The organism is Winslowiella toletana (genome assembly GCF_017875465.1).
Taxonomy (GTDB): domain Bacteria; phylum Pseudomonadota; class Gammaproteobacteria; order Enterobacterales; family Enterobacteriaceae; genus Erwinia; species Erwinia toletana.
Genome location: NZ_JAGGMQ010000001.1, coordinates 1,950,275 through 2,411,647, shown reverse-complemented (window position 1 = coordinate 2,411,647; position 461,373 = coordinate 1,950,275). Strand labels below are relative to the sequence as shown.

Below are 461,373 nucleotides of genomic sequence, written 5' to 3'. Positions count from 1 at the left end.
CGTGGTGCGGGCGCCGGTATTACGGCCGGCCAGCGACATCAGAGTCAGAATCCCGCCTTCACCGGCGTTATCAGCACGCATCACGTAGCTGAGATATTTCAGCGACACCACCAGCACCAGCAGCCAGAAAATCAGTGACAAAAAGCCAAAAACTGCGTCACGTTCTACACCAAAACCAAACTGGCCGGATAAACATTCACGCAATGTATACAGCGGACTGGTACCGATATCGCCATAAACCACACCTATCGCGGCCAGTGTTACGGCGCCAAGGGACTGCTTCTTGTCAGAACTCATAATGTTATCTTTTGTTGAAGCGGAATAACACGCGGATGCGCGCGGCCCGAACTCGCAAAAACCGCACAGTATGCACGAAATACCATAAAAGCCTACCCCTGGTCGCGGTTCAGATTTTCAAATGGCGTGCATCTTCACCCTTTCGCGATAAAAAAGCTGACTGGTATCAAGTCTTTCAAGCATGATAGCCAGTAGTGTTAGCGCTCGCCTGATAAGCGGCAGAAAAGGATGATTTACTGATTATGGCTCAACCTCATTTACTGGCAGAAAGAATTTCACGCCTCAGCAATGCGTTAGAGAAAGGATTGTATGAGCGTCACCACGCGATACGTCTCTGCCTGCTGGCCGCGCTGAGCGGTGAAAGCGTGTTTCTGCTCGGGCCACCGGGCATTGCTAAAAGCCTGATTGCCCGCCGTCTGAAGTATGCCTTCCAACATGCCCGCGCTTTTGAATACCTGATGACCCGTTTCTCCACCCCCGAAGAGGTGTTTGGCCCGCTGTCGATTCAGGCGTTAAAAGATGAGGGTCGCTATCAGCGCCTGACCAAAGGCTATCTGCCCGATGCCGAGATCGTTTTCCTTGATGAGATCTGGAAAGCCGGACCGGCGATTCTCAATACCCTGCTGACCGCCATTAATGAACGCCGCTTCCGCAATGGCGACCGTGAAGATGCAATTCCAATGCGCCTGCTGGTGACCGCCTCCAACGAGTTACCGGAAGCCGATAGCGGCCTTGAAGCGCTGTATGACCGTATGCTGATCCGGCTGTGGCTGGATAATGTGCATGAGAAGCAGAACTTCCGCAGCATGCTGACCCATCAGCAGGATGAGAGTATTAATCCGGTAGCGGAAAACCTCTGTATCAGCGACGAAGAGTATCGCGAATGGCAGCAAGGCATCGCGCAGGTGGCGTTACCGGATAACGTCTTTGAACTGATCTATCAGCTGCGCCAGCAGCTGGAAACCCTGCCGGATGCGCCTTATATCTCCGATCGCCGCTGGAAAAAGGCCATTCATCTGTTGCAGGCCTGCGCATTCTACAGTGGACGCAACGCAATCGCGCCTATCGACCTGATTCTGCTGAAAGACTGTCTGTGGCATGACGTGGAATCGATGAAGCTGCTGGATCGCGAAATCGACAGTCTGATCACCCAGCAGGCCTGGCAGCAGCAGCCGCTACTGATCAAATTGCAGCAGATCGGCGCGCGTCGTCTGGCGCTGCAACAGCAGCAAAGTCTCGAACAGGCGATTAAGCTGGAAAAACATGGCGGTATGTTTAGCCGTAAACCGCATTACGATCTGCCTGCCGCCCTCAGTGATGAGCAGCTGACCTTAATGCTGCAAAAGCCGCTGACCCTGCATGATATGCAGGTCACTCATCTGGTGGTGACGCGCGAGGCGCTAAATCACTGGCTGCAAAAGCCGGGCGACATTCGCGGTAAGCTGAACGGCATCGGTTTTGCCCAGACGCTGGATATGCAGGTGGATGGCAATGACTGCCTGACACTGCGTGACGCCAGCTTACAGGTTTCCCGTCTGATGCTGCCGGGCAAGCAACAGAGCGCAATGCCGGAAGAGATTGTGCAGGCGCTGGATGAGCTGGAGAATCAGCTGCGCGGTCAGCGTACGTTATTCAGCCAACATCAGCGCTGCCTGTTTATCAGCGACGACTGGCTGGCGCGCATCGAAACCAGTCTGCAGGATGTGGCTGAACAGCTGAAACAGGCGCGTAAATGATTTCGCTGGAGACGCTCAGCACCCTGCTGTCGATCGGTGAAGGTGAAATGATCGAAGAGCTGATTCTGGTGCTGCTGGCGTCGCCGCAACTGGCGCTGTTTTTCGAAAAGTTTCCCGGCATGAAAAACGCCCTGCTGCGCGATCTGCCACGCTGGAAGGCGGAGATCCTCGAAAATCTGAAAACCACGCCGGTGCCTGAACTGCTGGCGAAAGAGTTTGCGCTGTTTCAGCAATACCAAACCATCAGTACCGCCACCTTTTCGCGTCAGCTGGCGCCGCTGCTTAACGAGCTTACCGCATTGCAGTCGCCGTTTGTCGAACAGGCCAGCGGGCTGATCGCCCATGCCGATATCGATAATCTCAGCCAGGCGCAGCACACGCTGTTTCTGCAACGCTGGCGTTTAAACCTGACGCTGCAAACCCTGACGCTTAATCAGCAGCTGCTGGAGCAGGAGCGCGAAAAACTGCTGGCGGAGCTGCAACAACGGCTGGCGATTAGCGGCCAGCTGGCGCCGCTTCTCGCCGATGATGATGAAGCGGCAGCCGGACGCTTATGGGATATGAGCGCCAGCAAATTACAGTACGGCGACTATAAGCTGATTGTGCAGTATGGCGATTTCCTCGCCCGGCAGCCGGAGCTGCTGAAGCTGGCGGAACAGCTGGGTCGCAGCCGCGAAGCGAAATCAGTGCCGTCGCAGGACGCGCCAATGGAGGCTTTCCACCAGCTGGTGCGTGAACCCGACAACGTGCCGGAAGAGGTCAGCGGCCTGCATCAGAGTGACGATATCCTGCGTCTGCTGCCACCCGAGCTGGCGACGTTGGGGATCAGCGAACTGGAGATTGAGTTTTACCGGCGGCTGGTGGAGAAGCGTCTGCTGACCTATCGCCTGCAGGGCGACGCCTGGCATGAAAAAATCACCCAGCGTCCGGCGGCTCACCAGCAGCATGAAGATCAACCACGCGGGCCGTTTATTGTCTGTGTCGATACCTCCGGTTCAATGGGCGGCTTTAACGAACGCTGCGCCAAGGCATTCTGTCTGGCGCTGCTGAAAGTGGCGCTGGCGGATAAACGCCGCTGTTACATTATGCTGTTTGCTCACGATGTGGTGGGCTATGAGCTGACCGCCGACGACGGTATTGCCGAAGCGATCCGTTTCTTAAGCCAGCGCTTTCGCGGCGGCACCGATCTGGCCGCCTGTATGGAGGCGGTGGTGCGACGGATGGAAGGGCCGGTCTGGCAGGAGGCGGATGCGGTGGTGGTGTCTGATTTTATTGCCCAGCGCCTGCCGGAAGCGCTGATAAAAACCGTTAAGCAACGCCAGCAGCAGCAGCAACAGCGCTTTCATGCGGTGGCGATGTCTGCGCATGGCAAACCGGGCATTCTGCGCATCTTCGACCATATCTGGCGTTTTGATACCGGGCTGAAAAGCCGCCTGCTGCGCCGCTGGAAACGTTAAGACATCATTCTGCAAAGCTTATTTGCTATAGTCATAAATTATCCCTGAACCCTTTGGCTACCCGGGAGCATGACGTGACGCAGCAAGATAACAACAGCATTGCAGGCTTACCTGCACCAACCCGCACCCTGCTTTTAAGTGGCAACAACGTTGAGCAGAAGCGCCAGCAGATCCTCAGTTATTTCACCCAGACCTGGGAGCTGTACGAAGATCTGTTCGACTGTCTGGCCGATCAGCGTGCCTGGTTTACGAAGGCGATCTCCCTGCGCCATCCGCTTATCTTCTACTTTGGTCATACCGCCACCTTTTACGTTAATAAGCTACTGGCAGGTCAGCATCTTAATCAGCGTGTTGATCCCGCAATCGAAGCGATGATGGCCATCGGCGTCGATGAAATGAGCTGGGACGATCTCGATACCAGTCACTATCAGTGGCCTGCGGTTGAGGAGCTGCGTGACTATCGCGGCAAAGTAAAAACCATCGTCAGCGAATTTATTCAAACCATGCCGCTTACGCTGCCCGTCGACTGGAACAGTCCGGCATGGGTTATCCTGATGGGAATTGAGCATGAACGCATCCATCTGGAAACCTCAAGCGTGCTGATGCGTCAGTTACCGCTGGAGTGGGTGAAACCGCAGCCTCACTGGCCTGCCTGTCAGCAGGCACGGCATAACCGCCAGCAAGTGCCGGCTAACAAGCTGCTATCCGTCGCTGCTGGCCGGGTAACGCAGGGCAAAACTGACGACACCTACGGCTGGGATAACGAATACGGCACGCTGCATAGCGACGTCAAAGCGTTTAAAGCCAGCCAGATGCTGGTCAGCAATGCGGAATTCCTCGAGTTTGTCAGCGCCGGTGGCTATCAGCAGCAGCAGTGGTGGGATGACGAAGGCTGGGGCTGGCGGGGGTTTTCCCGCGCCGATAAGCCAACATTTTGGGTCGGCGACATTACGCAACCCGATCAGCTTAAACTGCGTCTGCTGGCGGAAGAGGTGGCAATGCCATGGGACTGGCCGGCGGAAGTGAATCAGCTGGAAGCCGCCGCCTTCTGTCGCTGGAAAGCCGATGCCAGCGGCAAATCCATTCAGTTACCCAGCGAAGCGGAGTGGTATTTACTGCGCGAGCAGCTGACGGGCGACCAGCCAGACTGGCAACAGACGCCGGGCAATATCAACCTCGCGTACTGGGCCTCCTCCTGCCCGGTGGATCGTTTCCCGCAGGGCGAGTTTTTCGATCTGGTCGGTAATGTCTGGCAGTGGACCACTACGCCGATTAACGGTCTGGAAGGCTTTAAGGTCCATCCGCTGTATGACGACTTCTCCACCCCAACCTTTGATGGCAAGCATACGATTATCAAAGGCGGCAGCTGGATCTCCACCGGTAACGAAGCGTTAAAATCCGCCCGCTATGCCTTTCGCCGCCACTTCTTCCAGCACGCTGGTTTCCGTTATGTCGTTTCCAGCCACCAGGAAACCATGATGCAGAATCCGTATGAAACCGACAGCATGGTGTCGCAGTATCTCGACTTCCAGTACGGGCCGGAATACTTTGGCGTTGCCAACTACGCTAAAGCGCTGGTGGAGATTGCCTGTCGCGTCACTGAGAAACGTGGCCGCGCGCTGGATATCGGCTGCGCCACCGGTCGCGCCAGCTTCGAACTGGCGCGTCATTTCGATCAGGTGGTGGGTATGGACTACTCGGCGCGCTTTATCGACGTGGCGCTGCAACTGACCAGCGGCGAAGATTTTCGCTATGTCACTCAGGAAGAGGGCGAGCTGGTGGAGTATCGCCAGGTGCGGCTGAAAGATTTCGATCTTGGTCCACAGCAGGCGGCGCGTATTCAGTTTGTGCAGGGCGATGCCTGTAACCTGAAACCACAGCCCGACCGTTACGATCTGGTGCTGGCGTCCAATCTGATCGACCGTCTGCGCCAGCCGAAGCGCTTCCTGCAGGACATCACCACCATGCTGAGTGCTGGTGGGGTGTTAATGCTGTCGTCGCCTTACACCTGGCTGGAGGAGTTTACACCGAAGGAGAACTGGCTGGGCGGTATCCGTGAAAATGGCGAAGCGCTGACCACTTATCAGGCGCTGCAACGTCTGCTGGCCGCCGATTTTGAAGAGATCGCCGCGCCGCAGGATGTACCTTTTGTCATTCGTGAAACCGCACGTAAGTATCAGCACACCGTTGCGCAGTTAACTTTGTGGCGTAAACGCTAACCCCCTGCTCACAGCCTGCCCGGGCTGTGAGCCTTTTCCCGTCAGTTGTGACAATAACCGGTTACTGATGGCCGATAATCGGTTAGGTTTAGTCATCTCTATTATTTAACCCTCACCGGAGTAAACAGTGGCGGACAATCTGCAAATAGATAATCTCGACCGCGGCATCCTGAATGCGCTAATGGATAACGCACGAACCGCCTATGCCGAGCTGGCTAAGGTGTTTAACGTCAGCCCGGGCACTATCCATGTGCGGGTCGAGAAAATGAAGCAGGCGGGCATTATTAAAGGCACGCGGGTGGAGATTGATCCCCGCCATCTTGGTTATGACGTCTGCTGTTTTATCGGCATCATTTTGAAAAGCGCCAAAGATTACCCTTCAGCGCTGGCGCGGCTGGAAAGTCTTGATGAAGTGGTTGAGGCTTACTACACCACCGGCCATTACAGCATCTTTATTAAGGTGATGTGCCGATCGATCGATGCCCTGCAACAGGTGTTGATCAATAAGATTCAGACCATCGATGAGATCCAGTCCACCGAAACCCTGATCTCACTGCAAAACCCGATTATGCGTACCATTAAGCCCTGACCGGTAGATAACCTTATCCACCGGATCCTCCCGCGGCGGCGTTACTGGCGCCGCAGTATCAGATTGCGAATACCCCTGCTTTTCCACAGGTAGATCCCACCTTAATCACAGAGTACAATGCCTGTCTTTGTAGCACAGGGATCCCATCATGGCCGACATTACCTTAATTAGTGGCAGCACCTTAGGCAGCGCAGAGTATGTTGCTGAACATCTGGCCGAAAAACTCGAAGATGCCGGTTTCACGACTGAAACTCTGCATGGCCCCGAGTTGCAGGAACTGCCTCTGCAGGGGATCTGGCTGTTAGTGACCTCAACCCATGGTGCGGGCGACTTGCCAGAGAATCTGCAACCGTTGTTTGATGAGATTGAAGAGCAGCAACCCGATCTCTCAGCGATACGTTATGGTGCGGTAGGCATCGGCAACCGCGAGTACGATCTGTTCTGCGGGGCTATAGAGAAGATGGATACCCTGTTAACTGCCTGTGGTGGCAAACGGATTGGTGACCGTCTTGAGATCGACGTGCTGCAACATGAGATCCCGGAAGATCCGGCAGGGGAATGGGTCGAAAGCTGGAAAACGCTGATTTAATCGTCAGAAAGAGGATCTGCGGAGCCTCTTTTACTCTCTTTCGCTGCTTTTTTTTGCCAGATCCGCGGTTTTTTTCACTTATTTTGTGCAATTTAACTGCGATCGTTTGTGGATAACTACTGTATTGACCCCCTAACAACCGGTTGTTATCCCAAGAACAAGGTTGTTCATTCCTTGACCCTGTGCATAAGTAGCCATTTTGATCCCAGCTTATACGGATCAGGATCACCGATCATTCACAGCTATCGATCCTCACTAATCGATTGATCGCCTTGATCAAAAGAGGCTTATCCACAGAGATCGACGATCCTAATAAGAGATCTAATAAAGAGATCCTTAAATAAAAAAGATCTTTCTTTTTAATACCTGACGATCCCGGTGCTTTCGCCATCGTCTAAAGTTGAGTAGAATCCACGCCCCAGGGAAATCTCCCTGACCGTCCAATCGCGAGGTGCAGTACCATGTTCTATCCAGATCCTTTTGACGTCATCGTTATCGGTGGTGGTCATGCGGGAACAGAAGCCGCGATGGCTGCTGCCCGAATGGGTCAACAAACCCTGTTGTTAACCCACAACATTGATACTCTGGGACAGATGTCCTGTAACCCGGCGATCGGGGGTATCGGCAAGGGACATCTGGTGAAGGAAGTGGATGCACTTGGCGGGCTGATGGCCCATGCCATCGACCAGGCAGGTATCCAGTTTAGGATACTAAACGCCAGCAAAGGTCCGGCAGTTCGGGCGACGCGTGCTCAGGCTGACCGCGTACTCTATCGCCAGGCGGTACGTACGGCGCTGGAGAACCAGCCGAACCTGATGATCTTCCAGCAGGCGGTTGAGGATCTGATTGTCGAGAACGATCGTGTGGTCGGTGCTGTGACCCAGATGGGACTGAAATTCCGCGCTAAAGCGGTGGTTCTGACGGTTGGCACCTTCCTCGACGGCAAAATTCATATCGGACTGGATAACTACAGCGGTGGCCGTGCTGGCGATCCGCCATCCATTCCGCTGGCACGCCGTTTGCGTGAACTACCGCTGCGCGTCAGTCGCCTGAAAACCGGTACGCCACCGCGTATCGATGCCCGCACCATCGATTTCAGCGTTCTGGCGCCACAGCATGGCGATACGCCAATGCCGGTATTCTCGTTTATGGGCAATGTGTCACAGCATCCGCAACAGGTGCCTTGCTACATCACCTACACCAACGAAAAAACTCATGACGTGATCCGTAATAACCTCGATCGCAGCCCGATGTACGCCGGGGTGATTGAAGGCATTGGTCCACGTTACTGCCCGTCGATCGAAGACAAAGTGATGCGTTTTGCCGATCGTAACGCACACCAGATTTTCCTCGAGCCGGAAGGCTTAACCAGCAATGAAATTTACCCGAACGGCATTTCCACCAGCCTGCCATTTGACGTGCAGATGCAGATTGTCCACTCGATGCAGGGGATGGAAAATGCACGCATTGTGCGTCCTGGCTATGCGATCGAATATGATTTCTTCGATCCACGCGATCTGAAACCGACACTGGAAAGCAAATATATCAATGGCTTGTTCTTTGCTGGCCAGATCAATGGCACCACCGGCTACGAAGAAGCTGCGGCGCAGGGGTTGCTGGCCGGACTGAATGCCGGTCGTCTCTCTGCCGACAAAGAGAGCTGGGCGCCACGTCGCGATCAGGCATACCTTGGCGTGCTGGTTGACGATCTCTGCACCCTCGGCACCAAAGAACCGTACCGCATGTTCACTTCCCGCGCTGAATATCGTCTGATGCTGCGTGAAGACAACGCCGATCTGCGTCTGACCGAAACCGGACGTGAACTGGGACTGGTGGATGATGCCCGCTGGGCGCGCTACAGCGAGAAGCTGGAAAGCATTGAGAAAGAGCGCCAGCGTCTGCGTGACATCTGGGTGCATCCAAAATCCGCCAGCGTCGAAGCAATCAATGGCGTGCTGAGCGCTGCGCTGACCAAAGAGGCCAGCGGTGAAGATCTGTTGCGTCGTCCGGAGATGACCTATGAAAAACTGATGACGCTGGATCTGTTTGCCCCGTCATTAAGCGATGTGCAGGCCGCTGAGCAGGTTGAAATCCAGGTGAAGTACGAAGGGTACATCGCCCGCCAGCAGGAAGAGATTGAACGCCAGCAGCGTAATGAAAATACGCTGCTGCCCGCCACGCTGGATTATCAGCAGGTGAGTGGCCTGTCGAACGAAGTGATCGCCAAGTTAAACGATCATAAACCTGGCTCTATCGGTCAGGCTTCGCGTATCTCAGGGATTACCCCGGCCGCCATCTCGATTCTGCTAATCTGGTTGAAGAAACAAGGTTTACTGCGCAAAAGCGCGTAATCAGTGAAACGGGAGCCTGACAAGGCTCCCCAATATGGAACTTGCTGTGATCAACAAACTCTCCGCTCTGCTAAACGCCGCCAATATTTCCCTGTCCGATCAGCAAAAGCACCAGCTGGTGGGCTATGTTGAAATGCTGCACAAGTGGAATAAAGCCTACAATCTGACTTCCGTGCGTGATCCGCAGCAGATGCTGGTGCGCCATATTCTCGACAGTATTGTGGTGGAGCCACACCTGCAGGGCAGCCGTTTTATCGATGTTGGCACCGGACCCGGACTGCCAGGCATCCCGCTGGCGATTGTGCGCCCTGAAGCCCATTTCACGCTGCTGGATAGCCTCGGCAAGCGTGTGCGTTTTCTGCGTCAGGTGCAACATGAGCTGAAGCTGGAGAATATCACCCCGGTACAGAGCCGGGTGGAAGATTTCCCGTCAGAACCCCCGTTTGATGGCGTTATCAGTCGCGCTTTCGCCTCGCTGAACGATATGCTGAGCTGGTGTCACCATTTACCGGCGAAACATGGCGCGTTTTATGCGTTGAAAGGGGTGTTGCCAGAGGACGAAATTGCCACTTTACCTGCGGGTTTTAGCGTCAGTAAAAGCGTGCGTCTGGTGGTTCCTCAGCTTGAAGGTGAACGTCATCTGGTGATTATTCAGGCGAATTAACCCCTGATTTAGTCTGGACATAACGGGCTGCAGCCATTTGAGTTTAGTGCTAAGCTGCGTGGAAATTAGCCTTTCGTGCATTTTCCTCCCGCTTTTTTTCCGGCCCGAACGCTATCATTCAGGTTAAATCAGCAGATGGAAATTATTCGTCATCATCCGTTACATTTAACGTTAAATTCACATCCCATTATCAAAAATATCACTTCTCTCTGTTTGTTTAAGAGAAACGATAATCACTCCGGAAAATATATCCCGGTCAGTGGCTGGCGTAAGACAAGGGATTATTGAAATTGAAAGTTTGCTGGCGATGTCAATATAAGGTTTTTATCAACGATAATGGGCGTTTTTAAAATAAATCAAAGCAGGTTTATGATTTATAAGGTTTTAGTTATTATTTTTTCAATAATAACCGCGCAAAAACCGTATAATATTTCGCCATTGTATTACTGATTTGTGATCCATAGCACGCTTTATGAGCGAGGTTTCGTTGCTATTGCAGCAAATTTACTTCGGTTTACTGTTCTTTGCGCTTTTGAAAAACAGGCTGTCAGAAAGAAATTTAAATAATTGTTCACCTTTTCGCTACTTATCCATTGAAATCGTAGGTGTGCCCCGTATAATTTGCTCGTTTTTTGCTGCTTGACTCAAATGAGTAAAGGCAGTTTTATACGACACGCGACATACCCCGAACGGGGCAGGAGAATTTAGCGTCATGTCAGTGTCTCTTTACAGTGTGAAATTTGCCCGGACCGTGCTGCTTCTTCAGCTGGTGACTTTTGTCGTAATCGGAATGCTGTTTACCCTGAAAGGTGTCACCTGGGGCGCATCTGCCATCGCCGGTGGACTGGCAGCGTGGCTGCCAAATAGTTTGTTTATGATTTTAGCCTGGCGCCTTGGCGCGCAAACACCCGCGAAAGGCCGTGTTGCCTGGAGCTTCGCCATCGGCGAGGTGTTGAAGGTGTTTGCCACGATTCTCCTTCTGATCGTGGCGCTGGGAGTCTTCGATGCGGTGTTTTTGCCGCTCGGGCTGACGTGGTTATCGGTGCTGGTTGTGCAGATACTGGCACCGGCTGTAATTAACAACAAAGGGTAAGAGGCATCATGGCTGCAGGAGAAATCTCTACTCCGCAAGAATACATAGGTCACCACCTGAATAACCTTCAGCTGGACCTGCGTACTTTCGAGTTAGTGAACCCGCACGACGCGCCGGCGTCTTTCTGGGTATTAAATATCGATTCCATGTTTTTCTCTGTGGTGCTGGGTCTGTTGTTCCTGGTGCTGTTCCGTAAAGTAGCGAAAACGGCTACCAGCGGTGTACCGGGGAAATTCCAGACGGCTATTGAACTGGTGGTAGGCTTTGTTGACGGCAACGTTCGCGACATGTACCACGGTAAAAGCAAACTTATCGCCCCGCTGGCCCTGACGATTTTCGTCTGGGTGTTCCTGATGAACTTCATGGACTTGCTGCCTATCGACCTGCTGCCGTATATCGGCGAGCACTGGTTCGGTCTGCCGGCACTGCGTGTTGTCCCTTCAGCCGACGTTAACGTCACGCTGTCGATGGCACTGGGCGTATTTATTTTGATTCTGTTCTACAGCATCAAGATGAAAGGCATCGGCGGCTTTACGAAAGAGCTGACCCTGCAACCCTTTAATCACCCGATCTTCATCCCTATCAACCTGATTCTTGAAGGTGTGAGCCTGCTGTCCAAACCTGTATCTCTGGGTCTGCGACTGTTCGGTAACATGTATGCGGGTGAATTGATCTTTATCCTGATTGCCGGTCTGTTGCCGTGGTGGTCACAGTGGATTCTGAGTGTCCCTTGGGCCATCTTCCACATCCTGATCATTTCGCTACAGGCTTTCATTTTCATGGTCTTAACGATTGTCTATCTGTCGATGGCATCTGAAGAACATTGATTTTTTTCTCAACAATACTGCGTTATAACTGAAACAAACTGGAGACTGTCATGGAAAACCTGAATATGGATCTGCTGTACATGGCTGCCGCTGTGATGATGGGCCTGGCGGCAATCGGTGCTGCGATCGGTATCGGCATCCTCGGAGGCAAATTCCTGGAAGGCGCTGCGCGTCAACCGGATCTGATTCCTCTGCTGCGTACGCAGTTCTTTGTTGTCATGGGTCTGGTGGATGCAATCCCGATGATCGCTGTTGGTCTGGGTCTGTACGTGATGTTTGCTGTCGCGTAATAACAGATTGTTCATCGGGCGCCAGCGTATCGGCTGCACGATGAACGGACTCTGCCGCTGTCTCTGATAACGGCAGATTAAGTTAACTTAACAAGAGGCATTGTGCTGTGAACCTTAACGCAACAATCCTCGGCCAGGCTATCGCGTTCGTCCTGTTTGTCCTGTTCTGCATGAAGTACGTATGGCCGCCGATTATGGCTGCCATCGAAAAGCGCCAGAAAGAAATTGCTGAAGGCCTTGCTTCCGCTGAACGTGCCAAAAAAGATCTGGATCTTGCGCAGGCTAATGCGACCGACCAGCTGAAAAAAGCGAAAGATGAAGCTCAGGTAATTATTGAACAGGCTAACAAACGCCGTGCTCAAATCCTGGACGAAGCGAAAGCTGAGGCTGAGCAGGAACGTAACAAGATCGTCACCCAGGCTCAGGCGGAAATTGACGCAGAGACCAAACGTGCACGTGAAGAGTTGCGTAAGCAAGTCGCGATGCTGGCAATTGCCGGCGCCGAGAAGATCATTGAACGTTCCGTGGATGAAGCTGCTAACAGCGACATCGTAGATAAACTGGTCGCTGAACTGTAAGGAGGGAGGGGCTGATGTCTGAATTTGTAACTGTAGCTCGCCCCTACGCCAAAGCAGCTTTTGACTTTGCTGTTGAGCATCAAAATGTCGATCGCTGGCAGCAGATGCTGGCGTTTGCCGCTGAAGTGGCAAGCAATGAACAGATGACAGATCTTCTCTCCGGCGCCCTGGCGCCGGAAGCTACATCTGCATCTTTCAACGCAATCTGTGGTGATCAACTCGACGAAGCTGGCCAGAACCTGATTAAGGTAATGGCAGAAAACAAACGTTTACCCGCGCTCCCGGACGTACTGGCTCAGTATATACAACTGCGTGCCGCATATGATGCGACCGCCGAAGTTGAAGTTATCTCTGCCAATGCTCTGAGTGACGAACAGCTGACTAAAATCAGCGCCGCGATGGAAAAACGTCTGTCTCGCAAAGTTAAGCTGAATTGCAAAATTGATAAGTCTGTAGTGGCAGGCGTTATCGTCCGCTCGGGTGATATGGTGATTGACGGCAGCGTACGCGGTCGTCTTGAGCGTCTGGCAGACGTCTTGCAGTCTTAAGGGGACTTGGAGCATATGCAACTGAATTCCACCGAAATCAGCGAACTGATCAAGCAGCGCATTGCTCAGTTCAATGTAGTGAGCGAAGCTCACAATGAAGGTACTATTGTTTCTGTAAGTGACGGTATCATCCGCGTACACGGCCTGGCCGATGTGATGCAGGGTGAGATGATTGCCCTGCCGGGTAACCGTTACGCTATCGCACTGAACCTCGAGCGTGACTCGGTAGGTGCTGTAGTTATGGGCCCGTACGCTGACCTTGCCGAAGGCATGAAAGTTAAGTGTACTGGTCGTATTCTGGAAGTACCGGTTGGCCGTGGCCTGTTAGGTCGCGTGCTGAACACGCTGGGCGCACCTATTGATGGCAAAGGCGCCATTGATAACGATGGCTTCTCGCCAATCGAAGTGATCGCACCTGGCGTTATCGAACGTCAGTCTGTTGATCAGCCTGTTCAGACCGGTTACAAATCTGTCGATGCAATGATTCCAATCGGCCGTGGCCAGCGTGAGCTGATCATCGGTGACCGTCAGACCGGTAAAACCGCGATGGCGATCGATGCAATCATCAACCAGCGCGATTCCGGTATTAAATGTGTGTACGTGGCCATCGGCCAGAAAGCGTCCACCATTTCTAACGTGGTTCGTAAGCTGGAAGAACACAACGCACTGGCTAACACCATTGTTGTGGTTGCTACCGCGTCAGAATCCGCTGCACTGCAATACCTGGCGCCGTATGCCGGTTGTGCGATGGGCGAATATTTCCGTGACCGCGGTGAAGATGCACTGATTGTGTACGATGACCTGTCTAAACAGGCTGTTGCTTACCGTCAGGTTTCCCTGCTGCTGCGTCGTCCACCGGGTCGTGAAGCCTTCCCTGGTGACGTGTTCTACCTCCACTCCCGTCTGCTGGAGCGTGCATCTCGTGTTAACGCAGAGTACGTTGAAGCATTCACCAAAGGTGAAGTGAAAGGTAAAACCGGTTCTCTGACTGCGCTGCCAATCATCGAAACCCAGGCGGGTGACGTTTCTGCGTTCGTTCCAACCAACGTAATCTCGATTACCGATGGTCAGATCTTCCTGGAAACTAACCTGTTTAACTCCGGTATTCGTCCGGCGGTTAACCCGGGTATCTCCGTATCTCGTGTGGGCGGTGCTGCTCAGACCAAGATCATCAAGAAACTGTCCGGTGGTATTCGTACCGCACTGGCGCAGTATCGTGAACTGGCGGCGTTCTCGCAGTTCGCTTCTGATCTGGATGAAGCAACCCGCAAACAGCTGAGCCACGGTCAGAAAGTGACTGAGCTGCTGAAGCAGAAACAGTATGCACCTATGTCTGTTGCACAGCAGGGTCTGGTACTGTTCGCTGCTGAACGTGGTTATCTGACTGACGTCGAACTGGCGAAAATCGGTAGCTTCGAAGCGGCGCTGCTGGCTTACGCGGATCGCGATCACGTCGAGCTGATGGCTGAAATCAACCAGTCGGGTAACTACAACAACGATATCGAAGAGAAGCTGAAAGGCCTGCTCGATACGTTCAAAGCAACCCAGTCCTGGTAACGTCTGGCGGCTTGTCCTGATAGGGCAAGCCGCAAGGCTTTGAGGAGAAGCTTATGGCCGGCGCAAAAGAGATACGTAGTAAGATCGGAAGCGTCCAGAACACGCAAAAGATCACCAAAGCGATGGAAATGGTCGCCGCCTCCAAAATGCGTAAATCGCAGGAACGCATGGCGGCCAGCCGTCCTTATGCAGATACCATGCGCAAAGTGATTGGTCACATTGCGTTGGGTAATCTGGAGTACAAGCACCCTTACCTTGCGGAGCGCGACGTTAAGCGCGTTGGCTACCTGGTCGTTTCGACCGACCGTGGGCTTTGTGGTGGTTTGAACATTAACCTGTTCAAAAGAGTGCTGGCTGATATGAAAGCCTGGGCTGATAAAGGCGTCGAGAGCGATCTGGCGATTATCGGTTCCAAAGGTCTGTCATTCTTCAGTTCTGTCGGCGGCAACGTGGTTGCTCAGGTTACCGGCATGGGAGATAAACCTTCCCTGTCCGAACTGATTGGCCCGGTTAAAGTTATGCTGCAGGCTTACGATGAAGGCCGCTTAGATAAGCTGTTTATCGTCAGCAACAAATTTATCAACACCATGTCTCAGTCTCCTCAGATCACTCAGCTGCTGCCATTACCACCAGCAGAAGATGAAGCGGATCTGAAGAAGAAGACCTGGGATTACCTGTATGAGCCGGATCCGAAAGGGCTGCTGGATACTTTACTGCGTCGCTATGTAGAGTCCCAGGTTTACCAGGGTGTTGTAGAAAACCTGGCCAGCGAGCAGGCCGCGCGTATGGTGGCGATGAAAGCTGCAACCGATAACGGCGGTAACCTGATCAAAGAGCTGCAGTTGGTATACAACAAAGCTCGTCAGGCCAGCATCACCCAGGAACTTACCGAGATTGTCTCGGGGGCCTCCGCGGTTTAACCAGGTTAAATATTAGGTAGAGGATTAAGATGGCTACTGGAAAGATTGTCCAGGTAATCGGCGCCGTGGTCGACGTCGAATTCCCTCAGGACGCAGTACCACAAGTGTACAGCGCCCTTGAGGTTCAGAATGGTGACGCTCGTCTGGTGCTGGAAGTTCAGCAGCAGCTGGGTGGTGGCGTGGTTCGTACCATCGCCATGGGTTCCTCAGACGGCCTGAAGCGCGGTCTGCCAACAGTGGACCTTGAGCACCCAATCGAAGTACCGGTAGGTACTGCAACACTCGGCCGTATCATGAACGTGCTGGGTGAGCCGATCGATATGAAAGGCGACATCGGCGAAGAAGTCCGTTGGGCTATTCACCGTCCGGCTCCTTCCTACGAAGAGCTGTCAAGCTCGCAGGAACTGCTGGAAACCGGTATCAAAGTTATCGACCTGATGTGTCCGTTCGCTAAGGGCGGTAAAGTCGGTCTGTTCGGCGGTGCTGGTGTGGGTAAAACCGTTAACATGATGGAGCTGATCCGTAACATCGCGATCGAGCACTCAGGTTACTCAGTATTTGCCGGTGTGGGCGAGCGTACCCGTGAAGGTAACGACTTCTACCACGAAATGACCGACTCTAACGTTATCGATAAAGTATCGTTAGTGTATGGCCAGATGAATGAGCCGCCGGGTAACCGTCTGCGCGTTGCACTGACCGGTCTGACCATGGCGGAGAAATTCCGTGACGAAGGTCGTGACGTACTGCTGTTCGTCGATAACATCTACCGTTATACCCTGGCCGGTACTGAAGTATCAGCCCTGCTGGGTCGTATGCCATCTGCGGTAGGTTATCAGCCAACACTGGCGGAAGAGATGGGCGTGCTTCAGGAGCGTATTACCTCCACGAAGACCGGTTCTATCACTTCTGTTCAGGCGGTTTACGTACCTGCGGATGACCTGACTGACCCATCTCCAGCCACCACCTTTGCGCACCTTGACGCAACCGTGGTACTGAGCCGTCAGATCGCTTCTCTGGGTATCTACCCGGCCGTTGACCCGCTGGACTCCACCAGCCGTCAGCTGGATCCGCTGGTGGTTGGTCAGGAACACTACGACACCGCGCGTGGCGTACAGTCCCTGCTGCAGCGTTATCAGGAACTGAAAGACATCATCGCCATTCTTGGTATGGATGAGCTGTCAGAAGATGACAAACTGGTGGTAGCACGCTCTCGTAAGATGCAGCGTTTCCTGTCCCAGCCGTTCTTCGTGGCGGAAGTCTTTACCGGTTCTCCAGGCAAGTATGTGTCGCTGAAAGATACCATCCGTGGCTTTAAAGGCATCATGGAAGGTGAATTCGACCATCTGCCAGAGCAGGCTTTCTACATGGTTGGTTCCATCGACGAAGCCGTGGAAAAAGCGAAGAAACTGTAATAACAGTTTCCCAGGAGGTTAGATATGGCTATGACTTATCATCTGGATGTCGTCAGCGCAGAGCAACAAATGTTCTCTGGTCTGGTGCAACATATCCAGGTGTCAGGTAGCGAAGGTGAGCTGGGTATTTACCCTGGCCACGCCCCGCTGCTCACCGCCATTAAGCCTGGTATGATTCGTATCGTTAAACAGCACGGCGAAGAAGAGTTTATCTATCTTTCCGGCGGCGTGCTGGAAGTGCAGCCAGGCTCGACTACCGTGCTGGCTGACACGGCGATTCGCGGAACAGATCTCGACGAAGCGCGAGCGCTAGAAGCGAAACGCAAAGCGGAAGAGCATATGAACAGCTCTCACGGCGATGTCGATTTTGCTCAGGCATCGGCTGAACTGGCTAAAGCGATCGCCAAACTGCGCGTTATCGAGTTGACCAAGAAAGCGATGTAACCCAGGCTTTATGTCTTAAGGTGCCAGTCAGTTATCTGACTGGCATTTTTTTTGTCTTTTCGGCTACTTTGCTTGCCATTTTGGGCTTGGGCAGTGCTCAAAATCCTCACGTACTATTGTACGCTCCGGTTTTTCCGCGCTGTCCGCACCCAAACTGTCTGCGCCAGCAACGCCGAAAGGTTAATTTTCGGTATTACCGCTAATTTCGTACTGAGAAAAATGTAGTAATCTCAGGCTTAAACCGCTTTACTTCGTCTATTAAAAGAATGGTCAGGATGTCTATGTCAAACAGCGCAATGAGCGTGGTTATACTTGCTGCCGGCAAGGGAACCCGCATGTATTCAGATCTTCCTAAAGTCCTGCATCCCCTGGCAGGGAAACCGATGGTGCAACATGTCATTGATGCCGCTAAACATCTCGGCGCTGCTAATATCAACCTGGTGTATGGCCATGGCGGCGATCTGCTGAAAGCAACGCTGAACGATCCGTCGCTGAACTGGGTCTTGCAGGCGGAGCAGCTGGGCACCGGTCATGCGATGCAGCAGGCGGCGCCACATTTTGCCGATGACGAAGATATTCTGATGCTGTACGGCGATGTCCCGCTGATCTCAGTGGCAACCCTTGAACGCCTGCGCAGCGCAAAACCGCAGGGTGGCATCGGTTTACTGACGGTAATTCTGGATAATCCCACCGGCTATGGCCGCATCCTGCGTCAACAGGGCGAGGTGGTGGGAATTATCGAGCAGAAGGACGCCAGCGCTGAACAGCTGGCGATCAATGAAATCAACACCGGCATTCTGATTGCCAGTGGCACGGATATGAAGCGCTGGTTAAGCAAACTGACCAACAACAATGCGCAGGGTGAATATTACATCACCGATATTATCGCCCTCGCCCATCATGAAGGCCGCAATGTTGCTGCAGTTCATCCCGCGCGCATCAGTGAAACTGAAGGCGTGAATAACCGCCTGCAACTTGCCACCCTTGAACGTGTTTATCAGGCCGAGCAGGCAGAAAAGCTGCTGCTGGCTGGCGTGATGCTACAGGATCCGGCGCGTTTTGATCTGCGCGGCACGTTGCAGCATGGTCGTGATGTGGTGATCGACACCAATGTGATTATCGAAGGTCAGGTCACCCTCGGGAATGGCGTCAAAATCGGCACCGGCTGTGTCATTAAAAACAGTGTGATTGGCGATAACTGTGAAATCAGCCCGTATAGCGTGGTTGAGGATGCTGAGCTGGGCACTGCCTGCACTATCGGGCCATTTGCCCGTCTGCGTCCGGGTAGTGAGCTGGCGGAAGGTGCGCATGTCGGTAACTTTGTCGAAATGAAAAAAGCGCGCCTTGGCAAAGGCTCCAAAGCTGGTCATCTCAGCTATCTTGGCGATGCGGAAATTGGCGCCGGGGTAAATATCGGCGCGGGTACGATTACCTGCAACTATGATGGCGCGAATAAATTTAACACCATCATTGGCGATAACGTGTTTGTCGGCTCTGATACACAGCTGGTGGCGCCGGTTACGGTAGCCAGTGGCGCCACTATCGCCGCGGGCACCACGGTAATGAAAGATATCACTGCTGCCGATCTGGTCTATAACCGTAAAGAGCAGAACCATAAGTCAGGCTGGCAGCGTCCGGTTAAAAAGAAGTAAATTTTAAAACCCAAATAATACTCCCCACTCTACAAGGCTCGGGGAATCCGCAGGTTCGATGCGTAAGCACGTAAATCTCGTCGGAAAATCAGGTCACAAGACAACGCAAATGGCGCTGAAACGCCATTTAGTCAGGAAAATAATTATGTGTGGAATTGTTGGTGCAGTAGCGCAACGTGATATCGCAGAAATCCTTATTGAGGGGCTGCGTCGCCTTGAATACCGTGGTTATGACTCCGCGGGCCTGGCAGTGGTTGATCAGCAGGGCCAGGTAACGCGTCTGCGTCGCCTGGGTAAAGTGCAGAAACTGGCCGAAGCCGCTGAAGATACTCAGCTGGTGGGCGGCACCGGTATTGCCCATACCCGCTGGGCGACGCACGGAGAGCCTTCCGAAGCGAACGCGCATCCGCATATCTCTGAACATATCATCATCGTGCATAACGGCATTATCGAGAACCATGAGCCGCTGCGTGAATTGCTGACTGAGCGCGGTTACCGCTTTGCCTCAGAAACCGACACCGAAGTGGTGGCGCATCTGGTGCATTGGGAGCAGCAGCAAGGTGGTTCACTGCGTGAAGTGGTATTACGCGTGATCCCGCAGCTGCGCGGTGCTTACGGCATGGTGATTATGGATAGCCGCGATCCGTCGCGGGTAGTGGCTGCGCGTTCTGGCAGCCCACTGGTGATTGGTCGTGGCGTTGGCGAAAACTTTATCGCCTCTGACCAGCTGGCGCTGCTGCCGGTTACCCGTCGCTTTATCTACCTTGAAGAGGGCGATATTGCTGAGATTACCCGTCGCGATGTCACTATTATCGATCGCAGCGGTAACAGCGTACAGCGTCAGGAAATCGAATCTAAAGTGCAGTATGACGCCGGTGATAAAGGCATCTACCGCCACTATATGCAGAAAGAGATCTACGAACAGCCAATGGCAATTAAAAACACCTTAGCCGGTCGTTTTAGCCATGGTGAAGTGGATCTTTCTGAACTGGGCGCTAACGCCAATACGCTGCTGAGCCAGGTTGAGCATATTCAGATCGTCGCCTGCGGCACCTCGTATAATTCCGGTATGGTTTCCCGTTACTGGTTTGAAGCGCTGGCCAATGTGCCGTGCGACGTTGAGATCGCCTCTGAATTCCGCTATCGCAAATCCGCGGTGCGGAAAAACAGCCTGCTGATCACCCTGTCGCAGTCAGGGGAAACCGCCGATACGCTGGCCGCGCTGCGCCTTTCGAAGGAGCTGGGCTATCTCGGTTCGCTGGCTATCTGTAACGTGGCGGGTTCTTCACTGGTGCGTGAGTCCGACCTGGCGCTGATGACCAAAGCCGGTACTGAAATTGGCGTGGCGTCCACCAAAGCCTTTACCACTCAGCTGACGGTGTTACTGATGCTGGTGGCGAAGATTGGTCGTCTGAAAGGCGTTGATGCGCAAATCGAGCACGATATTGTCCATGGTTTGCAGGCACTGCCAAGCCGTATTGAGCAGATGCTGTCACAGGACAAGCTGATTGAAGCATTGGCGGAAGATTTCTCCGACAAACATCATGCGCTGTTCCTTGGCCGTGGCGATCAGTACCCGATTGCGATGGAAGGGGCGCTGAAGCTGAAAGAGATCTCTTATATTCATGCTGAAGCCTATGCTGCTGGTGAGCTGAAGCACGGTCCACTGGCGCTGATTGATGCGGATATGCCGGTGATCGTGGTGGCGCCGAATAACGAGCTGCTGGAAAAACTGAAATCGAATATCGAAGAAGTGCGCGCACGCGGCGGTTTGCTGTATGTGTTTGCCGATCAGGATGCCGGTTTCAGCGACAGCGAAGGGATGCGCATTATCCCGCTGCCACATGTCGAAGATATGATTGCCCCGATCTTCTACACCGTGCCGTTGCAGCTGCTCTCTTACCATGTGGCGCTGATTAAAGGCACCGATGTCGATCAGCCGCGTAACCTGGCGAAATCCGTTACCGTCGAGTAATCGCAACAATTAAGCAAATAAAAACGCCGGTCAATGACCGGCGTTTTTATTTGCTTAATTCAGTGGAGCTGGCCGTTTCACTCAAATTAGCCCGATGTCACAAAACTGTCATATATCGTACATTTTACTGTCACCAAACTGTCCTATTTTGCCTCCAGCAGCAATGATTAATCTTATTAAAACGGCTTAGAGCCTGACTTTTACTCCCCCGGAGGGAATATGACACTGATGCATAGCACCTTAGCTCGTATTGTCGCAGCAACCGTATCTTTGAGCGCAGCTTCTGCCATGGCAGCAGCAAGCCTGACTGGCGCGGGAGCGACCTTCCCGGCGCCGGTGTATGCCAAGTGGGCGGATACCTATCAGAAATCAACTGGTAATAAAATTAACTACCAGGGTATCGGCTCATCAGGTGGCGTAAAACAGATTATTGCCAAAACCGTCGATTTCGGCGCATCCGATGCGCCACTGTCTGACGATAAATTAAATGCCGACGGCCTGTTCCAGTTCCCAACGGTAATTGGCGGTGTGGTGCTGGCGGTTAATATCCCTGGCCTGAAATCTGGCGAGCTGGTGCTCGATGGTAAAACCCTCGGTGATATCTACCTCGGTAATATCAAAAAGTGGAACGATGCCGCTATCGTGAAACTGAACCCGGGCGTGAAACTGCCAGAAACCAATATCGCTGTGGTACGTCGCGCTGACGGTTCCGGTACTTCATTCGTCTTTACCAGCTACCTGGCTAAAGTCAATGAAGAGTGGAAATCGAAAATTGGTGCAGGCTCAACCGTAAACTGGCCAACCGGTCTGGGTGGCAAAGGCAATGATGGCATCGCCGCCTTTGTGCAGCGTCTGCCTGGTTCAATCGGTTACGTTGAATATGCCTACGCCAAACAGAACAACCTGACCTATACCAAACTGGTGGACGCGGGTGGTAAAGCGGTAAGCCCGACCGAAGAGAGCTTCAGCAATGCGGCGAAAGGCGCAGACTGGAGCAAAACTTTCGCTCAGGATCTGACCAACCAGAAAGGCGACAATGTCTGGCCAATCACCTCTACCACTTTCATCCTGCTGCATAAATCTGCCGCTAAACCAGAGCAGACGGCTGAAGTGCTGAAGTTCTTCGACTGGGCCTATAAAGATGGCGCTAAAGAAGCCAGCGCACTGGATTACTCGCCACTGCCAAAAGAAGTGACCGAGCAGATCCGTGCAGCATGGAAAACCAATATCAAAGACAGTTCCGGTAAAGCGCTGTACTAAGTCACACTCAGTGCAGAACCGAAGGGATTCGGTTCATCACACAGGGCGGCTCCGTGCCGCCATTTCCATCTTAACGTCGAGAATTCTATGGCTGCAACCAAGCCGACATTTAAGGCCCCCGGCAAACAGGGCGATATCATCTTCGGTGCGCTGGTAAAACTGGCTGCGCTGATTGTGCTATTTCTGTTGGGCGGCATTATTGTCTCTCTGATTATTGCCTCCTGGCCGAGCATTGAGAAATTCGGTTTTGCCTTCCTGTGGACCAAAGAGTGGGATGCGCCAAACGAGAATTTCGGTGCGCTGGTGCCGATTTACGGCACCCTGGTGACCTCTTTTATCGCTCTGCTGATTGCTGTACCGGTAAGTTTCGGCATTGCGCTGTTCCTTACCGAACTGGCGCCGGGCTGGCTGCGTCGTCCGCTTGGCGTGGCAATTGAACTGCTGGCGGCGATTCCCAGTATCGTGTATGGCATGTGGGGGCTGTTTATCTTCGCTCCGCTGTTTGCCGAATATTTTCAGACGCCGGTCGGTAATGTGCTGTCCGGTATTCCGTTAGTCGGCGCGCTGTTCGAAGGCCCGGCCTTCGGTATCGGTATTCTGGCAGCCGGGGTGATCCTTGCGATTATGATTATTCCTTATATCGCTTCGGTGATGCGTGATGTGTTTGAACAGACGCCGGTGCTGATGAAAGAGTCCGCTTACGGCATCGGTTGCACCACCTGGGAAGTAATCTGGCGCATCGTGTTGCCGTTTACCAAGAACGGGGTAATTGGCGGCGTGATGCTCGGCCTGGGCCGTGCGCTGGGTGAAACCATGGCGGTGACCTTTATCATCGGTAACACCTACCAGCTCGACAGCGCTTCGCTGTTTATGCCGGGCAACAGTATTACTTCGGCGCTGGCCAACGAATTCGCTGAAGCGGAATCGGGTCTGCATACTGCCGCGCTGATGGAACTGGGTCTGATTCTGTTTGTGATCACCTTTATTGTGCTGGCCTGCTCGAAGCTGATGGTGATGCGTTTAGCGAAAAGTGAAGGGGCGCGCACATGACAACCCTTGAAATGCAGGCGCGAGAAGAGCTGAACGCTTCACGCCGCAAAATGCAGGCGTGGCGCCGGATGAAAAACCGCATTGCGCTGACGTTATCGCTGCTGACCATGGCATTTGGTCTGTTCTGGCTGATCTGGATCCTGTTTTCGACCGTGACCCGCGGCATCGACGGTATGTCGCTGGCGCTGTTTACCGAAATGACACCCCCACCGAACAGCCCGGGCGGTGGACTGGCGAATGCCTTCGCCGGTAGCGGCCTGTTAATTCTGTGGGCGACAATCTTTGGTACGCCACTGGGGATTATGGCGGGGATTTATCTGGCGGAGTTTGGCCGTAAATCGATACTGGCAGAAGTGATTCGCTTTATTAACGACATCCTGCTGTCGGCGCCGTCGATTGTGGTCGGACTGTTTGTCTATACCATTGTGGTGGCCAAAATGGAGCACTTCTCCGGCTGGGCCGGGGTGATTGCGCTGGCGCTGCTGCAGGTGCCGATAGTCATCCGCACCACCGAAAATATGCTGAAACTGGTGCCGGACAGCCTGCGTGAAGCGGCTTATGCCCTGGGCACACCAAAGTGGAAAATGATCTCCGCTATCACATTAAAAGCCTCGGTCTCCGGTATCCTCACCGGTGTATTGCTGGCGATAGCGCGTATTGCTGGTGAAACCGCGCCGCTGCTGTTTACCTCATTGTCGAACCAGTTCTGGAGCACCGACATGATGCAGCCGATCGCCAACCTGCCGGTCACCATCTTTAAGTTCGCCATGAGCCCGTTTGCCGAATGGCAGAGTCTGGCCTGGGCGGGAGTACTGATTATTACGCTGTGCGTGCTGTTACTGAATATTCTGGCACGTGTCATCTTTGCCAAGAGCAAACATTAATTTAGCAGCGCGGCTGCGGCGGCACTGAATAAGAGAGAAGAGAATGAGTATGGTGAATAAAGCTCCCGGCAAAATGCAGGTTCGCGATCTGAACTTCTATTACGGGAAATTCCATGCCCTGAAGAATATCAATCTGGATATCGCTAAAAACCAGGTGACGGCATTTATCGGTCCGTCGGGCTGTGGCAAATCGACGCTGCTGCGCACCTTTAACAAGATGTTCTCGCTCTACCCGGAGCAGCGCGCGGAAGGCGAAATTTTGCTGGATGGCGAGAATATTTTGACCGCCACTCAGGATATCGCCCTGCTGCGCGCACGCGTCGGCATGGTATTCCAGAAGCCGACGCCCTTCCCGATGTCGATTTACGACAATATCGCTTTCGGTGTACGTCTGTTTGAGAAGCTGTCGCGCACTGATATGGACGAGCGCGTACAATGGGCGCTAACCAAAGCGGCGCTGTGGAATGAAACCAAAGATAAGCTGCATCAGAGCGGTTACAGCCTTTCCGGCGGCCAGCAGCAGCGTCTGTGTATCGCCCGCGGCATCGCGATTCGTCCGGAGGTGCTGCTGCTGGATGAGCCTTGCTCCGCGCTGGACCCGATCTCTACCGGTCGCATTGAAGAGCTGATTACCGAACTGAAGCAGGATTACACGGTAGTGATTGTGACGCACAACATGCAGCAGGCCGCACGTTGTTCCGACCACACCGCCTTTATGTATCTCGGCGAGCTGATTGAGTTTAGCGATACTGATACGCTGTTTACTAAGCCGCATCAGAAGCAGACTGAAGACTATATCACCGGGCGCTACGGCTGATTTGACTGGAGAAACCATGGATAACTTAAATCTGAACAAACATATCTCCGGCCAGTTCAATGCCGAGCTGGAGCACATTCGCACTCAGGTGATGATCATGGGTGGCATGGTGGAGCAACAACTCACCGATGCGATTACCGCGATGCATAACCAGGATGGCGAACTGGCGAAACAGGTGATTGACGGCGATCACAAGGTCAATATGATGGAAGTGGAGATTGATGAAGCCTGTGTGCGCATCATCGCCAAACGTCAGCCGACCGCCAGTGACTTACGGCTGGTGATGGCGATTATCAAAACCATCTCAGAACTGGAACGCATTGGTGACGTGGCGGAGAAAATCAGCCGCACCGCACTGGAGAAATTCAGTCAGCAGCATCTGCCGCTGCTGGTCAGCCTGGAGTCGCTCGGCCATCACACCGTGCAGATGCTGCATGATGTGCTGGATGCCTTTGCGCGTATGGATCTCAATGCGGCGATCCAGATTTACCGCGAAGATAAGAAGGTTGATCAGGAGTATGAAGGCATCGTGCGTCAGCTGATGACCTATATGATGGAAGACCCGCGCACAATTCCCAGCGTGCTGACCGCCCTGTTCTGCGCCCGTGCCATTGAGCGTATCGGCGACCGTTGTCAGAACATTTGCGAAATTATCTTCTATTTCGTTAAAGGTCAGGACTTCCGTCATGTTGGCGGCGACCAGCTGGACAAGCTGCTGGCTGGCGACGACGGCGGCAGTAATCCCGCATAATCCTTCCATCTCGCAGGGGCGACGTTCTCGCCGCCCGGCTGTTATGTGGGAGCCGAAAACGGCTCCCCTGCACTGTTTCAAATTGTTCCGCCTGCTATATACTTGGCGCACAATTTGAATTGTCTGGTCCTGAAACATGTCGACACCCAAGCAAGCGAAGCAGAGCGCGACTCCTGCGAAAGCGATGCTCGCTGCCGTTAGTGGCTATGCCATGGATGGCTTTGATCTGCTGATCCTTGGTTTTATGCTGCCAGCCATTAGCGCCTCCCTGATATTAAATCCCTCTCAAGCCGGTTCGCTGGTGACCTGGACGCTGATCGGCGCGGTGTTCGGCGGTATTATTTTTGGCCATCTCAGTGATCGCCTTGGCCGTATTCGCGTACTGACCTTCACTATTCTGATGTTTTCGCTGTTTACCGGCTTGTGTGCCGTGGCACAGGGTTACTGGGATCTGCTGATCTATCGCACGCTGGCGGGAGTCGGCCTCGGTGGTGAGTTTGGCATCGGGATGGCGCTGATTGCTGAAGCCTGGCCTGCTAATAAGCGTAATCGCGCCTCAGCATGGGTAGGCATGGGCTGGCAGCTTGGCGTGCTGCTGGCGGCGTTTATCACCCCTTTGCTGCTGGATATCATTGGCTGGCGTGGCATGTTCCTCGTCGGGCTGCTGCCTGCGCTGCTGTCGTTTGTGATTCGTCGCGGCATGGGGGAGCCGGAAGCCTTTAGCCGTCAGGTGGAAACCGCGCCTGCGCTGTCGTTTGTCGCGCGGCTGAAACTGCTGTTTAAAGACGCACCAACCAGCAAAGCCAGCATTGGGATTCTGATTCTCTGTTCGGTGCAGAACTTCGGCTATTACGGTCTGATGATCTGGATGCCAAGCTATCTCTCTGTCAACTTTGGTTTTTCCCTCACCAAATCCGGATTATGGACAGCGGTTACCGTGGTCGGCATGACCTTCGGTATCTGGCTGTTTGGCGTGCTGGCAGACCGCTTTGCGCGCTGGAAGATTTTCCTGATCTATCAGTTCGGTGCGGTGATTATGGTGGTGATCTACGCCCAGCTGCGCGATCCGATGGTGATGCTGTTTACCGGCGCGCTGATGGGGATGTTTGTTAACGGTATGATTGGTGGCTATGGCGCGCTAATCTCCGATACCTATCCGGTACAGGCGCGCGCCACGGCGCAAAACGTGTTGTTTAACCTTGGACGTGGCGTCGGAGGTTTTGGTCCACTGGTGATAGGCCTGCTGGTGACGCAGTGGTCGTTTGTCGCGGCGATTACCCTGCTGGCGTTGATCTACCTGCTGGATATTATCGCCACGCTGTTTTTATTACCGAAGCAGCAGGGCAATGAAGATGCGCTGGGCGCAATTGGTTAAGCGGTAATCGACCAGCCGCGCGCTTTCCACAGCGCCGGTAGCTGCGCCATATCATCAAACATGGTCACCAGCGGATGGTCGAGCGGCTTATTATGCGCATCTGCACAGTAGTAAAACACCGGAATGCCGGCAGCAATGCCGGCTTTTGCACCCGCTTCAGAATCATCAACCAGAATGCAGCGATCAACCGCGACGCGCATCTTCTCCGCCGCGTGGTACATCAGTTCAGGATCGGGCTTCCAGCATTCGATATCGTAACCACTGAACAACCGGTCATCAAAATAACGCAGCATATCGGTTAGCCCAAGGGAGTGCTGCATCTTCTTCACCGTACCGTTCGATACCACGCACATCGGCACGCTAACCCGCGCCAGCAACTGCTGCGCGCCGGCAATCGGTTGCAGATCGGCATCGAACAGCCGGGCCACTTCCTGACGGTAGGCGCTCTCCAGTTCCGCCACCGGCACATCCAGCTGATACTGCGCACAGACATCGGCGACAATGTCATACAGCTTCACGCCCTTATACTTTTCAAACATCTCCTGTAGCGACAACGCCACGCCATACTGCGCAAAGGTATTTACATAGGATTGGGTGCAGATCAGTTCACTGTCCACCAGCGTTCCGTCGCAATCAAAAAACACACATTCAATACTCATCGCGCTTGTCCTTCAGGGTTCAAAGATGTCATCACATCTTTAACCAACTGTGTCAGGATTGCGAACGGGAAATGTCAATTACTGTTAATGGCAGCGATAAAGCGGTAAAAACTGCGCAATCGGTTGCGAAAAATCATTGTGATCCGCATCAAAAATTCACTTTTTGGTATAGGATAGCCCACGACAACATTTCCTTTCGTTCGGAATCTGATAATGAACAAACAAGGTTTACTGCAGCGCCTGTTTAAACTGCAAGAGCATGGCACCACAGCACGGACTGAAGTGATAGCGGGTTTCACCACCTTTCTTACCATGGTGTATATCGTCTTTGTGAACCCACAAATTCTTGGCGTCGCTGGCATGGATACGCAAGCGGTGTTTGTCACTACCTGTCTGATTGCGGCCTTCGGCAGTATTCTGATGGGGCTGGTGGCTAATTTACCGGTAGCGCTGGCGCCAGCGATGGGGCTGAACGCCTTCTTCGCTTTTGTGGTGGTCGGCGCGATGGGCATCTCCTGGCAAACCGGGATGGGCGCCATCTTCTGGGGTGCAATGGGTCTGCTGCTGCTGACCATTTTCCGCGTGCGCTACTGGATGATCGCCAATATTCCGGTCTGTCTGCGTGTTGGTATCACCAGCGGCATCGGCCTGTTTATTGCGATGATCGGCCTGAAAAACGCCGGTATCGTGGTGCCCAATAAAGATACGCTGGTGGCTGTCGGCAACCTGACTTCGCACAGTGTTCTGCTGGGCGCGCTCGGCTTCTTTATTATTGCCATTCTTGCCTCACGCAATATTCACGTAGCAGTGCTGGTGTCGATTGTGATTACCACCGTTATCGGGCTGCTGTTAGGCGATGTGCAATATACCGGCTTCTTCTCTGCACCACCGCCGGTGACATCGATTATTGGTCAGGTTGATCTGGCGGGTTCGCTGAACCTCGGTATGGCCGGAATTATCTTCTCCTTTATGCTGGTAAACCTGTTCGACTCCTCGGGTACCCTGATTGGTGTGACCGATAAAGCCGGTTTAGCCGATGATAAAGGCAAGTTCCCACGCATGAAGCAGGCGCTGTATGTCGACAGTATCAGCTCGGTGGTCGGTTCCTTTATCGGCACCTCTTCGGTTACTGCCTATATCGAAAGCTCTTCCGGCGTGTCGATCGGTGGCCGTACCGGCCTGATGGCGGTAGTTACCGGTATTCTGTTCCTGCTGGTGATTTTCCTGTCGCCGCTGGCGGCGATGGTGCCCGCTTATGCAGCGGCGGGTGCGCTGATCTACGTTGGCGTGCTGATGACATCCAGCCTCGCGCGGGTGAAGTGGGATGACCTGACCGAAGCGGTTCCGGCGTTTGTTACCGCCGTGATGATGCCATTTAGCTTCTCGATCACCGAAGGTATCGCGCTGGGCTTTATTGCTTACTGCGTGATGAAGGCGGGTTCCGGACGCTGGCGTGAAATCAGCCCATGCGTGGTCGTGGTGGCGCTGTTGTTTGTATTAAAAATCGTGTTTATCGATGCACATTAAGCGCACTGTAACGCGCTAAGCAGCGAAAAGGCGGTATCAGGCAACCCTGATGCCGCTTTTTTTTAATGATGCTGTACCTGACGCTCATGCGGCATGCTGGTGAGGCGTAAGGCGCGTGGCCCCATATTCGGTTTACTCACTTCCACATCGCGCAGCGCGTGCCAGTTATTTTCCTGATCTAACTCCCACAGACGTAAACGCTGGGTGCCTGGCGACAGCGCGCATGACCATACCATCAGTGGCTCGACATCGCTGATGGCCTGAATATCGGGAAAAGCGGCGGAACGCAGACGACCGGAAGCGGGGTGCAGGCGTAATGCGTCGACATCACGCTGGCCTTCACCGGTGAGTTTCAGCACGCTCTGGCGCAGGGTCCACAGCTGGGTGGCGGCTTCAACCGGATCCTGCTGGGCATTGATCCAGGCTTTTTCACCGGAAGAGAGACACTGCAGCTGATTTTCCACCGTCTGACGGCTATGGGCGCGGACAATCTCCATATCCAGCCCGGCGCGCCCGCCCTCTTCTGCCAGCAGGACGCCAACCTGATTACCGGCATAGGCGATACTAAAATCAGGCAGATCGGCATCAGCAAAGCAGGGACGTCCGCTGCTCATGGTAATCAGCGCAGGGAGTTGTTGCATGCCATAAACCCGCAGCATCAGTTCGGCCAGCAATGATCGCGCGGCTAGAAAACGCACACGGCGTTTTTCATTCAGGTTTACGGAATCTTCTAATAATTTTTGAGGTAGCCGCCGCACTTGTGCCGGGGTCTGGACGTACGCCCAGCGTACAAAATGACTTGCCATCTGTCGCTCCGTGAAAATGGTCGGATAATCATCAGTACGTATTGTAAGAATTTTCTGAATCAATTTCACCCGTCTTTCCGTTTCCTTACGGAAAATAGGACAAATGACTAATACTGAGTGTGCTAAGTCTGTCGGCTTAGCGCGCTGACTGGCTGGCGTAAGGCGTTAACAGGTCACTGAAATCACGCTGCTGACAAATATCCCGTAGCTTCTGCAGGAGTGAGCCAGGCAACGGCACGCCGTGTTCCACACGCTGGCGGCGGGTGTGGTTTTCCGGTTCACCGGCCACCAGCACTGGCGAGGCCGGGTCGCTGGCGGGCGTGGCATGCAGCGTATCGATCACTTCATCCAGACTCTGCTGGAATTGCGCCAGCGGTCCAAAGGCCGTGGGATTGATTGCGAGGAAAAAGTGGCCGATATCCGGGATTGCGCCCGGCGGACGGGTGGCGGCGAAGGCGGAGCCTGCCAGCGTACCAGCCAAAATTTGCGCCATCATCGCCAGGCCGTAACCTTTATGTCCGCCGTTTTGTTCCAGTCCACCCAGCGGGGTAAGCCCGCCTTCCGGCTGCTCATACACGGTGATCATCCCCTCGCGACTGCTGGTGACCGCATCGCCCCGGGCATCAACCACCCATCCGGCAGGCAGATCTTTCTGCTGATAGTCATAAACTTTGATTTTATTAGCGGCAACGGTGGTGGTGGCCATATCCAGCGCAAAATCTTCATTACGGCCCGCCGGGGCGGCAAAGGCGATGGGATTGGTGCCTAATACTGGCACCGCGGCGCGTGACGGCACCAGCATGCGACTGCGAGTGGTACTGGTGACCAGCGCAATTTTGCCTCTGGCCGCGGCGTAGCGGGCATATAAACCGGCAGCGCCAAAGTGGTTAGCATTGCGCACCACCACGCAGCCAAGGCCGGAGTGCTCACTTTTATCGACTGCCAGCTCGATTGCGCGCTGCGCAGTGGCATGTCCCAGCGCATGACCGCCATCAAGCACCGCAGTAGTCGGCGTTTCTGACAGCAGACGCGTTTCGCCAGTGGGATGCCACTGTCCGTCGCGCAGTAAGCGGTCATAATGCGGCAGCATCGATATGCCATGGGAGTCGATTCCCAGCAGATCGGTTTCAATAATTAATTTTGCGGTTTGCTGAGCAGCATCGGCGGCGATGCCCCATCCACGCAGGATGGTTTCCGTCTGCTGTAACAGTAATTCCGCAGGAAAAAGGAGAGGTTTGTTCATTATTCTCTTCATAACAGGAGGGCAAAATTCAGAAGTGAATAATAACACTGCTCTTTTTGTGGTTTATATGCGCATATGGCAACAGCTTATGCGGAAATCAGCAATAGAGAGGGGTAAGTGTGACGTTTAATGATAATTGTCCAACAACCTGTTGGGCTATCTTATGCACGATCTCCTCCTGAATTCTTCAGTGCCAACCTGTTTTTACCCGTCGCCGTAAGTCGATATCTTTGCCGACTGCTTTTAGGTTTGTCCGGAATCGTCATTTCTATGAATCCGCCCGTCAGTGCCGGGAGAAGATAGGTATAGCGGAAGTGATCTTCATGCTTTAATCCCAGTGCGCCCTGAATGTCCGACCGCTTCATTTCCCCTTGCATTACCGCCAGTAGCCGCACTACTTCCCCGGTAACTTCCCCGGTAACTTCCCCGGTAACTTCCCCGGTAACTGTTTCTGCCTGTGGTCGCTGGATAACCACGCGAAACTGGTTAGCAGTGACATCGTCGATAAGATCGATGGTCGACCAATTCTGCAATGCGCGGGGAATGCCGGTGCCCAGGCCGCGGTAGGGCAGAATATGTATGGCATGCTCGGTCAGCGTGGGATTACGCCGGTTAGTGGCGCCGCGACGAATGGCCTCGGTGTTCAGGCTGTCGGGCAAGTGACCAGGACTGATGATCTCCACTCTATCGGCGAATACCATCAGACGGATAGAAGCACTGGTGAAGTAGTCGCGGTGAATCAACGCATTGACCAACAACTCTTCCAGCGCTTGTTGCGGAATTTCCAGTTGCCCTGGCGTATTGAAGCCTCTTCCGGCCTGTACATGGCGCAGGTTGCGGCGAATAAAGGCAAAGCTGCGCAGGTATTGCTCCAGCAACGTGCCGCCGATGTCTTCACTGTCCAGATAACGGGTATCGTGCAGCGCTGTGCCGGGGAAAGCGACGGCCTTGACTTCGAAAGCGGGTCGCCAGCGCTGCGGGTGGTGGCCGAATAACATCAGTCCGGTCAGGTTCAGCTCGCGCCCGTCACTCAGGCTGAGGTTTTGCAGCAGTTGTTCCAACGGCTGATCGGCAAACTCGATATCCTGCCCGTAGCGGCGATTGAAATAGTCATGGAAGACCTTGTCATCAATATCTGCTAGCGACGTACCGGCTATCGGTACCACATCTGCATAGACCAGTCCGGCGAGTTGGAACATACGTTGCATCTCTTCGCGGGCTGTCACATGGCGCTTATCAGCCGCTTGCTTGACCCAAAGGCGACCCTGGTGATCCACATAGGGTTTGGCAAGGCCATCGGGCACGCTGATCACCATCACGATGCCGTTGGCCGTCTGCACATTTTCAGTGAGCGGATGTACCGGTGGGCGGACGTGCTGCGAGGCGGCATTGCTTAACAACTGATTCAGACGCCGTACGGCGACGGCATCCAGCCCCACCACCGAGCCATTATCCGCTACGCCGATAAACAACTGGCCGCCGCCACTGTTGGAAAAAGCCGCCAGCTCAGCCGCCATACTATCAGTGTTGGTGGCATCGCGTTTGAACTGGTGGCGGCTGTCTTCGCCGAGAGCCAGTTGATGCAAGAGTTCGGCTTCGGTCATTGGTAACATTATCCTCATTCGGTGAGTAATTCGCTGGTGTTGAAATCAGAAAAAAGGATCTTGTCTGGTAACAATTTCAAGCGAATGCCAGTGAAAGAATAATAATTGAACAGCGGAAGATGCAGAAGCTGCCAGACAGGCCTGCATACTATCCCGACCACCAGCCGGGATAGTGACCCCTTACGCTATCAGCTGCCGTTACTGGCCACTAAGCCAATATATTCCTCAACCTGGCGCTGCTTACGCGCAGAGAGTTTACGTAACGAATGGATAAATTCAGGTTCGTCCAGATCACTCTTGCGGGGAGTAATCACCAGACAACCTGACATCACGCGAATATCGACCTCTGTTCCAATGGGGAAACCTGCCGCCGCCAGCCAGTGACCTTTTAACGTTAGCGAAGAGATTTGAGTAAAATCCGGATGTCGTCTCATATAACCTACCTTATTTCGCCGAATAATTGCAGATGGGACTTCTGATCGTGGAATAACTGACTTACAATTGTGCTCAGCCATAATAACTATCTCCGTTAGTTGTTGTGGTTAGCGGTGCGGATGTGTTCCACCACATTCGCATCGCGACTAAAAGATATACTGATATAATATACAGGGCTGGTTGGAAGTCCAGATAAAACCTTTTATCTTTCCAGGAGAAATTGTTATTACTTTATTTAACTAATTATTTTAATTTTACTGTATTAATTTATATGTATACCATTTTTATGGTGCTTTAAATCTCGATCCCATAAACTAACTTCTTTTCCAGCCTAAATAAAAGTAAACGCCCAGGCTGAACAGCGCAAAAATTGCCGTTGATTTTAGAGCGTACTCTTCCCAAAACGTTACCGCTGCGGCAAAAAATAGTGCTGTGAGAATAACGGGTATAAAACCAAGCAGATACCAGAGTACATCTTTCCAAAAAGAACGAAATGTGTTTCTCATCAGTCCATCAACCTCATAAGCGCCTCTGCCATCTCTCTTTCTGATTTCATAAATGGCTGAAAATGATAGTTTTGTTGAATTACAGGTTCAATCAAAAAGTACATCATTTCAAGATTTTGACTATACAATGCTGAGTAGTATAGTCGATTAAATTCTTTCAGATTGTTCGCGGATTCAGCGGCTTTGGTGATCAACCCATAACCGCTCAACATCAATACCGCTGCATTAGACAGGCGTCCAATTTTTCTGTCTATACTTGTCTGGATACTAAAGCTACCCCTGATTGTGGTCGCGAGGCTATGAACAAGCATACGTGATGTAATTGCATTACTGGAGATAGTCGCCCCAAATCCGCTAATAAAACTGGCGATCTTTTTTATCTGCTCATCGGTTTGCCCCTGAAAAAACACCTGGATATATATTTCTATCATGCGATAGACTATATCGTCAGGTTTCAGTAATTCAGCAATACCTTTACCAAAACGAATATCTTCATGGGAGAGGCGTGTGCAGACATCCTGATAGTTTTCTGTAAAGCAGGAGGTGTACCATGTCAGCCGGGTAAAGGCATCACCTAATAATCTCGCCTGAGCCAACACCTGGTCTTTAACACCTTTGAGCGCATGTTCCAGTCTGACAGCCAGTTCCTTATTAGCCTGCATCTTAGTAATGATTTTTGAATTCTCTATCATCCTTGAATACTCCATATAGCTTCCGGTGCTGATTATCCGGGAATAGAGCAACAGAAACCATGCGCCAGCCCTGATTATTGATGATCTCCTGAATCGTGCTGAAATGATAATTGTCCAACAACCTGTTGGACAATTACGCTTGCAATAATGAGGTTAAAAGAGAGTACGCGCTAACTTACTTGCCGATACAAAAACTGGAGAAAATCCGCCCCAGCAGATCGTCGGAAGTAAACTCACCGGTGATTTCCGTCAGCGCCTGCTGCGCCAGGCGCAGCTCTTCCGCCAGTAACTCTCCGGCCCATGCGCCTAACAGCTGATGTTTACCTTGTTGTAAGTGCTGCGCCGCCAGTTCCAGCGCCTGCAGATGACGACGACGGGCAAGGAAGCCGCCTTCCATATTGCCAGCGAAACCCATGCTCTGTTTCAGATGGTCGCGCAGCAGATCAATACCTTCACCGGTGCGCGCCGACAGTCGAATAAGTGAGTGATTATTCACTTCGCTGATACCCAGCGTTTCACCAGTCATATCGGCTTTATTGCGCACCACGGTAATCGGTAAGCTGGCGGGCAGACGGGCAATAAAATCGGGCCAGATATCTGCCGGTTCGGTGGCGTCGGTGGTGGTGCCGTCAACCATAAACAGCACGCGGTCCGCCTGCTCAATCTCCAGCCAGGCGCGTTCAATACCAATGCGCTCAACTTCATCACTGGCTTCACGTAAGCCCGCAGTATCAATAATATGCAGCGGCATCCCGTCGATATGAATATGTTCGCGCAGTACATCGCGGGTGGTGCCAGCAATATCGGTAACGATTGCGGCGTCACGTCCGGCTAAGGCATTCAGCAGGCTGGATTTACCGGCGTTTGGCCGGCCAGCAATCACCACTTTCATCCCTTCGCGCAGCAGGCTGCCCTGACGCGCTTCGGCACGTACCGCGTCGAGATCGGCGATCACCGTATGCAGCTGCCCTTCGATTTTGCCGTCAGAGAGAAAGTCGATCTCCTCATCCGGGAAGTCGATAGCCGCCTCAACATAGATTCGCAGGTGAGTAAGTGCTTCCACTAAATGATTTACGCGCGCGGAAAAAGCGCCCTGCAACGAGTTCAGCGCCGAGCGTGCCGCCTGCTCGGAACTGGCGTCGATCAGGTCGGCAATCGCTTCTGCCTGGGCTAAATCGAGCTTATCGTTGAGGAAGGCGCGTTCGGAGAACTCGCCTGGCTGCGCAATGCGCACGCCGTGCAGCGCGACAATACGTTTCAGCAGCAAATCAAGGATCACCGGGCCGCCGTGGCCCTGCAATTCCAGCACATCTTCTCCGGTAAAAGAGTTCGGACCAGGAAACCACAGCGCGATCCCCTGATCGAGCGCGTTGCCATCGGCGTCACGAAATGGCAGATAGTCGGCGTAACGGGGCTTCGGCAGTTTGCCCAGCAGCTGTTGCGCGACGTCGGCCGCTTTGGCGCCGGAAACGCGCAGGATACCGACGCCGCCGCGTCCCGGAGGTGTCGCCTGGGCGACGATCGTATCGCTATGGCTCATGTTTAACTCTCTTTTGCTGCAAAAAAATAAGGCGGTCAATTGACCGCCTTATGATATCTCAAGGGCGGCGAGAACGCCGCCCCTTCGTAGTCCGTATCGAATTACGCTTTTTTCTTGTCGCGGCTATGCAGGCCACGTTTTTCCAGGCCGCGATAAATCAGCTGCTGCTGGATAATGGTTACCAGGTTGCTGACGATGTAGTACAGCACCAGACCTGACGGGAACCACAAGAAGAACACGGTGAAGATAACCGGCATAAAGGTCATGATCTTCTGCTGCATCGGATCGGTCACGGTGGTCGGTGACATCTTCTGAATGAAGAACATGGTCACGCCCATCAGGATCGGCAGGATGTAGTACGGGTCCTGCGCGGCGAGGTCATGAATCCACAGTGCAAACGGCGCATGACGCAGTTCAACCGAGCCCATCAGCATGTAATACAGCGCAAGGAAGATTGGCATCTGAATAATCAGCGGGAAGCAGCCACCCAGCGGGTTGACCTTCTCGGCTTTATACAGCGCCATCATCTCCTGGGACATTTTCTGCTTATCGTCACCTAAACGCTCACGCATCGCCGCCATTTTTGGCTGCAGCATGCGCATTTTCGCCATCGAGGTGTACTGCGCTTTGGTCAGCGGGTACATGATGCCGCGCACGATAAAGGTGATAACGATAATGGAGAAGCCCCAGTTACCGATAAAGCTGTGCAGGAACTTCAGCAGCTTAAACAGCGGCTGAGAGATAAACCACAGCCAGCCGTAATCCACAGTCAGATCGAGGTGCGGAGCAACCGCAGCCATCTTGTCCTGGATTTCCGGGCCAACCCACAGGGTTGCTGCAAGGTTCTGCTGCGCGCCCGGCGCCACGGTAACCGGCGTCGATTTGTAGCCAACCGCTGCAATGCCGTTGCCAAGGTTAGTGGTATACAGTGAGTTATTGCCAGTGGTCATCGGCACCCATGCGGTAGCAAAGTACTGCTGCAGCATCGCCACCCAACCGTTGGCGGTTGAGGTGCTCAGGTTCTCGTTATCGGCAATTTTATCAAATTTGTATTTTTCATACTTTGACTCGCTGGTGGAGTAAGCCGCACCGCGGAAAGTATGTAATGCAAAGTTATTGCTACCAGTGTCACGATGCTTCGGCAGGTCGATGGTTTGCTTCAGCTGACCAAACATCGCCACTTCCAGCGGCTGCTGCGTGGTGTTGTTCACCTGATAATCGACGCCAATCGCATATTCACCGCGCTTCACCACGAAAGTCTTGGTGTATACCGCACCATTTTCCGCAGTGAAAATCATCGGGATACGCAACTCGCTCTGACCCGGGGCCAGTTCGAAGTGATCCTGCTGGGTGGTAAACAGTGGACGCGCGCCGTTAGACGGGTTGTCCGGACCGTTACGCCCGGTCAGGCCACTCTGTGCCTGGTAGACGAAAGACGGTGTGGTTTCCAGCAGCTGGAACGGCTGATCAGAACCCAGTTTGTCCGGGTAAGTCAGCAGCAGAGCCTGTTCGATATCACCACCGCGGGTATTGATGTTCAAAGACAGGACATCAGTCTTAACGGTGATCGTCTTACCCTGACCGCTGGCTGGAACGCCCTGGTTGGCGGCATCACCTGCTGCGCTGGTCGTGTTTTGTGTGGTCTGGGTCTGCTGTGGCTGCGGAGCGTTGTCCGTCTGCCAGGCTTGCCAGATCATAAAAGACACGAACAGAAAAGCGATGAGAAAAAGATTACGTTGCGAATCCATCGTTAATGTTCTCTGTTATCGTCGGTTTTGGGCGGCACCGGATCGTCGCCACCTGGGTTCAAAGGGTGGCATTTTAATACGCGTTTCACTGTCAACCAACTGCCTTTTATCACACCAAACCTGCGCAATGCCTCAATACCGTATTGAGAGCAGGTTGGATGAAAGCGGCAGTGAGGTCCTAACAGCGGACTGATAACGCGCTGATACACACGTATCAGCGCAATCAGGAGCCGCGAGCCAGACGACAGTGACGACGCCATAGTTTCTCCAACGCTTCCGCCAGCGCACGATTATCCAGATCAGCAACCCCTTTCTTCGCCACTACCACAAAATCCATTGACGGCAGTTCGTGTTGTCGCAGGCGAAAGCTTTCGCGGGTCAATCGCTTGATCCGGTTACGCTCATGCGCACGTTTAACATTTTTTTTAGCGACGGTAAGACCGATGCGGGGATGCCCCAGCGCGTTAAGGCGGCCGAGAATGGTAATTTGCGGCATGCCAGCCCGTTGTGGCTGCTGGAAGACGAAAGTGAAATGAGTGGGAGTTAACAAACGTAACTCCCTGGGAAATGCGAGCTTAACCACTCAGGGTTAGCTTTATTACTTGGAAACGGTCAGACGAGAACGGTTTTTAGCACGACGACGTGCCAGAACCTGACGACCATTTTTTGTTGCCATACGAGCACGGAAGCCGTGTGAACGGTTGCGCTTCAGTACGGACGGTTGAAAAGTGCGTTTCATGGCGATTTCTACCTAAACTTGAAAAAAATTTCACTTGGTGACGCGTGTATGGGCCAGTAAATATGACCGACGCCTCAGTGTGTCTTTAATAAAGAGGCGGGATTGTAATAATTGTACAGTCCAGAGTCAATTTACTTCGCATTATGGCGCGTCCTGATGTCCCGGGTTGACCCGTAAAACCAGCCAAATCGGGCCAGAGCGCAACACGTCGGGGCGAGAATTATACGGCGTCCATTATAAAGCGCAAGGATCGGCCAGGATCTTATCGCGATCGTTTGCGAGGAATTTACGCGAAAACGTGATGGCGCCAGGAAAAATCACCGAATCCGGACGATCCTGAATGCCTTTTAAGCAGGGTGGCGTACACTTATCAGCCTGTGGATAAAATGGATCAAAACTGTGTAGAAAGTGAAGATCTCTGGCGCGCTTTGCGCTATGATCCGCCCTTCCGCTAACGATCCTTCCGTCGATCGCGATCGGATTAACCGCAGATAGCGGTTCGCATGCGTTACGTCTGCATGCGTCAACAATGATTAAATTATCGTTTCAGCGCCTTTTTCTTATCGATTTTGTTCGAGTGGAGTCCGCCGTGTCACTTTCGCTATGGCAACAGTGTCTTGCCCGCCTGCAGGATGAGCTACCTGCCACAGAATTCAGCATGTGGATACGCCCGCTACAGGCCGAACTGAATGACAATACACTGGCCTTGTATGCACCAAACCGGTTTGTACTCGACTGGGTTCGTGATAAATACCTGAATAATATCAACGGACTGTTAAATGAATTCTGCGGCGCGGACACACCGTTGCTGCGTTTTGAAGTGGGCAGTAAACCGGTAACGCGCACCATCAGTCAGCCCGTTGCCGCCAGCGCCAGCTTCAGCGCGCCACCTGCTCCGGCGGGGATCCGCCCGGCGCCATCACGTCCAAGCTGGGATAATGTTCCGGCCCCGGCCGAGCTTTCATACCGTTCGAACGTCAACACCAAACATAACTTCGACAACTTTGTTGAAGGTAAATCAAACCAGCTGGCGCGCGCGGCTGCGCGTCAGGTCGCCGATAATCCGGGTGGTGCGTATAACCCGCTGTTTCTGTATGGCGGCACTGGCCTGGGTAAAACGCACCTGCTGCACGCGGTAGGTAATGGCATTATGGCGCGCAAGCCGAATGCCAAAGTGGTGTATATGCACTCCGAGCGCTTTGTGCAGGATATGGTGAAAGCGCTGCAAAATAATGCCATTGAAGAGTTCAAGCGCTATTATCGTTCTGTCGATGCGCTGCTGATCGATGACATTCAGTTCTTTGCCAATAAAGAGCGTTCGCAGGAAGAGTTTTTCCACACCTTTAATGCGCTGCTGGAAGGTAATCAGCAGATCATTCTGACCTCGGATCGTTATCCAAAAGAGATCAACGGGGTGGAAGATCGTCTTAAGTCGCGCTTTGGCTGGGGCCTGACGGTGGCGATCGAGCCACCGGAGCTGGAAACCCGCGTCGCGATTCTGATGAAAAAAGCCGATGAAAACGACATTCGCCTGCCGGGCGAAGTGGCGTTCTTTATTGCCAAGCGTTTACGCTCTAATGTGCGTGAACTGGAAGGCGCACTGAACCGTGTGATTGCTAACGCCAACTTCACTGGTCGCGCGATTACCATCGATTTCGTGCGCGAAGCGCTGCGCGATCTGCTGGCGCTGCAGGAAAAGCTGGTCACCATCGATAATATTCAGAAGACGGTGGCCGAGTACTATAAAATCAAAGTGGCTGATTTGCTCTCCAAACGTCGCTCCCGTTCAGTGGCGCGTCCGCGCCAGATGGCGATGGCGATGGCGAAAGAGCTGACCAACCACAGTTTGCCGGAAATCGGTGATGCTTTCGGGGGTCGCGACCATACGACCGTGCTGCATGCCTGCCGTAAAATAGAGCAGCTACGCGAAGAGAGTCACGACATTAAAGAAGATTTCTCAAATTTAATCAGAACATTATCTTCCTGACGCTATGAAATTTATTGTAGAACGCGAGCATTTACTCAAGCCATTACAGCAAGTCAGCAGCCCACTGGGCGGCCGTCCAACGCTGCCTATCCTTGGCAACCTGCTGCTGCAGGTGAATGAAGGCAGCCTGTTGCTGACTGGCACTGATTTAGAAATGGAAATGGTAGCGCGTGTGGCGCTATCGCAGGCGCATGAGCCGGGGGCAACCACCGTGCCGGCGCGTAAATTTTTCGATATCTGTCGTGGTCTGCCTGAAGGGGCGGAGATCACAGTGGTGCTGGAAGGTGACAGAATGCTGGTGCGCTCAGGCCGCAGCCGCTTCTCATTGTCCACCTTGCCAGCCAGCGATTTCCCGAATCTCGACGACTGGCAGAGTGAAGTTGAATTCACCCTGCCGCAGGCCACCATGAAACGCCTGATTGAAGCCACGCAGTTTTCGATGGCGCATCAGGACGTGCGTTACTATCTGAACGGCATGCTGTTTGAAACTGAAGGTGAAGAGCTGCGTACGGTCGCCACCGACGGTCACCGTCTGGCGGTCTGTTCAATGCCAGTGGGTCAGGCGCTGCCGAACCATTCGGTGATCGTGCCGCGTAAAGGGGTGATAGAGCTGGTGCGTCTGCTTGACGGTGGCGATACGCCGTTACAGGTGCAGATCGGCAGCAATAATATCCGTGCGCATGTCGGCGACTTTATCTTCACCTCTAAACTGGTGGATGGTCGTTTCCCTGACTACCGTCGCGTATTGCCGAAAAATCCGGATAAAACCCTCGATGCGGGCTGCGATCTGCTGAAGCAGGCTTTTTCCCGTGCGGCGATTCTTTCAAACGAGAAGTTCCGCGGTGTTCGCCTCTATATCAGCGAAAATCAGCTGAAAATCACCGCCAATAACCCGGAGCAGGAAGAAGCGGAAGAGATCCTCGACGTCACCTATGGCGGCACCGATCTGGAAATTGGCTTTAACGTCAGTTACGTGCTGGATGTGCTGAACGCGCTGAAATGTGAAAATGTGCGTTTACTGCTGACCGATTCGGTTTCCAGCGTGCAGATCGAAGATGCAGCCAGTCAGTCGGCGGCGTATGTCGTGATGCCAATGCGCTTGTAATTGGCGAATTTGTCACCATATTGTAGGGGAGGCGTTCTCGCCTCCCGTACCAATGGTTTGCACAGTGTCCGCCATCATTAAGGGAGCCGATAGCGGCTCCCCTACAGCGTCGTGGAATATCTTTACCTATGGCTTTAACCCGCCTTCTTATCAAAGACTTTCGTAATATTGAAAATGCGGATCTCGCGCTTGCGCCAGGTTTTAACTTTTTAGTTGGCGCCAATGGCAGCGGCAAAACCAGCGTGCTGGAAGCCATTTACACCCTTGGCCATGGGCGCGCGTTTCGCAGTTTGCAGGCCGGACGCGTGATTCGTCACGATCAGGATGCCTTTATCCTGCATGGACGTATCGACGGCGCGGACCGTGAAATCTCGCTCGGCCTGACCAAAAATCGTCAGGGCGACAGCAAAGTGCGTATCGACGGCAGCGACGGCCATAAAGTGGCGGAGCTGGCGCAGTTACTGCCGATGCAGCTGATTACGCCGGAAGGTTTTACCTTGCTTAATGGCGGGCCAAAATACCGCCGTGCCTATATTGACTGGGGCTGTTTTCATAACGAACCGGGCTTCTTTAACGCCTGGAGTAATCTGCGTCGCCTGCTCAAGCAGCGTAACGCGGCGTTGCGCCAGGTCTCCCGTTACCAGCAGATCCGTGCATGGGATCAGGAACTGGCGCCGCTGGCGGAGCAGATCAGCCAGTGGCGCGCGCAATACAGCGAGGCGATCGCGGCGGATATTACCGCCACCTGCGCCCAGTTTCTGCCGGAGTGCCAGCTCAGTTTCTCTTTCCAGCGCGGCTGGGATAAAGAGAGTGACTATGCCGAACTGCTGGAACGGCAGTTCGAACGCGATCGTGCGTTAACCTATACCGCCAGCGGCCCCCATAAAGCGGATTTTCGTATTCGTTCTGAGGGGACGCCGGTGGAAGATTTACTGTCGCGCGGGCAATTAAAGCTGCTGATGTGTGCTTTACGCCTGGCGCAGGGTGAGTTTCTCACCCGACAGAACGGGCGACGTTGCCTGTATCTGATAGATGATTTTGCCTCTGAGCTGGATGAGAGTCGTCGTCGCCTGTTAGCGACGCGTCTGAAGGCCACTCAGGCCCAGGTTTTCGTCAGCGCCATCGGCGCAGAGCATGTCATCGATATGACTGACGAAAAGGGCAAGATGTTCCACGTAGAACAGGGTAAAATAGCGGTTCAACCTGAAGATTAAATGAGCGAGAAACGTTGATGTCGAATACTTATGACTCCTCAAGTATCAAAGTTCTGAAAGGGCTTGATGCGGTACGCAAACGCCCGGGTATGTATATCGGCGATACGGATGACGGCACCGGTCTGCATCACATGGTATTCGAGGTAGTGGATAACGCCATTGACGAAGCACTCGCCGGGCACTGTTCAGATATTACTGTGACTATTCATGCTGATAACTCAGTATCCGTACAGGATGATGGCCGTGGTATTCCGACCGGCATTCATGAAGAAGAGGGTGTCTCTGCCGCTGAAGTTATCATGACGGTATTGCATGCCGGCGGTAAGTTCGATGATAACTCGTATAAAGTTTCCGGTGGTCTGCATGGCGTAGGTGTGTCAGTGGTTAACGCCCTGTCACAGAAGCTGGAGCTGACCATTCGCCGTGAAGGCAAAGTTCATCAGCAGGTTTACGTACATGGCGTGCCACAGGCGCCGCTGGCGGTCTCGGGTGAAACCGACCTTACCGGTACTCGCGTGCGTTTCTGGCCAAGCCATGAAACCTTTACCAACGTCATTGAATTTGAATATGAAATTCTGGCGAAGCGTCTGCGTGAACTTTCGTTCCTGAACTCCGGCGTTTCCATTCGTCTGGAAGATAAGCGCGACGGCAAAAGCGATCACTATCACTACGAAGGCGGTATCAAGGCGTTCGTGGAGTATCTGAATAAAAACAAAACGCCAATCCACCCGAATGTGTTCTATTTCTCCACCGAGAAAGATGGCATTGGCGTGGAAGTGGCGTTGCAGTGGAATGATGGTTTCCAGGAAAACATCTACTGCTTTACCAACAATATCCCACAGCGCGACGGTGGCACCCACCTCGCGGGCTTCCGCGCGGCAATGACCCGTACGCTGAACGCCTATATGGATAAAGAAGGCTACAGCAAAAAAGCTAAAGTCAGCGCCACCGGTGACGATGCGCGTGAAGGCCTGATTGCCGTCGTATCGGTAAAAGTGCCGGATCCGAAGTTCTCTTCACAGACCAAAGATAAACTGGTGTCATCTGAAGTAAAAACCGCAGTCGAGACGCAGATGAACGAACGTCTGGTCGAGTATCTGCTGGAAAATCCGGGCGATGCGAAAATCGTGGTCGGTAAAATCATCGATGCGGCCCGTGCGCGTGAAGCGGCGCGTCGCGCCCGTGAAATGACCCGTCGTAAAGGCGCGCTGGACCTGGCGGGCTTGCCAGGCAAACTGGCGGACTGTCAGGAGCGCGACCCGGCGCTGTCTGAAATCTACCTGGTGGAAGGGGACTCGGCTGGCGGCTCCGCCAAGCAGGGTCGTAACCGTAAGAACCAGGCGATTCTGCCGCTGAAAGGTAAAATCCTGAACGTGGAGAAAGCGCGTTTCGACAAAATGCTCTCTTCACAGGAAGTGGCGACGCTGATTACCGCGCTGGGCTGCGGCATTGGCCGTGATGAATACAACCCGGACAAACTGCGTTATCACAGCATCATTATCATGACCGATGCCGACGTCGATGGTTCGCATATCCGTACGCTGCTGTTGACCTTCTTCTATCGTCAGATGCCGGAAATTGTTGAGCGCGGCCATATCTTTATTGCGCAGCCGCCGCTGTACAAAGTGAAGAAAGGCAAGCAGGAACAGTATATTAAAGACGACGAAGCGATGGATCAGTATCAGATCGCCATTGCACTCGACGGCGCGACGCTGCATATCAATGCCGATGCGCCAGCGCTGGGCGGCGAGCAGCTGGAAACGCTGGTTTCCGAGTTCAACGCCACGCAGAAAATGATCAAGCGTATGGAACGTCGTTATCCGCTGGCCCTGCTTAATGCGTTGATTTACCACCCGACGCTGAGCGAGCTGAAGGAAGAAACGGCGGTGCAGAGCTGGATTGAAGGGCTGGTGAACTATCTCAATGAGAAAGATCAGCACGGCAGCAGCTACAGCGCCGTAGTTCGTGAAAACCGCGAGCTGCACCTGTTTGAGCCGGTTCTGCGTATCCGTACCCATGGCGTTGACACCGATTATCCACTGGATAACGAGTTTATGCTGGGCGGCGAGTACCGCAAAATCTGTGCGCTGGGTGAGAAACTGCGCGGCCTGATCGAAGAAGATGCGTTTATCGAACGTGGCGAGCGTCGTCAGCCGGTTGCCAGCTTTGAACAGGCGCTGGAGTGGCTGGTGAAAGAGTCACGTCGCGGTCTGTCAGTACAGCGCTACAAAGGTCTGGGCGAAATGAACCCGGAGCAGCTATGGGAAACCACCATGGATCCGGGCAGCCGCCGTATGCTGCGCGTGACGGTGAAAGACGCCATCGCTGCTGACCAGCTGTTCACCACCCTGATGGGGGATGCAGTTGAACCACGCCGTGCGTTTATCGAAGAGAACGCTCTGCGCGCAGCGAACATCGATATCTGATTTGCTGCGGATCACTGTATCAGCCTGATAAAAAGGAACGGCCCTGGCCGTTCCTTTTTTTATGCCGTTTTAGTTATCCATTGCCGTTACGGCTGGTCATTGTGAGCTGAATCGCGCTAGCATGGATGAAAACCGTTAGCTGACGAGGATGTTATGGCGATAAAACTGATTGCGATCGATATGGACGGCACGCTGCTTAATCATCAACACAACATTACCCCACGGGTGAAAGAGGCGATTGGCCGCGCGCGTGAGAAAGGGGTGTATGTGGTGCTGGCGACGGGCCGCCCTTATATCGGTGTGGCGCGCTATCTGCTGGAGCTGGATTTGCAGCAGGAAGGCCAGTTCTGTATCACCAATAATGGCGCCCTGGTTCAGCGCGCGGTTAACGGCGACTGCATCGCCGAAGTCACCATCTCCTTTGATGACTATCTCTATTTTGAACAACTTGCACGTCAGTTAGGCGTTCATTTCCATGCGCTGGATAAATCACTGCTGTATACCGCTAATCAGGATATCAGCGAATATACCGTACACGAGGCTGCGCTGACCGGCATGCCGCTGCGTTACCGCAGTGTGGCGGAGATGGATCGCACGCTGACCTTCCCGAAAGTTATGATGATTGATCAGCCGGCGTTGCTGGATAGCGCCATTGCGCGTATCCCGGCGGAACTGCATGAAAAATACACCATAATGAAAAGCGCGCCTTACTACCTCGAAATCCTGAATAAACAGGTAAATAAAGGCGCGGGCGTCAAAGCGCTGGCCGATCAGCTGGGCCTGGCGCGGGAAGAGATTATGGCTATCGGTGACCAGGAGAACGATCTGGCGATGCTGGAGTTTGCCGGCACTGGCGTGGCGATGGGCAACGGTATTGATGCGGTAAAAGCGATCAGCCAGTTTGTCACTAAAACCAATATGGAAGATGGCGTGGCGCTGGCCATCGAGAAGTTTGTGCTGTAATGGCTGCAGTTTGCTGGCATCTCTGTCCTGATGCCAGCGAATGTTTTACCCTTAGTGCATGCCTCGCTAAGGGTAACCCCGATGACGGAAAAACAGCTTACTTTTGATGACCGGAACCATCAGCTCACCAATATCAATGTCTGGACCGCCGACAGCCAGTGGCTGGTCTACGATCTGCGCCCCTCCGGCGCCTCCTTTACCAGCCTGACCATTGAGCGCATTAATACCCGCACGGCGGTGACTGAAGTGTTATATCAGGCCAGCCAGGGGGCGCATGTCGGCGTGGTGACCGCCAGTCCCGATTTACCGCCGCGTTACGTCTGTATTCACGGCCCGGAAAACCCCGATGCATACTGGCAGTATGATTTCCATCATCGTCGCGGCGTCATCGTCCAAAATGGGGTGGCGGAAAACCTTGATGCCTGCGATATCACCCCGCCTTTTACGCCCGGTGCGCTACGCGGCGGCTCGCATGTGCATGTTTTTAGCCCCGACGGTTCGCGTCTGAGTTTTACCTATAACGATCATGTAATGCATGAGTGGGATAGCGCCGAAGATTTGCGTAACGTCGGGGTTGCGGTGCCGCTGCATGCGGTTTGTCCGCGCAAACAGCATCCGCGTGAATATGATGGCAGCCACTTCTGCGTACTGGTCAGCCAGACTACCGCCACACCGACACCGGGCAGCGATGAGATCAATCGCGCTTATGAAGAGGGCTGGATTGGCGCTGAAGGTTACCGTAAGCCGGATGGCAGCCAGCAGCGCTGGGCGCTGGCATTTATTGGCGATACGCTGGCCAGCAATGGTGAGAAGCTTCCCGAAGTCTTTATCGTCGATCTGCCGGCAAAAATGCAGGATTACGCGCTGGCGGGCGATCAGCCGCTGGAAGGCAGCGCAACGCGCTTACCGGCACCACCGCAGGGCGTAAAACAGCGGCGGCTGACCTTCAGCGCCGGGCGTCGCTATCCCGGCGTGGTCAGCCAGCCGCGCCACTGGTTGCGCGCCTCACAGGATGGCAGCGCGATTGCTTTTCTGATGAAAGATGATGCCGGTGTGGTTCAGCTGTGGACCATCTCGCCAGACGGCGGCGCACCGCAGCAGATTAGTGACAGCCGCAACGATATTCAGTCCGCGTTTAGCTGGCATCCTGACGGGAAAGCGGTGGCGCTGATATGTGATAACAGCGTCATGCTGTGTGAGATAGCCAGCGGCAAAATGCGGCGAGTCACGGCGCGCAGCGATCAGGCGCCGAGTGGCGATGCGGTGGTGATATCGCCGGATGGCCAGCAGGTGGCGTTTATGCGCGATATCAACGGCTATCGCCAGATCTTTACGGCTGCACTGAGTTAGACGCCATCGGCGCTGCGGTTTTCAGGCTGTCCTCGGTATGCGCCAGTTTTTCACTGCGCAGCACGCGCTCGCGCGGTGAATCTTGACTTTTATCATCGTCGGAACGCAGGTAATCCCACGGCAGCAGCACCGTGTCCATTACCGCGGAGAACGGCAGATCGATCACCGCCAGCGGTTTCAGCGCCCAGCTGGTATCACTGTCAGCGATAATCGCAGCGCTGGCGCGGGTGCCGGGGTAATAACCCTGGTTTGGCCCGGTATGGGACATTACGCTTGAACAACCTGTGGTGCCTGCCAGTGAGCAGCAGGCGAATAAACCGGCTAAATGGAAACGGCTAATAGCTTTCATCTCTGATTATCCCTTCAGTCATGGACATAATGCCTGGCTGAGTCTCTCCGTCGTCAGGCAGGGAAACTTCCCGGTTACTCTGTGGTAACTCTGGCCCGATTTCCGACGGAATCTCAGCTGAGTGTATGCCATTCGCAGCATTATGGTTAAAAAAATTACAGCATTGGCTCTTGAAAGCGGCAAGATAGTCACCATTTTTAAATCAAGGTCACAAAGAGTATGCCGACAGGGTACGGCTTTGATGACTGGCAACCTGTCCGTTGTGGAAGGTTGTGATGACAACTCGCTGAAAATCAGGAGCTATTACTTATGCGTAACTTTGATCTCTCTCCACTTTACCGTTCTGCCATTGGTTTCGACCGTCTGATTAACCTGCTGGAATCCAATCAGGGCCAGAGCAACGGCGGTTATCCTCCCTATAATGTGGAGCTGGTGGATGAAAATCACTACCGAATTACGATTGCGGTGGCGGGTTTTGCCCAGAGTGAACTGGATATCACCTCCCACGACAATCTGCTGATTGTGCGCGGCGCCCATGCGGAAGAGCAGCAACCTGAACGCCAGTATCTGTATCAGGGGATCGCCGAGCGGAATTTCGAACGCAAATTCCAGCTTGCCGAACATGTGCATGTGCGTGATGCGCGTTTAGAGAACGGCCTGCTGTATATCGATCTGGAACGAGTCGTGCCGGAATCGATGAAGCCACGCCGGATTGAAATTCTGAAATAGCGTTAAGTGCGGGGGCCAGCCAGATGCTGGCCCCACTGTTATTGCTGATGCTGCTGCCGCGTAACGCGGGCGGAGGTCAGTAAACCACCAAATACATTCAGCAGTAATCCCGCAATAATGATCGCCGCACCGGTAAGCTGCATTACCGACAGCGTTTCATCCAGCAGCAACGCCGCACTGAGTATCCCCACCACCGGCACCAGCAACGCCAGCGGCGCTACCCGCCAGGTTTCATAGCGACTCAGCAGATTCCCCCAGATGGCATAACCGACGATGGTGGCGATAAACGCCAGGTAAATCAGCGACAGAATGGTGGAAGCATTAATATTGACCAGACTGAGCACCATCGCCTGCGGCCCTTCGTACAGCCATGAACAGACAAAAAATGGCACCACTGGCACCAGCGCACTCCACACCACCAGCGACATCACCGGCACCCGGCTATTACGCATAATCACCTTATTGGTGATATTGCCCAGCGCCCAGGAGAGTGCGGCGCCCAGCGTCAGCAACAGCGTCACCAGCGTAATGCCACTGCCGCTCTGGTTCTGCATTCCGGCCTGCGCCAGCACCAGCATGCCTGCTGCCGCCACCAGAATGCCGGCGATATGATTCCAGCGCAGTTTTTCTGACAGCATTACTGCGCCCAGCAGAATGGTGAAAAAGGCCTGTGCCTGAATCACCAGCGAGGCAATACCCGCGGGCATTCCCAGCTTGATGGCGAGAAACAGAAAGGCGAACTGACCAAAACTGATGGTCATGCCATAAACCACCAGCCATTTGAGCGGGATTTTGGGTGGTTTGACAAAGAAAATCGCTGGCAGCGCCACCAGCGCGAAACGCAAACCGGCCAGAAGAAATGGCGGCATATCGTGAAGACCCACTTTAATAACGACAAAATTCACCCCCCAGGCAATCACCACACAGAGAGCCAGCAACATATCTTTGACCGACATAACACTTTCCTTTTTCGACGCGCGGGTTATGCGTTAGCAGTAACCGGCGCGGAAATCTCACCACAACATTCAGTGCCAACCACACGGAAATAGTCATCGGCGTTAAGCGCAATCGACTTATCCAGTTCACCGGCGTTAAAGAACAGCTCACCGGCGCTGCGCATACGTTGATCAACCAGCAAGGCTAGCTCGCTGGCAAAACTGAACGGCGGAACCGCGCCCATCACGCACTGGGTCAGCTCCTGCGCCACTTCCGGCGGCGCAAAACTCGATTTTTTGCCATCCATCAGTTTCGCCACCGCTTTGAAATTGACCTTGCTGTCGCCGGGAATAATCGCCAGCACATAGCGTACTGGCGCGGCGCCGGCAATCACCTGCAATACCATCGCTTTCGCCGCCTGCTCCGGCGCATTACCACGGATGGCGCTGATCAGCTCGGTGCGGCCTTCTGGCGGATGCTCAATCACCCGGAAGTTCGCGTGATTTTTTTCCAGCAGCGCTACAATTTTTTCAAAGGTATTCATTGGCTTATTCCTTTATCCCGGGCGGCGGGAGTGCCGACCCGTGTCAGTGTTAACTCCAGGCAATCGCATTCTTCATTTTTTTGTCGGTTAAACCGAAGAAGAACCCCATCGTGATGCGGGTATCGCCGGATACCCGGTCGATTTCGTGGTAGTAGGCGGGGTTAAAAATATAGACATCGCCTTTGCGCGGACTGAATTCACAGGTTTCACAGTCATCCACTACCGCACTTTGATAACCCAGCTCACCCGGCGTTTTGAACTGCTCATCTTCCTGCTGCCATCTCTTCTTGTAGACGCGCAGCGCACCGCCGCTGTCGCACTCCTGCAGGCAGACCACACAGCTCAGCTGATGCAGGATATGGGTTACCGCCAGCCCGCTTTCGGCGGCATCCCGCACAATCAGATCGTTATGCAGCGGGTTGGCGACGCCGTCGGCATGAAAACGCACAATCGCGCCGGAATAGGTTCCCAGCTCCGGCTCCTGCGCGGTTTGCAGCGTTTCCAGCTTCAGCGCCTTCTTCACCCACTGATAGACATTCTCTTTGAGCGTCATCAATGAATCTGGCAACGACGGTTGCAGATCACGTAGCTCAGTAAAGTAGTTTCCCGGCGTTGCGGTATATTTCGCCAGATAGGGGCCGAGGGTGGTTAACGCGCCATTGGGATAGTGTGATACCCGTACTTTCTCACGGCATTGGGTTAAGTCTTCGACCACCGCCTGGCTGACATCCGTCGCCAGAAAACCGCGCAGCACCAGCAGCGGCACGCGGGCAGTAACGATATCGTCGAGCCAGGTGCTTTCAACAAACATGGTAGGATTAATAACGCGAATCTGATTGAAAATAGCCATGATCTACTCCGCAAAAGTTAATTCATGAAGTTCATGATTTTCCATCCGTCGCCATCCGGACGCGGTCGCCAGATCCGGGATAATTTCGGAGGAAATGTAGGTAGTCTTATTATCGTGATAGCAGTGCAAGGTGAAGTAGTGAGGAAAAGGGGTGTCATCGGGATACCATTGCCATGCCCAGGCTTTTTCGCGCGTAATAAAAAACGCATTGCCTGAACTGCCACCCGGCGCGACCTGCGCCATCTTCTCCTGCAGATAGTGACGGCTCATATCGGCGGGTGTGATGCGATCGACGATATATTGCAGATACTCCGCTGAGTCGAAGCTCGAAGCCTCCATCCCCAGATGCTGATGGATGGTTGGCAGAAAACCGTTATGCATCATGTACCACTGGGTATTGCCGCTGTTACGCAGCAACGGATGGGAAAACTGCCTGCCACTGTTTTTAGTTAGCGTCGCGTGGCGCACATGCACCGCCAGAAAATCGGTGCGGATCGCGCTGATATCGATGGTGGGCAACGCATCAGCAAAGGTGCCGGTTCCGTGCAAGGTGCGCACTTTTCCGTTATCCAGCCATAGACAGCCCCAGCCATTGGGGTGCTGTTTGATGGGCCCGTCATGTTGCGCTGTTTCACCGCAGCTCATGGCGCGCGCGGCATGCATTACGGCTTCAACGGAAAAGGCGCCCTGCGCCATAATCATCCTGCACATCGTAAATCCTCCCTGAGCGGCAGTGGGCTAAGTGTGGCGACAGCGTTAAACACGGCGATAATTTCGTGCTGATCTGGCGCGCAGAGGCGCAGGGTGCCGAGAATACCGGCGTGGCGGGTCAGATCGGCGTACAGGGTTGAGTCGCGGGAGACGCTAATCTGCGGTAATTTCAGCGGCGCCAGTACGCTGCCGCGCTGGTTCTGATGTACCCAGAACTCCGCTGCCGTCAGCTGGCTGGTCTGGCGCAGGCGCAGCTGGCCAACCGCCCGCGGGGTTTTCGCTGCTGGCAGCCCGGCGAAGCGTTTCCCCTGCTCAATATTAAACGCAATTTCTGCCCAGTTAAGGCCCGTCACCTCTTTCACCAGGTTCACCACCCCCATACCGGAGAGGCGAAAACCCATCTCAAGAAAGTGCGGTATCCCATCGACCACGATAAAGTCGATATGGAACGCCCCCTGGCGGTAGTCGAAGGTGTCGCAGCACAGGGCCATTAACGCGCTAAACGCTGGCGGTAGCTGGTGGGCTGCGACAGCGACGTGTCCCGACTCATAAAAGCTGGTGATGCCGTCTGCGCTTTTGACCGGCTCAATCAGCTTCTGACAGCAGGTCAGCGCATGGGGCACGCCGTTGCACACCACCCCCTGCAAGGAAAACTCCACGCCCTGCAGCCAGCTTTCGACGATAAAACCGGAAAAACAGCGGCCACCGTAGTTCATGGTGGTCACCAGTTTCTCCACCGCTCTGTCCAGTTCCTGCGCCGACTTCACCAGCCAGACGCCCAGCCCGCCGCCGCCATCCACTGGTTTAATCACGCAGGGATAGAGCAGCGCGTCGCGCGCATCACGAATGCTGATCGCTGAAGCAAAAAAACGAAACTCCGGCTGCGGCAAAGCGGAGTGCGTTTTGTTCAGCGCCATGCGCTGGGCATATTTATCCAGCGGAATAAAACTACGGCGATCGAGCGGGTCAGCCAGCATCTCGCGCACCCGTCCGGCGCTCTGGTTGTAGGCTTCAAATCCCGCCAGCACCACCTGTGGATGTTCAAGCAGACCGGCATTCATATACGCCTGCATCACTTCAAACGGGCTTTCCGGACGGTTAACGCGCAGAACCATATCGAACGGCAGTTCCAGACAAATCGACTGATAATCAACGTAATCGCCCATCTCAGCCAGCACGGTGAAATAGCCTTCGCGGCACGCCACTTCGCAGTAAGGATTCTGTCCGTCGCGGGTGGCGCCAATTTGCAGAAATATCTTTTTCATCTTTCGCCCTTAACGCATTAGCGTCCGGAGATCACTTCAGTGATGGCGTCCTGCAGAACGCCGTTATTAACCTGAATAATCATTTTGTGCGGGTCATAGCGCAGAATACGTGACAGCGGATCCTGCGGTTTACGATCCAGCAGTGAGGTCACCAGCGGGCTGCGGTAGCACTGACGCAGCTGGGCTAAGGTCAGCCCGGAGAGCTGTTCCAGCTGGCTGCACAGCTGCAGACTGACCGGTTCTTCGCTACTGGCTAACAGCGCAGTAATCTCGCCTGGCGGAATGTCGATATGTTGCCGGTTAAGATAGTCAGCGAGATGCTGGCCGCCGGCGGTAAAAGGCGACCAGATCATGCAAATCAGCTGCTCTGTCGACAGGCCAAAGGCATCAAGGGCAAACTGTGCCGCACGTTGTCGCTGCGCGGCGATGGCGTCATCATCCTGATAACGCGCCGCCATTTCAGCGATCAGATGCGGCGGAAAATCCTTCTGCTGCATCAGCCCGAGCGCAAAGCGCACATATTCGCGAATGCCTTCACCATAGCTGCGTTGCAGCAGGGTTTCTGCGCGCAGACCGCGAATATGCGCCATCAGCGTCGGGTTACCGCAGTCGGATTCGGAAAAACTGAACATCAGTTCGTCAAAACGGAACTGCATAAACTCGCTAAGCAATGCCCAGTGTTCCCCCGCCTCATAGGCGGTGTCCTGATAGATATTAAAAAACAGCGGGTCGCGCGGCAGCTGGTGGGTAATACGATGGGCCGGGGTGATATTGTCCGCGCCATAAATATGGCTGAAGTAGCGCTCCGCCACGCCATCCAGCGTCTGCAGAAAGCCGGAGAAACCGCGCCCTCTGGCCACTTCCGGCGCGTCAAACAGGCGTGAGAGGTGGCGCGCCCAGGCGAGATAGGCGGTCTGCTCTTCCGGGGAGTCGCCGGTAATAATAATATCCACGCCGCCATCATAGTGAGCGGCGAGGCCAAACGAGTTGACCATGCTAAGGTTGCAGGCGTTACAGAAGGTGGAGCGGGCATCGGCCTGAAAACGGTGGCCATTCATCAGCACATCGGTGCGATTCTGACGGCGCACGGAATCGGGCATCGGTAAATCGCGCGCGAAGCGGCGAATTAATAAACCATCGGTCAGTAAACATTCGACGTAATCATCATCATAAATATTTAATGCCTGATAGACGCGGTCAATATTTGCCATGACCTGGTCATTCATACCGGCATGGCGGTTGGTGCTGATGCGTAAACGAAAGGTTTCGCCTTTTTCCTGCCAGAGTAAACCCTGAATATAGCGTACCCATGCCACCATATAGCTGCTGTCTTTGCCGCCGCCATAAGCAAGTAATACTTTGTTATTGCTGATGTTAACTTGATCGGGAAGGGAAAGGATTAAACGTTTTGCACACTGCCTGGCTGACATAATAATTGCTTCAGAAAGATATGTTTCTATATCTTTCATCATCACAGAAAGGTTATTCATTTTGCCTTTTTCCTTTGGAAAATAAATACAGGGTTGCCCCGAATGGGGGGATGCAATTAAGTGCGTCCTCGTCCAAAAAAACCGCAAAGTTACCCGAAAACCTGTGATTCAAATTCATTATTGTTAAGCGCTTGATAGTTAAACTACTATCAAAGTAATCTCATGAATATGTACAGATCAGATCGATATGGGGTGGAACAGATGTCCATTGCTGGAACAGATCAGGAGAGTCAGGGAAGCCGTTACCGCCAGATTGCCGAGCAGATTAAACAGGCAATCCACGATGGTACGCTGCCGCCCGATACCCGTTTGCCTTCTGTGCGCACACTGGCAACCCAGTACAGTGTCAGCCTGACGACGGCGCTAAAAACGCTGCGTTCGCTGGAGGATGAGCATTACGCGGTGGCCAGACCCAAATCGGGATTCTTTGTCGCGCCATTAACCCGGCCGCAGCGCGATAAACTGGCGCTGCCGGAGCAGTCGCGCGAGATTGCGCCACTGGATGAGCAGACTGAACTGCATCTGGCGATGGTGGGCACCGACTGTCGTATCCGGCTCGATCTGGCGAACGGCGCCAGCTCACTCTATCCGATCAAAAAGATTGGTCTGCTGATGCGCCAGATGGGTTATACCAAACCCTTCCTGCTGGGAAATACGGTGAAAGGCACCGGCTATTCGCCGCTTAAAGCTGAAATTGCCCGGCGCGCCATTGATTATGGCTGCAATATTAATCCTGACGATATTCTGATTACCAATGGCTGTATTGAAGCCCTCTCGCTCTCTTTACGCGCCACGGTAAAGCCCGGCGATGTGGTGGCGGTGGAATCTCCCTGCTATTTTGTGCTGCTGCAAATGCTGCATAATTTAGATTTACGCGTGATTGAAGTGGAGGCCGGACCGGAAGGTTATATTCACGTGGAGAAATTAACCGCATTATTTAAACGCAAAGCGGTAAAAGCATTTGTCACGCTGGCGAATATTAATAACCCGCTGGGAAAAAGTATTCCCAACGAACAGAAAGCCTATATTGCCCGTCAGGCGGATGAAAATGACGTGATTATTATTGAGGATGATATTTTTGGTGATACCGCTTTTGGTGAACGCCGTCCTTTTCCGATGCGCGCCTTTAGCCCGAATGCGATTCTGTGCAGCGGATTCTCGAAAACCGTCGCGCCGGGGATCCGTATTGGCTGGGTATGCAGCAGCAACTATATGCGCAAAATCGCTTCGCTAAAATATACCTCGACGATGGGCACTTCGGTGCTGTCGCAGGCGGCTATCGCCGAGCTGCTGCGTAATGGCGGCTACGATGCCCATCTGCGCAAATTACGCCGTGAACTGGCGAATCAGATTAGCCATATGCGCCGCGCGGTGCTGCGCTATTTCCCGGCAGGCACCCGGGTTTCGGATCCGGAAGGTGGCTATGTGTTATGGGTCGAAATGCCGCCGCAGGCGTTGAATGTGCGGGCGCTGTTTATCAAGGCGCGTAATGCCGGGATTGGCATTGCGCCAGGCCATATTTTTGCCACCGATCATCGCTATGACCACTGTTTCCGGCTGAATGCCGGTTTTGGCTGGAATGAAGAAGTAGAGCAGGCGATTAAACAGCTGGCGCAGTGGTGTTCGCAGTCATTGGTTGAAATGTAGGGGCGGCGTTCTCGCCGCCCGTGCTGGCAATTTATACTGTTTCCGCGTGTGCGCGCTCAATCTCTTCCGCCAGAATACGGATGCCTTTCTCAATCGTCTCGCTGTCCGGCACATAGTTCATGCGCATGCACTGGTGGGTGTGCGGCCATTCATGTTCCAGTCCGGGGAAGAAGAAGTGGCCGGGCACCATCAGTACGCCACGCTGCTTCAGGCGCTGATAGAGCAGTTCGGTGCTAATCGGCAGATCCTGAAACCACAACCAGAGAAAAATCGCCCCTTCCGGTTTATGAATCAGGCAGCGATTTTCGGGTAGATAGCGACGAATAACTGCAATCGTCTGTTTAACGCGCTGCTGATAAAAAGGTTTAATCACCTGTTCAGACAGGCGTAACAGATCGCCACGCTTAATCATCTCGGTGGCGATAGCCGGTCCGATACTGCCCGGCGCGAGGCTGATAATGCCATTCATATTGCTGATCGCGGAGATCACTTTCTCATCGGCAATAATAATGCCGCAGCGTGAGCCCGGCAGGCCCAGTTTCGACAGGCTCATGTACAGGATAATATTCGGATTCCACAGCGGGCGTACTTCGCTAAAAATAATCCCCGGGAACGGCACGCCGTAAGCGTTATCGATCAGCAGCGGAATATCGTGCTGTTGCGCCAGCACATCGAGTTTCATCAACTCTTCGTCGGTAATCACATTACCGGTGGGATTGGTCGGGCGTGAGACGCAGATTAAGCCGGTATCGTCGGTGATCTGCAAATGCTCGAAATCGACGTGGTATTTAAACTGTCCTTCCGGCAGCAGTTCGATATTGGGCTTTGCCGAAACAAACAGATCTTCATCGAGGCCAGCATCGGCATAGCCGAGATATTCTGGCGCCAGCGGAAACAGCACGCGCTTTTTACTGCCGTCGGCACGGCGACCGGCATACAGGTTAAACAGATAGAAAAACGCGCTCTGGCTGCCGTTGGTCAGGGCGATATTTTGCGGCGAAATCTGCCAGCCCAGCTCTTCGCGCAGCATCTCCGCCAGCGCATCCAGCAGCACCGCTTTGCCGCGTGGACCATCATAGTTGCACAGCGCGTCGGTCAGTTTGCCTTCATCATGCATCTGTTGCAGTAACTGCTGAAAGTAGTCATTCATTGCCGGAATTTGCGCCGGATTACCGCCGCCCAGCATTACCGCACCAGGCGTGCGTAAACCTTCGCCCATATCTTCCATCAGGCGGGCAATGCCTGAATGGCGTGTAAATTTGTCACCAAAAGCCGAAAAGGTCATAACGTGTAAATCATTTGTTATCGCAAAGGGTCAATCACCATAACGCCGCGCTAAAAGGGGTGCAATGGCTATCGTGTGGCGGGATGTGAACTTCGCGGATGGGCGCGGGCCGAGAAAACGCCGTTATGACATATCGTGGAAATTATCGGGACGGGCGGCGAGAACGCCGCCCCTACGCTTAATTAATGTAGGGGCGGCGTTCTCGCCGCCCGTGATACGGATTTGCACCGCACGTAATGGCAGCGTTCTCGCCGCCCGCTGACAGCATTATTTCAACAGCTGAGGGTTAACGCAGTTCTTCTCAACTTTACCGGTCAGCGCGGCGATCAGGTTATCTACCGCATCTTTCGCCATACCATAACGTGTCTCATGGGTAGCGGAGCCGATATGCGGCAGCGCCACCACATTTGGCAGCTTCAGCAGCGGAGAGCTGGCCGGCAGCGGTTCCTGTTCAAAGACGTCAAGACCAGCGGCATAGATAGTGCCATCTTTCAGCGCGGCGATCAGCGCCTGCTCATCAACCACCGGGCCACGTCCGGCATTAATCAGAATCGCGCTCGGTTTCATTTTCGCCAGCTGCTCACGGCCAATCAGATGATGAGTCTGCTCGGTCAGCGGCAGGCTGATACAGAGGAAATCGGACTCTTTCAGCAGCGTATCAAGATCGCAGTACTGGGCGTCAAAGCGCTGTTCCGCTTCTTCATGATGCTTACGCGCGTTATACAGAATCGGCATGCTAAAACCGAAGTGGGCGCGCTGCGCCAGCGCCAGGCCGATACGACCCATCCCCAGAATCCCCAGTTTTTTATGATGCACATCGATGCCGAACCAGTCCGGCCCGACGCTGCTCTGCCATTCGCCAGCTTTCACCCGCTCCGCAACGTCCACCACGCGGCGGGCGGATGCCAGCACCAGCGCCATCATGGTGTCCGCCACGGTTTCGGTCAGCACGGTTGGCGTATGCATCAGCACCACACCGCGCTGATTCAGCGCATCAACGTCAAAATTGTCATAGCCCACTGAAACGGTCGACGCCGCGCGCAGTTTTGGCGCTTTCGCCAGAAACTCGCCGTCCACTTTGCCGCCGGAACCGAGAATGCCTTCCGCTGATTGCAGCACATCGGCATATTTCGCGATATTTTCTGGCGTCAGACCGCTGATTTCGGTGACGGAAAAGTGTTGGTCAAGACGCTGGCGTAAATCGTCAGGTAAGGACTTATACAGCACCACTGAAGGTTTCATGCGTGTCTCCCTGTTAAAAGCATGTTGGGCGGCAAGTTTGCCGCCCTGGATAATGTTAACCACGGGGCCGCTTTCAGGCGTGTTTTGCGCCCGGGCCGACCGCTGGCTGTTGATCACCGGCGGGTTTAACAATAAGCGTAAGCCAGACCGCAACCAGCAGCGCAGCGCCCATAAAGATGTAGGAGGCTGACGGGCTGCCGGTGGCGCCATTAAGATAGCCAACAAACCATGAGCCGGTAAAGGAACCCAGTGCTCCCATGCTGTTAATCAGCGCCATCGCGCCCCCGGATACATTGCGTGGCAACATCTCCGGAATAATGGCGAAGAACGGGCCATACGGGGCGTACATCGCGGCGCCGGCAATCACCAGCAGGGCATAGGAGATCCAGAAATGACCCGGCCCGACCAGATAAGAACCTAAAAACGCCAGTGCGCCAATTAACAGTAACGGCCAGACAAACAGTTTGCGGTTCTGTAACTTATCCGACGCCCAGGAGACAACGATCATCGCAATGGTTGCCGCCAGATAAGGCACCGCTGAGAGCCAGCCTGCTTCTACCATACCCATTTGTGTGCCGTTACGCAGTATTGATGGCAACCACAGCACGAAACCATAAACCCCGATGCTCCAGGCGAAATACTGCATACACAGCAGGATCACATTGCGCGATTTAAACGCGGCGCGATAGTTCGGCACCGCTTTGATGCTCTCCTGCTCTCTTTTCAGCTCCGCCTGTAGCGCCGCTTTCTCTTCATCACTCAGCCATTTGGCCTGTGCCGGCTTATCCTGCACCATAAACCACCAGGCGACCGCCCAGACCACTGCCGGAATGCCTTCAAAGATAAACATTTCGCGCCAGCCGAAGGATTCAATCAGATAACCGGAAACCACCGACATCCACAGCACTGTCACCGGATTACCGAGGATCAGGAAGGTATTGGCGCGCGAGCGCTCCGATTTAGTAAACCAGTTACTGATATAAATCAGCATCGCCGGCATGACTGCGGCTTCCACCACGCCAAGCACAAAGCGGATAGCGGCCAGCATCGGAATATTGCTGACCACCCCGGTCAGGGACGCGCAGCCACCCCACAGAATCAAACACCAGAAAATCAGCTTTTTCACACTACGGCGTTCAGCATAAATTGCGCCGGGGATCTGGAAAAAGAAATAGCCGAGGAAGAACAGGGCGCCCAGCAGCGATGACATGCCCTTGGTAATGCCTAAATCGTCATTGATGCCTGCCGCGGAGGCGAAGCTGAAGTTCGCGCGGTCGAGATACGCCAGGCTGTAGGTGATAAACACGATGGGCATGATGTACCACCAGCGTTTAGGCGCGATCGTGTGTTTCTTCATAATGTTATCCTCTGTTGAGGTGGCCGCATTCTGCTCTCAGGGAGATCGATGCGATTTCGTTATTTGCAGGGCACGACAATTCACGGTGACGTTAATCGTCGCCAAGCTCAGCGCGCGTCGGCAGCCCTTCGCTGTCGCCGATCACCTGAATCGCCAGTGAACCGATTTTGTTGCCGCGCTTAATCGCCTGCGGTAACGTTTTCCCTTCCAGTAACGCGCTGATAACGCCAACCGCAAAGCCATCGCCTGCGCCAACGGTATCCACTACGTTTTCCACTCTGACGGCGGCGACCTGGCCTTTCTCGCCTTGCGCAGTTTTATACCAGGCGCCGTCACTGCCGGTTTTAATAATCACCGCCTTCACGCCCTTATCGAGCCAGAAGTCAGCCATCGCTTCCGGCTGGCTATAGCCGGTGAGGATTTTGCCCTCTTTTTCACCCGGTAATACCCAGTCGGCATACTCTGCCAGCAGGTTAAGCTGTTGCACCATTTCGCGTTCGCTGGACCACAGCACCGGGCGCAGATTGGGGTCGAAGGAGATCGTTTTTCCCAGCGATCGCATCTCTTTGGCGGCATATTTAGCCAGTTCCAGCGAACTGTCGGAAAGCGCGGCGGCAACGCCACTCAGATGCAGATGGCGCGCCGCGCCAAAGTAGTCGCGATTAAAATCGTCAACCGAGAGATGGCTGGCGGCGGAGCCTTTGCGGAAGTACTCCACCAGCGGATCGGAGCCATCATCAACTTTCGACTTCAGCTGAAAGCCGGTGGCATAGCGCTTATCTGTGGTGACCTGACGCCGATCGACCCGCTCTTTATCCAGCTGCTGGCAGGTAAAGCGGCCAAAGGAGTCATCGCCGACACGGCTGACCCAGCCTACGTTGAGGCCGAGGCGCGCCAGCCCAATCGCCACATTCAGCTCCGCGCCAGCAATGCGTTTGATAAAACTCTCTGCCGCCGCCAAATCGCCGGTTTCGCGCGCGACAAACATCGCCATCGCTTCGCCAATGGTGACCGCATCCAGCGTGCCGTTAGTATGGGTTGTCATGCGATCACTCCTCGCGCAGCAGGTTTACGTAGTAACGGGTGACGGCAGTCAGGTCGTCGCCTTCCAGTGGAAATTCAATGCCGCGTGGCACATCCGCGGGCAGCAATTTCAGCAGCTCGCGCCATGATCCGTCGCTGTCATCGAGCGCCACAGCGCGCCAGCCGTCGTGATGGGGGGCGGCAGCTTTCACATGTACATAGCTGACAAAGCGTCCGAGGTTTTCGGCCGCCACGCACGGGTCATCGCCCACCCACAGCCAGTTGGCCATATCAAAGGTCATGCTGTTGGGCATCCGCACCGCGGCGCAATCAGCAAAGAAATCTTCCAGTGGCTGACGCTGACCAAATTCGGTCTGGTCGTTTTCCACCACCACATGCAGCGGATAAGCCGCCAGCCGCTGTTGCAGCGCCTGACAATCAAAACCGCGCGCATAGTTGCCCAGTGAGAATTTCAGCAGTTGCGCATTAAGCTGGCTGGCTTCATCAACCCGCTGATCGAGCTGCGGATTCAGCGTACCGTCGTCCATAAACAGCGCTTCGGGCGCCGAATAAAAGGCGATCAGCTGATGCTGCTTAATCGCGCGGCCCAGTTCAGACAGGCGCTGAAGCTCTTCTGCGCTCAGCAGTTCACGGCGAATTTCGACGCCATCGGCGCCCGCTTCGGCAATAACCGGCAGTAAAGCCTGCTGACCGCCTGCGGCTTTAACCTGCTGCTGACCATAAGCAGCGATCACCACAATCACTTCTCTTTTCATTCTTTCCTCCGGCACGGGATGCCTCGACGTTATAAAAACGTTAAATGGAACCGGTTCCAAAGCAAAGGAGCAGAGTGCGAAATTATGATCGCGCTCACGATGTGAGCAAAATTCAGGAAAATTCGATGCAGAAAAGCAGGTATTGGCACAGGCGGCGAGAACGCCGTCATGATGGTTCGTATAAATCATTGGCACGGGCGGCGTTCTCGCCGCCCGCAGGATTAGTTACTGCGGAGAGGTGGAACCGCGGATCACCAGCTCGCCGGAAAACATCTGTTCAGCCAGCGGCTGTTCGTTGCCGTCAATCCGGCGAATCACCTGTTCCAGCGCGGCATAGCCGATCTGCCAGGTCGGTTGTTTTAAGGTAGTGATGCCCACGCCCGCCAGTTCAGCCCACTCCAGCTCATCAAAGCCCAGCAGGCCGATATCCGGCCCCCAGCGCAGTCCAAGGCGTCGCAGTGAACGCGCTACTTGCAGGGTTAATGAACCATTGGCCACCATCACCGCGCAGCGATGCTGCTGATGGCGCTGGTAAAAGTCGCGCAGAATGCTGTCGAGTTTCGCTTCTTCATTCAGCGCGGCTTCCGCCTGTTCGGCGCTGGCCAGCTGATGGCGTTGCGCGGCGGCTTTAAACGCCTGCAAACGTTCGCGGCGGGTGTTGACCAGCCCCAGCGGTTCGCTGAGAAACAGAATCGCCTGATAACCGTTAGCCAGCAGATGTTCGGTGGCGACGCTGGCGGCTTCGGCGTTATTCAGGCCGACCACATCACAGGCGAAATCCGGGATTTTACGGTCAATCAGCACCATCGGCAGCAGCGACTGTTGCAGCATGCTTAGCGCCTCTTCGCGCATGCCGACCGCATTGACCACAATCCCTTCCACCTGATAACTGCTTAGCAGTTGCAGATAATGGCGCTCCTGATCCACTTCGTTATTGGTGTTACACACCAGCAGAGTAAAACCCTGCGCGCGGCAGGCGGCTTCGATGCCGGACAGCACATCAACGGAATAGGGATTGGTGATATCGGCGATTATCAGGCCGATCAGACGGGTACGACCACGTTTCAGCCCGCGCGCCATCTGGCTGGGACGATAATCGAGGGCGGCGATCGCCTGTTCGATACGCTGCTTCAGTGCGGCGGAAAGCGCATGATGCTCGCCGTTAAGATAACGCGAAACACTGGTTTTGCCGGTGCTTGCCGCTTTTGCGACATCGCTGATGGTGGCTCGTGCGGCCTTGCGCTTCATGGCTATCCTCTGCATTCGATTGGGCCAGAGACTAGCACAGCTTTTTAGCCGACGTTAATAGCGGAGATAACAGGGGCAGGGTGCCGCCCCTGTCGGCCGGAGGGAATTACAGCGGGCTAAGGGTAATTTCCACACGACGGTTTTGTGCTTTACCCTCTTCGCTACTGTTGCTGGCAATCGGGTGATCCGGTCCCAGCCCCTGGGTACGGATGCGGTTTGCCGCCACGCCCTGGGTAATCAGCGAACTGCCAACACTGTCAGCGCGCTGCTGTGACAGCTTCATATTCAGCGCCCGGGTGCCGGTGCTGTCGGTATGGCCGATAATCGTCACCGCAGTTTTCGGATACTCTTTCAGCACCATCGCCACGCCGGTCAGGGTATTAGCGCCCGCCGGTTTCAGCGTGCTGCTGCTGGAATCGAAAGTGACATTATTTGGCATATTAAGAATGATATTGTCACCGTTGCGCGTCACGCTGACGCCGGTGCCTTTCATCTTCTCGCGCAGCTTCGCTTCCTGCACGTCCATATAATAACCCGCCCCGCCGCCCAGCGCTGCGCCCGCAGCGGCGCCAATCAGCGCGCCTTTACCGCGATCTTTCTTCGAAGAAGAAAGTACGCCGACACCCGCGCCTAAGGCCGCACCCAGTCCGGCACCGATACCGGCTTTGCCAGCCTGGGATTCACCGGTATAGGGGTTAGTGGTACAGCCGGAAAGCGCCAGCGCGCCGCTCAGTAGCAAGGAGATGGAGATAATACTTTTTTTCATGGATGTTCCCTCAAACGTCTCTCTGGAAGATGTAATTACATCTATAAGCGGCACAATTATGCCGCTTAAATGTGAGGGAAAACTCTAAGATTAGGTCTTAAAATGTAAATCTGAGCTACGAAAGATTATCAGGATGGCAAAAGCAGTCGATCACATGATCGTTAACCAGCCCGCAGGCCTGCATAAATGCGTAACAGGTAGTCGATCCGACAAATTTAAAACCGCGCTTTTTTAACGCTTTTGACAGCGCATCGGAAACTGCGGTTTTACCCGGCGCCCCGGCGAGGCTGGTCAGATGATTGATCTGCGGCTGGTGGTCGACAAAACTCCAGATAAAATCGGCGAAATCCTCGCCACCGGCTTCCATCGCCAGATACGCACGGGCATTCACGATAATCGCCGTAAGCTTGCCGCGATGGCGAATCAGCCCGCTGTCCTGCATTAACGTATCAAGTTCCTCTTCACCCATCAGCGCCACCGCTGCGGGATCGAACCCTTTAAAGGCGCGGCGATAGTTCTCGCGCTTCTTTAGCACGGTAATCCATGACAGCCCCGCCTGCTGACCCTCAAGGCAGATCATTTCATACAGCGCTTTGCCTTTCGTTTGCGGAATACCCCATTCACTGTCGTGATAGGTAAGGTAGAGAGGATCCTGTGTTACCCAGCCGCATCGTTGCATTTTTAAATCCCTTATTGGTAAAGGCGCAAAATTTGTTGGTTTTATCCTTGACGTGGCATGCAATCGGTCAATAGTTAACCAGTGGAATAAAGTGATGACCGATAAATAATACTAACAACTCGCCAGTTTGGCTCTTTTTTTGGAGTCGGATAATGCTGCAGAAAAGAGAGAGGAGTGGTCGCCGTTTAGCCTTTGGGGGGCTGTTAGCGGCCGGGCTTTTAATCTTTACCATTCAGGCGCATGCCTGGGATCAGCTGTATGTGTTTGGCGACAGCCTGAGCGATAGCGGCAATAACGGCCGCTATACCTGGGATGGCGCTGCGCATCCGCTGTATGACGATATTCTGGCGCAAAAGATTAACCAGACGCTGCGTCCTTCCGACGACGGCGGCACCAACTATGCCGCCGGCGGTGCGGTGGCGGTACCGGCGCTTAACCCGATCGATAATACCCGACAGCAGGTCAATGCTTATCTGTCCGCCAGTGGCGGTCGCGCCGATGGCAATGGACTCTATATTCACTGGATTGGCGGTAACGATCTCGCCACAGCGGCGCTGAATCCGGGGTCGGCGCCGGCGATCGTCAGCAGCAGTGCGTTTGCCGCCGCCAGTCAGGTGCAGACGCTACTTGCGGCTGGCGCCAGTACGGTGGTGGTGCCGACGGTGCCGAATGTCGGCGCGACGCCCGCCCTGCTGCAACAGGTTATCAGCGTGGGCTTACTGCCGGTAGCGGACAGTGCGGTGGCGCTGGCTTTTCAGTCGCTAAACAGTCAGAGCACCTTAAACCGCGGCGCGCGTCAGCAGGCGATTCAGGATGCGATGTATGCCGCAGCGGGGGCGCTCACCACGGTGCCGGCGCTGCAACAGGCGATAGCCGATCAACTCTTTGCCAGCTGGCAGCAGCTTAGCAGCCAGCTGGAGACGTTAACCGATAGCTACAACCAGCAGGAAGATCGCTACTTAGCCACATTTAACGGCAATATCGTGCGCGTTGACGTTAATGGCCTGTTTAACGAGGTGCTGGCGGATCCGGCGCGTTACGGGCTAAGCAATACCGCCGGAATGGCCTGTCCGCCGGGCGTTTCTGCGGCGCTATGCAGCGTTTCGACGCCGGGTTTCGCCAGGGAGCAGGCGTATTTATTTGCCGATCCGCTGCATCCCAGTCCGGATGTCCATCTGCTTATCGGCGACTATATGCAGTCGGTACTCGATGCGCCGGTGCAGGTGATGGCGCTCAATCAGGCCACCCAGGCGATGGCGCGTGATATGCGCAATACCCTCGACAGCCGCCTGCAACAGCAGCGCCATAGCGACAATCCGCAGGGGTCGCTAAGTGTGTACGGTGGCTATGCCGGTCAGCATAATGACGTTAATCAGCCGCCGGGAGACGGCAATGCCACCACGCATAACCTGACCCTCGGTGTCGATTATAAACTGACTGATAGCTGGCTGGTCGGGGCGCTGGTTTCCGCATCGGACGATAAGCAGCACCCGACGCCCGATTATGACTATAAAATGCGCGGCTGGCTGGTGTCAGCTTACAGTGAACTGGCATGGCTTGCTGGCGGTTGGGTAAATGCCGATCTGCACTTTGCCGTCGCGGATTACGATGATATTGAGCGACGTATCACCTTAGGCCCGGCGACGCGCAGGGAGCAGGGCGCTACCGATGGCAGGCAGCTGGGCGCGCGCGTTTCCGGCGGCTGGGATTTCCCGGTGACCAGCTGGCTGACTACCGGTCCGACGTTGCAGTATGCCGTCGATTACAGCCGGGTGGCGGGCTACAGCGAGCAGGATAATCTCAGCACCTCGATGCGGTTTAACGATCAGACTTATCATTCACAAATCGGTGCGGTTGGCTGGCGTCTCGACTCGCAACTTGGCTGGGTTAATCCCTGGGCGGAAGTGAGTTACAACCATCAGTTAGGTGATGATGTCTGGCGTGCCGGTGGTGGGCTGAAATCGACGCAGACTTCGTTTACGCGTGACAGCGCGCCGCAGGACAGTAACTGGGTAGATGTCAGAGTTGGGGCGCATGTGCCACTGGGGGAAAACCTGGCGGCCTTTGCCTCAGTTTCACAGACCGAGGGTCTTAGCTCTGGCGAACAATTTATGTATAACCTTGGCGTCAGCGCCCGCTTCTGAATTTAGCTTAACGTCAGGCGCCATGCCGCTTCGCTGGTGGTGATGGCATCATTAGCGAAGCAAAAATATCACGGATAAATATAATTTCACGGATAATCATTATCGTGGAAATTTTATGCAGTCCGAGCTTGTAGTGCTTCGCAATAAACTTTTGGCTTTTGTAGCCTGCGCCGTTTTTCTCTGCCTGATGATGGGGCTGGTGTATATCGATGTAAACTGGATGAATAATGCCCTGCATGAGACGTCTTTTACCGAAGGCGCCCAGGAGCTGATCCTGGCGATAATCGCTGCGTCATTTTTTATCGCCGCCATCCGCCATGCTGAGTATCGTGCCGGTTTGCAGCTGATTGGTGGGTTTTATGCCTGCATGCTGATCCGTGAGATGGATTTCCTGTTTGATGAGATACGCCACGGCGCCTGGGTCTGGTTTGCGCTGGCAGTGACGGCGATTTGCCTGACTTACGCACTGTTGCATCTGCAAAAATGTCTGCGCGGCCTGGTGCATCTTTTGCAGCATCCGGCGTGGAATATGATGGCTGCCGGTTTGTTGACGATTCTGGTTTTTTCGCGCCTGTTTGGCGTTAATGCGCTCTGGCAGCATCTGATGCTGGATGGTTATCACCGCACGGTGAAGAATATGGCGGAAGAGGGCAGCGAACTGCTCGGCTACAGTTTTTGCCTGTTTGCCAGCGTACGCTATCTGTGGGCCATGAAAACGGTGCCGGAAAAAAAGTCACTGTTTGAGTTCCAGCAGCAAAACTGATTTATTGTCGCGTTTACGCCCTTCTGCGGCTGATTTATGCGATCTCTCTCGGTAAAATTGTTAGAATCAGATGGGAGCGGAGCGCTTTCTCCCCTCCCGTAGCTGAGAATTAACCTCAACCAGAGACTGAGCCATGTCTGTCAAAATCTTAACCTCCACGATCATTGGCCTCGATGCGTTTCGCCAACACCCGCTTGCTGCGCTGGCTTCTGCTGAGCAGGGCGCGGTCGCCGTGTTTGATAACAACGCGCCGGTGATGTATGCGGTGACGCCGGATCGGCTGGCTCAGCTGCTGGCGATTGAAGCGGCCTCTTCTCAGGCGCGTTCCGATGTGGCGCTTGAGGATAGCCTGTTTGATGACCATCTGGCCCATCCTGAGGCCATTCCGGTGCCGGGCGGTAAATTCGCGCTCTATCAGGGCTGGCAGCCGGATGCTGATTTTGTTCGTCTGGCGGCAGTCTGGGGCGTGGCGCTAACGTCGGCGGTGACGCCAGCGGAACTGGCCTCATTTGTCAGCTACTGGCAGGCGGAAGGACGCATGTTCCACCATGTGCAGTGGCAGCAAAAACTGGCGCGCAGCATCCAGTTAAGTCGCGCCGCCAATGGCGGCCAGCAGAAACGGGACCTTAACCATCTTCCTGAACCTGACCAATCCATTCCTGATGGCTTTCGAGGTTAGCGATGAAAAACAGTGCCGACTTGTTTAAACGGATCCAGCGCTTAGTGCCTGCGCATATTAAGCCCAAGTTTAAGGACAGCGCCGAGCTGCTTGCCTGGAATCAGGAACAGGGGCGTATCCGTTCGCAGGATATTGCCCGTGAAAATCGTGCAATGAAAATGCAGCGGATTCTTGGACGCTCCGGCATTCGTGAACTGCATATCAACTGCTCATTTGATAACTACCGTGTCGAGAGTGAAGGGCAGCAGCTGGCGCTGGATCGCGCGCGTCAGTATGCGGAAGAGTTTGACGGCAGCATCGCCAGTTTTGTCTTTTCCGGCAAGCCTGGCACCGGCAAGAACCATCTGGCGGCCGCGATTGGTAACTTTCTGATTTTACGTGGTAAAAGTGTGCTGGTGGTGACGGTTGCCGATCTGATGTCAAATATGAAAGGCACATTCAGCGGCGGCAACGGCGTGACCGAAGAGAGCCTGATCCATGAGCTGAGCACCGTCGATCTGCTGGTGATTGATGAGATCGGGATGCAGACCGAATCGCGCTACGAGAAGGTGATTATCAATCAGATTGTTGACCGCCGCTCCTCATCCAAACGTCCGACCGGTATGCTGTCGAATCTCGATATCGCCGGGATGAACAACCTGCTTGGCGAACGCGTCATGGATCGTATGCGTCTCGGTAAAAGCCTGTGGGTACGTTTTACCTGGGACAGCTATCGTAGCCGGGTGACTGGCGAAGAGTATTAACATATAACATACAGGATTTGTAGGGGCGGCGTTCTCGCCGCCCGTGTTGATGACTGGCACCGTACCCGCTGCCATACGGGAGCCAATAACGGCTCCCTTACATGTGTCAGATCTTAACCCGCCGTATTACGCACCAGTTCCGCCAGCAGATTATTTACCGCATCGCTCATCGGCGTAAAACGGCTTAACGGCGAACGGGTGACCACCACAAAGACGCCAACGTTATGCTGCGGCACCATCGCCATATAAGTGATAAAGCCGCCGCCACCGCCGGTTTTCTGAATAATGCCCGGCAGTCCGTTCTTCGGCTCCATATATACCCAACCCATCCCCAACGCATCGGCTTTGCCCGGTACATCCATGCCATCTACTTTGGTGAGCTGGCTACGACGATAGATCAGCGTCTGCAGGCGGTCGGCCTGCGGACTGCGCTGGTGTACATCGGAGGAGAGGAACTGCTGCATCCAGCGGCCAATATCGTCTGGCGTCGAGTAGATGCCGCCGCTGCCGATGGCGGCCAGCGTATTGTTGCACGGGCTGGCGCCTTTCTCCGGCACCATCAGGCGCGCGCACTGTTCAGGCGACGGGGTAAAGGTGGTGTCTTTCATCCCCAGCGGGCGGGTGATTTTATTGTTCAGCAGCGTCGGATAAGGGGTGCCTGCGGCGCGCGCCAGCGCATCGCCCAGCAGATCGTAGGCCAGATTTGAATAAGAGGCGCGAGCGCCTGGTGGCGTAGTCAGCTGAGCGGTTTGCAGCCAGTTCCAGCGCTGGTCACGGGTTGGCCAGACAAATACCGGGCGTTGCGCTTTGCCGCCGGGTTGTTCACGCGGCAGGCCACTGGTGTGGGTCGCCAGGTTGATCAGCGTAATCGGCTGACCGCCAAAGGCGGGCACCCGGCTGCCGGGCGGCGCATATTTACTCAGCGGATCGTCAAGACGCAGACGCCCTTCTTCGGCCAGTTTTACCATCACTTCACTGGTCAGCAACTTACTTAGGGAAGCAATGCGGATCAGCGAGTCTTTTTGCGGCCGGACATTATTGCCAGGACGGGTGTCGCCAAAGCTGGTGAACACGCGCTGATTACCATCAATGGCAACCAGCGCCATGCCGGTAGCGGCGGTGCCATAAAAAATATGTTCTGCATAACGATCAACAATCTGTGAAGCCAGCAGCGGATCGGGCGAACTGTTTGCCATACTGCGCATGGGTAGTGCGATAACCATTAGCGCCAGCAAAAAAGAGACAGGTGATTTCAACGGCAGATTATCCAGATGGGTTAACAGAGAATATTCAGCATAGTAGTCATTTCTGTTATCACTGGCACTAATCATATCGTAAACAACGGCGATTTTTATCAGTCCGATGGCTACAGCGTGACTTCGCCAAAGCGCTCACGGTACTCGCCCGGGGTGCTGGCATAGCTCTTCTTAAACACGGAGTAGAAATACTGTAGCGACGGATAGCCGCACATCTGCGAAATCTCATTAATCGACATCGATGAGGTGATTAACAGGGTGCGCGCCTTCTCCAGCTTTTCACTGTGAATCAGCGCGTGAATGGTCTCCCCGGTCTCATCTTTAAAGCGTTTTTCCAGATTGGAGCGCGACATACCGACCGCATCCAGCACCTGTTCGACCTTGATGCCTTTACAGGCATTAAAGCGGATATAGTGCATCGCCTGAATCACCGCCGGATCATGCAGCGAACGATAGTCGGTAGAGCGGCGCTCAATCACTTTTACCGGTGGCACCAGAATACGCTGGAGCGGCAATGCCTGCTTATCCAGCAGACGATGCAGCAGTTTTGCTGCCTGGTAGCCCATTTGTCGTGAGCCTTGCGCCACCGAAGAGAGCGCGACCCGCGACAGATAGCGCGTCAGCTCTTCATTATCGATACCAATCACACACAGCTTTTCCGGCACCGGAATTTTCAGATGTTCACACACCTGTAGCAGATGGCGGGCGCGTGCATCGGTAACCGCAATAATGCCGGTTTGCGGCGGCAGGGTTTGCACCCAGTCCGCCAGACGGTTCTGCGCATGCTGCCAGTTTTCCGGTGCGGTCTCCATGCCCTGATAAACCACACCCTGATAGCGCTCCTGCGCCACCAGCTGACGAAAGGCATACTCCCGCTCCTGCGCCCAGCGCTTGCCGCTCGACAGCGGTAAACCGTAAAAGGCGAAGCGGTGCACCCCTTTCTCTTTCAGATGCATAAAGGCGCTCTCCACCAGCGCGGCGTTGTCGGTGGCGATATAGTGGACCGGCGGATAATCCTGCGCACGGTGATAGGAGCCGCCAACGCCGACAATCGGCACACTGACCGGTTGCAGCAGGGTTTCGATCTGCTGGTCGTCATAGTCGGCAATCACCCCGTCGCCGAGCCATTCGCGAATATTTTCAATGCGGCAGCGAAAATCCTCTTCGATAAAAATATCCCAGTCGGTCTGCGACGCCTGTAAATATTCTCCCACCCCTTCAACCACCTGGCGGTCATAGACTTTATTGGCATTAAACAACAGGGTGATGCGAAAACGTTTGTCGCTCATGGCGCTTCCTCCCCACAAAATCAGGCATGCCATTTCAATAACACGCCGCGAGATCGGGCAGAAAAAAAACAGTGAGCCATGTGATCGATATATCAGACGCGGCGTTTGGTGGCCGAATCCATCCATACCGCCAGCAGCAGGATCGCCCCTTTCACGATGTACTGCCAGAACGTCGGTACATCCATCATGCTCATGCCGTTATCCAGCGAAGCCATAATAAAAGCGCCCATCACCGCACCGGCTACCGTACCGATGCCGCCCGCCAGGCTGGCGCCGCCAATCACGCAGGCGGCAATCGCATCCAGTTCGGCGATATTCCCTGCAGAAGGCGATCCCGCCCCCAGGCGTGAGCTAAGGATTAAACCGGCAATCGCCACCATCAGGCCGTTAATGGCAAATACCGCCATTTTACTGCGCGCCACATTAATCCCCGACAGGCGTGCGGCGTCGAGGTTGCCGCCAATCGCGTAAATACGCCGGCCAAAGGCGGTGCGGGTCGCCATAAACATACCGGCCAGCAGCAACAACGCCAGCAGCAGCACCGGCGTGGGCACGCCGCGATAGTCATTCAGCATCCAGATCGCGCCCAGCACCAGAATGGCGGTCAGCGACTGACGGGTCACCGAACCGCTGGCGGAGCTTTGCGGCAGCCCCATACTCTGGCGACGCAGACGTAAACGCCACTGCCAGAAGATAAACACCATCAGCCCAAGCACGCCAAACGCGAAGCCGATCCCATCCGGCAGGTAGCTCTGACCAATTTGCGACATCGCCGGACTGGTGGGCGCCACCGTGGTGCCGTTTGTAATGCCGACCAGAATGCCGCGAAACGCCAGCATCCCGGCGAGCGTGACGATAAACGACGGCACCTTGCGGTAGGCCACCCACCAGCCATTCCACGCGCCAAGCAGCAGGCCCAGCATCAGCGTGACCACAATGGTCAGCGGCAGCGGCCAGCCCAGCCAGACGTCAAAAATGGCCGCCACGCCGCCGAGTAACCCCATCATCGAACCGACCGACAGATCGATCTCGGCGGAAATAATCACAAACACCATGCCCACCGCCAGAATGCCGGTGATCGCCGTCTGACGCAGCAGGTTGGAGATATTGCGCGCGCTGAGATAAGCGCCGTCGGTCATCCAGGTGAAAAACAACATAATCAGCAGGATAGCTGCCAGCATCACCAGCACCTGGAAGTTAAGCAGACGGAATTTACCGGTTGAAGCGCTTGCTGCCGGTGATAGCAGGCTGCGCTGAGTCGAATCAGTCTTAAGCATAATGTTCGCTCCGAAGTGCCGCTTCCATCACCTGTTGCTGGGTCAGATTCTGGTTAATTAAGTCGGCTTTAATTTGTCCCTGATGCATCACCAGCACGCGGTCGCTTAATCCCAGCACCTCCGGCAGTTCGGAGGAGATGACGATAATGGCGATGCCCTGCTGCACCAGCTGATTGATCAATTTGTAGATTTCGACTTTCGCGCCAATATCAATGCCGCGTGTCGGCTCATCGAGGATCAGAATGCGCGGATTAAGCAGCAGACATTTCGCCAGCACCGCTTTTTGCTGATTGCCGCCACTGAGGCGGCCAATCGCCAGTTCCGGCGAGGAGGTTTTGACCTTCAGGCGGCTGATCGCCTGCTGAATCGCCTGCTGTTCGCGCGCATCATCAAGGGTGGAGAGCGTGCCGCTAAACTGGTCGAGCGCCGCCAGCGTGATGTTTTTACCGACCGCCATCACCGGCACAATGCCATCTTTTTTGCGATCTTCCGGCACCATCGCAATGCCCTGCGCCAGCGCCTGCTGGCAATCATTTATGATGACCGGCTGGCCATCAATCAGGATTTTTCCCTGCCAGCGGCCGGGCCAGACGCCAGACAGACACTGCACGGTTTCGCTTCGTCCGGCGCCGACCAGCCCGGCAATACCGAGAATTTCGCCGCGATGCAGGCTAAAACTGACATCGTTAACCCGCCGGATATGGCGATTCACCGGATGCCAGGCGGTAAGATTTTCCACCCGCAAAATTTCACTGCCGATCTGATGCGCTTCACTGGGATAAAGTGAGGTCAGCTCGCGACCGACCATCATAGTGATAATCTCGTCTTCGCTTATTCCGCTGGCCGGGCGGGTGCCGATATGCTTACCGTCGCGGATTACGCAGATGGTGTCGGAGATGGCTTTCACTTCGTTGAGTTTGTGCGAGATATAGACGCAGGCGATGCCGTGGTCACGCAGATTATTGACGATCGCCAGCAGCACTTCGGTCTCTTGTTCGGTAAGCGAGGCGCTGGGTTCATCAAGGATCAGCAGTCGCACCTGTTTATTCAGCGCGCGGGCAATCTCGACTAACTGTTGCTGGCCGAGGCCCAGCTCACCCACGCGTGCATCCGGCGACACATCCAGTCTGACCTGCGCCAGCAGCTGCTGACAGCGCAGGGTCATGGTTTCATAATCGACCATGCCAAAGCGCGTCAGCTCGGCGCCAAGAAAGATATTTTCCAGCACCGTCAGCTGGCGCACCAGCGCCAGCTCCTGATGAATAATCACAATCCCTTTGCGTTCGGTATCGCGAATGCCGCTGGCCTGAATCTCGTCACCGGCAAACAGAATAGTGCCCTGGTAGTCACCGGCGGGATAAAGACCGCACAGCACTTTCATCAGCGTCGATTTACCCGAGCCGTTTTCGCCACACAGTGAGAGCACCTCACCAGCCTGCAGGGTGAGACTGACATCATCGACCGCCTTAACCGCGCCAAACATCTTGGTGATGTTTTTCATTTCCAGCAGCGTTGTCACTGTTACCTCCGGAGAGCGCATAGCACAAGAGAACCGCCAGCGTCAGGCTGGCGGCTACGGGGGAGAGATCAGAGATCGCTTTTCTTGTGGAAACCGTCGGCGATAACGGTGCTGTCGATATTGGATTTATCGACGGCAATCGGCTCCAGCAACCAGGAGGGAACCTCTTTCAGGCCGTTATTCAGTTTAGCGTTGGACTTCGGCTGCTGGTCATTACCCAGCTCCACCGCGATTTTAGCGGCTTCATCGGCCAGCTTGCTGATCGGTTTATACACCGTCATGGTCTGGGTGCCGTTGTTAATCCGCTTGATGGCCGCCAGATCGGCATCCTGACCGGAAATCGCCACCTTGCCCGCCAGACCCTGCGCACTGAGCGCCTGAATCGCCCCGCCAGCGGTAGCGTCATTGGAAGCCACCACCGCATCAATTTTATTGCCGTTAGCGGTCAGCGCATTTTCCATAATTTTCAGCGCATTTTCCGGTAACCAGGCATCGACCCACTGATCGCCCACTACCTTGATTTTTCCGGCGTCTATCAACGGTTTCAGCACCTTCATCTGGCCGTCACGGAACAGGCGTGCGTTATTATCCACTGGCGAGCCGCCCATCAGAAAATAATTGCCCTGCGGCACCCGTTTCACAATACTGCTGGCCTGCATTTCGCCAACTTTTTCATTATCGAACGAAATATAAAAATCGATATCTGCATTATTAATCATCCGGTCATAAGCCAGTACTTTAATGCCTTCGCGTCTGGCTTCGGCAATCACATTACTTAATACCTGACCGTTATAAGGAATAATGACCAGTACATCGACGCCGCGGTTAATCATATTTTCTATTTGCGACATCTGGGTTTCTTCATTGCCATTTGCCGACTGGACAAATACTTCAGCGCCCAGCGATTTAGCTTTGCTGACAAATATATCGCGATCCTTTTGCCAGCGTTCAAGACGCAGGTCATCTATCGCCATGCCGATTTTAACCTCTTTGGCGAAACCTGCGTGGCTGACCAGAGCCAGCGCGGCGCATACCGCCAGTAAAGCGTGTTTTATCTTCATCGTCGTCACCTTGTAGGGTTGGCTGCTTTTGACATTCGCACTGTCAGGCGGATGAATTGTTATCACAGCCAGAGGTAACGGCAATTACAGATTTTCCTCCTGCCGTTATGTTTTTTGGTTTATTTACGGAAGTATGACGGCGATCTGATTTTCACCGCTTAAACCGCTGTTGGGATTATTTTGCGAGCTGGCGCACAGTTGATAATTATCTTAACGCCGGAGTGAAATAACGTAATTGAGCGGAAATCATTGCGCTACCACAATCAGCGCAAGTTAACGTGGTTATTTTATTCAATGGCAACCTTAAGGAGCCTGACATGCACGCTTATTTTGATCAGCTAGAGGGTGTTCGTTACGAAGGATCACAAAGCAGTAATCCGCTGGCGTTTCGTCACTATAACCCCGATGAGATGATTCTGGGGAAACGCATGGCCGATCATCTGCGTTTCGCCGCCTGTTACTGGCACAGCTTCTGCTGGAATGGCGCCGATATGTTTGGCGCCGGTTCGTTTGACCGTCCGTGGCAAAAGGCCGGTGATGCGCTGGAACTGGCGAAGCGTAAAGCCGATGTCGCGTTTGAATTTTTCCAGAAACTGAATGTGCCCTACTACTGTTTCCATGATGTCGATGTGTCGCCGGAGGGAGATTCGCTGCAAAGCTATCTGCATAATTTTGCCGTGATGACCGAGGTGTTGCAGGAGAAGCAGCAGCAAAGTGGCGTGAAACTGTTATGGGGCACGGCAAACTGCTTTACCCATCCGCGTTATGGTGCTGGCGCCGCCACCAGTCCCGATCCTGACGTCTTCGCCTGGGCCGCCACTCAGGTTAACAGTGCGATGAATGCCACTCATCTGCTGGGCGGTGAAAACTATGTGCTGTGGGGCGGACGTGAAGGCTATGAAACCCTGCTGAATACCGACCTGCGCCAGGAACGCCAGCAGATTGGCCGTTTTATGCAGATGGTGGTGGAGCATAAACATAAGATCGGCTTCCAGGGCACCCTGCTGATCGAGCCGAAACCGCAGGAGCCGACCAAGCATCAGTATGATTACGATGTGGCGACGGTTTATGGCTTTCTGAAACAGTTTGGGCTGGAAAAAGAGATTAAAGTGAATGTCGAGGCTAACCACGCCACCCTCGCCGGGCACTCGTTCCACCATGAAATTGCCACCGCCATTGCACTGGGCATTTTTGGCTCAGTTGATGCTAACCGCGGCGATCCGCAGTCGGGCTGGGATACCGATCAGTTTCCCAACAGCGTGGAAGAGAATGCGCTGGTGATGTATGAAATTATCAAAGCAGGCGGATTTACCACCGGCGGTTTAAACTTTGATGCCAAAGTACGTCGTCAAAGCACCGATAAATATGACCTGTTCTACGGCCATATTGGCGCGATGGATACCATGGCGCTGGCGCTGAAAGTGGCGGCGCGGATGATTGTCGCCGGTGAACTGGATAAACGTGTGGCGCAGCGCTACAGCGGCTGGAACGGTGAGTTTGGCCAGCAGATCCTGACCGGTGAATTCTCGCTGGCGGCGCTGGCGCAGCATGCCCAGCAGCAAAAGCTCAATCCGCAGCATCAGAGCGGACGTCAGGAGCAGCTGGAGAATCTGGTGAATCACTATCTGTTCGACAACTAACCCAGAGAGAGGCAGGCATCATGGTAATCGGCATCGATTTAGGCACCTCGGGCGTCAAAATAGTACTGCTGGATGCGCAGGGGCAGGTGCTGGCCAGTAAAACGGAGAAGCTGAGCGTGACGCGGCCAAAACCGCTGTGGAGTGAGCAGGACCCTGAAAGATGGTGGCTGGCGACCGACAAAGCGCTACAGGCGCTGGCGGCGGAGCAGGATCTCAGCCAGGTGCAGGCGATTGGGCTGAGTGGTCAGATGCATGGTGCGACGCTGCTGGATGCGCAAAATCGGGTGCTGCGTCCGGCGATATTGTGGAATGACGGCCGCAGCGCCGCCCAGTGCCGTGAACTGGAACAATTAGTGCCTCACTCACGTCAGATTACCGGCAATCTGATGATGCCCGGCTTTACCGCACCCAAACTGTTGTGGGTGAAACAGCATGAGCCGGCGATCTTTGCGCAGGTGGCGAAAGTATTGCTGCCAAAAGATTATCTGCGTTTTCGCCTTACCGGCGAGTTCGCCAGTGATATGTCGGATGCCGCTGGCACCCTGTGGCTGGATATGGCGGCGCGTGACTGGGACGACACTCTGCTGGCGGCCTGTGGATTGCAGCGCGATCAGATGCCGACGCTGTTTGAAGGCAACCAGATTACTGGCCAGCTGAGTGCGCAGCTGGCGCAGCGCTGGGGGATGGCAACGGTGCCGGTGATCGCTGGCGGTGGCGATAATGCCGCCGGGGCGCTGGGTGTGGGGATGTATCAACCTGGTCAGGCGATGTTGTCGCTGGGCACCTCAGGCGTCTATTTTGTGGTGAGCGACGGTTTCCGTAGCAACCCGCAGCGTGCGGTACACAGTTTCTGCCATGCGCTGCCGGATCGCTGGCATCTGATGTCGGTGATGCTGAGTGCCGCCTCCTGCCTGGACTGGGCCACGCAGCTGACGGGCTGTCAGGATGTACCGCAGCTGCTGGCCGAAGCGGAGAGGGCGCAAAGCGATGTGCCGCCCGTCTGGTTTCTGCCCTATCTCTCTGGTGAGCGCACGCCGCACAATAATCCTGAAGCGAAAGGGGTGTTTTTTGGCTTTACTCATCAGCATGGCCGTCCTGAGCTGGCGCGCGCGGTGCTGGAGGGGGTGGGATTTGCGCTGGCGCAGGGGATGGATGTGCTGCATGCCACCGGGGTTAAACCGCAGGCGATTATGCTGATTGGCGGCGGCGCGCGCAGTCCGTACTGGCGCCAGATGCTGGCTGATATCAGTGGTCAGACGCTGGATTACTGCACCGGCGGCGACGTTGGTCCGGCGCTTGGCGCGGCGCGGCTGGCGCTGATTGCCCTGCATCCGCAACAACCGCTGGCCGAATTACTGCCTGCTTTACCGCCTGAGCAGCGTCATCAGCCCGATCTCAGCCGTTATCAGCGCTATCAGCAGCAGCGCGAGATTTTCGCCCGTCTGTATCAGCAGCTGGAACCGTTAATGTCGGCATAAGTCGCAGGCGGCCCCTACAGATGATGGATGTAGGGGCGGCGTTATCGCCGTCCGTGCCCGTGCCAATGCGGTTTGTCCGTTGATCTGGTTGTTATGTCCGTTTTTGGTCTTCTCTCCCCGCTGGTTACCCGTCATTATTGACCTTACTCTCACTGATAAGGTGTCCTGAAATGTCTGAAACTGCACTACTGCTGATCGATATCCAGCAATCGTTTTATCAACGTGGCTATCAGGAGACAGCGGAAACCCCGGCTTTTGAGTTAAAGGTCAGCCAGCTGATTGAAGGTTGTCAGCGTAAAGGGATGCTGCTGGTAGATGTATTCCATGTTGAAGCGGAAGGGCCATTTTCCCGTGCTTCAGGCTTAGTCGGGCGCATGCCATTTTTGCATCATCAGGCGGATAAAACTTTTTATAAAAACGTGCATAATGCGCTAATTGGTTCTGGCCTCGACGAGTGGTTACGCCAGCAGCAGGTCAGCGATCTGATAATTTGCGGCATCCGCACCGAACAGTGCTGTGAAACCACCGCGCGTGTGGCCTCCGATCTGGGCTATAACGTCACCTTTGTCACCGAAGCGACGCTGACTTCGCCGCTTACCCATAATGGCATCACGCTCAGCGTGGCTGATTTACGCCACCGTACTGAGAGCGTTTTGATTAACCGATTTGCGGCGATTCATACCGTGGAGAGCTGCCTGCAGGAGCTTGTCTGATATGCCGATACCGGTGTGGTTTTTGACTTTGCCAGGGGTGATGGCGCTGGATCTGACTGGCCCGGCGGAAACGCTGAAGCTGGCGGCAGGGGCATTTTCCCTGCACTACATCGGCCCACAGCAAACGGTTATCTCTTCAACCGATATGACGATCGGTAATATTGCGCCGCTGCCGGAGAGCTTACCGGATGGCAGCTTGCTGGTGGTGCCAGGGTCATATAATTCGGCAGTCTGTTTCGATACTCCGCAAGCGCGGATGGCTCAGCACTGGCTGACGCGCCTGCAACCGGCTATCCATGCAGGCAACATTACGCTGGTCTGTGTCTGTTCCGGCACGGTGCTGGCGGCACGTGCCGGATTAATGCATGGCGTGCAGTGCACCACGCATCATGAGGTGCTGGCGCGTTTGCGCGCCGCAGCGCCGGGGGCACTGGTGAAAGAGAACCGTATTTTTGTCGAAGATCGCGGTATCTGGACCAGCGCGGGCATTACCGCTGGCATCGATCTGGCTTTGCATCTGATTCATCAGCTGTGCGGTCCGCAGGTCGCGCTGGATGTGGCGCGGGAAATGGTGGTTTATTTTCGCCGATCGGGTGACGATCCGCAGCTATCTCCATGGTTATGTCACCGAAATCATCTTAATCCGGCAATTCATCGCGCCCAGGATTTATTGATCCATCAGCCGGAAAAAAGCTGGCAACTGGAGGAGATTGCGGCGCGCGCGCATGTCAGTTCGCGCCATCTGACACGTCTGTTCCGTCAGCATCTTGGTATCAGCGTGCGCGACTACCACGAGCAGCTACGGCTGGCGGTGGCGCGTCAGCGGGTAAATCAGGGCGAAGGGGCAGAGCGCGCCGCGCTGGCCGCCGGATTCTCCTCAGCACGCCAGCTACGGCGTGCGGAATTGCGCTGGCAGGATTAGACTTTTGCTGTCGGTATTATCTTGTATGCGGTGGGTTATCTACACCGAAAGGACCTATTTAAGGTGTTTCAATGTAGAGAAAGTCTTGATGCTTTTATTTATTGTCGGACTATCTCACCATTTTTTAAACTTATATAGCTTTTATCTCCAATAGTAAATATGGGTATTTCATGTTTAAATCTATATACCGTCATGTATTTATTCTTATCGATGCACTTTTTATCTGATTTAATGGCGTCAAAACAAAGTTTGTCGTCATTCCCTGCTATCTTATAACCCTCCCCAAAATCCCAAATGTTAATGTAAAATGTTCCATCCGGGCTGGGAGGGGAGAGTTTTTCCTCTTCTTTTAGTTTATTAATGTTGTTTTCCCACCATCTTATTTTCCCTGCATCTGTTAGTGGTGGGTTTTCAATAAGTACATCAGTAGAGTTGCGATACTGATAAATAGCGATGATTTTCACTGGTTTTAATAATTCGTATGCTATGTAGATAGCACACAAAATTATAATCAATAATATCGTTAATTTTCTATATTTTTTCATTTCTATTTCCGACTATTTCCAGTGTTGCTTCCATATTAGTCATAAATGGTTTAAAGGCTAGTTGATGGTATCTTTGAAGCACAAACCAGATACGAAAGAAACGAAACTGGTAGAATTTGAATTTCAAAATATCTTCGTTGTCCAGTCCAAAGTGGTCCTGTACCTGGTAATGAATTATAGCGCGATAGCCATCTTTTTCAATCTGCAGAGATTTTATTGTAATGTGGGTTGCATATGTGTCGTGAACAGTGATCCCCATTCCGTTGAAGCTATCCTGAAATTTGGCGAATTTTGGCAAATATGAAGATCTGATTAAGGTATCAAATTCATCTTTTTTATTAACAGGATAATAACCATTTTCCCAGTCAACAAATTTTGTCAGCGCTATTTTTATTTTACTTAACGAACTATCTTTTGTCCTGTCATTAAGTATGCGCTTTTTCAGAGCAGCATTCAGATAAATGTCACGAAACGGCATCCCATTGCAGTTCTGCATATGAGTAATCATTTTCTCAATAAGATGCCTGTATGGGCCGTAAATGGCAAATGGACGGGAGAGTTGACGAAACTCATCAAACAGGAGCCTCGCACATTGCTCTCTGCTAAGCTTCTTCCCGGCGTCGCGAGAACCGTAAAACATTGATTGTGGCTGCCTGAATGGCGTAATTTCCGTCAGCGTATAGGGATCAACTTTTGCAGACACGTCTGTCAGATTAAAATGCCTTTTCAACTCGGTTTCGCTCAAATCCCCGCATCGCATATCATTGGCTGTGTAATGATCCATCCGCTTTTGGCTTTTGAACAGGGTACAGGGAAAGGGTAATGCTGACATAAGACACACTCCTTGTGTGATTTTCCATACTCATCCTCAGGCACAAATAATAGGTGGAAGCTGGCGAAAAAGTAAACACCGGATTTTAGTCTGCTGTTTACCTGCTTTTTTCACTAACTCACCAGATGATATTTATCGATACGGCGCAATCCCAGCGCCAGCAGCAGGCTGCCCGCAAGGGTTACGGCAAAAATCAGCGGAATATCCAGTAGCGGCTGGCCGGTATGGTCGAGATGATGGGTGCGCATATAGTGAATAAACAGCGCATGGAAACCATAAATCGGCAATGAGTTGCGCGAAATCAGCGCTAAACCGGGCAATACGCGCTGGTTCAGGCAGTTTTTAAACAGCACCAGCAGGCTGACGGCAGCGATAAATACCAGCGGGCCGCAGTAGAGATACCAGGTATCGGAGAAGGCGCCATTAATATGCAGCTCTTTTTTGGTGCCAATTGAAATTCCCACCACGCAGGCGGCAAATAACACTCCCGCCAGCCAGCTGATACCCGGCTTCTCCGTCGCCATCATGCCAATAGCGCGACCCAGCAAGGCATACAGCACGTAGTAAAAGGTGTCGCCGCCGATATACAGATTGACCGGCAGCCAGTGAAATGGCCCCACCGACTGATCGACGGTATTCGGGTTGGCGACCACCGCCAGCACCAGAACCAGCACCGCAACATAGCGCGCGCGCACCTGTTTCACCTGAATCAGCGGTGACAGCAGGTAAATCACCATAATTGCGAAGAAAAACCACAGGTGGTAGAACACCGGTTTTTGCAGTAAGTGTTTGATGGATATCATTTCGCTGATGGGGGTCAGCAGGGTGATATACGCCAGCGCCACCGCGCTGTAGAACAGCAGGCAGAGCACGATACGCAGGAAATGGCGATTCTGCGCGCTTCGTTCACCAAAGAACAGATAACCTGAAATCATAAAAAAGATCGGCACACAAACGCGTGAGGCAGAATTCAGCAGATTGGCGATATCCCAGTGGTGTTCGGCCACTTGCGGGCTATTGGTGATGTACCAGGTGGTGGTATGGATCATAATCACCATTAAACAGGCCACGGCACGTAAATTATCTATCCAGCCAATCTTTTGCGTCATCTGTTCCTCTTATTTGCCGTCGCTTCAATGCTGACATGAGGGTAGATGGAACAGGAGGCTTCAACAATACTTGTTGTTAAAAATCGGACTGAGCTGAACAAGATTCTATGAAGGGGGGGGCAAAATGGGCGCTGCGCTGGCCCCCTCCCGTAAAGCGGGAGGGGGCTGGAAAGAAACAACAGAATTACTCTTTTACTAAAAACTTCTCAATAATATCCATCCGCGGCTCCACACCGAGACCTGGCTCATCCGGCAGCCAGGCAAATCCGTCGGCGATACGCACCGGATTTTTCGCCAGCGAGCGGCTGATTTCACCCGGTTCAACGCAATACTCCATCACCAGCGCATTCTCAATGGCGCAGAGGAAATGCAGTGAAGCGGCAGTATTAATATCGGTGGTGAAGTTATGGTTACAGACTTTACGCCCGCGACTGTGGGCATAGCTGGCAATCTCAATCGCCTGGGTAAAGCCGGTGCGCGTCAGGTCGATCTGCACAATATCAATGCCGCCTTCATCGATTAAGCGCTCGAAGCCGACCACCGAGCACTCCTGCTCACCGGCGGCGATATGCTGGTTGCAGGCTTGCGATACCTGCCCGTAACCGGCGAAATTATCCGGATGCAGCGGCTCTTCAATCCAGAAAAGATTGAAAGCATCGAAACGTTCGGCACGGCGGATGGTGGTTTTCGCATCCCAGGCATGGCCGACATCGAGCATCAGGTCGATATCGTCGCCAATTGCGTGGCGAATGGCGTCGAGATAGCGCATATCGGTGGCTTCATCTTCACCAAAGGGTTCCCAGCCAAATTTAACGCCAGTATGGCCGGTATCCACCGCATGACGGGCGCGCGCCACGGTGTCATCAATGCTGTACTGGAACATATTGGAGGAGTAGACGCGCATTTTGTCGCGCATCGCGCCGCCGAGCAGATCGACAATCGGCCGATCGAGCGCTTTGCCTTTAATGTCCCACAGCGCAATATCAATCCCGGCCATCGCCTGAATCACCGCGCCATTACGACCGTAATAGATAGTCGCACGGTGCATCTTGCTCCATAACCTTTTGGTATCCAGCGGATTTTCGCCAATCAGCAGCGATTTCAGGCCGGTTACCATGGTATGGGAGTAAGGGGCATCGATAATTGCTTTGGTGACATACGGACTGCCATCCACTTCGCCCCAGCCAACAAAACCGGCATCGGTAGAAATTTTGATTAGCAACGCATCCTGCGAACTGTCGGTGCGTTTTTCAATATTCGGCAACCGCAGATAGAAAGCTTCAACATTGGTAATTTTCATCAATTCTGTTTCCTGGTGGCAAAAGTCGTCAGGCTAATGCGGCGGCTATTCCGCTGCGGCCAGCAATTTGCGGCGTTCCGCGATAATTTTTTCGTAATCGACATCCAGCGCCTGCACGCGGATATGTTGTTCAATTTCCTGTGCCATCTTGTCGATATCGCCTTCGGCAAACACTTCCACCAGGCGCTGATGCTCTTCAATAATCGACTCCATTGACTTGCCGATGGTGGAAAGACCAAAGATCACCGTCAGCTGGCGGGCGATGGATTCCCACAGATTGCTGAGTACCGGATTCAGCGCCAGGCTGCACAACACGCGGTGAAAATCGGTATCTGCGGAGGCGAAGCCGTAGACATCTTCGCGTTGCTGCATCAGCACCAGCTCGTCGACGCTCTGATTCAGCAGTTTGAGTTCGCGCGGGCCATTGCGTCCGGCCTCAATCGCCCGCTGACAGGCGAGGGTTTCCAGCGGAATACGCACATCGATAATCTGCTCCAGCCGCTGATGGGAGATCTCCATCAGGCGGATGCCTTTATAAGGTTCGCTGGAAACTATCCCCTGACTTTCCAGAATGCGCAGCGCCTCGCGGATCGGTACACGGCTCATACCAAGGCGCGTGACTAAATCCGGTTCAGAGACGCGATCGCCTGGCAAAATCAAACCGCGCGAGGCGGCGGATAAAATCGCATCGACCGCATGATCGACCAGCGTACGCGGCCTGGCGGCGGCCCAGCTGGCATCCAGATTATCTTCCTGCATCAGCGGTGCGCTGGTCTGTCTCCCGGTTTTACGCGCGGGCGGCGCGGATTTTTCTGCCATAGTGATGTCCTGCATAATGGCCTGAATTAATGGGAACGCGTCAGGAACTGACCAAATCCCGGGGCGACCTGCATCTCGCCGTCACGGAACACGGTAATGCCGCGAATCAGGGTGCGGACCACCTTGCCCTGGCAGTGCATCCCTTCAAAGGCGCTCCACTTACCCAGACCGTGGAAATTTTCACCCGTTACCGTCCAGCTGGCTTCAGGATCATAAAAGGCCAGATCCGCATCGGCGCCCAGCGCAATGGCGCCTTTCTGCGGCCAGAGATGAAAAGCCTGCGCCGGACCGCTGGCGGTCATGCGCGCCAGCTCTTTTAGTGGCAGTCCGCGTTTTACGTGACCTTCACTAAAGAACATCGGGCCGAGGGTTTCTACCCCGGTCAGTCCCATTCCGGCATCCCAGATACTTTCCAGTCCGGCCAGTTTCTGTTCTGGCGTATAGGGGCAGTGGTCGGAGGCCAGTATGTCAATTTCGCCGCTCTCCAGCACCTGCCACAGCGCATCGACCACCGCACGCGGCCGGATTGGCGGCCCGCAACGGGCATTTGGTCCGATGCGCACCAGATCGTCTTCATCGAGCATCAGATAGTGCGGGCAGGTTTCAAAGGTGACCCGCACCGCCGGTCGCGCTGCCGCAATCAGCTGCGCCGCTTGCGCGGAGCTGACATGAACAATATGCGCGCGTGCGCCAGTCTCGCGGGCGATTTGCAGCACGCGCCCCACCGCTTCGATTTCAGCAATCTCCGGACCGGCCAGCGCATGGGCGCGGGTATCTTTGCGTCCGGCGGCGCGCAGTTCACCGCCAGCGCCAAGCAGAATGTCATGATTCTCGGCATGTACGCCGATCAGCCCGTCAAAGGTCGCCAGCTCGCGCATCGCGCGCAGCAGGGCATCATCATTCAGACGCGGCAGCCCTTTTTCATCGGTCGCGCCGCCATCGGGCGCACCGCTACAGAGAAACGCCTTAAAGGCAATCGCGCCCGCCTCGTGCATCTCCGCCAGCTGCGCCAGATTGTTGCCATCCAGACCGGCCCACATGGCAAAGTCAGTTGTACAGCTGCGCGCCAGCATTTCGCGCTTGGCGATAAAGTTGCCAGTGGTGGTGGCGGGCGGCAAGGAGTGGGGCATCTCCACAATCGTGGTTACGCCATGGGCGGCGGCGCCCTGCGTGCCTTCGCGCAGCTCCTGTTCGGGGAAATCATGGGAGCCGGTAAAGTGGGTATGGACATCAATCGCGCCGGGCATCACCACCAGCCCGCTGGCGTCGATCACCTCATCCACTGCCGGCAGCTGGGCGCCGTGCGCCAGAATACCGGCAATTTTTCCCTGCTCAATCAGCAACCCGGCGGCGATCTCTCCGTCGGGCGTGACCACTAATCCGTTGACGATCAATGTTCTCATGCTTATTTCTCCTGCTGCCAGATGGCGCCGACCAGTGACATATCCACCAGCGCGGCATAAGGAACCGGGATCTGCGCACTGAGCCAGCCGGTTTCGGTCAGCAAGGTGGCGAAATGCTCAAAATCCTGGCGGGCAATGTCGGGTCCGCTGGCAAACACACCGCTGTGCAGATACGCATCCAGACCGGCGACCAGCGCCGCGGCGGGATAATCCGCATACCAGGGTTGCACCTGCTGCGCCAGCGCGGCGGCGTCGTGGCTCAGCAGCCACTGCTGGGCTTCGGCGATCGCGCGGGTAAACGCGATAAACGCCGGGCGTTTCTGTTGCAGCACATCGCGGCGGGCGATATACGCGCTCCACGGCATATCACCGCATAACGGCGCAAGGCTGGCGACGCAATGCAGTTTGCCGCTGGCGACAGCCGGCGCCAGCGCGTGCATTGAGTGCAGCGCATAGTCGTAATCACCACTGGCGACGGCGGCGAAATCCGCCTGCTGATCGCCACTGCCGGGGATCAGAGTGACCTGATCGCTAAGCTGATGCTGATTTAACAGCCAGTTAAAACTTAATGTGGCGGTGCCGACATTACCGACATCAATCACCCGCTTGCCGCGCAGCGCATCAGGGACAAAGCCGGGTTCGCTGTTGGCGGCGGCTAAAAACCACGGGTTAGCGGCTACGGCGGCACAAAAACACATCATTTGCGGCCCCTGCTGCTGGTAATTCTTCATCATCACCATTGGCCCACCGATAGTCAGGTCGGCTTCTCCGGTAATGACCGCCGGTACCTGGCCGCCCTGGATAGTGTGGCCGCCGGACTCAGCGGTGGTGAACTGGATGTCCACGTCATATTTCGCAAACAGGCCAAGGCTTTCCGCCAGATATAGCGCGCAGTAGTAGATGCGCGATTCGCTGCGGTCGCCCTGGTTGAGAATTAAACGGCTGGTCATGATAGCGGCTCCGCGGCAAGGAAAGAGGGATTCAGTTCACTGATGGCGCTGACGCCACACCAGTGACTGATGGCGGTGATTTCATTGACCCAGCCCGCCAGCAGATTAAATACTGCCTCTTCACCACCGGCCACCAGCGCGCTGATCACCGGACGCACCGTCAGCGACAGGGTTGCGCCAAGACAGGCGGCCACTACCACGTCGGTACCGCTGCGGATACCGCCATCCATCACAATATCGCCCGGGTAGTGCTGACGCAGCTGCGGCATCTGTTGGGCAGGCGTTGCCCAGCGTGCGCTCTGCCGCAGACCGATATTGGAGGCAATAATGGCGTCGACGCCACTTTCCGGCACCTGGCGGGCATCTTCCGGGTGCAGGATGCCTTTCAGCATCAGCGGCATCTTTAACTGCGCGGCAAAGGCGCTGATATGGCGAATCTCATTCCAGCCCCAGCCAGGAAAAGCGGGCAGCGTCTCGACGCCCGGCGCGCTGGCGCCAATGGTGCGCAGTCCCTGTTGTTGCAGCGCCTCGCCGATTGAATAGCCGCCAGGCTGTAAGCCCGCCACCGGATGCACCGGCGCCAGCACCGTCAGAATAATCCCTGCCGCCTGGCAGTCAGCCGCATGGCGAATCAGGCGTTCAATACGTGGCAAATCGCCCGCCGCCCGCAGTTGCAGCCAGCAGCCCTGATACGCATCGCAAATCTCCGCCAGCGGTGTCACCGTCTCTTCGGAGATGGCCAGCGGCAGTTGCAGACGTTTACAGGCGCGGGCAATCGGCAGCAGCCCTTCCGGATGAAAAATCACATCACCGGCAAACGCGCCGACGCCAAGCGGCGCCGCCCAGCGTTGTCCGCCGAGCATCACCCGGGTATCGATACCCTTGGTGGCGCGCATCACGCGCGGCAGCAGACGATAGCGCTGTAAATCCTGACTGTTGGCGTCCGCCGCCGCCAGCTGGGCGTCCGCCGGTTGCCCGACCATATAGCGGTAGAGGGCATCGCCCAGCCGCTGGCGGGTTTCCAGTTGAAACGGCAGCATGCCGGCATAGTTATGCATGTGCGATCTCCTGATGTTGTTGTTCGTGTTGCAGGAACTGGGCGAAAGCTTCAGTCTGCGGCTGTTGCAGAATTGCCGGTGGCCCTTGCTCAATCAGCTGGCCGCCTTGCAGGAATACCACGCGGTCCGCCACGCTGGCGGCGAAAGCAATATCATGGGTGCTGATAATCATGGTGATACCGGTTTGCGCCAGCGAGCGAATGGTCTGGTTGACCTCACGCACCAGCTCCGGGTCCAGCGCCGAGGTTGGCTCATCAAACAGCAGAATGCGCGGTTCCGCAGCCAGCGCGCGGGCGATGCCGACACGCTGCTGCTGGCCACCGGATAACTCGTGCGGCAGCGCCGCCGCAAAGTCGCCAAGGCCTACCACCCGCAGTGCGCGCATCGCTTTGGCGCGGGCAATCTCCGGCTGTTCACCCTGCACGCGCAGCGGAATGCTCATCGCATTTTCCAGCGCGGTCAGATGGTCAAACAGGGCGAAGTGCTGGAAAACAATGCCAATGCCGGAACGCGCGCGGTTGGCGGGCAGATGGCGGTCCGGCAGCGGTTTCCCCTGATCGTTGTAACCCATTACATGGCCTTCAGTGGCGATGCGTCCGCCGGAACGCGGCGTCAGGGCGAGAATCGATTTCAGCAGGGTGCTTTTGCCGGAACCGGAGCGGCCCAGCAGCACCACCACTTCACCACGACGAATATGCAGCGACAGATCTTTCAGCACCGGTTTATTGCCATATTCGACACAGAGGTTATCGATCTCCAGTACCGGCGCCGCTTTGCTGGTATCCCAGCGCTGTTTCGGCAGCATCAGCGCTTCCACCTCCGCTGCTGGCGGCAGTTTGTCCTGCCGGGCGCGGGCGCGGCGGGCGCGATCTTCCAGATTGTAATGGCGCTCCATCCACCACTGACCGGCGGCCAGCAGCGACGAGAGGATCATATAGATGCCGCCCGACGCCACCAGCACCGGAATAAACATAAAGTTTTGCGAAACAATGGTCTGACCGCGCATCGTCAGTTCGTTAACGCCGACTACCGAAGCCAGCGAGGTGGACTTCAGCAGGCCAACGGTCTCATTGCCCATGGTTGGCAGAATGGCGCGCAGCGCCTGCGGGATCACCACATAAATCATCTCTTTGGTACGCGAGTAACCAAAGGCCTGGGCGGCGACGCGCTGATTGCGATCGGTGGCCATAATGCCGCCGCGAATAATCTCGGCGCAGAATGCGGTTTCGTTGATCATCAGCGCCAGTAAGGCGCTGACAAACGGACTAAAGCGCAGGCCAAACTGCGGCAGCACGTTGTACAGCAGGATCAGCTGTAGCAGAACCGGCGTGCCGCGCAGAATGTAGATATACACCTGCACCGGAAAACGAATAATAAAATGGCGTGAGGTGCTGGCCAGCGCCAGAAAGAAACCAATAATCACCCCACCAGCCAGTGCGCCGACAAGCAGTTGCACAGCGATTACCGCACCCTGCCACAAATAGGGCAGGGTTAAATACTTCAGAAAATCATCCACGCGAACCTCTCCGGCATGTCGGACTTATTAACACTTAACCTTTGTCGGTCGCAGTACGCTGTGCGCTGGCGCCCTGGCCCCAGTAATCCAGCAGTTTCTGCTGCGCGCCGCTCTGCTGAATCACCAGCATCGCGTCAAGCACCGCACTGCGCATCACCGCGTTATCTTTAGCAATCGGGAAGCCGACCATAATGGGCAGATCGACCGTAAAGGCGGTGGCGTAAGAAGCGGGATCGGCTTTAGCGATTTCACGCGCTGAACCGGCTTCGGTCAGATAGATATCGGCACGACCACTTTTGATCGCCTGAATGCTGTTATCGGTGTTCTGCACCATCAGCATATTCACTTCCGGCTTACCGGCGGCTACGCATCTGGCGCTCTGCTCCGGCACCAGTTTGCTGGCTTCGTAAGTGCCGGCCGCGGCGGCAACGGTCTTGCCGCAGAGATCGTCAATGGTATTGATTTTCTTCGGGTTGCCTTTGGCGATTACCGAGCCGTCCTGCACCTGCACCGAGGCAACAAATGCAATCTGTTTCAGACGTTCCGGGGTGACGTACAGCATCGGGCCGATATCGGCGCGACCACTGGAGATCGAGGTCAGCAGCACGTTAAATGAGCCGTTCTGGTAAGTGTGTTTAAAGCCGAGACAGCCGCCAAGGCGATCAAACAGTGACGGATCCAGTCCTTCAATCACCGTCGGATCGGCGGCGGATGGTGCTTCAAAACCTTTGGTGTAACCGCCTAAACCCACCACCACATCTTTGCCGACCAGCGACGGATATTTGGTTTGCAGGGTTTTACACTGCGCCATCGCGGCGAAGTCGGCGGCAGTGGGTTTTACCGGGTCGGCAGCGTGCGCGGAGAGAGACAACATGGAGCCGGTCAGACCGGATACCAGCAGAGCGATGCGTGCAAATTTCATAATCTTTTCCCTGGGCAGGTGAATAGTTAATTGATGAACTGCGATTGTTGTGGGTTGGTACAGGGCTTAATAACCTGTTTCTGGGTTAACCCGGTTTATTAGCGGCTCTCCGGCCTGATACCGTTCAAGATTCTGGATAAAGCGCGACAGGCAGCCTTCGAGATAGGCGCCATGATCGTCAAGGCTGCAATGTGGCGTGATAATCAGCCCCGGGCAGTGCCACAGCGGATCGCCGGCAGGCAGTGGCTCCTGCGGGAAAACATCCAGCACCGCGCCCGCCAGCTGCTGCTGGCTTAACATCTCGCGCAGCGCGTGATAATCAAACACCCTGGCGCGCCCGACGATAATCACCCCCGCACGCGCTGGCAGCTGCGCCAGACGGCGGGCATTGAACAGACCCTCGGTTTCCGCCGTCAGCGGCAGTGTGGAGACCAGCACATCGGTGTCCGCCAGTTCGGCATCGATATCCGCCATCGCGATGCAGCGCGCCAGTTCGGCTTCGCTATAGCCGCTGCGCGTCACGCCACAGACTTCGTAACCCTGGCGCGTCAGCATCGCCGCCGCCGCCGCGCCAATGCCGCCCACGCCCAGCAGCAGCACTTTTTTGCCGCGCGCACAGCCGCCAAAGGTCGGCCGCCACTGCTGGCTGGCCTGGTCCTGCAGAAAGCCCGGAATGCCGTAATTGAACATCAGCGCAGCCATCAGAATAAATTCGGCCCCTTTATCGCCGTGGACGCCGGAGGCATTCACCAGCTGAATGGCCGCTGGCCATTTTTCCAGCCAGCTCTCCACGCCTGCGGACATCACCTGCACCCACTTCAGTTGTGGCGTCGGATAGTGATACAGCGGCAGCTTACGTCCGGCCCACAGAATCTCTGCGGCAGGTAAAAACGCCGCTACGCGTTCGGCATCGCTGTTTTCCGACAGGGTAAATTTGCCGCGCAGCAGCGGATTGGCGTCAATTCGCTGTTGCAGCAGCTCCACTGGCAGTTGCAGTGCCTGCGGCGCGCTGGCGTCGTTTTCGATATGAATATGCATCTGATGATTCTCCCGCTTAGCGCATCGCCGTCACTTCCATCTCAACCAGTAAATCCGGGTGGTTGAGCTGGATGCCGACGGTGGCGCGAGCCGGGTACGGAAAAGCAAAATAGTCGGCGTATACCGCATTCAGCTCAGCGAACAGCGAAAGATCGGTAAGGAAAATCGTTACGCGCACCACGTTATCGAAGGTCATACCGGCTTCGCCCAGCAGGTCGCCGACGTTTTTCAGCACCTGGTGGGTCTGCGCCTGAATATCGTTGCCGACAATTGCGCCGCTGTACGGATCGATGGCTACCTGACCGGAGATAAACAGCATCGGCTCACTCAGAATCGCCGATGAGAGCGGCGCTGGCCCCATCGGGCGGTCTTCTGCGTGCATTCCGGGGTAGGTAATGGCCTGTTTCATGGTGGCGTCTCGTTGAGCAGTTGATGATCGTAAATTCGTATACGATTAGACGAAAGTCAACGAGCGCGTTTTCACCAGATGGTCAGTTTTGTGCCTGAGAGCGGAGAGAGTAGCGGGTCAGGCTCTGCCAGGGGTTGAGAGTTTAATTAATAAATTCAGAAGGATAAGTGGTATTCCCCGGTGGGTCAGATGGTGTAAATGGCTGACTGATCAATATCTATACGATTTTCTAATGATAACGCTTCACCGCTTAAAAGGTGCGCGTCAGGAACTGACCAAATCCCGGCGCAACCTGTATTGCGCCGTCACGAAATACGCTAATGCCGCGGATCAGGGTGCGCACCACTTTTCCGCGGCATTTCATGCCGTCAAAAGCACTCCACTTACCCAGCCCGTGAAATTTTTCTCCGCTGACCGTCCAGATTTCATGCGGGTCGTACAGCGCCAAATCGGCATCAGCCCCCAGAGCGATGGCCCCTTTGCGCGGCCAGAGATGAAAGACTTGCGCCGGACCGCTGGCGGTCATTCGCGCCACCTCGCGCAGTGACAGGGCGCGCCTGATATGGCCTTCACTAAAAAATAGCGGCCCGAGGGTTTCCACCCCCGTCAGCCCTTTGACCGCATCCCAGATGCCATTTTGCCCCAGCTGTTTTTGCTCTGGCGTACAGGGATAGTGGTCGGAGGCCAGCAGATCAATTTCACCACTGTGCACCAGCTGCCACAACGCGTTGACCACCGGGCGCGGGCGGATCGGCGGGCTACAGCGGGCATTGGCGCCGATGCGCACCAGATCGTCTTCGTCGAGCAGCAGATAGTGCGGACAGGTTTCGCAGCTGACCCGTACGGCTGATTTTGCCGCCGTAATCATCCGCACCGCCTGCGCTGAACTGACATGGACAATATGCGTCCGCACGCCGGTCTGTCTGGCGAAGTGTAGTACGCGGCCGACGGCTTCGGTCTCGGCAATCTCCGGACTGGCCAGCGCGCAAGCACGGTTGTGGTTGCGCCGGGCGGCGCGCAGTTCGCTGGCGGCGCCGGTCAGAATGTCATGGTTCTCGGCATGCACGCCGATCAGGCCATTAAAACTGGCCAGCTCACGCATGGCGCGCAGCAGATTGTCATCATTTAACCTTGGCAGCCCCTTTTCATCACCGGCCGCGCCATCCGGTGAATCGCTGCACAAAAACGCTTTAAAGGCGATGGCGCCTGCCTGTTGTATTTTCGCCAGCTGTGGCAGGTTTTTGCCGTCGAGGCCCGCCCAGAGCGCGTAATCCACCACGCAGCTGCGCGCCAGTATCTCGCGTTTGGCGATAAAACTGTCGAGGGTAGTAGCCGGTGGCAGCGAGTGCGGCATCTCGATAATGGTGGTGACACCATGGGCGGCGGCGCCCCGGGTGCCTTCGCGCAGCTCCTGCTCCGGGAAATCATGGGCAGCGGTGAAATGGGTATGGACATCAATGGTGCCGGGCATCACCACCAGTCCACTGGCGTCGATAATCTCATCAGCCTGCGGCAACGGGCTACCGTGCGCCAGAATAGCGGCGATTTTACCGTGCTCAATCAGTAACCCGGCGTCAATGTCACCGCCAGGAGTAACGACTAAACCGTTTACAATCAATGTGTTCATCACTTCTTCTCCTGTGCCAGCTGGCATAACCCGTATTGGTTAGCCTTGAGCGAGATCTATCATTCGCTCAGCGCGCCGGGCATCCGGTGTAATACTGATTTCACTGCGCAGCAGGACAAAGCAGAAGAAAGTGTCGGCTGACTATTACCCTTTTGGTAATCAACCCGGTCAAAGGGTATACTGGCGCACACTTTTTTCATCCACCGTATCGCGTGCGAATTCATCATGCAAAAGTTTGATACTAAGACCTTTCAGGGCCTGATCCTGACCTTGCAGGATTACTGGGCGCGCCAGGGCTGCACCATTGTTCAACCACTGGACATGGAAGTGGGCGCCGGCACCTCACATCCTATGACTTGCCTGCGTGCTTTAGGGCCGGAGCCAATCGCTGCTGCCTATGTGCAGCCGTCACGTCGTCCTACCGATGGTCGTTATGGCGAAAACCCGAACCGCTTACAGCACTACTACCAGTTCCAGGTGATCATCAAACCTTCGCCGGACAATATTCAGGAGCTGTATCTGGGTTCACTGAAAGAGCTGGGTATGGATCCCACCATCCACGATATTCGCTTTGTCGAAGATAACTGGGAGAACCCGACGCTGGGTGCCTGGGGCCTCGGCTGGGAAGTGTGGCTGAACGGCATGGAAGTGACGCAGTTTACCTACTTCCAGCAGGTTGGCGGACTGGAGTGTAAGCCGGTAACCGGTGAGATCACCTACGGTCTGGAGCGTCTGGCGATGTATATCCAGGGCGTGGACAGCGTTTACGATCTGGTCTGGAGCGACGGTCCGCTGGGCACCACCACTTACGGTGATGTGTTCCATCAGAATGAAGTGGAGCAATCCACCTATAACTTTGAATATGCGGATGTCGACTTCCTGTTTACCTGCTTCGAGCAGTACGAGAAAGAGGCGCAAAGCCTGCTGGCGCTGGAGAAACCCCTGCCGCTGCCGGCTTACGAACGCATTCTGAAGGCGGGCCATACTTTCAACCTGCTGGACGCGCGCAAGGCGATCTCGGTGACCGAGCGTCAGCGCTATATTCTGCGTATTCGTACCCTGACCAAAGCCGTGGCGGAAGCTTATTATGCGTCGCGTGAGGCGCTGGGCTTCCCGATGTTGAACAGAAAAAAATAAGAGGCCGCCATGACTGAAAAAACATTTCTGGTGGAGATCGGCACCGAAGAGCTGCCACCAAAGGCGCTGCGTAGCCTGGCGGAATCGTTTGCCGCCCACTTTACGGCTGAACTGGATGCTGCCGACCTGGCGCACGGTGAAGTCAGCTGGTTTGCCGCGCCGCGTCGTCTGGCGCTGAAAGTCGCTAATCTGAGCGCCTCACAGCCGGATCGTGAAGTTGAAAAACGTGGCCCGGCGATTGCCGCCGCCTTTGATGCCAGTGGCGTCGCGACCAAAGCCGCCGAAGGCTGGGCACGCGGTTGCGGGATTACCGTTGATCAGGCTGAGCGTCTGAGCACCGACAAAGGCGAATGGCTGCTGTATCGCGCTCTGAGCAAAGGCGAAAGCGCGCAGACGCTGCTGCCGGCGATGGTGGCGACTGCGCTGACGAAACTGCCGATCCCTAAGCTGATGCGTTGGGGCGATAAAGAGACGCAGTTTGTGCGTCCGGTGCATACCGTGACCCTGCTGCTGGGCGATGAGTCGATCCCGGCCACCATTCTCGGCGTTGATTCTGCGCGCATTATTCGTGGCCATCGCTTTATGGGCGAGCCAGAGTTCACTATCGACAATGCTGACCAGTATCCGCAAATTCTGCTGGAGCGCGGTAAAGTGGTCGCTGACTACGAAACGCGTAAAACGCTGATCAAAGCCGATGCGGAAGCTGCAGCGCGTAAGATTGGCGGTAAAGCCGATCTGAGCGAAAGTCTGCTGGAAGAAGTGACTTCGCTGGTGGAGTGGCCGGTGGTGCTGACCGCGACCTTCGAAGAGAAATTCCTCGCGGTGCCGGCAGAAGCGCTGGTGTACACCATGAAGGGCGACCAGAAGTACTTCCCGGTGTACGACGATAACGGCAAACTGCTGCCGCACTTTATTTTCGTCACTAATATTGAGTCGAAAGATCCGCAGCAGATTATTTCCGGTAATGAGAAAGTGGTGCGTCCACGCCTCGCCGATGCGGAGTTCTTCTTTAACTCGGACCGTAAAAAACGCCTCGAAGAGCATCTGCCACGTCTGGAAACCGTGCTGTTCCAGAAACAGCTGGGTACCCTGCGCGACAAAACCGACCGTATCCAGGCGCTGTCTGGCTGGATTGCGGCGCAGATCGGCGCTGATGTGAATCATGCCACCCGTGCTGGCCTGCTGTCGAAGTGCGACCTGATGACCAATATGGTGTTTGAGTTTACCGACACCCAGGGTGTGATGGGCATGCACTACGCGCGCCATGATGGTGAAGCGGAAGATGTGGCGGTGGCGCTGAACGAGCAGTATCAGCCACGCTATGCCGGTGATGACCTGCCGTCCAACCCGGTGGCTTGTGCGCTGGCGATTGCCGATAAGATGGATACGCTGGCCGGTATTTTTGGCATTGGCCAGCATCCGAAAGGCGATAAAGACCCGTTTGCACTGCGTCGTGCGGCGCTGGGCGTCTTGCGTATTATCGTCGAGAAAAATCTGGCGCTCGATCTGCAAACCCTGACCGAAGAAGCGGTGCGCCTGTATGGCAGCAAGCTGACCAACGCTAAAGTGGTCGATGAGGTTATCGACTTTATGCTTGGTCGCTTCCGCAGCTGGTATCAGGAAGAGGGTCACAGCATTGATACGTTGCAGGCGGTGCTGGCGCGTCGTCCAACCCGTCCGGCGGACTTTGATGCCCGTATGAAGGCGGTTTCGCACTTCCGTAGCTTGCCGGAAGCGGCAGCGCTGGCTGCGGCCAATAAACGCGTATCCAATATCCTCGCCAAATCGACCGAAACCCTGAATGACAGCGTACAGGCCTCGCTGCTGAAGGAAAACGAAGAGATTCAGCTGGCGACCTTTGTCACCGCGCTTAGCAGTAAACTGCAGCCGTTCTTTGCCGAAGGCCGTTATCAGGATGCGTTAATCGAGCTGGCGCAGTTGCGCGAGTCGGTGGACAACTTCTTCGATAAGGTGATGGTTAACGCTGATGACCAGGCGGTGCGGGTTAACCGTCTGACGCTGCTGACGAAACTGCGTGAGTTGTTCCTGCAAGTTGCGGATATTTCGCTGTTGCAGTGATGGCAGCGGGCGGCGAGAACGCCGCCCCTACATCAAAATTTTCCGTAGGGGTGGCGTTTTCGCCGCCCATCTTTATCAGGCAGTAGGTGGCACTGTACGCGCAAAGCTCTCGCGCTGGAACATCTTCTCCGCCAGCCTGACCAGCGCCGGTCGTTCGACACACCAGTTCGGCGCCACACGCCGGAAATTAAGATAACCAATGGTACAGGCGGTAGCGATATCCGCCAGCGTCAGCTGTTCACCATTTAGCCATTCGCCGTTTGCCGCCAGTTTTTCCAGCGCATCCAGTCCGCGCTGAATTTTGGTGCGCTGACGCAGCAGTTCGCTTTCTGACTGCTGTTCCGCTGGCAGCATCTGATGACGCACAATCACCAGCGCCGCATCGCACACTCCATCCGCCAGCACTTCAGTCTGACGCACTTTCAGCGAGGCCAGCGGCTCACGCGGGATCAGCGCCGGAGCAACATTGAGCTGTTCGAGGTATTCAGCAATAATCGCCGAGTCGTACCAGATCTCATCTGGCTTAACCACCAGCGCCGGAACTTTACCCAGCGGGTTATATTGCGGTACATGACTCTCTTCATGCCACGGCGATTCATTGACAAATTCGAACGTAATGCCTTTTTCCAGCATGATGACCGAGATTTTACGCACATAGGGGCTGGTGTAATTGCCGATCAGTTTCATTACGCTCTCTCCATTGCTTAGCTTGATAAACGGCGCAGTTTATTCACCCGGGAAAAGAAAGGGATTAAGACTGCTGCGGGCAAAGCCTTCCTGCTCCATGCGCGCATCCAGCACCAGGGTGGCGAGATCGTCCGCCACCGGCTCCAGCGCCGGATCTTTTTCCTGATACAGCAGCTTCAGATAGGTGCCGCAATCACCGCAACTTTCCGCTTTGACGATGCTATCCAGTGACCAGTAATGCAGCTCGCGGGTCTGCTCGCAGTTGCTGCAGGTGGTCGCGGCCACATGCCACTCACTTTCACACAGATTACAGTGAAGATAGCGCAGTTCGTCATCTTCGCTACCCATATGCACCACGCTACTGACCGGAACGCTGCCGCACACCGGGCAAAACTGGCGCTGATTGCCCGCTTCAACCCGCGCTTTACCGGGGATTAACTCGGCCATCTGCGCCCAGTAGAGCGACAGCGCCGCCCAGATAAAGGGCGACTTATCGCTGCTGACCTGCGCAAAGTCGTTGTTGAACATCGCACTGGCCATCGCTTCCAGTTCCTGCGAGGAGGCTTTTTCCAGATTTTCCAGTACCGCCAGCGCCTGACCGCTCATTTCCGGCTTCATTTCGGCAATCAGGGAGTGCAATAACCGTTGCCAGTGGGCGTCGCGTGGCAGGGTCTGGATATCGAGCGGTGGTTTACCGCTGGCGGCGGTCGCCATCAGCCGGGCATGCAGGTCCATTTGCAGCGGATGATCGTACAGCACAATCTCCTGCGCTTCGGCAATCACCGCGGCAAAGCGTAAATAGTCGCCCAAAGGATTTTTCGCCGCTAAATCGCGCAGTCGCGCGGCGCGGCGCTGATACAGCTTCTTCAGTCGGGGAAAAAGCAGGGGAGGAATGCGTTCCGTCGCGGGTGTATCGCTTGCTTCCAGCGGTTGCTGCGGGATTATGCGAATGCTCATCAGGGACTTTTTCCTGTTATTTTGGGCGGCTCTTGCGCTGATGATAGCAGCCCGGGCGGGACACTTCTGCTCAAAATTATAGCAATGCGCGATTTTACATCGCTAAAAGCAGCCTGTCAGCCAGTGGCCGGACGATCTTTTGGCGATCAGGCTTTGCGCCTGCGCGGCGACAGGTTCAGAATTAACGCATCTTGCGACGATAGCAATACAGGTGGCTTTAACGTGAAAAACAGAACGCCGGAACCGGCCGGTAATTCACCGTACCCTGCGGGTATGCGTGCGGTTCAGGTCTGGCAAAAAGAGGATCTACAGCAGTCGCAGTCTGACTGGCTGGCCGAAGAGGTGCCGGTGGCGCTGGTGTATAACGGCATTTCTCATGTGGTGATGATGGCCTCACCGAAAGATCTGGAGGCTTTTGCCATTGGGTTTTCGCTGTCGGAAGGAATTATTGCCGCGTCGCAGGATATTTTTGGCATCGATATCGTCACGGGCTGCAACGGTATCGAAGTGCAGGTTGAGCTGTCCAGCCGTCGCTTTATGGCGCTGAAATCGCAACGACGGGCGATGGCTGGCCGCACCGGCTGTGGCGTCTGCGGCGTCGAGCAACTGGCGGAGATCGGCAAGCCGCTACAGCCACTGCCGTTTACCCAGACGTTTGACCTGAGCCATCTCGATCAGGCTCTCGCTCAGCTGCGTCAGTATCAGCCGCTTGGCGATTACACCGGTTGTACCCACGCCGCAGCATGGGTGCAGCCTGACGGGCAGCTGAGCGGCGGCTGTGAAGATGTTGGCCGCCACGTGGCACTGGATAAGTTGCTCGGTTATCGCAGCCAGCAGCAGTGGACGCAGGGGGCTGTGCTGGTCTCCAGCCGCGCCAGCTATGAGATGGTGCAGAAATCGGCGATGTGCGGCGTGGAGATTCTGTTTGCCGTTTCGGCAGCCACTAAACTGGCGGTCGATGTTGCTGAACGCAGTAATTTGACGTTGATCGGATTTAGTAAACCAGGGCGGGCAACCATCTATACACATCCACAAAGAGTGAGATAAAATCGCGCAATATTTGCACAACATGGAAGTGAAAATATGCGACTGGAAAGTATTACCCTGAAAAACATTGGCGTGTTTGCCCATACACGCTTCGATTTTCCCGCAGCGGAAAGCGCACATTACCATGCTGAGATGTATATTCTCACCGGGCCAAATGGCTGTGGTAAAAGCACGCTGTTACAGGCTTTAGCCGCCATCTTTACACCTGAGCCGCACCATAACCCGCGCTATGGCGATGATGCACGCGTCGATTATCGTTTTGCCGGTGACGCTGGTTTTTACACCGCCAGGCAGACCGAGCCGGCGGCCTGTATCGCCGCGCTGAGACAGCCTTTTAGCCACTGTTTGTCTTTTGCGGATACCTGCGGTGATCACGATTTTATCGCGTGGATAACTAAAAATCGCACCCGCTCGGCGCTGATGCAGGTTGCCGGAGAAACCCAGCAACAGCAGCAGCAGGATGAAATCCTGCAGCGTATTACTGATTTTGCCTCCGCGATCAGCGGATTAAAGCTGATATTTTCCCTTGATAGCGCGCTGAACCTGAACCTTACAATCAATGGCAAACCGGCCAGTCTGACGCTATTGCCGGAAGGGCTGAAATCGGTGCTTGGCTGGATTACCGATCTCACCGCCAGACTGGAGGCGTTTTACCGTAGCGGAATATTTGCGCAGCCGCTGCTGCTGTTTCTCGATGAAATCGATATCCACCTGCATCCCACCTGGCAACGACGCCTGCTGCCGGCGTTGCAGAAACTGCTGACCGGCGCGCAAATCTTTATCTCCACCCATTCGCCGTTTGTCGTCGGCTCGGTTGCGGATGCGTGGATCTATTGCCTGCCGGATCCGCAGCGCGCGGCGCGCGGTGATACGGCGGAGCCGGAAGAGATCGTTCCGCTGGCGGCGGCGGCGGGCAAAAGTTATCAATTGATTCTCGAAGAGGTGTTTAAGGTTGAGGAGCAGTTTGATGTTGAGACTGAAGCGCTGTTGCAGGCGTTTTACCAGCAGCGCAATCACTGCCTGCAAAGCCGGTCGAACAACGATAGTGAGCTGACCGCGCTGGCCAACAAAATTCGTGAGCGTGGTGAAGAGCTGGAGACCATCGTAGAAATGGAGCTACGCCAGCTGAACCGGCGGATCAAAGGATAAGGAGATCAGGGATGATTAAAATGAATCGTAGTGCATACCCCGCCTGCCTTGAAGCTCGTGGACAGGAGTGGACCGAGCGCTATATCGCCGCACGCCTTAAAAATCCCGCAGCCAAATTTAGCTGGTATTCGCAAACCTGCTATCGCGCCACGCGTGATGCGCTGCTGAAGATCACCCAGGAGCACTGTGCGTTTTGCGATGGCTTTATCGGTAACGAAGGACGCAAAACCCTTGAGCATTTTCGCCCCAAAAGTGCGTTTCCGGAGCTGGCGTTTAGCTGGGAGAATCTGTTTCCGTGCTGCGATGTCTGCCAGAGTGCAAAAGGCGAAAAGTACACCGAGCTGCTGCTCAAGCCGGATGAGCACAACTACCGCTTTGAGCACTTTTTTATCTGTAACTTTGCTGACGGGACGCTACATCCGTCGCCTGAACTGTCGCTCTATGACCAGCAGCGGGCGGAAAAAACCCTGGAGCTGTATGGCCTGAACTTACCGTCACGCAAGGTGGCCAGGCGTCGCGAGTTGCAAAAATTTCTGGCGGTGCGTGATCAGTTGCATATCGATGAGTTCCCCTATCGCTATTTCTTAATGGTTTAAGCCACAACAATTTCCGCCAGCTTGTTTTGCAACGCGGCAAAGGCGGGCTGTTTTGGCGCGGCGCTGTCGGTCACCAGCAGGCTAACCTCGCTGCTGGTGGCGTATACCATCCGGCTGGTGATGCCCAGCTTGCTGTGATCGGCCAGCAGAATCAGCTGCGTGGCCTGTTGCGTCATGGCGCGGGCAATCGCGGCTTCATGGGGATAAAAGCTGCTGGCGCCACTTTTGCTGTCGATGCCGACCGGCGACAACAGCGCCACATCGGCGCGATAACGGTAAATTTCGCCGACGGTTAACTCGCCGCGCGTCTGCTGTGCGCCCGCCATCATGCTGCCACCGAGTAAAATCACTTCGTTATTTAACGTCTCATGTTCTTCTGCGGCGCTGAGCTTCAGGGCGGCATGCAGGCTGTTGGTGATAATGGTTAAACCGGACATGGAGCGCAGTTCGTCCGCCAGCATGGTGGTGGTACTGCCTGCATCGAGAAACAGCGTCTGGCCGGATTGCAGTCGCTGCGCCGCCGCGCGGGCAATGGCGCGCTTCTCTTTTGCCTGCACGGCGCTGCGTACGGTCAGCGGCGGTTCGGGCGCGGTATCCAGCGCAACCAGACCGCCATGTACCCGGCGCGCCACGCCGAGCGCTTCCAGCTCGATAATATCGCGCCGCGCTGTTTCGCGTGAAATGCCCAGCTCTTTAATAATGCGCTCGGTACTGACCTGGTTCAGCGTGCTTAACAACGCCCGAATACGATGTAAACGCGTTTCCTGCAGCATGGTTTTATTCCTTTTTTGCAACTCCGTGACAGCTTAAGCGACAGTATACCACTCTGCATATGTATTTTATTGCGTTTGTGTATTTGGTTGCATTTTTATCAAAATGCGCCATGATGAAGTCAGCTTAAACAGAAATTTTCCGCTTCTTTGCCGTCAGGCCAAACCTTAATTTCGCAACGGGAGTTACCATGGCAACACGTTCGACCATCATGGACACCAACAGTTTTCGTGCGGAGCACGCCGACGGCTTAGACGCCGAGGTGCGCAAACTCACCGATAAACGCAGCAAAGTGCTGGGTGAATCCTACCGTTTGTTCTATCGCAAGCCAGTGCATCTGGTGCGCGGTAAAGGACAATATCTGTGGGATGCGGCAGGTGATAAGTACCTTGATGTCTATAACAACGTGGCCAGTATTGGTCATTGCCACCCGGCGGTGATTGAGGCGGTGCATCAGCAGATGGGTATGCTGAATACCCATACCCGCTACTTACATGAAAATATTCTTAACTACTCAGAAGATCTGCTAAGTACCCTGCCGGATGAGATCGACCGTGCTATGTATATGTGTACCGGCTCGGAAGCCAATGACCTGGCGATCCGCGTTGCGCGCTCATTTAGCGGCGGCACCGGGATTATTGTCAGTCAGGAAGCCTACCATGGCACCTGCGACCTGACTTCCGGCGTGTCCCCGGCGCTGGGCAGCGGCCAGTCACTGGCGGCGACCACCCGTTTAGTGCTGCCGCCGGATCGCTATCGTGTTGATGCGCCAGATCTCGGCGCGTGGTTTGCGGCGCAAATTCAGCAGCAGATTGACGATATGGCGGCGCACGGCATTAAATTTGCCGGTTTCCTTGCTGACTCTATCTTCTCCTCTGACGGTGTGTTGCCGGGGCCAAAAGGCTATCTGCAACAGGCGATTGAGGTCGTGCATAAAAATGGCGGTATTTTTATCGCCGATGAAGTACAGCCTGGTTTTGCGCGTACCGGCGATGCCTTCTGGGGCTTTGCGCGCCATGATGTGGTGCCGGACATCGTCACCACCGGCAAACCGATGGGCAACGGTATTCCGGTATCGGCACTGCTGGCGAAAAGCGATGTGCTCGCCGCTTTCAGTGATGAAATTCCTTATTTCAACACCTTCGGTGGCAACCCGGTAGCGATGGCTGCCGCGCAGGCGGTACTGAAAGTGATTAGAGAGGAAGGTTTGCAGGAGCACAGCCGTATTGTTGGCGGCAAGCTGCTGGCTGAACTGACAACGCTGATGGATAAATATGAGTGCATCGGCGATGTACGCGGCGCGGGGCTGTTTATCGGCTTCGAGCTGGTGAAAGATCGTGCCAGCAAAACGCCGGATAAGCAGCTGGCGCTGGATGTGATTGAAAAGCTGCGTGATAACCATGTGCTGACCTCGGTGGCCGGTCCTTATGGGAATGTGCTGAAACTGCGTCCGCCGCTGGCTTTCCAGCAAGGCGATATCGACTGGCTGGTTGGCGCGCTGGATAAATCGCTGGCGTCACTGGTGGGCTGAGCTGCGGCTGATGCGGGCGGCGAATACGGCGCCCGATAAAGATAAAAAAAGCCGTTAAAATAATACCCTTACGAGGGGTGGGGCATTGATAACCATTTTCAAGATCATTTATTTAACTATAATGATCCGACTGCTTACGCGGTGCTAAACAAACTCAGAGCGCCGCCCAACATTAATGGAGATGATGAACATGAGCTATTCACTGCCATCCCTGCCTTACGCATACGACGCACTGGAACCGCATTTCGACAAGCAGACGATGGAAATCCATCACACCAAACACCACCAGACCTATGTCAACAACGCTAACGCCGCGCTGGAGGGGACTGAGTTCGCCAGTCTGCCTGTTGATGAGCTGATCACCAAACTGGATCAGGTTCCGGCAGACAAGAAAACCGTACTGCGTAACAACGCAGGTGGCCACTCAAACCACAGCTTCTTCTGGAAAGGCCTGAAAACCGGCACTTCCCTGCAGGGCGATCTGAAAGCTGCCATCGAAAAAGATTTTGGCAGCGTTGATGCTTTCAAAGCCGAATTCGAAAAAGCCGCCGCGACTCGTTTCGGTTCTGGCTGGGCGTGGCTGGTTAAGAAAGGCGACAAACTGGCGGTAGTGTCTACTGCTAACCAGGATAGCCCGCTGATGGGTGAAGCGATTTCTGGCGTTTCTGGCTTCCCGATTGTTGGTCTGGATGTGTGGGAACACGCTTACTACCTGAAGTATCAGAACAAACGCCCTGACTACATCAAGGCGTTCTGGGAAGTTGTAAACTGGGACGAAGCTGCAGCACGTTTCGCGTCTGCTAAATAAGTTTTTTCCCGGCACGTTAATTCGTGACAACCAACCGACGAAGCGCGCTTCGTCGGTTTTTTATTGCCTGCTAATTATTAAACGTTCCTGTTCATTCTGAAAATTCCCTTAAGTAGCAGATCATCCCCAGCGTCGATCCGTTAACCGCCCTAAAGTAAATCCCTCCCATGTCCGATAGAGATTAAGGCAGAAAGTGATAACTCGATCACATTTACATACGCAGAGAGCATCATTTCGCCATCCTCATTATGCAGTTGAGACAAGGATAAAAGATAAAAATGGTTAACGCATTTGCACGTGGCATTGAGAACCTGCGGGTTGGGAAAAAGTTGTCGGTGGGTTTTGGCCTGGTTCTGGCGCTGGCGGTGCTGGTGGCAGCGACCGGAATTAATAAGTTTCGCGATGTGAAAGATCGCGCTGATAAGGTGGATTACAGCCATGCGATCAGTAGCCGTATTAATGAAGCGCTCGACAGTCAGACTAACTACCAGCTGAACTACCGCGATAAAGATATCGCCAACAGCCAGGCGAAGATCGCCGATGCGCTGGTGTTGTTTCAGCAGATGTTTACACAGCTCTACTGGAATGGCCCGACGCGTGACTGGCTAAATACCTTTCCGGGGATGGTGAAAGAGTATCAGCAGGCACAGGCTAACTATGTTAATGCGGTAAACACACGCAATGATATTAAGGGCAGCTGGAATCTCTCTGCCAGCGAGCAGGCGTTTCTCGCGCTGAAAGAGGAGCTGGGGCCAACCGCGGATTTACAGATGCAGGTGATGATGCTGAAGCTCGATCTGGCGCTGCTGGATGTGCATTACGCAGTGCGTGGCGTGGTGGCCGGACCTTCGGACAAAACCGCCGCGCAGCTCTCTGCTTCAGCGGATAGCGCGGTTGCCACGCTGGATATCTTTGCCAGCCTGGTCACACCGGCGCAGGAACAGACACTGCAGCCACTGCGTGAACGCCTGCTTAGCTACAAAGCCAGTGTGCTCTCTTATGTTCCGGCATTTCAGCAGCAGCATCAGGCTGCCGCGGTGATGGTAGCGAAAGCCAAAGAGATGAACGATATGGTGGAAAAGCTGGTGCAGCGCGAGCTGAATCTGACCCAGGAGAGTGTTCACAGCGCCATCCTGATGATAGTGATTATCAGCCTGACCGCGCTGGTGGTGGGCATCGCTATCGCCTTCGCCATTACCCGCCAGATTACCCGTCCGCTGCGTGAAACGCTGGGCGCCACCGAGCGTATTGCGCAGGGCGATCTCTCTGCGGTGGTGCATACCACACGCCGTGACGAACTGGGGCTGCTGATGAGCGCCGTTGGCAGGATGAGCGATAATCTGCGCAATATGATTGGTGAAATTCGTTCCGGCGTCGGCCAGGTGAGCCATGCGGCAGCAGAAATCAGCGCCGGTAACACCGATCTCTCTTCACGCACCGAGCAGCAGGCGGCGGCAGTGGAGCAAACGGCGGCCAGTATGGAGCAGCTGAGCTCCACGGTAAAACAGAATGCTGACAATGCTCATCACGCCAGCAAACTGGCGGCGGAAGCGTCGACCACCGCGCAGAACGGCGGTAAGCAGGTGAAAGCGGTAGTGGAAACCATGCAGCAGATTTCAGACAGCTCAAAACGCATCGGTGATATCACCACGGTAATTAACAGCATCGCCTTTCAGACCAATATCCTGGCGCTGAATGCGGCGGTAGAAGCTGCACGCGCCGGTGAGCAGGGACGCGGTTTTGCGGTCGTCGCCAGTGAGGTGCGCAATCTGGCCCAGCGCTCAGCGCAGGCGGCAAAAGAGATTGAAGGATTGATCGCCGAGTCGGTACAGCGAGTGAACAGCGGCGCTAAACTGGTGGAAAACACCGGTGTGACCATGCAGGACATTGTGCAGTCGGTAACCAATGTGCGCGATATTATGGGGGAGATCGCCTCAGCTTCTGACGAGCAGAGCCGCGGTATCAACCAGATTTCGACCGCCGTGGTGGAGATGGATAACACCACCCAGCAGAATGCGGCGCTGGTCGAGCAATCCGCTGCTGCCGCTTCTTCGCTGGAAGAGCAGGCAAAAGTTCTGTCGCAGGCGGTATCGGTATTCCGCTTTGCCGCCAGCGCAGGCGCGCTGCCGCAGACAGCGGTTGTCGCTGCGTTGCCGATCGCCAGACGCGTACCGTTACCTGGCATCGCGCGTGATGACAGCAACTGGGAAACGTTTTAATCGCTGAAATAGTCCCCGCTCAAAATAGACTAAGCCTCTAATCCTCGATAGATTAATCAGGATTAGAGGTTTTATATCATCAATTCGCTGTGCAATTTCTTGCGCTTTCTGAGGGTAAATCCATGGCTTTTCTGCCCTCATTTTTATCTTTTCGTGAGGTCCTCGGTTATGCCAAAGCAGAGAACGCCTGTGAGTGAAATTAAAGATGCTTTACGCCTCATTTTCGACTACCTTTGAAAATTTGGCATGATGATGTTTTATCAGGGTATTATGCAGACTTTCAGAAATTTCTAACCTTATATTAACTATCCTCATAAATAATAAGTGGGCGTTTTTTGATAGATTTTTTTGCAAACGTGACGATAATTAAAATCCTTTTAATTGTCAGAAGGTAATCTGTTGTGGATATTAGTGGGTTAAATCAAATGGCATGTTCCAATGAGGTGGTTTCGCCACCCACCAAAGCAGATTCAGTGTTATCTAGTAAAATTAAAGAAGTATATAATTCCCCATTAAAATCTGCATTATTATACATTGATGATCCGAAAAATTTTAAACACGAAATTAATGGTAACACAATCCGCTCAAGCGACTTACATACACCTGAAGGCCGTCTTTTGGAGAATCGGTTTAAAACAAAAGTTAAACCAATTAAATGGACATTGACTGAAATGTATCGTGAAACAAAGAGTGTTCCTTATTACACCAATGATGTGATTGCATATCATGTTAAAAAGATTTCTGAAGAAAATGGTTTTCGTGCTTTGCCAGAAACTATAAAACTGAGAGAGGTTATTAATCCTGGTGCATTGTGTGAAACTTATGATAAATCTGGGAGTGAATTATCTGAAGGGTTGTTTAAATCTGACGTTGGTAAAACAGTACTTAGAATTATGGAGGATCATTCACTGGTTGCAAATCAGGTAAAAAGCCGTGTTAATCCGGATGATGACCGTGCAGTCGATTTTTATATTGATGTGAAGAAGCGTCAGGAGTAATTAACTTTCCGCTATACTTATGTACTCTGTTTGCCCGGTAACAATATAAAAAGTAAGTATGAAACTGTGCTTTCGGCGTTCTTCAAACAAAGGTAATAACGTGAATAAAATATTTTTGCTTGCATCCTGTTCGCTACTTTCTGCGTGCCAGTCAGGCGATCCAGTCCCTGTGGAACTCCCGGCCAGTGCTGCCATCGTTAATGATAATGTTTGCGTTAAGGTGATGCCAGAAGGCGATGAAAAGGTCATGTCTCTGTTCATTTATGAAGGCAATGATGTTCAGCATGGCACGGTAAAAGAGTTCGTCCCGCAGCTTCAGGTCAGTAGTGAAGAGTGCCTGCCAGCACCGCATTACAACTGGGAAGCGGGTAAAATCTATACCTGGCATATCAATATGGCCTCACAACAGAAAATTGATAAGGGCGTTTACCCCTCTAATCGCGGATTTGTCACCCGTTTTAAAATAGTCGGGGAGAAGAACCAGAAACAGCTGATACCGGTTTCTCAATGAACATAACTTCCGCTCTTTTTCAGAAATCCCATTTATTCCCTGCATGTATCAGAATGCCGACACCAGCATATCCTGTCGGCTTCTGGCCGTTTACCGCGCGATTCATTCTGCTAATTATGATTTAATCCTCGCGATTTCTCTGTTGTGTCTGGATGTCTGGATGGCTAATAACATTTTGTGTTAGCTTATGCGCTTTCGTTCGTTGCCGAGGGTAACCATTCCGATAAGAATGCGACGAACCCACAGCTAAAATCCGAGAGCACCGATCCCAATGACTGCGTTAAATCGCCTCGAAATGCACAACATTTCCATCGCTTTTGGCGGTTTTGCAGCGCTGACCCAGGTGGATTTCACCCTGCAAGGCGGCTCGATTCATGCTTTAACCGGCGCCAACGGTGCAGGAAAATCGACACTGATGGCGGTGCTGTCGGGAGCGCACAACCATTATCAGGGCGAGATTCTGCTGGATGGCCAGCAGGTGAAAATCAGTTCGCCGCGTGACGCCAAACAGCTGGGTATTCATCTGGTGCAGCAGGAAGTGGATGTGGCGCTGGTGCCTACGCTAAGTGTGGCCGAGAACATTATGCTGGATCGGCTGGCCGAAGGGGGTCAGCTGTATCACTGGGCAGAGATTCGTCGCCAGGCGCGTGAACTGCTGGCGCAGCTTGATGTACAGATTGATGTACGGCGTCGTATCGAGCAGTGCACGCTGGCGGAGAAGCAGCAAATTCTGCTGGCGCGCGCATTATCCCACCACTGCCGTTTTCTGATCCTCGATGAACCAACCGCGCCGCTGGATCAGCATGAGAGTGAACGCCTGTTTAATGTGGTGCGCCGCCTGAAACAGAACGGCATTGGCGTGGTGTTTATTTCCCACCGTATTCATGAACTGAAAGCGATTTGCGACCAGCTGACGGTGCTGCGTGATGGCCGCCTGATTGAAAGCGGCCCGATGCAGAACCTGAGCGGTGAGCAGATTGTGGAAAAAATGCTCGGTCATCAGCTGGATGATATCTATCCTCCGCGCCGTGAGGCGGTAAATGGCGCCACGCTGCTGAGCATTGAAGGGTTGCACGATGCTGCGCTGCTGCACGATATCTCGCTGACACTGCGCAAAGGGGAGATCCTCGGTATTGCGGGCCTGGCTGGCGCGGGCAAAACTGAACTCTGTAAGGCGCTGTTTGGCGCCACGCGCAGTCAGGTGCGTGCCGGTGAGCTGCACGGTAAAGCGTGGAAACCTTCTTCACCGCATAATTCAGTTGAACGCGGTCTGGCGCTGGTGCCAGAGGAGCGGCGCAAAGAGGGGATTTTTATCGATGAACCGGTCAGTATGAACCTCAGCGTCAGCGCCGATAACAGCTTCTCCCGCTTCAGCTTTTTTGGCCGCCGCAAGGCATGGCGCTGGGCGGAACAGGTGATTCAGCAGCTGGGGATCCGTACCACCGGTCCGCAGCAGACGCTGCGCCGCCTGTCGGGCGGTAATCAGCAAAAAGTGGCGATTGGCAAATGGCTGCGCAATAACGCCGATGTGCTGATTTTTGATGAGCCGACCAAAGGCGTTGATGTTAAAGCCAAAACTGACCTGTTTGTCTTAATTGATCAACTGGCGCGCGAAGGCAAAGGGGTGATCTATGCCTCAGGTGAATTCGCCGAGCTGGTTGGTCTGTGCGATCGCATTTGCGTGCTATGGGATGGCCGTATTGTCGCGGAAATGGATGCGCGAACCGCTGACGAAGAAACGCTTTTACTTTATTCCACCGGAGGAACCCCTGCGTGAGCAGCAAAGAAATTTCCCTGAAGGGGACGCCAGCTGTGCGTCACCAGTTATTTGAATTTCTCTACAAATGGGGGATGTTGCTGACGGTAGTGGCGCTGATTGCGGGCTTTGGCCTCGCATCGGATAGCTTCCTTGACCCGAATAACATCATCAATATCTTACGTTCCATCGCCATCGTGACGGTTATTGCGATTGGCGTGTCGATCTCGCTGACCATTGGCGGCTTCGACCTGTCGGTAGGGTCGACGGCATCGCTGGCGAACTCGCTGGTGATCTCGCTATTCGTCTGGTATGGCTTCGGCTCGACGCAGGCGATTGTGGTGACGTTACTGCTCTGTACGCTGGTCGGGTTGTTTAACGCCTTTATGATCGTGGTGCTGAAAATCCCGGATATGCTGGCGACGCTGGCCAGCCTGTTTGTGGTGCAGGGTGTGGCGATGACCTACAGCTATGGCGGCTCGATTACCGAAAATATGGTGCTGCCGAGCGGCGATATGGCGGAAGGCGTTATTCCGGCGGGCTTCTCACTGCTGGGCCAGGTGCCGACCATTGTGATTATTATGCTGGCGGTGACGGTGATTGCTCAGCTGGGTCTGTCGCTGACCAAACATGGCCGCCGGATGTATGCGATTGGCGGCAACCCGGAAGCGGCGCGCCTCTCCGGAATTCGCACTACGCGCTATCGCGTTGCCGCCTATGTGATCGCTTCACTGCTGGCGGGACTCGGCGGCATTCTGCTGGCTTCGCGCATCGGCTCGTCACAGGTTAACGCCGGTGGTGGCTATCTGATGGATGCGGTGGCGGCGGCGTGGATTGGCCTGTCACTGGCCGGTTCCGGTAAGCCGAATGCGCTGGGTACGCTGCTGGGCGCAGTGATCCTTGGCGTATTAGGCAACGGGCTGGTGATGCTTTCGGTGCCTTACTACGCGATGGACATTATTAAAGGGTTAGTGCTGGCGGTTGCGCTGGCGATTACTTATATCCAGCGCCGCTAATGCGGTTTACACAACACAGAGAATTATAATGAAAAAACTCACAACATCGCTGCTGGCGCTGAGCCTGCTGACCGCGTTACCTGCATTTGCCGCGGAAACCCCAACCCCTGTCCCGGCAGCTATCGCTAATCATGACGGTCCGATCCGCGTGGCGGTGATCCGCAACCTCGGTTCTGACGACAATACCACCCAGTTTGTCGCGGGCGCGATTCAGGAAGGGAGAAAGCTCGGCTTTAAGGTCAGCACCTTTCTGAGCAACGGTGATGACGCGCGCTTTCAGGATTTCGTTAATCAGGCGATTAGCCAGAAGTATGACGGTATTATCCTCTCCCACGGTCGTGACCCTTACTCTACCGCGCTGGTAAAACGTATCGCTGACGCCGGGATTAAAGTGACGGTATTCGATACGCCGGTAAACAGTGATGTGCCGGGCGTGACGGTTTCTCAGCAGGATGACGCCTCGCTGGCGAATCTCTCGATCAGCCAGCTGGCGAAAGATTTCAACGGCAAGGCGAATATCGTCAAGCTGTGGGTTGCCGGTTTCCCGGCGATGGAACGTCGTCAGGCAGAGTTTGAAAAGCTACAGAAGACTTACCCGGAAATCCATCAGCTGGAGTCGATTGGCGCGGTCTCTTCTGATGTGCAGGGCGATACCGCCAATAAAGTCGGCGCGATTCTGGCTAAGTATCCGAAAGGAAAAATCGATGCCATCTGGGGAACCTGGGATGCCTTCAGCCAGGGGGCTTATAAAGCGCTGCAGGAGAATGGTCGTACTGAGATTAAACTCTACAGCATTGATATCTCCAATCAGGATCTGCAACTGATGCGCGAGCCGAAAAGCCCGTGGGTAAGCAGCGTCGCGGTGGACACCAAACTGATTGGCGCAGTGAATATGCGTCTGATCGCCAATAAGATTGCCGGTGAAAAAACGCCTGCCAGCTATGAGTTTAAAGCGGCTGCTATTCCGCAAGCTTTGCTCAACAGTCAGCAGGGTGCGGTTAACGTCGCCAGCCTGAGTAAAATCATTCCGGGCTGGGGCCAGACCGATGACTTTATTGCGCCATGGTTTGCAACCTTAGAAGCGAAATACGGTAAGAAGTAATCCCCCCTGTGTCTCTCTCAGTCTGGTTAACTGCCAGACTGAGAGAGATTATCCACTAATGCGCCATACATCTCCGCGCGTCCGCGCAGATTAAATAGCTGCTGCTCGCTGTTATCCAGTGCGCTAAATTCCTGAATAAATTTTTGCAACGCCTGTTCAGGCTCGCTGGGGTTATCCGCAATTGCCTGCATCGCTTTCGCCACCAATAAACCGCAAGCGTTGGGGGCATTCTCCTGCAGGTTTTTCTGCAAAAATAACGGGCTGCTGGTATCACTGGCCCCGGCAAGGCGATCCAGCCAGGCTTTTTCACTGGCGTTCAGATAGTCGAGACTATCAAAGACTATCGACTGTTTTTGCCCGTCTGAGCGGGTATAAGTACCAAACAACACCCAGTGTTCGCGGAACAAAAGCGGTTTAAAGTCGACCGCGAAGCCGGGCTGATTATTGTGCGACAAGCCTGCCGCCATTTGCGTAATGAGTGCGCCGCAATGCGGCTCAGCCTCAGGAATACCGATGGCATTATGGAATGCGACGCGGCTCTGCTTGCGGTTTAATAACCCGGAGACGGAGTCCAGTTCCGCTGAGGTGATATAGCGGTTAGGGTCGAAAATCGCAGAATCGATCTGATAACCGTTATCGCTAATCGCATTGGTGAGCTGCGGCGGTAGCTGCCGCTTGATATCGGCAACAATATTCTCGCGCAGGCTGGAGAGACTGTTTGTTTCAAAACCCGCCATCATCAGGATTTTGATCGGAATTTGCCATTGATCATGCGCAGGTTTTTGTTTGTTCCTGGCCTGCACTATTTCGACCATTTTCAAAGCGTCCTTGCCCAGCTGAACACTCAGCTGGTTGTCTGCGGTAACACCCTGTTTACCGGTATATAAATCAAAAATAAATGACTCAGCCTCGGGGGACTGGAGGCTGTTTTCACAGGCTAACGTGAACAGATAATCGATACTGAAGTTATCATTGTTGCGCGCCCGTTGTTTTAGTCCTTCATCTAATGGAGCACCGGGAGTTTGGTATTTGGCCTCCTGACCGGCAGGCAGGCTGAAGGGAGACCAGGTGTTGGGTGAATCGATTATGACGGGCATTTTTCCCTCTCCCGATGATGTTTGCTGGCCGCAGCAATGTCAGAGAATGAGATTAGTCAGGGCCGAGGAATGGCACTACAAGATAACGCTGAAAGCGCGGGGGGAGAGGTGGTGCATCAAAACAATTTATGACTTCGGTGCTGGCTGAAAAACCAGAAACAATAACGGGTTTTTGCCGACTCAATACAGCCCAGGGACGGCTTAATGCCGCCGCCCCTGCTGCAAATTAAAACGCTTTCTTAGCAAAACCGGTCACTTCCTGCAGACCCATTTCGCGGCCCAGTGCAGTCATCGGGTGCACCACCACAATGCCACGCACGGCTTTTTTCAGGCTACCCATATCCGCCTGCTCTTTTTTGGTAATCGCACGGCTAAAAGGTAACTGCTGCAGCTTTTCAGCTTCTTTACTCAGCTTCTGCACGCGCACGCCTTTCAGACGTTCGATCTCTTCAATCAGCTTGTCTTTCTCGCGCAGCAATTCGCCGAGTTTCTCTGGTTCACCTGATGCCAGCAGGGCAGGCTCTTTGTGATTAAGGGCATCAAGCTGATCGCTCAGACGTTTGATTTCTGCTTTTTCCTGTTCTTTCATGATTTATACCTGATAAATTGACGCTATGCGGCAAAGGATACACGAAAAATAGCGCTTTCGCGGCGTTACTTTTTAAAGGCTTGTTTGAGGCTGATGCGGGAAATCAGCTCGGTCAGTGACAGCACCATGGTGGAGCGCACCACTTGCTGATAGCGCTGACGCTGCATGGCGCGCAGTTCTTCATCTTCGCTGGCAAATTGCGGCGGCGGCGGCAAAGCGCTAACGCAATGCAGTTCGCCAAAAGGGCCGAGAATTTCATCATCGGTAAAGCGGTATTCGGTGCGGTCGTCATTCAGTTCTTCACGCAACGCCATCAGCAGTTCACAATCTTCATACTCGTTGCGGTTAATCACCCCAAGACCGTAAATCAGCTTCAGGCGCACCGACAGCTCTCCCAGCGGGCCATTACCCAACAGCAGCGGCTCGACGGCGTATTTCACCGCATAATCATCTTTGCGGAATACTTGCATCACCAGCAGGTTTACCGCTTCGGCCAATAGCTCCACCGCGGCGATCAGAAAGCTTCTCACCGAACGACCGGCATTCAGGCGCTCAAGCACCCGATTTTCAAAAGCCTGCTTCTCTTCCATTATGGCCTGCATATCTGTCATTGCGCCCGGGAGCACAGCAAAACTGTGCTCCCGATGCTCTCCGGGGTTCGCTGTCTGCAACGTCAGTTATGCGTTAGCGTTGTAAGCTTTCACCGCAGCGAGAACCACATCGCTGTTGGCGTCAAGACCTGACACCTGCGCCAGGGTCGCCTGCGGACCTGATTTTTCCAGCAGTGCAACCAGCTCCTGCGCTTGTGGATCCTGATCGCTGCGATAATGCAGCGCGGCGGCGATACCGAGCACCAGATTGTCATGCGGCAACTGGTACTCCAGCGTGCCGAGGGTGGGCTTGATCAGGCGATCGCCAGCGCTCAGTTTACGCAGCGGCTGACGGCCTACGCGCTCAACGTCATCTTTCAGATACGGGTTTTCAAAGCGGCTAAGGATTTTTTCGATATAGGCAGCATGTTTAGCGGCGTCAAAACCATAACGTTTGATCAGCACTGCACCGCTCTCCTGCATCGCCCCTTTAACCACCTGACGCACTTTCTCATCAAGAATCGCTTCACGAATCGTCTGGTGTCCCGCCATCTGGCCGAGGTAAGCGGTAATGGCATGGCCGGTGTTGAGGGTAAACAGTTTGCGTTCGACAAACGCCATCAGATTGTCGGTCAGTTCCATGCCCGCAATGGCTGGCAGCGGGCCTTTAAACTGGGTTTTATCGACGATCCACTCGCTAAAGGTCTCTACCGTCACTTCCAGCACATCAGTGCTGCCTGCGGCGGATGGCGGTACGATACGGTCGACGGCGGAATCAACAAAACCGACATGTTGCTCGACCCAGGCGTGATACTGCTCTGGCAGCGCTTTCATTACGTGCTGTTTAAGCTGGCTGGTGCCACGCACCATATTTTCACAGGCAATAATGTTTAACGGACGGACATTAGCGCTATCACTGCGTTTGGCCAGCCCTTTGGCGACGCTACCGGCGATACGCTCGAGGATCTGTGGACCAACCGCCGTGGTAACGATATCAACCTCAGCAATCAGCGCGATAATCTCATCACTGGTGCTGTTAACCGCGCTGACGCCTTTAACAATCTCAACCTGGGCATTCTCGCCCACCACATGCACCGGATATTCGTGACGTGCGTTCAGTTCATCCAGCACTGCCTGATTCACATCGGCGAAAACCAGTTCGATACCGGCATCCGCCAGCAATTTACCAATAAAACCGCGGCCAATATTACCTGCGCCAAAATGCAAAGCTTTCATGCTGTTACCCACCTCAATAACGTAAGGGCCAGGCATGCCTGGCCCGAATAAAGGGCTGGGCATGCTCAGCCCCTGGGAAATACCTTCGCGCCTGCGACAAAATCAGGCGGGTTTTTTACCTGACAGAATATCCAGAACGTCCTGCACATTGGTGGTAGAAGCCAGCTTCTCAATCACGCTGTCATCGTCCAGTGCGTTGGTCAGGCTGGTGATTACCTGGATGTGCTCATTATTACGTGCGGCGATACCAATAACCAGACGCGCAATGTCGTCCTCTTCTTCGCCAAAACGTACGCCCTGTGGATACTGGCAGAACACCACACCGGTTTTCAGTACGCGGTCTTTCGCTTCAACCGTACCGTGCGGCACTGCAATCGACTCACCGAGATAGGTTGGGGTCAATTTCTCGCGATCCAGCATCGCCTGCACATATTCCGGCTCGACATAACCGCCTTTCACCAGCTGCTCACCGGCAAAGCGAATCGCCTGTTCTTTCTCGCTCGCCTGCAGACCGAGGAAGATATTGCTCTCGCTCAGTTTAAACAGATGATCCTGCCCGGCGTCGAAGCTGTCATTGAGCGTGGTCATCACTTTGTCACGATGGCCCGCAGAACGATTGGCATCTACCAGACGCGCGGTCAGATCGGTATACAAACCGCTGTCGAGGAAGTTGCTCAGCGAAATATGCTGGGCATGAGGCGCCTGGCGCATCGCACGTTCAGTCAGATCGCGGTGAGTAATCACCAGATCGACGTCGCCTGGCAGGCTGTTAATGGCGCTATTGGTCACCGTGATAATGGTCAGACCGGCATCGTTCACTTTCTTGCGCAGCACGCCGGCGCCCATGGCGCTGGAACCCATACCGGCATCACAGGCAACGATGATTTTACGCACGTGGCTCAGGTCGCTGTTCAGACCATCCGCAGCGGTAACCGCAGTTGCTCCGCTCTGGCCTTTTGACTGCGCTTTCATATCCTGCACACGACGGGCAGCCGCTTCGATATCGTCCTCTTCTTTCACTTTGCTGGTTTTCAACAGCACAGCGGAAACCACGAAGGAGACGGCAAAGGCGGCGGCAATTGCCACGATATTGGCGAAGTAAGCGCCTTTTGGCGTCATTGCCAGCACCGCGAGGATTGAACCGGGTGATGCGGGTGAAACCAGGCCACCGTTCAGCAGTGTCAGGGTAAACACGCCAGTCATACCACCGAGGATAACCGCGATAATCAGACGCGGGTTCATCAGCACATACGGGAAGTAGATTTCGTGGATACCGCCGAGGAAGTGGATAATTGCCGCGCCGCCCGCAGACTGCTTGGCGTTACCACGACCAAAGAACACATAAGCCATCAATACGCCCATACCCGGACCCGGGTTCGCTTCGATCAGGAAGAAGATCGATTTGCCCGCTTCGCTGGCCTGCTGGATACCCAGTGGCGAGAAGATACCGTGGTTAATGGCGTTATTAAGGAACAGGATTTTCGCCGGTTCGACAAAGATGGAAGTCAGTGGCAGCAGGTTGTTCTGCACCATCAGGTTTACACCCGCGGCGAGAATATGCGACAGGCCTTCAACCAGTGGACCGATAGCGAGGAATGACAGGATAGCCAACAACATACCGATAATACCGGCAGAGAAGTTGTTAACCAGCATTTCGAAACCGCTTTTAATCTTGCCGTCGACCAGGCGGTCGAAGTGTTTGATTGCCCAGCCGCCCAGCGGACCGGCAATCATCGCGCCAAGGAACATTGGCATATCGGCGCCGACAATCACACCCATGGTGGTAATGGCACCGACCACACCGCCGCGATCGCCACCTACCAGACGACCACCGGTATAACCGATCAGCAGTGGCAGCAGGTAGGTAATCATTGGGCCTACCAGCTTGGCCAGCGTTTCGTTTGGCAGCCAGCCAGTTGGAATAAACAGAGCGGTAATAATACCCCAGGCGATAAACGCCCCGATATTTGGCATTACCATATTACTCAGAAAGCGACCAAAGCTCTGTACCTTGATCTTGAAATCTGATGAGGACATAAAAAAACACCCCTTATTGGTACGCGCTGACGAATAAGAGAGCGCGTTGAATTTTGTATGAGACGTTTCGGCGGGGAGCCGTCGGTGTAACACCATTACTGTATGCAAGCGGACTCTAGCACGCGAATATGACGCTGCGTAGTTCAGGGGGTTAAGTGTGATCTATATCACATTACAGCAGGGGCTTTAGGGGTGATTTTAGTGATACAGATCACATATTTATCGTGTAAAAAAAGGACGGTGGCTAATAATTGAACTATATAAGTCATCAAATGTGACTTAAATCACGAAAAAGGGCGGATGGTTTGTTGCTAAATTGTGACTGCCATCACAATTTATTTTTGGCCCGAAATGCGCCCGATCACAGATTGATCGAGCGGCTTATTCGACAAAGTAAAAGCTGTAAGAAAATTACGCTGGTTTCGACGCATTTTCAGCGCTAAGGCATCGGGGAGGATGACTTTTTTCGCCGTTACTGGAAACCACCCTGCACGGCACTTTGCGCCTGAGTTAACGCCTGGGTTTTAGACGACATATTGCTCATAATGGTGTTGTACTGTGCCGCCTGTTCGCGGGTAGAGAATTGCACCGCACTGTTATTAAAGCTGACTGCCGCACCCTGCTGTTGCAGATAGTCACCCGCCTGCAATACATCCTGGCTCAGCGACTGCAACGCGGGTAGCAGAGGAATCAGTGAATCAGCTGGTTGTGTCACCACTTTGCTGTATACCGTCTGATAGACCGCTTTTAAATCGTCAGGCTGTTTTAGCGCTGCTATGCTGCTATCTGCCTGGCTTTTGGCGCTCTGGATCTGTTGCGCCAGTACATTTAGCGAACCGCTGGCCTGACGCAGTGAGTTACGGCGAGTCAGATAGTCCTGCGGCACGCGAATCGCCGCCAGTTCATCGACTACTGGCTTCATGCCGTCATCTACCGCTTTATTTACCTGTTGTGAGAAGCCGTACAGGATGGCGTAATCACTGGCGTAGTTACCCATCTTCTGTTTTTGATCTTCGCTCAGCGCTGGCAGATGTTCGCCGCTGCGCATCACCGTGTTTTGCAGAAAATCGATAAAGGCTTTGCGCTGATCCGGCTCTTTATCGCCACAGCCGGTCAGCTGAAAGACGAGAAACAGTGCCGTCAGTGGCACCCATACGCGGGTCCAGACACGGGAGATTCCAGTCGCCATAAATAAACTCCTGTCTTGTAAACGGTTATCTGGTTGATAACGCCGTTCAATAGCATGTTTTGTCGTGCCTAAAGGATAGTCTAATGTGCCTGCGCTGAATACCCTTGCAGCGCCTTTCTTCAGCGTCATTTTCTGTGAGTCGGGACAAAAAATGGCCTCATATTTTCTTTAGCAGCGCCATTCTGTGATATCTGTTCTTTCCTCTGCCATCACTCAAGGAATGAGTATTATGGTTAGGCTAAAAAGGCAGGTAATCGCCCTGGCAAAGCGAATTATATTAATGCTGATTTTTGCGTTACAAGCCTGCGGAGTTTTTGAAAAGTCATCTGATTATGATGCAACCGTGACGCTGCAAAATAACCGTCCATGCTTTAGTGTGCCTGATGATGTTTCTTATCCACGACAGCTGGTGGGTATCGCAATTTATCGGCAGGGAGCCGGAGCAACAGCAGAATGGAGCCGAGGATTCTCAGATAATTATTTGTATGAGGCGGTCAGCTCAGGGTATTGCATTGATTATGACTATCCGACGTTTATTTCTGGAGAAGCGTACCGGGTGCTTGTTGTAGTTATGAGTCCTGAACGCTTTGATAGTAGACGCAGATATGTGAAGGATTTTACTTATCTGAAGAGATAAGCAAATTGTAAAACAAATCTGGGGCCAGCGATTACCGGCCCCGGAACAGATTAAAACACCAGCGCCTGTCCATCTTTACGGCTTTCCGTGGCGGCGATATAAAAGCCCTGCGGATCGCGCACTATTACCTGTGCGCCGCCAAAGTTATAACTTTGCAGCGGATCTTCCACCACCAGTTTATGGCCCATCGCGCGCAGTGCCGCCAGCGTATTGCGATCGATTGATGCCTCAACGCTCACTTCACGTCCGGCGACAATTCGCCAGCGCGGCGCATCGATCGCCGCCTGCGGATTCTGTTTATGCAGCATAATGCGCAGCGCCAGTTGTAAATGTCCCTGCGCCTGCATCGGACCGCCCATCAGGCCAAATGACATCAGTGGCTGACCATCGCTATCCAGCGCAAAGGCCGGAATAATGGTGTGAAACGGACGCTTGCCACCCGCCACCACATTAGGATGCGCTTTATCGGTTGCAAAGCCCGCGCCACGGTTCTGCAGGCTGATGCCGGTGCCAGGCACCACTACGCCGGAACCAAAGCCCATATAGTTGGACTGAATAAACGACACCATCATACCGCTGGCGTCGGCAACAGAGAGATAAACCGTGCCGCTTTGGCTGGGTGCGCCAAAGGTAAAATCGCCGGCTTTGGTCGGGTCGATCAACGCGGCGCGGCTTTGCAGATATTCGTCGCTCAGCAGCAGCTCCGCCGGAAACTCCAGATGATCCTCATCGGCGATATAGCGGTCAAGATCGACCAGCGCCAGCTTCATCGCCTCAATCGACAGATGCAGCCAGGCCACCGAATCCGGCTGATAGCTGCCAATATCCCACTGTTCAAGAATCCCCAGCGCCATCAGGGTGGCAATTCCCTGGCCATTCGGCGGCAGTTCATGCACTGAACCACCGGCAAATGGACGCGACAACAGGGTCACCCAGTCGGCCTGATGGTTTTTCAGATCGTCGAGAGTCAGTGACGCATTATGCTCACGAGCGCAGGCGACAATTTTTTCCGCCAGTTCGCCACGGTAGAATGCCTCGCCGTTAGTGACGGCGATTTTCTCCAGCGTATCGGCCTGCGCCGGATTGCGGAACAGTTCGCCAGTGCGCGGCGGACGCCCCTCGGGCGCAAAGCAGGCGCTGAAACCCGGCTGATCGCGTAATTTGTTATAGCCGCGCTGCCACAGCTCGCCGATGAGTGGCGACACCGGAAAGCCGTTGCGCGCATACTCAATCGCTGGTTGCGCCAGCGTGGTCAGCGGTAAGCTGCCAAAACGTGCGGCCAGCTCGACCCATGCTGACACCGCGCCCGGCACGGTAACCGCATCCCAGCCGGTTTCCGGCATCGCGGAGAGATGGGCAAAATCCTCCTGTTTCCACGCCGCTGGCGCGCGACCAGAAGCATTCAGCGCATGCAGCTGCTGGCCATCCCAGACAATGGCGAAGGCATCGCTGCCGATACCGTTGCCGGTCGGCTCCACTACCGTCAGCGCCATGGCGGTGGCAATTGCCGCATCTACCGCATTACCGCCCTGTTGCAACATCCGCAGTCCGGCCTGGGCAGCCAGCGGCTGCGAGGTGGCCACCGCATTGCGCCCCATCATCGGCGCACGCCAGGAGGGATACCCGACGTTAAAATCAACTTCTCCACTCATCGCTATTCCTTAATTTTCAGTCGTTGCGCGGATCGAGTGCGTCGCGCAGTCCATCTCCCAGCAGATTAAAGCCCTGCACGGTGAGAAAAATGGCAATTCCCGGAAAAATCGACATCCAGGGCGCCTGTTCCAGATAACCTTTGGCGGTGTTCAGCATCGCACCCCACGACGGATCGGGCGGCTGCTGTCCAAGGCCCAGAAATGACAGGCTGGCTTCAGTAATAATCGCCGAGGCAATCGCCAGCGTCGCCTGCTCACGCAGATGTTGCCAGGCGGGTTCGCGCCGCACCGCATCAATGGCGTCAAACAGGCCGAGCATCAGACGATTGCCAGCCGCTTCGGCGATGGCGCGATGAAAGGCGCTGTCCCACAGCTCATGCTGATCGCCATCATTAAGGGTGATGTGATGCATTCGCTCCAGCAGGCGCTGCATCAGGGCAATTTGCTCTTTGCTGGCGCGCAACGCCGCCAGACGGGCCAGCCCTGGTTCCAGTTGAATGCGCGCTTCCATCACTTCCAGCAGATTCGACTGCTGCGGCAGATCCTGTAGCACCAGCGGTTGTACCGGCGCGGCCGGGCCGACAAAGGTGCCTTTCCCCTGCTTGCGCCAGATGCGTCCCTCTTCTTCCAGCACGTCGAGGGCGCGGCGGATTTCGCGGCGTCCGACGGCAAAACGCTCGGCCAGCTCACGCTCGGCCGGCAGCGCCTGGTCGGGCTGAATATCATGTTGCAGAATCAATTGCCGTAGCTTGTCCAGCGCTGAGCTGGAGTTGGCCGCGCTTGCTGGCGTATCACCCATAATTGGTTCGCTTATCTTTGCATCAGAAAAAGGGTCTTAGCTGCGCGGAACCGGATAATCTGGCTATCAATTGCGCAACGTCGCTAAGTAAGCACAGGCAAGATATGAACCAATTATTAATTGGTTCGGATCGGATTGGATGATTTTTAATCCAGATTGTTGAATTTAAACGGCAATTATTTTTTCGCCGCGAATTTAACGCTACTGCTCCAGCTGATAATAAGCGCCAGGCGATTGCGTCGGATTGGTGCAGATATGCCGCATTGAGGTGCGTTTATGGTGCTTGTTCTTCAACTCTCCGCATAATAAACGATATAAAACAGATGATTACCAACCTGGTATCCATTTTGCTTGTTACTGATGACATGCAGGAGCGATAGCGGAGGAATACCGGTGTCGCCACACAATTTGCAAATGGGTCACTAGGGTTCCGGTCGCAAGACGCTGGTCCGAGAGTGACCGACCGCCCTCTGGCGGTTACACGGCGGGATAAAAGCCCGGGAGGATAGCGCGAACATCGCTCGCTGCCTCCTGCTATTTATTCTTCCGCCAACGTCAGAGGAACCACCATGTTTAAAGCCTGCCAACGACTGCTACTTCTCTGCACCATCGCGCTGTTCAGCGTAAATGCCTTTGCGGCAAAACCTTCATTTAAAATCTGCTGGTCAATCTATGCGGGCTGGATGCCGTGGGATTACGCCCGGCAGAGCGGTATTGTCAAAAAATGGGCGGATAAGTACGGCATCGATATCCAGTTTGTGCAGGTGAATGACTATATCGAGTCGGTAAACCAGTACACCGCCGGTGGCTTTGACGGCTGCACCATGACCAATATGGATGCGCTGACCATTCCGGCCACCGGCGGCGTTGACAGCACTGCGCTGATCGTTGGCGACTACTCCAACGGTAACGACGGCATTCTGCTTAAAGGCGCGGGTAACGTGGCGTCACTGAAAGGCCAGCCGGTTAATCTGGTGGAGCTTTCGGTATCGCACTACCTGCTGGCGCGTGCGCTGGAGCAGTCCGGCCTGAGTGAAAAAGATATTAAAGTGGTGAATACCGCGGATGCCGATCTGGTTGCCGCCTTTAACACCGACGATGTGAAATCGATCGTCACCTGGAACCCGCTGCTGGCCGAAGCGGAAAAGCAGCCGGGCAGCCATCTGGTCTTCTCCTCTGCGCAGATCCCGGGCGAAATCCTCGACCTGCTGGTGGTTAACACCGCCACGCTGCAACAGCATCCTGAGCTGGGTAAAGCCCTGACCGGCGCCTGGTATGAAACCCTGAAAACCATGTCCGGCAGTAGCGCCAGCGCCGTTAGCGCGCGTACCCAGATGGGCGAGGCGTCCGGCACCGATCTTGCCGGTTTCGAGCAGCAACTTGCCGCCACGCATCTGTTCAGCGATGCCAAAATCACCCTCGATTTTATTTCCACGCCACAGCTGAAGGCCACCATGCAGCGCGTCGCCGAGTTCTCGTTTAAGCATGGCCTGCTGGGCGAGGGCGCGCCGGGCGCGGATGTGGTCGGCATCGCCACCCCGGCCGGAAACTGGGGCAATGCGGACAATATCAAATTACGTTTCACCGACGAGTTCACCAGACTTGCCGCAGCCGGTCAGCTTTAAAGCGAGGAACGCCAGATGCGCAAAATAATCAACTATCAACCGGTGCCGTTGACCCGTTATCTGATGGGATTTCTGCCGCTGCTGGCGTTGCTGCTGATTTATCTGATGGCTTCGGATGCACGGCTGAGCGTCAATGCGGCGGATAAGTTGCTGCCCGGCTTTAACGCGATGGGCGAAGCGGTGTACCGCATGGCGTTTCAGCCCAGTCCGCGTAGCGGCGAGTATCTGTTATGGGTGGATACCGTCGCCAGCCTGCTGCGCCTGCTGACTGGCGTGGTGCTGAGCGCGCTGCTGGCGCTGGCGCTCGGGCTGTTCTGCGGCGCGCTGCCGGTGATCCGCGCCTTTTTTTCGCCGGTTATCACGCTGTTTGCGCTGGTGCCGCCGCTGGCGATTCTGCCGATTCTGTTTATCAGCTTTGGCCTCGGCGAACTGTCGAAAGTGGTGCTGATTATTATTGGTATTACGCCGCTGATCGCCCGTGATTTACAGCTGCAGGTGCAGGCGATCCCGCGTGAGCAACTGGTAAAAGCGCAGACGCTGGGCGGCCATAGCGCGCAGATTATGTGGCGGGTGGTGCTGCCGCAGCTGATGCCGCGTCTGTTCGATGCGGTGCGCCTGTCGCTCTGTTCAGCCTGGCTGTTTCTGATTGCCGCTGAAGCTATTGCCGCCACCGAAGGGCTGGGCTACCGCATCTTCCTGATGCGTCGTTATCTGGCGATGGATGTGATCCTGCCGTATGTGGCGTGGATTACATTGCTGGCCTTCGCGCTCGATCTGTTACTGCGCACCATTAGCCGCCGTTGCTGGCCGTGGTATCACGCCAACCAGGGGAAATAATGATGGCGCTACTGGAACTGAAAAATCTGGAAAAACATTACGGCCAGCAGGTGGTGCTGGAACGGCTGAATATCAGCGTCGAGGAGGGAGAGTTTGTCTCGATTGTCGGCGCGTCCGGCTGTGGCAAAACCACTTTTCTCAATATGTTGCTGGGAACCGAAAGCCCGAGCAATGGCCAGCTGCTGCTGGATGGCAAGCCGATGCCGGATGAACCGGATGCCCATCGCGGCGTGGTATTTCAGCGCTACTCAGTGTTTCCGCATCTGACGGTGATCGGCAATGTGATGCTGGCTGATGAGTTCAGTGAAGCGCGCTGGCTGGGACGCGTCTGGGGCAAAAAACGGCGTGTGATCAGGCAGCGTGCGCAGGAGATGCTGGCGCAGGTAGGTCTGGAGCAGGCGCAGAACAAGTACCCGCATCAGCTTTCCGGCGGTATGCAGCAGCGTCTGGCGCTGGCGCAGGCGCTGATGAAGCGGCCACGGATTTTGCTGCTTGATGAGCCTTTTGGCGCGTTAGATCCGGGCATTCGCGGCGAAATGCAGCAATTGATCGGCGAACTGTGGCAAACCCACGGGCTGACCATCTTTATGATCACCCACGATCTGAAAGAGGGCTTTACCCTTGGATCGCGGCTGCTGGTGTTCGACAAGCTGCGTCACGATCCCCACGCCCCTGACGCCTGGGGCGCCACCATTACCTACGATATCCCGCTGGAGAGTCATCGCTCTGCCGGGCCAGAACTGCGGCAACCACAGGTTGCCTGAAGGAGGCATTATGAGTAGTCGTTACCAAACCCGGTTGCCCGCAGGCGCACACTGGTCGCTGTTAATGCGCAGTGGCAGTGCGCTGCAACTTACCGATCTGCAGGGCGGGGTGAACGTCGGCATGCTGATGTACAACCCCAATAACCCGCTGGAGCGCTATAACGCGCCGGACAGCCTGAAGTGTCAGCACACGTTTCGTCTTACCGCCGGACACTGTCTCTATTCCGATATGGGACGTATTTTCTGCGGCATCGAGCAGGACAGCTTCGGCTGGCATGAGAGCGTCTGCGGCACCGCCAATGCCCGCCAGGTGGCGGAACAGTTTGGCGCGCGTGATTATCAGCAGGCGCGCAATGACTGGCACCAGAATGGCTATGACAGTTTTCTGGTTGAGCTGGCGAAATATGGCCTCGGCAAACGCGATATGGCCGCCTGCGTCAATTTCTTTGCGGAGGTGCACTGCAGCGATAACGGTGAGTTACAGCTGATTCGCCAGGGGGAGAAAGGCGCGCAGGTCACTCTGCGTTTCGCCATGGATACCCTGCTGCTGCTGCATACCTGTCCGCACCCGCTGAGCGCCGCCAGCAGTTATCCGCGCGGGGCGCTGGGTATCGTAATTGATGGCGAGCCTGCGCCACTGCCGGAAATCTGCCTGCAACCTGATGAAAATCAGCGCGGTCTGCGCAATAACCAGCTTTATCACCTTGGTGCAGCGCTTTAAGGAGAAACAGATGATCAAACAGAGTTCCAACAATCCGGCGCTGGCCAGCCTGAACCATACCATTGCCGCCGGTGACTACTGGTTGCAGCGCATTGAAGCCGGACAGACGCTGCGCATTACCGATCTCGAAGGTAATCAGGCGGCTGATACGCTGTTTTTTAACGCCGACGATACTGCCGAGCGCTATAGCGTCAGCGATACGCTGCGCGGGCAGCGTAATGTGTTTCTGAGCGCGGGCAGCGTGCTGCGCTCCAATGACGACCGCCCGATGCTGACGATTAGCGCCGATACCTGTGGCCGTCACGACACCCTTGGCGGCGCCTGTTCCACTGAGAGTAATACGGTGCGCTACGACCTTGAAAAACGGCATATGCACGCCTGTCGCGACAGCTGGATGCTGGCGGTCGCTGAACATCCGGAATATGGCCTGACGCGCCGCGATATCACCCATAACATTAATTTCTTTATGAATGTGCCGGTGACCGCAGCGGGCGGACTGACCTTTGCCGACGGCATCTCCGCGCCGGGCAAATATGTCGAGCTGGTGGCGCATATCAATGTGCTGGTGCTGATTTCGAACTGTCCGCAGCTGAACAATCCTTGTAACGGATATAACCCGACGCCTGTCGCCGTCACGGTGTGGTAAATCTCTGACGCTGCGGGACGACCCGCCAGCCCTGAACTAAAGCGTCACTATCCCCGCAGGACGACCTGCCTGAATGAGACTTTTGTCATGTTTGAGCGCGTATTAATTGCCAACCGTGGCGCCATCGCTGTGCGCATTATCCGGACCTTAAAACAGATGGGGATTAAAGCGATAGCGGTGTATGCCGAAGCCGATCGCTATTCGATGCATGTCCGTCTGGCCGATGAAGCCTTTTCGCTGGGCGACGGCAATGTGCGGGAAACCTATCTTGATCAGGACAAGCTGCTGGCGATTGCGGCGACCTCCGGCGCTGAGGCAGTGCATCCGGGCTACGGTTTTCTCAGTGAAAACGCCGGATTTGTTACCCGTTGCCAGCTGGCGGGGGTGGTGTTCCTCGGCCCAACCGTGGAACAGATGGCGGCCTTTGGTCTTAAACATCGGGCGCGGGAGCTGGCGCAGCAGAACGCGGTGCCGCTGCTGCCGGGAAGCGGTCTGCTACGGGATATGGATGCTGCCTGTGTGGCAGCCAGCGAGATTGGTTATCCGGTGATGCTAAAAAGTACCGCCGGTGGCGGCGGTATTGGTATGCAGCGTTGTGATGACCGGTCGCAACTGATCGATGCTTTTACCCGCGTAAAACGTCTGGCAGGTAATAATTTCGCCGACGATGGCGTTTTTTTGGAGAAATTTATCGCCCGTGCGCGCCATATCGAAGTGCAGGTGTTTGGCGACGGTAAAGGCCAGGTGCTGGCGCTGGGTGAACGCGACTGTTCCGCACAGCGCCGTAACCAGAAAGTGATTGAAGAGACGCCCGCGCCTGGACTGAGCGAGGCGCAGCGCCAGCAGTTACAGGCCACCGCCGTGCGCCTGTGTCAGGCGGTCAGCTATCGCAGCGCAGGGACCGTCGAGTATGTTTATGACGAACAGCAGCAGCAGTTCTGGTTTCTTGAAGTGAATACCCGCTTGCAGGTGGAGCATGGCGTGACCGAGATGGTGTATGGCGTCGATATTGTGCGCTGGATGGTACAACTTGGCGCCGGTACGCTGCCGGATCTGGCCAGCTTACCGAGCCGTCCGCAGGGCCATGCCATCCAGGTGCGGCTGTATGCGGAAGATCCGGCGCGCCAGTTCCAGCCGGGCGCCGGACTGCTAAGTCAGGTTCACTTCCCGCAACAGGTGTCGCGCGGCACATTGCGTATCGACCGCTGGCTGGACAGCGGCAATGAAGTCTCGCCGTTTTACGATCCGATGCTGGCGAAGCTGATTGTTCATGCCGACGATCGCCCTGCCGCATTAGCGTCGCTGGCGGAAGCGCTGGATAACAGCCAGCTGTACGGCATCGAAACCAATCTGCGCTGGCTGCGCCATCTGCTGAGGCTGCCAGAAGTGCAGCAGGGGCGGGTGATTACCGCCACGCTGGGCAATATCAGCTGGTCGCCCGCCACGCTGGAGATTATCAGCGGCGGCACCCTGACCACCATTCAGGACGCCTCGGGCCGTATCGGCTACTGGCATGTTGGCGTGCCGCCGTCCGGCCCGTTCGACAGCCGCTCCTTCCGCCTGGCGAATCAGCTGCTCGGCAATCACCCGGATGCCGCCGGACTGGAGATCACCCTGCACGGCCCGACATTGCGCTTTAATCGTGATTGCGCGCTGGTGATTAGCGGGGCGCAGATCGATGCGCGGCTCGATCAGCAGCCGGTTAAACACAATGAAATCATTAATGCCCGCGCCGGACAGACGCTGGCGCTGGGGGATATTCGTGATGCCGGTTGTCGCAGTTATCTGCTGCTGGCGGGCGGCATTGACTGCCCGCAATATCTTGGCAGCCGCAGCACTTTTACGCTGGGTAAATTTGGCGGCCATGCTGGCCGGCAGCTGCGCGCGGGCGATGTGCTGCATCTGGCCGCTCCCGCGGTGCGTCCGTCCGCCGCGCTGCCAGCGGCGCTGACCCCGGCGATGTCGCATCAGTGGCAGCTGCGGGTGGTGTATGGCCCGCATGGTGCGCCAGATTTCTTTACGCCTGAGGATATCGATAGCTTTTTTAGCGCGGAGTGGCAGGTGCATTACAACTCCAGCCGCACCGGCGTGCGTCTGATTGGACCGAAGCCGGAGTGGGCGCGCAGCGATGGCGGCGAAGCAGGAATGCATCCGTCAAATATTCATGATAATGCTTACGCCTTTGGCACTATCGACTTTACCGGCGATATGCCGGTGATTCTGGGGCCGGACGGGCCATCGCTGGGCGGATTTGTCTGTCCGGCGACGGTAATTGCCGCCGATCTCTGGCAGGTGGGACAACTTAAAGCGGGCGATAGCCTGCGTTTTGTGCCGGTCACACTGGCGGAGGCCGATCGCCTGGCATTGCTGAGCGAGCAGGAAGTGGCGACGCTAAGCCATCAGCCGCAGGGAGCGTTAAGCGCCACGCGCAGCGATCCGTTGCTGTACACCCACGATGCCGCAGGCGCGCTGCCGTCGCTGACCATTCGCGCCGCCGGGGATCGCTTCCTGCTGGTGGAATATGGCGAGCAGCAGCTGGATATCGCCCTGCGTTTTCGTGTTCATGCGCTGATGCAGTGGCTGGAGCAGCATCCCGTTAATGGCCGGCTGGAACTGACGCCGGGTATCCGTTCGCTGCAAATCCACTTTAATAGTCTGATCTGTCCGCGTGAACAGCTACTGGCGCAAATTTGTGAGGCTGATAGCGCGCTCGGTTCGTTGCAGGCCGCCACCGTGCCGTCACGCACCGTCTGGCTGCCGCTCAGCTGGGACGATGGCGCCTGTCGCGAGGCGATTACCCGTTATACCCAGTCGGTGCGGCCAGACGCGCCCTGGTGCCCGAGCAATATCGAATTTATTCGTCGTATTAACGGACTGGATTCGGTTGAACAGGTGAAAGAGATCGTATTTAGCGCCCGTTATCTGGTGATGGGGCTGGGAGATGTCTACCTTGGCGCGCCGGTTGCCACGCCGCTCGATCCGCGCCATCGGCTGGTGACCACCAAATACAATCCGGCGCGTACCTGGACCGCCGAGAATTCAGTGGGCATTGGCGGCGCCTATATGTGTGTCTACGGCATGGAAGGGCCGGGAGGTTATCAGTTTGTGGGTCGCACCCTGCAGATGTGGAACCGCGATCGCCAAACCGCAGCCTTTCATCAGCCGTGGCTGCTGCGCTTTTTCGATCAGATCCGCTTTTATCCGGTCAGTGCCGAAGCGTTGCTGGAGATCCGTGAGCGTTTCCCGTGGGGCGACTATCCGTTGCGCGTCGAGGAGGGGGAGTTCAGTCTTGCAGGCTATCAGGCAGAGCTGGAGCAGCAGCAAACGGCGATCGATGCTTTTCAGCAACGGCGTCAGCAGGCTTTCGATCAGGAGCTGGCGCGCTGGCGCGCCGACGGCCAGTTTACCTTTGACAGCAGTTTGCCGAACGAGATGCAGCAAGTCGAAACCATCCCCGATAACTGCTGCGGCGTGGAGAGTCAGATTGCCGGCAGCCTGTGGCAGTGGCTGGTGGAGCCTGGCAGCATAATTAATGCCGGTGAGACCGTCGGTATCCTGGAATCGATGAAGATGGAGATCCCGATTACCGCGCCGGTCAGTGGCAAAATTCGCGCGCTGCAGCGTACTCCAGGCCAGCAAGTCCAGGCGGGGCAACTGTTGCTGTTGATTGAGACCTCAGACTCATAAAGCAAGATGAAAAAATAGTCAAAAAAGTGGGCGCAATTCGCTGGCCTTCAACTAATACTTAGGATCCTGGCTTTCCCTGCGCTGACCTGACGATCTCTCCGGCTGCAGGGAACCAGCCTTGAGCGCCTGGCTTTTGGCGTTCTCCCTCTGGTGCCGATTAATGTCATTTCATTGTGAGTCGTAAAGGAGTTCTCGATGGAAAATAAAGACCCTATGTTTGAGCTGTTAAGTAGTCTGGAACAGATCGTTTTAGCTCGTGAAGTTATCAAAGTTGCTCCCGCCTTGCAGGCCGAATCCGTATCAATGCCAGAACCACAACGATTGCGGGAAATTACCGGCATGCAGGTTGATGAATTCGCCCGGGTGATGGGTGTGAGTATCTCTTCGGTTAAAAGTTGGGAAGCGAAGCGCACCAGGCCGTCAGGCACCGCGCAGAAGCTGATGAAGTTACTGCATTCGAATCCGACCTTAGGTCGACAACTGTTAGACTGATTTTTCATTCACCCGCCAGCTGGCGGGTGAATTATTTCTGGGGTCGGGGTAAGGTTTCAGGATAACCTTTGCTGAATCTTTTATCTTTTTCCGGACCCAATGACTGCTTATAGCCCACCTGTGACCCTGACCCCATTGATTGTCTCGCTGGCGACCGAGATTGGCGCCGCCTGCGCACGGCTTGAGATCCAGCAGGAGCAGGCATTAAAACTGCGGCGTATTAACCGAATCCGCACCATTCAGGGGTCACTGGCGATCGAAGGCAATACCCTGAGTGAAGCGCAGATTACCGCTATTCTCGACGGAAAACGGGTTATTGCTCCGCCGGTGGATATTCTCGAAGCGGAGAATGCCATTGCCTGCTATCGCGAACTACCGCGCTGGCAAGCCTGGCAGGAGTCGCATCTGAAAGCGGCACATAAGCTATTGATGAAGGGATTGTTGTCTGAAGCAGGGATCTATCGAGCGGGAAGCGTGGGCGTGATGAGCGGTTCGACGGTGATTCATATGGCGCCGCCTGCCAGCCGGGTACCGTTGTTAATGTCACAGCTACTCGGCTGGCTAAAAACTACCTCGCTACCACCACTAATTGCCAGCTCTGTTTTTCACTATGAATTTGAATTTATCCATCCTTTTGCCGATGGCAATGGAAGAATGGGGCGCTTATGGCAAACGCTGATTATGTCTCACTGGAATCCGCTTTTTAGCCATATCCCGGTGGAGAGTCTGGTGCATGATCATCAGGCCGAATATTATCAGGCTATCAATCGCAGCACCGCAGAGAGCGACTGCGCCGCTTTTGTCGAATTTATGTTGCAGATGATATTAAGTGCGATAACCGAAGCGCTGACCCCCCAAGCTACCCCCCAAGCTACCCCCCAAGTTACCCCCCAAGTTACCAGGTTGTTGAGAAGTTTACAGGGTGAAATGTCGCGCGAACAGATTCAGGATGCATTGGCATTGCAGGACAGAAAGTCTTTACGCGAGCGTTATCTGCAACCCGCACTTAACAGCCAGCTGATTGAGATGACGCTGCCGCAGAAACCACAAAGTCCACAGCAACGTTACCGGCTGACTGAAACGGGTAAAAACCTGCTGTTGCGTTTAACTGAGTAATGCCAGCAGGTTAATCACTGTAGCGCGCCATCTGATTTTCAAACCACGCTGGCGGCACGTTATAGGGCGGTGTGGTTAACTGCAGGATCCCCTGTTCAATAATTATTGAGGCCTGCTGCCACAGTTCGGCATCGCCGTTTTTCAGCAGCGCAATTTGCACGCGTTTTTCCACCAGATAAATGCGCGCAAAACTGGCGTCAAACTGAATAATCGAGCGGGTATTATCGATAATATCGGCCAGTTTAATGGTTTGCGCCGCGGGGCTGGCTTCAGCGGTATGGCGGAAATGGGCGACTTTACGTCTGGCGCGATTTTTTGCCTGCGGCTGTGGCGTATCGGTCAGCATACCAACCAGTTGTGCGACTTCGATGCCAAAGTGGCTTTCAATATCATTTAACGTACTGCCGGTGTCTTCGACCGTGTCATGTAACCAGGCCGCGGCCAGCATCACTTCGTTATCGGTTACGCTGCGCACCAGTTCCACCACCGCCGCCGGATGGACAATATAGGGTTCATCAGTATATTTGCGGCGTTGTCCCGCCTCAGCATGGGCTTTAGTGGCATAACGTCGTGCCTGTTCTTCCAGAGATTGCATCAAAATCGTCCCCCGCTGAAAATGTCGCTTGCAATTATGTAGTGCGCTATCTATATTTTAACTTATCATTCGTTATCAAGATGTCAAAAAAGAGTCAGCACCGCCACTTATTGTCATCCTGCGTTGTAAAATCTGTCACGGTGCTGATCTATAATTTTATTGTCTGTCCCTGTAAGTCGCTCGCGATTTAATAGTGTGTAAATCTGCCCTGTGGGGCTACACCATCAGAAAAGGAATACCTTTATGTCATTAGAAAAAGTCGTATATCGTGCAAAAGCTAAGGCCACTGGCGGCCGTGATGGTCGTGCAACCTCTTCCGACGGCGTGCTGGACGTGCAACTTGGCGTGCCAAAAGAGATGGGGGGCGCAGGTGGTGAAGCCACTAACCCTGAGCAGCTGTTTGCCGCCGGTTACTCTGCCTGCTTCCTCGGAGCGATGAAATTTGTTGCCGGTCGCGATAAAATCGCCCTGCCAAAAGACGCGTTTATCGAAGGTGAAGTCGGTATCGGTCCGATCCCGACCGGCTTTGGCATTGAAGCGCAGCTGAATATTCATCTGCCAGGTATGGACAGCGCTGAAGCGCAGAAACTGGTTGATGCTGCACATATTGTTTGCCCGTACTCTAACGCGACGCGCGGCAATATTGATGTGACGCTGAATATCATTAACTGATATTACGCGGGGAGCCAATGATGGCTCCCTTTACAAATCCGCCCCCCCTCCATCTTTCTGAAAAACGTTCCCTTTCGCCGATTTGCTCGTCACGATGCTTATTTTTTGCCGAGTCAGGCTACTTTATATGCTTTACTACGTCCTTCGCTGCGTCCTGCGGGTGAGACCCCAGGCTCAGCAAAATCCGCCTTCAATTCAAGGGAAACAGCTAAATAATATGCTCCCCGAACTCTGGCGTGATAATAGGGTCTGATTAGCGTTTAGGGCTTACACCGCCATGCCGGGAAAATAGGATCGAATGAATTATATAAAATCTTTAACCCAACAAAAGCTCTCGCTTTTGCTGGCGCTTTATCTTGGTATCTTGTTGAATCTTCCCGTCTTTTATCGACGTTTTGATCCCTATGTTACTCACCCTTCACTAAAAAACTGGCTCTCAGCAGCGGCTGAAGTGATTGCCATCGTTTTACTCACTTTCTTCCTGATGCGCTTAATGTCGCTGGGCGGCAAGTTGTTCTACCGTATTGTCGCCACGCTTCTGGTGGTGGTGTCGGTGGCCGCCAGCTATTACATGGCATTTTTCAATGTGGTGATTGGCTATGGCATCGTGGCATCAGTGATGACCACCGATATTGATCTGTCGAAAGAAGTGGTCGGCCTGCAATTTATTGCCTGGATGGTGCTGGTGAGCGCCGTGCCGTTGCTGATGGTTTGGCGCAATAAGCTGAGTATGACGCTGCTGGAGCAGCTGAAAACGCCGGGACAGCGCCTGAAGCCACTGGCTATTCTGCTGGTTGCGGTAGCGCTGACTTATCTGCCGATTCGTTATTTTGATCATCAGCAGTCGGCGCAGGAAAAAACCACCAATATCGATCTGCCAAGCTATGGCGGTGTGGTTGCGCACTCTTACCTGCCATCCAACTGGCTCTCCGCGCTGGGGCTGTTTGCTTATACCCGTGCTGACGAGACGATGAACGACCAGGATCTGCTCGATCCGGCAGCGAAATTCAGCTATGTCGCACCGGCTGGCATCGACGACACCTATGTGGTGTTTGTGATTGGTGAGACCACGCGCTGGGACCATATGGGCATTCTCGGTTACGAGCGTGATACCACGCCAAAGCTGTCAAAAGAGAAGAACCTGGTGGCTTTCCGCGGCGAATCCTGTGATACCTCGACCAAACTTTCACTACGCTGTATGTTTGTGCGCGAAGGCGGCACCATGGACAATCCGGGACGTACGCTGAAAGAGCAGAACGTGTTTGCGGTACTGAAAGAGCTTGGTTTCAGCTCTGAACTGTTCGCGATGCAGAGCGAAGTCTGGTTCTACAACAATACCGATGCTGATAACTACGCCTTCCGTGAGCAGATTGGTTCCGAGAAGCGTAACCAGGGTAAGCCGGTAGACGATATGTTGCTGGTGCAGGAACTGAAAGCATCCGTCGATCGCCATCCTCAGGGCAAGCATCTGGTGGTGCTGCATACCAAAGGTTCGCACTATCTCTATTCGCAGCGTTACCCGCGTGATTTTGCCCGCTATCAGCCAGAATGTATGGGAGTGGATGATTTCTGCAGTAAGGCGCAGTTAATCAACGCGTTTGATAACTCGGTGCTGTATACCGATAGCGTGCTGGATAGCGTATTCGATCAGTTACGTGATAAGAAAGCCATCGTGTTCTATGCCTCTGATCATGGTGAATCGATCAGCGAGAATATGCATCTGCATGGTACGCCGCGTGAAATGGCGCCACCTGAGCAGTTCCGCGTGCCGATGATTGTCTGGGCATCCGATAAGTATCTGGCCGATGACAAAAATAAAAGTGCGTTTGAGCGTTTGCAGGCGCAGCAGCGAACTGGCAAAACCCATCGTCATGTTGAGCTGTTTGACACGATTCTCGGTTGCTTAGGTTACACTTCTCCAAATGGCGGGATTAAAGCGGCAAATAACTGGTGCCAGGCGCCGGATGCTAAGCCGTAATCGGCTGCCTCAGCCGAATATGCATGCTTTCCAGGCGGTTGAGGCGCATTTCACAAAAAGTCGTTGACGCTCCCGGGGCCGCGCAGTAACATGCGCCCCCATCGGCGAGTAGCGCAGCTTGGTAGCGCAACTGGTTTGGGACCAGTGGGTCGGAGGTTCGAATCCTCTCTCGCCGACCATCTTCAGAACCCCTGTCAGTAATGACAGGGGTTTTTTGTTGTCTGTAAAATATCCTTTAACGCCAGATTTCCCGGAGGGCGGCGAAAACGCCGTCTCTGCAACAGACCACCGTTTCCTGTAGGGGCGGCGTTCTCGCCGCCCGGCGATTCCACCGGTAACCACCCCTTCAAACCCTGGCGGCGCAGAAAGAATCGAGCTGGCTGACAGTAATCCTGTGGTTTTTACTAATCAGACCAGCTTATTCTGTCGTTGTATTTTATTTATGCAACGTTAAATACTATTTCGCATAATTCCTGCATAGAGTAATCAATACCCCTGCTGTAACAGGAAACGCCCCTTATTTCGCGACACGTTCTGCTTATGACCGAATGGCGCTTGTTGACCATTTCTTATACCCGCCTTGCAGCATATTTAGCTGATTTGCGCTGGATCACAAAACTAATCGTGCAGATATTCATCATTAAACGAGAATTTTTAATTGTTTTTTAATGGAGTAAATCACTGGTAATAATTTAATACACGCGATCATAGTCTGGTTATTGCTGCTGATAGCGCATTTTTCGACTGCAATTGTTACTGATCTGTTTTTTTTATGTTTGCTTGCTGTTTCTCACACTATGTGTAAATACCTGGTCTTTGTATTGACGTTAGTTGCAACTGTTGACAAATTGATGCCTCAATAAGGCGGCAGGAAGCGGATTCGTCTGATGGATTCCACGGAGTCAGACGTTAATAGCTCTCCTTCTCATTGATGCCTGAGGGCATGCACGCACCGGCCACACTAAAAAAACACAGGTCGGGCGTAACGCACACAACAACACATCACATTGGAGTATAAGCATGAGTATTTCCTTGGCTAAAACAGGGATGCTGAAGGTGGGTCTGAGCCTGATCGCGATGACCATAGCCACCGGTGTCCAGGCGAAGACCCTCGTCTACTGTTCAGAAGGCTCGCCTGAAGGTTTTAACCCGCAGTTGTTTACCTCCGGCACCACCTATGACGCCAGTTCCCGTCAGATCTACAACCGTCTGGTTGAGTTCAAAATCGGTACTACCGAAATTCAGCCTGCGCTGGCAGAAAAATGGGATGTCAGCGAAGATGGCAAGACCTACACTTTCCACCTGCGTAAAGGTGTGAAGTGGCACACCACCAAAGATTTCAAACCGACGCGTGATTTCAACGCCGACGACGTGGTGTTCACCTTTGAGCGCCAGCTGGATAAAAACAACAAATATCATGGTGTTTCCGGCGGCAGCTACGAATACTTCGACGGCATGGATATGCCAAACCTGATCAGCAAAATCGAGAAAGTGGACGATAACACCGTACGCTTTGTGCTGACTCGCCCTGAGTCGCCGTTCCTCGCTGACCTGGGGATGGACTTCGCTTCCGTGCTCTCTGCCGAATACGCAGACAATATGCTGAAAGCCGGCACCCCGGATAAAGTGGATCTGAACCCGGTCGGTACCGGTCCATTCCAGTTGCAGCAGTACCAGAAAGATTCACGCATTCTGTACAAAGCTAACCCGGACTACTGGGGCACCAAGCCGAAGATTGATCGCTTAGTGTTCTCAATTACCCCGGATGCTTCCGTGCGTTATGCGAAAATGCAGAAAGGCGAATGCCAGGTGATGCCGTACCCGAACCCGGCTGATATCGCGCGCATGAAGGAAGATAAGAATATCAACCTGATGGAGCAGCCAGGCCTGAATGTCGGCTATCTGTCATTTAACGTTGAGAAAAAGCCGCTGGATAACCTGAAAGTGCGTCAGGCGCTGACCATGGCGGTAAATAAAAAAGCGATTATTGAAGCCGTGTATCAGGGCGCTGGCCAGGCGGCTAAGAACCTGATCCCACCGACCATGTGGGGCTACAACGATGCGGTGCAGGATTATCCGTATGATGTGGAAAAAGCGAAAGCACTGCTGAAAGAAGCGGGTATGGCGGATGGTTTCTCCATCGACCTGTGGGCAATGCCAGTACAGCGTCCATACAACCCAAATGCGCGTCGTATGGCGGAGATGATTCAGTCCGACTGGGCGAAAATTGGCGTGAAAGCCAAGATCGTTACCTACGAGTGGGGCGAGTATCTGAAGCGTGCTAAATCAGGTGAACACCAGACGGTGATGATGGGCTGGACCGGTGATAATGGGGATCCGGATAACTTCTTCGCCACCCTGTTCAGCTGTGCGGCGGCTAAAGATGGCTCTAACTATTCGCGCTGGTGTTACAAGCCGTTTGAAGAGCAGATCCAGCCGGCTCGCGCCACTGACGATCACAACAAACGTATCGAATACTACAAGCAAGCTCAGGTAGTGATGCATGACCAGGCGCCTGCCCTGATTATCGCGCACTCTACCGTCTACGAGCCAGTCAGTAAGAAAGTCAGTGGTTATGTGGTTGATCCATTAGGCGGCCACTACTTCGTCAACGTTGATGTCGCTGAGTAAGTCGTTCTGATCTGCAGGGCCAGCATTGCTGGCCCTTTTCCCGGATGAATAAACTGGTAAAGGCACTTTGATACCTGGTATCAGGCGTGTCACGGTGAGCGCTGGTCAGCGTTTCGCCAGATGTGAGCAATTATAAATCCCGTTGGTTACGGCTGCGGGAGATTACAGAGAATACGGATTATGTTGCAGTTCATACTCCGACGTTTGGGTCTGGTTATCCCAACGTTTATTGGTATCACCCTATTAACTTTCGCTTTCGTTCACCTGATACCGGGCGACCCGGTAATGATTATGGCCGGTGAACGTGGCATCTCTCCTGAACGTCATGCGCAATTACTGGCCCAGCTGGGGCTGGATCAGCCGATGTGGAAGCAGTACCTCACCTACATCAACGGCGTAATGCATGGCGACCTGGGTATTTCACTGAAAAGTCGCATCCCGGTATGGGATGAGTTTGTGCCGCGCTTTAAAGCGACGCTGGAACTGGGTATCTGCGCGATGCTGTTTGCGGTTGCGGTGGGGATTCCGGTCGGTGTGCTGGCGGCGGTAAAACGCGGCTCGATTTTCGATCACACCGCGGTGGGCATCTCCCTCACCGGCTACTCAATGCCGATCTTCTGGTGGGGCATGATGATGATCATGCTGGTGTCGGTGCAGCTCAATCTGACGCCGGTCTCCGGGCGAATCGGCGATACGGTATTCCTCGACGATACGATGCCGCTGACCGGTTTTATGATTATTGACACTTTCTTCTGGGGTGAACCCGGCGACTTCAAAGATGCATTGATGCATATGATCCTGCCTGCGGTGGTGCTTGGCACGATTCCGTTGGCGGTGATTGTGCGTATGACCCGCTCGTCAATGCTGGAAGTGCTGGGTGAGGATTATATCCGCACCGCACGCGCCAAAGGGCTGACCCGCATGCGGGTGATTGTGGTGCATGCGCTGCGCAACGCGATGTTACCGGTGGTGACGGTGATTGGTCTGCAAGTCGGCACGCTGCTGGCGGGTGCGATCCTGACCGAAACAATCTTCTCATGGCCGGGACTGGGCCGCTGGTTAATCGATGCGCTACAGCGTCGTGACTATCCGGTGGTGCAGGGCGGTGTTCTGCTGGTGGCTACCTTGATTATCCTGGTAAACCTGCTGGTCGACCTGCTATACGGCGTGGTTAACCCACGTATCCGACATAAAAAATAAGGGGGCCGGCATGTCTCAAGTTGATCCGAGCAGCATCACTGCTGCACCAAAGCCGATGACCCCGATTCAGGAATTCTGGCACTACTTTAAACGTAACAAAGGCGCAGTAGTCGGTCTGGTGTACGTGGTTATCATGATTTTAATCGCGGTGTTCGCCAGCGTGCTGGCGCCGCATGCGCCTGCGGAGCAGTTCCGCGATTCGCTGCTGCGTCCGCCCGTCTGGCAGGAAGGCGGCAGCTGGGAGTTTCTGTTTGGCACCGATGATGTTGGCCGCGATGTGCTGTCGCGTCTGATGTATGGCGCCCGCCTGTCGCTGCTGGTGGGTTGTATGGTGGTGGTGCTGTCGCTGATCCTCGGCGTGGTGTTCGGCTTAATCGCTGGCTACGTGGGCGGCACGGTTGACGCCATCATTATGCGTCTGGTGGATATTATGCTGGCGCTGCCAAGTCTGCTGCTGGCGCTGGTGCTGGTGGCGATTTTCGGTCCGTCGATTGTCAACGCCTCCATTGCTTTGACCTTTGTCGCCCTGCCGCACTATATCCGCTTAACGCGCGCGGCGGTGCTGGTGGAAGTGCATCGCGATTACGTCACCGCTTCACGGGTGGCTGGCGCCGGTGCGATTCGGCAGATGTTTGTCAATATTTTGCCAAACTGCCTCGCACCGCTGATTGTGCAGGCTTCGCTTGGCTTCTCTAACGCGATTCTCGATATGGCCGCGTTGGGCTTCTTGGGTATGGGCGCGCAACCGCCAACGCCGGAGTGGGGCACCATGCTCTCCGATGTATTGCAGTATGCGCAAAGTGCCTGGTGGGTCGTGACCTTCCCTGGCGTCGCGATTCTGCTGACGGTTCTGGCATTTAACCTGATGGGCGATGGCTTGCGTGATGCCCTCGATCCGAAACTCAAGCAGTAAAGAGGCACCGAGATGGCATTACTTAATATAGAACAACTATCGGTGCATTTCGGCGACGAAAAAGCACCGTTCCGCGCGGTAGATCGTATCAGCTATCAGGTTGAGCAGGGTCAGGTGGTCGGCATTGTCGGCGAGTCTGGTTCCGGCAAATCGGTTAGCTCACTGGCGATTATGGGACTGATTGATTATCCCGGTCGCGTCACCGCCGACAAACTGGAATTTAACCAGCGCGATCTGAAGAAAATCTCCGAAAAAGAGCGCCGCCAGCTGGTGGGCTCGGAAGTGGCGATGATTTTCCAGGATCCGATGACCAGCCTCAACCCCTGCTACACCGTTGGTTTCCAGATTATGGAAGCGATTAAGGTGCATCAGGGCGGCAATCGCCGTACGCGCCGTCAGCGGGCGATTGACCTGCTGAATCAGGTTGGGATCCCCGATCCCGCCTCACGTCTGGATGTTTATCCGCATCAGCTCTCCGGCGGGATGAGCCAGCGCGTGATGATCGCCATGGCGATTGCCTGTCGGCCAAAGTTGCTGATTGCTGATGAACCGACCACGGCGCTGGATGTGACCATTCAGGCGCAGATTATTGAACTGTTGCTCGATCTGCAGCGTCAGGAAAATATGGCGCTGATCCTGATTACTCACGATCTGGCGCTGGTGGCGGAAGCCGCGCAGCACATTATTGTGATGTACGCCGGGCAAGTGGTGGAAACCGGTAAAGCGGTGGATATCTTCCGCGCGCCGCGTCATCCGTACACTCAGGCGCTGCTGCGCGCGTTGCCGGAGTTTGCCGCTGATAAAGCGCGGCTGGCGTCACTGCCAGGTGTGGTGCCGGGTAAATATGACCGCCCGAATGGCTGCCTGCTGAACCCACGCTGCCCGTACGCCAACGTGCGCTGTCGTAGTGAAGAGCCTGAATTACGTGATATTCCGGGGCGTCAGTCCAAATGTCATTTCCCTCTGGATGATGCCGGGAGACCAACTTATGAGTGATGCAAAAACGCTGGAGCAGCAATATCTGCTGCAGGCCATCGATCTGAAAAAGCACTATCCGGTGAAAAAGGGTCTGTTTGGCCAGGAGCGTCTGGTTAAGGCGCTGGATGGCGTCTCCTTTAATCTGGAGCGCGGCAAAACGCTGGCCGTGGTCGGTGAGTCAGGCTGTGGTAAGTCGACGCTCGGTCGTCTGCTGACCATGATTGAGACGCCAACCGAAGGCCAGCTCTACTGGCATGGTCAGGATCTGCTGAAACACGATCCGCAGGCGCAGAAATTACGTCGGCAGAAAATCCAGATTGTGTTTCAGAACCCGTATGGCTCACTGAATCCGCGTAAAAAAGTCAGCCATATTCTGGAAGAGCCACTGGTGATCAATACTTCGCTAAGCAAAGCCGAGCGCCGTGAAAAAGCGCTGGAGATGATGGCGAAAGTGGGCCTGAAGACCGAGCATTACGATCGCTATCCGCATATGTTTTCCGGCGGTCAGCGTCAGCGTATTGCTATTGCACGTGGTCTGATGCTCGATCCGGATGTGCTGATTGCCGATGAACCGGTTTCCGCCCTCGACGTTTCGGTTCGGGCGCAAGTATTAAACCTGATGATGGATTTGCAGCAGGATTTGGGGCTGTCGTATGTGTTTATCTCGCACGATTTATCGGTAGTTGAACATATCGCTGATGAAGTGATGGTGATGTACCTGGGTCGTTGTGTAGAAAAAGGCAGTAAAGAGGCGGTGTTTGCTAATCCGCGTCACCCTTATACCCAGGCGCTGTTGTCCGCGACGCCACGCCTGAATCCGGATGACCGTCGCCAGCGCATCAAGCTGACGGGAGAGCTGCCCAGCCCGCTTAATCCGCCACCGGGTTGTGCGTTCAACGCCCGTTGCCACCGTCGTTTCGGCACCTGCACACAGTTGCAGCCGCAGCTGAAGCAGTATGGTGAACAACAGGTGGCCTGCTTTGCGGTCGATCAGGACGAGCAGCCAGACGCAGGATAAATGTCGTCAGCAGGCCGGTGAAAACCGGCCTTTATTTTGCCCCATTCCACTTAAATACCTGTATTGAGTAATGCTTAATTAAATCGCTGTTTATGCATTATCAGTAAAAGCGATGGCAGGGTATTAATTTAACCAAACTGATAGTCACGCCCACAATAAATAACATTCGTAATCATCGATAAATAATAAATCCTGTAGATTAAAAATCATGATGGCGCAGGACCCTTTATTAATCAGAATATTCTCACCTGGCGAAAAGTTGTGTGCTATATTCTGCGAAATTCACCCCCTAACGAATTCAGTTGAAATCATATGAAAAGTTATGATGATCTGCAGCGCTTCAAAGAAAAAACTCAGACAAATAATATTAAATTCAAGGACATGTCTGAGCAAACTCTTGAGTCTGATATGACTAATTGGGCGATTATCAAGCAGCTACTCAGTGACAATAACAGCAACTCTGCGCTGGACCGTGGCCAGAGTATTGATGTTATTCAGCCGCAGCCGATCGCAAAAGACCAGTTTTCAACCGCAAAACCATCCCATCAGGTGGTGAAATCGTTTGTCGCCGCGCCATCGGTGGGCACGCAGGGCGGTACGCTGTTTGACAGCATCGCCGCGACTTTAAAGCCTGCGTCGGTTGTGGCTGAGCCACAACCCGAGGTGACTGCGCCACAGGCTCAGGCGCCTGCTGCGACATCGTTTCCGGCGCTGGGGGCGCTGGGAACCGATCTCTCCTCTTTCGCTGCGCCTGAAGCAAAACCTGCGCCACCAGCCGCGGCGGTACCTGCCGCAGGACCACTGTTACTGCAAGCCGGCGCCGCCCTGACTGCTGCGGTTGCCGCTGCTCCGGCAGCGTCAGCGCCCGCGCCGGCGGAAAATGCGCTACGCTACAAACAGTTGTTTAATGCGCGTCACACTGGCCCTGCCGTCAGCGTGACAAAAGAGTCGTTGTTAAAACCTTTGCTAGAGAAAATTGCCCTATGCCGTTAGTTTGCGTGTGTTCCCCTAAAGGTGGCGTCGGTAAAACAACCATGGCGGCTAATCTTGCCTTCGCGCTGGCGCGTAGCGGCAGCAAGGTGCTGGTGGTGGACTTTGATGTGCAAAATGCCTTGCGCCTGCACTTTGGCGTGCCGCTGGCCGATGGCCGTGGTTTTGTGGCAAAGTCCGCAGAAAATTCCGACTGGAGCGCCTCCATTCTGACCACCGGCGGCAATATCTTTGTAATGCCTTATGGTGATGTCAGTGAAGATGAGCGTGTCGCCTTTGAAAATAATCTGGCGAACGACCCGCTGTTCCTGCGTCGCGGGCTGGATACGGTGCTTAACTATCCTGGCCTGGTGATTATTGCCGATTTCCCGCCGGGCCCCGGTCCGGCATTAAAAGCGATGAAAGCGCTGGCGGATCTTCATCTGGTGGTAATGCTGGCGGATACCGCTTCACTGTCGCTGCTGCCGCAAATTGAAAATGAGCGACTGATTGGCAGCGCGCTGAATGATAAAGCCGGTCACTATTTTATTCTTAACCAGAGTGATGCGCGTCGTAATATCAGCCGCGATGTCACTGCTTTTATGCAGCAACGTCTGGGTGAAAAACTGCTTGGCGTGGTGCATCGTGATGAGAGCGTGGCGGAAGCCAATGCCTCACAACGTTCTATTTTCGATTTTAGCCCGGTATCTGCTGCTGCTTTTGATATCGAGCTGGTCAGTAAACGTCTGGCCGGATTACTGGATATTAAAGTGGGCGATGGCGAAGTGCATGCCACATTACGCTCGCTTTAACGGCACAAAGGCAAGGACGCCGCGCCCCTCCGTGGGTTCACAATAGCTCGTTGCTGAGCAATAACTATTAATCCCTGTTTTCAGGATGCTCCATGAATAAAGCGCTGTTTTACCTGCTGCTGCTGGTGTTATTTCCAGTTGCCGCCGTGATTGTTATCACGCCAATGGACGGTCAAAAACAATATATTTTTGGCTTAATAAGCATTGCCATCTTGTTTTTACTCGGACTGAGTAAAAGTAAGCAAGTCTCAATTGTGATGGTGATTCTTTCGGCATTAATGTCCACCCGCTATATTTACTGGCGCGCTACCGAAACACTGCACTTCAATTCTGAAGTTGAAGCGATCCTCGGGATTGGATTATTTATTGCTGAGCTGTATGTCTGGCTGATTTTGATCCTCGGTTTCCTGCAAACTACCTGGCCATTAAAACGGACCATTGAGCCGTTGCCGGATGATATTAGCCTGTGGCCAACGGTTGATATTTACGTGCCGTCATATAATGAAAGCCTCGATGTCGTACGTGATACTGTGCTGGCTGCCCAGTGCATCGACTATCCGCGCGACAAGCTGAAAATCTATCTGCTGGATGACGGCAAGCGTAGTGAGTTTGCGGTATTCGCCGCCGATGTCGGCGTGGGTTATATCACCCGCGAAGATAACTCCCATGCCAAAGCTGGCAACCTGAACCACGCAATGAAAATCACCAAAGGCGAACTGATTTGCGTCTTTGACTGTGACCATGTGGCGACCCGCACATTCCTGCAGGCCACCGTCGGGCCATTCCTGACCGATCCAAAACTGGCGCTGTTGCAGACACCACACTATTTCTACTCGCCGGATCCGTTTGAACGCAACCTGCGCGCCGCGCGTAATATCCCGAATGAAGGGGCGCTGTTCTATGGTCCGGTGCAGCAGGGTAACGATAACTGGAACGCCACCTTCTTCTGTGGCTCCTGTGCGGTGATTCGCCGTGCAGCGCTGGAAGAGATTGGTGGCTTTGCGGTGGAAACCGTAACCGAAGATGCGCATACCGCACTGAAGATGCAGCGTCTGGGTTGGGGCTCAGCGTTTCTCTCAATTCCACTGGCGGCGGGCCTGGCGACTGAACGTCTGGGCCTGCATATTGTGCAACGTACCCGCTGGGCGCGTGGCATGACGCAGATTTTCCGTGTCGACAATCCGTTGCTGGGACGTGGGCTGAAGTGGCAACAGCGTCTGTGCTATCTCAACGCCATGCTGCACTTCCAGTTTGGCCTGCCGCGTGTGGTGTTCCTGACCGCGCCGCTGGCGTACCTGCTGTTTAACCTGAATATTATTCACTCCTCGGCGTCGCTGATCTTTGCCTATGTATTGCCGCATCTGGTGATGTCGCTGTACGTCAACTCGCGTATGAATGGCCGCTTCCGCTACACCTTCTGGGGTGAGATTTACGAAACGGTGATGGCATTCCATCTGGTGATCCCGACGCTGCTGACGATGATTTCGCCAAAGCACGGCAAATTCAACGTCACTGATAAAGGCGGCCTGCTGGATGTCGGCTTCTTCGACTTTAACATTGTGCGTCCGCATGTGATCACCGCCGCGCTGCTGTTTATTGGTGTCGTGGCCGGTGTGGTTCGCGCGGTATTCCATGACTATTTCGGCGTCGATCCTTATGTTATCTCGCTGAATGTCGGCTGGGCGATTTTCAGCCTGATCATTCTGATGGCGGCGATTGCCGTGGCGCGTGAAACCCGCCAGACGCGCAAAACCATCCGCATCGAAGTACAGATCCCGGTAATTATTCACTATGCCAGCGGCATCTCTTCGCGCAGCACCACTGTCGACCTGTCGATGGGCGGCGCGCAGATCAATGCACCGGATAATCGTCATGAAACTGACGAAATCGAAGAGATTGATGTGCTGTTGCAGTCTGGCACCATCAGTATTCCGGTGAAAACCATCGGTTACAGCGATGGCGTGATTCGTATGCAGTTTGATGAAATGCCGTTATCACGCCGTCGCGAATTGGTACGCGTGGTGCTGGCGCGTGCTGACGCCTGGATTCAGCCGGAGCATAAGCCGGATAATCCGTTCCGCTCGCTGGTAACCATTATCCGCACCGTATTTGAGCTGTTCTGGCTCACCTGGCAGGATCGTCGTAATAAACGGCGAGCCAGCAAAGAAGCGGCCCAGGTGCAAGAGGATAACGCAGCATGAAGCAACTGTTTTTAAGGACCATGCTGGCCACGTTAATTAGCAGCAGCGTGACGCTGGGGGGCGCCTGGGCGGCAGATCAGAGTGTGACGCAGGATAGTGCTGCATTGTCACAGATGCCTGCTCCATCCGATGTCGGTGCGGCAGAGAACAGCCTGCGATCTACCGCTGGCGCGACGCCTTATGCGCCAGAAGGCGCAGCTACGGATAGCAGCCAGCTACCGGAACCGACCAGCAGCGAAGCGCCGCCAGCAGAGAGCGAAGGTGGTGAAAGCGTAACGGCTGATGCCGCGCCTGGCCTGATGCAGCCGCCGGTTGCCAGCGATGCGCCGGTAATGGCGTTCCATCCGGTTTCCAGCAGTGTCACGGTGGCGCAGATGGGCCAGCAGAATGGCGTCATGCTGAGCGGCGGCCAGCTGCAATCCGGCATTGTGTTTACCCTGCCAACCGATCAGGTGATTACCAATGCGCGCCTCGATCTTGCGCTGCGGGTTTCTCCGGCGCTGGCGGCACGTAATACCTCGATCCAGCTGATGCTGAATGGTCAGCCACTGGGCACGCTGCCGCTGAATGCTTCAGATAGCGACAGCGCCACCTATCAGCTGGATATTCCGGCGGCGATGGTGGTCTCAAGCAACAATCTGAGCTTTAAGATTAACGATGCCGATCAGCTGCTCTGTGAACGTGACAGCGCTGAACAGTATCAGGTGGTAATTCTGCCGCAGACCCGTCTGTCACTGGAAGGTCAGCAGCTGAATACCGGCACCAGCTTGCGCAACTTCCCGCGCCCGTTTATCGATCCGCTGCAGATGACCGGCGCTAACGTCACCATGGTATTCCCGTCGGCGGTAACGCCGGGGCAGATTACCGCGGCGGCGATAATCTCCTCATGGATGGGCATTCAGGCTGATTATCGTGGCGCCACTTTCCCGGTGCTGCGTAATCAGCTGCCGGAGAAAAACGGCATCGTGTTTGGTCAGTCGGGCGAGAAAATTGGCAGTCTGACGTTGCCAGTGGTTAACGGGCCGACGCTGCAACTGGTGGATAACCCGGATAATCCAACTTACAAACTGATGCTGGTGATCGGCAAAGATGAAGATCAGCTGCGTCAGGCGGCTTACCGGCTGATTAAAGCGCCGCTGACCGAGGATGGCTCGACGCTGAATGTGTCGTCGCAGACTATTCCGCTGCGCAAACCTTATGACGCGCCGCGCTGGATCAATACCGATCGGCCGGTACGTCTTGCGGAGCTGCTGCGTAAAGATCAGAGCCTGACCACCAACGGCATCTGGCATGACGCGCTGCGGGTTAACTTCCGCGCCGCGCCTGACCTGTTCATGTGGGACGGCGACTCGATTCCGGTGCAGCTTAACTACCGTTTCCCGGCCGAAGGCTGGATTGATGAGAACAACTCATCGCTTAATGTGACGCTGAACGGCACCTTCCTGCGCAATCTGACGGTGAATAAAGTCGGTCTGCTGGAAAATATCTGGCACCGTCTGGGCGGTGATGCGCGTCAGGAGAGTTATGCGCTAAAGCTGGAGCCGTATTTGATTTATGGCGACAACCAGCTGCAGCTCTATTTCAATATTAAGCCGAAAGCTGATGCGCCCTGTAGTGTGCTGCTGAATAACAATATTAAGAGCCGTATCGAAGATAGTTCCTCGATCGATCTGAGCAACACGCGTCACTTTACCCTGTTGCCAAATCTCTCTTACTTTGTTGGCGCTTCCTTCCCGTTCTCGCGGATGGCGGACTTCTCGCAAACTGTGCTGATGATGCCGGAGAAGCCGAGTGACGCCGAAATCAGCGCCCTGCTGGATATGGCCGGACGCGCCGGGAACGCCACCGGTGTAACGCTGGATCATAACAGCGTGATGTTTGGTATTCCTGCTGGCGGTTCCAGCCTTGAGCGCCTGAAGAACAGCGATGTGCTGGCGATCTCAACCATGGGGCAAAGCGCCTTTAACCAGGCGATGCTGGCGAATTCACCGTATAACGCCACCACGCATACATTTGGCGTGAAAGCGCCGACCACCCTCGACAATCTGCGCAGCTGGCTGACCGGTGACTGGTATCGCAAGCCGCTGGATGCGGATCGCTACTTCTCTTCTAATGAATCCTGGCGTGGTTTTGTCAGCTATCGTTCGCCGTGGAGTCAGGAGCGTCTGGTAGTGATGACCATTGCCAGCAGCGATCAGCAGTTGCTGAGCCTGCACAATGACCTGAACTCTTCACGTATTAACGCCGGTATTCGTGGCGATACGGCGATTATTACCGATGAGAACGGCATTCGCAGTTTCCGCGTCGGACCGCAGTTCCCGAGTGGTCAGATGCCGTGGTACATGATGATTGTGTGGTATGCCAACCAGCACTCAGTGCTGCTGGCGCTGAGCGCGTTACTGCTGTCGATTATTGTCGGTGGCAGCGCTTACGTGATGCTGAAGCGTCATGCATGGAAGCGTCTGCATCAGCACAGAAAAGATGATTCCTCTGGCGAACAGAAGTGATAAGACAATGAAAATAAAAAATCTAACCGCCAGAGTTCGTCAGGCGCTGCTGCTGAGCGGCGCGATGGCTACCGCTGCTTTTGCTCCGGGGCTGTTCGCAGCAGAGAATAATCCGGCCATGCAGGCGCTGTTCGACCAGGCGACTTACTGGCACCAGAAAGCCCATGACGAGCTGGCCAGGGATGCGTTGCAGAAAATCCTGATGGTTGACCCGAGTAATGCCCAGGCGTTGTATCTGATGGCGCTCTATTCGCAGCAGAGCGGCGACAGCACGGGCGCTGCCCAGTGGCGCAACCGTCTCAGCAAGGTTTCGCCACAGGATCCCCGTCTGGCGGAGCTGGATAACGCTAAGCAACTGCAATCGATTCCTCAGGCGCAGCTGGCGCTGGCGCGTCAGCAGGCGCGTAGCGGCAACGTTAGCGCCGCCCTGCAAACCTGGCGCAATACTTTCTCCGGTAATGAACCACCGGCCAGCGTTGCGGCAGAATACTATCTGACGATGGCAGGCGATCGTAATCTGCGACCGCAGGCGATCGACAGCCTGCGTCAGTTTGCCGCCCGGCATCCGCAAGATGCCGGTGCTCAGCTGGCGTTAGGTAAAGCGCTGACCTGGCAGGAATCCACCCGCCGTGAAGGCTTACAGGTATTGCAGGGGATGGCCGATGGTAACCCTGACGCCGACCGTTCCATGCGTCAGGCGCTGCTGTGGCTCGGACCGCAGCCGCAGGATGCCGCGCTGTATCAGACCTGGCAACAGCGTCACCCGCAAGATAGCGCGGTGATGGAGTATTACCGCAAAAACGTCGGTGGTGCGGAGAAAGGCCGTGGTTTTACCGCCCTGAACAGCGGCGATGTCGCCGGTGCGCAAAGCTCGTTTGAGCAGGTATTACAGGCGAATCCACAGGATGCTGATGCACTGGCCGGTTTAGGCTATGCGGCGCAGCGCAGCGGCAACTTTACTGCCGCCGCTGACTATCTGGAGCGTTCAGCGAAGCTGGGCGGCGATAACAGCCAGCAGCGTCAGCAGCAGGCCAGCGACGCCCGTTTCTACTCGCAGTTAGCGAATGCGCAGCAGGCGTTAAAAAGCGGCGATACCGCGCAGGCGCTGGCGCTGAGCGCACCGCTGGCGCAGGCTGAAGGTGAAAAAGGCGTTGCTGCCAGACTGTTCCGTGGCGATGCATTGCGCCGCGCCAGTCAGCTGGATGAGGCGGAGCAGACTTACCGCTCGGTATTGCAGACCGATGCAAACAACCGCAGCGCCAAAGAGGGGCTGTTCTACGTCTTGCGTCAGCAAAACCGCAGCGCTGAAGCCAATACGCTGCTCTCTTCGCTGCCGGCCTCGGTACGTGAGAGCGTCACACCGCGCCCGGTTGCCACCAGCGATCCGGTACGCCAGCAGGCGAAGCAGGCGCTGACTGCCGGTAATCCGCAGCAGGCAATTGCGATCCTGCAGCAGGGTTTGCAGCGTTTCCCGAATGACGGCTGGTTGCGTCTCGATCTGGCGCGTATCTACCGTAGCCAGGGCGACAGCGCAGCCGCGGCTAATGTTATGCAGCCGGTATTCCGCAATGGCGCCAGCAGCAACGAGCTGTACGCCGGGGCGCTGAATGCCAGTGAAAGCGGCGCCTGGCAGCAGGCGAATACGCTGTTATCGCGTATTCCGGCCCGCAGTCAGAATGCAGATATGCGTGCGCTGGCGCAGCGCGTTAACTTTAATTTACAGATGAGCACCGCCGAGCAGTATCTGGCGCAAGGCGCTAATGCAGCAGCGGCAAATACCCTGAAAGCGCTGGCGGCCAATCCACCGGCCAACCCGGCCGATGCCGGTAAGCTGGCGCAAAATCTGGCGCAGGCAGGCGATCTGACCAGCGCGGTCGCGGTGGTGCGCAACAATATGCAGCGCGGCGTGCAGGGTAATGCCGGCGATTATGCCGCGCAGGTGGCGGTACTGAACCAGGCGGGCTTAACCGCCGAAGCGCAGAGCTTCCTGAGCAATCCTGCATTGCAGGCACGCAGTACGCCAACCCAGCTGGCCGGGATTCGCAATGGCTATGTGATTAATGAAGTCGACCGCCTGCGTGAGCAGAAACAGTATGCACAGGCGTACGACAAGCTGATTAGCGCGCTGCAAAGCGATCCGCAAAACCGGGATTTGATGTTTGCGATGGCGCGTCTGTATCAGTCCGGCAAAATGAACAAAGAAGCCGGTGTGGTTTACGACTATCTGCTGACGCGTGACACGCCAACCCAGGATGCGCGCGAAGGTTCGATTAACGTGGCGCTGGCGCTAAATGATGTGCCAAAAGCACGCGCCCTGACTCAGGGATTGCGCGGCGAACAGACGCCGGAACGCCTGCTGCTGATGGCGCGCGTAGCTGAAGCGGAAGGCAATCATAACCAGGCATTGGGTTATCTGCGGACCGCACGCGGCAAAATGATCGGTCTGCAAGGTGCGGAAACCGGCAGTACGCCATCGGTGGGCGGCCTGGCGCTGGCGGACAATCCATTTATCAACCGCAGCACGCCAGACTCACGACGTCCGGCTTCTGCCTATGGCGCGACGATGCCATGGCAGACGGCGCCGGATGCCACCAGCTATCGCGATATTGGCGGCCAGACGGCAGCCGTGAATGTGCCGACGCAGCAGAGCCGTACGCTGAAGCAGATCAATACCATGATGGATGATCTGCAGGAACGTACTGGCACCTGGGCGCAGGGCGGCGTGGAGATCCGTGGTCGTGATGGCGAATCGGGTCTGAGCAAACTGACCGAAGCCAAAGCGCCGCTGACCTGGTCCAGCGTACCTTTCGGCGACTCGCGCTTTGATTTTACCGTAACGCCAGTGTCGCTGAGCGCCGGAAGCGCTGATGGCCAGTCAAGCCGTCGCTTCGGCACTGGCGCGCTGTCGCAGGCGGTTTCTGCTGCGGTGCAGACGCTGAAAAATGAAGAGATCACCAAAAGCGATGGCACTGACTATACCTTTGACGATCTCAACCCACTGACCACCAAAGGTAAAGCGGCACTGGCGCGCGTGCAGAGCTCGCTGACCAGCGCCACTGACAAAGCTAACCTTGATGATGTGACGGTTGACTCTCCGGGTTCACAGAACGCCTCCGGCGTTGAGCTGAAGCTGGCGTTAAGTGGCGATCAGTACAAGATTGACCTCGGCAGTACGCCGCTGGGCCAGGATCTGAGTACGCTGGTGGGTGGCATTCAGTGGTCACCGAAACTGACCGATTATCTGACGCTGATCCTGACGGGCGAACGCCGTCCGGTTACTGACAGTCTGCTCTCTTATGTCGGCGCGACAGATAAACTGAGCGGTGAAAGCTGGGGGCGCGTCACCAAAAACGGTGGTAATGCTTTACTGAGCTATGATGATGGTGACGCCGGGTTCTATGCCGGAGCCGGTGCTTACAGCTATCTCGGTGAGAATGTCACCAGCAACAAGAGTCTGGTGGCGAACGCAGGCGCCTATGTGCGTCCATTCCACTTTGAAGACCGCGAGCTGAAAACCGGTATCAGCATGAGCTGGATGGATTTCTCGAAAAACCTCAGCTACTACAGCTACGGTCAGGGGGGTTACTTCAGTCCGCAGGATTATGTCAGCGTCTCCTTCCCGGTGGAATATAGCCAGAAGTATGATGATATGAATGTGCGTATTGGCGGTTCGGTAGGCTATCAGTCCTACTCACAGGATCGCAGCGCCTATTTCCCGAATAATCCGGACTGGCAGAATCAGTTAGAAACGGCGGTGACTAACGGTTACGCGACGGAAGCTTACTATTCTGGCGGCAGCAAAAACGGTATCGGCTACAATCTGCATGCAGGCGCGGATTATAAGGTGAATAAAGATGTCACCGTCGGCGGCCAGCTGGGCTACGACACCTTTGGTGACTATAACGAAAGCACGGCGAAACTCTATTTCCGCTATATGCTGGGAGACAAATAAGCATGGAAAACGCATTACAGGCTCGCCTACACCCGTACCAGCCTGGCTGGTTCGATATGTTTAGTGTGATTATTGGCGGCATGCTGGATAACGCCGGTGAGCAAGAAAGCCATGCATTTTTGCAGCAGATGGGTGAGCAGCTGGCGCAGCGCTATCCACTGGCGGAAGCAGTGACGGTGCAGGATCTGGAAGTGCAGTTTAATCTGGCGCTGGCGCGTTTTAACTGGGGCTTTGTCGATATTCAGCCCCATGAGCATGCGCTGGTGTTAACGCATATGGCATTACCAGCAGGTGATGACACGCTCGACGCGGATCAATGGCGCGGCGTATTAGGCGCGGTGCTGAGCGGACTGTACGCGGCCTGGCTACGTGCTCAGGGCGGCAGCGAGCAGGTGCCGCTGGTTTGCGATAGCCATGGCGAAAATGCCACGCTGGTGTTTCGTTATCAAAATGGTCAGTAAGGGAGATTGATGTGAAATCCAGCTGGCGCCAGTGGGTGTTGTTACTTGTCCTGTCATTAATGAGCGCCCAGAGTCTCGCTGCTGACGGATGGAGCAGCTACAAGAGCCGTTTTCTTGCTGCCGACGGACGTATCCGCGATACCGCGAATAACAACGTCAGCCATACCGAAGGGCAGGGTTTCGCCATGTTGCTGGCGGTCGATAATAACGATCGCCAGACCTTTGACCGTCTGTGGCAATGGACGCGTACCCATCTGAGTAATCCACAGAATGGGCTGTTTTACTGGCGCTACAATCCGGCAGCCAGCGATCCGGTGGTGGATAAAAACAACGCTTCCGATGGCGATGTGCTTATTGCCTGGGCGCTGCTACGTGCCGGAGAGAAGTGGCAGGCGGCGGACTATTTACAGCAGTCTGACAAGATTCAGCGTGCGATTGTGTCGCACGATGTGATCACCTTTGCCAACCGCACGCTGATGCTGCCCGGAGCGCAGGGCTTTAATAAAAATACCTATGTGATTATTAATCCTTCCTACTTTCTGTTCCCTGCCTGGCGTGACTTTGCGCGCCGCAGCCATTTACAGGTCTGGACGCAGCTGATCAACGATGGTTTTGCCCTGCTGGGTGAGATGAATTTCGGTGCTTCGGCGCTGCCGCTGGACTGGGTTGCGCTGAATGCCGATGGCAGTATGGCGCCGGCGATTGCCTGGCCATCACGCTTTAGCTATGACGCTATCCGCATTCCGCTCTATATCTGGTGGTATGACAGACAGAGCCTGCGGCTGGTGCCCTTCCAGCGTTTCTGGGCTAACTACTCGCGCCTGCAAACCCCGGCATGGATCAATGTCAGCAGCAATGAAGCAGCGCCATACAATATGGCGGGTGGTTTACTGGCGGTGCGTGACCTGACGATGGGTGACACTGCGCAACTCAGCGATACACTGGATGCCAGTGAGGATTACTACTCCGCCAGCCTGCGCCTGCTGGTGTGGTTAGCGTGGCAGAACCGCTAGAGGGCGGCGATAACGCCGCCCCTACATACAACTGCGTAACCCATGTGGCGCTTATACATTATCGCCGCCCGAGTTGATGTTATGCAGGTTGTCACGAAAAAAGGCAGGGGCGGTTTATCCCCCTGCCTTTATCAAGTTCCTTCTTCCCTTACGAGCGTCCGGTCAGTTGCTTGATCGCAACGATTATCTGCAAGGTAACGCGCACAATCTGCAGCATTACCAGCAAAACAAGCAGACAAATCACTCAGGCTTCTTCCTGTTATGGAAGAGCGCCACGCGCCGCTTATGCCTGTGGATTTCCCCTCACGACGCGTATCCAGCTAATTGATACCAGTGGCACTCTCTTGGGTGGAGGCAGACCAGACAGCACCACCTGTTTCCGATCGGGAAAAACGTTAAGCGACTAAGTATCAGACACTTACAAGAGGCCACCCGGCGTATCTGTCAGCCTGCGGATTATAAACCGATGGCTGAAAAATGATCAATCAAGATTGACGGTGCAATAAGAAATGCTAGAATCGATTTGGCTAATTGATATCAGTGGCAACGTTCTTAAAGCGACTACCAATCGCCAGCGGAACAGAAAAAACCCGGCTTCCAGGCCGGGTTTTTTTCGCCCTGATTCAGGGGGCAAAAACGAAAAAAGGCAGGGGCGGTTTATCCCCCTGCCTTTATCAAGTTCCTTCTTCCCTTACGAGCGTCCGGTCAGTTGCTTGATCGCAACGATTATCTGCAAGGTAACGCGCACAATCTGCAGCATTACCAGCAAAACAAGCAGACAAATCACTCAGGCTTCTTCCTGTTATGGAAGAGCGCCACGCGCCGCTTATGCCTGTGGATTTCCCCTCACGACGCGTATCCATGTTGACAGATACGAGCGGCACTCCCTTGGGTGGAGGCAGACCAGACAGCACCACCTGTTTCCGATCGGGAAAAACGTTAAGCGACTAACTATCAGCCACTTACAAGAGGCCACCCGGCGTATCTGTCAGCCTGCGGATTATAAACTACTGCCTGAAAAATGATCAACATCGATTGACGACACAATAAGAAATGCTAAAATCGATTGGGTTGATAGATACGAGTGGCACCGTTCTTATGGCGACTACCAATCGCCAGCGGAACAGAAAAAAACCGGCTTCCAGGCCGGGTTTTTTCGCCCCGATTCAGGGGGCAAAAACGAAAAAAGGCAGGGGCGGTTTATCCCCTGCCTTTATCAAGTTCCTTCTTCCCTTACGAGCGTCCGGTCAGTTGCTTGATCGCAACGATTATCTGCAAGGTAACGCGCACAATCTGCAGCATTACCAGCAAAACAAGCAGACAAATCACTCAGGCTTCTTCCTGTTATGGAAGAGCGCCACGCGCCGCTTATGCCTGTGGATTTCCCCTCACGACGCGTATCCATGCTAATAGATACGAGCGGCACTCCCTTGGGTGGAGGCAGATCAGACAGCACCACCTGTTTCCGATCGGGAAAAACGTTAAGCGACTAATTATCAGCCACTTACAAGAGGCCGCCCGGCGTATCTGTCAGCCTGCGGATTATAAACCGATGGCTGAAAAATGATCAATCTGTATTGACGGGTCAATAAGAAATGCTAGAATCGATCCTGGCTAATAGATACGAGTGGCACCGTTCTTAAAGCGACTACCAATCGCCAGCGGGACAGAAAAAAAACCGGCATGGTCGCCGGTTTTTTTTCGCCCTTAAATCGGCGTTTCTGGTGCCAAATCACCGGTGCGCTATTGCGGATAAGCCACCCAGTCGCCGCCATTTAAACGGATCCACGGCTTGCCCTGATAGAGCATTACCACCGCATTATCATTTTCCGATACCACCGGCGTTTGCGGCAAATTATCGCTCAGCGTTGCCATATTGACGTTAGCTGCATTAAACACCTGGCCGTCCACCACGCGGGCAATCAGCTCGGAAAGCGCCTGCAAACTGGTGGGTGTTTCGACGCCCACCGCATTCTGATGAGGAGCCTTCATTCCGGCGAATTTAATGCCCACCGGCACATGGGTTATCGACGGGCTGGGAATATCGCGCAGGCCGGACATCTGCATTTTGTCGCCTTCCACCGCGGCACCGTGCTCCGGCACCACGATCACCATCACGCGACGCCCTGATTTATCCAGTCTGGTCATAAATTCATCCAGCTGATCGAACAGCTGTTGCGCCCGTGGCCGGTAAGCGGCGGTTTTGGTGCTGCCCAGTTCCCGTGTGCCGTCATGCAGCGGGATCAGATTGTAATAAGTGGCACTGCGCGCATCGCTGCTTTTCTGGCGCTCATCCAGCCAGCGCTGCATCAGTTGCGCATCGTTATACACCGGCGAGCCATCAAACGAGGTCAGCGCCGGTGCAATACCGCGCTGCGACATCAGTGGCGCCTGCATATCACCAGCGTCGCGCAGCTCCTGCAGGAAGCCGCCAAATTCACCGGTGTGATCCAGCATCAGCTGCTGTTTAAAGCCCAGCTTTGCCAGATTATCAAACAGATAACACTGGTTATTGGTTGGCTGATAAAGATCGTGGTGCGAGCTCTGTCCGCAGCTGGCGCGCAGCAGGCGGATGCCGGCCGGGCCGCTGTAGGCGGTCGCCGAGTTAAAGTTATTCAGCACGATATCAAAATGCTTCCACAGCGGGTGATTACGCAGCTGTACGGCATCGACATCCGCCCAGGCCAGCGAGCAGATATTGATCACCAGGATATCAAAGGGGGCAGATTCCGGCGCCAGCGTTTGCGGGAAGCGGGTAACGCGTTGTTTTTCCTGCTCATAGAAACGATTAAGATACGCCGTCAGGTTAGCGCTGGTGGGTGGCGCAGACTGATCCAGCGTACTGCCGGATACCGTATCTTTACTGGCTGGCGGAGGACTATTCAGTACCGCCTCGGGCGTGGCCGCCTTGCCCGGCAGCAGTGACAGCGACGGTCCGGCAATATTAACGATATTAATCCACAGCAACATCAGGGTGACAATCACCGTGACGCGGATCCACTGCGCAATAAACAGATAGATCACCAGCATTACGAAGCCAGCGCCAATCATTTGCCAGTTAATAAAACGGTTAACCAGATCCAGCAGATAGTCGGTGGAAAAACCGCTGAGCTGGTCGCCCTGACTCATCAGGCTGGCGATGCCCGGCAGCCAGGTGTCATGCCACAACAGGCTAAAGCCGATGGGAATCGACAGCCAGTGGCGTACCCGGTGCCAGCGCAGGGAAGGGATGGGCATCAGTAGCCAGGCGAGGAACACCAGATTGCTCAATGCATGAAAATTAAGATAGCCAAACCATAACAGGGCAAACTTCAGCAAAAAATAGACATTCCAGCCACCCAGCCCGCGCCAGAAAGTTACTGAGCTGGCGCCAGAAACAGGCGTTTGTTTAACATCGGTCATGGCTTATCTTCCCTGTCGGCGGCTTTTCTGCGCCATGTCCCTTCATATTTCAGGCTGCGCGGCGGCATCATGCGGTGAATCACACCGTGCCACGCGGCAGGCAGCCATCGGCAATAAAAAGGCTTCAAAATCAATAATATTAGTAGCAGAAGAATCAGAATCTGCACGCCATCGATCATACTCATTTAACCCTGTCCCCGCGGGTGTTGCCCATAAGCGTAATAGCTTGCGGCACGCGGCGTATCGCTGGCGCTCGCTGCTGTGAATCCACCATTTCTGCTGCTTCACTCTCTGGCGTTACATCGCGCCAGTCAGTGGGGATCAGCGCTTTAGTCTGCTTAATTTCCGCCACTATTTGCAGATCTTCATACCAGACCAGGCGGTTGGCGAAGATTTCAGTGTAAGGCAGGGGAAAGATATAGTTTAGTGCCGTGTCGAGATCGTTAAAACGGCAGGAGAACAGAAACAGATACAGCCGGTCATCAATCAGGGTAACCAGATCGCCAAAGCGTCGCATTTTACACAGCGCCAGCGCCTGCTGCGGTTGCAGCTCTGGCACCGGACGTAACGCGACTAATAACCCTTTGCCATTTTCCGGCAACAGGGTGTTATGCACCAGCAGCTGTACCGCGGCATAAAACCGCTCTGGTGGCAGGTACCCCTTCTCATGCAGCGGCTGCATTGAGGCCATCAGTTGTGGCAAGTCGGCCGGAACATGGCGGTTATAGCTCTGCCCCTGGATGCCTTCCAGCGCAGTAAGGAAGGCCGACAGATTAGTACCATAGGGAATAATGGCGTTGACGCCGCAGGCCAGCAGGAGTCGTTCATCGCTGTTACGCATGCTGGTTTCCAGTTCACGCACCACAATTTTTAGTGCGCTGCCGCGCGTCCGGCGCAGAGAATGAATACTTTCCGCCAGCAGTGGAATTTGCTGATTATCACTCAGGCTAAAAATCACCGTTGCTGAGCTGGCGTGCTGCGCGCGTGTATAAACGTCTTCATTATTGTCAAAAAGCTGCCACTGGCGTGATAATGGCGGCGCACCTTCTAAAATAGCCCTTTGCGCAATAAAATGCTGTTCATCGCTTAACGTTAATGGCGTGACCGGTGCGGCATCATTTAATAAGCTGAACTTCTCAAGATGATTGTCTAAACGAATAACCCGATCCGCAAGCAGCTGATTGCCACTACACCACCAGTTAATGCGATAATCCCAGCTGTCCTGTCGCCATTCAAGATGCGTCACCCCATCCAGCTGATGAAAAAAACGCTGCAACTGATGACGCAGATTATTCACGCCGGTGCCAGCAGTGATAATTAATAACGTACTGTTTTTGGCCGCCAGCAAACGTGTGATTTTTTTCAGCCAGCTGGCAATCTCTGCCGCTGTTAAGCTCTGCCATGAGGCACATGCACTATACAGCAGAATTAAACGGGGCCTGGCAGATAACAGGCGGGCCAAATCTTCCGGCAGATTAAGCAACCCTTTACGCCCGGCGGGCAGTGAATACATCGGTATGCTCAGCGTTTCACCTGCAGGCGCGGGTGTTAACAACGCCTGGGGTGTTTCTGGGGTACTGATTAATATGAGCTTTTGCTGAGCGCCAATCACCTGACGCGCCAGCATGCGGGCATCTGGCTGGCGATCGCTGGTTATCCAGTAACAACCCGACGCCTGCATCTGCGTTAATTCATCCTGCAGTTGCGCAATACCGAGGGTAAATGAAGGCGTCATATGATTTTTCGCAAAGTAGATAATCCCGGACTATTTTATTATCAAAGGCCATTTTCAGACTGATTGTAGTTTTTAAAATATTGATTACAACTAAAATAAGCCGCGCATTTTCCCCGCTCGCCTGGCTTTGCTGTATATTGGCCTGACTGGCAGAGGTTGGGTTTTCCCGGTAATGGACAATGAAAAAAAACAAAAATATTTCCACAGTGGTATCCGTCACCAGTCAGTCTGATGACATTCGTGCATTAAGTGAAGCATTCAACTTTAACGCCAATGACTATGTCGATATTGCCAGAGATGAGCGTCTGGAAAATATTCTTGTACGCTGGCCATTGCTGCATGAATTAGCCAACGATCTGCAGGAGAAAGGGAATTAATGCCGGTTATTGCACTGCAGGGGATCCGCGGCGGCAGCGGAACCACCTCGATTACCGCCGCGCTGGCCTGGGCGCTGAATCAGCTGGGCGAAAGCGTACTGGTGATGGATTTTTCCGCCAGCAACCAGCTGGCCGCGCATTTTAATCTGCCGCTGAATATTACGCGCGGCTGGATGCGCGCGATGCTGGATAAGGATGACTGGCAGCAGAGCGCTTTACGCTATCTGCCGGAACTGGATTTGGTGCCTTTTGGCGGTCTGAATGAGCAGGAACGTCAGATGCCGGAGCAGGCTGCTGTCGATCATCTGTCAGGCTGGCTGGAACATCTGCCGGATCTGAAAAACCATTACCGCTGGCTGCTGCTGGATGTTCCGGCGGAAGAAAACTGCTGGTCGCGCCACATCCTCGCGCAGGCCGACCATCATCTCTGTCTGCTGACCGCCGATGCCAATTGCCAGCTGCGCCTGCATCAGCGCCGTTTTGACGTAAATACTTACTTCTTACTCAATCAATTTAATGCCAACAGTCAGTCGCAGCAGGATTTGCAGCAGTTGTGGCTCAGCGGCCTGAATAACCTGGTTCCGGTGAATATTCATCGTGATGAAGCGCTGGCGGAATCTCTGCTAATGAAACAACCCGCCGGGGAATACCGTCCCGGCAGTCTGGCGGTTGAAGAGCTCACCACACTGGCCAGCTGGGTGCTGATTAACTTTTCCGGATTGCGTCGATGAATCCCCTGCGCTGGCTGTTGATTCCCACGGTTTCGCAGGCACTGAGCCAGCGCTATGGCGGCTATCGCCGCTGTGGTGCGGGCAGACTGGCCGCCGCCCTGCAGTGCATCTGGGTAATACTGAGCTGGTCACTGCTGCGGCTGGAAACGCCAGCGTGGCAGAATATTATTCGTCAGCGTCGCGCGTTATTTCCCCATATCTCTGCCGAATGTCCGCGTACGGCGGATGCGCTGCGTTATCTGATTCAGAGCCTGTGGCTGCTGCTGACGGCGCCATTTTATGCCCGGCGTAACCAGCAAGCTGTTAATCCCCTGTCACGCGCGCGTCGGCGTGTGCATGCATGGCTCAACGCGTTGCCGCAGCGCGCGCAGCAGCAAAAATTGTCCGGGCGTTCTGAAGCACGGCTGGAGCGGCTAAATCCGCGGCTACGACTATTGCTGTATGGCGTCTGCGCCACGCTTGCAACCCTGCTGGCGCTGCTGTGTATCACCCAGCCGTTCGATCTGTTTACCCAGTTTATCTTTGTGCTGTTGCTGTGGGCGGTGGCGATGGTGGTGCGTCGCATACCTGGCCGCTTATCGACCACCATGCTGATTGTATTGTCGCTCACCGTCTCCTGCCGCTATCTGTGGTGGCGCTACACCTCGACGCTGAACTGGGATGACCCGCTTAGTCTGACCTTTGGCCTGATGCTGATTGCGGCGGAAACCTTCTCATGGATAGTACTGATCCTCGGTTATTTCCAGACTTTATGGCCGCTGAATCGTCAGCCGGTGCCGTTACCGAAAGAGTGCGCCAGCTGGCCGACGATTGATGTGCTGGTGCCCACTTTTAACGAGCCGCTTAGCGTGGTGAAACCGACCCTTTACGCCGTGCTGGGTATCGACTGGCCGCACGACAAAATCAATATCTATCTGCTCGATGATGGCAACCGTCCGGCGTTTCGTGAGTTCGCCGCCAGCATTGGCATTCACTATGTGGCGCGTGAAAACAATGAGCATGCTAAGGCGGGTAATATTAACCATGCGCTGCAAAACGTCTGTCGCGGCGAGTATCTGGCGATTTTTGACTGCGACCATGTGCCGACGCGTTCGTTTCTGCAAATGACCATGGGCTGGTTTATCAAAGAGCCGAAGCTGGGAATGTTGCAGACGCCGCACCACTTTTTCTCGCCGGATCCGTTTGAACGCAATCTCGGCCGCTTCCGCCGTACGCCGAATGAGGGCACGCTGTTTTATGGCCTGGTGCAGGATGGCAATGATGTCTGGGACGCCACTTTTTTCTGTGGCTCCTGTGCGGTGATCCGCCGCAGCGCGCTGGATGCGGTCGGCGGCATCGCCACCGGCACGGTGACGGAAGATGCGCATACTTCACTGCGTATGCACCGGCAGGGCTACACCTCGGCCTATATTCGTATTCCGCAGGCCGCCGGACTGGCGACGGAAAGTTTATCGGCGCATATCGGCCAGCGTATCCGCTGGGCGCGCGGCATGGCGCAGATCTTCCGGCTGGATAATCCGCTGCTGGGCAAAGGGCTGAAGCTGGTGCAGCGCCTCTGTTACGCCAACGCCATGCTGCATTTTCTCTCCGGTATTCCACGGCTGATTTTCCTGCTGGCGCCACTGGCGTTTCTGCTGTGCCATGCCTTTATTATTTTTGCGCCGGCGCTGGCGATCGCCATCTACGTGCTGCCGCATATGATCCACACCAGTCTGACAAACTCGCGTATCCAGGGGCGCTATCGCCACTCGTTCTGGAGCGATATCTATGAAACGGTGCTGGCCTGGTATATCGCCCGTCCGACCACGGTGGCGCTGTTTAACCCGCGTAAAGGCAAATTTAACGTCACCGCGAAAGGCGGACTGGTTGGGGAGCGTCATCTCGACTGGGTGATCACCCGGCCTTATATGTTTCTGGTGTTGCTGAATCTGGCGGGTCTGTTTGCCGCCGTCTGGCGGCTGTATAACGGGCCGGAAACGGAAATCATGACGGTGCTGGTCAGCTCGGTATGGGTGATTTACAACATGATTATTCTGGGTGGCGCGGTAGCGGTATCGGTGGAAGCACGGCAGATCCGCGAATCGCACCGGGTGGAAATCGCCATGCCAGCAGCGATTATGAGCGCCAGCGGCCATATGCTGCCCTGCACCCTGCGTGACTATTCCGATGCCAGTGTCGGACTGGAGTTGCGGGATGAAGGGCTGCTGCGCGCTGAAGAGCAGGTCTTCCTGCTGCTGAAACGCGGTCAGCAGGAGTTCAGTTTCCCCTGTTATGTGCAGCGCGTGTTTGGCCGCCGTGCCGGTCTCAGTCTGCAAGGACTCAGCACCAGACAACATATTGAATTTATTCAGTGTACCTTCGCCCGGGCCGATACCTGGGCATTATGGCAGGACGGTTTTCCGGAAGATAAACCGATGCATAGCCTGGCTGACATTATGCTGCTGGGCTTTAAAGGTTATGTCCGTCTGGCGGAATATGGCCCTCCGGGTCTGCGCCGTCTGTTCGGCGCACTTACCGATCTTATGCTGTGGATCGGCTCGTTCCTGCCTAAAGGCCCACTGACCGCTGCGGCAAAAACTCACTAATTGATGATGACAACATGACGAGAAAACTAAGCTGGTATAGCGCGTTATTGATGGTGGTGATGCCCCTGTCGTATGCCGCCCCGGTAACAGTAAGCAATAATGCGCTGACCACCGGGTCGTCGCCAGTAACCATCGACCCAGCGCCGCCGCTGCGTGAAGACGTGTTGCCATTCAGCAAAGTTGCGCCGCCGCCGGGAAGCTTTGATCTGCGTGGCGCCCGCCCGCAGGGACAGATTGAATTTGGCGTGCGCAGTGATGAAGTGGTCACCAAAGCGGTGCTGAATCTGCACTATCGTCCTTCACCGTCGTTGCTGCCGGTGATGTCACATCTGAAAATCTACCTGAATGATGAGTTAGTCGGTCTGGTGACGGTGACGGCGGATCAGCTGGGCAAAAGCCAGCAGACGCAGGTTAATATCGATCCGCGTTTTATCGGCGATTTTAACCGTATCCGCATGGAGCTGGTGGGACATTACACCAACGTTTGTGAAAATCCGGCTTACAGTTCCATCTGGCTGGATATCGGTAAAGACAGCTCGCTCGATCTCAGCATGCAGAAACTGCCGGTGAAAAATGACCTGTCCCATTTCCCGGAACCCTTCTTTGACAGCCGCGACAGTCGTCCGCTGTCACTGCCAATGGTATTTGCCGCCCAACCGGATTTAGCGCAGCAGAAGGCCGCAGCGATGCTGGCTTCCTGGTTTGGCGTGCAGGCCGAATGGCATGGTCAGGCATTCCCGGTGCTGTATAACCAGTTGCCGCCACAGCAGCATGCGGTGGTGTTTGCCACTAACGACCGACGTCCCGATTTTCTGAAAGATTATCCGGCGGTGCAGAAACCGACGGTGGAAATCATCAGCCGCCCGGATAATCCGTATCAGAAACTGCTGCTGGTGCTGGGACGTAACGATCAGGATCTGATTACCGCGGTGCGCGGCATTGCGCAGGGTGACGTGTTGCTGCGCGGCCAGCAGTCGACTATCGACAGCGTAAAATCGCTGGCGCCACGTCAGTCGTATGATGCACCGCGCTGGGTGCGTACCGATCGCCCGACCACTTTCTCGGAACTTCAGCAGTATGAAAACCAGTTCCAGGCCAGCGGTATGCAACCCGCGCCGATTACGCTGAATATGAATCTGCCGCCGGACCTGTTTCTGATCCGCGCACGCGGTATCGATATGGACATTCGTTACCGCTATACCTCGCCATTGCAGAATGACGGCTCACGGCTGGCGATCCATCTTAATGAGCAGTTTATGCAGGATTACCCGCTGTCGATGAAGCAGGATAGCGGACGTCAGCTGCTGCATATTCCACTGATTCAGGGGCTACAGGAGAGCAATAATCAGCTGCGCATTCCGGCGCTGCGCCTTGGCGTGGTGAATCAGATGCGTTTTGATTTCGATTACGCCACCACCATTATCGGCGGCACCAGCGATGGCCGCTGTGAAACCGTGACGCCGGTGGGCAATCATATTGTTATCGATGGCGATTCGACGGTGGATTTCTCCGGCTATCGCCACTTTATGCAGATGCCTTCGCTGGGCGCTTTTGCCAATGCCGGTTTCCCGTTCAGCCGTAATGCCGATCTGGCGCAAACTTTGGTGCTGGTTACGCCACAGCCTTCCAGCGAGCAGGTCAGCGCACTGCTTAATGCCCTCGGAAATATCGGCGCGCAAACCGGTTATCCGGCACTGAACGTGCAGATTAGCGATGACTGGAGCAAGGCGAAGAGCAGCGACGCCGATCTGCTGATGATTGGCGTGATTCCGCAACAGCTGCGTGAGGAGAGCAAAATCAATCTGCTGGTGGACACGGCAAAAAGCTGGGTAAATAAGCCGAACCGTCAGACGGTGCTGGATAATGTCGATGCCTCCGCCAGTGACCGTCAGGCAGAAAGTCAGACCACTATCGGCTCCAGCGGACCGATGGCTGCGATTGTCGGTTTTCAGTCGCCATTCCACGACCAGCGCAGTGTGGTGGCGCTGATGGCCGACAGTCCGCGTGGCTGGGAATTATTAAATAATGCGCTGCTGGACAGCGGCAAACGCGCGGCGATCTACGGTTCGGTGGCGATTGTGCGCGAGTCCGGGGTGAACAGCCTGCGTGTTGGTGATAACTATGATGTCGGCTACCTGCCATGGTGGGAGCGGTTGTGGAATGCGCTGGCAACGCATCCGGTATGGCTGGCGCTGTTTACCGTGGTGGTGGTGATTCTGTTTGCCCTGCTGATCTGGCGGGTGATGCGGCTGGTCAGCCGTCGTCGTCTCGGCGATGAGGATAGCCATTAGTGGTCAGTAAAGTCTGGCCATGTCTGGCGCTGCTGCTGCCCGGCGTTACCACCACGGTGGTTGCCCGCCAGGTGGCGCCGGTTGACTGGCTGTTGCAGCAAATCCGTACTGGCGAAGCGACAAATAAAGACGATCTGGTGAACCAGTCGATTTATCGCCTGGAGAAAATTGATCCTGATAACCCGGAACTGATGGCCGCACAGCTGCGGCTGGCGCTGCATCAGGGCGATCAGGCAAAAGCGCAGCGTTTAATGGCGCAGCTGAATCGCATCGCGCCAGGTTCCGTCGCCGCACAGCAGGCAGCTGCGGCGATGTTGCTGGTATCAGCGGAAGGGCGTCAGCAGCTGCAACAGGCACGTTTGCTGGCTACCTCCGGACGGCTGGCGGCAGCCAGAAGTGCGTACGATAAACAGTTTAACGGCGTTTTCCCCAGCGTGGATATTGCGCTGGAGTACTGGCGACTGGTGGCGCGTATCGACGGCCAGCAGAATCTGGCTCTGACCCGCTTACAGGCGCTGGATCAGCAGTATCCGGGGCATATTGGCGTGCGGATACAGATTGCTCAGATACAGCTGCAACGCAATAGCGATAACCAGGCATTCAGCCAGCTCAAAGCGGTGGCGCAAAATCCGGCGGGACGGGAACAGGCGGCGAATCTGTGGCTGGCGCGTATTGTCTCGCAGCCGGTTTCCGCCATCAGCGTGGCGCAGTTACAGGCTTATCTCGATACCTTTAACGCGGGTGATGCGCGGCGCAGGGGGCTGCAGGAGATGGAGCGGCAGCAAAAGCTGCTGGCCGATCCGGCGTACCGTCAGCGGATGCGCGGACTGGCGCTGGTGGATCGCGGTGCAGGAGCCGCCGCGCTGCCGGCGTTGCGCGCGGCATTAAAAGCCACGCCAGACGATGCTGAACTGCTGGGAGCCACAGGCCAGGCGCTGTCACGAGCGAATCAGCGGGCGGCGGCGATTGGCTATTTTGAGCGCGCGATTCAGGCGGGCCAGCAGAGCACCAGCATCGGCAAATGGCGCAGCCTGCTGCAATCGGATCGCTACTGGCTGGCGATCGACAATGGCGATAAAGCGCTGGCGCGCGGCGATCTTGCCGCCGCACAACGCGATTACCAGCAGGCGCATGCACTCGACAGCGGCGACAGCTACGCGCTAGTGGGCCTTGGCGATGTGGCGCTGGCCAGTAAAAATTACGCGACTGCCGAACAGCAGTTCCTGCGCGCGCTGCACCTCGACCCAGGCAACAGCAGCGCCGCGCGCCGTCTGAGTAATCTTTATCAGCAGCAGTCGCCGCAAAAGGCGCTGGCGTTTATCGGTCATCTGTCGCCGGCGCAGCAGCGCGCCCTCGGCAACACTCTGAACAGTCTGCGCAGCGATGCGCGGCAGGCAGAGGGCAATGTGCTGGCCGGGCAGGGGCGCTGGCAGGCGGCGGCGGACAAGTATCGCCTGGCGCAACAGGATGCCCCCGATGATATCTGGCTTAACGCGCGGCTGGCGGCGACGCTACGCCAGGCGGGCTGGCCGCAGCAGGCGGATAATCTGATGGCGACGATGGCGCAACGGCGGGCGGGTGACCGCGCTCAGGTTTATGCTTACGCGCTGTATCTCTCCGCCAGTGAACGCGGCGAGCGGGCGCTGGCTCAGTTGCACACGCTGCCAGAAGCGCAGTGGGATCAGGATATGCACCAGCTGGCGACGCGTTTGCAGCAGGATAAGATGCTGGCGCGGGCGAATCGCCTGCGCGACGGCGGCAATGAGCGCGCGGCGATTGTCTGGCTGCAACAGCAGCCCTTCTCGGCGGCGCGCGATAATACGCTGGCCGACTGGGCGCTGGCGCGCGGCGATGCCGGTCAGGCTTTACAGCACTATCAACGGGTACTGCGTCAGCTGCCGCAGGATGATGATGCGGCGTCAGGACGTATCGAAGCGCTGGTGGCGCTAAACCGTAAGGATGAAGCGCGCAGCGCGTTGCAGGCTCTGCCGCCACAGACAACCCTTAACCGTCAACGTCGGGTGGCCAGCGCCTGGCAAAGCATCGGCGACACAGCACGTGCGCGTGCTATGTATGCCCGGCTGAAAACCCGCGTCGCCAGTGCGCCGCCGGGGCTTAGCAGTGCACTGATATACCGTGATGCGGCGCGGCTGGAAACGCAACCACAACTGGCGCTAAATGATTACCGCCAGGCGATGGTCGCCAGCGGCATCAGCCCGCAGCTGCCGCAGGATAATCTCAGCTTTACCCGGCTGATGCGCAGCGATGAACGCGATGACTGGCTGAAACGCGGTGTGCGCAGCGATGCCGCCGATCTCTGGCGTCAGCAGGACAGCACGCTGACGCTGGAGCAGGATTACTCACGCAACAAAGGCAGTGGTGGCGTTTCAGATATGAGCGCCTGGACCACCATGCTGGAAGCTGAAACCCCACTTGCGCAGGGAAAAGGCTTTATGCGTCTCGATCGTGTCGCGCTGTCAGCCGGCAGTTTTGACAGTGAAAACGGTGCCCACCGTGAGGTGTTTGGCACCTGCGCCGATAATAATACCAGCGGTTGCAGCAGCGGCCTGAAGCAGCGCGCCGAGGGGGTATCACCCGCCATTGGCTGGCGTAATCAGCGCTGGTCGGTGGATATCGGCAGCACGCCAATCGGTTTTGCGGTGCGCAACTGGGTCGGCGGTATCAGCTGGAACACCGACCTTAACGATATTGGTGTGACCTTTACCGCATCACGCCGCCCGATCGCCAGCTCTTTGCTCTCATTTGCCGGGGCATATGACCCCAGCAGCGAAGGCGGACGTCGCTGGGGCGGAGTGGTCGCCAGCGGTGGCGCGCTGAGCCTCAGTTACGACCAGGGCGGGGCTTCTGGTCTGTGGGGCGATCTCAGCGCGCATCAAATCACCGGTGAAAATGTCGCGGACAATAGCCGTGAACGTCTGATGGGTGGCTACTACTATAAGCTGATTAATGACGCTCACCGCCGCATGAGCGTCGGTGTCAGCAGTATGGTATGGCATTACCAGAAAGACCTGAGTGATTACGCCTTTGGTCAGGGAGGGTATTACAGCCCGCAAAGCTATTTCTCACTGGCGTTGCCAGTCAGCTGGCGTCAGCGCACGGAAAACTGGTCATATGATCTGTCCGGCTCCGCTTCCTGGTCGCACTCACGCAGCAAAAGCCAGCAGCGTTATCCGGTTTATCCCGGTTTTAACACCAGTGCGAATCCACAATCTGACGACAGCACCGGCGGCGGCGTTGGCTATACGTTGCAGGCGGTGATTGAGCGACGTTTAACCGCCCACTGGACGCTGGGCGCCGGGATTGATATTCAGCAGGCGAAGAATTATACCCCCAGCCATGGCTTAATGTATCTGCGCTACTCGATGGCAGGCTGGCAAGGAGACCTGGATATGCCGCCGCAGCCGCTGACTCCCTATGCCGATTTTAAATAGGCTTTTGTCGCGAAATGTCGATATATGGCCTGTTTGCGGCGCTTTTGACTCGGAAAACCCTTAAACACTCATACCCCATGCATTCTCATGGATAAAAAACCACACAGCATGAGATATACTCTGGGCAGTTTTTGCCTTCTCATACCCTCAGAGGGTGCCTGGAGAATAGCTTTGCGCGTCAGTCGTTCCCTTACGATTAAGCAGATGGCGACGGTTTCTGCGGTTGCGATCATTACCATCTGTATATTTATCGTTATCCAGCTTTTCCATTTTGTGCAGCAGCGCAGGACTGACTACGCCCAGCAAATGGAAAATATCGCGCATACCGTCCGTCAGCCGCTGTCAGAAGCGGTGCTGCGCGCCGATATTCCTGAGGCGGAACGCATTCTTAACTCGTTAAAACCGGCTGGCATTCTGACGCGGGCCGATGTGGTGCTACCTAACGCCTTCCAGGCATTACATACCGATTTTGATCCGGAAAAGCCGGTGCCACGCCTTATCGCCCGGGTGTTTGAATTGCCGGTGCAAATTACCGTGCCGCTGTACGCCACCGAGCGCACCGCCGCGCCGAAGCCGCTGGCTTATCTGGTGTTGCAGGCGGACTCCTGGCGGGTGTACCAGTTTATCCTCAGCACCGTCTCCACCATGATGACGACCTATCTGCTGCTGGCGCTGATTCTGTCGGTAGCGATTAGCTGGTGTATTAATCGCCTGATGGTTCACCCGCTGCGCGATATTGCCCGCGAGCTACAGGAGTTGCCGCCGCAGGATCTTCTGACGCATAAGCTGACCATTCCGCCGCTGCATCGGGATGATGAAATTGGCATGCTGATTCGCAGCTACAACCGTAATCAGCAGGTGCAGGAGTCGATTCACGATGAGATGAGCCGCCTGACCACTCATGTGGCGCTGACCGACCTACCGAATAAGACGCTGTTTTTAGCGCTGCTGGAGCAGCATCTGAAATCTGCCGGCGCCGTCAGCAGCTTTACCATTATGGTGCTGCGCATTGAGACGTTGCAGGAGGCGAACGGAGTACTGACCGATGAGCAGCGCGATACCCTGATTCTGACGCTGGTGGAAAAAATCCGCAGCTGCCTCGATGAACGTTCAGTGCTGGCGCAACTTAATGGCAGTGACTTTGCCCTGCTGGCCAAGCGAGCTAACAGTCCGTTCCGCGCCATTCGTCTGGCGCGCAATGTGATGGCGCGTCTGACGCAGCCGGTGGCGTTACAGCATATGCAATTACGACCCAGCGTCAGCATAGGCATGGCGCAGCGTGATGATGACGCGCTGAAAGCGCCAGAGCTGCTGGGGCGCGCCACCTCAGCGATGATGTCGGCACGCCACCAGGGAAAAAACCAGATACTGTTCTTCGACCCGCTGCTGACCGAACGGGCGCAAAAACGCCTGACGCAGGAGCATGACATTCTGCAGGGGCTGGAGCGCGAGCAGTTCTCGCTGTTCCTGCAACCACAAATCGATATGCGCAGCGGCAAGCTGGTGGGTGCGGAAGCGCTGCTGCGAATGCGCCAGAGCGACGGCAGTTACTGCCTGCCGGAAGGGTTTATTATCGGTGCGGAAGAGCTGGGTGTTATTGGTGCGCTGGGACGCTGGGTGTTTGAAGAGTCCTGCCGGGTACTGGCGGGCTGGCAGCGACGGGGTATCACGTTGCCATTAAGCGTCAATATTTCTGCGGTGCAGTTACGCGATCCTGGCGTAGTCGCGCATTTACAGGATTTACTGGCGCGTCATCGTATTTTGCCGGGAAGTCTGGTGCTGGAAATCACCGAAACGGCGCAGGTGGGCGATCCGGAGCAGGCGATCGCCTTGTTAAGCGAGTTGCAGCGCGTCGGTATTGCGGTGGCGCTCGACGATTTTGGTATGGGTTACTCTAACCTTAATTTTTTACATCAGTTTAAATCACTACCGATCAGCAAACTGAAGATGGATCGCAGCTTTGTTTCGGCGTTGCCGGATGACGATACAATGGTGAAAATCGTCGCTGCGATTGCCGACATTATCGCTATCGACGTGGTGGCGGAAGGGGTGGAAACCCCTGAACAGCGCGACTGGCTGCTGGCGCGAGGTATTCATATCGGCCAGGGTTACCTTTACTCCGAGGCGCTGCCGCTGGCGGCATTTGAAAGCTGGATGCCACCGGTCGACACGGCGACATCTCCCCCGCAATAACCGCATTAAGCGGTATCAAAAGTTACAAAACCCTCTGCTGAAGCGTTTCAGTTCATATTAATTAATTATGATTTCCGCAACGTGAGTCGGGACATATTAATACTGTTAACCCGATGTTACTTTCCGCGCTGTCGTACAATTCTAATGATAGCGATGTGAATCGCATAAACAGCCGTTAACGGAAACGCCTTTATGAAAAGATCCCTGTTCAAAAGCCTGTACTTTCAAGTATTAACTGCAATCGCAGTGGGTATTCTGCTCGGCCACTTCTATCCGGAGCTGGGCGCGCAAATGAAACCCTTAGGTGACGCCTTTGTTAAATTGATTAAAATGATCATCGCGCCAGTTATCTTTTGCACCGTCGTCACCGGCATCGCGGGCATGGAAAGCATGAAGGCGGTAGGGCGCACCGGCGCCGTAGCGCTGCTCTATTTTGAAATCGTCAGCACCATCGCACTGATTATCGGCCTGGTGGTGGTCAATGTGGTGCAGCCGGGTGTTGGCATGAATGTCGATCCGGCCACGCTTGATGCTAAAGCGGTAGCGGTCTATGCCCAGCAGGCCGAGTCGCAAGGGGTAATCCCCTTCCTGCTGGATATTATTCCCGGCAGCGTGATTGGCGCCTTTGCCAGCGGTAACATTCTGCAGGTGCTGCTGTTCGCCATTATGTTTGGTTTCGCCCTGCATCGCCTTGGCGATAAAGGTACGATGATCTTCAACTTTATCGACAACTTCTCCCGGGTGATCTTCGGCATTATCAATATGATTATGCGCCTGGCGCCCATCGGCGCCTTCGGGGCGATGGCCTTTACCATCGGTAAATATGGCGTCGGTTCTCTGGTGCAGCTCGGCCAGCTGATTATCTGCTTCTATATTACCTGTGTGCTGTTTGTGGTGGTGGTGCTGGGGCTGATCTCGCGTTATATCGGCTTTAATATCTTCAAGTTTATCGGCTACATCAAAGAGGAACTGTTGATCGTGCTGGGGACATCCTCTTCCGAGTCAGCGCTGCCGCGTATGCTGGAAAAGATGGAGCGTCTGGGCTGTAAGAAGTCAGTGGTGGGCCTGGTTATCCCAACGGGGTACTCGTTTAACCTCGATGGCACCTCGATCTATCTGACTATGGCCGCGGTGTTTATTGCGCAGGCCACCAACAGCCATATGGATATTATCCACCAAATCACCTTACTGGTGGTGCTGCTGCTGTCATCGAAAGGGGCGGCCGGGGTCACTGGTAGCGGATTTATTGTGCTGGCGGCGACACTCTCTGCGGTTGGACATCTGCCGGTCGCGGGTCTGGCATTAATCCTCGGCATTGACCGTTTTATGTCTGAAGCGCGTGCGCTAACCAACCTGGTAGGTAACGGCGTGGCGACAGTGTTTGTGTCAAAATGGGTCGGTCAGCTGGACGAAAACCAGATGAAAGAGACGCTGTCATCCACTGCGAAACAGCAAAAAGCGGCCTGAAATAACGCACTTAGCGACTAATTCAACTAAAAAGTCCCTCAAATGCCCGCAGTAGCTTGCCCTTGCTGCGGGTATTTGCATAATAATCCCCAATTAGTTTTTTTTATGATATTTCACTTCGTTGCGCGACAACTCCGCCAATGCGTGGTCTAAGAATTTATTCTCTTAAACGCAGCGGCTTCCCCTTATTATTCAACGTAATGATAACGGCAAGTGCGGAGCGCCAGTGATTATTATTGGTTTGTGATTGAGTAGGGGTTCACATGCAGGGCACCATAATGCGTCTTTTGGTTGGTGGGGTGTTGCTGGCAGCTGTCAGTAGTACGGTGCAGGCTGAAACACTACAACCCGATCCTGCCTGGCAGCAGGGAAAATTAAACAACGGATTGACCTGGCAGGTGCTCACCACTCCGCAGCGCCCCAGCGACAGAATTGAAATTCGATTACTGGTGAATACCGGATCGCTGGTGGAGAATGCCCAGCAGGTCGGATTCAGCCATTTATTACCACGTCTGGCGCTGGTGCATAATACCGCGCTGGATACCGCTCAGCAGCGCGCCCTGTGGCAACAGAGTATCGATCCCAGCCGCCCCCTGCCGCCGGCGCTGACGTCCTATGACTTCACCATTTATAACCTCAGCCTGCCGAATAACCGTCCGGAAGTGGTGAAAGAAGCGCTGAGCTGGCTGGCCGCCACCGCCGGTAAAATGACCATCAACGATCAGGTGGTCAATACGGCGATCGGCGCCGATGATCCAATTGCTACCCATCCGGCTAATCCGCAGGATGTGTGGTGGCGCTATCGTCTGCAAGGCTCGCTGATGCTGGCTCATGATCCGTCTGAACCGGCCAAAGCGCCGATCGATATCACGCAGCTAAACAGCTTTTATAAACAGTGGTATACCCCGGATGCAATGACGCTGTTTGTGGTTGGCAATGTTGACAGCCGCAGCCTGTCAGAACAGATCAACAAAACATTCTCCTCGCTGGAGGGGAAACGCGAAACGCCAGCGCCAATGCCGACGCTTTCACCATTACCGCATCAGCCGGTGAATCTGGTGAATAACAATGTCAGCCAGGATCGCCTGTCGCTGGTATGGGACACCCCATGGCAGCCGATTCGCGATTCGCAGAACCTGGCGCGTTACTGGCAGAGCGATCTGGCGCGTGAAGCGCTGTTCTGGCATGTCCAGCGCGTGCTGAGCGACAGTAAAGCGCAGGGCGTGCAGGTTGGCTTCGATTGCCGCGTGCTGTATCAGCGTGCGCAATGTGGCATTAATATGGATTCAGGCAATGCCACATTGCAGAACAATATGAACCTGATTGCGCGTGAGCTGGCGAATATTCGTGATAATGGTTTGCCGCAGGAGGAGTTTGACGCGTTAATGGCGCAGAAAACCTCTGAACTGAATAAGCTGTTTGCCACCTATGCGCGCACCAATACCGATGTGCTGATGAGTCAACGTCTGCGTTCACAGCAAAACGGTGTGGTGGATATTGCTCCCGAGCAGTATCAGAAATTGCGCCAGACGTTTTTATCGCAGTTAACCCTGCCGATGATGAATCAGGAACTGCGCCAGCAACTGACGCAGGAGCTGACAATGGTGCTGATGCAGCCGCAGGGTGAAGCCGAAACCAATATTAAATCCCTGCAGGATAGCTGGCAGCGGATTATGACGCCGCCAGAAGCGAAAACCACGCCAGTGCAGGCTGATGAAATCAAGCCTGAGGTTTCTGATATTCCGGCGCCACAATCCTGATTGTTTTTCTCTCAGGGGCGATGATGATATCGCCCCTGAGCCTGCTTTCAATTATGCCCACACCCTTGATCGCAACCACTCGGTGACCAGCATCGGCCAGCTGGCCAGCGGCAGATCGGCCACGCCGCGAATACCAAATCCGTGACCACCCTTTTCATAGAAGTGCAGTTCAACCGGCACCTCGCACTGACGTAGCGCGGTGAAAAACACCATGCTGTTATTCACTGACACTGCGGGATCATCGACCGCATGGATCAGCAGGGTTTGCGGGGTATCGCCCTTCACCCGCGTTTCCAGCGAGTAATCCTCTACCCGTTCGTTATCCGGATGCGCGCCCAGCAAGCGTTCACGGGAGCCTTCATGGGCGAGGCCGTCGCGCATACTGATCACCGGATAGACCAGCACCAGTGCGTCCGGGCGCGGTGAGCGGCTATCGGCGGCATCCTGCGTCGGATAGGTTTTTTCACCAAAGCGGGTGCCAAGGCTGGCGGCAACATGACCACCAGCAGAGAAGCCCATCATCACAATACGCTTGCCATTTAAGCCCAGCTGAGCACGGTCGCGCAGCACCCGAACTGCACGCTGCGCATCGGCCAGCGGCGCGTCGGCGCCTTCGTGATGGCCATCGCCGGGCAGACGATAGGTCATCACCGCCAGTGTATAGCCCATTGCGGTGAAAAAGGTTGCCAGCGCACTGCCTTCCTTGTCGATCATAATGCGCTGGTAGCCGCCTCCGGGCGCAACCAGCAGGGTAATGCCATTCGACTCTTCAGGATGCCACAGCGCGATTTCTGGACAACGAACGCCAGTCGCCGCGCGATCGTGTGGCTCATACAGTTTAGCCAGATCGACAATCTGCGGCTGCGCGCGCGAATCACTGGCGCCTGGTGCATCACCAAATGGCCAGATGTTAATTATTTCAGTTTTCATAGGCAGTCCTGAAGAGTTTTATTTAGTTAGCACAGGTGAGCTGCAAACGAAAATGGGTTTGGCGCTTTTCGTTGTCGCGGCTAAGTAAAGCATTGCCTGGTTTGAACTAATTCGTCCAGTTTTTGCCAGCGGTTTTCGTCAGTTTCAGATTATGCCCCAATGGGCTTTTTTATTATTAAGTCAAATTTTATCGCGGCGATTATAGTGATAATTATAATCTGTTTTTAAAATTTAGCTGCCGACGACATTCATCGCGGCACACGCCGTCACAATTGAGGTGAGGGGGAGAAAAGAGCAATTAGCGAGGTATATTAATCGCCTGCATCTTAACGCTACAGCAGCATTTTCAGATGCTGGTGGTTATTACTGTTCTCAGTCGGGGAATATTTGAAAATTAATCTCATCAGACAATTAAGCGTGCCGTTTTAGCCGAAATTATCCTTATTTTCGTCGGTGTTAATGAGGGGCTGATGATTATTTCCGGTTTTTCCGCTGCCAGCCGCAGGGGAGAAAGTCTTCCCTGCGGCTGGTGTAATGATTAACCGCATTAACGACGTTGTTCAGCCAGCGAGTCCGGATCGGCTGGCTGCGGTTTTTTGCTGGCGCTGCGATACAGCAGCCAGCCAAACAGCACAATGGTCAGCGCACAGGCGAGGAACAGCAGGCGTCCCCACAGCGGATTGGGCACCAGAATCAGCAACATCAGACCGGCCCCCATCATCATTGAGATCTTGCCGATCTTATCGCGCTGCATACGATCAAACTCATCCTGATCCTCTTCCGCACACACCGGTTGCTCCATGGTCGCGAAGAAGCTGGAAACCGCTTTCTGGCGCGCGGAACGGGCATCGGGACGCCAGAACAGGGTGGTCAGACAGAAGAAGCCGCCGGTAAACACCAGATGCGAGAAGATATTCCACATTGCCGAGAGATCGTTAATTTCACGCGCGGTTGGCGTCATCCCCAGCAGTGCCGCCACATCGGTCGCGGTAAACCAGTGGCTAATCACCCATGAAACAAACAGGCCAAACAGTACGGTGACCCAGGCTGACCAGTCGGGGACGCGGCGAATAAACATACCAAAGAACAGCGGCACGATAATTGGCGCTTGTAACAGGGTGCCTACCTTGATCATCAGATCAAACAGGCTAAAGGTCTGCATGGTATGCATATACTGCGCAACCAGGATCACCAGAATGCCGTTGACCACACAGACGATTTGTCCGACACGCAGCTGGTAGTTTTCACTGCGCGGCTGGTTGCGGTTGATAATCGGCGTCCAGAAGCTACGCACAAAGATGCCTGAGTTGCGGTTTAACGCCGCATCCATTGATGACATGGTGGCTGAGAACAGGCCCGCCATCAGCAGGCCGACAGTTCCCAGCGGCATTGCGCGTTCGGCAAATATCAGATAGACCGCATCGGTGGCATTTTTACCCAGCTCCGGGTGCGCGCTGGCGGCATCAGGATAGAGTATCGCCACTGCCCACGGCGGGATAAACCAGATCAGCGTACCGAAAAACATCAGCACCAGGGCAAACAGCGCCGCTTTTTTGGCATTTACACTGTCTTTAGCGGTTAAAAAGCGGTAACAATCCTGCATGTTGTTAATGCTCTGCACCTGCTTAATAAAGAAGAAGATAAAGCAGACAAACAGCAGCGAAATATAGTGTGGGCCAACGTCCGGACCGGTGATAAAGCCGGATGGAAATTGTGTGACCAGATTGACCGGGCCGCCGACTTTAATCAGCGCCACCACCGCACAGACCACCGAAATCAGCGCCACTACCAGCGTCTGCACAAAGTCGCTGGCGACCACGCCCCAGGCGCCGCTAAGCAGGGAAATCAGTAGCACGACAATACCGGTGATCCACAATGTCAGTGTCACGTCATACTTAAATACCGCACTGGCAAACACTGCCAGGCTGTTAAGCCAGACGCCGGCACTCAGGATACTGAGCGGAATCAGCATCCAGGTGAAAAACTGCTCATTGATGCGGCCAAAACGATGGTTAATTGCCTCCGTCGGGGTATCGACGCGCATCTGGCGAAAGCGGGTCGCAAACCAGTACCACGCCATGATGTAACCAAACACATTACCGAGGAATACGGTAATCACGTTAAAACCGTAGCGATAAGCCTGTCCAGCCGCGCCGGTAAAGGTCCAGGCGCTAAACTGCACCATAAAGGCGGTTGCACCGACCATCCACCACAGCATGCGGCCACCACCACGGAAGTAGTGGCTGGAGGATCCGGTGCCCATCTTCTTGAATGCATAGCTTATGATGATCATCAGTATGAAGTAGCCGATCATCACGATTGTATTGAGATCCATAGCGTTCTTCTCTTTGTAGGGTCAGTAATGTTTTTGTATGACCAGATTTAGCTTACGGATAATTTGTAAAAGTATTACCAGAGTAAAACAAAAAGAATCTGCTTAATTTGTGACCGGCTTCAATAACACCGGATTTACTGCGTGTCCTGCGTGGCATTTCTGAAAATGCTATGGCAGATTTTCCAGCGAAAAGTTTTATTTGTATTACTAATAAAACAGACGATATTCAGGAAACCTACATTCTCAGGAGAAGAGTGATGAGAAACAGGATAAGCCGCGGTTTACTCTGCTCGCTGTGGCTGATGTTATGCGCCAGCTTGCCGGCGCGCGCTGATGCGCTGGCCTTTCTGATGGATACGCAGATTGCCACGGTCAGGCAACAGCTGGCGCAGCATCAGGCTCCGGTACAGACGATTGAAGCCTGGCAGGCGTTACAGCGCCAGGCGGATAAAGCCCTGCAACATCCGCTGATGAGCGTCACTGATAAAGGCATGACGCCAGCCAGTGGGTCAAAGCATGACTATCTTAGTCTCAGCGCCTACTGGTGGCCTGATGACAGTAAAGGCGATGGCCTGCCATGGGTGCGTCGTGACGGTGAAGTTAATCCGGCCAGTAAAAACCAGCAGTCAGACGGGGTGCGGCTGGCGGCATTTACTGCTGATGTACAGGCGCTGACTCTGGCCTGGTACTTCTCCGGCGAGCAACGTTATGCCGACAAAGCTATTGCTCAGCTGCATCACTGGTTTATTGCGCCGCAAACGCGGATGAATCCCAACCTTAATTTCGCGCAAGGCGTACCTGGCGTGGCTGACGGACGTTCATCGGGGGTGCTGGACGGGCGTTACTTTGCGACGCGGATTGTTGATTCTCTGATTATGCTGCGCCAGGCGCCAGGCTGGAAAGCCAGCGACGAGCAGGCAATGCAGCAGTGGATGACAGCCTATCTGCACTGGTTGCAGACCAGCAAGCTGGCAAAAAAAGAGGCGCAGGCCAAAAACAACCATGGTAACTGGTATGCCGTACAGGTGGCGGGTATCGCCTGGTATCTGCAACAACCGGCGCTGATAAAACAGATGGTGACGCTGGCGGAAAGCAAGCTGGCGTATCAGCTGGCGGCCGATGGCTCGCAGCCAGCAGAGCTGGCGCGCACCCGCTCTTTTCACTACAGCTATTTCAATCTGCAAGCGCTGACCGCGCTGGCGGAACTGGCGACGAAGGCTGATGCCGGAGATTTATGGCATTACCAGAATGCAAAACAGGCGGGCATTATCCGCGCGCTGGACTTTATGGCGCCATACACCAGAGATGCGCGCACCTGGCCATACAAATCTCTCGATCGTGTCAGCGTGCGTTTAATTCCATTGTTGTCACTGGCCGATAATCGTCTGCACGACAGCCGTTACCAGCGGCTAATTCAGCAGGCGCAATTTAACAGCGGCAATACGCAGAAGGGTTACGAGCAGGACGTTGAACGTGGCGCGGTGATTCAGGCGCAGCGTGAGACCTGGCTGCTGTCGCAACCGCACTGGCAATCACTGGAGAAAAAACGATGAGCTGGCAACCGTTATTAATTGATCATGCTGATCTGGATAGCTTCAGAAAGGAAGTGGGCACTAACTCACTTTTGGGGCGAAGCCTTAATCAGCAGATTGAGCAACTTAATCACTGGCTGCAACAGCCGCTGGAAATCCCGGGGCACGGTGAAGCGGGTGGCCCAGAACATAGCCGCCATAAACTGAATTACCAGATTATTAATCAGGCCGGGCGGCTGTGGCTGATTACCGACGATCAACGCTATCGTGATGCGGCGCTGACGCTGCTAACAGGTTATGCCGATTGCTACCCGCAACTGGGCAGCGCCACCAGCCGTGATACCAATCCCCCTGGCCGCCTGTTTCATCAGACCCTGAATGAGCATATGTTCTTGCTGTATGCCGCTGAAGGCTATCATTGCATTATTTCCACCCTGAACGCCGACGATCGCCAGCATATCGAAGAAAATCTGTTGCGACTGATGGCGCTGGAAGCGATGACGCTGCATGCGGATACCTTCGATATTGTGCATAACCATGGTTTATGGTCAGTGGCGGCGGTGGCGATTTGTGGCTATGTGCTGAACGATCAGCAACTGGTTGATAAGTCGTTGTATGGACTGGCGGGCGACAGCAAGAGCGGCGGATTTTTTGCCCAGCTGGACGGGCTGTTTTCTCCGGATGGGTACTATATTGAAGGCCCTTATTACCATCGCTTCGGGCTGCGTCCTTTACTGCTGCTGGCGGAAGCCATTGCGCGGCGGCAGCCTGAACTGGATATCTGGCACTATCGCCAGCAGCTGATTTATCGTACCTGTTACACGCTCTTTGCGCTGGCCTTCCCTGACGACCGCTTGCCGGCGCTGAATGATGCTTCCCGAAGCATGAGCCTGAAAGATGAAGGCGCCCTGATTGCCGTCAGCATCTGCTGGTGCCGTTATGGTGCGGATGCACGCCTTGCCGCGCTGGCGGCGCGTCAGGGCGCGCTGTGGCTGGGAAGTGGAGCCGCAGAGCTGAGTCGTGCGGTGGCCGCCGGGGTGCAGGCTGAGATCTGGCCCAGCCTGTTGGTCAGAGATGGTGAACAGGGAGAGTGTGGTGCTATTGCCGTATTACGCCAGCGCGACAAGCAGCAGGACAGCCATATGGTGCTGCTGTGGTATGGCCAGCACGGCAGTATTCCCCGGCTGCACTCCGCGTTAAATCACGGTCATTTTGATGGTCTGCATCTCAGCTGGTTTAATCGCGGGCGCGAGGTATTGAAAGATTATGGTTTTGGCCGCTGGGTCAACGTTGAACCGAAGTTTGGCGGGCGCTATATCCCTGAAAATAATAGCTATTGTAAGCAGACAGTGGCGCATAACACCGTGGTCGTCGATCAACGTAGCCAGAATCAGGGTAAAAGCGCGCTGGCAGAGCAGCGTCATGGTGAAACCTGCTTCTTTATCACTGACCATCCTTATGGTCAGGGGGTCAGCGCTCAGTTGCAGGAATATTACGAGGGCGTCACCATGCGCCGCACGGTGCTGATGCTTCAGATTGACGACAGCGCAAAACCGCTGCTGCTGGATCTCTATAGTCTGCACAGTCAGCAGCAGCATCAGTATGATTACTGTCTGCATGCTGATGGTCAGTTAGTGAATACTAACTTTCAATACAGCGATGAGAAAAGCTGGAACCCTCTGGGTGAGCGTGACGGCTATCAGCATTTATGGCGCTGTGCGCAGGGCGAAATCGCGGCGGGTGATTCAGCGCTTATCAGCTGGCTGGATGGCGACAGTTTTTACAGCGCCTGCTGCGCTTTACCTGAAGGGGGTGAAGCGATTATTGCGCGCAGTGGCGCCAGCGACCCGCATTTTAACCTGCGCAGTGAACCGGCATGGATCTGGCGTACCCACGGCGACAATGTGCTGTTTGCCTGCGCCATTGAAACCCATGGTTACTTTGATGAAGCGACGGAAACCTCGATCGATGCGCGTGGCAAGGTGCAGCGGGTGAAGGTAGAAAAACAGCTGCCTGACTGTTCTGAAGTTAGTGTTCACTTCGTTGATGGGCGAGTCATGACGGTAGTTGTAACTCGTGAATCCTTCGACATTAGCTGGCAAACAGCCTGACTGGCGAACGGCGACCGCCGGGTCGCCGTGCTCAGCTGGTGATCGGTCAGACTACCCGCAGCTCTTCATAGGAAATCATCACATGTTCGCGATAGGCCGGACGCTGCGTCAGACGCTGATAATAGCGTTGCAGCGCCGGTAAATCGGCACGCTCAATAGCAATATCATAGTAACGATACAACAGATAACCGAACTGAATATCCGCCAGCGTAAATGCGTCGCCCACCAGATAATCGTGCTGCGTCAGCCGGGTTTCGGCGATCTGCAGCAGCGCGGTCAGCCGTTTAATTGCCGCCGCGATTGCCTGCGGATCGCGGTCTTTCTCCGCGGTTCGCACCAGTTGCCAGAAGATGGGGGCGGTAAAGCCCGGCGAGACGTTAACCTTTGCCCACTCCGCCCACATATCCACCGCCGTGCGCTGCACAATATCGTCTGGCCAGAATGGCGCTTTAGCGTACTGCTCAGACAAATAGCGCAGGATGGCGCCGGTCTCAAACAGCGCCGGACCATCATTATCCTTTAATACCGGCACCAGGCCGTTAGGGTTCATCGCCAGAAACTCAGGTGTATCGTTGCCGCCATATTTATGGCCGATATCGTAACGCTCGAAAGGAAGCCCCAGTTCACCGATGCACCACATCAGCGCCTGAACATTGGAAGAGGTTTTTCTGCCCCACACTTTAAGCATCGCATTGCACTCCTGATGACTATAGAAATCGTTGGCGCGGGCGGCGATAACGCCGCCGTCAGAGACGGTGTTTACTGGATTCCATCAGATTCAGCGACGCCTGACGCGCGGCTTCCGCATCCCCCATCATAATCGCTTCATAGATTTTACGATGGTCACTCATGCAGGTGCCACCCTCTTTCGAGGAGTAGCTGATAAACCACTTAAACACCGTGGTCAGCACATTGCCAAAGGGAATATAGAAGCAGTTGCCGGAGGAGAGAAAAATCATGCGGTGGAATTGCGTATCGATATTGACCCAGGTTTCCGGCTCAAAAGTGCCGGCGTCGACTTCACACATTTCGCGATAAATGCGTGACAGCTCAATGCGCTGCTCTTTGGTGGCATTAACAGCGGCAAGACTGGTGGCATGGGGTTCAATCACCCGGCGAAACTCAAGAAACTGATGATACATCTCTTCCGTCGCTTCCATTCCGCTCATCCACTCAAGCAGCTGAACATCAAGGATATTCCAGTGAGAACGATCGCGCACCCGCGTACCAATTTTCGGACGTGATTCCAGCAGGCCTTTCGAGGATAACAGCTTTAATGCTTCACGCAGCGCAGTACGGCTGACGCCAAATCGGCTACATAATTCCACTTCGCTGGGCAAAATATCACCGGCATTCAGGGCGCCAGTCATGATCTTGCGCGCAATGTCGCTGGCAATCAGCAGATCCAGTCCGCGCTGGGCATTGGCTATCATTTCAAACTGCATAGGCTTTTGTCATACCTGAAGTTTCACATGGGGCCGATGATACAACATCAGGTTGGGAACGCCTACGCCGGGCATGGTTTCTTTGGCGCTCCCTTCCAGAATTTGCCTCAGGGCGCCATCTGGCCACCATTAACATCGATAATCTGACCGGTGATATAACCGCTACAGGCATGTGATGCGAGGAACAGAAAGCTGGGAGCCACTTCTTCACTGCGGCCAAAGCGGCCCATGGCGATAGTGCTGGCAATGCGATCGCGCACTTCCTGTGGTTTATCTTCATGAAAAGCGGTATCAATGGTGCCCGGTGAGACGATGTTGAAACGGATATGGTCAGCGGTAAACTCTTTTACCCAGTTACGGTGGATATCATGCAGCCAGGCCTTGGATGCCGCATAGATGCCAGCGCCAGGGCCACCGCCTTCACGCGCGGCAATCGAACCGGTACTGATGACCGCACTGGTGGCGCCGCTCTTGTTGGCCGCAGCACGCAAATGCGGGATGGCGAATTTGGTGGTCATCAGTGCCGAACGTGCGTTTAAATTCATGACATGATCGTAAAAATCATCATCAATATTTTCCAGCCCGTTACGTCCGCCCAAGCCTCCGGCGTTATTAACCAGTACGTCAATGCCGCCAAAGTGGCTGACAAAGGCTTCAATCAGCTGCTGACAGGCTGTGGATTGCGTCAGGTCGGCCTGAAAATAAGCAACGTCAAAACCCTCTGCGCGCAGCCCTGCCAGCGTTGCACTAACGGCGGACTCCGGGCGTGAACCATTTAGCCCCACTTTTGCGCCCTGGCGGGCAAATGCCTGCGCAGCAGCCAGGCCGACACCAGCGGTTGAACCGGTGATCAGTACACGTTTGTTTTTCAGATCAGAGAACATCAGCTTTTCCTTATTACCGGGTTGTTGGATATATAGTAATACAAATACTAGCCGGTAAAAGGAGGGGCTAAAAGAATTGCAGGCCTGTTTATTGCCTTCAGTCACATAAATGGATTTAATTGTATTACCAGAAGGATCGTAATGATCAGATCAAAGCCGGGTTCGACCGGCTTTGATCATGCGAGAAGGAGCGTTTACTGCGGCATCGCGCTTTTTGGGATCACCGCGCCACGATACTGAATCACCGTACTGGCGGTCAGATGACCACGCGCGGCTGCATCGGCGGCGCTGCCACCGGTCAGGCGCACGGCGAGATAACCCGCACTGAATGAATCGCCTGCTGCGGTGGTATCCACAATCTTCTCTTTCGGCAGTTTTACCGCCGCCACTTCGATTAATGGCGCGTCGCCGCTGGCCACCAGGCAGGATTCGGCGCCACGTTTAATCACGATTTCTGCCACACCTGCAGCGCGCGTGCGGCTGACCACATCATCAACGCTGGCTTCGCCCCACAGCAGCGTTTCATCATCCAGCGTCAGGAAGGCGATATCCGTGCAGGCCAGCATGGCGGCATAGGCCTGCTGCGCTTCTTCGCGGCTTTGCCACAGGCGGGGGCGATAATTGTTATCAAAAATGACTTTGCCGCCGTTGCCACGACATTCGGCCAGCAATGACAGTAATTTTTCCCGGCTGCTGGCATTTAATATCGCCAGGCTGATACCGCTCAGATAAATGTAGTCAAACAGCGCCAGCTGTTCACATATTTCATCGGCGCGTTCACTCTCCAGCCAGTAACGGGCTGCGGCTTCATTGCGCCAGTAGAAGAAGGTGCGCTCACCCTGCGGGTCGGTTTCAATAAAGTACAGGCCGGGTAGCTTGTTCTCCATGCGCTGAATTAACGTGGTCTTTACCTGCTCCTGTTGCCAGGCGGCGACCATCTCATTGCTAAAAGTATCGGTTCCCAGCGCGGTGACATACTCCACGCTTAATGACTCTGCTGGCAGCTGACGCGCCAGATAGATGGCGGTATTCAGGGTATCGCCGCCAAAGCCGCGGCTTAAATCTGCGCCCTTCTGCGACAGCTCAATCATGCATTCGCCAATTACGGCAATTTTTTTATGCGTCATGGTTCTCAGCCTCAAGGAAATTCTGCCTTTAGTCTCGCTTTGCCGCTGACGTCAGTCAATGATTTAAAACAGTGTTTTAATTTAATTTGATGGAAAAGGGCGTTGATTAAACTGGTTAATTACCCGCAATTTTTACCGCTATTATGCGCATTAGCGGTTTAAGTGGCTGATATAGTGGAGTGTATAAAAGTGGCTTTCGACATTGATAAAGTTATTGCTGACCATGCCGATACTTGCTGCACAGGATGCCATTTGAAGGCAGACTCCCTAATCAGGATGTAAACCATGATGCTGAAACATATCAGTCATCGGCTTCCTTCCTCAATTGTTGTCCAAAAACATCAGGAAGAGCGTCAGTACTGGAAACAGTGCCAGCGACTATACACTTTTCAGCCGATCTATGAAGTATCAGGTCGCCTGATGGCAATTGAGTTACTTACCGCGGTCTTTCACCCTGCCGCGCCGAGTCAAAGGTTATCGCCAGAAGACTACTTTGCTGCGCTGGATATTTCACAGCGGCTACATATCGTCGAGGAACAGCTTGAGCTGTTGAGTCAATGGGAAGAGAAATTTGTTGATGGTGGTATGGTTGCATCCGTCAATATCGATGGTCCTTCGCTGTTAGCCCTGCAACACAATCTGGAAATTCGTGCGCTGATCGCCCGCCTGCCGTGGGTGCGTTTTGAGCTGGTTGAACATCATATTTTACCGCAGGAAGAGGTTGTGGCGCAGATGCCAGAGCTGGGTCCGCTATGGCTTGACGATTTTGGCTCGGGGATGGCTAACTTTTCTGCCCTGACAGAATTAAAGTATGATTATATCAAGCTGGCGCGTGAGCTGTTTATTTTGCTGCGCAAAACCGAAGAGGGACGTAATCTGTTTGCGATGCTGCTGGCGCTGATTAATCGTTACTGTAAAGGCGTGATTGTGGAAGGGGTGGAAACAGCAGAGGAGTGGGCTCAGGTTCAAGGATCGCCAGCATTTGCCGCACAGGGCTACTATTTTTCGCGTCCCGTTCCCTTTGAACAGCTGACCGATCTTCCTCTCCAGCTTGCCTGATGCCGATCTCCATGGTCTCGACTATCTTTAATGGAGACATGGGATTAGCAAGGGGTAGGAGATGTCGCGTACGGGAAAAATAATAAGCTGGATTGGCGGGATTTTTTTGCTGCTGGTTGTGGTCGTGGTGCTGGTAATACTCTTTTTTGACTGGAACCGCCTCAAACCAACCATCAACCAGAAAGTCTCGACCGAATTAAATCGACCTTTTGCCATCCGCGGCGATCTGGGCGTCAACTGGCAACGCAATCGCGATGAGCCCGGCTGGCGTAGCTGGGTTCCGTGGCCACATGTGCATGCCGAAGATATTATGCTCGGCAATCCCCCGGAAATTCCTGAAGTTAGCATGGTGCATCTGCAGCGCGTAGACGCCACGCTGGCACCGTTGTCACTACTGGCGAAGCAAGTCTGGATCCCGTGGATCAAATTACAGCAGCCGGTTGCCAGACTGGTGCAGACCGCTGACGCCAAAAATAACTGGACGTTTAATCTGGCCAGCAGCGATAACCCTGATGCCAGTCAGCAGCCTTCAGCATGGTCATTCCGCCTCGATAATATTGTGTTTGACCAGGGCCGCATTAATTATCGCGACGCGATTAATAAAGCCGATGTGCAGGTGATGGTGGATCCGCTGGGTAAACCGGTGCCCTATGCTCAGCTGGCGGGTGGCGACGATAAACAACAGCACGCCGCTGATTTCGTTTTCGGCTGGAAAGCCGAGGGGAAATACAATAATGAGCAGCTTAACGGCGATGGCAAAATCGGCGGCATGCTGTCGTTGCGCAGTAAAACTACCCCGTTCCCGATTGAGGCTGACGTACGTAATGGCACGACACGTGTACGCGTTGCCGGGACTCTGCAGGATCCCATGAATTTGGGTGGGCTCGACCTGCGCCTGCGTTTTTCCGGCGATACGCTGGCTAATTTGTATGGTTTAACCGGTGTGCTGTTGCCGGATACTCCGCCATACGAAACCGATGGTCATTTGCAGGCGCGCTTCCGTGAAGCGGGCGGCCCGGTGTTCCGCTACCAGGATTTTAATGGTCATATTGGCGACAGTGATATTCATGGCTCACTGACCTACAGCCAGATTAAACCACGGCCAAAACTGGCAGGAACACTGGAGTCGCGTCAGCTGCGCATGGCCGATCTGGGGCCGCTTATCGGTGTCAATTCTGGCAAAGACAGCGCTAAAACCGAACAGGCGAAGGCGAAACGCGGCGAGCCCTCCAGCCAGCCAGCAGATCGGGTACTACCGCATGACAAATTCGACAGTAAAAGCTGGAGTGTGATGGATGCTGATGTGAAATTCAGCGGCAAACGCATTGAGCACAGTAACTCACTGCCGATTAGCGACCTCTACACCCATGTTGTTTTAAAAAACGGTGACTTACTGTTAGATCCGCTGCGTTTTGCTATGGCGGGCGGCAATCTTAACTCCACCATTCATTTAGAAGGCGACAAAACGCCACTGCGTGGACGTGCTGATATCCATGTCCGTAAGCTGAGACTGCGTGAGCTGTTTAAAGGGGTCGAAGCGATGCAGAACAGCCTTGGCCAGCTGAACGGTGATGCGACGTTAAGCGGCAGCGGCAATTCAGTGGCGGATTTACTGGCTACCAGCAATGGTGATCTGAAGCTGTTAATGAACGATGGACTGATTAGCCGTAGCCTGATGGAAATTGTCGGCTTAAATGTCGGTAACTATGTCGTGAGCAAACTGTTTGGCGACGATGAAGTGCGTATCAACTGCGCCGCTGCCGATCTTAATGTGCGTAATGGTCTGGCTTCGACGCGCCTGTTTGTGTTTGATACCGAAAACGCGATTATCAATATTTCCGGCACCACCAATTTTGCTAATGAGCGCCTCGACTTGTCGATTAATCCGGAGAGTAAGGGGATTCGCATTATTACCCTGCGTTCGCCGCTGTATGTGCGTGGCACCTTTAAAAGCCCGGATGCCGGGGTGAAAGCCGGACCGTTAATCGCTCGTGGCGCCGCCGCCGTCGCCTTAGGGGTGGTTGCCGCACCGGCCGCCGCGCTGCTGGCGCTGGTTTCCCCCAGCGATAATGAGGAAAATCAGTGTACTAAAGTGCTGCAACAGATGAAGTCGAAGAAATAGGGGGTATGGGCGGCGTTATTGCCGCTCCTACATCTCTAGCGCAATATGGTGACCATCAGGAAACTCGATATTGATATGGATAGTTCCGCCAAGGGCCGCCACATAGCGCTTCATGGTTGACAGTTTTATATCATTGCCGCGTTTTTCTATTGCCGCAATGGTAGGCTGACTGATGCCCATCTTGCTTGCGAGAGCCTGCTGAGTAAGTTGTAACTCCTCGCGTAAGCGATAAAGCTGTACTTCCAGCAGCATTTCATCCGCCAGCTGTTCGACATGTTGTCTTCTGCTGGCCGAAAGTTCTGCCAGCATGTTATCAAGGTTTTTACCCATATTTACTCCACCAGTGTCATCAAATGCTGAGCGTATTGCGCATCCGCAACGGCAAGCATTTCACGATAAAATCTTTTGTCATTGCCACTTTTGTCTCCCGCACAAAGGATAATTGCCCGGCGTAGAGGGTCAAAAGCGAAGAAAGCCCGAATGGGCTGCCCTTTGTGCTGAACTCTTAACTCTTTCATATGGAGCCAGCGGGAAAATTTAATTGCATCGACCAGTGGTCTTCCGACATTAGGGCCGCCTTTTCTCAACGCCAGTAACCCTGCCAGCATCTTATTTTGAGTGAGCTCATCCTGGCGCTCAAACCAGTGATCAAACAGTTCCGTTGTTAATATCGTCCACATAGCAGTTCCATTATAGTCTGTAAGCTATAATTGACGCTATCACAGGTTTTCCGATGGCGCTGAAGTGAAGTAAAAATCCACACCCCAGCGCATAAAAAAAGCCGGAACAATGTCCGGCTTTTCAATATGCTGGAAGCTACCTCACCATTACAGCGACTGGTGGCGGGTTTCCCTGATGGCAAACAGCGCCAGCAGCGTCAGGCAGGCCATGGAAGCCAGATAGAGGCCGACTGCGTACAGGCCATAATTAGCGGTCAGCCAGGTGGCGATATACGGCGCCACCGAAGCGCCAAGAATTGACGACATATTGTAGGAGAACGAGGCGCCGGTATAACGCACTTCGGTCGGGAACAGTTCCGGTAGCAGCGCACCCATCGGGCCAAAGGTCAGGCCCATAATGCTCAGACCAAGCACCAGGAACGACATCACCAGCCATTGCTGACCTGAACCCAGCATGACCGGGAACAGCAGGGCGAAAGCGATAATCAGCAGCGTAATGGTGATCATCGTTTTGCGGCGGCCAAAGCGGTCTGCCAGCATGCCGGCAATCGGCACCATAATGCCAAAACCAATCACCGCCACCATTAGCATCCACAGGAAACTGTTACGCGAGTAGCCAAGGCCAACCGGCTGAGCGGCGGTGCCGTAACTCATTGAGTAAACAGTCATAATATAGAAAAGCGTATAGGTCGCCAGCATAATAAAGGTGCCAAGGATGGTGGCAGTCATATGTTTGCTGAACAGGGTGCCAATCGGCACTTTAACCTGTGCTTTTGCCTGTTGTACTTTGGCGAACACCGGCGATTCATGCAGGGATACGCGCACATACAGGCCAATCAGCACCAGCACGGCGGAGAGAATAAACGGCACACGCCAGCCCCACTCCATAAACTGCTGATCGGTCAGTAACCAGGAGAGCAGCAGGAAGGTGCCGTTGGCAAAGAAGAAGCCGATTGGTGCGCCCAGCTGTGGGAAAGAGCCATATAGCGCACGTTTTTTTGGCGGGGCATTTTCGGTCGCCAGTAGCGCCGCGCCGCCCCATTCGCCGCCAAGGCCCAGACCCTGACCAAAGCGCGCCAGCGCCAGCAGCATTGGCGCAAAGACGCCGATAGTTTCATAGCCCGGCAGCAGGCCAATCACCACGGTGGAAATACCCATAGTCAGCAGTGAAGCGACCAGCGTCACTTTACGACCTACGCGGTCACCAAAGTGACCAAACAGCGCTGAGCCAATTGGGCGCGCAACAAAGGCGATGGCAAAAGTGGCCAGCGACTGTAGCGTGGCAACCGTCGCATCACCCTGTGGGAAGAAAATATGCGGGAAGACGATAACCGCGGCTGTGGCGTAAATATAGAAATCGAAAAATTCGATAGCAGTGCCGACCAGCGAAGCGACCACCACTTTTCCGCGTGAATTTACTGGTGTGGCGTCTGGCCCGGCGTCGAGAGTTGGTGCGATGGAGGCTTGCATAGTTAATTCTTATTTATAAAACGAGAACAGGAATCTTACGCATAGAAAAAGCTGCATTCAATGGTGAAAACCCGCGCCATCGCTGGTCTGGAGGGGGTAAAAGTGGATAATTTCTGTCATTGGAAGTTTACTGGCGGATGCCAAGGCGAACGGCCGCTTTTTTAGCGTGAATCACTAAAAAAGGGCTGAATAAAAGTTAGCTGTCAGCGATAAATGCTGAGTATTGAGCAATATTTGCGCAAAAGGCGAGATTTTTAACTGGTTTTAGCCGCTTTCAGCATGCTGATTGCGTAGCGCCACGCAAATTCAGCGCGACGCAGTGGCGATCATCAGTGATGCGAATGGCTGCCAGGTTCGGGCATTTTCTTATCGTCGGGATATTGCGCAGTGGCAATCCACGCGGCGCAAAATAGCGTCAGACGGGCGAAGAAGTAGAAAAATGCCATCAGGCCCAGCACCGAACCGAAAGCCGCTCCTGAAGGAGAAGAAGCCAGTTTTGGCAGGGTCAGGGTCATAATAAATTTTATGATTTCAAAACCGATGGCCGCCAGCAGGGTGCCGCGAAACAGCGCCTTTTTACGCGGCTTATGGCGCGGCAGTATCCAGAAAATCCACAAAAACAGCAGGTAGTTGGCAAAAATCGAGATCGACAGCGCAATAATGGTCATTGCCGGTCGTAGCCATTCAATATGATCCAGTCCCAATGCACTGACAATCGCCGCCTGCGCAGCGCCAGCGACTGAAGTCAGCGACAGGGTGATAATCAGCGCCAGCACTAACCCGGTCAGTGAAATAAAATCGCGGGTATATTTAAAATAGATCTTCTCTTTATCGGTCGGATTACGTTCCCAGACATCACGCGACTGGGCGCGAATCGCTTCACGCAGATTGCCCATCCAGCTAACACCGGAATAGAGCGCAATCAGTAAACCGGTCAGTCCGACGGTGGTACGCTGCTGGATCGCCGTATTTACCGTATTTTTCAGCGTAGTTGCCAGCGTCGGATCGCTGATGTTGCTGACGATCTTATTGATCAGCTCGGTTAACAGATCAGGATGCGAAGCGAGAATAAAACCGACGGCGGCGAATGAGACCATTAAAATCGGGATCAGCGACAGAAATGAGAAATAGGTAATGGCGGCGCCAAACTGGCTGCCCAGCCGGTCATTAAAGCGTTCACCGGCACGAATAAAGTGCGCCACGGCAGGGATCGCCTGAAACCAGCTGACCAGTCGTGACAGGCGGGTGATCGAGTGATCGACGGTCTTATTACCGGTTTTAATCGAAATCAGCGGCTTCTCTTCTGCCACTTCGTTGGGAGACTGCTGTGGGTTCTGCTTATCCGTCATTAAACGCCTTCATCCTCTTGGTATTATCTTGCTGAATGACAATTATAGCCCGGCTGTCACCCGGCGTAGCGTTTCATTGCCTGTGTCAGCCACTCCATAAACACCTGAACACGGCGCGCGAGGTTGCGGCGGTGGGGGTAAATCAGTGAAACCGGCATCGCCTGGGCGCGAAAGGCCGGTAGTATTTCCACCAGCGTACGCGCTTTCAGCGCCTCCTGCGCGCCGACGCGCGGCACCTGAATAATTCCCAGCCCGGCAATACAGGCTGCACGGTAGGTTTCCGTGCTGTTGACGGTTACCACGCCGCCGGTCTGAATGGTATGACAACGCTGGCCATCAAAGAATTCAAACCCTTCCGTCGGAGTGCCTAATTGCAGGCTGTAATGCACCATTGCGTGCTGCGATAAATCGTCGAGGGTTTGTGGTGTACCGAAACGCGCCAGATAGCCCGGGCTGGCGCAATTAATCATCGGCAAATGACCCAGCGGGCGGGCAATCAGTCCGGAATCTTTCAGCACGCCGACGCGCACTACACAATCAAAACCTTCGCGAATCACATCAACGAGGCGGTCGCTGCTGCTCAGTTCCAGCTCAATCCCCGGATAATGCTGTAAAAATTCGGGTAAAAGCGGAATAACAAAGTTGCTGGCCAGACTGACCGGCATATCAACGCGTAGTCGCCCGCTCAGGGTGGCGGGATCGTTCTGAAACAGCGAATCCATCTCCTCCAGCGTCGCCAGCAGGTCGCGACAGCGTTCGTAATAGATCATGCCATCCTGTGTCAGCTGCACGCGTCGGGTGGTGCGGTGCAGCAGGCGGGCGCCCATCTGATTTTCCAGCGCCTGTAGCTGTCGCGAGACGCTACCTTTTGGCAGGCCGAGGCTCTCCGCCGCACGGGTAAAACTCTGCATTTCAGCGACTCTGACAAAAACCTGCATTGCGTGAATTTTATCCATTTATCACCCGATTGTTGTCTGTATTGAAACAGTGAAATGGTGTTACAGCCGTTTATAGATCAAAACGCGAGGAATATCCTTATTTTCGTCCCAACTTATTCCTGAGGAGCAGAAAATGACGCGTAAAATTGTATTAATCACCGGCGGTAGTCGCGGTTTAGGTAAGAATGCGGCACTAAAACTGGCAAAAAACCACTGTGATATCATTTTGACGTATCGCACGCAGCAGCAGGAAGCGGAGGCAGTGGTGCAGGAGATTGAGGCGCTCGGCGCCCGTGCGCTGGCGCTTCCGCTCGATGTGGCTGACAGCAGCAGTTTCGATGCGTTTGTTGCTGAAGTGAAGAATCAGCTTAAAACGCAGTGGCAGCGTGATAGTTTTGATTATTTATTAAACAATGCGGGCACTGCTCTGCACGCTGCATTTGCCGAGACCACCGAACAGCAATTTGATCAGCTGGTCAATATCCACTTTAAAGGCCCTTTTTTCCTGACGCAAAAGCTGTTGCCACTGCTGGTGGACGGCGCACGCATCCTGAATGTCTCCAGCGGACTGGCGCGCTTTAGTCTGCCGGGATCCAGCGCCTATGCCGCAGTGAAAGGGGCGATGGAAGTGCTGACGCGCTACCAGGCGAAAGAGCTGGGAGCACGCGGCATCAGAGTGAATATTATTGCGCCGGGGGCGATTGAAACGGATTTCAGCGGCGGCATGGTGCGTGATAATGCTGAGGTGAATGCATTTGTCGCCTCACAAACTGCGCTTGGCCGCGCCGGTTTACCGGATGATATCGGTGATGCGATTGCGCTGATCCTGAGCGAAGGCAGTGGCTGGATGACGGCGCAACGTATTGAAGTGTCGGGGGGGATGTTTATCTGATTAAAGGTGACAATTATCGGCACGGGCGGCGACAACGCCGCCCCTACATACCACATTATACCTGCAGGGGCGGCGTTATCGCCGCCCACAGACCTTACAGCCGAATGGTACCGTCAATCACCGTTACCGTCTGACCGCCAATCCAGATGCCATCAGCGCGGAAGCTGACCTGCAGACGGCCATTACGCTGTATGGCGCTGCCCTGGCGCACGCGGTAATCTTCCGTTTTCCCCTGCGCCAGACGATAGCGCGCGACGCAGGCGTTAGCGCTGCCGGTTACCGGGTCTTCAGTTAATGAGCCATTTTCGATCAATAAACCGCGCACTTCCAGCTGCTCATCCGCGCCAGTCAGCGGGCCAAATGGCATGACGCCATTGACTCTGGCGTGCTGCTGTAACCGCGCGAAATCCGCCACATTTGGTTTAATCGCCAATACCGCTTCTGCCGACAGCATCGGCACCAGCAGCCAGCGAATGCCCATATCCGCCACCATTACCGGCTGCTGCTTGTCGAAGGCGTCACTGTTTAACGCCGTGCTGAGCAGCGCATCGTCATAAGGCGTCAGGGTGGCTGGCGGCGCGGCAAAAGCCAGGCTGCCGTCAGCGGCGATATTTACCGTCACCAGACCGACGCCGCACTGCTGCACAATTTTACCCGGCGTTTTTAACGTAATGCCCGCTTCGAGTAAGGCATGGGCGGTGCCCAGCGTCGGATGTCCGGCAAACGGCAGTTCGCTGTCCGGGGTAAAAATGCGCACAAGATAATCGGCACTGGCCTCGGTAGCGGGCAGGACAAAAGTGGTCTCCGACAGATTGGTCCAGCGGGCGATATCCGCCATCTGCTTATCGCTTAAACCATCGGCCTGCATAATCACCGCCAGCGGATTACCCTTAAATGGGGAACGGGTAAAAACGTCGACCTGCTTAAAGGGGATGAGTTGTGTCACAAAAGCCTCGTTATCAGCCAGGGGGGGATTATTACTACTGCGATTAGATTGCCATCGTCAACTAATGAGTTTATGAATGAGAGCTATATAGCTGAAGAGAAAGTGGCGGAAATATGCTGAAAATTCTGGGAAGAGCATCATCGATTAATGTGCGGAAAGTGTTGTGGGTATGCGATGAGCTGGATATCGCTTTTCGCCGCGAAGAGTGGGGCGAAGGGTTTAAATCACCGCATCAGGCGGAGTTTTTAGCGCTTAACCCCAATGCGATGATTCCGGTTATTCAGGAAGGTGATTTTGTGATGTGGGAGTCAAACGCCATTATTCGCTATCTGGCGAACGCTTATGGCGGCGAGTGGCTCTACCCGGACAATCCCCGCGCCCGTGCGCCGGTTGATCAGTGGATCGACTGGCAATCCACGGAACTGAATACCTCCTGGCGTTACGCCTTTATGTCACTGGTGCGTAACTCGCCAGCGCATCAGGATCCACGCCTGCTCGCTGCCGCCTGTAAAGGCTGGTCGCACACTATGGGCATTCTTAACGGCCAGCTGGAGAAAACCGGCCGCTATGTTGCCGGCAGTAATTTCACGCTGGCTGATATACCGATTGGGCTGTCGGTGAATCGCTGGTATGAAACGCCGCTGGATCATCCGAATCTGCCCGCAGTGCGCGCCTATTATGAACGCCTGACCGAACGTAGCGGCTATGCCACCTGGGGACGCAACGGTACACCCTGAGGGCTAACCGATGCCGGGCGGCAGACCGCTCATCTCGCAGGCCAGCGCGCCCGCGCGTTTCAACGCATAGGTGTAACGTTCGTCAAACGGGTAGCAGCAGGAGAGGCGCAGCGCGTGGTTACAGCGTTCGCTCAGGGTGTAGAGCGCTCCGGGCGTAACGCAAATCTTCTCCTGTAGCAGGCGATGAAACAGCTCAACGCTGTCGACATTTCCCGGCAGCTCAACCCAAAACACAAAGCCGCCCTGTGGCAGGGTGGCGCGCGTGCCTTCCGGGAAATAACGGGCGATTAAGCCGCGCGCCTCATCCATCTGCCGGGTATAGCGGCGACGCAGGGTGCGCAGATGATGATCGTAGCCACCCGATTCCAGAAACTGCCCGAGAGTTTCTGAAAGCAGTACTGATTCCGACATGGATGACACCGCTTTCAGATGGGCGATCTGCTGGTTAAAACGACCGGCGGCAATCCAGCCGACGCGAAAGTCCGGCGCCAGGGTTTTGGTAAAACTGGAGCAGTAGATCACCCAGCCTTCACGGTCAAAGGCTTTTACCGCTGGCGCCAGCGGCCAGCAGAACTGCAACTCGCCGTATAAACCGTCCTCAATCAGGGGCGTCTGATAGCGGGTCATCAGCTGCGCCAGACGCTTTTTATCTTCCAGCGCCATGCTGCAACCCAGCGGATTCTGCACATTAGGCATCGCTATCAGCGCATTGATCCGTTTTTCACTTAACAGCATTTCCAGCGCGTCGAGTGACAATCCGCGTTGCGGGTCGGTGGGGATTTCGATTGATTTCAACCCCAGGCTGGCCAGCAGCGGGAACAGGTAAAAATAGGTCGGGGTTTCCAGTCCGACACAGTCACCGGGTTTGGTTACCGCGCGCAGCGCCAGCTGCAGCGCCTCCATACAGCCATGGGTCAGGGTGATATCCTCAGCCACCAGCGCCATACCGGAATCCATCGCGCGACGGGCCACTTCACGGCGCAGACGCTGGCTACCCGGCGGCAGGGCATAGCGACCAATCATCTCCGGGTGGCGGCGCAGCAGGGAAGCGATAATCCGGCTGAGTTTGGCCGCCGGATAGAAATCGCTGTTCTGTGGGCAGGCCAGTGAAATATTGATGTAGTCAGGATGGTTTTGCGCGGCAAAAACCGTGGCGATCAGATCGAGCTTTTCACTGCTCGGCGAGGAGACCTGCGCCTGATGTTTGCTGGCTTTAATCACTGACGGCAGCACGCCGCGCACATAATAGCCGGACTGGGGACGTGCTTCGATCAGGCCGCGATCTTCAAGAATACGCCAGGCATTTAGCACCGTATTGACACTAACCTGATGGGAACCGGCCACACGACGAATCGCCGGCAAGCGACTGCCCGGTGGCAAGGTGCCATGATGAATCGCTGCAGCAAAGGTTTCCGCCAGTTGATGGTAAAGCGTGGTTTCCTGCGCTTCGATAATGGACACAATTGCCTCCGGAGTAGGTAGGTACAATTTTAATATTCACCTGATTGTACTCAATACAATAGTCGTTTTGTGTATCTGTTACCATCGCTAAGCATTTCTTACACTGGTGCTCTGATTACAACTTCGCAGGTACGCATCATGCTCGATCCATCCTTCTTCAGCTATGTCACCGTTATGTCGATAACCCCCGGCCCGAATAATCTGCTGCTGGCCACCTCCGGGGTGAATTTTGGTCTGCGTCGCACCCTGCCGATGGTGTTTGGCATTTTAGTCGGCTGTGCGCTGCAAACTGTGCTGGCGGGCGTGATGCTGGAAGTACTGCTGCACTGGATGAGCCAGATTCGTCTGCCATTAACCGTACTCGGTTGTGGCTACCTGCTGTGGCTGTCATGGAAACTGTTCCGCTCGTCGGCGCCGGAGATGCGTGAAAACGCGCGGCCAATGACGCTGGTCGGCGGCGCGCTGTTTCAGGCGGTCAATCCGAAGGCCTGGCTGATGGCGACCAATGTGGCGTTGCTGTATAGCGCCACAAGTGGCGTAATGGCGGTGATGCTCGGTTTTATGGTGATGAACCTGCCGTGCATCCTGATCTGGGCGGTGATGGGCGATCGGTTGCGCCATCATCTGCAGGTGCCGTGGAAGCTGAAACTGTTTAATGGCGTGATGGCTATTTCGCTGTTGATAACCACGCTGTGGATGTTTATTGAGGCGGTGAAGATGGCGTAATAACGGGATAGCGGGCATTATTGCAGATAGTGCAAATTATCGGCACGGGCGGCGTTCTCGCCGCCCGATCACGCAAAGGAGCCTGCTGTTTTGACCTCTCTCCCTCCTGAAATAGGGCTAACGGCGCTGGTGGTGGCCATGACTATCCTGCTGTGGGCCACAGCGCTGCTGCCGGAATTTATTACCGCTTTACTGTTTTTTGCTGCCGCGATGTTGCTGCATATTGCGCCGGCGGCGACAGTATTCAGTGGTTTCGCCTCATCGGCTTTCTGGCTGGTATTAAGCGGATTTGTGCTGGGACTGGCGATCCGTAAGGTCGGGCTGGCCGATCGGCTGGCGCGCACGCTGGCCGCGCCGTTAACCGCCTCCTGGCCGCGCATGGTGGGTGGGGTGATTGTAATCAGCTATCTGCTGGCTTTTGTCATGCCATCGAATATGGGGCGTATTGCCCTGCTGATGCCGATTGTCGGCGCGCTGGCAAAGCAGGCCGGGCTTTATGAAGGCAGTCGTGGCTGGACTGGTCTGGCGCTGGCGGTGGGTTTTGGTACTTTCCAGCTATCGGCCAGTATTTTACCCGCCAATGTCCCCAATCTGGTGATGACTGGCGCGGCGGAAAACTCCTTTGGCCTGCATCTGGGCTATATGCCATGGATGTTGCTGCATACGCCGGTAGTGGGATTGCTGAAAGGCGCGTTGCTGACGCTCTGTATCTGCAAACTGTTTCCGGCGACGCCGTCGCCTGTAACTCATCAGCAACGCATGCCGCCGCTAAGTGGTGAAGAGCTGCGGCTGATCGCGGTGCTGCTGCTGACGCTGCTACTGTGGATGACCGACAGCCTGCACGGTATCTCCCCGGCCTGGGTTGGCCTGACTGCCGCCTGCTTCTGCCTGCTGCCGCGCGTCGGTTTTCTCTCCAGCGATGCCTTCGGTAAAGGGGTTAATTTTCGCACCTGTATCTATGTCGCGGCGATTCTGGGGGTGACGGCTGTGGTAGTAGAGTCAAACCTTGGTAATCGCATTGCCAGCGCGCTGCTGGCAATTACCCCGCTGCATGATGACCGTCCGTTTCTCAGTTTTCTCTCGCTGAATGCGGTGACCACCGCGCTAAACTTTGTCGTCACGGCGAATGGCGTACCGGCGATGTTTACGCCGATGGCGCAGAGCTTTGCTGAAGCCTCGGGCTTCTCACTGCTGACGGTAGTGATGATCCAGGTGTTTGCCTATGCCACGCCGCTGTTACCTTATCAGGCGTCGCCGATTGTCGTGGCGATGGGATTGGGCAATGTGCCAGCGCGCGATGGCTTAAAGCTCTGTCTGCTGGTGGCGCTGGTCAGTGCGCTGGTGCTGCTGCCGCTGGATTATCTGTGGTTTAAGGTGCTGGGGTATGTGTAGTGGTTTGGGGGCGGGAATGTGTGATGGGCATCTGTCTGACTAAAAAGGGAGGATCGTTATGAGCAAAGTCAGATATAAACGAAGTGAGCTGCCGTCTCTGACTGAAAACGCCAGTTGGAACTTAATGTTCTGGCCAGTGAGCCTGATAGCGAGATCGATTACAGTGATATCCCGCCTCTTGATGAGGCTCTGTGGAAAGATGCAGTGAGTGGGCAGTTCTGTCGCCCGGTGAAGACTCACGCCTCAGTCAGAATTGATACTGATCTGCTGGCATGGCTGAAGGCGCCGGGTAAGGGCTATCAGACGCGGTTAAATGCTATCTTACGAGAAGCGATGATGCGTGAACTGCTGCATCAAAAATAATGCTTTTTACCTGATAACTTTCTGTAGAGATAACGGCGGCAAAATCTGCCGCCGTTATCTCAGAGATTAGCAGGTAGCGGCTGCCTCAGCAGCTGCTGCCTTAATCCTGTTAGCACGCGCGTCGTCGTTGGCCGCTATCGCCATCGGCGTATAATCCAGCTGCAGAATACGGCTGGTATCCGCCAGCGCTTTTTCTGTGGCCGCGACATTGCCATTCAGTTTCTGGCCGTAAGAAGGGATGATCGCCTTCAGCTTAGCCTGCCACTCTGGTGTGGTGAACTGCTGTTTAAACACTTTTTTCATCAAATCCAGCATAATTGGCGCCGCAGTTGATGCACCTGGTGAAGCGCCCAGCAGTGCGGAGATGGTGCCATCCTGCGAAGTAACCACTTCAGTACCCAGACGCAGCACGCCGCCTTTCTCGGCATCTTTCTGGATGATCTGCACGCGCTGACCGGCAATCACTAAATGCCAGTCTTCCTGCTTCGCATCCGGGAAGTACTCCTGCAATGCGGCGTGGCGATCGTCGTCCGACAGCATCACCTGACCGACCAGGTATTTCACCAGATCAAAGTTCTTCACACCAACGTGCATCATTGGCATCACATTAGAGGTGGTGATCGAACCAAACATATCCCACAGCGAGCCGTTTTTCAGATACCGGGTCGAGAAGGTGGCAAAAGGTCCAAACAGCAGCACCTGCTTGCCATCCAGCACGCGGGTATCCAGATGCGGCACGGACATCGGCGGCGCGCCAACCGAGGCTTTACCGTACACTTTGGCCTGATGACGTTTCACCAGTTCCTGGTTGTCGCTGACCAGGAATTCGCCGCCCACCGGGAAGCCAGCGTAGTTTCTTGCTTCCGGGATCCCCGATTTCTGCAACAGCGGCAATGCGGCGCCACCGGCGCCGATAAAGACAAACTTCGCCTTCACCACTTGCTCTGCGCCGCCATGTTTCAGATCAGCCAGAGTGACATTCCAGCTGCCGTCATCATTGCGCTGAATATGGCGCACTTCCTGACCGGTTTGCAGATTGAATCTGTCGCTGTTGCACAGCGATGCCACCAGCTGACGGGTGATTTCGCCAAAGTTAACATCGGTACCAATCGGAATACGGGTCGCAGCCACTTTCTGCTCAGGATCGCGCCCTTCCATCACCAGCGGGATCCACTGCTCGATCTGCTGCTTATCTTCCGAGTATTCCATCCCGCGGAACAGTGAGCTCTGCTGTAATGCCTGATAGCGTTTGCGCAGGTAATTAACGTTGTCCTCACCCCAGACAAAGCTCATATGCGGGGTGCTGTTAATAAAGCTGCGCGGGTTCTGCAACACGCCTTTCTGCACCTGATAAGCCCAGAACTGACGAGAAACCTGGAAGGCTTCATTAATCTCTACCGCTTTAGCGATATCAATCTCACCCTGCGCATTTTCCGGGGTGTAGTTCATCTCAGCCAGCGCTGAGTGGCCAGTACCGGCGTTATTCCAGCCGTTCGAGCTCTCTTGTGCTAAGCCATCAAGACGTTCGACCATCTCAATGGACCAATTCGGTTCCAGTTCATGCAGGTAAGTACCGAGGGTGGCACTCATCACACCCACGCCGATCAGTAGTACGTCGACGCTCTTTTCCTCTGCTGGCTTACGCATAATGCGACATCTCCGACTGTTGATATCTCAACATTTTTTCTGGTGGAATAGCTCCTGCTTCTGAACGAGCGGTTAATCTATTGCCATAACGATAAAGAGGGGACTCACTTAAAATCAGTATTTCTGACGATACAGGTTAACAAAATGTTATGCATACGACCTCAAATATAACATTTCAGTCGATAATTTGAACATTTTGTTTAAGGATTAAAAAGGCTGTGGACTTTATTGTCTGCTGAAGCGATCAGTCCGACAACTACATTCGGCCCGTTATTAACAAAATTAACAAAGCTTGTTCAGTAATTAGCAATGTTTTTGCTGTGGGAAAGGCGGGCGGGGGCGGCAGGCCGCAATTTGCGCCGTGCGTAACGGTTTTAGCGTGGGATTTATGGCAGAACTGCTTAGCCGGCAAGGATGGCTAAGCAGTTGATGTGACGATTAATCGCGTGGTGCGCTGTCCGGTAACTTACGTGAACTGATTGCCAGACGGTTATAGGTATTCATCAGACCAATGGCAATCGTCAGGTCAGTGATCTCTTTTTCGCTGAACTGGGTGGCAACGGTATCAAACAAGCTGTCTGGCGCGCCTTTTTCGGCGATCAGCGTCAGATTTTCCGCCCACGCCAGCGCGGCTTTTTCTCTGGCGCTAAACAGATTGCCGGATTCATGCCAGACCTGAGTGAGGACAATTTTTTCCCAGCCAAAGCCCGCAGTGTGCAGCGCTTTGGTGTGCATATCGATACAGTAGGCGCAGCCGTTGATTTGTGACACGCGCAAAAAAACCAGTTCGACCAGTTCGTGTGACAAGCCGCTTTGCGATACATAGCTGTAAACACCGCCGAGGGCTTTCATGCCCGCAGGAACAACTTTTGAAAAATCAATGCGTTCACTCATTTTCTCTCTCCTGCCATAATCAATGTTGAGATAGCCTTGTGGCGTTAATGAGTATTCTCTTCTCCGTGATGGGATAGCAAAAGTGCCAGGAATTGATAAAAACAGTGGTCCATTCAGCCTGACCCTTAATCGCGCGGCACGCAGTGGCTTAACCGAGCAGATTCGCAGTGAAATTACCCTGGCGATTCGCGAAGGGCGGCTGAAACCCGGTGCAAGAATGCCCTCCTGCCGCGATCTGGCGGTGCAGCTTGGTGTGGCGCGCGGCACGGTAAGGTCTGCTTACGATATGCTGGCCGACAGTCAGCTGCTGGTAGCGAAAGGCGCCGCCGGGACTTTTGTTGCCCAGCATCCACCGGCAGCGATCGATCCGGCCGCCAGCGATGCGGTGATGGTTCCGTTATCTGATATCGCCTATGACTTTGATGCACCGCCGCTGACTTTTCAGATGGGGATACCCGCGGATGATGCTTTTCCGGTTAAGGTCTGGTCGCGCATTGTGCAGCGGCACGCGCGTACCATGGTCAGCAGGCCGCTCAGTTACCCGGATCCGCGCGGCAGCCTGGCGCTGCGGCAGGAGCTGGTGGCTTATCTGGCGATGGCGCGTGGCGTTAATTGTCAGGCGGAACAGATTATTATCACCAATGGCTATGCCGGAGCCTTAGGGCTGATCTGCCTGGCGATGAACTTTCGTGGCACGCAGGCGTGGATTGAAGAACCTGGCTATCTGCTGGCGTGTAAAGCGCTTGGGCTGGTGGGGATTGAACCGGTGCCGGTCAGTGTGGATGAACAGGGCATTAAGGTCAGCGAAGGTATTGCCAGCGCGCCACAGGCAAGTTTTGCGCTGGTGACGGCAGGCCAGCAGGCGCCGCTGGGGATGACATTGTCGCTGGCACGACGCAGTGAGCTGCTGGCATGGGCAGAAGAGAACGATCGCTGGATTGTCGAAGATGATTATCTCGGTGAATTACAGCTGGGCAGTCGCGCCGCACCGGCGCTGGCATCGCTCGATACCGACGGGCGGGTAATGCATATCGGCACTTTCAGCAAAACCCTCAGCCCGTCGTTACGCCTTGGTTTTGTGGTGGTGCCAGCGACGCAGGCCGCGCGTTTTGCCGATATCGCCGCAGTGATGGCGCCAGCATCCTCATTCGTACTGCATAACGCGGTGGCGGAATTTCTGCGCGACGGGCATTTTTTGCGTCATCTGCGGCGTATGAAGCGCATCTACGCCGATCGTCTGGAAAAAATGACCCAGGCGCTGGCGCCGCTGTTTACTGATTTGCGACGTGGTGCGCTGTCGGTGGTGGTGCTGCTGCCGCCGGGAACCGCCGATCGGGCTATTGCCCGTGAAGCGCTGGCGTGGGGGATGGCGCCATCGCCGTTATCAGCGTGGTATCAGCGCGATGATCTGCGCCAGTATGGTCTGGTGTTAGGTGCAACTAATATGCCGCGCGAAGGTTTTGCGCATTACGCGCGGAAGTTACGCCAGCTGGTGGACGCACATAGCCGTGATTAGTTAAGAGTTTGATTGATCCGCTGCAACATCCACGGATAGAACGGGTTGGAAGAGATGCGCATCAGCATATCGAGGCTGACGATCAGTACCGAGCGTTCACCACGTGGCGTTAAGCTACCCAGACTGACGCCAAACTCATTCGGTTTCTCCGGAGTGCGGCCATATAGCGAGTCGCTAAACGGAAACGGTAAGGCGACATGCGACAGTGAATAGATATCCGCCGGATAATCAATGCCCAATGGCTGCACCTCGGTGGTAGTGGCATCCGCCGGGGTGCGTCTGGCGACGGCCGCGCGGTTCTGCGGGGAGCTGCTGGTAACCAAAGTGGTCGCGTAGTGACGCGGTGCGGCAGGCAGCAGATGCTCACTGGCATGCTGCGCACTGCTGCTGATCATCGGTGACAACTGTCGCGACTGGTTAACGTCAAACAGCACCAGCTCGCTGCCATTATCCGGCAGCTGATTATACAGGGCATTAATCACCGCAGGGGTACTGACCGTGGCGTCAGCGACTGACTGGAAAGTGAGTACCGGCGCGAGGCGGCCTAACTTATTGTTGTGTGAATCATCGATAATTTCTTTCTGTAGCGCCCTGGTCAGCAGATAAGACTGACGTGCGGCTTTTACCGGGAACGAGTTGTATTTAAACGGATTAAACTCCGGCAAAATACTCAGCCAGGCGGTGCGGGCAAACGCCGGTAGCAGGGACGGTAAGCCAGCCAGTCCGGCATAGCGCGCATAACCGCTGACGCCAATCATTGGCGAAATCAGCACCAGCCGTTGTGGTGCGGGCAGCTGAGGATTATCCAGCGCATCCAGCGCGTATTTCATGGCCAGCGCGCCACCATTGGAAAATCCCATGATATGCAGCGGTGCCTCCGCCGGTATACGCTTACGCGCCTCGCGTACTGCCAGCCGTGTGGCTGCCATCCACTCTTCCCAGTCAATGCGGGTCAGTGCGCCCGGCACGGTGCCATGCCCTGGCAGGCGAATCGCTACCGCAACAAAACCCTGCTGCTGATAATTACGTGCAAAGTGGCGCAGGCTATAGGGCGAGTCCGTCAGGCCATGCAATAACACTACCGCGCCACGCGGTTTGCCTGGCGGCAGCAAAATATAGGAGTGGTTCCAGTTGTGCGTGAAGCTTGCAGGGTACACCGGACTTTTCGCCGCATAGCGATTGAGGGTTTCCGGCTGCTGGTCACTCAGTTTGTCAGTGACGTTGGCCTTTACTTCGGCAAAGACGCGGTTTTCGTTATCTGTCCAGCTTGCCCAGTCTGCTTTATCGATCTCACTTTCACTGAGTTCGTCTGGCACCCAGGTGTGCCACAGAGCCAGTTCCGGGCCGCGTTCGGTCAGGGTAATGCGTATTGCCAGTAGCGCAATCGCCAGCAGAACAAACAAAATTGTTGCGCGTTTTAGCCAGGTTTTTGTCTGTTTCAGCATGGTGATGGTGTGCCTTCTGACAGTTAAATTTTGAAATAACGTCGATAGATAAAGCGGATGATAAAGTACTCAATCGCGCCTAACAGCAGAAACCACAGGCAGAACACCAGCGTGTAGAGCTGGCCGATATCCTGCAGATGAAAGCTTGCCATCAGCGATTTGGTCAGCTGGATGCCAAACCAGGGCGCCGGTAGCAACAGCGCAGAGAGAAAACCGAGCAACAGGATGCCCATCGGGATCAGAAAGGTTTCAAAGGTGCTTTTCATGCATTCAGCTTGTCAGATAAACAGTATTGGTATTGTCAGACAATATGTCGCCATATTCAATCTGACCACTTTGATCGCGGCAGAAAGCACTAAGGTATTGAAATTACATATAGCGCTGTATAAGCCGTAGCCGGAGATTGCTGATTTCGTCGGCTGCAAGTTAGCCAGCGTTAAAATGTATAGCCGAGGCTATACTCAAATCCATGATTTTATTGTCTTTTTATCCTGGCGGGCGCGTGGTAGCATGCGCACTCTTTTTCATATGTCGCGCAATTTTTGACGAAGCCCGATGCTCTTTCTCGTCATACGCCAGTCGGTATAAAAATAATGAGCCTTTACGCAACACTGATTCTCGCGTTTGCCATGTCGATGGATGCTTTTGCCGCCGCAGTTGGTAAAGGCGCCGCATTGCACCGTCCGACGCTAAAAGAAGCCATTCGCACCGGCCTGATTTTTGGCACAATTGAAGCGCTGACGCCGTTAATTGGCTGGGCTATTGGCCTGGCGGCCAGCCAGTTTATTATGTCGTGGGACCACTGGGTGGCCTTTACGCTGTTGTTTGTACTGGGTGCGCGCATGATTGTCGAAGGTTTACGCCGTCCGCAACAGGAAGAGCAACAGCAGCCACAGCGCCATGGTTTTCTGCTGCTGGCGACCACCGCGATTGCCACCAGCCTCGATGCAATGGCGGTAGGTGTCGGACTGGCGTTTTTAAAGGTCAATATTGTGTTAACGGCGCTGACGATTGGTGCGGCGACAACGGTAATGGCGGCTTCGGGTATTTTGCTGGGACGTTTTATCGGACCGGTGATGGGCAAATGGGCAGAAGTGGTTGGCGGCGTGGTGCTGATTGGCATCGGCGGCAGCATACTGGTCGAGCATCTTGGGTTACTGGGCTAATCTCCGCAAGAAACCCCTTCTTGTTTAACTTTTGTTTAAGTTAAGGTTTGCATACTTTAGTTGAATAATGTGATCTGCATCAAAAAAATTTGCATGAAAAACGTCCGGATCGTATAATTTTTTGCGTTATTCAACAAAAATTGAACCGGATAGTCTGATGAAAAAGTTTTTTAAGTATGTATTCCGCGCTTACGTTGAAACTTACAAGCACGTACCGCCAGGCGCATTAAACTGATTTTTAGTACACCAGTAGCAAAATACCCTCGATAACCGCGGTTAGGGATCGACCGATGGTTATCAAACTTTGCTGTAACACCGCTTTCTCCCCCTGATATTAATCAATTGCAATTTTATCCTGTTCAGGCAATGCTTTAAGCATGCTGATTTCTCTGCACGTCCTCACCACGCATACCACCACAACCGCATCTGGCGGACTGTGGCGCGTTTGCATGCAGCATAAATAGCAAACATCCCATCGTCCCGCCGATTCTGACGGGGGTCAGGGTTCTCCGTCCGAACGGTTTTACCGGAGAACATCATGAGTCAACATGCTTCTGCCCTGCTGATTATCGATATGCAAAACGGACTGGTACATGCCGCACAGGCGCCATTTGCCATCGAATCGGTAGTTGCGAATATTAATCAGCTTATCGCCGCCGCCCGCGCGCAACAACGGCCCATTATTTTTGTTCAGCATACCGGGCCTGAGGGCACACCTCTGGCGCAGGGCAGTGAGATGTGGCAGATCGCGGCGCAACTTAAGCGTGACGAAAATGATATTTATCTGACCAAGACGCGCCCCAGCTGCTTTTTCCAGACCACATTGCTGAGTCTGTTGCAGGAAAAAGGCATTCAGCAGCTGGCGGTAGCGGGCATGCAAACGGACTATTGCGTCGATACCACCTGTCGCGGCGGCCGTGATCTCGGTATTGAGATGGTGCTGGCCAGCGATGCCCATACCACCTTCGCTAACGGCGTGTTAAGTGCAGAACAAATTATTGCCCATCACAATAAATTGCTGTCAGGCCCGTTTGTATCTGTAGTAAAAGCCGCTGAGATTGCCTTCTGAACAACGCACTGGCGGCCTGCTGGCCGTCAGCATCTTAAGCCGGGCGATATTTCAGCGTATCGGCCTCACTGATTTCACGTACTACCCGGCATGGATTACCCATCGCCAGCACATTCGCGGGCAGATCTTTGGTCACCACGCTGCCAGCGCCAATTACGCAGCCATCACCAATGGTTACGCCTGGCATTACTGAAACCGCTGCGCCAATCCATACATTGTTGCCGATGGTAATTGGAAAGGCGTATTCCAGTCCCTGATTGCGACGTTCGGCATCCAGCGGATGCCCGGCGGTATACAAACCGACATTGGGCGCGATAAAGGCATTGTCGCCAATAGTGACTTTGGCGCCATCAAGGATCACCAGATTCACATTGGCGTAGAAGTTCTCGCCCACTTCAATGTTGTAGCCGTAGTCACACCAGAATGGCGACTCTACCAGGATATTTTCCCCGGTTTTACCCAGCAGCGATTTGATAATTGCCGTGCGCTCGGCGCCTTTGTGCGGATGCAGATGGTTGTAGTCATACAATGCCGATTTGGCCTCATCCCGCTGGCGCAATACATCCTGATCGTAGTTAGCGTCATACAATAAACCGGCGGCGGCTTTTTCCATCTCTTTCATCAGCAGATCCTTTTATTAGCGAGTCATGGGCCTCAGTGTAGTGAAAACTATGCTGAAGCCAGCGTTAGCCCGCTGGATTTACACAACTTTAGCCGCATGGATTGTCTGCTGCGCCACAAAGGGATATTATTTTGACTTCAAGGTGATGGCGTTCCACCTTATCCAACCGCCTGCTGGTTCCTCAGCGGCTGATGACGCCTGGCATACATATCCTCTTCGCGGGAGTGTGGTGTATGTCAGGAAGTCAGCACTCTGTCTTGTTTCCTGCATCCCCGTTTCCCTGAGCAATAAGCAACAGTAAGATTTTAAGGGTTTTTAACAATGGTTAAATCAATGCTTGCGGTGATGGTCGGTGGTGCGGCAGGTTGTGCATTGCGCTGGCTTATTTCTTTACGCTTCAATACGTTATTTCCCAATTTGCCACCTGGGACGCTGATCGTGAATCTGGCTGGCGGCTTTATTATTGGGATGGCGCTGGCGTATTTCCTGAAAAACCCGCAGCTTGATCCCATGTGGAAGTTGCTGATTGTCACCGGTTTATGCGGCGGCCTGACTACCTTTTCGACCTTCTCAGCGGAAATCGTGTTGCTGCTGCAAAGCGGTAACTATATGTGGGCGATGCTAAGTGTGATGACGCACGTGATCGGCTCTTTGTTGATGACATTCGCCGGTTTTGCGCTGATCAACGCGCTGGGATAATACAGCGGGGCCACCGGCCCCATATTGTCAGGCCAGACAGCCGGTAATAAAGGTCGCGGCGGTGCTCGCGCCCTGGCCGGAGATGGTGTGGCCGGTGGCGGGTTCAAACTGGGTTTTTACCTCTACGCCCGCGGCGATCAGGCGCAGGGCCGCCGCTTCACTTTCCGCCCACGGAATCACCGCATCGGCATGGCCGTGGATCAGTAATGCCGGGGTGCGGGTTGCCGGGGTAAATGGCGGTGGCGAGGAGAGTCGTCCGGAGAACGCCACAACGCCTGCTACCGGCCAGCGCCCGGAAACCAGCGCATCCAGCGCCATAATTGACCCTTGCGAAAAACCAACCAGCACCACGCGATCCAGCTGCCCGCTCATCTGATGGGCTGCGAGAATGCCATGCAGCAGCTGGTCAAAAGCGGCGCGCGCGGCCACCACACGCACCGGGCGGTTCTGCTCAGTAATCCCGTCAAGGCTAAACCACTGATAACCCGCCCCATGTGGAAAGGGGTAAGGCGCATCGGGTGAGGCAAAAGCGACGCCGGGTAATGCGGGTGACCAGTGGCTACCGAGCCCCGCTAAATCATCGCCGTTACTGCCGACGCCATGCAGCATAATGACTAAACTTTTTGCCATATTCATTTCCGGATAGCTGATTTATTCAGGTTTAGAAGCATAGGCTTTACGCAGTCATATGAAAAGCGTGTCTCATTTTACCCTTGTTGTGGTTCGTCGTTTTAGCCATAAATAATGGCGAAATTTGTGCTTTTATTTGGCCCTGAAGCTGAAGCCCGGTGGGAATGGGACTAAGCTCAGTGGTTCGTAATGCGTTGAAAGTGAGTGTGTATATGCTGTTCCGCCGCTTTGAAAGATTGATCAATATTTTCCAGGATGCCCCGAGCGAGGCCCCGCCAGACCAGGTCTGGCCGTTCTATTTTTACTATTTGCGTCAGGTATGGCGCAGCTTCGCCGCATTGCTGGCGGTAGGGCTGGCAGGCTCATTAATTGAGGTGGCGCTGTTCAGTTATCTGAGCCGGATTATCGATCTGGCCAACAGTTCGTCACCCGCCACGCTGTTTAGCGATCACTGGCCAACCCTGCTGTGGATGGCGTTTGTGGCGCTGATCCTACGCCCGGTATTTATTGGTCTGCACGATCTGCTGGTTAATCAGAGCATTAACCCCGGTATGACCAGCATGATTCGCTGGCAAAATCATAACTATGTGCTGCGCCAGAGTCTGAATTTCTTCCAGAATGATTTTGCCGGACGTATCGCGCAACGCATTATGCAAACCGGCAACGCACTGCGTGATTCCGCGGTGCAGACGGTGGATGCGCTGTGGCATGTGCTGATCTATGCCGTCACTTCGTTAGTGCTGTTTGCGCAAGCCGACTGGCGCTTAATGGTGCCCTTAATTATCTGGATTGTGGGCTATGTCGCCGCCATGCGCTATTTCGTGCCGCGTATTAAAGCGCGCTCGGTTGAGTCATCCGACGCACGCTCAAAACTGATGGGCTGTATCGTTGATGGTTATACCAATATCACCACGCTGAAACTGTTTGCTCATACCGATCTTGAGCAGCGCTATGCGCGCGAGGCAATGCAGGAACAGACGCAGAAAATGCAGCTGGCTACGCGAATGGCCACCAGTATGGATGTCACCATCTCGACACTAAATGGCTTGCTGATTGTGGCGACCAGCGGCATGGCGCTGTGGCTGTGGACGCAATCGCTGATTAGCGTCGGAGCCATTGCGCTGGCGACCGGGCTGGTGATCCGCATTGTCAACATGTCCGGCTGGATTATGTGGGTAGTGAACGGCATTTTTGAAAATATCGGTATGGTGCAGGATGGCCTGAAAACCATCTCGCAGCCGATTAGTGTGGCTGATGAGCCGGAAGCGGAGGCGTTGCAGGTACACAGTGGCGCGATTCATTTTGATCGGGTGAACTTTGATTATGGCGGCAGTCGTCAGGTGATAAATGGTCTGGATCTGCAGATTAAGCCTGGCGAAAAGATTGGTCTGATTGGCCCCTCCGGCGCTGGCAAATCGACGCTGGTCAATCTGCTGATGCGACTGTATGACATTAACGGCGGTCGCATTCTGATTGATGGCCAGGATATCGCGCAGGTCAGCCAGCATAGTCTGCGTGCGCAGATTGGTATGATTACTCAGGATACCTCGCTGCTGCACCGCTCGATTCGCGATAACTTATTGTATGGCAAGCCAGAAGCCAGCGAGGAAGCGCTACTGATGGCGATCCATCGTGCGCGCGCTGACGAATTTATTCCGCTGCTCTCCGATCCGCAGGGACGTACCGGTCTGGATGCGCACGTCGGTGAGCGCGGCGTGAAACTTTCTGGCGGTCAGCGCCAGCGTATTGCGATTGCGCGCGTACTGCTGAAAGATGCGCCGATCCTGGTGATGGACGAGGCGACCTCGGCGCTGGATTCAGAAGTGGAAGCGGCGATTCAGGAGAGCCTGGAAACGCTGATGCAGGGTAAAACGGTTATCGCTATTGCTCACCGGCTGTCGACCATTGCGAAAATGGATCGGCTGGTGGTGCTGGAGAAGGGCGCGATTGTCGAAATGGGCAGCCACCGCGAACTGCTGGCGAAAAACGGTCTGTATGCGCGTTTATGGCAGCATCAAACCGGTGGCTTTGTCGGTATCGACTGATTGGTAAAAATGCCGTGTAAACAGCGTATTGGCTGTACAAAAATAATGCAATCTGTCTCTGTGATGATAAAATAGCCCGCAGATACGGAGGGAACCATTATGAACACATATCGTATGCCTGCACTGACGCCAGATGAAGTCCGGCGCATCGCTAAATATGCCATTGAGAGTGTCGCAGCGGAAAAAATAGTCACCAGTAAAATTATCCGTGATTTCACACCGGTTGGCACAAAAGAGCAGCTGGCTGAGTACGAAGCTATGCTTGCACGCGGCAGAGAATACCTGAATGCAGCCTTAATCGAAGTACGGCATATGACGGAAGAGCAAATATTATCGACTAATCCCCTTTACGGTATGGCAGGGCGTCGCGGGCATCATCAATCCAGCCGCTGACCCCTGCGCGTTCCTGTTGCAGAAAGTCGCCCACTGCCGCGCGTAAACCTGGATGGCGCAGATAGTGCCAGGAGTGGGTGAGCTGCGGCTCAAAACCGCGAATCAGCTTATGTTCTCCTTGCGCCCCGGCATCAAATTCACTTAAGCCATTGGCGATGGCATAATCCATGCCCTGATAAAAACAGGTTTCAAAGTGCAGACGATCAAAGTCGGCAATTGCGCCCCAGTAGCGCCCATAGAAGGTGCTGCCGCTGACCAGGCTAAAGGCCATCGCCACTGGTTGCCCGCGCAGCAGAGCCAGCACCACGCGAATATTTTCCGGCATCCGTTCCGCCAGCAGGCTGAAGAACGCGCGCGTCAGATACGGGTGTTGCCCGCGTACCGCATAGGTGTTGGCGTAGCAGCTGTAGACAAAATCCCACTGGCTTTCCGTCACCTGCGCGCCTTGCAGCCAGCTAAATTCAATCCCGGATGCAGCAACCTGCTCGCGCTCTTTGCGCAGCTGCTTACGTTTACGCGACATCAGGCTATCGAGAAAGTCCTGGAAATCACGATAGCCGCGATTATGCCAGTGATACTGGCAGCCGTGACGTTCCAGCCAGTCAGGTTGTACTGTCAGCAGGCTGTTCGCCTGAGTATCGGTAAAGTTGATATGCGCGCCTGACAGCGCCTGTTGCTGCAAAAAGTCCGGCAACTGCGCCAGCAGCTCAGCGCTGGCACCGGCATCACCCAACAGACGCGCGCCTGCGACCGGGCTAAACGGAATGGCGCCCAGCCATTTCGGGTAATAAGCGATCCCCGCACGATGACAGGCATCGGCCCAGGCGTGGTCGAAAACATATTCGCCACGTGAGTGACTTTTACGGTAGCCAGGGATCGCCGCGCGCAGCTCCCCCTGCTGCTGCCAGAGCAGATGCTCCGGCTGCCAGCCGCTCTGCGCGCCGAGGCTGCCACTCTGCTCCAGCGTGACAAGGAAAGCATGGCGCAGAAACGGATTATCATCCGGCAGTAACGCATCCCACTGTCCGGCGGGTAGTGCTGACAACGATGACAGGCGAGTTAAAGACATCAACAGACTCCGCTGGCGTTAAAAGTCGAGTGTAAAACAAGTTCGCCACCGTTGTTTGCGATTATCTGCGCAAGCGCAGCGGGTAAGCAGCAGAATTTGGTAAAATAACCTTATTTAACATTTGCTTACTACGCCACAGGCGATCAGCTGCACAGCTTTACACTAATTTTACTGATTTCTGGCTGAAGAAACTTTATCCAGCCGCCGATAGTATCCCCATATGATCAACCAGGATGCTAAAGGAGCAAGAGAGTGATCAAGCTTATCCCTACGCAGGAATTGCAGCTGGGGATGTATATCCATAAGCTGGGCGTATTTTGGATAAAGCATCCTCTGATTTCGAACCGCATGCTGCTGACCGATCCACGCCAGCTGACGGCGATAGCCGAATGCGGTATCGGCCAGGTATGGGTCGATATGGCCAGAAGCGTAGTGCCAAAACAGGCTGAAGCGGTGGCAAATTCAGCTGTGCCGCCAGCCGTAGCGCCCCCCGGCTCGTTTCTCAGTGAAGTGGCGCATGCGCAGCGTATTTGTCAGCAGGGAACCTCGCAGATTAAAGCAATGTTTGGCGAAGCGCGCCTTGGCCAGACCGTTGATGTACAGAGCACGCTGTCGCTGGTTGAAGAGATTACCGGTTCGGTTGATCGCCACCCTTCGGCGCTCATCAATGTCGCGCGGCTGAAGGATCATGACGACTATACCTATCTGCATTCTGTCGCCGTATGTGCGCTGATGATAGGACTGGGCCGCCGGTTACAGCTGGATGACCATGGCGTACGTCTGGCCGGACTGGGCGGGCTGCTGCATGACTTAGGCAAAGCCCAGGTGGCGCTGGAAATATTGAATAAGCCCGGCAAACTGAGCGACGAAGAGTTTAGCGCGATGAAAAAACATCCGCTGACTGGCGCTGAAATGCTGTTTAAAGCCGGGGCTTCGGATGAAGTGATTGATATTGCGTTGCATCATCATGAAAAGGTGGATGGTTCAGGTTATCCGTACGGCCTGAAAGGTAATCAGATCAGTAACTTTGCGCGTATGGCGGCGGTTTGCGATGTCTATGATGCGGTTACATCTAACCGTCCATATCGTGATGGCTGGAATCCGGCGGATGCGATGCATCGGATGGCCAACTGGGGTGGTCATTTTGATAAGGCGATTTTTTACGCCTTTGTGAAGTCGGTAGGCATCTATCCGGTCGGTTCGCTGGTGCGCCTCTCTTCCGGTCGGGTGGCAATGGTGGTTGAGGCGGGTAGCCAGTCGTTGCTGCACCCGAAGGTTCATGTATTCTGGTCATTACATAGCGGGCAGCCGCTGCCGGTTGAACCCCTCGACCTCGCCGACGGATTCAGCTGCGACAGCATTATTTCACCGGAAGATATGGCGCACTGGAAGCATATCAACTTCAACCAGGTATGGATGGTGTAACCACGACGGGCGCTGACTTATCGGACAGCCGCAGTGCTGAGGCACTGGCGGCATCAAACAGTGACAGGCTCTCTATCTGATCAAGCAGGATGACTTTACGAAACGCCAGCGCTGATTTCGGCTCTGAATTCAGCGTAATGCCATGTTCGGCATACCAGGCGCTGTAGTTATGCTCCACACAAAACTCAAATGACTTGCTGTCACGATAACCACTGAGCATCGGGATCAACACCACATTATTCACCGTGGTGCTGTCAATCGAGGCGGTATGAATCATGCCAATATAGATGCGCCGTGACTTCAGGGTTATCCACGCCAGCTCTCCCTGTTCCATGCACTGAAACAGCAATCCTTCGACGCCATTAGCGCGGGTGAGACGCTTATACAACTTCTGGCGGCCGCTACTGCTCAGACGCGCGCTTCCTGCCCAGTTAGAACGATAGAGACACAGCAGAATGGCAAATGAGAGCATCACCACCACCGGCGCCTGGATGCCAAGGAAGCTCCAGTTCATAAACTCCATCTGGTAATCATGGTGCTGCATTCCCACTAACTGCGGCAGCGTATTTAAGCTGGCGGAGATGGCTAACAGTATCAGCCAGACTAAGCCAGTAGCGAAAACCCCTTGTAAGACAAATATGCAGCCATATAACGCCACGAGGAAATAGACGTCCCAGCCGAAACTGCGTTTGATTCTGAAGCGGGTGGAGAGGTCACGGCTGGTATACCAGTAGCCGCATACCATCAGCACCATAAAAATCGCCGTTCCCATACTATGCCCTCTTCAGTGCTTTAACATGATTGTCAAAATCAAGTTGTGCGTCATCACTGAGGACATTAACCGCCGCGTTACCGTCTTCATCAATAATAATACGTTCGCCATCGGCGATGGACTCTTCGATATCTTTGCGGTTGAGTACCTGCAACAGTTTTTCCGGGCTGGAAAACAGGGAGGTGATTAAACGGAACATAAAGCATTTCTCCTTAATTTGCTTTAAGTGTAGGTGCTGCCAGGCGTAACGGTAGGGGGATAATTCTGCATTTTCAGGCGGGATTGCCTGGTCAGCGGCTTAGCTGACCAGGCGCAGAGGCGGGGGGTTAAAAATCGACGCTGGCTTTCAGCACCACTTCACGCGGATCGCCAATGGCTACGCGCAAATTACCCCCGCTGGAGGGGTAGTAAGTCTTATCAAACAGATTCTTCACGTTGACCTGCCACTTCACCTGATAGCTGTTGACTGGCGTGGTCCAGCCGACAAAGGCATCCGCCACGGTATAATCACTGAGGGTAAAACTGTTGGCGGCATCACCCGGACGGCTGCCGACATAGCGGGCGCCAATGCCGGCGCGCAGATTGTCAGTCGCCAGCAAACCGGTGTGGCCGAAATCCTGCGTCAGGAACAGCGCGGCGGTATGACGCGCCACATTCGTCAGGCGATTGCCGTTGTTATCCGGATCGGCAGTTACGCGTGCATCAGTGTAGGCGTAGCTCCCCACCAGACTCAGCGAGTCAGTAAGTTTACCGGCGGCATCCAGTTCGATCCCCTGTGAACGTGCTTTACCGGCGGTGCGCGTGACGCTTTCGCCATCAACCAGTTCGCTGACCATCACATTACGCTTACTGATATCAAACAACGCCAGCGTGCCGGTAATGCCCTGCGGCAGATCGATTTTTGCCCCCCACTTCATACGCTTTGCCGGTTTCTGGCGGCAGCGCATCAATCTGGGTGGCAATCGAGGTATTCGGCTTAAACGATTCGGTATAACTGGCATACAGGCTGGACCAGCTATTGATGTTGTAAACCACACCGGCACGCGGCACCAGACGGCTGTCAGAGCTTTGCGTATTGGTGACAAACGGGCGTCCTTTGCCGGACATCACATCAAAGCTGTCATAGCGCAAACCGGCAATAAACAGCCAGTGCTGATTAAGGCGCATGGCGTCCTGTACAAACAGGCCACGGCTGTCGATATTTTCCCGCTGATCGCTATCTTTGGCGCTGACCGCTGTGGAGGAGGGCATCTGGCCGTAAACCGGATCGTAAATATTGAAACTGCTGTCGACTGTTTTGGTGCCGCGGATCATATCGCCGCGGAAGGTGCGATCGGCTTCGTAGTCAAAACCAGTCAGCAGCTGATGGTTAACGCTGCCCCAGTTCAGATCGCCATTAAATGTCAGCTGAACCATCTGCGAGCGGCTTTGCGCTTCGGCGGTGGCGTCGGCCTGACGGGTCAGCAGGCCGGTATCCGCATCATATTTAGTGGCGCGCGCCTGGTTATCGCTATAGCGATTACGGTTAAACGCATAGGTCAGGTGTGAGGTCCAGTCGTCGCTCAGCTCCTGATCAACCTGCAAGCTCAGGGTATCCTGATCGCCGCGGGTGGCGTTGTAGCTCTCATCAAAACGGCGTTCACGTGGCGTATTGACCGGCTTGCCGGTATTCGGGTCGATAATGGTGCCGCGATCGAAAGGGGTCAGATACTCCATATGCTCCCACGCGACACGTACGGTGGTGGTTTCGCCGTACCACATCAGCGAGGGCGCCACCACGGTCTGGCGTGTGCGGCCAAAGTTGCGCCAGTAGTCGGTTTCATCATGATCGACAATCAGCCGTCCGGCAAAGCCGGAAGTACCCAGCGGGCCGGTAACATCTAACTGACCACCGCCGCCGCCAAAACTGCTGGTGCGCCCTTCAAGATGCACATGCGGTGTCAGCTGCGGTTTTTTACTGATGATATTGACCAGGCCACCGGGCTCATTCATGCCATACAGCATCGATGACGGGCCTTTCAGCACTTCAACGCGCTCGCTGGTTGGCGTGAAGTTGCGCGCCTGAATCGAACGAATGCCGTCGCGCAAAATAGAGCCGTCACGGTTATCGCCAAAACCACGCTTGATTAGCGCATCCTGCGTGCCGCCGAGCGTATTGGACTGGGTGATACCACTGACGTAATACAGCGCCTGGTCAATATTGCCGGCATCCTGATCTTCCAGCAACTGATGTGGCACTACGGTGATATTTTGCGGGGTGTCGATTATCTTACCCGGCGAGCGCATCGCGGTGGTGCTGGTATGTGGCTGATAACCTTGTTCACTTTGATTGCTGGTGTCCTGATTGACCACCAGCGTTGACTCTTCAGCCTGGCTGCTAAGGGGAAATAATAAACTGCCCAGCAGGCAGCCGGTGATTGTTTTCATTGTGGTAACTGACTCCAGAAGGTCCCTGAGAAATCCAGCGGTAAAAACTGCTGGTAAAGTTGTTGCATGGTTTGTTGCGGATCAACGTCGGCAAACAGTTGTGGATAGAGGGCTTTGGCAAAAAACTCGGTAGCGACAACGTGGTAAGGATTCAGGTAGAAGTTATGCCACAAATCCCAGGCGCGTCCCTGCCTGACTGCCGCCAGCTGACTGATAATCGGCTGCGCCTGCATAATCTGGCGGAAACTCTGTTGTGCCTGCTGTGCGCTGACCTGCGGGCCAAGCTGCAGGGTTTTCGCTTTAGCGGCCGGCCCAGCCATGCCGGTGGCGATATACACCTGCGGGTTCGCCGCCAGCACCGCTTCCTGGTTTAACTCACCGAACACCCCTTTAACTACCGGTGCGGCAATATTGTCGCCACCGGCAAACGCCAGCAGCTGACCAAGGTTGCCGTTTACCGCCGTGGTGCAGCAGGTGTCGCGACGGCCTAAATGCAGATGCAACATCACCCGGGTTTTGGGGCCCTGATAGTCGGCGATACGCTGACGGATGCGTTCCATATGTTGCTGATAGAAAGCGATAAAATCACGCGCGCGCTGCTGCTGATTAAGCACTTCGCCTAATATTTTGATGCTGGGAACCGTGTTATTCAGCAGATCGACGCGCAGATCGATGGTGATCACCGGAATACCCGCCTGCTGCATCAGCTGTCTGAAAGCGGCCTCTTCATTGCCGGTTTTCGCCAGCCGCGGCAGGATCACCAGATCCGGCGTCAGTTTCAGCACGCTTTCGGCATTCAGCTCGCGCACGCTGCCGGAACCCAGCTGGGTAATCTGATTAATTTGCGGGAATTTCTGCTGATACAGCGACCAGGTTTGCGCATCATACTTAGCCAGGTCCGCAGGCCAGCCGACGATTTTAGCCGCCGGATAACCCGGTTCCAGCAGCGCGAGGGTATACAGCATCCGGCTTTCACCCAGCACGATGCGCTGCGGGTTATCCGGAATTTCAACCTGCCGTCCATCAAGATCGGTGATTTGTCTGGCGAAAACGCAGTTGCTGAAGATCAGCAACAGTAAAAGAAAGGCACGCATGGCGATTATCATTAAAGGAAAAGCGAATGATAATAAAAATCACTCTCTGTCTCAATATTTATGCCGCTTCGCTGATTAACTGGCGGCTGACCGGCGTTTAATTAAGATTTTCCGCAGCCGATATTTCGCCAGCAATCCATGATTGTTGTCTACGCTGATTCTGGTATTCAGATGTTTCTTTTACGCGACCTTTCTGTCAACCCGATGATGTTAAGGAGTTGCTATGCAAGCTGCACAAAGACTTATGCTGGATGAGGGTACCGAACTCTATTACAAAGACTGGGGCGCCGGGCAGCCGGTGGTATTCAGCCACGGCTGGCCACTGTCTGCCGATGCCTTTGAAGATCAGATGTTTTTCCTCGCCTCACAGGGCTACCGTGCGATCGCCCTCGATCGTCGAGGGCACGGAAGATCTTCACAGCCATGGGAAGGGCATAACCTCGATCAATATGCTGACGATCTGGCCGCCCTGACGGCGGCACTCGATCTGCACGATGCGGTACACGTTGGCCACTCTACCGGTGGCGGCGAAGTGGCGCGTTATATTGGCCGACACGGCACCGCGCGGGTGGCAAAAGCGGTATTAATTAGCGCCATCACGCCAGTTATGGTCAAAACCGATTTTAACCCTGATGGCGTACCGCTGGAGGTGTTTGACGGCATTCGCGCCGGGGTTAAAAACGACCGCGCGGCGTTTTTTAAGGAGCTGACGCTGGCGTTTTATGGCTATAACCGCCCCGACGCCGTGGTTTCGGAAGAAGTACGCAACAGTTTCTGGCTGCAAGGAATGCAGGGGTCGATTAAGGCGCTTTATGACTGTATTAAAGCCTTTTCAGAAACCGACCTGCGTGAAGATGTCGCCAGAATGACTATTCCGACGCTGGTGATTCATGGCGATGACGACCAGATTGTGCCTTTTGCCACCTGTGGCAAGGCCACCGCCGCCATGCTGCCGAATGGACAGTTAAAAGTCTATCCAGGTGGATCGCACGGCATCTGCACCACGCATAAAGATCAGATCAATGCCGATCTGCTGGCGTTTATTCAGTCCTGATGTTTGAATGCGGCCACCGCCTGGCACGGTGGTCGCAAACTATTGCTGCTGTTCCCGTCGCTCCGCTTCCGCCAGCTTGCGGCTCTGACGCCGGTTTTCCAGCGGCGTAACCGTAATGCCATGCACCACAATACTGGCCACCACCAGGGTGAAAGCCATATCCATCATGCGGTTCGCTTCGCCTCCCGACAGCCCGTGCATCGCGGCAAACGCAATATAGTTAATGCTGCCAATGCCGCGAATCCCCAGCCAGCCGATCAGCAGACGTCGCACGCGTGGCATGCCGGTGCCGGTGGTCGCCAGCCACACCGAGGCCGGACGAATCAGCAGAAACAGGATTGCAGCCAGCAGTAAACCGCTGGCATTCCAGTGCAGCGCCAGCGTGGCGCCGAGCACCAGCACCATCGCCGCCGCCAGTAAACGCTCTACGGTATCGCCGAAGGAGAGGGCGTCACCGACCACCAGACCAACCGATTTGGTCAGGCCGGGGCCGGTATACAGATGGCGTTGATGGATATTGACCAGGCTTTCGGCGGGCGGCAGACGATCGTCCTCTGGCTGATTCTCCGGCGGATTGCGGGTGGTCACCCGCAGTTCGGCGCGACGCAAACCAACACCGGCGGCAAAGGTGGCGAGAAATCCTGAGGCGTCTACCGCCTGGGCCGCGGCATAACTTAACGCAATCAGCGCCAGCGCGAGAAAGTCGTTCGGGGCAATATCCTGATTAGCGCTGCGTAAATGGGTCGCCAGCACACCGATAAGCCGGCCGAGCGCAAAACCAATGGCAATACCGCCGATCAGCGCCCAGATCACGTCTACCGTCGCCCAGTGCGTCAGCATCGCCAGCGAAACCGGCTGTTCGCTGACAATCAGCATCACTGCCAGCATTAGCAACGGCAGCGCTGAGCCATCGTTCATCCCGGCTTCACTGGAAAGCGCCACGCGCAGCGAGTCATCGTCGCGGGCATCATTAACCGAAATCAGGCTGGCCAGCACCGGATCGGTTGGGGCGACAATCGCGCCGAAAGCCAGCGCCAGCGGCCAGGAGAGGTGCGCCAGAAAATGCGCGGCGACGGCGACGCCGGCGACCGTCAGCAACATCGCCGGAAAAGCCAGTCGCAGACCAATGCGCCAGCCAGGCGCTTTTAGCGGCAAGCGCAGTTTCAGCCCGGTAATAAACAGTGAGGCCGCCATGGCGATTTCGGTGATATGCGCGGCCACGGTGGCATGTTTGACGATATCAATGCGCAGCAGATCCAGCACCCAGGGGCCGCAGATAATCCCCGCCACCAGGTAGAGGCCAAAAGAGGTCACCGGACCACGGTGAATCCAGCCAGAGGCTAAAGACATTAACAGTAGCAGACCGCCAGCAGCAGCAGTCCAGCCGATAAAATCCATAAACAGGGTTTCCTTTCTGCAGAATATTCAAAAAATAGCGCCATCTGTAAGCCTGGCATATTGCTGAACAATCTGTCGCAGCAGTGGTGGAAACCCGGGGGATGCTTTAGGCTTGGTTCTTATTCCGGCGAAGGAGTTGAAGATGTTACAGCGCCAGGCTCAGCGCCCGCCTGCCGAACGCGTGGTGCTCTATGACGGGCTTTGCAAACTGTGTAATGGCTGGGCTAATTTTTTGATTCGCCATGATCGTCAGCACCGAATTCGGCTGGCCACGGTGCAGTCGCCGGCTGGACAGGCGTTACTGCACTGGGCGGGATTACCGCTGGATAATGTGAAGACCATCGTGCTGATTGACGAGGGGCAGATTTATCTGCGCGCCACGGCGATTTTCCGCGTCACAGCCTGCCTTCCATGGCCGTGGCGCGCCCTTGCGCTGCTGCGCTGGCTGCCAGCTAAACTGAGTAACTACTGCTACGATCGCATAGCCGTTAATCGTTATCGCCTGTTTGGTCGCTACGACAGCCTGCAGCGGCCACAAGCCGATCACCCGCAACGCTTTCTCGATAACGGCTGTTGAACCGGCAAAAATTGTCAGTTCTGCCGCTACACGGGTAAAGGGAAGTAAATTTCCGCGACTAACAAGCTGTTTGTCTTGAAAAAGGTCAGAAAGCATCAGTTATACTGTCGGCTGTTTAACTTTGAAGTGGATGCTAATGGAACGTTTCGCAGAAAATCTTATGTACGCCTCACGCTGGTTGCTGGCGCCGGTCTATATCGGTTTATCTCTGGGCTTGCTGGCGCTGGCGATCAAGTTTTTTCAGGAAGTTTTCCACCTGTTACCGCATGTGCTGAGCATTGCAGAAAATGATCTGGTGTTAGTGCTGCTGTCGTTGATCGATATGACGCTGGTAGGCGGCCTGCTGGTGATGGTGATGCTGTCAGGCTATGAAAACTTCGTCTCAAAGCTGGATATCGATGAGAGTAAAGAGAAGTTAAGCTGGCTGGGGAAAATGGATTCCAGCTCGCTGAAGAATAAAGTTGCCGCGTCGATTGTGGCGATCTCTTCGATTCATTTACTGCGGGTGTTTATGGACGCCAGAAATATCGCGGACAATAAACTGATGTGGTACGTGATTATCCATCTGACCTTTGTGCTTTCAGCATTTGTGATGGGTTATCTGGAAAATATGTCAAAAAAAGACGCCGGTAGTAAGTTATAAAGCAGGCTAAAAATATCCGGGTTATGCGGCAAAAGGCGCATAACCTTTTTTATGCACTCAGGCCGCTGAAATAATCAGAAATGGAGATTTAAAAACTATTTACCCGCTCTAGATCGTTAAAAAATAGCGCCTTTTATCCTGTCTGCCCCGATTAATCCCGCCTTTCCTCCCTGTGATAGCGATCACATCTGCTACGCTTATTAGCACTGAGACAGAAATCCCAAAGGAGAAATGCATGAGCGATCAATATAAAAAATCCTCTGGCGTAGCCAATCCATCCCTGGAAACTGACTACCCCAAACCTCCTTTTGTTGAACAGCCGCAGCCAGTACCCGGCCTTGCCAGCAAGATGATCCCGCTGCCGGATCACGGTGAAAAAAGCTATCGCGGCTCCGGCCGTCTGGCGGGCAGAAAAGCGCTGATTACCGGCGGTGACTCAGGTATTGGCCGTGCGGTGGCGATCGCCTATGCCCGTGAGGGCGCTGATGTGGCGATTAACTATCTGCCGGAAGAAGAGCCCGATGCGGCTGAAGTGGTTGCTCTGATACGCGCTGAAGGGCGTAAAGCGATTGCCATTCCGGGCGATATTACCTCTGAGAGTTTCTGCAAGCAGCTGGTGCATCAGGCTGCCGAACAGTTGGGGGGCATCGATATTCTGGTAAATAATGCCGGACGCCAGCAGTTCGCCGAATCAATTCGCGATCTCACTACCGAATCTTTTGACGCCACATTCAAAACCAATGTTTATGCGCTGTTCTGGATCACCAAAGCGGCGCTGGATTATCTGCCGCGTGGCGCATCGATTATTAATACTTCTTCGGTGCAGGCGTTTAAACCAAGCGAAATTTTGCTCGACTATGCGCAGACCAAAGCCAGCATTGTGGCGTTCACTAAATCGCTGGCCAAACAGCTGGGTAAAGAGGGCATTCGGGTTAATGCCGTAGCGCCTGGCCCGTACTGGACACCGCTACAGTCAAGCGGCGGACAGCCACAAGAGAAAGTGAAAGAGTTTGGCGCCACTGGGCCGTCCTGGCCAGCCGGCCGAAATAGCACCGCTGTATGTGACGCTGGCCTCCACGGAGAGCAGCTACACTTCGGGTCAGGTATGGTGTTCTGATGGCGGTACCGGCACCTTGTAATTCTGACAGTAACTGACCCGTATCCATTTGTAAGGAGGAACTGATTTGCATAATGAAACTGAGTTACGCAGCATTCAGCGCGCGATTGGTGAAGCAACCATTCTGCTTACCGATGAGCGGCAAATACTGAGCAAAAACGCCATAATGGCGAAACTTCAGCAACTGGGTGAAACTGAGTCGGACGACCGACGGGTGTTACTTTACTGGAATGCCCGTAAGCTGCTTGGCTATATCAGAGCCTCGGTCACTGGCGCGACGTTGCCTTCGCATCAGGCTCGCTGGAGCAATGCCGATAACGACTATTAATTGTCGCCTGTCCCACACGCTGGCTGCAACGGCCAGCGTGTTTCCTGCTTCACTGGTGTTCCCCCGCACGTAATCAGTAATAATGCGTGCGCAATTATCCCATCCGTATTACTTTTGCAGATAAATAGCATGTTTTTACTTTTTTATTTGCGTCTCGCAAAATTGTTGCCGCATCTTGTCCTGCTTTCTTAGCAAAGGTTCGAAAACAGTGAAAGTCTGGTGCCATTGGACTGCGTCGCGTTTTCCGGCGAATGTGGATCTTCAGGCTTTTAAACCCATAGCGAGTGGCGGATTGCCGCATGTTCAGGACTGCTCATGCCTCACTTCACAATTGATGTGCTTGCCGACCAGTGTGGCGTAACCCCTGCGAATATCCGTAGCTGGCAGCGCTATGGATTGTTAAAGCCGCATTGCGATGAAAAGGGACACCGTTTTTTTGATCACAGCCATATTACGCGTATCGCGACGATTGTTGCGTGGCTGCATCAGGGGGTGGCGTTAAGCGATATGCTGGGGTTATTTAACGGTGAACTGATTAACCAGAATGCGGGCTGGAGTAGTTGCCAGCAGCAACTGCTGGCGCATTGTGAATCTTTCAAACCGCAAAAACTGCGCGCACTGATCTGGCGCTTTGGGCGTGAAATCCCCCCGGCTATTCTGGTTGATAAGGTGATGCGCCCGCTGCGACTCTGGCTGAATGTCGGTAAACAGCCCCATCTTGATATGCCGCGGGTATTGCTGGATACCGCACTGGTTGAATACGCCACTTTTCTGCTGAACAGCGTACGCAAACGACCGGCGGCAACACTGCTGATTATGGCCTTTGAACTGCAGGACCCGCTTGATCTGTGGCTGGAGGCGATACGTTATGCTGGCGACGGCTTTCGCGTTGAAGTGCTGAGCGGCGCGGTCGCTGATCCGGAGCTAAGCCGGATAGAAGCGGAACATATTATGATCTGGAGCGAGCGCCCTCTCACCGTTACACAGCAGCGACGTTATGACGACTGGCTGGCCAGCGGATATTATGTATTTCTTGCTGGCCCGGGAGCCAGGTGTCTCTCTGCGCCCGATTAAGCACGCAGTCCTTGCCTCAGCAGTCATCCGTACTAAAAATAATTCTGAAATTGCGCCCCGGTACTGGCGTATCGGCATTTTGCGACTAAATTTAAGCAACGTTCATATGGCGGCTGAAATACTAAGCCATATGAAGGTAATTCCTTCTTTATGATTTTGACCGTTTTTCTGTCCGCTTCCCTGTCCGGAGCGGATTTTTTTATCTCTGGCAGAAGCAGCTCGTTTTTTATGCTGCGCCGGCGATCGTCTGCCGCGCAATCAATACCAGTAATGATTAAACAGGATGGAGCTATGTCTTTGCTACGTTATACAAAATGGATTTTGCGTGGCCTGGTGATTGTGGCTTCGCAAAATCTTCCCGAACTCGATTACCCACCGTCGAGTTTTATCATGTATGCCTGAATTGAAGCGCTGTGGCCTGAATCGTGGCCGCAGCTTTTGTGCCCCTCTTTTTTGCCACAATGTGCCCTGGCAGTAATTCTTAACTTACATACCTACCGGTCGGTATGTAATATAACGCATGTTTTTTCCGCAATAATGACCCACTAATGAGTGATAAACCACAAGTTCGTAAAAGACAGCCCGAACTGGTGCGTCAGCAGTTGCTGCAAAGCGCAGCGCGTCTGGCGACGGAACTGGGCGTCGGCGCGGTTACCGTCAGCGCGGTGGCGCAGGCTGCGGGCGTTACTAAAGGGGGATTCTTCCACCATTTCCCCAGCAAGCAGGCGCTGATCGAAGGGTTATTTGATGACATGCTGCAGCAGCTGGATAGCGATATCGACCAGTTTATCGCTGAAGATCCCCTGCCGTACGGCAGCTTTACCCGCGCTTATGTCAAAGTGGCGTTTCTCGATAACCAGCAGGAACGAGGCTGGGCGGCACTGAGTTTTACGATGCTGACGGATGTCGACCTGACGGTGAAGTGGGATAGCTGGCTGGCAAAACGGCTGGAAAAACATCAGCAAACAGACAGCGATGCGCAGCTGGAAGTGATCAGACTCGCCGCTGACGGTGTGTGGCTGGCCTCGTTAGTTCACCGGTCGAAAAAGTTTTGTCATGCCGAATCACAGCTGCTTTCCATGACTCTGGGCGATTAATCGTCCGGGTTTCACAGATACTTTAAAAACCGGAGTGCACAATGTTCAGGGATAATATCGTGTCTGACTTGCTAGTCTGGATTGATGAGAATATCGATAATCGTCTGAAAATTGATGACTTTGTAGAGAAGTCCGGCTATTCAAAATGGCATGTACAGCGTATTTTTCGCGAGACTACCGGCCAGCCATTAGCGGCTTATTGCCGGCAGAAAAGGTTACAGGCGGCAGCGACAATGCTACGCACCCAGCCCGGACCGATCCTCGCGGTGGCCTTATCTCATGGTTTCCCGTCTCATGAAACCTTCCATAAGGCTTTTAAACGGCAGTATGGTATTACGCCGGGTCAGTACCGCGAAAATCATCCCCTGCCGTAGCCGTAGTACGACAACCTAGAGCAGATGACGCAACAGTGCGGCGGAGGTAATGCCAGTCACGACGGTGGGAAGCAGTGAGAAGCGGCTGGCGGCCAGCAGCGTGATAATAATCGCCAGCAGATCTGCCGGTTTATCGGTGGCAAAATAGGGCGCAATAACCGAAATCAGTACACAACCCGGCGCCGCATCCATTACCGCACGGGCGCGCGGCCCCAGTTCACGGTTGCGTAAACCAATATAGCCAATTACCCGTGTCAGCCAGGTCACACTGGCCATCAGAAAAATGGTTAATACAGTGATGCCGCTAATCATGATATTTTTTCTCCGCTAACAGGATGGCGGTAACCACGCCTGACAGCGCGCCGACCGGCACATACCACGCGCCAGGAAACAGATGCCAGGTGGCGGCGGCCATCAGCAGGCTCACCATCCACGGGCGTGCCGCATGGAATCCGCGCCACATGCCGCGCAGCAGTACAAGGAAAATCGCCGGAAACGCCATATCAAAGCCCCACTGGCTGATATCGCCAATCAGCGGGCCGAGCAGCACGCCTGAGGTGGTAAACAGCACCCAGACGATATATAACGCGGCGGAGACGCCAGCATAATAAGGCACGCTAAACGATCGGTTCAGCCCTTGCTGACGGCGTTTCGCGGCATCGGCCATGCCCATCGCCCAGCTCTCATCCGTCATAAAAAACAGCGCGGCGAAAGCTTTATGCGGTGGCAGATGGCGCAAATGCGGCTCAATGGCGGCGCCCATCAAAATATGGCGGCTGTTAATCAGAAAGGTGACCATCATAATTACCAGGATCTGCGGGGGGTGAGTCCAGAGTTCAATCGCCGCCAGCTCTGAACCGCCGGCAAAATTGAGTCCGGTCATCAGCGGTAGCTCAAGGGCGCTAAACCCTCTCTTTGCCGCCTGGGCGCCCAGTACCAGCGCCAGCGGCACCACGCCCAGCAGCATCGGCAAACTGGCGCGTACACCTCGCCAAAACTCTGATTTCATTGTTATATTGCTGGCATCACGCCAGAGCGACCCTGTTAAACTCATATCACCTCCTGATGGAGATGCATTATATGTTTTTTTACGTGAAATTGGGTTGCTAATATGCCAGTGTAAGGTTAACAATTGGCATTTAAATGCCATATTTATGGATATACTGGAATTTATCGCCCATGAGCTTAGATATTATTGATCGCAAAATCCTTAATGCCTTACAGCGCGATGGCCGTATGCAGAATATTGATCTGGCGCGCGAGGTTGGTCTTTCCCCCTCTCCCTGTTTACGTCGGGTAAAACAGCTGGAACAGAGCGGCGTGATTAAAGGCTACGTGGCGCTGGTCGATGGCGCGAAAGTGGAACGCAACGTCACGGTATTCACCCGCGTCTGGTTGTCAAAACAGGATGCAGAAACCGTCGATCATTTTGCCGCGGAAATTATGAAATTACCGCAAGTGGTTGAATGTCATCTGATGGCGGGCGATTGTGATTATCTGTTGCGGGTGATTACCGCCAGCCTTGACGACTATCGCCAGCTGCAAATCAATCATCTGACACGCATTCGCGGCGTATCCAGTATCAAAACGGATATTCCGATGCAGTGTTATAAACAGACCACCGAACTGCCATTGCTGTAAAAAAGAAAGCCCGTGGCGAGATGGGCTGGCGCAGCATTAAAAATGACTTATATTATTCACGTATAATTAACATAACTATTTCCGCTTTGGTCTATGGAAATTGCCAAAAATATGGTGATATAGGGCGGACGTTAATCCTTTCATTCTTTCTCCGTAACACACCGTAATGGCGCAGCCATTGGCAGAAGTGTGCCCGGCGCAGAAATGCTCGCTGAGAGCAATAACGTCAGATAACTGCCGGAATCAACTCTGGCACCTTCTTTGCACCTTACAATAACTTTGCTCCTGTCTCAGTAATGGCCAGGGCGTTTTGCTCGTTGGTGTAATCGCTACAGAGAATGATGGAAATGCAACATGATTAGTCGTCGTCGGTTTTTGTTGGCCACCGGCGCCACTTTGCTGTCTATGAGCACCGGATAAATTTTTGCCAGAGAAGATCTTATTCCGTTATGGCCTGACGACCCACCAGGCGGTGGTGGACCGAGCGGGGATATGCGCATTACCCAGAATGGCTCATGGTTTAATATTGTCAGCCCAACCATTCAACGCTTTAAACCGGAAAATCCCAACGGCGCAGCGGTACTGATCGCGGCCGGTGGCGGCTATCGCTGGATTGGCATGGCGCGTGAAGCCTGGCCGGTGGCGCGCTGGCTGAATCATCACGGTTTTACTGCCTATGTGCTTAGCTATCGCCTGCCCGGTGAAGGCTGGCATGACGGTAAAATGGTGGCGTTGCAGGATGCGCAGCGCGCGATTCGCATGGTGCGGGCGATGGAAAAACAGGTTCACTTGCTGGGCTTTTCTGCCGGTGGCCATCTGTTTGGCATGGCCGCGGCGCGGCCCGATTTCGCCTCGTATGCGCCGCAGGATGAGCTGGATGATATCGTGCCGGGCGTTGATAGCGTCGGGTTGATCTATCCGGTGATTACGCTGGAAGCGCCCTACAATCAGACTGTCACGCACCTCGAGCTGGTCGGGCATAAGGCCAGTGTGGCAGCCGAAGCCAGCTGGTCAGTGCAGAACTATGTCACCAAAGCCTTTCCGCCGCTGTTTATGGCGCATGCGGAGGACGATCATACGGCAAATCCGCATAATGCGATGATCATGAAAGAGACTTGCCGCAGAGCTGGCGTGCCAGTCGAACTGGTGACCATTACTCAGGGCGGTCACGGTTTTGGCCTTGGCCGGGCGGGAACGCCAGCGGCGCTATGGGATGAAGTTTATGCCATCTGGCTGGAGCATCAGCGGCGGCGCGATCCCTGGATGTCGGCGTAGCTGCGCCGACAGCGGGCAGTATGCACCCGGATGATGCAATTATCGGGCATAGTGGGTCTGTTCTGCTATGCCGTTTATCACTATTACTCCTGTAAGCGGTTTAATTTTTTTCGCCGCCCGCGCTAATCTGTTCAGTTGCTAAATTACGTTGTTATTTCCTGCCTGTCTGACCACTTTTACCTCATCCCGTCCATTATTAATCATGATAATTACCGTTATTGCCGATGCTAAACAGCGCGGCGAAAAAAACGGTTGTTAGTTGCGGTTATTAATTAAATTATCTTTTCATTTATTAACTTATCGGGAAATATCCTTACTCTTTGCAACATTTTAAAAGTTAAATATTCTTTACAGAACTTTATAAACAATGTGAGATAAATCACCTTTTATTGTTTCAGTCCAACAGGTCTATATGATAACTCGCAGGCAGGTCCTTATTTCAGGCGCCGCAATGTGTGGATTCGCCGCCCTGACGCCGACGCTGTCATGGGCATCCCTTCCCGCAGCCAATTCTGACCTGAACGTGTTCAGCACCCTGTCAAAATTGTTAACTCGTCGCGCTGCGCTCAGTCAGGTGGTATCGGCACGCGCGCTTCACTGTCTGGCAGCGGAGGATGCTGATTTTATAGTAAAAATGCATGCGCTGACCGATGCGCTGCAGCGCGCCAGTATCACCGATGTTGATCAGTTAAATAATCATCCCATTATGCAAAACCGTCTGGCCAGTGAAGCGATTAAGAAAATCGTATCAGCCTGGTATCTCGGTTTTACCGGTACGCCGGTATCCATGCGCGCTGTCGATAATACCCGTTTTGTGACTTATACCGATGCGCTGATGTATGCCCCGACTATTGATGCCACGGTTATTCCCACTTATTCACGCGGACACACTAATTACTGGACGCAGCCGCCAGCCACAATAAAAAACGATTAATTATTTTATTCTTATGTGAGCAACGCCATGAGCAAACAATATGATGCCGATGTTATTGTGATCGGTTCAGGTGCGCTGGGCAGCAATGCCGCCACCACTCTTGCCCGTAAAGGGAAATCGGTGATTATTCTGGAGGCGGGAGAGAAAATACCGCGCTGGAAAATTGTTGAGAACTTCCGTAATTCGTCCAAAAAAGCCAATTATAATTCGCCTTATCCCAATCAGCCCTGGGCGCATCACTCTTACGACGAACAATATATTGAAAATACCGGGTCGTTTGAATTCCGCCCAGGCATGTTAAAACTGGTGGGCGGCACCACCTGGCACTGGGCATCAGCCTGCTGGCGTTATCTGCCGAACGATATGAAACTGAAATCGCTGTATGGCGTCGGCCGTGACTGGCCAATAGAGTACAGCGAGCTGGAACCCTGGTACGTCAAAGCGGAAGCAGCGCTGGGAGTCTGCGGTAGTGATACCGATGATCAGAGCGGCCAGGGCGGCAGCGCTTTTCCACCGCGTTCGCAGCCCTATCCGATGGAGCCAGAGGGCGAAACCTATCTGTTTCAGCGCCTGAAAAGCCGTATCAGCCCGGCTGGTTATAACTTTATCCATGAGCCTAATGCCCGCGCCACCCGACCCTATGATGGTCGTCCGGCCTGTAGCGGCAATAATAACTGCATGCCGGTCTGTCCGATTGGATCGATGTATAGCGGTGATAAACATGCCCAGCACGCCGAGGATGCGGGCGCCCGGTTGATGACCGATGCCACTGCATGGAAACTGGAAAAAGGGGCGGACAATAAGATTGTTGCCGTCCATATCCGCAGTTCAAAAGGCGAAGATCAGCGCCTGACAGCGAAGTATTTTATTGTGGCGGCCCACGGTCTGGAGACGCCTAAGCTGTTGCTGATTTCTGATGTGGCCAACAGTTCCGATCAGGTAGGTCGCAACCTGATGGATCACACCGGGATGGGACTGCAATTTATTGCTGACGAACCGGTCTGGCCAGGTCGGGGCGCGGTGCAGCAGGGCGGGATTTTTAACTATCGCGATGGTGGCTTCCGTCAGCGTCATGCGGCAATAAAGCATGCAATTTCCAATAACGTTCCCAATATGACCATCGCTCAGCGTCTGATTGCTAAGGGTGTACTGGGCAGTGAGCTGGATAAACAACTGCGCCACCAGGCCGCGCGCTGGGTGGATATCTCCACGGTATTTGAAATCCTGCCCCATGCCAGCAATACCGTGCGTCCCAGCACCACGCGCAAAGATGCGCTGGGTATTCCGATGCTGACGGTGAATTACGAAGTCGATGATTATGTGAAAGCCGCCAAACTGGTGGTTGATGCCGACTATAAAAAGTTTGTCAGCCTGATGGGCGGCACGGTTATCGAAGATAACACTGGCTGGCAAAACCGCGACCATTTAATGGGAACGGTGATTATGGGTGATAAGGCGCAGGACTCTGTAGTGAATCACGAGTGCCGCAGCTGGGATCACAGCAACCTGTTCCTCGCCACTACCGGTGTTATCCCGGCATCCGGCGTGATCAATCCAACCCTGACGGGTGTTACGCTCAGTATTCGTGCAGCAGAAATTATTGATCGGGAGATTTAACCATGAAGATCTCGCACAACATTCTGCTCACTACACTACTGCTGGCCGGATGGGGCGCCGCTGCTGCCGAAAGCGCTGATCAGCAGGCGTTAATCAAGCGTGGTGAATATCTGGCGGTCGCTGCAGATTGCGGCGCCTGTCACCGCCAGACCAGCGAAGATGGCGCCCCTTTCGCCGGCGGATATGCCATCGATTCGCCGATGGGACGCATTATCGCCAGCAATATTACGCCGTCAAAGCAGTATGGCATCGGGAATTACAGTGAGCAGCAGTTTGCTGATGCACTGCGCAAAGGCGTCGCTGCGGATGGCAGTAATCTCTACCCGGCGATGCCTTATACCGCATATCAGGGGATGACCGATCAGGATGTGCATGCCTTGTATAGCTATTTTATGCATGGCGTAAAACCGGTTGAGAGCGCACCGTCCGCCCGTACCGAGTTAAGTTTCCCGTTTAATATTCGCCAGATTATGTGGGGCTGGAATCTGCTTTACCGCAATGATAAGCCGTTCGCCAGACAGGCTGAGTTAAGCGAACAACTTAATCGCGGTAAATATCTGGTCGATGTCCTCGCGCATTGCAGCACCTGCCATACGCCACGCAATCTGATGATGGCGGAAGACAGCAGCCGCTATCTGTCCGGTAGCCCGTTGGGTGGCTGGTATGCCCCCAATATCACCCCCGATAATAGCGGTATTGGCGACTGGAGCCAGGGCGATATCGCCGCTTATCTGAAGACCGGCCATCTGGCAGGCAAAGCACAGGCTGCTGGCCCGATGGCTGAGGCGGTGGAGCACAGTTTCCGCTATCTGGGTGATGACGATCTGAATGCCATCGCGGCGTGGATGAAGCATATCCCTGCCATTAATACACCGCAGGCAAGCCGGTCAGCGGCTCCACCCGCGGTTGATATTAACCAGGTGGTTAGCGGGCAGGGCGATCAGGCATCGCTGGCGGACAGCCACTCCACCCATGGCGCGGAGCTGTATAATGGCGCCTGCGCCAGCTGTCACGGGCTTGAAGGCCAGGGAACGCGCGATAATTTCTATCCATCGCTGACTCACAATAGCGCGGTTTCGGCTGCGACGGCGCAGAATCTGGTGATGACCATTGTCGACGGTATTCATCGTAAAGGGAGTGACAGTGATGTCGGCATGCCAGCTTTTGGCCAGCAGTTAAATGATGCCCAAATTGCAGCGGTAACCCAGTATGTCCGCCGCCACTTTGCCGGTATTGATCAGAATATTAGCGCCGAACAGGTGACCACGCTGCGCAACGGTGGTGAGGCGCCGTTTATTGTGCGTTATATCAATTATCTGATCGCTGCGGGTGTGATTGTCGCCATCATCATACTGCTGTTAATTGTACGCATGCGCAGGAAATAACCGCCAGCCACCACCTGTCGTCACGATCGCCTGTGGGATATCGTGACGACTTTTTGGGCGTTTAATATAAATCCACTTCCCCGTAAATCACTATCCTGTCCTCCTGCCCAGCTGAAAATCGATTTCTGTTGTACTCAAAACCATTGAACGCGCCAAAGGATATTTAATCAAATATTCATCATGCTTGGTTTGCCCTGCCCCGGGATAATGAATAGAAAACGGGTGCATTGCGCCGTCGCCAATGGCCTGGCGAATTACCAATAATGCTTTCAGCGGATGTCAGATAAAAAGGACTTAGATGCGATGTGTGCGGACGATTTTTTGTCTCCGGTAACCTATTCAGCAGGTGATGAACTGTCGGCGGGCACTACGCGTCTATTCTGGTTTGAAGCCGGGGCAGAGCAAGGCTGCGAAATAATCATTAACCAGCAAGATGAAGATATTCGTTTTAATTTAACCGGCGGCGAAGCGGGAATGTTTGCGGTTAAAAGTAAAAAAATGCTGATTAAAGCGGGCAGTGTCAGCGGCGTGGAAGTCAATGTGATCGCCATGGCGAAGTTACAGGCTTTTATTGATGCCGGAAGCCGCGCGGTCGGAAAAACCAGAAAGCGGGAGACGCTATTTGGCTTCAGTCATTGCAAACGCCCACAGCAACTGTCATGGAAAAAATTCGAATACTGGCTAATTAGTCAGAGCGTAAAGAAATGCCCGGGGATGGATAATATTGTTCAGCTTATTCGCGATAATGAGTGCTACTGGATTGTGAATTATTTGCTGACCCACTCGGATGAGTATAAATCCCTGCGTGAAATTGGCGGGCGCTATGGGCTGTCCGTATCGCATTTCCGCCGTTTAAGTAAGTCAGCGTTAGGCAATACAGCAAAAGTTGAAATGTGTGACTGGCGTCTGATTCGCGCCATCCTCGATATTATGGGGGATGAACAAAATCTGACGGCCATTGCGATGAAGCACGGTTACGCTTCGTTATCGCATTTTTCCGGAGATGTGAAAAACCGCTTTGGCATTCCGCCACGTGATCTAAAAAAGATGATCAACTGCGAGCTGCTTAAATGACGCGTGCCTGCTGGTTGGGGCCATTAATGGCTTTTTCACTGATGTATGGCGGTCTGACATCTGCGCTGCCGCTGGCGTCGGACAGTGAAGAGAGTGCTCAGGGCTATGTGGCGGCAAAAGATAGTGTGAAGCAATTTTTTGAAGCGCTTTCCGCCAGAATGAAAAAACCGGTGATTGTCAGTAATCTTGCGGCAAAAAAGAAAATTAGCGGTAATTTCGATTTTTCTGCTCCGCAACGCCTGCTGGAGACCATCACCAGCAATATGGGGCTGGTGTGGTATTTCGATGGTAATACGCTCTATATTTTTGACGCCAGTGAGTTAAAAAATGGCGTGATCAGGCTAAAAAATAGCTCAGTGGCAGAGGTTAAGCAGTTTCTGGTCTCTGCGGAACTGTACGATGAACGTTATCCGTTACGCAGTGAAGCGGGCAGCCAGACTTTTTATCTCTCCGCTCCACCGGTCTATTTCGATCTGGTGTTAAAAACCGCCGCCAATCTTGATCAACTGGCGGTGCAGGAGACGGATGCCAGTAGCCTGATGGCGATACCGCTTTATAACAGCTTTGTTGAAGACCGAAAATATCGTTATCGCGATGAAACTATTACCATTCCCGGCGTGGCGTCGGTGATTCGCTCTCTGACCGCTAACGGTATGGCGATGGCGACATACCAGACGGATGATACCGATGAGCAGGAAGAAGAGCAGGGCGCAGATAGCGCTGCGCCCGTTGCTGTACCAAAGCGCTGGCCCATCGGCTCGCCAGCTGACAGCAGGATTCTGGTGATCGCTAATCCGGATAATAACAGCCTGCTGGTAAGGGGGGAGCCGGAACAGCTGAATAATATCAAGCGGCTGGTCAGCATGCTGGATGTACCGAAACGACATATTGAAATGTCGGTATGGATTATTGATCTGCACAAAGATGAGCTGGAGCAACTCGGCGTGTCATGGCGCGGTTCGGTTAGTTTAGCCGGTCAGTTTGGCGTGTCGCTGAATGGCGGCGTCTCCAGTACGGTTGACGGCGCCAGCTTTATGGCCGGAGTAATGGCGTTGTCACAGCAGAATCGCGCCAATATCGTGTCGCGCCCGATGCTGTTGACGCAGGAGAACGTGCCGGCGATTTTTGACAACAGTCGCACCTTTTATACCCGGTTGATTGGCGAGCGCTCGACCAGTCTGGAACATGTGACCTATGGCACCTCCCTCAGTGTGCTGCCGCGCTTTTCCGATGGTGAGGAGATTGAAATGATGCTTAGCGTCGAAGATGGCAACGAATATCGCCGGGAAGGCAGCAGTGAGAACAGCATCCCGGATGTGGGGCGCACCAATATCAGCACCGTGGCGCGGGTGCCAAAGGGGAAAAGCCTGCTGATTGGCGGCTATACGCGCGATGAAAACAGCCATCTGTATCAGGGCGTTCCCGGGCTGAAAGATATCCCGCTGATTGGCCGCCTGTTCAGTTATCGCCAGCAGCGTAGTGCAAATATGGTGCGAGTATTTTTGATCCAGCCTAAAGAGATCGATGCGGTTAACGGCCCCGACGGTAACCGGCTGATCAGAGACCTGCGTAACAAACCGGCTCAGGATCAGCTGTTTGACTGGATGAACAACTTTCTGGATGCGCAGCGGTGACTGACGCCCTCTCTGCGACGGGTGCGCTGCCAGCGGAGATCGTGCGCCCGGGCCGGGCGTCAGGCAATAAAAGCGTACTCAGCGCTAATCTGCTTAAACCGTTGACCAATGAGAGCCGCGTGCCGGCGCCGACAGCTGAGGATGACGGCAACATTGTCACGGCGGAGAAATTTCTCGCTTCTGTTGATGAACTGAGCGCGCTGGTGGCGGGGCTGAATAACCGGCGCACCAGAGAGAGAAGCAACGATTTTTACGCGACGGCGGAAGTATATGAATTGCTTGAGGACGATCCGGGCGCAAAGCTGGATTCGTTATGGCGAATTCTGCGAGTGTCGGGAATAAACAATATTGCACTGCTGTTGCAGCAGCTTAAAGCGCTGTTTCCGGATGTCAGCGATCGCGTGGTGGCGTTACGGCAGATGCTCAGGCAGCGCAACCTGGCCGAAACAGAGCGTGGGCTGATTGAGCAGGCGATAACCACGCTTATCGAGAGCGAAAATCCAAAACGTCTGAAGTCTGGCATTAATGTGGCGCTTAAAGCGCGTCTGTTTGGTAAAGAACTCAACCTTTCACCGGCGGTAATCAGAGAGAGTTATCGCCATTTTATTGAAAGCGAGGAAACTGAACGTGAAATCTATCTGCATTGGGTACTGATGTTTGGTGGCAATCGCCGCCATATAGTGATTAATTTTATGGAAAGCGCGGTGCTGGCCGATATGAATTCCAGCGATCCAGGATGTAGCGCAGCGGAATTTGGCGAGCTTTTAGGGCGCCTGACGCAAATAAAGATTATCCGATCCAGCGACCACTTATTTATTAAGTGCGCCAGTCATGACAAATTTATTGGCCAGTTTGCCATTAGCGAAGATCAGTGGCTGCTGTTTCTGTTACCGCTGCTGAAAGAGGGCGATTTGCTGTATCAGCAACTGGAACAGCTGGCGGGCGGGGTGGTCATGCGGCAACCAACCCGCAGGAAAGTCAGCTTTGTGCAGAAAATCTATAAATTTATCGCCGCGTTTCCGACGCAGATTTATGACTGTGATGACCAGCAGGAGATATTACACCAGCATTTTATTACGTTAATTGATCATGGTTACAGCCAGGAGCTGGCGGAAGGCCGGGGTCATTAACTGTTATTCAATGGAGAGACCAGGTAACTGACATGGTTAACGATTTTATCATCCAGCTGAGAAAACATCCGGAACTGTTTATTCTGTTATTGGTAGTAATCATTATTGCCATGCTGGTTATTCCGTTACCTACCTATCTGATCGATTTTCTGATTGGTTTAAATATTGTTATCTCAGCGCTGGTATTTCTCTCTTCGTTTTATATTGACCGAATTCTGAGCTTTTCTTCCTTCCCGGCAGTACTACTGATCACCACACTATTTCGTCTTGCGCTATCGATCAGCACCAGCAGGCTGATTCTGAATGATGCGGATGCCGGAGAAATTATTGCCACCTTTGGCCTGTTTGTTATTGGCGACAATCTGGTGGTGGGATTTGTGATTTTCGCCATCGTCACCATTGTGCAGTTTATGGTGATAACCAAAGGGGCCGAGCGCGTGGCGGAAGTGGCCGCCCGCTTCTCGCTGGATGGCATGCCGGGCAAGCAGATGAGTATTGATGCCGACCTGCGCGCCAATACGATTGATGCTGACGAGGCAACACAGCGCCGCAGTATTCTGGAAAAAGAGAGCCAGTTATATGGCTCGTTTGATGGCGCGATGAAGTTTATTAAAGGGGACGCCATCGCCGGTATTCTGGTGATTTTCGTTAACTTTATTGGCGGGATAAGCGTGGGGGTTAACCAGCATGGCATGGATATGTCGACGGCGCTCTCCACCTACACCATGCTGACCATTGGCGACGGTCTGGTGGCGCAAATTCCCTCGCTGCTGATTGCCATCAGCGCCGGTTTTATTGTTACCCGGGTAGGCGGCGAAGGCGACAATATGGGGATCACCATGATGTCGCAGCTGGTGAATAACCCCTTTGTGCTGGCGATTGCCGCGATTATCGCGATGGCGATCGGTTTTCTGCCGGGCTTTCCGCTAATGATCTTTACGCTGCTGGCGCTGATCCCCGGCGGCCTGTTTTTCATCAAATGGCGCGAGGCGCGGCAACACGACGGCGGCGGCAAAGCAGCCAGCCATAAGCAGGGCGCTGAAACGGACGATGAGAGTAAATCTGATCCCGCAGCCGCCACTCAGCTCGGGCTGATTGACGACCTTGATCAGGTTACGCCAATCACTATCCCGTTTATTGTGCGCGCCAGCCCTCAGGCCTGTGAATATCTTAACCAGCTTGACGCCGCCGGACGTTTTCGCAGTCAGTTTTTTGTCGACTACGGCATTCATCTGCCAGCGATTGTTATCCGGGCGGCAGAGAATCAGCCGCCGGATAAAGTGGCGTTGCTGATTAATGAAATTCAGGCGGAACAGTTCGATATTTTGTTTGAGCAGGTCACGGTGGTCAATGTCACGGATGAGCTGGCTCAGCTGGGCATCGACTGCGTCACTGCCAGCGGTGCGGTTTGGGTAGCGCAGGATCAGCGTCAGATGTTAAGCGAACTGGGTTACCACACCCGTACGCCGGTGGATGAACTCTACTACTGCATCGCCAACACGCTGGTACGCAATGTCAGTGAGTATTTTGGCGTGCAGGAGACCAAAAGTCATATTGATAAGCTGGAAAAAGATTATCCCGATCTGATTAAAGAGGTGATGCGTCATATCACAGTGCAGCGCGCCTCAGAAGTGATGCAGCGGCTGCTGGGAGAAAAAATCTCAGTACGTAATACCAAACTGATAATGGAGTCACTGGCGGTCTGGGCGCCGCGCGAGAAAGATGTGATTACGCTGGTTGAACATGTGCGCACCGCACTTTCCCGTTATATCAGCCATAAGTTTGCCGTCGGCAATTCACTGAAGGCGGTGTTAATTTCCGCCGAAATGGAAGAGACCCTGCGTCAGGGGATCCGCACTACCGCGACCGGCTCCTTTCTCAATCTGGAGCCAGTTATTTCCGAAAAAATGATGGACACTTTTACCCTTGGGCTTAGCGATATTCTGATGTCACAGAAGGACTACGTCATTCTGGCGTCAGTCGATATCAGACGCTTTGTGAAACGTTTTCTGGAGAATAAATTCAAAAATCTTGAAGTGCTTTCGTTTGGCGAGATTTCCGAAGGCATTTCAATTGATGTCATCAAATCAATTCAATAATAAAGGACCCGCACATGGATATTGATATTGCCACACTGGTTCGTGAATCGCTTCGTGCTGGCGGATGCGATGCCTCGCTGCTTAACAACTTTGATGGCCATTCCACTATTTTGCTGGATTTTGACGGTCTGTCCGGAATTTTAATCAGTGTGGTTGATAAACAGGTGGTGCTCTGGTCGCAGCTTTGTGACTACAACCGGCATGTGCTATCTCAGGTGGCGGACCGGGTGCTGGAGCTGTTAATGGAGCCAGTTAAGTACTCGGTGACGGGCCAGCTGCAGATCGCCAGGGAAGAGAATGTCACGGTGCTGAAGTGCGTACTGGAACAGGATTGCCTGAATGAAGCGATGTTTGGTGATGCGCTGGAAACCTTTTATCTGAGCCTGCAGAAATATTGTGAGGTGCTGCGTTAATGCTGGTGCGCTATCAGGCACATCCGCTGCGCGTTACCGGGCCGATTGTGGAGGCCCGCCTTAGCGGCGTCAGAATTGGTGAAGTGTGTCATGTGCATCGCAGCGACAGTGACAGCACGGTAGTGGCCAGGGCGCAGGTACTGGGCTTTGAGCGTGACTCCACGCTACTGAGCCTGATTGGTTCTGCAGAAGGGCTGTCGCGTGACATGGTGATCAGCCCTACCGGCCATAGCCTGATGATCGAGGTGTCGGAAAATCTTGCCGGTACGGTGCTTACTCCATCCGGCGAGGTGATCGAGCGCCTCTCTCCGCCGGGCGACAGCGTGCAGGTTGAGCGTCGTCAGGTATATGCCGCGCCGCCTTGTTGGGATCAGCGGCGTGGTATTAGCGAATTGCTGACCACCGGTGTCCGCGCCATTGACGGTCTGCTCACCTGCGGCGTGGGCCAGCGTATGGGCATTTTTTCTGCCGCCGGATGCGGTAAAACCACGCTGATGCAGATGCTGATAAATAATGCTGAGGCCGGGATGGTGGTGGTGGCGCTGATTGGCGAGCGTGGGCGTGAAGTTACCGAATTTGTTGAGGCGCTGCGTGGTATGGAGAGCAAATCGCGCTGCGTGCTGGTGTATGCCACCTCTGACTACCCGGCGCTGGATCGGGTAAATGCTGCGGCGTCAGCGATGACCATCGCCGAATACTTCCGCGATCGTGGCATTGACGTCCTGCTGTTTATCGACTCGATTACGCGCTATGCACGCGCCTTACGTGATGTCGCGCTGGCTGCTGGCGAGCCGCCAGCACGGCGTGGATTTCCGGCTTCGGTATTTGAAAAACTGCCTGCATTGCTGGAAAGGCCGGGCCGCACCCGGGATGGCAGTATCACGGCTTTTTTCACTATCTTGCTGGAAAACGAAGAGGAGTCCGATCCGGTCGCCGAGGAAGTACGCTCGATCATTGACGGTCATATTGTGCTGAGCCGCAAGCTGGCCAGTAAAAACCACTATCCCGCCATTGATGTGCTGCACAGTATCAGCCGTGTCAGCCAGCGTGTCACCAGCGCTCAACATCAGAGGATCGCCAGCGATCTGCGCGATCTGCTGGCGAGGATTGAAGAGTTACAGGTGCTGATTGATTTCGGCGAATATCAGCCGGGGATCAACCCTGCCAACGATAAGGCGTTCAACGCCATTGAGGAGATTCGCCGCTTTCTCTGCCAGTCGCAGCAAGGGAAAGAGGAGATCACGGATACGCTGATAAGGATGCAACGTATTGTTAACTAATATCAATATCATTATTCGTCGCTGCGAACAGCGGGTGGTGGATAAGGAGAGTGCACGGCAAAAAGCGCAGACCAGCGCCGAAACCACCGGAACGGAGATTGCTGGCGCGCAGCAGCAGCGTCAGTTGCTGCAACAGCATCTGGCATCGCTGACGATTGCCGGTGAAACCACACTCGAAGCGATTCTGGAAAATAAGTCGCGTCAGGGGGCGCTCCAGCGCAGGCTGGCGGATATTGATCTGCTGCTGGCCGATAAACATCAGCAGCTGGAGCAGCAGAGACAGCAACTCGGCATCCTCAAAGAACAGCGCAATATATTGCAGCGCAAAGTGGACAAAATCACCAGCCAGTTACAGCGCCGACAGAAACAGCAGCAGCAGAGCAGGCAGCGTCAGTATGAGACGGAAACAGAGGAGCAGTTAAATTGGCAAATATAAATGCCGCCGCCGTGGCGCGATCCCTGCTGCCTGCCGTTGAATCTGGAAATGGCGATGCAGGTGAACTGGATAAGCAGCTGGAAAAAGCCTGGCGGCAGCAGCCTGAAGACCTGCTGCCGACGGGATGGACGCTACCACAACCGATACCTGCAGTGGAGAAACCGCCTGTGGCGCTGAATCAGTCGATGCTAAAGCATGATGCTGAGAACACAACGGCGTTAACGGCTGGTACGCCAGCGTTCAGCCATCAGCCGGTACGACAACAGCTGCCACTGACGCGCCGTCGTGAGCCAGCGATGGTCAGTATCTCGCCGCCGTTACAGGGGATCACTCCACCGCCTGCAGTCACGGCGCGTCCGCTGCCGGCATTGGCCCCCCACAGCAGCGACCTGCCCTTAAGCCGCGAACGGCCTGAAGCGGGAATCGAAGATAAGCCACTGCCGGATGACCAGCGTATGGTGCCGATCCCCGCCGCATGGTCGGGTAAAGCAGATCCTCAGCCGTGGATAAAAAACGATCTGCTGCCGATGCCCGCCGCTCAGCACAAGGCGCCGCTGCCGACGCCACCTGTGGCAAAGCCTGCGGCCAGTGCGGATGGACAGCATCGTATTAACTACACCTTTACTCAATGGGGCAGCGAACACCGGGTGCAGCTGACGGCAGTCCGTGACGGCAATCAGCCGCTGGTGGTGGCGATGAATCCTTCTGACCCGCTAGTCAGCCGTCGTTTACAGGAGGCGATAATCAGCTATGCGCCCGCTGCAAAAGTGATTCTTGATGATGAAACCACGGGGGACCCGCGGCGTAATAAACCGGAATCGCCCTTTGCCGAGGATGACGAATGAAAACGCTGCCGCTTCGGCATTACGATGCGGCCAGTTCAGGGTTGCAATTGATCTGTCGTCACTGGCAGGCGTTGGGCATGCCTGCTCTGATGTGCTGTCCGCCGCCAGGCGCCGTACTGGCGCAGGCGACCAGTGTCGGCGGTAGCAAATTACTGGTCGATCTGCGCGCCTGGTTTGGCCAAAGCCTGCCGGAAAAAAGCGGGTTGCGCGCCGATCTTATTTCTGCTGATGAAATCAGGGATCTGTTTCACTACAGCGGCGCGTCACTCCATCTGAACCTGCCTGGCGAAGCAGCAGAGCCGTTATCGATCTCCTCGCTGGTGGCATCTGCGGATTATTACGGTCGCCCGTTGCCGGTGGTCAGCACCAGTTGTGGTGATGGCTGGTTGCTTCAGGTGGCGGAACGCTATCGCTGCCAGCTCAGTCAGCGTCTGCCATCACTGCTGCATGACGCCATCCCACTGCGGCTGGATTTTATGGTTGGCAGCAGCATGTTAAGCCTGCGTCACGTACGCAAACTTGAAAGCGGTGATGTACTGCTGATTAATCAGCTCGCTGAACGGGTAATGATTGGCGGCAGGAGCGTGGCAACCTATCGACAACAGGATGACTATTTTATGCTGGAAGATATCTATAACGACATGGATGAACCGGATTATTTCCTCGGGCAGCACGACCATAAAGCGACAGAGCAGCAGCGCATTGGCATCAATAATATTCCGCTGCAGCTGACTTTTATTATTAATCAAATGACGCTGACGCTGGATGAATTATCGGCGCTGCATACTGGCGATGTGCTTCCTGCCGGTGACGGCGGTGAAAACAGTATTATGATTTACGCCAATGGGACATTACTGGCGAAGGGCGAGCTGGTGATGGTTGATGAGCGGCTGGGGGTGGAAATTCAGAGCCTGTGTAATGAGGCGCAGTATGGAAAATGATATTTCGCTGATTGCGGTATTGACGCTGGCGTCGCTGGCCCCGTTTCTGATTGCCTGCGGCACCAGTTATATCAAATTTTCCATCGTCTTTGTTATGGTGAGAAACGCCATTGGTTTACAGCAAATTCCGTCAAATATCACCCTGAATAGCGTGGCTTTTGTCCTCTCGGTATTTGTGATGACGCCGGTAATGAAAGAGGGATATAACCACTTTAAAAACCAGCCGATCGATCTTAGCAGCGCCGAAACCATCGAGGCGTGGCTTGATACTGGTTTTACTGGTTATAAGCACTATTTGCAGAAATACAGCGACCGCGACCTGGCGCAATTTTTTGAGCAGGCGCAGCGTCAGCGTGACGGCGAACTGCAGGATGAGGACGATGCGCCTACGCCCTCGCTGTTTGCTCTGCTGCCGGCTTATGCATTAACCGAAATCAAAGATGCATTTAAAATCGGTTTCTATATCTATCTCCCGTTTGTAGTTATCGACCTGTTGATCTCCAGTATTTTGCTGACCCTCGGCATGATGATGATGAGTCCGGTCACCATCTCGGTGCCGATTAAGCTGCTGTTATTTGTCGTAATGGACGGATGGACGCTGATCTCAAAAGGTCTGCTGCAACAGTATCTTGATATTGGCCTGGTCGGAGCGGTTAACTGATGAATGAAGTGATTCTGGCCGGAAATAAAGCCATCTGGCTGGTGTTAATTCTCTCTGCGGCGCCGGTTATGGTGGCGACAATTATTGGACTGCTGGTGGGGCTGTTCCAGACGGTGACACAACTGCAGGAACAGACCCTGCCTTTTGGCATTAAGCTGCTCGGCGTCTGTGTCTGTCTGTTTTTATTATCCGGATGGTATGGCGAAACATTACTGGCGTACGGCAGGGAAGTGATCTGGTTCGCCCTGAAAGGGTAATGGCAAACGATGCAAACCAATCTCTATTTTGAGCTGAACAACAGCTTTTTTATGGTGATGCTGGGCTCTGCCCGCCTGTTGCCGCTGTTTATTCTGCTACCCTGGCTAAGCCAGTCGACCCTGACCGGATTATTTAAATTTCCGCTGGCCTTCCTGCTGGGCGCCTCACTCTGGCATGTGCCCGGCGTGCTGGTGGCGGAGCTGGAATTGATGGTGTTCACCGGGCTGATGATCAAGGAGGTGGTGATTGGGCTGCTGATTGCCATTCTGCTTTGTCTGCCATTCTGGACCATGCATGCGGTAGGCAGTCTGATTGATAACCAGCGCGGCGCCACACTCAGTAGTACCTTAAATCCGCTAAGCGGCATCGACACCTCGGAACTGGCCAATCTGTTTAATCTGCTGGCGGTGGTGATTGTCCTTGAAGCGGGCGGCGTACTGACATTTCTGCAGGTGCTGAAGCAAAGTTACCAGCTCTGGCCGCCGCTCTCCAGCGCGATACCTGGCACAGAGCAGATGGCCCGGTATGTTGGCGAGTTGATGAAGCAAGGGTTGCGGCTTTCGGCACCGGTACTGACTATTTTTCTGATAAGTGAATTTTTTCTCGGCCTGCTCGCCCGCTATACGCCGCAGATGAATGCTTTTTCGCTGGCATTAACCCTGAAAACGCTGATCGGTTTTATGGTGCTGTTGCTCTACTTCTCTCCGGTGCTGCCTTCCGAGGTGCTCAGACTGGAAACGATTTTCTTTCCACTACGCTGACGTCAGGCGGCAACCCTTATGTCTACCAGCAAAACAGAAAAACCGACGGATAAAAAGAAGCGCGATGCAGCAAAGAAAGGGCAGACCTTCAAAGGTAAGGATCTGATCATTACCTGTCTGACATTGGTGGGGATTGAGGTGGTGCTCAATTTTACCTCGCTGCGCGCGTTCTCCGACCTGTTGCAAATGGTGGTTGAGCGGCAGTATCACTTCACGATGCATGGCTATATTTTGCAATGCGTGTGGTTCGGGCTGAAAATATTGTTGCCGGTACTGGCGCTCTGTATTGCCGCTTCTTTTTTACCCGGAATTTTACAAACTGGCATGCGACTGGCGACCAAAATACTTAAGCTTAACTTTGCGGCGCTAAACCCGATTAAAGGCTTTAAAAAAATCTTTAATCTGCGCAACCTGAAAGATTTAATTAAAGTACTGCTGTATCTGGCCTGCTTTGTTTTCGCTACGCTGGTGTTCTGGCAGGAGAACCGCGCGCTGATTATCAGTCTGGTGTATGCCGAACCCGATAGGCTGTTTAAAGTCTGGGGACAGCTGATGCATTCACTGCTGGTGATATTTATCGCCTCTATTTTCACTATTATTCTGATTGATTGTGTCGCTGAGTATCTGCTGTATATCAAAGAGCTTAAAATGGATAAAAAAGAGGTGGACAGAGAGTCAAAAGAGATTAATGGTAATCCGGAAATCAAAAAGAAAAGGAAGTCGCTGCATCAGGAACTGTTATCGGAAGAAACCAAAAATGATATTAAAAAATCCAATGCAATTATCGCTAATCCGAAACATATTGCGGTTGGTATCTATCTTAATGCGGAAATTGCGCCGATTCCCTTTATCTCGGTGCTGGAAAAAAATCAGCGCGCCTTGGCGGTACGCCGTTATGCCGAAAAAGTCGGCGTGCCGGTGGTGGAAAATGTGCAGCTGGCGCGTGAAATTTACCATACTCACCAAAAATACACTTTTATTAGTGTCGAGAAGTTTTCTGAGGTAATGGAAATTCTGGTCTGGTTACGTCAGGTAGAGAGAAAGTGGCAAACGGATAATAGCGTAAGCAATGAAAAATCACCTGCGCCAGAGCAACCCTCCGGCAGCCACGCTGATGGTGATGAGCGTTCTTTGTGAGCAGAAATTCAACAAATTTGCTTCAATAAACCCATTCGTCATGGATGATTTAACGTAAGGAAGAGACATGACTCAGGAAAACGAGACAATCCATGAAGCTGAAATGTGTTCCATGCTACTGGAGTATGTTCAGCAAGGTGTGTTACTAAAAGATTTGCAGGGTATTCCTGATGATACCATGGAAGATATTTATGCCCATGCCCATCATTTTTATTATCAGGGGCGTCTCGATGAGGCCGAACACTATTTTAGTTTATTGTGTATGTATGACTTAAAAAACCCCGACTATTTTATTGGTCTCGGAGCAGTGAATCAGCTGAAGAAGAAGTATCAGAAAGCCTGCGATCTCTATTCACTGGCTTATATTCTGGCGAAAGAAGATTACAGTCCTATATTTTATGGCGGTCAATGTCAGTTATTAATGGGCGATGTAATTAAAGCATTGCAGATGTTCGAAGTAGTGATAAAGAAATGTCCTGATCAGGAACTGGTAAAAAAAGCACGCGTCTATTTTGAAACCATTAAGAAAAATCGTTCGTTATTAAGAAAAGATAATACAACAGACCAGGAACTTAAGGAGACCTGAGCATGGAAGCAATCAGAGGTATGGCGCCGAATATTATTACGGCAGTGCTACCGGCTTTAAAGCCTGATATTCATAATCGTTTTACTCATCTTAAACTAAATTACCTTACACCGCAGGATGCGCTACTGATTTATGGGCTGGCGGAGGGGGCCACTGATGGCAAAATAAGTGAGACTCCTCCGGAGCTGCGCGAAGTCAGTGCCGAAGTTAAAAAGAAAAAAAGCGAAGAGGGTAAAGCGCTCCAGCATCTGTTTAATCAGCCTGTGGCACAGGATGAACCCTGCACGCTCAACAGCCTGCTCTCGGTGATGGTTGCTGGCGCCGATACCCGGCTGAAACAAGCCTCTGAACTTTCTGCTGCGCTGGAGCGCGCCACTGTACAGATCAAAGATGCCCTGCAGACGCTGGAAGGCGCCAGCGCCCAGCTGGAGCAGGAAAAAAATCAGCAGGAAGTACACGGGCAGCGACTGACGGCACTGCAGAATGCGCTGACGGAGCTGGAACAGCAGGGGGTGACGGCGGATGATCCGCGTTATACCGCGCTGATGGAAAAAATTGCGGCGGCGAAAAATGCGTTGAATACGGCGAACAGCAAAGTGCTGGCCGCTGAAACCAGCGTGCTTCAGCAGCTGACGCTGGCGCAAGAGCTGTTAGCTGCTCATCACGAGCTGATTAAACAGATGACCGCTATCAGCACCAATTCTGCGGGTTATGTGGTGATGAATCGTCCGCAACTGGAGGAGGCGGAAAAGAAACAGCTGTCGATGGCGGCAAGGGCTGCCCTGTTGATGGCGCAAATGATGAATATGTTCAATGACGCCAATCTGGCCAGGCTGCAAAGCGACCAGGCGCTCAATGACGCGCGTATGGAAGCCACGCGTAACAATATGGCTGAAAAAGCCAAAGAATTTGCCGAGCAGGAACGTAAGGCGCAGGAGACCAGCAAAAAATGCGGGCTTATTTCAAAGATATTTGGCGGGGCGCTGACTGCTCTGGGGGCGCTGAGTGTGGTATTTGGCGGAGCCGGTGCGACCTTGATGGTAATCGGTATTGGCCTGCTGGTGGCTGATTACGTTACGGAGGCCGCATTTGGTTTTTCGCTGACTGAAAAGATGATGAGTCCGTTAATGGATCATATTTTTATGCCGCTAATGGACGCCATCAGCAAAGTGGTCACGGATATTTTTGATAAAACGCCGCTTGGCCTGATTCTGCGCGAGATCGATAAAGCGACCGGCGCCAATATGATGGACAGCATCCATACCGCTGTCGCGGCGGCGGCAACGGTAGCGGTTATTGTCGCCGCCGCCATGGTGCTCAAAAGCGCCGGGAAAATGCTCTATAAGCGATTCGGCAAGGCGCTGGCGCAGGCGGTGGTGGAGAATGTCAAAGGCACGATAAACCAGGCAATTAAGCAGATGCCGAAAATGCTGAAAAAATTTGGTAGCTCGCTGAAAAATCTAAATAATCAGCTCAGTAAAATGATGGATGATCTCGCCAATAATATTCTGAAAAAAATGCATCTCAGCAGAAACCAGAGCGCCCGGATACTTGGCCTGGCCGGTGAAACCATTGGTTTTGTCGACACGGCGCAGCGTCTGAGTACCGGTGTGATTATCGCTGACTTAAACGTGAAGGCGCATGAATATCTGGCTGATGTGCAGATCGGCAAAATGGTAATGGATCAACTGAATAAAGCCATCGAGCGGATGGTGGAATTACTGGAAAGCCATAATGCATTAATGAAAGAGATGGGCGATCACCTTAGCACAATATTACAAGCCAGAAACGATACGGCGCTGTCTATTATCAGAATGCGGAAAGCTTAGGAGTAGAAATATGATCCATGCGATTAAACATCCGACAAATATCGTCTTTATTCAAAGTGGCGGAACTTCCCAGCATAATGTCAGCGCAGAAGAGCAAAGTGATAGAGTAAGATACCCTATTTCGGCAGAAGTAATTCTTAAAAACCTACGAGACGTAAATGGCCTCATTCAGGTGAATGTTCCTGCGCTACCTCCACCTGGAAAAGAGAATCGTGTTGAGCTGGGAATTATTTATGATCTGCTGTGTGAGGAGATACCAAACCGTGATCACGCTAAAGATGCCAATCGCGTTACGCAGCAAAACTTTGATTTCTCTAATATAGGTGGCTGGAGCGGGAAAATTGTCAGCATCATGGGGATGCTGGTGGAGCAATATCAGTTGCTGTCACAAATCGAGAGCAAACAACGGGTAGACAACAGCAGCCGACAGTTTGCACAAACTGTTAATAGCACCGTAGAAATGGTGAAAGGTTCGAAGAAGATGCTCTCCGGGGCAGTATCGGGCCTGGTAATCGGTGGTTTTGTTGCCGCGTACGGCGCGATGATGACCTTCCAAAAAACTGCCGGATATATGAAGCAGGCATCAGCATTAGAGAAAGATAATGTGCAGCTGAAAAAGGATATATCTGCCAATCAGCAAATGATTCAGAAAAAAAAGGACACATGGCAGGAGTTACAGCCGAAAAATTATAATAAAAAGGTAAAGCAACTGGATAAAGAGCTGAACAGTCTGAATGCCGAAAAAAATATGCTTACTGAACAGCGGGCAAAGATCGATAAACAGCTTGAGCTACAGCGCGCACTGGATAATGACCCTGGCCCATTGTTAAAACGCCAGAAAGAAATGACGGAGAAATTACGTGCTACTGAAGCCACTATCCAGCAAAAGAGCGACGAGCGAAAAGCCCTGCCTGCTTCTGCTGCCGATCGTGAAGCGCGAATAAAAGAGCTGAAACAGGAGAGCAATCAACTGGAACTCGATAACGAAAAGCTCCACGCCAGGCTGGATAAAAATAACCATCTGCTTGAGCTGGCGCGTAGAGAGCTGGATAAGCTACTGGTGATCGCGCAGTTGCTGACGCAGTTAAGCCGCCAGCTGTCGGGAATGGCAGAAGCGAGTGGGCAATTGGGAAACACTAAGGAACAGGCCAACTCGAAAATGTCAGATCTCAAAGCGGGGCAGTTCGGAAATATCGCCGCCGCTCTGGAAGAAAACAAACGAAAAATCGAAGCGCTACGCGACTTGACGCTCAGAGCGCTGGCGGATCTGATGGCGGCGAATATTGCCACGCAGAAAACGATTATTTCGAATATGGTCCGCGGCTAACCCCATACCGCGCAACAATCAGGACTTAACGTGAAGTGAGGTAATTATGCCACTCATTCCTTTTTCATTACCGCCGGTGTGGATTTTTACCCGGCCGATTGCTCCCCCCCAACCCGTTGATAACCAGCCAGTTCCTGATGAAGTCAGGCAAAGCAACCTTAATAATAAATCTGTGGTTGCCAAAGAAAGCGTGCTGGTCAGAGAATTTACTCACTTTAATCTGACATTGGCGGAACGGCTTGCCAGCGACAGCAGCTATTGTCTGCCGATACCTCCGGAAGAGTTGTTAGTTAAAAAGAAAAAGGTGCCGGGACTGGAGGCGTTGACCGATAAAGAGATTAAGCAGCTAAAGGTACTGCTTGAAAAATCAGTGGCAGAAGATGAGCTAAGCAAAGAGGGGGCTCAGCGCTTTCTTGAGGAAGCACAGCAGGAAGGTATAACGCTAAAAATAGTCGAACCGGAAGATCTGAAAAGCGCAGCGAAACGTGTGGCGGCAAAAGCATCGGCAGAGTCGGCGCAGGCGGAAAGGGAAGTGCTGGAGTTTTACCTTACCGCTGTCAGCAATGAAGAACTCACCACGGGCGAGCCGAAAAAAGATCTGGAGGAATTGCACTGGGAAGTGATAGAGCAGATGAAAATCCACTATATGGGGGTGTTTTTAGCCGCGGCCGAAAAGATGGATGCCTTCTTCAAGGCCTTTAATGAGATTAAAGCATCGCTATCAAACTTCCTGTCACCTGGCTCAAAAGAGGGTGAGGTTAACTTCCGCAACCAGGCTTTTATGGAGCAGCTTGATACGCTGTACCATGAATTTGTTAAAGAGCAGAACAGTCAGCTGTTTCCCCCGGCAAATGCTGATGGCACTTACCCTGACACCACGAAAGAGGAGGCGGAGAGATGGATTAAGCAGATGGGGTTATCCGCAGATTGTCTGTGGGGAGGGCCAACCAGTTATCGGGTGAAAATAGATTTATCGCCGGTGGTAAATATGATTGGCTCGCTGGCCAGATTAGGTTCGGGCAGTAGTGTAAACCTTAATTCCGCGCAATATGGCGCCTGGCAAGCCGGTTTCGACTCGCAATCGGAGCAGCTACAGCTGGCGGTACGTATGCTGACACAAAATACCACACATGCCAGTTCGGTATTTAACCAGCGGGTGGAAATATTAAGTCGTTTTTATCAGCAAGAGACTGAAACCCGGATGGCAATTCTGCGTTCCTTATAAGCACAGGGTCACATATGAGCATTTATGCTGGCGTGGATGAACGCGAGTTGAGAGAGAGGATTAAACAGATTATTGCGCGCTGCTGTGCGCAGGATAGCGCTGCAATTGATGATTCCAGCTGGCTGGCCATCGATCTCTATATCGACTCCCTGATTCTGACCGAAATTGTTTACGAAACTGAGGCTGCATTTGCTATTAGCATCCATGAAAGTGAGATGACAGGTATTAATCAGGTTGCAGATTATTATCTTCTGGTGGCAAATAAACTGGTCAGACATTAATCACTCCTGCGTCCCCTTTCTTGATTATCTGACGGCAGAGCAGCTGAACTGCGCTGCCGGTTTTGCTGCTGAAGTTGCTGTTAAACGGCTTCCTCCAGCAGCCGCCGCAACAAAATTCGCGACGAAAAATTAGATTGAAATTCATCAGTATTCTGTCAAGTACTCATGAAGTTACCATGATAACTTGGGGTCTAAATTTGCAGGACGGGTTGTAATCAACGGATGATGACAATGAGTGCTGAGGATATGAAACGTCATTACGAGATACGTTTCATAAATACCCGTTTGGCGGGATGTGAGTATATCATTCGTGAGGAGAGGACCTCCTTCGTGGTCGCCGATCGCGCTACTCTGGCCGCTATCCAGCAGCAATCAGAGGATCCCGCCACCATTTATGTGCTGGACGACAATATCACTACCAGTTTCGATATCGTCTATGGTTCCGCAATGTTGCTGCCGCTGTTGGAGATGAACAATGATCACCTGCGCGCCAGTGAAACGATCAATTTTCATCAGGTTATTGATGTTGATGGTGTCAGTTTTATCTTGCGGCCTGAAGGGAGTGAATGGCAGGAGAGTGTTGAGCAGCCGCAACCTGAACAGCCTGAGGAGATAACGGCTGCAGCTTCAGTGGCGCCGCAGCCCCTGGCCGCAAAAGGCGCGGGGCTTAAAAAGACCATTATTCCACTATTGTTGTTACTACTGGCAGGGCTGGCAGGGTATTACCTGCTGCAGAAGCAGGACAGGGGACAGAACAGCCAGTTGTCACTAATGCTGGCAGGTAAACCGCATCAGTTTAAAACTTTTGTCGGCGGTGATGCTGCAGTCTATGTACTGGCCCCCGAGCCGATGAGCAGTGTCTGGGCCTGGCAATCACTGATTAAAAATAATATTGCTAACCAGTTCACCGTTCTTTCCGCCAGAGCAGAAGAAGATAAAATTACTCGTGAAATCAATACCCGCTGGCCAGAGGTAAAGTTCCATGGCGTACGCTTTGACGACCCATCCAGACCCGAAATTATTCTTAGTCTGGAGCGGACGAAAATGCTTAACCAGAAAGAGCTGAATCATATTGCCAAAAAACTTATTTCACTCTTTCAGTGGGCCAACGATTTTATGTTTAGTTATATCAGTGATAAAAGCGTTGCTGACAATGCCGGGCAGGAATTATTAAGTATTGTGCCAGATTTTAATACCAGAAATAATGCTGATAGCGTCACATTTTCAATAGCCAGAGAGCTGAGTGACAGTGAGCTGAATGCGTTGAAAATATTTATCAGTGAGTTCAGATCCAGATGGCAAGGCGGTTATGTTCAGTTTGATATTAAACTTGAGGATAACCGCATAAAAGGAAAGTCCTGGCGCTATGGTGCTGATAGCTATATCAAAACAACCGCCGATCAATGGTATTTTCCACCACGAACATAAAGGGAGAGTTATATGGAATTTGTCACAAATAAATGGGCCGGTTTTCTGACGGACACATCAGGAAAGTTTGACAGCCGGGTTGTTGAGTTGAATAGCGAACTGGCGGCAGCGCTCCTGGCATTACAGGGTGACTCATCAGATCCCACGCTACTGGCTAAGTATCAGTCCCTTTCCTCTGACTATCAGGTCTATCGTCAGACGCAATCCAGTGTGGTGAAAAGTTACAAAGATGTGGCCACTGCCATTATTGCTAACTTCAGATAAATAGTGATAACAAGATGGGGTAAAAAATGCTGCCATTTTCAACAGAAATGATTACTGAGTCCGGCGCATTATCGTTTAACGATGATATTAATAACCACTCTCTGGAAGAGTTGCTGCGCCAGGCCTATACTCAACATGTTGGTACGGAATATAAAGAGAAGATGGCGGTACTGGAAAGCGCCAGCGATCCGGCAAATGCGACTGATATCGAGACTATTTATCAATATCAGTTAAAAACGTCTGAATATAACTTAACGTTATCGCTATATTCAACCCTGACGCGCAAGGCAGTAACTGCTGTTGATACATTGATACGTGCTTAGCAATGAGAAAGATAAAATATATTTTGCTAACCTTGATATTCATTATCACGGGCTGTAAAGAGGATGCATTACTCAATGGCCTTGACCAAAGCCAGGCAAACGAAGTGGTTGCACTGCTGCTGAAACATAATATTAATGCCAGTAAAGTAAGTGTAGCCAAGTCGGGCTACAGCGTTTATGTCGCCAGGCAAGATTTTTCGACTGCAGTGGATCTGATCACTATCTATAACTTTCCATCAAAACCGCGAATTGAGATTGCGGAGATGTTCCCGGCCGATGCGCTAATTTCATCACCACGTGCCGAAGTGGCAAGGATATATTCAGCTATCGAGCAGCGTCTGGAACAAACATTGAATCAGATTAGTGGCATCGTGTCGTCACGGGTACATGTCAGCTATGATATAAGTAATATCGATGCAGAAAAAAAGGGAAGGCCGACACATATTGCGGTGCTGTTACGTTACGATACGGCACAGGTCGCGTCGGAGAATTTAATTTTCGATGCGACAAGGTTAGTTAAAAACAGCTTTGCGAATGTTGATTATGACAACATTTCGGTGGTAATGACCCCAGTACCTGAAGTCTGGCAATTACCACCGGCACCAGTGCAGCAATATCATTCTCAATATAGTGTACTGATTACCGTTACAGTCGCCATACTACTGCTTATCACTGTTTTTATTCTTGCTGATAAACGACGGTTGATAAATAAAGATAACCTGAAAAAGAAAAAGTAGAGCATCGCCGTGTATTTAACCAATACAGACAAGATTATAACCGACCCTGTCTTGTGGATTCACCCCTTAAGATCAGGTGTGCCGGATATCTGCTACAGGGGAATACCCCGCGGAATTATCAATGCCATACTGGTGAAACAATTTTCACTTGATGACGCCATCCCCCTGGCTGGGGGAGACAATTTAACCCGCATGGTTATTGATAATTGGTACCGGTTACGCGAGGTGGCATGGTATATGGCTTGCCAGCGTTATCGAACGGCGCTGCAGGAGGTTCAGGACCACGAGCTGTTGAGCACGAAAGCACGCGGCTTTATGCTGATCAATATTGTGCCTGCACGCAACTGGGGCAATGAAATCGTTGGCACACAACAATTATGGCAGCGGGCTTATGCCGAGCTTTTCCCACTGCTTATATTACTACCCGCAGGAATAGTTAAGCGTATACCGTTGCTGTTTCCGCAACAGATTATTGATTCTTCTTCCGCTGACAGCAGTGAGTTTGACCCGCTGTTATTTAAAATGGCGATTCAGCATGCAAGAAAATATCCTGACAGAGTTTGAATTAAATGCGATTGAAGATACGCTGCTGACCAGGGATTATCTGGCGAAGAAAAAACGTGTAAGAAATATTGAAGAGGCGGTGAAATATGGCGCACGCAAAATCATCAATGATGCCTGGTCGCAAGGTGAAGAGATTAAACAGCAGGCGTTTAATGATGGTTTTGAAATGGGATTAATTTACTGTATTGAGCATATCGTAAACTATTTCAACGCGGTTGAAAATGAGCATGCGAGGTTGCAGGCTATATTACAGCAAGAAATTCTCGACATAATGGATGAGAGCTTCCGCGATAATACGCTGTTTATGAATGTAGTCATTGACTGGTATAAGAAAAATGGTGCCGATAGTGGTGTTGAAGTTGTTATTTCACTGCCCCAGCATCAGAAATCGCTGGCTGAGAAGCTTTGTACAAAGCTTCGTGCTTATCTGCTTTATGAACCCAGGGTTGTATTTCACCAGTACAGTTATTATCAGGTAAAGAAAGGCGATCAGTTGCTACAGTTTAATGCCGATGAATTTACTGCGGGGCTGGTTTATCGACTGGTCGACAATAATGAAGATATCGGCGAACGGCTCAGAAAAATAAGTGCTGATTCATTGCATAAAATTCAATCACTGTTTTGATTTTAATCGATTTAAGGAAGGTTTATATGGATTATTATATAGTCGGTTCGCCGGTCAGTAATGTATCCCTTTTTGAGGCCCAGGATACGCCGGTAACAGGTCCCGTCGATGAAAATAATATTGAGCTAATGATGAAAGGGATGATTAACAGCTGGCGGCTGGAAATAATGCTGTCAGAAGGCGGTTGGTCGGAAGAGAGTAAAATCGAGTGGTAAGCAATCTGGTGTATTTTGTTAGCTGTTTTCTGCTGGTGCTATTGCTGGCAGGATGTTCAGCAACAAAAAGGCCTGCAGCGGCAGAGATAACATTGCCAGAATGTGCGGATATAACCGCGGTGGATATGAGTTCGCTGACTGCCGAGAGGCACTATGAAGATATGGTGAACTGTATTAAAAACCAACAGTTTAACAAAGCGTCCATTCATTACGCGATGGCTGGAGTAAAAACCTGGTATGATTATCTGGCCAGTCCGGGTTTAGTCAGCAAAGAACGACACCAGACGGAACTTCGTAAGCAGCTGGCCAGACTCAGTGAGCAGCAAAAACGGCTTTTCTGGGATGAGCTTAATATTGTTTTACGGGATGAAAAACGCCTGCAAGAACTCTGCTCTATGATTACGCCCTCTGAAACTAATAAAAGCTCAAAAATTCTTTTTGATAAAGCAAAAACAGGTTATTTGCATTGCAAAAAAGAAATAATATTCTGAGGTGTATAGATATATTTCAGGGTGATATCAGGTATATTACCCCGCCGTGTTTTTAGATTACTATAAAGTTATTTCTTTATACTGTTTGCTAATATCATGTTAGCGGATGGCTGGTAAGGCGCTTATAAATCGATAATTATCGTATGATTTCACATTTAAATTGACCCCGTTATGTTATCTTTTTTATAGTCGCACATCTGCCTGGCTTGTCATGCTTAGTCTTTGAGATGGCGCTGCAGCTGATAACATTTGTTAGAAAGCCTTGTTTAACAATAAATGGATAAATTGACATGGAAAATTATCGTTTCAGTGACTTTACCCTTTGTGGTGATCAGGTCCTGTATCACAATGACAGGATTGTTACTGTCCCACCTAAGGAAATGGCGGTGTTGCTGTTATTAGTTAAAAATGCAGGGGAGGTAATTACTAAAGATCATATCATCAGAGAAGTGTGGATGTAAGTATCCCGATAAAACGGTCCATTCACTTTTAGAGATCTTCCGACATACTGATTATGTCCTCTGAGGAGATCGCCATGCGTAAAGCCCGATTCACCGAACACCAGATCATTGCCGTTCTGAAGTCTGTCGAAGCCGGACGTACCGTTAAGGACGTCTGCCGCGAAGCGGCAATATCCGAAGCCAGCTATTACAACTGGAAAGCAAAGTACGGCGGAATGGAGGCTTCAGATATCAAAAAGATGAAAGATCTTGAAGACGAGAATCGTCGCCTGAAGCAGATGTTCGCCGACCTGAGTCTGGAATGCCGGGCGCTGAAGGACGTTATCGAAAAAAAGCTCTAAAACCAGCGATAAAGCGGGAGCTTGTCAGCTATCTGACTGCACAATTTTCCATGAGCATCCGCCAGGCATGCAGGACAGTATCGCTGAGCAGGACGGTGTATTTTTATCAGCCCGATACCCGGCGTGATGAACCGGTGATCCTGGCGCTGACTGAACTGGCAGAACGCTATCCGCGATACGGATTTAAGAAGCTTTTTCAGGTACTTCGCAGGCAGGGTAACGCCTGGAATCATAAGCGTGTTCACCGGATTTACTGCCTGCTGAAACTCAATTTTCGCCGCAAGGGGAAACAACGTCTTCCGGTGCGCAATCCGGCTCCTCTGGCAACGCCGGAAGCACTCAACCAGAGCTGGTCGATTGATTTTATGCACGACGCGCTGACATGTGGGCGACGTTTTCGGACTTTCAACGTCGTGGATGATTTTAACCGTGAGGCTCTGGCCATAGAAATTGACCTGAATATCCCGGCGCAGCGGGTTGTGCGGGTGCTGGACAGGATAGTGGCAAACCGTGGATATCCGCTGAAGATGCGGATGGATAACGGCCCGGAGCTGATATCACTGGCTCTGGCACAATGGGCTGAGGACCATGGCGTGATGCTGGAATTTATCAGGCCAGGCAAACCGACACAGAATGCCTTTATCGAACGCTTTAACCGGACGTACCGGACAGAAATCCTGGATTTTTATCTGTTCAGAACGCTGAATGAAGCACGGGAAATCACAGAGCGCTGGCTGACGGAATACAACAGCGAGCGGCCTCATGAATCCCTGAATAACCTGACGCCGGAAGAATACCGGCTGATGGCTGAAAAACCGGAACTCTCAAAAAGTGTGTGGAACTAAAACAGGTATGCTTACATGGAAAGGGGGGGAGGTTTCTGATGAATCTCTCTCCCGTTGCATATATGTTCTGAGGAAATTACTTGGCGAGAGTTCATCATATCGTTATATTAATACGGTATATGGCAAGGGTTACCTTTTCGTAATGAACGTAACCCGGGTTGCGCGGTTAGCCGGGGAAGAAAAGATCGATAAGAAGGATACTCTGGCTATTTTCCCCTTTGTAATGCAAGACAAAACGTTGTCGATGATGATATTTGATTTTATTATCAATCACAGCGCGATTTTTGAGGAAAAGGGCTTTCGCTTTTTGCCATCAGTATTAACGGTAAATAGCCATAATCTGACCGAAAGCTTTAATAGTCTGAGGGCGACTGGAGTCCGTTATTTTCTGACCGGCATTGAACTGAAAACCGGGTCAGATACTGTTATCAAAGTGGAACTTATTGATAGCACGTTGTTAACCGTGGTTTTTCGTGATTCGGTGGTGCTGTCTGATGATAACTCTATTAACCTCGTAAGATTTAATAATATTGTTTCCTTGTTGCTGCATAAAATATCTCATTGCGAAACTAAAGAATTTGCTAAAGCGCTGGTTTCTGCTAACAATAAGCTATGCCAGATAAAGAGTCATTATAACAACTACTCTTTTTTTCTTTACGAGTATTATAAAAACATTGATTCGAACTCTTTGTTGCTGGGTAATTATGATTCCATCACGTTATGTCATCTTGCAGGTTGCTATTTTTCTCTCGCCAGTCTCGGTTTGATGAAGTATGAAAAGGCGGAGGAAATAATTACGCTAATTACCGATAAAGTCCTGGTTGATGAGCCTTGTAATGCGCTGGCCATTTCGATGAAAACGCTAATGTGCCGCGATATGTATACCAGGAAGAAGGAATCAGATTTTCAGCTGGCGATAATCCTGTCTCCATTAAGTGCCGAAGTTTACTACTATTATGCCTGCTACCTGGTTCAGAATCAGCAGTACGATAAGGCGCAAATTATGACCGGGGTGGCCCTGTCGCTGAATTCTGACTTCTTCGCCGCAAAAATATTGCACGCTGTTATCCTGACGCTGGTCGGCGATACGACGGCAGCGATCGCCTATGCGACTGAAATGAAAGGCTGCGACAGCTCCTGTGATATTATTATTAATTGTTTACTGGCCATTTTGTTTGCCAGATGCAGTCAAATGGATAAGGCTACTGCCTGTCTGCATGAAGTGAAGCATTATCGCGATTCCTGTGCTTTTGTCGGTTGTTGCTATGAAGCAGTAACCAGCCAACAGGGAGGGGAGGCGATGAAGAAAGTGAAACGACTGCAAAATATGCCGCAAATTTCTCTGCCAAAAAAATCGGTCTACTGGATGCCACTTTTTGACTGATTCCACCGACAGCGTCACTAAGGATATCTGACCGGTATCATCCCCCAATCCCTGTATGTTTACTATTTCTGTTAATAGTCAACATACAGGTTTTTTTTGCCCGTCCCTCTTCATCATAATTCATTCAACTTTGAGCGAAATATGATAGTCAGTTTATGGCGCTTAAATCATATATAAACTAATAATTAAAATGACTGAGGTTGATAAATTATTAATTAGATCAATAAATGATTTTATTTGCAGTTATTGATTGTCTATAAACCAATACTACTACGCGGACAATTGCTGGCAGTATGGATAGGGAGTAAATATGGAGATTTTTCAGAACTCGACAGTCAATGCCGTCCCGATACCTGAGCACCCCGTTAATGGTATTCAAACGCAAGTTTCCAATATCAGTAATCAATCTGATGGCTTGCAACTGAAAGAAACACAAATAACATTTGATTCCCCCCTGACCGCCCAACCCCCTCCTGCTATCCGCGGTCTTATCTGGAAAAAACTGGTGACGGTATGCAATTTTATTCAGCGCTGGGGGCCTAATCAGTTTATCTTTCAACTTGGCCCGCAGATAAAAGTGGGCCAGGTTGATCTTAAATTTACCCCAACCTTAGTCGTGTCTGGAACGACCATCGCATTTTATCCCGTTCATACTGAAGTCGGTAAAATCCTGGATATAGGTTCTTCCCTCGCCAACGGTTATGCATTGATCGTCAAGCAGTTTGGCTTTGAATATGATTTTAACAATCACGCTTTAAGCTATAACCGACAACAGCTGGCCAGGATTGAATGCGATATCCCGGCTATCTTCTCCGGACTCTATAAACCTCTGCAACTCACGCTGGCGCTGGAAGTGGGCACCACCAATAAGACCACCACGCTGGGGCGATCGATACAACATGCAATCCAGGATTTAACAACCATTGTCCCGGCAAAAGCGGTTCTGCTGGCGCAGGCTTATAATCAGGCCGGGATTATCGGGCCATTAATCGGTTTGCTGGGGACATCGGCTATTCTGGATGGTTTAATCGACAGTGCCTTGCCCGGAACTCATGAGCGTAACAGTAGCCTGTGGTTTGGCTTTAGCTTTGGCTATGCTGATCTTAATCAGATGTTAATACCCGATATCAATAAATTGGGTAACGATAAAAAAGGCGTTAACTTAATAACGGCATTTTATGCCCGTAATATGCAGGCGATGACTTATGATTTTCAAAACGCTGAAGTCACTGTTCCACCGATCATCCAATTGCTGTTTGGCCACTATTACAAAAGCGCCATCCAGTTTGTTCGCGATGCTTTAAAAGCGCGTGGGGTCCTGAGCCAGGAGCTACGGGAAAAAGCAAATAAGGGCATTATTACCCCGACAATGCAGCAACAAATCAATGAGATAAGCGATCATGTCATTACAGAGCTGAATAACGTGGTAGTGAATAGTATTAACAGCGAAGACAATACCACTCTGCAAAGTGTGATGGATGTTATTAATAAAAGTTTCGGCTTTGTTGATGAACGATCGCCGCCGCCTTCTGGGGAAAGTGAAAGTGGCAGTGAAAAGAGTGCTGATGTCATCAACACAAAGATTTAGCATGTTATTACAGATATAAAAAAGAAGCCCGGTCAGGGCTTCTTTCTGGTGATATTCTAACCGACGCCATGATTAACGCATGGTAACAAACTCTTCCGCGCCGGTCGGGTGGATAGCGACAGTGTTGTCGAAGTCTTTCTTGGTGGCGCCCATTTTCAGCGCCACGGCGAAGCCCTGCAACATCTCATCCATACCGTAGCCGATACCGTGGATGCCGACAATTTTCTCATCTTTACCGACGCAAACCAGCTTCATACGGCAAGGCTGACGATGCTGGGTAACGGCGGTATACATAGCGGTAAACGCCGATTTATATACTTTGACCTCATCGTCGCCATACTGCTCACGCGCTTGCGGCTCGGTCAGACCCACGGTGCCAATTGGCGGATGGCTGAATACCACGGTTGGTACATTGCTGTAGTCCAGATGCTCGTCCGGCTTGTTGTTAAACAGGCGTTCGGAAAGACGGCGACCGGCGGCGACCGCCACTGGCGTCAGCTCCACCGCACCGGTATTATCACCGACGGCAAAAATGCCTTTTACGTTGGTATTCTGATACTTATCGACGCTGATATAGCCTTTGTCATTCAGCGCTACACCGGTAACCTCAAGATTCAGATTATCTGTTGCAGGTTCACGGCCAATCGCCCATACCAGACAGTCGACTGTCTGCTCTTTGCCGTTTTCCAGCTTCAGCGTCAGGCTGCCGTCGGCATTTTTGACAATCGCCTGCGGGATGGATTCAGTGTGCAGCGTCGGGCCTTCGGTATTCATCACTTCAACCAGCGTATCAACGATCAGCGGATCGAAAGTACGCAGCGGCGCATGTTTACGCACAAACAGATGCGTTTCAGAACCCAGTGCGTTCAGTACGCCAGCAATTTCCACCGCGATATAGCCCGCACCGACGACCGCGGTGCGTTTTGGCAGCGCGTCCAGCTCAAAGAAGCCGTCAGAGTCGATGCCATATTCTGCGCCAGGGATTGAAGGATGGCTGGGACGTCCGCCGGTGGCGATCAGAATATGGTCGGCAGTAATTTTTTCGCCGTTAACTTCAACGGTGTGCGCATCAACAAAACGCGCGTAGCCCTTGATAACATCCACTTTATTTTTACCTAATACGTTATCGTATGAGGTGTGGATACGATCTATATAGGCGCTGCGGTTCTTAATCAGAATATCCCAGTTGAACTGGTTTACCGTGGTATCGAAGCCGTAATCCGGACCATACTGATGGATAGCTTCAGCGATCTGCGCGGCATGCCACATCACTTTCTTCGGTACGCAACCCACGTTGACACAGGTGCCGCCAAGATCTTTTGCTTCGATCAGCGCACATTTCTGGCCATACATGGCTGCGCGGTTAATGGATGCGATGCCGCCGCTGCCGCCACCGATTGCAAGATAGTCATAATGTCTGGTCATTAAACCTGTTCCATAAGTTGTGTAGGAAATTGGCATAGAGTGTAACGCTACTCGGCGGATTGCCGCAAAGTTTGCGTCTATGGTTGTGATAGGGTAGGGATAATAAGTAAAACCTGGAATTATGCATCATGGAACTTCTTTTCCTCGGCACCTGTGCCGGTGCTCCCAGCCGGGAGCGTAATGTCACTGCAATCGCGCTGAACCTGGCGGATAACCACAGCGGTGGATATTGGTTGTTTGACTGCGGCGAAGGCACCCAGCATCAGATGATGCGCAGTCCGCTCAAACCGGGAAAGCTGGAAAAAATCTTTATCACCCATCTGCATGGCGACCATATCTTTGGCCTGCCCGGACTGCTGACCAGTCGTTCGATGGGCGGTGTCAGCACGCCGTTAACCCTCTATGGCCCACCGGGGATCAAAGCCTTTGTCGAAACCACGCTCAGCCTTAGCGCTTCTTATGTCACTTTTCCGCTGGAAATTATTGAGATAGCGGCGGGAGAGGTGTGTGATGACGGGCAGATGCGCGTTACGGCGTGGCCCATGTCGCATGTGATTGAATGTTATGGCTTTCGCATTGAACAGCATGATAAACCGGGGCCGCTGGATGCGGAGCGGCTGAAAGCCGATGGGATTCCGGCCGGTAGCTGGTTTCAGCAGTTAAAGCGCGGTGAAACCGTGTTGCTGCCGGACGGGCGCGAGGTGTGCGGGCGGGATTATCTTGGCCCTTCGACTAAAGGCAAGTCGCTGGCGATATTTGGCGATACTGCGCCAACGCCGCTGGCTGGCGAGATGGCGGCGAATGTGGATGTGATGGTGCATGAGACCACGCTCGAAGCCGCCATGGCGGAAAAAGCCAATGGCCGTGGACACTCCACTACGGTGCAGGCGGCAACGGCGGCTAAACTGGCCGGCGCCAGACGACTGATCGCCACCCATTTTAGTGCGCGCTATGGTTTTGCCGACTGCGAAAAGTTACTGGCGGAGTGCCGGGAGATCTTTCCCGCGACAGAATTGGCGCGGGATTTTGCGGTATTTACGGTCTAGGGGATATTACTCAGGCACCAGCATATTCACGCTGGTATGACCGGTTCCGGCTGGCACCAGGATCTTATGCAGCCACGGCAGCAGGTCACGCATCTGCTGTTCCAGTTTCCACGGTGGATTGATTACAATCATTCCGGACGCGGTCATGCCACGCTGATCGCTGTCCGGACGCACCGCCAGCTCAATCTGCAGAATATTACGGATGCCGGTTGCTTCCAGTTCTTTACACATACGTTTGATTTGCTGGCGCAATACCACCGGATACCACAGCGCAAATACGCCAGTGCTAAAGCGTTTATGGCCTTCATGAATGCCTTTTACCACGTCCTGATAGTCCGTTTTCAGTTCGTAAGGCGGATCGATCAGAATCAGACCACGACGCGAATGCGGCGGCAACTTAGATTTCAGCTGCTGATAACCGTCCGCTTTTTCGGTACGGGCACGGCTGTCTTTCGCAAACTCAGTACGCAGCATCGGGTAATCACTGGAGTGCAGTTCTGTCATCTGCAACTTATCATCTTCGCGCAGCAGATGGCGGGCAATCAGCGGCGAGCCAGGATAGAAACGTAGTTTGCCATTCTTATTCAGATCTTTAACCGCGCTGATATAGGGCAGCAACGCTGCCGGTAAGTCATCCTGCTGCCAGATACGGGCGATGCCTTCCAGATATTCGCCAGTGCGCTCTGCATGTTCACTGCTTAACTGATAACGTCCGGCGCCCGCATGGGTGTCGAGATAAAGGAAAGGTTTCTCTTTCTCTTTCAGCGCTTCGATGATCAGGCTTTGCACGGTGTGCTTGAGGACGTCGGCGTGGTTGCCGGCATGAAAACTGTGGCGATAACTAAGCATAACTTTGATGATATCCGGTGCGTTCCTGACGAAGCAGGAGAGGTGCGGTCGCTGCGCAGATGGGACGGGCGCATGTATGACCATAGTATACCAGGAAGCGCGACAAAATGCCGAAATATAGCCGTCATACTTCAGGCTGCAGGTACGTTGGTTGCGCGCGCTCACCCCAGTCACATCGTCGTCTGTGCTGCCGGGTGAGCGTCCTTGCCGCCTCCAGGCGTGGCTATATGCGCACAGGGATTTTTCCCGCAAGCGGCAGGCGGCCATTGAAATTCGCTACACTTAACCTCATCTTATTTAGATTGCGCGCGACATCGCGCCACCGACAACCACAAGGACTGCGCTATGACCAATCCGTTACTCTCTTCTTTTACGCTTCCTCCTTTTTCCGCCATCAAACCAGAACACGTTGTGCCAGCGGTACAGGCCGCCCTTGATGATTGCCGCGCAGCGGTAGAGCAAACCGTGGCTCAGGGCGCACCTTATAGCTGGGATAACCTGTGTCAGCCGCTGGCGGAAGTGGACGATCGCCTTGGTCGTCTGTTCTCGCCGGTCAGCCATCTGAACTCGGTAAAAAACAGCCCGGAGCTGCGCGAAGCCTATGAACAGACCCTGCCGCTGCTGTCAGAGTACAGCACCTGGGTCGGTCAGCATGAAGGGTTGTATCAGGCGTATCGCAATCTGAAAGAGGGCGACAGCTATGCTGCGCTCACTCTGCCGCAGAAAAAGGCGGTTGATAACGCCCTGCGTGATTTTGAGCTGTCAGGTATCGGCCTGTCGAAAGAGAAGCAGAAACGTTATGGCGAAATCGCCGCGCGTCTCTCGGAGCTGGGTTCGACCTACAGCAACAATGTGCTGGATGCCACGATGGGCTGGAGCAAGCCTGTCAGCGACGAAGCTGAACTCTCCGGGATGCCGGAAAGCGCGCTGGCCGCGGCAAAAGCTCAGGCGGAAGCCAAAGGGCAACCAGGCTGGCTGCTGACGCTGGATATCCCAAGCTATCTGCCGGTAATGACCTACTGTGATAACCAGGCGCTACGTGAAGAGATGTATCGCGCGTACGCGACCCGTGCTTCCGATCAGGGGCCGAATGCCGGTAAGTGGGATAACAGTGAAATCATGGCGGAAGAGCTGGCGCTACGTCATGAACTGGCGCAGCTGCTGGGCTTTGACTCGTATGCCGATAAATCACTGGCGACCAAAATGGCGGAAAGCCCGGCACAGGTTACCGACTTCCTGACCGATCTGGCGCACCGCGCACGTCCACAAGCCGAGCAGGAGATCGCGCAACTGCGCGCCTTTGCCGAACAAGAGCACGGCATCAGCGATTTGCAGCCATGGGATCTGACTTACTACGGTGAGAAGCAGAAACAGCATCTGTATGCCATCAGCGATGAGCAACTGCGTCCGTACTTCCCGGAAGAGCGCGCGCTGAATGGTCTGTTTGAAGTGGTCAAACGTATCTACGGCATCACCGCCAAAGAGCGTAAAGATGTGGATGTGTGGCATAACGATGTGCGCTTCTTCGATCTGTTCGATGAGAGCGGCGAGCTGCGCGGCAGCTTCTATCTTGATCTCTATGCCCGCGAACATAAGCGTGGCGGCGCGTGGATGGATGACTGCGTCGGCATGATGCGTAAAGCTGACGGTTCATTGCAGAAGCCGGTCGCTTATCTGACCTGTAACTTTAACCGTCCGGTTAACGGCAAACCGGCGCTGTTTACTCATGATGAAGTGACCACCCTGTTCCATGAGTTTGGCCATGGCCTGCACCATATGCTGACGCGCATCGAAACCCCGGGCGTTTCCGGCATTAGCGGTGTGCCATGGGATGCGGTCGAGCTGCCAAGCCAGTTTATGGAAAACTGGTGCTGGGAGCCGGAAGCGCTGGCGTTTATCTCCGGCCATTACGAAAGCGGCGAACCGTTGCCGCAGGAGCTGCTGGATAAAATGCTGGCGGCGAAAAACTACCAGGCGGCGCTGTTTATTCTGCGTCAGCTGGAGTTCGGTCTGTTTGATTTCCGTCTGCATGCCGAATTCGATCCGGCGAAAGGCGCACAGATTCTGCAGATGCTGGCAGAGATTAAGCAACTGGTGGCGGTGGTACCAGGCCCGTCGTGGGGGCGTTTCCCGCATGCCTTTAGCCATATCTTTGCCGGTGGCTATGCGGCAGGTTACTACAGTTATCTGTGGGCGGACGTGCTGGCGGCTGATGCTTACTCGCGCTTTGAAGAAGAGGGCATTTTCAACCGTGAAACCGGTCAGTCTTTCCTTGATAACATCCTGACGCGTGGCGGTTCTGAAGAGCCAATGGAGCTGTTCCGCCGCTTCCGTGGCCGCGAGCCGCAACTGGACGCGATGCTGGACCATTACGGCATTAAGGGATAACGCTTCGCGTGAAGATCTGTTTACTCAATGAAGCAGGCGCCGATAGTGGCGCCTTATCTGTTTTAGCGCAGCGCTGGCAGCTGGAGCATGACGACGATGCGGTGATGGCGCTGGTGATGACGCCTGAGCATCTGGAACTGCGTAAGCGTGACGAGCCAAAGCTGGGCGGCATTTTTGTCGATTTCGTCAGCGGCGCGATGGCGCATCGCCGCAAATTTGGTGGTGGTCGCGGTGAAGCGGTGGCGAAAGCGGTTGGCATTAAGCGCGGTTATCTGCCGGATGTGGTGGATGCCACCGCCGGACTGGGGCGTGATGCCTTTGTGCTGGCGTCAGTAGGCTGCCATGTGCGCATGCTGGAGCGTAATCCGGTAGTGGCTGCGTTACTGGATGATGGTCTGCAACGTGGCTATCAGGATGCGGAAATTGGCGGCTGGCTGCGCGAGCGCCTGACGCTGTTGCATGTCTCCAGCCTGTCGGCGCTAAGCGAGATTACGCCACGTCCGGATGTGGTCTATCTGGATCCGATGTATCCGCATAAGCAGAAAAGCGCGCTGGTGAAGAAAGAGATGCGGGTGTTTCAGACGCTGGTTGGCGCCGATGATGATGCCGATGGTCTGCTGGCGCCAGCGCGTCAGCTGGCAAAGAAGCGGGTAGTGGTAAAACGACCTGATTACGCGCCGCCGATGGCCAATGTGGCAACGCAGTCTGCGGTGACCACCAAAAGCCATCGCTTTGATATCTATCCACCCATCGGTTAACCCACCTTCCCCCACATAGTGGGGGAAGGCCGGGCAGCGACTACGATCTACTTCTACTCGTCTTCGTCCTCATCGCGCAATGGCACAATCAGCATATCAATATGCACGGTGTTGATCAGCTGACGCGCAGATGACATCAGTTTGCTCCAGAAGTCCTGGTGATGGCCGCAAACCACCAAATCGACGTCATATTTCTTAATGGCATCCACCAGCACCTGACCTAAATCGCCGCTGCCACTGAGGGTTTCGCTCACGGTATAGCCCGCGTTCTGCGACAGTTCAGTCAGCGCATTGTGCGTCTCTTCAGAGATACGTTTCTGCATATCGCCGAGATTGACATCAATCAGGCCGGTGTAGAGATCGGAATAGTTCACATCAACATGAATCAGCGACACTTTTGCGTCATACGGGCGTGCCAGCGAAACTGCTTTCTCGACCAGCAGTTTACTTTCCGGGGAAAGGTCTACTGCAATCAGGATGTGTTTATAAGCCATAATTAAACTCCTTCCATTAGATGTGCGATCTGCCAGACAGAGGGCTATTCTGTCCTGTCACAAGTTGCTGAAATCCATTGCGAGGAATGCGCGCGATGGTCGCCGCAGATTTCATTCTGTTACTGGTGCATCGCGTTATGCTGCCTGCGACACTTTGTTATGTCATCAGTATAGCGTTAATTGTTAACAGATGTTGTTTAGCGGCGCACCCTTTGCGACCGCGATCAAAATGAATTTTTTTCCACTTTCGCATAACAGCTAAAACATCGCTGGAAAAAATTTGATCAGATCTCCTACACTGGGTTATGACGGTCTCAAATCCATCTGTGGTCGCCATTCTCTTTTAAAAACATTCGGTCCGGTTCAATAGTGGTTTGGCAAGATACCGTTGGCTGTATTCAGCGCAGTCTGCTGAAAACTTTCCTGTGGTATTGCCGGGAGGGGATCATGATCAGCACCATCGCACTGTTTTGGGCACTATGTGTGGTTTGTTTAGTGAATATGGCGCGTTATTACTCTTCTCTGCGCGCATTACTGGTGGTGCTTCGCGGCTGCGATCCATTGCTTTATCAATATGTTGATGGCGCCGGATTCTTCACTTCTCATGGTCAGCCGAGCAAACAGGTACGCCTTGTGCGTTATATCTGGGCGCAACGCTATCGCGATCATCATGACGACGAGTTTATCCGCCGTTGTGAACGTGTGCGTGGGCAATTTATTCTGACCAGCGCACTCTGTGGCTTAGTGATGATTAGCCTGCTGGCATTGGCGATATGGCACTGAAGCGGGCGGGGAATAAAAAAGGGCGGCATCGCTGCCGCCCCTGTTCAGACTGAGTTGAATTAAATCAATTGCAATGCAATCCAGTACAACCCGCCGGAAAGCAGTATCGAGATTGGCAGGGTTAATACCCACGCCAGCGCGATATTCTTAATGGTGCGACTCTGCACGCCGCCGCCATCAACCAGCATGGTACCAGCAACGGAAGAGGAGAGGATATGGGTGGTGGATACCGGCATACCGGTATAGCTGGCCACACCAATTGACACTGCCGCCGTCAGCTGCGCCGACATGCCTTGCGCATAAGTCATCCCTTTCTTACCGATTTTTTCGCCGATAGTGGTCGCCACACGACGCCAGCCCACCATGGTGCCCAGTGATAATGCCAGCGCCACCGCAACAATAATCCAGACTGGCGCATATTCCACGGTGTTCAGCAGATCGCCTTTCAGCTTGTTGAGGAAGCGTTGGTCATCGGCGTTGGTTTCCGGCAGTTTCGCCGCTTTATCGGCGGTATCGGAAATACACATCAGCAGACGACGCATCTGTGCACGCTGGTCGACATTCAGCGCATCGTAACTCTGCAGATTATTCAGCAGGCCCTGCGCACGTTGAATCGCCCCCAGCGCACGTGCGCTGTCGCAATGGAATGCCTGCGGGCCAGACGGCACCTGTTCTGGTGTCGGCAGTGCCGGTGGCGTCATCTGAATGATATGCGTCAGCGTAGCGCTATGCTGCTGGTAATACTGTTCCAGATGGTTGACCGCATCGCGAGTACGCGTGATGTCATAACCGGAGGAGTTCATATTAACCACAAAGCCAGCCGGCGCGACGCCAATCAGCACCAGCATAATCAGACCAATGCCTTTCTGACCATCATTGGCGCCGTGTGAGTAGCTGACGCCGATAGCGGAGACGATCAGGGCAATACGCGTCCAGAATGGCGGTTTTTTCTTACCGTCAATCTTCTCGCGATCGGCTGGCGTCATATGGATACGGCTACGCTTTTTGGTGCCGCTCCAGTAGCGACGCAACAGGAAGATCAAACCACCTGCTACAATCAGACCGATAATTGGCGATAAAATCAACGACATAAAAATACCGATCATTTTAGGGATATTCAGCGCATCAACCACCGAGGTGCCAGTCAGCAACGCGTTGGTCAGACCGATACCAATAATGGCGCCGATCAGGGTATGGGAGCTGGACGCAGGCAGACCGAAGTACCAGGTGCCTAAGTTCCAGATAATTGCAGCGAGCAGCATGGAAAAGACCATAGCCAGCCCGTGAGCCGATCCTACATTGAGCAGCAGATCGGTAGGGAGCAAGTGGACAATTGCGTAAGCAACGCTTAAACCACCCAGTAACACACCAAAAAAGTTAAATACACCGGCCATAACTACCGCTAACTGCGATCGCATTGCACGAGTATAGATGACAGTCGCCACTGCATTGGCAGTATCATGGAAACCGTTAATGGCTTCATAAAACAGCACAAACATCAGAGCGAGTACTAATAACAGGCCGGTATGGTAATCAAGACCAGCAAACAGATGTAGCATAAGCGTTACGCCATTTTGGAGGACATGAACGCGGCGCATTATCAGCGACAAACCGCGCCGGGGGAAAGGGAAATATAGACTTTTTTTGATATTAAAGCGCATTAAACCCAGATTTTTCGCTAAAAAAAGCCTGTAAATTAAATAGTTACATTGTGTTACTTTCACTACACTTTTGTTACGCTGGCATCACTGGCAGCAACTCTCTACAATCAGCGTTTTTTGCCAGCCGGCAGGAGTGAGTTGTGGAAAAGTTTGACGTTATCATTATTGGCGCAGGGGCTGCAGGCATGTTCTGCGCCGCACAGGCAGGCCAGCGTGGTCGCCGCGTGCTGTTGCTGGATAACGGCAAAAAGGCCGGGCGTAAAATTCTGATGTCCGGCGGCGGGCGCTGCAACTTCACCAATCTGTATACCGAACCGGCGGCCTATCTGTCGAACAACCCGCACTTCTGTAAATCAGCGCTGGCGCGCTATACCCAGTGGGATTTTATCGATCTGGTTAATCGCCATGGTATCGCCTGGCACGAAAAAACGCTGGGTCAGCTGTTTTGTGACGACTCGGCGCAGCAGATTGTTGAGCTGCTGCTGAAAGAGTGTGAGCAGGGCGGTGTGACGGTGCGTTTGCGCAGCGAAGTGATCAGCGTTGAGCGCGACGACAATGGCTATACTCTGCAACTGAATGGCGCGGCGGTGCAGGCGGAAAAACTGGTGATCGCCAGTGGCGGCCTGTCAATGCCGGGACTCGGCGCCACGCCGTTCGGCTATAAGCTGGCGGAACAGTTTGGCCTGCGCGTTTTCGCGACCCGCGCCGGACTGGTGCCTTTTACTCTGCATAAACCCTTACTGGACCATTTGCAGGCGCTCTCCGGCGTATCGCTGCCGACGGTGATGACTGCGGAAGACGGTACGGTATTTAAAGAAGCGATGCTGTTTACCCATCGCGGCCTGTCGGGACCGGCGGTATTGCAACTCTCCAGCTACTGGCAGCCGGGTGAGTTTGTCTCTGTTGACCTCTCGCCGGGTCAGGATCTTGACAGCTTTATTAATGCTGAGCGCAGCGAGCACCCTAATCTCAGCCTGAAAAACAGTCTGGCAAAAGTGCTGCCGAAGCGTTTAATCGAAGTGCTGCAAACCCTGCAGACGGTGCCGGATGTCACGCTGAAGCAGCTGAACAGTCGTCAGCAGAGCGAGCTGGCGGCGGCGCTGCATCAGTGGCGCGTGCAACCCAATGGTACCGAAGGTTATCGCACTGCCGAAGTGACGCTGGGCGGCGTCGATACCACCCAGCTGTCATCCAAAACCATGGAAGCGCGTGATGTACCCGGTTTGTACTTTATCGGAGAAGTGGCCGATGTCACTGGCTGGCTGGGCGGTTATAACTTCCAGTGGGCGTGGAGCTCGGCATGGGCTTGTGGGCAGGCGGTTTAGATTTCGATACTCTGGGCTGGATAAGAGTTCAGTATCCAGCACTCCTGATGCAGATAGTTGACAGCAAGAAGGTTGAGATACTGTTCTTTTAAGGACATCAGCGTCAGCGGATTATTCATATCACGTTGCTGGTCACCCGCAGAAATGCTGGCAATATGTTCAGCTTTTAAAATCTGCAACCTTGCTGGCACATCAAAAATAACCTCAACCCGTCCTCATCAACCGCGCCTTACGTTTCAGCGACATCAGATACCCTATAGCGCCACAGCTGGCAATAAACCACGGGATAAACTGCACCAGCGCGGAATCGCTGCCGCTGATTAACTGCAAATTATTAATCGCCAGAATAATCGTGGCCGACATCGCGGTCAGTGCCGCCAGCGGCGCCCAGAACACCTGCCAGGCGCTGTGATTATGGTTGGCGGTGTGACGGAAAAACATAATCACTGCGGCGGAAACACCGACCTGAAGCACTAATATCGACAGCGTAGCGATAGCCGAACCAAAGGCAAAAATATGCACCATCGGATCCATATTGGTGCTGCCCATCCCCGCCAGCAACAGCAACAGAATCACACTGTGCGCATGGCTGGCATTGTGCGGCGTACCGTTAGTCGGATGGGTGCTGCACAGCTCTTTCCAGATCAGGCCATCCCGGCTGATGCTGAAAATATAGCGCGAAATATTGTTATGGAACGCCAGCGCGGCGGCAAACAGACTGGTAATCAACAGTACCGACATGGTTTCCACCGCCCACTGGCCGACATACTGACGGGTAATATCAAAAATAAAGTTGCCGGGATCTTTACGGGCAATCTGCGCTATCTGATCAAAACCATATGCCTGTACCAGCGACCAGCTGGTAAAGCAGAAAAACACCGTAATAATCAGCAGGGCGCAGAGGGTGGCGCGCGGGACGGTTTTATGTGGTTCACGGCACTCTTCAGCATAGATGGCGGTTGACTCAAAACCGATAAACGAGGCAATGGCAAAAATAAAGGCGATGCCAAGATTGCCCTGCATAAACACGGAAGGTTCAAACGAGCTGAAGTTCAGCGCTCCCTCTTTTTTCACCAGCAGCATAACGTCGGTCAGCAGGACAATCGCCACCTCCGCCAGCATCAGTACGCCGAGCAGTTTGCCGCCAACTTCGACCCGTTTGATGCCTAACATCCACGCAATCACGGTAAATAACATGCTCAGCGCCCACCAGGGGATCGACAGCGCAAGATGCTGCTCAAGGAACAGCTGGGTAAAGAAACCGAGCATGGCGATAATTGCCGTCTGGATTGACAGATAGGCGATCAGCGCCAGTACTGAAGCGGAGGCGCCCCAGTTTTCGCCCAGACCTTTTGATATATAGGTGTAGAAAGCACCGGCATCATTCACATAGCGGCTCATCGCGATATAGCCCACCGAGAAGATCATCAGAATGAGGCAGGCCATAATATAGATAGCCGGAATGCCGCCGCCGTTGCCGGTAAAAATAGCCACCGGCAGCCCACCCACCACACCGGTCAGGGGCGAAGCGGCTGCAACCACAAAGAAGACCAGAGAAAATAAGCCCAGGGTATTTTTTCGTAAACCGTTCGTGTTGCTCATCGCCAGCGCCCTATCTGCAAGTGAATATAGGTATGCATCATTTCTCAGCAGCAACAGCGGAGGATAGAAAAAATCGGACAGCAGCAGAGTGCAACAGATGCACCGTTTTAGTGCTACTTTGCGCTAACCTGACGCTAACTTAGTTGTAACGGATGCGTTCTCCATAGGCGGCAAACAGCGTACGCCGCTGGTAGTCAAGTGGGGTAGTGCTGACCAGCTTTTTGAACTCGCGCAGGAAGTGTGACTGGTCGCTGAAACCGAGGTCCAGCGCCAGGTCGGAAAACGAAATATTACCGCGCAAATGCAGGGTATTCAGCGCCGCCTGGCAGCGCATAATGCGGCCAAACGCCTTGGGCGACATGCCGGTATCATGGCGGAACTGGCGCTGAATCGTGCGGCAGGTATAGCCGGTCAATGCCTCCAGCTGTTCAATACGGATATTGCCTTTCTGTTGCAGAATGGTGCGAATAATTGACGCCGTCACCGTCGACGTTTTGCGCATCAGGCGTGGAGTAAAATGGGCATTAAACAGCGCGACCTGTTGTGAAAACAGCGGCGTGCGCAGGATCTGTTCGCAGGCCTGGCGCGCATCCGGCACCACATCAAAGAAATTAAATTCACGATCTGTCAGCTCTTCCGCCATTACATCGAGAAAGTCCGGGATCACGCCGGGCGCAAAGCGTACGCCGAAATAGCGATGGTTGCGGATCAGCGCCGCACTGCGTGCCTCCAGTGTGGTGCCGCATACCCGCGCCACCGGCTGCGCCGCATCGCAGTCAAAGACGATATCCACGCAGCCATCCGGTACCGCCAGCGTCAGGCTGGCCGATGGTGAAACCTCGAAACTGTAGAAGTGGGAAATCGCCGGGTTGTCAGAGTGCATCAGCGAATAATGCTGCGCCGCACTCAGCACAAACCAGGGCTGTTCCGGATGGATATCGACCGCATGTGACATAACAGAACCCCGCAATAAACAGGAAGACTCTCCATCACTGCAATTCGGGTGCCATCTCCCGCATGCGGTTTTTGCGCATGTCGCAAATGTTCAATACAGCCTGATGCCTGCCCCGTTATTTTCAGCAGGCAATGAAAACGTAACTCACTCATTTAACGGGGTAACTGGCATGTCTGACACCACTAAAATCGATTTTATCTATCTGTCGGAACAGGACATGATCCGCGCCGGGGTCACGGATATGCCCGCCTGTGTTGACACTATGGAAGAGATGTTCGGCCTGCTGTATCAGGGCGACTACCGCATGGCGGGTTCCAATAATGATTCGCACGGCGCGATGGTGACCTTTCCGGAAAATTCGCCGTTTCCAGCGATGCCTAAACCCACCGCCGACCGACGCTTAATGGCGATGCCGGCCTACCTCGGCGGCAGTTTCTGTACTGCGGGGGTAAAGTGGTACGGCTCCAATATTGCCAACCGCCAGAAAGGACTGCCGCGCTCGATTCTGATGTTCACGCTAAATGATGCCGATACCGGCGCGCCGCTGGCGCATATGTCAGCCAACCTGTTGTCGGCTTACCGTACCGGCGCGGTTCCCGGCGTGGGGGCGCGCCATCTGGCGCGCAAAGACTCGCGGGTGATTGGCCTGCTGGGGCCGGGCGTGATGGGCAAAACTGCCGTTGCGGCGTTTATCGCCGTCTGCCCGCAGATCGACACGATTAAGGTGAAAGGGCGCGGGCAGAAGAGCCTCGACAACTTTATCTCATGGCTGACGGTCACTTACCCGCAGATCACCCACATTCAGGTGGTCGACACGCTCGAAGAAGTGGTACGTGGCAGCGATATTGTGACCTATTGCAGTTCAGGGGAAGTTGGCGACCCGGCCAGTTATCCGCTAGTAAAACGCGAGTGGGTTAAACCGGGCGCATTTCTCGCCATGCCGGCGCTGTGCAACCTTGATGAAGGGATGGAGCAGGCGGATGTGCGAAAGGTGCTCGACAATACCGGCCTGTACCACGCCTGGTATGAAGAGGTGCCAAAACCGGCGCACCACACCATCCCGGTGATAGGCGTGCGTTTTATGGACATGCTGGCGGAAGGCAAACTCAGCCATGCGCAGTTAGAGGATATCGGCAAAATTATCGCCGGTGACGCGCCCGGCCGTCAGAACGACGACGAAATTATCATTATGTCAGTCGGCGGCATGCCGGTTGAGGATGTGGCGTGGGGCACCGTGGTGTATCGCAACGCGCTGGCAAAAGGTATCGGCATCAAACTAAACCTGTGGGAAACCCCGGTTCTCAGCTAATTAAGGAACAGCGCATGACCCGCATTACTAAAGTAAAGACTGGATCTGTTTTTGAGCAGCAGGCGAGTTATTCGCGCATTGTGGCGGTCGATAACTGGATTTATGTTTCCAATACCGCCGGGCGCAATCCGCATACGCAACAGATCCCGGAAGATATCAGCGAACAGACGCACCAGGTGTATGCCAATATTGCGCTGGCGCTGGCCGCAGTGGATGCCACGCTTGCTGATGTGGTGATGTCGCGAGTGTTTATTCAGCAGCCTGCCGATGTTCCTGTGGTGATGGCGATTATTGGCGAAAAGTTTCGCGGCGTGAATCCGGCATCAACGGTAACCTGCCCGCCGCTGGGGTCCACGGTATATAAAGTGGAAATCGAAGTTACCGCTTACCGCGGGGCATCGACCGCCGAAGTGGCAGAAATTACTGTCGCTGTTTAAAGCCCGCAGGAAGGTGTGTTATGGCCCCAAAAATAACTGCGGTTCAGAGCTGCACTGCGTTACCTGCCGCCACTACGGTGGTGATTATTGGCGCTGGGATCGTCGGACTGACCGCTGCCCTGACGCTGGCGGAGCGCAATATCCCGGTAGTGGTGGTAGAAAAAGGCCACATCGCCGGTGAGCAGTCATCGCGCAATCTTGGCTGGGTGCGCAAGACCAGCCGCGCTGCCGAAGATATCCCGCTGGCGCTGGCCTCGGATCGTTTATGGGCGGCAATGTCGCAGCGCGTGGCGTGTGATGTTGGCTACCGCCAGGCGGGGATTATGTTTATTGCCCGCAATGATGCGCAGATGGCGATGCATGAAGGCTGGCTGAAATCCGTCGCGCATCCTGGAGTGGATTCGCGGCTGCTCAGCCCGCAGGAGATTGCACAGCTGGTGCCCGGCGGGCGTGGCAACTGGCTGGGCGGGATCTATACACCGTCAGACGGCCGTGCAGAGCCGACGCTGGCTGCCAGCGCTATCGCCCGCGCGGCCATTGCTAAAGGGGCGGTGATCGTGGAGAACTGCGCGGTACGCTCGCTGGCTACAGCTGGCGGCAAAATCAGCGGCGTGGTGACAGAACAGGGTGAGATCCGTTGCGGGCAGGTGCTGCTGGCTGGTGGGTTATGGTCACGACGCCTGTTGGGAAATCAGGGGATTATGTTGCCGACGCTGCCGCTGATCTGTTCCGTGCTGCGCACCAGACCGATGGCCGGGCCGACCGATATTGCGGTGGGCGCACCGGACTTCTCGTTCCGCAAACATATCGACGGAGGCTTTATTATTACCCAGCGCGGTGCGCTGGATGCTTCGCTGACCCTGGACCATCTATTACTGGGAACCCGCTATCTGCCACAGCTGCGTGCGCAGCGCAGTTTCCTGCGTATTTCGCTCGGCAGGCCCTTCCTGCAGGATCTGGCGCTGCCGCGTCGCTGGCGTGCGACCAGCCGCTCGCCGTTTGAGCGCGTGCGCACGATGGATCCGCCCGCCAATCCGGCGCTGAATCAGGAGGCGATGACCAATCTGATTGCGGCATGGCCAGCATTTGCAACCGCAGAAATTGCTGACGCCTGGGCCGGGGTGATTGACGTCACGCCAGATTCTAATCCGGTAATTGGTGCGGTAGCGAAAATACCAGGCCTGACACTGGCGACCGGTTTTTCCGGGCATGGTTTCGGCACTTCACCAGCCGCCGGGCAACTGGCGGCGGATTTAGTTGCCGGTTACCCGCCGATTATCGATCCCGCTCCGTATCGGTTTGAGCGCTTTTGACCAGGGGAGCGTGATTTATTTTGACTAAAACCGGTAGTCAGCCTTGCTGCACAAACGTTCCAGACTGCGATCCCTGAAGTCTTCTAACATGTGCTTTTTACTGCAACAGACGAGAGACTGAACGGATGTTTGACACCAAAATCGCTTTTATTATCAGGAATGACCTGCCTGTCTGGCAGAGGCTGAACGTTGTCGCATTTCTGGCAACCGGCATTGCGGCAGCGGCGCCGGAAATAATGGGGCAGCCGTATATCGATGCGAAAGGGCATCACTACGGTAATATTTGCGGTCAGCCGATGCTTATTTTTGAAGCCGATCTTGCAGGTTTACAGTCTGCTCACCGTAAAGGCCTCGAGCGTGAAGTTATTCTTATTCCTTATGTACATGCCATGTTTTCAACCGGTCATGACGAAGCAAACCGCGAAATGTTTATGGCTGAAGATGCCGAAAATATGAATCTGGTTGGGCTTGCCATGCGCGCACCGAAAAAAATCGTGGATAAAGTCATTAAAGGATTGTCGCTGCATAAATAACGCAGCGGTACTTGTCTGCGGCAGCGGATGGCGCACAGCGTTTACAGGGAAGTAACCGGCACTGAAAATAGCGCTGCATCTGCACCGCGAAAACTTTAACTGTAATAAAGAGTGTGCAGCCTTACATTCAGATCGTTTAACTACAGTCCGGGATTCTTTGCAGAGCCACGGTTTACTACAGTTCCGGCTTTTATTTTGCTGTTTTTTTATACGAATTTAATGTGATTACATTTTTTTACCGACGCCGAATTCGTGATCTTAACCGCATTTCTCCCTCTGAAATCCTCCACCTGTACTTTAGTCACTTTAGCCATATCAGAGTGTTTTTTTGCTCTAATAAAATTTAGGCGCAAAAAAGCTGGTTTTTATTCCATGACGAAATAAAACAACTGTTTTCAAATCAGTTTTCTAGGATTATCCTCAAAGAAAAGCGGTTAAAACAGCCAAATTTGACATTAATCGAAAATATTAATTTCTCTTAATTGAGATTCTCTGCTACCTGCCCGTTGTAAATGTGTAAAGAGTCAGTAAACTGATCGACAACGCTGAACAATAACCTCGGTTATTGATTTACAATATTGGGATTAATCTGCTTCCCAAGGGCGGTAGCGTGCCAATTTTATAGATCAAGGCAATGATTTGTAACCTAATTGCCAAAATTAGCACTGATCAATAACAATTCATATTGGCGTAATCTTTTTGTAAAGTTATGTGCTCAAATATTAGCCAGACTGTTCAGATTAATTTTGTGATGATGAAATGGGTAACTTTCCCCCTGAAAGGCCTACGGATAGCAGTGTTTTGTCCAAATTTATAAGATGATTTTGGATAATTTAAAGTGGATGTTTTCTTCAATCTTATTTCCGCTGGTCCTGCTATCTCCCCATTTATCGTCTTAAACTGCATTAATCCCCTGAAGCACCCTTAAATCCTGTTTTGTTATGTTTCCTGAGTGTTATTCAGGAGGCTTTATCCGCGTTACCTGTTGAAACCTGAGGGCAATCAGAATCTGTACCTGATGGCGCCCGAATTAACATCTATGTAAAAAAAGTTCTGTTTTTCAATCAACTGCCAAATCATGAGGATTATGGTGAAAATTCAAATCGCGCTCTCTCTGCTTTTAGTTGTAATGGTTTCAGGCTGTAAGGCGCCACCACCGCCTGTAACCGATGACACAATCGTTTCCAGCACTGTCGATGGCGTTACCCTGACTTACCGTCACGCCATTACGCCACCGACCAGCTTTACCCCGGCTAACGAAGAGTATCGTGCGCTGTATAAAGCATCGGTAATGAGCACCCCGGGCTTCGGCGGCAAGCTGGTGCGCCAGCTGGAAAATGGCCAGACCTTTACCGTACTGGGTTCAGTGGAGAACAACTGGTTCGCCATTGCGGAAACGGGTCAGGATCAACTGATTGGTTACGTGCCCCTGCGCGCCGGCGTTAAAAGTGAGTTGTACGATAAAACCGTTAAAGCGGATGCCCGTCGTGTGCGTCGTGCCGCGCCTGCCAAAAAAACCTGCGTGGCGGTCAATGGCGAAGGCCAGGCCTGCCGTAACAGCAGCAGCGGCACCTGGATTATCAACTAAACCGCGTCGGCGGATAACCTATGATAACTTTACGTTTTTTCCAGCGTCCGGCTCTCCGGGCGCTGTTCCTGTCAGCGCTGGTGCTGCTGACAGGCTGTATCTCCTCTTCACACAGCGTCCCTTCTCGCTACGGCTTACAGTTTCAGGCTCATCCGCAAATCAACGACTCCGCGCCGCTTAAGGTGCGTGTGATGTTGCTGAAATCGGATGCAGATTTTATGTCAGCGGATTTCTACTCTCTGCAAAACAATCCTCAGGCGGTGCTGGGCGGCAATTTGCTTAATACCGAGCAGTTCTTCCTGATGCCGGGTCAGCTCGGTAAAAAGATTTCCGGACAAAGCACCGCTGAGGCGCGTTACATCGGCATCATGGCGGAGTACCAGTCGCTGGATGGCAAAAAATGGCGACTCTCGCTGCCATTACCTGATCCCTCTGAAAGCAGTGCCTGGAAAGTGTGGCAATGGTCCTCCGATCAGCTGAACGCCGAAATTATTGCGGATGTCAGCGGGATTCGGATGGTTAAAGAGAACCACTAACGCCCTGAAACGGAAGCGATTATGACTAAAGCAGCAAAAGTGGTGTGGACCGAGGGTATGTTCCTGCGTCCCCACCATTTCCAGCAATCTGAAAGCTACCTGTTAAGTCAGGTGCGAGACTGGGGAACCGCACAACGTCCGTATATGTGGGGTTTCTTTCATCTTGAGTTTGATGAAGCGATGCTGCGCCACGGCAATGTGGCCCTGAGCAGCGCCAGCGGTATTTTGCCGGATGGCACCCAGTTTGCGTTTAGCGACAGCCGCCTGGCGCCACCGCCGCTGGCGATTGATGACAATCAGACCGGACAGAAGGTGGTGCTGGCGCTGCCGGCGCGCCGCGATGGCCGCGAAGAGGTGATCTTTAGCGAAGCCGCCGACTCGCTCGCCCGCCATATCAGTTTTGAAGCGGAAGCCGACGATTGCAATGCGATGTCGATTGGGCCGGCAGTGATGCAGTTCGGTCAGCTGCGTCTGCGTCTGATGCTGGAAAGCGATCTGACGGCGGAGTGGACGGCGATCGGTGTGGCGCTGGTGGTGGAGAAGCGCAGCGACAGCCAGTTGCGACTCGACAACACCTATATCCCGCCAATGCTGAACAGCATCGCGCATCCGTTGCTTTTTAGTTTTATCAATGACATTCAGGGGTTACTGGAACAGCGTAGCCAGCAAATCGGCCAGCGTTTACAACAGCCGGGGCGTTTTAATAACTCCGATATGGTCGACTTTATGCTGCTGGCGCTGATGAACCAGCATATTGGCGTGGTCAGTCACCTGCATAGTCTGCCGCAACTGCATCCGGAACAGCTGTTCAGCCAGTGGCTGGCGCTGGCCACCGAGCTGAGCACCTACACACCGCAGCGCTCCTGCGATGGCAGCGGACTGCCGGTATATGACCATGACGATCTGGCGCGCTGCTTTAACGCGCTGGTGCTGATGCTGCGTCAGCGACTCTCTATCGTAATGGAAGAGAACGCCATTCAGCTGCCGCTTATTGAACGCTCACACGGGCTGAATGTGGCGACGGTGCCAGACGCCAATATGATTCGCGAGTTTGGGTTTGTGCTGGCGGTAAAAGCCAATGTGCCTGGTGAGATGCTGAATACGCACTTCCCGGCGCAGATGAAGGTGGCGCCGGTAACAAGGATCCGTGATTTAGTTCAGCTTCAGTTGCCGGGTATGGTGCTGCGCGCGATGCCTTCCGCACCGCCGCAGATCCCATGGCATGCGGGCTACAGCTACTTCCAGTTGGAAAAAGGCGGTGAGCTGTGGAAGGAAATGGATAAATCTGGTGCCTTTGCCCTGCATCTGGCAGGGGAGTTTCCCGGCCTGGACATGGCGTTCTGGGCAGTTCGTGACGTCTCTGTCTGACTGAACTGGTGAGTGAAAATTATGCAGGAATTACAATCTGGCGGCAGAGAAGCCGGAATGGCGGGTGCATGGCGCGACAATGCACTGGTCGCTGCGGCCAACCCTTTGTTAAATGCCATCCCCCAAATTCGCCATTCGGTCAGCCATTCTGATCCTGCTGGTCTGCGTCAGCGTTTAATTGAAGAGATTCAGCGCTTTGAAGTGCGCAGCCAGAGCGCGGGTTTACCTTATGAAGCGATCGTCGGCGCACGTTACTGCCTCTGTACCGCGCTGGATGAAGCCGCCGCACTGACCCCGTGGGGCGGCAACAGCGTCTGGCCCAGCAGCGGTCTGCTGGTCACCTTCCATAATGAAACCTGGGGCGGCGAGAAGTTTTTCCAGCTGCTGGCCAAGCTGTCGCAGAAACCGCACGATCATCTGTTTCTGCTGGAGCTGATCTATTTCTGCCTGATGCTCGGGTTTGAAGGGCGTTATCGCGTGCTGGATAACGGTCGCTCACAGCTGGAAACCATCCGCCAGCGTCTGCTGCAGATGATTAATTCAGTACGCGGCGCTTACGCGCCGCCGCTTTCTCCTCATCCTTACGACCAGCCGACCCAGAAAAAACTGTGGCGTCCGGTGATCCCGCTCTGGGCCTGGACCGCTGTGGTGGGCTTTATGGCCTGTCTGCTCTATATCGGCCTCAGCTGGCGCTTAGGCTCTGCCACCACACCGGTGCTGGCGTCGATCTACCAGAGTTCGCTGCCGGAAGTCACGATCCAGAATCCGGCGCCGCGACCACCGGCAATCCTTGATTTGAAAAGCTTCCTGCGTCCGGAAATTGAACAGGGCCTGGTCTCGGTGCGTGATGAGGCGGATCAGAGCGTGGTGACGCTGAAAGGCGATGGCCTGTTCCCGTCCGCTTCCACCACGGTACGCGGTAATTACCAGCCGGTGATTGAGCGTATCGCCAAAGCAATGGATGGTGTCAGCGGCAAAATACTGGTGGCGGGTTACTCCGATAATCTGCCGATTCGCAGCGCACGTTTCGCCTCGAACTATGAACTGTCACTGGAACGCGCAGAGTCAGTACAGAAACTGCTGCAACAGCATCTGCGTCAGCCTGGCCGTGTTAAAGCTGAAGGGCGGGGCGACTCTAATCCGATTGCGCCGAATAATTCGGCCGAAAACCGTGCCCGCAACCGTCGTGTTGAAATCACTCTGCTGGTTGCGCCCTCTAATACTCAGGCGCAGCTAAACGGTCTGCAGCAAGGAAATTAAGGATGATGAATACGCTTTTTTCCATACTCTCCAGCCGTTTGCTTTGGGGTTTCCTCGGCATCACCGCGCTGTCGTTTATTATCTGGGTGGTAGGGCCGCTGTTTGCCATTAATGGCTCCAGCCCGTTAGAGCCGGAGATGAACCGCCAGATCAGTATTGGTCTGCTGTATCTGGTCTGGGGCTTCGGACAGGTGATCCCCCGCCTGCACAATGCCTGGCTGAACCGCAAACTGGTCAGCAGCCTGAGTAAGCAGGAGAGCGCCGACGGCGATACGCCGCTGCTGAATGATGAAGAACAGGTGCTGGCGCAACGCTTTAACGAAGCCTCACAGCTGCTGAGAAAAGCCCACTTCAGCGGCACCTCCGGGCGTAAAAAGCCCTCGTGGATGCGTCGCTTCAGCCGCCAGTATCTCTATCAGCTGCCGTGGTATGTGATTATTGGCGCGCCTGGCGCGGGCAAAACCACCGCGCTGGTTAACTCCGGACTGCATTTCCCGCTGGCGGATCGTTTTGGCAAGACCGCGCTACGCGGTATTGGCGGTACGCGTAACTGTGACTGGTGGTTTACCAATGAAGCGGTGCTGCTGGATACCGCCGGACGTTACACCACGCAGGAGAGTCAGCGTGAGCAAGATGCCAGCGAGTGGAACAAGTTTGTCTCACTGCTGAAAAAATATCGCGCCCGCCAGCCGGTTAACGGCGCGATTATCACCATCAGCGTCTCGGACCTGCTGACGCTGAGCGCGGAACAGCGCCGCCAGCAGGCCAGTGCACTGCGTCAGCGTTTGCTGGAACTGCATGAGCAACTGGGCATTCGTTTCCCGGTATATGTGCTGGTGACCAAAACCGATTTACTGCAAGGCTTTACCGCCTATTTTGACAGTTTCGATAAAGCCAAACGCGATCAGGTCTGGGGATTCACCTTCCCGTGGGCTGAACTGAAAAGCGGCAATTTCGATCTGCAGGTGGCGTTTGAGCATGAATATACCTTGCTGCAGCAGCGCCTTGACGCCGGTCTGGCCGATGTGATGCTGATGGAGCGTGATGGCAAGGCGCGTGCGGAAAGCTATCTGTTCCCGCAGGAGTTCGCAGCGCTGCGTCCGTTGCTGAGTGACTATCTGACACAGATTTTCGCTCATTCTGGTTTTGAGACGTCGTTATCTGCCCGCGGCATTTACTTCGCCAGCGGCACGCAGGAAGGCCAGCCGTTTGACAAAGTGATGGGCGAGCTTAATCGTGCGCTTAATCTGCCCGGCAATGACAGCGGCAATAAAGCCACTGAATGGGGCGACGGGCCACAACATCAGCAGGGCGGGCCAGTGCCGCCGGTGAAAGGACAAAGCTTCTTCCTGCGTGATGTGCTGGAAAATGTGGTGTTCCCGGAATCGGGTCTGGCGGGCAGTAACCGCTGGTGGGAACTGCGTAACCGCGCGGTGCTGTGGTCAGGTTATCTGCTGCTAAGCCTGGCGCTGGTGATTGCCGCCATCCTCTGGTTTATCAGTTACAACCATAACCGTAACTATCTGCAGGAAGTCTCCACTAAAGTGCCGACCGTAAACCAGCAAGGGCAGGCATTACAGGCCGGTAATCTCAGCGATCTGTTTGCATTGCTGCCTTATCTGAACAGTCTGCTGCATTTGCCGGAAAGCGAGCAGTTTGATATCAACAACCCGCCGCTCACCCGCCGTATGGGGCTGTATCGCGGCGGTGAAGTCAGTGACGCCACCAGCGCGCTGTATCAGAAGGCGCTGAAGCAGCTACTGCTGCCGCAGGTGGCGCAGCAAATCACCGGCTGGTTGCGCAATGATAACGGCAGTGACGCCGACTTCAGTTATGAAGCGCTGAAAGCCTATCAGATGCTGTATCAGCCAAAACACTATGACGGTAAGTTTATCCATACCTGGGTGATGTTAAATCTGCAGCGCACCCTGCCGCAGAACGTCACCCGCGAGCAACTGCGTCAGCTGGAATGGCATCTGTCCCAGCTGCTGGAAACGCAGATCCAGTCATCGCCTTATGCTAAAGATGACGGACTGATTGCCCGTGAACAGGCGCTGATTGCGCGCATGCCGTTATCCGACCGGGTGTATGGCCGCCTGAAGCGCCTGCTGGAACATGATGACAACCTGAAACCGGTTTCGCTGGCGGCTCTGGGAGGGCCGCAGAGTGAGCTGGTTTTTACCCGCAAAAGCGGCAAGCCGCTGAGTGAAGGAATCCCCGGTTTATATACCCCAGATGGCTACTGGAACAGTTTTGATAAGCAGATCGACAGCGTCACTGCGGCGCTGTATGCCGATGATGTCTGGGTGCTGGGCAGCGCCACCAGAGATGGTGATAAAGCCCAGACCGACAACGTGGTACGTCAGCTGTATATGGATGACTATATCCGTCAGTGGGATGGCTTGTTGCAGGATCTCGAGCTGAACAATATCGCCAACCTGTCACAGCGCATCAACAGTGCGCGCCTGCTCTCTGCCAGCAACTCGCCGCTGCGTCAGCTGGTCACTGGCATCAGTCGCTATCTGGTGCTGGAAAAGAGTGTGACGCCGCAGGAGCCGGGCAAAAAAGCGGACACCGACAACAGCGCCACCCGTACGCTGCGTTCACTGTTTGGTGCGCGCGACAGTAACAGCGCCGCTGAACCGCAAACGCCGGAACAGAAAGTCACGCAACATTATGCCCCGCTGCTGGAACTGGCGCAGCCGTTGCAGGAAGGCGGGAAGGTGATTGTATTTGATGATTTTCTCAAGCAGGTGGATGACCTTTATCGCTATCTGACCGCCGTACAGGATGCCGCTAACAGCGGGATGCCGGCGCCAAACGGTGAAGCGATTAGTCGTCTGCAGGCCAGCGCCGGTCGTCTGCCGGGTTCGCTGCAGGGCATGTTCTCCAGCCTGGCGGTTGGCGCCAGTGCCGATACTCAGCGCCGGGCGCTGGACAATATGCGCAAGCGGGTTGATGTGGAAGTCGGTGGTTTCTGCCGTCAGGCGATTGCCGGACGCTATCCGCTGGTGCGCAGTGCGCGCACCGAAGTGACGCCGGACGACCTGGCGCGGATGTTTGCGCCGGGCAGCGGACTGATGGACACCTTCTTCCGTGACAATCTGGCCGGAAAAGTCGACACCACCCAGGCGCGCTGGCGTATTGCGCCGGGCATTGACGGTAAAACCCTGCCGGGCGGCGAGAGTGTGTTGCGGCCGTTCCAGCAGGCACAGAGCATCCGTGATGCTTTCTTTGCCAATGGCGCCACCACGCCGTCATTCCGCGTCACCATCCGCACCGTGCGGATGGATAACGATATTCTGTCGATGACGCTGGATGTGGATGGTCAGTTGCTGCGTTACAGTCACGGCCCGCAGGCTCAGCAACTTATGAGCTGGCCAGGCAGTGGCGGCACCAATCAGGTACGCCTGTCGCTGGGACTGGCCAACGGCACCACCTCGACGCTGGTGACCAACGGCCCCTGGGCGCTTAATCGACTGTTCGATCAGGCGCGACAGACTGCTGGCAGCGGCAGTCTGAGTCGTCAGGCGACCTTCTCGCTGGATGGCCATCAGGTCACACTGGAGTTTACTCCCAACAGTATTCGCAACCCGTTTCAGCTTCCCGGGTTCTCTTGCCCTTAAAGGACATCACCATGAGTCACTACCCTGCAATTGGCTGGTACGGGAAGTTGCCCAGCGCCGGCGATTTTTTGCAGCGCCGCTTTCCGGAGGTGCTGAAGAATCAATGGGGACACTGGTTTCAGGTAGGACTGCTTAACTGGCAGAACGCGACGGAGCGGCAGGAGGTCAGCCGCCCGTTCGGTCATGCGCCGATCTGGAATTTTGTCGTACCACCGATGCTCGGTAGTCAGCTGGTGCAGATGGGTTGCCTGATGCCGGGGCGCGACAGCGTCGGCCGGCACTATCCCATCTGCGCGCAACGATTTTTTTCGCCGCAGCACTGGTCTGACAAAATCTTACCTGCCTCAGGCGAGTGGTATCGTCAGCTGGGCGGCACCCTGCATCATGCGGTACGCAACGGTTACTCCGCCGAGCAACTGGACAGTGTGCTGCTGGGGCTGCCGCCGCTGGCTGAGCCAGCAGCAGAAACCACCTCTGATATTCTGGATATCATTGGTCGCGAAGCGCAGGAGTGCACCCTGAGCTGGCAGCAGGTTTCCGACTGCTTCTCGCCGCAACACTACACCAGTTTCTGGTGGACTAACCAGAGTGACGGTTACCCGTTATATACCCATGTGCATAGCGGAAACTTTACCGGTCAGCTATTTTCACTGCTGTTTGACCCCGCCGGGGGCGCGCGACCGGGCCGTAACGGTCTCTACCCGCCGATGTTTAACTAAATTGTCTGATGCACAGGTAATCCGATGAATACAGATACCTTACTGGATCCGGTAAGCAGCGATTCACCCTGCGGGGAGAATCTGGAATATGACGCTGACTTTATGGCGATGGATCAGGCCAGTCAGGGCAAAGCGGAACAGCAGTTCGGCGACACGATTATCCCGGCTGAACCGGCTGACTGGAACAAAGTGGAGAAGCTGGCCACCGGTCTGCTGACGCGCACCAAAGATCTGCGCGTGATGATGGCGCTGACGCGGGCCTGGACCCAGCTGAAAGGCCTGCCGGGCTACGCCAGCGGCCTGCATCTGATTAACCAGTCGCTGCAGAACTACTGGGACGGACTGTTTCCTGAGCTGTGGTACGACGGTGAAGCCGATCCCTTTTTCCGCATTAATGCGCTGGCGGAACTCGGCGACAACTCCAGCCTGACCGCCGCGGTACGTCAGTCGGCGCTGTTACGCAGCGCGGCCGATGCCATCACCCTGCGTGATGCTGCGGCGCTGCTGGATGGCAGTAAAGCGGGCGTGATCGATTATCCTGGTGGCCGTACCCGGCTGATGGATGAGCTGGCGCAGGGCGGCATGCCTGGTGTCGAAGCGGTGCCGCAGATTGTGGCGTCACTGGAAACATTACGCAGCTTCCTGACCGAAAAACTGAGTGGCAGCGGCGTGCCGGAGATGACGCAGCTGCTGCGCACTCTGCAACTGGTGACGCAGGTGAGTCAGACCACCGATGTGACCTCGCTGATCCCGACATTGTCAGACGACGCGGCCAGTCAGCCTGAAGCCAGCGCCGCTCCGGCTGTCAGCAGTAAAAGCCGTCAGCCGCAACAGGACTGGCGCAGCGTAAATCTCGCCTCGCGCGATGATGCCCAGCTGATGCTGGAAAAGGTTAAACAGTACTTTGCTCAGCACGAGCCCAGCCATCCGGCGCCCCTGATGATTGAGCGTGTCCAGCGCATGGTTGCAATGGACTTTATGGAAATAATTCGTGATCTGGCCCCGGATGGCGTCCATCAGCTGGAAACTATTTTCGGCCGTCGTGACAACTAACCCCTGAAATCAGGCTGTATGGAGCGATTCCGCCACAGCTAATTTTTCACCGTGTAATCCCCTGGAGAATACCATGGCAGGAAATAAATCCCGCAGCGGGCAGAAATTTATCGCCCGCAATCGCGCACCCCGCGTGCAGATTGAATACGACGTCGAAGTCTATGGCGCCGAACGCAAAATTCAGCTTCCTTTTGTAATGGGCGTGATGGCCGATCTGGTCGGTAAGCCGGTGGAAAACCAGCCAGCCGTGGATGAGCGCAAGTTCCTCGAAATTGATATCGACAATTTCGACGAGCGCATGAAATCGCTGAAACCGCGCGTGGCGTTTAATGCTGAAAATACCCTGACCGGCGAAGGCCGTCTGAATGTCGATCTGACATTTAACAGCATTGAAGACTTCTCGCCGGATGCGGTTGCCCGCAATGTCGAGCCACTGCGCAACCTGCTGGAAGCGCGTACCCAGCTGGCTAACCTGCTGACCTATATGGACGGTAAAAACGGCGCGGAAGAGCTGATTAATAAAATCCTGCAGGATCCCACTCTGCTGAAATCCCTGTCCCATCTGCCGAAAGGCGATGAGCAGCCAACTAAATCTGACGAGGAGTAAGCAATGAGCCAATCTTCTCAACAGCAGCAACCACAGAATGCACCGGCTTATAGCGAAGATGAATTCAGTGCGCTGCTAAATAAAGAGTTCCGGCCGAAAACCGATCAGGCGCGCAGTGCGGTAGAAAGCGCGGTGAAAACGCTGGCGCAGCAGGCGCTGGAAAATACCGTTACCGTCTCTGATGATGCTTACCGCACCATTCAGGCGCTGATCGGTGAAATTGATGAAAAGCTGTCAAAACAGGTGAACCAGATTATTCACCATGATGAGTTTCAGAAGCTGGAAGGTGCATGGCGTGGTCTGCATCATCTGGTGAATAACACTGAAACCGACGAGATGCTGAAAATCCGCTTTATGAGCATCTCTAAGCAGGAGCTGGGCCGTACCCTGAAGCGTTATAAAGGCGTCGGCTGGGATCAAAGCCCGCTGTTTAAGAAGATCTATGAAGAAGAGTACGGCCAGTTTGGTGGCGAGCCGTTTGGCTGCCTGGTGGGCGATTACTACTTCGATCACAGCCCGCAGGATGTGGAGATGCTGGCCGAGCTGGCGCGTATCGGCGCTGCCGCTCACTGTCCGTTTATCGCCGGTACTTCACCGAGCGTGATGCAGATGGAATCCTGGCAGGAGCTGGCCAATCCGCGCGATCTGACCAAAATCTTCCAGAACTCCGAATATGCGGCATGGCGTAGCCTGCGCGAATCGGAAGATGCCCGCTATCTGGGGCTGGTGATGCCGCGGTTCCTGTCGCGTCTGCCTTATGGTATCCGCACCAACCCGGTCGACAGCTTTGATTTTGAAGAAGAGACCGATGGCGCTAACCATAGCAACTACACCTGGACCAACGCCGCTTATGCGATGGCAACCAATATCAACCGCTCATTTAAAGAGTATGGCTGGTGTACCTCGATTCGCGGTGTGGAATCTGGCGGTGCGGTAGAAAACCTGCCATGCCACACTTTCCCGAGCGACGACGGCGGTGTGGATATGAAATGTCCGACCGAAATCGCCATCAGTGACCGCCGCGAGGCCGAGCTGGCGCAGAATGGCTTTATGCCGCTGGTGCATCGCAAAAACTCTGACTTTGCCGCCTTTATTGGCGCACAGTCACTGCAAAAACCTGCGGAGTACTACGATGCGGATGCCACGGCCAATGCCCGTCTGGCGGCGCGTCTGCCATACCTGTTCGCCTGCTGCCGTTTCGCGCATTACCTGAAGTGTATTGTGCGTGACAAAATCGGTTCCTTCCGTGAGCGCGACGAGATGGAGCGCTGGCTGAATGACTGGGTGATGAACTATGTGGATGGCGATCCGGCCAACTCCTCGCAGGAAACCAAATCACGTAAGCCGCTGGCGGCTGCCGAGGTGCAGGTGGAAGAGATTGAGGACAACCCGGGTTACTACACCGCTAAGTTCTTCCTGCGTCCGCACTATCAGCTGGAAGGCCTGACCGTTTCTCTGCGTCTGGTCTCCAAACTGCCATCGCTGAAGTCCAGCGAAGTGTAATCACTGGCGGCGTTCTGTCCCTTCCCCCGTTTCGGGGGAAGGTCAGGATGGGGGAGCAAATCGGCACGGCAGCCAATATTTGCTCCCCCACCCCAGCTCCGGCGAATTTTTGGATTTTGCCATGATAAACAAACAGTCGAGTTTGCTGATTGCTACTTTAGTTATGTCTGTTTCTGTTCAGGCAAAAGATGATGCCGATCCAGTGGGGTTTATTAAGTCAATGCCATACCATCAGGTCGTCAGAGAATTAGCCCTGTCGCGTTGCCTGGCCCAGATTTCGACAGAGGATAAAGCTTTTTCGCTCGACGCTGCGCGTACCGCAAACGCACTGAGAGAATGGATCCCACTTAATATGGAAAATGGCGACAGCAAAATCAACAAGTTGATTGATGCTTATAAAGATCGTGTAAATCCTTCGCATAGTGAAATCAGCAACGCCAGTAAAGGACCCACCCTTAACTGTCTGCGTATGTATCACAGTAAGCAACTGGCAACGTTATCCCATCAGGTTATTGTTGGCGATGCTACCAGAACCTGGTATCAGGATAACCCCTGAGCAGGTGGTTGAATCGAGAATCATAAGGATATGTAGGTGATGACAATCAATAAATTACCACTATTTGTCTCATTACTGTTATTTTCCGGCTTAGTGCGGGCGGAATACACAGTATCTTTTTCCGGTGAAAAATATCACGCCGAAATTAAGTTTCTCTGCGATGAGGGTAATGTCAGTTGTGATAAAGTGTCACTGAAGTCAGTCAGTCTTAAAAATGGCAGTGCGATAAAACTGAACGGAAAACGGTAAACACAAATTGTCCTGATGTTTGTGATTTTCAGGGTTATGTTTTTTCGAATGGAAAGTACCTTTACTCATTTTATCCCAACACAGAAAGAGACGGGTTTTGGGATTATATCGTCACTGAAAATGATAAAGTTATTTCTCATGATATTGGCAGGATGAAATAAAATAGCAATCATTCAATGTTAGTGTAAATTTCATCCTTTGCTAATGGCCACCATTAATGGTGGATAAAATATAATCTTTCCTCAATTGAGTCTCCTGTAGCGTCAGATGTTTCGAATTTTCACAAATAAAGCCCGGCCATTTACTGGTCTTGTGTTTATTCGCCTCATCTGATTTGGATATTTCAGATATTGAGGCAAGCTGGCGGGTTGGTATTATTAACGCGCCAGTAATCCTGGTTAGCTTATTTAAGGTAATCAGGTTGAGGCAGAGGTAAAATATGGATGGTTTTATTAAGCCCCATGCTTTCCTGTTTGCCATACCGATGCTTTTCTCCGAAAGCAACAATGTTAACTAAACAAGAGTAGATAACTATGGCTATTGATATGTATTTGAAGGTTGACGGTGTAACGGGTGAATCTAAAGATTCTAATCACACCGGATGGATTGATATCAATTCTTTCTCCTGGGGCGCTTCACAGCCAGGCAATATGTCAGTGGGCGGCGGCGGCGGTGCCGGTAAAGTAAACTTTAACGACCTGAGCGTTAACGCCAAAATCGATAAAGCGGTTACGGCTATTCTGAAAAACTGCGCAAGCGGTAAGCACCTGACCAAAGTTGAAGTGTCTGTCGCTAAAGCTGGCGGTACGCAGGTTGAATATACCCGCATTACCCTGGAAGACGTGCTGGTAACTTCTGTGCAGTTCGTGGGTTCAGAACACGACGACACCCTGGGCGTAACCTACGCATTCCAGGCATCTAAAGTGAAACAGCAGTACTGGGAGCAGAGCTCTTCCGGTGGTAAAGGCGCAGAAACCAGCGCTGGCTGGGACATCAAAGGCAACAAAGAAGCGTAATAATGCAAATCCCCCCGTAATGGGGGGATTTTAATATTATTCACATGATCTATTTTTCTAAATCGTTATCAGAGTATATATAATGTGCAATTAACCGTTTGAACTAACGATATAAAAAGGATTTAATATGATGTTGCTAAGGAAAGGCGACCGCGGTGAAGCTGTCAAAGAATTACAGGAAATGCTGAAGGCGAAGGGAATTAATGTTATTCCCGATCGTATTTTCGGCTACAGAACAGAATTAGCTGTAAAACAATATCAGGCAAGAAATGGTTTATACCCTGATGGTATTGTCGGTAGAAAGACTTTTATCAGCCTGGGCAAGCGAGTGCAGACACGCGCGCCTCAGCCGCCAATTGGAGGCGTTGCCGGACGCCAGCATGCAGGTGTGATGAACCTTTCTGAATCTGGGATAGCGTTTTTGTTTCGCCGCGAGGCTGCTCCCGGTATTAGTTGTTATCTTCATTTTCCTGGCGGTTCAAGTGGTGTCACGCTTGGCCCCGGCTACGATATGAAACACAGAACAACTTCTGAAATAAAAGAAAGAATGATATCTCTTGGGCTGGATATTAATACTGCAGAACAAATAAGTAAGGCATCTGGGGTATCTGGTATTCCTGCAAGGACATTTGCTGAAAACAATCATGCACTTGTAAAACTTTCGGCATCCCAGGAAATTGAGCTACTTAAACTTACTGTTCCGAATTATATTCGATCGGTAAAAAATAGAATATTTGTAAACCTTACGCAGTATGAATTTGACGCACTGGTTTCGTTCGCTTATAACCCCGCATCAAGTCTTGATGCAGTCTGTTCTTTTATCAATCAAGGAAGGATTTCAGACGCTATGGATTTGATTAAACGCATTGTTTTGTCTGGCGGAAGTAAAAGTAAAGGATTAATAAACCGAAGAAGATATGAAGTTGATCTTTATTTAAAAGGAATTTACGGATGAAAAATAAACTTCAGTTTCTCATGGCGGCTATGTTTATCATTGGACTGTATTCTCATGGTGCTAAATCAGCGATAAAAGATACCGGTCTTGAGAGCAAGCTCTGGCAGGTACAAAAAGTAAAAATTTATGATTATGCTCAGAGGAGACTCTATTATCAGCGTAACGATGATCGTCTGGTAGGGCGTTTTATTCAGTTTAGTGATAATGGTATTACAAGTGGCTATCCCTTTTTTATCGATTGCCAACAGCCTGCTTACTCTATTAGCAATCAATCAGTCGAAGATTTTATTGGCAAGACCGTAGGTGCTGGAAACTCGGCCAGTGCAGAAGACTATGACCTGAAAGACATAGCCGACCACAATATTAAGCTGATTGATGTGCAATGTAAGACAGGTTACTTTGCCGGAGGGGATGGTGTGCCAACCTCTGTGGCGATGATTTCCCCAACCGAAATTTTAATGAACTGGGCCGATGGTACCGTTCTGCAATTACAGGCAGTCCAGAAGGAAAATATTAAACCTTCGTTTAATTGTGAAAAAGCATCTACGCCTGCTGAAAAAACGATTTGTTCAAACTATCAACTCGCAGCCTGGGATACGAGTGTTAATCATTCATATCAGACGACCCGAAAAATGGCTAAAGAGATAGGCGGTAATGATATTTTAAAACAAATTGAAGGCAGCCAAAAGATCTGGCTAAAAAGTCGAGATACCTGCACCAGTGATCAGCAGTGCTTACAACAAAGCATGAGCGACCGACTTGAGACGCTGGCGAATATTCTAAATGAACCGACATCTGTTCCCTATTAAAAAACAGACTCGATTTTGATGCAGGAGTGCTGATAATTGCCATGCCAGTAATCAATATACTGGCACATTCTGGTTATCACCGGGCTTCTCTGAATTAAAGTGTTTTCTTGCATGAAATAGTATTAAATCGCTTGCAAAAGATATTAATAATAAATGAGGAAATAAAATGAGTATCTTAGGTTCAGTGGGGTTGGGTGGTAAAAACCAATACGGTGATGTGAAAAAAGTTCAGCAGCTATTACAGCGCAACGGTTTTCCGCAAATTCGTGATGACGGCCGGATTGGCCCGAAAACCATTCAGGCGATTAAAGATTTTCAGGGTCGCTTTATGCGCGCCGATGGCATCGTGGATGTGAATGGCAAAACTTATACTCATCTGTTCCGTGGAACTGCACCGGGTCGCCCACCCGCCAGTGCTGCGCCTGCTGCACCGATCGATAATCATCCTTCCTCCGGTACGCTGACCGTCAGCGCCGGACAAGTAACCTTTGATGCTGAAGGCAAAGATATACCTAACAAAGCCTTCTTTAGCCGTTATATCCACTGGCCGGGCAATGCCAAATCAGGGGTTACCCTTGGACGTGGCTATGATATGGGTGAACGTAGCGAGGCCAGCGTTTACAATCAGCTGGTGCAGGCAGGCATACCGGCGCATCAGGCTACTCTGCTGTCCAAAGGTGCAGGAAAAAAAGGCGAGCAGGCCAACCAGTTCGTTATCCATAACCGCAACAGTACCGGAACCATCAGTCACCAGCAGCAGGTTCGGTTGTTTGAACTGATCTACCCGGATTACGTTCAGCGCGCCCGCAGCAATTATGACAACTGGACCGGGCAATATCCTGAACGTACACAATGGGATAGTTTAAAGCCGGTGATTCGCGATATTCTGGTGGACTTTGTTTATCAGGGCTTTACCAAAGGTGAGCCACCGATGAAAGCAGGCATGACTAACGATGTGGATACGCTGATTTATTATATAGAACACAGTGCTACCATGATGAGTTATGAAGCTGGTCGTAACCGGGCTGGTTACTTAAAGAAAAACCGTTAACAGGGCGTGTTATGAAGAAAATTTTAATCGCTGCCGCAATGCTTGCTGGCATGGGTCTCAGTACATCGGTTTGGGCTGCGGATTGTTCCAGTCCTGACGTCAGCGCGCAGATCGACAGTTGTGCAAAGCAGGGTAAAGAAGCGGCGGAGCAGGCGTTAAATAAAGCCTGGACCGAGGCCAAAGCTCGTATCACTACGGCTTATAAGGCTGATGATAAACTGCAAAAAACCTATCAGCAGAACCTGCTTGATTCGCAGCGTGGCTGGCTGAAGTACCGTGACAATCAGTGCAAGATGCAGGCCTTCCTCGCCGAAGAGGGCACCCCTGCTTATGACACACTGACCAACAACTGTATCAGCCAGATCAACCAGCAGCGCGTTGAGCAGTTAAAGCAGATCCCTTATCAGTGATAACACGCTGAAATGCATGACGACAGCAAGCAGCTTTGCTGTCGTCAGCCAGCCAACGGGATACAGGAATTTTTATGAAGTTGGGTTATGGATGCATAGTGACCGTATTAGCACTTAGCGTAAGTGCTTCGGCTTTTGCCGAAGATATTTGCTCTAATGAGCCTTCCGATGGTGCGCTTTATCAATGTACAGTGCAGCAGAAAAAACTGGCGGAAAATGATCTCAATAAAGAATACGCGGTTGCCAAAAAACGTATTGTGCAGATGTATGGGGCGCAGAAGCAGTTGGCCGATGAATACGTCGCCACCGTTGTCGATACTCAGCGCAGCTGGCTTAAATATCGTGACGGTCAGTGTAAGCTGGAAGCATTTGCCGCAGAAGAAGGCAGTAATGCTAATGCGGTTGCTGTGAATCTGTGTATCATTCGTATCGATAAAGAGCGTACCGAAATGATCAGGCAGATGCCGTACTGATCATCGAACAGATTATAAATGGCTAATTAATGACTTCTGCTATCAGAACGCTTAATTAGCCATATTAGAGATGTACCGCGCAATTAAAAGAAATCCCTTACGACGCTTAATTACTTATTCTGAAATTAAACACTACTAAATGAAAGGTAACTTTTATGTTGCCTGTCTATCTTCAGTGCCTGTATCGCGCGCGCCTTAAATAAGACGCGCGCGATACAGACACCGAATATACCTAAGCAGGAACCCGTTATGCGATTTACGATAATAACGAACAAACCTGGCCATCAGCCGCCGCAAACCAGCTGTGATTTTTTACCGCCAGGCGGCACCATTGGTCGTGGAGCTGATAATAATCTGGTATTGCCGGATGATAACCGCACTATCTCCCGCCTGCAGGCGATTGTGCATATTGCCGCCAGTGGCGAATGCCGGATTACCAATCGCGGCAATGTGACGCTGGTGCTACTGAACGATATTCCGCTGGAGCGTGGCCGCCAGGTTGAGCTACAGGATGGCGACGTGCTGGGCATTGATGAATACCAGCTGGTGGTCAATGAAATCGGCAGTCAGCCGCGCCCGGCGCAACCGGTCGCCACACCGCGACCTGCGCCGCAGCCGACCGCTCAGCCCCAGGCAGCGCCGCCGGTGCCGCCGCAACCACAGCCGCCGGTGCAGCAGGCAGTCGCGCCAGCCGCAGCCGCAGAGGGTAAACCCGCCGCGATCCCGACCGAAATCTGGGACAGCCTGGTGCAGGAGTTTTCCATTTCCGACAGCCTCTCCGCCACGCGTAAAAATCCGCTGGCGTCAGAGAGCATTGAGCATATCAATCCGCTGATGGCTTCGCCGTCGCCGGAGCGCAACCCGGATGATCCGCTGGCGCAGCTGCTGGCCAGCGATGACGCGCTGAAAGCCAGACAAAGCAACGATCCCAACGATCTGTTTGGCGGTGACGGGCTGTTTGATGGTGAAAGCATTCTGGATGACCGCTCGCCATCCACACTGGCAAAGCAGTCACTGACGCCGGAACCGGAGCAGTACAAAGCTGAACCGCAGCAGGATCCGCTGGCGTTATTCGGTGGCCATGAAGCAGGCGCCAGCAGCACCATCAGTCAGGATGATCCGCTGGGCCTGATGATGAGCGGCGCTAAGCCGTTGACCGCCCCGGAAAGCAGCCTGCCAGCCGCAGAGGCACCAAAGGTAGCGCCGGAACCGCCGCCGGTTTACACCCCGGAACCGCCACCGATTCCTGATGCGCAACCGCCGGTCAGCCATGCAGCGGAAACAACGCCGCCGCCAGCCGCCAGCGCAGAAACATCGCCGGAGCTGGCGGATCTGGAAGCTTCACCGCTGTTTGCTGAGTTGCCTTCTAACCAGGATATCAGTGAAACCTCCAGCGTCGATTACAGCGGGATTACGCTGCCGACACCGCAGGCAGTCGCGCGCAATCCGGCGCCGCCGCCGAAAGGACGTTTACGTATCGATCCGGTGGATTATCGCAGCGCGCCGCAGGCAAAACGCACCGCCAGCACGCCACCCCCGGCGGGCAATGGCACTTCGCTGGAAGGCGAACTGTTGCAGTCACTGATCGACGGCATGGGACTTAACGATCTGCAACCGGTGCCGCAGTTCGATAAAGCGCAGATGTATCAGTTAGGCCAGATGCTGAGTATGTTCTCGCAGGGCACGGTCGCGCTGCTCTCCTCGCGTTCGATTCTGAAGCGCGGTGTTAAAGCCGAAATGACCGTGATCCTCGATGAAGCCAATAACCCGTTTAAGCTGTTGCCTTCGGGTAAATCGGTATTAATGCAGATGTACGGCAGCCGTATGCCGGGCTTTATGGCTCCGAGCCAGTCAGTGCGCGATGCGCTGATCGACTTGCAGGCTCACCAGCTCGGCATGATTGCCGGGATCCGCGCGATTATCGCCTCGATGTTGCAGTCGTTTAACCCGGAGCAGCTGGAAGCTGAAGCGCGCGAAGAGGGGATTACCTCGCGCATCGGTTTTTCCAGCAGCCGCAAGGCCGCGCTCTGGGAGCACTTCACTCAGCGCTATAAAGAGACCGCTGGCGAAATCGAAGACGACTTCCATACCCTGTTTGGCGAAGCCTTCCTGCACGCCTACGACATGGAAGTTAACCAGTATAAAGACTCTCAGAACCGATCGGACAAATGATAAATATCAATATTGCCTCGATATCGAAGCAGGGCGACCGCGCCAGTAACCAGGATCAGACTGGTGAAAGCGTCGGTGAGCGCTCTGCCTGCTTTGTGGTTTGTGACGGCGTTGCTGGCTTTCCCGGTGGCGATGTGGCGGCGAAGCTTGCCCGCGACACCATTCTGGACAGTTTCGACGCCGATCAGCACCTCAATGCCCAGCGTATCCGCGACTTTGTCGGCGAAGCCAATACGGCGATTCGTCAGGCACAGCAGGAGACGCCGACCTTTCACCGCATGGGCACCACGCTGGTTGGCCTGTTTATCGACCGCGATTACCAGCTGGCCTACTGGACACATGCTGGCGACAGCCGTCTCTATCAGTTCCGCCGTGGCTATGTGCGGGAAATGACCACCGACCACAGTCTGGTGCAGCAGATGACCGATGCCGGACACTCCGCTGAAGGCATTAACAGCAATCTGCTCTATTTTGCCCTCGGTATGGGTGATGAGGAGCGCGACGCCAGCTACAGCGACGTGGTGCCGATCGAAGATGGCGATGTCTTCCTGCTCTGCACTGATGGCTTCTGGCATGGTGTGGCCGCGCGCCAGATGGAGCAATCGCTGCATATGGTCAATACGCCGGATGAGTGGCTGACCCTGATGCAGCAAATTATCGATAACCAGCCACGCCAGCCGGGAGAAAAGCAGGATAACTACAGTGCCCTCGCGGTCTGGGTTGGATCGCCCCAGGACACCACACTGCTGCATTCACTGGCTGAGGCGGCGCAATTTTTTCCCCCTCGGGACTAAACACAGCTTTGCGCAAGGAACCCTATGAAATACTGGCTATCGGGCGTTTTAGCCCTCTGCATGGCGGGCAGTGCCGCCGCCCAAAACTTCCAACTGGTTTACTCTCCCACTCTGAAGCTGGAAATCTGGATCGACAATGTAAAAAATAAAAACGCCTCAAGCTGGTGCGCCAGAGATGTTCCGCTGCGCATTGTCTCGCGTGAGAGCAAAGATCCCGACGTATTGCAGGCGTTCCTGCCGCGCGTCGGTGGCCTGATGAGTTCTGAATGTAGTTCACTGCGCAGTCTGCAGTGGCAGATGAATGACAGCGCAGGCAACGCACTGGCCGCAGGCAGCGCGCAAAAGGCCAATAACTGGGAGGTGGAGATCACCCCGCCGCCAGCGCCAGAAGCACCGGCTGTTCCGGCGGATGAAACGGCGGCGGCAACACCAGCGCCGACGCCGGAAGAGTTATCACCGGCTGCCGATACCACGCCATGGTTACAGTTCAGCCTGATTAATGGTTGCCACTTCCGCACCTGGTGGAACGATGCCAGTCAGACCTCGGCGCTGTTTGTGCCGGGTAAAGCCGGGATGAAATGTACCGATGATGGCTGGCTGCATGGGCAGAGCACGATGACCCGCAGCGAAAACGGCGCGACCAAAACCACCCGCGTCACCTTTGTCAGCGGTTTCCCGGTTGAAGGGCTGAAAAAGAGCGATGACGCGCTGCGTATCACCACCGTAAACAACGAACGTATGGTGCTGCGTAATGATAAGTCGCCGCAGAGCTGGCTGATTCTGCCATGGCAGCCGCAGAGCAATAGCTGGAGCGCAAACGGCGTGATCGCGGTACAGATGACGCCGCAGGAAGCCAGTGACGACGATGTGTTAAAAGCGCGGATTAACGAAGTGCGTAAAAGCTGGGGCAGCTATCTGAACAGCGACAAGCAACCCGTCGGACTGGTACAGGCGCTCTCTCCGCAGTTAAAAGATCCCGCAGCAGGTGCTTTCCGCACCCTGAAGTAACCGACGCCCTCTGAGGAGCCATGATGCATTCATTTTCACAACTGATGGACGGACAATCGCTGGCTGAGGCGTTAAGCGCGGTGGAAAACCGCATTCGCGCTGAGCCGGCCAATGCCGATCATCGTGCGGCGCTGGTACAACTGCTGTGCCTGAATGGTCAGTGGCTGCGCGCCCGTGCGCAGATGAAATCCTGGCTGGCGCTCAAGCCACAGGCGCAGCCGACCATAACGCTGCTGGATCAGTGTATCGCGGCGGAAATCACCCGTGCGGCGGTATTCGCCGGTGAAGCCGCGCCGCGTCTGCCGGGCGAAGGTGCGGAGTGGGTCAGCGATCTGCATCAGGCGCTGGTCGCGGAACGTCAGGGTGACAGCGCGCGCGCCGCCACGCTGCGTGCGGCGGCACTTGATAGCGCGCCACTGAGTCCGGCGCAGCTCTTTCTGCAGGACGACGAGCAGGGGCAGGCGGTGGAGTGGTTAACCGATGGTGATGGCCGTCTCGGACCGGTGTGTGAAATGGCGGTCAACGGCCAGTACTACTGGCTGCCTTTTGCCCTGATCAGCGAGATGCAGTTCCAGCCTCCGGCCAGCGTTACCGATCTGGTCTGGCGTCATACGCTGGTGCAGCTGGTGGATGGCAGCGAACAGGTCTGCCAGATCCCGCTGCGTTATCCGTTTGATGAGCAGGCATCTGATGCGGTGCGGCTGGCAAAAGTCACCGAATGGCACAGTGATGACGAGCTGACCTTTACCGGCAGCGGCCAGAAAGCCTGGCTGGATGCGGAACAGCAGTATCCGTTGCTGAATCTGACGCGTCTGGTATTCGACGCAGCGGAGTCCGGCGATGAGTGACTCTTTTAATGCTTACGGCCACGATCTGCTTCACGGCGGTTTTCGCCAGCGCAGCAAAAAAGAGAGCCTCAGTGCCCGCGATAAACTGCAACCGTCGCTGCTGGACCGTCTGACCGACGATGCGCCGCATAAAACCAGCGAAGCGGCGCATAACACCCTGATTTCCCACACCACCCTGCGGCGTAATGTGCTGCGTGATTTGCAGTGGCTGTTTAACTGCATCAACAGCGAAGCGATTTACGACCTTGATGGCTATGACGAAGTGCGGCGCTCGGTGCTTAATTTTGGCGTGGTGCCGCTGTCGGGTAAACGTATGTCCGACATTGAGTGGGGCGATATTCAGCGCAAACTCACCGACGCCATTTTGCATTTTGAGCCACGTATTCTGCCGCAGGGATTGCAGGTGCGCTGTATTTCGGAACTGAAATCTCTCGATCTGCACAACGTGCTGTCGATTGAGATTAAAGGGCGACTGTGGTGCGTGCCTTATCCGCTGGAGTTTCTGTTCCGCACCGATGTGGATCTGGAAAACGGGCATTTTAAGCTGGAAGACATAGGCTAATTATGGACAGCAAACTTCTCGACTACTACAACCGTGAACTGGCGTATCTGCGCGAAATGGGCGCCGAGTTTGCCCTGCGCTATCCAAAAGTCGCGGGACGTCTGGGAATGCGCGGCATAGAAGTGGCCGATCCCTACACTGAGCGGCTGATGGAGGGCTTTGCCTTTCTGACTTCGCGCGTGCAGTTAAAAATGGATGCCGAGTTTCCGCGCTTTTCCCAGCGTCTGCTGGAGATGATTGCGCCGAACTATCTGGCGCCGACGCCTTCCATGGCGATCGCCGAGCTGCATCCGGACAGCAGCAAGGGCGATATCCGCAACGGCTTTAATGTGCCGCGCGGCACGATGATGGACAGTCTGACGCTGAAAAAAAGCGGCGTCACCTGTAGCTACACCACTGCGCAGGATGTGATGTTGCAGCCGATCCGTATTCAGCAGGTGGAGCTGGGCGGTGTACCGGCTGATGCGCCGCTGAACCAGCTGGGTCTGGGCCAGCGCGGTGCCGCCAGTGCGCTGCGTATTCGTATCGCCTGTGACGAAGCGGTGCTGCTTAACCATCTTAGTTTCGATAATCTGACCTTCTTTCTCAGTGGCCCGGATATTCAGGCGACAAAGCTGCTTGAGCTGATTATGGCGCACGGCGTTGGTCAGTTCTGCCAGACGGTGGAGAAACAGCCGCAGCGCATAACGCTGGCGGATGATGCACTGCGCCACGAAGGTTTCGCTGCCGACCAGGCATTGTTGCCGGAAGATATGCGCAACTTTGACGGTTATCGCCTGCTGCATGAATATTTTGCCTTCCCGCAGCGCTTTCAGTTTTTCAGTCTGCATGGCCTGCGTCCGCTGCTGGCGCGCAGCCCGACAGCGCGCGAATTTGAAATCGTGGTGCTGCTGGATAAAAGCGAACCGGCGCTGGAACGGGTGGTGGATGTCTCGCATATGGCGCTGCACTGCACCCCGGTGATCAACCTGTTCCCGCGAGTGGCCGAGCGGCAGAAGCTGAATGAAGGCCAGTTTGAATATCATCTGGTGGTGGACAATATCCGCCCGCTGGATTACGAAGTGTTCTCGGTCAGTAAGCTGTATGCCAGCGGCGGCAAGCAGGAACAGGTTTTCCGCCCGTTCTGGAGCACCTACGGCAGTGACGATGGCAACTACGGCGCCTATTTTTCCCTGCGCCGTGAGCAGCGTACCCTGTCCGAACAGGCGCAACGCTATGGCACCCGCACGGGATATGTCGGTTCGGAAGTGTTTCTCACCCTGGTGGATGAGAAGCAGTCGCCATGGAGCGATGAGCTGACCCACTTTACTACCGATGTGCTCTGCACCAGCCGCGATCTGCCACTGATGCTGATTCAGCAGGGGCAGGCGAACTTCGTGATGCCGGATTCGATTCCGGTGAAGCAGCTGACCCTGCGTAAAGACCCGACCCCGCCGCGTCCGTCGCTGGCGGAAGGACTGAATACCTGGCGGCTGGTCAGTCATCTGCAGATGAACTATCTCAGCCTGATGGAACAGGATCAGGGCAAAGGCAGCGGCGCATTGCGTCAGATGTTAGGTCTGTACGCCAATCTCGCCGAAGCGCCGATTGCCCGTCAGATTGAGGGCATCCGCCACTGCCAGCTGCGCGCGGTAAACCGCCGGGTGCCGGAACCGGGTCCGATTGTGTTTGCGCGCGGCGTCGGCATTGATCTGAAAGTGGACGAGCAGGCCTTTTCCGGCAGCAGCCCGTGGTTAATGGGCAGCGTGCTGGAACGTGTCTTCTCCCGTCTGGTATCGATGAACAGTTTTACTGAGATGTCGCTTTCCAGCCAGCAGCGTGGTGATATCGGCTGGTGGGCGCCACGTATGGGTAAAAGGACGTTGTTATGAGTCTGGAAACCAGCGAACCTCTGCAAATCCGGCAGTTACATCGTCTGCCTGCCGATTTCTGGCCACAGCGCAACGCGACGCCCTGGCGGTTTGACCTGTTTCAGCTGTTGCGTCGTCTCGATGCGCAGGCCGGACAGCGCTACCTGCTGGGCCGCGCGCCGCAGCCGCGACATGAACCGCTGCGCATCGGCCAGCAACCTTCGCTGGCATTTGCCCCTTCAACGCTGGCTGAGGTCAGACCGCGTGAAGGCAGCGAGCTGCATGATGTCAGCATTCTCAGCTTCGGCCTGTTTGGGCCGAACGGGCCGCTGCCTCTGCATATGACCGAGTACGCGCGCGACCGTGTTTATCATCATCAGGACAGCAGCCTTACTGCCTTTGCCGACCTGTTTCACCACCGGCTGACGCTGTTGCTGTATCGCGCCTGGGCCGATGCGCAGCCCACCGTTTCCCTCGACCGTCCCGGCGAACGCCCGTTTGAACACTATCTCGCCAGTCTGATTGGTATGGGGCAACCCGCCCAGCTGGAGCGCGGCAGTCTCAGCCCCCATGCGCGTTTTGCCGCGGCAGGGCATCTTAGCCGCCAGGCGCGTGATGCTGAGGGGCTGGAGAAGATATTACGCCTCTATTTTCAGGTGCCGGTGACGGTGGTGCAGAACGTACCGCAGTGGATGGCGATTGATAAGCGTGAGCAGGCGCGGCTGAAAAGCGGGCGTGGTATGCCGCGTCTGGGTGAGTCGGCGTTTCTCGGAGTAGCGGTGCGCGATGTGCAGCATAAAGTGCGTGTCGAACTCGGGCCGCTGTCGCTGGAAGTCTATAACCAGTTTCTGCCTGGTGAGCCGAAAGCCACTCAGCTGCGTGACTGGCTGCGACAATATTTCGGTATCGAGTTTTGCTGGGAGGTGCGCTTACTGCTTGCCTGCGATCAGGTGCAGGGTAGCCGACTCGGCGCAGCGCAGCGGCTGGGTTACAGCAGCTGGCTGGGTACGCAACCACAGCCGCAGGCGCGCGGCGATTTAACCTTTAGCCCGGAAACCGAATTTAGTTAATCCCCGTTTTTCTTCCGTTTTTTTTCTTCAGACCACACGCAAACGAGAATAATTATGTCAGAAATCAGCCGTGCCGTTCTGTTCGGTAAACTCGATACCCTGTTGTTCCGCTCACTGGAGAGCGCGACCTCCTTCTGTAAGCTGCGCGGTAACCCCTACGTAGAGCTGGCGCACTGGCTTCATCAACTGCTGCAACATCAGGATGGCGATCTGCAACTGCTTATCCGTCACTTTTCACTGGATGAAGCGGCGTTAACCCAGGATGTAGTCACTGCGCTGGATCGTCTGCCGCGTGGCGCCAGTGCGGTCGCCGATCTCTCTGAGCATATCGACAGCGCGGTTGAACGCGCCTGGGTCTATGGCTCGCTGAAATTTTCCAGCGGCAAAATCCGCGGCGGCCATCTGCTGCTCGGCCTGCTGAATACCTTTAATCTGGCCAGCGTGCTGAAAAGCATCTCCCCGCAGTTTACGCGCATCAATGCCGCGCTGCTGGCGGAGCAGTTCGATGCGATTCTCTCCGGCAGCAGCGAAGCGCAGCAGATGGCAGCGCTTGCTGATGACGTCGCTGAAGGCGTGCCGCAGGCAGCAAAAGGCACGCTGGCGCAGTATGCGCAGGATCTCACCGCGCGGGCGCGCGACGGTAAAATTGATCCGGTGGTTGGCCGTGACGACGAGATCCGCCAGATGGTGGATATTCTGATGCGTCGTCGGCAGAACAACCCGCTGCTGACCGGTGAAGCGGGCGTCGGTAAAACCGCGGTAGTGGAAGGTCTGGCGCTGCGCATTGCTGCTGGCGATGTGCCGCCGCCATTGCAGGACGTTCAGTTGTGGCTGCTGGATCTCGGTCTGCTGCAGGCCGGCGCCGGGATGAAAGGCGAGTTTGAGGCGCGTCTGCAAGGGCTGATTAATGAAGTGCAGTCCAGCCCAACGCCGATCATTCTGTTTATCGATGAAATTCACACCCTGGTGGGCGCGGGCGGTCAGCAGGGCACCGGCGACGCCGCCAATATGATGAAACCGGCGCTGGCGCGCGGTCAGCTGCGTACGATTGGCGCCACCACCTGGGCGGAATATAAGAAGTATATCGAGAAGGATCCGGCGCTGACCCGTCGTTTCCAGACGGTGCAGATTCAGGAGCCGGACGAAGAGAAAGCGACGCTGATGCTGCGCAGCACCGTCAGCCCGCTGGAGAAACACCATCGCGTGCTGCTGCTGGATGAAGCGGTCAGCGCGGCGGTGCGTCTGTCGCACCGTTATATTCCGGCGCGTCAGCTGCCGGATAAAGCGGTGGCGCTGCTGGATACCGCCTGCGCGCGCGTCGCGGTCAGCCAGAGCGCCCGTCCGGCGCAGCTGGAAGATTGCTGCCACCGTATTGATGCGCTGGATGTCGAACTGGAGATCGCTGGTCGCGAAGCGCGGGTTGGTCTGAATAATGCTGAGCGTGTCGCCCAGCTACAGGCGCAGCGCGCGCTGCTGGATGAAGAGCGCCAGGCGCTGGAAGCTCGCTGGGAGCAGGAGCGGGTACAGGTTGATGCGATTATCGCCCTGCGCGCGCAGCTGCATGATACTGAAGACGAAGCGGATATTGTCACGCTGAAAAGCGAACTCGAAGCCTGTCAGCAGACGTTAAAAACCTTGCAGGGCGAAGCGCCGCTGCTGTTTGCGGCGGTGGATGCCAATGTAGTCGCGACGGTGGTTTCCGACTGGACTGGCATCCCGCTGGGCCGGATGGTGAAAAACGAAATTGATGCGGTACTGCAGCTGGCCGACACCCTGAATACGCGGGTAATTGGTCAGCGTCACGGACTGGAGATGATTGCCCGTCGCGTACAGACTTCACGCGCGCGTCTGGACGATCCGAACAAACCGGTCGGGGTATTTATGCTGTGTGGTCCGTCTGGCGTCGGTAAAACCGAAACCGCGCTGGCGCTGGCGGAAACTCTGTACGGTGGTGAGCAGAATATTATCACCATCAATATGAGCGAATTCCAGGAGGCGCACACCGTCTCCACCCTGAAAGGCGCGCCTCCGGGCTATGTCGGTTACGGTGAAGGTGGCGTACTGACCGAAGCGGTGCGTCGTCGTCCTTACAGCGTGGTGCTGCTGGATGAGATTGAAAAAGCGCATCCGGATGTTCATGAAATCTTCTTCCAGGTGTTTGATAAAGGCTGGATGGAAGATGGCGAAGGACGCCTGATCGATTTCCGCAACACCCTGATTATTCTCACCTCGAATGTCGGAACCCAGTTAATCAGCGGCTTGTGTGCCGATCCGGAACTGATGCCGGAACCTGAGGCGCTGGCTACCGCGCTGCGCGCGCCGCTGCTGGAAGTGTTCCCGCCTGCGCTGCTGGGCCGTCTGCTGGTGGTGCCGTACTATCCGTTAAGCGATGCGATGCTGGCGATGATTGTACAGCTGCAACTGGGACGTGTTGAACGTCGCCTGCTGGAAAACCACAACATTGTGGCCCGCTTTGATGATGAGGTGATTGCGCAGATTGTTAAACGTTGCACGGAAGTCGAATCCGGCGGTCGTATGGTCGACGCCATTTTAACCAATACCCTGCTGCCGCAGATGAGCCAGATTTTACTGTCGGCCTCGGCACGCGATGAGAAATTCCGCCAGCTACATGTCACCCTGCAGCAGGGCGAGTTTCACTGTCAGTTTGAGGCATGATGCCGTCAGTCACGAGAGAGTTGTCTACTATGTCGGAAATGGATAACAAAAAATCACTGCCCAACGCCTTGCCGGTGGGCTATCGCTTTAACGAGTTTGAAATCAAAGAGGTCATCGGTGGTGGCGGCTTTGGTATTGTCTACCGCGCCTGGGATCACCAGTTAGAGCGCACGATTGCTATCAAGGAGTTTATGCCTTCGTCGCTGGCGGTGCGCAGCGAAGACCTTAACCTGGTGCTGCGCAGTGAGCGATTCAGTAAAACGTTTCACGCCGGACTGAATAGTTTTATTCAGGAAGCACGGCTGCTGGCGCGTTTTAATCACCCGAATATGCTGCATGTGCTGCGCTTTTGGGTGCAGAACGACACGGCCTATATGTGTACCCAGTTTTACAGCGGCACCACGCTTTCCACCATGGCCGCTGAGCGCCCGGAATCGATTAGCGAAGCCTTTATTCGTGGCGATCTGCTGCCGCCGCTGATTGGCGCGATCCGCCTGATCCATAACGAAGGCTATCTGCATCGCGATATCTCGCTGGATAACATTCAGATCCAGGCCAATATGCGGCCGGTGCTGCTTGATTTTGGTTCAGCGCGTAAAGCGATTGGCAATATGTCCGATGAAACCGAAACCATGCTGAAGCCGGGTTTTGCGCCGATCGAGCAGTACAGCGACGGCGACGAAAACGAGCAGGGTGCCTGGACCGATATCTATGCGCTGGGCGCGGTGCTGCATACGCTGATTACCGGCGCGCCGCCAGCGGTCAGCGTGGTGCGCAGTATCGAAGACAGCTATGTGCCGCTGACGCAGCGTCGACCGGCGGGTTACTCGCTGGCGCTGTTGCAGGCTATCGACAAGATGCTGTCGCTCTATCCGGCCGATCGTCCGCAGGATATGGACCAGCTGGCCGGACTGTTGCAGCTGACGGATGCGGATATTAACGAATCGCTGCTGGCGCGTCCTGGCGGGCCGGGCACCATGCTGGTGCCGGTGAAAAGCGAAGAAGAGGCCGAACCTGAAGCCGCCAAACCGGCGACCGCGCGACGCTGGCTGCTGCCTGCGCTGGTGGCGGCCGGGGTGCTGGTAGGGATTGGCATCGGCGCGCTGGTGGTGAGCGGCGGCAGTGATGAGCCGGCCTCCAGCGCCAGCAATGCGCCAGCGGCAACGCAACAGAGCGCGCCGCAAAGTACGCCTGCGGCAGACAGCGCGCCGGCGGCCAGCGAAACACCTGCTGCCGCACAGCAGCCGGTAGCGCCGCCGCCACCGCCGGAACCTGTTGCGCAGGTGTACCTCAAACTGCGTCAGGGTGACGAGCTGACGTTGAATGGTCAGGAGCAGGCGGTCGTACCATCGGTTAATGGTTTTGCCAGCCTGCAACTGCCGCCTGGCGAGTATCAGATTGTTATTACTAACAATGGCCAGCAGCGTCAGCAAAAAATTACTGTCGGCGACGAAGGGGTCTGGATCATCAACCCGCAGTAATCCCACGCACTTCCCCGCAGACGCCGTACTGGCGTTTGCGGCCCGCTTTAAGAGGCTCTCTATGTTTGACCGTATTACCGTAACCACCCCTGCGGGTGACGGCACACTGATGTTCTGGAAACTTTCCGGGATGGAAGTGGTGTCACGTTCCTTTGCGCTGGATGTCAGCCTGTTAAGTACCGATGCACGCCTCGATCGCAAGTCGATGCTGGGGCAGCCGATCACTATCACCATCCCGACTCAGGGTGTGACGGCGGCGCCGCGCTATCTTAACGGCAAAATCACCTCGGTAAATGTGCAGAGTACTGAACTTAACGGAACGCGTTACGCGGTATATACCCTGCATATGGAGTCGGATCTGTGGCCGATGCTGCGCGACCGCAATCAGCGCATTTTCCAGAACCAGCGGGTGCCGGATATTATTAAAACGGTACTGAATGAATACGGCGTGCATGTCGAAGATAAGCTGACTGGCGAGTACCGCAGCTGGGAATACTGCGTGCAGTATCAGGAGAACAGCTACAGCTTTATTTCGCGTCTGATGGAGCTGGAGGGGATCTACTTCTTCTTCAACCATGAAGCGGATAAACACACGCTGGTGCTGATGGATTCCGCGGGCGCGCATCAGCCGTACAGCGGCTATGAAGTGATCCCGTATCACGTCAGCGAGTCCGGTGGCAGCACCAGTGAAGAAGGGATTGGGCAGTGGGCGATCAGCGAACGCGTCACGCCGGGTATTTACAGCATCGACGATTACGACTTCCGTAAGCCGAACGCCTGGCTGTTCCAGGCACGGCAGAACCCGGCGTCACCGTCGCCGGGTCAGATTGATTACTACGAGTGGCCGGGACGCTTTGTCGATCACAGTCACGGTGAATTCTACGCCCGTATCCGTCAGGAAGAGTGGCAGGCCGAGCATCAGCGTATCGACGCCACCGGCACCGCGCTGGGGATTGTGCCGGGCCATACCTTTACCCTCGGTCAGCCGCCGTATGCCAGCGACAGCGGCGACTATCTGGTAGTCAGCGCGGCTTATACCCTTGAAGAAAACACCTATGCCAGCGGCAGTGGCGACGGCAGCAAGCATAAAATCAACTTTGTGGTGATCCCGGCGGATATCACCTTCCGCTCGGCGCAGCGCACCGAATGGCCGCGTACGCATGGTCCGCAGACCGCGCGGGTGGTGGGACCAGAAGGTGAATCGATCTGGACTGACCGTTATGGCCGGGTGAAGGTTAAATTCCACTGGGATCGTCATGCAAAAGGCGACGATACCAGCTCCTGCTGGGTACGCGTCTCCAGCGCCTGGGCGGGACAGGGCTTTGGCGGTATGCAGATCCCGCGTGTCGGCGATGAGGTGGTAATCGACTTTATTAACGGCGATCCGGATCGGCCGATTATTACCGGGCGTGTTTATAACGAAGCCAGTATGCCGCCATGGGCGCTGCCTGCCGCTGCAACCCAGATGGGCTTTATGACGCGCAGTAAAGATGGGCATATCGATAACTCCAGTCACCTCTATTTTGAGGATAAACCTGGCAGCGAGATGATCGCCATGCACTCCGAGAAAGATATGAAAATCTCGGTGGAAAATGATAAAACGGTGGATATTGATGGCAATCGCACCACTACTATTGGTAAAGAACAGAAGCATGATGTGACGGGTGATGGCACCTTTTATTATCGTGCTAAACGGACGACGACTGTCGATCAGGAAGAAACTAAGCTCTTTAACAACAGTGAAAAAACTAAAATCACCAACGGTCGCGAACTGGAGATTGTGAGTGGTGGTGATAAAAGTGATATCACAGGCGATCAAGAGATCGCATTGAAGGGTAATCGAATCAGTTCGACCACCGGTAATGAAACGGTTCATGTGGAAGGTTCAAGGGATGAAACCATCGATAAAGGCCATAAGCTCACTATTAGTACGGGCGGCCAGAATCAAACCATTACCGGGAATGTGGCGGTAAAAATCGATGGAGAATGGAGTCAAAACACTACGGGTCAGATAACAATACAATCTCCGCAACAGATAACCATCAAGAGTGGGACTAAGGTGTTTATTGACTCGCCGATATTTGAGAGAAATGATGTTGAGAAAACCAGCTTTGCTCAGACTGCCTATGACATTATAAAAGGGGCATACTCTTTTTCATACGGATCAAGTGTTGCCTTAAAAGCTATAAGCTATGCCTGGACTGGGGTTGATGTTTCTAATAAGGTTATTACATTCGGTCGAACTAAAGTTAATGCTACCAGGGCTGAAGTTGCAAGGGTAGATAGTGGTGGTATAAGAACAGCGCTTTTTGCTTTGCATATGATTTCATAATTAGAGGTTTTTATGTCAGTTAATGATGTTATTGGTGGTGCTATTACAGTTATTGTGATTTTGATTATAAGCCTGTTTGTAGATAAAATGATAAAATCAGGTCAAAATCGAGAGAAAAAAATAATGCAAAGTGGAGTAGGTATAAATATTACTATTCTTTCTATGAAACAGACCGGTTTATTTATCAATCAAAATCCTGTAATAGAAATGAAATTGAAAGCTGAAGATAAAGAGAAAAACGAAAGTTGGTTGATCGAAAAACATAATGAAACAGCGATGCTGATTGCGATGGATGCTTACCAGGTTGGTAATGTTTATGAGGCAAAACTGGGTAAGAATAAAGAGGATATAATGTTTGTCCGGGATGCAAGTGGCAGACCTGTTCCTGCAAAACCTTAGGCAGGATTAGAATGGGGCAGCGGAAGCAATGCCCCATTCTGAAAATAAGAGGCTCTAAAAATATTTTATGCAGATCGAAAATTATTTTGTTATCAGGCCATAAGTCTTACTGTAATGTACGATAGTGCTTCTGGATTTCGTTAATTTATTATCTGACTGACCATTTCTATATAAGCATATGAAAATGGCAAGTTTTGCAATGTGGAGTCTTATTGTTACCTCCGTGGAGATAGCCATTTTCTTGATTGTAGTTAGTAACGCTATCGTTTATTAATCGAGAGATGAAGACATAAAAACAAACGGTAAAAAGGCGATGGCACTCATTACGATGGCGATACAGCATAATAATCAAGACGCGGAGGGATTGATTTCGTTGCAATTAACCTTTGAATTTTATGCTGAAAATGAAAAAGTTACAACCAAAAAATATGTTATGGCTAAGGTTTTTCATACTGGCGCGTTTAATACTGGACATAATATCGTTATCCGATATAAGGAAAGCGAAACTGCAGAAATTGTCGTGATGGGGTCTACGATTCAGAAAAATGATTAAATTATCATAATTAGATAATACTAGGCACTCAACCAGGAGATGGTAAAAATGGACTTTATAAGTCAAATATTTGTTCGCTTGCAAAATGATAGCCAGTTAGTGACAAATTTTGTTATTTTTTTATTGGCTTTGAATGTGGTTTTAATGTTGATCTTTCTTAATAAGAAAAGAAAGTTTTCTGCAATAATTAAAGTGGCGCTATTTTTTGTTTTGTTAGCTTTGATTTTTTCAACACGCCTGGGGCGCGTTTATTGGCTAAATGGTTGGGGTTGGCATGATTGGTTCCTTATTATTAATATAGGGCTTTTAATTATATCTACATTTCTGCTTTTAGTTAAAAAAAGAGTATATATCGCGATTATTAATTTTTTTTACGCTTTAATCGTTTTTCCATTTATCATGGTAATCTTTTTTGCGGTTGGCAGGACGGTTACGATTGATCCGTCATACTTCCATAGTGTTTGGTTTCTGGATCAGCAATCACAAATTTTCGTTCAGCAGATCGAGAAAAAAGTAGTTGAGGGTGTAAGTCGCGGAATCACATCTGTCAGTACAACTGATCTTGTTGTCGCCATTGATAGCCGTAGCGGCCAGTTTAAATGGAGTAAACCTTTAGAACGGTTCGAGTATCTTGTTGGAAAGTTAAACAATGATGTATTAATGGTAAACCGGGACGACAGAAAAATTTACTTATTGGATTATGAAACGGGTAAAGTTAAGCAAACAGAAAAAGAATTTGAAAATACGTATCCGTTGCTAAAAGGCCATTTTAGTTATCAATATTCAGACTATTTACTGGTGAGTCCTACCGAGTGGTATATGCACGGAGCTGATGATAAATACTATCATATCGATGAAAAAACAAAAACAACGACGGAAAATCCAGATTACCGAAAAAAATTTGATAAGGACTTTTTTAAACGAGGTAACGTTTCTAAGTTAACTCAGCAAGTTACTCTGCAATTAAAACATAAATTCCCGCAAATGTTAGACGTGAATATTGTTGATATGACCGAAGATCAAAAGCCGTTAGTGATATTTAAAAATAGGCTTGACGATATCGATTATCAGCTTGCCAAAGTGGATCTTACACAGAGTGAAATAATCTGGCAGAAAGATATGTCTGGTGATAATGATAATAATGATTATGAAATGTCTCGAAACGTTCTGCGCGTTTATGGAAGAAATGAAAAACAACAAATTATATTGAGTTATAAAGGTTATCTATTCGCAATTGAAGAGGCTACAGGCAAGACGATTTATCGGTACAATTTTAAATGGAACCAAATTGAGAAGGGAAGTTTTTTATTTTAGGTTTCGTCAAGTCTCTATGAGGGCTCTGACTGATAAATCATTGAAGCTATCTCTTTGCAGGATAAGCTAGAAAGCATTGTTAATAAATGCCATGTTATTAAATTTTATTAATTAAAATTCTAAGCACCTGGTAGCTCGTAATTAATAAAATTTTAATTTTTTAAGGCCTCTTTATGTCTTTATATGAAATCATCCTTGGTGTTGTCCTGATAACAATTATGTTTGTCCTTTCTGTGCGAGTTAACAAAAAATCTAAAGCAAGAAAATCGCGACTTAAACATCTGGAAACAAGTGGCACCGATATCCTGATCGTCATCCTGTCGATGAAATCCACCGATCTACGTCTCGAAGGGCAATTTGTTCTCGATCTTAAACTTCAAGTGGAAAACAAAACTGATAACAGTGCCTGGATAATTGACAGCTATATGGAGAGAGCCGCCCGGCTGGCGCTGGGAAGTTATGCAAAGGATACGGTTTATTTGGGTAAGATGGGAGACAGCCGGGAAGAGATTATTTTCGTAAAAGACGAAAGCGAGCGTCCGGTTCCCGCCCCACTCAGCGACAGCCGTTAACTTAAGGTAAGACGACCGTTATTGGTCTCTTATTGTATTTCTCCACCAGGGATGTGACTGATGAAAGTTATTAAACCGCTGCGCCTTAGCGTACTCCACCGCCCATTTCGCTTACAGGGAAAAAACCACCTCGGTGTCTCCGTGATGGCGCTTGCCGATATGGGTAAAAATCCTCAGCTACGTCCGGAAATGGAGTTGTGGCAACTGGCGGGCGATGAGTTGCAGGCCAGCGGCGGCGTGCTGGATATGGCGATGCCGAAAGCGCGCGCCGAATTCCTCGCCACCGGTTTTGCTTACAGCCATCATCAGCAGGATAAAACCGCCTGCGCGGTGCGGATTGAAATTGAAAATCTGACCAAAACGCTGGCCGTCTCCGGCGACCGCTTCTGGTCAGGATCCAGACCAACCCCGCCGCGTAGCTTTGAGCAGATGCGCCTCGACTGGAGCCGCGCTTTTGGTGGCGAAGGCTATGCCGATAATCCGCACGGTATCGGCGCGGTGAATGAAATGCAGGATGGCGTTGAATATCGCCGTCTGCCCAATATCGAAGCGTTAAATGCGCGTATCTCTTCTCCCGGACAGAAGCCGGAACCGGTCAGCTTTGGCCCGCTGGATATCCAGTGGCCACGCCGTATGAGCCGCATGGGAAAACAGTACGACGCCAGCTGGCTGCAGAATGACTTTCCCGGCTTTGCGCGCGATATCGACTGGCGGGTATTTAACGCCGCCAGCCCGGATCAGTGGTGGGATGAGCGCGACAGCTTACCGCCGCTGGCGCCGTGGTCGATCTGGAATATGCATCCGCAAAAACCGCTGCAACAGGGAACATTGCCACCCTGGCAGGCGCGCTGTTTTATCAATCGCCAGCGCGCGGATGAAACCCTGTTTGAAGAGATCCCACTGCGTGCCACCACGGTGTGGTTCTTCCCCCATCTGGAACAGATGCTGCTGATCTGGCAGGGTAATACCCGCATCAATGAAGATGATGCCGCGGATGTATTACATCTGATGCCCGCGCTGGAAAAAACCGGCGCGACGCGTTCGCATAATCACTATCGCAAAGTCCTCACGCAGCGCCTTGATAAAGAGAAGGGCGCGCTGTTCGCTTTCCGCGAAAAAGATCTGATTCCGGAAGAGACTATCGGGCCGTGGATTGACAGCGAAGTGCAGGAATCACAAAGTCCGATGCGCGATAACCTGAAAAACCGGGCCAGCCAGATGCGTGAGCAGCACCGCGCGCGGCTTGAAGCGCAGGGCGGCGATATCAGCGATCTGCTGGCCGATTTTGACGAGCCGGAAATCCCCAGACTCGATGAGCTGCCGGAATTTATCGAGAAGATGGAGTGCCAGGCCGAAGAGATGAAGGCGCAGGCCGAGGAACGCAAAAAAGAGATGGAAGCGCGGTTCCCGCAACATAGCGATCAGAGCAACCTGCCGCGCGGACCGGAATCCATGCACCGTATGCAGGAGATGTTGCACAGCAACAAAGAACATTTTAGCGAGAAGAAACTGGAGCAAAGCCGCGAGTCGCTGCACAAGATGTACCTGATGTCAGTGCAGAATCAGCCGCCGGCGGTACGCCTGAAAGGTGATATTGCACTGATTATCCGTCAGCGCGCGGAGCGCACGCTGGCGCAGGGCGGCGATTTCAGCGGTATGGATCTGACCGGTGTTGATTTCTCTGGGATGGATCTGCGCGGCGCGCGTTTTAATAAAACCCTGCTGGAGTGCGCCGATCTTAGCCACTGCCAGCTCGACGGCGCGGACTTTACCGAAGCGATGCTGGCGCGCGCAGAGCTGCAGGAAACCTCGCTGCGCGACTGCAACTTTAGCGGTGCCAGTCTGGCGCTGGCGCAGTGTCTGCATAGCGACTTTAGCAATGCGCAGTTTAAAGAAACACAACTGGATGAAGCGCTGTTTGATAACTGCGCCTTTGACGGCGCCACGCTGGATAGCCTGTTGCTGCGTAATAGCTGGTTTACCCGCTGTCGCTTCCATCAGGCGCGACTGGAAAGCTGTGTATTTATGGATCTGACGTTGCCGCAGCCGGACTTCACCCGGGCGCAGCTAAATAAAACCACCTTTATTAAATGCATCCTTGAAGCCGCTATTTTCAGCGGCGCGCAGCTGGAAAGCTGTTCGTGGGTCGATAGCCAGCTGGAAGCGGCGAAGTTTGACGGCGCAACGCTGACTACCTGCGCCGCAGCCTCGGATACCACGCTGGCCGGGGCGGACTTTAGCCAGGCGACGCTAAAACAGAGCAACCTGCGTCAGACGGTGCTGAGCGGGGCGAAATTCACCCTGGCGAAGCTGGAGAACAGCGATCTGAGTGAGGCGCAATGTCAGGGCAGTGACTTCACGCGTGCTAACCTGGTTGGCAGCATGTTTGTACGCACTGATTTCCGTCAGACCAATTTTACCGACGCCAATCTGATGGGCGCGCTGCTGCAAAAAACGCAGCTGGCAGGCGCTAACTTCAGCAATGCCAATCTGTTTCGCACAGATCTTTCGCAATCCTTTACCGATGAGCACACCCGCCTGACCGGCGCGTGGACTAAACGCGTCAAAACGCTGCCGAAGCGTGATGGAGAAGTAATATGACCGCCCTGAGCGCAGCTGAACTGCAACAGCGGATAAAAAACGGTGAAGCGATCATGGAGATCAACCTTGATGGTCTTGATCTGCAGGGATGCGATCTCTCCGGGGGGATCTTTCAGGAAGTGTCGTTGCAGGGCGTCAGCTTACAGGGCGCAAACCTGCAGGAAACGGTGTTTACCGAATGCCAGCTGGACGCCGTTAATCTGAGCGACGCCAGGCTGGAGCAGACGGTATTTAACCAGTGCGAAATGGATAAACTGAACGCCAGCGGCTTGCGGCTGGTCGAGTGCGTGTTCAATCAGTGCGCGCTTGCCGACAGCGATTTCTCCCACAGCGAACTGGATAAAACCCAGTTTATGCGCTGCACACTGGATCGCAGCCGTTTCAGTCAGGCTAAGCTGGATCGCTCCACCTTTTTTGAATCGCCGATGCCGGGCGCGCACATCGATCAGTGCCACTGCCTGCTGACCACCTTCTTCGGTATCGACCTGCGCGAAACTAACCTGGCGGCCACCCAGTGCGAGCGGGTGGTGTTTTTCGCCTGCGACCAGCGAGGCAAAAGCTATGCGCAGCAACAGTTTACCGGCTGTCAGTTTACCGATAACCAGCTTGATGAGGTCAACTTCTCCGGCGCTCAGCTGACGCAGTGCAACTTTAAAGGCGCGTCACTGAAGGGCGCACAGCTACGCCAGGTCAACGCCATGCAGGCGCTGTTTATGGAAGCCGATCTCAGCGGCGCGCACTGTCAGAACAGCCTGTTTGACCAGGCGATGTTTGTCGGCTCATGTCTGGATGGCGCGGATTTCAGCCAGAGCCGGTTATTCCAGAGCATTCTGCAACAGGTGAAAGCGGTAAAATCGCGCTTTGCCATGTGCAACCTGACTTACAGCGACTTCTCAGGCGCTGATGTCTGTATGGCGGACTTTCGTGGCGCCACCTTTTCCCGCACGCGCTTCCACCGCGCGCGTCAGGAGAATGCCCTGTTTTCCGATCGCAAAGGCATTCTTGAATATGATGAAGAATTACTGGCTGCCGAGGCCTGGAGCATTCAGCGCCAGAGCCGCAGCTAAGGAGAATTATGATGAGCAATATTAACCATAAACTGGCGCTGGCCGTGACGCCTCCCGCGCAGGCCGCCGGTGTTGTCACCCACTGTTTTCCCGATGGCAGCCTGACGATTGAAAGTGAAGGTCGCGGCTGGCACTGCCTGCGCGCCGCCAGCTGTGTTATCGCGCCACAGGCGGGCGATAAAGTGTTAATCGCCGGAGTGGATAACCAGCTCTGGTTGCTGGCGGTGCTGGAGCGGGCCAATCCGCTTAGCGCCGAGCTGAGTGTACCGGGCGATCTGCATATCCGCAGCGAAGGCGAGCTAAGCCTGAGCAGTGAAGCGTTGCGCGTCAGCGCCGGGCAGGGCGACTGCCATATCAGTGAGATGAAATACAGCGGCGATAAGCTTTCCGCATGGGTGAGTGTGTCACGCATTGTCGGCAAACGCGCCGAATCGGTCTGGCAGACGGTGACGCAAATCAGTCACAACCTGCTGCGCACCACGCGTAATACCGAGCAGGTGCGGGCCGGGCAGTTGGATATGAAAGCGGAAGATTATGCCCGTCTGCATGCACATAACACGGTGATTACCGCGAAAGCGATCGCCAAGGTCGATTCCGAACAGATTCACATGGGCTGAGGAGTCACTATGTTTGCTAACTGCCAGTTAATGGGTGTCGATCTTGCGTTCCCGGATGTCTGCCTGACGCCGACGCCCGCACCTGTGCCGATTCCCTATCCGGATATCGCGCTGGGGCCGACGGCGATCCCTAATGCATTGAATATATTGTTTATGGGGATGCCTGCGCATAATATGGCGACCATCACGCCGCTGACTAACGGCGATAACCCGGGCGTTGCCACCGGTGTGGCGTCGGGAACGGTAATGGGGCCGTCGCGCCATCTTACCGGTGCATTTACCGTGTTGCTGAAGGGAACCCCGGCGACGCGGCTGACCAGCGTCAGCCTGCAAAACTCCACGAATGCAATCGGTATGCGGATCGTGCCCAGCCAGCTAAAAGTGCTGATGCTGGCGCCCTGAAAGGCCCGCAAGTTTCCCTTTTCCGCCAGCTAACCTCTTATATGGATAAAACGTTATGCCTGACCGCATTTCTGCACAGTTACCTGTCGAAGGACTGCTTTTCTGGACACTTTCCGGCGCGGAAGTGGTATCGCGCTCCTTTGCGCTGGATGTCGGCCTGCTAAGTACCGATGCGCGCATCGACCGTAAGGCGCTGCTCGGCCAGCCAATCACCATCACCATTCCCACTCAGGGTCTGACGGCGGCGCCACGCTATCTGAACGGCAAAATCACCTCGGTAAATGTGCAGAGCAGCACGGAGGTTAACGGCTCGCGTTACGCGATCTATACCCTGAAGATGGAATCGGATCTGTGGCCGATGCTGCGCGACCGCAATCAGCGCATTTTCCAGAACCAGCGGGTGCCGGATATTATCAAGACGGTGCTGAACGAGTATGGCGTGCATGTCGAAGATAAGCTCAGCGGCGAGTACCGCAGCTGGGAATACTGCGTGCAGTATCAGGAGAACAGCTACGACTTTATCTCACGCCTGATGGAGCTGGAGGGGATTTACTTCTTCTTCAACCATGAAGCGGATAAACACACGCTGGTGCTGATGGATTCTGCGGCGGCGCATCAGCCGTATGAAGGCTATGAGGTGATCCCGTATCACGTCAGCGAGTCCGGTGGCAGCACCAGTGAGGAAGGGATCGGTAAGTGGGCGATCAGCGAGCGCGTCACGCCGGGCATCTACAGCATCGACGATTACGACTTCCGCAAACCGAACGCCTGGCTGTTCCAGGCGCGGCAGAACCCGGCGTCACCGTCGCCGGGCCAGATTGATTACTATGAATGGCCAGGACGCTTTGTCGATCACAGTCACGGTGAATTCTACGCCCGTATCCGTCAGGAAGAGTGGCAGGCAGAGCATCAGCGTATCGATGCCACCGGCACCGCGCTGGGGATTGTGCCGGGTCATACCTTTACCCTCGGTCAGCCGCCTTATGCCAGCGACAGCGGCGATTATATGGTAGTGAGCGCGGCCTACACGCTCCAGGAAAACACCTACGCCAGCGGCAGCGGCGAAGACAGCAAGCATAAAATCAACTTTGTGGTGATCCCGGCGGACACCACCTTCCGTTCGGCGCAGCGCACGGCATGGCCACGCACCCACGGACCGCAGACCGCGCGGGTGGTGGGGCCGCAAGGCGAGTCTATCTGGACCGATAAATATGGCCGGGTAAAGGTGAAGTTTCACTGGGACCGTCTGGGTAAAGGCGACGATACCAGCTCCTGCTGGGTACGTGTCTCCAGCGCCTGGGCCGGTCAGGGCTTCGGCGGCGTGCAGATCCCGCGCGTCGGCGATGAGGTGGTGATCGACTTTATTAACGGTGACCCGGATCGTCCGATTATTACCGGTCGTGTGTATAACGAAGCCAGTATGCCGCCGTGGTCGCTGCCTGCCGCCGCGACGCAAATGGGCTTTATGAGCCGCAGTAAAGACGGCACGCCGGACAACGCCAACGCCCTGCGCTTTGAGGATAAAAGCGGTGAAGAGCAGTTGTGGATGCAGGCGGAGCGGAATATGGATACCAACGTTAAGAATGATGAAACGCATTCTGTCGGCGGTAATCACACCATCAGCATTGAGAAAAGCTTTGAAAGCAAAGTGAGTGGGCAGTATGCCCAGCAGACGCAGTACGCCCGCAGCGAGCTGGTTGGTACGGATTATATCTTGAAGTCGAACAGCAATATTATGCTGGCGGCCAGTAGCGGTATCACTTTTGTCACCGGTGACAGCATGCTGACCATGAACCCCAACGGCACGATTTCACTGCAGTGCAAGAACTTCCAGATTAACGCTTCAGGGCAGGGGGAGATTAACACTGGCGGCACACTTGACCTGAATATCAATCAGCCAGCAGCGGCCCCCGCGCCATCACCAACGCCAGGTGAGATCGCCGCAGAAGTCAGCGATGTTTTTGCTAATAAAGATGCAGGGAGCAGCAAATGAGCCAGCCAGTGCAATACGTCTTATCCGAGGGAACGCTTAATCTGCCTGGTATCGTGCAGGATCAGAGTATTACCGTGCTGCGTCTGGCCGATTTACGGGCCACGCTGGTGGTGACCCGCGACTGGAAGGTTACCGCTGATGAGATGGATTCCTTTTTGCAGCAGCAATTACAAAAAGTGAAGCGCGATATGAAAAAGTTTAGCGCGCAGTCACCAGAGCAGAGCACGCTGGGTACGCTACCCGCGCAGCAGGTGGCGATGCGCTTTGAAAATCAGGGCGTGGCGGTGGAACAAAAGCTGCTGGTGACCTGGGCGAAAGATCATTTACTGGCATTAACCTTCAGCACCGCAGGCCAGTTTACGGAGCAGCAGCTGCTGGCATGGCAGGCGATCCGGCAGGCGTTTATCCCCTGTGTGGCGGAGGCCTGATCCATGGCAGATAAGGTTGCAGCGAGAATTGATGATCCGCTGGTACACAGTTCACTACTGAGTGATTTTGTCAGCGGCATGGTGGAAGGGGCGATCTACGCCGGGATTTTACTCGCCTGCAGCGCGATGACGCTGAGCGGCGTGGGGCTGGTGCTGGGGATTGGCCTGACCATTGCCGCCATTGCCGATGGTTTTCCTGAACGCCTGGGTAACGCTGCGGGAGGGGCGGTGGATAGCCTGATTGGCGCACTTGGGCTGACGGGGCCGCCTGATGCGGTGATCACCAGTGGTTCCGGTAATGTCCATATTATGGGCAAGCCAGCAGCACGCGCCGCAGGCACGGTCGATCACGCCTTTCTTAACGCTCCCGCAGGTGCCGAAGAGGAAGGTCCATCCGCGTGGGAAATCGCTGCTGGTATGGCGGCGGGGATCGCTTCGACGGTGGCACATCCGGGTGCATTTTTCAGCGCGCTGGGTGAGAAAATCAGTAATGTGACGGCATCGGATGTGGGTGATTTCTTCAGTAACCTGTGGAAAGACATCTCCCAGCCCACGGTAGCCTCCGCCAGTCCACACAGTACGCCAGCCAGCATGGATACCGTGGCTTGCACTAAGCATAGCGGCCCGATTTTTATCGCCAAAGGCTCAAAGAAGGTGCTGATTAACGGTCAGCCTGCGGCACGTAGCGGCGACCTCAGTACCTGTGAAGCGAAAATTGACGTTGCAGAGGATCCGCGGGTGCGTATCGGCGGCGAAAGCATTGTGGTGCAGGATATTCGCAGCGGAAAAAACTTTTTTGCCTGGTTTATTGGCGGGATGCTGGGCGGCGGCGAGCTGAAGCAGGTGCTGCAGTTAATGGGCAAAGCTTTTGATCGCGTGATGGCGCGCAAGTTGCTGCGCAGTATTCCCTGCCCTATTGTGGCGGCTGGCGCCAGTATGGCCGTGAGCCAGGGAGCCGTTGCCGCTGCCGCTGGTGTCGCCGGCGTGGCTTCTAATGCGGTGCAGACTCCTCACCCGGTCAATATCGCCACCGGCGCCAAGATCCTCGCGGGCGCTGAAGATCTCGACTTCGCGCTGGAAGATCGTATCCCTCTTTACTGGCAGCGTGTTTACCACAGTCGCAATCTGGCGACCGGCATGCTGGGCCAGGGATGGATGCTGCCGTTTGAAAGCCGCCTGATCCGCTATCGTGCAGCGAATGGCGAACTGCATTTCCGCTGGCGTGATTTAGTCGGTCGCGAGCTGGAGATGGGTGAGGTTCGTCCGGGGGATGTGATTCAGTTTGCTGAAGATGGCATCACGCTTTACTGCACGCTTGAGGGCGTGGTGGTGCTGCAGACCAGCGAAGGTGAGCACCAGCTGTATGAACCCGATCCGACACGCGAAGGCGAATGGCGCATTGCCCGCATTTACGACCGCCACGATAACTGCCAGCATCTGAGCTGGAATGAAGCAGGCCAGTTAATCGCTATCGCCGGTGATAATGAAGCGATGGCGGTAGAGCTGAGCTATGAATCCGTGCATGGCCGTCTGGCGACAGTCCACCAGCGCGCAGCAGGCGAGCGTTATCCGCTGGTGCGCTACGGCTACAACGATCAGGGGCAGCTGATCAGCGTCACTGATGCTGATGAAGTCACCACACGACGCTTCAGCTGGGATCGCGCCAGCGATATGCTGGCCAGCCACAGTTATGCCACCGGTCTGACAGTAAGCTACGACTGGCAGCCAGCAGCAGACAGTACCTTCTGGCGTGTTATCAGCTATCAGGTACGTGACGATCAGCAGCAGATACTGGAAAGCTGGATCATTGACAGCGATGAGCAGGCCCGTAATGCAACGGTGACCTGCCTTTCCGGCGGCAGCACTTTCCATCAGTGGGACGCGCAGTATCGTATTACCGGCTGGACCGATATGTATGGTGCTGAATGGCATTATGAATGGGCGGATCAGGGGGAGCAGTTGCAGGCGACCAGCGGCCCTGACGGCGAGCGCTGGGAGTATGGCTATGATCAGCGCGGCAATCTGACCGTGGTGCGCAATCCTCTGGGCGAAACCCGGCTGACGGTCTGGCATCCGGTGTGGTCACAGCCGCAGCAGGAAGTGCTGGCTGACGGCGCCAGCTGGCGTTATCAGCACAACGCGCTGGGTGATGTGGTGGCGGTAACCGATCCACAGGGTGGCGTCACGCAGCTGGAGTGGAACCCGCAGGGTGACCTGGTTGCCGAAACCGATGCGCTGGGTAATGTCCGCCGTTTCTGGTGGAACGAGCGCGGGCAGATGGTCAGCGATGAAGACTGTTCGGGTTACCGCAGTCATCAGCACTATGACGCGACGGGCAGGCTGCTGAGCGCCACCGATGCCGAAGGGAATACCACATCCTGTCGCTGGAGCCGTGCCGGTCGTATCGAAGCCATTATCCGCGCCGATAACCGCGAAACCCGCTACGAGTACGATGCTCACGGGCAGCTGGCCGGTGAGAATATTGACGGTTTCTCTGAACGAAAACTACAGCGCAACGTACGCGGACAGGTGATTTGCCAGACCGATCCGGCGGGTCATCACACCCGTTTTGATTATGACCGTTTTGGTCGCCTGACCCGGCTGATTAACCCGAACAACGACAGCTGGCAGTTTGACTGGGACAGCGGCGAACGCCTGCTGGCGCAGACCGATTACGCCGGACGGCGGAAAAGTTATGGCTATGACGATCGCGGGCAGGTGACGTCAGTTTCGCAGCAGCCGCTGGCGCAGAATGGTGAACAGCAGGCGCCGCTGGTCTCGCAGCTGGAATATGATCTGCTGGGCAGGCTGACGGCGAAAAGTAACGGCGAAACTTACACCCGCTATCAGTATGCCGCGCGCAGCGTCACACTGCAGCGCACCACGCTGGCTGAACACCATGCTGCACGGCAGAAGGCCGCGGAGCCGGAGTGGGATGATCAGCTGAGCTTTACGCTGGATGCGCTGGGTAACCTGCAAAATGAGCAGAATCACGGCGGCCGCTGGCAGTATCAGTACGATGCGCTGGGCAATCTGCAGCAGAGCCAGGGACCGGACGGCACCACGCAAAGTTTCCTGCGCTACGGCAGCGGGCATCTGTTGCAGCGTAACTGGCAGCGTGACGGGCAGCAGGCTGATATCGCCGCTTATGCGCGTGACCGCCTGCATCGTGAGATCAGCCGCAGTCAGGGGCCGCTGACGCTGGAAACCGCTTATGACCCGGCTGGCCGTATTATCAAGCGGCGCAGTGCGGTGCTGGAACGCCGCTACCAGTGGGATCGTCTGGATCAGGTGGCGCAGCAGATGCTGATGTCGGTTGAGAAAAACGACTCACGACCTGCCTTCAGCCAGCAGCGCTTTGGCTACGACGCGGCAGGCCAGGTTACCCATCGCATCGGCGCTGAGCGGGAAGAGCGTTTTCATTATGATCCGGCGGGCAACCGCACCGACACGGCGGGTCAGGTGGTCTGGCATAACCTGCTGCGCAGGCTGAAAGGGGCGCGCTGGGAGTATGATGGCTTTGGCCGCCTGCTGTGGCGTAAGGCGGAACAGGGTGCAGTGGAGCAGCACTTCAGTTATAACGCTGAGCATCAGGTGACAGAGGTGCGGCTGAGCGGACACCGGGAATACCAGCGGGTGCAGTATCGCTATGATGCGCTGGGCCGCCGTACGCATAAAATTCTGCACCGCCACGGGCAGGCGGAAACGGATGCGGAAATCATTACTTTCCACTGGCAGGGGTTGCAGATGGCGGGCGAGCAGAGCAGTCGCTCGCCGGACCACAGTGTGCAGTATCTGTATAACGAAGGTGGCTGGGAGCCGCTGGCGCGGGTGGATATCGCTGGCGACAGCCAGCAGACGCTGTGGTATCACACCGATCTGAACGGCCTGCCGGAGCGGCTGACCGATGAAGGCGGTGAAGTGGTATGGCAGGGCCGTTTCAGCAGCTGGGGTGAAACCGAACGTGAAACCCATGCGGGGCAGCTGGCGGTGCCGCAGAACCTGCGATTCCAGGGGCAGTATCTGGACAGGGAAACCGGGCTACACTACAATCTTTTCCGTTACTATGACCCGGTGGCTGGGCGGTTTACACAGCCTGATCCGATCGGTCTGGCGGGTGGTATAAACTTATATGCCTACGCTCCAAACCCATTAAACTGGATCGACCCGCTAGGATTGAAATGTCAGCCTGAAAAATGGGATGTAAGTTCTCATCAAAGCAATAAAAGTGCTGTTAAAGGCAAAAACCTTGGGCTGGACTCACACCATGTTGGTCAGAAGAATATTATGAAAGATCTGGTCGAAGGATATGATCCTGCGACTGCACCAGCCATGTTAGTTCCTCGCGTCGGTCACACCGTTTCTAAAGAAGGGGTGGGCATTGTATCCAGAAGTCAAATAAATGCTAAGACTGGATTACCATTTGCAAATGCCAGAGATGTTGTAGCAAGAGATATATGGGAGTTAAGAAGGGTATATCCTGAGATACCAAATAGTAAGCTTCAGGAACTTATTGATATGAACAAGGTGATGTACCCTGAAATAAGATAAAGAGGCATGTATGAATCTTGATGAACAAGTGGTTAATGCTATCTTCAAAGAATTATTTGACGATAACTCAGTACGTTACAAGCAGTCTCTAAGCAAGCCAGTAAATAATGATACTGATGTTTATGCTAAAGCAAGAAATGCTCTGGCTAATTTAAGTCCGGCAGAAAGAGATAACGTATTAAAATTTATAGATGTCGCAATCGCTGATAGCGCTTCTATAATATTAGGTACTCTGGACGGTTCTCATTATCCTGATAATATTGATGGTGATTTTGTCGTGACCTATAAAGATGATGAAATACAGGGAAGTCTACAAGATCTATTTATAGAGAAAGTCGAAGATAAAGGTATATATAATTAAAATAAGCCGGAAGCGATCCCTGTGATCCTTCCGGCTTTTTATTTTTAGCCGTCCGTCAGGCCAGGGCCGCCCTCATCCGCTGAAGGGCGTGATCCAGCTCACTGCGCTGTGCCTTCAGCTGCTGCTCCAGTTCCCTCAGCGGCTTCTCTTCCGGATCGTCGGGGATCAGCACCAGACAGCGATCCATTACCTTCAGACTGACGCCCGTCCCGACATCAAACCCCGCCTCTCTCAGCCACTTACCCGCAATGTTCAGCTGCGGCGTGCTGCGGTCGCCGCATCCCACAATACAGCGGCGTACCGTTTTGGAAATCCCTTCCCCTGACTTACAATCGTGTTTAATGGTGACGCAGGTAGGTAAGGCCACGGCGGAGCGGTAGCGTGCGCGGGGCAAAAGTGCGCGTCGGAATCTTCGTGTTAACTGCATGTTACAATCCGCAAGAGCCGCCTCTTAAAAGCCAGTTTTGTCAGTAAGTTAAGTCGACTAAAAAATACGATGGCACCAGGTTCATCCCGATGATCCGATAGGGCTGGCTGGCGGGTTGAATTTGTACCGGTATGCGCCTAATGGGCTGGGCTGGGTGGATCCGCTGGGGCTAAGTACGTTAGCATTACCACCCCCATCAGGTTTAGATCCATGGGGACCTGGGGCTATATTGGAATCTTATGTTGTGCCTAAAGGAGGAATAACTGTACAAATGGCTATGTCTCCAGGACAAACTAACCCGGGAGGATGGGCAACCTTGGATCACATCCCAAATGTCGATTATGTAAGGGAGAAGCTGGCTGTAATACCAGAGTTCAAACCTAAGATTTCACATGTTCAAGAATTCCATATTCCTGAAGGTGTGAGAGTTCAAATTGGTCCTGTGGGCCCTCAAACTTCAGGTGGAAAATTTTACTTGGGCGGGGGTAGCCAAATTCAGATATTAAATTACTCTGATAGAGCTAAGTTGATACCTGTGGGTAAACCTAGAAAAATTCGTGCCCGGAGGTGTGGCTCATAATGAAAAGTATAACAAACTACAAAAAATTATATAATAAAGATGGTTACGATAGGGTTAAAAATCCTCTTGGGTTAAGCGTGTTTGAGTTGTTGCCTGATGGATTATTATGGGAATATAATTCAAAAAAATATGAAAAGAAAAATTCTGATAAAATAATTTCTGTCCTTACGAAAGATGGAGGAACCATAGCTATGGTTGAAGCACCATTTGATAGGGAAAGAAATAGAGCGCTAATTATAAATCCTGATAAATCTGTTAAGTGGGATGTCACTGCGCTACTAAAAAACGCAATTGATTATGACATTTTCTCTGATGTTTATTATATCGATGATTTGTTATTTTTTTTCTATAATAAAAACGGAAGAGATTTTAGATTTTCATTTGATATAACTACCGGTAACGTAGGGAAAATATATGAAAGCTACTGAAAAAAGGATTAACTGGGATATTGTAGAATTTATACTTACTTCAAGTGGCAAATAATATTACGAAAAATTAGTCACAAGTTGAGTTAGTTGAATTACTGCCAAAAATTATGAACCAGTATCAATTTGGCGTGTGAACTCAATTATGTACCGAATGTGCTGGTATAGATGGGCCCACCCGTGTTAGCCGTTCAGTATCTTCAGGCCTATGCCTGTTCCAATCTCAAATCCTAATATCAGGAACTAGTTAACTATGAATTACGATGCCAAAAAAAGGGGGGATTATAATCGTAATTGATAGTACGATCCTGAAGACGGAAGGTTTAACCAGCCTGATCCGATAGGGTTAATGGGTGGAACAAACCTCTATGCATATGCACCTAATCCACTGAACTGGATCGATCCGCTGGGACTGAGTAGATGTTCACCTGATGTAGAAACTCCATATGGGCCTGCAAGTCAGTCGACTGCACCAGAAGCATTAGCAGCAAGAGCGCAAATTGAAAATGGCGCTACATTATATCGTGTAGGCACTACCGGTCGCAGTGAAACAGTCGGCGCTCAGTTTTGGGCTTTGGAACATCCTCATTCACCGGGTTATGCAAACCGGTACGGAATCCCTCAAGAAAACGTGGACAGAAGTAATTTCTTAATGACTGCGCGTTTAAAACCTGGTTCAGATTTTGTGACAAGGCCAGCGCCTGGTATTGGTGATAATTTAGGGGGTGGGATCGAAGCAGTGGTTCCGCCAGATGCTGTTCACATTGAGACATTTAGCCTGTTCTAATTATGCAAAACGATATTTATTCTCGCTCAAGGAAGTTAGCCGCCGCATTAGAAAACGAGTCTATCAATAATGCAGCTTTGGCTCAGGAAATCACAGATGCTATTGATTACAGTGCTACATCTGGTGAAATCCTTATGAAATTAAAGTTCCATATCAATAAAATATTATCGGATACAGGTAAATATAGTAGTGAGCTAGTTAAATTAGCTTTGGATATCAAAAACGATATTGTGAAATTAATTGGCTAATATTTTTACTTAGTTAAAGCCGGAAGCGATCCCAAGATCCTTCCGGCTTTTTATTTTTAGCCGCCCGTCAGGCCAGCGCCGCCCCTATCCGCTGAAGGGCGTGATCCAGTTCGCTGCGCTGCGCCTTCAGCTGCTTCTCCAGTTCCCTCAGAGGCTTCTCTTCCGGATCGTCGGGGATCAGCACCAGGCAGCGATCCATCACCTTCAGGCTGACGCCCGTCCCGACGTCAAACCCCGCCTCTCTCAGCCACTTACCCGCAATGTTAACCTGCGGCGTGCTGCGGTCGCCGCCCTTTGGGCGATATCCCACAATACAGCGGCGTTCCGCTTTGGAAATCCCTTCCCCTGACTTACAATCGTGATCAGCCATGATCAACTCCTGCTTAGTTGCCCGTGGTGAGCGGTGGCAGAGGGTTGCAGCCCTTTACCACCGCGCTAAAAAACTACTCCTGCGGCCCGGCGATCATCGCGCCCAGCATCTCCGCAATCATCTTCTGCCGTGCCTTCGGCAGTGCATCGATCCCTTCCATATACTGCTGCCACTTCGGTGACGGACCGCGTCTGTTCACCGGCCTGCGGACTTCGCCGCCAAATAACTCTTCCAGTGAGATCGAAAAGATCTTCGCCACCTCGGGCAGCGATGACACCTTGATACGCCTGCGTCCTGCTTCCCATGCCTGCACCGTCTGCTGCGAAACGTTCAGTCTCTCCGCCAGTTCGGCCTGTGTTATGCCGTGTGCCTTGCGCAACCGGGTAAAACGCTCACCGAGTGCAATGAAGAAATCACGCTCTTCGTCGCTGATAGCCATAGCTGTTGTTCTTCCTGAATGTAATAACACAGCCATAACTTACCTCATCTTTTACCACGATATGTTGTAAATACTACATTATGTGGTATGGTGAGGTCGAGTTATTTTTATACAAACCCTATTGTTAGGTTTTTGAGGATATGAGTTATGGCACGGATAGCCGAAACGGAGTTGCAACACCTGAATGCCGTAGTCTATTTAGTCGCCATTGCGCGACCGCAGGGCGGCATCTGATGGACGGTACAGTACCAATGCTGAATAGCTCTCAATACCCTAAATTGAAGTACTATATGAATAAGTTATTTTAATCTGAACCCTATTGACAGGTTTTTGAGTATACCGATTTATGGTTCACATCCCGGAAGCAGAGTTACTGCACCAGAAAGCTGACGTTTCGTTGCGCGTTTGGAAGGCCGGATCACTGAAATAGCGTTAGACGATGAGCACAAGGCTGGTTTTTGTGCGCCGGCCAGTCAGCAGTTTGTTCTGTATTAACAGGTAGTTTTATCTTAAAGATGAATTTCACTATTTAGTGAAATTTTCTTTTTGCGTAAATATTAATCTGGATATATATTAAACTCATTGAAATGGAGACAACATGTACACAGTAACGGCGCATGGACTTGCCGCGAAGGAACTGGAAGAATTACCGGATCGCCTGCGTGGTCAAATGTTCCGGTTGATTGAGCGGCTTGAAACGGAAGGACAACTTAAGATGCCCTATAGCAGGGTGATCGGCGCGGGCCTTTTTGAACTTAGAGTAGGAGGCGCGGATATAGCGCGTACGTTGTACTGCTATGCTCAAGGGCAACATGTCTACCTTCTTCACGCTTTTGTGAAGAAAACGCAAACAACCCCCGCAAAAGCGATAAGGCTGGCGCGGCAACGTCTGGAGGATTTCCAATGAAACCGGTAAGCATAAAAGAACTACGCAGCCGTATGCTTAACACTGAAGAGGCCCGCCAGGCATATGCAGAAGCAGACAGAGAACTGGAGATGCTGGCTACCCTGCACGAAATGCGGGAGCATGCCAGCCTGAACAAGGTGGAGCTTGCGCGTCGTCTGGAAATTTCACCTGGCGCGCTGACAAGACTGGAAAAAAATCCGCTCGGGGCCAGCATGAAGACGCTTGAGCGTTACGCCAGCGCCTGTGGTGCTTCCATTAGCCTCAACGTAAAGTACAAATAACCGGTTACGCCGGAACCGGAGTTCCGGCTCTGATAACCTCTACTGCCCCCCCGGCTCCCAGGTTGCCACATCCTGCGCATCAATACGCTTTGGCAGCAGCTTCGCATCAAAAAATGCATCCGCAATCTTCTGCTGTTCCGCCAGGTCGCTTTTTTTCACCGGCTCAATTTGATAGCTGCGGTGCGAATTGGCCTGCTCAACGGTTGCTACCGGCAGCTTACCCCATAGCGGCGACAAAATTTTGGCGGCATCGGCCGGGTTGGCTTTTAGCCACGCAGCTTCTCTGTTTAACGCGTTATATACCGTGTTGAGTATCTGCGGATGCGCTTTGGCAAAAGGTGTTGATACCAGATAATAACGCTGGTAGCTCGCCAGGCCATTGCCGCTTGCCAGCACGCGCGTGTGCTTTGCTACTGTCGAACTGGTGACAAAGGGTTCCCAGGTGACCCAGGCCGCTACACTGCCATTTTCCAGCGCTGCGCGACCGTCTGCGGGCGTCAGCCACGCGGGCGTGATATCGCTGAAGTTCAGTCCGGCCTTTTTCAGCGCGGCAATTAACAGATAATGACTACCCGCCGCTTTGGTGACGGCGATTTTTTTCCCTTTCAAATCTTGTAGCGTTTTGATCGGCGAATCGGCTGGAACCAGAATAGCCTGCGCATCAGGCGACGGGGTTTCACGCGCGTAGTAAGTCAGATTGGCGCCTGCCGCCTGGGCAAATACCGGCACGGTGTCAGCGACGTCAGCCGAGAGGTCAACGTTATTCAGATTGAGCGCTTCCAGTAGCGGCAAGCCGCTGGAGAATTCGTGCCAGCTCACCTCTACACCCTGGGCCGCCAGGGCCTTGTCCAGATCGCCACGCTGCTTGATTAGCGTCAGCAGTGTGGAAGATTTCTGGTAGCCGATGCGTAAGGCTTCATCTGCGGCGTGAGTCGGTAAAGATATGAGGGCTGTAAGCAACAGCGTACTGCCCAGTAATAAGCGAAACGGTTTCATGGGCGTTCCTGTTGAGTGGATTATCTGGTGATAATAAAAGCACAGCAGAAACCCGCTAAACGCCATTTTCTTCGAAGCTTTGCCGGGAAGAGGGAAAGGATGATTGCCTGCTGTTGATCAATCTGTTTCACACATGACGGATGTGGGCTGACAGATCGCATTACGGTGAATCTGGGCGTGTGGCGGACAAATCAGGCGGCTGTCCCGGTTGGCTAACTGCGTCCATAGTATTTCCATTACTTACCAGCCAGTTTCTTCGTTGCTTGTTCGCGCCACGCAACTGCTGATGCTTCGACAGATTCACCAGAGAGAACTTCGCCACGGTTCGCCTGGGCAATCCCGGCCTGTACCTGTTCCCGGAACCATGCATCATGCTGGCGCTGAATAGTTTCACGCATAAGGTCGCGGATAAGCTGAGAGCCATTGCGGTCCATCGCTTTTGCCGCTTCCAGAAAAGCAGCCTTCAGTTCGGCATCGATTCGTAAATTCAGGGTTGCCAGTGTCATATGTTACCTCGTCGTTACGGTGTAGGTACGTAGCTGGTGAAATCGTGAATGTATAATCCATGATGATGATCGTGGTTGATCTCTTCCCGTGGATATTTCCGGCGACATACTAACTTTTAATATACCTTTAGAGGTTTCAACTGTGCTTTGACAGCACAGCTGCTCGGCCTTAGCCTGAGGCCTGCAAAACACGAAGGAAATCTGACTATGATATCGTTCAAGAAAAAAGATTATTAGGCATAGCAGATAATGATAAAGAAGGATTTTATGATTGATTATCAACCCTGGCTTACCGGCGATGCCCCAGTTCCTGAGTGGCTTGCGCCAACCCAACCCGTGGCGGATATCGACACGCTGGAAGCGGCGATGTGGTCTGTCTGGCATACGGATAATTTCCGCGACGCCATTCTGCTGGCGGCCAATCTTGCCGATGATGCCGACAGCGTAGCGGCAACCGCCGGGCAGATAGCGGGCGCTCTGTATGGTTATGCCGGTATACCGCAGGAGTGGCGGGATAAGTTGGTGGATGAAAAACGCATTGCTGATATGGCTGAAGAACTTTATAAGCGCGCACCGCAAATATAACAACTATTGAATAAAAGTCAGCCGGGAGTGATCGCGACGATCCTCCCGGCTTTTACTTTTAGCCACATCAGACAATATGCCCCAAACTTCAGCCCAGACTTGAAACATAATTAAATACGAATTTCTGTTAACAATTCTGGGTGCTTATCAAGTATACGAAGCAATTTTACGGTTGAAGGATGCGGCTGAGATTTGCCATTTTCATATCGCGAAAATGCATTTACACCACCACCAAACACCTCGCCTGCCTCCTGTTGGGTCAGAGCAAGCTTTTTACGCACCTGAGCAATAAATCCAGGTTCAATGGTCTGAGATATGATCTCAGCTTTAAATTTTTTAACCTTCGCCATAAATACCGCAGACTCTTCAGGATCCATAAGCACTTCACCGCAAGCCGGGCAGTAATCGCCCTTTGCTTCGATTTGGATTTTGTGACCCCGGAAGACATAGGGGACATCTCTGATCCCTGACTCAAGTTCTGCCCCGCCACAAACTGGACATTTCATATTACTTCTCCTTGAATGAGACGATCACAACCCCATGGCTGATCGTGAGTTTTAGATAGACATTACCGCAGGACAATCTCGGACGATATACGTCTTGCCAGATAGTATGATCCTTATAGCTGGTCATACTTTTGTAGAAATCACTGATTTTCAGACCAGCGATAACATCACACATATCCTTAAAATTAAGACCCAGATCATCGGCTCCTAAAAGCGCTGTATGGGTTGCCTTAACCTTTCCGGCAGCTACCAGCGCCTGAACAACATGCAGCCGGGTATGCGGAGTTTTCTTTTCCATTTGCATTCCTTTGCATTATCCCAATGAACTAATTATAACCTTTTAGGTTATTTTTTCGCAATTAAAAAACCTAAAAGGTTAATTGTCCACGATGATGTTGCTGAACCACTGTGAGTGATAGCACTTCATTTTTCCTCACCCCGCCTGGTTATAACTCACTATTTTCGCTACAGTAGCTGCTGTGCTGCACCCATACCCCAACTTCCCAACCGCCGCACCAAAGAGATCCCAGCGATGAATGAAGTAGAGTTTTCTATTCAGTCCGACAAGGTCACCTTATTGTGGCAACAGCCGCCACAGCGGGTTGAACTGGCTGGCGGTTATACCGCAGTAGCTGACGGTTTGCTAAAGGGCGGCAAGGTCACCGCCTGGGATGTGGAGATGATGATTTACCGTATTGAGGAGATTATCGAATCTGACCATGCAGTGCAGCCGATCAGGGGCGATGCTTTTTGTCGGGATCCGCTGCTTAAGCAGGTAAGTGACAGCTATCTGGCGGGTGCCCGCGTGCTCTATCCGCCGGTGATTGAGCAGGCATTCAATCAATTCGCCGATCAGCTCTCTTATTCCGCTATCGCTATTGATGCGGAAAGCATCCCTGCTCTGGCTGGTTTTATCTTTATCCGCGAGATGGTCCATCACCTCGATATCCGCCAGATTACCCTGTTATAAATAACTCTCAGGTAATCGAGCTCTTTAGTCCGCTATTTTGCTGATGGCGCTCGACCGCCAGCTCAATCAGCCGGGTAATCAGATCGCTGTAACTCAGCCCGCTGGCCTGCCACAGCTTGGGATACATACTGATATTGGTAAACCCGGGCAGGGTATTCACTTCATTGACAATCACCTGACCGTCATCCGTCAGAAACACATCGACCCGCGCCATACCGCTGCACTCCAGCGCGCTAAATGCCTGCAACGCCACCTGGCGAATGGCTTCGCTGGCCGCCGCCGCAATCTGCGCGGGCACCACAATGGTTGCGCCATTGGCATCGATATATTTGGTCTGATAGGAGTAGAAACTGTCGCTCAGCACCACTTCGCCGCACAGGCTGGCTTGCGGAGCATCGTTACCAAGCACCGCACACTCAATTTCTCTGCCGGCGATGGCCTGTTCAATCAGCACTTTATTATCGAAATCAAACGCCAGCGTCAGCGCCTGTTCAAACTCGGCGGCGCTGGTGACTTTGCTGACGCCCACCGAGGAACCCTGATTGGCGGGTTTAATAAACACCGGCAGGCCAAGTTGTTCGGTGACAGTGGCAAAGTTAAGCTGCGCGCGTTGGGATTTTTTCAGGCTGATAAACGGCGCGACTTGCAGTCCGGCATCACGCAGCAGGCGCTTGGTAACATCTTTATCCATGCTGACGGCGGACCCCAGCACATCGGAACCAACAAATGGCAGGTTCGCCATCCGCAGCATCCCCTGTAGCGAACCGTCCTCACCGAGCGTGCCATGCACTATCGGGAAAATCACATCCACCTGCGACAACTGCTGCGCACTGGCCGATTCAATCAGCTGGTGCTGCTGCTGGCCGGGGATCAGCGCGATACTTCTGCCGGACTGATTTAATGCAATTAACGCCGGGTTTTCGGCATTAAGTAAGAAATTGGACGATTCGTTAAGATGCCACTCTCCCTGCTTATCGATGCCGATCAGCGATACGTCGAAACGGCTCTTATCTATGGCCTCAAGGATATTTTTAGCCGACTGAAGTGATACTTCATGCTCGGCAGATTTGCCGCCAAACACGATCCCCACATGTAATTTCGCCATAGTTTGCTGTCCGTTCAATGAGATAACCTGGGATACCATAATCCTGCCACGTTATGATGAAAAGCAGAACCCTGTCATTTTTGGCCGTGCCAGTACGCTGCTCTTATCCAGCAGAAAAGGTCGCAGATAGCCGACGGTATAAATACTGTAGCTGTTGCTGAAGGGGGGAGCGCTTAAAGGTACGGAGGACAGGCCAGGGGGAACGTGTTCGGGCAGAGAAGAGATATGCGACCACTGGCCGCATATCATGCTACTTACTTAGAAATCAGCTTTCAGCACCACACGGTAATTCGCTTTACCGGCGCGGACGTGATCCAGCGCATCATTGATTTTCGACATCGGGAAAAACTCGACCTGCGGCGCGATATCGGCACGCGATGCCAGTCTCAGCAGCGAACGCAGCTGACCCGGAGAACCGGTTGAAGAGCCGGTCACGGCTTTATCGCCCATAATCAGGTCAAAAGCACCTACCTGGAATGGTTTCATCACGGCACCAACGGTATGGAATTTACCTTTTGGCGCCAGCGCATCGAAGTACGGTTTCCAGTCGAGATCGACAGCAACGGTGCTGAGAATCAGGTCAAAGCGGCCAGCCTGCTTTTTCAGCTCTTCTGCATCGCGGCTGTTAACCACTTCATCTGCGCCCATATCCAGAATCGACTGCTTTTTAGCTGGCGTAGAACTGAACGCCACCACTTCCGCACCCATAGCGCGCAGCAGTTTGATGGCGATATGGCCCAGACCGCCAATACCGATCACACCCACGCGGCTGGTGGCGGTGATATTGCTCATCAGCAGCGGTTTAAATACGGTAATACCACCACACAGCAGTGGGCCAGCGCTGGCTGCGTCCAGTTTTTCCGGCAGCGGGATCACCCATTGCCAGTCGGCGCGCAGTTTTTCGGCGAAACCGCCGTGATTCAGAATGGTTGGCGTGCTGCCCTGCTGGCAGTTTACCTGCTCACCGTTGATACAGGCATCACAGTGCTGACAGCTTTTCGCCGTCCAGCCGATACCAACACGTTGTCCGATGGACAGACCTTTACTTTTAGCGGCTTCACCCAGCGCGGAAACGCGGCCAATCACTTCATGGCCAGCAATGGTTGGATAGCTGGAAATACCCCATTCGTTGTCGATCATCGACAGGTCAGAGTGGCACACGCCGCAATATTCGACCTCAACTTCAACTTCCTCTGCACTCAGCGTGGCTGCATCATATTCGTACAGTTCCAGAGCCTGACCGGCTGCCATTGCTGCATAACTTTTAATTTTCACACTTCACCTCAGATTCAGTTTTTCGGTCCAGCGCAGAGTGTAGCTGCTTGAGATGAAGATTAGTTATCAGAAGTGGTGCAAATTATGTGTGCGGACGACAAAACGCCGCCCGCCGGCAATAACAAACTAACGAAATTCCACCCAGCTGGCGCCGCTGTCGGCGGAGCGCACGCAGTTCTCAACCCAGCGTACGCCCATCAGACCGGCATGGACGTCGGGATACCAGAAATTCTCCAGCAGCTTTGCGTCACCGCGGTCAGTGGCATCCATCGCGATGGCGAAGCGGCGATACAGATTCGACCAGGCTTCAAACAGACCTTCCGGGTGTCCGCCGCCAATGCGATCCTCTTCCAGCGCGCGCGGGTGAAGATAAGACATTCCACGCTCCAGAATGCGCACCGGCTCGCCCTGAATTTCGTAGCGCAGCTGGTTCGGTTGCTCATCCCACCATTCGATGCTGGCTTTCGAGCCAATTACCCGCACCTTCTGCCCATGCATCGAACCGCAGTTCACCGCCGAACACCACATCGAGCCAACGGCGCCATTGTCATACTCCATCAGCACATAGGCGTTATCTTCCAGCGGCGCGCGGCTTTTCACAAAGCTCTGACGTGAGCACATCAGGCGTTTGATATTCAGCTCCGGCACCATGGTTTCGGCGATAAACAGCGGATGGGTCGCCAGATCGCCAAGTACATAACTTGGTCCGACAAAACGCGGGTCGACGCGCCATTTGGTGCTCGGATTATCCAGTTCGACCGCTTCGGCATGGAAGCCGTGCGAGAACGACATATTGATAATACGAATATCACCCAGCAACCCTTCGGCAATCATTTCGCGCGCCTGATGAATCAGCTGATGCCCGGCATAGCCGTAGGTCACGCCAATGACCTTGCGCTGACGGGCGCAGAGATCTTCGAGGATCTGCGCTTCTTCGGTGTTAAAGCAGAGTGGCTTTTCACATACCACATGCAGGCCCGCTTCCAGCGCGGCGCGACAGATCTCAAAATGGGTGTTGTTCGGTGTGGCGATCGATACTGCTTCAATACCGTCTGCGCGGCTGGCTTCTTCGGCAAAGAACGTCTGATAATCGGGGTAGCAGCGCTGTTCGTCGACGCCGAGTGAGCGACCAAACTCTTTACCGCGTTGCGCATCAATATCAAAAGCGCCCGCCACCAGGCTGAACGTGCCATCACGCTGTGCGGATGAGCGATGAATATAGCCAATCTGGCTGGTGCCGCCGCCGCCAACCATGCCCCAGCGCAGCGATCTGTCGAGTGGTTTAATGCCGTTAATCATGATGTTCTCCTGGTCAGAATCCGACGGAATGCAGGTAGTTAAGGCTGGCAGTAACGTCGCGCAGACTGGTTGCCACGTTACGTGGATCACGCTCCTGTTCGATGGTGATCCAGCCCTGGTAGGCACGCTCGCTCAGTAAGGCGCGCACGGCAGGATAATCAATGGCGCCTTCACCCAGCGGGCACATCACCCCTTCGGCGCAGGCGGTAAAGAAATCCAGCTCCTGCTGTACCGCTTTCTCAAACACCTGATGATTCACATCCTTAAAATGCAGGTAATCAATGCGCGAGAAATAGTGGTCGAGTGAGGCGACCGGATCCATGCCGGCATAGTAAAGATGGCCGGTATCAAGGCAGAGTCCGGCGATCTGGTGTGGAATATCCGCCACCAGTTTTTCCAGCTCGTCGGCGAACTCAATGCAGCCACCAGCGTGCGGATGGATCACCGGGCGCACGCCATACTCCTGCTGCGCAATTTTGCTGATGGTGGTGATATGTTTCATCATGCGCTGCCAGTCGGCATCGCTCAGGCGCGGCGCCTTGTCATACTGACCGGCCAGTCGCGCGCGCTCGGCATTACCGAAATCGATAATCACCAGATAAGGGGCGGGCGCATTGTCACCGCTGGTTTTTGCGGCGGTCGGTACGGCTGACAGGGTGCGGCAGATGTTATGGGTCAGCGTGACGATATTGTCGAAGTTCGCCTCACTGACCAGATCGTCAAAAATAGTGCCAGCCACCAGCGACAGCTGATACTGGTTCAGCGCCGCCGTCAGCTGTTGGCTGTCAGTCGGCAAAAAACTCCACGGACCCAACTCAATACTGCGGTAGCCAGCCTGTGACGCCTCTTTCAGTACTTTTTCCCATGGTGGCAAAAATGGGTTTTTCGGGTCATCGACTCCCCAGCTACAGGGGGCGTTAGCGATATGAATGGTCATGGCATCTCCGGCATTTCAGGATAAGGTATTGCCGCAGTATTAAATAAATGTTCCAAAACCATCAATGATGGAATGTTTGTTTTTTGATGGTGATCATATTATTTATGATAGATTTAAATGATATAAAACTATCATTCAGTGGCGAATTCAGCCGCAAAACGCGAGAGGAAGCAGGGGAAGGATGCTGTAAGGCTCACAGCATCAGGCAGTTAGCAGTTTTCCGGCGTCAGCAGTTCGAAGGGGCAGGTGAGATTGATAAAGCCGCCAGCAGGCTCAAATAAACTCTGACGAAAAGCCTTGATGACGGCAGCGGAGAGTTCCGGCAGCCGATGATTGATCAGCAAATCGATATCGCCGTTGATCAGCGCCAGATGATCGTGCTGAAAAGGGCCATGGCAGACCATGGTGATTGCCTGTTGTCTGCCGCTCTCCTTTATCGCCGCCACCACCCCTTCAATACCGCCACAGGGCGCATAAATTACCGTCAGGTCGGCATGCTGCTGCAACAATTGCTGTGTCGCCTGATAGCCGCACGCAATATCTTCCCGGCTTCTGATCGGTTCCAGCACCTGGTATTGCGTGCCACGTTCACGCAGCCACGAGCGGAAACTGATTTCACAGGTTTCCTGACACAGAAACTGATTATCGCCGATGATAATGCCAATTTTGCCAACATTACTGCCCATCTTCGTCACTGCCCAGGCGGCGGTTCTGCCTGCTTTACGGTTATCCAGGCCGATATAACCGTGATGCCCGCAGGGCGACAAATCCGACAGCAGGGCGAAGACTTTGACCCCTTTGCGCGTCACTTCCTCCACTGCGTGACGGATCAAAGCATTGTCCAGCGCCACCAGACCGATAACCTCGACGCGCGTCGCCAGATCGCGGATTTGCTGCGCCATCTCTTCAATCGCATTAATCGCATGAAAGCAGAATTCCGGTGGACAATCATCATCATGCCAGGGGGCAGCATGCTGGCGCAGTTGCTCACACAAGCGGGCATAGAAGGAGTAGTCGCCGGGCAGCAGGATAAAGCCCATTTTGATCTTCACGCCGGTTTTGATGACGGTGGCAGCAGCAGAATTGCCCTGCGGAAAGCGATAGCCGAGGCGTTGCGCGGTCGCCAGCACCTTGTTTTCTGTCTCCTGACGCACAGGCGCACGACGGTTAAGCACTCTGTCGACGGTAGCGACGCCAACGCCAGCTTCGCGGGCAATATCCTTGATGGTGCTGTTTTTCATGGGCGGCCAGGGTTGCAATCTGTTTGACAGAAAGTTATCACCAGCGGGGAGTGGTGGAAAGTGCCGGCAGGGGATTTCAATAAAAAGTCCCCTCAGTAGCCTGAGGGGACGCGGGAATTACTCGTTAATATTCGGATGCTGGTTGATCAGGTGCTTACGCTTCGCTTCCAGCTCGGCAATTTCATCACTGATATCTTCGATTTTTTGTTCGATATTATCGTGATGCTCCTGCAGAATTTCCTTCGCTTCGGCCAGATCCGATGCCGCCGGGGTGGCGCCACGTAACGGCTTGTTTGCGGTCTCTTTCATCATAATACCGGTAATCAGACCAATCACCGCCACCACCATCAGGTAGTATGCTGGCATATAAAGATCGCCGGTAGTTTCCACCAACCAGGCGGTCAGCGTTGGCGTCAGACCGGCAACCAGCACCGAGATATTAAAGGCGCTGGCCAGCGCGCTGTAGCGAATATGGGTCGGGAACATCGCTGGCAGGCTGGAAGCCATTACGCCGGTGAAGGCGTTGAGGATCACCGCCAGAATCAGTAAACCGGCGAAGATCAGGCCGATAACATCACTGTTGATCATCATAAAGCACGGAATGGCGAAGGCCAGCAGCGCGATACTACCGATAATCACAAATGGCCGGCGGCCAAAGCGGTCGCTTAGCAGACCCATCACTGGCTGCACAAACAGCATACCGATCATAATCGCGATGATAATCAATACACCGTGATCTTCAGAGTAGTGCAGGTTGTGTGACAGATAGCTTGGCATATAGGTCAGCAGCATGTAGTAGGTCACGTTGGTGGAGATCACCAGACCGATACACGCCAGCAAACCTCTCCAGTGCTTAGTGGCAATCTCTTTAAACGAGACTTTCGGACCATCACGCAGACCTTCGCGGTCACCCTGCTCCAGCTTATCCACATGCTGCTGGAACGCTGGCGTCTCTTCCAGCGCATGGCGCAGGTAGAGGCCAATCATGCCGAGTGGCAGCGCGAGGAAGAACGGAATACGCCAGCCCCAGTCGAGGAACTTCTCTTCACCAATAATCGCGGAGATCAGCACCACAATCCCGGCGCCGAGCACGAAACCGGCAATCGAACCGAAGTCCAGCCAGCTGCCCATAAAGCCGCGCTTACGGTCCGGCGAGTATTCCGCCACAAAGATTGAAGCACCGGTATATTCACCACCGACCGAGAAGCCCTGCGCCATTTTCGCCAGCAGCAGCAGTATCGGCGCCCAGATGCCAATGCTGGCATAGGAAGGTATCAGGCCGATAGCAAAGGTACTGATCGACATAATAATGATGGTGATGGAGAGAATTTTCTGGCGACCGTATTTATCGCCCAGTGCGCCAAAGAACAGGCCGCCCAGCGGGCGAATCAGGAAGGGGACGGAAAAAGTACCAAGTGCGGCGATCATCTGTAAACCAGGATCGGCGCCGGGGAAGAAAACTTTACCGAGGGCGTAGGCGACAAAGCCGTAGACGCCGAAATCGAACCACTCCATGGCATTGCCGAGTGACGCTGCCGTGATAGCCTTACGTAATCTTGCGTCATCGATGATGGTGACATCATCTAACTCAATTGGTTTTACACGCTTCCTACGTAGCTTCATATAAATGCCCTGTATTTACCCAAAAGTGATAATTCTCACTGATCCGTACGTACTGTCTGTCCGGGCCAGGATAAAATTTTGCTGGCTATACGTTAGCCATAAATGACAACAACTGGCAGAAACCATTTTCTACAGAAAACGGCCCTCTGCAGGATTACAGTATATCGTCTGTACGGCCATATATGTAATTTTCGGTCAGTTTATATCGGTCCGTGCCAGACAAAACTATACTCAGCTGCTGGCCTGACAGAGGAAAAATGCGCCCTGCCAGCAGAATGTAGGGTAAAAATAAATTGTGCTGTGGATTTTCCGTATGCGGATTATTTGTCCAATTTATGGGTTATTTACCAGCAACTCAGCGGGCTGGCGACCGTCGTTTTGCAACCACGCGCTGAATGCCTCATTGTTCATCGGCCTGGCGTACAGATAGCCCTGAATAAATCTCACACCGTGATTTTCCAGATAAGTAAATTGCATCGCCGTTTCCACCCCTTCACCGAGAATTGTCAGCTCCAGTTTATGGCTGAGATTAATAATCGCGTCCAGTACCGGGGTTTCACCGTCAACCGATTCAATCGCGTTAACAAAGCCACGGTCGATTTTCAGATAATCAAGCTCAAAAGTTTGCAGATAAGAGAGGGAGCAGTTGCCGGTGCCGAAATCATCAATGGCAATTTCAACCCCTTCGCGGCGCAGCATGGCCAGCTTGTTGACGACCTCTTCACCATCGCTGATCAGGCTGCGTTCCGTCAGTTCGAGAATAATCACCAGCGATTTATCGGCGACGCGGGCGATAAACCGGCGGATATCATCGACAAAACAGGGATCCTGCAGATGTTCAGCGGCCACGTTAATCCCCAGATGGAAACCTGGCGGCACTTCCCAGCTGGCGACATCGCTGGCAATCATCTCCAGCAGGTGCTGCGTCAGCGGAATAATCATCCCTTCCGCTTCGGCGGCGGCGATAAACACATCGGGGCGCACCCATTCGCCATCGGCACGCTGCCAGCGCAATAACGCCTCGGCGCCGCCACAGGTGGCCAGTGAAACGTCATATACCGGCTGGTAATTGACGGAAAATTCGCGCTTCGCCATCGCCCGGCGCATCTCTTCCTGATAAGACATCCTGCGTTTCAGCCAGTTACTGGCTAAGGCCATACAGAGCAGCGAGAGGATCGCCGCCATTGGCAGGAAGGTGAGGAATACCTGGCGCCAGGCTTTCACCGCTTCTGATTCCGGGGAGGTGACACTGACGTTGATCGGGTAACGCGGCGAGCTGGCAAGGTACACCTCGTTGTCGAACAGCGGATTATGATCCGCTCTGACATAGCCGCTGGCGATGCGAAAGCCGTTATTAAACTGTACGGTGATCTGATAATCGCGTGGTTCGCCGAGGGCGCGCATAAAGTCGAGCAGATACTGACCGTCAACCAGCGCAAAGGCGCCATCGCCCTCAGGCTGACGGCGGAAAAACAGTACTGCCGGGCGAGTCGGCACGCCTGCGGTGCCCGCGACCGACAGGGTTATCTCCGGGTCTAATGGCTGTGAGGGCGGCAGGCGCAGCATAGTATTAATGGTACCGGGATTAAGACCATAGGCGGAGGAGCAGAGGACTTCATTATCCTGGGTTAAGCCGACGGAGCGAAAGTAGGCGGCGATGGAGCCGAGGCGCTGAATATCCTTACCCACCGCGTTGCAGGTCTGATGATCATACCTCTGCAACTGCGCTACCATCTCCCAGGCGCGGTCGCTGATGTTTTCCGCCTGGTTTAACACCGCCATCGCCGTGCTGACCTGCTGGCGCTTCTCCATTTGCTGTGCTTCGACAAAGGTAAAAAAGATGCCCAGCAGCAGTGGCAACAGGCCCGCCGCCAGCATTAATAGCCAGCCGTGTTCACCTCTCTTGCTTATTGATGCCACCACGCGGTACTCCTTTGTGCGCCAGACGATGCCTGACTACCTGCATAATCAAGAATAACATGGTCAGTAAATCTGCTGATTATATTTATATCACCCTTAATTACGCCATAATCGTACGGACAGAAATGTCTTTTAAGCGGTTTTTTGCGTAAATTGACTTAAGTCTGCCAAAAACTGACTTTTTGACCAGCGGGTCGCTTTTCACAGATAGTCATTCCAGGAGAAAAAAGATGAAACTCAGCAATATTCCTTTTGGCACCACGGCGTGGTCTGCGATTGCGCCAACCGAACACAAAGGAGAAAAAGGCGTCGCCCTGTGGAGAACCCAGCATTTCGGCGATATCCGCGTCAGAATGGTTGAGTATAGTGCGGGCTACTTTGCTGACCACTGGTGTTCGAAAGGTCATATTCTGCTGTGTCTTGACGGTGAACTGCATACTGAGCTGGAGGATGGACGGGTATTTACTCTGCAGGCGGGGATGAGTTATCAGGTTGCCGATCAGGCTGAAGCGCATCGCTCGTGGACCGATGCAGGCGCGAAGCTGTTTATTGTTGACTGATATTGGCTCGGGCGGCGAAAACGCCGTCATTACGTATTGTGCATATTATTGACACGGGCGGCGAGAACGCCGCCCCTACGGATTATCACCGATTTTTGTAGGGGCGGCGTTTTCGCCGCCCGTAAGCTAACGCGCTTTTTTGCCCGGTCGGCCATCACCCAGCAGGATCGCCAGTTTGCTGCCGCCCGGGGTCGTTTCCATCAGAATCTTACAGACGCTGGTCAGCGGCACCGACAGTAACATACCTACCGGCCCCAGCAGCCAGCCCCAGAATATCAACGAAAGAAACACCACCAGCGTCGACATCCCCAGACCGCGGCCCATTACACGTGGCTCCAGAATATTGCCAAACACCATATGGATAGCGGTAAACAGGCCCGCCACCAGCGCGGCGTCATACACGCTGTTCAGCACCAGCGCCTGCAACAGTGGCGGGATACCCGCGATAATCGGCCCGATATTGGGAATAAAATTAAGCACAAAGGCCACCACACCCCACAACAGGGCGAATTTTACTCCCAGCAGCAGTAAGCAGAGCCAGACGGCGATGCCGGTTACCAGGCTAATCAATGTTTTCAGCGCCAGATAGTGGGTAACGCCTTTTAACGCCTTGTGCATTCCGGCAATGCGAATTTGTGGATTCACCAGTGCGTTGCGCAGTTTGTAGGGCAGATGGCGCACCTCAAACAGCATAAACACCACCGTCAGGATCAACAGCACAAAGTTAGTCATCGCGCCGGAGAACTGGGTTAATACCGTGGTCGCCATATTCATCAGCGCGTTGGGATCCAGCCGTTCAGCCAGTGACTCGGTGGAAATATTGATATGTATCGTCGCCGCCAGGTGCTGCACCACCTCCAGTTTCTTCTCCAGCGTGGCGCGTATTTGCGGATAGAGATCGCTGAATTCATTGACGGAGCTGGCAATCATCACTACCAGCAGGGTAATCACCACCAGAATCACCACAATCACCAGTGTAATCGCCACTGTGCGGCGCAGACCGCGGCGCATCAGCAGGGTTACCAGTGGATTCAGTACGATGGCGAGAAAACAGGCCAGTAAAAAGGGAACGATTATCTCTGCTGCTGCACGGATGCCGGCAAGGATGACAACCAGCATTGCCATTTTCAGCAACATATTCTGGCCAATTTTTTCCTGCTGTGGTGCGGTCATGGGGTCTCCCGAAGTGGTTAGCATGACAAGTGTAGCCGCTGTGGGGGTAACGTCCTGATTTTCAGAGTAATGGAAGTGGGGCAGGCGAGTCATCGCCCATTTGTATGACCAAAACCGCGGAAAAACGCGTATAGTTATTCTTCAGCACCATCAGTCACCCGAACGCGAGCCTTAAATTTCATGTCTGAGCAACCTGCAACGGAAGCTGCCCAAAGTGGATTTCGCTTAAATCTGCGCATTATCTCCACGGTTATTTTTAATTTCGCCAGTTATCTCACCATTGGCCTGCCGCTGGCGGTACTGCCTGGCTATGTCCATGATGTGATGGGTTACAGCGCGTTCTGGGCCGGACTGGTGATCAGCCTGCAATATCTCTCGACGCTGTTAAGCCGCCCGCACGCCGGTCGCTATGCCGATCTCTGGGGACCTAAGAAAGTGGTGATTGTCGGCCTGTGCGGCTGTTTTCTCAGCGGAGTGTTCTATCTGCTGGCGGCTGTGAGCGCCGGATTGCCGATGCTGAGCCTGGTGCTGTTGTGCGCCGGGCGTCTGATTCTCGGCGTCGGGCAGAGTTTTGCTGGCACCGGTTCGACATTATGGGGCGTCGGCATGGTGGGTTCGCTGCATATTGGCCGGGTGATTTCGTGGAACGGTATTTTCACCTATGGCGCGATGGCGATTGGCGCGCCGCTCGGGGTGTTGATCTATCACTTCGGCGGCCTGCTGCTGCTGGCGATAATTATTATGGCGATTATTGTTGTCGCCATTGGCTTTGCCCTGCGCCGTCCGGCGGTGAAGGCCAGTAAAGGTAAGCCGCTGCCGTTTCGCGCAGTGCTGGGCAAGATTTATGGCTATGGTCTGATCCTCGCTATGGGATCCGCCGGGTTTGGCGTAATTGCCACCTTTATAACCCTGTTTTATCAGGACAAAGGCTGGGAGGGCGCCGCCTTTGCCCTGACGATGTTCAGCGTCGCTTTTGTTGGCACTCGCCTGTTGTTCCCCAATAGCATTAATCGCTATGGCGGTTTAAAAGTAGCGATCTGCTGCTTCGCGGTCGAAGCGATTGGGCTGTTTCTGGTCTGGGGCTCCGTGACGCCGTGGATGGCGAATCTTGGCGCATTTCTTACCGGCGCAGGGTTCTCGCTGGTGTTTCCGGCGATTGGCGTGGTGGCGGTGAAGGTGGTGCCGCCGCAAAATCAGGGCAGCGCGCTGGCGGCTTATACCACATTTATGGATTTATCGCTGGGGATCACCGGACCGGTTGCTGGCCTGATTATGAGCTATGCCGGGGTGCCGAGTATCTATCTGTTGGGCGGCTTGCTGGTGTGTCTGGCGCTGGTGGTGACGCTGCGTATGCAGCTGCGGGCGACATAAATTATCGGGACGGGCGGCGCGGGAAATGATGGTCTTTTGCAGGGGCGGCGTTTTCGCCGCCCGCAATCAGATCACCCCTGTAGCAGCGCTATACTCTGGCGGATTTCGCGCTCGATATCCGCTTCGCGCCAGTTATCCAGCTCAGAAGAGAACGGCTCAAAGGCATAGACGCCTTTATAACCCAGCCGCTCCAGCCGCTGCACCTGGCTGGCGCTGTTCAGCAGATCGCCACTGCTTAACATAATGCGCTCTTCATCGGTCAGCTCAGCGGTCGGACGGCTGTCCTCGACCCCGGAAAGATGCACCAGCCCGATGGCATTGATATCGATCCCCGCTTCGAACTCCTGCTCGGCTTTTTCGTACAGATGATGATGGAAAGTATCCAGCACAATCTTAAACGGTAACTGGCTGTCACGGATCAGCGCCTGCGCCTGTACCGAAGAGCGTAATGAACTGACCGGGAAGCCCAGAGGTTCCACCAGTCCCTGAATGCCATACTGCGTAAACAGCGGCGCCAGCTGCTTCAGTGCCGCCATGGTTTCGTCGTCAGAGATCGGCGTGCCGTCGTTTAACGGACAGAGCACCAGCGCTTTGGCGCCGACTCCCTGTGCATCCTTTAACAGACCTTCCGTTTTTGCCAGCAGCTCTGCACTAATCTGATTAAACGGATAGACCGCATTGATGGTGACAATTTCCAGGCCGTATTTTGTCGCCAGGCTTTTTACTTCAGCGTGACTGAGGTTATCCGTGACTTTGCCGCTGGTCATATCGTTACGCAGTTCAACCTTGTTCAGGCCGAGTCGTTGCACCAGCTTAAAGAACGCCTCGATGGAGAGCTTTGGGGCGATTTTGCGGTTAATACAGAAACGGGTCGGATCGATGGCCATGTTGTTGCTCCTGCAGGAAAGAGGGTCAGAGGTATGGCTAATAAAAGAACATTTATTTCATAAATAGTTAAATGTGAAATTTAAATTTTTAGATCTGCTTCGCAAAAAATCCGCCAGTGACAAGGGAACCGCGCCGCTGGTAACCCCGTTTGCTGCCGGGAAATCCCCCTTGCCGAAAAAATGCGATCCACGCCGCTAAAAACGAATTTTTCAAAGGGAAATATTTGAAAAATTTATTTCAATATAATACTTTCTTAGCACGCATTCGGGTTTTGTCCGGTCAGGTAGCGTGTGAGGTCGAAGTCTGCCTGCAGGGATCCACCACATCAAAGAGGCAAGAACATGAATATCACGGGTAACTTTATTGGCGGAAAAACGTCATTCAGCGCCAGCAATGAAACGATTCCGGTCTACGATCCGGCTACCGGCAAACCGGTACGCGAGCTGACGCAAAGCACCGCCGCGGAAGTGGCAAAAACCATTGAAGTGGCGCATAACGCCTTTGATGAGTGGTCCCGCACTTCACCGCTGCGCCGCGCACGTATCATGTTTAATTTTAAAGCGCTGATGGAAGAGCACCGCGAAGAGCTGGCGGAGCTGATTGTCAGCGAGCACGGCAAAGTGTGGTCTGATGCGCTGGGTGAGCTGACCCGTGGTCTGGAAGTGGTGGAGTTTGCCTGTGGTATTCCACATCTGATTAAAGGCGAGAACTCCGCTGATGTCGGCACCGGCGTTGACAGCTACTCGCTGATGCAGCCACTGGGTGTCGTGGCGGGAATTACGCCATTTAACTTTCCGGCGATGGTGCCACTGTGGATGTTCCCGATTGCGCTGGCCTGCGGCAATACCTTTGTGCTGAAGCCACCAGCGCTGGATCCTTCCGCTTCTGTGCGTATGGCGGAACTGCTGACCGAAGCGGGCCTGCCGGATGGCGTATTTAACGTTATTCACTGTTCGAACCAGGATGCTGAGCAGCTGTACACCGATCCGCGTGTGCAGGCGGTGAGCTTTGTTGGCTCCTCTGGCGTGGCGGAACATATCTATAAAACCGCCAGCGCCCACGGCAAACGCGTACAGGCATTTGGTGCGGCGAAAAACCACGCCATCGTGATGCCGGACGCCGATCTCGATGCCACGGTCAATGCGATTATGGGCGGCGCGTTTGGCTCCGCGGGTGAGCGCTGTATGGCGCTGCCGGTGGTGGTAGCGGTGGGTGACGATACGGCTGACAAACTGATTGCCGCCCTGACGCCGCTGGTGAAAGCGCTGCGCGTCGGCCCTGGCATCCAGAAAGGCAAAGATGAAAATGAGATGGGGCCGGTGGTTTCCGCTGCGCATCAGAAAAAAGTGCTGGGTTATATCGATAAAGGTGAACAGGAAGGCGCGAAGCTGGTGGTTGATGGCCGCAATTTTGAAGTGCCGGGCTATGCTGAAGGTTACTACGTCGGCGGCACGCTGTTCGATAATGTCACTTCCGATATGGTGATCTGGCGTGAAGAGATTTTTGGCCCGGTGCTGAGCATTATGCGTGCACCGGATTATAACAGCGCGCTGCAACTGGTGAACAGCCATGAGTTTGGTAACGGCAGCGCCATCTTTACCAGCAATGGTCACACCGGCCGCGACTTTGTGCGTGAAGTGCAGGCGGGCATGGTTGGCGTTAACGTGCCGGTACCAGTGCCAATGGCGTTCCACAGCTTTGGCGGCTGGAAGCGTTCGGTGTTTGGCGCCCTCAACGTGCATGGACCGGATGGCGTGCGTTTCTACACCCGCATGAAAACCGCCACTGTGCGCTGGCCGAGCGGCCAGCAGACGGTTTCTGAATTCAGCATGCCAACGCTGGGATAAATTATCCACTACAGGAGAAGCAGGATGTCTTTGCTTGCCAAATATCAACAACCGGATGCCAGTGGTCGCATCCAGCATGTTACGCCGGAAAGCGCCGGATGGCGCTATGTGGGCTTTGATGCTTATCAGTTGAAAAAAGGTCAAACCCTGAGTCTGGAAAGTGGCGATAAAGAGCTGTGTCTGGTGCTGGTCGCCGGACTGGCATCGGTTAAAACCCTGCATGCCGAGTTTCCCGGCATCGGCAAGCGTATGTCGCCGTTTGAGCGCACGCCGCCGTACTCGGTCTATGTACCGCACCACGATAAAGTGGAAGTCTATGCCGATTCCGATCTGGAGCTGGCGGTCTGTAATGCGCCGGGTGGCGGCAAACTGCCTGCGCGCCTGATTGCTCCTGGTGATGTCGGGGTGGAGCAGCGCGGCAAGGGCCACAATAAGCGCCTGGTGCATAATATTCTGCCGGACGATAAACCGGCTGATAGTCTGCTGGTGGTGGAAGTCTATACCAATGAGGGTGATACCAGCTCTTATCCAAGCCACAAGCACGATCAGGAAAACTCAGAGAACGAGACCTATCTCGAAGAGACTTACTACCATCGCTTTAACCCGGAGCAGGGTTTCGCCATGCAGCGTGTTTATACCGATGACCGCTCGCTGGATGAGTGTATGGCGGCTTATAACCGTGATGTGGTCACCGTACCGCGCGGTTATCATCCGGTGGCCACTATCGCCGGTTATGATAACTACTATCTGAACGTGATGGCCGGGCCGGTGCGCCTGTGGAAATTTAGCTGGGAGAAGGATCATGCCTGGGTAAATAGTGACGACTATCCGCGTAAATAAATAGTGTATAAACAATAAGGGAGCCATCAGTGGCTCCCTTTTTTTAACCCGCGAAAGGCGATTGCTGGCGGCCACCTAAAGCACAAGCCATTCGTTGCCACCATTGCCAGTTATGGAAGCGCATACAGTTGTAGTAACAATCGGAGCGTTGCCGGTAGCAGGCAAATGCCGGGGCGCATATTCCCATCGTGATAACCGTAAAAGCAGCCACCATGCAGAGTGGCTTAATGGAACGTTTCATTTTACGTTTCCTCCTGAAACGGATGATTAGGGTTCAGACTTCCTTTTCTGTTGTACGCCCCGCGCACAGAGAGTCAAAATAGCAACTGAAAGAAACTGTTTCTTTACGTTATTTTGTGTTTTCTGCGTTATTTAGCGCCAGTGATACCGCGAGGGTCTGCGCCAGACACAATGATGCGACCTGTGAACGGAAGCCATCAACCTGCGCTTCACGCACCACAAAGCAGACGTCGCTAAAGGCGGCCAGCGGGCTGACCTGGCTGTCAGTGATGGCAATCAGATGCGCGCCGCGCCTGGCGCCCAGCTCCACCAGCTCGACCGCTTCACGGGCATAAGGTGAGTAGCTGATCGCAATCACCACGTCTTTGGGATTGACCATGCTTAACTGCTCGGTAAACATGCCGCCGAGGCCATCAATCAGAAAAGCACGACGCTCCAGATGGCGCAGCGCATAGGTGAGATAGGAGGCGACGCTAAACGAGCGGCGCAGACCGATAACATAGATATTTTCCGCTTCACCCAGCATTTGCACTGCTTTGTCCAGCTGCTCCGGGTTAGTCTGCATCGCCAGCTGCTGCAATGCTTGTGAGTTCACCATGGTAAATACATTCAGGATCTCCGCCGGATTTTCCGGAGCGGAGGCGCTTTCATCGGTGGCGGTCTGACGGAACAGGCGCGCACGTTCGGTGTAGTTCACCGTCTCTTCCATCAGATGCTGACGGAAAACCTGTTTCATTTCGTTAAAACCGCTAAAGCCAAAGGCATTAGAGAAACGAATCAGAGTTGAAGGCGGTACATCGGCCTGCTGGGCAATCGACGCGACGGTATCGAACGCGATGCTGTTGCTGTTATCCAGAATATAGCGAGCCACCTGCTTCAGGCGCTTGCTGAGCGTATCGTAGCGACGGCGAATGTCGTCCTGTAACAAGGAAAGTTGGGTCGGGTTATTAGTCATTACTTCGGCTCACTAAAAAATAATTGGCGTTTTGCTGAGCGATATTCTATCAGATGGATGGAAAATTTCACTTGATGGCGGATATTGCCGACTTTATTTCATCGCAATATGAATCACCTCACATAAAGTGGACCGAAATCTTATCAGGAAGGGGGGGCGAGCCTTTGAAACGGAAGCCGATAACGGCTCCCCTACAATAATGTAGGGGCGGCGTTATCGCCGCCCGTGTTGCGGATTTGTCCCGGCCAGGATGGCGGCGTTATCGCCGCCGGTGTTGAAAGCGAATACTTATTTCGCCGGACGCGCTTCGCGCCAGTAGCCAATCAGCTTCAGATAATTACTTTTCACCTGATCGATGAGCGCCCGATCGTCGAGCTCGCCCTGCAACCACTGGCGCGACGGCTGACCGAAAATGGTACGCCCGACGGCAAAGCCTTTCACCCATGGCGCCTGAGCCGCGGCGGCAAAACCGGCTTTCAGTTTCTCTTCCGGCGCATCCAGTCCCAGCAGCAGGATCCCGCGACAGTGCGGGTCATTCTGCTCGATCAGCTGACCAATCGACTGCCAGCTGGCCAGTGACAGCGGCGGCAGTTTCCACCAGTCGGGCTGAATCCCCAGGCCGTAGAAGTGCGTCAGCATCTGATGGTAGTAAGACTCCTGATGATCAGGATTGCTTTCCGGCAGAATCACCTCCAGCAGCAGCTCATGACCGGATTTGTTACAGCCGCGCCAGACATCGAGGATCAGTTCATCCTGCTGCTGACGCATTTCGGCGCTGTCATGCGGATGGTAGAACACCAGGCATTTCACCACATGTTCCTGCGGCCAGTCGATCAGCTGTGAGCCAATATTGCCATGTTCCAGACGTAGCGGACGTGAACTCGGCAGTTCAATCGGCCGGCCAATCCACCAGCCTTTACCAGTGATGGCGTTCAGCGCTTTCTGACCATAAGTGGTATCGGCGAGGATGCCGCTGCGGTTTTCCAGACCGGCTTCCGCCGCCGCTTCCTGCGCGCCTTTTAACAGCAGCGTTTTCAGCACCGGAATGCGCGCTTCATCTACCCCGGCTTCGCGCGCCATATCGGCCAGCTGCTTGCGGTGGTCAAAGGCGAAGACATTCAGTTCCTGCCACTGCTGCTTACGCGTGGTGACGCGATGCAGATGGTTGAGGCGCGCATCCAGATCCGGCCGTTTAACATCGTTATCACGGGCGAGGAAGTCATCCAGCTCCTCTTTGGTCGGCATCGCCGGCGCACAGCCGTGGCGCGATACCACCAGCGCGCCGCAGGCATTGGCGTAGCGACACGCCTGCTCCCAGCCTTCATCATTTAACCAGCCGCGCAGCAGGCCGGACATAAAGGCATCGCCCGCCCCCAGTACATTCAGCACGTCAACGCGCACGCCGCTTTGCAGCCGGGTCGCTTCCCAGCTGTCCGGGATTGCGCCTTCAAACACCACACAACCCAGCGGCCCGCGTTTACAGACCAGCGTCGCGCCGGTAGCCTGACGCACATTTTTTAGCGCGGTCAGCGTATCGGTGCTGCCACCGGCAATATGAAACTCTTCTTCGGTACCGACCACCAGATCGAAGTAGTGCAGCACTTCCTGCAACTGTCGGGTGACGTGCCCGGACTCGATAAAGCGGGTTTCACCATCACCAAGTGAAGTCAGCCCCCACAATACCGGACGATAATCGATATCCAGCGCGGTGCGCAGGCCATGGCGACGGGCGATATCCAGCGCTTTCAGCACCGCCGCGCGGGTATCCGGATGAGAAAGATGGGTGCCGGTGACCGCTACTGCACGCGAGGAGGCAATATACTCTTCATGGATATCCTCCGGGATCAGACCCATATCGGCGCAGTTTTCACGGTAGAAGATCAGCGGAAAGGTATCTTCATCCTTAATACCCAGAATCACCATGCCGGTCAGACGCGACTCGTCGGTAATCAGAGATTGCGTATCGACACCCACACGTTGCAGCTCTTCACGCAGGAAGCGACCGTTATGCTCATCACCTACACGCGCCAGCATGGCGGATTTCAGCCCCTGAATCGCGGTGCCATAAGCCACGTTACCGGACGAGCCGCCAAGATATTTCGAAAATGTATTGGTATCTTCCAGCCGCGCACCGATTTGCTGGCCATAAAAGTCAACGGCGATGCGTCCGATACAAATCACATCAAGCCGCTTCTGTTGTGTAGTCATACCTGTGATTTCCTTCTGTGATAAGCAGACTCTGCCAGGCTTCTCCGGGTAAAGCCGATCGAACCGATTTAACATGTCTGGCAGTATGAGGAATAAAAATTCCAAATTCAATATGAAATGAAATCTTCACCCCAAAATTGTGAGATAGATAAAACTCTGGCGATCTGCTGCCTTTGGTGAGGGTTTTATCACTGACGCGAGGCGCGGCAAAAGCTGTGAGCGCTGTCGCAACTCGCGACTGGTCGTGCAGCGAAGCTATTGAAGTGAAATGAAATTTCCTTTTGCAGAGCAAGGGTGGCCGAATGTTTCAGTTCAGGGTGGTGACAGCGCCGGGTAAACCCCCGTAAACGGCAGAATTTGATCTCTCTCGCAAAATGAAATGTTTTTTCTGTAATTGTGTTTAGTGGAAAAAATATTTGTTTATAATCGCCTCACGTTTCACTTATCAGTTGTCGCCTGTTCGTTAACGTCAGCGACGGCCTTAAATACGCACTGCGGCATGTCTGTTTCAGGCGACCCTTACGTAAAGGATGAGCACATGGGCAAGATTAGATTAACCACGGCACAGGCGCTGGTCAGATTTCTCGATAATCAGTATCTGTCTGTCGACGGAACAGAAACCAAGTTTGTAAAAGGGATCTTTGCCATCTTCGGCCACGGCAATGTGCTTGGCCTTGGGCAGGCTCTGGAGCAGGATCGCGGCGATCTGGTGGTGCTGCAGGGGCGCAACGAACAGGGCATGGCGCATGCGGCGATTGGCTACGCCAAACAGAAGTTGCGCCGCGAAATTATCGCCTGTAGCTCCTCCGTCGGCCCTGGCGCGGCCAATATGATTACCGCCGCCGGTACCGCCACCGCTAACCGCATCCCGCTACTGCTGCTGCCAGGCGATGTGTTTGCCACCCGTCAGCCCGATCCGGTGTTGCAGCAGATTGAGCAGAGTCACGACCTCAGCATCAGCACCAACGATGCGTTCCGCGCGGTCAGTAAATACTGGGACCGTATTAACCGTCCTGAACAGCTGATGACCGCCTGTATTAATGCGATGCGCGTGCTGACGGATCCGGCGGAAACCGGTGCGGTGACGCTGTCGCTGCCGCAGGATGTGCAGGGTGAAGCCTGGGATTTCCCGGAGTATTTCTTCCAGAAACGCGTGCATCGTCTGGATCGCCGTCTGCCGACCGCTGCGCAGCTGGATGACGCGCTGAAGCTGCTGGCGGGTAAACGTAAACCGCTGATCGTCTGCGGGGGCGGGGTGAAGTACTCCGAAGCTGGAGAAGCACTGCGCCAGTTCGCCGAACGGCACCAGATTCCGTTTGCCGAAACCCAGGCCGGTAAAGGCACTATCGTCTCCGATCATCCGCTTAATATTGGCGGCGTCGGTGAAACCGGCTGTCTGGCGGCGAACCTGCTGGCGAAAGAGGCCGATCTGGTGATTGGCGTCGGCACCCGTTACACCGACTTTACCACCGCTTCCAAATGGATCTTCCAGAATCCGGATGTCAGTTTCCTGAATATCAACGTCAGCAGCTTCGACAGCTACAAGCTGGATGGCGTGCAGCTGGTGGCCGATGCGCGCGAGGCGCTGACCGCGCTGGACAGCCGTCTGGCCGAACAGGGTTTCAGCAGCGGCTGGGGTGAGCAGATTGAGCAGGCGCAGAGTAAGTTGCTGAAAGAGACGCAGCGCGTCTATCAGGTGGCCTACAGCGGCGCTGATTTTATTCCGGAGATTGCCGACCATATCGATCGCGAAGCGCTGTTTGCCGAATTTAATCGTCTGACCAGCTCCTTCCTGACGCAGAGCAGCGTGCTCGGCACGCTTAACGAGCAGCTCCCAAAGAATTCAGTGATTGTCGCCGCCGCAGGCAGCCTGCCCGGTGATTTGCAGCGTGTCTGGCGCACCAGGGATTACAACAGCTATCACGTGGAGTATGGCTACTCCTGTATGGGTTATGAGGTCAGCGCATCACTGGGCGTCAAGCTGGCTGAGCCTCATCGTGAGGTCTATACGCTGGTGGGTGACGGCTCATTTATGATGCTGCATTCCGAGCTGGTGACCTCAATCCAGGAAGGCGCCAAGATCAACGTGGTGCTGTTCGACAATATGACTAACGGCTGTATTAACAATCTGCAGATGGAACACGGGATGGACAGCTTTACCACCGAGTTCCGCTTCCGTAATGCCGAAGGCGGCAAACTGGACGGTGGCTTTGTGCCGGTTGATTTCGCCGCGATTGCCGCAGGTTACGGCTGTAAAACCTATCGCGTAACGACGCTGTCGCAGCTGAAAGAGGCATTAGAAGATGCCCGTAAGCAGACGGTTTCAACGCTGATTGATATCAAAGTGCTGCCGAAAACCATGGTGCACAAATACTTCAGCTGGTGGCATGTCGGCGGTGCGCGGGTTTCCACCTCTGAACGCGTTGATGCCGTCGCCAGAATGCTGGATGAACATCTCGATCAGGCGCGCAAATACTAATTATTACTGATTCTCAACCCTACAAAATTCTGGAGATATCATGACGCTACGTTTAGGTGTTATCGGTACTGGCGCTATCGGTCAGGAACACATTCGCCGCTGCAGCAAAGTCCTGCAGGGGGCCAAGGTGGTGGCGGTATCGGATATCAATGTTGATGGCGCTAAAGCCGCCCTTAACCGTCTGGGTCTGGAGGCTGAAGTCTATGCCGATGGCCATGAAGTGGTGAAATCCAGCGATGTTGATGCCGTGCTGGTCACTTCCTGGGATCCGACCCATGAAGAGTTCACGCTGGCGGCGATTGCCGCCGGTAAACCGGTGTTCTGTGAAAAGCCGCTGGCGATGACCGCAGAAGGCTGTCGTCGTATCGTTGATGCCGAAATTAAGTTCGGTAAACGTCTGGTGCAGGTTGGCTTTATGCGCCCGTACGATGCGGGTTATGTGGCGCTGAAGAAAGTGATCACGGATGGCGAAATTGGTGAGCCGCTGATGCTGCACTGCGCGCACCGCAACCCAACCGTACCGGAAAACTATGTCACCGATATGGCGATCACCAACACGCTGATCCACGAACTGGATGTGCTGCGCTGGCTGACTGAAGATGATTACAAAACCGTGCAGGTAGTCTTCCCACGCACCACCTCTAAATCACATGCCAGACTGAAAGATCCGCAAATTGTGCTGTTTGAAACCCGGAAGGGCATTCGTATCGATGTGGAAATCTTCGTTAACTGTGCATACGGCTACGATATTCAGTGCGAAGTCGTGGGTGAAGAGGGGATTGCTAAACTGCCGGAACCTCAGTCAGTGCTGCTGCGTAAAGAAGCCAGGCTGTCGGAAACCATTCTGACCGACTGGAAAGATCGCTTTATCGATGCGTACGACGTTGAGTTGCAGGCGTTTATTAACGATGCCACGGCCGGTCAGTTACAGGGGCCGTCAGCATGGGATGGTTATGCCGCATCAGTGGCCGCCGATGCCTGTATTAAAGCGCAGAACAGCGGCGCCATTGAGCCGGTTGAACTGCCCGCACGCCCGGCGTTCTACAATAAGTCATAAATCCACGGAGAGACTGATGAAAATCGCTTTTGATGTTGATGTCATTAAAGATTTGGGCATCACCAAAATGGTTCACCAGGTCGCGGACTGGGGCTACAAATATATTGAACAGTCGCCCCATCCGCAGATAAACCCGTTCTATAAGCATCCGCGAGCCAGCCGCGAGATTGTGACGGAGTACAAAAGCGCGCTGAAGGCGACGGGGGTGGAGATCTCTTCATTTATCGTGGTGTATCGCTGGTCGGGTCCGGATGAGGCGCGTCGTCAGGCGGCGGTCAGAAACTGGAAGCGGATGATTGAGATTGCGGTTGAGATGGGTGTATCGGTGATTAACACCGAACTGTCCGGAACGCCAAACGAGCCGGAAATCTGTGAAGAGATGTTCTATCGCTCAATGGAAGAGTTGCTGCCGATTATCGAACGTGAAGGCATCCGCGTCGAAATTCAGTCACATCCGTGGGATTTCTGCGAAGAGAGCAACGAAACCGCCGATCTGGTGAAGTCATTTCGCAGTGAAAATGTGAAATACCTGTACAGCGTGCCGCATACCTTCTTCTACGACAAAGGGAAGGGCGATGTGAAGACCATGCTGGAGTACGCTGGTGAGGATCTGTCGCACGTGCTGATTGCCGATACCATGAACCACACCAAACATTGTCGCTATATCGTCAATCCACCGGGCGTGGATGCCACCATTCACCAGCATGTGGGGGTGGGTGAAGGGGAAGTCGATTTCCCGACACTGTTCAGGACGCTGCGTGAGATGAATTTTGCCAACCGTCATTACAAAGTTGGCGGCGAATCGATCATTGCATCTTCGCTGTTTGGTTATCCGGAAAAAATGAAATTTCAGGCAGTGGAAACGCGCGAACTGATTGAGCGCGAATTGCTGAGTAAATAAAACCGTATCCGTAGGGGCGGCGTTCTCGCCGCCCGTGGAGAGATTGCGATGAATAAAGATAATGTAAAGCTGGCAATCGCGCCGATTGGCTGGACCAACGACGATATGCCTGATTTAGGTAAAGAGAATACTTTCCAGCAAATCGTCAGTGAAATGGCGCTGGCCGGTTTTACCGGCAGTGAAGTGGGCAGCAAATATCCGCGCGATCCGGCGGTACTGAAGCCGATGCTGGATATTCGTGGTCTGCAGATCTGTAACGCCTGGTTCAGTACTTTCTTCGCCCAGGGCGACAAAGCTAAAACCATCGATGAATTTACCAATCATATGAATTTCCTGCATGCGATGGGCGCCAGAGTGATTGGCTGTTCCGAGCAGAGCAAGAGTATTCAGGGCACCACGCTGGCGGTGCTGGAAGAGAAGCCTTATTTCAGCGATGAAGAGTGGCGTCTGACAGCGGAAGGCTATAACGAACTGGCAAAAATCGCCGCCGCGAAAGGAATGCAGGTTTGTCTGCATCATCATATGGGCACCGGCATCCAGACCACGGAAGAAGTGGATCGCTTTATGGCGCTGACCAATAACGATGTGTTCCTGCTGTACGATACCGGCCACGCTTACTACTCCGAAGGCTCGCAGGAGAAGATGCTGGCGCTGCTGACGAAGTATCTGCCACGGATCAATCATGTGCATTTAAAAGATGTGCGCGATGAGATTGTGGCGCAGGTGCGTCGTGAGAAGCTGTCATTCCTTGATGGAGTAAAAAAAGGCACCTTTACCGTCCCGGGTGACGGGGTGATCGATTTCAAACCGGTGTTTAAAATCCTCGACGATTACGGCTATAAAGGCTGGATGGTGGTGGAAGCAGAGCAGGATCCGGCGCTGGCAAACCCGTTTGAGTATGCGGTGAAAGCCCGCAGATATATTCGTGAGACGGCAGGTTTGTAACCAGCGGGCGGGAGCCGAAAACGGCTCCCCTAAATAATCCGTAGGGGCGGCGTTCTCGCCGCCCGTGCCAATGATTTGTACGATACGCTATGGCAGCGTTCTCACCGCCTGTTAACCCGCGCTATTTCAGCGTAATGGCTTTAATAATATTTTCCGCTTCAGTCTGCGCCTGCTGCTGGTTATCCGCTGGCAGGGTAATTTGCAGGGTCAGCAGTTTGCCGTCCACTTTGCTCAGGATCACCGAAGACCATGATGACTGGTGGTTCGCCGAGATCACCGTATCCAGCTGTTGCGCCGGCTGGCCTTTCAGCTCGATGGATTTATTGGTCACCACCTGCAACTGTGGATCGCGGTTACGCTGCTGCGCTTCCAGACGTTTTGACAGCACATCCAGCCCTTCAGTGGTCGTATCACCGTCGATAACGATAATCGCTTTCTGACCCGATTCATCCGCATAAACATGCATATTGTTAGCCTGAGTGCCCAGCTTGCCGCTTTTATCGGACATGCCTGCTGGCAGAGTAAAGCTCAGTTTGCCATCCATCAGATTAACGGTCTGTGCCGACTGGCTGCTGCTGACGCCATTATCATCCGCTGCCGCTTTATCATCTTTACCGTCACAGGCGGCCAGGCCCATTACCAGTAAACCGATTCCTACATATTTCGCCATGTTACGCATCAGGATCCCTTTATTAATTCGCGTACTAAGTTTCAGCTCAGGGTACATACAAACTAAATCAGTCAGTAAAAGCAACCTGCTTACTGTCACAGAATATGCTGTTAATGGCTACCGCGGCAGCAGTGTTATCCGAAATTCAGTTCAGCTTTATTACTGCGTTCCGCCAGACGTTTCAGCGCGGCGTTCAGCAATACGCCATAAGCAGGCAGGAAGAAGATCATGCAGATCAGCACCTTGAAGCTGTAATCCACCAGCGCGATCTCCATCCAGTTCTGCGCCATAAACGGATCGGTGCTTTTGTAGAAGGCAATAAAGAAGAAGGCGAGGGTATCGCTGATATTGCCAAGGAACATCGCTGCTGCCGGTGCAATCCACCAGCGGGCGTTGCGGCGCAGGCGGTTGAACACATGCACATCAAGGATTTGCCCTAAAGCATAGGCCATAAAGCTGGCGCAGGCGATGCGGGCGACAAACAGATTTACCTCGCGCAGCGCCGCGAAGCCCTGCCACTCGCCCTGATAACAGAGGGACGAAAGTGCATAGGAAATAAACAGCGCCGGAACCATCACCAGCAGAATAATACGACGCGCCAGCGGAGCACCAAAAATGCGAACTGTCAGATCGGTGGCAAGGAAGATAAACGGAAAGCTAAACGCGCCCCAGGTAGTATGCAAACCCAATACCGAGATTGGCAGTTGTACCAGATAGTTACTGGAAGTGATCACCAGCAGGTGGAATAGTGACAGCCAGACCAGCGCATAAGTGCGCTGACGCGGGGTAAAAGAGATCATCAATGTAGCCTTTTTTAGCGATGGGGTGAGGGAACCCAATAGTGTTAATTGTAAGCATTAGCTTGCAACGGGCCGGAATCTTACCGATTTCATCTTCTATTGCAATGGTTAATTTTAACGCAAACGTTAACGTCGCGCATCTGACTTGCACCGCAGGCACTCAAGGGTAGAATAAGCGGCAATCTTATCAATATGCGGTAATCAGAGTGTTATGAGCGATATCTTCGCCAACCCGGATCAAACTTTAGATGCCCTGGGCCTGCGCTGCCCGGAGCCGGTGATGATGGTGCGCAAAGCCGTGCGCGTGATGCAGGAAGGGGAAACCTTGCTGATTATTGCCGATGACCCGGCCACCACCCGCGATATTCCCGGTTTTTGCCGTTTTATGGAACATACTCTGCTGGCGCAGTCAGTGGAGACCACGCCATATAAGTATCTGCTGAAGAAAGGGTTGTGACCCGGTACGAACTTTGCAAATGATTTGATATTTATACCCATTATACTTCAAGTTGCAGATGAGCGGGCTTGCCGCCTTCCTGCAACTCGAATTATTTAGGGTATTGATTAATTTAATATTATTTTTATATGAAATCATTTTTCCTGACTGATGACGCGTTAGATTTTCGTCTAATGCTGGCATTCGGTCACCCTGACAATATATTAAAGGTTGGGGAGTAGTTGCTCCCCAACCTTAGCTACGTTTCCATTATCAGCCCAGCAACTGAAGCAGATTACGGATCAGTTCCAGTAGCGCGATTAACGCTCCGAGAACAATGATTGCTTTATCAATCACCCGTTTTCTCCTTAAAACGGAGTGAGATGATTCCCGCTTGCTCATACGATGCCTGTCACGGAATATATCTCATTGTTAGATGATGACGTTCTCACTCCCGCCAGAGCGCCAGATAACGGCACCACCCGTACAGCTGGCCAGGTCTTAAAAAACGTATTAGCGTATTGCCAGAGTGAAAGCGTCCCAGAGCTAACCAGATGATTATACTGGCCGTCGCATAAATTTCCAGCAGCCGCTTGCGAAATTTTCTTTAAAATAATAATATTGAAACGTTAGATGATGACGTTCTCATTCGGCCAGTGTAAATCTGTCTGAGTAACGTGTAAAAAAACCGACTTCACCAGTCGGTTTTTTTACGGCTAAGATTTTATAAACAATTGCATTAACAGGCAGTAATAACTTATTTCTTAAATATAATTATTAATGCCTACAGTTAAATCTATATTTAATAAGAATGGATGATTTTTTCTCTTTTAATATTAGCGTCGCCCTGTTGACGTCTCCTGCTTCAAAGTATTCATTTCTTCTGCAATAATCGCAATGCATTAGCGGTAACCAGCGCCGTCGCGCCCGAATCAGCCAGCACCGCCAGCCACAATCCGGTGATCCCTGACAGCGTGGTCAGCAGAAATACCGCCTTCAGCCCCAGCGCGATGGCGATATTCTGCCGGATATTGGCATGGGTGGCGCGCGACAAGCGGATCATTGCCGCGAGGCCTGTCAGATGATTGTGCGTCAGCGCGGCGTCGGCGGTTTCCAGCGCGACGTCGCTGCCGCTGCCCATCGCAATGCCAATGGTTGCCGCTTTCATCGCTGGCGCATCATTAATACCGTCACCCACCATCGCTACCGGCTGCTGCTGATTCAGTTCCACCACCGCCTGTACTTTATCGGCCGGTAACAGGCTGGCGCGATAATCGATGCCCAGCTCAGCGGCAATCGCCGCCGCCGCCCGTGGGTTGTCGCCGGTCAGCATGATACTGGTAATCCCCAGCGCTGTTAGCTGATCAAGCGCCTGCCTGGCATCGTCACGCACACGGTCGCGCAGCGCAATCAGACCAATTGGCAGCTGATCTTCCAGCAGCACGACGGTGGTTTTTCCAGCGGACTGCAGTGCGGCAATCTGCGCCTGCTGTGCATCTGTCAGCTGCGTCAGTCTGGCTGGCGCAGTGATCAACAACTGGCGTCCGTTGACCGTGGCTTCGACGCCGCTGCCCGCCAGTGTACGCTGATCGCTGGCAAACGGGATCGGCTGATTCAGCGCGCTGGCATGGGCGACAATCGCGCGCGCCAGTGGGTGCGATGATCCGCTTTCAACCGCCGCCGCTTTTAACAGCAGGGCCGACGGATCGGCGTTATCCAGCACCACCACATCGGTGATCACCGGTTTGCCTTCCGTCAGCGTGCCGGTTTTATCAAAGGCGACAGTACGCACCGCGCCGAGACTTTCCAGCGCCGCGCCGCCTTTAATCAGCGCACCGCGACGGGTGGCGGCCGCCAGTGCGGAGGTAATTGCCGCCGGGGTCGAGATCACCAGCGCGCACGGGCAACCAATCAGCAGCAGCGTCAGCCCCTTGTAGATCCAGGGTTGCCACGCTGCGGCAAACAACAGCGGTGGGATCAGCGTTACCAGCAGTGCCAGCGCCATAATCGCTGGCGTGTAATAGCGGCTGAAACGATCGAGAAAGCGCTCAATCGGCGCACGGCGCTGTTCGGCCTGCTCAATCAGATGCAGAATGCGATCAATGGCGCTTTCACCACTGCGTGACACCACTTCCATCCGCACCTGACGATCAACACTGGTGCAGCCTGCGGCCACTTTTTCACCCTGCTGGCGTTCAGCCGGTACTGACTCACCGGTGAGGGCGCTTTCGTCAAAGCTGGCAAAGGCGTCGAGCAGTAAAGCATCGGCCGGTAAGCGAGCGCCCGCCGCCACTTCAATGATATCGCCAGGGCGCAGGCTGTCGACCGCGACGGTTTGACGCTGGTCGCCGCGCAGGCGCACCGCGTTGTCTGGCTTCAGCGCCATCAGTGCGGTCACACCGCGTCGGGCGCGACTGGCGGCAAAGGATTCCAGCCGTTCGCCGAGTAAAAACAGCAGCAACACCATGGCGGCTTCGGCGGTAGCGCCGATAAACAGCGCACCGATGGCGGCAATACTCATCAGGGTTTCAATGGCAAATGGCGTTCCGCTGCGCATCAGCTGCAGCGCTTTTTTGCCGACCGGCCAGATTCCGGCCAGCGTGGTGGCGATAAACGCCAGTTGACCGCTGGTTTCATCAATACCGCTGAGGATCCAGCTGGCCAGCATCAGCAGGCTAAGCAAAATAATGGCGCGATTTTCCTGCCAGAAACTGGCCTGCGGCGCGTCGGTTTTGGCACTTTTCAGCTTAAAACCGGCCTTGTTAACCGCCTGTTCGACACTCTTAGTGATATCGCTGCCCGCATTGACCACTAGTTTTTCGGTGGCGTAGATCACCCGGGCGTGGCTGACTCCCTTAAGACGGTTAACTGCAGTTTCGATTTTGCGTGCGCAGCTCGGGCAGTCCATGCCGCTGATAAGCCAGCTAAATTGTTCGCCGGCAACGGGCCTGTCGCCCTCATCGTCGGGGTCATCGCCTGATGCGCAGGCAGCGTCCTGACAACAGGCGCCTTCAACCGGCGCGGCGGAAATAGCGGTGATTTTCTGCATAACCGGGCGTGCCGGGGTGTTGCAGGCAGGTTTTTTCGCCGCGTGGCGTTGGCCACAGCCGCAGGAAGAGTGTTGGTGCATAAAACCTCCCAAAGAGTCAGACGGCGGACGATACTGTCCGCCTGTACTGACATCCTACACTCTGGAGTCAACTCCAGAGTCAAGTCTCTGTTGCCGGTCAGAGGTAGAGGGAACGCACAATCAGGAAGTGACCAAGAAAGTAGCTGGCGGCGACAATGGCGCGATCAGCATTGAAACGGCGGCGGTAGTGACTGAGAAACCAGACAATATTCGCCAGCAGCAGGAACAGGGTGCCTGCCAGCAGCGAGAAGCTGTAGTCGGTTGGGCTAAAGTAATATTGCTCTGCCGTCAGCCATACCATCACCAGCGTCATGCCAATAAAGGTGCAAATCGGCCAGCGCAACTCTTCCAGGCGCGTCCAGATGGCGGCGATTAGCAGCGCGCCGACAATCACCAGCGTCAGCGGAATCGGCCAGAAGAAGGCCAGCGTCATGTGTCCGGCAAAACTGATGGTATACAGCAGGTGCGAAAGGAAAAACGCCCCGATGGCATACAGCATGCGTTGTTGCGGCAGCAGCGTCAGCGCATCACCGATCAGTGTCGCCAGCAGCCCGAATAAGATCAGGTATTCGGCGCTGCTCAGTACCGGCGCCTGCCATGCCCAGGCCAGCAACAGCAGCAGCGTCACCGGCTTAAATACCCAGCGTTGCCACTGCGGACCACGATAAGATGCATCAACATACAACCAGCCCGAAAACAGCACGGCTAAAAAGGACCAAAGCATAATTTTTTCCTTTTTGTGGGGACTTATGTCCGTAAAACCTGAATATTATTTTCCCGTAGTATCGATCTCAGTCTAGATTACGCGCTCTGCATGTGACAATGGTAGCAATCTGGTTGTATGCTTTTGCCCGGCTAAAATTTATCAACTGAGAACCTGAAGCACGGGAGAAACATGAGCAAGCCACCGCTAATCTTTTTCATCGTCCTGGCGATTATCGCCATTCTTGCCACCCGCCAGTTTATTAAGCAGCGGCGCGAAGTGGCGGTGAATGACGCCTCTCCGCTGCGTGCTATCCCGGTGGAAGTGAAAGCTAAACGTGAGTTTCCGGCATCCAGTCGCCGTTCGCGTCAGCGTGAAGTGATCCCGGTTGAAGATATGCGCTATGAAGCCTGGTTCCATCCGTTAAATGGCGCCGGTGATTTTAAGCTGGTGCTGAATGCCGAGGATTATCATCAGATTGATAAGGGCGTGCAGGGTAAATTGCAGGTCAAAGGCTCGCGTTTTGTCAGCTTTGTGCCAACGCCGTAATGCGGGCGGCGAGAACGCCATCATTACGTATCGTGCAACTCATCGACACGAGCGGCGAAAACGCCGCCCCTACGGGCAGTGCTGGGGAGCCGTTTTCGCCGCCCGTCTTATTGTTTGGGATAATGTTTTTTTTGCCAGGCCAGCAGTTCAAAGACACCAAAGAAAAAGATTTTCGCCTGAGTTAGTTTGCTGAGCTGCGGCCCGTCTTTTGGCTGCGTAGCGCGCAGCAATACCAGCTGCAAACCGTGCATCACCACCATAAAAAACAGCGCAATATCAACGAAATATTTTAAAGGTTTCGGGAATGGCTGGACCACATTCAGTAACAGAAAGGCCCAGACGCACAGCATCAGTAAACGTCCAAGATTAAGCAGCATCATCATTCTCCTTGTTGATGGCCTGACGAACATATAAACGATAAGCCACTTGCCCGGCGATTTTTTCGCGGTGCAAATGCCAGTTAACCGGTACCGGCGGCATGCCGTTTTCGACTTCACTCTCCACATAAATCAGCGCGCCTTCCGCCAGCCAGTGGTGGCTTTCCAGCAGGCTGAGCGTCTGATCCAGCAATCCTTTGCGGAAAGGGGGGTCAATAAATACCAGATCGTGCGGTTCGCCCTGCTGCGCCAGCCAGCTTAGCGTATTGGCGTTAACCACCCGACCATTTTTTGCGCCCAGCGTCGCCAGATTTTTCTCCAGCTGCTGAGCCACCGGGCGTTCCAGTTCTAATAGCGTAGCCGAAGCGGCATGGCGCGACAGCGCTTCCAGCCCCAACGCACCGCTGCCGGCAAAACAGTCAAGACAGCGCGCCTGCTGGATATCCGCCGCCAGCCAGTTAAACAACGTCTCACGCACCCGATCGGTCGTCGGGCGCAAACCGGCGCTGTCCGGCACCGGCAATTTACGGCCGCGCCACTGGCCGCCAATAATGCGGATCTGTCCGGCGCCACCGCTGCGGGGTTTTTTATTCATCTTTATTAAGTCCGTAATAATTTGTTGCGTAGTTTAACGGGCTAATTGGGTTGAGGAAACGTTAAAAAGGGTGCTGGTGTAGCGCTGCGTGGAAAGTGTTAGACTAAGGGATTCATTATCAGGTTATTTTCGCATTAGTCTTATAGCCCTGGACGCGCAGTCGACCGGGTTTTAGCTGTCGAGGAGTGTGGTTGCACAATGGCAAAAGATAAAAAACGTGGCTTTTTTTCCTGGCTGGGATTTGGACGTGATGAGACGTCAGCCGCGCAGGACGAGCAAAAAGAGACGTTAGAGGAACAACAGCCTGCTGCAGAAAATGCATCGGATGCCGCAACGCTCACGCCGCCAGAGGCGGAGTTACACACTCCGGAGCAGGTTGCTGAAGAGATTGTCGCCGTTACTGAGACGGTAGCCGAAGAGACGCGCCACCCCGCGCCGCCAGCTGAAGAGCCAGCGCAGCCGGAAGCGATGGCTGAAGCCGCAGAGCCAGTCCAGCCGGAAGTGATTGCTGAAGCTGAAGAGTGGCTGCCTGAAGATGAGCCGCTACAGGTCGCGCAGCCTGAAGCAGAGCCGGAACCGGAAGTGGCGCAGGTTATTGAACCTGAAATCGCGCCTGAAGTCGTCGCACCTGAGCCGCTTGTGACTGACGATGCTGTCGCCGTTATTGACGAAGAGGCGATCGCGGAAGCGGAAGAGACGGCGCCGATCCCGGCGCTGGTCGAGCAGGAACGTCCGACCAAAGAGGGCTTCTTCGCCCGTCTGAAACGCAGCCTGGTAAAAACACGCCAGAATCTCGGTTCAGGATTTATCGGATTGTTTCGTGGCAAGAAAATCGACGACGATCTGTTTGAAGAGCTGGAAGAGCAGCTACTGATTGCCGACGTTGGGGTAGACACCACGCGTCGTATTATCACCAATCTGACGCAGCAGGCAGATCGTAAGCAGCTGCGCGATGCCGAAGCGCTGTATGGTTTGCTGAAAACCGAAATGTCGCAGATTCTGGCGAAAGTCGAAGCGCCGCTGGATGTCAGCGGTAAAACCCCGTTTGTGATTCTGATGGTCGGGGTGAACGGCGTGGGTAAAACCACCACTATCGGTAAGCTGGCGCGCCAGTATCAGGCGGAAGGTAAATCGGTGATGCTGGCGGCAGGTGACACTTTCCGTGCCGCCGCAGTTGAACAGTTACAGGTGTGGGGTCAGCGCAATAATATTCCGGTGATCGCCCAGCAGACCGGCGCGGACTCCGCCTCGGTGATTTTTGATGCGATTCAGGCGGCGAAAGCGCGCGGCGCAGACGTGCTGATTGCCGACACGGCCGGACGCTTGCAGAACAAAGCGCACCTGATGGAAGAGCTGAAAAAGATCACCCGTGTGATGAAGAAGCTGGATGACGCAGCGCCACACGAAGTGATGCTGACCATCGACGCCAGTACCGGGCAGAATGCGATCAGTCAGACTAAATTGTTCCATGAAGCAGTCGGACTGACCGGGATTACGTTGACTAAACTGGATGGCACTGCGAAAGGCGGCGTGATTTTCTCGGTGGCGGACCAGTTCAGCATTCCGATTCGCTATATCGGCGTGGGTGAAGGTATCGAGGATTTACGGTCATTTAAGGCCGACGATTTTATTGAGGCACTGTTTGCCCGAGAGGACTAATTAGGATGATTCGCTTTGAAGAGGTCAGTAAGGCTTATCTCGGCGGTCGGCAAGCGCTTCAGGGGGTAGATTTCCATCTGCAACCTGGAGAAATGGCGTTTCTGACCGGGCATTCCGGGGCAGGGAAAAGTACCTTGCTGAAGCTGATTTGTGGCATTGAACGGCCAAGCGCCGGTCAGATTTGGTTTGGCGGCCATGATATTAGCCGCCTGAAAAGCCGTGAAGTGCCATTTTTGCGCCGTCAGATTGGGATGATTTTTCAGGATCACCATCTGCTGATGGATCGTTCGGTGTATGACAACGTGGCGATCCCGCTGATTATCGCCGGGGCCAGCGGTGAAGATATTCGCCGTCGCGTGTCGGCCGCGCTGGATAAAGTGGGCCTGCTCGACAAAGCGAAGAGTTATCCGATTCAACTCTCTGGCGGTGAGCAGCAGCGTGTCGGCATTGCGCGTGCGGTGGTGAATAAGCCTGCGGTACTGCTGGCGGATGAACCGACCGGTAACCTTGATGATGCACTGTCAGAAGATATTCTGCGTCTGTTCGAAGAGTTTAACCGTGTTGGCGTGACTGTATTGATGGCGACCCATGATATGGGGCTGATTGCACGCCGCAACTACCGCGTGATGTCGCTGAATCAGGGACGACTGCACGGAGGCCTGCAGCATGGTGAATAAACGCAATAAACGCGCGCCAGCGCCAAAAAGTAAGCAACCGTCGAAAAGCCGGGCGCTGAAGGGGGGCTGGCAGGAGCAGTGGCGCTATGCGCTGCACGGTTCGCTGTCTGATATGTGGCGTCAGCCGCTGGCGACGCTGTTAACGGTGATGGTAATTGCCATCTCGCTGACATTACCAAGCGTCTGCTATATGGTATGGAAAAACGTCAGTCAGGCGGCGGATCAGTGGTACCCGGCGCCGCAGCTGACGGTCTATCTCAGTAAAACGCTGGATGATACCGCCGCCGAAAATGTGGTCGCGCTGCTGAAGAAAGAGGATGGCGTGGATAAGGTGAACTACCTGTCACGCGAAGAGGCGATGGGGGAGTTCCGCAACTGGTCCGGCTTTGGCGGTTCGCTGGATATGCTGGAGCAGAATCCACTGCCAGCCGTCGCGGTGATTACGCCGAAACTGAACTTCCAGAGTTCGAATACCATGCAGAGCCTGCGCGACCGGGTGGCGAAGGTGGATGGCGTCGATGAAGTGCGGATGGACGACAGCTGGTTTGCCCGTCTGGCGGCGCTGACTGGGCTGGTCGGTCAGGTGGCGGCCATGATTGGCGTGCTGATGATTGTCGCGGTATTCCTGGTGATTGGTAACAGCGTGCGGCTCAGTATCTTTGCCCGGCGCGATACCATTAACGTGCAGAAACTGATTGGCGCCACCGATGGCTTTATCCTGCGGCCATTCCTGTATGGCGGCGCGCTACTCGGCTTTAGTGGGGCGCTGTTATCGCTGGTGCTGTCAGAAGTGCTGGTGCTGCGGCTGGAATCAGTGGTCACGCAGGTGGCTTCGGTGTTTGGCACCACCTTTACCCTGAGCGGGTTATCCTGGGATGAGAGCCTGCTGTTGCTGCTGATTGCGGCGATGATTGGCTGGATTGCCGCCTGGCTGGCGACGGTGCAACATTTACGTCGTTTTACGCCCCAGTAACCCCCGGCAACGTTTTTTTGGTATAATCTTCCTCTGCTGCGAGAGAAATGCCGCAGAGGAAGAGTTCCTTCCTCTTAAAGCGCCATCATTACGATCTTCACTAATTGATTTTGTGTGTGTAAAATATGCACCGTCAGATTGAACTTGTGGATAACTCTGCTGTCGAACTAGCACAGATTGCTTTCGATTTTTGTGAATAATTCACGTAGGGTGTTCCCGATAGATTTCAAGTTGCGGCAAGGCGGCAACCGAATGAATTCCAGGAGCTTACTTAAGTAAGTGACTGGAATGAGAGAGGGCAGCCAACGCAGCAGCAGCTTGAAAGATGAAGGGAAAGTCAGTGGCGCGAAGGAATCGCGTGGCAATCATACATATGAGAGGGTTTGAATGACCAAAGAAATGCAAACTTTAGCTATCGCACCTTTAGGTAACCTGGAATCCTATATCCGGGCTGCTAACGTCTGGCCGATGTTGTCAGCGGAAGAAGAGAAGGCGCTTGCTGAACGGCTGCATTACCAGGGCGATCTGGATGCAGCTAAGACGCTGATCCTGTCTCACCTGCGCTTTGTTGTTCATGTCGCTCGCAACTATTCAGGCTACGGCCTGCCGCAGGCAGACTTGATTCAGGAAGGTAATATCGGCCTGATGAAAGCGGTGCGCCGCTTTAACCCTGAGGTGGGCGTACGTCTGGTGTCGTTTGCCGTTCACTGGATTAAAGCCGAGATTCACGAATACGTGCTGCGTAACTGGCGCATCGTGAAGGTCGCTACCACCAAAGCACAGCGTAAGCTATTCTTCAACCTGCGTAAAACCAAGCAGCGTCTGGGCTGGTTTAATCAGGATGAGGTGGAAATGGTGGCGCGTGAGCTGGGCGTTTCCAGTAAAGACGTGCGTGAAATGGAATCGCGGATGGCCGCGCAGGATATGACCTTCGATCTGTCGTCGGATGATGAATCCAGCGAAGGTAAATCGATGGCGCCAGTGCTGTATCTGCAGGATAAAACCTCTGACTTTGCCGATGGCATTGAAGAGGATAACTGGGATAACCACGCTGCTGATAAGCTGACCAATGCGATGGAAGGTCTGGATGAGCGTAGTCAGCATATTATCCGCGCGCGCTGGCTGGATGACGATAACAAAACCACGCTACAGGAACTGGCCGATCAGTACGGTGTTTCCGCAGAGCGTGTACGTCAGCTGGAGAAAAACGCGATGAAGAAATTACGACTGGCGATTGAAGCGTAACGCATTGCGTTAACGTGTTCGCAGGGGCGGCCAGATGGCCGCCCTTTCTGTTTCCACAGGAGCCAAAACGGCTCCCCTACAATTTAGGGGCGGCGTTCTCGCCGCCCGGTTTAACCCAACCATCCGCCTGTTGACGAAAACCAGCAGCCTGCATAAAAGCTGCGATTACCGCTGGTTGTTCACTGCCATCCTGCGCAATCCACCATTCGCTGACGGCAGGATTCTGCGCCACTGTCTCTTGCAGTAAATAGTGACCAACACCGCGACGACGGGTTACTTCACGCACCTGCAAGGCATAAATCCTCCCCTGTGTGCCGCCGATCTCCAGCATTAATGCTCCCAGCAGTCGATCGTTAAAGCGCGCGGCATACAACCGGTGCTGTTCATCCAGCGTGCCTTCCAGTGCCGCAATCTCCTTTTCCGGCCACACTTTGCCCAGATCCAGTCGATCCTGCACGCTGAATTGTTGCAGCCGTATGATGGTCAGTTTCATAAATCCCACCCGATATGTAACAAAGGCATATTGTAGCGAATATGTTGGCTACGGGGCGCGTAACTTTTCCCCGACCAAAACGACGCGATCTGTTTTTGATGCGCGCCATTACCCGATCAAAATGTCAGGTTGCGGCTATTATTGCAGCATAAACAGCTGGCTTATTGCCTGTTATGCCATCAATAGTGCCAGGTAATTATGCTGTAACGCCCGCGAGTTTCTGCATATGTCAGTTGATTTACAGAAGAAAATTCCTGTTTAATAACCTGAAAAATAAAGCCTTATCCATAAAAAATGCCGGTTTACCTTCTAACTCTTTATAAGCTAAGCGTTTTTAAGCGAAATCCGGCAAAAAATAACCAGCAATCACACAACAGACAAACAGATGGGGAAGTGCGGATGAAAATCAGTAAAGGTAGCGCGTTTCTGGCAGGTTGCGTTGCGTTGGCGATGAGCCACGCGGCAATGGCAAAAGAGATTAAAGTTGCCATCGTTGGGGCGATGTCCGGCCCGGTAGCGCAATATGGCGATATGGAATTCACTGGCGCCAAACAAGCCATCGCTGACATCAACGCTAAAGGTGGCGTTAACGGTGACAAACTGGTCGGCGTGGAATATGACGACGCCTGTGACCCGAAACAAGCCGTTGCGGTCGCTAACAAAGTGATTAACGACGGTATCCGTTATGTTATCGGCCACCTCTGCTCCTCATCGACGCAACCGGCTTCTGATATCTATGAAGATGAAGGTATCGTGATGATCACCCCGGCAGCCACCAATGCTGACCTGACCACCCGTGGTTATAAGATGATTATGCGTACCACTGGTCTGGACTCCGATCAGGGACCTACGGCGGCCAAATATATCCTTGATGAAATCAAACCGCAGCGTATCGCCGTGGTGCATGATAAGCAGCAGTACGGTGAAGGCCTCGCGCGTTCCGTGCAGGAGAGCCTGAAAAAAGCGGGCGGCAATGTGGTGCTGTTTGAAGGTGTGACTGCCGGTGATAAAGACTTCTCCACGCTGGTGGCGCGTCTGAAGAAAGAGAACGTCGATTTTGTTTACTTCGGCGGTTACTACCCGGAAATGGGCCAGATTCTGCGTCAGGCACGTGCTGCTGGCCTGAAAACCGGCTTTATGGGACCAGAGGGCGTGGGTAACTCCTCGCTGTCTAATATCGCCGGTGCCGCCTCTGAAGGCATGCTGGTTACCCTGCCGAAGCGCTATGACCAGGTTCCTGCCAACAAACCGATTGTTGATGCGCTGAAAGCGAAGAAACTGGATCCTACCGGTCCGTTTGTCTGGACGACCTACGCCGCGCTGCAATCACTGACCACCGCGATGGAACGTAGCAAAAGCGAAGAGCCGGAAGCGATCGTCAAAAACCTGAAGGAAGGCCAGCCGGTACCAACGGTAATGGGCGACCTGAGCTGGGACGCGAAAGGCGATCTGAAAGGCTTTGAGTTCGGCGTATTTAAATGGCATGCCGATGGCACTTCAACCGCGGTTAAGTAACATCTGGCGTTGCAACGGGAGCCGATAACGGCTCCCCTGCTGTAAGGGCGGCGTTATCGCCGCCCGTGCCGATGATTTGCACGACCCGCGGCGGCATTCTCGCCGCCCGTGACGTTTTGTACCTTCCGCCTGTGCGGATTTGTAAGGTAATTAAGGTATGTCCGAGCAGTTTCTCTACTTTCTGCAGCAAATGTTCAACGGCGTGACGTTGGGCAGCACCTATGCGCTGATTGCCATTGGCTACACCATGGTTTACGGCATTATCGGCATGATCAACTTCGCTCACGGCGAAGTGTATATGATCGGCAGCTACGTCTCGTTTATTGTTATCGCCGCGTTGATGATGATGGGCATTGATGTCGGCTGGATCCTGATCGGCGCCGGTTTCATTATGGCGATTGTGATCGCCAGCGCCTATGGCTGGAGTATTGAGCGCGTGGCTTATAAGCCGGTCCGCTCCTCCAAGCGCCTGATTGCGCTGATCTCAGCCATCGGGATGTCGATATTTTTGCAAAACTACGTCAGCCTGACACAAGGCTCACGCGATCTGGCGCTGCCGAGCCTGATCACCGGGCAGTGGACGCTGGGTGAAAGCAACGGTTTCGCCGCCACCATCTCCGCCATGCAGCTGGTGATCTGGTCGGTCACCTTCCTTGCGATGCTGGCCCTGACGGTATTTATCCGCTATTCCCGTATGGGCCGCGCCTGTCGCGCCTGTGCCGAAGACCTGAAAATGGCCAGCCTGCTGGGGATTAACACTGACCGCGTGATCTCGCTGACCTTTGTTATTGGCGCGGCGATGGCGGCCGTGGCTGGGGTATTACTGGGCCAGTTCTACGGTGTGATTAACCCCTATATCGGCTTTATGGCCGGGATGAAAGCCTTCACCGCGGCGGTTCTGGGCGGCATTGGCAGTATCCCTGGCGCGATGCTGGGCGGCCTGATTCTGGGTATCGCTGAAGCCCTGACTTCCGCTTACCTGAGTACCGAATATAAAGATGCAGTCTCCTTCGCGCTGCTGATCGTGGTGTTGCTGGTGATGCCGACCGGTATCCTTGGTCGTCCGGAGGTGGAAAAAGTATGAAACAGCTTAACCTGGTCAATGCCATGGTCTCGGCGTTGATGCTGCTGATTCTGGCCGCCTTTTTTATGGGGCTGCGTCTGAACCTTGATGGTACGCAGCTGGTGGTCAATAACGCCGGTAGCGTGCGCTGGAACTGGATTGCCGTTGGTTGTGCGGTGGTGTTTTTCTTCCAGCTGATGCGTCCGATGATGCAAAGCGGCCTGAAGAAAATCTCCAGCCCGGCTTTTGTGCTGCCGGGTTTTGATGGCTCCACGCCGAAGCAAAAACTGCTGGCGCTGGCGCTGATTATTGCTGCGGTAGTCTGGCCATTTGTGGTGTCGCGCGGCACGGTGGATATCGCCACCCTGACGCTGATCTACGTGATGCTTGGCCTCGGCCTGAATGTGGTGGTGGGCTTATCTGGCCTGCTGGTGCTGGGCTACGGCGGCTTTTACGCGATTGGCGCCTATACCTTTGCGCTGCTGAATCACTATTACGGCCTTGGCTTCTGGCAGTGTCTGCCGCTGGCGGGGCTGGTGTCGGCAATGTTTGGCCTGCTGCTGGGCTTCCCGGTATTGCGCCTGCGCGGCGACTATCTGGCGATTGTCACCCTTGGCTTCGGCGAAATCGTACGTATCCTGTTGCTGAATAACACCGAGATTACCGGTGGCCCTAACGGCATCAGCCAGATCCCGAAACCGACCTTCTTTGGCCTGGAGTTCAACCGCAGCGTTCGCGATGGCGGCTGGGATACCTTCCATAATTTCTTTGGCCTGCAATATGATCCGGGCGACCGCATTATCTTCCTGTATATGGTAGCGGTACTGCTGGTGGTGCTGACCCTGTTTGTGATTAATCGCTTACTGCGTATGCCGCTGGGCCGCGCGTGGGAAGCGTTGCGGGAAGATGAGATTGCCTGTCGATCGCTGGGTCTCAGCCCGCGTCGCATCAAACTCACTGCTTTTACCATCAGCGCCGCCTTTGCCGGGTTTGCCGGTACGCTGTTTGCGGCGCGCCAGGGATTTGTCAGCCCGGAATCCTTCACCTTTGCCGAATCCGCCTTTGTGCTGGCGATTGTGGTGCTCGGTGGCATGGGATCGCAGTTTGCGGTGATCCTCGCGGCGATTCTGCTGGTGGTATCGCGCGAAATGATGCGTGATCTGAATGAATACAGCATGTTAGTGCTGGGTGGTCTGATGGTGCTGATGATGATCTGGCGTCCACAGGGCCTGCTGCCGATGCAGCGCCCGCAGCTGAAGCTGAAACGTGACGCAAAAGGAGAGCAGGCATGAGTCAGCCTTTGTTAGCAGTAGATGGCCTGATGATGCGCTTTGGCGGCCTGCTGGCGGTCAACAATGTAAAGCTGGAACTGCATCCGCAGGAGATCGTTTCGCTGATTGGGCCAAACGGTGCCGGTAAAACCACGGTGTTTAACTGCCTCACCGGCTTTTACCGGCCGACCGGCGGCACCATCAAGCTGCGAGATCAGCATCTGGAAGGTCTGCCGGGGCAGAAGATTGCCCGCATGGGGATTGTGCGCACCTTCCAGCATGTGCGTCTGTTCCGCGAAATGACGGTGATTGAAAACCTGTTAGTGGCGCAGCATCAGCATCTGAAAAGCGGCGTATTTTCCGGCCTGCTGAAAACCCCGGCGTTTCGTAAAAGCGAAAGCGACGCGCTGGATCGTGCCGCTGCCTGGTTGCAGCGCGTCGGTTTGCTGGAGATGGCTAACCGTCAGGCGGGTAATCTGGCTTATGGTCAGCAACGCCGGCTGGAAATTGCCCGCTGCATGGTGACGCAGCCGGAGATCCTGATGCTTGACGAACCGGCCGCCGGTCTTAATCCGCGTGAAACCCACGAACTGGATGAGCTGATTGCCGAACTGCGTGGTGAGCATAAGGTGTCAGTGCTGTTAATTGAACACGATATGAAGCTGGTAATGGGAATTTCCGACCGTATTTATGTGGTCAATCAGGGAACGCCGCTGGCGAATGGCAAACCGGAAGAGATCCGCAATAACCCGGATGTTATCCGCGCATATTTAGGTGAGGCGTAAGATGGCGAACCCGATTTTAACCTTAAGCAACGTCAGTACCCATTACGGCAAAATCCAGGCGTTGCATGATGTCAGTCTGCATATCAATCAGGGGGAGATTGTGACCCTGATTGGCGCCAACGGCGCCGGTAAAACCACGCTGCTCGGCACCCTGTGCGGCGAACCGCGCGCCACCACCGGCAGCATCAGCTTTGACGGTAAAGAGATTACCGACTGGCAAACGGCGCGCATTATGCGTGAAGCGATTGCCATCGTACCGGAAGGGCGTCGCGTGTTTTCACGCATGACGGTGGAAGAGAATCTGGCGATGGGCGGTTTCTTTGCGGAGAAGAAACAGTATCAGGAGCGTATTCAGCGCGTTTATGCACTGTTTCCGCGCCTGCTGGAGCGCCGTGTGCAGCGTGCCGGCACCATGTCCGGCGGTGAGCAGCAGATGCTGGCGATTGGCCGTGCGCTGATGAGCCAGCCGCGTCTGTTGCTGCTGGATGAGCCATCGCTGGGTCTGGCGCCGATTATTATCCAGCAGATTTTTGACACCATTGAGCAATTGCGCAAAGAGGGCATGACCATCTTCCTGGTGGAGCAGAATGCCAATCAGGCGCTGAAGCTGGCCGACCGTGGCTACGTGCTGGAAAATGGCCATGTGGTGCTGGAAGATACCGGCGACGCGTTGCTGGCTAATGAGGCGGTCAGAAGCGCTTATCTCGGCGGCTAACCGATACCACGGGCGACGAGAACGCCGCCCGTGAAGTACGCCCCAGGGGAGCCATTATCGGCTCCCGTATCAGTATCACCCCGTCACCTCCCTGTCACATTCCCGTCATAAGACGTTTATCTCACTGTCATTTTTGCATGTCATGTTACTTCCCGAACATAAAAGGCGTGAAATCGCGCGTAACAATCATGTCATGGGAAACTGATATGTCATCCACCACATTTCGTCATACCGCACTGAGTATCGTGCTGGGATTCGCGCTGTCCGGCCAGGCTCTGGCTGCAACCGACATCCCATTCTGGCACTCCATGGACGGCGAGTTAGGGAAAGAGGTTGATTCTCTGGCTCAGCGTTTTAACCAGGCTCACCCTGATTACAAAATTGTCCCGGTATATAAAGGCAAATATGACCAGAGCCTGGCGGCAGGTATCGCTGCCGTGCGTACCGGCACCGCGCCAGCCATTTTGCAGGTATACGAAGTGGGCACCGCGACGATGATGGCGTCCCAGGCCATTAAGCCGGTGTATGACGTATTTAAAGATGCAGGCATCACCTTTGATGAGTCGCAGTTTGTACCGACGGTATCCGGTTACTACAGCGACGCCAAAACCGGCCATCTGATTTCCCAGCCGTTTAACAGCTCCACCCCGGTGCTGTACTACAACAAAGATGCATTTAAAAAAGCCGGGCTGGATCCGGAACAGCCACCGAAAACCTGGCAGGATCTGGCCGCTTATAGCAGCAAACTGCGTGCCGCTGGCATGAAGTGCGGCTACGCCAGTGGCTGGCAGGGCTGGATTCAGATCGAAAACTTCAGCGCCTGGCATGCCCTGCCGGTCGCCACGCAGAATAATGGCTTTAGCGGCACCGATGCGGTACTGGAGTTCAATAAACCGGTTCAGGTTCGTCATATCCAGCTGCTGGCCGATATGAATAAGAAGGGTGATTTCACCTATTTTGGCCGCAAAGATGAGTCCACCGAGAAGTTCTACAGCGGTGACTGTGCGATCACCACCGCCTCTTCCGGTTCGCTGGCCGATATCCGCCACTACGCCAAATTTAACTACGGTGTCGGCATGATGCCTTACGACGCCACCGTGCCGGAAGCGCCGCAAAACGCCATTATCGGCGGCGCCAGCCTGTGGGTGATGAAAGGCAAAGATGCCAGCACTTACAAAGGTGTAGCCGAGTTTATGCAGTTCCTCGCGCAGCCGGAAATCGCCGCGGAATGGCATCAGAAAACCGGCTATCTGCCGATCACCACCGCCGCTTATGAGCTGACGCGCAAATCGGGCTTCTATGACAAAAACCCGGGCGCCGATATCGCCACCCGTCAGATGCTGAACAAGCCGCCATTACCTTTCACCAAAGGGATGCGTTTAGGCAATATGCCGCAGATTCGCACCATTGTTGATGAAGAGCTGGAAGGCGTGTGGACCGGTAAGAAAACACCACAAGCGGCTCTGGATACCTCAGTTGAACGCGGCAACCTGCTGCTGCGTCGCTTTGAACAACAGGTGAAATAATCTGAACGGGCGGCGAGAACGCCGCCCCTACAGAAAATGGTCCTGGCCCGTAGGGGCGGCGTTCTTGCCGCCCGTCGCATTCCGAACCCCGAGCTAAACTATGTCCTCTGTTCGTCCTGGTTTTCGTACCAGCTGGTTACCCTATCTGCTGGTGTTGCCACAACTGCTGATCACCGCGATCTTCTTTATCTGGCCCGCCGGTGAAGCACTATGGTATTCAGTGCAGAGCGTCGACCCTTTCGGCTTATCCAGCCATTTTGTCGGGCTGGCAAACTTCACCCAGCTATTTAACGATGAATATTATCTCGCCTCATTCTGGACTACGCTGATCTTTAGCGGACTGGTGACCGGCTGTGGTCTGCTGATTTCGCTGTTTTTCGCCGCGCTGGTTGACTATGTGGTGCGCCTGAAAGGTTTCTATCAGACGATGCTGCTGCTGCCCTATGCGGTCGCGCCCGCCATCGCTGCGGTGCTGTGGATGTTTCTGTTTAACCCCGGCCTGGGTCTGATTACCCATTTTCTTGGTCTGCTGGGTTACGACTGGAACCATGCGCAAAACAGTGGCCAGGCGATGTTCCTGGTGGTGCTGGCTTCGGTCTGGCAGCAGGTAAGTTACAACTTTCTGTTCTTCTTTGCCGCGTTGCAGTCAATACCGCGTTCACTGGTGGAAGCCGCCGCGATTGATGGCGCCGGTCCGGTACGCCGCTTCTTCCATTTGTCACTGCCGCTGATTGCGCCAGTGAGCTTCTTCCTGCTGGTGGTCAATCTGGTTTACGCCTTCTTCGATACCTTCCCGGTGATCGATGCCGCGACGGCGGGCGGCCCGGTGCAGTCCACCACCACGCTGATCTACAAAATTTATCGTGAAGGCTTTACCGGTCTGGATCTCTCCTCATCAGCCGCACAATCGGTGGTGCTGATGTTACTGGTGATTGCGCTGACGGTAATCCAGTTCCGCTATGTCGAGCGTAAGGTGCGTTACCAATGATCGAAAATCGCCCCGGGCTGACTTTTTTCAGCCACACCATCCTTATCCTTGGCATTCTGACCATTCTGTTTCCGCTGTATGTGGCGTTTGTCGCCGCGACGCTGGATAACGTCGCCATCTACCAGGTGCCGATGACGCTGATCCCTGGCGGCCATCTGTGGGAAAACATCAGCACCATCTGGCATAACGGCGTCAGCAGCAACAGCGCACCGATTGGCGTGTTGCTGCTCAACAGCACCATTATGTCGCTGGCGATTACCACCGGAAAAATCAGCATCTCGATGCTGTCGGCGTTTGCGCTGGTGTGGTTCCGTTTTCCGCTGCGCACCTTCTTTTTCTGGATGATTTTTATCACCCTGATGTTGCCGGTCGAAGTGCGTATTTTCCCGACGGTGGAAGTGATCGCTAATCTGAAGCTGCTGGACAGCTACACCGGCCTTACGCTGCCGCTAATGGCCTCTGCTACCGCGACTTTCCTGTTCCGCCAGTTCTTTATGTCGCTGCCGGATGAACTGCTGGAGGCGGCACGTATCGATGGCGCCAGCCCGATGCGCTTCTTCTGGGATATCGTATTGCCGCTGTCCAAAACCAATCTGGCGGCGCTGTTTGTTATCACCTTTATCTACGGCTGGAATCAGTATCTGTGGCCGATTCTGATCACCAGTGACAACAGTATGGGCACGGCGGTGGCGGGCATTCGCACCATGATCTCCAGCGGCGATGGTTCCACTCAGTGGAATCTGGTGATGGCCGCAATGTTAATGACGTTAATTCCACCGGTGGTGGTGGTGATGGTAATGCAGCGCGCCTTTGTGCGTGGGCTGGTTGAGAGTGAGAAATAGCAGATGGCAGGCGTAAAACTTCAGGCGGTGACCAAATCTTATGACGGCAAAAATGCGGTCATTCAGCCACTTAATGTCACGATAAATGATGGCGAATTTATGGTGATGGTTGGTCCATCCGGCTGCGGCAAATCGACGCTGTTGCGTATGGTGGCCGGACTGGAACGCGTGACTTCCGGTGATATCTGGATCGACAGCCAGCGGGTGACCGATCTGGAACCGAAAGATCGTGGCATTGCGATGGTATTTCAGAACTACGCGCTCTATCCCCATATGAGTGTGGAACAGAATATGGCTTACGGCCTGAAAATCCGCGGCATGGGCAAGGAGCAGATTCGCCAGCGGGTGCTGGAAGCGGCGCGTAGTCTCGAGCTGGATGCGCTGTTACAGCGCCGTCCGCGCGAGTTATCTGGCGGTCAGCGCCAGCGTGTGGCGATGGGGCGGGCGATTGTGCGCGAACCGGCGGTGTTTCTGTTTGATGAACCGCTGTCGAACCTTGATGCGCGCCTGCGCGTTCAGATGCGTCTGGAGCTGCAACTGCTGCATCGCCGTCTGAATACCACCAGTCTGTATGTTACCCACGATCAGGTTGAAGCGATGACGCTGGCGCAGCGGGTGATGGTGATGAACAAAGGGGTTGTCGAGCAGCTGGGCACGCCGGTGGAAGTGTATGAGCGTCCGGCGACGCGTTTTGTCGCCAGCTTTATTGGCGCACCGTCGATGAACCTGCTGGAAGGCAGCATTAACCATGACGGTACGCGTTTTGCGCTGTCGCCGGGCCTTGCGCTGCCGCTGCCGCAGGCTAAAACTAAATGGGCGAACCGGCCATTGACGCTGGGCGTGCGTCCGGAGCATATTCAGCTATCAACGCGTGAAGCCGATGGTATTCCGCTGGTCGTAGAGACGCTGGAGATGCTGGGCGCCGATAATCTGGCGCACGGCAAATGGGGCGGCAACAACGTGGTTGTGCGCCTGCCGCATACTGAGCGACCAGAGCCTGGCAGCAGCTTATGGCTGCATCTGCCGGCAAACGCGCTACACTTTTTTGATTCAATTACAGGAATGCGTCTGGAATGATTAACAAAGACTGGCCCTATCCGGCGATTGTCGCCCATCGCGGTGGCGGCAAGCTGGCGCCGGAAAATACCCTGGCGGCGATCGATGTCGGCGCGAAATATGGTCACACCATGATCGAGTTCGACGCCAGGTTATCGCAGGATGCGCAGATCTTTCTGCTGCATGACGACACGCTCGATCGTACCAGTAACGGCTGGGGCGTTGCTGGCGAACAGCCGTGGGAAAAATTGCAGCAGCTGGATGCCGGTGGCTGGTTTAGCCGTGAGTTTCAGCACGAACCTTTACCGCTACTGCGTGACGTCGCTGCGCGCTGTCAGCAATATGGCATGATGGCGAATATTGAGATTAAGCCTACCACCGGGCTGGATCGGCAAACCGGTACGGCGATTGCGCTGGCGGCGCGTGAGCTGTGGCATGGACAAACTGCGCCGCTGTTGTCATCGTTCTCGTATCAGGCTTTAGAGGCGGCGATGCAGGCGGCACCGGAGTTACCACGCGGTCTGTTGCTGGATGAGTGGCATGATAACTGGCAGGAGCTGACTGTCGCGCTCGGCTGCACCTCAATTCATCTTAATTACCGGCTGTTGGATGCGCAGCGAACTGCTGAGCTGAAAGCGGCGGGCTTGCGGATTCTGGTTTATACCGTCAATCAGAGCGAGCGGGCGCGTGAGCTGCTGAACTGGGGTGTCGATGCAATCTGTACCGATCGCATCGACACCATCGGACCAGACTTCGCTTAAGGCTGCTGCGAAGTCTTGTTACTGCCCGGCTGCGTCTTAATGATGCGCTGCTGGGCGCTGTCACGCTGTTCCTGCACTTTACGTTGCTGATCCTGACTCTGACGCTGTTGATCCTGTTTCAGCTTCAGCATCTGTTGCTGCTGATTAGTTTGCATCTTTTGCTGCATCCGTTGCTGGCTGGGGTTGTAGCCCGGCTTATTCGGATCGTTTGTGCTGTTCAGTGTGTTAGCCATACCACTTAGCGGTACCAGTGCGGCAAAAATAATTAACCATCTTTTCATTTTAATTCCTCCATCGGGCAGCTAATCCGCCAGATCTCCGTCAACTCGCTTAAGTTTAACTGCTCTGCCAGTGGCTGCCGTCAGGAATAGACCGAATTTGACTTTATATTCGCCTTTTTGCTTATCTGGTACAGACTTAACAGGTGTAAATCTAATGTAAACAACTATAAAAAGGTGTGGCAGGATGATAAAAACCGGCAATATGCGACGTGTTTCTTTGTCGCTGATGGTATGTGTTTGTTTCTGGCAGGGCGCGAATGCTGCAACACCGGCATCACCGCCGGTCTCCTATGGCGTGGATGCGGATACTTTCCATCCGGTTAAAGATCGCCACGGCATGGTGGCATCAGTGGATGCGCTGGCAACTCAGGTTGGCGTCGATATTCTGAAGCAGGGCGGCAATGCGGTGGATGCCGCCGTGGCGGTAGGTTTTGCGCTGGCGGTCACCCATCCACAGGCAGGTAACCTTGGCGGCGGCGGTTTTATGATGCTGCGCACCGCCTCGGGTCGCACCACGGCCATTGATTTCCGCGAGATGGCGCCGGTAAGAGCCAGCCGCGATATGTTCCTTGATGCGCAGGGCAATGCCGACAGTAAGCTGTCACTCACCTCCCATCTTGCCTCCGGTACGCCGGGCACCGTTGCCGGTTTTGCCTTAGCGGCGAAAAAGTACGGCACCATGCCGTTAAGCCGTTTGCTGCAGCCTGCTATTGAGCTGGCGCGCAACGGTTTTGTCGTCAATGATGCGCTGGCTGATGACCTGAATACCTACGGTAAAGAAGTGTTAATCAACCATGCCAACAGTAAAGCGATCTTTTATAAAGCCGACGGTACGCCATATCAGAAAGGTGAGCGTCTGGTGCAGCGCAATCTGGCGCGCAGTATGGGGCTGATTGCCAGACAGGGACCAGATGCGTTTTATAAAGGGGCGATTGCCGATGATATCGCCGCTGAAATGGCGCAGCATGGCGGCCTGATCACTAAAGCCGATCTTGCGGCCTATCGCGCGGTAGAGCGTAAGCCGGTCAGCGGCAGCTATCGTGGCTATGAAGTGTTCTCCATGCCGCCGCCGTCGTCGGGTGGCATCCATATCGTGCAGATCCTGAATATTCTGGAAAACTTCGACCTGGCGAAAATGGGTTACGGCAGCGCAGATGCGATGCAGGTAATGGCGGAGGCTGAGAAGTATGCCTATGCCGACCGTTCGGAATACCTCGGTGACCCGGACTTTGTGAAGGTGCCATCGCAGGCGCTGACCAGTAAAGCCTATGCCAAATCGCTGGCGCAGCAGATTGATATCGCCAAAGCGCGTCCGTCGTCAGAGATTAAACCTGGCAAACTGGCGCCGTATGAAAGCAACCAGACCACCCATTTCTCGGTGGTGGATAAAGACGGCAATGCGGTCGCGGTCACCTACACGCTGAATACCTATTTCGGCAGCGGGATTGTTGCCGGAAATAGCGGCATCCTGATGAACAACGAAATGGATGATTTCTCGGCCAAACCGGGCACGCCGAATGTGTATGGTCTGGTCGGCGGTGAAGCCAATGCGGTGCAACCTTATAAGCGTCCGTTGTCATCAATGTCGCCGACCATCGTCGCTAAAGATGGCAAGACCTGGCTGGTAACCGGCAGCCCGGGCGGCAGTCGCATTATCACCACCGTATTGCAGATGGTGGTTAACAGCATCGATTTCGGCATGAACGTCGCTGAAGCGACCAATGCGCCACGTTTCCATCACCAGTGGTTACCGGATCAGTTACGCGTGGAGAAAGGCTTTAGCCCGGATACCCTGCGACTGCTGGAAAGCAAAGGGCAGCATGTGAAAGTGCAGCCAGCGATGGGCAGTACCCAGAGCATTATGATTGGCCCGGATGGAATGTTGTATGGTGCGTCGGATCCGCGTTCGGTGGGGGATTTAACGGCCGGTTATTGACCTGAAACCAGGGCGGCGAGAACGCCGCCCTTTTAACGGCAATCGCTGTATTAAACTCCGTTTCTGGCATCAGTCGCAGACATAACGCCGGATAAACCGGTTTCAGCACATAAATGGTGTTAACCTTCGCCATTGTCTTTTTCAGCGGCAACTGAATGGCGTGTTGCCGTCTGTTCAATACCGAAAAATAATACAATTAAATAATTTAAGTGTTGTTTATTTTTATGATGGAGGTTAATAAGCAGATGTATCACGATTTTTCTGTTTATGAAACCATAAATAAATTGTTTGTTTGTATAAGTTAAATTACCATTTTTATAGCTGGACAGGGTGTATAAGTTTATCGTCTCTTATTCATTTCATTGTTTTTGTAAGGAATACTCTTATCAAAATGAAGAAGAGAAAAAGGCGTTAATGTATTATTCACCGAAAGATTCCCGACCTTTTTGCAAAGTGAGATACGCACTGGCGCAAAAGCATCTCAAAAGAATCATTACATCCTTAGACAAAGTGAGGGTTGTGCATGCAGGGTATGGGAGCTTTGCGGTCATTGAGGTGTTGAGTGAGTCTGGGGCGATTTTTTATTATCAGGTACCCTTTAAAGCATACCGGATGAAAAAGAAACTACGCATTCATGTAACCAGTGCATATCCCGTTACAGACAAACCTGGTGGTGGAAAAGTTGGCTTTTTCACTATAGCGTATAAACTATTAGTCAATAAACCACTTCCCCATGCCTGTAAATAACAAAACCCACCTTAAGGTGGGTTTCGCCAGAAAGTATCTCTGGTATTCAGAAGCGCTTTTACCGGACGTGGCCTTGACCTTATTAAAACTGTGATAAGGTAGCGGGATGTCTGGATTAACCAGTCTGCTGCATCCTTTAGTTACTGCATTTACAGATTACTAAAGTGCAGACCGGTTAGTCAACCGGTCTGTCAGATTATGCTATAAAATCGTTATGGTGCATATTCCCTGCGATGTTGATTAATTTATCAGATTAATAAATTAACTTAATAATAATTATGGCTATCACTGCGCACGAAGACGCGCCATAAAGTAAACATCCACTTTTTCGCCATGGCGCAGCGCATAGTTGCGCCCGGTGCCTTCCACTTCAAAGCCAAACTTACGATATACCGCGACAGCCGCAGCATTATCGCAATACACCGTTAGCTCCATACGCTCTACCGCCAGCCAGTGGTCACACATATCGGTAATGGCCGCCAGCATCGCCTGCGCCACCCCTTTACCGCGATGATTGATATCCACACCCAGACCAAAGTCGGCGGTATGGCGGCGGCGGGGGGACTGATTGACTTCAAGGGTGACCTGGCCCACCACCTGGCCGTCAATACAGGCGACCAGGGAATGCACGCCAGGGCGTAGATTTGCCAGACGATCCTGCCAGAGTTTCAGTGATGGATAAGGCACCTGAAGCGTTCCGGCCAGCGTATCGGGCTGGCTGTAAAGCTGCTGAATGGCTGGTGCATCTTCAATACTGACATGACGGATCTCAATCTGACTCATGCTGCTTCCTCTGCGTTAACTGGACTATTCCCCTTTAACATCATGGACTTTGACTAAAAGGTCAAATGAATATTATTCGCAAAAATAACTTTACAGATGCGAATGATAATGATTATTATTGTCGTGCGTTCTCAGGAAGTCCACCCTGGACCTGCTGTGAAGGCACGACATTGCTCACATTGCTTCCAGTGTTTCTTAGCCAGCTCGGGTGCTGGCTTTTTTTTACCTTTTTTTCTGCGGTCACAGGTTGTAGAAAGTGGCGGCGCCAGGGCCGACCGGCAGACCAAAACCAAATACCCACACCACAAACAACAGGCTCCAGCCGATTAAAAACATCACCGAGTAGGGCAGCATCAGCGCCACCAGCGTACCGATGCCCAGATTGCGCTGATAACGCGCCGCTACTGCCATAATTAAACCAAAATAGCTCATCATTGGCGTAATCAGGTTAGTCACCGAATCGCCGATACGATACGCGGCCTGAATCACCTCTGGCGCATAGCCCACCAGCATTAGCATCGGCACAAAAATCGGCGCGGTTACCGCCCACTGGGCGGATGAGGAGCCAATCATCAGATTGATAAAGCCACAGATCAGAATAAAGCAGCCGAACAGCAGCGGGGCGTTGATATCCATCGCGGACAGCATGGTGGCGCCTTTCACTGCGATAATTGTACCGAAATTACTCCAGTTAAAAAATGCGACAAACTGCGCGGCAAAGAACACCAGCACAATATATAAGCTCAGCATACTGATACTTTTCGCCATCGCGTTAATCACGTCACGGTCACTGCGCAAGGTGCCCGTTATCCGGCCATAGACATAACCCGGAATGGCGAAAAACAGCATAATAAATACCACGATGCCATGCAGAAACGGCGAGCCAGCAAAGCTGCCGGTACTCTGATTGAGCAGGAGGCCATAACCCGGAATCAGCGTCAGTGACACTAACAGGGTCATCACCAGTAGCGTAATACCGGCGCCTTTTAGCGCGCGCTTCTCCTGTGGGGTAAGGGTGCCCAGATCACCCTGCGGGGCATCGCCATCGCTTTCGCGGTATTTACCCAGTTTCGGTTCGATAATGCTGGTGGTAATCCAGGTGCCCAGCCCGGCGATCACAAAGGTACTGGTCGTCATAAAGTACCAGTTCACTTCTGGCCCGACGATATAAGCGGGGTCGATAATCTGCGCGGCGTTTTGCGTAATACCGGATAACAGTGGATCGACGGTTCCCAGCAGCAGGTTGGCGCTATAGCCGCCGGAAACTCCGGCGAAAGCCGCCGCCAGCCCGGCTAACGGATGGCGACCTAAAGAGTGGAAAAGCATCGCGGAGAGGGGGATTAACACCACATAGCCCAGTTCAGAGGCCGTATTCGAGATGATACCGGCAAATACTACCGTAAATGTAAGCATCCGTTTTGGCGCGCTAAACACCAGCGCGCGCATTGCGGCGGAGAGCAGGCCGGATTGTTCGGCAATCCCCACGCCGATCATCGCCACCAGCACCGTTCCCAGCGGTGCAAAGCTGGTAAAGTTGGTCACCATATTGCTGACAATACGTTGCAGGCCTTCGGCGCTAAGCAGATTAACCACCTGCACGATGCCATCGGCCGCACGCCCGCTGGCGCCTTCCGGGCGCGGGTCAATCACGCTGAGATTAAATCCGGCGGCGATGCCGGAGGCAACAATAATCACCAGGCACAGGATGGCGAAAAGGGTCACCGGATGCGGCAACAGATTGCCGAGCCATTCGATGGTGTTTAACAGGCGTGTGATCGGGCCTGGCGGCTTAAGCGCGGTATTATCTGTCATATTCATTCCCTGAAATTTCCAAGTGATTCAGCACAGCAATAGTGGTGGACTGCCATCTTACGTGGCGGAAAAAAGTAACCAAGGGAGTAAAACCGAGCTTATAGCCAGATAAAACCGAATAGATGGATATTAATTTTAAAGATGTGTACTGGCTATTTGTTGATTTTATTGCTTTTAATGACGTTTATTGATGGCCTGACTGGCTATTCTGGGTTAATTGCAGGTGGCCGCTTAGTTTTTCAGATTGTGATACGGCTAAAGATCCCGGCTGATAATTGCGGGCTATTTCAACGTAAGTGCGTCGGCAAAGGGTCTGAATAAGCGGCAATAAAATCATTCATTTTTTTTGAACAGAGGGGTGAAGTTTTTCAGCTATCATCGCGGCCGGTTCAGGTCCAGACTACGTGAAAACGTTGAGGAGAGTTGAATATGATTTATTTACGTAAGGCTAATGATCGCGGTCACGCAAACCATGGCTGGCTGGATAGCTGGCATACTTTCTCCTTTGCTAATTACTACGATGCGGATTTTATGGGCTTCTCCGCACTGCGGGTAATTAATGAAGACATTATCGATGCAGGTCAGGGTTTTGGCACCCATCCGCATAAAGATATGGAAATTTTGACCTACGTTCTGTCCGGAGTGGTTGAACATCAGGACAGCATAGGTAATAAAGAGCAGATCCCGGCGGGTGAGTTTCAGATTATGAGTGCGGGTACCGGCGTGCGTCACTCCGAGTACAACGGCAGCAAAGATCAGCCGCTGCATCTCTATCAGATCTGGATTATCCCGGAAAAAACCGGCATTGAACCACGCTACGAACAGCGTCGTTTTGATGATGTGCAGGGCCGCCAGCTGGTGCTGTCACCGGATGCCCGTGACGGATCGCTGAAGGTTTATCAGGATATGACGCTGTCGCGCTGGGCGCTGAAACAGGGTGAGCTGGCGACAACCGAGGTTGACGCTACGCGCCGCATCTGGATTCAGGTGGTAAAAGGCGATGTACAGGTGAATGGCCAGCCAGCAACTACCAGCGATGCGCTGGCGATCTGGGACGAAAGCACGTTGTCGATTCAGGCGGACAGTGATGCTGAAATCCTGCTGTTTGATCTGCCACCCGTTTAATCGCGTTATCGATAAGTGATGGCCAGCTTTTGCTGGCCATCTTCGCATTGTCGGCAGGACAACGAGGTTAGCGTCGCATTTTTTGGTAGACTCATCGATACCTCACTATACAGTCGCTAACGATGAAGAAAAAAAGACCCGTACTACAAGATGTTGCCGATCGTATTGGCATCACCAAAATGACTGTCAGCCGCTACCTGCGCAACCCCGAGCAGGTCTCGGTCGCCCTGCGCGAGAAAATTGCTGTTGCGCTGGACGAGCTTGGTTATATACCCAATCGCGCGCCGGATATGTTATCCAACGCCACCAGTCGCGCCATCGGCGTATTGCTGCCCTCCCTTACCAACCAGGTTTTCGCTGATGTGCTGCGCGGTATCGAAGCGGTGACCGATGCGGCCGGTTATCAGACCTTACTCAGCCACTTTGGCTACAATCAGGAGAAAGAGGAGCTGCAGTTACGTTCACTGCTGGGCTGGAATATCGACGGCCTGATCCTTACCGAACGCAGCCATACGCCGGGCAGTCTGCGCATGATTGAAACCGCCGGTATTCCGGTGATTGAGATGATGGATTCGGTCTCCCCCTGTCTGGATATGGCGGTGGGCTTTGATAATGTCGAGGCGGCGCGGCAGATGACGCGGGCGATCCTCGCCAAAGGGCATCGCCATACGGTTTATCTTGGCGCGCGTCTGGACGAACGTACCTTACAGAAACAGCGCGGTTACGAGATAGCGATGCGCGAAGCGCAGCTACAGCCTAACAGCGTAATGATGGAGGATGCCTCCTCATTTACTGCCGGCGCCGAGCTGATGCGTGAAGCGCAGCGACGTTTTCCCGCCACTGACAGCCTGTTCTGTACCAATGATGACCTGGCAGTGGGGGCGATGTTTGAATGCCAGCGTCAGGGATTACGGGTGCCGGAAGATATGGCGATTGCCGGTTTTCACGGCCATGATATTTCGCAGGTGGTAAATCCGCAGCTGGCGACGGTGCTGACGCCGCGTGAACGTATGGGCCAGCAAGCGGCAACCATGCTGCTGGCACGGATAAATGGCGATAACAGTGTCGTGAAACCGCAGGATGTGGGCTTTGAAATTTCGGAAGGCGGCAGCATCTGATAATTGCGTTTTTTTGAGATAGCTCACATTTACAACCTTTTCCCGGCAGAACGGTTGCCATTGCCGCCGCACGTACTGAGAATGGCTTACGTATTTGTTATCGGTAACATGCGTATCATCATCTGCCGGAGTTAAAACAATGACTAAAAATTCCTCGTCGCATCATGTGTTTATCCTGATGGGCGTATCTGGTAGCGGTAAATCCGCTGTTGCCAACCAGGTTTCTTACCAGTTAAAAAGCGCTTTCCTTGATGGCGACTTCCTGCATCCGCGCGCCAATATCGAAAAAATGGCCGAAGGTCATGCGCTGAACGATGACGACCGCCGCCCGTGGCTGCAATCGCTCAACGATGCTGCGTTTGCCATGCAGCGCACCAATGACATCTCAATTATCGTCTGCTCGGCCCTGAAAAAAAGCTATCGCGACATTCTGCGTCAGGACAACGACAACCTGTCATTTATCTACCTGCAGGGCGACTTCGAAACCATCGAATCTCGCCTGAAAGCACGTAAAGGTCACTTCTTTAAGCCGCAAATGCTGGTTACGCAATTTGCCACGCTGGAAGAGCCGGGCGCTAATGAGCCGGACGTGTTAGTGGTTGATATTAATCATTCGCTGGAAGAGGTTGTTGCCGCCACCGTCGCTACGATCGAAGGTGCGATCAAAAAGGATTAGCTTTAATGAGTACCGCAACACTGGTTCTGACCGCCGCAGGTTCGGTATTACTGCTGCTGTTTCTTGTGATGAAAGCCCGCATGCACGCCTTCGTGGCGCTGATGTTAGTCTCCATAGGTGCCGGTATTTTCTCCGGCATGCCACTCGATAAGATTGCCGACACCATGCAAAAAGGCATGGGCGGCACGCTCGGTTTTCTCGCCATTGTGGTCGCGCTGGGCGCGATGTTCGGTAAAATTCTGCATGAAACCGGTGCGGTCGATCAGATAGCGATTCGCATGCTGAAAGCCTTTGGCGAAAGCCGCGCGCACTATGCGATGGGCATCGCTGGTCTGATTTGCGCATTGCCGCTGTTTTTTGAAGTGGCGATTGTGCTGTTAATCAGTATCGCCTTTGCGGTAGCGCGCCGGACTAACGACAACCTGGTCAAGCTGGTGATCCCGCTGTTTGCCGGGGTCGCGGCGGCGGCGGCGTTTCTGCTGCCAGGGCCTGCGCCAATGCTGCTGGCGTCACAGATGCATGTCGATTTTGGCTGGATGATTCTGCTGGGTCTGTGCGCGGCGATCCCCAGCATGATTATTGCCGGCCCGCTATTTGGTAATTTTATCAGCCGTTACGTCGAGTTTCGCGTGCCAGCGGATGTTTCACAGCCGGAGTATGACAGCAGCAAATTACCGTCATTTGGCTTCAGTTTGTCGCTGATTCTGTTTCCGCTGGTGCTGGTGGGACTGAAAACCATCGGCGCGCGCTTTACCACGGAAGGCAGCACGCTCTATCAGTGGCTGGAGTTTATCGGTCATCCGTTTACCGCCATTCTGCTGGCCTGCCTGGTGGCCATCTATGGTCTCGCTTATCGCCAGGGCATGGATAAAGAGCGGGTGATGGAGATCTGCGGCAGTGCGCTGCAACCGGCGGGGATTATTCTGTTAGTGATTGGCGCCGGTGGCGTGTTTAAGCAGGTGCTGGTGGATTCCGGCGTCGGTCCGGCGTTAGGTAATGCCCTGACCGGGGCGGGTCTGCCGGTTGCGCTGGCGTGCTTTATTCTGTCGGCGGCAGTGCGCGTGATTCAGGGGTCAGCCACTGTGGCCTGCCTGACCACTGTCGGACTGATTATGCCGGTGATTGAGGTACTGCATTACTCTGGCGCGCAGATGGCCGCGCTGTCGATCTGTATCGCCGGCGGTTCGATTGTGTTAAGTCACGTTAATGACGCCGGTTTCTGGCTGTTTGGCCGCTTTACCGGTGCCAGCGAAGCGCAGACGCTGAAAACCTGGACGCTGATGGAGACCATTCTTGGTACCACTGGCGCAGTGGTCGGTATGATTGCCTTTGAATTATTATCGTAAGTCAGTGGCGGGGGCTGAAATAGCTCCCGCTAATTATTAAATCAGATGAGTAATAAACTATAACCCAATTGACAGAGGGTTTAAAAAACAGAGTGTATTTACCAGGGATATTGATTAGCATAACGACGTTAAGGAGAATAAAGCTCAGGGATTTTCATTTATACAATGAGGATTGATATGGAAATTGCATCTTCCCGCTTATTACCAGCCAAACTATTCACCGGGACTCGTTATCGGGCCACAACCGCACAAGTATTTCCTGCACACTTAAGAGAGAGCATTGTTGCGGGTTGCGCTTCGGAACATATCTGTTTTCTTGGTGTGAGCCTGGAGAATAAGAATTTTGAAAATAATCGATTTTCCGCCATGCTGGAGTGGATAGCCAAACGTTTCTCTGCCTGTAAAATTCTTATTGGCGATAGTATTCATCGAATAACGCTGGAAGCCACTAAGGGCATGCCAGCTGATGAGGCTCTGGAGTACGGGTTACGGCTTGGCAGGTTGTTTATCGAGGAAAATACGCACCTAATTGAAAGCTTTCGACATAAATTAACATGCGAATTTATTACCTGCTCGGAAATTCAACGGTGTAAAGATTATAATAAAATAAGATTAGAGATTGATAATTATTTTACGAGGTCATCAGAATTCAGAGCCTCAGTGGAATTATTTGGTCGTAAATACCATGAAAAAAACTGGCAGGGTTTACATTCCGCTGAATTGTCAAAAAGAATAAGGCGTTCTGCTGAGTATTTTCTTGAGGAGTTCGCCATATTTGCCTGCCTTGCCAGGGAGGGTATTGATGTCATGATCTATCCCGGAACATTCAGCTCACTTGCCGATATCGCCGAAGGTAAATTTCGGGGGGTCTCAAAGGATCTGGAACAGTTGAAATTTGTCTCGTTAAGGCTAAAAGGGCGCTAGTGCCAGATTGCGGGCGGCGCTCTCGCCGCCCGTCGTTTAAATCTTCAGATAAGCGCGTATCCCGTCTAAAAACATCTGCGTCGCCAGCATAATCAAAATCAACCCCATCAGACGCTCCAGCGCATTCACCCCTTTATCGCCCAGCAGGCGTAAAAACAGGCCGGAGAGCAGCAGGATCACCACCGTCAGTCCCCAGGCAATCATCAGCGCAATCACCAGGTGACCCATCTGCTGAGGATACTGATGCGACAGCAGCATCAGGGTCGCCAGCAGCGACGGTCCGGCGACCAGCGGAATGGCTAACGGCACCAGAAACGGCTCTTCACCCGCCGGTAAACCGGTGCTGCTGGTTTCTTGCGAGGGGAAAATCATTTTGATGGCAATCAGAAACAGAATAATGCCACCGGAGATCGACACCGTTTCCGTGCGCAGGTTAAGGAAAGTCAGAATTTTTTCGCCAGCAAACAGAAACAGCAGCATGATGCCAAGCGCGATCAGCAGTTCGCGAATCAGCACCACTCGTCGACGTTTCGGCTCCAGATGCTTCAGAACCGACATAAAAATCGGTAAATTGCCCAGCGGATCCATAATAAGCAACAATAGTATCGTTGCGGAGATCATCTCAGTCATCGTTATTGTTCTCTTTTCCGGCGTCATAAGTACCGGTTATAAGTCGCATTGCTGAAAAACAGCTAACCATCGAATTAATTCACTTGCCAGTTTTGCTGCATTTTGTAAGGTGGTAGCAATATCCCTTTTGTCTTTTACTTTAACAGGTCTGGCGTCGCCGACGCAGCCTGAAGCAGGTGCAATAATGAAAAGTGTAGGATTGATAGGCTGGCGCGGTATGGTCGGGTCAGTATTAATGCAGCGTATGATCGAAGAGCGCGACTTTGACGTAATCCGTCCGGTGTTCTTTTCCACTTCACAGCATGGCCAGGCCGCGCCTGAATTTGCCGGTAAGTCCGCAGGCAAGCTGCAGGATGCGTTTGATATCGATGCGCTGAAAGCACTGGATATCATTATCACCTGCCAGGGCGGCGATTATACCAGTGAAGTCTATCCTAAGCTGCGCGCCAGCGGCTGGCAGGGCTTCTGGATTGACGCCGCTTCTACGCTGCGTATGAAAGATGACGCGATTATTATCCTCGACCCGGTTAACCATCATGTGATCGGCAACGGTCTGGATAAAGGGATTAAAACCTTTGTCGGCGGCAACTGTACGGTCAGCCTGATGCTGATGTCGCTCGGCGGTCTGTTTGCCAGCGATCTGGTGGAATGGGCTTCGGTCGCCACCTATCAGGCCGCTTCCGGCGGCGGCGCGCGTCATATGCGTGAACTGCTGTCACAGATGGGTATGCTGCATGGTCATGTCGCCAGCGAGCTGAGCAACCCTTCTTCCGCGATTCTGGATATCGAACGCAAAGTCACTGAACTGAGCCGCGCGGGCGCGCTGCCGGTGGATAACTTTGGCGTGCCGCTGGCGGGCAGTCTGATCCCATGGATCGACAAACAGCTGGAAAACGGCCAGAGCCGCGAAGAGTGGAAAGGCCAGGCGGAAACCAACAAAATTCTGCAACCAGCGCACACTATCCCGGTTGACGGTTTATGCGTACGCGTCGGTGCGCTGCGCTGTCACAGCCAGGCATTTACTCTGAAGCTGAAAAAAGATGTGCCGCTGGCGGAGATCGAACAGCTGCTGGCTGCGCATAACGACTGGGTGAAAGTCGTGCCGAACGATCGTGAGATCACCATGCGCGAACTGACCCCGGCAGCAGTAACCGGTACGCTAAGCACCCCGGTTGGCCGTCTGCGTAAGCTGAATATGGGACCAGACTATCTTTCAGCATTTACCGTCGGCGATCAGCTGTTATGGGGCGCAGCGGAACCGCTGCGTCGCATGTTGCGTTTACTGGTGGATTGATCCGCTTATCGGGCCTGGTGTCGCCAGGCCCGAAGCCAGTACTTTTAAGCTGTTAGTGAGGAAATTAACGATATTACAGCGCATCTGACCTGTGATGCTGCACCAAAATAGCCCTTCAAGTGATCCGCTTCCCCTTTTTAGCACTGACAAAAATTATTTTATGCATTCTTCACAGGCTAACGGTTCGCCTTAGCTATGCTTGTATCAGATGTCCTGATTTTTGGCTGTTTGCTTTCCCAACTGAATTGAATTTGCGCGTGGTACTGGTTTCTTGTCCAGCGGATGGATGTGCCCTCCATACCTGCGTGCTGATGGCTCAATGAAGAGCAGCTTTCTTGTAATGCCCGGCATTACACGATTTGCCTGCCAAATGTCACAGGAAGAAAGTCATGTCAGAGCTACCCGATCGCCAGGCGATCAATGCAATTATTGCCGGCCATTATGCCGATCCTTTCGCACTGCTCGGTATGCACCAGACCGATGCCGGGCTGGAAGTTCGCGCTTTACTGCCCGATGCCTCCGAAGTCTGGGTGATTGAAACCAGCACCGGACGCCAGTGCGCTCAGCTTAAATGCCTGGATTCCCGCGGCTTTTTCAGTGCGGTGATCCCAAGGCGTAAAAACCCTTTCCGCTATCAGCTGGCGGTGATCTGGCATGGTGAACAGAATCTGATTGATGACGCCTATCGTTTTGGCCCGTTACTGGCCGAGCTTGACAGCTGGCTGTTGTCGGAGGGCACCCACCTGCGTCCTTACGAAACGCTGGGCGCCCATGCGGATGTGATTGATGGCGTTATCGGCACCCGCTTCTCGGTCTGGGCGCCGAATGCGCAGCGGGTATCGGTAGTAGGCGAATTTAACTACTGGGATGGCCGCCGTCATCCGATGCGCTTCCGCCGTGAAAGCGGTATGTGGGAGCTGTTTGTCCCGGCGGCCCGGCCCGGGCAGTTATATAAGTTTGAAATTATTGATCTGCACGGACAGCTGCGGCTGAAAGCCGATCCCTATGCTTTCGAAGCACAGATGCGGCCAGAAACCGCTTCAATGATTTGTAGCCTGCCGCCAAAAGTGGAGATGGCGCCGGAGCGTAAGGCGGCAAATGCCTTTGACGCGCCGATCTCGATTTACGAGGTGCATCTGGGTTCCTGGCGTCGTCATACCGATAACCACTTCTGGCTGAGCTATAAAGAGCTGGCGGAGCAGCTGGTACCGTATGTGAAAGAGATGGGGTTTACCCATATCGAACTGATGCCGATTAACGAGCACCCGTTTGACGGCAGCTGGGGCTATCAGCCACTGGGCATGTATGCGCCCACCCGCCGTTTCGGCACCCGTGATGATTTCCGCGACTTTATCAGCGCCGCCCATGATGCCGGGCTGAATGTGCTGCTCGACTGGGTGCCAGGCCATTTCCCTGCGGATGAATTCGGGCTGGCAAACTTCGATGGCACTCAGCTGTATGAACATGGCGATCCGCGTGAGGGTTATCACCAGGACTGGAATACGCTGATCTATAACTTCGGTCGCCGTGAGGTGAGTAATTATCTGGCGGGCAATGCACTCTACTGGATGGAGCGCTTTGGTATTGATGGCTTACGCGTTGATGCGGTGGCGTCGATGATCTATCGCGATTACAGCCGTAGCGAAGGTGAGTGGATCCCGAATGCTTATGGTGGCCGCGAAAATCTCGAGGCGATCTCTTTTCTGCGTTACACCAACCGCACGCTGGGACATGCGGCGAGCGGCTCAATTACCATTGCCGAAGAGTCCACTGACTATCCGGGCGTGTCGCGTCCGCCGGAAAGCGGGGGCCTTGGTTTCTGGTTTAAATGGAATCTCGGCTGGATGCACGACACCCTCGACTATATGAAGCTCGATCCGGTGCATCGCCGTTATCACCACAATCTGATGACTTTTGGTCTGCTGTATAACTACACCGAAAACTTTGTGCTGCCGCTGTCGCATGACGAGGTGGTACACGGTAAGCGCTCGATTCTTGATCGTATGCCGGGCGACCCATGGCAGAAGTTCGCCAACCTGCGCGCCTACTATGGCTGGATGTGGGGCTTCCCCGGCAAAAAGCTGCTGTTTATGGGCAACGAATTCGCCCAGGGCCGCGAGTGGAATCATGATACCAGCCTCGACTGGCATCTGCTGGAAGGCGAAGACAACTGGCATAACGGCGTGCAGCGTCTGGTGCGCGACCTGAATCTGACCTATCGCCATCATAAGCCGATGCATCAGCTGGATTTCGACGGCGATGGCTTTGAATGGCTGGTGGTCGACGATCACGAAAACTCGGTGTTTGCGTTTATCCGCCGCGATCTCGAAGGCAATGAGGTGATTGTGGTCGCCAACTTCACCCCGGTGCCGCGCCACGACTATCGCTTTGGCATTAATCAGCCGGGTAGCTGGCGTGAAATCCTCAATACCGATGCCGGTCATTATCACGGCAGTAACCTGATTAATGGCCTGCTGCATAGCCAGCCGGTTGCCAGCCATCAGCGCGCGCATTCGCTTAGTCTGACTATCCCGCCGCTGTCGACGTTATGGCTGACGAGGGAGGGTGCATGAGTTTAATGCAGCTGGGTCAGCCGACCCCGACGGGCGCCTCTTACGATGGTAAAGGGGTTAATTTCGCGCTGTTCTCGCAACATGCGGAACGGGTGGAGTTGTGTCTGTTTGACGTGCAGGGCAGGGAGACGCGTTACGACCTGCCGGCGCGCAGTGGGGATATCTGGCATGGTTATCTGCCAGCTCTTAAGGCTGGTCAGCTGTATGGTTACCGCGTGCATGGCCCATGGCAGCCGCAGCAGGGCCACCGTTTTAATCCGGCAAAGCTGCTGGTCGATCCCTGCGCCCGTGAGGTGATCGGCGAAGTGACGGACGATCCGCGTTTTCTTTGCGGCGAGCAGGAGATTAACCTTGAAGACACCGCCGCCATCGCGCCAAAAAGCGTGGTGGTAGCGGATGATTTTGACTGGGATGGCGATTTTGCGCCGCGCATACCCTGGGGCTCAACGGTGATCTATGAAGCCCACGTACGCGGTTTAACCAAACTGCATCCGGCAATTCCGGCGGAGATCCGTGGCACCTATGCGGCACTCGGCCATCCGGTAATGATCGACTATTTCCAGCGGCTGGGCATTACCGCGCTGGAACTGCTGCCGATCGCCAGTTTCGCCAGCGAGCCGCGCCTGCTGCGCCTCGGCCTGAGCAACTATTGGGGCTACAACCCGCTGGCGTCTTATGCCCTCGACGGGCGTTATGCTTCCGGCCTCGATCAGCTACATCCGCTTAATGAGTTCCAGCAGGCGGTAAAAGCCCTGCATCGCGCGGGTATCGAAGTGATCCTTGATGTGGTGTTTAACCATACCGCCGAGCTGGAGGCCGAAGTGGGGCCAACGTTGTCGCAGCGCGGCATCGACAACAAAAGCTACTACTGGCTAAACCAGCAGGGTGAATACCACAACTGGACCGGCTGTGGTAACACCCTCAATCTCAGCCATCCCGCCGTCATGCTGTGGGCGCTGGACTGCCTGCGTTACTGGGTCGAGGTGTGTCATGTCGATGGTTTCCGCTTTGATCTCGCTCCCGTGCTGGGCCGCACGCCGGATTACGATCCGCAGGCGGCGATATTTGCTGCGATCAATGCCGATCCGCTGCTGTCGCAGGTCAAGCTGATCGCTGAACCCTGGGATATCGGTCCCGGCGGCTATCAGGTGGGCAACTTCCCGCCGCCGTTTGCCGAATGGAACGACCATTTCCGTGACACCATGCGCCGCTTCTGGCTGCATGACGGCATCAGCAACGGTGACTTTGCCCGCCGCTTTGCCGCCTCCAGCGATGTTTTCCAGCATGCAGGCCGCCCGCCATCGGCCAGCATCAATCTGATTACCGCCCACGACGGCTTTACGCTGCGTGATGTCGTCAGCTTTGAGCGCAAACATAACGAAGCCAACGGTGAAGATAACAACGACGGCAGCAACAATAATTTCAGCCATAACCACGGCAGTGAAGGGCTGAAAGTCTCGCTGAATATCGTCGAGCGCCGCCGTCGCAGTGTTCACGCCCTGCTGACCACGCTGTTGCTGGCGCAGGGTACACCGATGCTGCTGGCCGGTGACGAACATGGTCACAGCCAGCATGGCAACAACAATGCTTACTGCCAGGACAACCAGCTCACCTGGCTGGAGTGGCAGCATAACGATACCGGCCTGTTCGACTTTACTGCCGCCCTGATTCATCTGCGACGCCTGATCCCGGCGCTGCAGCAGGATCAGTGGTGGCAGGAAGGCGACGGCAACGTGCAGTGGCTTAATGCTAACGGCCAGCCACTGAGCAGTGAAGAGTGGGGACAGGGGATGCACAGATTGCAGATCCTGCTCTCCGGCCGTTGGTTAATAACAATAAACGCCACTGAAGACGTGAGCGACATCGCACTACCAGCTGGGGAATGGCGCGCCATTCCTCCTTTTGCCGGGGATGATAACCCGATCCTCTCAACTGTCTGGCATGGGCCCGCGCATGGCGTGAGCGTGTTCCAAAAGCAAGCATAAGGAGTCAGACATGGTCAAATTAGAAAGAGCAGATCATCTTATGTTGGCAAGACAATTGCCGACGCAAACTGTAGCCCTGATCCTTGCTGGCGGACGTGGTACGCGCCTGCGGGATCTCACGGCCAAACGCGCCAAACCTGCGGTGCACTTTGGCGGTAAATTTCGCATTATCGACTTTGCCCTCTCCAACTGTATCAACTCCGGTATCCGCCGCATTGGCGTGATTACCCAGTATCAATCCCACACCCTGGTGCAGCATATCCAGCGTGGCTGGTCATTTTTTAATGAGGAGATGAACGAATTTGTTGATCTGCTGCCGGCGCAGCAGCGTTTCTCCACCGAGAGCTGGTATCGCGGCACTGCCGATGCGGTTACGCAGAACCTCGATATTATTCGTCGTTACCACGCGCAGTACATCGTGATCCTTGCCGGTGACCATATTTATAAAATGGATTACTCGCGCATGCTGCTGGATCACGTGGCTAATGATGCCAAATGCACCATTGCCTGTATTCCGGTGCCGATTGCCGAAGCCACCGCGTTTGGCGTGATGGCGGTGGATAACGAAAACAAGGTGATCGATTTTGTCGAGAAGCCGAAACAGCCACCGGCGATGCCGGGCGATGATACGCAGTCACTGGCCAGCATGGGGATCTACGTATTTAACGCGGATTACCTCTATCAGCTGCTGGAAGAGGATCTGCAACTGCCGGAGTCGACCCACGATTTTGGTAAAGATCTGTTGCCGAAAATCGTCGCCAGCGGTGAAGCGTTTGCACACTCCTTTAACCTTTCCTGTGTGCAGAGCGACGACGACTCGCCGCCTTACTGGCGTGATGTCGGTACCTTAGAAGCTTACTGGCGCGCCAATCTGGATTTGGCTTCGGTAACGCCAGAGCTGGATATGTATGACACCGAGTGGCCAATACGTACCCAGATGGAGCAGTTACCACCGGCGAAATTTGTTCAGGACCGTTCCGGCAGTCACGGTATGACCATGAACTCGCTGGTGTCCGGAGGCTGCATTATCTCCGGTTCGGTAGTAGTGCACTCGGTGCTGTTCCCGCGAGTGCGCGTTAATTCATTCTGCAATATTGATTCCTCCGTGCTGCTCCCGGACGTGGTGATTGGACGCTCATGCCGTCTGCGTCGCTGCGTTATCGATCGCGCCTGCGTCCTCCCGGAAGGGATGGTGATTGGCGAGAACCCGGATGAAGACAGCCGCCGGTTTTATCGTTCAGAAGAGGGGATCGTACTGGTTACGCGAGCAATGTTGGCCAAACTGGCTAAAGCTGCTGGCTGACGGACGAAATGGTCATTGCTATCGATGCAGAGGAATGCGTCAGAGCATAGTTAAAGGAGCCCAGAATGCAGGTTTTACATGTCTGTTCAGAACTTTTTCCGCTACTTAAAACCGGGGGTTTAGCGGATGTTGTAGGGGCATTACCAGCAGCGCAGATTGCAGAGGGCACGGATACCCGGGTGTTATTGCCGATGTTTCCCGATTTGCGAAAGGGGATCACCAACACGGAAGTGGTCGCTGAGCTTCAAACCTTTGCCGGTTTTGTTCGCCTGCATTTTGGTCATTTTAATGGTGTCGGTATTTATCTGATTGAAGCGCCGGGTCTGTACGATCGCCCCGGCAGCCCTTATCACGATGAGTCACAATTTTCGTATACCGACAATCACTTACGTTTTGCTCTGCTGGGCTGGATCGGCTGCGAGCTGGCCTGCGGCCTTGATACCTGGTGGCGTCCGGATATTGTTCATGCCCATGACTGGCACGCCGGGCTGGCCTGCGCCTATCTGGCGGCGCGCGGACGTCCGGCGAAATCGGTGTTTACCGTGCATAACCTGGCCTATCAGGGGCTGTTTGCCGCTCACCATCTGGATCAGATTGAGTTGCCGCGCGCGTTTTTTGATATGCACGGGCTGGAGTTTTATGGGCAGATCTCTTATCTGAAGGCCGGCCTGTTTTATGCCGATCATATTACCGCGGTCAGTCCGACCTATGCTCGCGAGATCACTCAGCCGGAATTTGGCTACGGCATGGAGTCGCTGCTTGAACAAAGATTGCGCGAAGGACGACTGAGCGGCATTCTGAATGGTGTCGATCCGGCAATCTGGGATCCGGCGCATGACCTGCTGTTGGGTTCGCGCTATAACCGCGATGTGCTGGAAGCCAAAGCGGAGAACAAACGCCAGCTGCAGGTGACGATGGGTTTAAAAGTCGATGACAAAGTGCCGGTATTTGCGGTGGTCAGTCGCTTAACCAGACAAAAAGGGCTGGACCTGGTACTGGAAGCGTTGCCTGGCTTGCTGGAACAGGGGGGCCAGCTGGTGCTGCTGGGCGCCGGTGATGCGGTGTTGCAACAGGGATTCCTTGCGGCGGCGGCGGAGCATCCGGGCCAGGTTGGCGTACAGATTGGCTATCATGAAGCCTTCTCGCACCGCATTATCGGTGGCGCGGATGTGATTCTGGTGCCAAGCCGGTTTGAACCTTGCGGTCTGACACAATTATATGGCCTGAAATATGGCACATTGCCGCTGGTACGTCGTACCGGCGGTTTAGCCGATACGGTCAATGACAGTTCCCTGGAGAACCTGGCGGATGGCATCGCCAGTGGTTTTACCTTCGAAGACAGTAATGCCTGGTCGTTGCTAAGAGCGATCCGGCGTGCATTTGTGTTGTGGTCCCGTCCTTCACTTTGGCGATTTGTTCAGCGCCAGGCGATGGGGATGGATTTTAGCTGGCAGGTGGCGGCCCTTGCCTACCGCGATCTTTATCAACGCTTGCTGTAACCAGAAAATGGGATACTTGATATGAACGCACCATTCTCCTACGCCTCTCCCACGCTAAGTGTGGAAGCATTAAAAAACTCAATTGCCTATAAGCTGATGTTTACGCTGGGTAAAGATCCGTCGGTGGCCAATAAGCATGAGTGGCTGAACGCCACACTGCTGGCGGTGCGCGACCGCATGGTGGAACGCTGGCTGCGTTCTAACCGTGCGCAGCTGTCACAGGATGTGCGGCAGGTCTATTACCTGTCAATGGAGTTTCTGGTCGGGCGTACGCTCTCTAATGCGCTGCTGGCGATGGGTATCTATGATGATATTAACCGCGCGCTGGAAGAGATGGGTTTCGATCTTGCTGAGCTGATGGAGGAGGAGAATGACCCCGGTTTAGGCAATGGTGGTTTAGGCCGTCTGGCTGCCTGTTTCCTTGATTCGCTGGCGACGCTGGGACTGCCGGGCCGCGGTTACGGCATCCGCTATGACTACGGCATGTTTAAACAGAATATTATTGATGGCCGTCAGGCGGAGTCACCGGATTACTGGCTGGAGTATGGCAATCCGTGGGAATTCCAGCGTTTTAATACCCGTTACAAGGTACGCTTCGGTGGCCGTATTCAGCATGAAGGCAGCCGTGCGCGCTGGGTCGAAACCGAAGAGGTGCTGGCCACCGCTTACGACCAGATTATTCCCGGCTACGATACTGACGCCACCAATACCTTACGGCTGTGGGGCGCGCAGGCGAGTAATGAGATCAATCTTGGTAAATTTAACCAGGGCGATTACTTCGCGGCGGTGGAAGATAAAAACCATTCGGAAAACGTGTCGCGCGTGCTCTATCCCGATGACTCAACCTACTCAGGCCGCGAACTGCGCCTGCGTCAGGAGTACTTCCTGGTGTCGGCCACGGTGCAGGACATTCTGAATCGTCACTGGACCATGCACCATACCTTTGACAACCTTGCCGATAAGATCGCTATTCATCTGAATGATACCCATCCGGTACTGGCGATCCCCGAACTGATGCGCCTGCTGATCGACGAGCATAAGTTTACCTGGGATGACGCCTTTGAAGTGACCTGCCAGGTGTTCTCTTACACCAACCACACGTTGATGAGTGAAGCGCTGGAAACCTGGCCGGTGGATATGATTGGCAAAATTTTGCCGCGAAACCTGCAAATTATTTTTGATATTAATGACTACTTCCTGAAAACCATTCAGGAGCACTACCCGGATGACTGGGAACTGCTGTCGCGCATTTCGATTATCGATGAGAACAATGGCCGTCAGATCCGCATGGCGTGGCTGGCGGTGGTGGTCAGCCACAAGGTCAATGGCGTTTCGGAGCTGCACTCCAATCTGATGGTGCAGTCGCTGTTCGCTGATTTCGCCCGCCTGTTCCCCGGACGTTTCTGCAATAAAACCAATGGCGTGACGCCGCGTCGCTGGCTGGCGCTGGCCAATCCTCCACTCTCCAGTGTGCTGGATGAGGCGATTGGCCGCACCTGGCGTACCGATCTCAGCGAGCTGAGTGAAATTAAGCCGCATATTGATTATCCGACCTTTATCCAGGATATCACTGACGCCAAGCTGGCGAATAAAAAGCGGCTGGCGGAGTGGGTGGCGAAAAATCTGGATATCGTGCTGGATCCGCACGCGCTGTTTGATGTGCAGATTAAACGGATTCATGAGTACAAACGTCAGCTACTTAATGTGCTGCATATTATTACCCGCTATAACCGCATTAAGGCCGATCCGACCGCTGACTGGGTGCCGCGCGTCAATATCTTCGCCGGTAAGGCCGCCTCGGCTTACTATACCGCCAAGCATATTATTCATTTAATCAATGATGTAGCCAAAGTGATTAACGCCGATCCGCAGGTGAAGAATAAACTGAAGGTGGTGTTTATTCCTAACTATGGCGTCAGTCTGGCACAGATTATTATTCCGGCGGCGGATCTCTCTGAACAGATTTCACTGGCGGGCACCGAGGCGTCCGGCACCAGTAATATGAAGTTTGCCCTTAACGGCGCGCTGACTATTGGTACGCTGGATGGCGCCAACGTTGAGATGCGGGAGCATGTCGGCGACGAGAATATCTTTATCTTCGGCAATACCACGCCGCAGGTGGAGGAGCTGAGACGCAAAGGTTATAACTCGCATCAGTATTATGATGAAGATCCGGAGTTACGCCAGGCGCTGACGCAGATTGCCACCGGACTGTTTAGTCCGCAGGAGCCTGGCCGCTATCGTAACCTGTTTGATTCACTGGTTAATCTTGGCGATCACTATCAGTTGCTGGCCGACTATCGCAGCTATGTGGATACCCAGGATCGGGTGGATGAGTTGTACCGACATCCGGAAGAGTGGCAGCGCCGTGCGGCACTGAATATCGCCAATATGGGCTACTTCTCGTCGGACCGTACCATTCAGGAGTATGCCGATGAGATTTGGCATATTTCGCCGATAAGGTTGTAGATGTAAAAAGGGCGGCGAGAACGCCGCCCCTGCAGGAAATCACGAATGCAGGGGCGGCGAAAACGCCGCCCGCAATTTATGACGCCAGCGATAACGCCGGTTTTTTCAGATGCGTCGCCAGCCATTCGCTGACGCGCGCCTGCTGCTCTTCATCCAGCCACATACCTTGCTTGGTACGACGCCAGATAGCATCATCCAGTTCACGCACCCATTCATGCTGCACCAGATAGCGCAACTCGGCTTCATAGAATTCGTGACCGAAGTTCTCGCCTAAATCGGCCAGGCTGGTGGCCTCTTTCAGCAGCAGCTCAGTGTTGCTGCCGTAGGTGCGGGCGAAATGACGCGCCATACCTTCGCTGATAAAGCTGTAACGACGACGCAGGCTGGCGGCGTAATCTTCGCGGCTACCGGCGATATCGCCGCCAGGCAGCACACAGTCACGCGTCCAGGCCGCACCGGCATCAGGGTAGTACTTCGCCAGCTTCTCCAGCGCATGTTCAGCCAGCTTACGATAGGTGGTCAGCTTGCCGCCAAAGACCGACAGCAGCGGCGCCTGGCCTTCATCATCGCGGACATCCAGTGTGTAATCACGGGTGATGGCCTGCGGTGAATCGGATTCGTCATCGCACAGCGGACGCACGCCGGAGTAGGTCCAGACGATATCGTTACGCGCCAGATCTTTCTTAAAGTGGGCGTTAAACACTTTCAGCAGATAATCGATCTCGCTGTCTTCAATCTTGACGTTCTTCGGATCGCCTTTGTATTCGACGTCGGTGGTGCCGATGATTGAGAACTCATCCATCCACGGAATCACAAACACAATACGGTTATCTTCGTTCTGCAGAATGTAAGCCTGCTTCTGCGTATGAACGCGTGGCACCACAATATGGCTGCCTTTAATCAGGCGAATGCCGTAGGGCGATTTCAGCTTCAGACCATCATCAAACAGCTGCTTAACCCACGGGCCGGTGGCATTGACCAGACCTTTGGCGCGCCAGGTAAAGGTTTTGCCGCTATCAACATCTTCCGCTTCCACCATCCACAGGCCATTTTCACGCCATGCACGGGTTACACGGGTGCGGGTACGCACTTCGCCACCGCGTTTCACCACTTCCTGCGCATTCAGCACAACCAGGCGCGCATCGTCGACCCAGCAGTCTGAATATTCGAAACCGCGCGTAATCTCAGGTTTAAGTACCGAATCTGCGCCAAAACGCAAACCTTTACTGCCGGGTAAGCTGGTGCGCTTGCCGAGGTGATCGTACATAAACAGACCGACACGAATCATCCACGCCGGACGCAGGTGCGGACGATGCGGCAGACGGAAGCGCATCGGGAAAGCAATATGCGGCGCCATTTTTAACAGCACTTCGCGTTCGGCCAGCGCTTCACTCACCAGGCGGAATTCGTAGTGCTCCAGGTAGCGCAGGCCACCGTGGATTAATTTAGAGCTGGCGGAAGAGGTTGCGCAGGCCAAATCTTGCGCTTCCAGCATGAGCACAGAGAGTCCGCGTCCTGCAGCATCGACTGCAATACCGGCACCGTTGATGCCGCCGCCGATTACGATCAAGTCTTTGGTTTCCACGTCATCTCCTCCGATGTTCGCGATGTTCGTAATAGTTCAATTATGTTCGTTTTCGAGCATTATATTAATCGGAAACCAACATTGATGCCAGTGTTAACGGAATAAAAACATTTATGCGTGATGCAGGTAACATAATTTGCGACATAAAACGTCATTAACCACAGGCTTATTCAGGTTATTACTGACCCGCTTCAGGCTACAATATGCCCATTAGTAAGGTTATTGACTGGAAACTCTCATGGAACAATTTGAATGTATCAGCGTGCAGCAGGCCGAACAGCGTCTGACACAAGGCAGCGCATTGCTGGTTGATATCCGCGATCCGCAAAGCTTCGCCATTGCGCATGCGACTGGCGCTTACCATCTTACCAATGATTCACTGAGCACACTGCTGCAGCAGACAGATCTGGCCACGCCGCTGCTGGTGATGTGCTATCACGGCATCAGCAGTAAAAGTGCTGCGCAGTATCTGCTGACTCAGGGCTTCGATCAGGTCTACAGCGTCGACGGCGGTTTTGAAGCCTGGCACGCCGCGTTCCCGCAGCAGGTTGAGGCATAAACGCGCCAATCATTTGCCGAAAGGCGCTTAATACAGATAAGTTCAGGGACTGATACCCGATATGATGCGTATTACTCATTTTAACAATCCGCGTCTGGCGCAGGCCTTTGTGGATTATATGGCGACGCGCGGCGTGACGTTGCGCATTGAGCCGGGTGAGACTTACACCCTGCTGCTGGATGACGAAGCGAAAGCGGAGCTGGTCGAAAACGAACTTCAGCAATTTGTCCGCGATCCGACGCATCCGCGTTATCTCGCCGCCAGCTGGGAATCCGGTAACACCTCCAGTGGTCTGCGCTACCAGCACACCTCGATTCTGGCCAGTATCCGTCAGCGCGCTGGCCCACTGACCATGACGGTGATGATTGCCTGTGTGGCGATCTATATTCTGATGCAGCTGGTTGGCGATCGCAGCGTGATGTACTGGCTGGCGTGGCCGGCGGATGAAGGGCAATATTTCCAGCTGTGGCGCTGGTTCAGCCATGCGCTGCTGCACTTCTCATTGCTGCATATCGTGTTTAATCTGATGTGGTGGTGGTATCTCGGCGGCGCGGTGGAAAAGCGCCTCGGTAGCGGCAAGCTGGTGGTGATTACGCTGATTTCCGCGCTGCTTAGCGGCTGGATGCAGGCGAAATATAGTGGGGTATGGTTTGGCGGCTTGTCAGGCGTGGTGTATGCGCTGATGGGATATGCATGGCTGCGTGGCGAACGCGATCCCGACAGCGGTATTTTCCTTGAGCGCGGCCTGATGGCTTTCGCTATTCTGTGGCTGGTAATTGGTTACTTTGGCGCATTTGGTCTGGCGATTGCCAATGCGGCGCACGTGACTGGTCTGCTGGTCGGGCTGGCGATGGCGCTGGCCGATACGCGTCAGCTACGCAAATAACAGCATAATCTTCGGAGACTTTCGTGAAGCAAACGCAACGTCACGACGCCATTATTGATCTGGTCCGTCGTCAGGGGTATGTCAGTACCGAAGAGCTGGTGGAACATTTCGATGTCAGCCCGCAAACTATCCGCCGCGATCTGAACGATCTGGCCGATCAGAATAAAATACAGCGCCATCACGGTGGCGCCGCACTGCCTTCCAGTTCTGAAAATACGGCCTGGCAGGATCGTAAGATGATGTGGTCGGCGGAAAAGGCGCGTATCGCCCAGCGCGTCGCCAGTCAGATCCCCGATGGCGCCACGCTGTTTATTGATATCGGCACCACGCCGGAAGCGGTGGCGCATGCGCTGCTGAATCACAATAATCTGCGGGTGGTGACCAATAATCTGAATGTCGCGATGCTGCTGATGGCGAAACCCGACTTCCGGCTGATTCTGGCGGGTGGTGAAGTGCGTACCCGCGATGGCGGCATTATGGGCGAAGCGACCCTCGATTTTATCTCTCAGTTTCGCCTTGATTACGGCATTCTCGGCATCAGCGGCATTGATATGGATGGTTCGCTGCTGGAGTTTGACTATCATGAGGTGCGCACCAAGCGCGCGATTATTGAGAACTCACGCTGCGTGATCCTGGTGGCGGATCACTCGAAGTTCGGCCGTAATGCGATGGTCAATCTCGGCAATATGAGCCTGGTTGACCAGCTATATACCGACGCGCCGCCACCGCCGAGTGTGATGAAAGTGATTGAGCAGCATGAGGTTCATCTGGAACTGTGTTGATAGCGGGCGGCGATAACGCCGCCCCTACAGTTTATCATGGTCTTTTATGTAGGGGCTGCGTTCTCGCCGCCCATGTTGACACCCAGTCCCATTAAATGCAGCAGCTGTTGCGCCTGTTGCACCGCTTCCTGGCGGTGCAGCACACCGAGTTTCTGATACAGATTGCGGATATGGGTTTTAATGGTGGTTGACGCCACATCCAGCTCACCGGCGATCTGATCGTTGCTGTAACCGGAGTAAATCAGGCCCAGCACCTGCCATTCGCGCTGGGTCAGTGGACTGGTGCGGATCAGCTCCGGCACCTGCGGATGGGTCAGCAGACGGGTGACAAAAGTCTCATCGAAATGGGCAAATTTATGCCGGTGATGCTGATTGATATCGCGCAGAATACGCTGAGCGCGACGCTGTTCCATTTCCGGCAGTGAATTCAGCTGCAACAGCTGACGGAGCTGCTGCGCCATCGCTTCCCCTTCAATCACAAAATGGCTGACAAAGCCGGTGCGATTCGCCAGCGCCAGCGACTCAATCAGCGCTTTCTGCGCCTCGCTTTTACGGCCGGTCTGCCAGTAAAGGGCATTGCTGAGCAGCAGATTGCGATTAAGATCGCTGATTAAACGCAGGCGGCGTGCATTTTCATTCAGCTCATCCAGTACCACTTCCGCTTCATCATATTGCCCCAGCAGAATCTGCGCGCGCGCGATATTGCGCCACTGGCCCTGCAGGAAGTGGTTATCAGCATCTGCCGGTTTTGGCGTCAGACGCAGCCAGTTCGCCGCCGCAACTTTATCACCAGTCATCTGCCAGTAAATCACCCGCGGTTTATCTGCGTTGGTGACCCAGTCGCTGTGATACTGGCCGTTACTGAGTAAGTTTTCGCAGCGGTTAAGGTGGCGGCGGGCGTTATCCATATCACCGCGCGCCAGCGCACATTTCGCCAGCATCGCCAGGCATTGCAACTGCTGCTGTGGTTCAAAGTTGGCCAGCACCTCCAGCCCTTTGCGCGCCGCCGCTTCGGCCTCATCAAGATGTGACCATGACCACAACAGTTGTGAACGAATACGCAGCAGAAATTCATGCATTGGCAGCTGTTCCAGTCCCTCGGCGGCAATCAGATCAAAGGCTTTCTGCTGCGTTTCCCAGGCGGTTTGCAGATAACCCTGCGCTATCAGGATCTCGCTTTGCTGCAACAGCGCCCAGAGCACGTAGTGGCAGATATCATGCTGGCGCGCCATCTGATCGGTCTGCTGCATCATCGCCAGCGCCTGGCTAAGTTCCCCTTTGCAGTGCAGCACTTCCCCTTTGACCGAGGTGGCGACAATACGGCTGTAATAGTTGGCTAATGGCAGGATATTCAGCGCCTGATTGGCCAGCTGCTCCGCTTCATCAGGTTTACCGGCATTAATCGCCACCTGCGCGCGCAGCGCATCGAATTCGGCGCTCAGCTCAATATCAATTGCCGCCTGTTGCATAGCCATCTCCTGCTCAGCGCGCGCCAGCAGCAGATTGACTTCACCATAGCGGTGCTGACTCTGCGCCAGCCAGGCCTGCAACAGAATCAGTCGCGGATTTTGCACCAGCAACTGCCACGGCAGCGCTTTCAGCCCCTCTTCCAGCAGCGCCAGCTCGCTGTGATTAAACAGCGACCAGGCGTGGCGTAGCAAAATATCGCGCAACAACAATTTATCCTGCGCGGCCAGCGCATGGTGAATCGCCTCACCGGCAAAGCCCTGCGCCATCCAGCCCTCCGCCGCCGCATGATGCAGCTGATGCAGTTCGCTGCCCATTTCCCACTGACAGCGCTGACGCAGGAAGCTGGCAAACAGCGGATGGAAATTAAACCACTGGCCGCTGTCATCCATCCGTTGCAGAAACAGTCCCTGGCGTTCGGTCTCTTCCAGAAGCCGCTGGCCATTCTCTTCACCGGTGAGGCGTGAAATCAGCGCGTCATTCATCGAACGCAGCACCGAGCTGCGCAGCAGGAAATTTCGCGTGACATCATCGACGCAGTCGAGCACTTCATCGACCAGATAATCCGCCAGATGGCTGGCATTGATCCCGGCCAGCCGCTGCGCCGACTGATGGGTTGGCGTATTGGACTGGCGTTCTGACAGCGCAATCAGTTGCAGCGCGGTCGCCCATCCGGCCACTTCATCACACAGGCGTTGCGAGTGGCTGGCGTCGATGGGCTGTTGCAGACGGCAGTCAAAAAACTGTTTTGCTTCGTCATGGTTAAACGCCAGTGACTGGCTGTTAATTTCCAGCAGCTGATCGCGCACCCGCAGATTGGCAATGCCCAGTGAGGGCAGGTTGCGCGACAGGATCACCAGCGTCAGATTGTCCGGCTGATGGCGGATAAAAAAGCGCATCGCCTGATGGATGGCGCTGCTGGTCAGCAGATGGTAGTCATCAATCACCAGTGACAGCGGGCGGTTCCACTCCGACAGTTCAACAAACAGCTGGGAGAACAGCGCGCTGAGATTAGCGTATTGACGCTTCTGCACCATTGCTTCGCTGCGCAGGCAATAGCCGCCAGTGGCCTGCTGAATAGCCGCCATAAAGTAGCTGGCAAAACGCTCGGGATAGTTGTCACTTTCATCCAGTGAGTACCAGCCGAGATTATCCTGACTGCTGGCCCATTGCGCCACCAGCGTGGTTTTGCCATAGCCAGCCGGGCTGGTAACCAGCGCCAGCCGATAGAGATTGATGTTCGTGAGCCTTGCAATCAAACGCTCCCGAACAATGATGTTCTGAAGCCGCGATGGGCGGCTGAGTTTCGATGGTATCAGCATGGCCGGTTTACACTTCACTGTGTTATTTAGCCTTCGTCTTTCCAGTTGCCGGTGTGTTGGCTGCCCTCACTCACGCCGGCCACTTACTTATGTAAGCTCCTGGCGATTCGTTCGGTTGCCGCCTTCCTGCAACAGGAAATACTCGGCTAAAAAATGACATGGATCGAAATAAAGGGAATTATTTTGGGGCGTGTAATTAAATACATTTAGTCAGATGCATAACTAATGCAAGGCAAGATCCTGACGAAAATTCATTATGTTGCACCTCATCACACTTCCTTAACGCGAAGGTGAAAAATTCAAGCGGCAGGGATCACTATTAGCGATGTCCGCTACTTTTATTTTTTTTCACTGAATTGCGCTGGCGAGGAGCTTTTTTGCGCAATGCCGTCTTAAATTAAGTGCTGGCGATCACATTTCCGCCTACGCCCTGCCACTCCTCCCCGTCTGAACCTCTGACGGGATGATGCTGCGCGAGGTCGCAACCGTCAGCATGTGCGCATCAATTTTTGGCGAAACATTCACTTACCGGAAGAGATTTATGTCGCAGCAAAAATTTAACCAGGCACGTTTTGAGGCAGCGCTTACTCGTCAGTGGCAACATGCAGGTCTGAACGCCGCGCAGGAAATGAATCAACATCAATGGTGGCACGCGGTCAGTGGCGCACTGGCCGAACTGCTGGCGGCGCAACCGCTGGCGCCCGCCACCAAAAAACAGCGCCACGTTAACTATATTTCGATGGAATTTCTGATTGGCCGTCTGACCGGTAATAACCTGCTTAACCTCGGCTGGTATGATCAGGTGCAGGCGCTGCTGGCAGAACAGCAGGTCAGCCTGAGCGAGCTGCTGGAGGAGGAGGTCGATCCGGCCTTAGGCAACGGGGGCCTCGGGCGTCTGGCGGCCTGCTTCCTCGATTCGATGGCCACTGTCGGGCAATCCGCTACCGGTTACGGCCTCAATTATCAGTATGGTCTGTTCCGCCAGTCATTTAACGATGGTCAGCAGCAGGAAGCGCCGGATGACTGGCAGCGCCACTGCTATCCGTGGTTTCGCCATAATAGCGCGCTGGATGTGGATGTGCCGCTCGGCGGTAAGGTCACGCGCGGCGACAACGGCCAGCACCTCTGGACGCCCGCTTTTGTAATGCGCGGCGAAGCCTGGGATCTGCCGGTGATTGGCTATCGCAACGGCGTGGCGCAACCGCTACGGCTGTGGCAGGCCACTCATCTTCATCCGTTTAACCTGACGCTGTTTAATGACGGCAAGTTTTTGCAGGCGGAGCAGCAGGGCATTGATGCCGCTAAACTGACTAAAGTGCTCTATCCCAATGATAACCATCAGGATGGCAAGCGCCTGCGCCTGATGCAGCAATACTTCCAGTGCGCCTGCTCGGTGGCCGATATTTTGCGTCGTCATCATCTGGCGGGGCGTAAAATCGCCGAGCTGGCGGATTACGAAGTGATTCAGCTGAATGATACTCATCCGACGATCGCCATTCCCGAAATGCTGCGTGTGCTGCTGGACGAACATCAGATGGAGTGGGAGGCGGCGTGGGCGATTACCAGTAAAGTGTTTGCCTATACCAACCACACGCTGATGCCGGAAGCGCTGGAGCGCTGGGATGAGAAGCTGGTGCGCAGTCTGCTGCCGCGTCATCTGATGATTATTCAGGAGATTAATAAGCGCTTTAAGAAGCTGGTGGATAAGCAGTGGCCGGGCGATAAAGCGGTGTGGGCAAAACTGGCGGTGCTGCATGATAAACAGCTGCGCATGGCCAACCTGTGTGTGGTGAGTGGCTTTGCGGTAAACGGCGTGGCGGCGCTGCACTCCGATCTGGTGGTAAAGGATCTGTTCCCGGAGTATTACCAGCTATGGCCGCATAAATTCCATAATGTCACCAACGGCATTACGCCACGTCGCTGGCTGAAACAGTGCAACCCGGCGCTGGCGGGGCTGATTGATGAGACGCTGAAAGTTGAGTGGGTCAATAATCTCGATGCGTTAAAAGCGCTGGAGCCACAGGCGGATAATGCCGCGTTCCGTCAGCGCTATCGCCAGATTAAGCATGACAATAAAGTGCGGCTGGCAAATTATATCCATCGTCTCACCGGTATTACCGTCAACCCGCAGGCGATGTTTGATATTCAGATTAAACGGCTGCATGAGTATAAACGTCAGCATCTTGGCCTGTTGCATATCCTGCACTGTTACCGTCAGCTGCGCGATAATCCGCAACAGGACAGCGTGCCGCGCGTGTTTCTGTTTGGCGCCAAAGCGGCGCCTGGCTATTACCTGGCGAAAAATATTATCTATGCGATTAATAAGGTCGCTGAGAAGATCAATAACGATCCACTGGTCGGCGATCGTCTGAAAGTGGTATTTATTCCCGATTACCGCATTACCGCCGCCGAGCTGATGATCCCGGCCGCAGACCTCTCGGAGCAGATCTCCACCGCTGGCTACGAAGCCTCGGGAACCGGCAATATGAAGCTGGCGCTGAATGGCGCGCTGACCATCGGCACGCTGGATGGCGCCAATGTCGAAATTGCCGAACAGGTGGGTGAAGAGAATATCTTTATCTTCGGCAACAGCGTCGATCAGGTCAAAGCGCTGAAAGCGAAAGGCTACGATCCACTGAAGCTGCGTAAAAAAGATAAGCATCTGAACAACCTGCTAAAAGAGCTGGAAAATGGCTTCTTCAGCAATGGCGACAAACATGCCTTCGATATGATGATGCACAGCCTGACCACCGGCGGCGATCCCTGGCTGGTGCTGGCGGATTTTGCCGCTTACTGCGCCGCGCAACAGCGGGTGGAAGCCCTGTGGCGCGATCAGGAGGCCTGGACACGCACAGCGATCCTGAATACGGCGCGTACCGGCATGTTTAGTTCTGATCGTTCCATCAGGGATTATCAGACACGGATTTGGCAGGCAAAAAGGCAGGGATAATGGATTTAAAACAACTCGATAAGGCCGCCACCGCGGCCGGTATTGCCGCCAGTTATATTAATGCCAAAGGTCAGCCAGAAGCGATTGCGCCCGAGACCAAACAGCGCCTGCTGGCGGCGATGGGCAATCCAAAGCCGGTCAGCGCCGCGCCGCTGCCCGCCGCAAAGGTATTTAGCGGCACGCGTAAGCTGAATCTGCCGGTGGGCGGCAAAGGGTCGTTTCGCTGGCACTTGCAGGCGGAGAGCGGCAGGCAGTATCAGGGCGAGGTAAACGGTGGTGAGATGCTGGCGCTACCGCCGCATCTGCCGCCCGGCTATCACCAGCTGACGCTGACGCAGGCTAAGCAGCAGTGGCCCTGTCGCATTATTGTCGCGCCAAAGCGCTGTTTCGAACCGGTGGCGCTGCGTGAAGGCAGGAAACTGTGGGGTGCCTGCGTGCAGCTGTATACCGTGCGCTCAGAGAGTAACTGGGGCATCGGTGATTTTGGCGATCTGCATAACATGCTGGATCAGATTGCCGATCGCGGCGGCGCGTTTATTGGCCTTAACCCGGTTCACTCGCTCTATCCGGCGAATCCTGAAAGCGCCAGTCCCTACAGCCCCTCTTCGCGACGCTGGCTGAATGTAATCTATATCGATGTGATGCGTGTGCCGGATTTTCGCGACAGCGCAGAGGCGCAACGCTGGTGGCGGCAAAGCGCCACGCAACAGACGTTAAGCAAAGCGCGTAGCAGTGAATGGGTCGATTATCAGACGGTCAGTGATTTAAAGATTACCGCCCTGCGTCTGGCATGGCAGCAGTTCTGTCTGCGCGATCAACAGGATAAAACCCGCGACCACTTTGAGCGTTTTATTACCCAGGGGGGCGGCAGCCTGTTTTCGCAGGCGGCTTACGATGCCATGCATGGCGCGATGCTCAAAGAAGACGCCACGCGCTGGGGCTGGCCGGTATGGCCGCAGGCGTATCAGCATGCTGATAACGCGGCAGTGCAGACTTTTTGCCAGAAAAATCAGCAGGAAGTGCGCTTCTGGCTGTGGTTGCAATGGCTGGCGAACCGCCAGTTTGATGAGTGCTGGCAGCAGAGCCAGCAGCGCAAGATGCCGGTTGGGCTGTATCGCGATCTGGCGGTTGGCGTCGCCGAGGGCGGAGCGGAGACCTGGTGCGACCGTGAACTTTATTGCCTGCAAGCCTCGGTCGGTGCGCCGCCGGATATTCTGGGGCCGCTGGGGCAAAACTGGGGGCTGCCGCCAATGGATCCGCATGTGATGGCGGCGCGTGGTTATCAGCCATTTATCGACCTGTTACGCGCCAATATGGCCAGCTGCGGCGCATTACGTATCGACCATGTGATGTCGATGCTGCGCTTATGGTGGATCCCTTATGGCGAAACCGCCGATCACGGCGCCTATGTTTACTATCCGGTGGAAGATCTGATGGCAATTCTGGCGCTGGAGAGCCAGCGTCATCAATGCATGGTGATTGGCGAGGATCTCGGTACTGTGCCAGTGGAAATTATCGGTAAGCTGCGCGACAGCGGCGTCTATTCGTGGAAGGTGCTCTATTTCGAACAGGAGTCGGCGGACCGCTATCGCGCGCCCGCCGACTGGCCGCGCCAGTCGATGGCCAGTGCCACCACCCATGATTTACCGACGCTGCGCGGTTTCTGGAGCGCCGGGGATTTAACGCTGGGTGAAACCCTGGGCTTATATCCCGACAAGGTGATTCTGCGTGGTCTGCATCAGCAGCGTCAGCAGCAGCGGCAGGCGTTGCTGAATGCGCTGCATCAGTATCGCTGTGTGCCGCAGCGCACCGCTAAACGGGCGGAAAAGATGGCGATGACGCCGGAACTGAATCGCGGCATGCAGCGTTTTATTGCCGACAGCGGCAGCGCCTTGTTGGGATTGCAGCCGGAAGACTGGCTGGATATGGAGAAACCGGTCAATGTGCCGGGGACCACCGATCAGTACCCCAACTGGCGACGCAAGCTGAGTAAAACGCTGGAGGAGATATTTGCCGATGATTACGTTAATCGTCTGCTGAAGGATATTGATAAACGTCGGAGATAAAAGGGAAATTGTCGTAGGGGCGGCGCTATCGCCGCCCATCTGACAAGGTACTCAATAGTAAGAGTGTTCGCCGCGCTGGTGCTCGGTCAGATCGCGCACACCTTTCAGTTCCGGGAAAGTCTGCAGCAGCTCTTTCTCGATGCCTTCTTTCAGCGTTACGTCGACCATTGAACAGCCGTTACAGCCGCCACCAAACTGCAGGATGGCGTAACCTTCGTCAGTGATCTCCATCAGCGACACTTTACCGCCGTGGCCCGCCAGCTGGGGGTTAATCTGCGCCTGCAACTGATACTCAACGCGCTCAATCAGCGGTGCATCATCAGAGACTTTACGCATTTTGGCGTTTGGCGCCTTCAGCGTCAGCTGTGAGCCGAGGTTATCGGTGACAAAGTCGATTTCCGCGTCGGCCAGATAGGGCGCGCTCAGTTCATCGACGAAAGCGGAAAGCTTGTCGAACTTCAGTTCGGTGTCGGTCGCTTCTACTGCATCGGGTGGACAGTAGGAAACGCCGCATTCGGCGGTTGGCGTACCCGGATTAATCACGAATACGCGAATTTGGGTGCCATCTTCCTGGTTTGACAGCAGTTTTGCGAAGTGTTCTTGCGCAGAATCAGAAATTCGGATCATGGCGATTGCTCAATAGTTGACTCATTCAGTTGGTTATAATACGCCCATCACTGGCGCGCTACAAGGTTCGGCACAGGCAGCAGATCTGTACGCTGGCGGCGCCAGCGGCCTGTAACAGGCGACTAATCGCGGCGACAGTACTGCCAGTAGTGACGACATCATCGACCACCGCGATATGACGTCCGGCGACGGCGATTTCAAGCTTAAACGCACCACGCAGATTTTTGCGTCGTGCGGCGGCGCTTAAATGATGCTGTATATCGGCGGCCCGCACACGACGCAACCCTTGTGGGGAGTAGTCGCTGCCAATCCAGTGCGCCAGTCTGCGCGCCAGCAGATCGGCCTGATTAAAGCCGCGCCGCCATGCACGTCGCTGATGCAACGGCACCGCCAGTACAATTTCCGGACGTACCAGCTGCCGTGTACGTCGTTGTTGTAACCAGCTTAGCAAAATAAGCCGCGCTAACATCACAGAGAGTGCTGTTATTTGCTGAAATTTGAACTGGCTGACCAGCAAACTGAGTGGTGGCTGGTAATTCGCCACCGCCACCAGCGCCTGCCACGGCGGCGGGTGTTGCAGACAGCGGCCACAGTCGGTATCACTGCTGGCGGCGGGCAGTCCGCAACGTGGACAACTGAGTGGGCTGGCGGGCAGCCGGCGATAGCAGAGGCTACAGATCCCCTGTTGATGCAGCGCCAGTGGCATCAGGCATAGCCAACAACATCCCGGCATTGGTAGCATAGCGGTCTCCATAGAAAGAAATAGCAAAGAACAGGACAATAACCGATGGCGCAGCTTAACTGGCAGACCACAGGCACAGGAAAAATCGATCTTGTGCTGTTGCACGGATGGGGGCTGAATGCCGAAGTGTGGCATTGCATTATCGATCGGCTTAGCCCGCATTTTCGTCTGCATCTGGTGGATCTGCCGGGCTTTGGTCGCAGTGGTGATTATGGCGCGCTGTCGCTGGACGCGATGGTGGATACTCTGCTGCCGCAGATGCCGGAACGCGCCATCTGGCTCGGCTGGTCGCTGGGCGGTTTAGTCGCCAGCCGGCTGGCGCTGCGCTATCCGCAACGGGTCGCGCGGTTAATCAGTGTCGCTTCTTCCCCCTGTTTTACCGCGCAGGAGCAGTGGCCGGGGATTAAACCGCAAACCTTGCTGAGTTTTCAGCAGCAGCTGAGTGAGGATTTCCAGCGTACCGTCGAGCGTTTTCTGGCGCTGCAAACAATGGGAACCGAGCACGCGCGTCAGGATGCACGCCTGTTGAAACAGGTAGTGCTGTCGCAGCCGATGCCGTCGGTGGCGGTGCTGGAGGGCGGACTGGAGATTCTGCGTACTGCCGATCTGCGCGCTGAGATGCGCACGCTGACGCTGCCACTGCTGCGTATTTACGGTTATCTTGACGGGCTGGTGCCACGCAAGGCGGCGGAGTTGCTGGATCTGCAGTGGCCGCACAGTCGCTCAGTGGTGATGGAGAAGGCCGCCCACGCGCCTTTTGTTTCGCACCCTGAAGCATTCTGCCAGCAGCTGATTGACTTTTCTCAGGCTTAGCAATGTCAGGTTATGCCCGTTTTCAGCCATAAATAGTGCCATGGCGGCAGCGACAGTGGGTTACTGCCGTCGATAATCTCCCCGCTAATTATATCGCGATACTTTCTCTCTTCCGGCAAGCGTGTGTCGATGCTGCGGTGACTCAGGTTATATACGCACAACAAACTGTGCTGATCGTCGTCACTGCGGCGGCGCAGCATCAGCAGCGCATTATCGCTGTCGAGAATTTCCAGTGGAATGTCCGGATGAAAAGCGGGTTGCCGGGTACGCAGCTGGATCAGCGCGCTCAGGCGGGTAAATACCTGCTTGCGCAGGCCATCCTCCGCCGTGAGCTGCTGCTCAATTTCGGCGGCGCTGTATTTTTCGCGATTAATCGCCCGGTTATGTCCGGCGGCCTTCACCCCTTCCATATCGTTGCGCGAACCTAAAATACTCTGGATGTAGATCGCCGGTACGCCCGGAAACGCCAGCAGCAACGCATGGGCCAGCATAAAACGGCGTAACCGCGTATCGTCATCGTCATCCTGCTTATTGAGCGCATCCATATAGGTGACGTTGATTTCATACGGACTGGTGGTGCCGTCAGGATTATTTTTATAGGAGATCAGCGCACCTTCCATCGCCAGATCGCGCACCAGCGCGACGATTTCCACTTCCGGCAGAATGCCGCGTGCCGGATTAAGTCCGATACCGTCGTGAGAGGCGAGGAAGTTGAAGAAGGTGGTAGCGCCAGCGCCGAGGTCGAGCGATGCCGCCCACTGACGCAGCGCGCGCGATGAACCGTTATGAATCGCATGCAGCACCAGTGGCGGCAGCGAAAACTGATACACCATCTGCGCCTCATCGTGGCCGTTGCCAAAGTAGCTGATATTGTCTTTATGCGGCACATTGGTTTCGGTGATTATCACCGTTCCCGGCGCCACCACATCGGCGATGGCGCGAAACAGTTTGACCAGCTGATGGGTTTTTTGCAGGTGAATACAGCTGGTGCCCGGCGTTTTCCACATATAGCCAACCGCATCCAGCCGTACATAGTCAGCGCCTTTTTTCAGGTAGTCGAGCAATACATCCACCATGCGGATCAGCACCTGCGGATTGCCGAAGTTAAGATCGATCTGATCGGCGCTGAAGGTGGTCCAGATAAAGCGTTTTTCACCGTTGGCGAAATCAAATGGCGTCAGCAGCGGCGAGGTGCGTGGTCGCGTAACGCCACTCAGGTCGGTCGCAGGAGACATACTGATAAAAAAGTCATCCCAGCCCTCATCGAGCGCCAGAAAGTGTTTAAACCACGCGCTGTGCGCCGACATATGGTTGCAGACAAAATCAAACATCAGCCGCGTATGACGATGCAGTTCGGCGATATCTGACCAGTCGCCGCAAATCGGGTTAACCTGGTGATAATCAATCACCGAAAAACCATCGTCGGAAGAGTAGGGAAAAAACGGCAGCAGATGGACCAGATTAAAGGTATTACGCAGATGCTGCTGATAGAAGCGGGAGAAGGTGGCAAGGGTAGGGGCTTCACTTTCGCGGAGCTGATCGGCGTAGGTAATCAGCACCACATCTTTTTCATCCCAGCTCGGCTTTCGTGGTGTTTTTATTGCCGCCCGCGCCTCGCGGATATGGGATAACAGCCGCTCTCTGCTCGCCAGCGGAAAGGTTGCCTGGTAGATCTCGTCGATTAAGTTATTGATTATATCCATTGTTATGCAACGGGCCACCGCAGGGTGAATGAAAAAGCACTCTTTTTCACTGTAGACCGTTGAACTGAATTCGCAAGACGGGCAGCGAAAACGCCGCCCGTCTTGATTATTTGCATTAACCGCGATGACAGCGTTCTCGCCGCCCGTGCCTGAGACTAACGCTTTTTACCAAAGGCTGCGGCTAAGGCATCACCCATCGCGCTGTTGCCTGCTGGCGTTGACGCGGTTTTTGGCTTCGCTTTGCCCGCTGCCGGACGGTGGTTATCGCGTGGCGCGGTTTTTGCGCCACCACCGGCCCGTGCATTGTTTTCACCGGGCTGCTCGTCAAGACGCATGGTCAGCGCAATGCGTTTACGTTGCAGGTCGACTTCCATCACCTTCACTTTGACAATATCACCGGCTTTCACCACTTTATGCGGATCGTCGATAAACTTATCGGACAGTGAAGAGATATGCACTAAACCATCCTGATGCACGCCGATATCGACAAAAGCGCCGAAGTTAGTGACGTTTGTCACCGAGCCTTCCAGCACCATGCCTGGCAGCAGGTCGTTCATGGTTTCGATGCCGTCGGCGAACTGCGCGGTTTTAAACTCAGGACGTGGATCGCGGCCGGGTTTTTCCAGCTCTTTCATAATGTCGCTGACCGTCGGCACACCAAAGCGCTCATCGGTAAAATCAACTGCTTTCAGATTGCGCAGCCCGGTCGGATCACCAACCAGCTCGTTCAGTGCTTTACGGGTCGCGGCCAGAATACGCTCGACCACCGGATAGGCTTCCGGATGCACCGTTGAGGCATCCAGTGGGTTATCGCCGTGGTTGATACGCAGGAAGCCGGCGCACTGCTCAAAGGCTTTTGGCCCAAGGCGGCTGACTTTCAGCAACTGCTGGCGATTCTGGAAACGGCCATTTTCATCACGCCAGCCGACAATATTCTGCGCCATCATTTTGGTCAAACCGGCAACGCGCATCAGCAGCGCCACCGAGGCGGTATTCAGATCGACACCCACGCCGTTTACGCAGTCTTCTACCACTGCATCCAGCTTTTTCGCTAGCTGGCTCTGGCTGACATCGTGCTGATACTGGCCAACACCAATCGACTTCGGATCGATTTTTACCAGCTCAGCCAGCGGATCCTGCAAACGACGGGCAATAGAGACTGCGCCACGGATCGACACATCCAGATCCGGGAACTCCAGCGCCGCCAGTTCCGATGCGGAGTAAACCGAAGCGCCAGCTTCACTGACAATCACTTTCTGCGCCTGCACCTGCGGGAACTGGTTTTGCAGCTCGACAAAGAAGCGCTCAGTTTCGCGTGAGGCGGTGCCGTTGCCGATCGCCACCAGTTCGACATTGTGTTTGGTGCACAGGCTGGCGACCGCCGCCGCGGCTTTGGCGGCCTGACCAGTATGCGGATAGACCGTATCGAAAGCGACCAGTTTGCCGGTGGCATCAACCACCGCCACTTTCACCCCGGTGCGCAGGCCCGGATCCAGCCCCATGGTGGCGCGCATACCCGCAGGCGCAGCCATCAGCAGATCGTGCAGGTTACGGGCAAAGACGTTAATCGCCTCATCTTCCGCACGCTCACGCACACTGCCCATCAGCTCAGTTTCCAGATGCAGCAGCACCTTGATGCGCCAGGTCCAGCTGACCACCGCTTTACGCCAGCTGTCGGCCGGTGCGTTATTCAGACGCAAATTCAGGTGTTCGCTGATGATCTGCTCGCCCTGACTTTCGCGCGGCGGCTCATCGAATTGCGGATCGGCGTTCAGCGCCAGCTGCAACACACCTTCGTTGCGGCCACGGAACATCGCCAGTGCGCGGTGTGAAGGTACGCTGGAGAGCGCTTCGTGGTGGTCGAAATAGTCGCGGAATTTCGCGCCAGCCTCTTCTTTACCTTCCACGACGCGCGAAACCAGGTGGGCGTTTTTCCACAGATAGTGACGCACTTTCGCCAGCAGGCTGGCGTCTTCGGCAAAACGTTCCATCAGAATATAACGCGCGCCATCCAGGGCCGCTTTGTTGTCGGCGACGCCTTTATCGGCATCAACAAAGCCAGCGGCCAGCTGCTCAGGGTCGTGCGAGGGATCCTGCCACAAGGTATCAGCCAGCGGCTCAAGGCCCGCTTCGATGGCGATTTGCCCGCGGGTGCGGCGCTTCTGCTTGTACGGCAGATAGAGATCTTCGAGTTCAGCTTTGCTCAGCGTGCCGTTAATGGCCGCAGCAAGCTCATCGGTGAGTTTGCCCTGCTCATCAATGGATTTCAGAATGGATTGGCGACGCTCTTCCAGTTCACGCAGGTAGCTAAGACGCGTCTCCAGCTGGCGCAGCTGGGTGTCATCCAGACCGCCAGTCACTTCCTTACGATAACGTGCAATAAATGGCACGGTATTCCCTTCATCCAGCAGGCGAACAGCGGCTTCAACTTGTTCAGCCCGGGCATGAAGTTCACTTGCAATAATGCGGCTCAGCGAATCATTCATCATCGGTTACTTGGTAGCTAAAAACAGCTGACAGTTATACGGATTGCAGGGCGAAATTGCCAGCCGCGCGGCGCTGATTGCGGCATAATCCGAATAATCTAAGCCACATATTCGATGGTGTTCACATACCACAGCGCTTCGCCAGCTGGAGTGATAACGGTGACGGCATCGCCTGGTTCTTTCTTCAGCAGCGCGCGCGCCATCGGCGAATCAATCGAGATGTAATCATTGCGACCAAAGATCTCGTCATAGCCAACGATACGAAAGCGTTTAGTTTCGCCGTCGTCATTTTCGATCTCCACCCAGGCGCCAAAAAACACCCGGCCATCCTGCTGTGGCGAATAGTCGACCACCCGCAGCGCTTCAAGGCTTTTGGTGATGTAGCGTACCCGGCGATCGATTTCACGCAGGCGTTTTTTATTGTACTGATAGTCGGCGTTTTCACTGCGATCGCCGAGGCTGGCGGCCCAGGTGACTTTTTTGGTCACTTCCGGACGCTCTTCGCGCCACAGGTAATCAAGCTCCTGTTTTAGCTTGTTGTAGCCTTCCCGGGTGACAAGTTTGGTTCTCATCGACATTTTGCCCTGCTGGTAATCACATGCTGTAGAGGCGATTTTAGAGTGATCGTTGCCAGCGGTACAACCTTGAAACAGAGATGAATGCGGTAAAAATGGAAAAAAAGAAACGGGGAATAATAGCTTTTTGAAATAAAGCTGTGGTTATTATTATTCCCCGCTGGCAAGGGCGGTAACGCATACATTATTCTTCAGTGTTGCACTGAATATTTATTAATGAATAATTGTCGGTGAGAGAATTAAACGTGCAGGTTATTAATCTATTTTGCCGCCGTTGTCGAGGTAGTGGTGGTCGTTGAACCGGTATTCGAACCATCGCCACCGCCGGAAGTCAGTAAAGCTATCGCCGCAATCGCCGCTACAGCGCCAACGCCTTTGGCCTGAGACGAACCTTCAGCGGAAGAGGAGGCGACGCTGCCTGCGGCCACACCCGGTGTCTCGGTATCTGCATGGGCGGAACTGATTGCGCTGAAAGCCAGAGCGACAGACAAAATTATTGTATTTCTCATAATAAATCCCCGGTGAATAAAAAATAATCTTCGTTGCGAGGATGAATATAGAATTATTTAATTTCTGTTGGAAAGTACTGTTTTTTACTATTTTTGGCTGGCTTTACTTTCTCTGGTATTGTTATTTTCAGGCCTGCATAAATTCCTAAGCAACCCGGACGGTAAAATATTTAATAACGTTATTTTATGCTGCTAATTGCTGAAAAGGATGTATATTCTGAACGGGTAGGTTGCGGGTTAAGATTTATCCTGGGTTATTTTACCCGGTTTAATGGCTAACTAACTGATTTATATATTGTAGTGCGTTTTATATGCACTTAAGCCAGTAATAACCAGAGAGTGACGAACTATTTAAGATAAGACGCAGTCGCCGCCGCAGGGCCGTGTTGATGCTGCCGGGCGAGGGCTGAAACGGCGAAAAAACCTGCTGCAACAGTAAAGTATGTGGGATAAGCTGCTGTTTAATATGCTTTGTAACAATTTCGGCTACAATATAAACCATTAATGACTGTCACATCAGAGCAACTTTTTTAAAAATAGCATCTCAGGCAATAGCGCCTTTGGGAGTATCGAAAATGCAAGAAAACTACAAAATTCTGGTCGTCGATGATGATATGCGTTTGCGTGCGCTGCTGGAGCGTTATCTGACCGAACAGGGCTTTCAGGTGCGCAGCGTGGCTAACGCCGAACAGATGGACCGTCTGTTAACCCGTGAATCCTTCCACCTGATGGTGCTGGATTTGATGCTGCCTGGCGAAGATGGCCTCTCAATCTGCCGTCGTCTGCGCAGCCAGAGCAACCCGATGCCAATCATTATGGTCACCGCGAAGGGTGAAGAAGTGGATCGTATCGTCGGGCTGGAAATCGGCGCTGATGACTACATTCCAAAACCGTTTAACCCACGTGAACTGTTGGCGCGTATCCGTGCGGTGTTGCGTCGTCAGGCTAATGAATTGCCTGGTGCGCCTTCGCAGGAAGAGGCGGTGATCGCCTTTGGTAAATTTAAACTGAACCTCGGCACCCGTGAGATGTTCCGTGAAGATGAGCCAATGCCGCTGACCAGCGGTGAGTTTGCCGTGCTGAAAGCGCTGGTCAGCCATCCGCGCGAGCCGTTGTCGCGTGACAAGCTGATGAACCTGGCGCGTGGCCGTGAATACAGCGCGATGGAGCGCTCGATTGACGTGCAGATTTCACGTCTGCGTCGTATGGTCGAGGAAGATCCGGCTCACCCACGCTATATCCAGACCGTCTGGGGCCTGGGTTACGTCTTTGTGCCGGACGGCAGTAAAGCATGAGGCGATTCCGCTTCTCTCCGCGCAGTTCGTTTGCCCGAACGCTGTTACTGATCGTTACCCTGCTGTTTGTCAGCCTGGTAACGACCTATCTGGTGGTGCTTAACTTCGCCATTCTTCCCAGCCTGCAACAGTTTAATAAGGTGCTGGCATACGAAGTGCGTATGCTGATGACCGACCGCTTGCAGCTGGAAGATGGTACGCAGCTTGAGGTGCCGCCAGCGTTTCGTCGCGAAATTTATCGTGAACTGGGTATTTCGCTGTATACCAATGCAGCGGCGGAAGAGAGCGGATTACGCTGGGCGCAACACTATCAGTTCCTGAGCGAACAGATGGCGCAGCAACTGGGTGGACCAACCGATGTCCGGGTCGAGGTGAATAAAAACTCGCCGGTGGTGTGGCTGAAAACCTGGTTGTCGCCCGATATCTGGGTGCGTGTACCCCTGACCGAAATCCATCAGGGCGATTTCTCGCCGCTGTTCCGCTATACGCTGGCGATAATGCTGCTGGCGATTGGCGGGGCCTGGCTGTTTATTCGTATCCAGAACCGACCGCTGGTCGAGCTGGAGCATGCCGCGCTGCAGGTCGGTAAAGGGGTGATCCCGCCGCCGCTGCGTGAGTATGGCGCTTCCGAAGTGCGTTCCGTCACCCGCGCCTTTAATCAGATGGCGTCGGGTGTGAAGCTGCTGGCGGATGACCGTACGCTGCTGATGGCGGGCGTCAGCCATGATTTACGTACGCCACTGACGCGTATCCGTCTGGCGACGGAGATGATGTCGCAAGAGGATGGCTATCTGGCCGAGTCGATCAATAAAGATATCGAAGAGTGCAACGCGATTATCGAGCAGTTTATTGATTATCTGCGTACCGGTCAGGAGATGCAGACGGAGCTTGCCGATCTGAATAGTGTGCTGGGTGAAGTCGTTGCCGCGGAAAGTGGTTACGAACGTGAAATTGAGAATGAAGTGATGGCGACCGAGCTGATGGTGGAGATTAATCCGCTGTCGATTAAACGGGCGCTGGCAAATATGGTGGTCAACGCCGCGCGATATGGTAATGGCTGGATTAAGGTCAGCAGCGGCAGCGAGTTGCAGCGCGCCTGGTTCCAGGTCGAAGATGATGGTCCGGGCATTGAACCTGAGCAGCTAAAACATCTGTTCCAGCCGTTTGTACGCGGCGACAGCGCGCGCAGTACCAGTGGCACCGGACTGGGGCTGGCGATAGTGCAACGTATTATCGATGCGCATCAGGGATCGCTGGATATTGGCGTCAGCGAACGCGGCGGGTTACGCATTCGTGCCTGGTTGCCGTTACCGCAGCAGGGCGCCGTAGCATTGCCAACGGGAAGTTCTCAGGCGTAATCGAAAAAAGGCGGCGTTATCGCCGCCCCTCGATCACAGTTGCGGACCGGCTTTTACCAGCGCCGCACCTGCTGGTGTATCGGTATATTTATCAAAGTTATCCACAAAACGTTGCGCCAGATCGCGCGCTTTCGCTTCCCACTCTTCGCCATTCTGGTAAGTATTACGTGGATCCAGAATATGGCTGTCGACGCCTTCCAGTGCCAGCGGCATTTCCAGATTAAAGATCGGCAACGTTTGCGTTTCCGCTGTGCTGAGTTCGCCCTGCAAAATCGCATTGATAATTGCGCGGGTATCTTTAATCGAAATACGTTTACCGCTGCCATTCCAGCCGGTATTCACCAGATAGGCTTCGGCATCGGCGGCCTGCATGCGTTTGACCAGCACTTCCGCATATTGCGTCGGATGCAGCGTCAGGAAAGCGGCGCCGAAGCATGCGGAAAAAGTTGGCGTCGGTTCGGTTACGCCGCGCTCGGTGCCGGCCAGCTTGGCGGTAAAGCCAGAGAGGAAATGGTATTGCGTCTGATCGGGCGTAAGACGCGAGACCGGTGGCAGCACGCCAAAGGCATCGGCGGTCAGGAAGATCACTTTCTTCGCATGACCGGCTTTTGACACTGGCTTGACGATATTATCGATATGATTGATCGGATAGGAAACCCGGGTGTTTTCGGTTTTGCTGCCGTCGTCAAAATCAATCGAGCCATCGCTCAGCACCACCACGTTTTCCAGCAGCGCATCGCGGCGGATGGCATGGTAGATTTCCGGTTCGGCTTTTTCCGACAGCTTGATGGTTTTGGCGTAACAGCCACCTTCGAAGTTAAACACGCCGTCATCGTCCCAGCCATGCTCATCATCACCAATCAGCTGGCGGTTAGGGTCGGTTGACAGGGTGGTTTTGCCGGTGCCGGACAGACCAAAGAACACCGCAACATCGCCTTTTTCGCCGACGTTAGCCGAGCAATGCATCGCCGCAACGCCTTTCAGTGGCAGCAGGTAGTTCATCACCGCGAACAGACCTTTTTTCATCTCGCCGCCGTACCAGGTGCCGCCAATCAGCTGCATATTTTCCGTCAGGTTAAACGCCACGAAGTTTTCCGAATGCAGACCCTGCTGTTGCCAGTCGGGGTTGGTGCATTTGGCGCCATTCATCACCACAAAATCGGGTTTAAAGCTGGCAAGACCGGCGTCATCCGGCTGGATAAACATGTTTTTCACAAAGTGCGCCTGCCAGGCGACTTCGGTAATAAAGCGCACGCTCAGACGGGTATCGGGGTTAGCACCACACCAGGCATCGACAATAAACAGACGCTTGCCGGAAAGCTGCTTTGTCACCAGCGCTTTTAGCTGATCCCAGGTTTCCTGTGGCAGCGGCTGGTTATCATTTTTGCCTTTGCCCTGGTCGCACCACCAGAGTGTGTCGCGCGTGGTGTCATCACGCACAATATATTTATCTTTAGGGGAGCGGCCGGTGAAGATGCCGGTATCCACTGCTATCGCGCCGGATTGCGTCTGAATACCGCGTTCATAGCCTTGTAAGCCGGGTCTGGTTTCTTCCTGAAAGAGGGTTTCGTAATCGGGATTATAAACCACCTCAACCGTGTCAGTGATGCCATAAGCGACGAGGTCCTGTGGGGTCAGGCCGTTAGTGCGCATATTACTGCTCCTTTCGGTTTCTTTTACTGCATCAGAGTTTGAAGTATTTCACTGTTAACGAAAGTGATCATCGACAAATAAGGCATAACCAGGTCGCGATGATCAGGATCGCGCGCAGTGTACACCGGTCTCTGGTCAGCGGAAGAGCGAAACGACAGAAATGAGAGGAGAACACGATTTAATAGTGTAATTCAGGACAATCTTACGCAGAAGTGTGTAGTAAGCGGCTTATTTTACAGGGAAAAATATCAGGTCAACGTGTTACGGGAGGCGTTATCGCCTCCCGCAGACGACAAATTAATGCAGTTGCTCATTACCAGAGGCTGAATCATTGCGAATTGCTGCAATATCCACCGCATCATAGACATAGTGGCTACCACAATAGTCGCAATGCATATCGATCTCGCCATCTTCCTCGATAATCTCATCCACTTCAGATTGCGGCAGGGTTTTCAGCACATCGCCGCAACGCTCACGCGAACAGGTGCATTTAAACACCACATCCTGCGGATCATAAACGGTAACCTCTTCCTGATGGTACAGACGCCACAACACTTCGTTGGCGGGCAGGGTGATCAGCTCTGCAGTTTTAATGGTTTCGGTTAAGGTCGCCAGATGAGTGAAGTCATCGGCGCTGGTGTCCTGCGCCGGTAATACCTGCAACAGAATGCCGCCTGCGCCGCTCTGGCCTTCAGCTTCACCAGTACGCAGGAACAGGCGGGTTGGCAGCTGTTCAGAGCGCATAAAGTAATCTTCCAGACAGGCGGCAAGGGTGTCGCCTTCCAGTCCGACTACGCCCTGATAGCGCTCACCCTTCTCCGGTGCGATGGTGATGACCAGATAACCGTTGCCGACCATCTCTTTCAGGGTGCTGCCTTCGGCAATTTCACCCTGAGTACGCGCCACGCCGCGCATCTCCTGACGGTTATTACCATTGATCACCATCAGATTCAGTGCGCCATCGCCCTGCAGCTGGACAGTGATATCGCCGTCAAACTTCAGGGTCGCAGTCAGCAGGCTGGTCGCCACCAGCAGCTCACCCAGTAGCTGCTGAACAGGCTGTGGATAATCATGACCTTCAATGATTTCGCGCCAGGTGTTAGATACGTTGACCAGTTCACCGCGTACGGCATAGTTTTCGAACAGGTAACGGTGCATTTGGTCTTGCTGGGCCATAGTCTTCTCTTATTCGTCGCCAGAATGTTTAAATTTCATCAGATCGCGGCGCTCTTTTTTATCAGGGCGGCGATCCGGATGGGGCATGGTCAGCGCATTCATTTTGCGCGCCAGCGCCACTTTTTCTCGTTTCTCAATGCTTTCTGCGCTTTCGCTATACAGCTGCTGCGCCTCGGTGGCGGGACGCCGTTGATCGGTAATCGCCAGCACCACCACCGTACGCTGGTCATTGCCCTGACGTAACGTCAGTTCGGCATTCAGCTCCACCAGCTTGCCCGGTTTACTGCGCTGGCCGTTGTAATGAACTTTGCCACCTTCAACCATCTCACGCGCCACCGCGCGGGTTTTATAAAAGCGCGCCGCCCACAGCCACTTATCGAGTCGCACGCCTTCAGCGCTTTTCTCTTTCATTGCTTATCTCCCGGCGTTATAAGGCGATAGCGGATAGCAGACTGCGATAGTCACTGACCGTCGGATGACGTGCGAAACTGATATCCGGTCGGGCGGAATCAGGATTGCTGACGCCCAGGCAGTAGCCGATGCCCCAGCGTTTCGCCGCATCCAGAATCGTTTCATTATCGTCAATAAACAGCGTGCGTGCACGGGTAAAACCGGTGTGCTGCTGCACGGCCTGCCACAAGCGTTGATCTTCCTTCGGATAACCAAATGTGTGGGTTGAAAGCAATAAATCAAGATGCTGATCCAGCCCGGTTTGCGCCAGCTTCACTTCCAGATTCCAGGGATGGGCGTTGGTCAGCAAAATGGTGCGTTTGCCACTGCTGCGCAGCGCCTGCAAAAATGGCAGGGTATCCTCGCGCATGGTGGCGCGTTCACGCAGTTCCCAGGTCATGGCGCGGATATCCAGATCCAGCTCCCGGCTCCAGTAGTCGAGACAATACCAGTTTAGCGTATGCTGCACCGCCTGGTACTTTTCGCTGATTATCTGGCTGGCGGCGTCAATGCTAATGCCACGCTTAACGCTGAGCGTTAGCGGCACGTGCTGTAACCAGAAATGGCTGTCAAAAGCGAGATCAAGCAGGGTGCCGTCCATATCCAGCAGGACGGTATCAATTTCAGACCAGTTCAGTGCATCAGACATGCATAGCTCCGCGCGAGGTAAAAATCCGGGCGACAGGGTAGCACAGTTATCCAGCGGTCAGAACAGAGGTCGCACGGTCTGAATAGCGGTCAGGGAGTGATTAAAGCAGTGATCGTAGTAACGCTGAATTTCAATAATCCGCGTACGGTTGCGATGAATGCGTTTTAACGCCAGCAGGGCGTTGACCACCAGGCTCACACTGACAATCAGCAACAGCAGGCTGGTTGCCAGATAGCGCCACAGGCTGATGGCATCCGGCTCGCTGTGCAGCGCCACATGCTGGGTGCCATTCGCATCAGTAGTAATATTGGTAATAATACCTTTGGCGTCAAAGCGGGTATGCAGCAGCATTGAGGCGAGGCGCTGTAATTCGCCCCACTGTTCCGGCGCGTTGTAATCAAACAGCGAGATGACCGGTTGCGGCTGATTTACCAGCTGGCGGCCTTCGTCACTGATAATCAGAAATCCGCCCGGCGGTGGGCTGTTTAACGCTTCTGCGGCGCGGCGCGTTTCACGATAGAAGAAGGATGAGGTGGCGGTATTGACCAGGTTTTCCAGCGCTTCCGCGCTGACCGGACGTAACAGCACATTCATGCCATTCAGCGCGCCGGAGTTGGCGCGTTCCACCAGCGTTTCCCAGTCTTTGGCATTGCCCAGATTAACCAGCGCATTTTTCAGGCGCACGCAGTCCTGCTCCTGACTACAGAGATCCTGGGTTTTCAGCACCAGATCGGAAAAATCATCCAGCAGGATCATGCCCGATTTTTGAATCGCGGTGGCCAGTTGCGGGTTAAGCTTAGGATCGGTAGCGGTTTGCGGATGCAGCTGCTGATTAGTGCTGGTTTGCAGGGCGGTCGCTTTATCGATGATATCGGACTGTGGCTCAGGCAATGGCGCGGCGTTATTCCAGTAAATCGCTGAACAGTCGAACGGCATAAAAGTGTAGGAGCGATTACTTTGATAGTTCGCCGGCACCGAACACATTCCGCTACCGCTTACCTCAAGGTTGTCACCCACCCGCAGCGGGATTTTTTCCAGTTCATCAACCGCCGTCACCTTAATGCTTTCGGTGCCTTTAATCCATGCCATGCTCAGTTTCAGCGGCATGCCAAGCGGGATCCAGCTCACCAGCAGTATCAGCACCAGCAGGGAACCGCAGGCCAGCACCATATTTTTACGCCAGAACTGCACCGGGAAGTTACGCACCTCATCCTGTAACGACAGGAAGCGCCCCTGGCGTACGACCTGGCGATTAAGATAGATATCGACATCGGTGGTCTGCCCTAAATCGTGAGCGACATACGGCTGCCAGTGCGGCGGATAGATCAGATCGATAATGCCTAACGAGATATTGCTGATTTGTCCCTGATTCGATTCACCAAACAGTCCCCAGCGCTTCGGTGCGCCACGCAGACAGTGAATTTCACGCAGATCTTTTTCCGTTGGCTGGCGGTACAGGAACCAGCAACTGACCACAATCATCGCAATGCCGACGCTAATCAGCCATGGCATCAGCAGGGGAGGGGCGATCAGGCTGAAAAAGAACAGCAGCAAGGCGCAGCTGATCACCAGCGCTTCACGCATACCGTCGGGACGTGACAGTGAATACTCTTCGCGCGTCTCTTTACGCACGCTGAGCAGTTCAATATTCTCACCTTCCTCTTTACGAATCGAGGCATTAGGCGCCAGCGGACGCACCATCGGTGGCAGCGTCGGTTGTTCATAAGCGTAGCTGGTCAGCGAATGACCATTAAGCGAAATCACCAGCGGAATAGATTGGGTTTTAATCAGCTCCACATAGTTTTCGTCAGCAATATACTGTTCCCACAAGGGCGGCAGATGAACTTCAACGGCATCCAGGTAGTAGCGCCATTTATGCGGTTCATCGGTAGAGAGGCCATAGCGGGTGATTGCCCGGGTGACCGGATAGACATTACTGCTTTGCGAGGTGAGGATCAGTTTGACCGGCGGCGTGCTGGCGCCTCCGGGTAATACGCTACTGTTGCTGCGTTTGCTCAGCGATTCAACATAGCGCTCAACGGCCACGCGTTCTTCATCAGTCAGTTTGCGGTGTGGAGGACTGATAAACGGCAGTGGTTTCGCCATCGGCGGACGATGCCGCATAGCGTACCAAAAGAAACAACCCGCTACGATCGAGCAGGCTAGCATTACAGCCAATATGATTATTATTGTGCTCATGCTTCGCTTATCCCAGCCAAAGTCTTCCCGTCACAGTCTTACGAACTCCAGATTGCTATATATCCTTTGTACTTGAAGTTGCCCTTGCAGGGATTCACTCGCTTGTTGCAACTTCAATTACTTTGGCTATAAATCGTTATGCTAAATGCTAATTTTGGCGGGACAGGGCGGAACTGGCGACCAGCCTTACAGACAAAAATAGCGCATTAAATCAAAAGTTTATATCGATTACATAAAAAGCCTTGCGCAAATGTTACCGGGGTTGCTGGCGTTTAAATATCGGTATTATCCTATTTTTATCAATGATAATCTGCTTTTATGCAATTTTTTTCTTAACATAAACAACGATTTGTTATAAACAGGTAAATTACAGCATGCAGTGATTGGATTCCACCGGCGGCTATCGCACAATGTCAGCCAGTCACGCGTTGCGCTTTGTTTCGTGGAACAGAGCTGCACCTTATTCGGCTTTTTCCTGGGGCCATTATGACCAGACAATTACAGAAACCTGAAATACTCAATGTTGAAACTGTAGCGCGATCGCGGTTGTTTACCGTTGAAGCCGTCGACCTTACCTTCAGCAATGGCGTGCGTCGGGTCTACGAACGTATGCGCCCTTCTGGCCGCGAAGCGGTGATGATTGTACCGATTATTGACGATCACCTGATTCTGATTCAGGAGTATGCCGTTGGCCTTGAGTGCTACGAACTGGGTTTTCCGAAAGGATTAATCGACCCGGGTGAAACGGTATTTGAAGCGGCTAATCGTGAGTTAAAAGAAGAGGCCGGTTTTGGCGCTGCGGCGCTGGAAACCCTCAGCAAACTGACGATGGCGCCTTCCTACTTCTCCAGTAAAATGAATATCGTGGTGGCGGAAGAGCTTTATCCGGAAAAGCTGGAAGGGGATGAACCTGAGCCAATGCCGATAGTGCGCTGGCCGCTGGAAAATCTGCTGGCGCTGCTGGAAGAGCCTGATTTTCGTGAGGCGCGCAATGTCAGTGCGTTGTTTTTAGTGCGGGAGTGGCTGGTAAAGCAGGGACGGCTGAATTATTGAGTGCTGACAGGGTGCAAAAATATCAGCGTGGGCGGCGATAACGCCGCCCCTACATAAGTCTATATTTCTCTGTAGAGGCGGCGTTATCGCCGCCCGTAGAACCCCGTCAGAACAACTCTTTGCTCTCACCATTATCCATCATGGTGGTGCCGACATCATGCACCGAGTATTCGGTTGGCTGGGTGCCATCGATAAAGAACTCGGGACGGCTGTTGCCGCCGCCATTGGCCAGCTTGCCGGTGCTGCGATCAATATTAACCGTCACCACGCCAGCAGGAGGGGTCAGCGGCTGTAGCGGCACGCCATTTAGCGCCGACTGCATAAACTCATCCCAGGCAGGCTGAGCGCTCTTCGCGCCGCCTTCATAGCCGGAGATCTGATCCTGAATCGCCCCCGACGCGGTACTGCGTCCCAGATCGCGACGATGGTCATCGAAGCCAATCCATACCGACGTCACCACACCCGGACCATAACCGGAGAACCAGGCGTCTTTAGAGCTGTTGGTGGTACCGGTTTTGCCACCGATATCATTACGCTTCAGATCACGCCCGGCACGCCAGCCGGTTCCCATCCAGCCCGGTTCACCAAAGATATTGGAGTTCAGCGCGCTTTTAATCAGGAATGACAGCGGCGTGTTGATTACATGGGGAGCGTATTGCTGCTCACCAGAGGATTGCTGACCAGCTGGCACCTGCTCCAGTGCTGGCTGTGGCACCGCCACATTGCGACCTTCCTGCGACACCGCCACGTTTTCCACACTGTCTTCGCTCAGGGCGACAGCTTTCTGCGTATCACCATAAATCACCGGCAGATTGCATTCGGCACAGGCGATTTTCGGTTTCATTTCAAACAGCGCGTCACCCTGCTCATTTTCGATTTTGCGGATAAAGTACGGGTCAACCAGGAAACCGCCGTTAGCCATTACCGCATAGCCGCGCACCAGCTGCATTGGTGTAAAGGACGCAGAACCCAGCGCCAGCGACTCGGTGTGCACAATATTTTGCGCCGGGAAGCCGAAACGTTGCAGATATTCCGCCGCGTAATCGACGCCCATCGCACGCATCGCGCGCACCATCACCACGTTCTTCGATTCGCCCAGTCCCTGACGCAGACGAATCGGACCATCGTAGCGCGCCGGAGAGTTTTTTGGCCGCCAGTCGGAACCGGCGCCGGCATCCCAGCGGGAGATTGGCACGTCATTCAGAATGGAGGCCAGCGTTAAGCCGCGGTCCATGGCTGCGGTGTACAGGAACGGTTTGATATTGGAACCGACCTGCCGCAGCGCCTGCGTGGCACGGTTAAACTTGCTCTGGTTAAAGTCGAAACCGCCGACCAGCGCACGTACCGCGCCATCCTGTGGATCGAGTGAAACCAGCGCCGAGTTCACATCGGGAACCTGCGCCAGCCACCAGTCATTATCCACTTTGCGCACCCAAATCTGTTGGCCAGCCTGCACCACCTGCGTCACGCTGCGTGGCGTCGCGCCCTGCAGGGTGTCCGATTTATATGGACGCGCCCAGCGCATACCGGCCATGCCCAGCGCCACATGACTACCGTCACGCATTACCGCCGTGGCTTCATCACTATTGGCGCTGGTCACCACTGCCGGGAACAGCGGGCCGTAGACTGGCAGCGCTTTCAGAGATTTAACGATTTCACTCTCGCCCCAGGCGGCTTCACCCACTTTCCACAGCACATTAGACGGACCACGGTAGCCATGGCGCATATCGTAAGCCAGCACGTTATTGCGTACTGACTCCTGCGCTGCGGTTTGCAGCTTACGCGTCACGGTGGTGTAAACCTTAAAACCGTCCGTATAAGCATTTTCGCCGTAACGTTTAATCATCTCCTGGCGCACCATTTCTGTCAGGTAAGGCGCGGAGAAGGCGATTTCAGGACCGTGATAGCTGGCCACCAGCGGCTCGTTACGCGCTTCGTTGTAGCGTGACTGGCTGATGTAGTTCTGATCGAGCATACGCGCCAGCACCACATTGCGGCGTGACAGCGCGCGATCGTGCGAGTAAAGCGGGTTAAAGGTCGACGGCGCTTTTGGCAGACCGGCGATCATCGCCATTTCGCTTAACGTCAGCTGATCAACATTCTTGCCGAAATAGACCTGCGCCGCCGCACCGACGCCATACGCGCGGTAGCCGAGGTAGATCTTATTCAGATACAGCTCAAGAATTTCGTCTTTGCTCAGCAGCTGCTCAATGCGGATCGCCAGGAACGCTTCCTTAATCTTACGCATCAGCGTGCGTTCCGGACTCAGGAAGAAGTTACGCGCCAGCTGCTGGGTAATGGTGCTGGCGCCCTGCGAAGCGTGCCCCGAGATTAGCGCGATACTGGCGGCACGGAAGATACCAATCGGATCGACGCCATGGTGCTCGTAGAAACGGCTGTCTTCAGTGGCAATAAACGCTTTCACCATTTCCGGCGGCATTTGTTGCAGCGTCAGCGGCACACGACGTTTCTCGCCGTACTGGGCAATAAGATCGCCCTCAGCGCTATAGACCTGCATGGGTGTCTGCAGTCGGACGTCTTTCAGGGTGTTTACATCGGGCAGCTGCGGCTCAATATATTTATACAAGCCATAAACCGAGCCGGCTCCCAGCAAAATGCAACACACTGCAAGAATCAAAAAATACTTTACGAACTTCACCTGAGATTTCCCATTTAATGTCGATTGGGCAGTTTATAAACAATCGCGCGGTAGTATAAAGGCTAGCCAGTAGCTTTGATACCTCCTTCGTACTGGCGGCGAGAACGCCGCCCCTACAGACCTTTTTCATAACGATATGGAGATCGCGCGAAAATGGCTTTTCAGACATGGCAAATTGGACTGGATATTCAGAACGGACAGCTCTGCGCCTTAGGCATCCAGCGCCGTCGTAACGGCTGGCAACTGCGCCACTGGTGGCAGCATGCGCTGCCGCAAGATACGTTAAGAAACGGCGTACTGCAACGTTCCGCCGACTTGACGGCGGTTCTGCAATGCTGGCGGCAACAACTTCCGCGCCAGATCTCATTGCGGGTCGGATTTCCCCCGCAGCTGGTGTTGCAACGTCATATCGATCTGCCGCGCCAGCTTGTGGCCGAACCGGAGCGTAGCAGCTATGTACGGGCGGCGGCGAGACGATTTTTCCCAATTGAACTGGATGCGCTGGCGCTGGATTATCGCGAGTTACCCCATCCGTCAGGCCAGCTGTGCGTTACTGCCGCCCGGCGTGAAGTGCTGGAGCAGTGGCTGGCGTGCTTTAGCCATGCAGGATTGTTGCCGCAGGTTTTTGAGCTGACGGCAGCGGCGCTGCGCTCACTGTCACAGGGGCTGAGGCTGGATCCGGCCGCTACACTGATTCACCGCCTCGCCGATCACTGGTTATGGTTTTCGCCGCAGAACAGTCAGCAGCCTTGCGGCTGGTGTAGCCATGACGAAGCCAGCGACTATCAGGCGCTACGGCTGCGCTATCTGCCCGACAGCGGCGTGATCTATTACAGCGCCGTCGAGGCTGATCAATTGCCGGACAAAACGCGCGATCTGCTGCCATTGAAAGCGCTGCAAATGATCCAGCCGCCGTTGCCGCAGTACAGCGGCTGCTTTGCGCTGGCAACCGGTCTGGCGCTGCGTCCGGAGGATCAATAATGGTGTGGGTTAATCTGCTGCCATGGCGCCAGCAGCAGTTAATCAAACGGCGGCGCAGCGGGTTGCTGGCAATCCTGGCGCTGTTATTGCCGGGGATGACAGCCCTGCTGATGCTATATCAGCAACTGTCGGCAAATAACCTGCACTGGCGGCAGCGGGTCAACCAGCTTCAGGCCGCCATGGCGCAGGCGGACGGCCTGACGCAGAAACTGGCGGCGGCGCAACAGCAGCAGCACGATCTGCTGGCCCGGCAGCAGGAGCAGCAGCGCCAGCAGTTGCGTAACCAGCAGTGGCTGCAGTTTGCCCGGGCGTTGCCGCAACTGATGCCACAGACCCTGTGGCTGACCAGCCTGCAACAGGCGATTTCAGGTTTTTATATCAGTGGCATCAGCCATCAGCTTGAGGATGTGGCGGCCTTTCGTCAGCAGCTGAGCAGGCAGCCGCTGTTTCAGCAGGTCAGCCATGGCAGCATTGAGCGTCAGAGCGGCGGCGCGATGCAATTTAGTCTGCATGCCAGCCTGCAACCGGAGCTGGCCCATGAGTGAATGGCTACTGCGCTGGCAATATGCTCCGCGCCACTGGCAGTGGTTAACCGTGCTGGGCGTTCCCTTACTACTGCTGATATTCAGCGCCTGGTGGTGGCTGCAACCGCTGCGCAGCCAGCGGCAGTTGCTGACAACCCAGTATCAGCAGCTGCACCAGCACTATCAGGCGCGGATGGCGCAGCTAAGCGCCCAGCCCACACTGCTGATGCAGCAGCAACAGAACCAGCAACTGCTGATAACACTGCAATCCACTGCACCGACCGCTTTCTCATTACCGGCCCTGATGGCCGATGGCGTGGCGCTGGAGAAATGGCAGCCCGACGCGCAGGGCGGTGAACTGATGCTGTTATTAAGCTGGCCGCAGTTTCAACACACGCTGGCGTATCTGGCGTCACGCCAGCCACCGGTGGTGATTAACACGTTGTTGCTACAGCGCAGCGGTGAGCAGCTGCGCGCGACTTTCAGCCTGGGCATCCATGATGATTAGCAGGCAACCTGCGCGGCTGCTGTGGTTGCTGTGGCTGCTATCCGGCGTGGCTGTGGCGCGTGACCCTTTTGCCCCGGCTGAAACTGCCAGCTGCCTGCAACCGGCGCCTGCGCTGACCCAGTGGCGCCTGCAGGGCATTATCGGTCGCGCAGACGATTATCGTGGCTGGCTGCTGTCGCCACAAGGCCAGGTGGTAACGGTGGCCAGCACTGGAGACTTTCTGCTTTATCCATGGGAAGTCAGCGAAATCAATGGAGTGGCTATTCACTTACAGGTTGCACAGCGCTGTGAGCAGCAGCGGTTCACCCTGCGATTAAAAGGACGTGACTATGAAATGGATAATCATCGTGATACTGGTGCTGCTGAGTCCACCGGGCCGCAGCAGTGAAGCGCCGATCTCGCTGGCGTTTGATGATGCCCCGGTAGAACGTGTGTTACAGGCGCTGGCGGATTACCAGCAGCTGAATTTGATGGTGGCGCCCGGTGTCGAGGGCACGCTGTCGCTGCGTCTGAATGAGGTCTCCTGGCAGCAGGCGCTAAAGCTAATCACCCGCATGGCGAAGCTGACGATCGAGACCGAAGGTAACGTGATGCTGGTCTACCCTGAGAGCTGGCAACAGGAAAAGCAGCAGCGTGAAGCGTTACGCAGCGAACAACAGCAATTAACCTTGCCGCTGGAGACACGCACCCTGACGTTACAGTATGCCGATGCCACCACGGTCAATAACAGCCTGCTGGCGCAGCAGGCAAAATTGATGACGCCACGCGGCAGCGTCACCGTCGATACGCGCACCAACGCTCTGCTGCTGCGTGATACTCCTGCCGCATTGCAGCAGGCCGCACAGTGGGTGCAGGCACTGGATGTGCCGCTGGAGCAGATAGAGCTGGCGGCACATATTGTCACCATCAGCGAAGAGAATCTGCGTGAGCTGGGCGTCAGCTGGGGAATGAGCAGTGAAGAGCAGATCACCCGTGCGTTACGCACCAGCCAGCTAGGTATCGACCTCGGCGTCAGCAAACCGACTTTTACCGCCGGCTTTCATCTTGCCCGCCTCGACGGTCGCCTGCTCGACCTGGAACTCAGCGCGCTGGAGCGCGAGAACCAGATCGAAATTATCGCCAGTCCGCGCCTGTTTACCTCCCATCAACAGCCCGCCAGCATCAAGCAGGGCACGGAAATCCCCTATGAAGTCTCCAGCGGCAGCAATGGCGCCACCACCATTGAGTTTAAAGAGGCGGTGCTGGGGATGGAAGTGACGCCATCGGTGCAACCGAATGAGCGGATTATGCTGAAATTGCGTATCAGTCAGAACGTGCCGGGGCGTAACCTGCACAGTGGTGAAATCGAGGTGCTGACGATTGATAAGCAGGAAATCGAAACACAGATTAGCCTTAAAGATGGTCAGACTCTGGCGCTGGGCGGCATTTTCCAGCAGCAGAACACCACCGGGCGCGATAAGGTGCCGCTACTGGGGGATATTCCGCTGTTGGGCGCACTGTTTCGTCATGATGTACGTCAGCAGAAGCGACGTGAGCTGGTGATTTTTATTACGCCGCGACTGATCCGTGACGAATGATGCTTTTTTGCCAGGAAAGCATCCAACCTGGACGTTTTTTCGTTGATTGCTAACATATGCGTTTGACGCAAGGGCGGATTTAGCTTACAAGGTTTAGCGATTTTGAATATTAGGCCATCGCGCCTGTTGCAGAGAATGCAATATACCCAAAATAATTCGGGTTGCATCGAGGCGGCAACTGAGCGAATCCGCAGGAGCATAGATTACTATGTGACTGAGGGTGAGTGAAGGCAGCCAGCACAGAGGCAACCTGAAGTATGAAGGGTATTAACCGTTTTATATCGCGCTGAAGTAGCGTTCCGATGCATCTGAAATCGGTCAGATAAATAAAGCGGACTGAAACGCGCAAATGCACGCGCAGTGAGCAGGCAATTTATTCGGTTGCCAAACTACCTTGAGTGTTGAGATAATTTTCAGTCTGACTCTCGAACTATCGCTCATGAGGTTTCAGTTCATGTCCCGCCAGCGGCAACATCGTTGAACGCGGGGTAACATCAACGAATTGTCTTAGTAATACCGAAAAAATGGCAGAGAAACGCAATATCTTTCTGGTTGGGCCTATGGGTGCCGGCAAAAGCACTATTGGTCGTCAGTTAGCTCAGCAACTCAATATGGAGTTTTTCGACTCCGATCAAGAAATTGAGCGACGTACCGGAGCGGATGTGGGCTGGGTGTTCGACGTTGAAGGCGAAGAAGGCTTTCGTGATCGCGAAGAAAAAATCATCAATGAACTCACCGAAAAACAGGGCATTGTGCTGGCAACAGGCGGCGGCTCTGTAAAATCACGTGAAACCCGTAATCGTCTGTCCGCCCGTGGCGTAGTGGTGTATCTGGAAACCACTATTGAGAAACAACTGGCTCGTACGCAACGTGATAAAAAGCGTCCGCTGCTGCAGGTTGATTCGCCACCGCGTGAAGTGCTGGAAGCTTTAGCGAATGAACGCAATCCTCTGTATGAAGAGATTGCGGATGTGACCATTCGCACTGATGATCAGAGCGCCAAAGTAGTGGCTAATCAGATCATTAATATGTTGGAAAAGAACTGATTAGCGTAAACGCGTTGAAAGGGTGACGTGCTGCTCAGAGACGGTCAGAACCAGCAACAGTATGCGGCTTATCTCCGATGGGTGTGCATCTGACGCTGGTTTGACGCCGAATCGATACGCGCGGCCGATTTCAACTCAGTTGTAAAAACCTGCCCATGCTATGGGCAACGCATATAGGGTTATACAGCGTCATGGAGAGGATCACCGTCACTCTGGGGGAGAGAAGTTACCCCATCACCATCGCTGCCGGACTGTTTAACGATCCGGCTTCTTTTTGGCCGCTGAAGGCGGGCGATCAGACTATGCTGGTGACGAACCAGACGTTGGCTCCTCTCTATCTGGACAAGCTGCGTAACCTGCTGGAAAGCGCCGGTGTAAAGGTCGATCAGGTCATTCTGCCTGATGGCGAGCAGTATAAAACCCTGTCCGTGATGGACGAGGTGTTCACCGCGTTACTGGAAAAACCGCACGGTCGTGATACCACCTTAATCGCCCTCGGTGGCGGGGTGATTGGCGACCTGACCGGTTTCGCCGCCGCCAGCTATCAACGCGGCGTGCGCTTTATTCAGGTGCCGACCACGCTTTTATCTCAGGTCGACTCCTCTGTTGGCGGCAAAACGGCCGTCAATCATCCCCTTGGCAAAAATATGATCGGCGCTTTTTACCAGCCAGCTTCGGTGGTGATCGATCTTGACTGCCTGCAGAGTCTGCCGCCGCGCGAACTGGCTTCGGGGCTGGCGGAAGTAATCAAATACGGCATTATTCTCGACGCTGACTTCTTTGACTGGCTGGAGCAGAACCTTGATGCTCTTCTGGCGCTGGATGGCGTGGCGATGGCGTATTGCATTCGTCGTTGCTGCGAACTGAAAGCGGAAGTGGTGGCGGCTGATGAGCGCGAAACCGGCCTGCGCGCACTGCTGAATCTTGGTCATACCTATGGCCATGCGATTGAAGCGCATATGGGCTATGGCAACTGGCTGCATGGCGAAGCGGTATCCGCCGGCATGGTGATGGCGGCGCGCACCGCAGAACGTCTCGGCCAGTTCAGTTCAGCCGATACCGATCGCATTATTACTTTACTGAAGCGCGCAGGATTACCGGTAGAGGGGCCACAGAGCATGCAGTCCCATGACTATCTGCCGCATATGATGCGCGATAAAAAAGTGCTGGCCGGTGAACTGCGTCTGGTATTACCGCTCGCAATCGGCAAAGCCGAAGTGCGTGGTGGGGTTGCCCATGATATCGTGCTGGCAGCGATTGAAGATTGCCAGAAATCGTAGGGGCGGCGTTCTCGCCGCGCCTGTTCAGCTAACGTAGCTGCAACGTTAAGTACTAATGATGTAAACGCTGCCCCGGATGCGGGCGGCGGATGCCGTTAAACGGGAGGAGGTTGTAATGGACGAGTTTAAACCGGAAGACGAGTTAAAACCTGACACCAGTGACCGCCGTCCTGTGCGGTCGCGCAAAACGTCTTCTGCGCCGAAGGTTGCGATTTCCCGTCAGCATATGATGATGGGGATTGGTATCCTGGTTCTGCTGCTGTTAGTGATTGGCATTGGCTCGGCGCTTAACGGCCCTGGCGATGATCAGAAAGCTCAGCAGCCGGTCAGCGGTAACACCAGCAATGCTGGCAATGCGCCTTCAGGTGGCGAAAAGAGCATCGACCTTTCCGGTTCTTCCTCAATCAGCGGTCAGCCTGCCGGGCAGCAGCCAGCAGCGGATACCGCTGCGAACTCCGCTGGCAATAGTCAGCAGATTAGCGTGCCGCCTGTCTCCCCGACGCCAACCCAAGCCGAACCGGTGCAGACGCCGCCAGGCCAGCAGCGTGTGGAGCTGCCAGGTGACCTGAACAGTGCGCTCTCTTCTCAGCAGGATCAGGTGAATGCAGCGGCACAGGGCGCAACCAACAGCGGCAGTTCATTGCCTACGGCACCAGCAACGGTAGCCAGTGGTCAGCAGAACCAGGCTACGTCGCCAGCGAGTAAGCCAGCACAGCATCCGGCGACGGCGCAGCAGCATAAACCAGCAGCAACACATAAACCGACAGCCAGTAAACCTGCGGCGCAACCGGCCAGCAAAACGGCGGCGACGGCCAGCCATACCCCGGCAACCAGCAGCAGCGCATCCGCCCCTGGCGGCAACTACACGTTGCAGCTGAGCAGTGCTTCACGCTCTGATACGCTGAATGCCTGGGCTAAAAAACAGAATCTGGCGGGTTATCACGTGTATAAAACCACGCGTAACGGCCAGCCATGGTATGTGCTGGTCAGCGGTTCTTACGCCACACCTGCGGATGCTAAACGCGCTGTTGCTGCGTTACCTGCTGAGGTTCGTGCCCAGAGTCCCTGGGTCAAACCGGTCAGTCAGGTGAAAAAGGAATCCGTTAATTAATCTGTCGGCGCCGTGACAGCACGGCGCCAGAATCAAATTTAAGCGCAGATATGCTGCCGTACCCTGACTACTTCGAGCTGCATCAAGGCGGCAAGTGAACGAATCCCGATGAGCGTCGTAATCTACGTGATTCGGGTGAGTGAACGCAGCCAACAAAGATGCAGCTTGAAGTAGACAGGTAGAAATCCACAGCCAGAAGAGTAAAAGCAATAACCACGGCATGAAAAAAAATCGCGCTTTTTTGAAATGGGCGGGGGGGAAATACCCGCTGCTGGATGATATTCGACACCATCTCCCACAGGGAGAGTGTTTAGTTGAGCCTTTTGTTGGCGCCGGATCGGTGTTTCTTAATACCGATTATGAGCGCTACATTCTGGCGGATATCAACAGCGACCTGATTAATCTCTATAACATCGTCAAAACCCGCACCGTTGAGTTTATCAATGACGCACGCCAGCTGTTTACGCCGGAAGCGAACGATGCGGAGTTTTTCTATGCGCGACGCACCGAGTTTAACGCCAGCCAGGATCCCTATCGCCGCGCGGTGCTGTTTACCTGGCTGAATCGCCACTGCTATAACGGCTTATGCCGCTACAACCTCAGCGGTGAGTTCAATGTGCCCTTTGGCCGCTACCGTAAACCCTACTTCCCGGAAGATGAGTTGTACTGGTTTGCTGAGCGCGCGCAAAAAGCCACCTTTGTCTGCGAATCTTACGATGTTACCCTGACTAACGCGCGTGCGGGTTCGGTGGTCTATTGTGACCCGCCGTATGCACCGCTGTCGGCCACGGCGAATTTCACTGCCTATCACACCAACAGCTTCAGTATGCGTGAGCAGCAGCATCTGGCAGAACTGGCGACAAAGCTGTGGCAGGAGAGTGGTATTCCGGTGCTTATCTCGAATCATGATACGGCGTTGACGCGCCTCTGGTATCAGGATGCGCAATTGCATGTAGTGAAAGCGCGGCGCTCCATCAGTCGCAGCATTAGTGGTCGCAGTAAAGTGGACGAAATACTGGCGCTGTACAGTTAGCTTGTTTCGTCCGCGACCTGAGAATTAACTCTGCCTGCTTGTGGTTGCCACAGGCGCACAAATTGGGAGAAACGGATGAAACGATTTTTACTGGCCCCATCAATTCTGGCTGCGGACTTTGCCCGTCTGGGCGAAGATACTGCGAAAGCACTGGCTGCGGGTGGTGATGTAGTACATTTCGACGTGATGGATAATCACTACGTACCCAATCTGACCATGGGGCCAATGGTACTGAAGGCGCTGCGCGACTACGGTATCACTGCGCCCATCGATGTGCATCTGATGGTGAAGCCGGTCGACAGCCTGATCCCGGAGTTCGCTAAAGCGGGCGCCAGCTATATCACTTTCCATCCTGAAGCCTCTCAGCATGTCGATCGCTCACTGCAGCTGATCAAAGAGCATGGTTGTAAAGCCGGACTGGTGTTCAATCCGGCAACGCCACTAAGCTACCTCGATTATGTGATGGATAAAGTGGATATCATTCTGCTGATGTCGGTCAATCCGGGCTTTGGCGGGCAATCATTTATTCCGGCGACGCTGGATAAACTGCGTCAGGCGCGCAAGCTGATCGATAACAGCGGTTACGATATTCGTCTGGAAGTGGATGGCGGCGTGAAGATCGATAATATCGGCGAAATCGCTGCTGCCGGTGCCGATATGTTTGTCGCCGGATCGGCGATCTTCGGCCATCCTGATTACAAAAAAGTGATCGACGATATGCGCAATGAACTGGAGAAATCGCACCATGGCTCATTTCACTGATATTCGCGCACTGGCGTTCGATCTTGACGGTACCCTGGTTGACAGTGCGCCGGGTCTGGCGAGCGCGCTCGATCAGGCATTACAGGCCATGCAGTTACCGGCGGCGGGTGTTGAGCGTATCTCCACCTGGATTGGTAACGGTGCGGATATTATGGTCGAACGTGCGCTGAGCTGGGCGTTGGGTCAGCCACCGCATGAAGATCAGGCGCGCGATGCCCGGGTGCTGTTTGATAAATTCTATGCACAAACCGTAGAGAGCGGCAGCACGCTGTTTCCGCATGTTGCCAGCACGCTGGTGGCACTGAGCGCGCGCAATATTCCGCTGGCGGTAGTCACTAATAAGCCGACCCCGTTTGTTGCACCTTTGCTGCAATCGCTGGGTATTGCCCAACATTTCTCGCTGATTATCGGCGGTGATGATGTGGTGGTGAAGAAGCCGCATCCGGCGCCGCTGTTTTTAGTGCTGGGAACCTTTGGCTTACTGCCGCAGGAGTTGCTGTTTGTTGGTGACTCGCGCAATGATATTCTGGCGGCGCAGGCGGCGGGTTGCCCCTGTGTTGGCATGACCTTCGGTTATAACTATGGTGAATCGATCACTACCAGCAATCCGGGGCTCGCTCTGGACGATTTTAACGATCTTCTGCCCGCATTAGGGCTGTAATTATCAGGATAGCAAAGCATGAGCAAACCCATCGTATTTAGCGGCGCACAGCCTTCAGGTGAACTGACCATTGGTAACTACATGGGTGCGCTACGTCAGTGGGTACAGCTGCAGGATGATTTTCACTGCATCTACTGTATCGTTGACCTGCACGCCATTACCGTCCGTCAGGACCCGGTTGCGCTGCGTAAAGCAACGCTGGATACGCTGGCGCTGTATCTGGCCTGCGGCATCGACCCGAGCAAAAGCACCATTTTTGTTCAGTCCCATGTGCCGGAGCACACTCAGCTGAGCTGGATCCTGAACTGCTACGCTTATTTCGGTGAGCTAAGCCGTATGACGCAGTTTAAGGATAAATCGACCCGCTACGAAGAGAATATCAATGCCGGTCTGTTTGACTATCCGGTGCTGATGGCGGCCGATATCCTGCTGTATCAGACCAATCAGGTGCCGGTGGGCGAAGATCAGAAGCAGCACCTGGAGCTGAGCCGTGATATTGCCAGCCGTTTTAACGCGCTGTATGGCGATATCTTTAAAGTGCCTGAGCCGTTTATTCCAAAATCCGGTGCGCGCGTAATGTCACTGCTGGAGCCAACCAAAAAGATGTCCAAGTCTGACGATAACCGCAATAACGTTATCGGCCTGCTGGAAGATCCGAAATCGGTGGTGAAAAAGATTAAACGCGCAGTGACCGACTCCGAAGAGCCACCAGTGGTGCGTTATGACATCAAAGAGAAGGCGGGGGTATCTAACCTGCTGGATATTCTCTCCGGGGTGACTGGCAAAACCATCGCCGAGCTGGAGCAGGAGTTTGAAGGCAAAATGTATGGCCATCTGAAAGGCGCGGTGGCTGACGCGGTATCCGGCATGCTGACGGATCTGCAGGCGCGCTTCCACAGCGTCCGCAACGATGAAGCTTTCCTTGAGCAGGTGATGCGTGATGGCGCAGCCAAAGCGCGTGCCCATGCCCAGCAAACGCTGAAGAAAGTATATGAAGCGGTCGGCTTTGTCGCCCAGCCGTAAAAGTCCATCCCGCGGGCGGCGAGAACGCCGCCCCTGCATTAGACTGGTTTCGTAGGGGGCGGCGTTCTCGTCGCCCGTTGCAATGATTTGCATTGGAGCCAGTGTAAGGCGGCGAAGACATTTTCCTCGGGAGGTTTTGCATGCGTTCTGCTCAGTTGAAAGGGATCAATAACCTGCGTCTGCCGGGGCGTGACGGCCGGTGGCAAATCGCTATCGACGATGGCAAAATCACACGGATTACGCCGCAGCCGCAGAACAGCGAGCAGGATGCTGACATGCTGGATGCGGAAGGCGGACTGGCGTATCCGCCCTTTGTCGAACCGCATATTCATCTGGATACCACGCAGACGGCAGGTGAACCGGCATGGAACCAGTCCGGTACGCTATTTGAAGGCATCGAGCGCTGGGCCGAGCGTAAAGCCACCCTTACCCACGAAGATGTGAAACAGCGGGCGAAGCAGACTCTGAAGTGGCAGATTGCCAATGGCATTCAGTATGTACGCACGCACGTTGATGTTTCCGATCCGACGCTGACCGCCCTGAAGGCGATGCTGGAAGTCAAAGCAGAAATGGCGCCGTGGGTGGCAGTGCAAATCGTCGCATTCCCCCAGGAGGGCATTCTCTCCTATCCCGATGGTGAAGCCTTGCTGGAAGAGGCGTTGCGCCTTGGCGCCGATGTGATTGGCGCGATCCCGCATTTTGAATTCACCCGTGAATATGGTGTGGAGTCACTGCATAAAGCCTTTGCGCTGGCTAACAAATATCAGCGGCTGGTGGATGTGCATTGCGATGAGATCGATGATGAGCAGTCGCGTTTTGTGGAAACGGTCGCCGCGCTGGCGCTACGTGACCAGATGGGCGCGCGGGTTACCGCCAGTCATACCACCGCCATGCACTCCTATAATGGCGCTTATACCTCGCGTTTATTCCGCCTGCTTAAGCTTTCCGGTATTAATTTTGTCGCCAATCCACTGGTGAATATCCATCTGCAGGGGCGCTTTGACAGCTATCCGAAACGGCGCGGTATCACTCGGGTGAAAGAGATGCTGGAGGCGGAGATTAATGTCTGCTTTGGCCATGATGACGTCTTTGACCCCTGGTATCCGCTTGGCACCGGCAATATGTTGCAGGTTTTGCATATGGGACTGCATGTCTGTCAGCTGATGGGATATGGCCAGATCGATAGCGGAATTGATCTGATTACCCATCATAGTGCACAAACCATGCAGCTGGACGATTACGGCATTGAGGTGGGAAACAGCGCTAATCTGGTGATTCTGGCGGCGGAGAGCGGATTTGATGCGGTGCGACGTCAGGTCGCCACGCGCTATTCAATACGTCACGGACGGGTGATTGCCGCGACTAAACCAGCACAGAGTGAGATCTTTCTGGAAGAGCGGGAAACGGTGAGTTTCCGGCGTTAGTGGCTGGCAAGGGCGGCGTTATCGCCGCCCTTGTCGTGGTTAATGTGTAACATGCCCGTGACTGCGATGCTTCGTTACAAAGCCCAGCAGCAGACACATCACAAATACCACCGCATACAGGCCGTTTGAGGTAGCCAGCGCCGCATGTGCGCCGCCCTCAGCCACAATCGGGCCGGTAACCACAAAGGTCAGCATGGTGCCGACGGTGCCGCAGGTCAGGATAAAGTTCACCAGCTTCGGTGAGGACACTTTGGTCTGCAGTGAACCGAGCGTAATAATGGTGGTGTAAATCGCGCTGGAGCTAAAGCCCAGAATCATAATGATCCACTTCAGCATTGACGCATCGTTACTGCTGACAAACCAGTACATCAGCAGGGTCGCCAGACCCGCCAGCACCAGCAGAATGCGTTGCAGATCGAAGAAGCGCAGCACAAAGCTAAACACCCACATGCCCACCATATAGGCCGTCCAGAAGTTACCAACCAGCTGACCGGCGCTGACGATATCCATGCCCATGGTTTTGGTGGCGTATTCCGGCACCCAGGAGATAAAGCCCAGCTGACCCAGGATATAGCAGAGCGCCGCAACCGACAGGAACAGCACGCCGACGCCCCATTTTTCTTTCGCCACTGGCTTGTCGCTGTGCGCCTGTTTACCCAGCGCCGGGAAATCAGTGATCAGCGTCAGGGCAAAAATCGCCACATAGATCAGACCGATGCAGGCATACACCCAGTACCATGGCAAATGACGCGCCAGCAAGACCCCGGCAATAATCGGGAAAATGGTGCCCGCCATGCTGAAGAAGGAGTCGGTAAACAGCAGGCGTGAGCCGCGCTGACGTCCTTCATACAGATGGGTGATCAGGAAAGTGCCGATCGACATGGTGATACCGCTGACCACGCCCAGAACAAACATGCACAGCGAGAAGATGCTCAGGTTATGGCTGGTCATCAGGCCTGCAACGGCGAGGATCATCAACACAAAGCCGAAGATCAGCTGGCGTTTCAGCGGTACGATCTCCATCAGCCAGGCATTAAGGAAAATAGCGATCAGAATACCGGCATTCAGGAAGGTAAAGGTGTTGCTCATCTGCGATACCGGCAGCTGGAAATACTCTGCGATATTGCCCATTACCATCCCGGTGACAATCACCAGTGCGCCAGTCAATGCATAGGAAAAAAAGCTAATCCAGGTAAGCAAGAGTCGATTACGATTTGTCATTATGGAGACCTGTGAGTCGATGGATCCTGTAGCCCGTTAGCCCAGGGAGACACCGGAATTGTAAAGTTATATGTGATCCGTTTAAACATATATTGAAATATGCGCAACCGATTGCACTAAAAACGTGATGAACATCACTAATAGCGGTGGTTACAACTTGTCTTATTGACTCTGTGGGCTAAGTAAATATAGGTAAAACGCTGGCTCTTATATAACAGCCTCTTTACAATCAATATCGATTTTTGAGCTTGTGGCCCCCAGTAAGGAATCTTTCATGTTGAAACGTACTCTGACAGCAATTGCGACAGTTCTCGCGCTGTCCACTCTTTCGGCCTCGGCATTTGCCGCAAAAGGCGATACACATGTGCTGTTAACCACTTCGGCTGGCAATATTGAACTCGAACTTGATAACCAAAAAGCCCCGATTTCGGTGAAAAACTTTGTTGATTACGTCAATAATGGTTTCTACAACAACACCACTTTCCATCGCGTGATCCCTGGTTTTATGTTGCAGGGCGGCGGTTTCACTGCTGATTTACAGCAGAAGTCGGTAAATCCGCCGATTAAGAACGAAGCTGACAACGGCTTACGTAACGTACGCGGCTCAATTGCCATGGCGCGTACCGCAGAGAAAGACAGTGCCACCAGCCAGTTCTTTATTAACATCGCGGATAACGCCTTCCTCGATCACGGTCAGCGTGATTTCGGTTACGCGGTATTCGGTAAAGTTGTTAAAGGGATGGATGTTGCCGATAAAATTTCGCAGGTGAAAACCGACAACGTGGGTCCATACCAGAATGTGCCGACTACGCCGGTGGTGATCCTCTCCGCTAAAGTCCTGCCTTAATACCTCCACCGCCGCAGCTTCGCGGCGGTTTGCTTTCGGCCTTCTATACTAAGGGGAGACCCTGGCGGTAACGGAGGCCCTGTGAATCAGAAACTGACCGAAAAACAGAAGGCGGCATTGTGGCTGCAGTATCACAATGCCAATTTTCAGGCCAGCAATCGGCTGGAAGGCTACGAGATTGAAACGGTCACGCTCTCTCCGGCCGAAGCAGCAGAACGCCTGAAAACGCTGAGGAGGCATTATGAGCGCTAACGCCATGTCCGAACGCGATCCCTACTTCTGGCAGGATATCAGAGTGCTGAAAAATCGCCTGCAGATCCGCGAAGCGCACCGGCTGCAACAGGCCGAACTGGAGCTAAGCGCGCTGCGTGCGGCGACCATTGAGCTGGGCGCGGCAGGCTTCGGTTTTCCCCATCTGCGCGCCCTGCATCGCACGCTGTTTCAGGATCTCTATGACTGGGCCGGTGAGTTGCGTCATATCGATATCTATATGGATGACACGCCGTTCTGCCATTTTGAATATATCGAGAAAGAGGGCAATGCTCTGATGGCGGCGCTGGAGGCGGAAAATAATCTGGCGGATCTGCCGTACGATCAATTTATTGCCCGTCTGGCGCATTACTATTGTGAAATCAACATGCTGCATCCGTTCCGTGATGGTAACGGACGCGCACAGCGGCTGTTCTTCGAGCAACTGGCGCTGCATGCGGGTTATCTGATTCAGTGGCAATATGCTGACCGTGATAGCTGGCTGAAAGCCAATCGTGATGGCGTAAGTGGCGATCTGCGGGGTTTAAGCGATATCTTCGGCAAAGTGGTCAGCACACCAGAGTAAGATGCTAGAATGGCCGCGTGTTAATTTCGCTATTTAACCCGGAACCAGAATGCTGCTGCTGATCGATAACTACGATTCCTTTACCTGGAATCTTTACCAATACTTCTGCGAACTGGGCAGTGAGGTCTGTGTTCGTCGTAATGACCAGATTACGCTGGACGAGATTGCGGCTTTGCAGCCTGCGCATCTGGTGATCTCTCCGGGTCCCTGTACTCCTGATGAATCAGGTATCTCTTTAGCGGCTATCCGCCATTTTGCCGGCAAACTGCCGATTCTCGGCGTCTGTCTTGGCCACCAGGCCATTGCGCAGGCGTTTGGCGCGCGGGTGGTCCGGGCGCGTCAGGTAATGCATGGCAAGACTTCGGCGATTGAGCATCATGATCGCGGGGTGTTTAGTGGTTTAAATCATCCGCTGACGGTGACGCGCTATCATTCACTGATTGTTGAGCAACAATCGTTGCCGGATTGTTTTGAAGTGACCGCCTGGAGCCTGCGCGATCAGCAGCCTGATGAGATTATGGGCTTGCGCCACAAGACCCTGCCGCTGGAAGGCGTGCAGTTTCATCCGGAAAGCATTCTCAGTGAACAGGGGCATCAGCTGCTCGATAATTTCCTGAAACAGTAAGTTTACGTTTGCCTTTACGTGATTTTTTATGCATATTTTGTGATTATTATTTCACGTATCCATAACGTAGAATCAGACGAGGTAGTGAATGGCAGCGGAAAAGATGACGGTTACACGCGCAACATTTGATGAGGTTATTTTGCCTGTTTATGCACCAGCGCAGTTTGTGCCGGTGAAAGGCAAGGGCAGCCGCGTGTGGGATCAGCAGGGTAAAGAATATATCGATTTCTCCGGTGGTATCGCGGTAACCGCACTGGGTCACTGTCATCCGGCGCTGGTCGAAACGTTGAAAAGCCAGGGTGAAACGCTGTGGCACACCAGTAACGTCTTTACTAACGAGCCGGCGCTGCGACTGGCCAGCAAGCTGATTGCCGCCACTTTTGCCGATCGCGTGTTCTTTGGCAACTCCGGTGCTGAAGCTAACGAAGCCGCATTTAAGCTGGCGCGTTACTACGCCGCCAGTCGTCACAGCCCGTATAAAAGCAAGATTATCGCTTTCCATAACGCTTTCCATGGCCGCACGCTGTTTACCGTTTCTGTCGGTGGACAACCAAAATATTCTGATGGCTTTGGCCCGAAACCAGCGGATATCGTGCATGTACCGTTTAACGATCTGGCGGCGGTAAAAGCGGTGATTGATGATCACACCTGCGCCATTGTTGTGGAGCCGATTCAGGGCGAAGGCGGCGTGATGCCCGCTACCCCTGAATTTATTCAGGGACTGCGTGAACTCTGTGACCAGCATCAAGCCCTGCTGGTATTCGATGAAGTGCAGAGCGGGATGGGGCGCAGCGGTAAACTGTTCGCCTATGAGCACTATGGTATAGCGCCGGATATTCTGACCACCGCCAAAGCGCTGGGGGGCGGTTTCCCGGTAAGTGCGATGCTGACCACCAACGAAATTGCCGCGGTGATGGCGCCTGGCGTACATGGCACCACCTACGGCGGTAATCCATTAGCCTGTGCGATTGCCGAAACTGCGCTGGATATTATTAATAGCGATGAAGTGCTGAGTGGCGTGGAAACCCGTCGTCAGCAGTTTGTTGCGGCGTTAAAAGCTATCGACGCGAAGCTGGATCTGTTTAGCGATATCCGTGGTAAAGGTCTGCTGATTGGCGCCGAGCTGAAGCCGCAGCATACCGGTAAAGCGCGCGATATTCTCAATGCTGCGGCGGCAGAAGGGGTGATGATCCTGAATGCCGGTACGGACGTAATTCGTTTTGCGCCATCACTGGTGATTGAGCCGACCGATATCACCGAAGGGATGGCGCGTTTTGCGCTGGCGGTGGAGAAGGTGTTAGCTAAGTAATTGACTGAAGGGCGGCGTAATCGCCGCTCGTTAAGATTTGCGCAATTTCCTTACCAGCCACTGCCCATGTTGTGGCCGCTGGCTCCACGCCAGCGATGAGATGGTATGCATCACCCCCAGATGGCCGAGTATACGTTTCACATGACGTTCCATGATCGTCGTCGGCCCCTGTTCGGCATTCTCCGGCGCTTCCAGAATATTGCTATCCGATCCCGGACCGTCATACTCCAGCCGTTGCTGACAGCGTTGCAACGCAATCTCGCAGGATTGCAGATAGCGCTCGGCCAGCGCAGGCGTCAGCATAGTATGTTCACGCGCCAGAATGGTCATGGCGTTGATATGCTCGACAATAAACTGGCTGTGCGTCACCCATAATTTCATATCCGACAGGTAACGGTCGTTAAAGCCAGGTTCCTGCATCGCCTGATTAAGCGAGTTAAACAGCGCATTATGCGCCTGATTGACCCGCATCCGCTGGTAAGCCAGTTTATCGGCGCTCTGTTCGCTGCCCAGTAACATTTGCAGGGCATCCTGATAGGTGCCGAGCGCATCGTGGGCGTTGCGGCGCATTAAGCCGCTCTGCCACTGCGGCCACAGCCAGACCATACCGCCAAAGGCGATCAGACAGCCCATGATGGTATCCAGCAGACGCGGCAACAGGAATTGCGAACCGGCAAGGGTCAGCAATTGCAGCGAGTACACCGCAGTGACGGTAAAACCAATGGTGGCCCAGCCATAATATTTGCGGATAAACAGATAGCTCACCAGCGTAATCCCCAGCATCGCCAGCAATACCCAGCCTTCCGCCACATTAAAGCGTAGCGTGGCCGCTGCAATAACCAGTCCCGCCAGCGTGCCCAGCGCACGGTGCTGGATACGTACCCGCGTGGCGCTGTAACCATTCTGGCTGACAAACATAATTGTCATCAGGATCCAGTAGGGTTTAGGAATATTAAAAAACAGTGCCATTGAGCTGCCAAACATCAGCATTACCGCAAAGCGCGCCGCAGTGCGCAGCGCCGATGACTTCAGCGACAGATAGCTTTTCAGCGCCGGAATGACCGGCAGACGACGCTGGCGATCCGCCATCAGATCGCGTTGATAGAGTGGCCGCTGGGTGCGTAGCACGCGCGCAATGCGACTGAAATGGTAATAGCAGAAGTTGCCCACCGGATTTTCGCTGTGCTGGCGCGCGATCTTCTCCAGCGCCTGCAACTGCTTATCCATGGAGAAGCGTTCGGGCAGCTTATGGTAAAGAATATCATCGGCCAGCTGCCGCAGCCGCGCGGCAATGACCTGCGCGTTCCAGCGGATAACCGCTTCGGCATGGCTCTGCTCCACCAGTTTCTGCACCTCTTCTGGCTGATGCAGGCTGACCGCAATATGTTCCTGCAGGTCCAGCGCGACCTGAAAGGCGCGCGTCAGGCGCTTATGGTGGTTGTCACGGTTCGCTGACAGCATATGCATCTGCTGATAGCAGTTGGTAATCAGATCGACGGCTTTCTGCTGACGCGCCAGCAGCGGCGGCAGCGCTTTTTCCGGATCGGTCAGTTTAGTCAGCATGCTGTATTTAGCGTCGCAGTAATCCGCCAGTTCGCGATACAGCAAGCTAAGGGACTCACGCATCGGTTGCTCTTTCCACAGCCAGAACCACAACCAGTTGAATGCGCCATACCAGATGGTGCCGAGGATATACAGCAACGGCGGTTGCCAGATGGGCATATGGCCGATCAGGCTAAGGGTGAAAATCCCGGCAATTAATGAAGCGGGCAGCAGGCGGGCGTGCAACGGGCTGATTTCACCAAGGAAACCGAGCAGCATCGCCATGGTAAACAGAATTGCTGGCAGTGGAATGCTGTGTTGCGTCATCCACTGGATCAGAAAGCTGCTAAGGGCAAACAGGCCGCCGCCAATAATCAGCCGTTTGAAAAAGCGTTTATGGGGCGTATCCAGACCGGCGATATTGCAACAGGCGGGAACTAACGAGAACAACAGACCCTGTTGTAAGCCTCCGAGCAGCAGACCGATCGCCACAGGTAAACACAGCACCAGCGTTTGCCGCAGTGCGTAGTTGACTTCCGGGTGATAGATAATTCTCCGCCACATCAGGTGATCACAACATAAAAAAACGGCGCGATCGCGAGTGCATCACGCCGTGAGTTCAGTTTGATTTAACGTGTGCCATACACGACGATGGTTTTGCCGTGTGCCGAAATCAGATTCTGATCTTCCAGCATTTTTAAGATACGGCCAACGGTTTCACGTGAACAGCCAACGATCTGGCCAATCTCCTGACGGGTGATTTTGATTTGCATCCCGTCAGGGTGAGTCATCGCATCTGGCTGTTTCGCCAGATTAAGCAGAGTCTGGGCAATGCGGCCCGTCACATCAAGGAAAGCTAAATTGCCCACTTTCTCTGACGTCACCTGCAGACGGCGAGCCATCTGAGAAGAGAGACGCATCAAAATATCCGGGTTAACCTGAATCAGCTGACGGAATTTTTTATAAGAAATTTCAGCCACTTCGCAGGCGGTTTTTGCCCGAACCCAGGCACTACGCTCCTGACCTTCTTCAAACAGGCCAAGCTCGCCGATGAAATCTCCCTGGTTAAGATAGGAGAGGATCATCTCTTTGCCTTCTTCATCCTTGATCAGCACAGCTACAGCGCCTTTAACGATGTAGTAGAGCGTTTCTGCTTTTTCACCTTGGTGAATCAGCGTACTTTTGGATGGATATTTGTGAATATGGCAATGTGACAGGAACCATTCGAGAGTAGGGTCTGTTTGCGGTTTGCCGAGAACCATTCGCTTTTATCCTCTGTTGTAATCGTGCCCTAATAACAGGGGGATTCGTTCCCTGCAGGCGTTGAAATATTCAAGCGTTTTCCCATCAGGAAAGTTGTCCGGGCTTCTGTTCAGAGCTTAGCTCATAATGTCGTCCCGCTTTCGTCGTGCAGACAAATGCCGACGAAAATATTACAGCTTTGTTTGTAGCACAGCTTTCAACAAGTGTCTCCTGTTGTCTCGTTTCAGCATGACGTGCATCGCTCTCGTTGCCGTTTTTTCGCTTCCGGCGTACTCTGAAGCTAACTGAATGAATTAGGGGATAATGTTATGCAGGCACGAGTGAAGTGGGTAGAAGGGCTGACATTTTTAGGAGAATCCGCATCTGGTCATCAGGTGCTGATGGACGGTAATGCGGGTGATAAAGCGCCAAGTCCAATGGAGATGGTGTTAATGTCGGCGGGAGGATGCAGCGCGATTGATGTGGTTTCTATCCTGCAAAAAGGGCGCAACGATGTGACTGACTGTGAGGTTAAACTGACTTCTGAACGTCGTGAAGAAGCGCCGCGAATTTTTACCCATATCAACCTGCATTTTATTGTCAGTGGCAAAGCGCTGAGTGACAAAGCGGTAGCGCGTGCGGTTGATCTGTCGGCAGAGAAATACTGCTCGGTGGCGATTATGCTGGGTAAAGGGGTGGAAATCACCCATAGTTACGAAGTGATTGCACTCTAGTTCTCTGCGTCGCTAACAGGACCCTGACCGGGTCCTGTTCTGTTTTATATATCGCACTGTTTTTTGATATCCCAACCGGAAGCGGATTCCGTGCCTCTGGCGCCGCTGGCTGTCATCTCCCAGTATTGTTGCCCTACTTTTCCGGCCCGGAATTTATAACTTATCGCAACTTTAGAGCCATGTCCGCTGCCATGGTAGTAAGCTGAAGTGATTAACACATCCTGCAGAGTGATACGCAGATACTCAACCTGTCCGTCATTGGCGTGGCAAGTGGAGATTTCAACTTTCTCAATCGGCTTGCCGTTTGACATATAGCGCATAATGGCGGGTGTCGCCTTATCCACCATGGTTTGCACATGCAGGTCCTGATACTCCACGCGTCCAATCGTGCCGCCCTGGCTATTCACTGGCTGGTTCGCGCTCCACTCAAATGAACTGATGGTGATCCAGCCTTTATGGTTCGCATCCTGCGATTCTCCCTCAATACCCTGAATTTTCATATAGATATCGCTATTCATCCTTGCTCCTTAGCGTGGGTTTAACTGGATTGATATTGGGTGATAATAATTTTTTAAATAACTATTTTCACTCTCAGAATCTGAGTTTATAGCTTTCCCCGGTTTGATCGTTTTCATAGTGAAGGATGTTTTCTTGATTATAATGAAACATGGTTTTGTGCTGATTGTAGTAGTAGCTTATTTGTAGTGGCCTGTTTTCTTTATCAATACAGTTGGCCTTTACTTTCATATCATCAAAGCAGATTAGATCGCCGTTGCCTCTGCTGCGGTAACTACCATCTTGGTATTCGGATATCCAGAAAGTAATATCAAAATCTTCTTTGCCAACTGGAATGCCATATTTTTCCGCTAGTGTGTTTTTGTTATTTTTCCACCAATTTTTTTTCCCGCTGTCAGTTATTGGAAAGTTCTCGACTATTATATAGTATCTTTTTTTATAACCTTCCAAATAATGAACATCAACTATCTTTGTGGGTAGTAATAATTTCACACCGAACCCAGAGAAAATTATAATGATGGCTATTAATAGTAATTTATATTTTGTCAAACCCGTTACCTTCAAGAATCTTAGTTGCATTCATTTCGGTGATAAAGGGGCAAAAGCCATACCCCTCCCAACGTTGCAGAGTAAACCAGATACGGAAAATGCGAAACTGTCGATAGAACCAGTCCTTAATATCGTCATCATCAAGACCAAAATGATCCTGTACGCGGTAATGGATCTCTGCTCTGTAACGATTTCCGGAAATATTAAGTGACTTAAGCGTGATATGCGTGGCCCATGTATCATGTACGCTAATACCTAGTCCATTGATACGATCTTTAGCGTTGTTAAATCTGGGTAACCAGGATTCCCCAATCGTAGATTTAAATGTTTCAATTTGCTGAGCATGAGAGCTACTGCTTTTGTTATTCATTATTTTTACTATCGCTTCGCGAATAGCTTGTTGGCTACTCTCCATCGAACTATGTTCAGCCAGCGCTTTATCAAGAAGTGGATCGCTAAATTGATCGCCAGTATTGCTTTGCATATGGTCAATCATCTTACGCATAATTGACTTATATTCACCCACGCGCGAAAACGTATCAGAAAGAGAGCGGAACTCATCGAATAGCAGACGTGCGCTGTGCTGGCGATCCGGGTAAGTAAAGGGATTAACCCGGGTGGAGATATCTCTTAAAGCAAAATGATGTTGCAGGCAATTCTGTGAAAGATCGCCACAGCGCATATCGGCGGCGTCAGTATCATCCATTTTGCGTTGGGTTTGATAAATAAAAGCAGGTAACATCAGCGCCGTGGCGGCAGGTGGCTTTCCGGTAGCGGTTTCCATAAATAACATCCTGTCATTATGTTTTACTGCATCATTTTGCAGGAGTATATCTGCGGGTTTTTATAAATTAAAGATGATAATATAAAAATTAATCGATCGATTTCACAGATTGGGATTTATTATATTTCTCGCATATTATATCAATCCTGTTGAGGCAGAAATGCTCCACCCCATAGCAGAATAAGTTACTCGATTTTTTTACCTTCCATCAGCCTTTTTACCAGCGGCGCCATAATTAATTCCATCGCCAGGCCCATTTTTCCACCCGGAACAACCAGAGTATTAATATGCGAGATAAAGGATCCCTGTAGCATCGCCAGCAGATAGGGGAAGTCGATATCTTCCAGTCCGCGGAAATGAATCACCACAAAACTCTCATCCAGCGACGGAATATCGCGTGCGGCAAACGGATTGGAGGTGTCCACCGTTGGTACGCGCTGGAAGTTGATATGCGTGCGGGAAAACTGGGGGGTAATAAAGTTGATATAGTCTTCCATTGAACGCACCACGGAATCCATTACCGCTTCACGCGAATGGCCGCGCTCGCTGGTATCACGCACCAGTTTCTGAATCCATTCCAGGTTAACTATCGGCACCACGCCAACCAGCAGATCCACCTTCTCGGCGACATTATGCTGTTGGGTGACAACACCGCCATGCAGTCCTTCATAAAACAGGATATCGGTCGGTTCCGGTAGCGGCTGCCATGGCGTAAAGGTGCCTGGCACCTGGTTCCACGGCACCGCTTCATCGTAGGTGTGCAGATATTTACGTGATTTGCCGCTGCCGTTCACTCCGTACTCGATAAAAGTCTGCTCCAGCAGGCCGAAGTCATTGGCCTCCGGTCCGAAGTAGCTGATATGGCGTCCTAAATCACGTGCTTTACGAATCGCCATATCCATTTCTGGCCGGGTATAACGGTGAAAGCTGTCACCTTCAAGTTCGGCGGCATGCAAATTTAACTGCTGGAAAATTTTACGGAAGGCGAGGCTGGTGGTGGTGGTGCCTGCTCCACTCGACCCCGTAACGGCAATAACCGGATGCCTGGCTGACATAGTTAGCTCCCTGTGAAGATGCGGGCGATGTGCATTGTTAACATGATTTGCACCGTAAAGTCATCTGGTGCTCATCAGGCGGCTTATTCGCGTATCCGGGTGCGGGGCATAATATTGACTGTTTCATGCAGTTCGGACCATACCAGCACAATTTCACCGCTTTTCAGCTGGCGGCGCACATCTTCCACTTTCCCGGCCAGTGAACGTTCCTGCTCGCCGTAGTCAGTGCCTTCACGCAGCACAAAGGATTCAATCAGATTTTCCAGCGCCTCGGGCGTCAGTTGTTGCCAGGGAATAATCACAGCTTAGTTATCCAGATAGTAAGAGAGCCATTGCGGAATACGTTGCTCCAGCCACATTTCGGGTTTGCGCAGGGTTCCGGCGACAAAGCCGACGTGGCCGCCGTTTTCCGTCAGTTGATACTCAATATTAGCAGGTAGTGTGGCGAGATCGGGGATCACTTCGCCGGTCATAAAAGGATCGTCCTGGGCATGGATAATTAACAGCGGTTTGCGCACTGCGGGCAGCAGCGGCAGTGCGCTACAGCGCCGGTAGTAGTCAGTGGCGTCGCTAAAACCATGGGCGCGCGCGGTAATTGCATTATCGAAATCACGCAGTTTTCTTAACGCCCTGAGTTGCGACAGATCCACCGGCAGGGTACCTGGCCAGCGCAGCAGCTTACGTTCGGCGTTCTGCTTGAGCAGATTAAGCAGATAGCGCTGATAAACCCGCGAGAAGCCCTGCTCCAGCCGGATGCTACAAGGTTCCAGCATCAGTGGCGCCGATACCACCACTGCCGCATCCAGCAGGCAGCTTTCGCCCTGTTCACCCAGCAGGCAGGCCAGCATATTGCCACCCAGCGAGATGCCAGCTGCAGCGGTGGGAACTTTGCCCCAGCTATCGCGCAGCCATTGCAGAAAGTAGCTGGCATCGCTGGTTTCACCGGAGTGATAGATACGGCGCAGACGGTTAGGTTCGCCGCTACAGCCGCGAAAATGCATCACTACGCCGAGCCAGCCACGATCTTTCCATGCCTGCAACAGACCATGGGCATACGGACTGTGAAAACTGCCTTCCAGACCATGAAACAGCACCACGCGTGGTTTATCCTGCGCCTGCGCCGGATCTTCACTCCATGCCAGATCGACAAAATCGCCATCGGGCAACTCCAGCCGTTGCCAGTGTGGTTGCAGGATAATTCGTCGCCGAATCAGGCGCGGCAACAGGGTCTGCAGATGCGGGTTGCGCATGCCTGGCATGGGCACAAAGGCATCATTATCGCCGGGAGGAATATTTATCTTCAGAGGGCTTGTACGATCCATATCACACTGTTAGCTTCGATGCGTTTGTTATTGTCTGGGGTGAGGAGCGCCCGTTTCATGGAACTGAGTCTTTTTCTGTCGATGCTGGGTTTTTTGTGGGTCGCCGCGATTACCCCAGGCCCTAATAATATGTTACTTACCGCCTCGGGCGCCAATTTCGGTTTCCTGCGTTCCCTGCCGCTGATGATTGGCATTATGCTTGGTATGCAGGCGATGCTGCTGCTGGTGGCGTTTGGCGTCGGTGGTTTGCTGCTGCTCTATCCTTCTCTGCATCTTATCCTGAAAATCGCCGGTAGCCTTTATCTGTTATGGCTGGCGTGGAAAATCGGCACCGCAAGCTACGAAAAGCTGGAAACCGGCGATGGCCCGGCGGCGCCGATGCCGTTCTGGCAGGGGGGGCTGTTGCAGCTGATTAACCCGAAGGCGTGGCTGATGGCGCTGGGCGCTGTCGCCAGCTTTAGCCTGGCGGGTGACGCTTACCGCAGCTCGGTGATGGCCATCAGTATTGGCATTGTGTCGGTAAATATTATCTCCGGGGTGATCTGGCTGGGTTTCGGCACCCTGATTGGCCGCATTCTGCGCAGCCGCCGCGCCTGGGCGATATTTAATATCTCAATGGGGATTCTGACCGCCGCCTGCGTGCTGTTGATCTGGCATTAACTCAGGCGGAACCGCGTTCCACCAGCTTCCAGTCCAGTACTTCATGAACCACCGCCACGCGGTGGTTTTTTATGCGCGCCAGCAGCAGCTGCACACTGCGCACCCCCAGCTGATGCATCGGCTGTTCAATGGTGGTCAGCGGCGGCGAGGTCACGGCGCTGAAGGGCACGCCATCGAAACCCATCACCGCCAGATCCTGCGGCACCACTAAACCGGCCCGACGGGCAGAGTGCAGCGCGCCCCCGGCCAGCACATCGGATACGGCAAAGATAGCATCTGGCGGCTGGGGCAGTTGCAGCATGCGCGTCATCGCCGCACAGCCAGCGTTATAGTCCACTTCATCCACATATTCGACATGGCACCAGTTCAACCCCAGCGCTTCCAGCGTCTGGCGATATCCTGCTTCACGCTGGTGGGAGTACAGATAGCGCATATCAGTATTGATCAGCGCAATGCGGCGGCGCCCTTTTGCCGCCAGATGGTGCACTACTGCGGTGGCCGCCGCGCGATTATCGATGGTGACGGATGAGCCGTTATAAGCCGGGTCGCCCTCGGCGCACTGTACCCACGGCGAATCGCCAATCAGCGCGGTTAAACCGGGCAGACAGCTAATCGCATCCATGGTAATTACCCCGTCTACTACTTTACCGCTTAGCAAAGCGAGATAAGCGGACTCCCGCGTCAGGCGCGACTCAGAGTTGCACAGCAAAATATGATAGCCGTGCAGTTCGGCCTCTTCTTCAATGCCGCGCACCACCAGCGAACAGAATGGATTAGTAATACCGGGAACCAGCACCAGCAGCATGCGGCTCTGTGAAGTACGTAGCTGGCGCGCCAGCAAATTGGGCTGGTAGTTACAGAAGGCAATGGCGGAAAGCACTTTCTCACGGGTTTCGGGTTTAACGCCGGGATGCTGATTTAACACGCGTGAAACGGTAGCGGTGGAAACCCCGGCGAGACGGGCAACTTTATCAATCGACATGCCAGACCTTATACCCTGAAATAATTACCGCGCTGAAGCAACTAGCAGTACCACAAGCGGCCAGATAACGCCTGAGATTTTGCAAATTATTTACGTGTCTCTTTTTTTCGCCTGACACATATACAAAGCAGAAAAGCTTCTAATGCGATTTTGTGATTAAAAATAATTTTTAATTACTTTTAGCCTTGCCCACTGTCGGTTAAAAATGGCTGACAGTTAGCAGATAATCACAATAAGCGGAGTGCAACATGGCGGGAAGAAAATGGCGTTTATCATGGGTTGCGGCAGCCTTGTCACTGGCAGCGCTGAATGCGCAGGCCGTTGATGTCACTATCGCTTATCAGACATCGGCTGAACCGGCGAAAGTTGCGCAGGCTGATAATACCTTTGCCAGAGAGAGCGGGGCAAACGTTGACTGGCGTAAATTCGATAGCGGCTCCAGCGTGGTACGCGCGCTGGCGTCTGGCGATGTGCAGATTGGCAATATCGGCTCCAGCCCGCTGGCGGTAGCCGCCAGTCAGCAGGTGCCGATTGAGGTGTTCCTGCTGGCCTCCCAGCTGGGTAATTCCGAAGCGCTGGTGGTGAAAAAAGGCATTACCAAACCGCAGGATCTGATTGGTAAACGCATTGCGGTGCCTTTTATCTCCACCACGCATTACAGCCTGCTGGCGGCGCTGAAACACTGGGGGATCAAACCCGGTCAGGTGCAGATTCTGAACCTGCAACCTCCGGCGATTACCGCCGCCTGGCAGCGGGGTGATATCGATGGCGCCTATGTCTGGGCGCCGGCAGTGAACGAACTGGAGAAAGAGGGCCATGTGCTGACCGATTCGGCGCAGGTGGGAGAATGGGGCGCGCCAACGCTCGACGTCTGGGTGGTACGCAAAGATTTCGCGCAGCAACATCCTGAAGTGGTCACCGCTTTTGCCCGCAGCGCGCTGGCGGCACAGAAAGCCTATCTGGATAACCCGGAACAGTGGCTGAAGCAGCCAGATAATCTCAACAAGCTGTCGCGTCTGAGCGGGGTGCCCAATGAGCAGGTGCCGGGGCTGGTGAAAGGCAATACCTATCTGACCGCTGCCCGGCAGGTTAGTCAGCTGGCGCAGCCGGTGGATAAAGCGATTCTTGATACTGCGCAGTTTTTAAAAGAGCAGGGCAAAGTACCGCAGGTGGCCAGCGATTATCGTGATTACGTCACCGATCGCTTTGTCAAACCACTGGCTGAACAGTAAGGCGCGCCCGTGTTATCCGTCTCTGATTTGCATGCCCGTTATGATGGCCGGCTGGCGTTACAGGATATCAATTTGTCGATTGATTCCGGTGAGCTGCTGGTGGTGCTGGGCCCATCCGGCTGTGGCAAAACCACGCTGCTGAATCTGATCGCCGGTTTTTTACCGGCGGAATCCGGCAGTATCACGCTGGATGGTCAGCCGATTAGCGGCCCGGGGGCAGAACGTGGTGTGGTGTTCCAGCATGAAGGCCTGCTGCCATGGCGTAATGTGCTGGATAACGTGGCGTTTGGTCTGCAACTGGCGGGCGTCGCGAAACGCCAGCGGCGCGCCATTGCGCAGCGCATGCTGAAGAAAGTCGGGCTGGAAGGGGCGGAGAAACGCTTTATCTGGCAGCTTTCCGGCGGTATGCGTCAGCGGGTAGGGATTGCGCGTGCGCTGGCTGCCGATCCGCAACTGCTGCTGCTTGATGAGCCGTTTGGCGCACTGGATGCTTTTACCCGTGAACAGATGCAGGAGTTGCTGCTGACACTGTGGCGCGATAGCGGCAAGCAGGTGCTGCTGATTACCCATGATATTGAAGAAGCGGTGTTTCTCGCCAGCGAACTGGTGCTGCTATCACCGGGGCCGGGACGCATTATCGAACGTCTGTCGCTCGATTTTGGTCGTCGCTATGCGGCAGGCGAATCCTGTCGGGCGATTAAGTCCGATCCTGAGTTTATCGCCCGGCGCGAATATGTGCTCAGCCGGGTGTTTCAGCAGCGTGAGGTGTTCTGATGAGTTCACTGATTAATGACAAGCTCGCCACCCGCCGATCGCGCAGACGCTGGCCGTTTTCGCATCAGCTGACGCTAAGCATGATTACTTTGCTGGTGCTGCTGTTTATCTGGTGGAGCGTGACGGCGCTAAAGCTGATTAGCCCGCTGTTTCTGCCCGCGCCGCAGCAGGTGCTGCATCAGCTGCTGACCATCGCCAGCGCGCAGGGTTTTATGGATGCCACTCTGTGGCAGCATCTTGGCGCCAGCCTGAC

General features: G+C 53.9%; 413 protein-coding genes, 1 tRNA gene, 5 pseudogenes and 2 riboswitches (2 of these 421 only partly in view). Of the genes and pseudogenes, 271 read left to right on the top strand and 148 right to left on the bottom strand.

Going from position 1 to position 461,373, the window contains the following annotated elements; genetic code table 11:
• Positions 1–297, bottom strand: the 5' end (the start) of a protein-coding gene (gene kup / locus J2125_RS11250) for a low affinity potassium transporter Kup (RefSeq protein WP_017800277.1). 1,572 nt of this gene lie to the left of the window's left edge; the window shows 297 of its 1,869 coding nt (coding positions 1–297); its start codon is at positions 295–297; the stop codon falls past the left edge of the window.
• A 242-nt stretch (positions 298–539) separates the two neighbouring features.
• On the opposite strand from kup, the gene ravA reads away from it, so the two are divergent.
• From ravA to J2125_RS11130, 24 genes are all read left to right on the top strand, one after another.
• The gene (ravA, locus tag J2125_RS11245) at positions 540–2,033 is read left to right on the top strand and encodes an ATPase RavA (protein WP_017800278.1); all 1,494 of its coding nucleotides are present in this window, start codon (positions 540–542) and stop codon (positions 2,031–2,033) included.
• Positions 2,030–3,490, top strand: a complete 1,461-nt coding sequence (viaA, locus tag J2125_RS11240; protein ID WP_017800279.1) for an ATPase RavA stimulator ViaA — start codon at positions 2,030–2,032, stop codon at positions 3,488–3,490. Before ravA ends, viaA begins: the two co-directional genes overlap by 4 nt.
• Positions 3,491–3,543: 53 nt before the next feature.
• Positions 3,544–5,709, top strand: coding sequence for a 5-histidylcysteine sulfoxide synthase (gene ovoA, locus J2125_RS11235; RefSeq protein WP_051050826.1), 2,166 nt, complete (start codon positions 3,544–3,546; stop codon positions 5,707–5,709).
• 127 nt (positions 5,710–5,836) lie between these two features.
• Entirely contained in the window at positions 5,837–6,298 is a 462-nt protein-coding gene (gene asnC, locus J2125_RS11230) for a transcriptional regulator AsnC (protein ID WP_017800281.1), read from the top strand.
• A gap of 148 nt (positions 6,299–6,446) precedes the next feature.
• Entirely contained in the window at positions 6,447–6,887 is a 441-nt protein-coding gene (gene mioC / locus J2125_RS11225) for an FMN-binding protein MioC (protein ID WP_017800282.1), read from the top strand.
• A gap of 461 nt (positions 6,888–7,348) precedes the next feature.
• Positions 7,349–9,238 carry a tRNA uridine-5-carboxymethylaminomethyl(34) synthesis enzyme MnmG gene (gene mnmG / locus J2125_RS11220; protein WP_017800283.1) on the top strand — a complete coding sequence of 630 codons (1,890 nt, stop codon included), beginning with the start codon at positions 7,349–7,351 and terminating at the stop codon, positions 9,236–9,238.
• A 46-nt stretch (positions 9,239–9,284) separates the two neighbouring features.
• The gene (gene rsmG / locus J2125_RS11215; protein WP_026111598.1) at positions 9,285–9,902 is read left to right on the top strand and encodes a 16S rRNA (guanine(527)-N(7))-methyltransferase RsmG; all 618 of its coding nucleotides are present in this window, start codon (positions 9,285–9,287) and stop codon (positions 9,900–9,902) included.
• A 712-nt stretch (positions 9,903–10,614) separates the two neighbouring features.
• Positions 10,615–10,995, top strand: coding sequence for a F0F1 ATP synthase subunit I (atpI, locus tag J2125_RS11210; RefSeq protein WP_017800285.1), 381 nt, complete (start codon positions 10,615–10,617; stop codon positions 10,993–10,995).
• An 8-nt stretch (positions 10,996–11,003) separates the two neighbouring features.
• Positions 11,004–11,822, top strand: a complete 819-nt coding sequence (gene atpB / locus J2125_RS11205; RefSeq protein ID WP_017800286.1) for a F0F1 ATP synthase subunit A — start codon at positions 11,004–11,006, stop codon at positions 11,820–11,822.
• A 50-nt stretch (positions 11,823–11,872) separates the two neighbouring features.
• Positions 11,873–12,112: a F0F1 ATP synthase subunit C gene (atpE, locus tag J2125_RS11200; RefSeq protein WP_003849523.1), complete on the top strand. Its 240-nt coding sequence runs from the start codon at positions 11,873–11,875 to the stop codon at positions 12,110–12,112.
• A 107-nt stretch (positions 12,113–12,219) separates the two neighbouring features.
• Positions 12,220–12,690 (top strand): F0F1 ATP synthase subunit B, encoded by a 471-nt coding sequence (gene atpF / locus J2125_RS11195; RefSeq protein ID WP_017800287.1) that lies wholly within the window; start codon positions 12,220–12,222, stop codon positions 12,688–12,690.
• 14 nt (positions 12,691–12,704) lie between these two features.
• Positions 12,705–13,238, top strand: coding sequence for a F0F1 ATP synthase subunit delta (gene atpH, locus J2125_RS11190; protein WP_017800288.1), 534 nt, complete (start codon positions 12,705–12,707; stop codon positions 13,236–13,238).
• Between the two features lie 15 nt (positions 13,239–13,253).
• Entirely contained in the window at positions 13,254–14,795 is a 1,542-nt protein-coding gene (gene atpA / locus J2125_RS11185) for a F0F1 ATP synthase subunit alpha (protein ID WP_017800289.1), read from the top strand.
• Between the two features lie 53 nt (positions 14,796–14,848).
• Complete coding sequence (atpG, locus tag J2125_RS11180) at positions 14,849–15,715, top strand: F0F1 ATP synthase subunit gamma (protein ID WP_017800290.1); 867 nt, start codon at positions 14,849–14,851, stop codon at positions 15,713–15,715.
• 29 nt (positions 15,716–15,744) lie between these two features.
• Positions 15,745–17,127, top strand: coding sequence for a F0F1 ATP synthase subunit beta (gene atpD / locus J2125_RS11175; protein ID WP_017800291.1), 1,383 nt, complete (start codon positions 15,745–15,747; stop codon positions 17,125–17,127).
• A gap of 24 nt (positions 17,128–17,151) precedes the next feature.
• Positions 17,152–17,571 (top strand): F0F1 ATP synthase subunit epsilon, encoded by a 420-nt coding sequence (locus J2125_RS11170; protein WP_017800292.1) that lies wholly within the window; start codon positions 17,152–17,154, stop codon positions 17,569–17,571.
• A gap of 281 nt (positions 17,572–17,852) precedes the next feature.
• Complete coding sequence (gene glmU, locus J2125_RS11165) at positions 17,853–19,223, top strand: bifunctional UDP-N-acetylglucosamine diphosphorylase/glucosamine-1-phosphate N-acetyltransferase GlmU (RefSeq protein WP_026111600.1); 1,371 nt, start codon at positions 17,853–17,855, stop codon at positions 19,221–19,223.
• A gap of 145 nt (positions 19,224–19,368) precedes the next feature.
• Positions 19,369–21,198: a glutamine--fructose-6-phosphate transaminase (isomerizing) gene (gene glmS, locus J2125_RS11160; protein WP_017800295.1), complete on the top strand. Its 1,830-nt coding sequence runs from the start codon at positions 19,369–19,371 to the stop codon at positions 21,196–21,198.
• Positions 21,199–21,417: 219 nt separating this feature from the next.
• On the top strand, positions 21,418–22,458 hold the full coding sequence (gene pstS / locus J2125_RS11155) for a phosphate ABC transporter substrate-binding protein PstS (RefSeq protein ID WP_017800296.1): 1,041 nt from the start codon (positions 21,418–21,420) through the stop codon (positions 22,456–22,458).
• A gap of 87 nt (positions 22,459–22,545) precedes the next feature.
• The gene (pstC, locus tag J2125_RS11150) at positions 22,546–23,508 is read left to right on the top strand and encodes a phosphate ABC transporter permease PstC (RefSeq protein WP_017800297.1); all 963 of its coding nucleotides are present in this window, start codon (positions 22,546–22,548) and stop codon (positions 23,506–23,508) included.
• A complete protein-coding gene (pstA, locus tag J2125_RS11145; protein WP_017800298.1) occupies positions 23,505–24,392 on the top strand; it encodes a phosphate ABC transporter permease PstA in 888 nt (295 codons plus the stop codon). The genes pstC and pstA overlap by 4 nt, the downstream gene beginning before the upstream one ends.
• Positions 24,393–24,435: 43 nt before the next feature.
• Positions 24,436–25,209, top strand: coding sequence for a phosphate ABC transporter ATP-binding protein PstB (pstB, locus tag J2125_RS11140; RefSeq protein ID WP_017800299.1), 774 nt, complete (start codon positions 24,436–24,438; stop codon positions 25,207–25,209).
• Positions 25,210–25,225: 16 nt separating this feature from the next.
• Positions 25,226–25,960: a phosphate signaling complex protein PhoU gene (gene phoU / locus J2125_RS11135; protein WP_017800300.1), complete on the top strand. Its 735-nt coding sequence runs from the start codon at positions 25,226–25,228 to the stop codon at positions 25,958–25,960.
• A 136-nt stretch (positions 25,961–26,096) separates the two neighbouring features.
• Complete coding sequence (locus J2125_RS11130) at positions 26,097–27,335, top strand: MFS transporter (protein ID WP_026111601.1); 1,239 nt, start codon at positions 26,097–26,099, stop codon at positions 27,333–27,335.
• Here the strand turns inward: J2125_RS11130 and yieH are convergent.
• Positions 27,332–27,994: a 6-phosphogluconate phosphatase gene (gene yieH / locus J2125_RS11125; protein ID WP_017800302.1), complete on the bottom strand. Its 663-nt coding sequence runs from the start codon at positions 27,992–27,994 to the stop codon at positions 27,332–27,334. The two genes, J2125_RS11130 and yieH, sit on opposite strands and share 4 nt — an antisense overlap.
• A 213-nt stretch (positions 27,995–28,207) precedes the next feature.
• Between yieH and J2125_RS11120 the strand changes: the two genes are divergently transcribed.
• Positions 28,208–29,521, top strand: coding sequence for an NCS2 family permease (locus J2125_RS11120; RefSeq protein WP_017800303.1), 1,314 nt, complete (start codon positions 28,208–28,210; stop codon positions 29,519–29,521).
• A gap of 62 nt (positions 29,522–29,583) precedes the next feature.
• On the opposite strand, the gene J2125_RS11115 is transcribed toward J2125_RS11120, so the two are convergent.
• The 10 genes from J2125_RS11115 to rpmH form a co-directional block, all read right to left on the bottom strand.
• On the bottom strand, positions 29,584–30,327 hold the full coding sequence (locus J2125_RS11115; protein ID WP_017800304.1) for a 4'-phosphopantetheinyl transferase family protein: 744 nt from the start codon (positions 30,325–30,327) through the stop codon (positions 29,584–29,586).
• A gap of 136 nt (positions 30,328–30,463) precedes the next feature.
• The gene (locus J2125_RS11110) at positions 30,464–31,570 is read right to left on the bottom strand and encodes an Ldh family oxidoreductase (RefSeq protein ID WP_017800305.1); all 1,107 of its coding nucleotides are present in this window, start codon (positions 31,568–31,570) and stop codon (positions 30,464–30,466) included.
• 161 nt (positions 31,571–31,731) lie between these two features.
• Complete coding sequence (locus J2125_RS11105) at positions 31,732–33,174, bottom strand: Fic family protein (protein WP_209499497.1); 1,443 nt, start codon at positions 33,172–33,174, stop codon at positions 31,732–31,734.
• Between the two features lie 188 nt (positions 33,175–33,362).
• The gene (locus J2125_RS11100; protein WP_026111602.1) at positions 33,363–33,689 is read right to left on the bottom strand and encodes a SymE family type I addiction module toxin; all 327 of its coding nucleotides are present in this window, start codon (positions 33,687–33,689) and stop codon (positions 33,363–33,365) included.
• Between the two features lie 425 nt (positions 33,690–34,114).
• The gene (locus J2125_RS11095) at positions 34,115–34,807 is read right to left on the bottom strand and encodes a hypothetical protein (protein WP_026111603.1); all 693 of its coding nucleotides are present in this window, start codon (positions 34,805–34,807) and stop codon (positions 34,115–34,117) included.
• Between the two features lie 175 nt (positions 34,808–34,982).
• On the bottom strand, positions 34,983–36,347 hold the full coding sequence (gene mnmE, locus J2125_RS11090; RefSeq protein WP_017800309.1) for a tRNA uridine-5-carboxymethylaminomethyl(34) synthesis GTPase MnmE: 1,365 nt from the start codon (positions 36,345–36,347) through the stop codon (positions 34,983–34,985).
• Positions 36,348–36,448: 101 nt separating this feature from the next.
• Positions 36,449–38,095, bottom strand: coding sequence for a membrane protein insertase YidC (yidC, locus tag J2125_RS11085; protein ID WP_017800310.1), 1,647 nt, complete (start codon positions 38,093–38,095; stop codon positions 36,449–36,451).
• Positions 38,096–38,097: 2 nt separating this feature from the next.
• On the bottom strand, positions 38,098–38,355 hold the full coding sequence (yidD, locus tag J2125_RS11080; protein ID WP_071590501.1) for a membrane protein insertion efficiency factor YidD: 258 nt from the start codon (positions 38,353–38,355) through the stop codon (positions 38,098–38,100).
• A complete protein-coding gene (gene rnpA / locus J2125_RS11075) occupies positions 38,319–38,678 on the bottom strand; it encodes a ribonuclease P protein component (RefSeq protein WP_026111604.1) in 360 nt (119 codons plus the stop codon). The genes yidD and rnpA overlap by 37 nt, the downstream gene beginning before the upstream one ends.
• Positions 38,679–38,693: 15 nt before the next feature.
• Positions 38,694–38,834: a 50S ribosomal protein L34 gene (gene rpmH, locus J2125_RS11070; RefSeq protein WP_071590502.1), complete on the bottom strand. Its 141-nt coding sequence runs from the start codon at positions 38,832–38,834 to the stop codon at positions 38,694–38,696.
• 589 nt (positions 38,835–39,423) lie between these two features.
• Between rpmH and dnaA the strand changes: the two genes are divergently transcribed.
• From dnaA to J2125_RS11040, 6 genes are all read left to right on the top strand, one after another.
• Entirely contained in the window at positions 39,424–40,821 is a 1,398-nt protein-coding gene (gene dnaA, locus J2125_RS11065) for a chromosomal replication initiator protein DnaA (protein WP_026111605.1), read from the top strand.
• Positions 40,822–40,825: 4 nt separating this feature from the next.
• Positions 40,826–41,926 (top strand): DNA polymerase III subunit beta, encoded by a 1,101-nt coding sequence (dnaN, locus tag J2125_RS11060; protein ID WP_017800313.1) that lies wholly within the window; start codon positions 40,826–40,828, stop codon positions 41,924–41,926.
• A 128-nt stretch (positions 41,927–42,054) separates the two neighbouring features.
• Positions 42,055–43,140: a DNA replication/repair protein RecF gene (gene recF / locus J2125_RS11055; RefSeq protein ID WP_017800314.1), complete on the top strand. Its 1,086-nt coding sequence runs from the start codon at positions 42,055–42,057 to the stop codon at positions 43,138–43,140.
• Between the two features lie 17 nt (positions 43,141–43,157).
• The gene (gene gyrB, locus J2125_RS11050; protein WP_017800315.1) at positions 43,158–45,566 is read left to right on the top strand and encodes a DNA topoisomerase (ATP-hydrolyzing) subunit B; all 2,409 of its coding nucleotides are present in this window, start codon (positions 43,158–43,160) and stop codon (positions 45,564–45,566) included.
• Positions 45,567–45,719: 153 nt separating this feature from the next.
• A complete protein-coding gene (gene yidA / locus J2125_RS11045) occupies positions 45,720–46,529 on the top strand; it encodes a sugar-phosphatase (RefSeq protein WP_017800316.1) in 810 nt (269 codons plus the stop codon).
• A gap of 81 nt (positions 46,530–46,610) precedes the next feature.
• A complete protein-coding gene (locus tag J2125_RS11040) occupies positions 46,611–47,879 on the top strand; it encodes a YidR family protein (protein ID WP_017800317.1) in 1,269 nt (422 codons plus the stop codon).
• On the opposite strand, the gene J2125_RS11035 is transcribed toward J2125_RS11040, so the two are convergent.
• The gene (locus tag J2125_RS11035) at positions 47,860–48,228 is read right to left on the bottom strand and encodes a YceK/YidQ family lipoprotein (protein ID WP_017800318.1); all 369 of its coding nucleotides are present in this window, start codon (positions 48,226–48,228) and stop codon (positions 47,860–47,862) included. The two genes, J2125_RS11040 and J2125_RS11035, sit on opposite strands and share 20 nt — an antisense overlap.
• Positions 48,229–48,537: 309 nt before the next feature.
• Here J2125_RS11035 and ibpA point away from each other — a divergent pair, with 309 nt between their 5' ends.
• A complete protein-coding gene (ibpA, locus tag J2125_RS11030; RefSeq protein WP_017800319.1) occupies positions 48,538–48,957 on the top strand; it encodes a small heat shock chaperone IbpA in 420 nt (139 codons plus the stop codon).
• 38 nt (positions 48,958–48,995) lie between these two features.
• On the opposite strand, the gene J2125_RS11025 is transcribed toward ibpA, so the two are convergent.
• The 6 genes from J2125_RS11025 to J2125_RS11000 are packed head-to-tail and all read right to left on the bottom strand — an operon-like array spanning position 48,996 to position 54,753.
• Positions 48,996–49,913: an O-acetylserine/cysteine exporter gene (locus tag J2125_RS11025; RefSeq protein WP_017800320.1), complete on the bottom strand. Its 918-nt coding sequence runs from the start codon at positions 49,911–49,913 to the stop codon at positions 48,996–48,998.
• Positions 49,914–49,939: 26 nt separating this feature from the next.
• Entirely contained in the window at positions 49,940–50,437 is a 498-nt protein-coding gene (locus tag J2125_RS11020; protein WP_017800321.1) for a YbaK/EbsC family protein, read from the bottom strand.
• A gap of 49 nt (positions 50,438–50,486) precedes the next feature.
• Entirely contained in the window at positions 50,487–51,287 is an 801-nt protein-coding gene (locus J2125_RS11015; protein WP_017800322.1) for a 2OG-Fe(II)-dependent halogenase WelO5 family protein, read from the bottom strand.
• 3 nt (positions 51,288–51,290) lie between these two features.
• Positions 51,291–51,998, bottom strand: coding sequence for a class II glutamine amidotransferase (locus J2125_RS11010; protein WP_026111606.1), 708 nt, complete (start codon positions 51,996–51,998; stop codon positions 51,291–51,293).
• Positions 51,986–53,263 carry an ATP-grasp domain-containing protein gene (locus tag J2125_RS11005; RefSeq protein WP_017800324.1) on the bottom strand — a complete coding sequence of 426 codons (1,278 nt, stop codon included), beginning with the start codon at positions 53,261–53,263 and terminating at the stop codon, positions 51,986–51,988. Before J2125_RS11005 ends, J2125_RS11010 begins: the two co-directional genes overlap by 13 nt.
• A 17-nt stretch (positions 53,264–53,280) precedes the next feature.
• Positions 53,281–54,753: a hypothetical protein gene (locus J2125_RS11000; protein WP_017800325.1), complete on the bottom strand. Its 1,473-nt coding sequence runs from the start codon at positions 54,751–54,753 to the stop codon at positions 53,281–53,283.
• A gap of 201 nt (positions 54,754–54,954) precedes the next feature.
• Here J2125_RS11000 and J2125_RS10995 point away from each other — a divergent pair, with 201 nt between their 5' ends.
• Positions 54,955–56,400, top strand: coding sequence for an aminotransferase-like domain-containing protein (locus tag J2125_RS10995; protein WP_017800326.1), 1,446 nt, complete (start codon positions 54,955–54,957; stop codon positions 56,398–56,400).
• 31 nt (positions 56,401–56,431) lie between these two features.
• Here the strand turns inward: J2125_RS10995 and J2125_RS10990 are convergent, their stop codons facing one another.
• From J2125_RS10990 to J2125_RS10955, 8 genes are all read right to left on the bottom strand, one after another.
• A complete protein-coding gene (locus J2125_RS10990; RefSeq protein ID WP_017800327.1) occupies positions 56,432–57,685 on the bottom strand; it encodes a valine--pyruvate transaminase in 1,254 nt (417 codons plus the stop codon).
• A 267-nt stretch (positions 57,686–57,952) separates the two neighbouring features.
• On the bottom strand, positions 57,953–58,927 hold the full coding sequence (gene ghrB / locus J2125_RS10985) for a glyoxylate/hydroxypyruvate reductase GhrB (RefSeq protein ID WP_017799776.1): 975 nt from the start codon (positions 58,925–58,927) through the stop codon (positions 57,953–57,955).
• Positions 58,928–59,000: 73 nt separating this feature from the next.
• Positions 59,001–60,284 carry an MFS transporter gene (locus J2125_RS10980; RefSeq protein WP_017799775.1) on the bottom strand — a complete coding sequence of 428 codons (1,284 nt, stop codon included), beginning with the start codon at positions 60,282–60,284 and terminating at the stop codon, positions 59,001–59,003.
• A 91-nt stretch (positions 60,285–60,375) separates the two neighbouring features.
• Positions 60,376–61,329 (bottom strand): sugar kinase, encoded by a 954-nt coding sequence (locus J2125_RS10975; RefSeq protein ID WP_017799774.1) that lies wholly within the window; start codon positions 61,327–61,329, stop codon positions 60,376–60,378.
• Positions 61,330–61,333: 4 nt separating this feature from the next.
• Entirely contained in the window at positions 61,334–62,083 is a 750-nt protein-coding gene (locus J2125_RS10970) for a sugar phosphate isomerase/epimerase family protein (protein ID WP_017799773.1), read from the bottom strand.
• Between the two features lie 225 nt (positions 62,084–62,308).
• On the bottom strand, positions 62,309–63,331 hold the full coding sequence (locus tag J2125_RS10965; RefSeq protein WP_017799772.1) for a LacI family DNA-binding transcriptional regulator: 1,023 nt from the start codon (positions 63,329–63,331) through the stop codon (positions 62,309–62,311).
• A 106-nt stretch (positions 63,332–63,437) separates the two neighbouring features.
• Positions 63,438–64,097, bottom strand: coding sequence for an OmpA family lipoprotein (locus J2125_RS10960; protein ID WP_017799771.1), 660 nt, complete (start codon positions 64,095–64,097; stop codon positions 63,438–63,440).
• A 115-nt stretch (positions 64,098–64,212) separates the two neighbouring features.
• Positions 64,213–64,776, bottom strand: a complete 564-nt coding sequence (locus J2125_RS10955; RefSeq protein ID WP_017799770.1) for a DNA-3-methyladenine glycosylase I — start codon at positions 64,774–64,776, stop codon at positions 64,213–64,215.
• A 152-nt stretch (positions 64,777–64,928) separates the two neighbouring features.
• Here J2125_RS10955 and J2125_RS10950 point away from each other — a divergent pair, with 152 nt between their 5' ends.
• The 4 genes from J2125_RS10950 to dnaC all read left to right on the top strand — a co-directional run bounded on the left by J2125_RS10950 (position 64,929) and on the right by dnaC (position 69,105).
• Positions 64,929–66,920 carry an autotransporter outer membrane beta-barrel domain-containing protein gene (locus J2125_RS10950; protein WP_017799769.1) on the top strand — a complete coding sequence of 664 codons (1,992 nt, stop codon included), beginning with the start codon at positions 64,929–64,931 and terminating at the stop codon, positions 66,918–66,920.
• 115 nt (positions 66,921–67,035) lie between these two features.
• The gene (locus J2125_RS10945; protein WP_017799768.1) at positions 67,036–67,683 is read left to right on the top strand and encodes a hypothetical protein; all 648 of its coding nucleotides are present in this window, start codon (positions 67,036–67,038) and stop codon (positions 67,681–67,683) included.
• Between the two features lie 133 nt (positions 67,684–67,816).
• Positions 67,817–68,362: a primosomal protein DnaT gene (gene dnaT / locus J2125_RS10940; RefSeq protein WP_017799767.1), complete on the top strand. Its 546-nt coding sequence runs from the start codon at positions 67,817–67,819 to the stop codon at positions 68,360–68,362.
• Positions 68,363–68,364: 2 nt separating this feature from the next.
• Positions 68,365–69,105, top strand: a complete 741-nt coding sequence (dnaC, locus tag J2125_RS10935; protein WP_017799766.1) for a replicative helicase loader DnaC — start codon at positions 68,365–68,367, stop codon at positions 69,103–69,105.
• 113 nt (positions 69,106–69,218) lie between these two features.
• On the opposite strand, the gene ampH is transcribed toward dnaC, so the two are convergent.
• The 5 genes from ampH to xylF all read right to left on the bottom strand — a co-directional run bounded on the left by ampH (position 69,219) and on the right by xylF (position 75,507).
• Entirely contained in the window at positions 69,219–70,436 is a 1,218-nt protein-coding gene (gene ampH / locus J2125_RS10930) for a D-alanyl-D-alanine-carboxypeptidase/endopeptidase AmpH (protein ID WP_017799765.1), read from the bottom strand.
• A 35-nt stretch (positions 70,437–70,471) separates the two neighbouring features.
• A complete protein-coding gene (gene xylR, locus J2125_RS10925; protein WP_017799764.1) occupies positions 70,472–71,650 on the bottom strand; it encodes a D-xylose utilization transcriptional activator XylR in 1,179 nt (392 codons plus the stop codon).
• Positions 71,651–71,742: 92 nt separating this feature from the next.
• Positions 71,743–72,927 carry a xylose ABC transporter permease XylH gene (xylH, locus tag J2125_RS10920; protein ID WP_017799763.1) on the bottom strand — a complete coding sequence of 395 codons (1,185 nt, stop codon included), beginning with the start codon at positions 72,925–72,927 and terminating at the stop codon, positions 71,743–71,745.
• Positions 72,920–74,446: a xylose ABC transporter ATP-binding protein gene (locus J2125_RS10915; RefSeq protein WP_017799762.1), complete on the bottom strand. Its 1,527-nt coding sequence runs from the start codon at positions 74,444–74,446 to the stop codon at positions 72,920–72,922. The genes xylH and J2125_RS10915 overlap by 8 nt, the downstream gene beginning before the upstream one ends.
• Before the next feature lie 68 nt (positions 74,447–74,514).
• Entirely contained in the window at positions 74,515–75,507 is a 993-nt protein-coding gene (gene xylF / locus J2125_RS10910) for a D-xylose ABC transporter substrate-binding protein (protein ID WP_017799761.1), read from the bottom strand.
• A 317-nt stretch (positions 75,508–75,824) separates the two neighbouring features.
• On the opposite strand from xylF, the gene xylA reads away from it, so the two are divergent.
• The 4 genes from xylA (at position 75,825) to J2125_RS10890 (ending at position 80,260) form a co-directional block, all read left to right on the top strand.
• Positions 75,825–77,147 (top strand): xylose isomerase, encoded by a 1,323-nt coding sequence (gene xylA / locus J2125_RS10905; protein WP_017799760.1) that lies wholly within the window; start codon positions 75,825–75,827, stop codon positions 77,145–77,147.
• A 20-nt stretch (positions 77,148–77,167) separates the two neighbouring features.
• Complete coding sequence (gene xylB, locus J2125_RS10900; RefSeq protein WP_017799759.1) at positions 77,168–78,625, top strand: xylulokinase; 1,458 nt, start codon at positions 77,168–77,170, stop codon at positions 78,623–78,625.
• A gap of 170 nt (positions 78,626–78,795) precedes the next feature.
• Positions 78,796–79,338: an isochorismatase family protein gene (locus J2125_RS10895; RefSeq protein WP_017799758.1), complete on the top strand. Its 543-nt coding sequence runs from the start codon at positions 78,796–78,798 to the stop codon at positions 79,336–79,338.
• Between the two features lies 1 nt (position 79,339).
• Complete coding sequence (locus J2125_RS10890; RefSeq protein WP_017799757.1) at positions 79,340–80,260, top strand: GlxA family transcriptional regulator; 921 nt, start codon at positions 79,340–79,342, stop codon at positions 80,258–80,260.
• 98 nt (positions 80,261–80,358) lie between these two features.
• On the opposite strand, the gene J2125_RS10885 is transcribed toward J2125_RS10890, so the two are convergent.
• From J2125_RS10885 to J2125_RS10825, 13 genes are all read right to left on the bottom strand, one after another.
• Positions 80,359–80,805, bottom strand: coding sequence for a DUF943 family protein (locus J2125_RS10885; protein ID WP_017799756.1), 447 nt, complete (start codon positions 80,803–80,805; stop codon positions 80,359–80,361).
• Complete coding sequence (locus J2125_RS10880) at positions 80,792–81,637, bottom strand: YPO3983 family protein (protein WP_017799755.1); 846 nt, start codon at positions 81,635–81,637, stop codon at positions 80,792–80,794. The genes J2125_RS10885 and J2125_RS10880 overlap by 14 nt, the downstream gene beginning before the upstream one ends.
• Before the next feature lie 113 nt (positions 81,638–81,750).
• On the bottom strand, positions 81,751–82,746 hold the full coding sequence (locus J2125_RS10875) for an acyltransferase (protein ID WP_017799754.1): 996 nt from the start codon (positions 82,744–82,746) through the stop codon (positions 81,751–81,753).
• 184 nt (positions 82,747–82,930) lie between these two features.
• Complete coding sequence (locus tag J2125_RS10870; protein WP_017799753.1) at positions 82,931–84,046, bottom strand: mandelate racemase/muconate lactonizing enzyme family protein; 1,116 nt, start codon at positions 84,044–84,046, stop codon at positions 82,931–82,933.
• Positions 84,047–84,091: 45 nt separating this feature from the next.
• Entirely contained in the window at positions 84,092–84,865 is a 774-nt protein-coding gene (locus J2125_RS10865; RefSeq protein ID WP_017799752.1) for a GntR family transcriptional regulator, read from the bottom strand.
• A 26-nt stretch (positions 84,866–84,891) separates the two neighbouring features.
• Positions 84,892–86,268 (bottom strand): dihydroorotase, encoded by a 1,377-nt coding sequence (locus J2125_RS10860; RefSeq protein ID WP_017799751.1) that lies wholly within the window; start codon positions 86,266–86,268, stop codon positions 84,892–84,894.
• A 2-nt stretch (positions 86,269–86,270) separates the two neighbouring features.
• Complete coding sequence (locus J2125_RS10855) at positions 86,271–87,218, bottom strand: ABC transporter substrate-binding protein (protein ID WP_209499496.1); 948 nt, start codon at positions 87,216–87,218, stop codon at positions 86,271–86,273.
• Positions 87,215–88,276, bottom strand: coding sequence for an alpha-hydroxy acid oxidase (locus J2125_RS10850; RefSeq protein WP_017799749.1), 1,062 nt, complete (start codon positions 88,274–88,276; stop codon positions 87,215–87,217). Before J2125_RS10850 ends, J2125_RS10855 begins: the two co-directional genes overlap by 4 nt.
• Positions 88,269–89,792, bottom strand: coding sequence for an amino acid ABC transporter permease/ATP-binding protein (locus J2125_RS10845; protein ID WP_017799748.1), 1,524 nt, complete (start codon positions 89,790–89,792; stop codon positions 88,269–88,271). The genes J2125_RS10850 and J2125_RS10845 overlap by 8 nt, the downstream gene beginning before the upstream one ends.
• 34 nt (positions 89,793–89,826) lie before the next feature.
• Positions 89,827–90,714 (bottom strand): transporter substrate-binding domain-containing protein, encoded by an 888-nt coding sequence (locus tag J2125_RS10840; protein ID WP_017799747.1) that lies wholly within the window; start codon positions 90,712–90,714, stop codon positions 89,827–89,829.
• 66 nt (positions 90,715–90,780) lie between these two features.
• Positions 90,781–91,752: a D-2-hydroxyacid dehydrogenase gene (locus J2125_RS10835; RefSeq protein ID WP_017799746.1), complete on the bottom strand. Its 972-nt coding sequence runs from the start codon at positions 91,750–91,752 to the stop codon at positions 90,781–90,783.
• Between the two features lie 16 nt (positions 91,753–91,768).
• Positions 91,769–92,161 (bottom strand): Rid family detoxifying hydrolase, encoded by a 393-nt coding sequence (locus J2125_RS10830; protein WP_026111520.1) that lies wholly within the window; start codon positions 92,159–92,161, stop codon positions 91,769–91,771.
• A gap of 250 nt (positions 92,162–92,411) precedes the next feature.
• Entirely contained in the window at positions 92,412–93,788 is a 1,377-nt protein-coding gene (locus J2125_RS10825; protein ID WP_017799744.1) for a dihydroorotase, read from the bottom strand.
• A gap of 225 nt (positions 93,789–94,013) precedes the next feature.
• Here J2125_RS10825 and glyQ point away from each other — a divergent pair, with 225 nt between their 5' ends.
• The gene (gene glyQ, locus J2125_RS10820; protein WP_017799743.1) at positions 94,014–94,925 is read left to right on the top strand and encodes a glycine--tRNA ligase subunit alpha; all 912 of its coding nucleotides are present in this window, start codon (positions 94,014–94,016) and stop codon (positions 94,923–94,925) included.
• A 9-nt stretch (positions 94,926–94,934) separates the two neighbouring features.
• On the top strand, positions 94,935–97,004 hold the full coding sequence (gene glyS / locus J2125_RS10815; RefSeq protein ID WP_017799742.1) for a glycine--tRNA ligase subunit beta: 2,070 nt from the start codon (positions 94,935–94,937) through the stop codon (positions 97,002–97,004).
• A 75-nt stretch (positions 97,005–97,079) separates the two neighbouring features.
• Here glyS and J2125_RS10810 read toward each other — a convergent pair whose 3' ends face one another.
• Both J2125_RS10810 and fdhE read right to left on the bottom strand, forming a co-directional pair.
• Positions 97,080–97,691, bottom strand: coding sequence for a glutathione S-transferase (locus tag J2125_RS10810; protein WP_017799741.1), 612 nt, complete (start codon positions 97,689–97,691; stop codon positions 97,080–97,082).
• A gap of 39 nt (positions 97,692–97,730) precedes the next feature.
• Positions 97,731–98,648, bottom strand: a complete 918-nt coding sequence (fdhE, locus tag J2125_RS10805; protein ID WP_017799740.1) for a formate dehydrogenase accessory protein FdhE — start codon at positions 98,646–98,648, stop codon at positions 97,731–97,733.
• Between the two features lie 273 nt (positions 98,649–98,921).
• On the opposite strand from fdhE, the gene fdhD reads away from it, so the two are divergent.
• Genes fdhD through J2125_RS10790 form a run of 3 tightly spaced genes read left to right on the top strand, consistent with a single transcriptional unit; the run spans position 98,922 to position 101,440 of the window.
• On the top strand, positions 98,922–99,695 hold the full coding sequence (fdhD, locus tag J2125_RS10800; RefSeq protein WP_026111519.1) for a formate dehydrogenase accessory sulfurtransferase FdhD: 774 nt from the start codon (positions 98,922–98,924) through the stop codon (positions 99,693–99,695).
• A 36-nt stretch (positions 99,696–99,731) separates the two neighbouring features.
• Positions 99,732–100,844, top strand: coding sequence for an AAA family ATPase (locus J2125_RS10795; RefSeq protein WP_017799738.1), 1,113 nt, complete (start codon positions 99,732–99,734; stop codon positions 100,842–100,844).
• A 20-nt stretch (positions 100,845–100,864) separates the two neighbouring features.
• Entirely contained in the window at positions 100,865–101,440 is a 576-nt protein-coding gene (locus J2125_RS10790; RefSeq protein WP_157819422.1) for an HNH endonuclease family protein, read from the top strand.
• Here the strand turns inward: J2125_RS10790 and J2125_RS10785 are convergent.
• Positions 101,437–102,213, bottom strand: coding sequence for a DeoR/GlpR family DNA-binding transcription regulator (locus J2125_RS10785; RefSeq protein ID WP_017799736.1), 777 nt, complete (start codon positions 102,211–102,213; stop codon positions 101,437–101,439). The genes J2125_RS10790 and J2125_RS10785 overlap by 4 nt on opposite strands.
• Before the next feature lie 188 nt (positions 102,214–102,401).
• Between J2125_RS10785 and J2125_RS10780 the strand changes: the two genes are divergently transcribed.
• From J2125_RS10780 to J2125_RS10745, 8 genes are all read left to right on the top strand, one after another.
• Positions 102,402–103,742, top strand: coding sequence for an aspartate aminotransferase family protein (locus J2125_RS10780; protein WP_017799735.1), 1,341 nt, complete (start codon positions 102,402–102,404; stop codon positions 103,740–103,742).
• Between the two features lie 190 nt (positions 103,743–103,932).
• Positions 103,933–104,550 carry a superoxide dismutase [Mn] gene (sodA, locus tag J2125_RS10775; RefSeq protein ID WP_017799734.1) on the top strand — a complete coding sequence of 206 codons (618 nt, stop codon included), beginning with the start codon at positions 103,933–103,935 and terminating at the stop codon, positions 104,548–104,550.
• Positions 104,551–104,828: 278 nt separating this feature from the next.
• Positions 104,829–106,769 (top strand): methyl-accepting chemotaxis protein, encoded by a 1,941-nt coding sequence (locus J2125_RS25130; protein WP_017799733.1) that lies wholly within the window; start codon positions 104,829–104,831, stop codon positions 106,767–106,769.
• 401 nt (positions 106,770–107,170) lie between these two features.
• The gene (locus J2125_RS10765; protein WP_157819421.1) at positions 107,171–107,767 is read left to right on the top strand and encodes a hypothetical protein; all 597 of its coding nucleotides are present in this window, start codon (positions 107,171–107,173) and stop codon (positions 107,765–107,767) included.
• A gap of 100 nt (positions 107,768–107,867) precedes the next feature.
• Positions 107,868–108,278, top strand: coding sequence for a putative T6SS immunity periplasmic lipoprotein (locus J2125_RS10760; protein ID WP_157819420.1), 411 nt, complete (start codon positions 107,868–107,870; stop codon positions 108,276–108,278).
• A 271-nt stretch (positions 108,279–108,549) separates the two neighbouring features.
• Positions 108,550–110,055, top strand: a complete 1,506-nt coding sequence (locus J2125_RS10755; protein ID WP_017799730.1) for a sugar ABC transporter ATP-binding protein — start codon at positions 108,550–108,552, stop codon at positions 110,053–110,055.
• A complete protein-coding gene (locus J2125_RS10750; protein ID WP_017799729.1) occupies positions 110,052–111,050 on the top strand; it encodes an ABC transporter permease in 999 nt (332 codons plus the stop codon). The genes J2125_RS10755 and J2125_RS10750 overlap by 4 nt, the downstream gene beginning before the upstream one ends.
• Positions 111,051–111,078: 28 nt before the next feature.
• On the top strand, positions 111,079–112,152 hold the full coding sequence (locus J2125_RS10745) for a sugar ABC transporter substrate-binding protein (RefSeq protein ID WP_017799728.1): 1,074 nt from the start codon (positions 111,079–111,081) through the stop codon (positions 112,150–112,152).
• Between the two features lie 26 nt (positions 112,153–112,178).
• Here the strand turns inward: J2125_RS10745 and J2125_RS10740 are convergent, their stop codons facing one another.
• From J2125_RS10740 to J2125_RS10715, 6 genes are all read right to left on the bottom strand, one after another.
• Positions 112,179–113,249, bottom strand: coding sequence for a C48 family peptidase (locus J2125_RS10740; protein ID WP_017799727.1), 1,071 nt, complete (start codon positions 113,247–113,249; stop codon positions 112,179–112,181).
• A gap of 226 nt (positions 113,250–113,475) precedes the next feature.
• On the bottom strand, positions 113,476–113,838 hold the full coding sequence (locus tag J2125_RS10735) for a YibL family ribosome-associated protein (RefSeq protein ID WP_209499495.1): 363 nt from the start codon (positions 113,836–113,838) through the stop codon (positions 113,476–113,478).
• 65 nt (positions 113,839–113,903) lie between these two features.
• Complete coding sequence (gene mtlR, locus J2125_RS10730; RefSeq protein WP_071590488.1) at positions 113,904–114,449, bottom strand: mannitol operon repressor MtlR; 546 nt, start codon at positions 114,447–114,449, stop codon at positions 113,904–113,906.
• Between the two features lie 66 nt (positions 114,450–114,515).
• The gene (mtlD, locus tag J2125_RS10725; RefSeq protein WP_026111518.1) at positions 114,516–115,664 is read right to left on the bottom strand and encodes a mannitol-1-phosphate 5-dehydrogenase; all 1,149 of its coding nucleotides are present in this window, start codon (positions 115,662–115,664) and stop codon (positions 114,516–114,518) included.
• Positions 115,665–115,766: 102 nt separating this feature from the next.
• Entirely contained in the window at positions 115,767–117,701 is a 1,935-nt protein-coding gene (locus J2125_RS10720; RefSeq protein ID WP_017799723.1) for a PTS mannitol transporter subunit IICBA, read from the bottom strand.
• A 472-nt stretch (positions 117,702–118,173) separates the two neighbouring features.
• Positions 118,174–118,890: a DUF3053 domain-containing protein gene (locus J2125_RS10715; RefSeq protein WP_017799722.1), complete on the bottom strand. Its 717-nt coding sequence runs from the start codon at positions 118,888–118,890 to the stop codon at positions 118,174–118,176.
• A gap of 229 nt (positions 118,891–119,119) precedes the next feature.
• Between J2125_RS10715 and J2125_RS10710 the strand changes: the two genes are divergently transcribed.
• The gene (locus J2125_RS10710; RefSeq protein WP_017799721.1) at positions 119,120–119,527 is read left to right on the top strand and encodes a putative T6SS immunity periplasmic lipoprotein; all 408 of its coding nucleotides are present in this window, start codon (positions 119,120–119,122) and stop codon (positions 119,525–119,527) included.
• Positions 119,528–119,577: 50 nt separating this feature from the next.
• Here the strand turns inward: J2125_RS10710 and J2125_RS10705 are convergent, their stop codons facing one another.
• Together J2125_RS10705 and J2125_RS10695 are read right to left on the bottom strand one after the other, a co-directional pair.
• A complete protein-coding gene (locus J2125_RS10705) occupies positions 119,578–121,179 on the bottom strand; it encodes a gamma-glutamyltransferase family protein (protein ID WP_017799720.1) in 1,602 nt (533 codons plus the stop codon).
• Between the two features lie 16 nt (positions 121,180–121,195).
• On the bottom strand, positions 121,196–121,978 hold the full coding sequence (locus J2125_RS10695; protein WP_244987147.1) for a GntR family transcriptional regulator: 783 nt from the start codon (positions 121,976–121,978) through the stop codon (positions 121,196–121,198).
• 411 nt (positions 121,979–122,389) lie between these two features.
• A riboswitch (guanidine-I (ykkC/yxkD leader) is annotated at positions 122,390–122,484 on the top strand.
• A 63-nt stretch (positions 122,485–122,547) separates the two neighbouring features.
• Between J2125_RS10695 and J2125_RS10690 the strand changes: the two genes are divergently transcribed.
• From J2125_RS10690 to J2125_RS10655, 8 genes are all read left to right on the top strand, one after another.
• Positions 122,548–123,603: a putative urea ABC transporter substrate-binding protein gene (locus J2125_RS10690; RefSeq protein WP_017799713.1), complete on the top strand. Its 1,056-nt coding sequence runs from the start codon at positions 122,548–122,550 to the stop codon at positions 123,601–123,603.
• Between the two features lie 15 nt (positions 123,604–123,618).
• Positions 123,619–124,440, top strand: coding sequence for an ABC transporter permease (locus J2125_RS10685; protein ID WP_017799712.1), 822 nt, complete (start codon positions 123,619–123,621; stop codon positions 124,438–124,440).
• A 2-nt stretch (positions 124,441–124,442) separates the two neighbouring features.
• A complete protein-coding gene (locus tag J2125_RS10680) occupies positions 124,443–125,204 on the top strand; it encodes an ABC transporter ATP-binding protein (RefSeq protein ID WP_026111517.1) in 762 nt (253 codons plus the stop codon).
• 10 nt (positions 125,205–125,214) lie between these two features.
• On the top strand, positions 125,215–125,925 hold the full coding sequence (locus J2125_RS10675) for an urea amidolyase associated protein UAAP1 (RefSeq protein ID WP_017799710.1): 711 nt from the start codon (positions 125,215–125,217) through the stop codon (positions 125,923–125,925).
• Positions 125,926–125,935: 10 nt separating this feature from the next.
• A complete protein-coding gene (locus J2125_RS10670; RefSeq protein WP_017799709.1) occupies positions 125,936–126,571 on the top strand; it encodes an urea amidolyase associated protein UAAP2 in 636 nt (211 codons plus the stop codon).
• A gap of 87 nt (positions 126,572–126,658) precedes the next feature.
• Positions 126,659–130,258: an urea carboxylase gene (gene uca / locus J2125_RS10665; protein ID WP_017799708.1), complete on the top strand. Its 3,600-nt coding sequence runs from the start codon at positions 126,659–126,661 to the stop codon at positions 130,256–130,258.
• 195 nt (positions 130,259–130,453) lie between these two features.
• Positions 130,454–130,750: an HTH-type transcriptional regulator gene (locus J2125_RS10660; protein WP_017799707.1), complete on the top strand. Its 297-nt coding sequence runs from the start codon at positions 130,454–130,456 to the stop codon at positions 130,748–130,750.
• Between the two features lie 99 nt (positions 130,751–130,849).
• A complete protein-coding gene (locus J2125_RS10655) occupies positions 130,850–131,866 on the top strand; it encodes a Fic family protein (RefSeq protein WP_017799706.1) in 1,017 nt (338 codons plus the stop codon).
• 10 nt (positions 131,867–131,876) lie between these two features.
• Here J2125_RS10655 and J2125_RS10650 read toward each other — a convergent pair whose 3' ends face one another.
• A complete protein-coding gene (locus J2125_RS10650) occupies positions 131,877–132,464 on the bottom strand; it encodes an HD domain-containing protein (protein ID WP_085939519.1) in 588 nt (195 codons plus the stop codon).
• Positions 132,465–132,704: 240 nt separating this feature from the next.
• On the opposite strand from J2125_RS10650, the gene J2125_RS10645 reads away from it, so the two are divergent.
• The 16 genes from J2125_RS10645 to J2125_RS10570 all read left to right on the top strand — a co-directional run bounded on the left by J2125_RS10645 (position 132,705) and on the right by J2125_RS10570 (position 155,176).
• Positions 132,705–133,133: an organic hydroperoxide resistance protein gene (locus tag J2125_RS10645; protein WP_017799704.1), complete on the top strand. Its 429-nt coding sequence runs from the start codon at positions 132,705–132,707 to the stop codon at positions 133,131–133,133.
• A gap of 298 nt (positions 133,134–133,431) precedes the next feature.
• The gene (gene eptB, locus J2125_RS10640; protein ID WP_026111516.1) at positions 133,432–135,111 is read left to right on the top strand and encodes a kdo(2)-lipid A phosphoethanolamine 7''-transferase; all 1,680 of its coding nucleotides are present in this window, start codon (positions 133,432–133,434) and stop codon (positions 135,109–135,111) included.
• 102 nt (positions 135,112–135,213) lie between these two features.
• A tRNA-Pro gene (locus J2125_RS10635) sits at positions 135,214–135,290 on the top strand.
• 841 nt (positions 135,291–136,131) lie between these two features.
• A complete protein-coding gene (gene dppA / locus J2125_RS10630; RefSeq protein ID WP_209499494.1) occupies positions 136,132–137,742 on the top strand; it encodes a dipeptide ABC transporter periplasmic-binding protein DppA in 1,611 nt (536 codons plus the stop codon).
• 180 nt (positions 137,743–137,922) lie between these two features.
• Positions 137,923–138,942 carry a dipeptide ABC transporter permease DppB gene (gene dppB / locus J2125_RS10625; protein WP_026111515.1) on the top strand — a complete coding sequence of 340 codons (1,020 nt, stop codon included), beginning with the start codon at positions 137,923–137,925 and terminating at the stop codon, positions 138,940–138,942.
• A gap of 10 nt (positions 138,943–138,952) precedes the next feature.
• On the top strand, positions 138,953–139,855 hold the full coding sequence (dppC, locus tag J2125_RS10620) for a dipeptide ABC transporter permease DppC (RefSeq protein WP_017799699.1): 903 nt from the start codon (positions 138,953–138,955) through the stop codon (positions 139,853–139,855).
• A 12-nt stretch (positions 139,856–139,867) separates the two neighbouring features.
• The gene (dppD, locus tag J2125_RS10615; protein ID WP_017799698.1) at positions 139,868–140,851 is read left to right on the top strand and encodes a dipeptide ABC transporter ATP-binding protein; all 984 of its coding nucleotides are present in this window, start codon (positions 139,868–139,870) and stop codon (positions 140,849–140,851) included.
• Positions 140,844–141,851 carry a dipeptide ABC transporter ATP-binding subunit DppF gene (dppF, locus tag J2125_RS10610; RefSeq protein WP_017799697.1) on the top strand — a complete coding sequence of 336 codons (1,008 nt, stop codon included), beginning with the start codon at positions 140,844–140,846 and terminating at the stop codon, positions 141,849–141,851. The genes dppD and dppF overlap by 8 nt, the downstream gene beginning before the upstream one ends.
• A gap of 312 nt (positions 141,852–142,163) precedes the next feature.
• On the top strand, positions 142,164–142,844 hold the full coding sequence (gene bcsO / locus J2125_RS10605; protein WP_017799696.1) for a cellulose biosynthesis protein BcsO: 681 nt from the start codon (positions 142,164–142,166) through the stop codon (positions 142,842–142,844).
• Positions 142,835–143,632, top strand: coding sequence for a cellulose biosynthesis protein BcsQ (gene bcsQ, locus J2125_RS10600; RefSeq protein ID WP_026111514.1), 798 nt, complete (start codon positions 142,835–142,837; stop codon positions 143,630–143,632). Before bcsO ends, bcsQ (J2125_RS10600) begins: the two co-directional genes overlap by 10 nt.
• A gap of 92 nt (positions 143,633–143,724) precedes the next feature.
• Positions 143,725–145,833 carry a UDP-forming cellulose synthase catalytic subunit gene (bcsA, locus tag J2125_RS10595; RefSeq protein ID WP_017799694.1) on the top strand — a complete coding sequence of 703 codons (2,109 nt, stop codon included), beginning with the start codon at positions 143,725–143,727 and terminating at the stop codon, positions 145,831–145,833.
• Positions 145,830–148,340, top strand: a complete 2,511-nt coding sequence (bcsB, locus tag J2125_RS10590; protein ID WP_017799693.1) for a cellulose biosynthesis cyclic di-GMP-binding regulatory protein BcsB — start codon at positions 145,830–145,832, stop codon at positions 148,338–148,340. The genes bcsA (J2125_RS10595) and bcsB (J2125_RS10590) overlap by 4 nt, the downstream gene beginning before the upstream one ends.
• Positions 148,341–148,347: 7 nt before the next feature.
• Entirely contained in the window at positions 148,348–152,292 is a 3,945-nt protein-coding gene (locus J2125_RS10585; RefSeq protein ID WP_017799692.1) for a cellulose biosynthesis protein BcsC, read from the top strand.
• A 2-nt stretch (positions 152,293–152,294) separates the two neighbouring features.
• On the top strand, positions 152,295–152,753 hold the full coding sequence (gene bcsD, locus J2125_RS10580) for a cellulose biosynthesis protein BcsD (protein ID WP_017799691.1): 459 nt from the start codon (positions 152,295–152,297) through the stop codon (positions 152,751–152,753).
• A gap of 59 nt (positions 152,754–152,812) precedes the next feature.
• Positions 152,813–153,766 carry a glycosyl hydrolase family 8 gene (locus J2125_RS10575; RefSeq protein ID WP_420864403.1) on the top strand — a complete coding sequence of 318 codons (954 nt, stop codon included), beginning with the start codon at positions 152,813–152,815 and terminating at the stop codon, positions 153,764–153,766.
• Between the two features lie 1,098 nt (positions 153,767–154,864).
• A complete protein-coding gene (locus tag J2125_RS10570; RefSeq protein WP_209499493.1) occupies positions 154,865–155,176 on the top strand; it encodes a hypothetical protein in 312 nt (103 codons plus the stop codon).
• 333 nt (positions 155,177–155,509) lie between these two features.
• Here J2125_RS10570 and bcsG read toward each other — a convergent pair whose 3' ends face one another.
• Genes bcsG through bcsE form a run of 3 tightly spaced genes read right to left on the bottom strand, consistent with a single transcriptional unit; the run spans position 155,510 to position 158,903 of the window.
• The gene (bcsG, locus tag J2125_RS10565) at positions 155,510–157,168 is read right to left on the bottom strand and encodes a cellulose biosynthesis protein BcsG (protein WP_017799688.1); all 1,659 of its coding nucleotides are present in this window, start codon (positions 157,166–157,168) and stop codon (positions 155,510–155,512) included.
• Positions 157,165–157,353: a cellulose biosynthesis protein BcsF gene (gene bcsF / locus J2125_RS10560; protein ID WP_017799687.1), complete on the bottom strand. Its 189-nt coding sequence runs from the start codon at positions 157,351–157,353 to the stop codon at positions 157,165–157,167. Before bcsF ends, bcsG begins: the two co-directional genes overlap by 4 nt.
• A complete protein-coding gene (gene bcsE / locus J2125_RS10555) occupies positions 157,350–158,903 on the bottom strand; it encodes a cellulose biosynthesis protein BcsE (protein WP_017799686.1) in 1,554 nt (517 codons plus the stop codon). The genes bcsF and bcsE overlap by 4 nt, the downstream gene beginning before the upstream one ends.
• 179 nt (positions 158,904–159,082) lie before the next feature.
• Between bcsE and bcsR the strand changes: the two genes are divergently transcribed.
• The 8 genes from bcsR (at position 159,083) to J2125_RS10515 (ending at position 173,759) form a co-directional block, all read left to right on the top strand.
• Positions 159,083–159,280 (top strand): cellulose biosynthesis protein BcsR, encoded by a 198-nt coding sequence (gene bcsR, locus J2125_RS10550; protein WP_017799685.1) that lies wholly within the window; start codon positions 159,083–159,085, stop codon positions 159,278–159,280.
• Positions 159,280–160,011: a cellulose biosynthesis protein BcsQ gene (gene bcsQ, locus J2125_RS10545; RefSeq protein ID WP_017799684.1), complete on the top strand. Its 732-nt coding sequence runs from the start codon at positions 159,280–159,282 to the stop codon at positions 160,009–160,011. Before bcsR ends, bcsQ (J2125_RS10545) begins: the two co-directional genes overlap by 1 nt.
• Positions 160,008–162,596 carry a UDP-forming cellulose synthase catalytic subunit gene (gene bcsA / locus J2125_RS10540; protein WP_017799683.1) on the top strand — a complete coding sequence of 863 codons (2,589 nt, stop codon included), beginning with the start codon at positions 160,008–160,010 and terminating at the stop codon, positions 162,594–162,596. The genes bcsQ (J2125_RS10545) and bcsA (J2125_RS10540) overlap by 4 nt, the downstream gene beginning before the upstream one ends.
• Before the next feature lie 14 nt (positions 162,597–162,610).
• A complete protein-coding gene (bcsB, locus tag J2125_RS10535) occupies positions 162,611–164,887 on the top strand; it encodes a cellulose biosynthesis cyclic di-GMP-binding regulatory protein BcsB (RefSeq protein ID WP_026111511.1) in 2,277 nt (758 codons plus the stop codon).
• Entirely contained in the window at positions 164,887–168,339 is a 3,453-nt protein-coding gene (gene bcsC, locus J2125_RS10530; RefSeq protein ID WP_017799681.1) for a cellulose synthase complex outer membrane protein BcsC, read from the top strand. The genes bcsB (J2125_RS10535) and bcsC overlap by 1 nt, the downstream gene beginning before the upstream one ends.
• A 171-nt stretch (positions 168,340–168,510) precedes the next feature.
• Positions 168,511–170,532 (top strand): biofilm formation regulator HmsP, encoded by a 2,022-nt coding sequence (gene hmsP / locus J2125_RS10525; protein ID WP_017799680.1) that lies wholly within the window; start codon positions 168,511–168,513, stop codon positions 170,530–170,532.
• A gap of 192 nt (positions 170,533–170,724) precedes the next feature.
• Positions 170,725–171,999, top strand: a complete 1,275-nt coding sequence (locus J2125_RS10520; protein WP_017799679.1) for a dicarboxylate/amino acid:cation symporter — start codon at positions 170,725–170,727, stop codon at positions 171,997–171,999.
• 263 nt (positions 172,000–172,262) lie between these two features.
• Complete coding sequence (locus tag J2125_RS10515) at positions 172,263–173,759, top strand: M16 family metallopeptidase (RefSeq protein WP_026111510.1); 1,497 nt, start codon at positions 172,263–172,265, stop codon at positions 173,757–173,759.
• A 51-nt stretch (positions 173,760–173,810) separates the two neighbouring features.
• On the opposite strand, the gene J2125_RS10510 is transcribed toward J2125_RS10515, so the two are convergent.
• Together J2125_RS10510 and J2125_RS10505 are read right to left on the bottom strand one after the other, a co-directional pair.
• Positions 173,811–174,689, bottom strand: a complete 879-nt coding sequence (locus J2125_RS10510; RefSeq protein ID WP_017799677.1) for an alpha/beta hydrolase — start codon at positions 174,687–174,689, stop codon at positions 173,811–173,813.
• 547 nt (positions 174,690–175,236) lie between these two features.
• Positions 175,237–177,024, bottom strand: a complete 1,788-nt coding sequence (locus J2125_RS10505) for a sodium:solute symporter family transporter (RefSeq protein WP_017799676.1) — start codon at positions 177,022–177,024, stop codon at positions 175,237–175,239.
• 257 nt (positions 177,025–177,281) lie between these two features.
• Between J2125_RS10505 and J2125_RS10500 the strand changes: the two genes are divergently transcribed.
• Entirely contained in the window at positions 177,282–178,577 is a 1,296-nt protein-coding gene (locus J2125_RS10500) for an alginate lyase family protein (RefSeq protein ID WP_017799675.1), read from the top strand.
• Complete coding sequence (locus tag J2125_RS10495) at positions 178,574–180,667, top strand: heparinase II/III domain-containing protein (protein WP_017799674.1); 2,094 nt, start codon at positions 178,574–178,576, stop codon at positions 180,665–180,667. The genes J2125_RS10500 and J2125_RS10495 overlap by 4 nt, the downstream gene beginning before the upstream one ends.
• Positions 180,668–180,713: 46 nt before the next feature.
• On the opposite strand, the gene J2125_RS10490 is transcribed toward J2125_RS10495, so the two are convergent.
• From J2125_RS10490 to kdgK, 4 genes are all read right to left on the bottom strand, one after another.
• On the bottom strand, positions 180,714–181,355 hold the full coding sequence (locus tag J2125_RS10490) for a glutathione S-transferase family protein (protein ID WP_017799673.1): 642 nt from the start codon (positions 181,353–181,355) through the stop codon (positions 180,714–180,716).
• Between the two features lie 58 nt (positions 181,356–181,413).
• Positions 181,414–182,112: a FadR/GntR family transcriptional regulator gene (locus J2125_RS10485; protein WP_017799672.1), complete on the bottom strand. Its 699-nt coding sequence runs from the start codon at positions 182,110–182,112 to the stop codon at positions 181,414–181,416.
• A gap of 107 nt (positions 182,113–182,219) precedes the next feature.
• A complete protein-coding gene (locus J2125_RS10480) occupies positions 182,220–182,996 on the bottom strand; it encodes an SDR family NAD(P)-dependent oxidoreductase (protein ID WP_017799671.1) in 777 nt (258 codons plus the stop codon).
• Positions 182,997–183,190: 194 nt separating this feature from the next.
• Positions 183,191–184,123, bottom strand: coding sequence for a 2-dehydro-3-deoxygluconokinase (gene kdgK, locus J2125_RS10475; RefSeq protein WP_017799670.1), 933 nt, complete (start codon positions 184,121–184,123; stop codon positions 183,191–183,193).
• 285 nt (positions 184,124–184,408) lie between these two features.
• Between kdgK and pdeH the strand changes: the two genes are divergently transcribed.
• Both pdeH and J2125_RS10465 read left to right on the top strand, forming a co-directional pair.
• Entirely contained in the window at positions 184,409–185,182 is a 774-nt protein-coding gene (gene pdeH, locus J2125_RS10470; RefSeq protein WP_017799669.1) for a cyclic-guanylate-specific phosphodiesterase, read from the top strand.
• A 61-nt stretch (positions 185,183–185,243) separates the two neighbouring features.
• Positions 185,244–187,304, top strand: coding sequence for an AsmA family protein (locus tag J2125_RS10465; protein ID WP_017799668.1), 2,061 nt, complete (start codon positions 185,244–185,246; stop codon positions 187,302–187,304).
• 27 nt (positions 187,305–187,331) lie between these two features.
• Here the strand turns inward: J2125_RS10465 and J2125_RS10460 are convergent, their stop codons facing one another.
• From J2125_RS10460 to J2125_RS10440, 5 genes are all read right to left on the bottom strand, one after another.
• Complete coding sequence (locus J2125_RS10460) at positions 187,332–187,634, bottom strand: helix-turn-helix domain-containing protein (protein ID WP_017799667.1); 303 nt, start codon at positions 187,632–187,634, stop codon at positions 187,332–187,334.
• A gap of 2 nt (positions 187,635–187,636) precedes the next feature.
• Positions 187,637–187,984, bottom strand: a complete 348-nt coding sequence (locus J2125_RS10455; protein WP_017799666.1) for a type II toxin-antitoxin system RelE/ParE family toxin — start codon at positions 187,982–187,984, stop codon at positions 187,637–187,639.
• Positions 187,985–188,131: 147 nt separating this feature from the next.
• Positions 188,132–189,454 carry an MFS transporter gene (locus J2125_RS10450; RefSeq protein WP_017799665.1) on the bottom strand — a complete coding sequence of 441 codons (1,323 nt, stop codon included), beginning with the start codon at positions 189,452–189,454 and terminating at the stop codon, positions 188,132–188,134.
• A 329-nt stretch (positions 189,455–189,783) separates the two neighbouring features.
• Complete coding sequence (gene yhjD / locus J2125_RS10445) at positions 189,784–190,803, bottom strand: inner membrane protein YhjD (protein WP_017799663.1); 1,020 nt, start codon at positions 190,801–190,803, stop codon at positions 189,784–189,786.
• Positions 190,804–190,859: 56 nt separating this feature from the next.
• On the bottom strand, positions 190,860–191,759 hold the full coding sequence (locus J2125_RS10440; RefSeq protein ID WP_017799662.1) for a LysR family transcriptional regulator: 900 nt from the start codon (positions 191,757–191,759) through the stop codon (positions 190,860–190,862).
• Positions 191,760–191,874: 115 nt separating this feature from the next.
• On the opposite strand from J2125_RS10440, the gene J2125_RS10435 reads away from it, so the two are divergent.
• Positions 191,875–192,633, top strand: coding sequence for an SDR family NAD(P)-dependent oxidoreductase (locus J2125_RS10435; protein ID WP_017799661.1), 759 nt, complete (start codon positions 191,875–191,877; stop codon positions 192,631–192,633).
• A gap of 94 nt (positions 192,634–192,727) precedes the next feature.
• Here J2125_RS10435 and J2125_RS10430 read toward each other — a convergent pair whose 3' ends face one another.
• Positions 192,728–193,579: a PhzF family phenazine biosynthesis protein gene (locus tag J2125_RS10430; RefSeq protein WP_026111508.1), complete on the bottom strand. Its 852-nt coding sequence runs from the start codon at positions 193,577–193,579 to the stop codon at positions 192,728–192,730.
• 113 nt (positions 193,580–193,692) lie between these two features.
• Between J2125_RS10430 and J2125_RS10425 the strand changes: the two genes are divergently transcribed.
• Positions 193,693–194,316 carry a glutathione S-transferase family protein gene (locus tag J2125_RS10425; protein ID WP_017799659.1) on the top strand — a complete coding sequence of 208 codons (624 nt, stop codon included), beginning with the start codon at positions 193,693–193,695 and terminating at the stop codon, positions 194,314–194,316.
• 3 nt (positions 194,317–194,319) lie between these two features.
• Here the strand turns inward: J2125_RS10425 and J2125_RS10420 are convergent, their stop codons facing one another.
• The gene (locus tag J2125_RS10420; protein WP_017799658.1) at positions 194,320–195,777 is read right to left on the bottom strand and encodes an aminotransferase-like domain-containing protein; all 1,458 of its coding nucleotides are present in this window, start codon (positions 195,775–195,777) and stop codon (positions 194,320–194,322) included.
• A gap of 138 nt (positions 195,778–195,915) precedes the next feature.
• Between J2125_RS10420 and J2125_RS10415 the strand changes: the two genes are divergently transcribed.
• The 3 genes and pseudogenes from J2125_RS10415 (at position 195,916) to J2125_RS10405 (ending at position 198,258) form a co-directional block, all read left to right on the top strand.
• The gene (locus J2125_RS10415) at positions 195,916–196,503 is read left to right on the top strand and encodes a LysE family translocator (RefSeq protein WP_017799657.1); all 588 of its coding nucleotides are present in this window, start codon (positions 195,916–195,918) and stop codon (positions 196,501–196,503) included.
• A gap of 90 nt (positions 196,504–196,593) precedes the next feature.
• Positions 196,594–197,895 carry an SLC13 family permease gene (locus J2125_RS10410; RefSeq protein WP_040462267.1) on the top strand — a complete coding sequence of 434 codons (1,302 nt, stop codon included), beginning with the start codon at positions 196,594–196,596 and terminating at the stop codon, positions 197,893–197,895.
• Between the two features lie 58 nt (positions 197,896–197,953).
• Positions 197,954–198,258 (top strand): annotated as a pseudogene (locus tag J2125_RS10405) (BrnA antitoxin family protein).
• 66 nt (positions 198,259–198,324) lie between these two features.
• Here the strand turns inward: J2125_RS10405 and mqo are convergent.
• Both mqo and J2125_RS10395 read right to left on the bottom strand, forming a co-directional pair.
• Positions 198,325–199,905 (bottom strand): malate dehydrogenase (quinone), encoded by a 1,581-nt coding sequence (mqo, locus tag J2125_RS10400; RefSeq protein ID WP_017799654.1) that lies wholly within the window; start codon positions 199,903–199,905, stop codon positions 198,325–198,327.
• A gap of 438 nt (positions 199,906–200,343) precedes the next feature.
• The gene (locus J2125_RS10395; RefSeq protein WP_017799653.1) at positions 200,344–200,799 is read right to left on the bottom strand and encodes a carboxymuconolactone decarboxylase family protein; all 456 of its coding nucleotides are present in this window, start codon (positions 200,797–200,799) and stop codon (positions 200,344–200,346) included.
• A gap of 82 nt (positions 200,800–200,881) precedes the next feature.
• Between J2125_RS10395 and pdxR the strand changes: the two genes are divergently transcribed.
• Complete coding sequence (gene pdxR, locus J2125_RS10390; RefSeq protein ID WP_017799652.1) at positions 200,882–202,315, top strand: MocR-like pyridoxine biosynthesis transcription factor PdxR; 1,434 nt, start codon at positions 200,882–200,884, stop codon at positions 202,313–202,315.
• On the opposite strand, the gene J2125_RS10385 is transcribed toward pdxR, so the two are convergent.
• Positions 202,312–203,760 carry an alpha/beta hydrolase gene (locus J2125_RS10385; protein ID WP_017799651.1) on the bottom strand — a complete coding sequence of 483 codons (1,449 nt, stop codon included), beginning with the start codon at positions 203,758–203,760 and terminating at the stop codon, positions 202,312–202,314. The two genes, pdxR and J2125_RS10385, sit on opposite strands and share 4 nt — an antisense overlap.
• Positions 203,761–203,783: 23 nt before the next feature.
• Positions 203,784–204,026, bottom strand: coding sequence for a DUF1158 family protein (locus tag J2125_RS10380; protein ID WP_017799650.1), 243 nt, complete (start codon positions 204,024–204,026; stop codon positions 203,784–203,786).
• Between the two features lie 327 nt (positions 204,027–204,353).
• Between J2125_RS10380 and mntP the strand changes: the two genes are divergently transcribed.
• The 3 genes from mntP (at position 204,354) to J2125_RS10365 (ending at position 205,995) form a co-directional block, all read left to right on the top strand.
• Complete coding sequence (gene mntP, locus J2125_RS10375) at positions 204,354–204,926, top strand: manganese efflux pump MntP (RefSeq protein ID WP_026111506.1); 573 nt, start codon at positions 204,354–204,356, stop codon at positions 204,924–204,926.
• Positions 204,927–205,083: 157 nt separating this feature from the next.
• Positions 205,084–205,161: a stress response protein AzuC gene (gene azuC / locus J2125_RS25275; RefSeq protein WP_407704426.1), complete on the top strand. Its 78-nt coding sequence runs from the start codon at positions 205,084–205,086 to the stop codon at positions 205,159–205,161.
• Between the two features lie 303 nt (positions 205,162–205,464).
• Entirely contained in the window at positions 205,465–205,995 is a 531-nt protein-coding gene (locus tag J2125_RS10365; RefSeq protein WP_017799647.1) for a cysteine hydrolase family protein, read from the top strand.
• 34 nt (positions 205,996–206,029) lie between these two features.
• Here the strand turns inward: J2125_RS10365 and J2125_RS10360 are convergent, their stop codons facing one another.
• The gene (locus J2125_RS10360; protein ID WP_017799646.1) at positions 206,030–206,617 is read right to left on the bottom strand and encodes a sugar O-acetyltransferase; all 588 of its coding nucleotides are present in this window, start codon (positions 206,615–206,617) and stop codon (positions 206,030–206,032) included.
• Positions 206,618–206,749: 132 nt separating this feature from the next.
• Positions 206,750–206,825: riboswitch (Fluoride riboswitch) on the top strand.
• A gap of 113 nt (positions 206,826–206,938) precedes the next feature.
• Here J2125_RS10360 and crcB point away from each other — a divergent pair.
• Positions 206,939–207,316 (top strand): fluoride efflux transporter CrcB, encoded by a 378-nt coding sequence (gene crcB / locus J2125_RS10355; protein WP_017799645.1) that lies wholly within the window; start codon positions 206,939–206,941, stop codon positions 207,314–207,316.
• Between the two features lie 27 nt (positions 207,317–207,343).
• Here crcB and J2125_RS10350 read toward each other — a convergent pair whose 3' ends face one another.
• Entirely contained in the window at positions 207,344–207,946 is a 603-nt protein-coding gene (locus J2125_RS10350; protein WP_017799644.1) for an alpha/beta hydrolase, read from the bottom strand.
• A 212-nt stretch (positions 207,947–208,158) separates the two neighbouring features.
• Here J2125_RS10350 and J2125_RS10345 point away from each other — a divergent pair, with 212 nt between their 5' ends.
• Both J2125_RS10345 and J2125_RS10340 read left to right on the top strand, forming a co-directional pair.
• Entirely contained in the window at positions 208,159–209,991 is a 1,833-nt protein-coding gene (locus J2125_RS10345) for an ABC transporter ATP-binding protein (protein WP_026111505.1), read from the top strand.
• 99 nt (positions 209,992–210,090) lie between these two features.
• Positions 210,091–210,384, top strand: a complete 294-nt coding sequence (locus tag J2125_RS10340) for a hypothetical protein (protein WP_157819418.1) — start codon at positions 210,091–210,093, stop codon at positions 210,382–210,384.
• Here the strand turns inward: J2125_RS10340 and J2125_RS10335 are convergent.
• Complete coding sequence (locus tag J2125_RS10335; protein WP_017799642.1) at positions 210,329–211,453, bottom strand: GNAT family N-acetyltransferase; 1,125 nt, start codon at positions 211,451–211,453, stop codon at positions 210,329–210,331. The genes J2125_RS10340 and J2125_RS10335 overlap by 56 nt on opposite strands.
• 252 nt (positions 211,454–211,705) lie before the next feature.
• On the opposite strand from J2125_RS10335, the gene J2125_RS10330 reads away from it, so the two are divergent.
• Positions 211,706–212,878, top strand: coding sequence for a cyclic di-GMP phosphodiesterase (locus tag J2125_RS10330; RefSeq protein WP_026111504.1), 1,173 nt, complete (start codon positions 211,706–211,708; stop codon positions 212,876–212,878).
• On the opposite strand, the gene J2125_RS10325 is transcribed toward J2125_RS10330, so the two are convergent.
• The 4 genes and pseudogenes from J2125_RS10325 to J2125_RS10310 all read right to left on the bottom strand — a co-directional run bounded on the left by J2125_RS10325 (position 212,856) and on the right by J2125_RS10310 (position 217,171).
• Positions 212,856–213,650 carry a hypothetical protein gene (locus tag J2125_RS10325; protein WP_017799640.1) on the bottom strand — a complete coding sequence of 265 codons (795 nt, stop codon included), beginning with the start codon at positions 213,648–213,650 and terminating at the stop codon, positions 212,856–212,858. The genes J2125_RS10330 and J2125_RS10325 overlap by 23 nt on opposite strands.
• 1 nt (position 213,651) lies before the next feature.
• A complete protein-coding gene (locus tag J2125_RS10320) occupies positions 213,652–213,849 on the bottom strand; it encodes a hypothetical protein (protein WP_017799639.1) in 198 nt (65 codons plus the stop codon).
• A 127-nt stretch (positions 213,850–213,976) separates the two neighbouring features.
• A pseudogene (locus J2125_RS10315) lies at positions 213,977–215,936 on the bottom strand (TonB-dependent siderophore receptor).
• Between the two features lie 137 nt (positions 215,937–216,073).
• A complete protein-coding gene (locus tag J2125_RS10310; RefSeq protein WP_017799638.1) occupies positions 216,074–217,171 on the bottom strand; it encodes an ABC transporter substrate-binding protein in 1,098 nt (365 codons plus the stop codon).
• 223 nt (positions 217,172–217,394) lie between these two features.
• On the opposite strand from J2125_RS10310, the gene J2125_RS10305 reads away from it, so the two are divergent.
• Entirely contained in the window at positions 217,395–218,225 is an 831-nt protein-coding gene (locus J2125_RS10305; RefSeq protein WP_026111503.1) for an alpha/beta fold hydrolase, read from the top strand.
• A 39-nt stretch (positions 218,226–218,264) separates the two neighbouring features.
• Here J2125_RS10305 and J2125_RS10300 read toward each other — a convergent pair whose 3' ends face one another.
• Positions 218,265–219,623 (bottom strand): cation:proton antiporter, encoded by a 1,359-nt coding sequence (locus J2125_RS10300; protein ID WP_017799636.1) that lies wholly within the window; start codon positions 219,621–219,623, stop codon positions 218,265–218,267.
• 142 nt (positions 219,624–219,765) lie between these two features.
• On the opposite strand from J2125_RS10300, the gene J2125_RS10295 reads away from it, so the two are divergent.
• The 7 genes and pseudogenes from J2125_RS10295 to J2125_RS10265 all read left to right on the top strand — a co-directional run bounded on the left by J2125_RS10295 (position 219,766) and on the right by J2125_RS10265 (position 224,833).
• Entirely contained in the window at positions 219,766–220,200 is a 435-nt protein-coding gene (locus J2125_RS10295) for a thiol-disulfide oxidoreductase DCC family protein (protein ID WP_017799635.1), read from the top strand.
• Positions 220,201–220,336: 136 nt separating this feature from the next.
• Positions 220,337–220,843, top strand: coding sequence for a TIGR00645 family protein (locus J2125_RS10290; RefSeq protein WP_017799634.1), 507 nt, complete (start codon positions 220,337–220,339; stop codon positions 220,841–220,843).
• A gap of 235 nt (positions 220,844–221,078) precedes the next feature.
• Positions 221,079–221,982, top strand: a pseudogene (locus J2125_RS10285) (SDR family oxidoreductase).
• Positions 221,983–222,027: 45 nt separating this feature from the next.
• Positions 222,028–222,288 (top strand): hypothetical protein, encoded by a 261-nt coding sequence (locus J2125_RS10280; RefSeq protein WP_017799633.1) that lies wholly within the window; start codon positions 222,028–222,030, stop codon positions 222,286–222,288.
• 315 nt (positions 222,289–222,603) lie between these two features.
• Complete coding sequence (locus tag J2125_RS10275; RefSeq protein ID WP_017799632.1) at positions 222,604–223,362, top strand: MerR family transcriptional regulator; 759 nt, start codon at positions 222,604–222,606, stop codon at positions 223,360–223,362.
• 548 nt (positions 223,363–223,910) lie between these two features.
• Positions 223,911–224,459, top strand: a complete 549-nt coding sequence (locus tag J2125_RS10270; protein WP_017799631.1) for a TetR/AcrR family transcriptional regulator — start codon at positions 223,911–223,913, stop codon at positions 224,457–224,459.
• A 59-nt stretch (positions 224,460–224,518) separates the two neighbouring features.
• Positions 224,519–224,833, top strand: coding sequence for a helix-turn-helix domain-containing protein (locus J2125_RS10265; protein WP_241763911.1), 315 nt, complete (start codon positions 224,519–224,521; stop codon positions 224,831–224,833).
• 15 nt (positions 224,834–224,848) lie between these two features.
• Here the strand turns inward: J2125_RS10265 and J2125_RS10260 are convergent, their stop codons facing one another.
• On the bottom strand, positions 224,849–225,145 hold the full coding sequence (locus J2125_RS10260) for an AzlD family protein (protein ID WP_017799629.1): 297 nt from the start codon (positions 225,143–225,145) through the stop codon (positions 224,849–224,851).
• Positions 225,138–225,842, bottom strand: a complete 705-nt coding sequence (locus J2125_RS10255; RefSeq protein WP_241763909.1) for an AzlC family ABC transporter permease — start codon at positions 225,840–225,842, stop codon at positions 225,138–225,140. Before J2125_RS10255 ends, J2125_RS10260 begins: the two co-directional genes overlap by 8 nt.
• 170 nt (positions 225,843–226,012) lie before the next feature.
• Between J2125_RS10255 and J2125_RS10250 the strand changes: the two genes are divergently transcribed.
• The 35 genes from J2125_RS10250 (at position 226,013) to J2125_RS10080 (ending at position 258,868) form a co-directional block, all read left to right on the top strand.
• On the top strand, positions 226,013–226,474 hold the full coding sequence (locus J2125_RS10250; protein WP_017799627.1) for an Lrp/AsnC family transcriptional regulator: 462 nt from the start codon (positions 226,013–226,015) through the stop codon (positions 226,472–226,474).
• Positions 226,475–226,894: 420 nt separating this feature from the next.
• On the top strand, positions 226,895–227,749 hold the full coding sequence (locus tag J2125_RS10245) for an alpha/beta hydrolase (protein WP_338116593.1): 855 nt from the start codon (positions 226,895–226,897) through the stop codon (positions 227,747–227,749).
• Positions 227,750–228,161: 412 nt separating this feature from the next.
• Positions 228,162–228,683: a sugar dehydrogenase complex small subunit gene (locus J2125_RS10240; RefSeq protein WP_040462263.1), complete on the top strand. Its 522-nt coding sequence runs from the start codon at positions 228,162–228,164 to the stop codon at positions 228,681–228,683.
• 27 nt (positions 228,684–228,710) lie between these two features.
• Positions 228,711–230,300 carry a GMC family oxidoreductase gene (locus J2125_RS10235; protein WP_017799624.1) on the top strand — a complete coding sequence of 530 codons (1,590 nt, stop codon included), beginning with the start codon at positions 228,711–228,713 and terminating at the stop codon, positions 230,298–230,300.
• A 2-nt stretch (positions 230,301–230,302) separates the two neighbouring features.
• On the top strand, positions 230,303–231,685 hold the full coding sequence (locus J2125_RS10230; protein WP_017799623.1) for a c-type cytochrome: 1,383 nt from the start codon (positions 230,303–230,305) through the stop codon (positions 231,683–231,685).
• Positions 231,686–231,961: 276 nt separating this feature from the next.
• Positions 231,962–232,759: a helix-turn-helix domain-containing protein gene (locus J2125_RS10225; protein WP_017799622.1), complete on the top strand. Its 798-nt coding sequence runs from the start codon at positions 231,962–231,964 to the stop codon at positions 232,757–232,759.
• A gap of 26 nt (positions 232,760–232,785) precedes the next feature.
• On the top strand, positions 232,786–234,393 hold the full coding sequence (sctC, locus tag J2125_RS10220) for a type III secretion system outer membrane ring subunit SctC (RefSeq protein ID WP_241763907.1): 1,608 nt from the start codon (positions 232,786–232,788) through the stop codon (positions 234,391–234,393).
• The gene (gene sctW / locus J2125_RS10215; protein WP_017799620.1) at positions 234,390–235,523 is read left to right on the top strand and encodes a type III secretion system gatekeeper subunit SctW; all 1,134 of its coding nucleotides are present in this window, start codon (positions 234,390–234,392) and stop codon (positions 235,521–235,523) included. Before sctC ends, sctW begins: the two co-directional genes overlap by 4 nt.
• 32 nt (positions 235,524–235,555) lie before the next feature.
• The gene (locus J2125_RS10210; protein WP_017799619.1) at positions 235,556–237,622 is read left to right on the top strand and encodes an EscV/YscV/HrcV family type III secretion system export apparatus protein; all 2,067 of its coding nucleotides are present in this window, start codon (positions 235,556–235,558) and stop codon (positions 237,620–237,622) included.
• Positions 237,623–237,636: 14 nt separating this feature from the next.
• A complete protein-coding gene (locus J2125_RS10205) occupies positions 237,637–238,035 on the top strand; it encodes an InvB/SpaK family type III secretion system chaperone (RefSeq protein WP_017799618.1) in 399 nt (132 codons plus the stop codon).
• Positions 238,035–239,315 carry a type III secretion system ATPase SctN gene (gene sctN, locus J2125_RS10200; RefSeq protein ID WP_017799617.1) on the top strand — a complete coding sequence of 427 codons (1,281 nt, stop codon included), beginning with the start codon at positions 238,035–238,037 and terminating at the stop codon, positions 239,313–239,315. Before J2125_RS10205 ends, sctN begins: the two co-directional genes overlap by 1 nt.
• Complete coding sequence (locus tag J2125_RS10195) at positions 239,305–239,751, top strand: hypothetical protein (protein ID WP_017799616.1); 447 nt, start codon at positions 239,305–239,307, stop codon at positions 239,749–239,751. The genes sctN and J2125_RS10195 overlap by 11 nt, the downstream gene beginning before the upstream one ends.
• Complete coding sequence (locus J2125_RS10190; RefSeq protein ID WP_017799615.1) at positions 239,739–240,596, top strand: SpaN/EivJ family type III secretion system needle length determinant; 858 nt, start codon at positions 239,739–239,741, stop codon at positions 240,594–240,596. Before J2125_RS10195 ends, J2125_RS10190 begins: the two co-directional genes overlap by 13 nt.
• The gene (gene sctQ / locus J2125_RS10185) at positions 240,593–241,537 is read left to right on the top strand and encodes a type III secretion system cytoplasmic ring protein SctQ (protein WP_017799614.1); all 945 of its coding nucleotides are present in this window, start codon (positions 240,593–240,595) and stop codon (positions 241,535–241,537) included. Before J2125_RS10190 ends, sctQ begins: the two co-directional genes overlap by 4 nt.
• Positions 241,527–242,198 carry an EscR/YscR/HrcR family type III secretion system export apparatus protein gene (locus J2125_RS10180; protein WP_017799613.1) on the top strand — a complete coding sequence of 224 codons (672 nt, stop codon included), beginning with the start codon at positions 241,527–241,529 and terminating at the stop codon, positions 242,196–242,198. The genes sctQ and J2125_RS10180 overlap by 11 nt, the downstream gene beginning before the upstream one ends.
• On the top strand, positions 242,198–242,455 hold the full coding sequence (locus J2125_RS10175) for an EscS/YscS/HrcS family type III secretion system export apparatus protein (protein ID WP_017799612.1): 258 nt from the start codon (positions 242,198–242,200) through the stop codon (positions 242,453–242,455). Before J2125_RS10180 ends, J2125_RS10175 begins: the two co-directional genes overlap by 1 nt.
• Positions 242,456–242,464: 9 nt before the next feature.
• On the top strand, positions 242,465–243,217 hold the full coding sequence (gene sctT / locus J2125_RS10170) for a type III secretion system export apparatus subunit SctT (RefSeq protein ID WP_017799611.1): 753 nt from the start codon (positions 242,465–242,467) through the stop codon (positions 243,215–243,217).
• An 18-nt stretch (positions 243,218–243,235) separates the two neighbouring features.
• Positions 243,236–244,354 (top strand): EscU/YscU/HrcU family type III secretion system export apparatus switch protein, encoded by a 1,119-nt coding sequence (locus J2125_RS10165; RefSeq protein WP_017799610.1) that lies wholly within the window; start codon positions 243,236–243,238, stop codon positions 244,352–244,354.
• 67 nt (positions 244,355–244,421) lie between these two features.
• A complete protein-coding gene (gene sicA / locus J2125_RS10160) occupies positions 244,422–244,940 on the top strand; it encodes a type III secretion system translocator chaperone SicA (protein WP_017799609.1) in 519 nt (172 codons plus the stop codon).
• A gap of 2 nt (positions 244,941–244,942) precedes the next feature.
• Entirely contained in the window at positions 244,943–246,769 is a 1,827-nt protein-coding gene (sctE, locus tag J2125_RS10155; protein WP_017799608.1) for a type III secretion system translocon subunit SseC family protein, read from the top strand.
• Positions 246,770–246,779: 10 nt separating this feature from the next.
• Complete coding sequence (locus J2125_RS10150) at positions 246,780–248,096, top strand: hypothetical protein (RefSeq protein WP_157819417.1); 1,317 nt, start codon at positions 246,780–246,782, stop codon at positions 248,094–248,096.
• A 46-nt stretch (positions 248,097–248,142) separates the two neighbouring features.
• Entirely contained in the window at positions 248,143–249,321 is a 1,179-nt protein-coding gene (locus J2125_RS10145; protein ID WP_017799606.1) for an IpaD/SipD/SspD family type III secretion system needle tip protein, read from the top strand.
• Between the two features lie 14 nt (positions 249,322–249,335).
• Complete coding sequence (locus tag J2125_RS10140) at positions 249,336–249,602, top strand: acyl carrier protein (protein WP_017799605.1); 267 nt, start codon at positions 249,336–249,338, stop codon at positions 249,600–249,602.
• A gap of 231 nt (positions 249,603–249,833) precedes the next feature.
• Positions 249,834–251,030, top strand: coding sequence for a PrgH/EprH family type III secretion apparatus protein (locus J2125_RS10135; protein WP_071590487.1), 1,197 nt, complete (start codon positions 249,834–249,836; stop codon positions 251,028–251,030).
• Between the two features lie 12 nt (positions 251,031–251,042).
• Positions 251,043–251,294, top strand: coding sequence for a type III secretion system needle filament subunit SctF (gene sctF, locus J2125_RS10130; protein ID WP_017799603.1), 252 nt, complete (start codon positions 251,043–251,045; stop codon positions 251,292–251,294).
• 26 nt (positions 251,295–251,320) lie between these two features.
• Positions 251,321–251,617: a type III secretion system inner rod subunit SctI gene (gene sctI, locus J2125_RS10125; RefSeq protein ID WP_017799602.1), complete on the top strand. Its 297-nt coding sequence runs from the start codon at positions 251,321–251,323 to the stop codon at positions 251,615–251,617.
• Between the two features lie 2 nt (positions 251,618–251,619).
• Entirely contained in the window at positions 251,620–252,354 is a 735-nt protein-coding gene (gene sctJ / locus J2125_RS10120; protein WP_083865611.1) for a type III secretion system inner membrane ring lipoprotein SctJ, read from the top strand.
• A gap of 9 nt (positions 252,355–252,363) precedes the next feature.
• The gene (locus J2125_RS10115; RefSeq protein ID WP_071590486.1) at positions 252,364–252,918 is read left to right on the top strand and encodes a hypothetical protein; all 555 of its coding nucleotides are present in this window, start codon (positions 252,364–252,366) and stop codon (positions 252,916–252,918) included.
• Positions 252,890–253,543, top strand: coding sequence for a hypothetical protein (locus J2125_RS10110; RefSeq protein WP_017799599.1), 654 nt, complete (start codon positions 252,890–252,892; stop codon positions 253,541–253,543). Before J2125_RS10115 ends, J2125_RS10110 begins: the two co-directional genes overlap by 29 nt.
• 26 nt (positions 253,544–253,569) lie before the next feature.
• The gene (locus tag J2125_RS10105; protein ID WP_017799598.1) at positions 253,570–253,758 is read left to right on the top strand and encodes a hypothetical protein; all 189 of its coding nucleotides are present in this window, start codon (positions 253,570–253,572) and stop codon (positions 253,756–253,758) included.
• Positions 253,752–254,249 (top strand): hypothetical protein, encoded by a 498-nt coding sequence (locus tag J2125_RS10100; RefSeq protein WP_157819416.1) that lies wholly within the window; start codon positions 253,752–253,754, stop codon positions 254,247–254,249. The genes J2125_RS10105 and J2125_RS10100 overlap by 7 nt, the downstream gene beginning before the upstream one ends.
• 290 nt (positions 254,250–254,539) lie before the next feature.
• On the top strand, positions 254,540–254,710 hold the full coding sequence (locus J2125_RS10095) for a winged helix-turn-helix domain-containing protein (RefSeq protein ID WP_209499492.1): 171 nt from the start codon (positions 254,540–254,542) through the stop codon (positions 254,708–254,710).
• Between the two features lie 74 nt (positions 254,711–254,784).
• Positions 254,785–255,896, top strand: a protein-coding gene (locus tag J2125_RS10090) for an IS3 family transposase (RefSeq protein ID WP_209499454.1) whose coding sequence is annotated in 2 segments (ribosomal slippage) — positions 254,785–255,046 and positions 255,046–255,896 — 1,113 coding nt in all. Because the reading frame shifts where the segments join, the coding sequence is not laid out codon by codon here.
• A gap of 142 nt (positions 255,897–256,038) precedes the next feature.
• Positions 256,039–257,280: a hypothetical protein gene (locus tag J2125_RS10085; protein WP_209499491.1), complete on the top strand. Its 1,242-nt coding sequence runs from the start codon at positions 256,039–256,041 to the stop codon at positions 257,278–257,280.
• Positions 257,281–257,590: 310 nt separating this feature from the next.
• Entirely contained in the window at positions 257,591–258,868 is a 1,278-nt protein-coding gene (locus J2125_RS10080) for a hypothetical protein (RefSeq protein ID WP_157819415.1), read from the top strand.
• Between the two features lie 72 nt (positions 258,869–258,940).
• On the opposite strand, the gene gorA is transcribed toward J2125_RS10080, so the two are convergent.
• On the bottom strand, positions 258,941–260,293 hold the full coding sequence (gene gorA, locus J2125_RS10075; protein ID WP_017799594.1) for a glutathione-disulfide reductase: 1,353 nt from the start codon (positions 260,291–260,293) through the stop codon (positions 258,941–258,943).
• 128 nt (positions 260,294–260,421) lie between these two features.
• Between gorA and rnz the strand changes: the two genes are divergently transcribed.
• Positions 260,422–261,339, top strand: coding sequence for a ribonuclease Z (rnz, locus tag J2125_RS10070; RefSeq protein WP_017799593.1), 918 nt, complete (start codon positions 260,422–260,424; stop codon positions 261,337–261,339).
• A 6-nt stretch (positions 261,340–261,345) separates the two neighbouring features.
• On the opposite strand, the gene J2125_RS10065 is transcribed toward rnz, so the two are convergent.
• On the bottom strand, positions 261,346–262,188 hold the full coding sequence (locus J2125_RS10065; RefSeq protein ID WP_017799592.1) for a 23S rRNA (adenine(2030)-N(6))-methyltransferase RlmJ: 843 nt from the start codon (positions 262,186–262,188) through the stop codon (positions 261,346–261,348).
• Positions 262,189–262,533: 345 nt separating this feature from the next.
• On the opposite strand from J2125_RS10065, the gene prlC reads away from it, so the two are divergent.
• On the top strand, positions 262,534–264,576 hold the full coding sequence (gene prlC / locus J2125_RS10060; RefSeq protein WP_017799591.1) for an oligopeptidase A: 2,043 nt from the start codon (positions 262,534–262,536) through the stop codon (positions 264,574–264,576).
• An 8-nt stretch (positions 264,577–264,584) separates the two neighbouring features.
• On the top strand, positions 264,585–265,334 hold the full coding sequence (rsmJ, locus tag J2125_RS10055; RefSeq protein WP_017799590.1) for a 16S rRNA (guanine(1516)-N(2))-methyltransferase RsmJ: 750 nt from the start codon (positions 264,585–264,587) through the stop codon (positions 265,332–265,334).
• A 53-nt stretch (positions 265,335–265,387) separates the two neighbouring features.
• On the opposite strand, the gene uspA is transcribed toward rsmJ, so the two are convergent.
• Complete coding sequence (gene uspA / locus J2125_RS10050; RefSeq protein WP_017799589.1) at positions 265,388–265,828, bottom strand: universal stress protein UspA; 441 nt, start codon at positions 265,826–265,828, stop codon at positions 265,388–265,390.
• Between the two features lie 447 nt (positions 265,829–266,275).
• On the opposite strand from uspA, the gene uspB reads away from it, so the two are divergent.
• Positions 266,276–266,611, top strand: coding sequence for a universal stress protein UspB (gene uspB, locus J2125_RS10045; protein WP_017799588.1), 336 nt, complete (start codon positions 266,276–266,278; stop codon positions 266,609–266,611).
• Positions 266,612–266,670: 59 nt separating this feature from the next.
• Here the strand turns inward: uspB and pitA are convergent, their stop codons facing one another.
• Complete coding sequence (gene pitA / locus J2125_RS10040; RefSeq protein WP_017799587.1) at positions 266,671–268,170, bottom strand: inorganic phosphate transporter PitA; 1,500 nt, start codon at positions 268,168–268,170, stop codon at positions 266,671–266,673.
• 242 nt (positions 268,171–268,412) lie between these two features.
• Between pitA and J2125_RS10035 the strand changes: the two genes are divergently transcribed.
• Complete coding sequence (locus tag J2125_RS10035; RefSeq protein WP_017799586.1) at positions 268,413–269,597, top strand: BaiN/RdsA family NAD(P)/FAD-dependent oxidoreductase; 1,185 nt, start codon at positions 268,413–268,415, stop codon at positions 269,595–269,597.
• A 204-nt stretch (positions 269,598–269,801) separates the two neighbouring features.
• On the opposite strand, the gene J2125_RS10030 is transcribed toward J2125_RS10035, so the two are convergent.
• Together J2125_RS10030 and J2125_RS10025 are read right to left on the bottom strand one after the other, a co-directional pair.
• A complete protein-coding gene (locus J2125_RS10030; RefSeq protein WP_017799584.1) occupies positions 269,802–271,199 on the bottom strand; it encodes an APC family permease in 1,398 nt (465 codons plus the stop codon).
• Between the two features lie 139 nt (positions 271,200–271,338).
• On the bottom strand, positions 271,339–272,154 hold the full coding sequence (locus J2125_RS10025) for a helix-turn-helix domain-containing protein (protein WP_017799583.1): 816 nt from the start codon (positions 272,152–272,154) through the stop codon (positions 271,339–271,341).
• A 169-nt stretch (positions 272,155–272,323) separates the two neighbouring features.
• On the opposite strand from J2125_RS10025, the gene J2125_RS10020 reads away from it, so the two are divergent.
• From J2125_RS10020 to J2125_RS09815, 42 genes are all read left to right on the top strand, one after another.
• On the top strand, positions 272,324–273,463 hold the full coding sequence (locus J2125_RS10020) for an ornithine cyclodeaminase family protein (RefSeq protein ID WP_017799582.1): 1,140 nt from the start codon (positions 272,324–272,326) through the stop codon (positions 273,461–273,463).
• Positions 273,464–273,477: 14 nt separating this feature from the next.
• Complete coding sequence (locus J2125_RS10015; protein ID WP_209499490.1) at positions 273,478–273,900, top strand: Rid family hydrolase; 423 nt, start codon at positions 273,478–273,480, stop codon at positions 273,898–273,900.
• A gap of 20 nt (positions 273,901–273,920) precedes the next feature.
• A complete protein-coding gene (locus J2125_RS10010) occupies positions 273,921–275,213 on the top strand; it encodes an NAD(P)/FAD-dependent oxidoreductase (protein ID WP_017799580.1) in 1,293 nt (430 codons plus the stop codon).
• Positions 275,214–275,338: 125 nt separating this feature from the next.
• On the top strand, positions 275,339–275,746 hold the full coding sequence (locus J2125_RS10005) for a DUF2000 family protein (protein ID WP_017799579.1): 408 nt from the start codon (positions 275,339–275,341) through the stop codon (positions 275,744–275,746).
• A 1,090-nt stretch (positions 275,747–276,836) separates the two neighbouring features.
• Positions 276,837–277,334, top strand: coding sequence for an SH3 domain-containing protein (locus tag J2125_RS10000; protein ID WP_026111500.1), 498 nt, complete (start codon positions 276,837–276,839; stop codon positions 277,332–277,334).
• Between the two features lie 20 nt (positions 277,335–277,354).
• Positions 277,355–277,870 (top strand): type VI secretion system lipoprotein TssJ, encoded by a 516-nt coding sequence (gene tssJ, locus J2125_RS09995; protein WP_017799577.1) that lies wholly within the window; start codon positions 277,355–277,357, stop codon positions 277,868–277,870.
• Between the two features lie 21 nt (positions 277,871–277,891).
• A complete protein-coding gene (tssK, locus tag J2125_RS09990; RefSeq protein ID WP_017799576.1) occupies positions 277,892–279,238 on the top strand; it encodes a type VI secretion system baseplate subunit TssK in 1,347 nt (448 codons plus the stop codon).
• 21 nt (positions 279,239–279,259) lie between these two features.
• Positions 279,260–280,498: a DotU family type VI secretion system protein gene (locus tag J2125_RS09985; RefSeq protein ID WP_026111498.1), complete on the top strand. Its 1,239-nt coding sequence runs from the start codon at positions 279,260–279,262 to the stop codon at positions 280,496–280,498.
• Positions 280,499–280,500: 2 nt separating this feature from the next.
• Complete coding sequence (gene tssM, locus J2125_RS09980; protein WP_017799574.1) at positions 280,501–284,124, top strand: type VI secretion system membrane subunit TssM; 3,624 nt, start codon at positions 280,501–280,503, stop codon at positions 284,122–284,124.
• Between the two features lie 11 nt (positions 284,125–284,135).
• Positions 284,136–284,843, top strand: a complete 708-nt coding sequence (gene tagF / locus J2125_RS09975) for a type VI secretion system-associated protein TagF (protein WP_017799573.1) — start codon at positions 284,136–284,138, stop codon at positions 284,841–284,843.
• Between the two features lie 24 nt (positions 284,844–284,867).
• Positions 284,868–285,896 (top strand): type VI secretion system protein TssA, encoded by a 1,029-nt coding sequence (tssA, locus tag J2125_RS09970; protein WP_017799572.1) that lies wholly within the window; start codon positions 284,868–284,870, stop codon positions 285,894–285,896.
• Between the two features lie 73 nt (positions 285,897–285,969).
• Positions 285,970–286,503, top strand: coding sequence for a type VI secretion system contractile sheath small subunit (gene tssB / locus J2125_RS09965; RefSeq protein ID WP_017799571.1), 534 nt, complete (start codon positions 285,970–285,972; stop codon positions 286,501–286,503).
• A gap of 3 nt (positions 286,504–286,506) precedes the next feature.
• A complete protein-coding gene (tssC, locus tag J2125_RS09960) occupies positions 286,507–288,006 on the top strand; it encodes a type VI secretion system contractile sheath large subunit (protein WP_017799570.1) in 1,500 nt (499 codons plus the stop codon).
• A gap of 121 nt (positions 288,007–288,127) precedes the next feature.
• On the top strand, positions 288,128–288,562 hold the full coding sequence (locus J2125_RS09955) for a T6SS amidase immunity protein Tai4 family protein (protein WP_026111497.1): 435 nt from the start codon (positions 288,128–288,130) through the stop codon (positions 288,560–288,562).
• A gap of 782 nt (positions 288,563–289,344) precedes the next feature.
• Positions 289,345–289,827 carry an Hcp family type VI secretion system effector gene (locus tag J2125_RS09950; RefSeq protein ID WP_017799566.1) on the top strand — a complete coding sequence of 161 codons (483 nt, stop codon included), beginning with the start codon at positions 289,345–289,347 and terminating at the stop codon, positions 289,825–289,827.
• Positions 289,828–289,954: 127 nt separating this feature from the next.
• Positions 289,955–290,782 carry a peptidoglycan-binding protein gene (locus J2125_RS09945; protein ID WP_017799565.1) on the top strand — a complete coding sequence of 276 codons (828 nt, stop codon included), beginning with the start codon at positions 289,955–289,957 and terminating at the stop codon, positions 290,780–290,782.
• Entirely contained in the window at positions 290,779–291,591 is an 813-nt protein-coding gene (locus J2125_RS09940; protein WP_017799564.1) for a lysozyme inhibitor LprI family protein, read from the top strand. The genes J2125_RS09945 and J2125_RS09940 overlap by 4 nt, the downstream gene beginning before the upstream one ends.
• Positions 291,592–291,757: 166 nt before the next feature.
• The gene (locus J2125_RS09935) at positions 291,758–292,642 is read left to right on the top strand and encodes a peptidoglycan-binding protein (RefSeq protein ID WP_017799563.1); all 885 of its coding nucleotides are present in this window, start codon (positions 291,758–291,760) and stop codon (positions 292,640–292,642) included.
• Positions 292,643–292,653: 11 nt separating this feature from the next.
• On the top strand, positions 292,654–293,052 hold the full coding sequence (locus J2125_RS09930; RefSeq protein ID WP_017799562.1) for a lysozyme inhibitor LprI family protein: 399 nt from the start codon (positions 292,654–292,656) through the stop codon (positions 293,050–293,052).
• A 74-nt stretch (positions 293,053–293,126) separates the two neighbouring features.
• Complete coding sequence (locus tag J2125_RS09925) at positions 293,127–293,525, top strand: lysozyme inhibitor LprI family protein (RefSeq protein ID WP_017799561.1); 399 nt, start codon at positions 293,127–293,129, stop codon at positions 293,523–293,525.
• A gap of 249 nt (positions 293,526–293,774) precedes the next feature.
• A complete protein-coding gene (gene tagH / locus J2125_RS09920) occupies positions 293,775–295,697 on the top strand; it encodes a type VI secretion system-associated FHA domain protein TagH (RefSeq protein WP_017799560.1) in 1,923 nt (640 codons plus the stop codon).
• Positions 295,697–296,491, top strand: coding sequence for a PP2C family protein-serine/threonine phosphatase (locus J2125_RS09915; protein ID WP_026111496.1), 795 nt, complete (start codon positions 295,697–295,699; stop codon positions 296,489–296,491). Before tagH ends, J2125_RS09915 begins: the two co-directional genes overlap by 1 nt.
• A 24-nt stretch (positions 296,492–296,515) precedes the next feature.
• Positions 296,516–297,499 carry a hypothetical protein gene (locus J2125_RS09910; protein ID WP_017799558.1) on the top strand — a complete coding sequence of 328 codons (984 nt, stop codon included), beginning with the start codon at positions 296,516–296,518 and terminating at the stop codon, positions 297,497–297,499.
• A 23-nt stretch (positions 297,500–297,522) separates the two neighbouring features.
• Complete coding sequence (locus J2125_RS09905; RefSeq protein ID WP_017799557.1) at positions 297,523–298,347, top strand: type VI secretion system accessory protein TagJ; 825 nt, start codon at positions 297,523–297,525, stop codon at positions 298,345–298,347.
• Complete coding sequence (tssE, locus tag J2125_RS09900; protein WP_017799556.1) at positions 298,340–298,909, top strand: type VI secretion system baseplate subunit TssE; 570 nt, start codon at positions 298,340–298,342, stop codon at positions 298,907–298,909. Before J2125_RS09905 ends, tssE begins: the two co-directional genes overlap by 8 nt.
• A gap of 2 nt (positions 298,910–298,911) precedes the next feature.
• On the top strand, positions 298,912–300,780 hold the full coding sequence (tssF, locus tag J2125_RS09895) for a type VI secretion system baseplate subunit TssF (protein ID WP_209499489.1): 1,869 nt from the start codon (positions 298,912–298,914) through the stop codon (positions 300,778–300,780).
• The gene (gene tssG / locus J2125_RS09890; RefSeq protein ID WP_017799554.1) at positions 300,777–301,829 is read left to right on the top strand and encodes a type VI secretion system baseplate subunit TssG; all 1,053 of its coding nucleotides are present in this window, start codon (positions 300,777–300,779) and stop codon (positions 301,827–301,829) included. The genes tssF and tssG overlap by 4 nt, the downstream gene beginning before the upstream one ends.
• Before the next feature lie 54 nt (positions 301,830–301,883).
• Complete coding sequence (gene tssH / locus J2125_RS09885) at positions 301,884–304,505, top strand: type VI secretion system ATPase TssH (protein ID WP_017799553.1); 2,622 nt, start codon at positions 301,884–301,886, stop codon at positions 304,503–304,505.
• A gap of 29 nt (positions 304,506–304,534) precedes the next feature.
• Positions 304,535–305,986, top strand: a complete 1,452-nt coding sequence (locus tag J2125_RS09880) for a serine/threonine protein kinase (RefSeq protein ID WP_017799552.1) — start codon at positions 304,535–304,537, stop codon at positions 305,984–305,986.
• Between the two features lie 61 nt (positions 305,987–306,047).
• Positions 306,048–308,318 (top strand): type VI secretion system Vgr family protein, encoded by a 2,271-nt coding sequence (locus J2125_RS09875; protein ID WP_209499488.1) that lies wholly within the window; start codon positions 306,048–306,050, stop codon positions 308,316–308,318.
• Between the two features lie 12 nt (positions 308,319–308,330).
• Positions 308,331–308,717, top strand: coding sequence for a hypothetical protein (locus tag J2125_RS09870; protein ID WP_026111494.1), 387 nt, complete (start codon positions 308,331–308,333; stop codon positions 308,715–308,717).
• Between the two features lie 313 nt (positions 308,718–309,030).
• On the top strand, positions 309,031–309,270 hold the full coding sequence (locus J2125_RS09865) for a hypothetical protein (RefSeq protein ID WP_157819414.1): 240 nt from the start codon (positions 309,031–309,033) through the stop codon (positions 309,268–309,270).
• Between the two features lie 48 nt (positions 309,271–309,318).
• Positions 309,319–310,584: a PA2928 family protein gene (locus tag J2125_RS09860; protein WP_017799548.1), complete on the top strand. Its 1,266-nt coding sequence runs from the start codon at positions 309,319–309,321 to the stop codon at positions 310,582–310,584.
• A 173-nt stretch (positions 310,585–310,757) separates the two neighbouring features.
• Complete coding sequence (locus J2125_RS09855) at positions 310,758–311,156, top strand: hypothetical protein (protein ID WP_017799547.1); 399 nt, start codon at positions 310,758–310,760, stop codon at positions 311,154–311,156.
• A 60-nt stretch (positions 311,157–311,216) separates the two neighbouring features.
• On the top strand, positions 311,217–313,757 hold the full coding sequence (locus J2125_RS09850; protein ID WP_017799546.1) for a DUF2169 family type VI secretion system accessory protein: 2,541 nt from the start codon (positions 311,217–311,219) through the stop codon (positions 313,755–313,757).
• The gene (locus J2125_RS09845) at positions 313,754–314,824 is read left to right on the top strand and encodes a pentapeptide repeat-containing protein (RefSeq protein WP_017799545.1); all 1,071 of its coding nucleotides are present in this window, start codon (positions 313,754–313,756) and stop codon (positions 314,822–314,824) included. Before J2125_RS09850 ends, J2125_RS09845 begins: the two co-directional genes overlap by 4 nt.
• A gap of 11 nt (positions 314,825–314,835) precedes the next feature.
• The gene (locus J2125_RS09840) at positions 314,836–315,441 is read left to right on the top strand and encodes a DUF3540 domain-containing protein (RefSeq protein WP_017799544.1); all 606 of its coding nucleotides are present in this window, start codon (positions 314,836–314,838) and stop codon (positions 315,439–315,441) included.
• 9 nt (positions 315,442–315,450) lie between these two features.
• Positions 315,451–315,843 (top strand): DUF4150 domain-containing protein, encoded by a 393-nt coding sequence (locus J2125_RS09835; protein WP_017799543.1) that lies wholly within the window; start codon positions 315,451–315,453, stop codon positions 315,841–315,843.
• A 55-nt stretch (positions 315,844–315,898) separates the two neighbouring features.
• Entirely contained in the window at positions 315,899–317,836 is a 1,938-nt protein-coding gene (locus J2125_RS09830; RefSeq protein ID WP_209499487.1) for a type VI secretion system Vgr family protein, read from the top strand.
• A complete protein-coding gene (locus tag J2125_RS09825) occupies positions 317,833–318,264 on the top strand; it encodes a DcrB-related protein (RefSeq protein ID WP_017799541.1) in 432 nt (143 codons plus the stop codon). Before J2125_RS09830 ends, J2125_RS09825 begins: the two co-directional genes overlap by 4 nt.
• Positions 318,265–318,267: 3 nt before the next feature.
• Entirely contained in the window at positions 318,268–322,815 is a 4,548-nt protein-coding gene (locus J2125_RS09820; protein ID WP_017799540.1) for an RHS repeat-associated core domain-containing protein, read from the top strand.
• Between the two features lie 10 nt (positions 322,816–322,825).
• The gene (locus J2125_RS09815; RefSeq protein WP_017799539.1) at positions 322,826–323,176 is read left to right on the top strand and encodes a hypothetical protein; all 351 of its coding nucleotides are present in this window, start codon (positions 322,826–322,828) and stop codon (positions 323,174–323,176) included.
• Positions 323,177–323,231: 55 nt separating this feature from the next.
• Here the strand turns inward: J2125_RS09815 and J2125_RS09810 are convergent, their stop codons facing one another.
• The gene (locus tag J2125_RS09810) at positions 323,232–323,519 is read right to left on the bottom strand and encodes a SymE family type I addiction module toxin (RefSeq protein ID WP_420883166.1); all 288 of its coding nucleotides are present in this window, start codon (positions 323,517–323,519) and stop codon (positions 323,232–323,234) included.
• A 175-nt stretch (positions 323,520–323,694) separates the two neighbouring features.
• Between J2125_RS09810 and J2125_RS25270 the strand changes: the two are divergent.
• The 4 genes and pseudogenes from J2125_RS25270 to J2125_RS09795 all read left to right on the top strand — a co-directional run.
• Positions 323,695–324,183: pseudogene (locus tag J2125_RS25270) on the top strand (RHS repeat-associated core domain-containing protein); the annotation flags it as partial.
• Positions 324,183–324,611 (top strand): hypothetical protein, encoded by a 429-nt coding sequence (locus J2125_RS09805; RefSeq protein WP_017799537.1) that lies wholly within the window; start codon positions 324,183–324,185, stop codon positions 324,609–324,611. The pseudogene J2125_RS25270 and the gene J2125_RS09805, both read left to right, overlap by 1 nt.
• A 298-nt stretch (positions 324,612–324,909) precedes the next feature.
• Positions 324,910–325,035, top strand: a pseudogene (locus tag J2125_RS24965) (RHS repeat-associated core domain-containing protein); the annotation flags it as partial.
• 362 nt (positions 325,036–325,397) lie between these two features.
• On the top strand, positions 325,398–325,643 hold the full coding sequence (locus J2125_RS09795) for a hypothetical protein (protein ID WP_017799536.1): 246 nt from the start codon (positions 325,398–325,400) through the stop codon (positions 325,641–325,643).
• 67 nt (positions 325,644–325,710) lie between these two features.
• Here J2125_RS09795 and J2125_RS09790 read toward each other — a convergent pair whose 3' ends face one another.
• Positions 325,711–326,013 carry a SymE family type I addiction module toxin gene (locus J2125_RS09790; RefSeq protein ID WP_017799535.1) on the bottom strand — a complete coding sequence of 101 codons (303 nt, stop codon included), beginning with the start codon at positions 326,011–326,013 and terminating at the stop codon, positions 325,711–325,713.
• A gap of 73 nt (positions 326,014–326,086) precedes the next feature.
• The gene (locus J2125_RS09785; protein ID WP_017799534.1) at positions 326,087–326,452 is read right to left on the bottom strand and encodes a helix-turn-helix domain-containing protein; all 366 of its coding nucleotides are present in this window, start codon (positions 326,450–326,452) and stop codon (positions 326,087–326,089) included.
• A 598-nt stretch (positions 326,453–327,050) separates the two neighbouring features.
• On the opposite strand from J2125_RS09785, the gene J2125_RS09780 reads away from it, so the two are divergent.
• Both J2125_RS09780 and J2125_RS09775 read left to right on the top strand, forming a co-directional pair.
• Positions 327,051–327,359: a type II toxin-antitoxin system RelE/ParE family toxin gene (locus J2125_RS09780; protein WP_017799533.1), complete on the top strand. Its 309-nt coding sequence runs from the start codon at positions 327,051–327,053 to the stop codon at positions 327,357–327,359.
• The gene (locus J2125_RS09775; RefSeq protein WP_017799532.1) at positions 327,356–327,640 is read left to right on the top strand and encodes a helix-turn-helix domain-containing protein; all 285 of its coding nucleotides are present in this window, start codon (positions 327,356–327,358) and stop codon (positions 327,638–327,640) included. Before J2125_RS09780 ends, J2125_RS09775 begins: the two co-directional genes overlap by 4 nt.
• A 39-nt stretch (positions 327,641–327,679) precedes the next feature.
• Here the strand turns inward: J2125_RS09775 and J2125_RS09770 are convergent, their stop codons facing one another.
• Positions 327,680–328,636, bottom strand: coding sequence for an aliphatic sulfonate ABC transporter substrate-binding protein (locus tag J2125_RS09770; RefSeq protein WP_017799531.1), 957 nt, complete (start codon positions 328,634–328,636; stop codon positions 327,680–327,682).
• A gap of 236 nt (positions 328,637–328,872) precedes the next feature.
• Positions 328,873–329,142, bottom strand: a complete 270-nt coding sequence (locus J2125_RS09765) for a CopG family ribbon-helix-helix protein (RefSeq protein ID WP_017799530.1) — start codon at positions 329,140–329,142, stop codon at positions 328,873–328,875.
• Positions 329,143–329,409: 267 nt separating this feature from the next.
• Here J2125_RS09765 and J2125_RS09760 point away from each other — a divergent pair, with 267 nt between their 5' ends.
• Positions 329,410–329,727, top strand: coding sequence for an ADP-ribosylglycohydrolase family protein (locus J2125_RS09760; protein WP_017799529.1), 318 nt, complete (start codon positions 329,410–329,412; stop codon positions 329,725–329,727).
• A gap of 110 nt (positions 329,728–329,837) precedes the next feature.
• Here J2125_RS09760 and J2125_RS09755 read toward each other — a convergent pair whose 3' ends face one another.
• Positions 329,838–330,233: a type II TA system antitoxin MqsA family protein gene (locus J2125_RS09755; protein ID WP_017799528.1), complete on the bottom strand. Its 396-nt coding sequence runs from the start codon at positions 330,231–330,233 to the stop codon at positions 329,838–329,840.
• Between the two features lies 1 nt (position 330,234).
• A complete protein-coding gene (locus J2125_RS09750) occupies positions 330,235–330,531 on the bottom strand; it encodes a type II toxin-antitoxin system MqsR family toxin (protein WP_017799527.1) in 297 nt (98 codons plus the stop codon).
• Between the two features lie 234 nt (positions 330,532–330,765).
• Here J2125_RS09750 and J2125_RS09745 point away from each other — a divergent pair, with 234 nt between their 5' ends.
• The gene (locus tag J2125_RS09745; protein WP_017799526.1) at positions 330,766–331,203 is read left to right on the top strand and encodes a hypothetical protein; all 438 of its coding nucleotides are present in this window, start codon (positions 330,766–330,768) and stop codon (positions 331,201–331,203) included.
• A gap of 7 nt (positions 331,204–331,210) precedes the next feature.
• Here the strand turns inward: J2125_RS09745 and ddlA are convergent, their stop codons facing one another.
• The 7 genes from ddlA to J2125_RS09710 all read right to left on the bottom strand — a co-directional run bounded on the left by ddlA (position 331,211) and on the right by J2125_RS09710 (position 340,603).
• A complete protein-coding gene (ddlA, locus tag J2125_RS09740) occupies positions 331,211–332,308 on the bottom strand; it encodes a D-alanine--D-alanine ligase (RefSeq protein WP_026111491.1) in 1,098 nt (365 codons plus the stop codon).
• Positions 332,309–332,566: 258 nt separating this feature from the next.
• A complete protein-coding gene (ahr, locus tag J2125_RS09735) occupies positions 332,567–333,583 on the bottom strand; it encodes an NADPH-dependent aldehyde reductase Ahr (RefSeq protein WP_017799524.1) in 1,017 nt (338 codons plus the stop codon).
• A 126-nt stretch (positions 333,584–333,709) separates the two neighbouring features.
• A complete protein-coding gene (locus J2125_RS09730) occupies positions 333,710–334,882 on the bottom strand; it encodes a Gfo/Idh/MocA family protein (protein ID WP_017799523.1) in 1,173 nt (390 codons plus the stop codon).
• Positions 334,883–334,895: 13 nt separating this feature from the next.
• Entirely contained in the window at positions 334,896–335,819 is a 924-nt protein-coding gene (locus J2125_RS09725; protein ID WP_017799522.1) for a TIM barrel protein, read from the bottom strand.
• Between the two features lie 209 nt (positions 335,820–336,028).
• A complete protein-coding gene (locus tag J2125_RS09720) occupies positions 336,029–337,060 on the bottom strand; it encodes a LacI family DNA-binding transcriptional regulator (RefSeq protein WP_017799521.1) in 1,032 nt (343 codons plus the stop codon).
• Positions 337,061–337,177: 117 nt separating this feature from the next.
• Positions 337,178–338,683: a glycine betaine/L-proline transporter ProP gene (proP, locus tag J2125_RS09715; protein WP_026111490.1), complete on the bottom strand. Its 1,506-nt coding sequence runs from the start codon at positions 338,681–338,683 to the stop codon at positions 337,178–337,180.
• A gap of 333 nt (positions 338,684–339,016) precedes the next feature.
• Positions 339,017–340,603, bottom strand: a complete 1,587-nt coding sequence (locus J2125_RS09710) for an EAL domain-containing protein (RefSeq protein WP_100229606.1) — start codon at positions 340,601–340,603, stop codon at positions 339,017–339,019.
• A 230-nt stretch (positions 340,604–340,833) separates the two neighbouring features.
• Between J2125_RS09710 and J2125_RS09705 the strand changes: the two genes are divergently transcribed.
• A complete protein-coding gene (locus J2125_RS09705) occupies positions 340,834–341,163 on the top strand; it encodes a DHCW motif cupin fold protein (RefSeq protein ID WP_017799518.1) in 330 nt (109 codons plus the stop codon).
• Positions 341,164–341,289: 126 nt separating this feature from the next.
• Here J2125_RS09705 and J2125_RS09700 read toward each other — a convergent pair whose 3' ends face one another.
• Positions 341,290–342,336, bottom strand: coding sequence for an AI-2E family transporter (locus J2125_RS09700; protein WP_017799517.1), 1,047 nt, complete (start codon positions 342,334–342,336; stop codon positions 341,290–341,292).
• 180 nt (positions 342,337–342,516) lie between these two features.
• Between J2125_RS09700 and J2125_RS09695 the strand changes: the two genes are divergently transcribed.
• On the top strand, positions 342,517–343,707 hold the full coding sequence (locus J2125_RS09695; protein ID WP_017799516.1) for an MFS transporter: 1,191 nt from the start codon (positions 342,517–342,519) through the stop codon (positions 343,705–343,707).
• Between the two features lie 71 nt (positions 343,708–343,778).
• Here the strand turns inward: J2125_RS09695 and J2125_RS09690 are convergent, their stop codons facing one another.
• Positions 343,779–344,594 (bottom strand): TIM barrel protein, encoded by an 816-nt coding sequence (locus J2125_RS09690; protein WP_017799515.1) that lies wholly within the window; start codon positions 344,592–344,594, stop codon positions 343,779–343,781.
• A 342-nt stretch (positions 344,595–344,936) separates the two neighbouring features.
• Here J2125_RS09690 and J2125_RS09685 point away from each other — a divergent pair, with 342 nt between their 5' ends.
• On the top strand, positions 344,937–346,442 hold the full coding sequence (locus tag J2125_RS09685) for a CoA-acylating methylmalonate-semialdehyde dehydrogenase (protein WP_017799514.1): 1,506 nt from the start codon (positions 344,937–344,939) through the stop codon (positions 346,440–346,442).
• Positions 346,443–346,466: 24 nt separating this feature from the next.
• Entirely contained in the window at positions 346,467–347,282 is an 816-nt protein-coding gene (iolB, locus tag J2125_RS09680) for a 5-deoxy-glucuronate isomerase (protein ID WP_017799513.1), read from the top strand.
• Between the two features lie 43 nt (positions 347,283–347,325).
• On the opposite strand, the gene J2125_RS09675 is transcribed toward iolB, so the two are convergent.
• From J2125_RS09675 to J2125_RS09665, 3 genes are all read right to left on the bottom strand, one after another.
• On the bottom strand, positions 347,326–347,523 hold the full coding sequence (locus tag J2125_RS09675; protein ID WP_157819413.1) for a hypothetical protein: 198 nt from the start codon (positions 347,521–347,523) through the stop codon (positions 347,326–347,328).
• A 108-nt stretch (positions 347,524–347,631) separates the two neighbouring features.
• Positions 347,632–348,477, bottom strand: a complete 846-nt coding sequence (locus J2125_RS09670) for a MurR/RpiR family transcriptional regulator (protein WP_017799512.1) — start codon at positions 348,475–348,477, stop codon at positions 347,632–347,634.
• Between the two features lie 288 nt (positions 348,478–348,765).
• Positions 348,766–350,685: a bifunctional 5-dehydro-2-deoxygluconokinase/5-dehydro-2-deoxyphosphogluconate aldolase gene (locus J2125_RS09665; protein ID WP_017799511.1), complete on the bottom strand. Its 1,920-nt coding sequence runs from the start codon at positions 350,683–350,685 to the stop codon at positions 348,766–348,768.
• 538 nt (positions 350,686–351,223) lie between these two features.
• On the opposite strand from J2125_RS09665, the gene iolD reads away from it, so the two are divergent.
• From iolD to iolE, 4 genes are read left to right on the top strand one after another with little or no spacing between them, the layout of a single operon-like run.
• Positions 351,224–353,164 carry a 3D-(3,5/4)-trihydroxycyclohexane-1,2-dione acylhydrolase (decyclizing) gene (gene iolD, locus J2125_RS09660; protein ID WP_209499486.1) on the top strand — a complete coding sequence of 647 codons (1,941 nt, stop codon included), beginning with the start codon at positions 351,224–351,226 and terminating at the stop codon, positions 353,162–353,164.
• Between the two features lie 40 nt (positions 353,165–353,204).
• A complete protein-coding gene (gene iolG / locus J2125_RS09655; RefSeq protein ID WP_017799509.1) occupies positions 353,205–354,221 on the top strand; it encodes a bifunctional inositol 2-dehydrogenase/D-chiro-inositol 1-dehydrogenase in 1,017 nt (338 codons plus the stop codon).
• A gap of 16 nt (positions 354,222–354,237) precedes the next feature.
• Positions 354,238–355,122: a sugar phosphate isomerase/epimerase family protein gene (locus J2125_RS09650; RefSeq protein ID WP_017799508.1), complete on the top strand. Its 885-nt coding sequence runs from the start codon at positions 354,238–354,240 to the stop codon at positions 355,120–355,122.
• A 48-nt stretch (positions 355,123–355,170) separates the two neighbouring features.
• Positions 355,171–356,067: a myo-inosose-2 dehydratase gene (gene iolE / locus J2125_RS09645; RefSeq protein ID WP_017799507.1), complete on the top strand. Its 897-nt coding sequence runs from the start codon at positions 355,171–355,173 to the stop codon at positions 356,065–356,067.
• A gap of 121 nt (positions 356,068–356,188) precedes the next feature.
• On the opposite strand, the gene J2125_RS09640 is transcribed toward iolE, so the two are convergent.
• Positions 356,189–356,746, bottom strand: coding sequence for a DcrB family lipoprotein (locus J2125_RS09640; protein ID WP_017799506.1), 558 nt, complete (start codon positions 356,744–356,746; stop codon positions 356,189–356,191).
• A 125-nt stretch (positions 356,747–356,871) separates the two neighbouring features.
• The gene (locus J2125_RS09635) at positions 356,872–357,537 is read right to left on the bottom strand and encodes a 7-cyano-7-deazaguanine/7-aminomethyl-7-deazaguanine transporter (protein WP_017799505.1); all 666 of its coding nucleotides are present in this window, start codon (positions 357,535–357,537) and stop codon (positions 356,872–356,874) included.
• 211 nt (positions 357,538–357,748) lie between these two features.
• Between J2125_RS09635 and tusA the strand changes: the two genes are divergently transcribed.
• Complete coding sequence (gene tusA / locus J2125_RS09630) at positions 357,749–357,994, top strand: sulfurtransferase TusA (RefSeq protein WP_017799504.1); 246 nt, start codon at positions 357,749–357,751, stop codon at positions 357,992–357,994.
• A 252-nt stretch (positions 357,995–358,246) separates the two neighbouring features.
• Here tusA and dinQ read toward each other — a convergent pair whose 3' ends face one another.
• The 3 genes from dinQ to J2125_RS09615 all read right to left on the bottom strand — a co-directional run bounded on the left by dinQ (position 358,247) and on the right by J2125_RS09615 (position 361,827).
• Positions 358,247–358,330 carry a damage-inducible type I toxin DinQ gene (gene dinQ, locus J2125_RS09625; RefSeq protein WP_017799503.1) on the bottom strand — a complete coding sequence of 28 codons (84 nt, stop codon included), beginning with the start codon at positions 358,328–358,330 and terminating at the stop codon, positions 358,247–358,249.
• A gap of 517 nt (positions 358,331–358,847) precedes the next feature.
• Positions 358,848–361,103 carry a zinc/cadmium/mercury/lead-transporting ATPase gene (locus J2125_RS09620; RefSeq protein ID WP_026111488.1) on the bottom strand — a complete coding sequence of 752 codons (2,256 nt, stop codon included), beginning with the start codon at positions 361,101–361,103 and terminating at the stop codon, positions 358,848–358,850.
• A 97-nt stretch (positions 361,104–361,200) separates the two neighbouring features.
• The gene (locus tag J2125_RS09615; RefSeq protein ID WP_017799501.1) at positions 361,201–361,827 is read right to left on the bottom strand and encodes a lysoplasmalogenase; all 627 of its coding nucleotides are present in this window, start codon (positions 361,825–361,827) and stop codon (positions 361,201–361,203) included.
• Between the two features lie 171 nt (positions 361,828–361,998).
• Here J2125_RS09615 and J2125_RS09610 point away from each other — a divergent pair, with 171 nt between their 5' ends.
• The gene (locus J2125_RS09610; protein WP_017799500.1) at positions 361,999–362,355 is read left to right on the top strand and encodes a DUF2500 domain-containing protein; all 357 of its coding nucleotides are present in this window, start codon (positions 361,999–362,001) and stop codon (positions 362,353–362,355) included.
• A gap of 107 nt (positions 362,356–362,462) precedes the next feature.
• Here J2125_RS09610 and J2125_RS09605 read toward each other — a convergent pair whose 3' ends face one another.
• The gene (locus tag J2125_RS09605) at positions 362,463–362,732 is read right to left on the bottom strand and encodes a DUF1145 family protein (protein WP_017799499.1); all 270 of its coding nucleotides are present in this window, start codon (positions 362,730–362,732) and stop codon (positions 362,463–362,465) included.
• A complete protein-coding gene (rsmD, locus tag J2125_RS09600) occupies positions 362,722–363,327 on the bottom strand; it encodes a 16S rRNA (guanine(966)-N(2))-methyltransferase (protein WP_017799498.1) in 606 nt (201 codons plus the stop codon). The genes J2125_RS09605 and rsmD overlap by 11 nt, the downstream gene beginning before the upstream one ends.
• A 198-nt stretch (positions 363,328–363,525) precedes the next feature.
• Between rsmD and ftsY the strand changes: the two genes are divergently transcribed.
• The 4 genes from ftsY to rpoH all read left to right on the top strand — a co-directional run bounded on the left by ftsY (position 363,526) and on the right by rpoH (position 367,881).
• Positions 363,526–364,986 (top strand): signal recognition particle-docking protein FtsY, encoded by a 1,461-nt coding sequence (ftsY, locus tag J2125_RS09595; protein WP_017799497.1) that lies wholly within the window; start codon positions 363,526–363,528, stop codon positions 364,984–364,986.
• Between the two features lie 5 nt (positions 364,987–364,991).
• Positions 364,992–365,663 carry a cell division ATP-binding protein FtsE gene (gene ftsE / locus J2125_RS09590; RefSeq protein ID WP_017799496.1) on the top strand — a complete coding sequence of 224 codons (672 nt, stop codon included), beginning with the start codon at positions 364,992–364,994 and terminating at the stop codon, positions 365,661–365,663.
• Positions 365,653–366,636 (top strand): permease-like cell division protein FtsX, encoded by a 984-nt coding sequence (ftsX, locus tag J2125_RS09585; RefSeq protein WP_017799495.1) that lies wholly within the window; start codon positions 365,653–365,655, stop codon positions 366,634–366,636. Before ftsE ends, ftsX begins: the two co-directional genes overlap by 11 nt.
• Before the next feature lie 387 nt (positions 366,637–367,023).
• Positions 367,024–367,881, top strand: a complete 858-nt coding sequence (gene rpoH / locus J2125_RS09580; protein WP_017799494.1) for an RNA polymerase sigma factor RpoH — start codon at positions 367,024–367,026, stop codon at positions 367,879–367,881.
• A gap of 76 nt (positions 367,882–367,957) precedes the next feature.
• On the opposite strand, the gene panM is transcribed toward rpoH, so the two are convergent.
• Complete coding sequence (panM, locus tag J2125_RS09575) at positions 367,958–368,374, bottom strand: aspartate 1-decarboxylase autocleavage activator PanM (protein WP_017799493.1); 417 nt, start codon at positions 368,372–368,374, stop codon at positions 367,958–367,960.
• 399 nt (positions 368,375–368,773) lie between these two features.
• Between panM and J2125_RS09570 the strand changes: the two genes are divergently transcribed.
• The 10 genes from J2125_RS09570 to ugpQ all read left to right on the top strand — a co-directional run bounded on the left by J2125_RS09570 (position 368,774) and on the right by ugpQ (position 378,896).
• Complete coding sequence (locus J2125_RS09570) at positions 368,774–369,889, top strand: branched-chain amino acid ABC transporter substrate-binding protein (protein ID WP_017799492.1); 1,116 nt, start codon at positions 368,774–368,776, stop codon at positions 369,887–369,889.
• A gap of 157 nt (positions 369,890–370,046) precedes the next feature.
• A complete protein-coding gene (livH, locus tag J2125_RS09565) occupies positions 370,047–370,973 on the top strand; it encodes a high-affinity branched-chain amino acid ABC transporter permease LivH (protein ID WP_017799491.1) in 927 nt (308 codons plus the stop codon).
• Entirely contained in the window at positions 370,970–372,244 is a 1,275-nt protein-coding gene (locus J2125_RS09560) for a high-affinity branched-chain amino acid ABC transporter permease LivM (protein WP_017799490.1), read from the top strand. Before livH ends, J2125_RS09560 begins: the two co-directional genes overlap by 4 nt.
• Entirely contained in the window at positions 372,241–373,008 is a 768-nt protein-coding gene (gene livG / locus J2125_RS09555; RefSeq protein ID WP_017799489.1) for a high-affinity branched-chain amino acid ABC transporter ATP-binding protein LivG, read from the top strand. The genes J2125_RS09560 and livG overlap by 4 nt, the downstream gene beginning before the upstream one ends.
• 1 nt (position 373,009) lies before the next feature.
• Positions 373,010–373,723 carry a high-affinity branched-chain amino acid ABC transporter ATP-binding protein LivF gene (gene livF, locus J2125_RS09550; RefSeq protein WP_017799488.1) on the top strand — a complete coding sequence of 238 codons (714 nt, stop codon included), beginning with the start codon at positions 373,010–373,012 and terminating at the stop codon, positions 373,721–373,723.
• 206 nt (positions 373,724–373,929) lie between these two features.
• On the top strand, positions 373,930–375,249 hold the full coding sequence (gene ugpB / locus J2125_RS09545; RefSeq protein WP_040462274.1) for a sn-glycerol-3-phosphate ABC transporter substrate-binding protein UgpB: 1,320 nt from the start codon (positions 373,930–373,932) through the stop codon (positions 375,247–375,249).
• Between the two features lie 100 nt (positions 375,250–375,349).
• Positions 375,350–376,237, top strand: coding sequence for a sn-glycerol-3-phosphate ABC transporter permease UgpA (gene ugpA / locus J2125_RS09540; protein WP_017802948.1), 888 nt, complete (start codon positions 375,350–375,352; stop codon positions 376,235–376,237).
• Positions 376,234–377,079: a sn-glycerol-3-phosphate ABC transporter permease UgpE gene (gene ugpE / locus J2125_RS09535; protein ID WP_017802949.1), complete on the top strand. Its 846-nt coding sequence runs from the start codon at positions 376,234–376,236 to the stop codon at positions 377,077–377,079. The genes ugpA and ugpE overlap by 4 nt, the downstream gene beginning before the upstream one ends.
• A 3-nt stretch (positions 377,080–377,082) precedes the next feature.
• Positions 377,083–378,156, top strand: coding sequence for a sn-glycerol-3-phosphate import ATP-binding protein UgpC (locus J2125_RS09530; RefSeq protein WP_017802950.1), 1,074 nt, complete (start codon positions 377,083–377,085; stop codon positions 378,154–378,156).
• On the top strand, positions 378,153–378,896 hold the full coding sequence (ugpQ, locus tag J2125_RS09525; protein WP_017802951.1) for a glycerophosphodiester phosphodiesterase: 744 nt from the start codon (positions 378,153–378,155) through the stop codon (positions 378,894–378,896). The genes J2125_RS09530 and ugpQ overlap by 4 nt, the downstream gene beginning before the upstream one ends.
• Here the strand turns inward: ugpQ and J2125_RS09520 are convergent.
• The gene (locus J2125_RS09520) at positions 378,893–379,177 is read right to left on the bottom strand and encodes a DUF2756 domain-containing protein (protein WP_017802952.1); all 285 of its coding nucleotides are present in this window, start codon (positions 379,175–379,177) and stop codon (positions 378,893–378,895) included. The two genes, ugpQ and J2125_RS09520, sit on opposite strands and share 4 nt — an antisense overlap.
• 184 nt (positions 379,178–379,361) lie before the next feature.
• On the opposite strand from J2125_RS09520, the gene ggt reads away from it, so the two are divergent.
• Both ggt and J2125_RS24960 read left to right on the top strand, forming a co-directional pair.
• Complete coding sequence (ggt, locus tag J2125_RS09515) at positions 379,362–381,113, top strand: gamma-glutamyltransferase (protein ID WP_017802953.1); 1,752 nt, start codon at positions 379,362–379,364, stop codon at positions 381,111–381,113.
• A gap of 330 nt (positions 381,114–381,443) precedes the next feature.
• A complete protein-coding gene (locus J2125_RS24960; RefSeq protein WP_241764039.1) occupies positions 381,444–381,860 on the top strand; it encodes a hypothetical protein in 417 nt (138 codons plus the stop codon).
• Between the two features lie 285 nt (positions 381,861–382,145).
• Here the strand turns inward: J2125_RS24960 and J2125_RS09505 are convergent, their stop codons facing one another.
• Positions 382,146–382,643, bottom strand: a complete 498-nt coding sequence (locus J2125_RS09505) for a GNAT family N-acetyltransferase (protein WP_017802956.1) — start codon at positions 382,641–382,643, stop codon at positions 382,146–382,148.
• 240 nt (positions 382,644–382,883) lie between these two features.
• Entirely contained in the window at positions 382,884–384,455 is a 1,572-nt protein-coding gene (locus J2125_RS09500) for an AbgT family transporter (protein ID WP_017802957.1), read from the bottom strand.
• Positions 384,456–384,884: 429 nt separating this feature from the next.
• Between J2125_RS09500 and J2125_RS09495 the strand changes: the two genes are divergently transcribed.
• From J2125_RS09495 to J2125_RS09475, 5 genes are all read left to right on the top strand, one after another.
• Entirely contained in the window at positions 384,885–385,580 is a 696-nt protein-coding gene (locus tag J2125_RS09495) for a pirin family protein (RefSeq protein ID WP_017802958.1), read from the top strand.
• Positions 385,581–385,702: 122 nt separating this feature from the next.
• Positions 385,703–386,698: a gluconate operon transcriptional repressor GntR gene (gene gntR / locus J2125_RS09490; protein ID WP_017802959.1), complete on the top strand. Its 996-nt coding sequence runs from the start codon at positions 385,703–385,705 to the stop codon at positions 386,696–386,698.
• 139 nt (positions 386,699–386,837) lie between these two features.
• Positions 386,838–387,374 (top strand): gluconokinase, encoded by a 537-nt coding sequence (gene gntK, locus J2125_RS09485; RefSeq protein WP_017802960.1) that lies wholly within the window; start codon positions 386,838–386,840, stop codon positions 387,372–387,374.
• Positions 387,375–387,379: 5 nt separating this feature from the next.
• Complete coding sequence (gntU, locus tag J2125_RS09480; protein WP_017802961.1) at positions 387,380–388,720, top strand: gluconate transporter; 1,341 nt, start codon at positions 387,380–387,382, stop codon at positions 388,718–388,720.
• Between the two features lie 177 nt (positions 388,721–388,897).
• Entirely contained in the window at positions 388,898–389,644 is a 747-nt protein-coding gene (locus J2125_RS09475) for a tRNA-dependent cyclodipeptide synthase (RefSeq protein WP_157819476.1), read from the top strand.
• Positions 389,645–389,680: 36 nt separating this feature from the next.
• On the opposite strand, the gene J2125_RS09470 is transcribed toward J2125_RS09475, so the two are convergent.
• The gene (locus J2125_RS09470; RefSeq protein WP_017802963.1) at positions 389,681–390,274 is read right to left on the bottom strand and encodes a YhgN family NAAT transporter; all 594 of its coding nucleotides are present in this window, start codon (positions 390,272–390,274) and stop codon (positions 389,681–389,683) included.
• A 184-nt stretch (positions 390,275–390,458) separates the two neighbouring features.
• Here J2125_RS09470 and asd point away from each other — a divergent pair, with 184 nt between their 5' ends.
• From asd to glgP, 6 genes are all read left to right on the top strand, one after another.
• Positions 390,459–391,568, top strand: a complete 1,110-nt coding sequence (asd, locus tag J2125_RS09465) for an aspartate-semialdehyde dehydrogenase (RefSeq protein ID WP_017802964.1) — start codon at positions 390,459–390,461, stop codon at positions 391,566–391,568.
• Positions 391,569–391,957: 389 nt separating this feature from the next.
• Positions 391,958–394,141: a 1,4-alpha-glucan branching enzyme gene (gene glgB / locus J2125_RS09460; RefSeq protein ID WP_017802965.1), complete on the top strand. Its 2,184-nt coding sequence runs from the start codon at positions 391,958–391,960 to the stop codon at positions 394,139–394,141.
• Entirely contained in the window at positions 394,138–396,126 is a 1,989-nt protein-coding gene (gene glgX, locus J2125_RS09455; RefSeq protein ID WP_017802966.1) for a glycogen debranching protein GlgX, read from the top strand. Before glgB ends, glgX begins: the two co-directional genes overlap by 4 nt.
• 10 nt (positions 396,127–396,136) lie before the next feature.
• Complete coding sequence (glgC, locus tag J2125_RS09450; protein ID WP_017802967.1) at positions 396,137–397,429, top strand: glucose-1-phosphate adenylyltransferase; 1,293 nt, start codon at positions 396,137–396,139, stop codon at positions 397,427–397,429.
• Between the two features lie 65 nt (positions 397,430–397,494).
• Positions 397,495–398,928 (top strand): glycogen synthase GlgA, encoded by a 1,434-nt coding sequence (glgA, locus tag J2125_RS09445; protein WP_017802968.1) that lies wholly within the window; start codon positions 397,495–397,497, stop codon positions 398,926–398,928.
• Positions 398,929–398,949: 21 nt separating this feature from the next.
• Positions 398,950–401,397 carry a glycogen phosphorylase gene (glgP, locus tag J2125_RS09440; protein WP_017802969.1) on the top strand — a complete coding sequence of 816 codons (2,448 nt, stop codon included), beginning with the start codon at positions 398,950–398,952 and terminating at the stop codon, positions 401,395–401,397.
• A 76-nt stretch (positions 401,398–401,473) separates the two neighbouring features.
• Here glgP and glpD read toward each other — a convergent pair whose 3' ends face one another.
• Positions 401,474–402,982 carry a glycerol-3-phosphate dehydrogenase gene (glpD, locus tag J2125_RS09435; RefSeq protein ID WP_017802970.1) on the bottom strand — a complete coding sequence of 503 codons (1,509 nt, stop codon included), beginning with the start codon at positions 402,980–402,982 and terminating at the stop codon, positions 401,474–401,476.
• A gap of 238 nt (positions 402,983–403,220) precedes the next feature.
• Here glpD and glpE point away from each other — a divergent pair, with 238 nt between their 5' ends.
• The 3 genes from glpE (at position 403,221) to J2125_RS09420 (ending at position 405,209) form a co-directional block, all read left to right on the top strand.
• Positions 403,221–403,541 carry a thiosulfate sulfurtransferase GlpE gene (gene glpE / locus J2125_RS09430; protein ID WP_017802971.1) on the top strand — a complete coding sequence of 107 codons (321 nt, stop codon included), beginning with the start codon at positions 403,221–403,223 and terminating at the stop codon, positions 403,539–403,541.
• 64 nt (positions 403,542–403,605) lie between these two features.
• The gene (gene glpG, locus J2125_RS09425; RefSeq protein ID WP_026111958.1) at positions 403,606–404,427 is read left to right on the top strand and encodes a rhomboid family intramembrane serine protease GlpG; all 822 of its coding nucleotides are present in this window, start codon (positions 403,606–403,608) and stop codon (positions 404,425–404,427) included.
• A gap of 23 nt (positions 404,428–404,450) precedes the next feature.
• Positions 404,451–405,209 (top strand): DeoR/GlpR family transcriptional regulator, encoded by a 759-nt coding sequence (locus J2125_RS09420; RefSeq protein WP_017802973.1) that lies wholly within the window; start codon positions 404,451–404,453, stop codon positions 405,207–405,209.
• 44 nt (positions 405,210–405,253) lie between these two features.
• On the opposite strand, the gene malT is transcribed toward J2125_RS09420, so the two are convergent.
• Positions 405,254–407,998: an HTH-type transcriptional regulator MalT gene (gene malT, locus J2125_RS09415; RefSeq protein ID WP_017802974.1), complete on the bottom strand. Its 2,745-nt coding sequence runs from the start codon at positions 407,996–407,998 to the stop codon at positions 405,254–405,256.
• Positions 407,999–408,539: 541 nt separating this feature from the next.
• Between malT and malP the strand changes: the two genes are divergently transcribed.
• Both malP and malQ read left to right on the top strand, forming a co-directional pair.
• On the top strand, positions 408,540–410,948 hold the full coding sequence (gene malP / locus J2125_RS09410) for a maltodextrin phosphorylase (RefSeq protein WP_017802975.1): 2,409 nt from the start codon (positions 408,540–408,542) through the stop codon (positions 410,946–410,948).
• Positions 410,948–413,014 (top strand): 4-alpha-glucanotransferase, encoded by a 2,067-nt coding sequence (gene malQ / locus J2125_RS09405; RefSeq protein WP_017802976.1) that lies wholly within the window; start codon positions 410,948–410,950, stop codon positions 413,012–413,014. The genes malP and malQ overlap by 1 nt, the downstream gene beginning before the upstream one ends.
• A gap of 51 nt (positions 413,015–413,065) precedes the next feature.
• On the opposite strand, the gene nfuA is transcribed toward malQ, so the two are convergent.
• The gene (nfuA, locus tag J2125_RS09400; protein WP_017802977.1) at positions 413,066–413,641 is read right to left on the bottom strand and encodes a Fe-S biogenesis protein NfuA; all 576 of its coding nucleotides are present in this window, start codon (positions 413,639–413,641) and stop codon (positions 413,066–413,068) included.
• A 58-nt stretch (positions 413,642–413,699) separates the two neighbouring features.
• Positions 413,700–414,383 (bottom strand): DNA utilization protein GntX, encoded by a 684-nt coding sequence (gene gntX, locus J2125_RS09395; protein ID WP_026111959.1) that lies wholly within the window; start codon positions 414,381–414,383, stop codon positions 413,700–413,702.
• Positions 414,384–414,428: 45 nt separating this feature from the next.
• On the opposite strand from gntX, the gene bioH reads away from it, so the two are divergent.
• Positions 414,429–415,196, top strand: a complete 768-nt coding sequence (gene bioH / locus J2125_RS09390; RefSeq protein ID WP_017802979.1) for a pimeloyl-ACP methyl ester esterase BioH — start codon at positions 414,429–414,431, stop codon at positions 415,194–415,196.
• Positions 415,197–415,201: 5 nt separating this feature from the next.
• On the opposite strand, the gene J2125_RS09385 is transcribed toward bioH, so the two are convergent.
• From J2125_RS09385 to yjbE, 4 genes are all read right to left on the bottom strand, one after another.
• Positions 415,202–416,899: an alpha-amylase family glycosyl hydrolase gene (locus J2125_RS09385; RefSeq protein WP_017802980.1), complete on the bottom strand. Its 1,698-nt coding sequence runs from the start codon at positions 416,897–416,899 to the stop codon at positions 415,202–415,204.
• Positions 416,900–417,054: 155 nt separating this feature from the next.
• Positions 417,055–419,388, bottom strand: a complete 2,334-nt coding sequence (locus J2125_RS09380) for a Tex family protein (RefSeq protein WP_026111960.1) — start codon at positions 419,386–419,388, stop codon at positions 417,055–417,057.
• Between the two features lie 95 nt (positions 419,389–419,483).
• Positions 419,484–419,957 (bottom strand): transcription elongation factor GreB, encoded by a 474-nt coding sequence (greB, locus tag J2125_RS09375; RefSeq protein WP_026111961.1) that lies wholly within the window; start codon positions 419,955–419,957, stop codon positions 419,484–419,486.
• 263 nt (positions 419,958–420,220) lie between these two features.
• A complete protein-coding gene (gene yjbE / locus J2125_RS09370) occupies positions 420,221–420,469 on the bottom strand; it encodes an exopolysaccharide production protein YjbE (RefSeq protein ID WP_026111962.1) in 249 nt (82 codons plus the stop codon).
• A gap of 575 nt (positions 420,470–421,044) precedes the next feature.
• Here yjbE and ompR point away from each other — a divergent pair.
• Both ompR and envZ read left to right on the top strand, forming a co-directional pair.
• Positions 421,045–421,764 (top strand): osmolarity response regulator transcription factor OmpR, encoded by a 720-nt coding sequence (ompR, locus tag J2125_RS09365; protein WP_001157751.1) that lies wholly within the window; start codon positions 421,045–421,047, stop codon positions 421,762–421,764.
• The gene (envZ, locus tag J2125_RS09360) at positions 421,761–423,122 is read left to right on the top strand and encodes a two-component system sensor histidine kinase EnvZ (protein WP_017802984.1); all 1,362 of its coding nucleotides are present in this window, start codon (positions 421,761–421,763) and stop codon (positions 423,120–423,122) included. The genes ompR and envZ overlap by 4 nt, the downstream gene beginning before the upstream one ends.
• A 33-nt stretch (positions 423,123–423,155) precedes the next feature.
• Here envZ and pckA read toward each other — a convergent pair whose 3' ends face one another.
• The 5 genes from pckA to J2125_RS09335 form a co-directional block, all read right to left on the bottom strand.
• On the bottom strand, positions 423,156–424,775 hold the full coding sequence (gene pckA, locus J2125_RS09355; protein ID WP_017802985.1) for a phosphoenolpyruvate carboxykinase (ATP): 1,620 nt from the start codon (positions 424,773–424,775) through the stop codon (positions 423,156–423,158).
• 297 nt (positions 424,776–425,072) lie between these two features.
• A complete protein-coding gene (gene hslO / locus J2125_RS09350) occupies positions 425,073–425,951 on the bottom strand; it encodes an Hsp33 family molecular chaperone HslO (protein ID WP_026111963.1) in 879 nt (292 codons plus the stop codon).
• 9 nt (positions 425,952–425,960) lie between these two features.
• Positions 425,961–426,362: a ribosome-associated heat shock protein Hsp15 gene (gene hslR, locus J2125_RS09345; RefSeq protein ID WP_017802987.1), complete on the bottom strand. Its 402-nt coding sequence runs from the start codon at positions 426,360–426,362 to the stop codon at positions 425,961–425,963.
• A gap of 16 nt (positions 426,363–426,378) precedes the next feature.
• A complete protein-coding gene (yrfG, locus tag J2125_RS09340; RefSeq protein ID WP_017802988.1) occupies positions 426,379–427,050 on the bottom strand; it encodes a GMP/IMP nucleotidase in 672 nt (223 codons plus the stop codon).
• A 57-nt stretch (positions 427,051–427,107) separates the two neighbouring features.
• On the bottom strand, positions 427,108–429,249 hold the full coding sequence (locus J2125_RS09335) for an intracellular growth attenuator family protein (RefSeq protein ID WP_026111964.1): 2,142 nt from the start codon (positions 429,247–429,249) through the stop codon (positions 427,108–427,110).
• A gap of 486 nt (positions 429,250–429,735) precedes the next feature.
• On the opposite strand from J2125_RS09335, the gene nudE reads away from it, so the two are divergent.
• Complete coding sequence (gene nudE / locus J2125_RS09330) at positions 429,736–430,302, top strand: ADP compounds hydrolase NudE (protein ID WP_017802990.1); 567 nt, start codon at positions 429,736–429,738, stop codon at positions 430,300–430,302.
• 106 nt (positions 430,303–430,408) lie between these two features.
• Here the strand turns inward: nudE and mrcA are convergent, their stop codons facing one another.
• Positions 430,409–432,961, bottom strand: a complete 2,553-nt coding sequence (gene mrcA, locus J2125_RS09325; protein ID WP_026111965.1) for a peptidoglycan glycosyltransferase/peptidoglycan DD-transpeptidase MrcA — start codon at positions 432,959–432,961, stop codon at positions 430,409–430,411.
• Between the two features lie 153 nt (positions 432,962–433,114).
• Here mrcA and pilM point away from each other — a divergent pair, with 153 nt between their 5' ends.
• From pilM to J2125_RS09260, 13 genes are all read left to right on the top strand, one after another.
• Positions 433,115–433,942: a pilus assembly protein PilM gene (gene pilM, locus J2125_RS09320; protein WP_017802992.1), complete on the top strand. Its 828-nt coding sequence runs from the start codon at positions 433,115–433,117 to the stop codon at positions 433,940–433,942.
• Positions 433,942–434,487, top strand: coding sequence for a PilN domain-containing protein (locus tag J2125_RS09315; protein WP_017802993.1), 546 nt, complete (start codon positions 433,942–433,944; stop codon positions 434,485–434,487). Before pilM ends, J2125_RS09315 begins: the two co-directional genes overlap by 1 nt.
• Positions 434,480–434,974 (top strand): HofO family protein, encoded by a 495-nt coding sequence (locus tag J2125_RS09310; RefSeq protein WP_017802994.1) that lies wholly within the window; start codon positions 434,480–434,482, stop codon positions 434,972–434,974. The genes J2125_RS09315 and J2125_RS09310 overlap by 8 nt, the downstream gene beginning before the upstream one ends.
• Positions 434,964–435,362, top strand: a complete 399-nt coding sequence (locus J2125_RS09305; RefSeq protein ID WP_017802995.1) for a HofP DNA utilization family protein — start codon at positions 434,964–434,966, stop codon at positions 435,360–435,362. Before J2125_RS09310 ends, J2125_RS09305 begins: the two co-directional genes overlap by 11 nt.
• Positions 435,304–436,551 (top strand): DNA uptake porin HofQ, encoded by a 1,248-nt coding sequence (hofQ, locus tag J2125_RS09300; protein ID WP_083865664.1) that lies wholly within the window; start codon positions 435,304–435,306, stop codon positions 436,549–436,551. Before J2125_RS09305 ends, hofQ begins: the two co-directional genes overlap by 59 nt.
• A gap of 524 nt (positions 436,552–437,075) precedes the next feature.
• On the top strand, positions 437,076–437,597 hold the full coding sequence (gene aroK / locus J2125_RS09295; RefSeq protein WP_017802997.1) for a shikimate kinase AroK: 522 nt from the start codon (positions 437,076–437,078) through the stop codon (positions 437,595–437,597).
• 191 nt (positions 437,598–437,788) lie between these two features.
• On the top strand, positions 437,789–438,877 hold the full coding sequence (gene aroB / locus J2125_RS09290; protein ID WP_040462542.1) for a 3-dehydroquinate synthase: 1,089 nt from the start codon (positions 437,789–437,791) through the stop codon (positions 438,875–438,877).
• 115 nt (positions 438,878–438,992) lie between these two features.
• A complete protein-coding gene (locus J2125_RS09285) occupies positions 438,993–439,988 on the top strand; it encodes an SPOR domain-containing protein (protein ID WP_017802999.1) in 996 nt (331 codons plus the stop codon).
• 220 nt (positions 439,989–440,208) lie between these two features.
• The gene (gene dam / locus J2125_RS09280; RefSeq protein WP_017803000.1) at positions 440,209–441,021 is read left to right on the top strand and encodes an adenine-specific DNA-methyltransferase; all 813 of its coding nucleotides are present in this window, start codon (positions 440,209–440,211) and stop codon (positions 441,019–441,021) included.
• 75 nt (positions 441,022–441,096) lie between these two features.
• A complete protein-coding gene (gene rpe / locus J2125_RS09275) occupies positions 441,097–441,783 on the top strand; it encodes a ribulose-phosphate 3-epimerase (protein ID WP_017803001.1) in 687 nt (228 codons plus the stop codon).
• Positions 441,767–442,444 (top strand): phosphoglycolate phosphatase, encoded by a 678-nt coding sequence (locus J2125_RS09270; protein WP_017803002.1) that lies wholly within the window; start codon positions 441,767–441,769, stop codon positions 442,442–442,444. The genes rpe and J2125_RS09270 overlap by 17 nt, the downstream gene beginning before the upstream one ends.
• A gap of 18 nt (positions 442,445–442,462) precedes the next feature.
• A complete protein-coding gene (gene trpS / locus J2125_RS09265; RefSeq protein ID WP_017803003.1) occupies positions 442,463–443,467 on the top strand; it encodes a tryptophan--tRNA ligase in 1,005 nt (334 codons plus the stop codon).
• Between the two features lie 140 nt (positions 443,468–443,607).
• Positions 443,608–444,891 (top strand): cytosine deaminase, encoded by a 1,284-nt coding sequence (locus J2125_RS09260; RefSeq protein WP_017803004.1) that lies wholly within the window; start codon positions 443,608–443,610, stop codon positions 444,889–444,891.
• 39 nt (positions 444,892–444,930) lie between these two features.
• Here J2125_RS09260 and tsgA read toward each other — a convergent pair whose 3' ends face one another.
• Positions 444,931–446,112 carry an MFS transporter TsgA gene (tsgA, locus tag J2125_RS09255; protein WP_017803005.1) on the bottom strand — a complete coding sequence of 394 codons (1,182 nt, stop codon included), beginning with the start codon at positions 446,110–446,112 and terminating at the stop codon, positions 444,931–444,933.
• A gap of 274 nt (positions 446,113–446,386) precedes the next feature.
• On the opposite strand from tsgA, the gene ppiA reads away from it, so the two are divergent.
• From ppiA to argD, 5 genes are all read left to right on the top strand, one after another.
• Positions 446,387–446,959 (top strand): peptidylprolyl isomerase A, encoded by a 573-nt coding sequence (ppiA, locus tag J2125_RS09250; RefSeq protein ID WP_017803006.1) that lies wholly within the window; start codon positions 446,387–446,389, stop codon positions 446,957–446,959.
• 81 nt (positions 446,960–447,040) lie between these two features.
• The gene (locus tag J2125_RS09245) at positions 447,041–447,211 is read left to right on the top strand and encodes a YhfG family protein (protein WP_017803007.1); all 171 of its coding nucleotides are present in this window, start codon (positions 447,041–447,043) and stop codon (positions 447,209–447,211) included.
• A complete protein-coding gene (locus J2125_RS09240; RefSeq protein ID WP_017803008.1) occupies positions 447,201–447,794 on the top strand; it encodes a putative adenosine monophosphate-protein transferase Fic in 594 nt (197 codons plus the stop codon). The genes J2125_RS09245 and J2125_RS09240 overlap by 11 nt, the downstream gene beginning before the upstream one ends.
• Positions 447,795–447,843: 49 nt before the next feature.
• Entirely contained in the window at positions 447,844–448,419 is a 576-nt protein-coding gene (locus J2125_RS09235) for an aminodeoxychorismate synthase component II (RefSeq protein WP_017803009.1), read from the top strand.
• An 88-nt stretch (positions 448,420–448,507) separates the two neighbouring features.
• On the top strand, positions 448,508–449,728 hold the full coding sequence (gene argD / locus J2125_RS09230) for a bifunctional acetylornithine/succinyldiaminopimelate transaminase (RefSeq protein WP_017803010.1): 1,221 nt from the start codon (positions 448,508–448,510) through the stop codon (positions 449,726–449,728).
• Positions 449,729–449,758: 30 nt separating this feature from the next.
• Here argD and J2125_RS09225 read toward each other — a convergent pair whose 3' ends face one another.
• Positions 449,759–451,834 (bottom strand): YccS/YhfK family putative transporter, encoded by a 2,076-nt coding sequence (locus J2125_RS09225; protein ID WP_017803011.1) that lies wholly within the window; start codon positions 451,832–451,834, stop codon positions 449,759–449,761.
• Between the two features lie 65 nt (positions 451,835–451,899).
• Positions 451,900–452,532, bottom strand: a complete 633-nt coding sequence (gene crp / locus J2125_RS09220) for a cAMP-activated global transcriptional regulator CRP (RefSeq protein WP_017803012.1) — start codon at positions 452,530–452,532, stop codon at positions 451,900–451,902.
• 309 nt (positions 452,533–452,841) lie between these two features.
• On the opposite strand from crp, the gene J2125_RS09215 reads away from it, so the two are divergent.
• Positions 452,842–453,246 (top strand): OsmC family protein, encoded by a 405-nt coding sequence (locus tag J2125_RS09215; protein ID WP_026111969.1) that lies wholly within the window; start codon positions 452,842–452,844, stop codon positions 453,244–453,246.
• Positions 453,247–453,290: 44 nt separating this feature from the next.
• On the opposite strand, the gene J2125_RS09210 is transcribed toward J2125_RS09215, so the two are convergent.
• From J2125_RS09210 to J2125_RS09185, 6 genes are all read right to left on the bottom strand, one after another.
• Positions 453,291–453,764, bottom strand: coding sequence for an Hcp family type VI secretion system effector (locus J2125_RS09210; protein WP_017803014.1), 474 nt, complete (start codon positions 453,762–453,764; stop codon positions 453,291–453,293).
• 73 nt (positions 453,765–453,837) lie between these two features.
• The gene (locus J2125_RS09205; protein WP_083865665.1) at positions 453,838–454,341 is read right to left on the bottom strand and encodes a DUF943 family protein; all 504 of its coding nucleotides are present in this window, start codon (positions 454,339–454,341) and stop codon (positions 453,838–453,840) included.
• Entirely contained in the window at positions 454,298–455,095 is a 798-nt protein-coding gene (locus tag J2125_RS09200) for a DUF3289 family protein (RefSeq protein ID WP_017803016.1), read from the bottom strand. Before J2125_RS09200 ends, J2125_RS09205 begins: the two co-directional genes overlap by 44 nt.
• A gap of 185 nt (positions 455,096–455,280) precedes the next feature.
• Positions 455,281–456,150: a phosphoribulokinase gene (locus J2125_RS09195; protein WP_017803017.1), complete on the bottom strand. Its 870-nt coding sequence runs from the start codon at positions 456,148–456,150 to the stop codon at positions 455,281–455,283.
• Positions 456,151–456,233: 83 nt separating this feature from the next.
• Positions 456,234–456,452, bottom strand: coding sequence for a YheU family protein (locus J2125_RS09190; protein ID WP_017803018.1), 219 nt, complete (start codon positions 456,450–456,452; stop codon positions 456,234–456,236).
• A gap of 3 nt (positions 456,453–456,455) precedes the next feature.
• Entirely contained in the window at positions 456,456–457,400 is a 945-nt protein-coding gene (locus tag J2125_RS09185; protein WP_017803019.1) for a hydrolase, read from the bottom strand.
• Between the two features lie 129 nt (positions 457,401–457,529).
• Here J2125_RS09185 and J2125_RS09180 point away from each other — a divergent pair, with 129 nt between their 5' ends.
• Complete coding sequence (locus J2125_RS09180; RefSeq protein WP_017803020.1) at positions 457,530–458,132, top strand: LysE family translocator; 603 nt, start codon at positions 457,530–457,532, stop codon at positions 458,130–458,132.
• Between the two features lies 1 nt (position 458,133).
• Here the strand turns inward: J2125_RS09180 and J2125_RS09175 are convergent, their stop codons facing one another.
• Positions 458,134–459,114: a LacI family DNA-binding transcriptional regulator gene (locus J2125_RS09175; protein ID WP_017803021.1), complete on the bottom strand. Its 981-nt coding sequence runs from the start codon at positions 459,112–459,114 to the stop codon at positions 458,134–458,136.
• A gap of 248 nt (positions 459,115–459,362) precedes the next feature.
• On the opposite strand from J2125_RS09175, the gene tauA reads away from it, so the two are divergent.
• The 3 genes in view from tauA to tauC are tightly spaced (at most 9 nt apart) and all read left to right on the top strand, a layout consistent with a single transcriptional unit that may run on beyond the window.
• Positions 459,363–460,346, top strand: coding sequence for a taurine ABC transporter substrate-binding protein (tauA, locus tag J2125_RS09170; protein WP_017803022.1), 984 nt, complete (start codon positions 459,363–459,365; stop codon positions 460,344–460,346).
• Positions 460,347–460,355: 9 nt separating this feature from the next.
• On the top strand, positions 460,356–461,120 hold the full coding sequence (gene tauB, locus J2125_RS09165; protein WP_017803023.1) for a taurine ABC transporter ATP-binding subunit: 765 nt from the start codon (positions 460,356–460,358) through the stop codon (positions 461,118–461,120).
• A protein-coding gene (gene tauC, locus J2125_RS09160; protein ID WP_017803024.1) for a taurine ABC transporter permease TauC crosses the window boundary here: on the top strand, positions 461,120–461,373 show its 5' portion. 574 nt of this gene lie beyond the right edge of the window; the window shows 254 of its 828 coding nt (coding positions 1–254); it begins with the start codon at positions 461,120–461,122; its stop codon lies beyond the right edge, outside the window. The genes tauB and tauC overlap by 1 nt, the downstream gene beginning before the upstream one ends.

Excerpts from the sequence above, each read along its gene's own strand:
- ravA (WP_017800278.1), top strand. The coding sequence starts at position 540 with ATGGCTCAACCTCATTTACTGGCAGAAAGAATTTCACGCCTCAGCAAT.
- viaA (WP_017800279.1), top strand. The coding sequence starts at position 2,030 with ATGATTTCGCTGGAGACGCTCAGCACCCTGCTGTCGATCGGTGAAGGT.
- mioC (WP_017800282.1), top strand. The coding sequence starts at position 6,447 with ATGGCCGACATTACCTTAATTAGTGGCAGCACCTTAGGCAGCGCAGAG.
- mnmG (WP_017800283.1), top strand. The coding sequence starts at position 7,349 with ATGTTCTATCCAGATCCTTTTGACGTCATCGTTATCGGTGGTGGTCAT.
- atpI (WP_017800285.1), top strand. The coding sequence starts at position 10,615 with ATGTCAGTGTCTCTTTACAGTGTGAAATTTGCCCGGACCGTGCTGCTT.
- atpB (WP_017800286.1), top strand. The coding sequence starts at position 11,004 with ATGGCTGCAGGAGAAATCTCTACTCCGCAAGAATACATAGGTCACCAC.
- atpE (WP_003849523.1), top strand. The coding sequence starts at position 11,873 with ATGGAAAACCTGAATATGGATCTGCTGTACATGGCTGCCGCTGTGATG.
- atpH (WP_017800288.1), top strand. The coding sequence starts at position 12,705 with ATGTCTGAATTTGTAACTGTAGCTCGCCCCTACGCCAAAGCAGCTTTT.
- atpA (WP_017800289.1), top strand. The coding sequence starts at position 13,254 with ATGCAACTGAATTCCACCGAAATCAGCGAACTGATCAAGCAGCGCATT.
- atpG (WP_017800290.1), top strand. The coding sequence starts at position 14,849 with ATGGCCGGCGCAAAAGAGATACGTAGTAAGATCGGAAGCGTCCAGAAC.
- atpD (WP_017800291.1), top strand. The coding sequence starts at position 15,745 with ATGGCTACTGGAAAGATTGTCCAGGTAATCGGCGCCGTGGTCGACGTC.
- J2125_RS11170 (WP_017800292.1), top strand. The coding sequence starts at position 17,152 with ATGGCTATGACTTATCATCTGGATGTCGTCAGCGCAGAGCAACAAATG.
- glmU (WP_026111600.1), top strand. The coding sequence starts at position 17,853 with ATGTCAAACAGCGCAATGAGCGTGGTTATACTTGCTGCCGGCAAGGGA.
- glmS (WP_017800295.1), top strand. The coding sequence starts at position 19,369 with ATGTGTGGAATTGTTGGTGCAGTAGCGCAACGTGATATCGCAGAAATC.
- pstS (WP_017800296.1), top strand. The coding sequence starts at position 21,418 with ATGACACTGATGCATAGCACCTTAGCTCGTATTGTCGCAGCAACCGTA.
- pstC (WP_017800297.1), top strand. The coding sequence starts at position 22,546 with ATGGCTGCAACCAAGCCGACATTTAAGGCCCCCGGCAAACAGGGCGAT.
- pstA (WP_017800298.1), top strand. The coding sequence starts at position 23,505 with ATGACAACCCTTGAAATGCAGGCGCGAGAAGAGCTGAACGCTTCACGC.
- pstB (WP_017800299.1), top strand. The coding sequence starts at position 24,436 with ATGAGTATGGTGAATAAAGCTCCCGGCAAAATGCAGGTTCGCGATCTG.
- phoU (WP_017800300.1), top strand. The coding sequence starts at position 25,226 with ATGGATAACTTAAATCTGAACAAACATATCTCCGGCCAGTTCAATGCC.
- J2125_RS11130 (WP_026111601.1), top strand. The coding sequence starts at position 26,097 with ATGTCGACACCCAAGCAAGCGAAGCAGAGCGCGACTCCTGCGAAAGCG.
- yieH (WP_017800302.1), bottom strand. The coding sequence starts at position 27,994 with ATGAGTATTGAATGTGTGTTTTTTGATTGCGACGGAACGCTGGTGGAC.
- J2125_RS11120 (WP_017800303.1), top strand. The coding sequence starts at position 28,208 with ATGAACAAACAAGGTTTACTGCAGCGCCTGTTTAAACTGCAAGAGCAT.
- J2125_RS11115 (WP_017800304.1), bottom strand. The coding sequence starts at position 30,327 with ATGGCAAGTCATTTTGTACGCTGGGCGTACGTCCAGACCCCGGCACAA.
- J2125_RS11110 (WP_017800305.1), bottom strand. The coding sequence starts at position 31,570 with ATGAACAAACCTCTCCTTTTTCCTGCGGAATTACTGTTACAGCAGACG.
- J2125_RS11105 (WP_209499497.1), bottom strand. The coding sequence starts at position 33,174 with ATGACCGAAGCCGAACTCTTGCATCAACTGGCTCTCGGCGAAGACAGC.
- J2125_RS11100 (WP_026111602.1), bottom strand. The coding sequence starts at position 33,689 with ATGGCTGAGCACAATTGTAAGTCAGTTATTCCACGATCAGAAGTCCCA.
- J2125_RS11095 (WP_026111603.1), bottom strand. The coding sequence starts at position 34,807 with ATGATAGAGAATTCAAAAATCATTACTAAGATGCAGGCTAATAAGGAA.
- mnmE (WP_017800309.1), bottom strand. The coding sequence starts at position 36,347 with ATGAGCCATAGCGATACGATCGTCGCCCAGGCGACACCTCCGGGACGC.
- yidC (WP_017800310.1), bottom strand. The coding sequence starts at position 38,095 with ATGGATTCGCAACGTAATCTTTTTCTCATCGCTTTTCTGTTCGTGTCT.
- yidD (WP_071590501.1), bottom strand. The coding sequence starts at position 38,355 with ATGGCGTCGTCACTGTCGTCTGGCTCGCGGCTCCTGATTGCGCTGATA.
- rpmH (WP_071590502.1), bottom strand. The coding sequence starts at position 38,834 with ATGAAACGCACTTTTCAACCGTCCGTACTGAAGCGCAACCGTTCACAC.
- dnaN (WP_017800313.1), top strand. The coding sequence starts at position 40,826 with ATGAAATTTATTGTAGAACGCGAGCATTTACTCAAGCCATTACAGCAA.
- recF (WP_017800314.1), top strand. The coding sequence starts at position 42,055 with ATGGCTTTAACCCGCCTTCTTATCAAAGACTTTCGTAATATTGAAAAT.
- gyrB (WP_017800315.1), top strand. The coding sequence starts at position 43,158 with ATGTCGAATACTTATGACTCCTCAAGTATCAAAGTTCTGAAAGGGCTT.
- yidA (WP_017800316.1), top strand. The coding sequence starts at position 45,720 with ATGGCGATAAAACTGATTGCGATCGATATGGACGGCACGCTGCTTAAT.
- J2125_RS11040 (WP_017800317.1), top strand. The coding sequence starts at position 46,611 with ATGACGGAAAAACAGCTTACTTTTGATGACCGGAACCATCAGCTCACC.
- J2125_RS11035 (WP_017800318.1), bottom strand. The coding sequence starts at position 48,228 with ATGAAAGCTATTAGCCGTTTCCATTTAGCCGGTTTATTCGCCTGCTGC.
- ibpA (WP_017800319.1), top strand. The coding sequence starts at position 48,538 with ATGCGTAACTTTGATCTCTCTCCACTTTACCGTTCTGCCATTGGTTTC.
- J2125_RS11025 (WP_017800320.1), bottom strand. The coding sequence starts at position 49,913 with ATGTCGGTCAAAGATATGTTGCTGGCTCTCTGTGTGGTGATTGCCTGG.
- J2125_RS11020 (WP_017800321.1), bottom strand. The coding sequence starts at position 50,437 with ATGAATACCTTTGAAAAAATTGTAGCGCTGCTGGAAAAAAATCACGCG.
- J2125_RS11015 (WP_017800322.1), bottom strand. The coding sequence starts at position 51,287 with ATGGCTATTTTCAATCAGATTCGCGTTATTAATCCTACCATGTTTGTT.
- J2125_RS11010 (WP_026111606.1), bottom strand. The coding sequence starts at position 51,998 with ATGTGCAGGATGATTATGGCGCAGGGCGCCTTTTCCGTTGAAGCCGTA.
- J2125_RS11005 (WP_017800324.1), bottom strand. The coding sequence starts at position 53,263 with ATGAAAAAGATATTTCTGCAAATTGGCGCCACCCGCGACGGACAGAAT.
- J2125_RS11000 (WP_017800325.1), bottom strand. The coding sequence starts at position 54,753 with ATGAATAACCTTTCTGTGATGATGAAAGATATAGAAACATATCTTTCT.
- J2125_RS10995 (WP_017800326.1), top strand. The coding sequence starts at position 54,955 with ATGTCCATTGCTGGAACAGATCAGGAGAGTCAGGGAAGCCGTTACCGC.
- J2125_RS10990 (WP_017800327.1), bottom strand. The coding sequence starts at position 57,685 with ATGACCTTTTCGGCTTTTGGTGACAAATTTACACGCCATTCAGGCATT.
- ghrB (WP_017799776.1), bottom strand. The coding sequence starts at position 58,927 with ATGAAACCTTCAGTGGTGCTGTATAAGTCCTTACCTGACGATTTACGC.
- J2125_RS10980 (WP_017799775.1), bottom strand. The coding sequence starts at position 60,284 with ATGAAGAAACACACGATCGCGCCTAAACGCTGGTGGTACATCATGCCC.
- J2125_RS10975 (WP_017799774.1), bottom strand. The coding sequence starts at position 61,329 with ATGACAACCCATACTAACGGCACGCTGGATGCGGTCACCATTGGCGAA.
- J2125_RS10970 (WP_017799773.1), bottom strand. The coding sequence starts at position 62,083 with ATGAAAAGAGAAGTGATTGTGGTGATCGCTGCTTATGGTCAGCAGCAG.
- J2125_RS10965 (WP_017799772.1), bottom strand. The coding sequence starts at position 63,331 with ATGAAGCGCAAGGCCGCACGAGCCACCATCAGCGATGTCGCAAAAGCG.
- J2125_RS10960 (WP_017799771.1), bottom strand. The coding sequence starts at position 64,097 with ATGAAAAAAAGTATTATCTCCATCTCCTTGCTACTGAGCGGCGCGCTG.
- J2125_RS10955 (WP_017799770.1), bottom strand. The coding sequence starts at position 64,776 with ATGCAACGATGCGGCTGGGTAACACAGGATCCTCTCTACCTTACCTAT.
- J2125_RS10950 (WP_017799769.1), top strand. The coding sequence starts at position 64,929 with ATGCTGCAGAAAAGAGAGAGGAGTGGTCGCCGTTTAGCCTTTGGGGGG.
- J2125_RS10945 (WP_017799768.1), top strand. The coding sequence starts at position 67,036 with ATGCAGTCCGAGCTTGTAGTGCTTCGCAATAAACTTTTGGCTTTTGTA.
- dnaT (WP_017799767.1), top strand. The coding sequence starts at position 67,817 with ATGTCTGTCAAAATCTTAACCTCCACGATCATTGGCCTCGATGCGTTT.
- dnaC (WP_017799766.1), top strand. The coding sequence starts at position 68,365 with ATGAAAAACAGTGCCGACTTGTTTAAACGGATCCAGCGCTTAGTGCCT.
- ampH (WP_017799765.1), bottom strand. The coding sequence starts at position 70,436 with ATGATTAGTGCCAGTGATAACAGAAATGACTACTATGCTGAATATTCT.
- xylR (WP_017799764.1), bottom strand. The coding sequence starts at position 71,650 with ATGAGCGACAAACGTTTTCGCATCACCCTGTTGTTTAATGCCAATAAA.
- xylH (WP_017799763.1), bottom strand. The coding sequence starts at position 72,927 with ATGCTTAAGACTGATTCGACTCAGCGCAGCCTGCTATCACCGGCAGCA.
- xylF (WP_017799761.1), bottom strand. The coding sequence starts at position 75,507 with ATGAAGATAAAACACGCTTTACTGGCGGTATGCGCCGCGCTGGCTCTG.
- xylA (WP_017799760.1), top strand. The coding sequence starts at position 75,825 with ATGCACGCTTATTTTGATCAGCTAGAGGGTGTTCGTTACGAAGGATCA.
- xylB (WP_017799759.1), top strand. The coding sequence starts at position 77,168 with ATGGTAATCGGCATCGATTTAGGCACCTCGGGCGTCAAAATAGTACTG.
- J2125_RS10895 (WP_017799758.1), top strand. The coding sequence starts at position 78,796 with ATGTCTGAAACTGCACTACTGCTGATCGATATCCAGCAATCGTTTTAT.
- J2125_RS10890 (WP_017799757.1), top strand. The coding sequence starts at position 79,340 with ATGCCGATACCGGTGTGGTTTTTGACTTTGCCAGGGGTGATGGCGCTG.
- J2125_RS10885 (WP_017799756.1), bottom strand. The coding sequence starts at position 80,805 with ATGAAAAAATATAGAAAATTAACGATATTATTGATTATAATTTTGTGT.
- J2125_RS10880 (WP_017799755.1), bottom strand. The coding sequence starts at position 81,637 with ATGTCAGCATTACCCTTTCCCTGTACCCTGTTCAAAAGCCAAAAGCGG.
- J2125_RS10875 (WP_017799754.1), bottom strand. The coding sequence starts at position 82,746 with ATGACGCAAAAGATTGGCTGGATAGATAATTTACGTGCCGTGGCCTGT.
- J2125_RS10870 (WP_017799753.1), bottom strand. The coding sequence starts at position 84,046 with ATGAAAATTACCAATGTTGAAGCTTTCTATCTGCGGTTGCCGAATATT.
- J2125_RS10865 (WP_017799752.1), bottom strand. The coding sequence starts at position 84,865 with ATGGCAGAAAAATCCGCGCCGCCCGCGCGTAAAACCGGGAGACAGACC.
- J2125_RS10860 (WP_017799751.1), bottom strand. The coding sequence starts at position 86,268 with ATGAGAACATTGATCGTCAACGGATTAGTGGTCACGCCCGACGGAGAG.
- J2125_RS10855 (WP_209499496.1), bottom strand. The coding sequence starts at position 87,218 with ATGACCAGCCGTTTAATTCTCAACCAGGGCGACCGCAGCGAATCGCGC.
- J2125_RS10850 (WP_017799749.1), bottom strand. The coding sequence starts at position 88,276 with ATGCATAACTATGCCGGCATGCTGCCGTTTCAACTGGAAACCCGCCAG.
- J2125_RS10840 (WP_017799747.1), bottom strand. The coding sequence starts at position 90,714 with ATGAAATTTGCACGCATCGCTCTGCTGGTATCCGGTCTGACCGGCTCC.
- J2125_RS10835 (WP_017799746.1), bottom strand. The coding sequence starts at position 91,752 with ATGCATATTCATATCGAAAACGACGCCAGCGCGCCGCAGGCACTGCAA.
- J2125_RS10830 (WP_026111520.1), bottom strand. The coding sequence starts at position 92,161 with ATGAAACAGGCCATTACCTACCCCGGAATGCACGCAGAAGACCGCCCG.
- J2125_RS10825 (WP_017799744.1), bottom strand. The coding sequence starts at position 93,788 with ATGAACACATTGATTGTAAACGGTTTAGTCGTTACTCCTGGCGGTGAC.
- glyQ (WP_017799743.1), top strand. The coding sequence starts at position 94,014 with ATGCAAAAGTTTGATACTAAGACCTTTCAGGGCCTGATCCTGACCTTG.
- glyS (WP_017799742.1), top strand. The coding sequence starts at position 94,935 with ATGACTGAAAAAACATTTCTGGTGGAGATCGGCACCGAAGAGCTGCCA.
- J2125_RS10810 (WP_017799741.1), bottom strand. The coding sequence starts at position 97,691 with ATGAAACTGATCGGCAATTACACCAGCCCCTATGTGCGTAAAATCTCG.
- fdhE (WP_017799740.1), bottom strand. The coding sequence starts at position 98,648 with ATGAGCATTCGCATAATCCCGCAGCAACCGCTGGAAGCAAGCGATACA.
- fdhD (WP_026111519.1), top strand. The coding sequence starts at position 98,922 with ATGCGTGCGGTTCAGGTCTGGCAAAAAGAGGATCTACAGCAGTCGCAG.
- J2125_RS10795 (WP_017799738.1), top strand. The coding sequence starts at position 99,732 with ATGCGACTGGAAAGTATTACCCTGAAAAACATTGGCGTGTTTGCCCAT.
- J2125_RS10790 (WP_157819422.1), top strand. The coding sequence starts at position 100,865 with ATGAATCGTAGTGCATACCCCGCCTGCCTTGAAGCTCGTGGACAGGAG.
- J2125_RS10785 (WP_017799736.1), bottom strand. The coding sequence starts at position 102,213 with ATGCTGCAGGAAACGCGTTTACATCGTATTCGGGCGTTGTTAAGCACG.
- J2125_RS10780 (WP_017799735.1), top strand. The coding sequence starts at position 102,402 with ATGGCAACACGTTCGACCATCATGGACACCAACAGTTTTCGTGCGGAG.
- sodA (WP_017799734.1), top strand. The coding sequence starts at position 103,933 with ATGAGCTATTCACTGCCATCCCTGCCTTACGCATACGACGCACTGGAA.
- J2125_RS25130 (WP_017799733.1), top strand. The coding sequence starts at position 104,829 with ATGGTTAACGCATTTGCACGTGGCATTGAGAACCTGCGGGTTGGGAAA.
- J2125_RS10755 (WP_017799730.1), top strand. The coding sequence starts at position 108,550 with ATGACTGCGTTAAATCGCCTCGAAATGCACAACATTTCCATCGCTTTT.
- J2125_RS10745 (WP_017799728.1), top strand. The coding sequence starts at position 111,079 with ATGAAAAAACTCACAACATCGCTGCTGGCGCTGAGCCTGCTGACCGCG.
- J2125_RS10740 (WP_017799727.1), bottom strand. The coding sequence starts at position 113,249 with ATGCCCGTCATAATCGATTCACCCAACACCTGGTCTCCCTTCAGCCTG.
- J2125_RS10735 (WP_209499495.1), bottom strand. The coding sequence starts at position 113,838 with ATGAAAGAACAGGAAAAAGCAGAAATCAAACGTCTGAGCGATCAGCTT.
- mtlR (WP_071590488.1), bottom strand. The coding sequence starts at position 114,449 with ATGACAGATATGCAGGCCATAATGGAAGAGAAGCAGGCTTTTGAAAAT.
- mtlD (WP_026111518.1), bottom strand. The coding sequence starts at position 115,664 with ATGAAAGCTTTGCATTTTGGCGCAGGTAATATTGGCCGCGGTTTTATT.
- J2125_RS10720 (WP_017799723.1), bottom strand. The coding sequence starts at position 117,701 with ATGTCCTCATCAGATTTCAAGATCAAGGTACAGAGCTTTGGTCGCTTT.
- J2125_RS10715 (WP_017799722.1), bottom strand. The coding sequence starts at position 118,890 with ATGGCGACTGGAATCTCCCGTGTCTGGACCCGCGTATGGGTGCCACTG.
- J2125_RS10710 (WP_017799721.1), top strand. The coding sequence starts at position 119,120 with ATGGTTAGGCTAAAAAGGCAGGTAATCGCCCTGGCAAAGCGAATTATA.
- J2125_RS10705 (WP_017799720.1), bottom strand. The coding sequence starts at position 121,179 with ATGAGTGGAGAAGTTGATTTTAACGTCGGGTATCCCTCCTGGCGTGCG.
- J2125_RS10695 (WP_244987147.1), bottom strand. The coding sequence starts at position 121,978 with ATGGGTGATACGCCAGCAAGCGCGGCCAACTCCAGCTCAGCGCTGGAC.
- J2125_RS10690 (WP_017799713.1), top strand. The coding sequence starts at position 122,548 with ATGTTTAAAGCCTGCCAACGACTGCTACTTCTCTGCACCATCGCGCTG.
- J2125_RS10685 (WP_017799712.1), top strand. The coding sequence starts at position 123,619 with ATGCGCAAAATAATCAACTATCAACCGGTGCCGTTGACCCGTTATCTG.
- J2125_RS10680 (WP_026111517.1), top strand. The coding sequence starts at position 124,443 with ATGGCGCTACTGGAACTGAAAAATCTGGAAAAACATTACGGCCAGCAG.
- J2125_RS10675 (WP_017799710.1), top strand. The coding sequence starts at position 125,215 with ATGAGTAGTCGTTACCAAACCCGGTTGCCCGCAGGCGCACACTGGTCG.
- J2125_RS10670 (WP_017799709.1), top strand. The coding sequence starts at position 125,936 with ATGATCAAACAGAGTTCCAACAATCCGGCGCTGGCCAGCCTGAACCAT.
- uca (WP_017799708.1), top strand. The coding sequence starts at position 126,659 with ATGTTTGAGCGCGTATTAATTGCCAACCGTGGCGCCATCGCTGTGCGC.
- J2125_RS10660 (WP_017799707.1), top strand. The coding sequence starts at position 130,454 with ATGGAAAATAAAGACCCTATGTTTGAGCTGTTAAGTAGTCTGGAACAG.
- J2125_RS10655 (WP_017799706.1), top strand. The coding sequence starts at position 130,850 with ATGACTGCTTATAGCCCACCTGTGACCCTGACCCCATTGATTGTCTCG.
- J2125_RS10645 (WP_017799704.1), top strand. The coding sequence starts at position 132,705 with ATGTCATTAGAAAAAGTCGTATATCGTGCAAAAGCTAAGGCCACTGGC.
- eptB (WP_026111516.1), top strand. The coding sequence starts at position 133,432 with ATGAATTATATAAAATCTTTAACCCAACAAAAGCTCTCGCTTTTGCTG.
- dppA (WP_209499494.1), top strand. The coding sequence starts at position 136,132 with ATGAGTATTTCCTTGGCTAAAACAGGGATGCTGAAGGTGGGTCTGAGC.
- dppB (WP_026111515.1), top strand. The coding sequence starts at position 137,923 with ATGTTGCAGTTCATACTCCGACGTTTGGGTCTGGTTATCCCAACGTTT.
- dppC (WP_017799699.1), top strand. The coding sequence starts at position 138,953 with ATGTCTCAAGTTGATCCGAGCAGCATCACTGCTGCACCAAAGCCGATG.
- dppD (WP_017799698.1), top strand. The coding sequence starts at position 139,868 with ATGGCATTACTTAATATAGAACAACTATCGGTGCATTTCGGCGACGAA.
- dppF (WP_017799697.1), top strand. The coding sequence starts at position 140,844 with ATGAGTGATGCAAAAACGCTGGAGCAGCAATATCTGCTGCAGGCCATC.
- bcsO (WP_017799696.1), top strand. The coding sequence starts at position 142,164 with ATGAAAAGTTATGATGATCTGCAGCGCTTCAAAGAAAAAACTCAGACA.
- bcsQ (WP_026111514.1), top strand. The coding sequence starts at position 142,835 with ATGCCGTTAGTTTGCGTGTGTTCCCCTAAAGGTGGCGTCGGTAAAACA.
- bcsA (WP_017799694.1), top strand. The coding sequence starts at position 143,725 with ATGAATAAAGCGCTGTTTTACCTGCTGCTGCTGGTGTTATTTCCAGTT.
- bcsB (WP_017799693.1), top strand. The coding sequence starts at position 145,830 with ATGAAGCAACTGTTTTTAAGGACCATGCTGGCCACGTTAATTAGCAGC.
- J2125_RS10585 (WP_017799692.1), top strand. The coding sequence starts at position 148,348 with ATGAAAATAAAAAATCTAACCGCCAGAGTTCGTCAGGCGCTGCTGCTG.
- bcsD (WP_017799691.1), top strand. The coding sequence starts at position 152,295 with ATGGAAAACGCATTACAGGCTCGCCTACACCCGTACCAGCCTGGCTGG.
- J2125_RS10575 (WP_420864403.1), top strand. The coding sequence starts at position 152,813 with ATGAGCGCCCAGAGTCTCGCTGCTGACGGATGGAGCAGCTACAAGAGC.
- J2125_RS10570 (WP_209499493.1), top strand. The coding sequence starts at position 154,865 with ATGGCGACTACCAATCGCCAGCGGAACAGAAAAAAACCGGCTTCCAGG.
- bcsG (WP_017799688.1), bottom strand. The coding sequence starts at position 157,168 with ATGACCGATGTTAAACAAACGCCTGTTTCTGGCGCCAGCTCAGTAACT.
- bcsF (WP_017799687.1), bottom strand. The coding sequence starts at position 157,353 with ATGAGTATGATCGATGGCGTGCAGATTCTGATTCTTCTGCTACTAATA.
- bcsE (WP_017799686.1), bottom strand. The coding sequence starts at position 158,903 with ATGACGCCTTCATTTACCCTCGGTATTGCGCAACTGCAGGATGAATTA.
- bcsR (WP_017799685.1), top strand. The coding sequence starts at position 159,083 with ATGAAAAAAAACAAAAATATTTCCACAGTGGTATCCGTCACCAGTCAG.
- bcsQ (WP_017799684.1), top strand. The coding sequence starts at position 159,280 with ATGCCGGTTATTGCACTGCAGGGGATCCGCGGCGGCAGCGGAACCACC.
- bcsA (WP_017799683.1), top strand. The coding sequence starts at position 160,008 with ATGAATCCCCTGCGCTGGCTGTTGATTCCCACGGTTTCGCAGGCACTG.
- bcsB (WP_026111511.1), top strand. The coding sequence starts at position 162,611 with ATGACGAGAAAACTAAGCTGGTATAGCGCGTTATTGATGGTGGTGATG.
- J2125_RS10520 (WP_017799679.1), top strand. The coding sequence starts at position 170,725 with ATGAAAAGATCCCTGTTCAAAAGCCTGTACTTTCAAGTATTAACTGCA.
- J2125_RS10515 (WP_026111510.1), top strand. The coding sequence starts at position 172,263 with ATGCAGGGCACCATAATGCGTCTTTTGGTTGGTGGGGTGTTGCTGGCA.
- J2125_RS10510 (WP_017799677.1), bottom strand. The coding sequence starts at position 174,689 with ATGAAAACTGAAATAATTAACATCTGGCCATTTGGTGATGCACCAGGC.
- J2125_RS10505 (WP_017799676.1), bottom strand. The coding sequence starts at position 177,024 with ATGGATCTCAATACAATCGTGATGATCGGCTACTTCATACTGATGATC.
- J2125_RS10500 (WP_017799675.1), top strand. The coding sequence starts at position 177,282 with ATGAGAAACAGGATAAGCCGCGGTTTACTCTGCTCGCTGTGGCTGATG.
- J2125_RS10495 (WP_017799674.1), top strand. The coding sequence starts at position 178,574 with ATGAGCTGGCAACCGTTATTAATTGATCATGCTGATCTGGATAGCTTC.
- J2125_RS10490 (WP_017799673.1), bottom strand. The coding sequence starts at position 181,355 with ATGCTTAAAGTGTGGGGCAGAAAAACCTCTTCCAATGTTCAGGCGCTG.
- J2125_RS10485 (WP_017799672.1), bottom strand. The coding sequence starts at position 182,112 with ATGCAGTTTGAAATGATAGCCAATGCCCAGCGCGGACTGGATCTGCTG.
- J2125_RS10480 (WP_017799671.1), bottom strand. The coding sequence starts at position 182,996 with ATGTTCTCTGATCTGAAAAACAAACGTGTACTGATCACCGGTTCAACC.
- kdgK (WP_017799670.1), bottom strand. The coding sequence starts at position 184,123 with ATGACGCATAAAAAAATTGCCGTAATTGGCGAATGCATGATTGAGCTG.
- pdeH (WP_017799669.1), top strand. The coding sequence starts at position 184,409 with ATGATGCTGAAACATATCAGTCATCGGCTTCCTTCCTCAATTGTTGTC.
- J2125_RS10465 (WP_017799668.1), top strand. The coding sequence starts at position 185,244 with ATGTCGCGTACGGGAAAAATAATAAGCTGGATTGGCGGGATTTTTTTG.
- J2125_RS10460 (WP_017799667.1), bottom strand. The coding sequence starts at position 187,634 with ATGGGTAAAAACCTTGATAACATGCTGGCAGAACTTTCGGCCAGCAGA.
- J2125_RS10455 (WP_017799666.1), bottom strand. The coding sequence starts at position 187,984 with ATGTGGACGATATTAACAACGGAACTGTTTGATCACTGGTTTGAGCGC.
- J2125_RS10450 (WP_017799665.1), bottom strand. The coding sequence starts at position 189,454 with ATGCAAGCCTCCATCGCACCAACTCTCGACGCCGGGCCAGACGCCACA.
- yhjD (WP_017799663.1), bottom strand. The coding sequence starts at position 190,803 with ATGACGGATAAGCAGAACCCACAGCAGTCTCCCAACGAAGTGGCAGAA.
- J2125_RS10440 (WP_017799662.1), bottom strand. The coding sequence starts at position 191,759 with ATGGATAAAATTCACGCAATGCAGGTTTTTGTCAGAGTCGCTGAAATG.
- J2125_RS10435 (WP_017799661.1), top strand. The coding sequence starts at position 191,875 with ATGACGCGTAAAATTGTATTAATCACCGGCGGTAGTCGCGGTTTAGGT.
- J2125_RS10425 (WP_017799659.1), top strand. The coding sequence starts at position 193,693 with ATGCTGAAAATTCTGGGAAGAGCATCATCGATTAATGTGCGGAAAGTG.
- J2125_RS10415 (WP_017799657.1), top strand. The coding sequence starts at position 195,916 with ATGCTCGATCCATCCTTCTTCAGCTATGTCACCGTTATGTCGATAACC.
- mqo (WP_017799654.1), bottom strand. The coding sequence starts at position 199,905 with ATGCGTAAGCCAGCAGAGGAAAAGAGCGTCGACGTACTACTGATCGGC.
- J2125_RS10395 (WP_017799653.1), bottom strand. The coding sequence starts at position 200,799 with ATGAGTGAACGCATTGATTTTTCAAAAGTTGTTCCTGCGGGCATGAAA.
- J2125_RS10385 (WP_017799651.1), bottom strand. The coding sequence starts at position 203,760 with ATGCTGAAACAGACAAAAACCTGGCTAAAACGCGCAACAATTTTGTTT.
- J2125_RS10380 (WP_017799650.1), bottom strand. The coding sequence starts at position 204,026 with ATGAAAAGCACCTTTGAAACCTTTCTGATCCCGATGGGCATCCTGTTG.
- mntP (WP_026111506.1), top strand. The coding sequence starts at position 204,354 with ATGAGCCTTTACGCAACACTGATTCTCGCGTTTGCCATGTCGATGGAT.
- azuC (WP_407704426.1), top strand. The coding sequence starts at position 205,084 with ATGAAAAAGTTTTTTAAGTATGTATTCCGCGCTTACGTTGAAACTTAC.
- J2125_RS10365 (WP_017799647.1), top strand. The coding sequence starts at position 205,465 with ATGAGTCAACATGCTTCTGCCCTGCTGATTATCGATATGCAAAACGGA.
- J2125_RS10360 (WP_017799646.1), bottom strand. The coding sequence starts at position 206,617 with ATGAAAGAGATGGAAAAAGCCGCCGCCGGTTTATTGTATGACGCTAAC.
- crcB (WP_017799645.1), top strand. The coding sequence starts at position 206,939 with ATGGTTAAATCAATGCTTGCGGTGATGGTCGGTGGTGCGGCAGGTTGT.
- J2125_RS10350 (WP_017799644.1), bottom strand. The coding sequence starts at position 207,946 with ATGGCAAAAAGTTTAGTCATTATGCTGCATGGCGTCGGCAGTAACGGC.
- J2125_RS10345 (WP_026111505.1), top strand. The coding sequence starts at position 208,159 with ATGCTGTTCCGCCGCTTTGAAAGATTGATCAATATTTTCCAGGATGCC.
- J2125_RS10340 (WP_157819418.1), top strand. The coding sequence starts at position 210,091 with ATGAACACATATCGTATGCCTGCACTGACGCCAGATGAAGTCCGGCGC.
- J2125_RS10335 (WP_017799642.1), bottom strand. The coding sequence starts at position 211,453 with ATGTCTTTAACTCGCCTGTCATCGTTGTCAGCACTACCCGCCGGACAG.
- J2125_RS10325 (WP_017799640.1), bottom strand. The coding sequence starts at position 213,650 with ATGGGAACGGCGATTTTTATGGTGCTGATGGTATGCGGCTACTGGTAT.
- J2125_RS10320 (WP_017799639.1), bottom strand. The coding sequence starts at position 213,849 with ATGTTCCGTTTAATCACCTCCCTGTTTTCCAGCCCGGAAAAACTGTTG.
- J2125_RS10310 (WP_017799638.1), bottom strand. The coding sequence starts at position 217,171 with ATGCGTGCCTTTCTTTTACTGTTGCTGATCTTCAGCAACTGCGTTTTC.
- J2125_RS10305 (WP_026111503.1), top strand. The coding sequence starts at position 217,395 with ATGCAAGCTGCACAAAGACTTATGCTGGATGAGGGTACCGAACTCTAT.
- J2125_RS10300 (WP_017799636.1), bottom strand. The coding sequence starts at position 219,623 with ATGGATTTTATCGGCTGGACTGCTGCTGCTGGCGGTCTGCTACTGTTA.
- J2125_RS10295 (WP_017799635.1), top strand. The coding sequence starts at position 219,766 with ATGTTACAGCGCCAGGCTCAGCGCCCGCCTGCCGAACGCGTGGTGCTC.
- J2125_RS10290 (WP_017799634.1), top strand. The coding sequence starts at position 220,337 with ATGGAACGTTTCGCAGAAAATCTTATGTACGCCTCACGCTGGTTGCTG.
- J2125_RS10275 (WP_017799632.1), top strand. The coding sequence starts at position 222,604 with ATGCCTCACTTCACAATTGATGTGCTTGCCGACCAGTGTGGCGTAACC.
- J2125_RS10270 (WP_017799631.1), top strand. The coding sequence starts at position 223,911 with ATGAGTGATAAACCACAAGTTCGTAAAAGACAGCCCGAACTGGTGCGT.
- J2125_RS10260 (WP_017799629.1), bottom strand. The coding sequence starts at position 225,145 with ATGATTAGCGGCATCACTGTATTAACCATTTTTCTGATGGCCAGTGTG.
- J2125_RS10255 (WP_241763909.1), bottom strand. The coding sequence starts at position 225,842 with ATGAAATCAGAGTTTTGGCGAGGTGTACGCGCCAGTTTGCCGATGCTG.
- J2125_RS10250 (WP_017799627.1), top strand. The coding sequence starts at position 226,013 with ATGAGCTTAGATATTATTGATCGCAAAATCCTTAATGCCTTACAGCGC.
- J2125_RS10240 (WP_040462263.1), top strand. The coding sequence starts at position 228,162 with ATGATAACTCGCAGGCAGGTCCTTATTTCAGGCGCCGCAATGTGTGGA.
- J2125_RS10235 (WP_017799624.1), top strand. The coding sequence starts at position 228,711 with ATGAGCAAACAATATGATGCCGATGTTATTGTGATCGGTTCAGGTGCG.
- J2125_RS10230 (WP_017799623.1), top strand. The coding sequence starts at position 230,303 with ATGAAGATCTCGCACAACATTCTGCTCACTACACTACTGCTGGCCGGA.
- J2125_RS10225 (WP_017799622.1), top strand. The coding sequence starts at position 231,962 with ATGTCAGATAAAAAGGACTTAGATGCGATGTGTGCGGACGATTTTTTG.
- sctC (WP_241763907.1), top strand. The coding sequence starts at position 232,786 with ATGGCTTTTTCACTGATGTATGGCGGTCTGACATCTGCGCTGCCGCTG.
- J2125_RS10210 (WP_017799619.1), top strand. The coding sequence starts at position 235,556 with ATGGTTAACGATTTTATCATCCAGCTGAGAAAACATCCGGAACTGTTT.
- J2125_RS10205 (WP_017799618.1), top strand. The coding sequence starts at position 237,637 with ATGGATATTGATATTGCCACACTGGTTCGTGAATCGCTTCGTGCTGGC.
- sctN (WP_017799617.1), top strand. The coding sequence starts at position 238,035 with ATGCTGGTGCGCTATCAGGCACATCCGCTGCGCGTTACCGGGCCGATT.
- sctQ (WP_017799614.1), top strand. The coding sequence starts at position 240,593 with ATGAAAACGCTGCCGCTTCGGCATTACGATGCGGCCAGTTCAGGGTTG.
- J2125_RS10180 (WP_017799613.1), top strand. The coding sequence starts at position 241,527 with ATGGAAAATGATATTTCGCTGATTGCGGTATTGACGCTGGCGTCGCTG.
- J2125_RS10175 (WP_017799612.1), top strand. The coding sequence starts at position 242,198 with ATGAATGAAGTGATTCTGGCCGGAAATAAAGCCATCTGGCTGGTGTTA.
- sctT (WP_017799611.1), top strand. The coding sequence starts at position 242,465 with ATGCAAACCAATCTCTATTTTGAGCTGAACAACAGCTTTTTTATGGTG.
- J2125_RS10165 (WP_017799610.1), top strand. The coding sequence starts at position 243,236 with ATGTCTACCAGCAAAACAGAAAAACCGACGGATAAAAAGAAGCGCGAT.
- sicA (WP_017799609.1), top strand. The coding sequence starts at position 244,422 with ATGACTCAGGAAAACGAGACAATCCATGAAGCTGAAATGTGTTCCATG.
- sctE (WP_017799608.1), top strand. The coding sequence starts at position 244,943 with ATGGAAGCAATCAGAGGTATGGCGCCGAATATTATTACGGCAGTGCTA.
- J2125_RS10150 (WP_157819417.1), top strand. The coding sequence starts at position 246,780 with ATGATCCATGCGATTAAACATCCGACAAATATCGTCTTTATTCAAAGT.
- J2125_RS10145 (WP_017799606.1), top strand. The coding sequence starts at position 248,143 with ATGCCACTCATTCCTTTTTCATTACCGCCGGTGTGGATTTTTACCCGG.
- J2125_RS10140 (WP_017799605.1), top strand. The coding sequence starts at position 249,336 with ATGAGCATTTATGCTGGCGTGGATGAACGCGAGTTGAGAGAGAGGATT.
- J2125_RS10135 (WP_071590487.1), top strand. The coding sequence starts at position 249,834 with ATGAGTGCTGAGGATATGAAACGTCATTACGAGATACGTTTCATAAAT.
- sctF (WP_017799603.1), top strand. The coding sequence starts at position 251,043 with ATGGAATTTGTCACAAATAAATGGGCCGGTTTTCTGACGGACACATCA.
- sctI (WP_017799602.1), top strand. The coding sequence starts at position 251,321 with ATGCTGCCATTTTCAACAGAAATGATTACTGAGTCCGGCGCATTATCG.
- sctJ (WP_083865611.1), top strand. The coding sequence starts at position 251,620 with ATGAGAAAGATAAAATATATTTTGCTAACCTTGATATTCATTATCACG.
- J2125_RS10110 (WP_017799599.1), top strand. The coding sequence starts at position 252,890 with ATGCAAGAAAATATCCTGACAGAGTTTGAATTAAATGCGATTGAAGAT.
- J2125_RS10105 (WP_017799598.1), top strand. The coding sequence starts at position 253,570 with ATGGATTATTATATAGTCGGTTCGCCGGTCAGTAATGTATCCCTTTTT.
- J2125_RS10095 (WP_209499492.1), top strand. The coding sequence starts at position 254,540 with ATGGAAAATTATCGTTTCAGTGACTTTACCCTTTGTGGTGATCAGGTC.
- J2125_RS10085 (WP_209499491.1), top strand. The coding sequence starts at position 256,039 with ATGAACGTAACCCGGGTTGCGCGGTTAGCCGGGGAAGAAAAGATCGAT.
- J2125_RS10080 (WP_157819415.1), top strand. The coding sequence starts at position 257,591 with ATGGAGATTTTTCAGAACTCGACAGTCAATGCCGTCCCGATACCTGAG.
- gorA (WP_017799594.1), bottom strand. The coding sequence starts at position 260,293 with ATGACCAGACATTATGACTATCTTGCAATCGGTGGCGGCAGCGGCGGC.
- rnz (WP_017799593.1), top strand. The coding sequence starts at position 260,422 with ATGGAACTTCTTTTCCTCGGCACCTGTGCCGGTGCTCCCAGCCGGGAG.
- J2125_RS10065 (WP_017799592.1), bottom strand. The coding sequence starts at position 262,188 with ATGCTTAGTTATCGCCACAGTTTTCATGCCGGCAACCACGCCGACGTC.
- prlC (WP_017799591.1), top strand. The coding sequence starts at position 262,534 with ATGACCAATCCGTTACTCTCTTCTTTTACGCTTCCTCCTTTTTCCGCC.
- uspA (WP_017799589.1), bottom strand. The coding sequence starts at position 265,828 with ATGGCTTATAAACACATCCTGATTGCAGTAGACCTTTCCCCGGAAAGT.
- uspB (WP_017799588.1), top strand. The coding sequence starts at position 266,276 with ATGATCAGCACCATCGCACTGTTTTGGGCACTATGTGTGGTTTGTTTA.
- pitA (WP_017799587.1), bottom strand. The coding sequence starts at position 268,170 with ATGCTACATCTGTTTGCTGGTCTTGATTACCATACCGGCCTGTTATTA.
- J2125_RS10030 (WP_017799584.1), bottom strand. The coding sequence starts at position 271,199 with ATGAGCAACACGAACGGTTTACGAAAAAATACCCTGGGCTTATTTTCT.
- J2125_RS10025 (WP_017799583.1), bottom strand. The coding sequence starts at position 272,154 with ATGTCACATGCGGTCGATATCCATCCGGAACAGCCCTGGTTTGTGCTG.
- J2125_RS10020 (WP_017799582.1), top strand. The coding sequence starts at position 272,324 with ATGTCTGACACCACTAAAATCGATTTTATCTATCTGTCGGAACAGGAC.
- J2125_RS10015 (WP_209499490.1), top strand. The coding sequence starts at position 273,478 with ATGACCCGCATTACTAAAGTAAAGACTGGATCTGTTTTTGAGCAGCAG.
- J2125_RS10010 (WP_017799580.1), top strand. The coding sequence starts at position 273,921 with ATGGCCCCAAAAATAACTGCGGTTCAGAGCTGCACTGCGTTACCTGCC.
- J2125_RS10005 (WP_017799579.1), top strand. The coding sequence starts at position 275,339 with ATGTTTGACACCAAAATCGCTTTTATTATCAGGAATGACCTGCCTGTC.
- tssJ (WP_017799577.1), top strand. The coding sequence starts at position 277,355 with ATGATAACTTTACGTTTTTTCCAGCGTCCGGCTCTCCGGGCGCTGTTC.
- tssK (WP_017799576.1), top strand. The coding sequence starts at position 277,892 with ATGACTAAAGCAGCAAAAGTGGTGTGGACCGAGGGTATGTTCCTGCGT.
- J2125_RS09985 (WP_026111498.1), top strand. The coding sequence starts at position 279,260 with ATGCAGGAATTACAATCTGGCGGCAGAGAAGCCGGAATGGCGGGTGCA.
- tssM (WP_017799574.1), top strand. The coding sequence starts at position 280,501 with ATGATGAATACGCTTTTTTCCATACTCTCCAGCCGTTTGCTTTGGGGT.
- tagF (WP_017799573.1), top strand. The coding sequence starts at position 284,136 with ATGAGTCACTACCCTGCAATTGGCTGGTACGGGAAGTTGCCCAGCGCC.
- tssA (WP_017799572.1), top strand. The coding sequence starts at position 284,868 with ATGAATACAGATACCTTACTGGATCCGGTAAGCAGCGATTCACCCTGC.
- tssB (WP_017799571.1), top strand. The coding sequence starts at position 285,970 with ATGGCAGGAAATAAATCCCGCAGCGGGCAGAAATTTATCGCCCGCAAT.
- tssC (WP_017799570.1), top strand. The coding sequence starts at position 286,507 with ATGAGCCAATCTTCTCAACAGCAGCAACCACAGAATGCACCGGCTTAT.
- J2125_RS09955 (WP_026111497.1), top strand. The coding sequence starts at position 288,128 with ATGATAAACAAACAGTCGAGTTTGCTGATTGCTACTTTAGTTATGTCT.
- J2125_RS09950 (WP_017799566.1), top strand. The coding sequence starts at position 289,345 with ATGGCTATTGATATGTATTTGAAGGTTGACGGTGTAACGGGTGAATCT.
- J2125_RS09945 (WP_017799565.1), top strand. The coding sequence starts at position 289,955 with ATGATGTTGCTAAGGAAAGGCGACCGCGGTGAAGCTGTCAAAGAATTA.
- J2125_RS09940 (WP_017799564.1), top strand. The coding sequence starts at position 290,779 with ATGAAAAATAAACTTCAGTTTCTCATGGCGGCTATGTTTATCATTGGA.
- J2125_RS09935 (WP_017799563.1), top strand. The coding sequence starts at position 291,758 with ATGAGTATCTTAGGTTCAGTGGGGTTGGGTGGTAAAAACCAATACGGT.
- J2125_RS09930 (WP_017799562.1), top strand. The coding sequence starts at position 292,654 with ATGAAGAAAATTTTAATCGCTGCCGCAATGCTTGCTGGCATGGGTCTC.
- J2125_RS09925 (WP_017799561.1), top strand. The coding sequence starts at position 293,127 with ATGAAGTTGGGTTATGGATGCATAGTGACCGTATTAGCACTTAGCGTA.
- tagH (WP_017799560.1), top strand. The coding sequence starts at position 293,775 with ATGCGATTTACGATAATAACGAACAAACCTGGCCATCAGCCGCCGCAA.
- J2125_RS09910 (WP_017799558.1), top strand. The coding sequence starts at position 296,516 with ATGAAATACTGGCTATCGGGCGTTTTAGCCCTCTGCATGGCGGGCAGT.
- J2125_RS09905 (WP_017799557.1), top strand. The coding sequence starts at position 297,523 with ATGCATTCATTTTCACAACTGATGGACGGACAATCGCTGGCTGAGGCG.
- tssE (WP_017799556.1), top strand. The coding sequence starts at position 298,340 with ATGAGTGACTCTTTTAATGCTTACGGCCACGATCTGCTTCACGGCGGT.
- tssF (WP_209499489.1), top strand. The coding sequence starts at position 298,912 with ATGGACAGCAAACTTCTCGACTACTACAACCGTGAACTGGCGTATCTG.
- tssG (WP_017799554.1), top strand. The coding sequence starts at position 300,777 with ATGAGTCTGGAAACCAGCGAACCTCTGCAAATCCGGCAGTTACATCGT.
- tssH (WP_017799553.1), top strand. The coding sequence starts at position 301,884 with ATGTCAGAAATCAGCCGTGCCGTTCTGTTCGGTAAACTCGATACCCTG.
- J2125_RS09880 (WP_017799552.1), top strand. The coding sequence starts at position 304,535 with ATGTCGGAAATGGATAACAAAAAATCACTGCCCAACGCCTTGCCGGTG.
- J2125_RS09875 (WP_209499488.1), top strand. The coding sequence starts at position 306,048 with ATGTTTGACCGTATTACCGTAACCACCCCTGCGGGTGACGGCACACTG.
- J2125_RS09870 (WP_026111494.1), top strand. The coding sequence starts at position 308,331 with ATGTCAGTTAATGATGTTATTGGTGGTGCTATTACAGTTATTGTGATT.
- J2125_RS09865 (WP_157819414.1), top strand. The coding sequence starts at position 309,031 with ATGGCACTCATTACGATGGCGATACAGCATAATAATCAAGACGCGGAG.
- J2125_RS09860 (WP_017799548.1), top strand. The coding sequence starts at position 309,319 with ATGGACTTTATAAGTCAAATATTTGTTCGCTTGCAAAATGATAGCCAG.
- J2125_RS09855 (WP_017799547.1), top strand. The coding sequence starts at position 310,758 with ATGTCTTTATATGAAATCATCCTTGGTGTTGTCCTGATAACAATTATG.
- J2125_RS09850 (WP_017799546.1), top strand. The coding sequence starts at position 311,217 with ATGAAAGTTATTAAACCGCTGCGCCTTAGCGTACTCCACCGCCCATTT.
- J2125_RS09845 (WP_017799545.1), top strand. The coding sequence starts at position 313,754 with ATGACCGCCCTGAGCGCAGCTGAACTGCAACAGCGGATAAAAAACGGT.
- J2125_RS09840 (WP_017799544.1), top strand. The coding sequence starts at position 314,836 with ATGAGCAATATTAACCATAAACTGGCGCTGGCCGTGACGCCTCCCGCG.
- J2125_RS09835 (WP_017799543.1), top strand. The coding sequence starts at position 315,451 with ATGTTTGCTAACTGCCAGTTAATGGGTGTCGATCTTGCGTTCCCGGAT.
- J2125_RS09830 (WP_209499487.1), top strand. The coding sequence starts at position 315,899 with ATGCCTGACCGCATTTCTGCACAGTTACCTGTCGAAGGACTGCTTTTC.
- J2125_RS09825 (WP_017799541.1), top strand. The coding sequence starts at position 317,833 with ATGAGCCAGCCAGTGCAATACGTCTTATCCGAGGGAACGCTTAATCTG.
- J2125_RS09820 (WP_017799540.1), top strand. The coding sequence starts at position 318,268 with ATGGCAGATAAGGTTGCAGCGAGAATTGATGATCCGCTGGTACACAGT.
- J2125_RS09815 (WP_017799539.1), top strand. The coding sequence starts at position 322,826 with ATGAATCTTGATGAACAAGTGGTTAATGCTATCTTCAAAGAATTATTT.
- J2125_RS09805 (WP_017799537.1), top strand. The coding sequence starts at position 324,183 with ATGAAAAGTATAACAAACTACAAAAAATTATATAATAAAGATGGTTAC.
- J2125_RS09795 (WP_017799536.1), top strand. The coding sequence starts at position 325,398 with ATGCAAAACGATATTTATTCTCGCTCAAGGAAGTTAGCCGCCGCATTA.
- J2125_RS09790 (WP_017799535.1), bottom strand. The coding sequence starts at position 326,013 with ATGGCTGATCACGATTGTAAGTCAGGGGAAGGGATTTCCAAAGCGGAA.
- J2125_RS09785 (WP_017799534.1), bottom strand. The coding sequence starts at position 326,452 with ATGGCTATCAGCGACGAAGAGCGTGATTTCTTCATTGCACTCGGTGAG.
- J2125_RS09780 (WP_017799533.1), top strand. The coding sequence starts at position 327,051 with ATGTACACAGTAACGGCGCATGGACTTGCCGCGAAGGAACTGGAAGAA.
- J2125_RS09775 (WP_017799532.1), top strand. The coding sequence starts at position 327,356 with ATGAAACCGGTAAGCATAAAAGAACTACGCAGCCGTATGCTTAACACT.
- J2125_RS09770 (WP_017799531.1), bottom strand. The coding sequence starts at position 328,636 with ATGAAACCGTTTCGCTTATTACTGGGCAGTACGCTGTTGCTTACAGCC.
- J2125_RS09765 (WP_017799530.1), bottom strand. The coding sequence starts at position 329,142 with ATGACACTGGCAACCCTGAATTTACGAATCGATGCCGAACTGAAGGCT.
- J2125_RS09760 (WP_017799529.1), top strand. The coding sequence starts at position 329,410 with ATGATTGATTATCAACCCTGGCTTACCGGCGATGCCCCAGTTCCTGAG.
- J2125_RS09755 (WP_017799528.1), bottom strand. The coding sequence starts at position 330,233 with ATGAAATGTCCAGTTTGTGGCGGGGCAGAACTTGAGTCAGGGATCAGA.
- J2125_RS09750 (WP_017799527.1), bottom strand. The coding sequence starts at position 330,531 with ATGGAAAAGAAAACTCCGCATACCCGGCTGCATGTTGTTCAGGCGCTG.
- J2125_RS09745 (WP_017799526.1), top strand. The coding sequence starts at position 330,766 with ATGAATGAAGTAGAGTTTTCTATTCAGTCCGACAAGGTCACCTTATTG.
- ddlA (WP_026111491.1), bottom strand. The coding sequence starts at position 332,308 with ATGGCGAAATTACATGTGGGGATCGTGTTTGGCGGCAAATCTGCCGAG.
- J2125_RS09730 (WP_017799523.1), bottom strand. The coding sequence starts at position 334,882 with ATGATTAACGGCATTAAACCACTCGACAGATCGCTGCGCTGGGGCATG.
- J2125_RS09725 (WP_017799522.1), bottom strand. The coding sequence starts at position 335,819 with ATGACCATTCATATCGCTAACGCCCCCTGTAGCTGGGGAGTCGATGAC.
- J2125_RS09720 (WP_017799521.1), bottom strand. The coding sequence starts at position 337,060 with ATGAAAAACAGCACCATCAAGGATATTGCCCGCGAAGCTGGCGTTGGC.
- proP (WP_026111490.1), bottom strand. The coding sequence starts at position 338,683 with ATGAAGCTACGTAGGAAGCGTGTAAAACCAATTGAGTTAGATGATGTC.
- J2125_RS09705 (WP_017799518.1), top strand. The coding sequence starts at position 340,834 with ATGAAACTCAGCAATATTCCTTTTGGCACCACGGCGTGGTCTGCGATT.
- J2125_RS09700 (WP_017799517.1), bottom strand. The coding sequence starts at position 342,336 with ATGACCGCACCACAGCAGGAAAAAATTGGCCAGAATATGTTGCTGAAA.
- J2125_RS09695 (WP_017799516.1), top strand. The coding sequence starts at position 342,517 with ATGTCTGAGCAACCTGCAACGGAAGCTGCCCAAAGTGGATTTCGCTTA.
- J2125_RS09690 (WP_017799515.1), bottom strand. The coding sequence starts at position 344,594 with ATGGCCATCGATCCGACCCGTTTCTGTATTAACCGCAAAATCGCCCCA.
- J2125_RS09685 (WP_017799514.1), top strand. The coding sequence starts at position 344,937 with ATGAATATCACGGGTAACTTTATTGGCGGAAAAACGTCATTCAGCGCC.
- iolB (WP_017799513.1), top strand. The coding sequence starts at position 346,467 with ATGTCTTTGCTTGCCAAATATCAACAACCGGATGCCAGTGGTCGCATC.
- J2125_RS09675 (WP_157819413.1), bottom strand. The coding sequence starts at position 347,523 with ATGAAACGTTCCATTAAGCCACTCTGCATGGTGGCTGCTTTTACGGTT.
- J2125_RS09670 (WP_017799512.1), bottom strand. The coding sequence starts at position 348,477 with ATGACTAATAACCCGACCCAACTTTCCTTGTTACAGGACGACATTCGC.
- J2125_RS09665 (WP_017799511.1), bottom strand. The coding sequence starts at position 350,685 with ATGACTACACAACAGAAGCGGCTTGATGTGATTTGTATCGGACGCATC.
- iolD (WP_209499486.1), top strand. The coding sequence starts at position 351,224 with ATGGGCAAGATTAGATTAACCACGGCACAGGCGCTGGTCAGATTTCTC.
- iolG (WP_017799509.1), top strand. The coding sequence starts at position 353,205 with ATGACGCTACGTTTAGGTGTTATCGGTACTGGCGCTATCGGTCAGGAA.
- J2125_RS09650 (WP_017799508.1), top strand. The coding sequence starts at position 354,238 with ATGAAAATCGCTTTTGATGTTGATGTCATTAAAGATTTGGGCATCACC.
- iolE (WP_017799507.1), top strand. The coding sequence starts at position 355,171 with ATGAATAAAGATAATGTAAAGCTGGCAATCGCGCCGATTGGCTGGACC.
- J2125_RS09640 (WP_017799506.1), bottom strand. The coding sequence starts at position 356,746 with ATGCGTAACATGGCGAAATATGTAGGAATCGGTTTACTGGTAATGGGC.
- J2125_RS09635 (WP_017799505.1), bottom strand. The coding sequence starts at position 357,537 with ATGATCTCTTTTACCCCGCGTCAGCGCACTTATGCGCTGGTCTGGCTG.
- tusA (WP_017799504.1), top strand. The coding sequence starts at position 357,749 with ATGAGCGATATCTTCGCCAACCCGGATCAAACTTTAGATGCCCTGGGC.
- J2125_RS09620 (WP_026111488.1), bottom strand. The coding sequence starts at position 361,103 with ATGCACCAACACTCTTCCTGCGGCTGTGGCCAACGCCACGCGGCGAAA.
- J2125_RS09615 (WP_017799501.1), bottom strand. The coding sequence starts at position 361,827 with ATGCTTTGGTCCTTTTTAGCCGTGCTGTTTTCGGGCTGGTTGTATGTT.
- J2125_RS09610 (WP_017799500.1), top strand. The coding sequence starts at position 361,999 with ATGAGCAAGCCACCGCTAATCTTTTTCATCGTCCTGGCGATTATCGCC.
- J2125_RS09605 (WP_017799499.1), bottom strand. The coding sequence starts at position 362,732 with ATGCTGCTTAATCTTGGACGTTTACTGATGCTGTGCGTCTGGGCCTTT.
- rsmD (WP_017799498.1), bottom strand. The coding sequence starts at position 363,327 with ATGAATAAAAAACCCCGCAGCGGTGGCGCCGGACAGATCCGCATTATT.
- ftsY (WP_017799497.1), top strand. The coding sequence starts at position 363,526 with ATGGCAAAAGATAAAAAACGTGGCTTTTTTTCCTGGCTGGGATTTGGA.
- ftsE (WP_017799496.1), top strand. The coding sequence starts at position 364,992 with ATGATTCGCTTTGAAGAGGTCAGTAAGGCTTATCTCGGCGGTCGGCAA.
- ftsX (WP_017799495.1), top strand. The coding sequence starts at position 365,653 with ATGGTGAATAAACGCAATAAACGCGCGCCAGCGCCAAAAAGTAAGCAA.
- rpoH (WP_017799494.1), top strand. The coding sequence starts at position 367,024 with ATGACCAAAGAAATGCAAACTTTAGCTATCGCACCTTTAGGTAACCTG.
- panM (WP_017799493.1), bottom strand. The coding sequence starts at position 368,374 with ATGAAACTGACCATCATACGGCTGCAACAATTCAGCGTGCAGGATCGA.
- J2125_RS09570 (WP_017799492.1), top strand. The coding sequence starts at position 368,774 with ATGAAAATCAGTAAAGGTAGCGCGTTTCTGGCAGGTTGCGTTGCGTTG.
- livH (WP_017799491.1), top strand. The coding sequence starts at position 370,047 with ATGTCCGAGCAGTTTCTCTACTTTCTGCAGCAAATGTTCAACGGCGTG.
- J2125_RS09560 (WP_017799490.1), top strand. The coding sequence starts at position 370,970 with ATGAAACAGCTTAACCTGGTCAATGCCATGGTCTCGGCGTTGATGCTG.
- livG (WP_017799489.1), top strand. The coding sequence starts at position 372,241 with ATGAGTCAGCCTTTGTTAGCAGTAGATGGCCTGATGATGCGCTTTGGC.
- livF (WP_017799488.1), top strand. The coding sequence starts at position 373,010 with ATGGCGAACCCGATTTTAACCTTAAGCAACGTCAGTACCCATTACGGC.
- ugpB (WP_040462274.1), top strand. The coding sequence starts at position 373,930 with ATGTCATCCACCACATTTCGTCATACCGCACTGAGTATCGTGCTGGGA.
- ugpA (WP_017802948.1), top strand. The coding sequence starts at position 375,350 with ATGTCCTCTGTTCGTCCTGGTTTTCGTACCAGCTGGTTACCCTATCTG.
- ugpE (WP_017802949.1), top strand. The coding sequence starts at position 376,234 with ATGATCGAAAATCGCCCCGGGCTGACTTTTTTCAGCCACACCATCCTT.
- J2125_RS09530 (WP_017802950.1), top strand. The coding sequence starts at position 377,083 with ATGGCAGGCGTAAAACTTCAGGCGGTGACCAAATCTTATGACGGCAAA.
- ugpQ (WP_017802951.1), top strand. The coding sequence starts at position 378,153 with ATGATTAACAAAGACTGGCCCTATCCGGCGATTGTCGCCCATCGCGGT.
- J2125_RS09520 (WP_017802952.1), bottom strand. The coding sequence starts at position 379,177 with ATGAAAAGATGGTTAATTATTTTTGCCGCACTGGTACCGCTAAGTGGT.
- ggt (WP_017802953.1), top strand. The coding sequence starts at position 379,362 with ATGATAAAAACCGGCAATATGCGACGTGTTTCTTTGTCGCTGATGGTA.
- J2125_RS09505 (WP_017802956.1), bottom strand. The coding sequence starts at position 382,643 with ATGAGTCAGATTGAGATCCGTCATGTCAGTATTGAAGATGCACCAGCC.
- J2125_RS09500 (WP_017802957.1), bottom strand. The coding sequence starts at position 384,455 with ATGACAGATAATACCGCGCTTAAGCCGCCAGGCCCGATCACACGCCTG.
- J2125_RS09495 (WP_017802958.1), top strand. The coding sequence starts at position 384,885 with ATGATTTATTTACGTAAGGCTAATGATCGCGGTCACGCAAACCATGGC.
- gntR (WP_017802959.1), top strand. The coding sequence starts at position 385,703 with ATGAAGAAAAAAAGACCCGTACTACAAGATGTTGCCGATCGTATTGGC.
- gntK (WP_017802960.1), top strand. The coding sequence starts at position 386,838 with ATGACTAAAAATTCCTCGTCGCATCATGTGTTTATCCTGATGGGCGTA.
- gntU (WP_017802961.1), top strand. The coding sequence starts at position 387,380 with ATGAGTACCGCAACACTGGTTCTGACCGCCGCAGGTTCGGTATTACTG.
- J2125_RS09475 (WP_157819476.1), top strand. The coding sequence starts at position 388,898 with ATGGAAATTGCATCTTCCCGCTTATTACCAGCCAAACTATTCACCGGG.
- J2125_RS09470 (WP_017802963.1), bottom strand. The coding sequence starts at position 390,274 with ATGACTGAGATGATCTCCGCAACGATACTATTGTTGCTTATTATGGAT.
- asd (WP_017802964.1), top strand. The coding sequence starts at position 390,459 with ATGAAAAGTGTAGGATTGATAGGCTGGCGCGGTATGGTCGGGTCAGTA.
- glgB (WP_017802965.1), top strand. The coding sequence starts at position 391,958 with ATGTCAGAGCTACCCGATCGCCAGGCGATCAATGCAATTATTGCCGGC.
- glgX (WP_017802966.1), top strand. The coding sequence starts at position 394,138 with ATGAGTTTAATGCAGCTGGGTCAGCCGACCCCGACGGGCGCCTCTTAC.
- glgC (WP_017802967.1), top strand. The coding sequence starts at position 396,137 with ATGGTCAAATTAGAAAGAGCAGATCATCTTATGTTGGCAAGACAATTG.
- glgA (WP_017802968.1), top strand. The coding sequence starts at position 397,495 with ATGCAGGTTTTACATGTCTGTTCAGAACTTTTTCCGCTACTTAAAACC.
- glgP (WP_017802969.1), top strand. The coding sequence starts at position 398,950 with ATGAACGCACCATTCTCCTACGCCTCTCCCACGCTAAGTGTGGAAGCA.
- glpE (WP_017802971.1), top strand. The coding sequence starts at position 403,221 with ATGGAACAATTTGAATGTATCAGCGTGCAGCAGGCCGAACAGCGTCTG.
- glpG (WP_026111958.1), top strand. The coding sequence starts at position 403,606 with ATGCGTATTACTCATTTTAACAATCCGCGTCTGGCGCAGGCCTTTGTG.
- malT (WP_017802974.1), bottom strand. The coding sequence starts at position 407,998 with ATGCTGATACCATCGAAACTCAGCCGCCCATCGCGGCTTCAGAACATC.
- malP (WP_017802975.1), top strand. The coding sequence starts at position 408,540 with ATGTCGCAGCAAAAATTTAACCAGGCACGTTTTGAGGCAGCGCTTACT.
- malQ (WP_017802976.1), top strand. The coding sequence starts at position 410,948 with ATGGATTTAAAACAACTCGATAAGGCCGCCACCGCGGCCGGTATTGCC.
- nfuA (WP_017802977.1), bottom strand. The coding sequence starts at position 413,641 with ATGATCCGAATTTCTGATTCTGCGCAAGAACACTTCGCAAAACTGCTG.
- gntX (WP_026111959.1), bottom strand. The coding sequence starts at position 414,383 with ATGCTACCAATGCCGGGATGTTGTTGGCTATGCCTGATGCCACTGGCG.
- bioH (WP_017802979.1), top strand. The coding sequence starts at position 414,429 with ATGGCGCAGCTTAACTGGCAGACCACAGGCACAGGAAAAATCGATCTT.
- J2125_RS09385 (WP_017802980.1), bottom strand. The coding sequence starts at position 416,899 with ATGGATATAATCAATAACTTAATCGACGAGATCTACCAGGCAACCTTT.
- J2125_RS09380 (WP_026111960.1), bottom strand. The coding sequence starts at position 419,388 with ATGATGAATGATTCGCTGAGCCGCATTATTGCAAGTGAACTTCATGCC.
- greB (WP_026111961.1), bottom strand. The coding sequence starts at position 419,957 with ATGAGAACCAAACTTGTCACCCGGGAAGGCTACAACAAGCTAAAACAG.
- yjbE (WP_026111962.1), bottom strand. The coding sequence starts at position 420,469 with ATGAGAAATACAATAATTTTGTCTGTCGCTCTGGCTTTCAGCGCAATC.
- ompR (WP_001157751.1), top strand. The coding sequence starts at position 421,045 with ATGCAAGAAAACTACAAAATTCTGGTCGTCGATGATGATATGCGTTTG.
- envZ (WP_017802984.1), top strand. The coding sequence starts at position 421,761 with ATGAGGCGATTCCGCTTCTCTCCGCGCAGTTCGTTTGCCCGAACGCTG.
- pckA (WP_017802985.1), bottom strand. The coding sequence starts at position 424,775 with ATGCGCACTAACGGCCTGACCCCACAGGACCTCGTCGCTTATGGCATC.
- hslO (WP_026111963.1), bottom strand. The coding sequence starts at position 425,951 with ATGGCCCAGCAAGACCAAATGCACCGTTACCTGTTCGAAAACTATGCC.
- hslR (WP_017802987.1), bottom strand. The coding sequence starts at position 426,362 with ATGAAAGAGAAAAGCGCTGAAGGCGTGCGACTCGATAAGTGGCTGTGG.
- yrfG (WP_017802988.1), bottom strand. The coding sequence starts at position 427,050 with ATGTCTGATGCACTGAACTGGTCTGAAATTGATACCGTCCTGCTGGAT.
- J2125_RS09335 (WP_026111964.1), bottom strand. The coding sequence starts at position 429,249 with ATGAGCACAATAATAATCATATTGGCTGTAATGCTAGCCTGCTCGATC.
- nudE (WP_017802990.1), top strand. The coding sequence starts at position 429,736 with ATGACCAGACAATTACAGAAACCTGAAATACTCAATGTTGAAACTGTA.
- pilM (WP_017802992.1), top strand. The coding sequence starts at position 433,115 with ATGGCTTTTCAGACATGGCAAATTGGACTGGATATTCAGAACGGACAG.
- J2125_RS09315 (WP_017802993.1), top strand. The coding sequence starts at position 433,942 with ATGGTGTGGGTTAATCTGCTGCCATGGCGCCAGCAGCAGTTAATCAAA.
- J2125_RS09310 (WP_017802994.1), top strand. The coding sequence starts at position 434,480 with ATGAGTGAATGGCTACTGCGCTGGCAATATGCTCCGCGCCACTGGCAG.
- J2125_RS09305 (WP_017802995.1), top strand. The coding sequence starts at position 434,964 with ATGATGATTAGCAGGCAACCTGCGCGGCTGCTGTGGTTGCTGTGGCTG.
- hofQ (WP_083865664.1), top strand. The coding sequence starts at position 435,304 with ATGAAATGGATAATCATCGTGATACTGGTGCTGCTGAGTCCACCGGGC.
- aroK (WP_017802997.1), top strand. The coding sequence starts at position 437,076 with ATGGCAGAGAAACGCAATATCTTTCTGGTTGGGCCTATGGGTGCCGGC.
- aroB (WP_040462542.1), top strand. The coding sequence starts at position 437,789 with ATGGAGAGGATCACCGTCACTCTGGGGGAGAGAAGTTACCCCATCACC.
- J2125_RS09285 (WP_017802999.1), top strand. The coding sequence starts at position 438,993 with ATGGACGAGTTTAAACCGGAAGACGAGTTAAAACCTGACACCAGTGAC.
- dam (WP_017803000.1), top strand. The coding sequence starts at position 440,209 with ATGAAAAAAAATCGCGCTTTTTTGAAATGGGCGGGGGGGAAATACCCG.
- rpe (WP_017803001.1), top strand. The coding sequence starts at position 441,097 with ATGAAACGATTTTTACTGGCCCCATCAATTCTGGCTGCGGACTTTGCC.
- J2125_RS09270 (WP_017803002.1), top strand. The coding sequence starts at position 441,767 with ATGGCTCATTTCACTGATATTCGCGCACTGGCGTTCGATCTTGACGGT.
- trpS (WP_017803003.1), top strand. The coding sequence starts at position 442,463 with ATGAGCAAACCCATCGTATTTAGCGGCGCACAGCCTTCAGGTGAACTG.
- J2125_RS09260 (WP_017803004.1), top strand. The coding sequence starts at position 443,608 with ATGCGTTCTGCTCAGTTGAAAGGGATCAATAACCTGCGTCTGCCGGGG.
- tsgA (WP_017803005.1), bottom strand. The coding sequence starts at position 446,112 with ATGACAAATCGTAATCGACTCTTGCTTACCTGGATTAGCTTTTTTTCC.
- ppiA (WP_017803006.1), top strand. The coding sequence starts at position 446,387 with ATGTTGAAACGTACTCTGACAGCAATTGCGACAGTTCTCGCGCTGTCC.
- J2125_RS09240 (WP_017803008.1), top strand. The coding sequence starts at position 447,201 with ATGAGCGCTAACGCCATGTCCGAACGCGATCCCTACTTCTGGCAGGAT.
- J2125_RS09235 (WP_017803009.1), top strand. The coding sequence starts at position 447,844 with ATGCTGCTGCTGATCGATAACTACGATTCCTTTACCTGGAATCTTTAC.
- argD (WP_017803010.1), top strand. The coding sequence starts at position 448,508 with ATGGCAGCGGAAAAGATGACGGTTACACGCGCAACATTTGATGAGGTT.
- J2125_RS09225 (WP_017803011.1), bottom strand. The coding sequence starts at position 451,834 with ATGTGGCGGAGAATTATCTATCACCCGGAAGTCAACTACGCACTGCGG.
- crp (WP_017803012.1), bottom strand. The coding sequence starts at position 452,532 with ATGGTTCTCGGCAAACCGCAAACAGACCCTACTCTCGAATGGTTCCTG.
- J2125_RS09215 (WP_026111969.1), top strand. The coding sequence starts at position 452,842 with ATGCAGGCACGAGTGAAGTGGGTAGAAGGGCTGACATTTTTAGGAGAA.
- J2125_RS09210 (WP_017803014.1), bottom strand. The coding sequence starts at position 453,764 with ATGAATAGCGATATCTATATGAAAATTCAGGGTATTGAGGGAGAATCG.
- J2125_RS09205 (WP_083865665.1), bottom strand. The coding sequence starts at position 454,341 with ATGCAACTAAGATTCTTGAAGGTAACGGGTTTGACAAAATATAAATTA.
- J2125_RS09200 (WP_017803016.1), bottom strand. The coding sequence starts at position 455,095 with ATGGAAACCGCTACCGGAAAGCCACCTGCCGCCACGGCGCTGATGTTA.
- J2125_RS09195 (WP_017803017.1), bottom strand. The coding sequence starts at position 456,150 with ATGTCAGCCAGGCATCCGGTTATTGCCGTTACGGGGTCGAGTGGAGCA.
- J2125_RS09185 (WP_017803019.1), bottom strand. The coding sequence starts at position 457,400 with ATGCGCAACCCGCATCTGCAGACCCTGTTGCCGCGCCTGATTCGGCGA.
- J2125_RS09180 (WP_017803020.1), top strand. The coding sequence starts at position 457,530 with ATGGAACTGAGTCTTTTTCTGTCGATGCTGGGTTTTTTGTGGGTCGCC.
- J2125_RS09175 (WP_017803021.1), bottom strand. The coding sequence starts at position 459,114 with ATGTCGATTGATAAAGTTGCCCGTCTCGCCGGGGTTTCCACCGCTACC.
- tauA (WP_017803022.1), top strand. The coding sequence starts at position 459,363 with ATGGCGGGAAGAAAATGGCGTTTATCATGGGTTGCGGCAGCCTTGTCA.